Raw genomic sequence first — 345,377 nt, forward strand, 5'->3', positions numbered from 1 at the left:
GTCCCGCGTCTCGGGGGAGTATCACGCGATCAACGGCGACGTGTGGCTCTTTCTGTCCGTCGACGGGTGGCAGTTCCACCAGCCGGCGTACGCGATCGGGAGCGAGCTCGCGGACGCGATCGATATCGCGAACTCCCGGTCGGACCCCCTTGACGCGCCGTACGTCCGGGACTCGACGGTCGAACGCTCCGACCGCACGCTCGAGGAATCGCTCTCCCGGCTGGCCGACGCCGGCGTCAACGCGAACGACCACCTCGCGCGTCCGACGGTCACGAGCGAACACGACCGGATCGTCGACGTGCGGTGGTCGTTCCTCCCGTAGTTATCGAGTCTGCGGGCGTGTTCGCTATCGTGGCGAGCGAGCGCGATGCGAATCGCTCAGCAGGTGATAATAACGAACCGCAGTCAGTGGTTCGAGTTAGGCGTCGACGACTTCGATGGCGCCGAGCATCCCGACCGCTTGGTGAGGAGTGCAGTAGTAGAGCTGAATCCCCGCGTTATCGAACGACTGCTCGAAGGTGTACCCTTCCTCGTCGACGGAGTCGCCGCTGTTGAAGTCCGACTCGGAGTTCTCGGTGGAAGCGACGTTGTGCGCGCCGCCCTCACCGGTCCACTCCCAGACGACGGTCGTACTGGAGTCGATCCGAATCGCCGCCGGATCGAACGCCAGCCCGTCACTGCCGGCGCCGACCGACACCGTGACCTCGCCTTGGCCGGTGTAATCCATGATCATTCCGTCGTACATCCGGGCATCGGTGAGGTACTCATCGATTTCGGTCGGAACGTCGTCCGCCGCCGACCCGCCGCCGTCAGACCCGTCGCCGCCGTCGCCGCCGTCCCCACCGCCGGAACAGCCGGCAAGCGTTCCGAGGGTCAGCGCGGCTCCGGTTCCGGCGACGTACCGCCGTCTAGACAGATTATCAGACATCATCGTTTAGTACGGGTTCGAGCCTTACAAACCCCTTGATGTGACTCGAATGATGAGAACACGCTTCGACCGGCAGGGCCGGGTCGGGTCCCGCCGTCGGCGACTTTATTCGCGGCCGTCCCCGTGGTCGAGCCATGCGAGAAGACGAGTTGGCGACGCGCGTGGTCGACCACTACACGGCAGTCCACGGCGAGCCCGAGATCCGGTTGGAGGAGCCGTACGACGCCGACGGTCGCCGCGGTGTCGTCGACGTGTACGTCCGCGTTCGCGCACCGGAACGCGTCGATCACGTCATCGAGCTTAAAAGCGACGCGGCCGTGCGCCGGGCGACCGGCGCCAACGAGGTCCTCCGACAGTACCGTCGGATGGAACGGTACTTCCACGCCGACGCGAGCCACGCGATCCGGCCCAAGCTCGGACGCACCGAGCCGGGCGCGCGGTTTCTCCTTTGTTTCGCGCCGACTCCGACCTGCGTCTACCACGTCGGGACGCACCGCTCGCTGTACGGATCGGTCGATCCGGCGGCGCGGGTCGACGACGTGCCTGCGGTCCGGACGGTCGCGTTCCTCACCGGGCTTGACGGTGACCCGGCAGACCTCGGGATGGTGTCGGTCAACGGGGACGCGCCGTTCGGCTCCGAGGCGTTTTTGAAAGCGGTTCCCGACGGTTCCCGGCTGGCGGAGAGCGTTCGGCGGGTAGACGACGACGTTATCGACCCGGAGAGCGCGGAGTAAGGGCGTTTGGGGCCGGATCCTCGGCGTCCGGCTCAGTACTCTTCGTACGCGAGGTTCATCATCCACTGCGAGAAGGCGTCCGCCTGTGCGTCGACCTCCTCCTCCCCGATGAACGGCGAGAGCATATCGCCGGCCATCAGCAGCGAGAAGTCAAGGTCGCGAGGCGCGGGTTCGAGGTAGTACGTGTTGTGGCCGTTATAAACGGTGTCCGAGCGCTGGATGAGCCCGGACTCCTCTAACGCCTCCGCGATGCGGCTCCCCTTCCGCGAGGAGACGTCGAGTTCCTTCCAGAAGTCGCTCTGGTGGATGCCACCGGTCTCGCGGATGAGTTCGAGGCCGGTGTGTTCGTCCTCCGAGAGGTCGGCCTCGAGTTCGGACACGCTCATACAGATACGGGCGCCCGCGAGTCGCTTAAAACTGGCTTTCCGCGCCGTCGCCACCGCTACGCCGATCCATCAGGTCCAGCAGACCCGCCAGATCCGTCCGATCGGCCCGATCCGAACCCCGCCGGCAGCGACACCGGCTCTGCGGGCGTCTCGCATGGTGGTCCGTCGGCGTACGCGAACTCGGCGGTCGTCTCGGAATCGGGAGCCGTCCCGGAGTCGGCGGGCGTCCCGGGGCCGGGAGCGGTTCGGATCCGCGTGAACGACCGCGTGCCGAAGCCGTTGCCGTGGAGGCAGGCGCCGTACTCGTGGTCCGCGAGCGTCGCGCTCGCGCGATCGATCCACGCCCCGCCCGACTCACCGGGTTCGGGCGTCAGCGCGGCCGCGACCGCTCGCGCGCTGTCGGCGCGTTCCGCGCCGAACTCCCGCCGCCGGTCGGGGATCGCGAACCACTCGGCGCCGTTGACCACGCCCCCGACGTTGCCGACGACGTGGACGCCGGGATCGAGTCGAGTGATCGATAGCGTGCCGTCGTACGAGAGGAGAAACGCTGCGGCGTCGTCGGCGAGCACGAGGTTGAAGCCGTCGTACGACCGGGTTTCGAGGGCGCGCTCGACGGTTCGAACGGCCGCCTCCGCGGAGTCGGCCTCCAGGCAGTCGCGGACGAGCAGGCCGCGGGACCGGTCGCCCTCGCGGTCGACGTCGAGCCAGCGATTCGTGACCGCGGCGACGACCCCCGACGCGGAGAGCCCGATCCACGTCCCGCCGGCCTCGCCGTCGCGGGGCGCGACGTACCCGTGTCCGTCAATTCGGCCCTCGCCGTCGCCGTCGTCACCGCCGTCGCCGTCGCCACGGAGCGCCGGCGGCTCGGACGGCCGATCCAGCGCCTCGTCGCGGTTCGCGGCGAGCGCGATCGACGCGTCACCGAACGTCCGCCACGCGAGGGTGAGCGTACACACGGCTGTCAGTCCGCGGGCTACAGAGGAAAAACCCGGGGTGGGTTCTGCCGCGATAATTTACTCATAACAAAAGAAATCTTTTGGTGCCTGACTGCTAAAGCCGTTGTATGAACGCGATCGCCGTGTACGACGGGGCCGACGAGCCGGTCGTCACAGAGAAACCGCGGCCGGAGCCCGCGCCAGGGGAGGCGCTCGTCCGAACCCTCCGGGTCGGCGTCGACGGAACCGACCACGAGGTCATCGCCGGCGGGCACGGGGGATCTCCGGAGAGCGAAGACCACCTCGTGTTGGGCCACGAGGCGGTCGGGGTGGTCGAGGACCCGAACGACACGCCGTTCGAGGTCGGAGACGTCGTGGTGCCGACGGTTCGGCGCCCGCCGAACGGCGCGAACGAGTACTTCGCCCGCGGCGAACCCGACATGGCGCCGGACGGTCGATACCACGAGCGCGGCATCGTCGGTGCCCACGGGTTCATGGCGGAGTACTTCACCAGCCCCGCGGAGTTCCTCGTCGAAATTCCCCCGGCGCTGGCCGAGTGGGGGTTTCTGGTCGAGCCCGTCTCGATCGCGGAGAAGGCGATCGAACACGCCTACGCCAGCCGGTCTGCGTTCCACTGGGAGCCGGAGTCGGCGCTGGTGCTCGGAAACGGCTCGCTCGGGCTGTTGGCGATCGCGACCCTCGACGAAGCGTTCGACCGGATCTACTGTCTCGGTCGCCGAGAGCGCCCGGACCCGACGATCGAGATTATCGAGTCGCTCGGCGCGACGTACGTCAACTCCAACGAGACGGCGGTCCCGCAAGTCCCCGAGGCCCACGAGCCGATGGACTTCGTCTTCGAGGCGACCGGCCACGCGCCGCACGCCTTCGAGACGATCGAGGCGCTCGCACCGAACGGAGTGGGGGCGCTGCTCGGGGTTCCGAACGATTGGGAGTTCGAGATCGACGGCGGGCGACTCCACCGGGAGTTCGTCCTCCACAACAAGGCGCTCGTCGGCAGCGTCAACTCCGGCTACGAACACTTCGAGGCGGCGGTCGAGTCGCTGTCCCGCTTTTCTGAGACGTTCCTCGGCGATCTCGTCACCGGCGTGTACGGGCTCGACGAGTTCGAGGCCGCGTTCGCGGATGACGACACGACTATTAAAACGGCGGTCGAATTCGACGTATATGAAGAACGTTGACGACCTGATCGACAGCGCAGCCGAGCTCGCGGAACACGGCCTTTCGAAGGGCGAGATCGCCGACGAACTCAACGTCTCCCGAGAGACCGCAAGCTGGCTCGTCGAGCGCGCCGGCGGCAACGACACGGGCGCAGAGACCGCTGCGACGACGACGACCGCCGACATCCACGTCGACTGGTCGGCCCTCGGGCGCGACTCGACGCGGCTCCGGTACGCGGCGAGCGCGATGGCGGACCTGCTGGCGAAGCAGGGCGAGGCGGTCGACCTGACCGTCGGTATCGAAAAGGCCGGCGCACCGCTCGCAACCGCGGTCGCGAACAAGCTCGACACGGATCTGGGCACGTACGCGCCCGCGAAACACCAGTGGGACGAGGGCGACATCGACGAGCAGGGCGGCGGCTTCTCGCGGAACTTCGCCGCCATCCGCGACCGCGACTGCTACGTCGTCGACGACATCATCACCTCGGGGACGACGATGCGCGAGTCGATCAGCGCGATCCGCGAACAGGGCGGCGAGCCCGTCGCCTGCGTGGTGCTCGTCGACAAGCGCGGGTACGACGAGATCGACGGCGTCCCGGTGTACTCGCTCGTCGACGTGGTTCGCGTCGATCGCGAGGAGTGACGCGTCGGAGGAGGAACCGGCGCTCTCCGTCCGCTCGCGGGCGTCGATTCCGGGCGGAACCCATTTGCGTCGCGGGCGCATACCGGTCTCTATGACGTTCCAACCCGAGACCGACGCCGAGCCCGACGAGATCGCGGCCCGAGTCGAGGAGACGATCGCCGACAACGACGTGGTCCTGTTTATGAAAGGCAACCGCCTGATGCCGCAGTGCGGCTACTCGCAGCGCGCCGTCGAGCTGATCGGCCAGCACGTCGACGAGTTCGAGACGGTCGACGTCCTCCCGGCGCTCCCGCACTACCGCGAGGCGCTGGAGTCGTACAGCGGCTGGGAGACGATCCCCCAGACGTTCGTCGACGGTGAGTTTATCGGCGGCAGTGACGTACTCGCTGAGCTCGACGAGCGCGACGAGCTGGCGGGTGAGCTGGGAGCAGAGTAGTTTCGCCGGTATCCGTCCAAATCGGTGTCGATAGAGGCCAACGGTCCCTGTTTTTGCCGCCCCAGTCAAATTTTGAATTTCGAATGTCGAAGGGCAGGCGATATAAACCTACGGGCCCTAGCTAGTGTAGGTGCAGCAGTCGCCGCTGCCGTCGTGCCGACCGGTTCGACCCCACCTCACCCAACCAACAATGACAGGCCGCGTGTTCAGACTTCATTCGACGCTCGAACTGCCCCTCGAAGACGTGGAGACGTACTTCGAAGAAGATCCCGACCTGCCGCCGGAGATCGACGATATCGACATCACGCGTCGAAACAACACCCTCATCATCAAGGCCCTGTCCGACGACGAGAGCATCAGCAAGTACACGCCGACCGCCCAGCTGAAGGCGTCGGTCACGGAAACGCGCGTGTGGGAGGAAGAGCCTCCGCGCGCCGGCGGCCCGCAGTGGATGGACGACGAGGAGGAAGAGATACCGTCAGAGCTCGTCGAGTTCGCCTGTTTTAAAGGCGACCGCGAGACCGTCCTCCAGAACTCCGCGCTCCAGTATCCGATGTTCCGCGTCCTCCGGAAGATTGCAACCCTCTCGGAGAAGGGGACGCTGACCGCGATCACCGAGGAGGACGGGGAGCTGGAAGCGACCCGCATCGTCGAGGGCGAGCCGCGCCCCGCGAGCATCGAGGTCGTCGAGAGCCCGCAGGGTGCGGGCGACGGCGACGGCGGCGTCAACTGGCGCGACAACGAGTTCATCTCGGACTGAGACCGGCGCCGCCGCACCGCCGATCGGTGTCAGCGGTCGGTCGACGGCGGTGTCGGACGGCGATTCATCGCATCGAAACCGTCTTTTATGTCAGCGATGAGGTCGTCTATTCCTTCGATACCGACCGAAACGCGGATGAGCGTGTCCGAGATTCCGAGCGCTTCGCGTTCGCTCGGTGAGAGCGGTTCGTGGGTCATCGCGGCCGGCAACTCGATCAGGCTCTCGGCGCCGCCGACGGAGACCGCGAGCGTGAACTCCGTTAACGCCTCGACGAACCGTTTCGCGTCGTCGATCTCCCCGTCGAGCTCGAACGAGAGGATCCCGCCGAAGCCGGACATCTGCTCGCGAGCGAGTTCGTGGTCCGGGTGGCTCGGCAAGCCGGGATAGTACACGTCGGTCACCTCCGAGCGTTCGTCGAGGAACTCGGCGACGGCCATGGCGTTCGCCTCGTGTCGATCCATACGGACGGCGAGCGTCTTCATACCGCGGAGCACCAGATAACTGTCGAACGGGCCGCTTACGGCGCCCACGCCGACCTGCTGGAGGAACCGTATCTCCTCGGCCAGCGCGTCGTCGTCGGTGACGACCGCTCCGGCGACGGCGTCGGAATGCCCGTTGAGGTACTTCGTGGTGCTGTGCACGACGACGTCGGCACCCAGTTCGAGCGGTTGTTGAAAGTACGGGCTCGCGAACGTGTTGTCCACGCCGAACATCACGTCTCGGCCGGCGACGAGGTCGGCGATACCGGCGATGTCACACAGCGCGAGTTTAGGGTTCGTCGGTGACTCCATCCAGACGGCGGCCGTCTCCTCGCGGAGCGCGGCCGCCACGTTCGCCGTGTCCGTCGCGTCCACGTACGTGACGTCGACGCCGAGACGCGACTGGAACACGTCGTCGAGCATGCGACGGGTGCCGGCGTACAGGTCCTCGAAGGCGACGACGTGATCGCCGGGAGTCACGCTCGCGAGCAGCGTCGTGAAAATCGCTGCGGTGCCCGAGGCGAACGCGGCACCGTGTGCGCCCCCTTCGAGCGCGGCGATGCGGGTCTCCAACGCGTGCCGGGTCGGGTTCGACAGACGGCCGTAGACGAACTCACCGGCGCTCGGATCCACGTCTTCGAGGCGCATCTCCGTATCGAGGCCGGGAAGCGCGAACGTCGACGAGAGGTGTACGGGCGAGACGACGTCGCCCGCTTCGCTCCCGTTCCCGAACGGTTCCTCGCCTTCGGTGACAGTGAGCGTGTCAAGCGTTGGCTCTGATTGGTCCTCCATACCCGAACTCCGAGAGACAGGCGCTAATATATTGTCATTTTTTATTAATAATGCCAGTTCAACGGATAACTCACAGGGATATCACCGTTCGACCAACGAATCGCCGCGTACGGCTCGTCTCAGTCGACGGTCGTCAACCCAGACCGCCGACGCTTTAGGCGCGGCAGGCGTGCTCCCGCCAATGACCGACGACTGGGTGAGCCTCTTTTCGGGCGGGAAGGACTCCTCGTGGGCGCTGTACCGCGCGCTGGAGGAGGGTCTCGACGTCTCGCGGCTCCTGACGGTCCACCCCGCGGGCGACTCGTACATGTACCACACGCCGGCGACCGAGCTCGCCGGGCTCGCGGCCGAGAGTATCGGGATCGACCTCGTCGAGGTGTCGCCCGACGACTTCGGCGCCGACGACGTCGACGACGCGGGCGCACAGGGCGACGCGGAACTGAAGCCGATGGAGGCCGCGCTTCGCGAGATCGCCGCCGAAGACGGCGTCAACCTCGCGGGCGTTACCGCCGGCGCGGTCGAGAGCGAGTACCAGACGAGCCGCATTCAGGGGATGTGCGACCGCCTCGAAATCGGTCTGTTCGCGCCGCTGTGGCAGGAGGACCCGGTCGCGCTCGCCGAGGCGATGTTCGACGCCGGCTTCGAGATCCGGATCGTGCAGGTGGCCGCCTACGGCCTCGATGAATCGTGGCTCGGCCGGCGCTACGACGCGGGCGCGCTCGCGGAGCTTCTTGACCTTCGTGAAGAGTACGGGGTCCACCCGCTCGGCGAGGGCGGAGAGTTCGAGACGTACGTCGTCGACGGGCCGCATATGGACCGGCGGATCGACATCGAGTACGGGACGGTGTGGGAAGGCGATCGCGGCCACGTCGAGATCCGGGACGCGCGGTTGGAGTGAGAGTTCCGCGGCGTCGGTGAACCGCTTCGTCTCCGATCGGGGTCACTGCTCGCCGTTGCTGTCTGCGTCCCACTCCAACCGGACCCCGTGAGTCATCCCCTCCTCAGTTTCTCGGACCCACTCAGTGGTGGAGATGGCGCCCTTCGGAGGGTTGCGTTCGACGACTCCTCCCTCACTCGTTGGTCGCATGCCCTCGAATCGTCCGGTGAGGTCCTCGCGAAGCCGCCGGAGATACGTTGCTGCCTCGCTGCGAGTCATTTCAGCGTCCAGTACCGAGGACCCCTTCCGCTCGTCAGCGGTTGCGTCGGGATGGCCGAGGCCGACCGCGTTGACGGCGGCACCGAGCAAGAGGATGACACCGGTGAAGTACAGCCAGGTGACCAACAGGAGGATGCTCGCGATGAGACTCCCGCCGGTGCCGCTCAGGGAGACGTACACCTGGAACACCACTTGCAGGACCGCCCACCCGACGGCCCCGACGATCACCCCTGGAAGCACTTCGCGCGGTGTCACGTCGATATCCGGAAACAGGTAGTACATCGGGAAGAACGCGCCGCAGAGGCCGACGATCAGTAGCAGGGGGACTGCGACCCCGATAAACGGGACTGACGAGAAGAACGCGACGACGGTAGTCGTACCGACCATCGCGATGGCGCCCAGTGCGAGAGTGAAAAGCATTACCAGACTTTTTTTGATCTGGCCGAGGAGCGAAACCTGACCGGTCGTCTCGTAAATCTCTGAAAAGGCGGTGTCGAGCGCACGGAATACCTTGATCGCCCCCCAGACGAGGATGAGGATCCCGATGAGGGTGGAACGGATTGTCGAGCCGGTGCCGGCCTCGCGCTGTCCTTCGATCATCACCTCGATGACGCCACCGACCGACGGCGAGACGCTTTCGGTCGCGACATCGACAATCTGCTGCTGTAACTCGGGCGCGCCGAGTACGGAGACGCCGATGAGAAAGAACATGACCAGTGGAACGATCGAGACGAACGCGCTGTAGGCGACGCTGCCGGCGAGAAATGTCACATTCTTCTCACTGAAGATCTGCATAGCGGGCTTCGCTCGCGAGAGGCCAAGCGGGATATCCATATGTCACACATCACATGCAAGCATTGTAACCGGCGGGGGTGATACGACTCGGCCAGCACGGTTTGCGCCCTGAAAACCCGAGGATCCTTGTTTCCCAGTTGATCACACCCTCCACGTTCAGCAGTCGGTTACTGTCAGAAGTCGAGTGAGTCTCGATATGCGACCACCGACACGGGCCTCGGAGATCTACGTCGCTGGGATATATCGGGTCTTCGGGAGCCTCGCCTGCCATCTCGTGTTGCTGGCCGGCCCGGCATCCGTTCTCTCTCTTCGCCGTATTCGGCGAGTGACTCCCCTCCGTTTCAGCGGATGTCCACGGAGCCAGCGTTACCGAAGCCGAGAGCTACGGCCAGTTGCCGGCCTGCCCGTAGGCGTCCACGATCCGGTCGATGGCGACGACGTACGCCGCGGTCCGGAGGTTCGGCGTGTCGCGGGCCTCGTAAGCGTCGACCATCCCCTCGAACGCCTCGGTGATCACGCGTTCCAGCTCCTCGTTCACCCGTTCTTCCGTCCAGTAGAACCGCTGTCGGTTCTGGACCCACTCGAAGTACGAGACGGTGACGCCGCCCGCGTTCGCGAGGATGTCGGGGACAACGTACGTGTCTTTCTCGACGAGTACCTCGTCGGCGTCGGGGGTGAGCGGCCCGTTCGCGGCTTCAGCGATCACGTCGGCGCGCACGTCGGCGGCGAGGTCCCCGTTGATCGCGTTCTCCAGCGCGGCCGGCACGAGGAGGTCGACGTCGAGCGTCAGCAGCGCTTCGTTCGTGATCGACTCCGCGTCGCCGTACCCGCCGACAGCGCCCGTCTCGGCTTTGTGGGCTTTCACGGCGCGCGGGTCGAATCCGTCGGAGTCGTGGATACCGCCCGAGGAATCGGAGACCGCGACCACGTCGCCGCCGAGGTCGTCGATGAGGGCGGCGGCGACCGACCCGGCGTTCCCGTATCCCTGGACGGCGACCGTCGCGCCCGCGATGTCGCGGTCGAGCCAGTCGAACGTCTCGCGGGCGGCGAGCGCGACCGAGCGACCGGTCGCCTCGACGCGCCCCTCGCTGCCGCCCGAGTCGAGCGCCTTCCCCGTGATGACGCCGGGGGCGGTCGTGTTCTCTAAGGTCTCGTACGTGTCTTTGATCCAGTTCATCTCCCGCTGACCGGTGTTGACGTCGGGCGCGGGAATGTCGCGATCCTCGCCGATCAGCGGCCGGAGCTCGGTCGCGAACGCGCGGGTGAGCCGTTCCAGTTCGGTCTCGGAGTAGTCGGCGGGGTCGATCGCGATCCCCCCCTTCCCGCCGCCGTACGGGACGTCGACGACGGCGCACTTGTACGCCATCCACCCCGACAGCGCCTTCACCTCGTCGCGAGTGACGCCCGGGTGGTATCGAATGCCGCCCTTGTACGGCCCGCGGTCGCCGTTGAACTGCGACCGATACGCCCGGACCGTCTCTAGCGACCCGTCGTCGAGCTCGAACGTGAGGTTCGTTTCTAACACTCGCTCGGGGTTCTTCAGGCGGTCGAGGACGCCCGGTGCAGTATCGAGGTACGCTCCGGCGTCGTCGACCTGTTCTTGGAGACTCTCGAACGGATTAGCTTGGTCGCCCATACGTCTGAATCCCGGGGGCCCGTGGTTAACTGTGGCGGACGGTTCGGTTCTTGTCTCAATCGATGCCCGATCGATCGCTCGCGGCGGCGCGTTCGACGGTTCGTTCCGCCTGCGCGATCAGGGGCGCGTCGATCATCTCCCCGTCGACCTCGAAGACCGCTCGTTCCTCCCGGTCGGCGGCGTCGCGGGCGTTGAGCACCTCCTCGGCCCACTCGACCTCCTCGGGGTCCGGTGTGAACGCCGCGTTGATCGGGTCGACCTGAGCCGGGTGGATCGCCAGCTTGCCGTCGTAGCCGAGCGTGAGCGCGAACGCGGCCTCCTCGCGGAGCCCCTCGAGATCGGAGAAGTCGGTGTACACCGTGTCGATCGCGTCGACGTCGGCCGCACCGGCCGCAAGGACGACGTGCTCGCGGGCGTACAGCACCTCGGTCCCTTCGTCGGTGCGGGTCGCGCCCACGTCGGCCGCGAGGTCTTCCGCGCCGAAGACGACCGCGTCGGTCGCCGAGGCGGCCGCGATCGACTCGGCCGAGAGGATCCCCCCTGCGGTCTCGAGGAGCGCGAACACGGCCGGGTCGAGCCCGCGGTCCACGCAGCGCGCCGCGACCTCCTCGATGCGTTCCGGCGATTCCACTTTCGGGAGCATGACCGCGTCGAGCCGGAGGTCGGCGTGGCGGTCGGCCTCGGGGTGTCCCCCGTCGTCCGTCACCCCGTGTTCAGCATCGGTGCCCACCAGCGCGTCGAGATCAATCATCGGGTCGCTGGCCGTGAGCCGAACGCACACCTCCGCGTGGGGGTCGAAGTCGGGGTCGACGAGCACCGCGCGGACGTTCTCGCGGGCCTCGGCCTTCCGGGCGGGCGCGACCGCGTCCTCCAGATCGAAGCAGATCACGTCGGCACCGGCACCGGGTGCCTTGCGCATGAGATCCGGACGATCGCCCGGCGAGAACAGCAGGCTTCGTCGTGCCATGTCGGGCGGTCCACGCCCATCGACATAAATCGTCCCGACCGCGACACCGGAAGAGCGGCGTGTCGGCCGGCCGGAAGAGCGGTACCGATTTGGCACCGCCCACCGACTGTGGCGCCATGCCCGGACGCTACTACGAGGAGTTCGCGGTCGGCGAGACGATCGAACACGCGAAGCGACGAACGATCAGCGAGGCCGACAACCAGCGCTTCTGTGACATGACGATGAACCAGCAGCCGCTCCACCTCGATGGCGATTTTGCCGAAGGGACCCAGTTCGGTGAGCGACTGGTCAACGGCCTGTACACCATGTCTCTCGCGATCGGCGTGTCGATCCCGGAGACGACCGACGGCACCATCGTCGCGAACCTCTCGTACGACGCGGTCGAACACCCGAATCCGGTGTTCCACGGCGACACGATACGCGCCCGGTCGACCGTCACTGACAAGCGCGAGACGAGCGACGGCGAGCGAGGCGTGGTCACGATGCACGTGGAGGCGTTCAAGATCGTCGAGGACGGCGACGACGTGCTCGTCTGCGAGTTCGATCGGACCGTCCTCTCGGAAATGCAACCGGAAGACGGGGAGTAGAAGCGAGCGCGGCCCGTCTCACTCGGTCTCGTCGCCCTCGGCGAGCAACAGGCCGAGGTACGACGTTCGGACCTGCGAGTCGCCGTCGAGTCCGAGCCGATCGAGGGCCTCCAGCGCCTCGTCGCGGACGGCTTCGATCGCGCTCTCGTCGTCGACCTCGCGTTCGATCTCGACGAACTCGCCGACGCCGTCGACCGCGTCGAGCGTGACCGTGAACCCGGCGAACGACCAGAACTCGCGGCGCTTCTCGACGACCGCGGCCGGGTCGAACCCGAGCCCCGAGAGCACGCCAGCCATCGCGTCGCCGTCGTCGACGGCGGTCTCGTGTTCGGCGCGCGTCTTCGACCCCTCGTCGAGGAGGGGTCCCTTATAAGTGATTTTCGTCGTTTCCGCGGTCGGGTCCGCGGTCGGGTCCGCGGTTGACGACGCCTCGGCCTCCGTCTCGATCCCGTCCGGAAGCGGGGTTTCACGTCGTATCCGGAGCGCCTCGTCCGTCTCGGCGAAGTCTCGGTGTGGAGCGCCGTAGTACGCGTCGCGCTGACGGCGAGCGTCGACGCGCTCGGCGCCGGCCTCGCGCAGTCGCTCTCGGACCGCGTTGGCACCGGCGGGTACCTTGATCTCGACCTCGTACATGCCACCGAATCGGGTCGGGAGGCGCTTAAAAAGCGCGGGACGTGAACGGCCGCGGCGATCGCTCGCGCCGCGCCGGACGGAACCGTGCGCCTTAAGGGTGTAACAGGAGACCTTCAGGGTATGAGCGATCAGGAGCAAGCGGACGCGGCCGAGGACGCAGACGAGGCCGAGACCGAGACCGAAGGACTCGCCGACGGCGACTTCGTGCGGGTCGCGTACACCATCCGAACCGCCGACGACGACCGCGTCATCGACACCACCGACGAGGAGGTCGCCGAGGACGCGGATATCGACACCGAGGACCACGAGTTCGAGCCGCGCGTCATCGCGCTGGGCGCGGGTCACGTGTTCCCGTCGGTCGACGAGGCCTTCATCGGCGCCGAGGTCGGCGACGAGGGCGTCGTCGACGTGACCGCCGAGGACGCCTTCGGCGCGTACGACCCCGACGAGGTCGAGACCGTCAAGGCCGACAAGATCCCCGAAGACAGCCGCTACCCCGGCGCGCAGGTCCAGATCGACAATCAGCAGGGCTACCTCGAGACGATCATCGGCGGCCGCGCCCGGGTCGACTTCAACCACCCGCTGGCCGGCGAGGCCCTCGAGTACGAGTACGAGATCTTAGAGGAGATCGACGACCGCGAACAGCAGGCCGCCGGGATGCTCGGAATGTACCTCCAGGAGGCGCCCGAGGTCCGCATCGAGACGGTCACCGAGGAAGAAGAGACCGTCTCCGAGGACGACGAGGGCGAGGAGGTCGTCGAGACCGAAGCGGTCGAGAAGGACGTGCTCTACGTGACGGCCACGCAGGCGATGCAGATGAACCAGCAGTGGATGTTCCAGAAACAGCAGATCGCACAGGACCTCATGGGCCGGCTCGACCTCGACCGGGTCGTCGTCGAGGAGGTCATCGACGGCGGCGGCATGGGCGGTCTCGGCGGCATGATGGGCGGCATGGGCGGCGCCGGCGCCGGCGACATCGAGGACGCGCTCGAAGACGTCGACGTCGACGCCGACGAGATCGTCGACGAGATCGACGAGGCGTAAGCGGGCCTGCGGGCGGAACGCTCCGACCGGCAACGTCGAACGGACCGCCCGCGAAAACGCGAGTACAAACGCGAACCGATCCCTTTTGAACTGCGGTCGATCCACTGAAACACATGGAAATCGAACGTGCGCGCGACGACGTCGTCGTCGCCGCGAGCGCCGGGAGTGCGACGATCGCTGTCGCCCTTCTGTCCGGCGTCGCCGGTGTCGTCGACGTGCCGACCCTGCCGACGCTGGCGCCGCTCGTCGTCTACGCAGGCTACCTCTTCTCGCAGAAGGGCGGACCGTACGGCTCGCTCGACCGGCCGCGAAACTGGGCGGCGGCCGCCGTCGTCGTCGGTGTCGTCGTCGTCGTCGCCGCGGCGGCGGTGGGATCCTGATAAACGGGCGGGCGGACGGCTCGGCTCAAGCGATGTCGCGGCTCGTGTCCACCGATACCGTGTCAGTGAGTTTCAGTTTGAGCGGCTCTTCGAGCGCCGCGCCGCCGCGGAACTTGGGAACGATCAGCCGGTTCACGACCTCCGTGCCGGTCACGGTCGTCCGGAGGTCGAATATCACGTCTGCAACCTGTTCGGTGACGACGCGGTTTGTCCCGGTCTCGCCTTTGAGCGCGTGTATCACGGCGATACCCCCGGCGTCGTCGACGTGTCGTCGGAGGTCGGTGAGGAACGGGCCGTACCGCGATCGGTCGGCCGCCTCAAGCGGCTCGATCGAGTCGACGACGAGGGTCGCGCGCTCTGGAAGGTCCGCGGCGGCCGCCAGCACGTCGTCGATCGGGTCCTCGTGGTCGACTTCCTCAACGACGGTCTCATGATCTCTCTCGTCGCCGTCATCACCGTCCTCGGCGTCGAGGGTGAGACTTTCCTCGACCGCGTCGGCCGAGCGCACCGTCGTGAGGTATCGACACTCCCGAGGGCGTGAGAACCGGTCCACGATCAGCTCCGACTGGCTCGCGGGATCCGCCTTCAAGACGACGACGCTGCCGCTCGGGAGCCCGCCGCCGAACTCCCGGTCCAGCACGGAAATCCCGGTCGGGAGCGTCTCCATGCATGCGCTGCCGGCTCCGGAGGCTTGGCTCTGTCGATGGCGGACGAGCGCCCGACCGGAGCGGGAACTGGCGTTCACGCGACCCGCCAGCGGCCCGTCCCGTACTCGTCGACGATCCGACGTGCCAGATCGTCATACGCTGCCCGCACCGGGGCGGCTGACAGCGGTTCAGGATCGGCCGTCGGGACCCGTCCGAGCACTGGACAGCCGAGCAGATCGCTCACGCCCGCCGGAACCGACTCGGCACGCACGGCAACACCGCCGACCGGGGGACAGTCCAGCCGGCGCGCGAGCGCTGCGGTCTTGGCGGCGTCGCGGAGCGCCGCGCGTCGAAGCGGCGTCACGATGAGACACCGATCCGCGGCCCGGAGCGGCGCCGCGGCGTCGGGCGACGCCCCCGCGGGGCAGTCGAGGAGAGTCGGACAATCGTCCGGAACCGCGTCCGCCAACGCATCGAAGGCTTGTGTCGCCTCCGCGTCTCCGGGCTTGTCCGGCGCGGAGAGCACCGTCGGCGCCCGCCGATCGGGACGGAGCTCTCTGTGGGTTCGGACCGCGTCGAGAACGGTCGGCGCATCCGCGGCGGGGTCGCGGTCGGCGTCGCTGGCGCTCGCCAACCGCGCGAGGTTCGGGAGGTCCCAGTCGGCGTCGGCGGCGACGACGGGAGCGCCCCGGCGTGACAGCGCCCGCGCGAGCCCCAGCGTGGTGGTCGTCTTCCCGCTCCCGCCCTTTCCGCCGGCCACGGCTATCACGGGAGGGGTTGTGTCGCTCTCACTGATAAAGGGCGGGACGAGAATTGAACGCGAACAGCGGTAGCCGAAAAGGGAACGCGAAACGACTCAGTCCTGACAGCAGCCGCCGGCCTCGCCGCCGAAGTCGACCGCGAGCGGCTCCGAGATGGCTTCGTTGACGGCTTCGAGGGTGTCGGTCAGCTCCGCCTGCGCGTCGAGGAACTCGCTCATGACGGGCATCGAGTGGAGCTCGTCTTGTGCCTCCTGTACCTTTTGAAGCCCGGAGTTCGTCGCTTGTCCGGTCTCTCGGGCCTGCATGAACTCCGCGCGGATCTGTTCGAACTCCTCGATCTTCGCCTGAACCTCTTCGTCGCGCTGGACAGCTTCGCGAGCCGTCTCGAACCGCTCGTACTCCTGCGTCTGGGCGATCTGCTCGCCGAGCTCGCGACCGAGGTCCTCGATAGTGGCCTGTTCGTCGGAGGAGGCCTGTTCGACGCTCATGGTTGAATATCGTGGCGGATCGGTTTCAACCTGCCGGAGCCGGGGGTGTCACCGGGGATCGGGTCGTTCTCGTCGGTCCCGCTCACTCGACCTGCGACACCACGAACGCGACGAGGTCGCTCAGCTCCTGCTGGCCGATGCCGTGACCCCCCGGATAGCTCCCGCGGGTGACGGCGGCACCGATCTCGGCGAACCGATCGGCCGCGGCCGCCGACCGCGACTCCGGAATCACGCGGTCCCCGGCTCCCGCACCGACGAACACCGGCTTGCCCGTGATCCCCTCTGGGTCGAAGTCGACGTGCGTGTCCGCAAGGTAGCCGTGAAGCGCGACGACCCACGCGTAGCGGTCCGGGTCCTCCAACACGAGAGACAGACTCGTGATCGCCCCCTGGCTGAACCCGAGCAGACCGAGCCGATCGGAGTCGAGGTCGTAGTCGTCGACCGCGGCGTCGACGCTCTCGGCGACCAGATCGAGGCTCCGTCGGAACTCCGCCGCGTCCGGCTGGCTCGCTTCGAGGCCGCCGCCGGAGAGGTCGAGTTCGTACCACGTGTACCCGCCCTGTAGCGGGTCTGGCGCCCGCAGACTCACGACGTGAAGCTCGTCCGGCAGGTGGCGCGCGACGGGGAGCAGGTCTTCTTCGTCGGCTCCCCGACCGTGGAGCACGAAGACGGCGGGTGCGGGCTCGTCGGCGGATCCGTCGTCGGGCGCGACGTGAATGTGTTCCAGCGGAATATCGGGCATGTGTTGCGCGTTCGTCGGCTCCGGAGTTGTATCCGTCGGCCGCGGCAGCGGGAGTCCCCGGTCCGCCTCGGTTCGCTCCAGTCTGCCTCGGTCCCCGCGTGAGTTATTTGTCGATCGCGTCGAGTGTTCGGCTCATGGCTCCCCGCACTATTGTCGTGGCGACGGTCCTTCTCCTCCTCGTGGCCGGAATCACCGCCGCACCGGCGGCCGACGCGAGAGCACCGCCGACGCCGGCGTGCGGCGTCTGCGATCTCGACCGAACGACGCCCGACGGCACAGCCGTGGTCGCCGGAGAGAGTTCGCTGACCGTCACCCTCCACGAGAACGGGTCGACGACGTGGGAGGCGCGGGTCGACCTCGCCGGCGGTAAAGACGTGCTCGCGGCGAATGAGTCCCTTCGACGCGCGGTCGTTATCGACGCGGTCCGCGACGGAATCGCGGAGCCGAGAGACATCGACGCGCGGGTCGACGGGGACACGCTGCTCGTCGAGTACCGTGACCCGAACGCCACAGAGCGACACCTCGGCGTCGTGGTGTTCACGCCGCTGACACCCGCGAGTCCCGGCGCCCCCCTCGTCGCCGGGGGCGAGGGCACCCGGTACCTCGGTGCCGACCGGCTGACCGTCCGCGGGGCGTCCGGGTGGGCGGTTCACGGCGACGCGACCGCGGCCGACTCCGACGGTCGTTTGGTGTGGACTCGTGATGGCGCCGAGCCCGACGACGATGGGCGAGTCTTCATCGATGTCAAGCGCGACCCCGTCGCGATCGACGAGGACGCGCTGCTTCCCGGCATGCGGGCCTGGGTCGCTCGACTGCTCACCGGGAACCGGCTCTGAGTCACCGAGGTCGGCCGCGCGGGACGACGGCTGCGGAACGATCACGAACGTCTCGGACGAACCTCACGGTCGAACGCGCCGTTTAACCGTCCTGCCGCACAATTCGGTCGATATGAGCGGCTCCACGGAGGGCGACCTCACGAAGACGGGGATGGCCCTGAAACACGACCGCGAGTGGGACTACGAACTCGATCGAATCTTAGAGGCCATCGAAGAGCGCGACGCCTCCAAGGTCGGGCTCCAGTTCCCCGAGGGACTCAAACGCCGCGGTCCGAAGGTCGCCGACGACCTCCGCGAGATCGCGCCGGACGACGTTACCTTCATGCTGTCCGGCCAGCCCTGCTACGGCGCCTGCGACCTCGACACGTACCTGATGCGGCGGACGGACGTGTTCGTCCACTTCGGCCACACGCCGATGAAGGAATCCGACAGCATCGTCTACGTTCCCCTGTTCTCGAACGTTGATCCCTTCCCGATCATGGAAGATGCGCTGGCGGAGGAGCTGACGGCCCCGGAAGAGGACGCCGACGTGGGGCTCGTCACGACGGCTCAGCACATGAACCGGTTCGAGGAGATGACCGACTGGTTAGAGGAGCGCGGCTACGAGGTCCACACCCGCCGGGGCGACGACCGGCTCACGAAGGAGGGGCAAGTGCTCGGCTGCAACTACGCCTCCGCGGACATCGACGCCGAGCAGGTGCTGTACGTCGGCGGCGGGAAGTTCCACCCGGTCGGGCTCGCGATGGAGCACCCCGACAAGCGCGTGGTCATCGCCGACCCAGTCAACAACGCGGTCTCAGTCGCCGAACACGACCAGTTCCTCAAACAGCGCTACGCCTCGGTCCACAAGGCGATGGGCGCCGAGAAGTGGGGCGTCATCTTCTGTACGAAGATCGGGCAGGGCCGCTGGGAGAAGGCCCAGGAGATCGTCGACAACAACGAGAACGCCTACCTGATCACGATGGACGAGGTGACGCCGGACCGCCTCCGCAACTTCGACATGGACGCGTTCGTCAACACCGGCTGCCCCCGGATCACGACCGACGACGGCCCGCGGTTCCACAAGCCGATGTTGACGCCCGGCGAGTACGAGGCCGCGATCGGCGAGAAGCCGCTCGACTCGATCGAGTTCGACACGTTCCACGACACCTGGTAAGGCGGTCAGGCTCGCCGCGTTTTACTGTTATTTGACCGTCGTTTCCACGTACTCAACAGCCTCGGCGGGCGATTCCACCGCTTCCACGCCCTCGACGTCGTGCGTGTCGAGTCCGGCGACCGCCCGCCCGTGCGCGAGCGCCAGTCCGATCTCCGAGAGCGTGCCGTGCGAGCCGTCGACGGCGATCGCGGCGTCGCCATTCAGCACTACGAGCGCGTTTCGGGCGTGGCCCATTCCGGTCGCGATCGGGACCGTGACGTGCGGGTTCGCGTCCGAGCGGCGATCCGTCGGCAGGATGCCGATCGTCTCCCCGCCGGCGTTCGCGGCGCCGCGGCAGACCGCCTCCATCACGCCGCCGAGACCGCCGCAGACCACGGTATGGCCGCGATTTGCGAGCCGTTCTCCCAGTGCTCCGGCGACCGTTGCCGTCTTGGGCGGGACCGAGCTGCCGCCGATGACGCTGACGCGCATACCGCGGGACGGGGGCCGGATACTTATAAAGGGACATCGTACGTGTCGCGAGATTGGTGAAACCCTTTTAAGTGCTGGGCGACTCGGGACGGTATGACGTACGATACCGTCGTGTTCGACAACGACGGTGTCCTCGTGGGCCGCACGCGCTTCGACGTGCTCCGGGATGCAACCCGGAACGCGTTCGAGGAGTGCGGCGTCGAGGAACCCGATCCGGACGACGTAGAGCGCATGACCATCGGTGCGACCCCCGGCAGCGTGGGGACCGTCTGTCAGACGTACGACCTCGATCCGGGGTCGTTCTGGCGGACTCGCGACGACGTGGTCTCGAAGGCCCAGCAACAGGAGGCGCGCGAGGGACGCAAGACCCCGTACGACGACCTCAACGAGCTGCAGAGCCTCGACGTGGAGATGGGAATCGTCTCCTCGAACCAACAGGCCACCGTCGATTTCCTCGTGAGCCACTTCGACGGCTTCGACCGCTTCGGTGCGGCCTACGGCCGGGAGCCCACGATCCACTCGCTCCAGCTCCGCAAGCCGAATCCGCACTACATCGAGCAGGCGCTCGGCGACCTCGACGCCGGTAACGCCCTGTTCGTCGGCGACAACGAGTCCGACGTGCGCGCCGCCGAGAACGCGGGTATCGACTCCGCGTTCATCCGCCGACCCCACCGCCGGGACTGGGATCTGAACGTCTGGCCCACCTGGGAGATCGAGCGGCTCTCCGACCTCCACGACATCGTCGGGTAGGTCGCCGCCTCGGGTCGCCACCGCCGGTTTCGACTCGGACGGTCGCACCGGCGACACCGCTCTCTCAAGGTTTAACTCCGATCGGGAGCAACGGCGCCACAGTGACAGACGCCCCGCCGTGGACCGACATCTTCGGCCACGCAGAGCCGTACCCCGAGCAGGCCGACGGGATCGACGCCGCGATCGACGCCGCCGAGGACGACGGCTTCCTCGCGTTGGAGGGCGCGTGCGGGACGGGCAAGACGATGCTCGCGCTCACCGCCGGGCTCGACCGCGTCCGCGACCCCGGCTCCGGCTTCGAGCGCGTGTTCGTCCTCACGAGCGTCAAACAACAGCTCCGCCAGTTCGAGACGGATCTGGAGACGATCAACGCGGACCTCCCCGACGGGTACGACCCGATCTCGGGTCTCACCCTCGTCGGCAAGGCCGACGTGTGTCCGTACGCCCGAGAGAACCGCGGCGGAATCGACCGCGAGAACGTGTACGAGCGCTGTGAGGGCCTCCGCGAGCGCACCCGGAACCTCGTCGGCGACGGTGGCGCGACCACGACGTCGAACCTCGTGAGCGAGGCACAGAGTCAGCAGGTGGGCCTGATGGACTCGGGGGACAACCGCCAGTCGGGCACCGCCGACTCCAGCGCCGCCGACTACCTCAGCGTCGACGGCGAGCCCACTCCCTATCGGCCGGACACCGAGGAGTTCGAGGGCACCGAGTTCTGCCCCTTTTACGCCGGCTTCCTCGACGACCTCCCGGACGACGGGGACCCGGCCGAGGCGGTCCCGTTCGACGTGACCGAACTGGGCCACGTCGGCCCGACGGAGTTAGTCCGGCTCGCCGCCGGCCACGGAACCTGTCCGCACTCGATCATGGGCGCGCTCGTTCCCGAGGTCGAGGTCGTCATCGGCAACTACTACCACGCGTTCGACCCCGTGACGACGGGGACGTTCACCGGCGCGCTGTTGGACGACTCGACGTTCGTCGTCTGCGACGAGGCCCACATGCTCGAACCGCGCGTGCGGGACCTCGTGAGCGACGCCGTCGCCGACGCCAGCCTCCGCGACGCCGAAAACGAGCTCACGCGCGTCGTCCAGCCGCTTTCCTTCGAGACCGCCGGCGCCGAGTCGGACGACGCGGAACTCGTGCGCGGCGAGCTGGAGGACGCCGACGTGAGCGTCGAGGAGATCGAGTCCGTCCGAGAGTTCTACGCCGACCTTCGCGGCGAGCTCGACCGGCGCGTGACCGAACGGCTGGATCGCGAACGGCCCGACTGGCGGGCGTCGATGCGCACGCTCGACGACGACGAGATCGCCCTCCGGGATCCGGAGGAGCCGGGCAAAGACGAGGTCACGACGTGGGCGAAACGGGAGGGGTACGGCGACCGCGTCTGGGCGCGCGCGGAGCAGGTCGGCGCGGTGGTCAAGCGCGTCCTCGACTCGCTGGAAGAGGAGGACAAGAAGCGCGCCGCGCCGGGCGTCGGGCGGACGCTCAACGCGTGGTACCGTGAGGGCCACGAGGACTTCTTTCGCGCGATCAATCTGGAGCGGACGTGGGACGAGACGGCACCGCCGGACTCGTGGCGGCGCGCGTACAACGCGAGCCTCGCGCTGTACAACTGCCTCCCGAGCGAGCCGATCGGCGACCGGCTCGCGGAGTTCGGCGGCGGGGTGTTGATGAGCGCGACGTTAGAGCCGATGGACGTGTTCCGCGAGGTGACCGGGCTTGACCACCTCGAACAGCGGGGTCGTCCCGTCGTCGAGCGGACGTACGGCCTGTCGTTCCCCGAGGCGAACCGCGCGAGCCTCGCCGTCGACGCACCGAAGTTCACCCACCAGAACCGCGGCGAGCCCGGCGAGGAGAACGACACGCGGCTCGCGCACCTCGACGCGACGGCGGCGGTGGCGGGCCGCGAGGGGAACGTACTCGTCGGGACCCCGAGCTACGCGGAGGCGACGTGGATGGCCGAGTCGCTCTCGGACCGGCTCGACAAGCCGGTGCTGCTCGACGAGTCGTCGGGCGACCGCGCCACGGAGTCGCTGAAAGACGAGTTCTTTTCCGGGGCAGGGAAAGTGCTCGTGACGAGCCTCCGGGGGACGCTCACGGAGGGCGTCGACTACCGCGGCGACCGGCTATCGGCCGCCGTGGTCTGCGGCGTCCCGATTATCAACACGGCGCGGCCGCGGACGCGGGCGGTGATCACCGCGTACGACGGGCGGTTCGAGTCGGGGTTCGAAACCGCGCTCACCGTTCCGGCGGTCCGGAAGGCCCGGCAGGCCGTCGGCCGGGTCATCCGCGGCCCGGACGAGCGCGGGGTTCGGGTCCTGCTCGACGCCCGCTACGCGCGCGAGTCGTGGAACAGCGTCCGCGAGTACCTCCCGGACCACGAGCGTGAGGAGTACCAGCCGGTGAGCCCGGACATGCTGGGACTCGCGCTCGATCGGTTCGAGCGGCGCGTCGACGGCGATTGAGCCCGGTCGACGAGGCGGGTGAGAAGAGGGCTGAAGAACCAGTTCGGGGTGCCCATGAACTGTTACTACTCGCTTAATGTCTCGTTTGACGTGATATGGAGCTTTTAATTAAGTGTACACAGCCGCCAGGCCATACCATGCAGCAACCGACACCGAAAGAACGGTACCACGTCGTCTGTAGGGAGTGTCGGCTCGAACGGCTTGTCGATGTCCTCGACGATGCGAGTCACCTCAAACGCGAACACGTCTCAGAGACCGGTCATCGAGTCGCAGTCGGACGGGTCCACTAGCTCACATCCCATCCAGACGAGAGCCGCGTCGCTGACTCGCGATACGGAACCGAACGGAGAACCCGCCGGATAGCGGAGCGAACCGATGCGACGGTCTGAAAAGCGGGTCGCCACTCGGCAGCGCGTCAGTTCTCGCGGCGGGCGAACGCGAGGTTGCCGGAGACGTTCTTGATGTAGGCCGTGACCGTCTCGCCCTCCTGCGCGCCGGGGACGAAGATCGTGTACTCGCCGCGCTCGGCGACGCCGTCGCCCTTGCGGCCGGTGCCGACGATCTCGAGCTCGTACGTGTTGCCCGATTCGACGGCCTCCTCCTGGCGCTGGGTGTTCGAGGTGTTCTGCTTGGCGACCGGTCGGAACGCCCCGCAGGCCTCACACCGGAGCATGGGCGTGCGGTTCTCGGTCTCCAGTCGGGTGTCCGGCAGGCCGCACTCCGAGCAGGTGACGAACGACTCGATGTACGAGTCGATCGCGGCCTGGAAGTCGCGGTCGCGGAAGTTCCCGCTGTAGCGGGCTCGTCCGTCCTCGTACTGGCCGGCGGTCCCGAGCTCCTGCTGGATCTTCGAGTGGACGTGTTCGGGGTCGCGGCTCAGCGCGTCGGCGATCGCCGAGAGGTTCGTCAGCCGGGTGAACGCGCCGTCCTTCTGCATCTCCGGGTCCGGAACCGACAGCCGCTCGTCGGAGCCGCCGAGGTCCGGTACCTCCTCCATCGCGCGGTCGAGGCTCGATTCGTAATCCATACGTGACGAAACGCCGGGGCGACGGAAATCGCTTCCGGGTTCGGGAGGGTACGAGACAGTCCGTGCCGAGCCTGCGCACTCAGAGACCCATCGAGAGTATTTCTACGAGGAGAAGAAACGCGAATGCGTACACGAGAACGGCGAGCACGTTCCGCTTCGGAGTGTTCGGCGCCATGCCTGGGAGGCACCCCGGAAGCGATCGGAGAATCTCAGCCGGAACGCGAGAGATTCGGAAGCGGTCGTTCGAGTCGGTCATCGTGCCACCGTATCCGATAACACGTTAGCAGGTCGTACAATTAGATATACAGCGCGATACGGCCTTAAGACCGGATTAAAAGCTCGAGATTACTCGAATACCGCATCAGAGCCAGTCGTCTAGTTTCTTGACTGTAAGTACTCGCTGCCGCGCCGCGACGACATCGAGGTGACCGAAGAGACCTGCGACAAACACGACTTCGAGAACGAATCACCTGCGACGACGAGGACCGCGAACCGTGGGGGACTGCCGATCACGTGCAGTCGACCGTTCGTTCGAGACGCACGCCGACGCCGTCTCCGGACGCCTCGATTCCGATCGGGTCTCCACAGGAGACGGACTGGAACGTGTGCGTCGTGCGCTCGCCGGGAGCGAGCGGAGCGAGATCGACTGACGTGCCGTTGACCGCGATCTCGACTTTCGTGAGTTCCGTCGTCGTCGGGAAGCGGTTAGTTACCGTCACACTCACGTTCGCGGTCGCGTTTTCGCTATTGCTGTACGTCTGTTCGAACCCCACGTACGCGCTCGGGTCCTCGGCGACCTCGACGTTGATGTCGCGATCGGCCGCCGTGGCATTGAACGCGGTGCTAGTCGTGACGAGTGCCGTCGCGGTGAGGAGCGCGACGAGTACGAAGACGTGTCGTCGCCGAATCATTTCTCTTCGACCTCCGCCGGCCTGTCTCTCGCGCCGAGTCGCATCCGGCAGTAGTTGTCGTAGAGGTGCCCCGCAGACGACACCGACAGCGCTGTCACGAGGAAGACGCCGAAGAAGAGCGGCGACAGCAGCGAGAACGGATACGCGCCGATCCAGATTCCGAGCAGACAGGCAACGCTCACCCCGGAGAGCCCGAGGTAATAGACCCCCCACGGGATGTCACGGCCGGTGAGCGAGTCGACGTAGAAGTTGGCGTCGGACGCCGCCTCCGTGAGTTCGATGATGCCGCGCTGGGAGTTGTACTCGACGAACCCGTACTCGTCCATCTTCGGCAGGTGAAACTGTCGGAGGGCGTTCCGCACCCGTTTCCGTTCCCGGTGATTCAGCGCGTCGATCTCCTTTTCGTTCTCCCAGCTCGCGACCGAATCCGTGAGCTCTGAGACCGCAACGGGCTCTCCGTCCCGTCGCTTGAGGTAGTGAATCGCGTAGCGACGACGCTGGTTGCTGAGCACTTCCAAGACGTCGTCTCTGGTAAGGTCTGAGTTCCGTTTCGACGGTATCTCGGCGTCGCTGTCGGCTGTGTTACTTGTCTTCGTCTGTGCCTCAGCCATACGGCGTCTCCTCCACGCGCATTCTGACAGGAGAGTCAACTGAGCGTCACTTTAGTATGAGTAGTGGAACCGTTAACAAAGGCCCTCTACCGCCGGTCGAGAGATAGATACTCGATCTGATTCGTTTTTCGAACGGTATCGGGATTACCGGCGTCAAACTGCTCTTTCACCCGATTAACTACATGTGAAAAAATCTAATGTATCAATCACTATCGCTCGCGTTCGGCACACGAGCGTTAAGCCCAGGTGAAGTGACTCAAGCGGTTCGACAAAGGATCCTTGCTCATTCGGCATAGAGCCTATTCCGAATTTACAGGCACTCTCTCCCGGTTTCACTGGGAGTATATTCCAAAGGGGGTGTCGCCTCTTGGATGGAGTACGCGCCGCGGACGGCGACGACGGATCGGCGCCGGAAGTCGTCGACGCCCGCGAACGAGCGCGTGACAACGAGGTTGAAATCTAATGCAACGACGCAAGTTCTTGGTCGGAATGGGATCGCTCGCTGCCGGCGGGGCAGCTACAATAGGTACTGGTGCGTTTTCTAACTTCCAAGGCAACCGGGATGCTAATTTCTCAATTGCGGCTGACAACAACGCTTTCCTAGGATTAGACGCACCCAGCAGTCTTGAGAATAACGAACATGCGAGTATTGGCGGGGACAATGAACTAAAGATTCATTTCAATAGTACCTCGTCCACGGGAGGAACCGGTCTCAATCCGGACAGTGAAACCTGGTTCGACCAAGTCTTCCGAGTGACCAACCAAGGGACCCAACCGATTGATTTCATGGTTGACGATGATGACCTCAGTCAGTCGGAAAACATCGTGTTCTACGTCGATGGCAGCTTCCTGCCTGACAGTGGTTACAATACCGGTGATCTATACGCGATCGAAGGATATCCCGGAACTGCAGAAGGGGCGGGAAGAGAAGACGACGACCAGCACGCAAACGCTAGTGATTACTGGGTTGGCTCTGCAAGGCCCCAGGTCGGCTCCGGTGACTCGATACCCGTGGGAATTTACGTTGATACAACCGGAGAGAATACTGTTGGATCGTGGGACAGCGGTACAGTGACTATCAAAGCAAGTGAAAACCTCAACCAACCGTAATAGTAACACACGCTGATTCTGGTATTCTTTTATATATTAATACTGCTCAATATTCATACAAATGATCTGTATTCTGACGATATAAAATATACCCCAATTATTTCTCGGCATATTGCTAGATTAGATATTTTGTAGCCGGTAGAGGCTTAACAACTAATCACATTGGGACGCTCTTTATTCAGTAAGCGTTCGCCTGCTGATCACACGGCTGCTGTTCGATTGTTACGATTACAACATGCAGTTCCTTGTCTGGCAAGCACCCCAATGACCGTCATAACCATGGGAAACCGCAGTGCGACGAATCGGCCGCTGAGCGGGCCGTCGTAATTAAAAGAGAATACGGTCGACAGCGACAGTCGAACCGATGGGATCCAACCCTACACTCCGGCCCTCAGTGTATGTCTAATTATCGAACACACGATCCGTGGTCGCGCTCGCCTCGGTCGGTCGTCCACAATAACTTCGTTGGCCAGCGCGCCAGTGAGCGCGCACACGTTGGCGCCGTCGACGTACTCGGTATCCGCTCGAACGTCTTACGATTTCTTATACGCTCTTCTGTAGGAGATTGTTGATACTGCTGAGCTGTCACTGTCGAGTCGAAGAGGACAAGGGCACCGCGGCAGCGGTGCCCGACACGAATGATTCCGCTAATGTGTTTGGGTCGGAATCGGTCGCAGCGGACCTGCTCCAACAGGTTCGCTGGCGTGACGGTGTGACTTGTCCCCGCTGCCGTTCTGACCTGACGGTCAGAAACGGCAGCTGTGGGCAGTTTCAGCGGTATCTCTGTAAGGATTGCGGCCGCACGTTCAACGATAAAACCGGCACGATCTTTGCTCATTCGAAGATCGCGCTCCGCAAGTGGCTGTTTTCGATCTACGCGTTTCTCCGGTTTAACACGAGTCTCAGGCAGTTACAGTGCGAAATCGATGTCACCTACAAAACGATCCACAGGCGCGTCGAGCGCTTCAGTAAAGCGCTCGACGCGCCGTCACTCAATCTCGTCGGACCAGTCGAAATTGATGAGTTCTACGTCTCTGCCGGCTTGAAAGGCCGCGAGCGCGACCGCTGATCGCGCTCTCGCGGCCTCTCTAGACGTGGGCGCGGGACGTATGAACAGGACAAACCACCCATTTTCGTCCTCGTAGATCGTGGCACCGAGCAACGGTACCTCGTACCAGCGAAATCCGCAGACGAGTCGACGATTCGGCTCCTGCTGGCTGACCGTCAGCAGGAGCCTCTCACCGTCTATACCGACGGATTTTGTGCGTACGATCCACTTGAGAAAGACGAGAGATTCGACCGTGAATACGTCGTTCACGGAGATGGTGAATACGCGGATGACGCAATCCACGTGAACACATGCGAGAGCCACGCGTCGCTGGCGCGACGGTGGCTCTCGCCGCATCGAGGCATCTCAAAAGATCGCCTCACACAGTATTTCCGCGCGTTCTAGCTCAGGCGAAAACTCTACCGCAAACCCGGACGAGAAGCGTTTAAACACGCCATCAAAGCCACACTCTGAAATCAACAATGTGCTACACAAGAGCGTTTCTTATATTGAGCCTTGTTTAGACGCGGTGTGGATCAGGCGAAACGGCGCTATCCGAAAACGAAATCGAACAGAGAGGCTCTCATAGACTGGTCCTGTTCAGTCAACATAGACGCTAACCCACGTAATCGGGAGCGTCTAAACAAGGCCCTTATATTGTATTTCCAGTAATCCAACGGTAGATAGATCTCCGCGGATCGGCAACAACGCTCATCGCTCACGGCATGCTAGTGGCGACGTTACTGCTCATTTCTACGGGTGCTGCGATCGTCGATCAGCCAACCGACCCCATCACCGACGACATCGCGCTCCAGCCCGGCGACAACCCCTACGCCTACCTCAACGAAAACGGCGAACTCGAGATCGACATCACCGAGGACAACCTCCGGATCGACGCCGAGGGGGTCAACGTGGACGCCTTCACTACCCAAGAGGCACTCTTCTGCGTCACCTACGACGGGAACGCATCCGTCGAGGCGTGGATCGAACACGAGGGCACGTGCGACGGTGAGTTCTGACCGCACGAGGGCTATCGGGTAGTGATGCTCGACGCACCGCTCTGTGATACTCGAAAGCGTCGAGAGAGGTACGTCGACAAGTGAACAGTAGCGGGAGGTAGATTTGAACTACCGATCTCCGGGTTATGAGCCCGGCGGAATCTCCTGGCTATCCCATCCCGCTATCGTACCAAAATCGCGTGCGACTGTTAAGGGTTCTGATCCCGTCGCCGGTGTGCGATTCGTCCACGAACCGTTTATATATCGATCGGGGTGATTGCGACCGACCGTCAGGCGGTCTCGTCGTCGGAGATATCATCGTCCGGACCATCGCTTGCCCCCGCGTACCGCTGCCGGATCCGGAGCGCGGCGAGTGCGCCGATCGCGAACCCGACCGGTAACACGGCGTCCGCGGGATCGCCGGAGAGCGCGCGGCCGGCGGTCAGTCCCGCCATCAGGGCGAAAAGCAGCGCCATCAGCCCGGCGATCGGGACCACGTAGCCGTCGGTGAACGGCGCTCGGTCGGATCCGTCGCTCATAGGGACACTCTCTGGGGAAGGATTAAAAATCCGGGCGGGGACGGTCAGGCCGATCACGGCGTCCGCCTTGCGTCGGCCGCAAACGCTTTGATGCATCATAGATAGTGATAAACGATGCAAAAACCGCTACTGACGACGGACTTCTTGGACCGGGCACGGCGCCACTACGCCGACGAGGAGGCCGTCCTCGCCACGGACGGGACACGGTACACCTACGCCGAGCTGGGCGAGCGTGCCGATCGATTCTCCGCCGCGCTTCAGGAGCGCGGGATCGAGAAGGGCGACCGCGTCGCGGTGTTGGACCCGAACACTCACTACCACCTCGAGGCCGCCTACGGCACCATGCAGGTCGGCGCGATCCACACGCCGCTGAACTACCGGCTCACGCCGAACGACTTCGCGTACATGCTCTCCGACGCCGGCGTCGACGCCGTCTACGCCGACGCCGAGTACGCCGCGAACATCGAAGCGGTTCGCGACGAGGTTCCGACCGAGACGTTCCTCACGAACGACACCGACGCGGTCGACGGCGAGTGGGAGTCGTTCGACACGGCGCTCGACGACGCGGATCCCGACGCCTACGAGCGCCCGGAGATGGACGAGGACGACGTGATCACGATCAACTACACGTCGGGGACGACGGGCGACCCGAAGGGGGTCTGCCGCACCCACCGCGCCGAGACGCTCCACGCCTACCTGATCACGATTCATCAAGAGATCACCGACGACGACGTGTACCTCTGGACGCTGCCGATGTTCCACGTCAACGGCTGGGGGCACATCTACGCGATCACGGGGATGGGCGCCCGGCACATCTGTACCCGCGGCGTCGACGTCGCCGAGGTGTTCGATCGGATCCGCACCGAGAACGTGTCGTACTTCTGTGCGGCGCCGACCGTGCTCAACATGCTCGGCGACCACTACGCCGAACACGGCGGCGCGACGACCGGTGACAACGACGTGCGGGCCGCCACCGCGGGCGCGGCGCCGCCGGAGGCGACGATTCGCACCGTCGAGGAGGAGTTCGGCTGGGATCTTAAACACGTGTACGGCGCGACCGAGACGGGACCGCTCGTGACGACCTCGGACGCGAAGCGCCACTACGAGTCCGGCTCCGACGACCGGTTCGGGGTCAAGAAGATGCAGGGGATCGGCTTCCTCGGCACCGAGGTGCGCGTCGTCGACGAGAACGGCGAGGACGTGGCGGCCGACGGCGAGACGATCGGCGAGATCGTCGTCCGAGGCAATCAGGTGATGGACCGGTACTGGAACAAGCCCGAGGCCACCGAAGAAGCATTCTCGGACCGATTGGAGGGGTACTACCACATGGGCGATCTGGCCGTCGTCAACGAGGACGGCTTCGTCTCGATCCAAGACCGGAAAAAGGACATCATCATCTCCGGCGGAGAGAACATCTCGTCGATCGAGTTAGAGGACACCCTCTTCGAACACGAGGTCGTCTCCGACGTCGCCGTCATCCCAGCGCCGGATGAACGGTGGGGAGAGACGCCGAAGGCGTTCGTGGTCCCAGAGAGCGGCGACCCGGACGACGCGGGTGCGACACCGGAGGAGCTCAAGGCGTTCGTCCGAGAGCGCGTCGCCGACTACAAGACGCCTGGCGAGGTGGAGTTCGTGGCCGAGCTCCCGACGACGGCGACCGGGAAGATCCAAAAGTACGAGCTGCGCGAGCGCGAGTGGGACGAGGAAGACCGGATGGTCGGAGAAGGATAGTTACGAACAGTCAGTGACCGGCCGCCGACGGGGCGGTCCCGGCATCACTCCCCGCCGAGCAAACTGTCGACGAGCGCCTCGGGATCGAACAGGGTCAAGTCGTCGTACCCCTGCCCGGTACCGAGGAACAGAATCGGCTTCCCGGTGACGTACGCGACGGAAATAGCGGCCCCGCCGGAAGAGTCGGCGTCGGCCTTCGTGAGGACGGCGCCGTCGATCTCGGCGGCGGCGTTGAACTCCTTCGCGCGGTTCACCGCGTCTTGACCCGCGACCGCCTCGTCGACGAATAACGTCATGTCCGGCTCGACGACGCGGTCGATCTTCTCCAGTTGGGCCATCAGGTCGTCGCTCGTGTGGAGCCGACCCGCGGTGTCGCCGAGGACGACGTCGACATCGTTCGCCGCGGCGTACTCGACGCCGTCGTAGATCACGGCGGCCGGGTCGCCGCCCTGATCGTGGGAGATGAGCTCTCGCCCGAGTCGGTCGGCGTGCTCTTGGATCTGCTCGTTCGCTCCCGCCCGGTACGTGTCGCCGTTCGCCAGCACCGACGAGTAGCCGCGGTCGGCGAGCCACTCGGAGAGCTTCGCGATGCTCGTCGTCTTCCCGACGCCGTTGACGCCGGTAAAGACGATGGTGACAGGCTTGTCGGCCGCCGCGATCCGCTCTTCGAAGTCGAACTGGCCGACGGCGATCACGTCGAGGAGGGCGTCGTGAAGCGCCGACTCGACGAGTTCACCCGTCGTCTCGACCTGCTTGCGAGATTCGCCGAGCATCTTCTCGCGGACGGTCTCGAGGATGCGCTCCGCAACGCTCATCTCCACGTCGCTTTCGAGGAGCGCCATCTCGAGGTCCCACAGCGGCTGCTCTAAGTCTTCCTCCTCGATGATGATCCGACCGGTCGCGAACGCCTTCGCGCGCTGGAAGGTGCTCGGCTCGGTGTCGTCGGCGTCGGCGTCGGTGGAGTCATCCGCGGCGTCGACGGCGTCGCCGTCCGCGTCATCGGCGTCGACCGTTTCGACGGCATCGGCGTCGCTCTCCGCAGTCTGGTCGGGCGTCTGCGACTCGGCGGCAGCGGTCTCGGCCGCCTCTGAGTCGTCCTGCTCTGCGGGTTCCTCGACTTCGGCGTTCTCCTCAACGTCCTCCCGAAACCCGGAGAGCTTGTCTTTCAGTCCGTCGAACACGGTCGGTCGTTACTCCTCGTCGCCCTGGCTCTGCTGCATCTGCTGCATCTGCTGTTGCTGCATCTGCTGTTGCATCTGCTGGGCCTGCTGTTCGAGCTCCTGGCTTTCGTCTTCGAGCTCGTCGACCTCTTCTTCCGTCTCCTCGATGCGGTCGTCGAGCGCGTCGCGCTTGCGACCGAGCACGTCGATGGCGTCGCCCTCGTTCTGCTCTGCGGAGTAGTTGCCGCCGAGCGAGACGATGATCTCGTCGATGTCCTGAACCTCGGCGCGCACGTAGGCGCCGCCGCCGAGCGGGACCTGCACCGTCGAGCCCGTATCGATGGTCTCGATCGCTTCGATCGCGTCGTCGATGCCGGACTGCTCATCGCGGTAGTCGGCGATCTCTGCTTCGAGGGCCTCGATCTCCTCGTCGAGCGCCTGCAGTTCCTGGGAGAGCTGCTGGAGCTGCTGTTGTCCGCCGCCCATCATGCCGCGGACACCTCCTCGATCTCGATCTGGGCGCGCTTCCGGCTGTGCTGGCTCCCGACCGTGGTGTAGATGCGCTCGCGGGCGAGGTCTTCGTTCTCCGCCTCGACGTCCTTGGTGAACGGCTGGAAGCCGTCTCGACTCTGGAACCGTCCACTCACCGTGTAGGTACTCATGTTCAACGATCCGGCAGGGACAGGGAAGTATCTTCCTAAAAAGGGAGAGGCGATCGCTCTCGACCAAAGACAGCGAAACGCCGAAGAGAGGACCATTCGCCCCGGAAATCGTCACCACCGAGTGCCGGGATCCGTCTCTCCTGGATGTGCGGTCACCCGGCGAGATCGGCCCGCCGGAACTGGAGGACCGCGACGAGCATGAGCGTCGCGGTCGCCGCGAGCAGGACGACCGCCCCGCCGACGTCGTACTCGGCGTTCACGAGGACTGCGGAGGGATCGTAGTGCGCGGTCGGACTGATCGCTCCGAGCCGGTCGTACTCGCTGCTGGCGGCGAGCGACTCGAACATAAACAGCGCGAACAGGCCGCCGAGTGCGACCCGCTGGGCGATCCCCGCCCGCGAGACGAGCGTCGAGACGGCGATCCCGAGCGCGACGCAACAGAGGTGGTACGGCACCGCGAGCGCGTGGACGGCGACGAGCCGCTCGGCCGCGATCGTCTCGCCGACCGCGACCACCCCGACATACGCGACGATCGGTACGGCGACGTTCAACAGGAGTACGAGCGGCACGAGCCCGAGGAACCGCCCGAACACCACGTCGCGGCGGGCCACGGGCGCGGACAGCGTGAGGTCCATCCGACCGGAGGCCACGTCGCCGGCGATCGTGCCCCCACTGAGGTACGCGAGGTAGAGGCCGACCATGAGCAGCCACGCGAACTGGTAGAACTCCACCGCGAGGAAGCCCTCGATCGTGGAGAGGGAGACGACCCCGAACGCCTCCTGAAACGCCGGGGGAAGCGACTCGGCGTAGGCGTCGAGGTCGATATCGGCGCTCGACATCGACGGGAAGAAGGCTAAAAACAGCAGGAGAAAGCCCGACAGCAGCCCGGTCAGGACGAGCGATCCGCGAGCTCTCCCCCCGGCCTCGTAGCGGGCGATCGCCAGCCAGGGCGCGGGTCGACTGCTCATCGGTCGCCTCCATCGGTCTCATTGCCGCTTGCGGGTGCCGACGCCTGGGCGTCACGGGGTGTCTCTCGACGGCCGGGCCCCGGCACGTCGCCGTCGTAGAACGTCATGAACGCCTCTTCGAGCGGGGCGTCGACGACCTCCAAGTCGTGGACCGTGAACCCGTCGAGCAGGTCGATCAGCGCGTCGTACTCACCGGTCCACGTGAACGAGACGGTGTCGCCGACGCGGAGGTTCATCGCGCCGCGTATCTCGAAGTCCCCGCGGACGACGTCTTCGGCCACGCGGACGCGGACCTGCTTGCCGCCCCGCGACCGGAGGTCCTCGACGGTCTCGACCGCGGCGAGACGGCCTTCCCGGAGCACGCCGATACGGTCACAGAGCGCGGCCACCTCGCCGAGGACGTGCGAGGAGAGGAGCACGCTCGCGCCGTCGGCGACGCGCTCGCGCACCAGCGCGGCGAACTCCTCCTGAAGGAGCGGGTCGAGCCCGGAGGTCGGCTCGTCGAGTAAGAGGAGATCCGGGTCGTGCATGAACGCGGCGACGAGCGCGACCTTCTGGCGGTTCCCCCGCGAGAGGTCGCCGATCCGGCGCGACTCGTCCAGCCCGAACCGAGAGACGAGCGCCTCGCGGCTGCCGGAGCCTCGGAGCGCGGCCTGATGGTCGAGGAACGCGGCTGCTGTCCGATCGGCGTCCAGACCGGGATCACCCGGGAGGTAGCCGATCCGCTCGCGGGCGGCCCGGGATTCGCCCGGGTCGGTCACGTCGTGACCGAGCATGGCGGCTCCGCCGCTCGTCGGCGACAGGAAGCCGAGGAGGGTGCGGATCGCGGTCGTCTTCCCGGCGCCGTTCGGCCCGAGGAAGCCGAACACCTCGCCGTCTTCGACGGTAAACGACACGTCCTCGATCCCGCGGACGTCGCCGTAGTACTTCGTCAGGGACCGACACTCGATTGCGGACATACCGTCCGCAACTCGGCGTCGAGTCTTAAAAGGGGGGAAGAATCCGCAGACGGAGACCGAGCCGATCGGTCGTCGGACGGAGCGCGTTTCGACCGGGCGCGCTTCGGCCTCAGTCGATGAAGCCGAGCGTCTCCTCGATGCGTCCGAGTTCCGGACCGGTGGTGTCCTCGCCGACGACGTACCCCTCGTCGGTGGCGACGAGCCCGGAGCCGACGAGCGGCGCGCCGTAGTTGATCGTCCCGAGGTCGGCGCGCACGTCGAGCGCCTCCTCGACGGCCTGCAGTTCGGACTCGGTCGATTTGGGGTGACAGAGCAGGCCCGTGTTGTTGGCGACCGCGGCGGTGCCGACCGTTCGCACGTCGCCGAGGTCGCCGCGGACCACGGGGACGTCGAGGGTCTCTTTGATCGTCACTATCGACTCGCGCGGGAGGTCCGGGTGGACGTAGGCGCCGTAGTCGTTTGCGAGGACGACGTTCCCGGCCGCGTTGATCTCGCCGGGGAGCTCGCCTACCTCGCGGTCGGCGGCCTCGGCGATCCGCGACTGCTCGCGCTCGGTGGCCCGCGAAGAGACGAGGACCCCGTTCTCGTTGCCCGTCGCGAGGGAGCCGACGGTGTTGGCGCCGCCGACCGTCGTGAGGAGGGGATCGGCGCCCAGCTCCTCGCCGAGCGCGTCGGCGAGCTCCTCGTCGACGTCCGGCCGAACCAGCAGGAGGTCATCGATCGCGCGGGCGAACACGCCCACGTACGACGAGCCGGTGAAAGTCGCCCGTAACACGTTACTCGGCGTACTCGGCTTCGACGACGGGCTCGTCGTCTTCGACGAACCGGGCCGCGCGGACGCGGACCTTGCTCGGCGGGTTCTGGCGCCCGTTCGCCCAGACGGCCTCGTTGACCGAGGTGTCGAGGACGACGTCCGCCTCGTCGACGGAGAAGTGCTGCGCGAGGTGTCCGCGGACGATCTTCATCGCGAAGTCGGCGCGTTCCTGGACCGGCTTGTCGTTTGCGTCGCGGAGCGGGACGGTGACGACACGCTCCTCGAAATCACTCGTCGACATTTATTCGTCCAGGTCGTTCCGACGCCAATTGCGTCGCTTGGGGTTTCGCGTGACGTTCATGTCGGTCTTCATCATGACCCACGCGGGGACGCGGGTGTTCTGGCGCTCCGCCTTCGCCAGACGCTTCTTTTGAGCCTTCGATTTGTTTCCCATAGTGCCGCATACTTTCCACGGGGCGCATAAAACCCCTTCCATACCGCGTCGCTCCGAGGGATCGACTCCCCCATGGTGGACGGTGCCTCGACGGGGTCAGAACCGCCGTTCGGCGAGGTCCCTGTAGATCCGGTAACATCGCTCCAGTACGTCGATCCCGACGCTCTCGGTCTCGGTGTGTGCCTCGCCGGGCTCGGAGGCCCCGCAGACGACGGGCTCGGTGCCGGCCTCGGCGAGCCAGCCGGCGTCGGTCGCGTGCGGCTTGACGACGTGTTCGGGCGCGTCGAGCCCCAGTTCGCCGTGGACCTCGCGGGCCGCCGCGAGCGCGGCGTCGGCGAAGGCGTCGTCGCCGCAGGCCATCGGCGGGAGGTCCTGATCGACCTCCCACGCGACGCCGTCGACCGCCTCGGCGGCGCGACCGATGTCGGCGCGGTCGCCGGGAACCGTGCGCTCGTCGATAGTCACCTCGCAGCGCTCCGGTATCACGTTCCACGTCTCGCCGCCGTGAACCATCGTGACCGCGAGCGACCCCGTGACGGGCTCGCCGAAGACGGTCGCCTCCGGGGCGTCCAGCTCGCGGACCTCGTCGATCGCGTCGCTCGCGCGGTAGACCGCGTTCTCCCCGGCCTCGGGTTCGGAGGCGTGCGCTGCGGTCCCACTCGCAACGAGCGTCGAGGCGCGCCGGCCCTTGTGCGCGACGGCCACGTCGGTGACGCCGGGCTTCGAGTAGTCCGTCGATCCCTCGGCGACGACCGCGCGGTCGGGGGCGAACCCCGCGTCGATCGCGTGGCGCGCGCCGGTCCCGCCGACCTCCTCGCCGACGAACGAGGCGACCACCAGCTCGCGGCCCGCCGGCGGCTCGGCGTCGCGGAACGCGAGCATGCAGGCCGCCACCGCGCCCTTCATGTCTGCCGCGCCGCGGCCGTGGATCCGCCCGTCGCGGCGCTCGACGACGTACTCGCCCGCGTTCCCCTCGCCGGTCGTCTGTCGGTCTGCCGGCGGGACCACGTCGTGGTGGCCGACGAGCGCGAGGGTATCGGCGTCGTAGTCGTTCGTCTGGCCCTTATAAGCCATCACGTTGCCGACCTCGTCGCGCTCGACCTGCGCGTCGGTCTCCGCGCGGAGCCACTCCTCGATGGCGTTGCCGGCGGCGGTCTCGTCCTCGTGCGAGGGGATCGCGACCAGCCTCTCGGTCAGGTCCGCGAGTTCGTCCATGGGGCTGGGTGGGGACTTGGTGGCTTAAAAACTGAGTCTGATTGGACTATTTATAAACGGCCGATGCGGTGGCGCGCCCCGGTGAGCGGCCCAAAGGGCCGCGAGCCGACGGTGCGAGGGACGCGGCGACCGAAGGGAGCCGCGAGGTTGGGGAGGTGTGAGGCTGCGGAGGTGTGAGGCTGCGGTTGCGGGGTGGGACTCAAAGGGGCAGCCGGCGAGGCGGGCGCAGGCGACGTAAGCACTGGAAGGAGCGAGCAGCGCGAGCGACTGAAGCGCGCAACGAGCGTGCGCCCGCCTCGTCGGCTGGGGCTTTGGAGGTGTTCACCGTCGATCCGTCGTCATCGACTTATAAATAGGGACTCGCTGAATCAACTGTCACCCACACCTATGCGCGCGTGATTAATACGTCTCCGAGCCCTTAGAACGAGTATGCCCAATCAGCTCGAAACCGCGACGGTCGGCGGCGGGTGCTTCTGGTGTACCGAGGCGGCGCTCGAACAGCTCGCCGGCGTTGAGTCGGTCACGTCCGGCTACGCCGGGGGCCACGACGACGACCCCAGCTACCGAGAAGTCTGCTCCGGCAACACCGGCCACGCCGAGGTCGTTCAAGTGGAGTTCGATCCGGACGTGATCGCCTACGACAAACTACTGGAAGCCTTCTTCGAGGTCCACGATCCGACGCAGCTCAACCGACAGGGGCCGGACGTGGGGAGCCAGTACCGCTCGATCGTCTTGACCCACGACGACGAGCAGGCGGAGGTCGCCAAGGCGTACGTCGACGCGCTCGACGAGGAGTACGACGACGACGTGGTGACCGAGATCGAGCCGCTGGAGACGTTCTACCGCGCCGAGGAGCACCACCAGGACTACTTCGCGAAGAACCCGAACGACGCCTACTGCACCTTCCACGCGAAGCCGAAGATGGAGAAGGTCCGCGAGAAGTTCGAAGCGAACGTCGCGAAGTAGGGAGTGTACGGTTCTGTGAGGTCTCCGGGCGCTCGATCTTGGTTATAAATGGTTGCTGCCGGATCGACGGTGAACGCCTCCAAAGCCCCACCCGACCGCGCCGCAACCGCGGCCTCACACCTCCCCAGCCTCGTCGATCGCCCTCCGCGTTGCTCCGGGCGACCGACTCCCTCGCGCGGATTCCTCGCGCCCGATGGGCGCTCGGAGGCACGCGCCACCGCCTAGCTGTGATCGCGATCACGTCGGTTGTTTATAAGCACTCACCACCCGATCCCCACCGCTCTCGATCATGTTCGCCCGGCAACCCTACGGTCGAACGGTAGACCTTTGCCGTCCCCGGTTCGACCGTCTGTATGGTCTCGCTGGGACTGGTGGTGGCGCGGTTCAACGGCTCCGTCACGGAGCCGATGACCGAGGCCGCCCGCGAGGCGGCCGCCGACCGCGACGCCGTCATCGTCGACGAAGTGAGCGTACCGGGGGCGTACGACAGCCCGCTGGCCGCCGACCGGCTCGCGCGCCGAGACGACGTCGACGCCGTCGCGGTCGTCGGCGCCATCGTCACCGGCGACACCGACCACGACCACGTGATCGCGAACGCGACCGCGGACAAGCTCACCCAAGTGAGCCTCGACCGCGACACCCCGGTCACGTTCGGCGTGAGCGGACCAGGAATGTCCGGCGCGGAAGCGCGCGAGCGCATCGACAAGGGCGCGGACGCGGCGGAAGCCGCGGTCGACCTCGCGGAAGAACTCGACTGACGAAACCGAGACGACCACACCACACCACAATGAGCGACGCATACGACTTTTCAGAGCGGATCGGACGCGTAGAGCCCAGCGCCACGCTGGCGATATCGAACCTCGCAGCCGAGAAGGAGGCCGAGGGCGCCGACATCGTCGACCTCTCGGTCGGCGAACCGGACTTCGACACCCCGGAGAACGTCGTCGAAGCGGGGAAGGACGCCCTCGACGCCGGCCACACCGGGTACACCTCTTCGAACGGAATCCCGGAGCTCAAAGAGGCGATCGCGGCGAAGCTTCGCGGCACCGGGATCGACGCCGAGGCGGATGAGGTGATCGTCACCCCCGGCGGCAAGCAGGCGCTGTACGAGACGTTCCAGACGCTGCTCGACGACGGCGACGAGGTCGTCCTGCTCGACCCCGCGTGGGTCTCCTACGAGGCGATGGCGAAGCTTGCCGGCGCCGACCTCTCGCGGGTCGATCTGGCCCCGCACGGGTTCCAGTTGGAGCCCGCCCTGGACGCCCTCGCGGAGACAGTCTCTGACGACACCGAGCTGCTCGTCGTCAACTCGCCGTCCAACCCCACGGGAGCGGTCTTCTCGGAGGCCGCCTTAGAGGGCGTCCGCGACCTCGCGGTCGAACACGACATCGCCGTGATCTCCGACGAGATCTACGAGCGCATCACCTACGACGCGGAACACGTCTCGCTCGCGAGCCTCGACGGGATGGCCGACCGGACGATCACGATCAACGGCTTCTCGAAGGCGTTCTCGATGACGGGCTGGCGGCTCGGCTACCTCCACGCCAAAGACGACTTCGTCGGACAGGCCGGCAAGCTCCACTCGCACTCCGTCTCCTGCGCGACGAATTTCGTCCAGCGAGCGGGCGTCGAGGCCCTCGAAAACGCCGACGAGTCCGTCACGGAGATGCGCGACGCGTTCCGCGACCGCCGCGACCTCCTCGTCGACCTGTTCGACGAGCACGGCGTCGACGTCGACGTGGGCGACGGCGCCTTCTACATGATGATCCCCGTCGACGAGGACGATCAGGCGTGGTGCGAGGCCGCCATCGAAGATGCCTCCGTCGCCTGCGTCCCCGGCAGCGCGTTCAACGCGCCGGGATACGCCCGTATCTCGTACGCCGCGAGCGAGGAGCGCCTCCGCGAGGCGGTCGACCGGCTCGTCTCGAACGACCTACTGTGAACGCGGCCGACCGTCCGGCGGTCGATCGGACCGGCTGATACCGGCAATCTGCGCTGGGTTTTTAACGCCAGCACTCAAAGTTTCAACTCGGTGGTACGATGTACGACAACATTCTGTATCCGACGGACGGGAGTGACGGATCGAAGGCGGCGGCGGCACACGTGAGGGAACTCGCGTCGGCGTTCGACGCGACCGTTCACGTGTTGTCCGTCATCGACACGCGCCACGTCGCGATCGGCATGAGCGGTGGATTCCCAGCTGACGACGGCTTCGCCCTGAGCAGCGACCCGTCGAGCGGCGCCGAGGGCGGCACGGTCGGGGAGCCCGCCGACGGCGACGAGCGACAGTCGGCGCTGCGGGATCGGGGCGAAGCGGTCGTCGAGGAGGCGAGCGGGGCTCTCGGAGACGTCGAAGCAGTGACGGTCGTCGAATCGGGCAACCCGCATGTGGAAATACTCGAATACGCCGACGAGAACGACATCGACCTCGTGGTGATGGGGACACACGGACGAACCGGCGTCGATCGGTACCTGCTCGGGAGCGTTACGGAGAAAGTGGTGCGGACGGCCGATCCACCGGTGGTGACAGTCCGAGCCGACGAGTCGGCGAGAGAGTGAGCATGGGCCCGCCAGCGTAGCCCGTTTTCGCGCTGGTTCCAAACCGCGAACCTCTCCGGGTTCATGACGGAGACGCGAGCGGTCGTGACCGATGCGGCCGCGGCGCTCGCCGGGGATGCGACGTTCCGAAACCCTTACTCCCGGAGCGAAACACTGCAGCGTATGAGCGATACGTCCGAGTCGACGGATGACGCGGGGGAGGCGCCCGATGAGGGCGACGACGCCGCGACCGCCGTCGACGCCGAGGAGGTCCGACACGTCGCGGATCTGGCCCGCGTGCGGCTCGACGACGACGAGGTCGAGGCGTTCGCCGACCAGTTCGGCGACATCCTCGACTACTTCGAGGCGCTCGACGAGGTCCCCGAGACGGACCGAGAAGAAGCGCTCGTCAACGTGATGCGCCCCGACGAGGTCGAGGAAGGGCTCTCACAGGATGAGGCGCTGTCGAACGCCGAAGAGACCGAAGACGGCTTTTTCGTGGGGCCGAAGGTGTCGTGATGGCGGCCGACTACAACCTCTTCATCACGGAGGAGACGATCGAGGGCGACGCGGACGCCGAGGGCCCGCTGGCGGACGCGACCGTCGCGGTCAAAGACAACATCTCCACCGACGGGATCCGGACGACCTGCGGCTCCGAGATGCTCGCCGACTACGTCCCGCCGTACTCCGCGACGGTCGTCGACCGGCTCACGGAGGCGGGCGCGACGGTGGTCGGCAAGACGAACATGGACGAGTTCGGGATGGGAACGACCACCGAGACCTCCGCGTTCGGCCCGACGAAGAACCCGGCCGACCCGGAGCGCGTCCCCGGCGGCTCCTCGGGCGGCTCGGCGGCGGCGGTCGCCGCGGGCAAGGCCGACGTGGCGCTCGGCTCGGACACGGGCGGCTCGGTGCGGTGTCCGGCCGCGTTCTGCGGCGTCGTCGGGATCAAGCCGACCTACGGGCTCGTCTCGCGGTACGGGCTCGTCGCGTACGCGAACTCCTTAGAGCAGATCGGGCCGATCGCCGGCACCGTCGAGGAGGCGGCCGCCGCGCTCGACGTCATGGCGGGGCCGGACCCGCACGACGGGACGACCCGCGACTTGAGCGAGGTCGACGGCGCCGACCCCGACGCGAGCTACGCCGCGGCCGCCGACGGCGACGTCGACGGGCTGACGGTCGGAGTCCCCACCGAGCTGTTCGACGGCGCCGACGAGCGCGTGGTCGAGACGGTCGAGGCCGCAATCGCGGACCTCGAGGCGCAGGGCGCGGAGACGACCGAAATCTCCCTGCCCTCGGTCGAACACGCGGTACAGGCGTACTACGTCATCGCGATGGCCGAAGCCTCTTCGAACCTCGCCCGCTTCGACGGCGTCCGGTACGGGAACCGCGCCGAGTCGGACGGCAACTGGAACGAGTCGTTCGCGGAGACGCGCGACGAGGGGTTCGGCGCGGAGGTCAAACGCCGGATCCTGCTGGGCACGTACGCGCTCTCGGCGGGCTACCACGACAAGTACTACAAGAAGGCGCAGGACGCCCGAGCGTGGGTCCGACAGGACTTCGAGGACGCGTTCGCGGACGTGGACGTGATCGCGTCGCCGACCATGCCGGTGCTTCCCTTCGAGCTCGGCGAGAGCCTCGACGACCCGCTTCGGATGTACCTCGCCGACGCGAACACGACGCCGGTGAACCTCGCGAATCTCCCCGCGATATCGGTGCCCGCGGGCGAGGCCGACGGCCTCCCGGTCGGGCTCCAGCTCGTCGGGCCGAAGTTCGACGAGGAGACGGTGATTCGCGCGGCGAGCGCGGTCGAGGACAGATGAGTCTGACCGACGAGGAGCGGAGCCGACTCGCCGACATCGTCCGCCTCCAGCCGACGAAGAACGGCGAGCTGCAAGACGCGTGGAAGCTCGAAAGCGGCAGCGAGGTTCACCAGTACCTCGAGAACCACCTCAAGGAGTACTACTACCGCGACGACGACAGCCTGATCCGGTCGACCGCCGAGGCGAACGACCTCGTCGACGTCGAGCCCGGGATCGAGGCCGACGCGGTCGCGAAGGGCGCCGCGCCGGAGACGATCCGCGTCCCCGAACTGGAGGCGCGGGTGTTCGAGGTCGTGGCGGGTCCCGACGAGCGGTCGCAGTCGGTCGTGGCCGTACTCAACGCCGTCCGCGAGGCGTTCGACCTCGACCCCGACGTCGACGAGGTGCGGCGCGCGCTCCGGAGCCTCGAACGCAAGAACGTCGTGGAGGTCGTCTACCGGACCGTGCCGACGTTCAAGCTCGCCGTCGACCGCGACGAGATCACTGTCGAAATCGCGGAGTGATCGACGCGGCTCTGCAGTCCCGAAGCCGTTCCGCAACGACACCTTATAAGCCGCCACGGCCGGAACCCTCATGATAATGCTACAGGGGGTCAACGTCGCGCTCGGCGTCTCGGGGAGCATCGCGGCGGTGAAGGTCGTCGAACTCGCTCACGAGCTACGCCGCCACGGCGCGAGCGTGCGCGCCGTCATGTCCCCCGCGGCGACGAACATCGTCCACCCGTGGGCGGTCGACTTCGCAACCGACGAGCCCGTCGTCACCGAGATCACCGGCGACGTGGAACACGTCGAACTGTGCGGCCGGGACGAGTGGGCCGACGTCCTCCTCCTCGCCCCCGCGACCGCGAACACGGCGGGGAAGATCGCTGCCGCGGTCGACGACACCCCGGTCACCACCTGCGCGACGACCGCGCTCGGCGCGGGCATGCCGGTCGTGATGGCGCCGGCGATGCACGAGCCGATGTACGACCATCCGGGCGTGTTGGAGGCGCTTGACACGCTGGAGGCGTGGGGTGTGCGGTTCGCGGACCCTCGGATCGAGGAGGGAAAGGCGAAGATCGCCGCCGAGGACGATATCGTGACCCAGGTCGCCCGTGCGGCCACGCCGCAGTCGCTCTCGGGGACTCACGTCGTCGTCACCGCGGGAGCGACGAAGGAACGGATCGACCCGATCCGGATCTTGACGAACCGGGCGTCGGGGAAGACGGGTCGAGCGGTCGCCCGAGCGCTGTACGTCCGGGGCGCGACCGTGACGCTGGTACAGGACGGTCCCGAGGTCCCGTACGCCGACGTGGTCGCGGTCGAGACCGCGTCGGAGATGATGAAGGCGTGTCGTCAGACCGCGGCCACCGCGGACGCGCTGATCTCCGCGGCGGCCATCTCCGATTTCACCGCCGACGCAGTCGACGAGAAGATCCGATCCGGATCGCCGCTGTCGGTCGATCTAGAGCCGACACCGAAGCTGATCGACTCGGTGCGGGAGGCGTATCCGGACCTCCCGATCGTCGGGTTCAAAGCCGAGACCTCCGGCGACGACGCGGCGATGATTGCGGAGGCGGAGCGGATCCGCGACCGGGTCGGCCTCGCGTTCGTCGTCGCCAACGACGCGAGCGTGATGGGCGACGACGAGACCCGCGTCCTCATCGTCGGCGACGAGGGGAGCGACCCGGTGGAGGCTGTCGGCTCGAAAGACGTCGTCGCCGGGCGGATCGCAGACCGGCTCGCCGTGGAGATCGGACGATCGGCGTGAGGGCCGGCCCGATTCGCGGCGACAGCCGCTCCATCACTCGATCACACCGAAATCGTCGCGGATACAAACTGTTTTGAGGGGGTAGAGAAAGGATCGAGACAGAGATTCCCATGTGTATAGAGACGGCGAGACCCGGTTCCGTCGGAGGTGTAGTAGGTGGCTGACACCGACGCCGATCGCGGTACCGCCGACAGCGAGGCCGCCGGCAGCGAGGCGGGCACCCCCGAGAACACCGGCGAGTCCTCGCCCGCTCCGGCCGGGGGGCTCGTTGTGCCCGTCGAACCGACACCGACTCTGCGAGCGACGGTCGCACACGCTGTCGAGGCCGCGGCCGACGACGGCTTCTCGACGATCCACCTCGTGGAGATCGCGTCGTGGCGCAACGGCGACCCCGGAAGCGACGATCGGGCGTCGTCAGCCGAGCGTGTCCTTGAACGCGCTGAGGCGTGGGCGAACTCCGACCTCGACGACCTCGACGGAGAGCGCCCGCCGATAACAGTCGTGACGGAGGTCATCGGCGCCGACGAGTACCTGTTCGGACCGGACGACTACGTCCGGGTGCTTGCCGCCTATGCAGAGACGCACGGCGCCGACGCGGTCCTTCTCGATCCGGAGTACACGCCCGTCGGAAACACCACCCTGCTGCAGCCGCTGGAGTTCGCGCTGTCGGGCACCTCGCTGACCGTCAAGACGGCGCCGGTGACGCGACCGACGCGGCGAGAGCGGCTCCGGAGCGAGGCGACCGGAAAGCGGTTCGTCGCGATGTTCGGGGTGTCGCTCGCGTTCTACCTCGTGCTCGGCGACCCGCTCTACTGGTTCGACTGGGTGACCGGCCTCGCGACGGCGGCGATCGTCTCGATCACCCTCTCTCGCGTCAGTATCGACACTGAACCGACAGTCCGGCGGACGCCGATGCGAATCCTCCGCGGCGTGATCTACGTCCCCGTCCTCCTTTTCGAGATCATCAAGGCCAACATCGATGTCGCCCGCGTGATACTCGACCCGCGACTCCCGATCGAGCCGACGATGAACCGGATGCGCGTGATCGTCGGCAGCGGGCTCCCGCTGATGACGCTCGCGAACTCGATCACGCTGACGCCGGGGACGCTGACGGTTCGCGCCCGCGACAGCGATCTGTACGTCCACTCGCTCATCCCGTCTGCCCGCGACGGGCTCTTCGACGGCTCCCTCGAGCGCTGGACGCGGTTCGTCTACTACGGACGGGCGTCCGCACGACTCCCGTCTCCCCGTGAGCGCGACGACTGCGCGATCTTGCAGGGGCCCGACGCGACCGAGGAGCTACCGATCGCCGCCGCCGACGGCGGAGCGACTCCGGTTGGTGGCGATGACTCGCCGACAGAATCGGGCGACGAGGATACCGAGACCCGCGAAGCCCACGAGACGACGGAGGTGAGCGACGAGTGAGCCTCGTCGACACCGCGCTCGTCGCCGGCTACACGGTCGGCGACTTCCTGCTCCTCGCGGCCGCGGGATTCACCGTGCTCGCGATCGGGATGCTCTACCGGGCCGTGAAGGGTCCGACGATGCAAGACCGAGTGCTCGCGGTGAACGTCCTCGGGACGAACACCGTCGTGATCCTCGCCATCCTGAGCGCCGCGCTCTCCGAGCCGACGTTCCTCGATATCGCCTTAGTGTACGCGCTGTTGAACTTCCTGATGGCGATCGCCATCTCGAAGTTCACCGTCGAGCGGGGTGGTGTGCTGTGATGGAGGCCCTCGGAACTGCCCGCGTGGCGCTCGTCGTCGTCTTCACGCTGCTCGGACTGTTCTTCTCGTTCGTCTCGATGACGGGCGTGCTCCGGCTCCCGGACGTGTACTCCCGGGCACACACCGCCTCGCAGGCGGACACGCTCGGCGCCGGCTTCGGACTGGCCGCGGTCGCGCTCGCGATCGGGTTGGAGGCGGCCGGAGTCAAGAGCGTGCTCCTGCTGTTTTTCATCTTCGTGACGAACCCGACGGCGGCCCACGCGATCGCTCGGGCCGCCTTCGAGGAAGGCACCGTGCCGTGGACTGAGGGGGACGAGCGCCGATGACGGTCCCCGCTCCCGTCTCCCAGGTCGTCGCCCAAGTCACCGCGATCGAGGCGAGTCTGCTCGCGTTCGTCGTGCTCACGGCGCTCGCCACCGCGTTCGCTCGCGACGTGCTCGCTGCGGTCATCGTCTTCGGGGCGTACAGCCTCGGGATGGCCGCGCTGTACACGTTCTACCGCGCGCCCGACGTGGCGCTGACGGAGGCAGCGATCTCCGCCGGCGTGACGACCGTTCTCCTGCTGTTGACGCTCGCGAAGACGACCCGGCTCGACCACGACGCCGTCTTCGAGTCGGTGAACTTCCCCGCTGCGGGCGCCGCCGGAATTTTGTTCGCCGGGTTGCTTCTCACCATGGGTGATATCCCGGCGATCGGCTCGCCGGACGCACCGATCTGGTCGAACCCGGACGTGACGCAGTGGTACCTCGCGGAGTCGTACGCACAGACTCACGTCGAGAACACCGTGATGGCCGTGCTGGCGGCGTTCCGCGGGTTCGACACCTTCGGCGAGGCGGTCGTCGTCTTCGCCGGGGGGATCGCGGCGCTGATCGTGCTCCACCGGGAGGTGTTCACATGACCGACACCGTCGACGACGCCGACATGACCGACGCAGGTACCGATTCGACCGGAGACAGCGAGGCGAACGTGCCCTCCGACGCCCCGACAGACGGACGGGACGACGCCGACTCCGAGCGTCCCCCGCACCGCGCCGCCTCTCGGTCGGGACGGCTCGACGCCGAGAAGCGACGGAGGCACCCCTTCACCGAGAGTCAGGTAATCATGCCGACCGTGAAGGTGGTGACGCCGTTCGCGTTCACCTACGGGCTCTTCATCACCTTCCACGGGAGCGGCTCCCCGGGAGGGGGGTTCCAGGGCGGGGCGATCATGGCCGCCGTGGTGTTCATGATCGCGTTCGCGTTCGGTATCGAGGCGACGCGCGACTGGCTCGCGAACACCGTCGTCGTCGCGCTCGCGGTCGGCGGCGCGCTCGCGTTCGCCGGCATCGGGCTCGTCCCGGTCGCGCTCGGCGGGGCGTTCCTCCAGTACGACCTCCTCCCGATCCCGATCCTCGATCCCGTCAAGTACGGGATGGAAGGCGTGGAGATCGTCGGGATCGCGCCCATCGTGAGCGGCGTGCTCATGGGGCTCTTCTTCCTGCTTGCAGGAGGATTCAACTCCGACGGAGACGGGTTCGGAAACGGCGCCCTCGATGATGACGGGTCGATCGACGAGCGGGGCTCCCTCGAAGAGGACGCGGCCGACACCGGAGGTGACCGATGACGAGCGCGCTCATCGCCGCGATCGGCTCTGCTTCCGGTCTCGCCTCCGCCCTCGCGTCCGGGACCGCGACCACCGCTGCGCTCGACGTATTGGCGACGAGGCACTCGTACGTCGCGTTCGCGCTGCTGTTGTGTATCGGGCTCTACATGATGATCGCTAACCCCCACCTCGTGAAGAAGATTATCGGCCTCAACCTGTTCCAGACGGCGATATTCCTGCTGTTCATCACCTCGGCGTACGTCGAAGGCGGCGCGATCCCGATCGTTCCCGAGGGCGCGGCCGAGACGGGGACGTTCGTCAGCCCCCTCCCGCACGTGATCGTGCTCACTGCCATCGTCGTCGGTGTGAGCCTCACTGCGGTGGGGCTCGCGCTCTGTATCCGTATCTACGACGAGTACGGGACGCTCCGCACCGACGTGCTCCGAGACCTGTTGCGCGATGAGGGATCGCTGCCGGAGCGCCCGGCGGTTGGCGGACGCGACGGGGGTGAGGCCGATGAGTGACGTGCTCCTGCCGGTCGCCATCGCCCTCCCGCTCGTCGCGGCGACGCTTCCGCTCGCGCTCGGGCTGAAGTACGAGAGCGCGGGCTGGCCGGTGGCGGCGGTCGCGACGACCGCCCTTGCCGGCCTCGCGGCGACGATCGGGATCGAAGTGGCCCGGAACGGTGCGCTCTCGCACGCGCTTGGGACCTACCAGCCGCCGGTCGGGATCGAGCTGGTGGCCGACGAGCTGTCGGTCGCGGTACTCGGCTTAGTCGCCGCCGTCTCGCTGGCAACGCTCGTGTTCGCACGGGTGGCCGGTCCGCGGGGCAACTCGTTTTACAGCGGCTACCTCCTCTTGGTCGGCGGGCTCACCGGGCTCGTGCTCACGGGCGACCTGTTCAACATGTTCGTGTTCTTGGAGATCGTCGGGATCTCGACGTACGCGCTCATCGCGGCCGACCGGTCCGGGGCGAGCGCGTACGCCTCGCTGAAGTACCTCGTCGTGGGGACGGTCGGCGCCTCGCTGTACCTGCTCGGCGTCGGCTACGCCTTCCTCGCGACGGGGACGCTGAACATGATCGATATGCAGGTGCAGATCGTCGAGCAGGCGAGCTACGCCGACCCGCTGATCCGGGCGAGCTACGCGCTGATCGTCGCTGGGCTCGGACTGAAAATCGCCGTGTTCCCGGTCCACGCGTGGCAGCCGGACGCGTACCAGCGCGCGCCGGACGCGGTGACGACGATCGTCGCGGCGCTCGTGTCGACCGTGAGCGCGTACGCGCTGATTCGGGTCTCGTACACCGTCTTCACCGTCGACTTCCTCGCGGCCAACGACGCGATCACGACGGGTATGCTGATCGTCGCCGGCGCGTCCATCCTCGCGGGCTCCGCGCTCGCGGCGATGCAGTCCGACCTCAAGCGGATGTTCGCGTACTCCTCGGTCGCCCAGTTCGGGATGATCGTCGCCGCGGTCGCACTGGCGAACGAGACCGCGCTGCTCGGCGGGATCGTTCACCTCATCGGCCACGGGCTGTTAAAGTTCGGGCTGTTCCTCGGGATCGGCCTGTTGGCGCTCGGCTACGGTGCCCGGGAACTCGACGAGCTCGCAAGTGCGGCCCGGTCCGCACCCTACACGAGCGGAGCGATCGTCCTGCTCGGGCTCGGCCTCGTCGGGATCCCGCCGTCGATCGGCTTCCTCGGGAAGTGGTACATCGGCGTCGGCGCGGTCGAGTCGAGCATGGGAGGCGGTGACCCCGCCGGAATCGGGATCGCGGCCGTGATCTTCATCAGCACGCTGTTCACCCTCTCGTACGTCGCACGGGTGATAGAGCAGTTCTACTTCGCCGGCGTCGGGCTCTCGGACGGTCACGCCGGGGGAGACCACGGCGTCGCGGCCGACGGTGGCCGCGAGTCTGAATCCGCGGATGACGCCGATGCTGCCGCCAACGGCCCCCTCGTGCCCGTCGACGACGCGCCCCAGTCGCGGTTCGTCCCGGACCGCGTCCCCCCAGCGTCGCTCACGGTCTTGATCTTCGCGGCGCTGACGACGATCGCGCTCGGCTTCGCCGGCTACGCGCTGTTCGAGTGGTTCGATCCGTTCCTCACGGAGGTGTTCGCATGATAGACGCTCCAATCACCGATCTACGACCCCTACTGGCGGTTCTCGTCTCGTTCGTCGCGGCGTTCTTCATCGTCGCGTCGTACCGTTCCCCGAACGTCCGCGAGGGCTGGACGATCGCGGCCGCGATCGCGAAGTTCGCCATCGTCGCCTCGATGCTCCCGGCCGTCCTCGACGGCGCAGTGTTCGAGACCTCGCTCGGGGCGTTCCTGCCCGGCGGCATCGAGTTCGTGCTGCGCGCGGACGCGCTGGGAATGTTGTTCGCGTTCCTCGCGAGCGGCCTGTGGATCGTCACCTCCTTTTATAGCATCGGCTACATGCGCGGCAACGACGAGACGAACCAGACCCGGTACTTCGCCGCGTTCGCGGTGTCGCTGTCGGCGACGATGGGGATCGCGTTCGCGGGAAATCTCGTGACGATCTTCGTCTTCTACGAGATTCTCTCGATCGCGACGTACCCGCTCGTCGCCCACGACGAGACCGACGAGGCCCGCGCGGCCGGCCGGAAGTACCTCGCGTACACGATGTTCGGCGGCGGCGTCCTCGTGCTCGCCGGAACCGCCCTCGTCTACCTCATCGCCGGCAACGTCTCGTTCACGGCGGGCGGCATCGAGGAGCTCGCCAACGCTGACCCCGGGCTCGCGATGCTCGCGTTCTTCCTCTTGGCGATCGGGTTCGGCGTCAAGGCCGGCATCATGCCGTTACACCAGTGGCTCCCCGAGGCGATGGTGGCGCCGACGCCCGTCTCCGGGCTGCTCCACGCGGTCGCGGTCGTCAAGTCCGGCGCGTTCGGGGTCTCGCGGGTCGTCCTCGACGTGTTCGGCCCGGAACTGGTCTTCGACCTCTCGCTTCCCTTCGGCTTCTCGGCCGGGCTCGTCCTCTCGACCATCGGCGCGATCACGCTGACCGCAGCCTCCATCATCGCGTTACGAAAGGACCACCTGAAACAGCGGCTCGCCTACTCGACGGTGAGCCAGCTGAGCTACATCATCCTCGGGCTCGGGCTGTTCGGCTGGTACGGGCTCGTCGGCGCGCTGTTGCACATCCCGGCGCACGCGTTCATGAAGCTCACCCTGTTCTTCTGTGCGGGGAACCTCCACGTCTCGACGCACACCGACTACATCTCCGAGATGGCGGGGATCGGGAAACGGATGCCCCTGACGATGGGGGCGTTTACCGTCGCCTCGCTCGGGATGGCGGGGATCCCGCTTCTCGCCGGCTTCGTGAGCAAGTACTACATGCTGATCGGCGGGATCCGGATGGGCGCCGAGCTGACCCCGGTCGCCTACTACCTCGTCGGGGCGCTGCTGCTCTCGGGCGTCCTCAACATCGCGTACTTCTGGCCGGTGATCTACACCGCCTTCTTCGAGGCCGAAGACGCCCACGACGCGAAGCCGCTCGTCGACTTCCGGATGGGCGGGGAGTCGCGGTCGACGTTGCCGGCGACCGGTGGGGGCCGCGCAGGTGACGACGCGGCGACCGATGGGGGCCGCGCAGGTGACGACGGTGGCCACGCAGGCGACGACGAAAACGACGAAAACGATGATACCGCTGACGACGAGTCCGACATCGACGAGGTCGTCGAGCGCGCCGAAGGCGATTCGGCGGTCGACGCCGGGGACGCGGCTCCCGCGGGCGACGACGCCGAACTCCCCGACGACTCCGAGATCCCCGACGCGGAGATGGACGACCTCCCGACCGACGAGGAGGGCGTGGTCCGCCCGGACTTCAACACGAGCGATCGCGACTTCTCCGAGCCCGCAGAGCGCGTCGACACCGGCGACTACGCGGTCGACTCGAGCCCCTCGGACGCAGACGTGCCGTTCGGCGTGGGGCGCGGCGGCGATGCCGTCGAACCGGGTCATGCTGGCGGCGTCGACGCCGGCCGCGCTGGCGACGGGGACGACGACCACCGCGATGGGGGCCACGGAGACAGCCACGAGGGCGGTCACGGAAACGACCGCGACCACGAAGACGACCACGACCACCACGACGACCACGATGACCACGCCGGCGGCCCGCCCGTGGGCGGCTGGCGCCACATCGACGGGCTCGACGCCCTCCGCGGGCGCGAGTCGACGTGGTTCACGCTCGCTCCGATCCTCACCGCGATGAGCCTCGCGGTGTTGCTCGGCGTGATCCCCTACGAGATGGGCTTCCTGGAGCTGATCGAGCTCATCGTCGACACGCGGCTTCCCGAGGAGGTGATGCGGCCATGAACGCGGTCCTCACCTCGCTCCCGCCGTACGTCGTGCTCGCGGCGGCGGCGTTCCTCGTACTCGGGCTCCCGCGCCGCGCCGGGCACGCGGCGGCCGCGCTGGCGACGGCGTTCACCTTCGCGCAGGCGGTGCTGTTGGCTGACGGCGGCACGGGCGCACACGTCGCGACGCAGCTGTTCGGCTTCGACGTGGTCCTGTTCAACGTCGACCAGTTCTCACTGCTGATGGGCGTCGTCGTCGGCTTCCTCGCGACCGCGGCGGTGCTGTACGCGTACGGCACCGAGGCACCGAAGTGGGTGACCGCGTTCGCGATGGTGTACGTCTCCTCGACGCTGGGGACCATCTACGCCGGCGACTGGCTCACCCTGATCTTCTTCTGGGAGCTGATGGCCGTCACCTCGACGCTGCTGGTGTGGCAGTACGGCGGGGCCGCGGTGCGGGCCGGCTACCGCTACGCGCTGTTCCACGGGATCGGCGGGACGTTCCTGCTCGGAGCGGTCGTCGTCCACGGCGCGTCGATGCTCGGCACCGTGCCGGCCGCCGAGATATTCCTGTTCTCGTCGACGGTCGGAATCCACGCCTCCGCGACGCTGCTCGCGGCGATCGGGATCGGCGTCAACTGCGGGTTTATCTTCCTGCACACGTGGCTGCCGGACACCTACCCGCGCCCGCACGTCGCGGCGTCGGTGTTCCTCTCTGTGTTCACGACGAAGACCGCAGTGTACGTGATGTATCGCGCGTTCCCCGAGGGCGGCATGTGGCTCGCGTACCTCGGCGGGTTCATGGCGGTCTATGGCGCGTTCTTCGCGCTGTTACAGTACGACCCGCGCCGCCTGCTGTCGTACCACATCCAGGCGCAGGTCGGCTACATGCTGGCCGGGCTCGGGCTCGCGACCTACGTGGGCGAGTTCGCCGTGACCGGCGGGTTCGCGCACCTGTTCAACAACGTCCTCTACAAGAGCCTGCTGTTCATGGCGGTCGGCGTCGTGATCTACCGGACCGGCGTGGAGGACATCAGGGACATGGGCGGGCTCTGGCGGGTGATGCCGGTCACCTTCCTGCTGTACCTCGTCGGCGCGGCGTCGATTACGGCCGTTCCGGGGTTCAACGGGTTCATCTCGAAGGGGATGGTGATCGACTCGGCCCACGAGGTCCACAACTTCGAGCTGCTGTTCGGTGAGGGGCTGCTCTGGTGGCTCCTCATCCTCGGCGGCGTGGGGACGTTCATGTCGTTCATCAAGCTCGGCTACTACATGTTCTTCCACGGCTCGGCGACGCTGTCGCCGAAGGACGCGACGACGTTCCAGACGGCCGGGATGGTGCTCGCTGGCGGTGCCTGCGTCTTCTTCGGGACGCCGCTCACCTACAGCTACCTCGTCGAGCTGATGCCGTTCACGGCCGATGTCGCGCCGGAGCTCCACCCCTACAGCACGAGCCACCTGACCGAGAGCGCCGCGCTGCTCGTGACCGGCTTCGTCGGCTTCTTCGCGCTGAAGCGCCCGCTCGGCTGGCTCGCCCACCGGATGCCGGACGCGGACGCCGTGACGTACCCCGCGGCGTTTTACCTCGCTCGCGGGTCGATCTGGGGCGTCACCGAGCTGTGGGCCGCCGTCGACCGCGCGGTAATGCGTACGATCGCGGCCGCCGAGTGGACCGGGATGCACCCGCGAGAGGCGCTCTCGCGCGTGGGAATCGACATCGAGATTCGGACCGGGATCGGTCGGAGCGTCCTCTTCTTGACGCTCGCCGCCGGCGTCGCGCTGTTCGTGTTTATCCTCGGCTAGCGCGACACGGAGCGAGGCTGTTTATAAGCGGCCGGCAGCGCTCCGCCATCGCTCGCCTTCGACCGCGAGTAGACTTATAAAACCGCGACCGAGCGGACCCGTGAGTTCTTATCCCCCGAGCGGTGACGGACGGCCATGTTCACGGAGCGGTCCGAACTCGTTGCGGACGACGACCCGGTTCGGGGCTACGGCGTCGCGGTGACGCCGGGCCGGGAGGGGCCGCTCGTGTTCGTCGCTGGCTACGGCGAGCCGAACCGGCTGTACGCCCGCGACGGCGACCGATTCGTCGACACGGCCTGTGGTATCGTCGCCGACGGGACCAGACACGGGATGGGTGTGTGCGCGGCCGACCTCGACGCCGACGGCTGCGAAGAGGTGTACGTCCACAACTGCGCCAAAGGCGTCGACGGCGGCGGTGACCCGGACCTCCTTTTAAATAGGCTCGAGTCCGAGCGCTACCGCTGGACCGACCTGTTCGCGCTCGACGTGAACGCGGACCGGCTCGACGTGCGCGCCGGGCGGTCGGTCGCCGCGCTCGACCGGCTCGGAACCGGGCGCTACGGGGTCGCCGTCTCCGGCTACGCGGCCCCGCTCGCCTTTTACGAGATCGGCGACGACGGTGAGATCACCGACATGGCCGACGCGGTCGGGCTGGAGGTCGACGGCGGGTGTCGGTCGCTGCTCGCGGTCCCACACTGCTCGGGCGAAGGCGACCTGTTTGCCGGCGTCGAGCGGGGCCCGAACCGGCTGTTCCGGAACGAGGGCGGCCACTACGACCGCGCCGACGGCAGCGCAGCGCTCTCAGATCCGGCCGGTGACACGCGCGGAGCCGCGCTCGTCGACGAGGGGGACCGGTTCGCGTTCGCGGTCGGCAACGAGGGGGGACCGAACCGCCTCCTCCGCCAATCGCGCGACGGCCGGTTCGCCGATGCGGCTCCGCCCGCGCTCCGCGACACGGGCCGCGTTCGAACGGTCGTCGCCGCCGACTTCGACAACGACGGCCGCGAGGAGCTGTTCTTCAACGCCTCGGGAGAGCCGAACCGACTCTTCGCTCGGGAGGGCGAGCGCGACACCGACGACGCGTGCTGGCAGCGTATCGACCCCGGACCTGCTGCCGAGCCGGACGGATTCGGGACCGGCGCGGTCGCGGCCGACATCGACGGCGACGGCGTCCTCGAACTGATCGTCGTCCACGGCGAGGTCGCGGGTCAGCCGATCTCGGTATATAAGGACCCGAATGCGACGGTCGAGGGGTGGGTTCGTATCCGACCGACGACGCGCCACGGGGCACCGGCGCGGGGGGCAGTGATCCGACTCGAGACGGCCGACGGCGACCAGCGACGCACCGTCGACGCCGGCGGCGGCTGCCTCTGTCAGACGGAGCCGGTGGCGCACTTCGGGCTCGGCGGCGCGACCCCGATTCGGGCGGACGTCCGGTGGCCGGACGGCCGCGAGCGGACCCTGACCGACCTGGCGGCGAACACCGAGATCTCGGTCGAACACCCCTCACAGACCCCGGCGTCGACCGGGACGCGACGGGGGCACGGTCAGGCCGACGGCGGGCGGCGAACGGTGGGGAGCGACGGCCGTCACGTCAGTCGATGAGCCCGAGCCGCTCGGCTAGAACTGCCGCCCTTCGCGGGTTCAAGTGTCCGGAGGCGTACGGACGGGTATGGTAGATCCGACATCTGACCTCGAGGAGGACGTCGACGAGGAGTCCGCGCCGCGCTGTGTCACCTGTGGAGAGCCGGCGCTGGGAACCGGTCGACGGACGGTGACGTGGGTCGACGGCGAAGACGCGGTGCATCGACAGTTCTGTTCGCAGTCCTGTCGAGACGAGTGGACGGACGAGCGCCCGTCGGCCGGGAGATGAGTTGCGACCCGTGGCGGGGCAGTCCGACTCGCGGCACGTCGCGGGAGGCTTTTTCACGATAGGGGTGGTAGCGGGAGGTATGATATCGCTCGACGAGGCCGTGACGGCCCGACTGGAGTCGCACGGCGAACGGTTCGAGGTGCTGATCGATCCCGACGCCGCGCTCGCGATGAAACGCGGCGAGTTCGAGGGTGACCTGGAGGACGTAATCGCCGCAGAGGACGTGTTCGAGAACGCGTCTCGCGGCGATCGCCCGGCCGAGGAAGACCTGGAGACGGTGTTCGAAACGACAGACCCCCTGTCGATCATCCCCCAAATCGTCGAGCGCGGGGAGATCCAGATCACCGCCGAGCAGCGCGAGGAGATGATGGAACGCAAGCACAACCAGCTCGTCACCACCATCACGCGCAACGCGGTGAACCCGCAGATGGACGACTCGCCGCACCCGCCGGAGCGCATCGAGCGAGCGCTGGAAGAGGCGGGCTTTCAGATCGACCCGATGGAGCCGGTCGAGAACCAGGTCGACGACGCGCTCGAGGCGCTCCGCCCCGTCATCCCGATCCGCTTCGAGGAGGTGACGATGGCGGTTCAGCTCCCCTCCGACTACGCGGGCTCCGGGCAGGCCCAGATACGGGAGTTCGGTGACCTCGAACGCGAGGAGTGGCAGAACGACGGCTCGTGGGTGGGCGTGCTCACCTTCCCCGCCGGACTCCAGAACGACCTGTACGACCTCGTCAACGAGGTCACGTCCGGCGAGGGCGACGCTCGCGTGATCAAGGACAAAGACGAACTGCGGACGCGGTGACGCGGCGGGAGGGTTCGGTCCTCACTTTTCGACCGACTCGGATAGTACCGCATTCGAGGGGTTGATGTCGGATCCGCTCTCGGGTGTCTCCATGCACGAGCGCGTGACGGAGTTCGCGGAGCGGGCGCGAGACCAACACGGCGTCGATCTCGACGTGTCGGAGTTCGACGCGGGGACGGAGACGGCGGCCGCGGCTGCCGACGCTGTCGGCTGTGACACCGCGGCGATCGCCTCCACCATCGTGGTGTCGCTCTCGGGCGAGGTGGGTGAAGACAACGAGAAGCGACTCGTCGCAGCGATCACGAGCGGCGCGAACCGACTCGACTTGGATGCGGTCGCGGCGCACTTCGGCGCCAGATCGGCCGCGATGGCGGACCCGAAGCGGATTCGCGAGGTCGTCGGCTGGAGTATCGGCGGCGTGCCCCCGATCTGCCACGACACCGCGATCCCGACCGTCTTCGATCCGACGCTCACGGAGTACGACACCGTCTACGGCGCGGCGGGGACGCCCAGTGCGGTGTTCGCGATCGACCCGGAGACGCTCGCAGATCTCGCCGACGCGTCTGTCGTCGACCTCACGGAATGATCGCTGACGCCGGCCTGCGATTCCGACCGTCGAGTTGGTAACCGTCGACGCTCTCGACGGTCGAGTTATTAATTTAGAGTTGTGAAATAACAACCTTTTTCTGTTAATCCGCGGTAGCGATCGCTATGACTCACTCACGACGATCGCTGCTGCGGCGCGGGGCCGGACTCGCAGTGGCTGGAGCAACGGCGTCGCTGGCCGGGTGCTCGGACGGAACGGCCGGCGGTTCCGGCGAGTTCGACGCCGGCTACGCCGCCTTCTTCACCCTCACCGACTGGGCGAATCAGGTCGCCGGCGACCACGCGACTTTCGAAGACCCGGTCGACGTGGGACGGCTCGGTCACGGCTGGACGCCGGACGGGAACCTCGCCGCGAACGTCGCCTCCACGGACGCGTTCGTTTACCTCGATAGCCCGGAGTTCTCGTGGGCGCAGGATCTGGCCGCGACGCTCGAGGACGACTACGACACGGTCGCCGTGATCGACGGGCTCGCCGGGTTGGAAGACGACCTGCTCGAGTGGGACCACGGGAACCAGGAGGGGGAGGAAGACGGCCACGACGACGAGGGACGGTACGACCCCCACGTCTGGGTCGATCCGGTGCTTGCCGCCGACGTCGTCGACACGATCGCGGCGGGACTCGCCGAGGCGGACCCGGACAACGCCGACGACTACGCCGACAACGCGGCCGCGTACGCCGAGGAGCTCGAGGAAGTCGACGCCGCCTTCCGGTCGATCGCCGACAACGCCGCGCGCGACGTGGCGGTCATGGCGGGGCACAATTCCTTCCAGTATACGGAGGCGCGCTACGGGTTCCGGCTCCACTCGCCCGTCGGCGTCTCGCCGCAGAACGAGCCGACGCAAGGCGAGATCGCCGACACGATCGAACTCGTGAATTCGGAGGGGATCGACGCGGTGTTGTACGACCGCTTCGAGTCGTCTCGGCTCGCGGAGTCGATCGTCGAGAACAGCACTGCCAGCGAGGCGGTCCCGGTCTCGTCCGCCGGGGGGACGACCCGCGAGTGGAACGACGCGGGGTACGGGTACCTCGAACAGATGACCGAGATCAACGTTCCCGCCTTTCAGCGGGCGTTCGACGTACAGTGAGCAGTGCGGGCGACGAGTCGCCGCCGGAATCGCGGCGGGGCGACGACGGACTAAAAGAGCTAAACGTGCGGGCGAACCAAGTGAGGTACATCCAGTGACCGCAACTGTCGATCTCGACGGCGTGACGTTCGCCTACGGCGACACCGTCGCCGTGAGCGACGTCTCTCTGACGGTCGAGGAGGGCGATTTCCTCGGGCTCGTCGGCCCGAACGGCTCCGGGAAGACGACCCTGCTCCACCTCATGCTCGGGCTCCACGAGCCCGACGAGGGGTCCGTCGAGCTGTTCGGCCGCCCGGTCGACGAGTTCGACGACGGGGGGCGGATCGGCTACGTCTCACAGAAGGCGACGAGTCGGGGCGGCGCGATGCCGGTCACCGTCCGCGAGTGCGTCACCATGGGCCGGTTCGCGCACGCCGGTCGCGGGCGGCTCTCGAAAGCCGACCGCGCCGCGGTCGCCGACGCGATCGAGACGGTCGGCATCGGCGACCTCGCCGACCGCCTCGTCTCGGAGCTGTCCGGCGGGCAGAAACAGCGGGCGTACATCGCTCGGGCGCTCGCGAGCGACGCGGACCTGCTCGCGCTCGACGAGCCGACGGTCGGCGTCGACGCCGAGTCGCGCGACGCCTTCTACGCCCTCCTCGACGAGCTGAACGACGACGGGATCACGGTCATCCTCATCGAACACGACATCGGCGTCGTCACCGACCGGGCGAACCACATCGCCTGTATCAACACCGAGCTGTACCACCACGGGGACACCGAGTCGTTCGTCGAGAGCGACGCCCTCGCTGAGGCGTACGGCACGGCCGGACAGGTCGTCCACCACCACCACTGATGAGCGGGGACCCAGCCGCCGCCGACCGAGATCGGTCTCGACCCGACCGCGGGCTCCGCCGGACAGCAGAGCTCATCGGGATCGGGGCAACGGGCGTCGTCGCTGTCGTCATGCTCGGGTTCGTCCTGCTCTACTGGGCGCAGGACCTCCCGGTAGCGAGCGAGCTGTACGCCGCGTTCCGCTCGCTCGGGCGGGGGATGGACGCCGCATTCGGCACGAACGTGTTCCGACACCCGATCATGTGGCAGTCGATGGCGGTCGGCGTGCTCGTCGGCGTCGTCGCCCCGCTCGTCGGCTCCTTCCTCGTCCACCGCGAGATGGCGCTGATCGGCGAGACGCTCGCACACACCGCCTTTGCCGGCGTCGCGATCGGCATCCTCGTCACGTCCGCGACCGGGTGGAACGGCTCGCTGCTGCTCGTCGCGCTCGTCGTGGGTATCCTCGGCGCGCTCGTGGTCCAGTGGCTCACCGAGCGCACCGACGCCTACGGCGACGTGCCGATCGCGATCATGCTCAGCGGAAGCTTCGCGGTCGGGACGTTGATCATCAGCTACGGCGACGGGCTCACCGGGGTCAACATCCGGGGATACCTGTTCGGAAACCTCGCCGTCGTCACGCCGCAGGGGGCGCGTCTGATGGGCGCGCTCTCCCTGATAGTCGTCGCCGGCGTGGCGCTGACGTACAAACAGCTCCTCTTCATCACCTTCGACGAGCAGGCCGCGCGGGTCGCACAGCTCAACGTCACCGGCTACAACACCCTGCTCGTGGTGTTGACCGCGGTCGTCGTCGTCGGCGCGATGCAGGTGCTCGGCGTCATCCTCGTCGCCGCGATGCTCGTCGTCCCGGTCGCGGCCGCCTCCCAGATGGCTCGGAGCTTCCGCGAGACGATGTACCTCGCGGTGATCTTCGGACAGCTATCGGTGATCGGCGGCTTCGCCGTCTCGATCGGCTTCGGGCTCCCCTCCGGGGGGTCGATCGTCATCACGGCCATCGCCGTCTACCTCGTGACCATCGTCGGCTCCGGCTTCTCCGTGAAGGCGATCTCGGCGCACTGAAAAGGGCGCGTCCGGCGCACGAGTGAGGACGAACCGCGACCGCTCGCAGGGAAACCGCGACCGCTTTCCACAGACCCTTATGTACCGGTCCCGATCCGAACGTATGGGAGATACCGAGACCTACACGGTCACCGACCCCAACGGCAACGAGGAGTCGTTCGAACTGCCCGCCGGCCTCGTCGACGTGCTCAGCCAGCAGGGCGAGGAGCCGACACGCGTCGTCAGCGACGTAGTGGTGCAGGCGATGGCCCAGCAGGCGCACGTCATCGCCCACCACAGCGAGGGCGAGGTGCCCGACGACATCGAGGAGATGAACGACACCGCCGCGGAGCTGTTCGAGGAGCGCTTCGGGCAGTCGCTCGAAGACGCGCTCGGTCACTCGCACTGATCGGGCAGCCGCGTTCGACGCGCCGCCCTTTTTATACTGTACCGGCTTCGGCCGGCACCTTAAGCCGACAGAACACGTACTTTCAGGTATGGATACCGACCCGGATGCGCCGGTGCTGATCTTCGACGGCGACTGCCCGTACTGCTCGGTCGCGGCCGTCGCGCTCCGGCGGCTGGAGGGCGTCGAAGCGGTCCCGTGGGAGGCCGAGCCCGTGGGGCCGTTCCTCGACGCGCAGTTCGGCTCCCGCCCGTTCGCGATGGTGTTCGTCGACCCGGACGAGCGACGGGTGTACGCCGGCCGCTCGGCGGCTCAGGAGCTGGCCGAACGCGCCGGCACTCCGGGGATTGTCGGCGGCCTCGTTCGCGACAACTACGACCGGATCGCCGGCGTCGTCGGAGCGCTATCGGGCCGCGGTCGCGACCCAGCCGACGTTCACGAGACGTATCGGCTCACCGACGACGCGAGCGACCTCGTCGACGACCTCCGCCCGGCGGCGAGCGAGCGACCGGAGGCGCTGTCGTGAACGAGAGCGGAAACAAAGGAGATTCGGCGGACTCAGACGGCGGCACCTACACCCTCCTCATCGACCTCGCGTCGCCAGCGACGGTCGAGGTCGGCGCGCTCGGGGTCCAACAGTTCGATCCCGGCGTCTACGCCTACACGGGCAGCGCGCTCGGCAGCGGAGGGTTCTCTCGCGTCGACCGTCACCGCCGGACCGCCGGGAATGAACACGACGTGCGCCACTGGCACGTCGACCACCTGCTCGGCCACCCCGACGCCCGGATCGACCGCGTCGTTCGGAGCGTCGGCGCCGACGTGGAGTGCGCGGTCGCGACTCGACTCCCGGCGGGCCCGGTCGACGGCTTCGGGGCGTCCGACTGCGACTGTGAAAGTCACCTCTCGGCGGGTGCCGACGCCGACACCGACACCGACGCCGACGCCGCTGCCGACTTCGCCGCGCGGGTCCGCGAGGCACACGAGTCCGCGGTCGTGGGCACCGACGGTCGGGTCGACGTGGCCCGCGGATCGGCGGAAGCGGTCGACGACGCCAGCGCGACTCGGTGAGCCGTCGAGAACGATCGTCTCGTCGCCTACAGATCGTACCGTTCGGCCACGCTTCGGAGCTGTTCGCGTCGCCCCTCGACCGCGTCGTCGCGAAGCGCCTCCTCCTCCTCGGTGGGCGCAGTTAGATCTGGAACGCTCGCCGGGGCCCCTTCCTCGTCGAGCGCGACGAACGTGAAGTAAGAGGTCGTCGTCCGCCGGCGCTCGTCGGTTCGGGGATTCTCCGCGCTGACGTGGACCTTCACGTCGAGACTCGTGGTCCCCACGTTGAACACGTATCCCTCTATCACGGCGACCTCGCCCATCTCGATGGGCGAGATGAAGTCGACGTGGTCCATCGAGGCGGTGACGACCTGTCGGTTCGAAAAGCGCATCCCGGCGATGGCCCCGCAGATGTCCATCCAGTGGAGGACCGCGCCCCCGAGCGCTCGCCCGAGGTTGTTCGTGTCGTTCGGCAACAGCAGTTCGGTCATCTCGGTGTACGACTCCGCGACCGTCGCCGTCTCGTCCATGCGGTCGGTGAGACGGCGTGCGACTTGAAGCTCTTGACCGGCGGCGGACCGTGGGCAGCGCGGGCGTCAGGCTCCCTCTTGCGTTCCGTCGTCGAACCGGACTGAGTCCTGTGAACGGCCCGCCTCGTCGATCACTTCGTCGGAGACGACGATCGGGCAGTCGATCCGGACGGCGAGCGCGAGCGCGTCGGACGGACGCGCGTCGAAGACGAACTGTTCCGGTTCGCCGTCCTCGTACCGCTCGGCGTCGACCTTCGCGTAGAAGGTGCCGTCTCGGAGGTCATCGACCCGGACGCGGTCGATCGCGCCGCCGAACTCGGTGAGAATCTCGACGAGGAGGTCGTGCGTCAGCGGTCGGTCGAACGGTTCGCCCTCCAGCGCCATCCCGATCGACTGCGCCTGATCGGTGCTGACGAATATCGGGACGTACTCGTCGCGCGCGGAGAGGATGACCGCCGGCACGTCGCCGCCGGGTGCGGAGCCCGCTCCGACTCCCACCACTTCGGCTTCGTATTCCATATCGGAGTGTGGCGACGGCGATATGAATAGCTGTCCCACGCGAGCGAGGTCGAAGGCGGCCAGGACCGTTCTCTGACGGCGCACACTCCGTTAGCGGTCGCCCCAGTACCAGTACGCCCAGCCGACCGTGAACACGAGCGCGGCGCCGAGGAAGAAGACGACCCCGGGTTCCAGCAGCGAGACGGCGTACTCCGCCAGCGGGTCGACGACGTACTCGACGGTGCCGTCGATCTCGCCGCCTCCGCCACCGCCATCGACATCCGGGGCCGTCTCGATGGAGGGGCCGTCTGCCGCGTCTTCGGTTGCGGCGTCGCCGCCGGCACCCCCGCCCGTACTCTCCGACACGCGGGCGGTCGGTCCCGTCACGGAGAGGACCTGTTGGGCTGCAACCGCCGCCAGCCCGATGATCCCGTAGCCGCCGAGCAGTCGCATCAGGGCCGACTTGATCCCGTGCGACTCCTCCGACCCCCCGGCGAACAGCACGAGCGGCTCGTCCGCGGCCGCGTACACGTCCATCTCCCGGCCCTTCTCGGAGTATGTCGTGTCGACGACGTCGACGAGGTCGGCGGCGTCGAGCTTCGAGAGGTGATACTGGACGTTCTGGAGCGAGGTGTCGACGGCGTCGGCGAGCTCCGATTTCGTCGCCGGCCGGTCGTGGAGCCGCGTGAGGATCTCTCGCGCCGTCTCGGAGCCGAGGGCGGCGATGAGCTTGTCTGCGTCGTCGTCGTCGACGCCGACCACCCGGGGTTCTCTGTCCTCGGGGGTTGCGTCGGGGAGGGAGGGCAACAGCCGCGACATACACGCCCACTCTGCCCCGTGAGGATACAAATTTGTTGGATCGTCGAGGGGCGACGCGCGCTCACCGACTCACAAACCCTAAACGCGGCGACGGAGTACGTCGTGGCAATGACAGAGACGCCAGGGGGATCCGACGGCGGGTCCCCGCCCCCGACGGCGAGCGACCCGGTGCCGACGGCGAGCAACCCGGCGCCGACGGCGAGCGACTCGGGGTCGACCAGCGGCGAGGGTGCCCCTGCGAGCGGCGCGGTCGGAGCGCCTCCCGGCGACTCCGGCTCGGTGACCGTGGTCGGCACCGCGCACGTCTCCAAGCAGTCGGTCGACGAGGTCGAGGAGACGATCGAGCGCGAGCGCCCTGACGTGGTCGCCGTCGAACTCGACGAGGGGCGGTACCGCCAGATGAACGGCGAGGGTCCAGACGATCTGGACGCGAGCGACCTACTTCGGGGCAACACCGTCTTCCAGTTCCTCGCGTACTGGATGCTGTCGTACGTCCAGACCCAGCTCGGCGACCGCTTCGACATCGAGCCCGGCGCCGACATGCGCGCTGCAATCGACGTCGCCGAGGGGCTCGGTATCGACGTGGCGTTAGTCGATCGAGACATCCAGACGACGATCCAGCGCTTCTGGGCCCGGATGACGATCACCGAGAAGCTGCGGATGGTGGGCGGGCTGGCGTTCGGCGTCACCGACTCTCGGGTCGTCGGCGTGTTAATCGGGTTGTTCGTCGGAATTCTCGCCGGTCCGGTGATCGGGCTGTTCGGCGGGAGCGTCGGCGTCACCGACGCCCTGTTGACGAGCGTCACCGGCGGTGTGATCGCCGCGGTCGCGGTCGCGATCGCCGTCGATCAGGTCGGTAAGGCCGCGCTCTCGCCCGACGGACGCCTCTACGCCGCGGCGGGACTCGGTGTCACAGCCGGAATCGCCGCTGCCGCAGTCGGCGCGCTCGACGGGCTCGTCGCGACGTACCTCGGCGGGTTCGCCGTGACGGCGATCGGGAGCCTCGGGCTCGGGATCTCGCTCGGCCTGACGCTCGGGGTGGTCGCGTCGCTCGCGATGAGCGTCGTGGGGCGGGGGAGCGACGAGCCCGAACACGGTGGGATCGAGGAGCTGGGAATGGAGGACCTGACCGACACCGACGTGGTGACGATGATGATGGAGGAGTTCCGCCAGTTCTCCCCGGGCGGCGCGGAGGCGCTCATCGACGAGCGCGACGCCTTCATCGCCCACCGACTCGTCGCCCTCCGCGAGTCCGGGTACAACGTGGTCGCCGTCGTCGGCGCGGGCCACCGTGCGGGGATCGAAGGCTACCTCGCAGAGCCCGCGTCGCTCCCGCCGATGGAGGACCTCGTCGGGAAGGAGCGCGGGCGCGGGCTCCCGTGGAAGAAGGCGATCGGCTACGCGATCACCGTCGGGTTCGTGGGCTTTTTCGTCCTGCTCGCGCTCGCCGGCGTGGAGAACGCGTTCCTGTTCCGGCTGTTCGGGGCGTGGTTCCTGATCAACGGCGTGTTCGCGTTCGCGTTCGCGAAGCTCGCCGGCGCGCGCTGGACCTCCGCCGGGGTTGGCGGGGCGGTCGCGTGGATGACGTCGATCAACCCGGTGCTCGCGCCCGGCTGGTTCACCGGCTACGTCGAGCTCCGGCATCTCACCGTGAACGTCGGCGATATCGGGCAGCTCAACGAACTGCTTTCCGACGAGACGCAGTCGCCCTCACAGCTGGTCTCCGCGATGCTCGACGTGCCCTTGTTCAAGCTCATCGTCGTGGTCGCGATGACGAACATCGGCAGCATCGTCGCGAGCTTCCTGTTCGCGGTGTATGTCATCCCCGCGATGTTCGGCGACGTGGGCGGCGTCGACGAGGTGAGTCGGCTGATGATCGAGGGGGCACGCACCGGCGCGGAGCTGATCCGGAGCGCGGTCACGGGTGGGGCATGACTCGGTACGGTAGCGGGGTGAGCGCATGAGCGGAGCCCTTCAGGGCCGTCGGATCGCCGGGCTCTACTTCAGCGGGACCGAGATCCGCGACCTGCTGGTCGCGTGGCTCGCGCTCGGCGTCGCGTTCACGTTCTTCTTCGTGAACGGCACTGCCGGCTTCGATCGGCTGCTCGCGGCCGGCGTCGTCCCGCCGCTACTGGTCGGACTGCTCACTGCGGGCGTCGCGTTCCTCCTCCACGAAATCGCCCACAAGGTCGTCGCGGTCCACTACGACCAAGTCGCCGAGTTCCGCGCGGACAACGGCATGCTGTTTTTGGCCGTGATGAGCTCGCTCCTCGGGTTCATTTTCGCCGCGCCCGGCGCGGTCCACCACCGCGGCCGGCTGACGCCCCGCGAGCACGGCCATATCGCGCTGGCCGGACCGGTCGTCAACCTCCTGCTCACGCTCGTGTTCCTGCCGGCGCTCCTGCTCGGCCCGGTCGTCGGGAGCCCCGTACTCACCCTGATCGGCGAACGCGGGATCGCGATCAACGTCTTCCTCGCGGCGTTCAACCTGATCCCGTACGGCCCCCTCGACGGGAAGACCGTGATGGGATGGAGCAAGGGCGTATGGGCCGCCAGCTTCGTCCTCTCCGCGCTGCTCACGGTCGGGCTCGTGTTCGTCGGCAGACTCGGCTTCGGCGGGCCGTTCTGAGGCCGAGGGGGGTAGAACCCTCCGCCCCGTTGACCGCCTCCGCCGGAACGGTGCGCTTTTGCTCCGCGGGCGTCCCTCGACACACATGACCGAGGGCGACGACGGAGACGACGGGAGTGGAAGCGGGGGCGACGGAGAACCGGCGAGCGACACCGACGACGAACTCACCTACGCCGACGCCGGCGTCGACATCGACGCCAGCGAGGCGGCGACCGCGGCGCTGATCGGCGCGGTCGGCGAGGGCGAGGGCGAGGGCGACTACGCCGGGCTCCTCGATATCGGTGACCGGTACCTCGCGCTCGCGACCGACGGAGTCGGGACGAAGCTCCTCGTCGCAGAGGCGCTCGGCGACTACTCGACGGTCGGGATCGACTGCATCGCGATGAACGTCAACGACCTCGTCGCCGCCGGCGTCCGCCCCGTCGCGTTCGTCGACTACCTCGCCGTCGACGAGCCGGACGAGCGGTTCGCAGAGCAGGTCGGCGAGGGGCTCTCGCGCGGCGCCGAACTCGCCGACATGGAGCTCGTCGGCGGGGAGACCGCGGTGATGCCCGACGTGATTCGCGGACTCGACCTGGCCGGGACCTGCGCCGGGCTCGCCGCCAAGGACGCCGTCTTCGACGGCGCAGCGGAGCCGGGCGACGCGCTGGTCGGCTGGCGCTCCTCCGGCATCCACTCGAACGGGCTCACGCTCGCGCGCGAGGCCGCGACCCGCGAACACGCGTACACCGACCCGTGCCCGTTCGACGGGTACGAAACGGTCGGGGAGGCCTTACTGGAGCCGACCCGGATCTACACCGACCTGCTCGATCCGATGCGGGAACACGGTGTGCGCGGCGCGGCCCACGTCACCGGCGGCGGGTGGACTAACCTGACGCGGCTGGGCGCGAATCGGTACGTCGTCGACGACGCCTTCGATCCCCAACCCGTCTTCGAGTTCGTGCGGTCCGAAGGGAACGTCTCCGACGAGGAGATGCACCGGACGTTCAACATGGGGACCGGCTTCGTCGCGGCGGTCGATCCCGACGACGCCGACTCGCTGGCCGACGAGACCGACGGGCGCGTGATCGGGCGCGTAGAAAACGGTGAGGACGACGAGGGGAGCGTCGCGATCCGCGGATTAGAGTTATAGATGACTGCTGTCGACGGGAATCCGGTTCCCGCCGACGAGGATCCGGTTGCTGTCGACACTGTGGCCGGTCGCTTATAAGCGGGCGCTGGCGTGGGGACCCCATCTAGAGAGCCCCCGGGTGTTCACTGATAAGTCGTCGCTCGCGCGGTGAATTGTTTCGAATTCCCAGTCGATTGTTTATAAATATTTGACAACAGATCGGCGACGAACACCGCCAAAGCCCCAGCCGCGAGGACCTCCGAACGTCGCAGCCCGCGCAGCGAAGCGAGCAGGTAGGACGTTCGTGATCCCGCTCGCTCCGCTCGCAAAAATCGCGGCTGCCCCTTTGAGTCCCACCCCACCCTGCTCCGCACCGCAACCGCACCTCACACCTCCCCAGCCTCGCGGCTCACTTCGTTCGCCGCGTCCCTCGCGCGGCGCCCCTCACGGCCGCCACAGGCGGCCGCTCACAGGCGCGCGCCGCCGCAGTGTCCATTTATAAGTCGTCCTCGTCGTTCTGTGCGGCCTCGACGCGGTCCGCCGTCGACTCCAGCGCATCGGCGAGGGTCCGTGCCTGCGCGGGCGAGAGGTCGATCTCGTCGGCGTGGGCGGTGAGGTCGTCGATCGCCGCGTTATCGAGTTCGACTTCTAACGTGACGTGTTCGGGGTCCTCGCGGGGCGCGGTGACGTTCACGACGCCGGGCGCGTCGGCCTCGAACTCGTGGCCGCGTGCGCGACCGTCGACCAGGTCAAGCGTCGTGTACGCGTTCACGCGGAGCAGTCGAGCGGGCATCGTCAGTCGTCCGCCGGCGTCGACGGCGCGTCCTCCATCGCGTCGTCCTCGGCGTACGGGTACCAGGTGCGCTTCGTGTTGTGCATCATCGGGTCCTCGTAGTCGGTCTCCTCAGGCTCCACGAGGGCGTCCAGCTCGTCGTCGTCGTGCCGGGCGACGAACGCCCGGAACGACTCGCCCTCGTCGCGCTCGGCGGCGAAGCTCTCGACAAGGTTCGCGATCGCGCCGGGCACCTCGTCGACGGGCACGCGCTGGGTGACCCACCGGGCGAACTGCGGGTTCTCGCCGAGCCCGCCGCCGAGCCCCACGTCGAGCGCCTCGACGGGGTCGCCGTCCTTGCGGGTCTTCATCCCGCGCAGACTCACGTCGGCGATCTGCGGCTGCGCGCACGAGGCGGTACACCCGGAGAGGTGAATGTGGAACTCGTCGACGCCGGCCGGGAGGTCGACGTTGGCCTTCAGCCAACGGGCGAACCGAACCTGGCGGTTCTTCGTCTCGACGATCGACAGCGAGCAGAACTCCGTGCCGGTACACGCGACCGAGCCGCGCATGAACGGCGAGGGGTCGGGCGAGTAGTGGTCGAGCAGCGGCTCGTCGAGGAAATCGTCGAGCGCCTCGTCGGGCACGTCGGTGACGATGACGTTCTGACGCTGTGAGAGCCGGACCTCACCGGAGCCGTACTCGTCAGCGAGGTCAGCGAGATCGAGGACATCGGCCGCGCCCATCCGCCCGACGAGCACGTTCAGCCCGACGAAGTTCCGTCCGTCCTTCTGATCGTGAACGCCGATCAGATCGTTGCGCTCGCCCTCACCGGCGTTGTAGGTGTACTCCTCGCGAACGTCGCGACCCGCGGCTTCGAGCTCGAAGTCGACGTACTCCTCTTGAAGCGTCTCGCGGACCGTCTCTGCGCCCCACTCGTCGACGAGGAACTTCACCCGCGCGTTGTACCGGTCCTCGCGGTCGCCGTAGTCGCGGAACAGCGCGGAGAGCCCGCCGGCGACGTCGGGGACCTGCTCCGGCGGCACCCAGACGTCGATGTCGCGGGCGAGCCGCGGCTCGTTGCGCGCGAGTCCACCGCCGACGCGAACGTTGAAGCCGACGGTGTCCTCGGTCTCGTCGCCTTCTCCGTCCCCCCCGACCGACTTGTACGCGGGCTCGAACGCGAGGTCGTTGATGTCGCCCTGGCCGGAGCCGTCGGCGGACCCGGTCACGGACACCTTCCACTTCCGCGGGAGATTCGCGTGGTCCTCGTTCCCTTTGAACGTCTCGTTGAGGTTCCGAATCACCGGCCACGCGTCGATCACCTCCTGGCCGTCCTTCCCGGCGACCGGGTTCCCGACGATGTTGCGCCAAGAGTCGCCGCAGGCCTGTTGTGTCGAGAGCCCGTTTTCCGCGAGCGTCTCGAAGATCGCCGGGACGTCCGAGAGCTCGATCCAGTGGAGCTGGATCGACTGTCGGGTGGTGAAGTCGGCGTACGCGTCGCCGAAGATCGGGTTCGTCCCGGGCCCGCGCGCGTACTCGTCGGCGATCTCCCCGACGGTTCGGAGCTGTCCCGGTTCGAGCACGCCGTTCGGGGTCCCGATCCGCATCATGAAGTACCCCTCCTGGCCGTTCCGCTGGTGGTACAACCCCCACCACTTGAAGCGCTCGAACCATGCGTCACGCTCGTCGTCCGGGATAGACTCGTACCCCTCCTCGGCGAACTCGAACAAGCGGTCGCGGACCTCCCGCCCGTACGCCTCCGATTTCCAGTTCTCGACGTCTGTTGGCATCGATCCGGTCTACACTCGACACCCACAAAGGCGACCGCGTCGAGTCAACCTTCCCCGGTGCTTCAGCGATCCGGCACGTGTTGCCGAGGCGAGTGATCCTGCGAAGACCGGACCGCAGAGCGGGCGAATTCGGCGAACTCACCCCCGTCTACCCGACCGATCGGGACCCATCCGGTCGTTCCGGTCGCCCCGCACGCGATACACTGGCCGTAGACTCGCGCCTCTACCGTCGAGGCGTCGACACCGACTGACTGGAAGTTCTCGACGACGAGATCCGCAAGCGCGCACTCACAGAAATCAGGCGCGTCGAGTCGCCACAGTTCGCTGACACGGACTTCTCGACTGTCGTTGACGGAGATCCACGCCCCATCGTCGAGGACGCGCAAACGAGTGGTCACACCCCAGATCCGCCCGCGACGACCCAATGCGTGACGGTGGTCGCAATCCGCGACCGTTTCGATGACGTCGTTACACCACCAGATCGACGGACTACGGCGCGATATACCCTCAAACCGGCGTCCAAACTACCGGACGAGTAATCCGGTATCTGGGAACAGTGGTTCGATTTACGGGTGTACAGATCCTTATATCCGACCCTCGCTTACCTCGGCGTGATGACTGATTCGGTTCCCGCACCGACCGACGATCGACCCGCCAATCCGCTCAACGACCGCGAGTACCGACAGCACGCCTCCGCGGATGTCGCACCGGAGCTCTTCGGCGACGACCTGGTGAGACGATGACCGAGCGAGGCGACTCCCGGGCGACCGACGACGATCGGAGAGACCTCGAAAACGGGGCAGACGCGGAGAGAGAGACAAACTCCGAACCCGACGACGGCACAGCCCACCTCAACGACATCGAGGACGGTGCCGGCTGTACGGAGATCTGGGAGCGGCTCTCGGAGCGACGAGAAGAGTAGTCGCGGGACGAGCGACCTTTTACGAGAGGTGCGCCGCGATGTCGGCTTCGGTGAGGATCCCGACCGTCTCGCCGCCGTCGGTCACCATCACCGCCTTATAATGGTCGAGGAGGTTCCGGACCTCGTCGACGGTCGCGCTCGGCGCGACGGTGGGGAACGACTCGCTCATCACCTCACTGACCGGGTGGTCGCCCACGTTCTCGCCCGCGTGGACCACGTCGCTCTGACTGATCGACCCGACGGGAACACCGTTTTGGAGCACCGGAAGCTGCGAGTAGGCTTCCTCTTCCATCAGCTCGACCGCCCCGTGTACCGCGTCATCGGGGGCGACGCTGATCACCGTCTCGTTCATCAAGTCGCTCGCGCGAACGACCTCGCCCTCTGCCTCCTGAAGCGCGTTGACGATCCGGCGGAGCGTCGAAAGCCGCGGATCGACGTCGCCGCCCTCTATCCGCGCGATGAGCGGCTGCGAGACGTCCGCCGCGTCCGCAAGCTCGCTCTGCGTCAGCTCCAACGTGGTCCGCCGCTCGCGGAGGTCCTGTGGCGTCGGGAGTTCCATACGCTGGATAACTCGAGGTTATTAGAAAAGGTTTCGGCAACGACTGATATGGCGACCAAGATCACGATGACGGTCGGACGGTCACGTCGATCGTGACGGGCTCGTCGATCGCGTCGATCGCGTCGGTCACATCGATCGCAGATCCTACTTGTCGTCGCCGTCTTCGTCGCCGTCGGTCTCTATGACTTCGATAACATCGAGCGGGACGTCCCGCAGCGCACCGCCGACCTCGCTTTTCGCGATGCGCTCCGCGTGCTCCTCGCTGTCGGCGTTGAAGATGTCGATCTCCAAGAGGAGCCCGACTAGCGCGGTGTTCGCGGCGAGGAACGCGGCGTCGAACGGCTCGCCGCAGGCCGGACAGCCGGTGACGCCGGGTTCGACCTCGACGTACTGCTTGTCCGTCTCGTTGAGTCGCTTGCCGGCTTCGCTGACCGCGACGCCGATGGCGTCGTCGGTCTCCTTGACATCGCGGACCAACCAGGCTGCTTCCATCGCGACTTCGTAGTTGCTCATACCCGGAACGACGGGCCGCAGGGTTTCTTGTCTTGTGGTTCGCCCGCGGTCACGGGCGGGGCGGCGATCAAGATGGGGCCGAAGTGACAGTTGGCTTATAGCCGGTCGACGATCGCCGCGGTGACCTCGTCGGTCGTCGCGTCGCCGCCGAGGTCACCGGTGCGCGGGCCGTCAGAGAGAACGCCTTCCACAGCGTCTCGGACGCGCTGCCCTTCCTCGTCGTGACCGAGGTACTCCAGCAGCATGGCGGCCGACAGGATCGCCGCCGTCGGGTTCGCGATCCCCTCGCCCGCGATGTCGGGCGCGGTCCCGTGGACCGGCTCGAACAGCGCGTTGTCGTGGCCGATGTTCGCCGACGGGAGCAGCCCGAGCCCGCCGACGAGGCCGGCCGCCAGATCGGAGAGCACGTCACCCGCGAGGTTCGGGCAGACGATCACGCCGTACTGGGTCGGGTCGAGGGGGAGCTTCGTCGCGAACGCGTCCATCAGCTCCTCGTTGGCGTCGACGCCGCGCTCGTCGGCGACCGCGAGTACCTCCTCGCGGAAGCGGCCGTCCGTCTCTCGCATGACGTTCGCCTTGTGCGCGACGGTGAAGCCCTCATCCGGGTCACCGGCGGGGCCTCGCCCGTCGTCGACGAACTCGCAGGCGAACGCCGCCAGCTCGCGGGAGGCTGACGAGGTGACGACCCGCGTCAGCGTCGAGAGGTCGTCGCTCAGGCGGTCCTCGTGGCCCGAGTAGACGCCCTCGGTGTTCTCGCGGAGGAAGACGACGTCCGTCTCCGGCCGGAGCGCGTCGACGCCGGGGTGCGCCTTCGCGGGCCGGACGTTGACGAACGAGTCGACAGCGTCCCGCAGCGGCAGGATGACGTCGGCGGCCGTCTCCCCGGCCGCACCGAACAGCGTCGCATCGGCGTCTGCGGCGAGTTCATAGGTCTCAGCGGGGAGCGCTTCCCCCGTCCGCTCTTTCACCGCGTCGCCCGCGTCGCCCTGAACGAACTCGAAGTCGACGGGGAGCGCCTCCAATACCTCGACGGCGGCGGGGGTGACCTCGCGGCCGATCCCGTCGCCCTCGATGACGACGACCTCGTGGCTCACGCCTCGTCCTCCGGGATGTGCTCGGCCGGAACGTACGGCAGCGACCGGGCGGTCTCGCGGACCGCACCCTTATTCGCGCCCATCAGCGCCGTGGTGTCCCAGACGCCCTCGACGAGCGCCTTTCGCTGGGCGTCGTGGACCGTCGCGTCGATCACGGTGTCGCCGTAGGTGATCGTCTCCGCCGCCACGTCGATGTCGACCTCGGCGTCCGGGTTGGCCTCGACGTAGTCCTGCAGCGCCTCAATGTCTCCCTGGTCGGCCGTGACCGTGGGAACACCGAGCGCGAGGCAGTTGCCCGCGAAGATCTCCGCGAACGACTCCCCGACGACCGCGTCGATCCCCCAGCGCATCAGCGCCTGCGGGGCGTGTTCGCGCGACGAACCGCAGCCGAAGTTCGCGTTGACGACTAAGACGTTCGCGCCCTGATACTTCTCCTCGTTGAACGGGTGGTCCTTCTCGTTGTCCTCGTCGTCGAACCGCAGGTCGAAGAAGGAGAACTGTCCCAGCCCGTCGAAGGTAACGACCTTCATGAACCGCGCCGGGATGATCTGATCGGTGTCGATATCGTTGCCCCGGACCGGGATTCCGGTGCCGGAGACCTCGGTGACCTTCTCGGCCGGCGCCTCGCCGTCGCTGAACTCGGGAGAGCTCATACGGTCGCCACCTCCTCCATCTCGCGAACGTCAGTGACCTCGCCGGTCACCGCCGCGGCCGCGACCATGATCGGACTCATCAGCACGGTGCGCCCGTCCTTCGAGCCCTGTCGGCCGACGAAGTTCCGGTTCGACGAGGAGGCGCTCGCCTCGTCGCCCACCAGCTGGTCGTCGTTCATGCCGAGACACATCGAACAGCCGGGCTCGCGCCAGTCGAAGCCCGCCTGTTTAAACACCTCGTCGAGTCCTTCCGCTTCGGCGGCGTCGCGGACCCGCTGGCTACCGGGGACGACCATCGCGCGCACGTCGTCGTCGACCTCGCGGCCCTCGACGAACGCCGCGGCCTCGCGGAGGTCCTTCAGCCGCGCGTTGGTACACGATCCGAGGAACGCCACGTCGATGTCGTACCCCTCCATCGTGTCGCCCGGTTCGACGCGCATGTGCTTCTGCGCGCGCCGCGCCGTGTCGCGGTCCTCCTCGGGCAGGTCGTCGGGGTCCGGGATCGGTTCGGTGATCCCGGCCGTCTGGCCGGGCGTGGTCCCCCACGTCACGGTCGGTTCGATCGCCGACCCGTCGATCGTGACCACGTCGTCGTACTCGGCGTCGTCGTCGGTCCGGATCGACTCCCAGTAGGGTTTCAGCCGCTCGAACTCCTCCGGATCGTCTTCGAAGGCGTCTGTCCCTTCTAGCCACTCGTAGGTGGTCTCGTCGGGGTTGACGTAGCCCGCGCGGGCACCGCCCTCGATCGACATGTTACAGATAGACATCCGTCCCTCCATGCCCAGATCCTCGATGGCCTCGCCGGCGTACTCGTACACGTAGCCGACGCCGCCGTCGGTCCCGAGCTCCCCGATGATCGTCAGGATGATGTCCTTCGCGGTGACGCCCTCGCCGAGCTCGCCCGTGACCTCGATCTTGCGGACCTTCTGTTTCTCCATCGCGACACAGCCGGTCGCCAGCACGTCGCGGATCTGCGACGTGCCGATGCCGAACGCCAGCGCGCCGAACGCGCCGTGCGTCGACGTGTGCGAGTCGCCACAGACGATAGTCATTCCCGGCTGGGTGAGCCCCTGCTCCGGCCCGATGACGTGGACGATCCCCTGATCGCCGGAGTCGGGGTCAGAGAAGTCGATACCCGAGCCGCGGACGTTCTCTTCTAACTCCGCCATCATGTTCTCGGCCGCATCGTCGCGGTAGGGCCGGTCGCGGTTCCCGGTCGGCACGATGTGATCGACGGTCGCGTGCGTGCGTTTCGGGAACGCGACGCCCTGCTCGCGCTCTCGCAGCATGCCGAACGCCTGCGGGCTAGTGACCTCGTGGACGAGGTGGAGGCCGACGAACAGCTGGTCCTGTCCGGTGGGCAGCCGCGTCACCGTGTGTCGGTCCCACACCTTGTCGTACAGCGTCCCCTCGCTCATCGGGAGACACCTACGTGACGCGTGGTGTGCGGGGTCTCACAGAGACGGTTCGCGTCGCCGCGTACACCCATCAGGCGGTCACCTCGGCGCTGTCCTCTTCGTCTTCCTCGCCCTCCTCTTGCCACGCGAACAGGCCGCGAAGCTCCTCGCCGACGGCCTCGATCTCGTGGTTCTTCTCCGCGGTTCGGAGCTGTGTGTAGGAGGGCCGTCCCGCCTGGTTCTCCGCGATCCACTCGCGGGCAAACTCGCCGTTCTGGACCTTCTCCAGTACTTCCTCCATGTTCTCGCGGGCGTGTTCGTCGACGACGACGTCGCCCTGCGTGAGCCCGCCGTACTCGGCGGTGTCGGAGACGGAGTCCCACATGCCGCCGAGCCCGTCTTCGTACATCAGGTCGACGATGAGCTTGAGCTCGTTGAGACACTCGAAGTACGCCATCTCTGGCGAGTAGCCCGCGTCGACGAGCGTCTCGTAGCCCTGCTTCACGAGCGAGGTGACGCCGCCACAGAGGACGGCCTGCTCGCCGAACAGGTCGGTCTCTGTCTCCTCGCGGAACGACGTCTCGACGACGCCGGCGCGGGTGCAGCCGATCGCGGCCGCGTACGCGAGCCCCTCGTCGTGGGCGTCGCCGGTCGCGTCCTGATAAATGGCCAGCAGCCCGGGCGTCCCTTCGTCGTTCTCGTAGTTCCGGCGGACGAGGTGGCCCGGCGACTTCGGTGCGACCATCGTCACGTCGACGTCCTCGGGCGGCTGGATCTGGTTGTAGTGGATGTTGAACCCGTGCGCGAACTGGAGCGTGTCGCCCGCCTCCAGGTTCGGCTCGATCGCGTTCTCGTACACGTCCGGCTGGACCGTGTCGGGCACGAGCACGCTCACGATGTCGGCCTCGGCGGCCGCGTCCGCGGGCGCCTCCACCCGGAGCCCGTCGCTCTCGGCGGCACTCCGGGAAGAGCTGTCCTCGCGGAGGCCGACGACCACGTCGACCCCGCTCTCGGCGAGGTTCTGGGCGTGGGCGTGGCCCTGCGAGCCGTAGCCGAGTACGGCCACGGTCTTGTGGGCGATCGCCTCCTCGTCGGCGTCTTCGTCGTAGTATACTGTCGAATCGAACGTCTGCGTGTCGTCTTCGGTCATGTGTATCGTGTAGGTTCGCGTGTGAGTTCGCGTGTCAGTCGTCGTGCGTCGTCGGTTCGCCGGCCGTTCCGGGTTTCTCTCCGGGCGCCGTCGGGGTGTTACCGCGCGCGAGGGCGGTCGGCCCAGTGCGGGCGATCTCGATGATTCCGAACCGCTCGAAGGCGCCGATCGCGTTGTCGATGCCGGCGTTGTCGCCGGTGAGCTCGACGGTGATCGTCTCCGGGCCGGCGTCGACCGTCCGGCCGTCGTACATCTCGGAGACCGCGTGGACCGCCGCGGGGTCGTCCGCCTGCACTTTTAAGAGGACGAGCTCCGAGGTGACGGCGTCGCCGGAGACCTCGCCGACTGAGATGACCGGCTTCAGCTTCGCCATCTGCTTTTCGATCTGGTCGACGCCGGGGTCCGTCTCCTCGACGACCATGGTGATCCGCGAGTGGCCGTCGACGGTCGTCGGGCCGACGGTGAGGCTCTCGATGTTGAACTGGCGGCGGGAAACGAGCCCGGAGACGCGCGCGAGCACGCCCGGCTCGTCCTCCACCAGCGCCGAGATGACGGCGCGGCGGGACTCGTGTTCCGCCTCGACGACGGGGTCGATACGGATCCCTTCGAGGTTTCGGCGCCCCTCGGGATGGTCGCGCTCCTCGGGACCGGGTTGGTCGGCGGCGGGGGTGGCGTCGGCGCCGGAGCCGGCGTCCGAGGCGGAGCCGCCGTCGGTCGCGGGTCGAGAGTCGGGCGAGTTACCGCTCATAGCTGGTCCTCCACGGCCGCGAACTTGCCGTTCGCACCGCCGCTCGGCACCATCGGCAGGACGTTCTCCTCGGGGTCGACGTGGAAGTCGATCACCGCCGGCCCGTCGTACTCGAGCGCCTCCTCGACCGCGGGCGCGACCTCGTCGTAGTCGTCGACGCGGAGTCCGAGGGCGCCGAACGCCTCGGCGAGCTTGTCGAACTCGGGCATCCACGTGTAGTCGGAGGCCATGTGACGGCCCTCGTAGAAGGCGTCCTGCCACTGCCGCACCATCCCGATGTACTCGTTGTTCAGCACCGCGATCGTGATGTCGAGGTCCTCGCGAACCGCCACCGAGAGCTCCTGCATCGTCATCAGGAAGGAGCCGTCGCCGTCGAAACACACCACGTCGCGGTCGGGCTCGCCCATGTTGTCGGCGGCGACGCGCGCGCCGACCGCAGCGGGCACGCCGTAGCCCATCGTCCCCAGCCCGTGCGAGGAGACCCACGTTCGGGGCTCCGTGTACGTCCAGAACTGGGAGGCCCACATCTGGTGTTGCCCGACGCCGGTCGTCACGATGGTGTCGTCGTCGGTCGCCTCGTCGAACGCCTCGACGACGAACTGCGGCTTCAGCGGCTCGTCTTCGGGCGTCGCGTATGTGAGCGGGTACGTCTCCTTCCACTCGGCGCAGCGCTCACGCCACGCCTCGGCGTCGGGCGCCTCGCGGACCGCCGCGGTCAGCTGGTCGAGGACGCGCTCGGCGTCGCCGATCAGCGGGTAGTCGGCGTGGACGTTCTTCGAAATCTCGGCCGGGTCGATGTCGACGTGGACGACCTCGGCCTCCGGCGCGAACGTGTCGATGCCACCCGTCAGCCGGTCGTCGAATCGGGTGCCGACCGCGATCAGGCAGTCGGTGTGGGTGATCGCCATGTTGGCGTAGCCGGTGCCGTGCATCCCCGCCCACGAGAGGCAGAGCTCGTCGTCCTCGGGGAAGGAGCCGATGCCGGGCATCGTCGTCGTCACCGGGATACCGCACGTCCGTGCGAAGGTGCGCGCGCCGTCGCTCGCGTCGGCCTTGATGACGCCGCCGCCGAACAGACAGACGGGTCGTTCGGCCGCCTCGATGGCGCGGGCGGCCTCCTCGACCGCGTCGGCGTCCGCGTTCGGGTCGGGATCGGTGCCGGCCGGCGGCGTCGCCGGCTCGGGCGTCTTGTCGGTCTCGTCCTGCGTCACGTCCTTCGGCAGGTCGACGAGGGTCGGCCCGGGACGGCCAGCGCGGGACAGCTCGAACGCCTCACCGACGGTGTCGCCGACGGTGTCCGCGCCGTGCGCGAAGTAGTTGTGCTTCGTGATCGGGCGGGTGACGCCGATTGTGTCGGTCTCCTGGAACGCATCGTTGCCGACGAAGTCGGTGGGAACCTGTCCCGTCAACGCTAACATCGCGTCGGAGTCCATGTCGGCGTCGGCGATCCCGGTGACGAGGTTGGTCGCGCCCGGTCCCGAAGTCGCCAGACAAAGTCCGGGTTCGCCGGCCACGACGCCGTAGGCGTCGGCGGCGTGGGCCGCGCCCTGCTCGTGGGCCATCGTTACGTGACGGATCGAGGAGCCGTACAGCGCGTCGTAAACGGGCATGATCGCGCCGCCCTGCACGCCGAACGCGGTCTCGGCGCCGGCGGCCTCCAGCGCGGCGACGACCGACTCGGCCCCGGTCGACACCGGGCCCGCGGCGGGACCGTCGCCGTCGACCGGATCGCCGGTGTCTGTCTGGGCGGATTCGTCTGCGTCCTCCGTCTCGTCCTCTCGTGGCTGTGCTGCTGTGTCGCTCATTGTCGTGGTGGTGTTCGGTGGTGCATCTCGCGGGTGTGAGACTCGGTCGGTCCGAACGCCGGATCGCCGGGCGAGAAACGACTCGCCCGTCGGCGTTCGTCGATGCGTGGCGTCGGTGAGGAAAGGGTAGTGTAGGGGATTATACCCCTACGATGATCGGCGCGACGGCTCCGGCGACGTCGTCGGTCATCGAGGTCGTGTGGGAGCGTCGCATCTCGGATCCACCAAGGTAGTCGGGGTATAAATCCCTGTCGGGGAGGAGAATCAACGGACCGATTCCGAGAGGCGAATCGTGTCGAGCGATCGCCTCCGCCCGTGCGACCGCCACGCGGTCGCTCAGCGAGCCCCCCGTCCAGGGAGACGGTCATCAGATCCTGACCTCCTCCTCACGGTCGAGGTCCGCCTCTTCGGCGAACCGCTCGACGTCGCCGGCCGTCACCTGACGCTTCCCGGAGCCGTACTCCTTGACGCGCTTGGTGATGCGTCGGACCTCGCTGTCGCTCGGGTCGAAGCCGGCCTCGACTAAGTGCTTGCGCACGCTGTGGGTGCCGGTGTGTTTCCCGAGAACGAACTCGCGTTCGGCCCCGACCATCTCGGGGGTCATCACGCCGGTCTCGAACGTGTCGCTGTTCTCGATGACGCCGGCGGCGTGGATACCCGACTCGTGAGCGAACGCGTTCCGCCCGGTGACGGGCTTGTTCGCCGGAACCGGGATGTCCGAGGCCTCCTCGACGATCCGTGCCAGCTTGGTTATCTGGGTCGTGTCGATGCCGGTGTCGACGCCGTACACCGACTCGACGGCCATCACGACCTCCTCGTAGGCGGCGTTGCCGGCGCGCTCGCCGATCCCGTTAACCGACACCTGCGCCTGGTGCGCGCCGTTCTCGAAGCCCATGATGGCGTTCGCGGCGGCCATCCCGAAGTCGTCGTGGGTGTGGACGTCGACGCGCGCGTCGGTGGCGTCGACGACGGCCTTCACCGTCTGGCCGAAGCTGCTCGGCATCCCGACGCCGCAGGTGTCGGGGATGTTGATCCAGTCGGTGCCGGCGTCCGACACCGCCTCGACGATGTCGATCAGGTAGTCCGGATCGGTCCGGGTGGCGTCCATCGGCGAGAACATGCACTCGACGCCGGCGTCTTTCACCTGCTCGACGGCGTCGATGGCGCGCTGTTTCGCCTCTTGCCGGGTCGCGTGCATCGAATCCTCCAGCTGTACGTCGCTGGTGGAGACGAACACGTGGACCATCTCGACGCCGGAGTCGATGGCGGCGTCGATATCGCCCTCGACGACCCGCGCCAGCCCGCAGACGGTGGTGTCCGTCGCGGCGGCGATGTCGCTCACGGCCTCGAACTCCGCGTCCGAGTTCACCGGGAACCCCGCCTCGATGACGTGGGTGTTCATGTCGTCCAGCGTCGCCGCTATGCGGCGTTTCTCGTCGTAGCTGAACGACGTACGTGGTGACTGTTCACCGTCTCGTAACGTCGTGTCGAAGATCCGTACAGGACCGATATCGATGTTAGAAGCTATCGTGCCCTGGAAGAACTCGATCCGCCGGGGTGTCCGACGAAGCCTCCGTGATGTCTGTCATCGACTGATGGAAGCACGGTCGAGAACTTAACGCTTGTGCCGATCGCAAAAACGGCCCGCCTGAGGGCGCCCCGACGTTCGGGCGACGGTCGCAGAATCGCCCGACGTAAGCGAGGTTGGGTGACGGCACGCGGACCGCACGCACCGAGAGGATCGGTGTACTGTGGTTTCGAAACCGGGTTCATAAGCCGGATCGACGTTCGTTGCGTTCCACGCGAGGCCGGCGCGCGGTCGACGCGCGGTCGACGCGCGCTTCACTCGCCGTTCGTCCACGCGGAGAATCCCCCCTCGATCAGCGTCTCGGACTGTCGGTCGATATACTCGCGCTGGGTGTCCTGGACCGCGGTCTCGAAGTCGTCCCCGGCGTCGAGGCGCTCGCGGACGCGGTCTCGTTTCCAACTCGCCGGCGTCGTCCGGTTCGCCACACGCCACCTGAGCGGGGCGAGCCACGCGGCGGCCTCCTCGTCGGGACAGCCCGCCGTTCGGAGGCCCGCCTCGGCGTGATCGAGCAGATCGGCGTACAGGGCGTCGGTGTCGGTGGTGCGCTCGCCGTCGAGACCGATCCACTCAATCTCCGCGTCGAGCCCGTCGGCGACCGCGGCGTAGAAGTTGTCGCGAGCGGCCTCCCAGTTGAGACCGATAACGGGATGTTCACGCTGGGGGAGCGACTGCATCAGCCCGGCGAACGCAACCTGAAACGCGATCGAGTCGCGAACGGTGGGTTGGGCCGCGATCGGGCGGAACTCGATCCGCGCGTTGGCGCTCGACCGGCTCGCGCCTTCGAAGACGGGACGGACCCACCGCCAGTAGCTGCCGTGTTTCATCCGGAACGTCGCAAACGCGTCGTCGAACCGGTCGGAACCGTTGGGTTCGGGCATCGGGATCAGCGTCTCGTCGTTGACGATCCGTTCGATCGCGGTTTCCAGGTCGTGAAACTCGCGCGGGAACCGGACCTTGCCGTCCTCGGTACGGGAGTTGAGCACCGATTCGAACACGTGGATCCGATTCTCCGTCGCGCCTTCCGCGAGGACGCGCTCACCGTCCCATCCCTCCTCGTACAGTTCCGGTGGGAAGAAGGGAGAGTTGACGCCGAGCGCGAGCAGCGGACCGGCGATTCGGAGCGCGTAGCGGAAGTGCTCCGGCAGTGTATCGGCCTGCCCGACCTGATAGTGCGGCTGGACCGAGGTGATGAGGCTCTCGGGCATCACCGTGTCAGCCGCGAGCGAAACCCCCGGCGCCTCGAGGACGGTCCCGCGCTTCTCGTCCGCGCCCGCGTTCGCCATCGCGTGGTACCGGACCGCGTCGCTCATGTTGACGGCGACGGTGACTCCGTCGACGTCGACGCTGTCGGTGAGGTACTCGCGGGCCGTTTCGCCCGTCGGCGGGATGGTCCAGAGGGCGTCGGAGACGAGCCGCATCCCCTCGACGCCGGCGGTGTTCTCTGCGGCTTCCAGCCGCGCCCGGACCTCCTCGAGCTGCGCCCGGAGCCCGTGGTCAGAGAGTGGCTGCGGGCTCGTGGACATCTCGGCGTTGTGGAGCCCGAGCTCCTTCTCGAAGCCAATCAGCTCCAGCAGGCGGCGGGGAACCCGCATCAGGGCGTACTCGCCCGCCCGCGACTCCTCGCTCCACCGCCCGTCGGCGACCGCGTAGAACTCGTACTCGAAGCCGACGATCGACTGGTGGTTGTCGAAGGTACCGTCGCGGAGCGCCTGCTTGACGATCTCCGCCTCCTCCTCGGCGCGGGCGTCGAACTCCTCGGGATCGACTGCGAGCGCCTCCCGGACCCCGTCGGCGAGGGCGGACTCGTTGCTCATGAGACGGTCGACGACGCCGCCCGGTAAAAAGGTCTGCGCCCGATCGGCGGCATGGGAGCGGTCGGCACGCGGTTCGTCCGCCCCGGAACCGGCCCGTATCGGGGCGCTTTTGCCGAGCGATCGCCGACTCCGCGCATGGAGTTCGAAGCGTTTGCCGAGCGCGCGGATCGGCTGGCGACCGAGCCCGCCGACATCGGAACGACCCGACTCGTCGCCGACCTGCTCGCGGCCGCCGGGGAAAGAGACGAAAACGGCGACGAGGACGACCTCGCGACGGTTACCCGGTTCCTGCTCGGTCGCGTCTTCCCGGCGCACGACACCCGGACGCTCGACGTGGGACCGGCGCTCTGTCGCGAGGCGATCGCTCGCGCCGCGGGCCCGAACGTGGCCGCCGCCGACGTGGAGGATCGACTGGCCGAGGAAGGCGAGATCGGCGCGGTCGCCGCCGGCTTCGAGTTCGGCGGCCAACGCGGGCTCGCCGCCTTCGGCGAGGGGCGCGACCGGCTCACCGTCGCCGCGGTCCACGCGGAGCTACGCGGGCTGGCGGCCGCCGCCGGCGACGGCAGCGAGTCCCGTAAACGCGATATCCTATTTGGGCTGTTCAACCGGTGTGACCCCGCCGAGGCGAAGGTGCTCGCCCGGCTCGTGCTCGGCGAGATGCGGCTCGGCGTCGGTGAGGGGGCCGTGCGCGACGCGGTCGCCGAGGCGTTTCTCGTAGGCGAGAGCGACGAGGACATCCCCGAGGCCGAAAACGACGAGGACGATCCGGTCCTCCGTGCCGACGACCAGGCGGTCGCGGCCGTCCAGCGCGCGCTCCAGGTGACCAACGACTACGGGCACGTCGCGGTCCGCGCCCGCGACGAGGGACTCGCCGGCCTGCACGCCGAGCGGCTGGAGGTCGGTCGGCCGGTGCAGGCGATGCTCGCACAGGCCGGGACGACGACCGACGCCGTCGATGCGTTCGGCGAGGTCGCCGTCGAGACCAAGTTCGACGGGGCGCGCGTGCAGATCCACTACGTGCCCGAGTCCGGCAGCAACGGTGCTGACGACGACAAATCTGATGGCACCGGACTCGGCCCGCGGATCTACTCGCGGAACATGGACGACGTGACCGACGCGCTCCCGGAGGTCGTCGAGTACGTAGAGCGGCGGGTCTCCGCCCCGGTCATCCTCGACGGCGAGGTGGTCGCGGTCGACGACGACGGCGACCCGCTCCCGTTCCAGGAGGTGCTGCGGCGCTTCCGCCGAAAACACGACGTCGATCGGATGCGCGAGGAGGTCGGACTCCGGCTTCACGCGTTCGACTGCCTCCACGCGGACGGCGAGGACCTACTCGACGAGCCGTTCTGCGTCCGTCACGATCGACTCGACGCGGTCCTGCCCGACGCGGCCGCGAGCGTCGAGTTCGCGGACGACCCGTCGGCAATCGAGGCGGCGGAGGCGGCCGCGCTCGACGCGGGCCACGAGGGCGTGATGCTGAAAAACCCCGAGGCGGCGTACACGCCCGGGAACCGCGGCCGTGACTGGCTCAAGCGCAAGCCCGACGTGGAGACGCTCGACGCCGTCGTGGTCGGCGCGGAGTGGGGAGAGGGGCGCCGCGCGGAGCTGTTCGGGACGTTCTTACTCGGTGTGCGGAGGGGAGAGGACGGCTTTGCCGCCATCGGCAAGGTCGCGACAGGCCTCACCGACGAGGAGCTCTCCGACCTTACCGAGCGACTGGAGCCTCACGTGGTGAGCGAGGACGGGACCGAGATCGAGATCCGGCCCGAGGTCGTCCTCGAGGTCGGGTACGAGGAGATCCAGACCTCGCCGACCTACTCGTCCGGCTACGCGCTGCGGTTCCCGCGGTTCGTCGGCGTGCGCGAGGACAAGTCGGTCAACGACGCCGACTCGCTGGAGCGCGTCGCACGGCTCGCCGGCGACGGGGAAGCGGCGTAGTCCCGGCGCGGTGTCGAGCCCGCCGGACGGGACCGCACCGACCGAGGCGAACCCCCACGCGAAACCCGCTTGACCGTCCGGCCCCTACCGATCACCATGCTAGGCCCGCTCGGGGACGCGGCGCGACAGCGACTGACAGACGCGGCCGCGACCCGGCTCAGCGACGACGGATACGGGGTCACGCGCCCGGAGACGAGCGCCGAGCCGCCGGCGGTGGCGACCCGTCGAGCGGACGAGGCGCCGCTCGCGGTCGAGCCGCTCACGCCGGACGACGCGACCGCGACGGTCATCGCCTCGCGGCTCGCCCACGCGCTCGACCGCGACCGTCGCGCCTGTTTCGTCGTCGACGATGACGCGACCGCCGAGACGGTGCGGTCGCTGCTCGCCGATCCCCCGCTGCTCGTCGCCGAGCGCGACGGTCGTCGGACGTTCCACGTCGGTCCGGATCGGATCCCCGTCGCCGGCGGAGGGTACGCCTGCGTCCGGTTCGACGGGCTCGGGGAGCCGACGTTCGCGTGGCGCGAGATCGACACGCCGGCCGGGCCGGTCCCCTCGGGGCCGGGCATCGACGCCGGCGGCGTCGACGAGGCGGGCCGGCCGGTCGTGCCCCGACTGGTCTGTGAGGCCGACGGGCGGGTCGTGGCCGTCCTCGCGGGGGTCGAGAGCCTCCGAGAGCCCCCGGCCGAGGCGTTCCCGTACGCCTACAGCCGGCACGCCGACGACAAGCGGTTCCGGGTGCGGCGCGGCGACGACGGCGCGGTCGTCGAGAGCGCCAGCGGCTTCGCACCGATGCGGGCCGCGGGCTACGTGCCGATTCCGATGCCCGTCGTTCCGGAACACGTCCTCGGCCCGGCGTTCGGGCCCGATCGGGACGAAGGCGATACCGCCGAATCCGCTCCCGACGACGCGTGGGCCCTGCTCCGACTCGACTCGATCGACTCCACATAGCCACCCTCAAGACGCCCGCATCCGGATCCCGGCGTATGACCGTTCGATACGACGACTTCACCGTGGAGTGGCTCGGCTACGCCACGGCGCGACTGGAGCCCGAAGGCGGCCCCGTCGCCTACACGGATCCGGGGCGATACGGCGTCCTCGACGACTACTGGGCCCGAGACGGCGACCTCATCGTCGTCACTCACGACCACCACTACGACCCCGAGGGGATCCGGTCGGTGGCGCGCGAGGACGCGACGCTCGTGATCTACGAGGCGGTCGACCCAGCGGGGATCGATCGGGACGTGGAGTCGATCGAGTCGCTCGCCGGCGACTACGAGGTGATTCGGGTCGACGATGAGGACCGCGTCGACGTGGCGACCCCGGCCGGCGAGGTCACCGTTTGGTCAGTCGCCGCGTACAACGACCCTGAGGGGCCGAACGCCGGCCCGGACGGCTCGGTGGCGCATCCGCCGGGACTCGGCTGCGGGTTCCTGCTCGGGTTCGGCGACCGCACCGTGTTCTGGCCCGGTGACTCCGACGCGCTTGACGGGTTCGCGGAGCTGGACGTGTCGATATTCCTCGCGAACATCGGCGGCGGCGGGATCGTCTCCGACCGCCACGCGAGCGCGGAACTGGCCGAGGCGATGGACCCCGACCTCGTCGTTCCGGTCCACTACGACACCTTCGAGCAACTGGAAGCCGACGGCGAGGCGTTCGCGGGCGACGTGGCCGCGCGTTCGATCCCGGTCGCGCTCAACGGGCGCTCGGCGAACCAGTAGCGGGACCGACCGAAACCCGACGGATTATCGCCGTGCGATCAGGGCCGCCGCAAGCGCCGCGATCAGGGCCGTGACGACACCGAATCCTGGCACTTGGCTCTCCGAACTGTCGTCACCATCGCTCGTTCCGTCGTCGCTGTCGCTTTCATCGGTGGCGCTATCCTCACTGTCGTCAGTGTTGTCCTCGCCGTCGTCAGTGCTGTCCTCGCCGTCGTCAGTGCTGTCCTCGCCGTCGGCACCGTCCTCACTCCCCGCCGTCCCGTCGTCTTCCGTCTGCAGCGTCTCCACCGCGGTCGCGAGCGTCTCGGTCGACTCGATCACGCTGCGCGGGGCCGGCTGGTTGAGGTAGTTCACGTTCATGACGACGTAGTTGCCCTCGGTCCCGGCGGTCGTACTGGCGTACGGCTCCTCCTCGAGGATCGGCGCCTCTGGGTCGGTGACGATGATCAGTTCAGGGTCGGTCTGGAGGATGACTTCGTTCGAGAGCTGAGGGTAGCCGTCGCCCTCCGCGGCCGCGACGTTGTCGGTCCCGCCGATCTCCATGATCTCATTGATAAAGGTGTTGTTCGCAGCGACGTACCCGTCGCCGAGCGGGTACAGCGCGGCGGGACGGTCGAAGTCGGCGGTACGGTTCTCGACGTCTGCGACGGCCTGGTTCATCTCCTCGTTCGTCTCGGCGGCGGCCTCACAGTCACCGACGAGCCGCCCGATCGTCTCCGTCTTCTCGGCGATGTCCTGGACCGATGTCGCGGCGGGGAAGTGGTACACCGTGAGGCCTTGTTCGCGGAGGTCCGCGACCTGTCCGGCGGACGCGTTCGGCGCGAGCACCAGGTCGGGATCCGTGTTGACGACGCGCTCGACGTTGACGCCGAATCCTTCGGCCGAGACGTCCGTCTTCTCGCCCGCACCGTCGAGGTACGCGGCGTACTGCGTCACGCCGACGACGCGGTCCTGCGCGCCGATCTCCCAAAGAGTCTGGGCGGCCGACGGGTTGGTCGTCGTGATCCGCTCGGGCGGCTCGTCGAGCGTGATCGTCGTTCCCGTCGCGTCCGTTAGCTCGACGGGGAACTCGCAGGTGTCGGCGCCGTCGTCGCCGGTCTGTTGGATCCCGGGACCGTCGACCGCGTGCGCGGTCGGCGCTGTCTCCGCTGACGTCTCTATCGTTGGCTGTGCGCCCGCGGCCGGGCCCGCGACGCCGCCCACCAGGGCGGCCGTCACGAGCAGGGCCATCGCGATAACGTACCTGTCTCGCATCGAGTTGATGACGACCCTCGTCCAATAAGTATTTACCTACTACAAGTTTTGTTGGAGAACGAATGAGTGTCTGGGGACGATCGGCGGGATGGTCCACTGCGCTAGCGGCCGCTCTAGCCCTCGTAATGGTCGTAAGCGCCGCGATCGGCCCCGTCCGAATCCCGCCCGCGGAAGTGGTGAAAGCGGTGCTAAACGCGCTTATCGTCCCCGCCGGAGTCGAGACGGCTCCGCAGGGAGTCGGCCCGCTCATGCTCCCGAGCGTCGATCTCACGTACCGGTCGCCGTTCGCGTTCCCCGTCGACCGCGTTCACCAGCAGATCGTCGTCGGCGTCCGGCTCCCGCGGATCCTCATGGCCGCGCTCGTCGGCTTCGCGCTCGCGGCCGCCGGCACGGTGATGCAGGGGTTTTTCCGTAACCCGATGGCGGACCCGTCGATCATCGGGGTGTCGTCGGGCGCGGCGGTCGGTGCAGTCGCGTTCATCGTCTTCCCCGTCGCGCTGTCGACGACCCTGTCGCTCCCGGTCGTCGGCGCGGTCGACGTGGCGCTCTCGTACGGCGCGGGCGTGAGCCTCTTCGCGTTCGTCGGGGCGCTCGTCGCCGCGTTCGGCGTGTACGCCATCGCGACGCGGCACGGCCGGACCCCGGTCGCGACCCTGCTCCTCGCCGGCGTCGCCGTCCAGACCTTCCTCGGGGCGGTCATCTCGTACCTCCAGCTGCAGGCCGGCGAGTCGCTCCGGCGGATCGTCGCGTGGCTGATGGGGCACCTCTCCGGCGCCGCGTGGAGCGACGTGGCCGTCACCGCGGTCGTGGTGCCGCCGCTTTTCGGCGTCCTGCTGGTGTACGCCCGCGACCTCAACGTCATGTTGCTCGGCGAGGAGGAAGCCCGGGGGCTCGGGATCGCGGTCGAGCGCACGAAGCGGATCCTGCTCGGAGCCTCGGCGCTGATCACGGCCGCGGGCGTCGCTTTCGCCGGGATCATCGGCTTCGTGGGGCTGATCGTCCCGCACATGCTCCGGCTGGTCGTCGGCCCCGACCACAGGGTCCTGCTCCCGAGCGCCGCGCTCGCGGGCGGGTCGTTCCTCGTCGCCGCCGACACGCTCGCGCGGTCTGGAAGCACGGAACTCCCGGTCGGAATCGTCACCGCCGCCGTGGGGGCGCCCTTCTTCATCTACCTGCTCGTGACTCGGGAGGTGCACGAGCTGTGACCGCTGAATCGTCTGGTGTCACCGGCTCGGTGTCCTCTGTTACCGGCGGCGCGGAGTCCCCTGTCGCCGATGATGCGGAGTCCGCTGCAGCCGACGCTCCCGAGACACACCCGATCGAAGTCAGCGACCTGTCGGTCTCCTTCGGTGACGTTCCGGTCGTCTCGGGGGTCGACCTCAGAGTCGAACGCGGGTCGCTCGTGGGGCTCGTCGGCCCGAACGGCGCGGGGAAGACGACCGTCCTCCGAGCGATCAAGGGGACGCTCTCACCCGACGCCGGCGAAGTCCGGCTCGACGGCGACCCCGCGGAATCGCTGTCGGCGCGCGAGGCGGGACGGCGGGTCGCCAGCGTCCCGCAGGAGACGAGCCTCGCGTTCGACTTCCGGGTGCGTCAGATCGTCGAGATGGGCCGGACACCGCACCTCGGGCGGTTCGACGGCCACGGACCCGACGACGACCGCGCGGTTCGCGAGGCCATGGACGCCGCTGGCGTCGCTCGTTTTGCCGACCGGGCGATCACCGAGGTCTCCGGTGGCGAGCGCCAGCGGGTCCTGCTGGCCCGAGCGCTGGCACAAGAGACACCGTCGCTGCTGCTCGACGAGCCCACCGCGAGCCTCGACGTGAACCACGCGGTCCGAACCCTCGAACTCGTCAGAGACCTCGTCGACGACGGACGCGCCGCGCTCGCGGCGATCCACGACCTCGACATGGCCGCGCGGTACTGCGACGAGATCGTCGTCCTCGCGAACGGCGGCATCCGGGCCGCCGGCCCGCCCGAGGCGGTGTTGACGGCGGACGCGCTCCGGGACGCGTTCGACGCCGAGGCGTTCGTCGGCGAGAACCCGGCGACGGGTTCGCCGACGGTCACCGCGTTCGATGGGGACGGCGCGGACGACACGGGCGACTCGACCGGACCGGCCGATCCGCGCCGGATCCACGTCGTCGGGAGCGGTCGGCCGGCGGCGCGAGCCGTCGCGCGACTGACCGCGGCGGGGCACGCCGTCTCCGTCGGGGTCGTCCCCGAGGGTGACGCAACCGCCGGGATCGCTGTCGACGCGGACGTGCCGATCGTGACGGCGCCCCCGTTCGCCCCGATTCCTCCCGAACGCCGGAGTGAGGCGGTCGCTCTCGCGCGCGAGGCCGACGTGACGGTCGCGGTCGGGGAGGCGGGAAGCGATGGACCTGAAGCGACCGGCGAAAACGGGCCGAACACGGCAGTACTGGCGGCCAGCGACCGAATCGTGCGCATTGGCGACGACTTCGGTGACGGCGGGCTGCTTGCTGCGGTCGCGTGATCGACGAAACCGACACGGCTGACCGGCGAAACCGGTCTAGACGGCACAGTCGCTAGCGGGTATAAAAACGGGTATGAATGACGGACAGGCGAGGTGGCCCGGCGTTCCGGCGCGGGGTATCCCGGTTGCCTTCTCCACCCCGCGACCCGACGAGCGACGGGCGTTCGGCGGTGGGCTGCTCGCTTCCGCGCCTGACCCAGTGTCACCGATAAACCGCGACGGGCCGCTCCTGCGAGCGGGCGCCACGGACCGCTGTCCCCGGCGGACGAGGCTTCTACGTTGGCTCTCGGGGCCCGCGCCGGTCAGACCGGACGCGCCCGCTGTTCGGTCCCCGCTAAAGACTACCTCACGGGTGACGAGCGGGGCCTAACCGCCCGACCTAGTCCACTTTGAAGTAGACAACTCCACCTTAAGGGCCTTTCGTTCGGCGGACACCTGGGCCAGTTCGGGAGCCTCGGGGAGCGACGCTACGCCAACAGCTGCCGGGCGTACGCCGCGGCGGCCACCGGTATCGGAAGGGAGAGGGCGACGACGGCGCGCGGGTGCCACACCAGCCAGAGGTTGTCGCGGAACAGCGGGCTCGGCTCGATCGCCAGCGCCCACGTCGCCGCGCTCAGGCTCGTCGCGACGCCGAGCACGACCGCGGCGCCGGCGAGGGCGCCCGGATCGAGGTTCCCGCGCTCGACGGAGGCGATGACGACCGCGCTGAGCAGCGCGAACAGCGCGACGCCGCCGGCACCGACGACCCCGGAGGCGTAGTAGTCGGCCAGGTGTGACGCGGCCGCTTCCCCCGAGATAATCGCGTACGGGGCGCCGAGCGCGAGCACGGTGGCGACGGCGGCGGCGATCCCCACCCAACGCGAGATGTCGCGGAAATTCATGTCTGCGACTCGGTGGAGGACGGCGGTAAAAGGACCGGATCGGGTCGGAGAGGATGTCAAGGGAGGACCGAGAGAGGACGGACCGCTCCCGTAGCGTTTTGGGTCGCCGGCGCGGAGAGAAATGCATGAGCCTCGATGTCGACCCGCCGGAGCCGCCCGAACTCGCCGCCGTGGACCCGAACGAGTACGAGGACGCGGAGGTCGCCGGCGGGGAGTACCGCCGCGACGAGCTGGAGACGTTCCTTCGCGAGGGCGCGTGGAAGGAGGCGTTCGCGGAGTGGACCGCCGGAAGCGACATGGACGAAGCGGACTGGGAGATCGCGCTCGACCTCGAGTTAGTCTCCCGGTTCGACTTCTTCTGGGACGACTTTGCAGACCGCGTCGGCTACCACGCCCCCGGGCTTCCCGAAGACTGGAGGGAGCGAGACCTCCACCCCGACCTCGACTCGTGGGGGACCGTCTCCGCGATCAACGCGGGGCTCACGGAGCTCGGTCAGATCGTCTGTGAAACGCTGAAACAGGAGTACATCGACTGGGAGGCGGAGTTCGAAGCGCCCGACGACCTGCCCGATTTCGAGGCGTAGCGGGCGGTCAGTCGGGGTTTCGGCCCCTTAGTGGCCCCAGAGGTTCCCGTCCGGGTCGTACCGCGCGTCCATGATCCGGTCCCACTGCGAGTCCGACATCTCGAGGTCGGCCGCGGTGACGTTCTCCGCGAGCTGGTCGGTCGTGCGCGCGCCCACGATCGGGACGCAGGTGAACTCGTCCCACTCGGTGAGCCACGAGAGCGCGGTCTGTGCCGGCGTCGCGTCGAGTTCGTCGGCGACCTCGCGGACCGCGTCGAGCACCTTCCAGCCGCGCTCTGAGAGGTAGAAGCGCTCGAACCGGTCGTCGAAGCTCGCCCGCGAGCCGTCCGGCGCGATCACCCGCTCGGGGTCGTCGGGGTCGGCTCGCTCGTACTTCCCGGTGAGGAACCCGCCAGCCAGCGGGGAGTACGGGCAGACCGCCAGATCCTGATCGGCGCACACGTCGAGGTACTCTTTCACGTCCTCGTAGTAGCCGGCGTGGTGGAGCGGCTGGACCACGTCGAAGTCGGCGTAGTCGTTGGCGTCGGCAGTCCACAGCGCCTTGGTCAACTGCCACGCCGCCATCGTGGAGGCGCCGAGGTAGTGCACTTTCCCTTCCGAGACGAGCTCGTCGAGAACGCGCATCGTCTCCTCGATCGGCGTCTCCTCGTCCCAGCGGTGGATGTAGTAGATGTCGAGGTAGTCGGTGTCGAGCCGGTCGAGCGTCCCCTCGACCTGCGCGCGAATGTGTTTGCGTCCGAGCCCGGAGTCGTTGGGGCCGGGCTCGCCGCGCCCGTCGAACGGGAAGTACACCTTCGAGGCGATCACGTAGTCCTCACGCTCGCGCTCCGCGAGCCACTCGCCGACATACTCCTCGCTCGTCCCGTTCGGATTCCCGTACACGTTGGCGGTGTCGATGAAGTTGATGCCGTGGTCCGCCGCCGCATCGAGCAGTTCGTGGGCCTCCTCGCGACCGGTCTCGACGACGCCGTTCGTCTCCCGCCCGAACCGCCACGTCCCGAAGCAGAGTTCCGAGACGCTGAGTCCCGTGTTACCGAGCCGTCGATAGTCCATACTCAACCCCACCCGTTCTGTGGGCATAAAACGCCGTGACGCCGTTCGACCGGTCGGGGACACACCGGGCTCGATATTTAAGTCCGCTCACTCCAAATAGTTGTCATGGAACGTGAGGAGTACGCGTACACCCGCGGGATGGACGACGCCGAGACGGCCGAGCGGTTACGTACGGCGGCCTCCGGCGTCCTCTCGCTTGCCCGTGATAACGACGCGTACGCGCTTCCGCTGGCGCACTACTACGACGGCGAGAAGCTCTACTTTCGTCTCGGACTGAGAGACGAGAGTGCGAAACGGGCGTTCTGGGACGCGACCGAGACGGCCTGCTACGTCGTCCACGCCACGGATTCCACCGACGAGCCACAGGAGATCGACTCGTGGAGCGTCGTCGTCACCGGCCGGCTCACCGAGCTGTCCGAGGCCGAACGCGAGCGCTTCGACACCGCCGAGATCAACCGTCAGTTCACCCCGATCCGCGTGTTCGACGAGGCCGTCGAAGACCTCGACATCGTCATCGCCGGGTTCGCGATCGACACGATGACGGGACGGACGACACCGGCCGCGGACCACTAGCATCGGTCACGTGGCCTCGATGTGGCCAAGCGACACCGACTCCGCCGTATTCAAATACGCGCGCGAAGACCAACGGATATGGACGATATCGACGACCAGTACACGCCCGCGGACGTCGAGTCCGGGGTCGAGGAGTACTGGGACGAGACGGACGCCTACGAGGCGGCGACGGAGGCGCACGCCGACGACCCGCCCTTCTTCTTCGTTGACGGCCCGCCGTACACCTCCGGACAGATGCACCTCGGCACAGCGTGGAACAAGACGCTGAAGGACGCGATCATCCGCCACAAGCGGATGACCGGCCACCGCGTCACCGACCGCCCGGGATACGACATGCACGGGCTCCCGATCGAGGTGAAAGTCGAGGAGGAGCTCGGCTTCGAGAACAAACGGGACATCGAAGAGTATGGGATGGAGTCGTTCATCGAGAAGTGCAAGGAGTTCGCCCTGCGCAACCGGGCGGCGATGGACGAGGACTTTCAGTCGATCGGCGTGTGGATGGACTGGGACGACCCGTACGAGACGATCGATCCCGAGTACATGGAGGCCGCCTGGTGGGCGTTCTCCGAGGTCGCCGACAACGGACTCGTCGAGCAGGGGAAACGCTCCATCTCGCAGTGCCCGCGATGCGAGACCGGACTCGCCAACAACGAGGTCGAGTACGAGGACGTCGAGGACCCCTCGATCTACGTGAAATTCCCGCTCGCCGACCGCGAGGGGAGCCTCGTCATCTGGACGACGACGCCGTGGACCATTCCCGCGAACACCTTCGTCGCCGTCGACGAGGAACTCACATACAACGCCGTCCGCGCCGAGAAAGACGGCGAAGAGGAGGTGATCTACGTCGCCGCAGAGTGCGTCGAGGACGTGCTCCAAGAGGGCCGCTACGAGGAGTACGAGGTCGAAGCCGAGCTGACGGGCGACGAGCTCGTCGGCTGGGAGTACAACCACCCGCTCGCCGACCGCGTCGCCGAGTACCCCGACTTCGAGGGCGCCGGACAGGTGCACGCCGCCGACTACGTTGAGGCCGATCGCACCGGACTGGTCCACTCCGCGCCGGGCCACGGGGAAGAAGACTTCCAGCGCGGCAGCGAACTGGGGCTCGACATCTACTGTCCAGTGGCTCCCAACGGCGAGTTCACCGAGGCCGCCGGGGAGTACGCGGGGCAGTTCGTCCGCGACGCCAACGACGACATCGTCGACGACCTCGTCGCCGACGGCCACATGCTCGCGCACGGTACCGTCGACCACAGCTACGGTCACTGCTGGCGCTGTGACACCGGGATCATCCAGCTGGTCACCGACCAGTGGTTCATCTCGATCACGGACGTCAAATCGGACCTCCTCAATAACATGGAGGACTCGGAATGGCACCCGCAGTGGGCCCGTGACAACCGGTTCCGCGACTTCATCGAGGACGCACCCGACTGGAACGTCTCCCGCCAGCGCTACTGGGGAGTCCCGATCCCGATCTGGGTGCCGGAGGACACAGACCAAAGCAACCTCGACGAGGACATGATCGTGATCGGCACTCGCGAGGAGCTCGCCGAGCGCGTCGAGGAGGACGTCGACCCCAAGACGATCGACCTCCACCGTCCTTCGGTCGACGACCTGACGATCGTCGAGGACGACACCACGTACCGCCGCGTCGAAGACGTGTTCGACGTGTGGCTCGACTCCTCGGTCGCCAGCTGGGGAACCATCGGGTACCCGAGCGACGAGGACGCACACGACGAGCTGTGGCCCGCCGACTTCATCGTCGAGGCGCACGACCAGACCCGCGGCTGGTTCTGGTCGCAGCTCGGGATGGGGACCGCCGCGGTCGGCGAAGTCCCGTACGAGGAGGTGCTGATGCACGGATTCGCCAACGACGAGAACGGTCGCAAGATGTCCAAATCCGTCGGCAACATCGTCACGCCCGAGGAGGCGATCGAACGCGCCGGCCGCGACCCGCTCCGCACCTACCTGCTCAGCCACGACCAGCAGGGGGTCGACCTCGCGTTCGAGTGGGACGGCCTCGGCGAGCTGCAAGGGAAGCTCAACATCCTCTGGAACGTGTTCCGCTTCCCGCTGGAGTACATGGATCTGGACGGCTACGATCCCGCCGAGGCCGACCTCGGCGACGGCGAGCTCGAACTCGTCGACGAGTGGGTGCTCTCTCGGCTCCAGTCCGTGGAGACGGAAGTCGAGGAGGCATGGGCCGACTACCGCGTCAGCGACGCCGTGAACGCCGTCATCGAGTTCGTCACGCAGGACGTGTCGCGGTTCTACGTGAAGGCGGTCCGTGACCGCATGTGGGAGGAGGCCGACTCCGCCTCGAAGCGCGGCGCCTACGCGACGCTCGCGACCGTCCTCGACGAGACGACCCGACTGCTCGCGCCGATCGCCCCGTACATGACCGAGCGCATGTACCAGACGCTCGACGGCGAGGCCACGACCGTCCACCAGCTCGACTACCCCGAGCCCGACGAGAACCGCCGAGACCCCGGGCTCGAACGCGACGTGGCCGTTCTCCGTAACGTGGAGGAGGCCGCCGCGAACGCCCGTCAGCAGGCCGGTCGCAAGCTTCGTTGGCCCGTGCCGCGCGTGGTCGTCGAGAGCGACGACGAGGACGTGACCGCCGCAGTCGAGCGCCTCGACGACCTGATCGGCGAGCGCGTCAACGCCCGCGAGGTGACCGTCACCGACGCGTTCGACGAACTGGTCGAGACCGCCGAGCCGCAGATGGGCGCGATCGGCCCCGCGTTCGGCGCCGACGCCCAGACGGTGATGGAGGCGGTGCAGGGCGCGACCCGCGCAGCGGTCGAAGGCGGTGAGGTGACCGTCGACGGCGAGCCCGTCGACTTCGACGACGAGATGGTCGAGTACGTCGCTGAGCCGCCGGAGCACGTCTCCGGCGTCGATTTCGACGGCGGCGCCGTCTACGTCGACACCTCTCTGACTCCCGAGATCGAGTCCGAGGGGTACGCCCGCGACGTGATCCGCCGGATCCAAGAGATGCGCAAGGAACTCGATCTCGACGTCGAAGCCCGGATCCGTGTCGGCGTCGCTGTCGACGACGATCGGATCACCGAGTTCGTCGACGAGCACGCCGACCTGATCGCCGGCGAAGTGCGCGCCGACGCGTGGCTCGACCACCCGAGCGACGCCGCGGACGCTGAGAACGACCTCGTCGAGGAGTGGGAGGTCGAAGGCGTCACGGTCACGATCGGAATCGAACCGGTCGCGTGACGAGTTGACTGGCGTTTTGATTGGGAGAACGTGTAGTTACCCGGCAACCAGCGTGTTGTCATACGTCGAGACGCCGCACAACTGATCGAACTGCCTATTCATCACGTCGCTCCCATGCGAAACGTTGTCAACCCGAAACCTATAGGTGACTTCTTTACTTATGGCTAGACATGCATGTCCGGGCGGCTCAGCCCGACGACGCGGAGGCGCTACGAACGGCGGTCTCGCGGGCCCGCGAGGCAACCGTCTTCGACGACATCGGTGCTCCCCTTCTCGACGTATCCGCTGCGGGCGTCCGTGAGGCTGCCGGGGAGGCCGAATGGTCGTTCCTGATGGAAGACGCTGAGGGGCCGGTGGGCGTCGCCATCGCTCACCCCGACGCGGGAGATTCTACGGCTGAATCGGGAGACACAGGCGATGACAACCGGGAAGCCGAACTGCTCGCGCTGTGGGTCCACCCGAACCACGCGGGAGAGGGGGTTGCAGGTGAGCTGCTCACCCGCGTCGCGTCCTCGGTGGCCGACAACGGTGTCGAGGTTCTTCGCGCGAGCGTTCCGGCCGACAGTCCCGGTGCCACCGAGTTCTTCAGCGCGCACCAGTTTGCCCACCGCGGCACCCGTCGCGGACCGGCAGGCGAGGAGTCAGTCGTCGTCGCCGACGTAGACGCGCTTCGGTGACAGCAGTCGCAACAATACTCGTCGCGGCCGCCTATCGGTGAGCGACCATCACTTCAGCCGTTCCTGAAGGAAGGAGGGGTGCGCCGCGGTGACGCCGTCGACACCGAGGAGCTTCTCGGAGATGACGTCGCCGAGTTCGTCGCCGTCGCCGGCGCGGACCTCGGCCATCAGCATGTGGTCGCCCGAGGAGGTGTACAGCGCCTGTACCTCGTCGAGCTCTTTCAGCCTCCGAGTCGCGCCGACGTACTGCCCCGAGTCGACATCCATCCCGACCATCGCGATCGACTGCGACGAGAGCTTCTTGGGGTCGATCTCCGCGGAGTAGCCGACGATCACGCCCTTCTCTTCGAGACGATCGATATACTTGCGCACCGTCGGCTTCGAGACATCGGCTCGGTCAGCGATCTCCGCACAGGAGGCCTGCGCGTCCTCCTCTAACACCGACAAGATCCGTTCTTCCGTCGATACCGTACTCATGACCACTACTTTGTCGCCACGGAAAAAATACCTTGCGAACCGAAAAACGAGACGAACGGACGACGAAAGGGTCAGGAACCGCGGCGGGATCGGCGGAGAATCTCGGTCTACGCCCGCGTTAGGCGTGTTTGTCGAGGAACTTGTCGTGGGACCGCTCCCACTCGTAGTCGTCGTCCCAGTAGCGCTCGGCCAGCGGCTCCTCGGGCATCTCGCCGATCGCCTGCTTCTCCGCGCCGTAGGACTGCCGGTCCTCGTCGACGTAGAAGCGGCCGGTGAGAACCTCGCCTTCGTGCAGCGACTCCTCGGTCTCGCGCATCATCTCCGCGGCCTCAACGCGGTCCGTCTTGTCGAAGTCGTAGTCGTCGGACTCGTTGACGTCGATGTACGGGACGTACTGACGTGCGTCCTTGTTCCAGGTCGGACACTGGGTGAGGAAGTCGACGTGGGCGAAGCCGTCGTGGTTGATCGCCTCGATCAGGATCTCTTTGGCCTGGTTCGGGTTGACCGCGGCCGTGCGGGCGACGTAGGAGGCACCGGCGTTCAGCGACAGCGAGAGCGGCTTGAGCGGCTCCTTGGCGCTGCCGTGCGGCTGCGTCTTCGACTTGTGGCCCTTCGGGCTCGTCGGAGAGGTCTGGCCCTTCGTGAGCCCGAAGATCTCGTTGTTGAAGACGATGTACGTCATGTCGTGGTTCTCCCGAGCCGTGTGGAGGAAGTGGTTCCCACCGATCCCGTAGCCGTCGCCGTCACCGCCGGCGGCGATCACTTCGAGCCCGGGGTTCGCGAGCTTCGCGGCGCGGGCCACGGGCAGTGAGCGCCCGTGGATCGTGTGGAACCCGTACGTGTCGAGATAGCTGTTCAGCTTGCCGGAACAGCCGATCCCGGTACACAGCAGGGTCTCCTCGGGCGAGCGGCCGACCTCGGGGAGCGCCTGCTTGAGCGCCTTCAGGACGCTGAAGTCACCGCAGCCGGGACACCACGTGGGCTGGGGCTCGACGCTGGGCGTGTACTCGTCGCGGTCGATCTCTCGTTCCTCTCCGATTGCTGAAAACGTGCTCATTGGTTAGTCACCTGCGGCTGGGACGAAGGTGGTCTGATGGCTGGACGCGTCGCCGTCGCCCTCGATGATCGCAGCCTCGAACCCGTCGACGATCTCGGCCGGCTCGAACGGGTTCCCGTTGTACTTCAACAGGCTCGACAGCTTCTCGCCGTAGCGGCCGAGGTTTTTCTGGATGAGCCCGCGGAACTGTCCGGACGCCGTCATTTCGACGACGAGGACCTCGTCGACGCTCTCGACGAACGCCTCGACCTGCTCCGTCGGGAACGGAAGCATGTCGGAGACGCCGTACGATTTCACCGAGACGTCGGCGTCGTTGAGCCGCCCGACCGCCTCCTCGACAGTACCCTGCTGGCTGCCGAACGTGAGGATGCCGTACTGGGCGTCGTCGGGGCCGGCGTAGGAGCCGGTGTCGACCGTGTCGAGGTCGGCGCGGATCGCCTCTAACTTCTGGGTCCGTCGGTCGATCTGCGCGACGCGGTTGTCCGGGTCCTCGCAGATGTGGCCGGTCGGGTCGTGCTCGTTGCCGGTCGCGAGGAAGCGACCGCCCTTCTGGCCGGGTATCGACCGCGGAGAGACGCCGTCGTCGACGTCGTGCTGGAACCGGTGGAACTTCCCGTCGTCCGAGTGGGGTTCATCCGTCAGCGCGTCCTCCGAGAGCGTCTTCCCGAGCGTCGGGTTCGGCTCACGGTCGAAGTGGCTCTTCGAGACGTTGGTCATCTCGCCGCCGAGCTTCTGGTCGTACAGCAGGATCGACGGGATCTGGTACTCGTAGGCCAGTCGGAAGGCGATCCGCGACTGCTCGTACGCCTCCTCGACGGTCCCGGGCGCTAAGACGACGCGCTGGGAGTCGCCCTGCGAGGTGTACAGGACGTGTTCGAGGTCGGACTGCTCCGGCTTCGTCGGCAGTCCGGTCGAGGGACCGGCGCGCATGGCCTCGACGAGGACCACGGGCGTCTCGGTCATCTCCGCGAGCCCGAGCGGCTCCGACATCAGCGCGAAGCCGCCGCCCGAGGAGCCGGACATGGCCTTCACGCCGGCGTGCGAGGCTCCGACCGCGAGCGCGGCCGCGGCGATCTCGTCTTCGACCTGCTCGGAGATCCCGCCGAGCTTCGGCAGGTTCTTCGTCATGATGGTGAACACCTCGGTCCACGGCGTCATCGGGTAGCCGGCGATGAACCGACAGCCCTCGTCGATGGCGCCGTAGGAGATGGCGTCCGAGCCCGACATGAGCAGCTGCGTCTCGTCGTGTTCGCCGGTTGGAACCGACACGTCCGGCGCGTCCGCGTCGTACTCCTCGCGGACCTGGTCGTAGGCGGTCTCGAGGATCTCGATGTTCGGCTCGAGGATCTTCTCCGGCATCGCGTCGCGCATGAGGTCCTCGACGTGGTTGAGGTCCATTCCGGTCAGCGCGCAGGTGGCGCCGACGCCGGCGGTGTTGCGCATGACCTCGCGACCCATGTCGCGGGCGAGCCCGCGGAGGTCGAGGGGGTATACGTGCCAGTTGTTCTCATCGGCGCGCTCATCGAAGTCCGGAATCTCGGAGGTGTCTAAGAGTCCCTCGTCGTACACGATGACTCCGCCCTCGCGGAGTTCGTCGAGGTTCTCCGAGAGCGGCTTGATCTCCTCGTTCCCGTAGAGGGCCCCCTCCTGCGGGTTTCGGGCGAACGAGTCGCCGAGCGCAAGCAGGAAGTTGTACCCATCTCCTCGGGAGTTGACCGGATCCGAAGACGCTCGAACCTCGGTGTACGTGTGGCCCCCGCGGATCCGCGACGGGTAGTGGCGATGCGTGAAGACGTTGAGCCCCGATCGCATCAAGGCCTTCGCGAAGTTCTGGCTGGTCGAAGCGATCCCGTCACCGGATCCCCCCGAGATTCGCCAGATGAGTTCGTCGTCAGTCATAGTGGTATGTGAGCCCGTGAGGGCCTAGTGATTTGACATAGTGTGGGTTACCTCTTATGGCTTGCCATAGATTCGCAAGGAACAATCATTGAAGACCGACGAATCGGGCCGAGAGCGCGGAACCGGCGTTCCGCGTCCTTTTACTCCGCGCCCGCTCGAGAAACCGTATGCTCACGTTCATCGGTCTCGGCCTCTACGACGAGCGCTCGATCACCGTCGAAGGGCGGGAAGCGCTCCGGTCCGCGGACCGTGTCTTCGCGGAGTTCTACACCAGCAAGCTGGTCGGCGCCGACGTCGACGCCCTCGAGACGTACCACGACACGCCGATCGAAGTTCGGACACGTGAGGGCGTCGAACAAGACCCGGAGGCGATCCTCGCGGCCGCAGAAGACGGCCACGCCGCGTTCCTCACCGCCGGCGACACGATGATATCGACGACCCACACCGACCTCCGGCTGCGGGCCGAGAAGCGGGGGATCGACACCCGCGTGGTCCACGGCGTGACCGCTCAGTCGGCCGCATCGAGTCTCACCGGACTCCAGAACTACCGGTTCGGCAAGGCGACGACGCTCCCGTTCCCGTACGCCCACGGCGGCGACGACGTGCCCGGGAGCGTGATCGACACCATCGAGGCGAACCGCGAGCGCGGGCTCCACACCGTCGTCTACCTCGACATCAAGGTGGGGACCGGCCCGACCGGCTCCGACCCGGACCACGAGGAGTACATGACCGCCGATGTCGCGGCCGGCCTGCTGGCAGACGGATTGGAGGACGCACTCGCCGTCGTCGTGGCCCGCGCGGGATCGCCCGACGCGGTCGTCGCCGCCGATCGCCTGAGCGCGCTGGCCGAGCGCGAGTTCGGCGACCCGCTTCACCTCCTCGTGATCCCCGGCGACCTCCATCACGTCGAGGCCGATGCGCTCGCCGGGCTGGCGGACGCGCCGGCGGATCTCGTCGCGGAGTGAGCGCTGCGGGGTCGGGCCGCGTCCGACGACCGTACGTTTGATGACCCCCGAATGCGTTATCACGCCACATGACTGACCTCGCCGTCGAACGGCTCATGTCGACCGACCTCATCACGATCAGTCCGGACGCCGACGCCGCGGACGCGGCACGGCGGATGCTGGAGACCGGAGTGAGTTCCATCCTCGTCGTCGACGAGGAACACCGGCTAACCGGACTCATCACGGCGACCGATTTCGTCTCGCTCGTCCGACGGAACGATCCGGAGGACAAGACCGCCGTGGAGGCGTTCATGACGACGGATATCGTCACCGTGTCTCCCGACGCGTCCGTCGAAGAGCTTGCCGAGCCGACGGACCGAGGGTACACGCACCTGCCGGTGGTCGATGCGGACAGTCAGCTGGTCGGAATGGTGTCGACGACCGACCTGACGGCGTACCTCTCGGAGCGGCGGTGAGCCTCGCGCCGACGCATCGCTCGGTCCGAGAGACGAGACAGTCGCGCGTTCGACCGGCTAGCGACCCGACGCGTTCACTTGGTCGTCGTACGTTGCGCCCGCTGCGATCAGGAAGCCGATTATCGCGGTGACGAGCGCGATGCTCCCGATGGCGACGACCGCAACGGAGAACAGGTCGCCCGGGAGCACCCGCGCGGACGTCAGCAGCGAGACGGCCGTGACGAACCCGATCAACAGCACGAGGCGTCCGAACCGTCCCGTATCGATCCCGCTGTCACTTGACATAGGTTCTTAGCTCGTTGATGACGCCGTCGTATCCCTCTTCGTTAGCCTCCGCGCCGAGCGAGTGAATCGACTGGCAGATCCACATCCCCGCGGTGAAGTTCAACAGCGCGACGAACGACACCAGCCCGAGCTGTGAATCCACGGTGAGGCCGATGAGAAGCCCGAGCGGAAGCGTTAGCGACATGATAGCGTGCGTGAGCAACGACCGAGTCCCGAAGTCGTCCAACGAGCTGAGAGCCCCTGGCATATACACAGAACAGGTACGGACGCGTATATATGCTCGTTTAAGCGATGTCACGACCTCGGACGCACCACCGCCCGGCTCGAAAGCCGTGGAGCGGAGCGGTGCGGATCGCACACCGGAAGAGTAATGAAATTTGCTAGCACACAACGTGATATGGATCTGAACGATCGAACTCGCGTCAGCGAGGTCATGTCGACGCCGCTGGAGACGATCGGGGCCGACGAACCGCTTCGCCAGGCTGCGCGTCGGATGGACGACGATGACATCAGCGCGCTCATCGTGACGACGGGCGGCGGCTGCATTATCACACAGAGCGACATCATCGGTGCCGTCGCGGCCGGCCGCGACCTCGACGAGGCCGTCGTCCGCGACGTGATGACCGAGAACGTGGAGACGGTGACGCCGGACCTCATGATGGAGGAGGTCGCGGCGATGATGACGATGTACGAGGTCAAACACCTCCCCGTCGTCGACGACGACTACGTCGGGATGGTCTCCTCGACCGACGTGGCGGCGCACCTCTCGTAGGTCGGCGCATGACCGTCGAACTCTTCGCGACCGCTTAAAAGAGGAGCAGCGGCGCGCCGACGGCGACTCCCACCGCGATTAACAGGAGGTTCCAGAACAGTACCGGCCGGACCAGTTCCCGCGCGATGCTCGCCGCGAACGCTGTCTTAACTACGATGCTCGCTGCCGTCCCCGCGACGACGCCGGCGACTGCGGTGTCGACGGTGATCTGTCCGGTCCCGAGAAGCGAGACCGCAGTGGTTGTCGCAGTTCCCGAAGAGATGAGCCCCGCGAGGAACGACGTGACGACGAACCCACCCGCGCCGAACGCCCGCTCGGCGCCCGCCGAGACGAGTAGCACGACGAGGAACAACGCCCCGAAGGTCAAGGCGTTCCGGAGGCTGAACGGCGAGGTGAGTTCCGCCTCCATCGTCGTCTGCCAGTCGCTGCGCCACACCGCGACGAGGACGCCGGTGACCGTAATCGCGCCCAGGGGCGCGCCGACGATCAGGGCGGCCTCCGGGACGAAGACGGCGACGACCGCGGCGTTCCGGAGGGCCATCGCAGCGTTCGCGAGCAGGATCGACCCGACTGCGATCTCGAGTAAGTCCGCCCGGCCCTTGGCGCGCTTAGCCATTTCGGCGACGACCGCGGTCGAGTTCACGAGCCCGCCGAAGAAACCGGTGAACGCGTAGCCGCGCCCCTGGTACCGCTTCACGAGCACGTAGTTGACGAAGCCGATGGCGCTGACAGCGACAACCAGCGACCAGATGAGCCGCGGCTGGATCGCCCCCCACGGGTCGATCGTCTCCGCCGGGAGCAGCGGGAAGACGACGAACGCGAGGATCGTGAACTCGACCGCGCTGCGGACCTCCTCCCGTGAGAGCCCCCACGCGAACTGGTGGAGCTCGCGTTTCAGCACGAGCAGCAACGAGGAGAGCATCGCCACCGTCACCGCCTCGATGAAGAACGCCTCGGCGACGAGCACGCCGACCCCGTATGTGACAAGCATCGATACCGAGGTGGTCAGCGAGAGCCCGTCGACATCGTCGTCGACGAAGTTGCGACCCGCGAGCAACACCGCGATGACGACGATCAGCGCCCCGCCGACGATCAGGAGTCCGTCGTCGCCGAGCAGCGAGAACACGGCCGCCGCGAGGCTGATCAGCGAGAACGTCCGGATCCCCGCGGACTTATGAGACCACTCTCGCTCCAGTCCGAGGAACATCCCCAGTGCGGTCGCCAAAACCAACTTCGCGACGTTCGTCTGGAGGTAGACGAGCGGGTCGACGGCGCTCAACACGGGATGTCACCTCGTCGGCGTCGCAGTCGCGGTACTGCCCGCGGTCGCCGCATCGTCTTCGCCGACCGAGTCATCGCATTCATACGCCGAAGCAGTCGATAGCGACGCCTATAGCTTACTATATAGGGTGTCATAGAACTCTTCACATGCTATAGTCACTCTAGTTATCTTTTGAGAGCGTTACATCCTAAGAAGTCCGTGCACCAAGTGCACGCCGATTAAAACCGATCAAAATTCGACTTTTTGTTTCAGAATAGTGGCTATTTATCCTCGGGTAGCAAGATCAAGCTCAGCGTCTGTGCCCCCTGTGGAGCCGTATACAGCCGCTTTGGAACCGCCAACGCTGAATCCGTTGATAGCCATGCGAACTGTTCTATGACACCCTCTACTATATGTTAATAAATCGTCTGATTTTCTGGGTGTCCGCGCGACGTCCCGTCAGCGGTTCGTCGGCTTCCGCGGGAGATCGAGCGACTCCGTCAGGTCGTGCTCCTCGCCGGTGAGCAGGTAGAGCACGTCTTCGAGGATGACCACGAGCTCCGGCAGTTCCCGCACGACGAGGAACGTGATCCCGATCAGCGCCACGACAGCGAGCAGCTGACTCATGATCCGATCGGAGATCAGAAACGACACTCGGTAGGGGTCGGTCGCGCCGAACATCGCCAACACGAGATCCGGGTACCAGTGCATGTACTGGTTGCCCGCCGTGATAGAGATGAACGCCGTCCGGAGGATGTTGAGGACGTAGATGAGCGAGACCGACACCGCGAGCCCGCGAAGCTTCCGCCGCAGGGGGGCCTTGACCGCCGCGATGAGCCCGCCGAAGATCGCCATGCTCCCGAGCCCCGTACACGCGAGCACGATGTCGATCCGGTAGGTGTGCCCGTCGTCGAGCGTCCAGAGGTACGCCGAGTTGTACCCCTCGCTGCTCGCCACCCGCTCCGGCGCGTATCCGAACAGGTCGATGAGCAGTCCGGTCTGCGTCGCGACGACCTCGATGAGGATCCGGCGGGGCTCGGGAAACGCGACGCCGGCGAGCGTGAACGCCGGGATCGTCTCGAACGGGAGGTAGATGAACAACATGATCGCGATCGCCCGCGTGAGGGTGAACAGGGAGGCGCGCCCGTTGTACAGGAGGTAGCCGGCGTACAGACAGGCCGGCACCCCGACGAGCGCGAGGATCGACTCGACGTAGCTCTGGTGTTCGAACGCGAAGTACGGGACCGTCGTCAGCCAGAAGAGCCCGAACAGCGCCCACGTGCCGGCCGCGAGCGAGCGACCCGCCGCCAGCCCGCGGCTGTCCAGCAACCACGCGACGCCGAAGAGGATCGCGACGACCCAGGCGAACGTGAACGTGTCCGGCAACAAAGTTAGAACCGCCGGTACGCCGGAACCGAACATATCGGACCGGTCAGTCGTCGTCGGGTAAAGCCCTTGTCGTTACCGACGACTCGCCGAGCAGATCGAAGGCCGATTCGAAAAAAAAACCTGGACCGCTTACCGCTCGTCCGAGTCGAGTACGCGGATCTGGTCTCCGCGGACCGTCACCGGAATCGGGACGGTCGCCTCGTACAGCTCGACGGTCACCTGGTCTTTGCCCTCGTCGATCCGCTGGACGCGGGCCTTCTCGCCTTTAAACGGCCCGGCGATCAGCTCGACGATGTCGCCCTCGGCGATCCCCTCCACGTCGGGAGTCGGCGAGAGGAAGTGCTCGACCTCGGAGAAGGGGCTCCGTGCCGGCCCTTCCGAGCCCTGAATCACACCGCGAGCGTGGGGGATCTCGTCGAGGATTCGGGCGAACACGCTGCCGTCGGTGGCCTCGACCATCACGTAGCTCGTGAGCTGGTCGGGGGCGATGACCGCCTGTATCTCCGGCATCTCCTTTTCGGCGAGCATGTCGGCGACGGTTCGCTCCTGGCTCGCGGTGGTCTTGACCGAGAAGATCGGCATTACGCGCCGACCCCCGGCAGGAGGCTCATGATCGCGAACATCATGAAGCCGATGAAGCCGATGAGGAGGATGCCGGCCCCGGCGATCTTCGACACCTGGAGGAACTCGTCGGTGCTCGGCGTGCTCGCCAGTTTCAGCACCCGAATGTAGCTGTTGAGGTCGTACGGAACGTCCATGTTACGTGTGGATTCGGGGCGATCCGGTTTTTACCTTTTGATGCGAGGCGGGCGGAACGCCGCGGGTGAGAACGGACGGAAACGGACAGCGATCCCCGAAACGAGCCGTGTTTACCGCTGACGGCGGGATTACTCGACGTAGTCGATATCTTCCATCTCGGACGCCGCCTCCCCCTCGGGAGCCTCGCCGTTGTTACCGTAGATCTGCGGTGATTCGACGCCGGTCACCACGATCATGGTCCGCATCTCGCCTTCCAGGTCGTCGTCGACGGAGGTGCCCCAGATGATCCGGGCGTCGGGGTCGATCCGGTCGTAGATCTCCTCGACGACTCCCTCAGCCTCCTCGATGGACATGTCCGTGCCGCCCGTGACGTTGACCAGCGCGGAGTTCGCGCCGGAGATGTCGACGTCGAGCAGGGGCGACCGGAGCGCGGACTTCACCGAGTCCTGCGCCTTCGAGTCGGAGTCGGACTCACCGAGCCCGATCATCGCGACGCCGCCCTTCTCCATGACGGTGCGAACGTCGGCGAAGTCGAGGTTGACGAGTCCGGGCATCGTGATGAGCTCGGTGATTCCCTTCACCGAGCGCATCAGCACCTCGTCGGACACCTTGAACGCCTGCCGGACGGGAAGCTTCCCGACGGCGTCGAGCAGGCGGTCGTTGGGGACGACGATGACCGTGTCGCTCACGTCGCGGAGGCGTTCGAGGCCGGCCTCGGCGTTCGTCCGTCGGACCTCGCCCTCGGCCGTGAAGGGGGTCGTGACGATGGCGATGGTCAACGCGCCCGACTCGCGGGCGGCCTTCGCAACGACCGGGGCGGACCCGGTCCCCGTGCCGCCGCCGAGCCCGGCGGTGACGAACACCATGTCGGAGCCGTCGATGGCGTCTTGGATCTCCTCTTGGGACTCGATGGCTGCTTCCTCGCCGACCTGCGGGAGGGAGCCAGCGCCGCGGCCCTGGGTCTTCTGCTGGCCCATGAGGATCTTCGTGTCGGCCTCGATGTTGACGAGGTGCTGGACGTCGGTGTTCGCGGCGACCAGCTTCGCGCCGTGAATCCCCTCCTCGGTCATCCGGTTGACCGTGTTGCCGCCGGCGCCCCCGCAGCCGACGACGGTAATGTTCGTCTGGAGGTCTTGGAGAACGTCCTGTAGTTCGTCGTCGGTCATCGTTCCGGACTGTGGCGGGGCGCCGGCAGCCGCGTCGTTCGCGCCGGCGCCGGCCTCCCCGGCGTCGTCCGCCGGGGATTCCTCGGCTTCGTCGATGGCGTCCTCTACAATAGAGTCCATTATATGGTGTGGTTGCGACCCGGACGTATTTATTTTTGCCCGATCGTCTGACGCAAGTCAGACGGCCGGAGAATGTCTTCAGAGCCGACAGAACCCGCGTATCACCGATCACAAACGATCGATCGGGTCGCCGATCTGCGGTCGCGCCATCGAAAGCGTCACTCGATCGGGAACCGCTCCGTCCGCGCCCGCGACACGTCTTCGGGCGCGACCGTTTCGCCGTCGATCTCGACTGACTCCCCGTTCGCGAGTCGGCCGAACGCCGGCCCCTCCGGAACTCCCCGCTCGGCGGCGAGTCCGGGATCGAACGCGGTCTCGCGAGCGACCACGGCGCCCTCGGTGACTTCGACCGCGTCGTACCCGCGCTCCAACACGCCCGCCAGATCCGCGACGAGGTCATCGTAGCCGGTCGATTCCTCGGCAGCGGCGAACGCGGCTCCTCCCGCCGCCCGCGTCCCGGCCTGCTCGGTGTCGAAGGCAACCGTGTTCGTCTCCACGGCCGCGCGGGTCGCGTCCGCGTCCACGCCCTGCGCCCGCGAGAGCAGGTCTTCCGGGAGCTCCCTGATGCGAATCGCGTCGGGATCTGCGGGGACACTCTCGCCGAATCGGAGCCCCTCATCGATCGTCGCGAGGTCGGCCTCCAGCCGCTCGACCAGCGACAGAGGGCGATCGCCGACCACGCGCACCCACGTCTCGCTCACGACGCGGTGGTCGAGATCCCGGACCGTCGCCGCGAGGTCGGGTTTGTCGCCCTCGATCACAGCCAGGTCCGCGCGGCTCCGGGCGAACGCCTGCTCGATCACGTCTCGGTTCGCGTCGGGGGCGCCGAGGTCGCCAAGCGCCCAGTCGGCGCCGACGTGGCCCACCGCCCACTCGGTCTCGCGGACGATCCGGGTGAACCGCGGGGCGTAGTGGCCGCCGCCGAAGCCGACAACGTGGCGGGGAGACGGAGTCTCGCCGTCCGCCTCCTCGACGACCAGATCGGCGCCCGTTCCCCGCAGGTCGAGCACCGCCTGCGCGACCGCCCGGGCCGCCTCCGGGTCGGACCACTCCGGCTCGTCGGATCCCAGTTCGACGAACAGCGACGGGACGGAGGTGGCCGTCGGCCCGTGGTGGGTACACTCGATTCCCACGTCGTACCCGTCGGGTGCGTGGGTCGCCAGCGCCTCGACGACGCGCTTCTCGGCGCCCGGCGCGGCCCGCGCCAGCGTCGCCGGTTCGCCGCCGTACGGCGCAGGGCCGAAGTTCCCGGTGACGTGGGCCGTCAGTAGCTTCCCCGTCTCTCCCGAGTGGCGGGATATGAACGCGAGAAAGTCGGGAGACGCGTCATCGAACGCGGCCGCGGGATCGTCGAGATCGATGTGGAGGTCGTCGAACTCCCGCAGTTCGAACCCGTCGGTCCGGTAGTACGTCCCGCCGCCTTCGGCGTCGGGGCGGCTCGGGTCGTCGCGACGCTCCCAGTCGCCGAGATCGAGCAGGTGCTCGCCGATGTGTTCCGAGGCACTGTCGGCCCGGCTGACGACGATCGCTATCACACGTTCCGGTCGGAGTCGGGCAGCCGAATAGCCGTCGATACGATTTCGATACGATGTCGATGGCGCGGTGACGGGCCCGCCCGGATGTCCGGTTGATCGTTTATAAGTGGTTGGTGGCGGAGCGTCGGCGAACACCTCCAAAGCCCCAGCCGGCGACCTCGCGCGTGCTCCTCGCGGGCCTGCGGCCCGCTCGCAGGCACGCGCCGACCAGCATATCGGCTTGTGCTCTACTTATAAATAGCACCCGTCGATGATTCGCCGATCCAGTGGGGTCTACCCCGCGCTCACGGCAGCAGGAGGTAAATAAACACGACGTAGGCGACGACGAGGACGGCGCCGTCGACCCGCGAGATTCGGTTACCGCGGTACATCACCCCGACCAGCAGAGCGGTGAATGCGAGTAGCGCGGGGAACTCGAAGCCGCGCACGCCGGGGGCCACGCTGATCGGCGTGATGACGGCGACGATGCCGATCACCGCGAGGATGTTGTAGATGTTCGAGCCGACGACGTTGCCGACGCTGAACTCCGCTTCGCCCCGGATCGCGGAGATGACGCTCGCGGCCAGTTCCGGGAGCGATGTCCCCAGCGCCAACACCGTGAGCCCGATGAAAATGTCAGAGAATCCGGCGGCCGAGAGCAGCGTCTGCCCGCCCTGAACCAGCCAGCGGGAGCCGAGGACGAGCGCGACGATCCCGACGACGACGAGGCCGACGTCGCGGAGGCGCGCGTCCGGCATTTCCGCGCGCTCGGCGGCGGAGATCCCGGACTGCGTCTGCTGGACCCGCCGCAGGACGACGACGGTGAACGCGACGAGGGCCGCGAGGAGGAGGACGCCGTCGACGGTCCCGATCTGCCCGTCCCAGCCGAGGCCGACGAGCAGCAGCGCGGCGAGCACCATGAACGGGACATGGCGCTCGAAAACGGTCTGTGAGACGTCGAGCGGGCGAATCAGCGCGGAGGCCCCTAACACCAGCCCGATGTTGGCGATGTTCGAGCCGACGATCGCGCCGAGGCCGGTGTCGGTCGACACCGTGACCGCGCCGAGGAGCGAGACGAACAGCTCGGGGGCCGTGGTCGCGAACGCAACGACGGTGACGCCGACCGTCGACGCCTTCAGCCCGATCGCGAGCGCGAGGTCGCTGGCGCCCGTAACGAGCAGTTCGGCGCCGGCGTACAGGAGAACGGCGCCGCCGGCGAGCAGCAGGAGTTCCGTGAGCGGCGACCCGAGTAGCACGGCTCCGAGTTGTCGTCGGCGTTTTAAAAAGCGTCCTGATTCTCGGGCGTCGCGGGTACGCGGAGCAGCCGTATCGAGACTCTCAGGCGCGTGTCGACCGGAACTCGCCGTGTTTCATCCCGACGACGAACGCGATGGCACCGAAGACGAGCATCGAGGGGAGAACCATCATCATCGTCGTCTGGAGCGCCATCGGCGTCCCGAAGGCGACTCCGAGGGTGCCGGCGACGACGATGAGCGCGACGATACCGGCGGCACGAGGGAGGTCAAACTCCATAACGCGGGTACGGTTCGCGGACTCCTAAGCGTTCGGTCTGTGGTGTCGGCATCAGTTCCGACGGGGGAGCCGCACCGCTTTCGGCTCCGGTACGTCGCTACGCCTCGATGATCTCGTCGTCACCGTCGTCCGCCGGCACGCGCAACGCAGCGTCCATCGAGACGATCGCTTCGCCGCCGACCCGCACCGCGTCACCCGCGACTCGGACGCGAACGCGACCGGGTCGGTCGAGAAAGTGCCCCTGCTCGAACCGCAGTTCCTCGGGGAAGTCGCCGTCGAACGCGCCCACCTCGCGGAGGTAGGCCCCGACCGCGCCGCTCGCGGTCCCCGTCACGGGATCCTCGGAAACGCCGACCGCCGGCGCGAACGCCCTGCCGTGGAGCGTCGATTCGGCGTCGAGTGTGTCAAATGTGAACGCGTATATCCCGGCCACGTCGCACGACTCGGAGATGGCTTCGATCGCCGCTATGTCGGGCTCGGCCTCGCCGAGCCGTTCGAGGAAGTTCACCGGGACAACGAGCCACGGGAGCCCGGTTGAGGCGACCGCGACCGGGAGGTCGGCGCCCACGTCGCGTAAGGCGGCCGAGTCGATCCCCAGCGCGTCGCCGAGGCGATCCGCGTCGAGGCCGGCTCCGTTGGGGTCGATGTCGGCTCCGTCAGTGTCTCCACCGGCTCTGCTCCCCGATTCTATCAGATCTACCGTGGGCGGGTTCTGCCGCATCCAGACGGTCCCGTCGTCGTCGATCGCGATTTCGAGGTCGCCGACGTTGGTCCGGAGAGCGCGGTCACCGGCGTCGATCGCGCCCTCGGCGAACAGCGCGCCGTAGGTCGCGATCGTGGCGTGGCCACACAGGTCGACCTCGGTCGAGGGGGTGAAATACCGGATCTGGTCAGGGGCGTCGGCGGCGGCGCCGAACAGAAACGCGGTCTCGGAGGCGCCCAGCTCCGCGGCGATCCGCCCCATCTGATCGTCGCTCAGTCCCGCGGCGTCCGGCACGACGCCGGCGACGTTCCCGGCAAGCGGCTCGTCCGCGAACGCGTCGACGAGAAGCGTGCGTCGCGTCTCCATGCCTCACCGTGACGACCCGCATTCAAAAGGCTCCCGAGAGCCGAAGGGTCCGACGGCCAGCGGCGAGACGACCGGGAAGCGATGTGAACGCTTTTGACCTCGACGGGGGATGTACCTCTATGGGCCTCTTCGACCGGCTGCGAGGGAACGACACGCCACGCGTGGCGTTCATCGGGATCGACGGGCTTCCCCATCGCCTCGTTGCCGACAATCCGGACACGTTTCCGACGCTGTCGGCAATCGCCGACGAGGGCGACGGAGGACCGATTGACAGCGCCGTGCCGCCCGAGTCGAGCGCGTGCTGGCCGGTGCTCACGAGCGGCGTGAACCCCGGTGAGACCGGCGTATACGGCTTTCAAGACCGAGAGATCGGCTCGTACGACACCTACGTCCCCATGGGTCGCGACGTGCAGGCGACGCGGGTGTGGGACCGCGTGACCGACGCGGGCCGCGACGCGACGGTGATGAACGTCCCCGTCACGTTCCCGCCGCAGCGAACGGTTCAGCGCATGGTCTCCGGCTACCTCTCGCCCGATGTCGACAAAGCCGCTCACCCTGACGAGTTCCGGAACTACCTCACCGAGAGCGACTACAGGCTGTCGGTCAACGCGAAGCTCGGCCACCGAGAAGATAAGACGGACTTCATCGAACAGGCGCGTCAAACCCTCGACGCCCGCGCGGAAGCGTTCGCCCGGTACGTCGAGATGGACGACTGGGACCTGTTCGTCGGCGTGTTCTCCACCCCGGACCGGATCAACCATTTCCTGTGGGGCGACTACGCGGATAGCGGCTCGTACCGCGAGGACGTACTGGAGTTTTACGGCGCCCTCGACGAGCACATCGGGGCCATCAGAAAAGCGCTCCCGGACGACGTGCGCCTCGTCGTCGGCTCCACGCACGGGTTCACCCGGCTCCGATACGACGTGTACTGCAACGAGTGGCTCGAGCGCCAGGGGTGGCTCTCGTACGAGGACGCCGACGACCACGGCTCTCTGTCCGACATCGCCGGCGACGCCCGCGCCTACTCCCTGGTCCCCGGCCGCTTCTACCTCAACGTGGAGGGCCGCGAGCCGGACGGCGCCGTCTCCGAGTCGGAGTACGAGGCGGTCCGCGAGGAGCTCCGAGCCGAACTCGAGGCGTGGGAGGGACCGAACGGGAACTCCGTCGCGAAGCGGGTTGTCGAGCGAGAGACGGTTTTCCGCGGGGATCACGACGCCATCGCCCCCGACCTCGTCGTGATCCCGCACGAGGGGTTCGATCTCAAGGCCGGCTTTCGGTCCCACGACGCGGTGTTCGACACGGACGGTCCCCGGACCGGGATGCACACCTTCGAGGACGCGGCCTTGTTCATCGATCACCCGGACGCGAAAGTCGAGGACGCGGACTTGCTCGACGTCGCTCCGACCCTTCTCCGCCTGCTCGATGTCGACTACGGTCGGACAGATCTAGACGGCGCGAGCCTCATCTGAGGTGGCGTCGGAATGGAGCGCACACCCGACGGGACCCCGGTCGGCGTCGACGATCCATACGCGATCGCGGGGACCTGTGACCACCTCACCGACGACGGTCGCTGTCGGTTCTCGCTGACGCGGGCGGGCGATGACCCAGATTTCATCGCCCAGCGCCGCCGAGAGGGCTACGCCTGCCATGTCGGCGCGGACGACGCATGGCGTGCCTGCCCGCACTACCAGTCGACGACGGACGGGAGAGCGTGTTACCGGTGCGGGCTGGCCGAGGTTCGGCTGGCCCACGACGACGCCCGTCCGCTGGTGGAAGAACACCACCTCTCGTACGGTGACGCCGCCTCTGCCTCAGCCGATACCCGCGACTCCGACGACGCCGGCCCCCACGAGATCACCGTTGCGCTGTGCCGCTGGTGTCACACGAAGGTCCACAAGTCGTTTGCTCGAATCGATGACGATGCCAACCCCGACCCCGAAGCGATCGCGGCGCGGGAGAGTCGGCGGAGCAAGGAGCAGTCGGAGTCCGCATTCGAAACCGCGAGCGAGCGATTCGAACGCGGAGGAGAGCGGTAGGTGAGACGCGGGAACGTAGGACCGAGAGTCGACTGGTAGTCGGGGCGTCAGCCGTCCGACTTCGGACGGATCAGGTTCGCCAGCGCGACGAGCAGCCCGAGGAACCAGCCGAGCGGAATCGAGATTCCGATCCACATCAGTACGTAGCCGAGCCCAGCGGCGCCCCACTGTTGCCCGAACGTTTTCAGATCGAAGGCCCCGCGGAGAGTCTCGTTGATCCCGCCGACGGAGAGGAATGTATCGAGTATCCAGCGCGCGAGCTCGTAGCTCGGGTCGAGGATCACGTTCGAGATCGAGGGGGTGAGCAGCCCGGCGACGACCGGCGGCAGGAAGATCGCCGTCATCGCGAACGGGTACGCGAGAAGAACGCTGACGAACCGGCCGCCGACCTTCGAGAATCCGGCCGCGAGCCCGGCAGAGACGACGGCGACGACGCTTGCGCCGGCAATGCCGAGCATCACCTCGGTCGGCAGTTGGAAGTGCGCGAGGAGGGTGAGCGAACCCCAGACGACGGTCGCAACGATCACCGCGCCCAGGACGCCGAACCGCGTGACTGCGGAGTCAAGTTTCGCCGCGTAGTACCGGGTGGCGAATCCGACGAGCAGGAGGGGGTACGTCACTGCTACGAGCGGGGCTCCGAGGACCGCCCAGAGGTAGTACCCGATCGTCTCGAGGGGGGCCTCCGGTTTCCACTTCCCCAACACCGCGCTCGGATCGAGCTGTCTGGGGAAGACGACCTCCATCCACGTCTCGTGGAGACGAACGACGTCAAGGAGGAGCGCTTCCGCCAGTCCGATTTGTCCTCGGCGTTCCATTTGGCTCACCTCGCGCGCGACACACCGTGAACTTTGTGCCTTCGATCGCACCGCGAGAGATCCGTCAGACCCGGCGCAAGCAGTCGGTCAGTTGAACGGTCGCACCCAGGCGGAACGCCCGTGAACAGCCTGGTTATCAGATCAGAGTATCCAGGGCGATACGCTTAACCGTCGTAGCAAGCGTAATCGTCAACATGTACAGACGCGGACTCCTCGCAGCGATTGCCGCATCGACATCCGTCGCGGTCGCCGGGTGCGCCGGCGGCGAGAACGGCAGCTACGAGTTCGACGCGGAACCGGCCAGCGTTCCGCCTTCGGCCGCGTCCGAAGCCGGGTACGTGGGTGAAGAGCCGCAGTCGTTTCCCTTCGAACAGGAGTTCGACGTCGCCGGTGTGGATGCGCGACTGTCCGCGACAACATGGGTCGCCGGCTACGAAAACTCCGGCAACGGTTCAGCGCTGTTAGTGGCGAGTACACCCAACGCGACGGTGGGCGGCCAGCCGATCAACCCGCTCGTTGGCGTGGACAACACGAAGCTGATCCGGCGGCTGTTAAAGCAAGTCAACCAGCGCGGAATCGGCGGCGGCATCGACATCGATACGAGTGACCTCGAAGCCAAAGGGACGGAGACGCGAACCATCCTCGGCAGCGAGACAGAGATCTCGATCCTCGAAACGACCATCGACGCGGAGGTCGACACCGGCGACGGACAGAGCGGCTCGGTCGAAGACGTTCCGGTCTACTTGTACGTGGGAACGGTTCAACACAACGAGGACGTGATCGTACTCGTCGGCGTCCATCCCACTGCAGTCGACGCCTCCGAGTCGGTGTTATCCTTGATGGAACAGGTCGAACACTGATCGTCGGTTCGCGTTCCGTTTTATACCGACTGTTGTCCGGTGAAAGCCGGTTTCTCTCGGAGAATCGCGACTGCGATCGCACGACGACGCCGTCTTCGACGGAGATGTTTCCGCGGACGGAAGCTTTGCAGTCCGTAACCCACTTATAACTAATCGCCCCGAGTGCAACTATCTCGCGTTGTGAGAGTACGATGCGGACTCGTACCGTCGCAATCTGCGGTCTGAGAGTCCGATAGCCGCTGCTCTCGCATCCGTAGACACGATAATGACCCAGAGAACAACGATCCGCTGTGCGGTGATCTGTGTCCTCGTGCTTTCAGTCGGTGTTCTCTCCGTTGTTGGAGTTGGGATTGGAGTGATGCCTGTGAATGGAGCGATATGGAGTGTAGGAGAAGCAGAGAATATTGGAATAGGAACTGATGAAAATCAAACAATTAACAATATCAAGACTCGTAGTGGGGATGAGGATGTCAAGATTCGAGTTGGAGGTCTGGTTAACAATGGAGCTGAACTTAGTTCGGCAAATTCGTCATATACCGTAACTAATCGGGAAGACGTGTCCGAGTCAGATGTGTATATAAAAAACAAAAATGAGGAAAATGCCACAATTGTTGTAAATAACTCAGTGCCAGATGGATCTGGATTTGACCTGAGGATGTCTGATATAGACACCAGTAATGTAAGTCTGTATAATAGTACACTATCAGAATCGGGTACAGAAGTTGAATATACTATCGAACAGGGATTTTCTGAGGGATATACCCAATTTAGTATAGTATCTTCTGCTGAGGTTAGTTTTCAGAATAACACATATAATGATAAACTACAGACAATATCTCTTGAAAAATTAGAACTGAACAATGAGACAGATTACGTAGTGATCTGGGAGAAGTCCAAAAGCGGACAGTTAGCTCAACAACTCGGTAGCTCTCAAGGATATAACAAAGAAATAAATGTTACTGGTGAATCCGTAAGCGGTGAAACAGAGATTGCAGCAACAATTCATCCAGCGAAAACAGAGCCAAATACAGATGTTATATACGCTGCAGCTAATCGATCTATTCAATTTCCAATCTTAATAGAAGCAGTCCACAGTCCGATCCATTATACCAATAGCTCTTCACTTGGGAGCACGAGATCACAATTATCAATTTCTTTTAACACTGAGATAAGTTCAGAAAATAGAAGTATTTCCATAGAATACTTTGATCGGTCCAAAGAAACAATTAATATAGATAGTAATACTGGAATGTATGAAATTAACGGGGAACAAGTTAAAATTCCACTGAATCATACAATACCTGTAAGTGATAATAAAACACCGTATATAACTCAAGTAACCTACAAGGATCTTGAATCAAGACACTACAAGAGTTTGTTTTCTAAAAAGCAATATGTACCTCGTCGAGTTGGACACACAATTGAAAGCAGGACAAATATTACTGTATCAAAAGGTTCATTTATCAGACTAAAAACAAGTAAAAATGCTACAATATCACAGTCTTCAGGAGAACAGAATATACAACAGGACCCAATCAAGAATAGCAGTGGGAATAGTATTGTCAATACAGCAGTGCTATCAGAGGGAGAATATGTAATTCAATCTGGAACGGAAATCAATCAGACCCAGATTCAGATCGTCAATACATCATTATCACCACATACACCAGTAACGTCAGTAGATGAGAACATAGTTGCTCGGTTTGAACCTACTCAGACAAAAAGAAATATTACTGCCAATATTTATAAAAAATCAAATATAATTAAAACAATAGATATTGCTACGAGACCTGATAGCAATGATAAAATAATAAATATTTCCAACAGCGGAGACTACAAAGTAGAATTCAAACATCTTGAATCAGGCAAAGTAAGTAATAAAACTGTGAGTGTTTTGGAAAGTAAAAATCTTATATCAGATCTTCCTGGGCCAGCTAAACCAGTTCCCTCAGGGCAGGTCTTTTCCATTGAGATGTCCTCGACATATAATAATACAATCATGAACTTGAGGGATTCAGACACCAACACCACTGCTGCCACAGTCGAGCTCGAAACACCTGATAAAGGCGAGACGACGGTCAAGTTCAATACGTACGCGGCAGCGAACGGCTCCCTCAACGAGAGTTTCAGCGTGATGGGGCCGGGATCGTCGATCGAGTCGGTCACCACACCGGGAGGAAACGGGACACTCCAACCGGGTGCCTACGAGATATCGATCCACTCGGAACAAGGGGTCGCAACGACGAGCGACAACACGACTGTGACGCTCGGGCGACGCTCGACGAACGGACTCACCACCTACACGGGAACAGAAGCGGATCGGTCCGACCTCGGAAGCGCGACGGCAGTACGGGGCGCCATCGAGAGCGGCACGCTCTCACAGTCGGAACGCGTCACCGCGAACGACACCGTGGTGTACGCGGTGAACGCGTCTGGACTGACCGGGCTGGCCACGGCGCGGGGCGCGACGACGGAGACCGGCGACGGCCTCGATCGACTCGACGGCCTCGAGTTCGGCGTTCGATCAACAGGGGGCGAAGACGAACAATCCGCGAGCGACGCGCTCGGCGGGATGCCGCCCAACTCGACCGTCCACGTCGACGAGACCGGGCTCTACGTGGTCGCTGACGGCGACGATGCGCTCCCGACCGACAGGGAGCCGGAACCCGGCGAGGAGTTCACCGCCGAGTTCCGCGTCACCGACGACCGCCTCCGAGAGGTCGCGTCTGACCCGCCGGACGGTCACCGGGTGACCTCGACGGTGGCGTTCGCCGCCGCCGACGCGAACGAGTCGACGGGCGACGACCGCGACCGGACCGCTTCCGGAGGCCCTGTGGGAGGTGGAAGCGGAACCGGCGGCGAGAGCGCCGGAAGGGGCGGCGGCACAGGGGGCACAGAGGGCACAGCGGGTGGCGCCCCTCCGTCTGGCCCCGCGGGGGGCAACCGCCCGGATGAGGCGAACGCGAGCGGCGCGGCGGGACCAGACGAGACTCCCAATCGGGTCCATCCTGCCTGGGGGGTCAGGTCCGGCTTCCGTCCGAGCGTTGTGGGCCGAATGCCGCTCTTGCACGGGCCGATCGCCGTGTCGCCCCCGACGGGAACCGGAGGGGCCGGAGTGTCCGGTGGGACCGACACGACCGGAGCCGACGCTCCGTCGATCGACGCCGAGGCTGCCACCGACGGAAGCGACGGTTCGAGGACCGCTGGCGACGAGACCGGCGGCTCGGAGCGAGCAACACCGAATTACGAGAACGCGCCGATTCGAGCGACTGCCGAAGACGTTCCCGGATTCGGTCCGCTGCAGTCGCTGACGGCTCTCGCGCTGGCGCTTCTGGCCGCGACTCGGAGACGGCGAGGCCGTTAGTTTGCGATCGAGCGCGGGTCCGTTACGTGGTCGGCGGTATCCTTTTGCAGGACCGCATCCTTCATCCGCGTATGAGCGTCACTATCACCCCGCCCCGGGAGCGCGAGTGCGAACTGTGCGGCCGCGAAGAGCGGTGGGACGACGACGCCGACGGGTGGCGGATCGACGGCGAACCCGGCGAGGTGTACTGCATCCACGAGTGGGACATCAACGGGACGTTCACCCCGCTGAGCGAGTAAGAGCAGTAAGAGCAGTGAGAGCAGTGAGAGCAGTGAGAGCAGTTAGCGGATAGAGACGGTCACTCGCGCGTCCGTTCTGTCACTTATGGAAGTGATCGGTTTCGCGCACAGCACCTCAATCGGCCGTCGTCTACACCAAACAGCACCTCAATCGGCCGTCGTCTACACCAAACGCCGTCTCACGATAGGCAGCGAGAGCTATGAGTTGACAATCACCAGATTGTATTCCGGATTTAACCGCTAACGTCTCGGCCAGTCCCGATCCCGAACCATTTCTTTACTCAGAATTGGGTATGTTCTGATCGAACACCGATCGAGTCAATAGTACTCACCCCTGATGAATAATTACCTTATATTCCCTAATGTGTGTACGATGGTTCCTACCCCTATCAGGGTCATACCTTTAAGTGACCGATCCTGAGTGTGTAACATGACCGAGCCACGTAATAACACCCGAGAGGTGTCGGAGCGAGATCTCTCGGGCCGCGGTGGGGGGCTTGCATCAGTAACGGACGAGCGTTCGAACTGCGGGATCGGCGGCATCGTCGACCTCGACAACGATCCGAGCCACGGAACAGTCACGGACGCCGTCAAACTGCTTGAGAACCTCGAACATCGCGGCACGACCGGTGCCGAGGAGGACACCGGCGACGGCGCCGGTATCATGGTCGCGCGCCCGGACGGCTTTTTCCGCGACGTCGTCGATGCCGAACTGCCCGAGGAGTACGCTGTCGGCTCCGTGTTCATGCCGACCGAACCGAGCGTTCAGGCCGAGATCCACGACGTCATCGCGGAGGTGTTCTCCGTCTACGGGCTGGAGGTCTTGGAGTGGCGGTCCGTCCCGACCGACAACGCGGATCTGGGTACGACTGCGCTCGACTCGGAGCCGGAGATCGCTCAGCTGTTCGCCGCACCCGTGGAAGGCGCTAGCCTCGCGGAGCGGTTCACCAGCGAGGAGAGCCGCCCCGCCGACGCCGATCCGAATATCCTCGGCTTCGACCGCGCGCTGTACGCCGCCCGCCGCGAGATTGAAAACGCGGTGTCCGACGTCGACGGCGCCGGTCGCTTCTACGTCTGCTCGCTCGATCGCCAGCGCGTCGTGTATAAGGGCCTGCTCAAGGGCTCACAGCTCGCCGACTACTACCCCGACCTGACCGACGAACGCTTTGCGAGCCACGTCGCCTTGGTCCACGCTCGGTTCTCGACCAACACGCTGGGCGCGTGGCACCTCGCGCATCCGTATCGCAACATCGTTCACAACGGCGAGTTCAACACGATCCGCGGGAACGTCAACTGGATGCGCGCCCGCGAGAACGACCTCGACCACCCGGCGTTCGGCGCGGAACTCGACACGATCAAGCCGGTGATCGACGACCCGAACCAGTCGGACACCGCGAGCGTCGACAACGCGGTCGAACTCCTCCTGCAGGCGGGTCGCGACCTCCCGCACACCCTCCGGATGTTAATCCCGGAGGCGTTCCGCGACGACGACCTGATGGAACAGGCTCGCACGGAGTTCTACGACTACCACGCCTCCCTCGTCGAGCCGTGGGACGGTCCCGCGCTCGTCATCGGCTTCGACGGCGACCGCGTCGCCGGGGTCCTCGACCGAAACGGGCTCCGACCGTGCCGGTACGAGGTGACCGACGACAATCGGCTGATCGTCGGCAGCGAGGTCGGTGCGCTTCCGACCGAGCCGGCGGACGTGCGGCGCCGCGGACGGCTCCAGCCCGGCGAAATCTTCGTCGCCGACCCCGAGCAGGGACGAATCGTCCCCGACGACGAGGTGTTCGACGACCTCACCGACGAGAAGTACGGCGAGTGGGTCGCCGAGCGACAGGCGGATCTCGCCGACATCGTCGACGAAGATGGGGTCGCAGCCGGGATCGACCCGGTTGAGGACGTCTCCGACGACGACCCGGAAGGACCCACCGTCCGCGCCCACCAAGCCGCCTTCGGCTACACGACCGACTCGCTGAATCACCTCGTCGAGCCGATGGCGGAAGACGGGAAGGACCCGGTTGGGTCGATGGGCGACGACACCCCGCTGTCGGTGCTGGCCGACGTCGACCGTCCGCTGTTCACCTACTTCAAGCAGCTGTTCGCGCAGGTGTCGAACCCACCGATCGACTACATCCGCGAAGAGCTCGTCACCTCGCTGGAGACCCGCATCGGGAACCAGCGCAACCTGCTGGATGAGACCCCCGAGCACGCCGAGCAGATCCTCTCCGAGACTCCCGTCCTCACCGACGCGGAGACGGCCGCGCTTCGCGAACTCCCCGGTCCGGGCGAACGCGCTCCGGGCGATGGGGGCACTGGGGAGGCGGACGCGTCGTCTTTTACCTCCGTCACCGTCGACATGACGTACGAACGCGACGGATCGCTAGTCGACGCGATAACTCGGATCCGCAAGGAGTCCGCGACCGCCATCGAAGACGGCGCCGACGTCGTCGTCCTCTCGGATCGGGCGGTCGGCCCGGACCGGCTCGCGGTGCCGAGCCTGCTCGCGACCGGCGCGGTCCATCACCACCTTGTCCGGAACGGGCTTCGGAACCGGGCGGGGCTCGTCGTCGAGTCCGGTGAGCCGCACGAGGTCCACCATCTCGCGACGCTTGTCGGGTACGGCGCGGACGCAGTCGACCCGTACCTCGCGTACGCTTCCATCGCAGACGTCGTCGCGGGGCCGGACGGCGCCGACGAGGACGAGGCGCTGGCCGCCTACCGGCACGCGCTGGAGGACGGCCTCCTCAAGACGATGGCGAAGATGGGCATCTCGACGATGGAGTCGTACCAGGGCGCGCAGATCTTCGAGGCCGTCGGGCTCGCCTCCGAGTTCGTCGCCGAGTACTTCGAGGGGACCGAGATCCGCACCGAGGGGATCGGCACCGAGGAGATCGAAGACGACCTCCGGACCCGGCACGCGATGGCGTTCGGCGCGGATCCCGAGCTTGAGACCACCGGTGAGTACGAACACCGCTCGTCCGGCATCAAACACGGCTGGAACCCACAGACGGTCGGCACGCTCCAGCAGGCGGTCCGCGGCGGCGACTACGAGCAGTACCAGGAGTTCGCGGAGCTGGTCAACGACCAGTCCGAGAAGCTGCAGACGCTGCGCGGCCTCTTAGAGTTTGAATCCGACCGCGACGCCGTGCCGATCGATGACGTCGAGCCGGTCGAGTCTATCGTCGAACGGTTCTCGACGGCCGCGATGAGCCTCGGGAGCATTTCGCCGGAGGCCCACGAGAACAACGCGATCGCGATGAACAGAATCGGCGCGAAGTCGAACACGGGCGAGGGCGGCGAGCCCCCGGAGCGGTTCAACACCGAAAAGGGATGCTCGGTCAAGCAAGTCGCCTCGGGGCGGTTCGGCGTCACCTCCGAGTACCTCGCGAACGCCGACGAGCTCCAGATCAAGATGGCACAGGGGTCAAAGCCCGGCGAGGGCGGCCACCTCCCCGGCAAGAAGGTCAACGAGATGATCGCGCACGTCCGGTGTTCGACTCCCGGCGTCGGGCTCATCTCGCCGCCGCCACAACACGACATCTACTCGATCGAGGACCTCAAGCAGCTGATCTTCGATCTGAAGGCCGCCAGTCCCGACGCCGACGTCAACGTGAAGCTGGTCTCGGAGGCGGGAATCGGCACCATCGCGGCCGGCGTCGCGAAAGCGAACGCCGACGTGGTCCACATCTCGGGTCACGACGGCGGGACCGGCGCGTCGCCGAAGACGTCGATCAAGAACGCGGGGCTCCCGTGGGAGCTGGGGCTCGCCGAGGCGAATCAGATGCTCCGCGCGACCGGCCTGCGCGACCGCATCCGCGTGACGGCCGACGGCGGCTTGAAGACCGGACGCGACGTGGCGGTCGCCGCCGCGCTCGGCGCCGAGGAGTACGTGTTCGGTACCGCCTCGCTCGTCACCGCTGGCTGCGTGATGGCGCGCCAGTGCCACGAGAACACCTGCCCGGTCGGCGTCGCCACCCAGCGCGAGGACCTCCGCCAGCGCTTCCCCGGCCAGCCGGACCACGTTATCAGCTACATGACGTTCATCGCGCAGGAGCTCCGCGAACTCATGGCCGAACTCGGCTACACCGAAGTCGAGGAGTTCATCGGCCGGCCTGAGCTCCTCTCCCAGCGCGAGACGGACCACGAGAAGGCCAAACACCTCGACCTGTCTGCGGTCATCGCCGAGCCCGCGGGCGACGCCCGCACGAAGACCCGCGAGCAGGAACACTCCGGGATCGACGAGCTACTCGACTGGGACCTCATCGATGAGGCGAGCCCGGCCATCGAGGACGGCTCGCCCGTCGCGCTCACCCGCGACGTGGAGAACGTCGACCGCGCGGTCGGCGCGACCCTCTCGAACCGTATCGTCTCCGAACACGGCGGCGACGGGCTCCCGGACGACACCGTCACCTGCCGGTTCGACGGCTATGCGGGGCAGAGCTTCGGCGCGTTCCTCGCGTCCGGAATCACCATGGAGCTGTCCGGCGCGGCCAACGACTACGTCGGCAAGGGGCTCTCCGGCGGTCGTATCGTTATAAATACCCCCGACGAGGCCGGCTACGACCCCGCCGAGAACGTCGTCGCCGGCAACGTCGGGCTGTACGGGGCGACCGCGGGCGAGGTGTACGTTAACGGCGTCGCCGGCGAACGGTTCGGCGTCCGCAACTCCGGCGTGAAGGCGGTCGTCGAGGGCGTCGGCGACCACGGCTGTGAATATATGACCGGCGGCGTCGTCGCCGTGCTCGGCGACACCGGGCGGAACTTCGCGGCCGGGATGTCCGGCGGCGTCGCGTACGTGTACGACCCCGACGACCGGCTCGCCGACCGCGTGAACCGCGGGATGGTGTCGGTCTCTGAGGCCCTCGACGAGTCCGACGAGCGCATGCTTCGGCGGCTCATCGAGAATCACCGCGCGTACACCGACAGCGATCGTGCGGCCGAACTGCTCGACGACTGGGCGACCACGCTCGGCGACTTCGTTCGCGTCTTCCCCGACGCGTACGCCGAGGTCATCGCCGAGGGCACGGGCGCCGACGTGCGCGAGGAGCCCCCCGAGCCGGCTGCGGCGATTCCCGGTACCGCGTCCGACGCGACCGAGCAGGCATCGAGCGACGACTGAGTCGACTCCCCCCGTTTCTACCCGGTCACCCGGCCGGCGTCTCGCTCTCGAGGGTCGCTTATAAATGACGTGCGGTCGGCGTCGTCCGCGGCTTTGCCGCCGGTGCCGAGGTGCTAGTGGCGTTCGCCGGCAACGAGACGATGATCACCCACACCACCGCTCATGCATTCGATCGTCGGACCGCTTAATACGCACCGGTCAAACGTTCCTGCGTGGACGAACTCGTCGTGAGCACGGAGGTGTACGCCGACCCCGAGGACGTGTACGCGTTCCTGCTTGACTTCCCGCGGTACGCCGACTACTCGAAGTACCTCCGAGAGGTACGAACGATACAGGGGGACGGCGGACCGGGTACCCGTTACGCGCTGACGTTCGCGTGGTGGAAGATCACCTACACGGCCCACTCGCGCGTGACCGGCGTCGAACCGCCCGAACGGATCGACTGGGAGATCACGAAAGACATCGATGCCGGGGGGTGTTGGCGGGTGACGCCGAGAGAGTCTGCCGAGGACGACGTCGACGACCCGACAGCCGACACCGCTTCTGCCTCGGTCGACCACCCGTGCGAAGTCGCGCTCGAAGTCGAGTTTGATCCGGGGTCGGCCAGCCCGGATGCGCTCAACCTCCCGACGCTCGTCTCGTTCGACTGGGTGCTGAAGAAGGCGATCCCACTGATCAGGGGCGAGGCCGAGCGCGTCGTCGAACGCGCCGTTCGCGACTTGGAGGACTCGACGCGCGACGTCGACTTGGACGTGTACGTCGATTCCGCACGGATCTGAACGCGCGTGCGAGTCGGTGCCGCCGGTGTCGCCGAGTCGAAGGCCTTAATATATCCAGCGGGGAACGATTGGATGCGTACGAGGGCTCGTAGATCAGTGGTAGATCATCCCCCTGGCACGGGGAAGGCCCGGGGTTCAAATCCCCGCGAGTCCACTCCTCTCACTTCGTTCGTTCAGTCGCTTCCTCAGTCATGCTTAAAAGACCGTAAAAGCGCCATACCGTGTGTTATTACGAGAATCACGATTCTCTGGTATCCACGAGAGCTTCAGTTACCGTCGAGATCCGAAAACGGGTCGCCGCAGTCGGTGGATTCTCGAAGCGGTGAGAGCCGACGACTGCGTCTGCAGAGACGGTCCTCGATCCCTCTACTGTGAGATCTATGGGCTTCCGATTATCGAGCGCAGACGACAAGCCACTTGCCTCGTCGCGCCCTTCGATCGGTCGTCAGATGGGTCTCAGGGAAGACGTGCTTGAGTTCCTCGCCTGCGACAGCGACGCCGTTCGCGGGCGGTTCAACGAGTTGGCAGCGCGCCACGACATTGAGCCGGAGCGGGGACGGACAAACGCCGAGTCGGCCGCCGATCCCGACGGCGCGGATCGAGACGACCTTCCGGCGCTCACCGAGCGCGATCGACGCCGCATCGACCGAGTTCGGCTCCTCGATACCGCTCCGGTCGGCGTCACGCTGTGCGGGCCGGCGTACCGCGACACGCCGATCCTGTACGTGAACCGGACGTTCCGCGAACTCACCGGCTACTCGCTCGACGTCCTCCGTGGGCGCAACCCGCGGCTGCTACAGGGTCCCCGCACGGAACCGGAAGCCGTCGCGAAGCTGCGCGAGGCGGTGTCGATCTGGGAGCCCGTCACCGTCGACGTGTGGAACCATCGGCGGGACGGGACGGCCTTTCTGAACCGCGTCTCGCTCCGACCGCTCCGAGGTGACGACGGAACGATCACCCACTGGGTCGCAGTGCAAGCCGCGGTCGAGGAGGCGAACGGTCGGGAGAAAACCGCCGAGGCGTGAGTCGAGCCTGTCGACGTCGCCGCCGGGAATCCGCGCGTCTCTCGGGACGGGTCGCGTCTACCGACGCGGATCCGCGCTTTGCAGCCGACGAGCGACGAGCGTGAACAGCCCGAGTCCGATCAGGTACAGTCGCCAGCCGGCGTTCGCGATCGGGAACCGCCTGTCGACCGGCTCGTCCGTGACCGCTTTGGGATCGCGCGGCTCGACGGGATTGTTCACGTGTACCGTGTCAGTTGTTCCCCCTCCGCCCGCGTCGAGCCGGCGGGTCCCGGTCTCCGGATCGAGTTGAACGTCGACGAACGTCTGTACGAACCCGTCCGTCGACGAGAGCAACACCTCTCCGCTCAAGTCGTAAAAGCGGTCTCGGAGCGGCCAGAACACGTTCACTCCGTCGAGGTGGACCCAGTCGAGTGCGACGTGCGCGAACACGTGGACGAACAGGCCGACCCACGCGACCGCGATCCACCGCTCGGCGCTGCGCTCCGAGAACCGGTCGGCGAGTCGATCGCGGAGGACCGACCGGTCTCGCAGACGCGTGTCGTAGTAGAGCAGCGCCGTGACTGCTGCGGGAAACACGAGGTTGTGACCGACCGTCCGGTGGGCCCCCGGCATGATCGGGCCGAGGAAGCTGTCGATCTCCGGCAGGACGACAATCGCAAGGACGACCGCGAGCGCCCGTCTATCGTAGTAGTCGCCGAGTAGCCCGGCCGCGATCGCGAGCGCGAACCCCGCGTGGACGACCGTCGAGACCATTATCCGGTCACCTCCGTTCGGTCGCTCTCAGCGTCGGACCCGGTCGCGACCTCGGATCCGGTTTCGTCTTCGGTCCCGGTCTCGCCCTCGGCGATGGACTCGGGCGAGCGGCGCATCCGAGCGAAGCGTACCGCGAGCGTCGCGACCGCGGCCGCGACGACGACCAGCTGCCACCCGTCCCGGACGAGGGACAGCGTCCGGTCCGCGCCGAGCGCGAGCCCCGGTCGGCCGTCGGGGTTCACGAACGTCGGAATCGCGCGCGAAGCGGTCGTTCCCGGACTCTCAAGCGGGAGGATCCCGGGTCCCTCCGCACCGAGCGCGACGAACGTCTGGACGACTCCCTCCTGTGTCGAGAACACGAGCCGCCCGTCGATCCGGTAGTAGGCGTCGTGAATCGGGTACAGCAGGTTCGCCCCCGCCGACCCGAACAGGTCCGTCCCGACGCCGGCGACAAGGAACGCCGCGAGCGCCACCCACGCGACTCGCACGCCACGCCACCCGAACCGGGCGCGGAGGTGGGACCGCTCGCTGACGACGGTGTCCCAGTAGAGCGCGCCAGCCGCGAACAGCGGGAGCCAGAGGGCGTGGAAGAGCGCGTTCGTCGCACCCGGGACCACGAGACTCGCGACCGCGTCGAGGTCGGGGGCGATCGCGGCCGCGACGACGACAGCAACCGCGCGGCGGTCGAGCGCGGCACCAAGCAGGGCCGCCGCCAGCAGCGCACCGACGGCAGCGGCAACGAGCGTCGGGGCCATACCGGTCCTGACGGTCGCACGAGAATAAGCGCTCCGGGGCGGACGTCGTCGTGAATCCCGGCGGCGGATCAGAAACTGCCGCCGTTCTGGGACGGGTTGTCGTCCGATCCCGGCTCGACGGTGTCAGCCGGAATGAACCCGTCGTCGCTCCTCGCCGGCTCGCGGTCGTCAACCTTCTCCGAATCGTCGACCGCCGCCCCCTCGTCCGTCCGCGGCTCTCCGAGCAGCGCGGTCGCCATCTGCCGGCAGACGTATGCGACGAGGTTCGTGACGTGAAGCCCCACGAGCACCGCGACGATTCCGACCGCGACCGCCAACAGCGCCTCCGGGAGCGTGCCGATCGCCCACGTCACCGGCTCCCCGTTGGACTCGCCGAACTGGGCCACGTAGGGGTACCGCAGCGGAGCGAGGATCAGCGGAACCCCGTTTGCGAGCGCGAACAGGGGAATGAACGCGAGGACGGTGACGAAGAACTTCACGGAGAGGAAGCCGACGCCGCGCCACGTCGACGCCGCGTCGACGTACTTCCTGATGCCTGCAAGCGCGCCGTCAGCGTCGTCGGACACGTCGTCGACGTCGTCGTACCGGCGGAGGTCTGTGCCCAACAACCGGTTGGTGAGCCAGCGCTCGAAGCCGGCGGCAATCCGGGCGCCGAGCAGCGTCGCCAGCAGAATAACGAACCCGACGAGCACCACGGACAACACGACCCCGAACGCGAACCCGAACGAGAACAGCGCCGAGTAGACGAAGCCGAGCGGGATCGCGAGCAAGAGGTACAACAGGTGTCGGTACGTTCTGCCGTCGACGAGGAGGCCGACGACCGGGAGGGATGAGGGTGAACGGATGGAGACCATGCGCGGTCGGTACGAGTTGTCCTGTCGACATAAATCGGTCGCCGTCGGCGGGGCGTCCAGCGGATCCCCGGACCGGGAACAGTATCGACCGCGTCAGCCGATGAAAAAGTCGATCGCGGTTCCGGTCGACTGTCCCTTATAAAGCTCGGAGTAGCCGCAGTCGGCACACGAAACGACGACGAACGTGCGGTTCTGCACGTCGAACAGCTTCGTGAGTCCGGTGCCGCTCGTCGCAATCTCGTCGGTCTCCGTCTCCTCGTGTCCGCACTTCGGGCAGCCGTCGTCGTCTCCGGCCGCCAGCGACTCGGGCCGTTCTCCCGTTCGAGCCGAATCGGAGTCGGCGCGACCGCCGGTTCCCGTGTCGGCCCGCTCGTTGCTCGGTTCGTCGTCGAAGACGGAGTACTCGGTCTGCTGGTCGTTGTCGGAGGGCATCGGTGTCACCTGCTCTCGCGACGAGTAAACCTCTTGTGGCCCTACTCGTCGATCTCGTCGACCAGCTCGTCGGCGACGCCGACGTAGCCGGCCGGCGTCAGCGCCTTCAGCTCCTCGCGGACGCCCTCGTCCACGTCGAGGTCGTCGAAGAGGTCGCGGAAGTCGTCGAGGGTGACGCGTTCTCCCCGGGTCAGATCCTTCACGCGCTCGTAGGCGCCGGTGTCGCCCTCGCGTCGGAGGATCGTCTGCACCGCCTCGCCGATCACCTCGGGCGTCGCCGCCAGCTCCTCGCGCATGACGGTCTCGTTCGGGACGACCGTCGCGAGCCCGTCGCCAGCCTTCGAGTACCCGATCAGGCAGTGTGCGAGCGCGGCGCCGACGTTGCGCTTGACGGTCGAATCGGAGAGGTCGCGCTGGAGCCGCGAGGTCGTCACGTAGTCGGCGAGGAACGCCAGATCCGAGTTCGCCTTCGAGAGGTTCCCCTCGCTGTTCTCGAAGTCGATCGGGTTCACCTTGTGCGGCATGGTCGAGGAGCCGGTCTCGCCCTCGACGGTCCGCTGACCGAGGTAGCGGTCGGAGACGTACAGCCACGCGTCCAGATCCAGATCGAGGAGGACGTTGTTGACGCCTCGCAGCGCGTCGAACAGCGCCGCCAGGTCGTCACAGGGGTTCACCTGCGTCGCGAGCGGCGTGTGTTCGAGGTCGAGCCCGCGCACGAACGACTCGGCGAACGCCCGCCAGTCGACCTCCGGGTAGGCCGCGTCGTGGGCGGCGTAGGTGCCGGAGGCGCCCGCGAGCTTGCCGGAGAGGTCGCCGTTCGCGACGACGACCCGCCCGAGCGCGCGGCCGAGCCGGGAGGCGTACACGGCCATCTCCTTGCCGAACGTCGTCGGCGTCGCGGGCTGGCCGTGGGTGCGCGCCAGCATGGGCGTCTCGCGGTGTTCCTGTGCCAGATCGACGAGCGCGTCCCGGACCTCGCGGATCGCGGGGACGACCACCTCGCTCACGGCCTGCTTGACTAAAAGGCGGTGCGCGAGGTTGTTCGCGTCCTCGCTCGTGAGTCCGAAGTGGATCCACGGGTACAGCGCCTCGCTGTCGGCAATCGCCCCGGAATCATCTAATCCGTCCAGCCGGACCCGCAGGAAGTACTCGACCGCCTTCACGTCGTGGTTGGTCGCGCTGTACCCCTCGGCGCCCTCGATCTCAAGCGCCTTTATCAGGCGGGCGTCCTCGGCGGAAAAGTTCTCGTAGACCGCCCGAAGCGCCGCCTCGGCGTCGTCGTCGAGCGCGATGGGCGTCGCGTCGAGGGCCGCGAGTTCGATCAGGTACTCGGCCTCGACGCGGGTCCGGGCGCGCATGAGCGCGGCCTCGCTCGCGTACGGCGACAGCGGCGCGGTCCGGGAGGCGTATCGCCCGTCGAGCGGGGACACCGCCGCGAGCGGGTCCGAACGCGACAGCCCGGGGATCGGTTCGTCGGCCGGCGTGTCGTCGGCGTCGGTCATGTCCGCGACTGCCGCCGGAGCCAGCAAAAGCGTGTCGATGGGGAGTCGCACGGACGTGGATCCGTTGTGGATCTGTGCCGCCGTCTCGGGCAATATGTGTCCGCAAACGTGGATCATCTTCTGCGACGGACCGCAATCGATATACGCGATCGGTCGGACCTTTTCTGTATGAAGATCGCCGGACTCGCGAGCAACCGGGGACGGAACCTCAGACACATCGCCGACGCCGCGCCGGGGGACGCGGAGCTGTCCGTCGTCCTGACCAACCGCGAACAGGCGCCCGTGCTAGAGGCCGCGACGGAGCGACGAATTCCCACCGAGGTCGTCGAGCGCGGGGAGGGGGAGTCGCGTGAGTCGCACGAGCGACGAATCGTAGACCGACTGGCGGGGTACGACTTCGATCTCGTCTGTCTTGACGGGTACATGCGCGTGCTCACCGACGAGTTCCTCGACGCGGCGCCCGCGACGCTGAACGTCCACCCGTCGCTCCTGCCCGCGTTCCCCGGCATGGACGCCCACGAGCAGGTGCTCGACGCCGGCGTCCGCACCACCGGCTGCACCGTCCACGTCGTCACCGAGGAGGTCGACGCCGGCCCGATCGTCACGCAGGAGCCGGTGCCCGTTTACGAGGGCGACGACGCCGACGCGCTGAAGGACCGCGTGCTTCACGACGCGGAGTTCACGGCGTACCCGCGGGCGGTGCGGTGGTTCGCGGAGGGTCGAGTGACGATCGAGCGCGACGGCGACGGGACTCCCGTGAACGTGACCGTCGACGGCGACACCGGCGGTGACTTTCCCGAGCGTCGGTTCGTCTCGGAAGAGCGCGCCGACACGCTGCGGTACGGCGAGAACCCACATCAAGACGCCGCGCTCTACGTCGACGACGGCTGCGAGGAGGCGAGCGTCGTCGACGCTCCCCAGCTGAACCCCGGTGCGAAGGGGATGGGGTACAACAACTACAACGACGCCGACGGCGCGCTGAACCTCGTCAAGGAGTTCGACGAGCCCGCCGCCGCCGTGATCAAGCACACGAACCCGGCCGGCTGCGCGACGAGCGATACGATCGCGGACGCGTACGACCGGGCGCTCCGTACCGACGCGAAGTCCGCGTTCGGCGGCATCGTCGCCCTGAACCGCGAGTGCGACGCCGACACCGCCGACGCGATCGTCGACTCGTTTAAAGAGGTCGTCGTCGCGCCCGGCTACACCGACAGCGCGCTCGACGTGCTCCGGGAGAAGAAGAACCTCCGCGTGCTCGACGTCGGCCCCCTCGGCGAGGGCGACGAGCGCTTCTCAGAGCGGTTCACCGAGAAGCCGGTCGTCGGCGGGCGGCTCGTCCAGGAGCGCGACCGCCAGTCGCCGGGCGCCGCCGACCTCGACGTGGTCACCGAGCGCGAGCCCACAGACGAGCAGCTGGAGACGATGACGTTCGCGTGGAAGACGCTTAAACACGTGAAATCGAACGGAATCTTATTCGCGACCGGCACGGAGACGGTGGGCGTCGGGATGGGACAGGTGTCCCGCGTCGACGCCGTCACACTCGCGGCGATGAAAGCGGAGAAAGACGCCGACGGGAAATCCGCTGAGGGCGCGGTGATGGCCTCGGACGCCTTCTTCCCCTTCCCGGACGCGATCGAGGAGGCGGCCGAAGCCGGGATCGAGGCCGTGATCCAGCCCGGCGGCTCCGTCAACGACGAGGACGTGATCGCCGCGGCCGACGAACACGACATGGCGATGGCGTTTACGGGCTCGCGCTGTTTCCGCCACGACTGAGCCGGTGTCGTCGGTCGGAGAGGGTCTTACGAACCCAACTGCTCGCGGGCGAACTTCGCCAGTAGCGGGATATCGGAGAGGTGGAGCAGCTTCGCCATCGACGCCTTCTCTCCCTGGTTCGCCTTCTCCAGCGTGTTCTCTTCGGTTTTCCCGAGATCGCGCATAAACCGGTCGTACCGCTCGTTAGGGGCGAGATACAGCAGCCGCGTGAGCATCAACCGCGACTTCATCCGCGGGGCCACGTCGCGATGCCAGAGCCGCTTATAAACGGCGAGGCTCTCCGCGTCGAGCCGACGCTTCGAGTCGGTGAGACACCGGTCGACGGTAGCCGCCGCGGCGCGGGCCGACTTCATGCCCGTATGAATGCCCTCACCCCACAGCGGGTCGATGGAGGGGACCGTATCGCCGATCGCGAGGAAGCGGTCGGTGTGCATCTGGTCGGGCATCTGGATGTGCGCGGAGCCGCGGTGGATCTTCCCGTCGAGCTTCGTCGCCTCCGCGAAGCGAGGATCGCGGTCGACCCACGCGTCGAGGTAGCCGTCGACGGTCTGGCCCTCCTGTGCGAACTCCCGGTGGCGGTCGTTCTGGATGTAACAGATCCCGACCTTCGCGGTGTCCTCGCCGGTAGCGAAGATCCACGAGTAGCCGCCGGGCGCGATGTCGTGGTCGAGCCGGAGCATCATCGCCCGCCGCAGGTCGGCGTACTCCGGGTGGTTCATCTCGACGCCCTCCATCTCGTACTCGATACCGATCGCCTGGTTCTCGCGTTCGAGGTCGACCACGTCGAGCGCGCTCGCTATCGGCGCTGCCGGACCGGTGGCGTCGACGACCACCTCGGCGTACACCTCCTCGTCGCCGTTGTATCGGACGCCCTCGATGACGCCGTCGTCGTCGAGGATCGGCCGGGAAACGCGCGAGTCGAACCGGTACTCGGCGCCGTTCTCGCGGCCGTCCGCCACGAGGAATCGCTTGAACTCGGCGAACTCCAACACCGCGCCGGGCTGGTAGCTCTTGTAGTGGTCGTTGGGCGACTCCAACACCACGTCGTCCGTGTACGACATCACCACGTCGTCGGGAATCCCGAAGGAGGACATCATCGACGGGAACGTCCCGGCGGTCGACTTGTTGCTCTGTCGGGGGAACTCGTCTTCCGGCTCCGTTTCGAGAACGACGACGTCGTAGTCTCGCGTCGCCAGGTCGCGAGCGCACTGGGCGCCCGCCGGTCCGGCACCCGCGACCACGACGTCGTAGCGATCAACCATATACCTGTGAATACGGACCCACGTAATTAGGCTTGCTGAAACCGGTCGCAAACCCGCCGTGAACCGCCTCGCTCGCCGGAATTTGGCGATCCGCTAAGGTCGGAATACCGGGGAGTCGTCGCTCCCAATCGGTGATAAAATCAGTCGGGGGCGAAATGCGGGAAATCGTACCGCTTGCGGTGCCGGCGACGGCTCAGTAGAACTCGCGGACGAGGTCGGTCGCACCCTCGGGCGCGCCGTCCGGGATGACGGACATGTTCTCGTCGACGCCGTGACGCTCGTGGTACGGGACCGACTCGTCGTCCTGGTAGATGATACCCTGATGCTCCGTGTCGGAGTCGAAGATGACGTCTTTGGCGGCGTCTTTGTCGCTGGGGTCGTGGTCCGTCTCCTTCAGATCGACCAGCGAGTCGCGGAAGTAATCGTACGTGTCCACGTCGTTGAACGTGACACAGGGCGAGTAGACGTTCACGAAGCCGAACCCGTCGTGTTCGACCGCCTTCTGGATGATCTCCTGATGACGGAGCGCGTCAGAGGAGAACGACTGCGCGATGAACGTCGCGCCCGACGCCAGCGCCAGCGCGTGCGGGTTGACCGGGGGCTGTTTGGGGCCCTCGGGGCTCGTCGACGTCTCGAAGTCCTCACGGGAGGTGGGCGAGGCCTGCCCCTTCGTCAGCCCGTAGATGCGGTTGTCCATCACGACGTACGTCATGTCGACGTTGCGTCGGACGGCGTGGACGAAGTGGCCCGCGCCGATGGAGTAGCCGTCGCCGTCGCCGCCGGCGACCATCACTTCGATGTCGGGACGCGCCATCTTGACGCCGGTCCCGACCGGGAGCGCGCGTCCGTGAACGCCGTGGAGCGCGTAGCTGTGCATGTACGTGCCGATCTTGCCGGAACAGCCGATGCCGGCGACGACGAAGGTGTTGTCGGGGTCGTTGCCCGTCTCGGCGAGGGCCTTCATCATCCCGTTCATGGTGCCGAAGTCGCCGCATCCCGGGCACCACGTCGGCTGCTTGTCGGACTTGAAGTCGGTGAATCGAATGTCTGAGCTCATTGGTTACGCCTCCACCCCCGCCGCGAGGGTCTCCTTGATGTCGTCTGCGAGTTCGTCCGCCTTGAACCGCACGCCAGTGTACTTGTTTATCCGGTCGACGCGCTCTAACACGTCGTGTTCGACGAGGTCCGCGAACTGTCCCTTCTCGTTGCACTCCACGACGATGACGGTCTCCGCCGCCTCGATGTCCTCGGAGAGGTCCGGACGCGGGAAGATGTACGGGACCGAGAGGACTCGCACGTCGATTCCGTCGTCCGCGAGGAACTCGACCGCCTCGGCGAGCGCGCCCTCGTTCGAACCCCAGGAGATCACGAGCGCGTCGGCGTCCGCGTCGCCGAACTCGCGCGGGCTCCAGTCTTCCCGTTCCCGAGCCGTCTCGACCTTCCGGTTGCGTTTGTCGACCTGCTCGACGCGCATCTCCGTGTCCTCGGTCCGGCGTCCCTGCTCGTCGTGTTCGAGGCCGGTGGACATGTGCGCGCCGTCGGCGGTGCCGGGGAACGCGCGCGGCGAGATCCCGTCGTCTGTGATCTCGTGGGGCTGGAAGCCGCCCGACTCGCTCATGTGGTCGTCGATGTCGGTCTCGTCGACGACGTTGCCGCGGTCGATCTCGACTTCGTCCATGTCGAAGGTCTCCGGGGAGAACGTCTCCTCGGTGACCGCCATCGAGAGGTCGGCGGTGAGGTAGACGGGGAGCTGGTACTTCTCGGCGAGGTTGAACGCCTCGACCGTCTTCCAGAAGCACTCCGCGATCGTCGTCGGCGCGAGGACGAACCGGGGGATCTCGCCGTGGCCGCCGTACAGCATGTGGTTTAAGTCACCCTGCTCCTGTTTCGTCGGCATCCCGGTCGAGGGGCCGGAGCGCATCACGTTACAGATGACCAGCGGCGTCTCCGAGGTCGCGATGAGTCCGAACGTCTCGGTCATCAGGTCGATCCCGGGCCCGGACGTGGCGGTCATCGACCGCGCGCCCCCGCGGGCGGCGCCAAGCGCCATGTTGATCGCGGACAGCTCGTCTTCCGCCTGCACGACGTGGCCGCCGTACTGCTCGATCCGACCCGTGAGGTACGTCATCACGTCGGTCGCGGGCGTGATCGGGTAGCCGGCGTAAAAGCGGCAGCCGGCCGCGATGGCGCCCATCCCGATGGCCTCGTCGCCGTTGAGAAGGACGTAGTCCTCGTCGGTGGTCTCGAGGTCGTAGTCGAACTCGTGGTCGTACTCCTCGTCGACGTACGACTGGCCCGCGCGGGCCGCCTCCTTGTTGTTGTCGACGAGCTTCTGGCCCTTGTCCGCGAAGCGCTTTTCGAGCGCGCTGTCGAGGTTCTCGATGGGGAACTCGGCGACCTCGCAGGCCGCGCCGAGCGCGACGACGTTCCGCATGATCGCTCCGCCCGCCTCCTCGGCGAGCCGCTTGAGGGGAACGTCGATCCCGATCATCTCGTCGGGAATTACCACGTCCTGCATCGTGGTTCGCTCGCCGTCGTAGATGATCACCGACCCCTCGTGGAGCTCGTCGAGGTTCTCCTCGATGGTCCGGGGAGTCAACGCGATGAGCACGTCCAGCCGGTCGACGACGCTCTGTACCTTGTCGACGGAAGTTCGCACCTTGTAGGCGGTGTAGCCGCCTCGGATCCGGGAGGCGAAGTCCTTCGACGTGAACACGTGTCGACCCGCCCGAGAGAGCGCTTGCGCGAAGATCTTCCCGGTCGAGTCGATGCCGTCACCGGCCTCTCCGCCGACGGCCCAGTTGAAGTCCGCAGCCATGCTATACCGGGGCTTTCGCCGGACTCATCAAAAGACTTCTGGAAGGAGCCATGGACATATTTCTGAATATATGTCTTATTTTTCGCGAATGTTGTCACTATATAGCGCCGGATATCGGCTATACAGCCGACTGAGTGGACAAACGTTTATCAGATCTCTCACGATCGACCCATATCGTCGGGCGGTGTTTCGACGGTCGTCGAACCGACGGCGGCCGGAGTAGCGTCGCGGTACGGAGCGAGTGAGCGGGACGGCTCACGCGTCGATCGAGGACACGCTACCGAAGACGCGCGACCGGACACGCGCGACCGAACACGCTCGACCCGGTTTTGGCACGGACGGTACCGACGCCGACGGGAACACGTTTGTGTCTCCCGGCCGGATCCGATGTATGGACACGACAGCGACGGTCAACGCGGTCAAGACGGTCGGTCGCGACACGTACGCCCTCCGGTTCGACGCGCCCGAGGGGTTCGCCGCAGAGCCCGGCCAGTTCGTGAAGCTCGGCACCGATATCGACGGCGAATCGGTCTCCCGTTTTTATACCCTCTCGTCGCCGACCGTCGGCGACAGTTTCGAGGTAACGGTCGGCATCGACCCCGATGAGGGCGGCGACTTCTCCGCGTTCCTCGCCGGCGCCGAGGCGGGTACGGAGATGACGCTCGCCGGCCCGTTCGGCGACCAGCACTACGACGGCGAGCCGCGCGCGGTGGTCATCGCGGGCGGGCCCGGCGTCGGGCCGGCGGTCGCCATCGCGGAACGCGCGCTTGACGACGACGCCGAGGCCGCGGTCGTCTACCGCGACGCCGACGTGTCGCACGCGGACCGGCTCGACGCGTTGACGGAGCGGGGTGCCGCGGTTCACGTACTCGATGCGGACGAGGCGCTCGACGAGGCGGTCGGCGAGGCACTGACAGGGAGCGAGGGCGAGACCGTCTTCGTGTACGGGTTTGCCGATCTGGTGGCCGACGCGCGGGCCGCGATCGAGGCCGCCGGCGGCGACGCCGACGCCGCGAAGGTCGAGAACTTCGGCTAGACGCGGTTCGGGACGCTTCGGTTTATTCTTTATAAATGAGTGGTCGTGGATCGGTTGTAAACACCTCCAAAGTCCCAGCCGCTTACTTATAACTCGTTGGCACCAGACCGACAGCGAACATCTCCAAAGCCCCAGTCGCGAGGACGGCGCACGCTCGCTGCGCTCCTCGCTCAGTCGCTAGCTCCTTCGCTGCGGTGCTTGTGTCGCCTGCGCCGTCCTCGCGACTGCCCCTTTGAGTCCCACCCAACCACAACCGCTCATCACCACGGCCGCAGCCTCACGCCTCCCCAGCCTCGCGGCTCCCTCGCTTCGCTTCGGTCGCCGCGTCCCTCGCACGGTGCGGTTCGCGCCCTGCCGGGCGCTCACCGGCGCGCGCCACCGCGATCGGTTCGTCGATTTCGGGGAGATCGGAGGGCCCAGCCTCCGGGCGCTCAATCGGCAAAGTAATCGGCTAGTCGCGCCGCGGCCTCGGCGGTCCGGGGCGTCACGAGGGCGAACCGGATCCACTCGTCGCGCGCGGTGCCGAACGCCTCGCCCGGCATCCCGGCGACGCCCGCCTCGTCGACCAGCCGCTTCACGTTCGCCATCGTGCCGGGGAAGTCGTCGAAGCGCGCAAGTACGTAGAACGCACCCTCCGGGCGGCTGTACTCGGCCCCGGCCGCGTCGAGCGCGTCGGTGAAGGTGTCGACCCGCTCGGCGAGTAGGTCGCGGGCCTCCGCGTAGTAATCCGTCGGCGTCTCCGCGAGCGCGTGATTGACCGCGTACTGGGAGGGGCGCGCGCCGGTGACGTTCACGAGCATGTGCCGCGTCTTGGCGTCGCCGACGTGCGCCTCGGGGAACACCCCGTATCCCACCCGGAACCCGGTGATCGCCATCGACTTCGAAAAGCCGCTGGTGACGATCACGCGATCGGAGTTCAGCGTCAGCGCCGACTCGAAGTCGCCGGTCAGATCGAAGTGGTCGTACACCTCGTCGACCACGACGAGGGCATCGACCGCCTCGGCGACCGCGACGACCTCGCGAACCGCGTCGAGGTCGTAGACGGCCCCGGTCGGGTTGTTCGGCGTGTTCAAGACGATGAGGGCGGTGTCCGCGCCTGCGGCCTCTCGGATCGCGTCGACATCGAGGCTTCCGTCGCGCTCGGTCGGAACGAGCGTCGACTCCCCGCCGAGCATGTCCACCTTCCCGGGGTAGTACGGGTAGACGGGGTCCATCAACAACGCTTCGTCGCCGGCGTCGCGCTCGAAGGCACGCGCCATCGCGAGGTAGTTCGCCTCGCCGGTCCCGTTCGTGACGACGATCTGGTCGGGGTCGACGTTCCGCCGTCCGGCGATCGCCTCGCGGAGCTCCAGCAGTCCCTCGCTCGGCGGATACTGGAACTTCCCGGAGGGGAGGTCGGCGTACTCGCCGAGCGCCTCCCGGAGGGCGGCCGGCGGCTCCCAGTCGGGGTTCCCGCTCACCATGTCGATGACGTCTCCGTCGGCCGCGGCCGCGTACTGCATCACGTGGAAGAACTTCGGCTCCTCGTACTCCATACCGGTCGCTCGGCGGCGGGCGCCCTGGCTCTTTCGACCGCGGCGACGGGGCGCCGTCGACGGCGCACTCGAGGGGTCCGGATCCGGTGGTTTCACTTACGGCCCCGGCCACCCGGAGGTATGAACAAACGGGGTCACGTTCTCAACGGCTTACTGTTAGCGCTCGGGCTCGGCTTCGTCATCGAGCCCGGGCTCGACGCGGCCACCGCACGGACCGTCGCCGAGATCACCGTCCCGATCGTGTTGGGCGCGCTGTTCCCCGACGTCGACACCGCCTTCGGACGCCACCGGAAAACGCTCCACAGCCTCCCGGTGCTCGGAATTTTCCTCGCGTACCCGATCGTGTTCGGAAATCTCCAGTACGTCTGGATCGGCGTGTTGACTCACTACGTCCTCGACGTGGTCGGGAGCCGCCGCGGCATCGCGCTGTTCCACCCGCTGTCAGACACGGAGTACGGGATGCCAACCGGCGTGACGACGAGCAGCAAGTACGCCGACCTCGTCACCGTCATCATCACGGCGCTGGAGCTCGCGGCCTTCTGGGCGTTCCACACCTACATCGTGAACCTCGATCTCGACGTCTCCGCGGTCGCGTCAGAGGCGGCCGCCGGGCTGGGGATCTGAGGCGTCGGGACCGAGACGAAACTGGATCTAGTCCGGGCGATAATCGGAGAGCGTTCCGGAGTAGACGATCACGTCGTTGAAACGGCCTTCGTAGGCGACGTTGCTCGGGAGCGTCGGCTCGTCGCCCGAGAGGAACTGCCGGTCGAGCTTTTCCCACGTGTTCTCGTACGCGAGGTGAGCGAACTCCACGAGTCCACGGAGCTGATGGCCCGCCCCGCCGCGGTGGACCACGGTTCTCGGGCGCGCCTCGCGGAAGGCGTCGACGACCGCATCGACGCCGTCGAGGTCGCCGTCGAACTCGGTCCACGCCTCGCCGACAGTACCGGGGAGGTGGGCGTACGACGAGCCGAACCCCGGCTGGTCGGTGGCCTCGGCGATCCGGCGCATCCGGGCGTTCTGGTGCGGGAGAAGCTTGGTGTTGTACGTCTCGACCGCTTCGATCCGAGCACCGTGGGCCGCGATCTCCGGGCGAGTGAGCGAGATGGTCGCAAAGCTCGGGTGCGGCGCGAGCACGGCCGCGTCCTGTCGGTCCGCCTCCGCCATCGCCGCCTCGAACGTGATGTAGTCGGGAACGGGCTCGTCTAAGCCGAGCACGAGGATGTGTCGACGGTTTCCCCAGTCACCGGTGAACACCTCGCGGGCGGGAACCACGGTCAGGTCGTCGTCGGAGAACCGACCCGCGCGTTCCCGGATCGTCGGCAGACGAGTGAAATGCGGGGCGTACACGAGCGCGTCGATCCCTCGTTCCTTCGCGAGGGCCACGACGTCGTCGTCGAGCACCTTCACGTGGGCGTCGACGCGCGTTCTCGATCGAGTCACGGACGGCCATTCTTCGCGGTCGAGCAAAGGCGTATCGTTCGACGGCGAGTCGCGCTCGGTCTCACCGGTGTGAGGGTATCAGCTGGACCTCGAAGGGCGGCCGCCGGGGGAAACCGTTAATCCCTCGCGGCAGGGACGAGATGACATGCCCCGTTGGACGTGCGGAATTGACGGCTGCGACGCCGGCTTCGACGACGTGGAGTCGGCCATCGTCCACCAGACGAACGGCCACCAGCGCCACGAGTGTAAGGTGTGCGGGACGATCGTCCCGGACGGCTACTTCGCGATCCGGCACGCGTTCGACGAGCACACCCGCGCCGAGTTCGTGCGCGCGTACGACGCCGACTCCGCGGCGGTCCGCCGCCGCGAGGAGATCAAACGCGAGATCGAGCGCGAAGCGGACCTCCAGCGAGTCGTCGATCAGCTGGACCGGAGTCCGTAAGGGGGACTCCCCGGCTCAGAGCACCCGCTTTCCGAACGCGCTCGCGGCAAGCTCCGTTGCCAGCTCCGCGGTCTCGTTGTGCTGGTCCAGCGTCGGATTCACCTCGACGAGTTCCATCGACCTGACGGAGTCGGTCTCGGCGACGGACTCCATCGCTCTGTGCGCCTCTCGGTAGGTGACGCCCCCGCGAACGGGAGTCCCGACGCCGGGCGCCTCCTTGGGGTCGAGCCAGTCGAGGTCGAGGCTGACGTGGACGCCGTCGACGCCGGCAGACGCCTCGGCCATCGCCTCCTCCGTCACGTCCGTGATCCCGCGGTCGTCGATGTCGGACATCGTGTACGCCGCGAACCCGTGGTCGCGAATCACCTCGACCTCCGCGTCGTCGACGGATCGAAGCCCGACGAGCGCGACGTTGTCCGGATTGAGCCCCGGTGCGGTCGCCCAGTCCGAGTCCGCGAACTCGCCGAGTCCGAGCGCGGCCGCGAGCGGCATCCCGTGGACGTTTCCGGAGGGCGTCGTCGCGGGCGTGTTGAGGTCGGCGTGGGCGTCGAACCACACCGCGCCGATCTCCGCGTCGCGCGCGGAGCCGACGAGCGAGCCGATAGCGATCGAGTGATCCCCGCCGAGCGCGAGCGGCACGTTTCCCTCCGCGAGCGTCTCGCCGACCTCGTCCGCGAGCCGACGAGAGACGTCGGCCGTCTCCCGGAGGAACTTCGCGTCCCCGTCGCGCGGCGCCTCCGCGTCCGGATCGCGTTCCTCGGCACGGGGGACCGCGAGATCTCCCGTGTCGACCGTCTCAACGCCCGCGCCCGCGAGCTGGTCGGCCAGCCCGCCGTAGCGGATCGCTGACGGTCCCATGTCGACGCCGCGTCGGTTCGCCCCGTAGTCGGTCGGCGCGCCGATGATCCTGACAGTGGTCATGGCAGAGACAGCGGCTCGGGGACGCTTGAATGGTGGGAATCATCATCGCGGTCGCGCCGCGATCGCACACGGTTTTCACGGCCGCCTGCCTACGATCGGGTATGAGTGGTTCAGGAGGCGACTTCGCTCCGACCGACATCGAACCGGTCGGCGCCATGATCGCCGTCGCGTTCACCGGCGCCGTGGTCGGACTCCTCGGTGCGGTGGTCGCCCTTTTCGCCGCCGATCTCGGTCTGGCCCTGATCGGCGTCGGCACCGTGGTCGCCCTCTCCAGTCCGATCGCGTACGTCCGGCTCCGTCGGCTCCGAACGTCCTGAGAACCACACGATCGTTTATAAAGAGCTTCCATCGCCTTTAAGCGGGGTCGCAATCTATTCGTGTCTATGTCATCGATCGAACTCACATCGAGTCAGAAAAGCATCCTCACGGCCCTCATTAACCTGTACGGGGAGCAGGAAGACGCCGTCAAAGGTGAGGCGATCGCCGAGGAGGTCGACCGCAATCCTGGCACGATCCGCAACCAGATGCAGAGCCTGAAAGCCCTCCAGTTGGTCGAGGGCGTACCGGGACCGAAAGGCGGCTACAAGCCGACCTCGAACGCGTACGAGGCGCTCGACATCCAGCGCATGGACGAACCCGCCGACGTCCCCATCTTCCACGAGGGCGAGGAGGTCGACGGCGTGAACGTCGACGGGATCGACCTCTCCAGCGTTCACCACCCCGAACTCTGTCGCGCTGAGATCCACGTGCAGGGCTCCGTCCGAGACTTCCACGAGGGTGACTCCGTCACCGTCGGTCCGACGCCGCTCTCGAAGCTCGTCGTCGACGGGACCGTCGACGGCAAAGACGACACCGCGAACATCCTCATCCTCCGTATCGATGACATGCGCGCGCCCGACGAGCCCGCCGAACACTGAACGCTCTCGCTGACGACGTTCTTCTGCGGTCCGCTCCCCGAACCCGCCAGTAGCCAGAGCACGGCCGGTCGGATTGGGTATCCCAACTCGCCGCGACCGATAGCGCCACGCCTCACGGACTCACGAGCCGTCGATCGCCGAAAAAGTCTATCGGGCCGGTTGTCGCCGTCGCCGACGCTACATGTCGCCGAACGCGCTCGCGGCGCGCCCGGCCGAGGAGACCTTCGCGATCCACCGCACAGCAATGGACTTCTTCAGCAGCTTCGCGGGAGTGCCGCCGAACGTCTTGATCGGCATCCCCATCACGTCGTGGGCGACCGCTTCCTCGCCGACCGAGATGACGGTCCCCTTGTCCGTGTGCTCCCACGATTGGAGAGGCGCGCCGCGGGCGGCCCGAGCGAGGTTCTCGCCGGCGACCTCTGCGGCCTGCCAGGCGGCCTGCGCGGTCGGCGGCGCCACGTCGTCGTCGCCCTGCTCGATGAGCGCGGTGTCGCCGATGGCGAAGACGCGGTCGTCGCTGGTGGCGAAGTCGGAGCCGGCGTGGACGCGGTTGGAGCGCTCGTCTTTGTCGACCTCGACGTTCTCTAGTTCCGGCTGGCCCGTGATACCGCCGGTCCAGACCAACACGTCGTGGGTGAGTTCCTCGGGCTCCTCGTCCTCGCCGCCGCCGATGTAGACCGCGTCCTCGTCGGCCTTCGAGATGAAGTCGCCGGTGAGAATCTCTACGTCGGCCTCCTCCAGCCGCTGGCGGAGCGCGCCCTGAAGCTGGGGGTCGTTGCCAGGGAAGACCTCGTCGAGGCCCTCGACGAGTGTGATCTCGATGGGCGCGCGGTGTTTGTCGCGGTACTCCGCGACCTCCCCCGCGGTCTGGATACCGGAGAGCCCGGCGCCGCCGACGATGACCTCAACGGGGTCCGAGCGGGTCGCCTCCGCGGCGGCCGATCGGATGTCCTCGTGGATCGCCTTGGCGTCGTCGAGGCTCTTGAGCTGGTGTGCGTTCTCCTTGAGGCCCTCGATGCCGAAGAAGGCGGTCGTGGACCCGACTCCTAAGAGGAGGTAGTCGTAATCGACGGTCGTCCCGTCGTCGGTCTCGACGACGCGCTCGTCGGTGTCGACGTCGACGACGCGGCCCTGTACGAACTCGGACTCGGGCGATTTGATCTCGTCGACCGGGATAGTGATCTTCTCGGCGACCGCGGGGTTGCGGATCGCGCGGTGGACCTCGTGAAGAACGAGGTGGTAGTCGTGCTCCGAGATCCACGTGAGTTCGGCCTCGCCGTCGCCGACTTCGTCCTCGAACGCCTCCACTGCCCCTGCGCCGGCATAGCCGGAACCGACGACGACGACCTGTGTAGTCATACGTAAATTTCTACAGTCCGAGGATAAAGTCGCTTTGGAACGCCCGCAACACCGCCGGCGGTCAGCAGGCTCTCATCGCCTTACAACGAGAGCCCGGCATGCCAGCGATCGGCGCCCGCGTCCCGCTTGACCTCGTCCATCCGCGCGAGGAGCTTCACGGCGAGACTGGCAGTCTCGGCCGCCCGCGACTCGCCCTCCGTGCGGAACTCGCCGGTGATCCGGTTCGCGTACACCGAGCAGATCGCGCCCGCTCGGAGCCCGTACACGGTCGCGATCGTGAGGATTGCCGACGCCTCCATCTCGATGTTCTTCACGTTCGCATCTTGAAGCTCCGCGACCAGCTCGTCGGAGCCGGCCGCCTCGAACCCCTCGAAGCCGGGGCGGCCCTGTCCGGCGTAGAAGGAGTCGGCGCTCATCGTCACGCCGGTGTGGTAGTCGTATCCGAGCCGCTCCGCGGCGGCGACGAGCGCCGAGACGACCTCGCCGTCGGCGGTCGCCGGGTAGTCCTCGCGGACGTACTCGTCGCTGGTCCCCTCCTGCCGAACCGCGCCGGTCGTGATCACCAGGTCGCCCACGTCCATCTCCGGCTGGATCGCGCCGCAGGAGCCGACCCGAATGAACGTGTCGACGCCGACTCTGGCGAGTTCTTCGACCGCGATGGCGGCCGACGGCGAGCCGATCCCGGTCGATGTCACGGAGATCGGCGCGTCCTCGTAGGTGCCGGTCGCGGTGCGGTACTCGCGGTGGTGCGCGACCTCCTCGTGGCCGTCCCACAGCGCCGTGATCTTGTCCACGCGCTCGGGGTTGCCGGGGAGGAGCGCGGCGTCCGCGACGTCGTCCGCCCCCACTTCGACGTGGTACCCGACCTCGTCGTTGGGATCCTCGCTTCTGTCGCTCTTGCCGGTCATGTCTCCGTTCTTCGGCGAGCGGTTTAAAAGGAGTTCCGTCTCGATCGGTCGGCGGCCGCGTCGCGCCCTCAGTCCGTCCGCGCGTCGTCGAGCGTCCCCTCCGAGATAGTGTTCGGGAGCAGTTCGCCGAGCGTGTACGCGCTGGTCTCGCCGTCGCCCTCGTCGCAGACGACGACGAGGTCGTCGGCCGCGAACTCCGCGAGCGACTGCCGGCACATCCCGCAGGGGGTGACGCCGTCGCGAACGCCCGAGGTGACGGCGATTCGGTCGAACTCGCGGTGACCGTTTTTCACCGCCTCCGCGAGCGCGACCTCCTCGGCGTGGAGGCTGTTGGAGTAGTTGGCGTTCTCGATGTTACAGCCGGTGTACACGGTGCCGTCGGCGGTCCGGAGCGCGGCACCGACGCGGTACTCGGAGTACGGGACGTGCGCGTCGGCGAGCGCGTCGCGCGCGGCCTCGATGAGGTCCATATCGGGGCGTCGGTCGGCGGGGCGTTAAGCGGTCGGATCGCAGTCGACGACGAGCCGAACGCGGTGTCAACGCCCCGTGTCGTACTTGTACGTCGCCGACTCGGGGTCGATCCCGAAGTCCTCCGGCGACTCGGTCGTGTCGTCGCCGGCGTCCGCCAGCTCGGCGGCCTTGAACGCCTCGCGGAACCGGTCGGGCATCTCGAAGTCGTCGGTGGCCAGTTGCAGCCCGACCACGCCGCCGCCGAGGAACTCGCGCTTCTCGTCGAGCCGGTCCGAGAGCGCCTCCGGGAGGTCCTCGGTGTCGACCTCCGCAAAGCCGAACTGCGTCAGGTACTCCGGCTGATCGGTGAGCACGTACACCGTCTCGAACCCGTCTGCGGCCGCGGTGTCGACGAGGCGTTCGACCACGTGTGCCCCGACGCCCCGACCGCGCCACTCGGGGAGCACGCCGATGCCGGTGAGCTCGATCCGGTTGTCTTCTCCCCCGTCGCCGCGGTGGAGCCGGAGCCGACCGAATCCCGCCCGGTCGCCCGACTCTTCGTCGACCGCGATCACGTAGTCCCGTGACCGGAAGGCGACGTCGTCGAGCCCCAGTTGCTCGATCGCGTCCAGTAACCACGCCTCGTCACGGTTTTTAGCGTCGCGGACGTACATGAATACACCTACGCGTGCCGACGTAAAAACGGTTCCCCGCGGGCGCCGACGTCGACTGCTATTTAAATACCCTGTCCCATCAGGTGGCTGCGCAGCACGTCCGGCGTCTTGAGCCCGGCGTCGCTGTTGACCAGGACGACCGTCTCGTCGCCGTCGAAGAAGCCCGCCTCTTTGAGCGCCCACGCGCCGGCCGGAGCGGCGCCGCCGGTGGCGCCCATCTCCATCACCTCGTTCTGTGCGACCGCGACCGCGCTCGCGAGGATGTCCTCGTCTTCGACGCCGACCGCCGTCCCGTCGCTCTCGCGGACCGCCTCGACCGCGGCGGCGCCGCCCGCGGGGTCGGCGATCTCAAGCTCCCCGCAGATCGTGTCCGGCGTCGACCACGGCTCCGGCTCGTCGAGGTCGCGTTCGATCGCGGCCGCGATCGGCGCACAGCCCGCAGCCTGCGCGACGACGACCTTCGGGACGGCGTCGATCGCGCCGATCCGCTCCAGTTCCGCGAACCCCTTATAAATCCCGGCGACGACCTCGCCGGAGCCCGTGGGCACGACGACGACGTCGGGCGCCGCGTCGAGGTCGGCGACCAGTTCGAACGCGAGCGTCTTCACCCCGTCGTGGCGGTACGGCGTCGCGAACTCGGCGAGGTCGGTGTACGCCGTCTCCAGCTGCTCGTCGACCGCGTCGGCGGCGTCCGGGAACCGTCCGCCTACCACGCGCATGTCGCCGCCGTGGACGTTCGTCATCGCCTTGTTCGAGAACGCGCAGCGCGAGGGGACGAAGGAGTACGAGCGCAGGTCGGCCCGGCCCGCGTACGCCGCCATCGACTGCCCGGCGTTACCCGGACTCGCGCACGCGAGCGGCTCCACGTCCTGCCCCGCAGCCGCCCGCGCCGCGACCCCAGTGAGCGCGACCGAGAGGCCGCGGTCGAGGACGGTTCCGGTCGGATTTCGCCCCTCGTCTTTCACGTACACCGCGTCGACGTCGAGTTCGTCGGCGAGCCGTTCCGTCGGGACGAGAGGCGTGGCGCCCTCTCCGGCCGAGATCGCGTCGTCAGCGGGGAACGGGAGCAGCGCGTCGAAGCGCCAGTGGCCGCGTCCCGTCCCGGCCGGGCCGTCCTGCGGAGCGCCCAAGAGCGTCTCCGGGTCGACCGCGTCGTAGTCGTAGGCGGGGTCGAGCCCCCGCGCCTGCTCGTCGGCCGGCACGGTCGTCGGGTCGGCCGTCTCGTGAACGCGACCCGACGCGCGACTCTCCAGCCCGCGGAACGCCGTCGTCGTCTCCGTCAGCTCCATACAGACTCTTGCGGCGGCGGCGACTAATCGCTTCCCTCTCGCCGGTGGAACGGTATCGAATTGACACCCCAGTCGTGCAGTGGCGCGTGCCTGCGAGGCCGCTTCGCGGCCGAGCAGCACCGCGCGAGGGAGTCGCTGGCGGCTCCCGCCGCCAGCGACGAGGTTGGGGAGGTGTGAGGCTGCGGGGCGGTGCGGTCGGGTGGGACTCAAAGGGGCAGCCGTGAGGAGCGCGGAGGCGACGCTAGCACCGCGGGGAGCGAACGGAGTGGGCGACCGAGGAGCGCAGCGAGCGTGCGCGCTCCTCACGGCTGGGGCTTTGTGGGTGTTCACCGTCGATCCGTCGGCAATTGCTTATAAATGGTCGACTGAGGTTTTGGAGGTGTCCACCCTCGCTCCGCCGTCAACGACTTATAAACCCGCGACCCGAAAACGCACGTATGAGTAAAGACGTCACCGTCGTCGGCGGCGGGCTCGCGGGGCTCGTCGCGGCGACCCGACTCGCCGAGGCGGGCGCAGACGTGACGCTGTACGAGCGACGCCCCGCGGTCGGCGGGCGCGTGCGGACCGAGACCGTCGACGGGTTCACCCTCGACCGCGGCTTTCAGGTACTGTTCACCAGCTACCCGACGGTCGCTGACGAACTCGACGCCGACACCCTCGACATCCGCCGATTCGCGCCCGGCGCGACGATCTGCCGGCCGGGATCGCGATCGACCCTCTCCGACCCGCTGCGGGACCCCCGTGGCGCGATCCCCTCGCTGTTGAACGACGAGGTCTCCTTCTCGGACAAGCTCCGGACGCTCGCGCTCCGGTACGACCTCGCGAAGCGGGACGAAGAGGACTTCTTCAGCGGTCCGGACAGATCCATCCGCGAGTACCTCCACAGGTGGGGGTTCGCCGACGACTACGTCGAGAACTTCGTCGAGCCCTTCTACGGCGGGATCACCCTCGACCGGAGCCTCTCGACCTCGAAGCAGGTGTTCGAGTACACGTTCCGCGCGATGGGCCGCGGCGCGATCGGCGTCCCGGCCGAGGGAATACACGCGATTCCCGAGGCGCTCGCCGCCCGTGCCCGCGGGGCCGGCGTAACGATCGAGACGGGCGAGGACGTGGAGTCGATCCGAACCGCGGGCCAGGGTCGGATCCCGTTCCGGACCGGAAAGGCGAACGACGACGGCGCGACCGTCGAACTCGCGGACGGCTCGACGCACGAGACCGACGCCGTCGTCGTCGCGACGACCCCGCCGGAGGCCCGGCGCCTCACCGGAGTCAAGTCGGTCCCCACCGAGGGCGTCCCGAACGTGACCGGCTGGTACACGCTCCCCGCCGGCGAATCGTTCGAGACGGGCAAACGGATCCTGCTGAACGCCGCCGAGGAATCGCCGAACGCGGTAATCCCGATGTCGGAGGTCGCGCCCGAGTACGCCCCGGACGACCGCGCGCTGCTCGCGGCGACGTTCCTCGGAGAGGACTCCCTCGAACGCCCCGCCGCCGACCTACGCAACGATGTCCGCGACGCGCTGGCGGCGTGGTACCCAGACCGCGACTTCGCCGGACTAGAAACGCTCGACGTCCACCGGATCCGGTTCGCGCAGTTCGCCCAGCCGCCGGGGATCCACGCCGACCTCCCGGCCCCGGACGACCCCGAGGGGCCGGTCGTCCTCGCGGGCGACTACACCGAGTGGTCGTCGATCCAGGGCGCCTTAGAGAGCGGACAGGAGGCTGCCGCGGCGGCGGACGAGTATTTATAAAACAACGGTCTCGATCTCGTCAAGATCCTCGAAGCCGGGATCGCCCGAATAGAGCGTGTCACAGTCGTCGTGGGCAACAGCGCTCGCGAGATGAATCGCGTCGGCGTAAGAGAGTTCCCGCTCTCCTGGCTCGTAGTATTTAAACCGAAGCTCTGCGGCGTACTCGGCGATCTCATCGACTAGTGGAACGCTTTCGATGTGTTCGTAGTCGCGAATCACACCGATGATCTCACGTGCGCCCTCGTCGTCTTCGACGACACGGACTCGGTACGAGACTTCCGTTAGAACTGTCGGTGCGACGATCCCTCCGCAGTCAGGCGAATTGGCGCGCTTGATTGCGGCCTCTGCCTGATCGTCTTTGTCGCCGCTGAAGACGTACTCGAGCCAGATCCACGAATCGAGAAAAATCACTCACCGTCCCCATCGTACGCGGATTCCCACGCATCCTTCGACTCGTGCCGCATTCGATCGACATCAATATCACGTCCCGCGAGCCGCTCTTTTATGTCACGTAGTCGGTCCATTGGTGGCCGCTTCGGGCGAACACTGATCGTCCCGTCCCCTTCGAGAACGAATTCGACTTCGGTGCCCGCGTTGATATCGAGCGCGTCTCGAATCCGTTTCGGAATCGTCACCTGTCCCTTACTCGTTACCGTTGCGTCTTCTGAAACACTCATTCTTACACAACATCCACTCTCCTTACTTACAAATTTGTTTCTTACTTTTCCCGCAGAAACGCCCCCTCACCGTGCTCGTCGACAGCCGCGAGCAGCTCGTCGCGCTGGCGGCGGATCTCCGGCGGTAAGTCGGCGTACGCGTCGTCGAACATGTCGCTCGGGTCGGCCTCGACCGACTCCGCGGCGTCGATCGCGTCGGCGACGACCGCGTCGGCCTCGTCGTGGATCGCCGCGACGCCCTCGTCGTCGATTCGCCCGGTCTCCCGGAGGAACGTCTCCATCCGGTCGATCGGGTCGAGCGCGTGCCACGGGGCCACGTCGTCGGGGTCGCGGTAGGCGGTCGGGTCGTCGGCGGTCGTGTGCGCGCCGAATCGGTACTCGACGAACTCGACGAGGACCGGGCGGGGGCTGCCGCCGTCCGAGTCCTCTCTGGTCCCCCGAGCCCGCTCGGCCGCCTCTCGCGTGACCGCGTAGCTCGCGAGCGGGTCCATCCCGTCAACGCGGATACCGTCGAAGCCGTAGGCGGTCGCCTTCTGCGCGAAGGAGTCGCTCGCGGTCTGGCGCGACTCGGGGATCGAGATCGCCCAGCCGTTGTTGTGACAACAGAAGAGCGTCGGCGTGTCGAAGACGCCCGCGAAGTTCATCGCCTCGTGGAAGTCGCCCTCGCTGGTCGCGCCGTCGCCGAAGTGGACGGCGACGACTCGGTCCTCGTCGCGGTAGTCGAACGCCCACGACGCCCCGACCGCGTGCGGGAGATGTGCCGCGATCCCGATGTTCAGCGGGAAGACGTTGCCGTCGGCGATCGCCTCGGTTCCCGACTCGTGGCCCATCCAGTACGGGAGGTACTCCGAGAGGAGATCGCGGACCACGACCGCGCCGTGTTCGCGGTACTGGTAGCTGATCAGGTCCCGGTCCGCGAGCGCGTGGGTCGACCCGACCGCCGATCCCTCCTGTCCGGCACAGGGCGCGTACGTCCCGATCCGCCCTTGCCGCTGGAGGCTCACCGCGCGCTCGTCGAACCGGCGCGTGGTCACCAGATCGCGGTAGATGGCGCGGAACCGCTCGTCCGACAGGTCCGGGACCGTCGCGTCCGGTAGAGGGGTGCCGTCGGGCCCGAGCACGCGATAGCAGTCCTCCTCGGCGAGGGGATCGGTCGCAGAACTGGGGGAGCCGGCGGGCGAATCGGAGGAGCCGGGGGTGTCGGCGCCGTTCTCATCCATACCGCCTGTGTGTTCCACAATCACAAGGAGGTAGCGGTCGCGGCGGCGTCCGACCGCTCTCAGAGCCGGCGCCGAGCGAAGGTGATCGGGAGGCCGACGAGGACGCCCGCAACGGAGACCGCGCCGAACACGACCCCGACGAGCAGCTGCACGGGGCCAGCCGCGAGCATCTCCGGCCCCCAGACGAACGCGAACCGGACTGTCCAGAGGGCGCCGGTAACCAGTGCGGTGAGGAGTCCGAACGCGGCCCCGCGGAGATACGTGACGGTCCCCCGTCGTTCGACGAGCAACCACCAGCTGCCCGCGCCGGCGACGAGCGCCGGCGTCGCGAGAAGCAGCATCGCGAACGCGGCCGGAAGCCCGATCACCTCCGCGAAGAGTCCGAGCATATCCGAGAGCAAAAACGCGGTGAGGACGGCACAGCCGAACGCGTAACCGCCGGCGAGAAGCGCCCACTGCTGCGGCGACAAGAGCCCCGACTCGGCGAGGAGGGAGTCATCCATATGCGGAGATCGGTAACGCAAGGGAAAGACCTTCCCGTGGATGAAACGCCGATTTGAGTCTCCCGACTCAGGGCGTGATCACGGCCCGCCCGTCGATCTCGCCGTGTTCGAGCTTCTCCGCGACCGCGTTGATCTCGCCGAGGTCGTACCGGCTGGTGTGGAGATCCACGTCGCCCTGCTCGACGAGCGCGACGAGCTCCTGCAGCTCCGCGTACCGGCCGACGATGTTGCCGACGAACGAGAACTCGCCGTTCACCAGCGCCTGCGCGGGCTCGTGGATGTGGCCGCCGTAGCCGATGATGTGGTGGTCGCCGCCGGCGGCGGTGATATCGGGCGCGTACCCGGTGGTGACGTCCTCGCCGACGAAGTCGAGCACCTGTGTGGCCCCCGTCCCGTCAGTGATCCCGTCGATCTCCTCGCGGACGTCCGCCTCGCCCGGGTTAACCAGATGATCGGCGCCGTACCCCTCGGCGAGGTCGAGCGCGGACTCTTTTAAATCGACCGCGGTGATCCGGGCCGAACTCATCGCGTCGAGACACTGCAGGCCGATGTGGCCCAGCCCGCCGACGCCGATGACGACCGCGTGGTCGCCGGGGTTGAGCTCGCCGACCGCCTTCTTGGCCGCGTGGTACGCCGTGATGCCGGCGTCGGCGTGAGGCGCGATGTCGATCGGCTCGACGCCGGACGGCAGCGGGATCACCGAGCGCTCGCTGGTGTGGAGGTACTCGGCGAAGCCGCCGTCGGTGGTGAGCCCGTTGAACGCGTCGTTCTCGCAGTACATCGTCTCGCCGAGCCGACAGGGGCGGCAGGTCCCGCAGGTCTGGACCGGGTGACAGATCACGGGGTCGCCCTCGGAGACGAGGTCGACGTCCGCGCCCGTCTCGACGACGGTTCCCGCGTTCTCGTGACCGAGCGTCATCGGGAGCTCCTGGGGGACGTACTGCTCCCACATTCCCTCGATGATGTGGTTGTCCGTCTGGCACCATCCCGCGCCCTCTACCTCGACGATCACGTCGCTCGCTCCCGTCGCGTGCGGTCGGTCGACATCGTCGATCGCGAGCCCCTCGCTCATGTCGTCGGTGTACTCGTGGAGTCTGGCTGCTTGCATGTGCGATCACATATCACGGGGGCGGAAAATAAACGTTCACCGCGAAGCGGGCTCACGAACGCCGCGGTCCCCCTCGCCGACGTGGTTGCGCGCGGTCGCGTACGCGTCTCGGACCCGCCGGAACGACTCCTCGTCGCCGCCCTGATCGGGATGGGTCTCCTTGACGCGCTCGCGGTAGGCGCGTTTCACCTCGTCGGCGTCCGCGTCGGTCGCCAGGTCGAGTTCGTCGAAGGCGGCCGCCACGGGCCGGTGGCCACCCACGCCGGCGGCCCGCCCGACCCCGTTAGCGGTGCGACCGGCGCCGCCGACGCGACGGCCGGCTCGTCCGGTCTGGCTGCCGGTCGCCCAGTCGGGTTCGGCCACGTCGAAGGGAAGCCGACGGCCGAGCCCGCGGCCGGGCATCTCGTGTTCACAGAGGACGGTGTAGACACCCTCTCCCTCTAGCCTGAAGTAGTCGTGCGCGTCGAACGTGATCGCGACCTCGCGCTCCGGGAGGTAAAAGGGAACGGCCACGTCGTCGAGCGCGTGGTCCTCGTCGAACCCCTCGCCGATCGCGCGTAGGTATTCGCGGATCTCCCGGCGTCGTCGCTCGTCGCTCGGGGTTCCGGAGGTGCCACTGGCGGCGGTGCCAGCGGAACCGGCCCCGTCTCGTCCTCCGGGGCCGTCGCTCGGGACCGGGCCCACGTAGCGGTCTCCGAGGTAGAACGCGAGCGCGACGAGCCCGGACGCGACGATGCCGAGCGCGAGCCCTAACGCGACCCACGGCGGCAGGAGACGGATGAGCTCGACGACCACGCCACCCGTTGTGGCTCCGAGCGTATCAACCTCTCGGCGGGCTCAGCAGGCGGTATAAAAAGCGACCTCGTACCGGAGCGTCAGATCATCTCCTTCGCTTCGAGCCCGTCCATGAGGTCGTCGACGAGGGCTTCGGGCGTGTCGTAGGGGAACTCCTGTTCGTTGCCGAGCTTCGCGGCCAGCTCCATCGCGGTGAGGCTCACGTCGCCGGCCTCGAACTTCGTGCCCGGCCCGTTCGGGAGGGCGGGGACGAGGTCCATCTGGTTCTCGACCGGGAAGTCGGCGCCGCCGAAGGCTTCTAAGAACTGTTCGCGGAGTTCCGCTTTCACGTCTGTCATACACTCACTTCCCGGGAGGGACCGCAAAAGCGTTGCGGAACAACGCTAAATGTATTGTGAGTTTATAAGTGGATCTACGGAAACCGGGCGCGCGTTCCGGAACCTGCGGAACTTTGTCGATGGGGTCGCGAGGGAGACCCATGTCGTTCGAGTTCGAGTACGACCTGCTTCGTGAGTTGACCGAGGCCCGAGGGGTCCCTGGGTACGAAGACGAGGTCCGCGAGATCGTCCGTCGCGAGTTCGCCGACCGCGCCGACCGAGTCCGCACCGATGCGATGGGCAACGTCGTCGCCACGATCGAGGGCAACTCGGACTACTCGGTCGCCGTCGCGGCCCACATGGACGAGATCGGCTTCATGGTCCGACACGTCACCGACGAGGGGTTCGTCCAGGTGGACCCGCTCGGCGGGTTCGACGCTCGTGTGCTGCGCGCGCAGCGCGTCACCGTCCACGGCGAGGAAGAGATCACCGGCGTCATCGGCTCCGTCCCGCCGCACACGCTCACCGACGAGCAGAAAGAGACAGACGATGAGGTGTCGGACGTGTTCATCGACCTCGGTCGCGACGCCGAGGCGGTCGAGGAGCTCGTCGGCGTCGGCGACCTGGTCACCCTCGACCAGACGACGACCCGCATGGGCGACCGGATCACGGGGAAGGCGCTCGACGACCGGATCTGCCTGTTCGCGACGCTCGAAGCCGCAGCGCGGATCGACGACCCCGACGCGACGATTCACTTCGCGGCGACGGTCCAAGAGGAGGTCGGGATCCGCGGCGCGACCGCGCTCGGCGTCGACATCGACCCCGACCTCGCGATCGCCTTAGACGTCACCGTCGCGAACGACGTGCCCCAGATCGGCGACGCGGCCGACGCCGTGACCGAACTGGGCGAGGGGACGGCGATCAAGCTGAAAGACTCCTCGGTGATCACCAGCCCGAAAGTTCACAAGCGGCTCACCGCGGTCGCCGAGGAGGAGGGAATCGACCACCAACACGAGGTGTTGCCCGCGGGCGGCACCGACACAGCCGGGTTCCAGAACACCGCTGGCGCGAAGCCCGTCGGCGCCATCTCGATCCCGACGCGGTACCTCCACACCGTCACCGAGACCGCCGACGGCGACGACGTGGCCGCGACGATCGACCTGCTGACGGCCTTTTTAGAGTCAGAAACCGGCGAACACGACTACACTTTATAAAAGAGAACGGGCGTCGGCCCGCGACCCCGGACCGCCCTCAAGGGCTTACCGCTCGTCGACGGGAACGAACTCCGAGGCCTCGGGGCCGGTGTATCGGGCCCGCGGGCGGATGAGGCGGTTGTCCTCCTGATACTCGACCATGTGGGCGATCCAGCCGCCGGCGCGGCTCATCGCGAAGATGGGCGTGTACATGTCCACCGGGATCCCCAGCGAGTCGTAGACGGAGCCGGAGTAGAAGTCGACGTTGGGGGCGATCCCCTTCTCGAGCAGCCCTTGTTCGGTGAGATACTGCTCGATCGCGGTGGTGTAGTCGAGCCACTTCGTGTCGCCGGACGACTCCGCGAGGTCCCGAAGCTTCTCTTTGAGGATATTCGCGCGGGGGTCTGTGACCTTATAAACGCGGTGTCCGAAGCCGGGGATGCGTCGGCCTTCCTCGCGCGCGTCTTTCACCCACTGCACGGGGTCTTTACCGGAGGCGTCGACCTCCTGGAGTACCTCCATCACGTCTTGGTTCGCCCCGCCGTGGAGCGCCCCGGAGAGCGCGCCGATCCCGCCGGTGACGCCGGAGTACACGTCGGCCATCGTCGAGCCGATCACCATCGCGGTAAACGTCGAGGCGTTGAGTCCGTGGTCGGCGTGCAGCGTCAGCGCCATGTCGAACGTCTCCGCGCTCACGTCGTCGGGCTCGGTCCCGGTGAGCATGTAGAGGAAGTTCGCGGCGTGCGAGAGGTCGGGGTCGGGCGCGACCGGGTCTTTCCCTTGCCGGGCGCGCTCGAAGGCCGCGAGGACCGTCGGGACCTTCGCCGTGATTCGACGGCCCTGCCGAAGCGTCGCCTCGAGGTCCTCGGGGTCCGCGTCGGCCTCGGGCTCGTACGCCGACAGCATGGAGGCCGCGGTTCGCAGGGCGGCCATCGGGCGCTCGCCCGCGTCGGCGAGCGTCCGGACGGTATCCAGCACGCCGTCGTCGACGGCGCGTTCGGCGGCCAGATCCGCGGCGAAGTCGTCGAGCGCCTCGCGCGTCGGCAGCGAGCCGTGCCACAGGAGGTACAGCACCTCCTCGTAGCTCGCGCCGCGGGCGAGGTCCTCGATGTCGTAGCCACGGTACACGAGCGTACCGGCCTCGCCGTCGACGTAGCTCAGATCCGACTCCGCGACGAGGACGCCTTCGAGCCCGCGCTTTAACTCGTCTGACATGCAACCCCCTTCCGACCACCAGCAAAAAAGCGTTATCTTTCAGGAGGAATACCCACGACGATCGTCGAAATGTCTCGCGTCGGATGTCGGCTTCGCTGTCGGTCGGTTTTCGCGATCTCCAGCAGCGAAGCACGTCGATCACCCCCGAAACGAGCGCAGAAACGCGACGATCAGCGAGCGGGGACGACCGTCACGGTGCGATTCCGATCGATCGCGTCCTCCAGCTCCTCGGCGATCGCGGAGCCGCGAGACACCTGCACCTCGCCGCCGCGGCCGACGGTGGCGGTAAACAGGTACTCGCCGTCCGCGCGCACTTCCACCGTCTCACCGACGCCGGCGTCGACGTCGATGACGACGTGTCGGGAGGTGATCTCGGGAGCCACGACGGTGCCGCGCTCCTCGCCGACCTGTCCGCTCCGACTGCCCCCCTGCCCGTTCGCACCGCGCCCGTCGCCGCCCGAACCGCCTCCTCCGGGCTTCTCGTCGTGCGTGCGGACGTCGATCTCGATCCCGAGGCGGTTCTCGATGTCACTGATGCGACCGCCGCCCTTGCCGATGACGGTGCCGATGTCGCCCTCGGAGACGTACACCACCGCCTCGTCGTTCCCCTTGAGCTCGACGTCGACGTGGCCGTGCGCGACCGACTTGATCTCGCGTTCGATCTCCTGTTTCGCGATCCGACCGACGCCGGTCTCGGTTTCGGCCTCGCCGCCGTCCTCGTTTAGCGGGACCGTGACGACCTGCCGGTTGAACGTGTATATCTCGTACTCCGGCCGGCCCGTCTCGAAGTTCGACACCTGGATGACCGGGCGCGCGAGGTCCTCGGCGGTGAGCCCCGCGGGCACTTTCACCTCCGTGGTCACGTCGTAGACGGTGTGGACCTCACCGGCCTCGATGTACACGACCGTGTCGACGATCTGGGGGATCATCCCGAGTTCGACCCGACCGACGAGCCGCTGAAGCGCGTCGATGGCGCGGGAGGCGTGGACGACACCGACCATCCCGACGCCGGCCATCCGCATGTCCGAGAACACCTCGAAGTCGTTCGTCTTCCGGACTTCGTCGTAGATGGTGTAGTCGGGGCGGACCAAGAGGAGGGAGTCGGCCGTGTTCTCCATCTCGCCGCCCAGCGCGCCGTACTGGGTGATCTCCGGACCGACCTGGAGGTCCCGCGGCTTCTCCATCGTCTTGACCGCGTAATCGTTGTCGTTCAGGAACTCCGCGACCGCCTGCGCGAACGTCGACTTCCCGGCGCCCGGCGATCCGGAGATGAGCACGCCGCGTTTCTGTTCGAGGAACCGCTCGCGGAGCTCGTCGGCGAACTCGTAGTCGTCGAGCGTCGTCTTCGCGATCGGTCTGACGGCCGTGACCTCGATCCCGTCCGCGAACGGGGGTCGCGCGACCGCGATCCGGTAGTTGCGGAACTGGACGATGTCCATCCCGTCGTCGGAGAGCTCGATGAACCCGTCGGTGGACTGGCGGGCCAGATCGACGATGGCGGTCGCCCACTCGTCCATCTGGGCCTCGCTCGTCTCTTCCTCCTCGATGACGACGTAGCGCATCTCGCCGAGCGACCCGCGCTTCGCCTTCGGCTTCGTGCCCGTCTTGAGGTGGACCGACATCGTCTCGTCGGTGAAAAAGTCCTGAATCGGCAGCTCGTCGACGACGCCGCGGGCGACCGGCTCGACGTACTCGACGTCGATCCCCTTCGCGCGGGCGACCTCGGCCTGGACGATGTCGCTCGAGAGGAGCGTGGCGTCGCGGTCGTCGGCGACCTCGCGGATCAGCGCGTCCACGTCGCCCTCGTGGGCGCGAGAGCGGGCGTCGCCGTCGGCGCGCTCGCCGACGTACTCCAGCTCGATCGTCCCCTCGTCGGCGTCGTCGGCGAGCCGCTTGAGTTCGCTGAGCCCGTCCCAGCCCGATTCGAGTCCGTCGTTGGCCTGCGACTCCAGCTCGCCGACGACCGCCTCCGGGACAAGGACCGTCGCCGCCTCGTAGGTCCCGTCCTCGACGCGTTCGGACACGCGGCCGTCAACGACCGCACTGGTGTCCGGTACTACGTTCATACCGTAAATCGGGGCGGGAACCGTATAAGCGTGTTCGACCCGGGCGGCCGCGTCACTCGGCTGGATCGGTCGCCGGCGGGTCGCCGGCGTCTCTCGCGTTGCCCTCGTCAGATTCAGCGTGGGCGGATCCGTCCGAGCCGTCCTCTTCGGCGCCGACGACGCCCGTCACCGCGTCGACGACGCCGACCTCACGGCGCTCGTACGCCACGACGATCCGGTGGGCAACGAGGTAGCTCACCCCGGCGGCGACGACCGCGAGGATCAGGTTGCCGACGAGGAGCCGGGTGACGATTGCCGGTCCCGCCGTCAGCGACACCGACGAGGGCGACACGCCGGGGATGGGACCGAGAATCGCCGTCCCGAGCCCGAAGCTGGTGCCGTACACGCCCCACTTCACGACGGGATTAAACACGATCACCGACGCGAACATCGCGACCCGGTTGATCCGGCTCACGGCCCATGCGAGCACGACGAACGCGATCAGTCCGGTGCCGAGCGTCGGCAGCATCGTGATGAACACGCCGAGCGAAAAGCTCCCGGCGGTCTCGCGCGACGTGTACTCTTCGGTGAACGAGCGATGGAGCTCCGAACGGACGCGGTCGAACAACTCACCGGCCCGACGGAGGAGCATGTTGGATGGAACGCGTTCCCGAAAGAAGTAGCTGTCGTCGAGACGGGAATTTGATTCCGTCGGTACCGCGCCCCCCGTCAGTCGTCGGTGGTTCGCGGCCACCCGTCAGTCGTCGGCCGCCGCGACCGCCTGCCGATCGGTTTTCAGCCGTCGGGCGTACGCCGCGAAGTTGTCGAAGAGCGGCTTCGCTTCGCAGGCGGCGTCGGAGGCCTCGGGCGTGATCTCCGCCAACACCGCGTCGACGCGGGCGTCACCGAGGCGCTCGCGTTTCCCTTCAGTGACCTCTCGCGCCGTCTCGAGGTCGTACTCCGGGTGGAACTGCACGCCCCAGCAGTGCCCGTCCCGGAACGCGTGGACGCCGTGGTCGTTCTCGGCGATCAGGGTCGCGCTCGACGGGAGCTCCACGACCGTGTCGCCGTGGGTCGTGAAGACGGTGAACTGCTCGTCGATCCCCGCGAACAGCTCGTCGTCGCCGCGGTGACGCACCTCGTTGTACCCAATCTCGAACTCGTCCATCCCGGCGACGCGCCCGCCGAGCGCCTCGGCGACCACCTGATGGCCGTAACAGACGCCGAGCACCGGGAGGCCGGCGTCCGCGGCCTCGGCGACGTAGTCGATAAGCGCCGGGATCCACGCCTCGTCCCAGTAGACGGACGAACGCGATCCGGTGACGACGAGGCCGTCGAAATCGGTGTGGTCGGGGAGCTGGCCGTCGGTGGCCGAGAACTCAACGAGGTCGGCGTCGAGCTCCCGCCGGAAGTTTCGACGGGTGTTTGCGCCGTCGTGCGCAGCGTTCAGCAGGGCGAACCGGAGCCGTGTCATTGACCGATTCGAGGCACGACGGGGCAAAAACGGTTGCGACGTCGGGGAGCGCTACCGGCGTCTGGGACCGAGCGGGAACCGTCCGCCCGAGTGACCTGCCTACTCCGAGAAGGGGTCCGCGGCGTGTTCCGCGAGCCAACCGACGAGCGCGTCGTTGACCGCGGCGGACGCCTCCAGCCCCACGAGGTGGCGCGCGTCCGGGACCGAGTGGAACTCCCCGCGCGGGAGCCCCTCGGCGAGCTCCTCCGCGGCGGGCTTCGGGCACACCGCGTCCTCGGCACCGTGGACGACGAGCGTCGGCGTCGTGAGCTCGTACAGTCTGTCTGAGAGGTCGAACCCCTCGACCGCGGCGCGATGGGCCTCGAACGCCCCGCGGTCGGCGTCCTCGCCGATCCGCCAGTCGACGATCCGCGAGAGCACGTCGGGATGCCGCTCTCGGAACGACTCTGAGAGCAGTCCGTGCAGCGACCCCTCGACCGCCGCCGGAGTCGACGGATCGGCCCAGACCCCGTCGGAGTTGTACGCGTCGCCCGCGGGCGGCGTTCCGACGACCGAGAGGCTCGCCGGACGCGACGAGCCGAGCGCGTACGCGAGCGCGACCATCCCGCCGAGTCCGTACCCGACGAGGTGCGCATTTCGGATTCCCTCCGCGGCACACACCGCGTCCACGTCGCTCGCAAGTTCCTCAACGGTGTACGGCCCAGACGGTGCGTCCGATCGGCCGACGCCCCGCGTCTCGGGGGTGATCACCGTGTGCGGGCCCGCAAGCGCGGCGTGTTGCCAGCCGAACTGCCACGCGCCGAAGCCAACGTCGCCGCAGAACACGACCGCCTCGTCGGGGTCACCGGCGTCGGGAGCGTCCGCCTCGTACCGGATCTCGACGCCGGCGTTGTTCGCGTGGGGCATTGGGACGGGAGCGGCTTCAGGCCTCCTGGAGACTTCGGAGCACATCCGGCGCCGCGTCGAGCGCGTCGTCGAGCGCGTCCGCGTCCGGACCGCCTCCCTGCGCGAAGTCCGGCGGGCCGCCGCCGCCGCCGCCGACGCGGCCAGCGAGTTCGGAGACGACCTGTCCGGCGTTCACGTCGACGCCGTCGGGGACGCCGACGACAAAGCTCGCGGAGCCGTCCGCCCCGCTGCCGACGACCGCGACCTTCCCGTCGTCGACGTGGGCGTTCGCGGTCGCGCGTAGCTCGTCGGCGTCGCCGTCGAGCCGCTGGACGACTGCGGTCACGCCGCCAATCTCGACCTCCTCGGCGTCGGCACCGCCCGAGGCGCGCGCCGCCGCGAGCTCCTCTTTGAGCGACTCGATCTCCTTGCCGCGCCCCTTCCATTCCTCGAAGAACCGCTCGGCCGTCTCGGGCACGTCGAGCGGGTCGACGTCGAGGGCGTCGGCCGCGTCGTACAGCGCGTCCTCGGTGCGCTGGGTCGCCTCGATCGCCGCGCCGCCCGCGGCGAACACGATCCGTTCGACGCCGTCCTGGACGGGCTCCGTCTTCAGCACCTTCACCGCGCCGATCTCGCCGGTTCGATCGACGTGGGTCCCGGCACACGCCTGTACGTCGGCGTCGCCGACGTGGATCAGCCGGATGTTCGTTCCCGGCGGGACGCCGCCCTGATACAGGTCGAAGCCGTGTTCGGCCTCCGCCTCGTTGCGGTCGGGCCACTCCTGTCGCACGGGGACGTCGTCGCGGACGAGCTCGTTGGCGACCCGCTCGATCTCCGTGACCTGTTCACGACTGATCCGCTCGAAGTGACGGACGTCGAGCCGGGAGGAGTCGATCCCCTTCTGTGCGCCCGCCTGCCGGACGTGAGAGCCGAGCACCTCGCGGGCCGCGTGGCCGATAAGATGGGTCGCGGTGTGGTGCGCGCGGAGCCGGTCGCGGCGGCCGCCGTCGACCTGTCCCTTGACGAACTCCCCTTTTCCGGGATCGTCGTCGGTACGGTGGAGGACGACGCCGTTTCGCTCTTGAACGTCGACCACGTCGACGGTGGTCTCGCCGACGGTGAGCTGTCCCCTGTCGGCCGGCTGCCCGCCGCCCTCCGGGTAGAACATCGTCTGGTCTAAGACCACGTCGTACTCCTCTTCGCGCTCGAACACGTCGAGGACGACCGCCTCGAACTCGGTGCGACCTTGTTCGTCGTAGAACAGCTTCTCCGTCTCGGGGAGATCGTCGAAGCGACCGTCGCGCTCGGCGGCCGCCTCGTCGCCGTCCTCCTCCTCGTGGCGGTCGGCGACGAGCGCGTAGAAGTCGTCCGGCACGTCGACGGTCGCGCCGCGATCGGCGGCGATGTCGGCGACCATGTCCGGCTGGATCCCGTGAGAGTCGTACAGCTCCAACAGCGCCTCCGTCGGAATCGACTCGCCCGTACCGGCGTACTCGTCGGCGAGCGACTCTACCTTCCGGGAGCCGCGTTCGAGCGTCTTGCGGTACTTCCGTTCTTCCGTTCGGACGATCTCGCGGATCGTGTCGCGGTTCCGGTAGCCGAGCCGATCGGCCTGCATGTCGACCAGCTCGTCGAGCGGGGCGTCGATCCCGACCTCGTCGACGAGCCGCTTCGTGCGCCGCAGCACCATCCGCGCGAGATAGCCCGTCCCGACGTTCGAGGGAACGATCCCGTCGCCGAACATGTACGCGAGCGTCCGCGAGTGGTCGGCGATCGCGTAGATCGATTCGAGCGGCTCGACCAGCTCGCGGAGCCGGTCGACGTTGACGTCGAGTCGGTCGGCGATGTCGCCGCGAGCGGCCTCTACGTCGTCGACGTCGTCGATATCGAGCCGCCCGGAGAGCTTCGCGGCACGGTGGACGATCTCCCGCTCTGCTTCCGTGCGTTCGATGCCCGCGTTCTCCTTGAGGAAGTCGATCGCGTCGGGGTAGACGGCTTCGTACACCGTCGCCGTCCCCTGGCTCATCCACGTCCACCGTTCGAGCCCGTAGCCGGTGTCGACGATGTACGTGTCCATGAACGAGTAGGTGTGCCCGTCCTTCATCTCGTAGTCCCCGTCGGGGTCCCGCTCCATGCACATGAAGACGAGCGTCGCCAGCTCGGCCCCCTTATAAATGACCTCGATGGCGGGACCGGCGTTGCCGCCGCCCACCCACGGGTCCTCGATGTAGGTGATCTCGTCCAGATCGGCGCCGAGGCTCTCGAACAGCTCGTCGCAGTACTCGACGGTCTCGTCTTTCCAGTACACCTCGCCGTGGTAGGCGTACTCGTCCTCGGCCACCTCCTCACGCGTGTTGAACGCGTGGTGGGCCATCATCTCGAAGGCCATCGTGTGCCGGCCCGTCTTGCCGACGTTGTCGATGTCCTGCATCCGGATACAGGGCTGAGAGATGGTCAGCGGGTTCGCCGGCGGCGGGGTCTGCCCCGACGTGACCAGCGGCTGGAAGTCGTATATCGACGCCTGCGTCAGGAGTACGTCGTCGCGCCAGCGGTTCGCCGCGACCGGATACGGGTCGATCCGCTCGTGGTCGTGCTCCTCGAAGAAAGAGAGGAACGCCTCCCGCATCTCCGACAGCGAGTGCGACTCCGGAAAGCCCGGATCGTCGATAAAGCTGTAGTCCTCGCAGGGCGGCTCACCGCACAGTTCGCGGTCGACGTCGCGGGTCCAGAAGTGCGCGCCACAGGAGGGACACTCCTTCCGCTCGAACCCCTCTTCTTCGAAGTAGTCGAGGCGGTACTCCGCTTCGAGATCGCTCATTACTGGAATGTGGCCCGTGTTCATCCAAAAGGGTTCCGGGGTGTCTCGCGGCCCGCTTCACAATTCATTCGTGGCCAACTCACCGCTGTCGGCGGTCGGACACGATCACCCGATCGGCCCACTCGACGCTGTTCGACGAAGGAACCGTCCCCGAATCCCGAAGGAACGGACGATGGGAGGAAAATTTATCCGCACACCAATCGTGTACACGGCACAGTGAACCGCGAGCCGAGCCGTCGGTCCTCCGTTCTCGTTTTGGGCGGTGAGACGGACGAGGCGGCAGACGTGGCCGAGGCCCTGCGAAGTGTCGACGCTATCTCTGCGTCCGCTGACGACGATCTCGTGACGGCAGACGTTGCGGTGGTCTTCGATGCCGACGGGCTCGACGCGGTCCGTCGTCGCAACCCGTCGTGTGAACTGGTTGCCTTCGTCGACGATCCCACCGCGGAGCCGGCGACCGACCCCCTCGTCGACGCGATCGCGACCACACCGGCAGATCTTGACGCGACGCTCCGCTGGCTCGACGCGAGAGGCGATCCGAGAGACGGTCCGGAGTTCGATCGCGCCGACGGGACGCTGCGGGCGGAGCGGGATCGTCTACTTGCGCTGTTCTCGAACATCCCCGATCCGGCGATCGCCTACGACTACGTCGACGGGGAGCCGATCGTTCACCGAGTCAACGTGGCATTCGAGGAGACGTTCGGGTACGCCGCCGAACGCGTGGTCGGCGAATCCGTCGACGACTTCATCGTCCCTCCGACCGACGAAGCCGAAGCCGAGGCCGCAGATCTCAACGACCGACTCCAGCGAGGTGAGAACCTCAGACGCGAGGTGACCCGCGAGACCGTCGACGGCCCCAAACACTTCATCCTCCACGTCGTGCCGATCCGGCTCGACGCCGAGAACGTCTCCGGGTACGCCATCTACACCGACGTGACGGAGCGGCGCGAACGCGAGGCGGCACTGGAACGACAGAACGAGCGGCTCGACGAGTTCGCGAGCATCGTCTCCCACGACCTCCGAAACCCGCTCTCCGTCGCGGAGGGGTACGTCGCCCTCGCGAACGAGACCGGCGAGACGGCACACCTCGAGAAGACCGCGGACGCGCTGGACCGCATGGACGAACTCGTCAGCGACCTCCTCTCGCTGGCCCGACAGGGTGAATCGGTCGGCGAGACCGAACCCGCCTCGATCGAGGCGCTTGCGAGGGACGCGTGGGAGAGCGTCGACACCGACGGCGCCGAACTCGTTGTCGACAGCGACGTAACGGTTGAGGCGAACGCGATGCGAACGCGGGAGCTACTGGAGAACGTGTTCCGGAACAGCATCGAGCATGGCTCGACGGGCAGCCGGACGGAGTCCGGCGAGGACGTGGAACACGATCAACGGCCACCGAACGGAGACGACGACACCATCACCGTGCGCGTCGGGAAGGCGGCGTTCCGTGGTGACGACGGGGCGACGAAAAGTGGCTTCTTCGTCGAAGACGACGGTTGCGGACTTCCCAAGGAGAAACGAGACCGCGTGTTCGAGAGCGGGTTCACGACCGAAGAGGGCGGGACTGGCCTCGGGCTGGCTATCACGGAGCGAATTGCCGACGCCCACGGCTGGGAGGTGCGCGCACTCACCGGCGAGTCCGGCGGCGCGCGGTTCGAGTTCCAGACCTCGTGACGGTCCGAAACGACCTTACGCCGCGCGCTCGCCTCTCCGATATATGGTCGAGAACGTCGTCTATCCCGCGTACTTCGACGCCGACCGATCGCGGTCCGAGGGGCGCCGCGTCCCCATGGACCTCGCGGTCGAGGAGCCGACCGTCGACGAGATCGCGAAGGCGGTCCAACAGGTCGGTTACGACGCGGTGATCGAACGCGAGAAAACGTACTCCCGGGAGTTCGAGCCGCGGGGCGCCGTGGTCGTGCGAGGAACCGAAGACACCGCGAAAAACGACCTCGTACAGGCGATCGCCGCCTATCTCGGGGTCATCCGAGAGTGACGATGCGCCGGGTCGGAACCGTCGTCCGCACCGCCGGTGGACTCGCGATCGCCCGCGGAGCGGCGGGCGAGGAGCCGCCGCGGATCGGATCGTCAGTGGTCGACGAGTCGCTCGCGACGGTCGGCCGCGTCGTCGACGTGTTCGGTCCCGTCGACCGGCCCTACGTGGCGGTGACATCGAGCGATGACGACCTCACGGCGCTGGTCGGCGGGAAGCTGTACGCGCGTTGACTCAGTCCCCGACCGTCGCTTCTCCGTCCCCAGCCGCCGCTTCTCCTTCGACGATGTCGAAGTCAGCAAGCGTCTTCGTCGAGCGGACGAGCCGCTCGGAGACCAGTAACTTCTCTGTGCGGTCCAACCGCGCCCAGTCGAGCTCCGCGGGCGGCGACTCCTCGAACGCACGGAACTGCTGAAACACCGGGTCGTTGACGAACCGCTCGAACGAGCCGCAGTTCGGACACGTCACCGAGAGGTGCGACGTGTCGAACTCCCGGCTCACAGTGTGTTCCAGACAGCTCAGACAGCGGTACGTTCGGTTCCTACTCATACCACACGTACGCGCCGGACGCGGGAATACCTGCGGGTACCGGACGGGCGATCGAGCCGAAAAGAACCAAAAAGAACCGAAAGACCGAAGCGGACCGCGAGACCGCTAGAACAGCGCCGACGCCGCGGCTTCGGCCGTCTCGATGACCGGTCCGAAGCCGGGCAAGAGCAGCACCGTCGCGACCGCCGCGAAGACGACCGCAGCGTACAGTCCGGTCGGCCGCACGTCGATCGCGTCCAGCGAGCTCGACGACGCGGGGTCGTCGATGAACAGCGCCTTCACGACCCGGCTGTAGTAGTACAGCGAGATGACGCTGTTAACGGCGCCGATCGCTGCCAGCCACAGGAAGCCATTGTCGATAGCGCTCATGAACAGGAAGTACTTCGAGAAGAACCCGGCGAAGGGCGGCAGCCCGGCCAGCGAGAACATGAACACGGCCATCGCCGTCGAGGCGACGGGCGCGCGCTTCGCGAGCCCGGCGTAGTCCTCGAAGGTCCGACCGACGCCCCACCGCTCCGCCATCGCGACGAAGAGGAACGCGCCGGTGTTCATGAACCCGTAGACGAGCAGGTGCGCCATCGCGGCGCCCATCACGGCGGCGTTGGCTCCCCCGGTCCCGTCGACCGACAGCGCCGCGACGCCGATAAGCACGTAGCCCGCATGCCCGATGGAGGAGTACGCGAGCATCCGCTTGACCTCCTCCTGGACCGCCGCCGCGAAGTTCCCGAGCGTCATCGTCACGGCCGCAAGGATTCCGAACGCCAGCACCCAGTTGATACCCGCAGCGAGCGACGCGCCCACCGGGAACGCCTCGGTGAACAGGCGGAACGCGACCACGAAGCCGGCCGCCTTCGAGGCGGACGAGAGGAACGCGCTCACCGGTGCGGGCGCGCCCTCGTACGCCTCCGGCGCCCAGAAGTGGAACGGGACGGAGGCGGTCTTGAACGCGACGCCGCCGATGATCATCACGATCCCGAGACCCGCGACACCGGCGAGACCGTCGAGCGAGCCGATCCCCTCGGCGACGTCGCCGAGCAGCAGCGACCCGGTCGCCGCGTACACGAGCGAGATCCCGAACAGGAAGATCGCAGAGGAGAGCGCGCCGATGAGGAAGTACTTCATCCCCGCCTCGACGCTCCCGCGGTCCCGCTTGAGGTACGCGACAAGCACGTACGACGGCAGCGACACCATCTCTAGGGCGACGAACACGACCGCGAGCGAGTTCGCGGCCGCGAGCAGCGCCATCCCGGTCGCCGCGAACACGACGAGCGAGTAGAACGCCGCCGGGCTCTTGTGGTCGTGGAAGTAGTCGTGGGCCGCGACGACGACGAGCGCCGTCACGGACGCGAAGATGGCGGTGAAGAACAGCGCCATCGTGTCCACCTTGATCGCGTCGGCGAACAGGATGATCGCGCCGCCGGTGTCCGTGGCCCCGGTACCGGAGGTGACCAGCCAGACGCTCGCCGCCAGCGCGGCGAGCGATCCGAGCGCGCCGACGACCGCCATCGAGGTGTTCGACCGCGCGTCGGGACGGATCGTGTCGACGAGCAGCAGCGCGAGCCCCGTGAACGCGAGCAGGAAGACGGGTAACAGCGCAGCCACATTAGGTAGCGTGCTATCCATTGATCGTCACCCCCTCGACCACGGGAACGGCAGCGTCACGAATCATCTCGAAGAAGATGTCGGGCGCCACGCCGAGCACGATGATCGCCACCAGAAGCACCGCGAGCGGGGCGACGTCGTGGAACGGCGCGGGACCGACCTCGTAGTCGGTTTCGAGGTCGAAGGGTCCGAACAGCGTGCTCTGCATCGCCGACAGGAGGTAGCCGGCGACGATGACGATACCGAACATCGCGAGCGCGGTGAAGACCGGCGCGTACGGCAGCGCCGGAGCGGCGAACGAGCCCACGAAGATGAAGAACTCACCGGCGAAGCCGGCCATCAGCGGGAGTCCCATATAGCCGAACGCGCCAGCCACGAGGATGCCCACCGCGACGGGCATCCGATCGGCCATGCCGGACATGTCGCCGACCATCCGCGTGTGCGTCGCGTTGTAGATGACGCCGACGGCCATGAACATCAGCCCCGAAATGAGGCCGTGCGCGACCATCTGGAAGGTCGCGCCGCCGACGCCGTACTCGGTGAACACGATCAGCCCGAGGATGACGTACCCCATCGACGAGACGGAGGAGTAGGCGACGATCCGCTTGAGGTCTTTCTGAGCCAGCGCCAACATCGCGCCGTAGATGACGCTGATGACGGCGATAGCCGCGATGGGGACCGCGAGCGCGGACGCCTGATCGGGAAGCATCGTGAAGTTGAACCGAAGCAGCGCGTACGTGCCCATCTTCAGGAGCACGCCCGCCAGCAGCACCGACACCGGCGTCGGCGCCTCGACGTGCGCGTCGGGTAGCCACGTGTGGAACGGGACGATCGGGACCTTCACCGCGAACCCGAGGAACATCGCGAGGAACGCGAGCATCGCGATCCGGTCCGGCGCGATCCCGAACCAGGTCCCGAGACCGCCGTCGGCGATGGCTTGCGTGATCTCCGGCAGAGCGAACGAGGTCACGGAGTCGCCGAGCGCGAACGTCAGCGACATGAATCCGAGGAACATCAGGAGCGACGCCGCGTTCGTGTACACGAAGAACTTGATCGCGGCGTACTTCCGGCGCGGACCGCCCCAGATACCGATGAGGAAGTACATCGGCACCAGCACGGCCTCCCAGAAGACGAACCAGAGGAAGAAGTCGAGCGCGGTGAACACGCCGAGCAGGTTCGCCTCCATGAACAGCATAAGCCCGTAGAACTGGCTCTGGCGGGCGTCGATCGGTGTCCACGCGCTCACAATCGCGAGCGGAACGAGGAACGTCGTGAGCACGACGAGCGGGAGGCTGATCCCGTCGACGCCGACGAACCACGACACGGCTCGTCCGCTGACCTCCAGCCATTCGACCTGGGTCGCGTACGCGATGTCACCGCCCAGGAGGGCGTTTCCGGCGCCGTCGAAGCCGGACCAGAGGGACAGCGAGCCGGCGAACGGAAGCAGGCTGAGCGCGAACGCCAGCCGACCCGCCCACTCGTCCGGGGCGAGCAGCACGAGCAGCGCAGCCACGAATGTGAACCCGATGAGGGCTTCAATTATCACAGGAACCACCCCCCGGTCACGCCGAGCGCGACAAGTAACGCGACGAGCCCCAGCGTGAGCAGCATCGCGTACTGCGAGACGACACCGCTCTGGAGCCGACGGACCCGGCTCCCGCCGAAGAGGCTCACCGACGAAACGCTGTTGACGACGCCGTCGATGATTCCCTGATCGAAGGTGTTAGCGCCGCCGGCGACGTCCTCAGTTCGATACGCGAGCCATACCTGCAGTTCGTCCAAGTAGTAGTTGTTGTACAGCACGTCTTTGATCCCGCCGAGCTTCGCCGTGTGTTCCGTCGGCGACGGAACGTTGTAGAGGCTCCAGGCGACCGCGAGGCCGGTCAGCGCTAGGCCGAGCGAGACGACCGCGCCGACGAGCACCGTACCGACCTCGCCGCCGACGAGGTATTCGCTACTGTACGGCCCGATCTCCCCGTAGTGGTGCGACGAGAGGCCCTCGATGCCGCCCCACTCGTTGTCGAGCCAGCGGTGGAGGAGGTCGATTCCCTCCAGTCCGAGGACCTTCTGGACGGGCACCATGTTGATGAACCCGGTGACGACCGCGAGCGCGCCCAGCACCGTCAACGGCCCCTTCACGTTCCAGCGAACGGGTTCGGGGTCGCGCGCGGTGTCGCTTCGGGGATCGCCGTGGAACGTCAAGAACACCATGCGGAATGTGTAGAAGGCGGTGACCGGCACCGCGAGCAGTCCCATCAGGTAGCCGCCGAGCAGCAGGGGGTCGTTGAGTCCGTGGACGAGCGCCTCGTAGAGGATCTCGTCTTTCGACCAGAAGCCAGCGAACGGGAAGATGCCCGCGAGCGCCAGCGATCCGGCCAGGAACGTGTAGTACGTGACGGGCATCTTCGATTTCAGCCCGCCCATGTCCCACATGTCCTCGTTGTGGTGCATCGCGATGATGACCGCACCGGCACCTAAGAACAGCAGGGCCTTGAAAAAGGCGTGAGTGGTGAGGTGGAAGACCGCGGCCACGTACCCGCCAGAGCCGAGCGCGAGCATCATGTAGCCGTACTGCGAGATGGTGGAGTACGCGAGCACCTGCTTCAGTTCGTCTTTCACGAGTCCCATCGTCGCCGCGAACAGCGCGGTGAAGCCGCCGATAAAGGCGATCACCGCGAGCGCCGTCGGCGAGAGCGCGTAGAACCCGTACATGCGCGCGACGAGGTAGACGCCGGCCGCCACCATCGTCGCGGCGTGAATGAGCGCGGAGACGGGCGTCGGGCCCTCCATCGCGTCGGGGAGCCACGTGTGCAGCGGGAACTGCGCGGACTTCCCGACGACACCGCCTAACACGAGCAGGCCGACGACGGTGAGCCACGTTTGTAGTTCGAGTCCACCAGGGGTCCACGCGACCGATCCGGAGCCGTTGAGCGCCGCGTCAGCGAGGGCAGGGAACGACCCCTCACCGGCGAACTGTGCGGTCCCGAACGTCGCGATCACGGCGACGACGCCAATGAGGAAGAAGTAGTCCCCGAACCGCGTGACGAGGAACGCCTTCTTCGCTGCCGACGGCGGGCCGGGCTCCCGGAAGTGGAAGCCGATGAGCAGGTACGAGCAGAGCCCGACTAGCTCGAAGAACATGAACGCCATCAGCAGGTTGTCGGCGACGACGAAGCCGAGCATCGAGGCCGTGAACAGGCCGAGACCGGCGTAGTACCGCGGGAGGCCGGTCTCGCCCTCGTCGTTCATGTAGCCGAGCGAGAACACGTGGACGAGAAGCGCCACGAGCGTCACGATGACGAGCATGAGCGCCGATAGCGGGTCGATGAGGATACCGAAAGAGAGCTCGATATCCGTCGGACCGATGCCGCCCGCGTCCGCCCACGTGTAGAGCGTGCGGTTCGCCGCCTCCCCGCCCGCGACCGTCGCGAGCACCCATAGCGAGAGCAGGAACGACCCCGCCGTCGCCGCGATGCCGCCGAAGGCGCCGCCCTTCGGGAGATATCTCCCGACGCCGAGGGCGACCAGGAACGAGAAGAACGGGAGGAGAACGATCGCCGGAACGTATGAGAACACGTCTATCATGTTACCACCTCATCTCCGTTGGAACAGTCACGTCGGTGACGCCGAAGTTGCGGTACAACACCAGAATGATGCCGATCCCGATCGCGACCTCGGCGGCCGCGAGCGCGATGACGAACAGCGCGAACACTTGTCCAGTGAGGTCACCGTAGTACAGCGCGAACGCGACGAAGTTGATGTTCGCGGCGTTCATCATGAGCTCGACGCTCATGAGGAAGTACAGCGCGTCGCGCCGCGTGAGCACGCCGAACAAACCGATACAGAACACGGCAGCGGCGAGCAGCAGGTACCACTCGGGCGGGATCGAGGACGCGACGGCCGTCATTGCCGGTCACCTCCCTCGCGTCCGCCGTCGGTGAGCGCCTCACCCATCGCGGAGACGATGGAGCCGTCCTCTTCGCGTTTCGCCAGGTAGACGGCGCCGTCGACGGCCACGTCGAGCGCGACTGCCGCGATCAGGAACGCGGCGAGGAATCCCTCAGACGGTACCGAGCCGAGCTCGTACTCACTGAGGTTGAAGAGGGCGTACCCGAGGTTGTGGACGATCGACGCGTCCGCCGGGAACGCAGCAACCTCTCCGAAGTCGGCCGATAGCACCGTCAAAGCCATTACCGCGAACAGCAGTCCGACCACGACCGCAGGCACGAGACGCCCGCGTCTCCGAGAGTCATCGTTACTCACGCGCTATTCACCTCCGTTTCCGGGTCCGATCGCGTGAGCATCACGGCGAACGTGACGAGAATCAAGACCCCGCCAACGTAGACGAGGATCTGCATGGCGGCGATAAACTCCGCCTGCAGCATCACGTAGTGCACCGCAACGCTCGTGAGGGCACCGCCCAGAAGCAACGCGGCGTGGAACACGTCGCGCGCCAGGACGACCCCGAGGCCGAACGCCAGCGTGACCGCGGCGAACAGCCCGAACGCGATGGTAGCATAAACCATTGTGTGTGTCTCCTATGAGAACCCCTTTGAAGATTTCGAGACGCGCCCGCTACTGGTAGTCGATCTCGCCGTCTCCCTCCCCGATCCACGCGCCGCGATCGGGATTCCGGGACTCCAGCGGGTCGATACCCTTGTACCACGGGACGTTCTTGAGCTGTTCTTTGTTGAACACGAAGTCGTCTTTCGTGTCCGCGGTGAACTCGAAGTTCTGCGTCAGCAGGATGGCGTCGACGGGGCAGACCTCCTCACAGAGCCGGCAGTAGATGCACTGGCCGATGTGGAGGTTGTACTGCTCGCCGTTGCGTTGGTCGTCTTGCACGATCTGGATCGTGTCGTTCGGACAGACGTTCTCGCACTGCCGACACCAGATGCATCGCTCCTGACTGAACTTGTGGACGCCACGGAAACGCGGACTCACCTCGGGCGCTTCCTCCGGGTATTCCACCGTGAACGTATTCCCGTCCAGCGCGTGTTTCATCGTCGTCGCCATGGATTTCATAAGTCCGATCATATTACGCGATCACCCCCACGATTACGGCCGTGAGAACCAGGTTCGCGAACGACAGCACCAACATTCCCTTCCAGCCAATCTCGATCAGCTGATCGATCCGGACGCGAGGGATCGCCGCGCGGGCCCACTGCGTGAACAGGAAGAAGCCCCATACCTTCACCACGAACCAGATGAAGCTAATGCTCTCCGGGCCCGGACCGGACGCGCCGCCGAGGAACACCACGGAGAGGATCGCACCGCCGAGGAAGATGTGGACGAACTCGCCGAGGTAAAACAGGACGAAGTACGCCGAGGAGTACTCCGTCTGATACCCGCCGACGATCTCGGTCGGCGCCTCGGGGATGTCGAACGGGTTCCGTCCGATCTCAGCCATGTTCGCCGTGAGGAACAGCACGAACGCGAACGGATTCACGAACGCGAACCACGCCGGGATATCGAACCCGGCGATCGTCACGAGCGTCGTCGTCTGCGCTCCGACGACACCGCTTATCTGGAGAGTCCCCGCGAAGATCACGACCGACATCGCGGTGACGATGAGCGGGATCTCGTACGCGAGGTTCTGCGCGACGGCGCGGAGTCCGCCGAGAAGCGAGTACTTGTTGTTCGACGCGTAGCCGGCCATCACCAGCGAGACCGAGGCGATAGACGCGAACGCGAACACCAGCGCCAGCCCGACCTCGGGGTCGGCGAGGTGAAGGTTCAGCGGTCCGATATGGCCCATCGGGATCACTGAGAACCCGAGCAGCGCGGATGCCGGCAAGAGGATCGGAGCGATGTCCCACGTCGGGCGATCAACGCCTTCGGGGATGATGAGCTCCTTCGCGAGGAGCTGGACCGACGCCGCCGGAATGATGAGCAGGCCGAACGGTCCGATCCGGTCGACCGCGATCCGGTCGGTGAACGCCGCCGTGATCTTCCGTTTGGCCCACGGTCCGGCAACACCGGAGAACGCGAGGATGATACTGGCGACCACGGTCGCTCCGATCAGAGAGCTGAGGACCTGCGCGAGGAGTCCCTCGGCCCCGACCGCGTTGGCGAGGAACTCGGGGAACAGCTGTGCGGGCGCCGTCCCCATCAGCGGTCCACCTCCCCGAGAACGATGTCGAGGCTACCGAGCGCGGCGACCACGTCGGGGATGTACTCCCCGTTTGCCATCTCCGGGAGCGTCTGGAGGTTCGAGAAGCAGGGCGACCGGATCTTGAACCGTCCCGGCTTGTCCGTCCCGTCCGAGCGGATGTAGATCCCGAGTTCGCCCTTCGCGCCTTCGACGGCGCGGTAGATCTCGGTGTCGTCGTCCGGACGCAGCGTGCGCGGAACGTTCGCCTGGATGTTCCGCTCGTCTTCGGGCCAATCTTCGAGCAGATCGACGCACTGCCCGATGATCTTCGCCGACTCCTCGACCTCACGCATCCGGACGAGCAGGCGGCTGAAGTTGTCGCAGCCCTCCTCGGTAACGACGTCCCAGTCGAGCTCGTCGTAGTACCCGTACGGGTCGTCGCGACGCAGGTCGTAGTCGACCCCCGAGCCGCGGGCGACGGGACCGGTGGCGCCGTAGTTCTTCGCGACCTCCGGCGGCAGGATCCCCGTGTCGATCGTCCGCATCTGGAAGATCTCGTTGGAGGTGATCAGGTTGTGGTACTCCTCGACTGACTCCGGCAAGTGGTCGAGGAAGTCGCGGGTCTTCGAGAAGAACTCCTCGCGCGGCTCCGGGAGGTCCCAGACGACGCCGCCGAGCCGGAAGTAGTTGAACATCAGCCGCTGGCCCGTCAGATCCTCTAAGAGGTTCTGGACGCGTTCGCGGTCGTTGATGGCGTACATGAACGTCGCCGTGAAGTCGCCGTTGATGTCGAGCGCGAACGTAGCGAGCGCGAGCATGTGCGCGGCGATCCGGCACATCTCGGCGCCCATCGTCCGGATGACCTGCGCGTACTCGGGCACCTCGATGTCGGCGAGGTCCTCGGCCGCGCGGGCGTACGCCCACTCGTTGAGCAGGCCCGCCGAGATGTAGTCCCAGCGGTCCGGGTACGGCATGATCTGGTGGCGGTACGTTCCGTTTTGCGCCATCTGCTCCTCGCTGCGGTGGAGGTAGCCGATGTCGGGTTCGACGTCGATGACCTGCTCCCCGTCGAGGACCGTCTTCAGGTGCAGCACCCCGTGGGTCGCCGGGTGGTGCGGCCCGATGTTGAGGAACATCGTGTCGGACTCGTCGTCCTTGTGGTGTTCCTCCAGCGGGTTCGCGTGCTCCGGGAGGGTCGCGATCTGGGGCCGGTCCTTGTCGTAGTCCATCGACAGGGGGTGGCCCTGCCACGTCTCCGGCAGCAGAATCCGACGCAGGTCGGGGTGGCCGTCGTACTCGACACCGATCAGGTCGTACGCCTCACGCTCGTGCCAGTCGGCGGTACGGAACACCGGTTCGGCGGATTCCGAGACCGGATTGTCCTTATCCGCGGGGACGACGATGCTGACCTCTTGGGTCGGGTCATCGTACTTCTTCAGGTGGTAGATCGATTCGTATCGGTTCTCGTACTCCTGGGCGGACACCACCGAGAGGTGGTCGTATCCCGCCTGCTCTTTCAGGGTCGAGAGCGTTTCCTGGACCGTGTCCGGCCGGATAACGAATCCGGGCGCGTTCAGGTGATCGTCGCGGTCGACGACGAGGTCGCCCAAGAGCGCTTCCAGCTCGTCGGGAGTGCGCTCGACGGCCGCGTCGTCGACGGGGTCTGGTCGTTCGAGGCTCATGGCGAATCAGCGAAGTTGTACCGCATGACGAGTTCGTCGTCGTCGACTTGGTCGGCGAGCTTGTCGACGAGCTCGTCGCGTTCGAGGTCGGAGAACTCCTCCAGCTCGTACGGTTTCACGGTGACGGGGGCGGCCTCGCCGTTGGCGACGCGCTCCTGCAGTTTCACGACGCCGTAGACGAGCGCCTCGGGTCGAGGCGGGCAGCCGGGGACGTGGATATCGATCGGGATGACTTCCTCGGCGCCCTTGATGACGTTGTACCCCTCCTGAAACGGACCGCCGGAGATGGTACACGAGCCCATGCCGACCACGAACTTCGGCTCGGGCATCTGGTCGTACACGCGCTTCATCCGCGGCGCGAACTTCGAGACGATCGTCCCGGGGACAATCATCACGTCCGCCTGCCGCGGCGAGGCGCGGGGGACCCCGCTCCCGAACCGGTCGAGGTCGTGTTTCACCGCGTAGGTGTGCATCATCTCGATGCTGCAGCAGGCGATGCCGAACTGCAGCATGAACATCGAGGAACCGCGACACCAGTTCAGGAACTTGTCGAACTTGGTGAGGATGAACGGCGAGGAGCCGAACGCCTCGCGGAGTCGGGAGTTAAACCGGTCTCCCTGCCCGGTCATCCGGGCGTCCCGCGTCTCGGTCACGACTTGCGATTCGTCTGTGATGAATGGTTGATCGCTGCTCATTAGTTGAGGTCACGCTCCGTCTTTCGACTGCTCGCGCGGGGACTCCGGGCCCAGCTGATGGCGCCGGACCGCCACGCCCAGACGAGTCCGATCGCGAGGATTCCGACGAACGTCAACATCGGCCACAGCAGGTCGATCATCGGGACACCCGCGCTAATCGCCGGACGGTAGATGACGGCCCACGGGAACAGTAACACGGTCTCGATGTCGAACACGACGAACAACAGCGCGACCATGTAGTACTGGATGTTGAACCGGATCTTCGTCCCGCCGGTCGGGGTCTCGCCGGACTCATAGGTAGTACTTTTGCCGGTCTCAGGCACGCTCGGACGGAGCAACGCCGACACGGACATCATCGCTAGCGGGATGAGCAGGCCGACGGCCGCCAAGGCGCCAATCGCTATCCAATCGCTCATATAGGTCTCCGTAACGTGCTGGGGTTTGGACCGCCCCCTCATAAGCGTTGAGTCTTCACCGCAATGCCCCCACGCCGCCGAAAACACCGGCTACGGAGCTAGACGGGCGGTCGGGGTCCGGTGTCGTCTCGGCTGTCCGGTCGGTACTACTTGTCCCGCTCGCGGAACCCGTTAATGCCGAGATCGTGAAGCTTAACCGACACGTCCGCGACGCCCGCTTGCCGGTCGTCGTGGAGTTCGACGAGCCGCTCCTCGACCGTGTCATGCTCGCGCGCGAGGACCTGTGCGGCCGACAGGGCGGCGTTGTACGACTTTCCGGCGTCGACGGCGACAATCGGGGCGCCCGTGGGCATCCCGATCACGGAGTCGACCGACTTCTCCTGGACCGGAACGCCGATCACCGGGACCGGGTACGCGATCGACGCGGTCATGTTCGGCAGGTCGGCGGACTTCCCGCCCGCGCCCGCGATCACGACATCGAGTCCGCGAGCCGCGGCGGTCTCCCCGTACGCGTACATGAGGTCCGGCGTCCGGTGTGCGGAGACGACGTAGCTCTCGTAGGTGAATCGGGCGTCGGGCGCGTCGTGGAAGTCGGTCTGCTCGGCGAAGCCGAGATCGTCGAGCGCCTCGTAGGCGTCCTCCATGACGGGAAGGTCCGAATCCGACCCCATGATGATCCCCACGTCGGGGGTCGTCTCCGGGTCGGCGTCCGCCGCCGCCTCCGCTTCGAGCCGGTCGATCAGGTCTTGCACCGTGGTCATGGACGGGAGTTCGGCGGAGGGCGATAAGGAAGTGCCGGATGCGGCGACACCGGAGTGGACGTTTCGTCCCCAACGGCCATCAGAGACGCGGTCGAAGCAGGTCGACGCGCCCCTGCTAGTCGTTCGCCTGCCCAACCCTTATCAACGAAATCGCACGAACCGTACAGTAATGGCGAGCTCGACGGAAAACGAGACAGATCACGAAGGCGAAATCCGACTCTGGCGGGAAGACGACTGGTGGATCGCCCGAGACGTTGGAACAGGAGTCACGACGCAGGGAACGTCCCGATCTGACGCGCTGGAGAACCTCGACGAGGCCGTCGCGCTCCATCGTGGAGAGGCCGGCCGCGAACCGACCGATCAAGAGCTTCTGGAACTCGGGATCGACCCGGAAGAGAACGTGACCGGAGACACGGAGCCCCCCGACGTTCTCGAGTAGCGTGGCGAGGCGCACATTCTCCGGACGGGAGGTTGTGAAGGTACTCGTCAACTGCGGCGGCTTCGAGTGGCGACGGACCACCGGTGATCACGCACAGCTCTACTACGAGCACCCGACAAACGAGTCGGACAGAAGGCACGTCACGGTCCCGTTGCACGACAACGTTCGCGAGGGAACGCTCAGAGACATCGCCGAGTGTGCGGGGGCACGCGACTTCGATGCCTTCTGTGGGTGGATCGACCGGAACTCGTGAGTGGCAACCGGTTCGCGACTACGCGTCCCGGAATGTCAGCCCGTCTCGGAGGTCTCGCGCACGCGAGAGCAGTGCGTCGCGGTCGGCGTCGACGTTTCGGTCCGTCGCCGTCAGATGCCCCATCTTCCGGAGCGGGCGCACGTCGTCTTTTCCGTACCAGTGGAGGTCGGTGTCGGCCGCCGCAAGAACGGAATCGACGTTCCGGAGCGTCGCGGGCTGGGTCTCGTCGACATCACCGGAATCACGCGGTGATTCCGGTTGGCTCACGAGAGCTCTGCTCTCGTGAACGTCCCCAAGGATGTTCGCCGTGACCGCGGGCGCGACGAGGTCAGTCGACCCGAGCGGCCACCCGAGGACGGCCCGGACGTGGTTCTCGAACTGCGAGGTGCGCGCGCCCTCGATGGTCCAGTGGCCGGAGTTGTGCGGCCGCGGCGCGATCTCGTTGACGAGTACCTCGCCGTCGCGGGTCTCGAACAGCTCGATCCCGTAGACGCCCCGACCGTCGAGCACGTCGAGCACGTCGTGAGCGACCGACTCGGCCTCGGCGACGACCGCGTCGTCGGTCCGGGCCGGCGCGACGCTCTCGCGGAGGATCTCCTCGCGGTGGATCGTCTCGGTGACGGGGTACGTCCGCGTCTCGCCGTCGGCCCCCTTTAGGCCCATCACCGCGATCTCGCGCTCGAAGTCGAGGAACTCCTCGGCCATCGCGTTCCCGCCGATCTCGTCGAGCGCGTCGGTCGCGTCCGCGGGGTCGTCGACAGGCACGTTCCCGCGGCCGTCGTACCCGCCCTCGCGGGCCTTCAGCATGACGCCACCGTACTCCTCGACGACGCGTTCGAGCCCCTCGGCGGTGGCGACCGCGACGAACTCGGGGACGGGGATCCCGGCGTCGACCAGCGCCTCCTTCTGCACGAGTTTGTCCTGAATAGTGCGGAGCGTGTCCGGATCGGGATGGACGGGAACGTCGTGTTCGGCGGCCGCCTCGGCCATCAGGTCCGGGTCGGCCAGTTCGATCTCGAAGGTCAGGGCGTCGACCCGGCTCGCCAGTTCGTGGATCGCGTCGGCGTCGTCGAAACCGCCCACGATCTGGTCGCTGACGACGGGGCTGGCCGGACAGTCGGGCGTCGGGTCCAACACGACGACGTCGACGCCGAGCGGCGCGACCGCCTCGCCCATCATCCGACCGAGCTGTCCGCCGCCGACGACGCCGAGCGTCGGTCCCGGCAGAGTGATCGTCATACGCGGCGGTACCGGACGTTACTGCATAAATATTCTCACATTGGGCGGTATATTGTACACGATCGTGTTTAGACTACGCCGCTCTGTTGGAATATTCTTCTGCAGACGGAGGGCAGGATAGAGCAGGTGATCGCTGAGGCGTGGTTCTTGCTCGATCACGGGAGTGGGTATTGCAGATCGCTGGGCGCGATAGAGTATTTAAACAACTGTGAGCGACCGTGGTAATCGTTTATAAATACGGTGCGGTGGCGCGCGCCTCCGAGTGCCCCTAGGGCGCGAGGAGCGCCGCGCGAGGGAGTCGCTGGCGCCGGCGGCGCCAGCGACGAGGCTGGGGAGGTGAGAGGTGCTGTGCGGTTGCGGGGCGGGACTCAAAGGGGCAGCCGCTGCGGACGGCGCAGGCGACGTAAGCACCGCAGGAACGAGCGGAGCGAGTGACGAGGAGCGCAGCGAGCGTGCGCCGTCCGCAGCGGCTGGGGCTTTGGAGGCCGTCACCGCAGAAGTGTCGATCACAAATAAACGGCCGACAGCAACACCCCGATCCGACTTATAAACAACCGATCAACCACACTGACACACGTACTCCCGTTATCGCTCACAGTCGGTTCCCGGCGCCTACAGCTCGACTACCTCGAGATCGCTTTCCAGCTCCGCGACGAACTCGTTGTACGCGTCGACGAACCCTCGGAACGAGTCGACGTACTCGCGCACGTCGGCGGCGGACGGCGCCTCGTACTGCGAGAGGAGATAGAGGCCGCCCGACCCGCCGACACGGAGGTACGAAACGGTCCCCTCGTCCCACTTCAGCTCCCATCGGTCGCCGTCGACGCGGGCGGTGAACGTCCCGTAGTCGTCGCCCTCGTAGCGGTGTATCTCGCCGGCCATCACCGAGCAGGTGTCGCGCACGCGATCTAACACGCGATCGCGCTCGGCGACGACCCCGTCGGTCGAGGCCGGCTCCGGGAACTCGGCACTCACGTCGTCAAGGACGCCCGACAGCGATCCGACCCACTCGTTCCACGCCGCGACGAAGTTCGCGTAGTCCTCGAGCGCGGTCGCCAGAGCGGCGGGTTCGGGCGGCCGTTTCGTCGAGATCACGTACACGTCCGAGCCCGACTTCGGCGAGAACAGCAGGAACTCCAGCTCGCCGGCCTCGTGTTTGACGGTCCACGTTCCGCCCGGCGTCGACAGCTCCTGTCGGCCGTAGTCACCGCCCTGCAGCCGGGCGAGCTGGTAGGCGATCGTTCCGGCGTGGTCCCGCACGGTCGCGACGAGGTCGTCGCGCCGGTCGGCGACCGCGTCCGTGTCGCGCACGTCGAGGTCGAGCCCGAGGTCGGCGTGGGTGGTCACGGGCGTACTGGGCGCCTCACCCTGTTAACGAGTTCGGGTCTCCGAGGGCAACGACGACCGGCACCCGGCGGTCAGGCGATCGACTCGCGGATCTCGCGGATCCGCTCCGGCTCGTCGATCCCCGACCGCACGACCACCGCGAACACCTCGTCGCCGCCCGGAACCGGGGCGTCGCCGCTCAAAATCGCGCCGGAGCCAGTCTCGTCGGCGAGCCACCGCCGCCCGTCCGCGATCGCCTCGCGGTTGAGCCACGCCGGCGGGCCGCCGACCACGAGCAGGGTTCGGTCGGCCCGCCCGTCGGGGACCTCGACCGTCGACTTCCCGCGAGCCGCCTTCCGGATCGTCGTCTCGATCGCCGACACCGCGGCGCTCGTGTCGACCTCTGCCGGCTCCGAGGAGCCGAACAGTCCGAGCCCGAACCGCGATCCCGACTCAGACGGCTCGACCGCCTGCGTCGCGTGACCGATAACGGCGATCTCGCCGTCGTCGCCGACCGCCCGGGCCACGTCGCTCGCGTCGAGCACCTGCTGGGGCGTCGAGGCCGCGTCGCCCGCCTCGCCGGCGCCGAACAGCGCCGCAAGACGCTCGCTGACGACCCCGTTCAGTCGGTCGCGAGCGTCGGCGAGCGACTCTCCGGGGCGGAGCCACTCGTCGTTGTCGAAGGGGACGATCGCCGCGCACCGGTCGGAGAGCGCGTCGAGGGTCCGCGCCGCGTTCTTCTCCGCGAGGGGTCTGTTCGGGGGGTGAGTTTCAGAGCCGTCTCCGACCGCGTTCGCGTGGGCCGGGTCGGGGTCGCCGGGTTCGGATTCGGCGGGCGTGGGGAGCAGCCCGACGGCGTAAACGGGGACGTCGTAGAGCCGCGACAGCTCCTCGGCCAGCGCCGGTGCGACGCCCGCACCCGCGCCTCCGCCGAGCCCGACGACGAGGACGAACGCCTCCGCGAGCGACGGCTGCTGGTCGTCCATCGCCCGGCCGAGTTCGCTGGCGTGCGCGTCGCCGAGCCGCCGAGCCGCGTGGAGGTCGCCGTCGAGGCTACCCCCGCCGGCCGCGTCGCCGAAGCGGTATCGCTGGGACTCGTCGATCGACCGGAGGGCTCCGAGCGCGCCCGCGTCGGTGTCGAACGCGTTGACGCCCTGCAGGAACCGGTCCCCGTCGCTGTCGGCCGCGAGGCGGTCGGCGATCCGACCGCCGGCGCCCCCGAGACCGATGACGTGTACACGCATACGTCACCCCGGTCGGCAGGCGAGCGTTTATGTTTTCGCCCCGAGCGCCGGGTCCCGATGCTCGATCAGAACTCGTCGAGTCGCCGCTGTCCGCGCGGCACCTCGGGACCGACCTCCTCGGGGTCACCGCCGAGCAGTCGTATCAGGGCGGTGTCGGCGAACGTGAGCGCCAACACGAGCACGATCGGCGCGAGGAACAGCCCGTGGAATCCGAACACGACCGGCCCGAAGATGTACGCGAGCATGAGCAGCCCGACGTGGGTCGTCTCCCCGCTGAAGTAAGGTCGGAGCACGATATCGGGGATCGTGTCGACGACGACCGCGGCGACGACGAGGAACCCGGCGACGTACACGAGTGCTGCGATCTCGTCGCCGAGAACCGCCGGAACCGCGGTCACCGCCGCGAGCGGGAGGTACACGATCTTCATCCCGATAACGGGGATCAGGCTGGCAACACCCGTGAGCGCGCCCGCAAGTGCCGGGTACGGCACCTCGACGAGATCGGGCGCGATCACGTTGTAGCCGGTGTAGGTCACGACGGCGATGATCGAGATAGCGATGACGTTGAGCAGGTTCCCGTACAACACCGCCTCCAGCTCGGCGTCGACCGCCTCCAAGTACTCGCGGACGACGGCGTCGTCGTCGAACGAGAGCAGCCACTCGTGGAACTTCGAGCCGTCGAGCAGCAGGTAGTAGGTGACGACGATCGTGATGAGGAGGTTCAACGCGAACCCAGAGAGCACGCCCGCCAGCAGCCCCGCCTGCTCGGAGACGATGGTTATGAGCGGATCGAGCTGCCCGGACTGGTAGGCCTGCATGACCCCATCGAACGTCGGGTTCGAGAGGGCGGCGAGGTCGCCGACCCACGAGTTCTCGGCGCCGACCGTCTCGGCGACCGGATACTGGTCGATGAACCGGCGCGCTTCGACCAGCAGCAACAGCACGGTGTAGCTTAAGAGTCCGATAAGCGGGATTCCGATCAGCGACAGGGAAGCCACCGCCCGGACCCTCGCGGGGAGCCTGAAGCGCTCGAGGCGGTCGAAGAGGCGCCGGGTGGAGTAGTAAAGGAAGACGGCGACGGTGAGCGGGGCGATGAACCGGTAGGCGATGAACCCGACGAGCAGCGCGACGACGAGTCCGAAGAGGGCGATGACGAAGCGCTTTTCGTCCATGGCGGTTCCTCTCGGCGGTCGGACATAAACTATGGGGGCTCGACCGATTCGGAGAAGAGAGAACCGTTCATTGGCCCGGACCGTCGTCAACCGCGCGCTCGTAGCGCGCCACCTGCTCGCGGTGGAGCGAGAGGATCATGTCGGCGAGGAAGCCGAAGATCAGCAGCTGGATCCCTAAGACCGCGGCCCCGACGGCGCCGATCGCGATTATCTCGTGGGTGACCCCGTTGACGACCCAGTCGTAGAGCACGTACCCGGTCATGAGCGCCCCGGCACTCGTCGAGAGCGCGCCGAGGCTGCCGAAGTAGAACAACGGGTTGTTCGTCTTCGCCTTCCGGTACAGTTCGAGGAAGATCACGCCGCCGTCCCGGAGCGGATGGAGGTTGGTGGCGGAACCGCCGGGACGGTCGCGGTAGGTGACCGGGACGACCGCGACCGACTGCCGGTTTTTCACGCACTCGACCGCCATCTCGGTCTCGACCCCGAACCCGTCGGCGGTGAGATGGAGTCTGCTGAACGACTCGCGAGTGAACGCCCGGTAGCCGGAGAGGATATCTCGGTAGCGCTTGCCGTGGATTACGCGGAACGAGACGTTGATAATCCGGTTTCCGATCCGGTTCAGCCGCGTCATCGCGCCCGGACGCATATCCGCGAAGCGGTTCCCGATGACGTGGTCCGCCTCGCCGGACAGCAGGGGATCGAGCATGACGTCGACATCGTCCGCGTCGTACGTCGCGTCCGCGTCGGCCATGACGACGTAGGGCGCGTCGATGTGTTCGCTGACCGCCTCCCTGACGGCCTGTCCCTTCCCCCGCCCGGACTGCTCGACGACGCGAGCTCCGGCCTCGCGAGCCGACGCCTGCGTGCCGTCCGTCGATCCACCGTCGATCACGAGGACCTCGTCGAGCCCGGCCTCGCGGAACGACTCGACGACGCGCGTGACCGTCTCAACTTCGTCCATCGTCGGAAGCAGGACGCACACGTCGTCGTACTCGCTCATTACGAGGTCGATATCGGGGGAGTTGCTAAACTCTGTCCTTCCGAATCGAAATCGCTGCGGGCACCCACACGCTCATGTACCAGACGCTCGATCGTGGTAGCATGACACATCCACCGGACTCCGGCGTCGAGGAACTGCTCAGCGCGGCGCGGACCGCCACCGGAGACGAGCTACGGAGCCTCACCTATTTCACCGAGGAGGACGTCGATCAGCTCTACCTCCGCAGCGATCTGAGCCGGACGGCCGACCTCGTGGGCTTCGCAGAGAGCGAGCGGCACGGGTTCCACGCGCAGTCGCTGTACGCCGACACGCAACTCGGTGACTACCAGTTCACGGTCCGCGTGTTCGAAAACGGCTACCTCACGCGCGTCATCGCCAACGGCCACGGGATCTGGGTGACGACCGACTCGATGGAGATCGACCGCTTCGAGGAACTCGCGAGCGCGCTCGCGTCTATCCTGCGGTCGTTCGACCCGGCGTAGCGGAGGCGCACTGGCCTCCCCACAGTCTCCGGACCTCAGCCGAAGTGACTCTGTATCTCCGGGACCAGCCGGTCGGCGTCGACCGGCTTCGTCACGTAGCCGTCGGCGCCGGCCTTTACCGCCTCCATCAGCTTCTCCTGCTGGTCGACGCTCGTGCACATCACGATCACCGCGCCGGGCCAGCGGTCCTTGATCGCGGCCGTCGCCTCGATTCCGGTCATCTCGGGCATGACGACGTCCATCGACACCGCGTCCGGTTCGTACGCCTCGAACAGCTCCACCGCCTCCGCGCCGTTCTCCGCCTCGTCGACCACTTCGAAGGGACCCTCCAGCGCGTCCCGGACGACGGTCCGCTGGAACGAAGAGTCGTCGACGACGAGTACCCGCTCGGTCATGCCTATCCGTGGGCGACTGAACGGCATAAGCGCGCGGATCAACCGGTGGCCGGCGACAGTCCCCTCGTCGACGGCGCGAGAGAACACCTTGTATATTCGAGAAAGCGTATAATGAACATACGAATAAGGTTAAGGTGCATCCGGCGGTATCAAGTCGTATGGAAACGCGGAAAGTTCAGCGGTTGGGCCCGTCGACGCTGGCGATGACCCTCCCCGCTGAGTGGGCGAAGGAGCACGGCGTGAACAAGGGCGACGAGGTGTCGCTGCGGATGGGCGGCAAGGGCACCCTCACGGTCCTCCCGGAGTCGGTGAGCACGGAAGAGTCGAAGGCGGTGATCAACGCCGACGGGCTCGACGCGCAGTCGCTCGAACGCGCCATCGTCGCGCAGTACGTCCTCGGGCGGCGCGTGATCCACGTCCGCAGCGAAGGGACGCTCGACAGCGAACACATCAACGCCGTTTATAAGGCCGAGACGCAGCTGATGGGGCTCGGCGTCATCGAGGAGACGCCCTCGGACATCTCGATCCGGTGTTCCGTCGACCCCGAGGACTTCACCCTCGACAACCTCCTCGAACGGCTGGAGAACACGGGGTCGACCATGCGCGGCGAGGCCGTGAAGGCGCTCGCGCACGGCAACCCCGACTTGGCCCAGCGTGCGCTCAACCGGGAGCGACAGGCCAACAAGATCTTCGTGCTCCTGCTCCGGCTCATCTTCACGGCGTACCAGAACCCGAACCTCGCCCGAGCGGTCGGGTTAGAAGAGGGGTTCCCGCTCATCGGCTACCGATCGGTCGCGAAGAACCTCGAACTCACCGCCGACAACGCGGAGGACATCGCCGACATCGTGATGGAGGCGGAGGGCCACACGCTCGACGTCGACAGCGCGACCATGCGGCAGATCCGCGAGTTCACCGACCAGGTGGACGAGCTGACTGCGCTCGCCGTGCGGGCGGTCGTCGAGCGCGACTACGACCTCACGGTCGAGTGTCGCGAGCTGTTCTCCCGGCTCGAGGACCGCGAGCAGGAGATCCTCGGGGAACTGCCGAGCGACCTCGACAACGACACCCTGTTGATGACCCGCGAGGTACTCGTCAGCCTCCAGCACACCGCCGAGTACGCGATGCGGAACGCCGAGATCGCCGCGAACCTCGCGCTCAACGAGGCCTCCGAGCACGTCGAGATCATCTGATTCGGGCCCAATTCCGACTCCCGCACCGGTGTCTGAGTCCCCACGTTCGCATGAACTAAGTAGCCCCCCGCAAAGCGTCGAGTATGAGCGAAGCATCTATCGAGTCTGACAAGGACGTCGGCGTGGCGCTCGCGTTGGGCGCGATCGCCGTCGTCGGCGCTGTCGTGCTGTTCGGCCACCCGACGCAGCTCGGAAAGGCGTGGGGGTTCGGGGCGGCGTTCGTCTTCGCCCTCTGTTCGGTCGTCGCGGTCCAGATCTTCGGCTGAACACGGCCCAGACGAGAAACCGTTAAGGACGTTTGCCGCCATCTTCCGTGTATGAGCGAGTACACCGAGGAAGAGCAGCGCATCCTCGCGTACCTCACGGACAGCGTCACCCGTGGCGAGCGGTACGTCCGCTCGAAGACGATCGCCGACGCGATCGGCCTCACCGCCAAGCAGGTCGGCTCTCGGCTCCCCCGTCTCGCCGAGAAGTCCGACGACGTAGATATCGAGAAGTGGGGCCGCGCGCGGTCGACGACATGGCGCGTGACTCCGCAGGGCTGAGATGGGTTCCTCCCGTCGGCCCGATCCGATCCCCTCCCGCTCGACTCGCGTGTTTTTAACCCCCGTAGCCCCAAACGGAATCGTATGACCGTCCGAGTCTCGCGAACGTTCGAGTTCGACGCCCCCGCCGAGGACGTGTGGGCGTTCATCTCGGATGCCGAGCAGCGCGCAGGGGCCATAAGCGTCGTCGACACCTTCGAGGTACACGGTGACGGGCGGGCGACGTGGCACGTCGGGCTCCCGATCCCGATGATCCGGTTGACCATCTCCGTCGAGACGGAGGAGGTCGTGTGCGAGCCACCGACCCGAGTGAAGTTCGTCGGCAAGTCGAGCGCCTTCCGCGTCACCGGCGAGCACACGATCACCGAAACCGACGACGGCTGTCGGCTGGCCAACGAGTTCGTGGTCGACGGTCAGCTGCCGGGCGTCGAATCGTTCTTCAAGCGCAACTTCGACGAGGAGCTGGACAACTTGGAAGACGCCCTCCGCGCGTCGTTCGGAACGACGGCATGAGGCTCGCCTGCGTCCAGCTCGGCGTCGAGGGAGGCGCCGTCGAAGACAACGTCACAGCCGCGATCGAGGCGGTTCGCGAGGCGGCGGCCGACGGGGCCGACCTGGTCGTTCTCCCGGAGCTGTTCGACGTGGGATACTTCGCGTTCGACTCGTACGCCCGCGCGGCCGAGAGCATCGCCGGTGACCGGCTGAGCCGGTTCGCCGCGGTCGCCGCCGAGGCCGACGTGAACGTGCTGGCGGGGACCGTCGTTGAGGATCTCAGCGCGTCCGCGGCTGACGGGCTCGACGTGCCGGCCGACGACGCGCTCGCGAACACCGCAGTGCTGTTCGACCGGAGCGGCGAGCGTCGGCTCGTCTACCGGAAGCGTCACCTCTTCGGCTACGGCTCCGAGGAGACCGATCGAATGGTCCCCGGCGATCGGGAGCCAGTGACGGAGATCGAGGGCGTTCGCGTCGGCGTGACGACCTGCTACGACCTCCGGTTCCCCGAGCAGTTCCGTCGGATGACCGAGGCGGGCATCGAGTGCGTGCTGGTGCCGAGCGCGTGGCCGTACCCGCGCGTGGAGCACTGGCGGACGCTCGGCCGGGCGCGGGCGATAGAGAACCTGACGTACGTCGCGACTGTCAACGGGAGCGGCGCGTTCGACGGCGACGCGCTCTGCGGCCGGACGACCGTCTACGATCCGTGGGGGACGACGCTGGCGTCGGCGGGCGAGGAGCCGACGACCGTGACCGCCGAGGTCGACCCGGACCGCGTGGCCGCGGTGCGCGAGGAGTTCCCTGCGCTGCGCGATCGTCGGTAGGTACGGACCGTCTCATTTATACGTGAGAAGCGACAACCAACATATACCGAGGTCCAACGCTTTTCTCGTTGGAGTTCGGTGAGAAAACCACGCGCCCGTCCCGACCACTCGGGCGACGATGCCGGTGACAGCCCGGGGGTCCGCTGTTCGGCCGTCGCCCGCCCGCCTCCCGTCGTTCACTCTTCCGCTTCGCCTTTCGCCGCGGCCCTCGCCTCTCTCCCCCTTCCTCGTCGACAGCAGCGTTCGAGAGCAGTGCGGAATCAGTTCCGATAACTCGAGCGGTAGCTACTTACGCCGCTCGAAGTAGCGATAAACGCCGCGGGCGCAACCGGCGGGTCCCACCCCGTTTTCGGGCGGGCCGGCCGGAGACTCGCTTCCGCCGTCCGTCGTCCGTCGGCTTTCGGGCTCGGGTTCACCCGCTCCCACACCGTACCCGACCCCGTTTCTCGGTCTCGCACGTACTCAACCCCCTTTCTCGGTCTCGCACCGTCGCCCCATAGCGACGGAGACGAATCGGACCGAGCCGAAGCGCAAGGACGAAACCCTCGGATGCCGAACCGACGGTCGAATGTTCCCCCGCGAGTACCGCGGCGTCGCCTTCGTCGTGGGCCTGTTCCTCGTCGTTCAGCTGGGCGCGTTGGCGCTGGTGCCGGAGTTCGCAGAGAGCGGCTATCAAGCGGTCGAGAACCCGGAGAACCCGACGAACAGTCTCGTGTATATCGCCGCGATCATCGCCATGACGGGACTGATGCTCGCCGCGTTCCGCTACGACCTCGATCAGGGGATCCGGCTGCTGATCGTCGGCGTCTCCGCGTGGCTCTCGTGGTACGTCTTCTCCGCGCTGGTCTCGCCGCTCGCGGCCGCCGTGCCGGCGATCGCGGTCGGCGTCGCCTTGCTCGTGTACCCCGAGTGGTACGTGATCGACGCTGCCGGCGTGTTGATGGGCGCGGGCGCGGCGGGGCTGTTCGGTATCTCGTTCGGGCTGTTGCCCGCCCTCCTGCTGTTGGCCTTCCTCGCGGTGTACGATGCGATCTCGGTGTACGGCACCGAACACATGCTGTCGCTCGCGGAGGGCGTGATGGATCTGAACATCCCCGTGGTGCTCGTGATTCCCCTGTCGCTTTCGTACTCGCTTCTGGGGGAGGATCCGGAACCAGAGGACGATTCGACCGACGGCGACGAAAATGAAGCCGACTCCGACAGCGCCGACGGCGACGAGGAGCCCGACGCGCCCCCGGACGCCGGTACAGACGTCTCGGAACCGACCGACATCGAGGACCGCGACGCGTTCTTCATCGGGCTCGGCGACGCCGTGATCCCGACCGTGCTCGTGGCGAGCGCGGCGACGTTCTCGCCGGCCGCGGCCCTCGACGTGCCGCTGATCGGGATCAACGTCCCCGCGCTGCTCGCGATGGTCGGCAGCCTCGCGGGGCTGTTGGTCCTGATGAGCTGGGTGATCAAGGGACGGCCGCACGCCGGGCTTCCCCTCTTAAACGGCGGCGCGATCGGCGGCTACCTGATCGGCTCTGTCGTCGCCGGCGTCCCGCTGATCGAGGCGGTTGGGCTGGCCGGGTTCTTCTAAGTCGAATCTGGTGTTGTTGTCGGCTTTTCATACGTGATTGATCGGGGATGAATGGTGGACGCCTCCAAAGTCCCAGGACTCGCTTATAAATCGGTGGCGACAGATCGGCGGCGAACACCTCCAAAGCCCCAGCCGCGAGGACCTCCGAACGTCGTTCCTGCTCGCTTCGCTGCGCGGGCTGCGACGTTCGTGGTCCCGCTCGCGTTGCTCGCGGGACTCGCGTGGCTCGCTGCGCTCCTCACTCAGTCGCTGACGCTCCTTCGTTGCGGTGTCGCCGGCGGCGGAGCCGCCGGCTGCCCCTTTGAGTCCCACCCCGCACGGCACCGCACCTCACGCCACCCCAGCCTCGCGGTTCGCGCTCTGCGAGCGCTCACCGCGTCGCATTTATAACCCACTTCCGGGCGCTACTCGCCCGCGGCGTCGCGCTCGACCGCCATCCCGAGGTCAGCCATCGCCTCGAAGAAGTTCGGGAAGGAGACGTCGACGTGTTCGCCGCCGCGGATCGTCGTGGTGCCCTCGGCAACGAGCGCGGCCACCGCGAGCGACATCACGATCCGGTGGTCGGCGCGCCCGTCGACGCTCGCGGCGCGGAGGTCGCTCTCGGAGCCGTGGACCGTCAGGACGTCCGGCTCCTCGGTCGTCTTGGCGCCCAGCGTCTCCAGTTCCTCGGCCATCGCCGAGACGCGGTCCGTCTCCTTGTACCGGACGTGCTCGCAGTTCGTGATTCGGGTGTCGCCGTCGGCGACCGCGCCGAGCGCGGCGATCGTGGGGAGCAGATCGGGCGTGTCGCCCACGTCGACCTCGACACCCGACAGCGCGGAGCGCCGAACGGTGATGACGCCCGCCTCGCGGTCCCACTCGATGTCCGCGCCCATGCGCTCGACGACCGCGACGATCGCGGAGTCGCCCTGGGCGCTCGGCACGGCCCCCTCGATTCGGACCGGCTCGCCCGGCTCGGCGGCGACCGCGCCGGCGGCGACCAGATACGAGATGGAGGAGAAGTCGCCGGGGACGGTGTAGCTCCCGCCCGCGGGCGCGTACGACTGCCCGCCGTCGACGACGAAGCCCGCCGCGCCGGCCGCGCCGTCGAGCGCGTCGCCGCCGTCGTCGACGGGCGTGGCCTCGATCCCGAAGTCGTCGAGCAGTTCGAGCGTGATGTCGACGTACGGGGCCGATTTAAGTGGCGTCGTGAGGTCGATTGCGACCCCCTCGTCGGTGACCGCGCCGGCCATCAGCAGGGCCGTGACGTACTGCGAGGAAACGTCGCCCGGGATCGCGACCTCGCCGCCCGCGAGCGGCCCGCTCACGACGAGCGGCGCCTGTCCGTTCCCGCGAGTCGACTCCGCGCGCACGCCGAGGTCGCCGAGCGCCTCCAGAAGGGGTCCCTGGGGGCGCGATCGGAGGGATCCGTCTCCCGTCAACACAGTGCTCCCGTCCGCGAGCGCGGCCGCGGCGGTGACGAGCCGCATCGTCGTCCCAGAGTTCGCGCAGTCGATCACGTCGTCGGGGACAGCGGGGCGCCCCCCGAAGCCGTCGACGGTGAGCGCGTCGGCGTCGTCGATGGCGGTCCCGGATTCGGGCCCCGGCTCGACCGCCCCGCCGAAGGCGGTCACGGCTCGGGCGGTCGCCTTCGTGTCGGCCGAGACGAGCGGGGAACGCACGGTCGCGCCGTCGCTGTATCCCGCGGCCAGCAGCGCGCGGTGGGTGTAGCTCTTTGATGGCGGCGCGCGGGTCGTCCCCCGCACGGTCGAGGTGGTGACGTGAACGTCCATACGTCCCTTGCCGCCCGCGGCGACAAGTGGGTACCGGCCGCGGCACGTTTCTGCAGGCGGGTTTCGCGGTGCGGTTCAGCGATCGGATCGGTGACCGGGGGCCCGCCGGCGAGGCGCCGGCGCACCCTTTATACGACCGGGAGCGCTACCGTCGCGTATGCCCCAGTGTGAGATGTGTGGCGCCGACGAGGCCTCGCTGACGACGACGAAGGTCGAAGGCGCCGAACTGGAGCTGTGTAGCTCGTGTACGGACTTCGGTACCGAGGTCCGCGACGAGTCCACCGGCTCCGGTGGCAGCAAGTACTCCACGAGTTCGAGCACCGGGACCTCGTCCGGCTCGTCGGGCGGGTCGTCCGGGTCGTCCGGGTCGTCCGGCTCGTCGGGCGGGTCGACCCGACCGCGCGACATGTTCGACGACATGGACGAGGTCGCGACCGACTACGACGACCGGATCCGCGACGCCCGCGAGTCCCGCGGCCTCAGTCAGGAGGAGCTGGCCGACCAGCTCAACGAGAAGGCGAGCCTCATCCGAAAGCTGGAGCGCGGCGACACGCTCCCCACCGACGACGTCCAGCGGAAGCTGGAGCGCGAGCTCGACATCTCGCTGGTCGAAGGCGACTCCGTCGAGGACGCCGACTGGGACAACGGCGATTCCGGGACGATGACGCTCGGCGACGTGGTGAAGCGGAAGGACTGACGCAGCGTCGATCCGGTCTCCTCCGTTCTCTTGCCGGTTACCGCCGGCCGACCCGCACCCACAGTCCGACGAGCAGGACCGCGAGGACCCCGAACGCGATGAGCGAGAGGTTCGGAATCGTGAGCCTGAGCAACGGGCTCTGCCACAGGACGGTCGCACACGGCCCGCCGAGCGTGCATTCCGTCAGCGCCGCTTGGAGGTACGAGTGGTAGGCGGCGAGACTCACTCCGAGACCGACGAGCGGCAGCGCGGTCCGAGAGACCGCCGCCCGCCTCTCGAGCGTCGCGACGCCGAACACCACGACGAGCGGATACATCAGGATCCGCTGGTACCAACACAGATCGCAGGGCGTGAGCCCGAGTCCGAGGCTGAACCAGAGGCTCCCCGCGGTCGCGACCGTCGCGACCAGGGTGGCGGCCGACAGCCAAAGGGTCGTCTCCGAGAGCCTGGCTGTCACACCGTCGCTCCGCCGTCGTCCGTCTGTTCCGATCCCCCGTACTGGTCCGTCAGGTAGTCGATGATGGAATCGACCGTCTCGGGGTCGTAGCTCCAGAATCCGTAGAACTCGCCCGGGGACCGCTCCTCGGCGAGCAGCGCGCACTTCGCGTCGTCGTACCCGCCGCCGTCGTACGCGACGAACCACGTCTCTCGGATCTCGGCGGTCTCGCCGACGTGGACGGTGTAGTGTTCCACGTCCGGTGCGTTACCCTCGGCCGCGGCGTACGCGTGCACGTCGAGCCGTTCTTTCTCGCCGAGCAGGGCGTAGGTGTCCGCCTCGCCGGTGAGCACGTCGAGCGTCTGGAACCCGGCGTGGAGCTCGCCGTCGCCGACCCGCCACGCGCGGTCTTCGATCTCCCGAGACGCGGCGACCATGTCGTCGCGGGAGTACGAGGTGAACATCGTCTCGTCGAGGTGGTCCAACACCGGCCTCCCGACGCGTCCGTTGTTCGCCCTCTTAGCTCCCGATTCGGGTGTTTCGCCGTCGGACGCTTCCGTGCCGCCTCCGCCCGGCCCCGCCAACAGATCGTCGACGGTCACGGCCGTGACGAACCCGCCGTCCCGCGCCAACACGACGAATTCCGCTGGCCCGGAGGCGGTCTGGTCCTCGACGATCCGGATGTTGCGGTCGGCGAAGTACTCCCGAAGTTCGTCCGTGACCGCCGGATCGGCGTTGAAGACGGTCAACGTGGCCTCGTGAGCTTCGACGCCGGCGATGAGCTCGATGAGGGACATTCCTTGTCGGGACCCACAGTACCAGGGTATAAGGTCGTTTCTGCTCTCGCGGTTCGCGAAACGGATTCTCGTTTCGTGGCCCGTGAGATCGGGCGGGGGTCCGCGTCGCCAAAGCGTGAAGCTATTTGCGCCGGGGTCCACGATTGGGAGTATGTTCATCCTGGTGAACCTCAAGGCGTACCCGTGCGATCCGATCGACGTCGCGACCGCCGCCCGCGACGTGGCCGAGTCGTCCGGCGCCCGAATCGCGGTCTCGCCGCAGGCCGCCGATATCGCCCGCGTCGCCGACACCGGCGTCGAGACGTGGGCCCAGCACGTCTCGCCGAACGCCCACGGCTCCCACACCGGGTCGACGCTCGCCGAGGCCGTCGCCGACAACGGCGCCGAGGGGACCCTTATTAACCACTCGGAGAACCGGCTGAAGCTCGCCGACATCGACGCCTCCGTCCGCGCTGCCGAGCGCACCGACTTAGAGACGATCGTCTGCGCGAACAACCCCGCGCAGGTCGGCGCCGCCGCCGCGCTCGGCCCCGACGCGGTCGCCGTCGAGCCGCCGGAGCTCATCGGCGGCGACGTCTCCGTCTCGACGGCCGACCCGGGAATCGTCGAGGACGCGGTCGCGGCCGCCGAGGCCGTCGACTCCGCGGTCGACGTGTTCTGTGGTGCCGGTGTCTCGACAGGCGACGACGTGGGGGCTGCCGGCGAACTCGGTGCCGCCGGCGTCCTCTTAGCGTCCGGCGTCGCGAAGGCCGACGACCCGGAGGCCGTGCTCGAAGACCTGGTCAGCGGGATCTGAAGGCCTCGTCTACCCCCGCGACGGAATGCGGGGTGCTGCGCTTGCGGATCGATATAAAAACACCGGTGAGACGCGTTCACACGATCGCGGAAATCGCATGACTGCGGCGGTATTCGCTGTGCTCCCGAATCGCGCCGTCTAGTAACCTTTAACCGACACAAGCCGGTACAATTGAGTAAGATGGCGAGCAACAAGATCCTCGGTATCGACCTCGGTACCACCAACTCCGCGTTCGCGGTGATGGAAGGCGACGAGCCCGAGATCATCGCCAACGCGGAAGGCGACCGAACCACTCCCTCGGTCGTCGCCTTCGCGGACGACGACGAGCGTCTCGTCGGCAAGCCGGCGAAGAACCAGGCCGTCCAGAACCCCGACCGCACGATCCAGTCGATCAAGCGGCACATGGGCGATGACGGTTACACCGTCGAGATCGGCGACGAGGAGTACACGCCGGAGCAGGTCTCGGCGATGATCCTCCAGAAGATCAAACGCGACGCCGAGGAGTACCTCGGCGACGACGTCGAGAAGGCGGTCATCACCGTCCCCGCGTACTTCAACGACAAGCAGCGCCAGGCGACGAAAGACGCCGGCGAGATCGCCGGCTTCGACGTCGAGCGCATCGTCAACGAGCCGACCGCGGCCTCCATGGCGTACGGCCTCGACGACGAATCCGACCAGACCGTCCTCGTGTACGACCTCGGGGGCGGCACGTTCGACGTGTCGGTCCTCGATCTCGGCGGCGGTGTGTACGAGGTCGTCGCCACGAACGGGGACAACGAACTCGGCGGCGACGACTGGGACGAGGCGCTCATCGACCACCTCGCCGAGGAGTTCCAGAACAACCACGGGATCGACCTCCGCGAGGACCGGCAGGCCCTCCAGCGGCTGAAAGACGCCGCCGAAGAGGCGAAGATCGAGCTGTCGAACAAGAAGGAGACCACCGTCAACCTCCCCTTCATCACCGCGACCGACAGCGGTCCGGTCCACCTCGAACAGTCGGTCACCCGCGCGACGTTCGAGAACCTCACGTCGGACCTCATCGAGCGAACAGTTAACCCGACCGAGCAGGCGCTTTCCGACGCCGGCTACGCCAAGTCCGACATCGACGAGGTCATCCTCGTCGGCGGCTCGACCCGGATGCCGCAGGTCCAAGAGCAGGTCGAAGAGCTCGTGGGACAGAAGCCGAAGAAGAACGTCAACCCCGACGAGGCGGTCGCGCTCGGCGCGGCGGTCCAGGGCGGCGTGCTCTCCGGCGACGTCGACGACATCGTCCTGCTGGACGTGACCCCGCTCTCGCTCGGGATCGAGGTGAAGGGCGGTCTCTTCGAGCGGCTCATCGAGAAGAACACCACGATTCCGACCGAGGAGTCGAAGGTGTTCACGACGGCCGCGGACAACCAGACCTCCGTCAACGTCCGCGTCTTCCAGGGCGAACGCGAGATCGCCGACGAGAACGAGCTGCTCGGCGCGTTCCAGCTCTCCGGTATCCCGCCGGCGCCCGCCGGAACCCCGCAGATCGAGGTCTCGTTCAACATCGACGAGAACGGCATCGTCAACGTCGAGGCCGAGGATCAGGGCTCGGGCAACGCGGAGTCGATCACCATCGAGGGCGGCGTCGGCCTCTCCGACGAGGAGATCGATCAGATGCAGGAGGAAGCCGAGAAGCATAAAGAGGAGGACGAGGCCCGCCGCGAGCGGATCGAGGCCCGCAATGAGGCCGAGACGTCGATCCAGCGCGCTGAGACCCTCTTAGAGGAGAACGAGGAAGAGCTCGACGACGACGAGCTCGTCGCCGACATCGAGGCGGCCATCGAGGACGTCGAGGACGTCCTCGAAGACGAGGACGCCGACACCGACGAGATCGAGTCCGTCACCGAGGCGCTCACGGAGGAGCTCCAAGAGATCGGCAAGCAGATGTACGAGGGACAGGCCGCGCAGGCCGGTCCGGGCGGCGCTGGCGGCGCGGCCGGCGCCGGTCCCGGCGGTATGGGCGGCATGGGCGGCGCAGCCGGTCCGGGCGCTGCGGGCCCCGGCGGTGCGGGTCCGGATGCCGACGGCGACGACGAGGAGTACGTCGACGCCGACTTCGAGGACGTCGACGACGACGAGGAGTAGCGTCGGCTCCCTCGCCTTCGGACGCGCCGCGTAACACGACCCAGCTACGAACGACCTAACAACGAACAACGAACGTAACGCATGAGCGAGAACTTCTACGACGTCCTCGGGGTATCGCGGGACGCCAGCGAGGAGGAGATCAAGAAGGCGTACCGCAAGCAGGCCGCCGAACACCACCCGGACGTCAGCGACGACGATGACGCCGAGGAGCGGTTCAAGAAGATCCAGAAGGCCAAGGAGGTGCTCACCGACGAGCAGAAGCGCCAGCAGTACGACCAACTGGGTCACGATCGCTTCACGGAGGCCGACAAGCGCGGCGCGACCGGCGGGGGCGGTCCCGGCGGTGCGGGAGGCCCCTTCGGCGGCGCGGGGGGCGCCGGCGGCGCCGGCGGCTTCGAGGACATCTTCAACCAGTTCTTCGGCGGTGGCGGCGGCCGCGGCGGTGGCGGCGGCAACCGACCGCGACAGGGACAGGACCTCCGCACCGGACTCACGATCGACTTGGAGGAGGCGTTTAACGGCGCGACCAAGGAGGTCACGCTCACGCGGCCGACCGAGTGCGACACCTGCGGCGGCGCGGGCCACCCGCCCGACGCCGACGTGGAGACCTGTCCGCAGTGTAACGGGCGCGGGCAGGTCCAGCAGGTCCAGCAGACGCCGCTCGGTCGCGTCCAGCAGACCTCGACGTGTCCCCGGTGTGAGGGCGAAGGCGAACTGTACAGCGAGGACTGCGCCGACTGCGGCGGCGACGGCGTCGTCCGCGAGGAGGCGACACTCTCGGTGGAGATCCCGGCGGGGATCCGCTCGGGACAGAGCCTCCGGATGGAGCGCGAGGGCGCGCCCGGCGAGAACGGCGGCCCCAACGGCGACCTGCTGATCGAGGTCGACGTCGACGTCGGCGACCGGTTCGAGCGCGACGGCGACGACCTCCGCGTGAACGAGGCCGTCTCCTTCCCGCAGGCCGTCTTCGGCGACACCATCGAGGTCGAGACGGTCGACGGCAGCGTCGAGATGGACGTGCCGTCCGGCACCCAGAGCGGCGAGACGTTCCGCCTCAAGGGGAAGGGGATGCCTCGCCTGCGCCGGCGCGGGCGCGGCGACCTCTACGTGAAGGTGGGCGTCGTGATCCCCGACTCGCTCAACGAGGAGCAGCGCGAGGCGCTCGAGGCGTTCGCCGAGGCCGGCGGCGAAGACGTCGACGTCGGCGGCGGGTTCTTCAAGAAGCTGAAGAGCTCCTTTTAAACACTCGTTCGGCGACCCGTCGCCCGTCCGCCCTCGCCGACCCGTACCTTTTCCGCGGTTCGGTCCGTTCGTCCGACATGGGCTACGACACGACCGCCTACGACGACGTGGAACCGCGCGCCCCCGGCATGTACTTCCTCCGCGACGCGCTCGACTGCGAGGAACTCGGCGTCACGGTCGTCGAGGCCGACGACGGCTGGGAGGGGATGGAACACGACCACGCCGAGGACGACCAAGAGGAGGTGTACGTGCTGCTCCACGGCGAGGCGACGCTCACCGTCGAGGGCGACGCTATCGAACTCGGACCGGGTGACGCGGTCCGGGTCGACGCCGACTCCACGCGCAATCTGGCGTTCTCCGCGGACGGCTCGAAGATGGTCATCGCCGGCGCACCCTGAGCGCTTCGCGATAGATCTCCGACTCCGGACGCCCGACTCGCGGCTCCCGGAACTGCCTCCGCGTTTTTAAGTCTCGCCCGCCCCGAGCCCCGCGTATGGATGTCGTCGGCGACTTGCTCGCTCGGGACCGGCGGAACCGCGACGTCGCGCTCGTCACGGTCGACGGGCGCGAGCGCACCTATCGCGATCTGATCACCAACGCGTACAAGGCCGCCAACGTGTTTCGCTACCTCGGCGCGCGCGAGGGGTCGACCGTCGCCGTCGAGCCGACGCCGAGCCTCCACACGGCGCTCGCCTTCTTGGGTGCCGCGGGGCTTGGCGCCCCGGTCCGGTTCGATCCCCAAGCGGGGATCGAGCACGGCGACCGCGTCGTCCTCGTTGCCGTCGAGGAGGAAGCGAACGCGGAGCCGACGCCCGGAACCAACCTCGCCGTCTTCGGCGGCCCGCCGGAGCGCCCCGAGACGACCCACTGGGAACAGGAGCTGTGGAGCGAGAACCCGGGGATGCCGCCGAGCGCGGTCGGTCCCGACGACCCGGTCGTTCGCACCGCCGACGGCGGAGTCACACACCGTGACCTCCTCGCGGCGGCCGCGTCGACCGTCGAGCGACACGGAATCGACGCCGACACCCGGGTGGTCCTGCGGAGCGACTTCGCGGACCCGCGGGCGCTGGCCGCGGGCGTGATCGCACCGCTTTCGGTGGGGGGAACCGTCGTGCTGGCAGCGGACCAGACGGACCGTCAGGACGCCGAGTCCCGGGGCGAGGTGGCGGTTGTCGTCGGCGAGCCCGGGCCCGAGCCGCCGGAGCCGGAGCGAGCGACCCTTCCGGCGCTCGGGGACGGCTGACGACGAGACGGTGTACAGGGAGACTGGTCGCGCGGCGGGGAGACGGATCCCAAAACCCCTAACCCATCGGGGCGAACGGGACGTATGACCGACATACACCCCGACCAGCGCGTCGCGGTGCTCGCCGACTCGCAGAACCTGTATCACTCCGCACAGAGCTTCTACTCGCGCAACATCGACTACTCCGGCCTGCTGGAGGCCGCAATCAACGATCGCGCGCTCGTCCGCGCCATCGCGTACGTGATCCGCGCGGACTCGCCGGAGGAAGAGAGCTTCTTCGAGGCGTTACGAGACATCGGCTTCGAGACGAAGATCAAAGAGATCAAGACGTTCGCCGACGGCTCGAAGAAGGCCGACTGGGACCTCGGGATGAGCCTCGACGCCGTCTCGCTCGCGAGCCACGTCGACACCGTCGTGCTCTGTACCGGCGACGGCGACTTCGCCCGGCTCTGCTCGCACCTGCGTCACGAGGGCGTCCGCGTCGAAGCCATGGGATTCGGCAACTCCGCGGCCGACGAGCTGATCGAGGCCGCAGACGACTTCGTCGATCTCGCGGACGAAAAGGAGACGTTCCTCTTATAAGGTCGCCGCGGCTCGCGTCAGCTCCCCGCCGCGTTCGCGTCGCCGAGCAGCGCCGCGAGGGTCCGATCGACGGTCTCCGCGGCCGCCTCGACCTCTCGAACTCGGACGTACTCCCGCTCTGCGTGCGCGACCGCGCCGGCGTCGTCGGCAAGGTCGCCGGGGCCGAAGACGACCGTCGGCGCGGGGGCGAAGTACGACGCCTCCGTCGCCGCGCCGAAGGGGCGGACCGCGCCGCCGCGATCCGTCGGAAGGCCGACCGACTCGCCAGCCGTTCGGGCCGCGCTCGCGACCGCCTCCACCAGTTCGTGGTCCGGATCCGTCGAGAACGCCTCGAAGAACGGCGACTCACGGTCCGTCAGCCCGACCGCGACGCCGATGTCGTCCGGCGTCGACTCTCGCACGGCATCCGCGAGCGACGACCGGAACCCCTCCGCCGTCTCCGGCGGGACGCTCCGACGGTCGACGGTGATCTCGCAGTCCGCGGGCACCTGATTCGTGGCGCCGCCGCCTTCGATGACGGTCGGCGTGAGCTTCGGCGGACCGAGTTGGGGGTGTTCCTCGGCGCCGTCGTCGAACGTCCGAACCGCCGAAAGCGCCCCCTCGGCAGCGGCGACGGCGTTCGCCCCCGCAAACTCCGCGGCGTGGGCGGCAGTGCCCGACAGTTCGACGGTCCCCTGAAACCGACCCTTTGCGGCGGTGCAGGCGTCGAGACCGGTCGGCTCGCCGACTAGGTAGCAGTCGCCGTCGAGTCGGTCCTCCGTCCCGGGCGAGCGCCCAGTTAGTGCCGCCGCGCCGAGCGACAGCGACTCCTCGTCCGGGGTGAGCGCCAGCGTGAGCCGGCCGCGCTCCGGTTCGGCAGCGAGGAAGCCCGACAACAGCGCCGCGAGCGGTCCCTTCGCGTCGCAGGCGCCGCGCCCGCGGATCACTGGCTCCGACTCGGCACCCGCCGAGCCGCCGCGTTCGCTCTCGTCCGCCTCGCCGCGCTCGAACGGGACGTGCGGCGTCACCGTGTCGAGGTGCGTGTTCACCACGAGATGCGGCCCCTCGTCGGGCGCGTCCGAGCGCTTCTCCGCGAGCACGCAGCCGCCGGCGACGACGTCGCTGTCGACCTCGAACCGATCGAGCGTCTCGACGACGAACTCGCGCATCGCGTCGACGGACTCGTGAGAAGGCGTCTGGACCGCCGTTTCGAGGAACGAGACCGGGTCGAACGCCGGCTCGTTCATCGCGGGTCGACCGGGAGCGTCCCCTCGTACTCGCGGGCGACGGGGCCGGTCAGGGTGGCGTGACCGCGGTCCGGCACCGTGATCTCGAGTTCGCCGCCCGGGGGGCGGCTGACTGCCGAATCGCCGTCGATCAGGCCGAGCCGTCGCGCGACCGCGACGATCGCGACGGCGCCGGTCCCGCAGGAGCGGGTCTCGCCTTCGACCCCGCGCTCGAAGGTTCGCTGGTCGATGACAGCGGGCCCGTCGCCGCTCCCGTCGTCGACGACGCTCGCGAGGTTGACGTTCGCGCCCTTGGGGAAGACGTCGGCGTGACGGACCGGCGGCGCGATCGCGTCGAGGTCGATCGAATCGATCCCGTCGGGGTCGTCGCGGCCGCCGTTGACGAACGCGACCGCGTGCGGAACGCCGGTGTTGACAGCGGTGACGGTCAGTCCCTCGACCGGCTCGTCGATCAGCGGGGCGTCGCGGGCGAGGGGGACCCAGACGGGATCGAACGTCGGTTCGCCCATCTCGATGGTCGCCGCGGTCGCGTCCGCGTTCACCGAGGCGCGCCGGGTGCCGGCCTGCGTGTCGATCATGAACTCGCGGTCGCCCGTCCGGTCGTGGGCCCACCGCGCGACGACGCGGGCGCCGTTACCGCACATCGTCGCCGTCGAGCCGTCCGGCTGGACGAGCGTCATCACGACGCGAGTCGGGTCGAAGCGTTCCTCAACACTTAAAAAGAGGACGCCGTCGGCGCCGCGTCGCCCTGTGGGGTCTCCGTCTCGCACGACGTCGAACTCCTTCCCGTCGACGCCCGTCTCACGGTCGCAGTAGGCGCGCGCGAAGGCCGAGCGGTCGCCGACGCCCTCGGCCCCCGCGTCGACGACGAGGAAGTCGTTGCCCGTGCCGTGGTACTTCTCGAACGGGACGGCGTGGGCGCTCATCGACTCCCCTCCGTGCCGTCGGCTCGGTCTCGATTCGATGCCCCCTCAACCCTCGTCAGGTCGCTGAGCGTCTCCCGGCGGCGGACGACCGCCGCGGTGCCGTCGTCGAGCGCGACCTCAGCCGGCCGCGGTCGTGAGTTGTATTGGTTCGCCATCTCGTATCCGTACGCGCCCGCAATCCCGACCGCGAGGAGGTCCCCGCGAGCCGGGTCGGCGAGCGCTCGGTTCCTACAGAGCGTATCGCCGGTCTCACAGATAGGTCCGGCGACCGTGACAGGGGTTGCCGACCGGTCGTCCGGGGAGGGCGCGTCGCTGCCGTCGTCCCCGCGCCCGCCCCCGAGGTTCCGGATCGGGTGGTAGGCGTCGTACATCGCCGGGCGCAGCAGGTCCGTCATCCCGGCGTCGACGCCGACGACGCGCTCGTCTGGCGTCGGCTTCACGGTGTTAACGCGCGTCAAAAGGACGCCCGCGTCGGCAACGACGTACCGCCCGGGCTCGATCGCGAGGTCGACGCCCGCGGGCAGCGGCGCGACGGCCTCTCGCGTCGCTTCGCCGACTGCGGGCAGGTCGAGCGCCGGCGCGTCTTCCTTATACGGGACGCCGAAGCCGCCGCCGACGTCGACGTATTCGAGGTCGAGAGGGGCGACGCCGTCCTTGTCCGGCTCTGCAAGCTCCCGCGCCAGATCGCCCATCCGCGCCACCAGCTCGCGGTGGCTGTCGAGCTGGTCCGGGTCGATCCCGGAGCCCGCGTGGGCGTGGATTCCGACGACGTCGAAGCGCTCGGCCGCGTTCCGCGTCGCCTCGGCGGCCCGGTCGTACGGGATCCCGAACTTCGCCGCGCCGCCGGTTCGGACCTTCTCGTGGTGGCCCGCGCCGACGCCGGGGTTCACCCGGACGCAGACCCGCCCGTCGTAGCCCCGCTCGGCGAGGCGGTCGAGGGTGTCGAGAGCGCCGACGGTGACTGTGAGGCCCGGCTCCGCCTCGGCGACGCCGACGACGTAGTCGAGGTCGCGGGTGGGCGGGTTGACGGCGGTGTAGTGGAGTCGGTCGCCGCCGAAGCCGGCCGCGAGCGCGCGGTCGACCTCTCCCGCCGAGGCGCACTCGGCGTCGAGGCCCGCCTCGCGGACGGTCTCCAAGACGGCCCGACCGGTGTGGGCCTTCACCGCGTACCGCACGTCGGCATCCGGAAAGGCGTCGCGCAGGCGCTCGCAGTTCTCCCGGACGCGGTCGAGGTCTTGCACGTAGAGGGGGGTGTCGTACTCGGCCGCGAGGTCGTGCAGGCGGTCGGCGTCCCAGTCGCTCACGCGCCGGACCGACGGATTCACCGATGATTCTGCGGCGGCGTCGTGATCGCTCATTCCCGGAGCGCGTCCTCTCGCCGCGTCGCCTCCAGCGTCTCCTCCTCGACGTGGGTCGCGACGACCGCGGGCTTGTACGCGCCGCCCTCGAAGAGGTCGTGGTCGCCGACGGACGACTCCACCATCCGGGTGAACGCCCGGCGCTCGGCCGGGAGGTGGCCGTAGATGACCTCCTCCTCGACGAGGTCGTAGACGGGGATTCGCGGCGTCAACAGGGTGTTCTCGCCGACGATGCTGTTCTCGCCGACGCGGAAGCCCGAGGTGACTCGACAGCCCGCGCCAAGCGAGACGCCGTCCTCGACGATCACCGGCGCGTCCTCGACGGGTTCGAGGACGCCGCCGATCAGCGTGTTGGCGCCGAGCTTGACGTTCTCGCCGAGCTGGGCGCAGGAGCCGACCGTGTCACAGGAGTCGACGAGGGTGCCGTCGCCGACGTACGCGCCCATGTTGACGAACGAGGGGCTCATCATGATGCAGTCGCTGCCGAGGTACGCGCCTCGGCGGATAGTTGTCCCGTCCGGCGTGTTGCGGGTGCCCCGCTCGCCGAGGTCATCGGTGTCGCGGAGCGGGAGCACGTCGTGGTAGGTGACGCCGCCGTACTCGCGTGCCTCGGTCTCGCGCAGGCCGAAGTTGAGCAGGATGCCCCGCTTGACCCACTCGTTAGCCGCCCACGTGGTCACGTCGTCGCCGGTCTTCTCGGCGGCGCGGACCTCGCCGGCCTCCAGTGCGGCGAGGAACTCGTCGATTACGGCAGCGTCCTCGTCGGTCGCGTCGACGGCGGTCAGCCCGTCTTGATAGCGGTCCCACAGATCGGATACGTCGGCTTCAAGCGTCATTAGATGGTGTATAGATGAGTGTCGGTATTTATTCGTCGATATGCGTATTCGCTCTAGTTATTCGTCGGCGCCACCAGCGTCCAGCACGTCGCCGAACGCGTACCACCCGGGCTCGCGGTCGGCGAGCCAGTCGGCGGCGTCGAGCGCGCCCTCGGCGAACACGCCGCGGTCGCCCGCGCGGTGGGTGAGTTCGAGCGTCTCTCGGTTCCCCGCCAAAAGCACCTCGTGTTCGCCAGTCACGTCGCCCGCGCGTCGGGCGTGGACGCCGATTTCGCCCGACTCGCGCGGCGCGTCGCCCTCGCGTCCGTGGACGCGCCGGTCGAGGTCGTCACGAACCGACTCCACGTCGTCGAGGATCGACTTCGCGGTGCCCGAGGGGGCGTCCCGCTTGGCGTTGTGGTGCGTCTCCGTCAGCTCCACGTCGTAGCCGGGGAGCGCGGCGGCGGCCTCGCGGACGGCGCGCCGGAGCGCGGCGACGCCGCGCGCGAAGTTCGACGCCTTGAGGACCGGGACCGCGTCGCTCGCGGCCCGGAGGCTATCGAGCTGCGCGTCCGCGAATCCGGTCGTTCCGGTGACCATCGGCACGTCCGCGTCGACGCAGTCCTCGGCGTACGAGACCGCCGAGGCGGGACCGGTAAAGTCGACGAGTGCGTCGGGCTCTGCGGCCGCAAGCAGCTCGTCGAGCCGGTCGGCGTCCTCGACCGCGACGCCCGCCACTGGGTCGGTCGGGGTGCGGTTGACCGCGACGGCGACCGCGACGCCCTCGCGGTCGGCGGCGGCCGAGATGACTTCGCGACCCATCCGACCGCCGGCGCCGGTGACGGCGATAGAGAGGGGTTCGCCGCTCATTCGGCGTCCCCCGTCGCGGGATCGACGGCCGCTGAATCGACGGAGCCGGGCGCGCCGTCGTCGTACTCGGCCAGCAGCTCGCGCAGGATCTCGCGCCGCTCCTCCGAGAGACGGCTGAGCGGCGAGCGGACCAGCGGCCCGCCCCGGTCGCGGATGTGCATCGCCTCCTTCACCGGGATCGGGTTCGTCTCGGCGAACAGCTCGCGGACGAGCGGCGAGAGCTCGTGGTGGAGCGCGCGGGCGCGGTCGTAGTCGCCCGAGAGCGCGGCGCCGACCATCGCGCAGGAGCGCTCGGGTTCGACGTTGCCGACAACGCTGATGGTCCCTGTGCCGCCGATCGAGAGGACCGGGAGGGTGAGCCCGTCGTCGCCCGAGAGCACGGAGAACGTCTCGTCGCGGGTGCGCTCGATCACCTCGCTAATGAGGTTGAGGTCGCCGGATGCGGCCTTGTACCCTTGAATATTCGGGTGTTCGGCGAGCTCGACGGACACGTCGACGGGGATCGACTGCCCCGTCCGGCTCGGGACGTTGTAGACGATCTGCGGGAGGTCGACCTCGTCGGCGACCGTCCGGTAGTGGGTTAAAAACCCCTGCGGCTCCGGCTTGTTGTAGTACGGCGAGATGAGCAGGAGGCCGTCGGCGCCCGCGTCGGCGGCGCGCTCGGAGAGCGAGAGCGCCTCGGCGGTGTTGTTCGAGCCGGTGCCGGCGATCACGGGAATGTCGTCGACGGCGTCGCGGACCGTCTCGATCACGTCCACGTGCTCGTCGTGGCTCATCGTCGCCGACTCACCGGTGGAGCCGACGGGGACGACTCCGTCGACGCCCGCGCGCTCGAGGTAGCGGGCGTTGTCGGCGAGCTGCTCGTGGTCGACCTCGTTGCCGTCGGTGAACGGGGTCGTCATCGCGGGGTACACCCCCTCGAAGGGCTCGTCGGTCTGTTCTCGGTCCGTCGCGTCCTGCGCTCCGTAGGGCGTCGTCGTGGTTGTGTCTGTCATTGGTTGACGGTGGATGTCGGTGTCTGCGTCGTCTGCGCTTGATAAGCGAACGGTGCGCGCGAGTCGGGGGTCGTCCGGGACGGGGTCGCCACTCCCGCCGGCGGACGGGTCACGCGCGTTTTTTCGAAAAGAGCCGCGTTGCTGGCGGCGCCGGCGAGCCGCGTCCGAACGCGGGTCGGTTCACATTCGTAGTGGAACCCTCCGTCGCTTATAGATTTGGGCTCGGGTCGAAACTGCCGTCCGGGTGATGAACGCGTCACGCACACGCTTTTAGGTCATCGACGCGTCTCTCTGGATCTCATGGCCAATTCCACCGACCCCGACGAGCGGGCAGACGAGTCCGGCGATCCCGAGGTCCCCGACGACTTTGACGATCTCGACCCCGACGACAGGCCCGACATCGACGCCGACCCCGACGCCGACCGCCACGAGTACCACTCCGACCGGGAGCACGCGTTCCCCGACGACCGGCTCAACGAGATGCTCGACCGGATCGAGTCGGACCCGGAGATCACGGCGTACCTGGAGGCACAGAACGTCAACCCCGTCGACCGGAAGGGGTACAACGACCACGGCACGAAACATATCGAGATCGTCCGGGACCGCGCGCTCCGGCTGTACGACCTGCTGAAGGCGGGCGACGTCGAGTTCAACGGCGCCCGCCAGCAGGGGCTCGACGAGGCCGACGAGCCGGTGATCATCGCGCTCGCGGCCACCCTCCACGACATCGGCCACGTCGTCCACCGCCACGACCACCCCTACTACTCGATCCCGCTCGCGGCCGACTTCCTCGACGACTTCCTCCCGTCGTTTTACGACGTTCCCGAGCAGGTCCGGATCAAAGCCGAGGTACTCCACGTCATCCTCTGTCACCACACCGAAGAGCAGCCGCTGACGCGCGAGGCCGGCGTCGTCCGGATCGCCGACGGACTCGACATGGAGCGCGGTCGTTCTCGGGTCCCCTACGAGGAGGGCGGCCGCGGGATAAACACCGTCTCCTCGCAAGCGATCGAGCGCGTCTCCCTGCGAAAGGGTGAACAGACTCCCGTACAGGTCGTGATCCGCATGAACAACGCGGCCGGCGTCTACCAGGTTGACTCGCTGCTGAAGGCGAAGATGGAGGGGTCGCTGTTGGAAGACCGGATTCAGACGGTCGCGGTCAACACCCACAGCGACGAGGACGGGACGAAGTCGATCGTCGACCGGATCGAGCTGTAGGGCGGTGCATTATCGACCGAGTATCGACCGAACACTTATTCGGAGTGGGGAGCGTATCTGAGAACATGGCAAGCGCGACTCGCCGGGAAGACGACGGCCCCGACGGAGTCGAATTCGTCCGTGAGGACGACGGTACTGTTACGGCCCGCGATCTCGAAACGGGATTAGCTCGCGGCGGAGAGACCCGCGCAGAGGCCCTCACGCAGCTCGCCGAAGTGCTCACACTGGAAGCCGGCGGTGGCGAACCCATTGCGGATCCCGACGGATTTCTACGGGACATCGGTGTCGATTCCAGTATCGACGACAACGAACTCCCAGACGTCATGCGGTAGATGGTTCGGCAGACGTTCTCCGGTCGAGAGGTGATCTCCGTACTGACCCGTTTCGGGTACGTTCCACAGTCACACCGGGGAAGTCACGTTCGGCTCCGGTACGAGAACACGGATACCGGAGAAGTTCGGAACGTCGACGTCCCACTCCACTCGGAGATTCGCATCGGGACACTTCGCTCGATCGCCGATCAATGCGGTGCCGAGGATTTCCACGCGTGGTGTGAGTGGATCGACGAGCACGCCTGAAGAGTCGATCTGATTATCGGGGGTTTCAGGATGCGTCCCGACAGCCCCCCGAAGCGTCTCCCCGCTCCCGAGTCACGGCGCAACCGGGAACCCATTCCGGGTCACGTTCTCGATTCGTGTCGCAACGGCTTTGCGGGTAGCCACGATAACCGAGGTATGAGCGACGCAGCGGCCCTCGCGGACCTGCGAACCGGCGCCGACTACCAGTTCGGCGCGGGCGCGGGCGACGCGCTGTTCCCCCCGGACGAGACGCTGACCCTCCGGCGGTCGAGCGGCGGCCGCCCCCGACAGGTGATCGTCGGCGACGTGGACGACGACCCCGGCAGCCCGGAGGGCGACCGGCTTGTCTCGTACGGCACGGACGGGCGGTTCACCCTCGGAATCGCCGGGGGGAACCGAATCCGCGAGGCGTTCGCGGCCCCGCGTCATCGGATGATTGTCGGCGAGGAGAGCGAGCCGTTCGTCCGCGAGGGGCGCAACACGTTCGCGAAGTTCGTGACCGCGGCCGACGACGGGATCCGCCCCGGCGACGAGGTGCTCGTCGTCGACGAGGACGACGCGCTGTTCGCGGTCGGGCGGGCCGAACTCTCCGGCGCCGAGGCCGAGCACTTCGCGAGCGGGGTCGCGGTGAAGGTGCGGAACGGCGCGGGGACTGACGGAGACGAGGACGCTGACGCGAACGGCGACGACAGGTAGCGCGTTCTCGCCATTTTTAAGGCGGTTTTCAAGAGAGCGAACCCGACTCCCGATCGGTCGTTACTCCGAAACCTGCTCGGTGTGCGACGCTGTATTCCCGGCTACATCGTCCACGGTGATCGTCACATCGGCCTTCTCTCCGCCCTTTTTCTTGAATTTGAATTCGTCCGTGCCGGACGCGCTGGTTCCACCCACTGCGTGCGTGTGCGTGTCGCTGAAGCTGCTCCCGTCCGCGTCGGCAGCAGAGATCGTCACGGTGCTCAGGTCCCCGTCTCCGTCGCTCACGCCCCAGTTGACGGTGATCTCGATGTGGGGGTTCGGCGACCCGGCCTCCGTGATGTCGTGGGTGTCGATCGTCGGTGCAGTACTCGTGTCCTCGGTTTCGGTAACCGAGGTCGACCCCGATCCAGTGGTACCCGAAGCGTCAGTGACGGACACCTCGACGGTGTAGCCATTGCCGGAGCCGTCGTCATCGACTGCGATCAACCGCGTGCTGCCGCTCGCTGTCCCGCCGCTGATACTGAGGGTCGCAGTATCCTCGGTCGAGCCGTCCGAGTCCTGGATCAACGCCAGATCGAGGGTCTCGAGGTCGCCATCGCTGTCGCTGACCTCCCACGTGACGTCGAACTCGGCGTCGGAATCACTGGTCTCGACCTCACTTGCCGAGAGGGTATCAACCGCCGGGGAACTCTCGGTGTTGTCTGTCGCGACCGTGATACTCGCGCTACTGGTATTCCCGGCCGAGTCCGTCGCGTTGGCCTCTAACGTATGGTCGCCGTCAGTGACTCCCGTCGTGTCCCAGGAGTCCTCGCAGTACGTCGACGTGGAATTGTATGTAGTCGATCTCGCGGAGCCGCCATCGACGGTGTATGTGACATCCAAGGTGTCATTGCTATCCTCGCTGTCCGTTGCGTCTATTTGGACAGTTAATGTGCCCGACACGGTCTCACTGTCAGTGGGATTTATCCACGAGACGCTCGGCGCGGAATCACTCCCAAGAACGGCTGCCTCGGCGTCAAGAAGGCCGTACCCCTGCTCGGAACTCGAGAGGCCGAGGTCTTCGGCGGTGGACTGTAGCTGTTCGCGTGCTTCGGTGTTCGTATACCCGTTGGCCATCAACTGACCGCCCGCGCCGGCCACGTGAGGACACGCCATCGACGTCCCCGAGAAGGTATCGTGACCGCCGATGACCGTTGAGTAGATCCCGCCACCTGGAGCGGCGAGTTCGACTTCCGGGCCGGTCGAGGAAAACGACGAGAGGGAGTCGTCGCTGTCGGTGGAGCTGATCGCCATGACCGTCGAATACGCGGCGGGATAGCCGACGCAGTCAGAACAGGGCCCGTCGTTACCTGCCGCGGCCACCAGTAATACCCCGTTGTCGTAGGCGTACTGGCAGGCGTCTTTCACCGTCTGGGATCCCGAAGAGGCACCGAGGCTCAGACTCCCGACGTCCCACCCTTGGTCTGCCGTATACTCGATACCCGCCGCAACGTCCGAGAACGAACCGCTCCCGTCCTTGTCGAGAACCTTGACAGCGTGGAGAGTCGCTTCCGTCGAAACGCCAACGACACCGTCGGTATTGTTTATAGCGTCAGCGATACCGCCACAATGTGTCCCGTGATCGTTGTCGTCTGACCACGAGTAATTACAATTTGACCCACTGCAATCGGCATATGCCTTGCCGGTCCCGATGTTCGCCTGCAAGTCTGGATGATCGTCATCGATCCCCGTGTCGATGATGGCAATGTCGGCGCCGTTTCCAGTTTCACCGTTCCCGTGGAGTACGTCGGCATCAACGCGATCGATTCCCCACGAGAGCCTCTGGCCGATCGCGTGCATCGTGCCGTCTTCTTCGATGTACCGGACGTTGGGATTCCGTTGGAGCGCGTTCAGTGCGTTCTCTGAGAACCGTCCAGCTACGGCTTGGCCGATTGAGCCGAGATCCAAGACACGGTGGACCGAGTCTGCCCGCCGCCTCGCGGCGTCGGTTGCCGTTGGTGCGCTCGTCCCGACAATGTGACGCTCTGTGCTTTGTGCACTCGTTGCCCCTGTCCCGAGTGTTATTGCGCCAACACTTCCAGCACCGATCCCGGTGAGTATTTCTCGTCTTGATTTGCCTTTATTTGTCATAAAATTAGATACCACACTGGATTGTATAGTTCTGTGGTTCGAGACTCGGGTTCAGCCGGGACGAGAGTCCGCGCTGAAAGCCTGCAGCTTCAGCCGCGAGGTAGCTTACGAGCGATCGACGAACGCTCCCCATTCACAAACCACCGAACGACCCGGTCCAACACCAAACAGCCACATCTCTGGACCGACGGGTACACAAGCGGGCCGCGCCCACGACTCGGTATGGACGATATCGACGTCGAGCCGGTGGATCGCGTCGAGGAGCCGGAGACCGAGGGAGACGGCGATGCCGACCATCCCGACGCCGACCTCCCGACCGAAACAGACGCCGCCACGGATCTCCCCGCCGGCGTCGACGCCCCGGACTACGTCCTCTACGGCGGGAAGGGCGGCGTCGGGAAGACGACGATGGCGGCCGCGACCGGGCTCGCCTCGGCGGCGGGCGGGGTCAACACCTTGGTGGTCTCCACCGATCCGGCCCACTCCCTCTCCGATACCTACGAGACGGACATCCCGGCCGAGCCGGCGCGCATCCGCGAGGACATCCCGTTATACGCCGCCGAGATCGACCCCGACGACGCGATGGAAGAGGGGATGTTCGGCGCCGACGGCGACCCGCTCGGCGGGATGGGCGAGATGGGCGGGATGATGGGCGGCGGGGGCAGCGCGGGCGACGCGGGCGGCGCAGGCGACGCAGACGGCACCGGAAACGACGCCGACGGCGGCCTCGGCTCTCTCCTCGGCGGCACGATGCCCGGCGCAGACGAGGCGGCCGCGATGCGTCAGCTGCTGGAGTACCTCGACGACCCGCGGTTCGACCGGGTCATCGTCGACACCGCGCCGACGGGCCACACTCTCCGACTCCTCCAGCTCCCCGAGATCATGGACTCGATGATCGGCCGGGTGATGAAGCTCCGGCAGCGCTTCTCCGGGATGATGGACGGGATCAAGGGGATGTTCGGCGGCGGGAGCGACGACGCCGACCCCTCCGCCGATCTCGACGAGCTCCGCGAGCGGATCGAGCGCCTCCGGAGCGTGCTGCGAGACCCCGAGAAGACCGACTTCCGCGTGGTGACCATCCCCGAGGAGATGAGCGTCGTCGAGTCGGAGCGGCTCGTCGCCCGCCTCGACGAGTTCGGAATCCCGGTGAACACGCTCGTGGTCAACCGGGTGATGGAGGGCGTCGGCGACGTGACCGGCGGGAGCGGGGCCGCGATCGACCCCGACTGGGTCGTCGAGCCGAATCCGGACACCTGCGAGTTCTGCGCGCGCCGGTGGGAGGTCCAGCAGGCGGCGCTCCGCCGAGCGACGGACCTGTTCCGCGGGCGCGACGTGAAGCGAGTCCCGCTGCTCGCGAAGGAGGTTCGCGGAGAGGCCGCGCTGCGGGTCGTGGCCGCGTGTCTGCGCTAGGACCGCTCGTCTAGGGCTCCGTAGAGTGCCTCTCGGACCCGCTCCGCGACCCCCGTGAGGTGGGCTTGACCGAACAACGCCACGAGGAGCGCCCCAAAGGAGTTGTACATCAGGTCGAGCACCGTGTCGTCGAGCCCGTGCTGTGCCAGCGGCATCGAGACGCCCGTTTCGTCGGCAACGATGTCCAGCGCGAACTCGAACAGCTCCCAGACGACGCCGAACGCGAGCACCACCACGAGGATGAAGACGAACGCGAACCGCGACGGGATCCGAATCATGTCGCTGTGGAGGTCGACCGCGCGGAGCGTCGTGTATCCCGCGCCGGCGATCAGCGACGCAGAGAGCGCGTGCGTGAGGTGGTCCCACCACACGATCTGCGCGTAGAACCACGCCGACCCCAGCGTGTGGAGAAACACCGCGGTCGTGATCCACACGCCGAGCCACGGGTCGAGCGGAATGTTGTAGTTGCGCTCGAGCAGCGCCGGAACGAACGTGACGAACAGGCCGAGCCCGCCGTTGGTGATCGCCTTCGGCTGGCCGAACGCCGCGCCGTAGACGACGATGGCGGCTAGTAAGATCTGCATCCCCCGAGTGAGCCGCCGCTGGGTCCGCAGCGACGGGCGGGCGCGGAGGGCGCCGCGGACGTTCATCGGCGCACCACCCAGCCTATCGCGCGGCGAAGCCGCACCCCGCGCCGCCGGAAGTAGAAGTTGAAGACGACGCCGGCGACGAGCCCGGCCAGCGTCACGTAGATCCACTCGATCATCAGCGCCTCGTTGGTCGTCAGGTAGGCGGTCCCGAGCATCCGGTCGGCGTTCCATCGCAGGACCGTCCACGCCGCCGCCGTCGCCATCGTGGCCATCACGACGAACAGCACGGCGAACCAGTGTGTCACGCGTAGCGTGGTGAACATCTGGAGCTCGACGGTGATGATCAGCGCGAACGCGGCGATCGCGAGGTACGTCGCGAACGTCCCGAGCTCGCCCCCGAGAAGCGTGCGCACCAGCACCGGCAACAGCGCCAGCCCGAGCACCTCCCATGGGAGCATCACTCGCGGGTTCCGCGCCGCGACCGCCGGCGCGACCACGACTGCGGCCATCGCGGCCACGAGGACCATCGGAAGGAGATCGAAGTCGAGCAGGCTCTCGACGAACACGACGACAAGCATCGCCACCATCGCCCACGCAACCAGCGCGTTCGTCCGCCCGTTACGGAACAGCCGCGCCAGCCGGTCCTCGATGACGCTCCGCTCCGGAGCGCTCGGGTCGGGATCCGCCAGATCGGCCAGATCGGAGTCGGCTGAACCGGGATACGCCGGATCGGAGCCGTCGGCCTCGACATCCGCCTCGGAATTCCCGTCCGGGGCGTCGGCCGTAGATCGGTCCGTAGTCATACGCCCAATCGGACCGGCTCCAGTATATGGGTTGCTTCTGCGACGCGCCGAACGGACGCGCTTTTACCCGTCAGGGCCCTCCGGTCGCTATGAACTGTCGGCGGTGTGGAACCCCGCTCCGCAAGCCCGGGGACTTCTGTCTCACCTGCAACACCGCCAACGCCGACGCGGTCGTCGTCGAGTTTCGAGAGGATCGCGCCCGGCTCACGATCCTGGACGACGACGAGGTCGTCGGCGAGACGACCGTGACCACCCGACCCGAGAGCGACGAGCAGCTGACCGAGATCCAGCTCCGCAACTTCGCCGGACGTGTCGCCGACGAGATCCGCCGCAAGCGCCCCGAGACGGTCTACGCCGCCGGCGCCCGAGACCCGCTCCGTGAAACGCGCGCGCAGGTCCACCACGAGTTCTACCGCGTTCCCGACGCGGGGGTCGACGAGGAGGCCGACGACAGTGACGAGCAGGTGACTCCCGTCGTTTCGTGGGTGCTCGACCGACGCGGTGACCGCGCCTTGGAGGTCGTCGAGACGCCGCCGCGGAAGAAGATCGGCGGGTCGCACTCGACGCTCATCGGCGACCGCAAGGGCCGGAAGGCGGTCAGCACGGTCGCGCAACACCCCCACGTCAAGAAGATCGTCCCCGGCCCGATCGACGCCGGCGGCACCGGCTCACGCACGGGGCTGCGCGCGAAGGCGACGCGAGCCGGGACCAACGGGAACGTCCGGCTCCTCCTGCGGGACGGATCCAGCGTGCAGGAGAATCGGATCGTCACCACCGCGATGGATCGCGAGACCGGCGAGCGCGTCCGCGAGGACCTCAACGAGGCGCTACGGGACGCAGAGCTGCAGGACGAATGAGTTCGTGGCGGTCCCGTGAGCGGAGCGAACGGGACCACGCGAGGGAACGAGACGAACGAAGCGAGTCGAGTGGACTCGCGGAGAGCCGCCGTCCGAACCGACTCCCGGTAGGTATTTCCGCCGGCGCGCGCGATCGCTTATAAATGCTGAGCGACGTGATGGAGGATTACCTGAAGGCGATCTACGTCCTCCAGTCCGAGCAGGGTCCGCCCGTCTCGACGTCGGCGATCGCGGAGTATCTCGACAAGACCTCTCCGTCGGTCACCGATATGCTGGGCAAGCTAGAGGATCGCGGGCTCGTCGAGCGAGAGCCGTACCAGGGCGCCGAGCTGACTGCGGAGGGCGAGGCGGTCGCCCTAGAGATCGTCCGTCACCACCGGCTGTTGGAGGCGTTCCTCGCCGAGCGGCTCGACTACGACTGGAGCGAGGTCCACGAGGAGGCCGACGCCTTGGAACACCACATCTCCGAGGCGTTCGAGCGGCGCGTGGCGGAGGCGCTCGGTGACCCCGTCGTCGACCCGCACGGGGACCCGATTCCGGGCGCGGACCTCGAACCGGTCGACGAGGGGAGCGGCGCGCGGCTCGCGGACCGCGAAGAGGGCGATCGCGTGATCGTCGCTCGCGTCTCCGACCGCAACGAGGACGAACTCGAGTACCTCGCCGACGCCGGGATCACGCCGGGCACCGAGATCGAGGTCGTCGACGTCGCCCCGTTCGGGATGGTGACCGTGGCGACGCCGACCGGCGAGCAGAGCCTCCCGGCCGAGGTCGCCCGCTCGATCCGGGTCGAGGACGCGGAGTAATCCCGACTTTCGGCCGCCACCGTCCACACTCGTCCATCAGTGGGGCTTCCTCCCCTGTGACGACCAGCGTTCGTTCGCGAGGCTTTTCACGAAAACGGACCTCCCAAACGGTGTGAGTCTCCTCGTAACGCTCGGCGCCGGCGTCGTCTTCGGGCTGGCGCTCGCGGCCCCGCCCGGACCGATGAACGCCGTGATCGCCGAGGAATCGGTGCTACGCGGTCGCTTCGCCGGCTTCCGTGCCGGGCTCGGCGCCGCGACCGCCGACGCGATATTCTTCCTGCTCGCGTACGTCGGCGTCGTGGCGATCGTGGAGTCGTTCCCGCTGTTGCAGGGCGCCATGGTCGCCGTCGGCGGCGTCCTCATGTTGTACTTCGCCGTCGGCGCGGCTCAGGGCGCGCGGGCATCGTTCCGCCCCACCGCGGGCGACGATCCCATCGTCGCGGAGGGGAAGGGGTTCCAAAAGGCGCTGGTGCTCGCCTTGACGAACCCGTATCAGGTGCTGTTCTGGCTGACGATCGGCGTCGGACTCCTCCGCCCCGGCGAGCTCGACGTACTCGCTCGGCTCCCCGTCATCGGCGCGGACCTCGCCGGGACGTTCGTGGTCGCCACCGGCTCCCCGGCGCTCATCGGCGGGTTCTTCCTCGGCGTGTTGCTGTGGATCGTGGGGTTCCCGACCGGGCTCGTCGCCGCCGAGCGACGGATCGAGACGTTCGCGCCGCTGATCGCGGTCGGCTCCGCGATCGTGCTCGCGGGATTCGGCGTCTACTTCCTCTACGACGCGGCGACGACGCTGGCGGCGCTCGGGCTCTGGTGAGAGCGTCGAGTACCCACCACCCCGCGACCGACATGGACAACGGCTTTCACTCGCGGGTGCGACCGGCCGGTATGTTCGAGAAGACCACGTGGATCAAGCTCCCGCGGAACGTGCTCGTGGGCCACGGCGTCCTCGACGACCTCGGGGAGGCGGTCGGCGAGCTGTACCTCACGGGACGGCCGCTGATCGTGACGAGCCCGACGCCGAACGACATCGCCGGCGACCGGGTGCGTGCGCAGTTCGACGACCCCGCGACGGCCGTCGTCGAGGAGGCCTCCTTCGACGCCGTCGAGGAGCTCACCGAGACCGCGGAGGCGATCGATCCCGGCTACCTGATCGCCTTGGGCGGCGGAAAGCCGATCGACATCGCGAAGATGGCCGCCGACCACCTCGGCGTCGGCTTCGTCTCCGTCCCAACGGTGGCGTCCCACGACGGCATCGTCTCGGGCCGCTCTTCGATCCCCGAGGGAGACACGCGCCACTCGGTCGCGGCCGACCCGCCGCTCGCGGTCGTCGCGGACACGACGCTGATCGCGGAGGCCCCGTGGCGGCTCACCACCGCGGGCTGTGCGGACATCATCTCGAACTACACCGCGGTGAAAGACTGGCGGCTCGCCCGCCGGCTCCGAAACGTCGAGTACAGCGAGTACGCGGGCGCGCTCTCTGAGATGACCGCGGAGCTGCTCGTCGAGAACGCCGACATGATCCGACCGGGGTTAGAGGAGTCGGCGTGGGTCGTCGTGAAGGCGCTCGTCTCCTCCGGCGTCGCGATGTCGATCGCGGGCTCGTCTCGGCCCGCCTCCGGCGCGGAACACCTCATTTCCCACCAGCTCGACCGGAGCGCGCCGGGGAGGGCGCTCCACGGCCACCAGGTCGGCGTCGCCTCGATCATGACGGAGTACCTCCACAGCGGCGAGAACGGAGAGTGGACCGCGATCCGCGACGCGCTCGCCGAGTTGGACGCCCCGACGACCGCCGCCGAGCTCGGCCTCGACGACGCGGAGCTGATCGCCGCCCTCACGAGCGCCCACGAGATCCGCGACCGATACACGATCCTGCAGGGCGGGATCAACGAGGCGGCCGCGATCGAGGTCGCGACGGCGACGGGCGTGATCGACCGGTGAGGACGGGTCAGGGCGTGGACCGCTCCGCGCCCGCAACGACCAGCGACCCGTCCCGCCCTCGAAAGCGAAATAACCGTCCCGCGACAACCACGCGTATGTCCACCGTTAGCGTTCGCGACCGGGCCAAAGGGCGGGCCGGCGCGATCACCGTACTCCTCACGGTTGTCGGCTACGGCGCGGTCGGCGGCGTATTCCTCGTCCCCCAGTTTCAGGCGCTGTTCCCGGAGCTGACGCGAGGCACCGTCGACCTGCTCGCACACGCCATCGCCGCCGTCAACACTGTCGCGATCGTCACGCTCTCGCTGGGGTGGTACTGGATCCGCAATGACGAAGTGAAGAAACACGCGGCGGCGATGACGACCTCGTTCGCCCTCATCCTCGTGTTCCTCGGGCTGTACCTCCCGAAGGTCGCCGGCGGCGGGACGCGAGAGTTCGTCTTGGAGTCGGCGTACGCGTGGGTGCCCCTGTGGGACTGGATCTACTACGCGTACCTCCTCATGCTCGCGATTCACATCATCCTCTCCGTCGTCGCCGTGCCCGTCGTCCTCTACGCCGTCGTCCTCGGGCTCACACACTCGGAGACGGAACTCCGGAACGAGACCCCGCACCGCCGGGTCGGTCGGATCGCCGCGAGCGCGTGGCTCCTCTCGCTCGTGCTCGGCGTCGTCACCTACCTCATGTTGAACCACGCGTACGACTCGACGTTCGCGGCCGCCGAGGCCGCGGCGGCGCTGATTCCGGTGGTCCCCGGGCTGTAGCGCCCCCGTCATCGTCGAGACACGCCAATCCGGCCTCGCCCGCCGCCACCGAAACGCTTGACCCGCGCCCCGGTCACCCACAGGCATGACCGACTGGATCGGCGACGTCTTCACGAGCGATATCGGCTGGGACCACCTCGAATCACTCGTCGACATCGGCGACCGCATGGCCGGCTCTGACGGCGAGCGCGCCGGGCTCGAGTTGACCCGCGACGCGCTGGCCGACGCCGGGGCGCGCGAGGCGCGGATCGACGAGTTCGAGATTCAGGGCTGGAAGCGCGGCGGCAGCGAGATCCGACGCGGCGAGGAAGTCGTCGCGAGCGGGATGAACGCCTGCGTCGCGCTCCCGCGCAGCCCGAGCGGCGAGGCGACCGGCGAGTTCGTCGATCTGGGATACGGCGTCCCCGAGGACTTCGACGGGGACCTGACCGGGACGGTCGTGATGGTCTCATCGGACACCCCCGACTCCGTCGACCGGTTCATTCACCGGCGAGAGAAGTACTACCACGCGGTGGAGGCCGGCGCCGCCGCCTTCGTCTTCGCGAACCACGTCGAGGGGACGCTGCCGCCGACCGGGAGCGTCGGCACCGCAGACGCGCCGATCGGCGAGATCCCGGCGGTCGGCGTCTCGAAGGAGACCGGCGCCCGTCTCGCGCGCCGACGCGAGGGCGAGGAGCTCACCGTCGCCGTCGACTGCGAGACCCCCGACGCGACGAGCGGGAACGCGGTCGCCGAGATCGGTCCCGACACCGACGAGTTCCTCGTCGTCTCCTGCCACGTCGACGCTCACGACCTCGCGGAGGGGGCGATGGACAACGGCGCCGGCACGGCGACGCTCGTCGAGGTCGCCAACGCCCTCGCCGCTCGGGAAACGGCGCTCGACACGAGGGTGCGGTTCGTCGGCTTCGGCGCCGAGGAGGTCGGCCTCGTCGGCTCCTCGCGGTTCGCCGCGAGCGTCGATCCCGACCGCGTCAAGGCCGTGATCAACGTCGACAGCAACGTGTTCGGTCGCACCCTGAAGCTCGATCACCACGGGTTCGACGCGTTAGAGGCGGCCGGCGAGCGCGTGAGCGACCGGTTCGACCACCCGATCGCGCTCGGCGAGAAGCTGGTCCCGCACAGCGACCACTGGCCGTTCGTCGAGCGCGGGATCCCCGGCTACATGGTTTCCGGGGAAACGGAGGGACGCGGCCGGGGGTGGGGCCACACCGGCGCGGACACGCTCGACAAGCTCGAGTCCCGGACCCTCCGCGAGCAGGCGATCCTGCTGACGGCGCTCGTCGTCGACCTCGCCGGCGACGACGTGTCGACCACGCGGAGGCCGACCGACGAGATCGCGGCCGCGCTCGAGCGGGAAGGGAAGGCGACGGGCATGAAGATCACCGGCGACTGGCCGTTCTAGCCGAACGTGCCGGCCGCGAACCGGGAGGTTTTCACCCCGGCCGATCGCACTCCCAGACATGGAAGCGTCGGAACGCCGCGTTGCCGTCGTCGGTGACGACGGACGAACGTCGGAGCTCCGAGCCGCGGTCCGGGACGCCGGGGGACGCCTCGCTACCCCGACGGATGCGAGCGGCGAGGCGAACGGCGACACGGCGACGATCAGCGGCGACGCCCCCGGCGCCGACCTCCTCGTGGCGGTCGGAGACGAGGCCGTTCGCGACGCGGTCGTGACGGCGCCGAACTGCACGGTGGTCCCCGTCGCCGACCGTCGGCTCGCGTTCGACCGCGACGAAGCCGTCGAAGCTCTCAGACGGCTGCTCGACGGATCGGCAGCCGCCGACCCCGTCAGGCGTGTCACGCACCCGGTCCTCGCCGTCGATGGCGGGACCGACGTCGCTGTGCGGGCCGCGTTCGATGTCACCGTCGTCACCGACGAGCCGGCGCGGATCTCGGAGTTCGCAGTCGGGTTTCCGCGCGGGCAGACCGAGTCGGTCCGCGCCGACGGCATCGTCGTCGCGACGCCGCTGGGGAGCGACGGGTACGCGAACGCCGCCGGCGGCCCACTCGTGGAGCCCGGCGGCGGACTCTCGGTCGTCCCGATCGCCCCGTTCAGCACCCACACTGACGCGTGGATCGCGACGGAACGGCTTCGGCTTACCGTCGAGCGGGAAGACGAGCCGATCGTACTCGTGGTCGACGGCGAGCGGCGCGGCACCGTCGAGCCACACCGGCCGATCGAGATCGAGACGGTCGGTCAGGTCGCGTTCGCGGCGCCGAGGGGGTGTCGCGAGCGAACCGATCGGAAACACTCTAATAACTCGTGACCGGATGTGTCGGTATGGACCCACTGCAGTTCCTCGTTCCGCTCGGCTGGCTGTCCGAAGTCGGACCGATGCTGCCGTACGCGATACTCGTGATGGCGGTCGCAAATCTCGCGACCCGGCACATCGCGCACCGGCACCACGTTGACCAAGGGAGCGACGGCGAGAGCGTCGAGCCGCATACGCTTCACGCGTTCACAAACATCGGGCTACTACTCTTGACGCTCCTGTTCGTCGTCGCCGCACCGATCAGTGGAACGATCCTCGCGGTGATCGTGATCACGATGTTGATCGCCGACCTGTTCGAGCTGGAGGCACGCAACGTCGAGGCGCGAAACGATATGCCGATCGAGGCCCCGAAGAGCTCGATCGCCGCTTCGTTGGTCTTGATGGTGTTCGTCGCCTACTACTCGCTGTTCTTCCTCGTCTCGGGGATATGGAACCAGTTCATCGTCGCGTGAGGTGAGCGCGGCCCGGCGGACCGGGTTCCGCCTTCGGCCGGCGTCGATCGAGATGCAGACGCTCCGTGAAAAAAGACGGAAGCGACGGCGACGGTTCCTGATAAACGACGATGCAGTGGTGCCGCCGACGAGCGGGCCGCAGACGCGTAAGTCGCACGCGTCAACAGCGCTGTTATTTATAAGATCGTGTCTGTCTCCATATCCTTGGTCGCCTCTTCGAGCCCGTCGTTGCGAGCGGTCTCGGCGTGAGAACCCTCGAGCTCGGCGTCGGTGAGGAGGTCGCGGAACTCGTCGCGGAACCGGTCGTTCGCCCGGGTGGAAGTCAGGTCCACGCGGGCGACGCGGGCGTACTTCGCGACGGTGTCGGGGTCGGCGTCGAGGACGTCTGCACACTCGACGATCGAGCGCCCCTCGGCGGTCAGCTGCTTCAGGTCGGCGTAGTCGAACGCGTCGCCGTCGACCTCGCGGTCGGACTCGCGGACGAGGTGGAGGCTAAACCGCGCGTCGCGGACGGCCGCGGGGTCGACGACGGGCGCGGCTTCCGAGTCGACTCCACTCTCCTCCCCGGCACCCTCGCTGTCCCCGTCCACCTCGCGCACCTCCGCGAGCGCGGTCGCGATCGCCTCGTCGTCCGCCTCCTCGAAGCGCCCGCGAGCGATCCGGGCGTAGGTCGCGTCGTCGAAGTCGGTCGAGAAGTCGTACCGCTCGCGCATCGCGGCGACGAGTTCGCGGACCCGCTCGCCGACCGCCGCCCCGTCGCGGTCAGTGAGCGTCCCGCGCGACTCCGCCTGCCGCTCGGTGACCGTGTCGGACCCGGTGGTCTCGACGAAGATATCGCGGAGATCGGCGGTCTTCTCGTCCATGGGCGGGGTGATACGCCCCGACAGTAAATAAGTCTCGCGTCCAAACTCGGCGAGCCCTGGCGGTCTCGAGCGGAGACGACCGAGGATCGCCCCGTCGTCAACCAGTATATTCAAGTTGGTTTACGAGGATGTCGGAGACATGGCAACCAATACGGAGTCGGTGGATCTCGTCGGCGACGAGGCCGCAACGAACCTCGCCCGTGCGGCGCTGTTCGCCGCGCTCATCGGCGCGTTCGCGTACGTCTCGTTCCCGTTCCCGCTCTCGCCTGCACCGGTGACACTACAGGTGCTCGGCGTGTTCCTCGCCGGGATCTACCTCGGTCCGGTCTGGGGCGGAGCAGCGCTCGTCTTCTACCTGCTCGCCGGGGCGCTCGGAGCCCCGGTGTTCGCGAACGGCTCTGCCGGCTTCGGCGTGCTCGTCGGCTCGACGGCCGGCTACCTCTGGTCGTACCCGATCGCTGCGGCGCTGGTCGGGGCGATCGTCCACCGCGGGACTGACCTCCGCGACCTCGGCGCGATCGGGGTTGGTACCCTCGTCGGCGCGATGGCCGCCGGCGTCGTCACCATCTACGCGTTCGGCGTCGTTGGGCTGGCGGTTGTGCTCCCCGAGCTCACTCTTGTGGAGGCGTTCGTCACCGGCGCGGCCGTGTTCCTCCCCGCGGAGGCCGCGAAAGTCGCCGCTGCGGTCGGCGTCGTACGCTCGGACGCGATCGCGGCCGCATGAGGTGACGCCGTGATCAACTCCGAGGTGCGATCGTGATCGACGTCGACGGCGTCATCTGCCGATACGGCGGCGGCTCAGACGACGATACCGGCGTCGTCGCGGTCGACGACGTGACCCTCTCGATCCCGGACGGCGAGTTCCTGATCGTCGCCGGCGCGAACGGCTCCGGCAAGACGACGCTCGTCCGGACGTTCAACGGGCTCGTCGACCCCGTCGCCGGGACGGTCTCGGTCAACGGGACGCCGGTGAGCGACGACCTCGTTGCCGCCCGAACCGCGGTCGGCATGGTGTTTCAGGACCCCCGCGACCAGCTGGTCGCGGCCACCGTCGGGGCCGACGTGGCGTTCGGCCCGGAAAATCTCGGACTCTCACACGCCGCGATCGACCGGCGGGTCGACGACGCGCTCGACGCAGTGAACATGGCAGGCCGAGAGGACGACCGGACCGCGAGTCTCTCGGGCGGCGAGCGCGAGCGCGTCGCGATCGCGGGCGCGCTCGCGATGGAGCCCGACCACCTCGTCTTGGACGAGCCGTTCACCGGGCTCGACGAGCCGGCCCGGCGAGCGGTGCTCGACCGCCTGCGCGAACTCCGCGCGACCGGGACGAGCGTGATCGTCGTCACCCACGACCTCCGCGACGTGCTCGAACTCGCGGATCGGGTGGTGGGGCTGTCGGCCGGGCGAGTCGCCGTCGACGACGCGCCGCAGACGGCCGCCGCAGAGCTGCCGGGGCTCGACGTACGGGTTCCATCGGAGCGGTTCGACGACCGGCCCGCAGACGCCCCCGACGCCCCTTCCGACTCGTGACCCTCTCGTACGTCCCCGGGGACTCGCTCGCTCACCGGCTCGACCCCCGGTCGAAGCTCCTCGTGCAGGTCGGGTTCGCGGCGGCCGCGTACGCGTACACGACTCCCAGGGGGCTCACCGCGCTCACCCTCCTCGCCGTCGCCTGCCTGCGGCTCTCCGGCGGTGGCACCCGCGACCTGTGGACCTACCGAGCCGCGTTCCCGGTGCTTCTCGTCGCGCCCCTCGTCGCCGGCGTGACGCTCGGCGCGCCGTGGTTCCGGATCGAGCGCGCCGCGACCACGGGGCTCGCGAGCTACCGGGTCCTGCTGATCCTCGTCGTCGCCGCCGGCTACGTCAGGTCGACGCCGGTTCGAGGGTCGCGGGCGGCGATCCAGCGCTCGGTGCCGGGGAAGTCCGGACAGTTCTTGGGAACCGGTGTCGCGCTCGTGTTCCGGTTTCTTCCCCTCTTAAAGCGGGACCTGCTGACGGCGCGGGAGGCGGTCCACGCCCGCGGCGGCGACGCGCTTCCGGTCCGCGACCGAATGCGGCTCGTCGCCGTTGCGGGAATCAACCGGGCGTTCGGGCGGGCCGACCGACTCGGGACCGCGCTGAACGCCCGGTGTTTCGCGTGGAACCCGACGCTCCCGCGGCTGGCGCTCGGTCCCGCGGACTACCCGGCGCTCGCGCTCGGCGGGGGGCTGCTGGCGGCGGCCGCCGTCCCTCTCGTGTAGCCGCTCGAGAAACGCCGGACGACGTGCCCCGCGTTGTGGCAAGTTTTAACCCCGCCGTATCCGCCTGATCGATCATGACTCCCTTGCAGGCGGCCACCCGGGAGACGTTCTGGACGATAGGTCCGGTCGGGAAGGCCGCGTTCTACTGGCTCGCCGTGGTCGCGATCCTCGTGTTCTGCTACGGGGTGTACGCCCGGTTTGCGGCGTACACCCGCGGGAGCGAGGACCCGCGCGACCGGCTGTCGAACCTCCCCGCCCGGACCGTCGCGGCGACCAAGACGGTCATGTCGAACGAGAACCAGTTCGACCGGGACCTGTACGCGGGCGTGATGCACACGTTCGTGCTGTGGGGCTTTCTCACCCTGCTCGTCGCGACGACCATCCTCGGGTTCGACATCGACGTGTACCGCCCGCTCGCGGGCGAGTCCTTCTGGGTCGGCGACTTCTACCTGGCCTACCAGTTCGTCGTCGACGCGTTCGGCCTGCTGTTCATCGTCGGCGTCGGCATGGCCATGTACCGCCGCTACCGGAACCGCGACGGGCGACTGTGGGGGAAACACACCTCGATGGAGGACGACGCCTTCGTCTGGACTCTCTTCGCGCTCGGTATCGGCGGCTTCGTCGTCCAGGCGCTCGGTATCGTCGGCCAGCCCGCGAGAGCCGACGAAACGGTGAGCTTCATCGGCATGGCGATGGCCGCCGGGTTCCGGTGGGTCGGGCTGACACCCGCGGGCGCCGAGGCGATCTACGGCGTCGTCTGGTGGAGCCACTCGCTGTTGGCGTTCGCCTTCATCGCGTGGATCCCGTACGCGAAGCCGTTCCACATGATCTCCTCGTTCGCGAACGTCGTCGCCCGCGACAACAACGCGGGCGCGCGACTCCCCAACGTCCCCGCCGACCTCGATCACACCAACGCAGAGTCGCTCGACGACTTCACCTGGAAGGAGCTCATGGACGGCGACGCCTGCACGAAGTGCGGGCGCTGTTCGTCGGCCTGCCCGGCCGAGACCGTCGGCCGGAACCTCGACCCGCGGGACGTCATCCTCGATTTAAAGGCGTACCGCGAGTCCGTGAGCGACGACCCGGTGGCGGGTGCGGGTGGCGGGGGATCGGTCGCGACCGACGGCGGCGTGGCCAGTTCCGCCGCCGCCTCCGACGGCGGGACCGTCCCCATCGTCGCCGACGAGGGCGGCGTGATCGCGAGCGAGTCGATGGAGTCGTGTATGTCGTGTATGGCCTGTATGGACGCCTGCCCGGTCGACATCGAACACCTCACGTCGTTCACAAAGCTGAACCGCCAGCTGGTCGACGAGGGCGCGGTCGATTCGAACCTCCAAGACGTGTTCCAGGACGTGATGCAGAAGGGGAACACCTTCGGCGAGTCGCAGTCGAGCCGCGGCGACTGGATCGACGACCTCGACGAGGCGGTCGACGTTCCGGACGCCCGCGAGCGCGAGGTGGAGTACCTCTGGTACGTCGGCGACTACCCGAGCTTCGACGACCGGAACAAGAAAGTCGCCCGCGCGCTCGCCCGCCTGTTTGACGAGGCCGACGTGTCGTTCGGAATTCTGTTCGACGACGAGAAGACGGACGGCAACGACATCCGGCGGATCGGCGAGGAGTTCCTCTACCTCGAGCTGGCGGGCCACCACGTCGAGACGTTCGCGGACTGCGAGTTCGACTCGATCGTCTGTACCGACCCGCACTCGTACAACACCATCAAAAACGAGTACCCCGAGGTCGACTTCGCCGAGTTCGCGGACGACCCGATGATGCCGTTCGACCGCGAGGAACCGTGGAACGCCGACGGGGAGACCGGCGTGTTCCACTGGACGCAGGTAGTCGAAACGCTGGTCGACGAGGGGCGACTCGACCTGTCCGGCGACGAACTCGACTACACCGTCACCTACCACGACCCGTGTCACCTCGGCCGGTACAACGACGAGTACGAGGCGCCCCGCGAGCTGATCCGCGAGACCGGCGCCGACCTCCACGAGATGCCGCGCTCGCGCGAGGACTCGTTCTGCTGTGGCGGCGGCGGCGGCGGCCTCTGGACCGAACACGAAGAAGAGATCAAGCCGAGCGAAGAGCGCCTCCGCGAGGCGGTCGAGGACACCGACGCGGGCGACGCGATCGAGAAGTTCGTCGTCGCCTGCCCGATGTGTACGACGATGTTCGAGGACGGCCGGAAAACGGGCGACTTCGAGGACGACGTGGAGATCGTCGACGTCGCGGAACTGCTGATCGAGGCGGTGGAGGCGGGGTCGTAGTCGCGCCGCGCGTCTCAGCTGGTCGACCGCGACCGCGACTCGACCGCGTCGTCGATCCGACGCAGCAGGGCCCGCCCCGGCGCCCGATCGCGCACGGGGGCGTCGCCGAGGTAATCGATCAGCGCGTCGCGGAGGAGTGCGGCGCCGTCCGGGGTGAGCGCGCGGTCACGTTCGATGCTTCGGAGCAGCCTGCACTCCCCGGGGGCGTCGTCGCCGGCGGCGACGGCGGCCTCGCCCGCGTGGAACAGTGCGGCGTGGGCGACCCACGCCTCCTCAAGGGAGAGCGAGAGTCGGATTGGGTCTCCGTTCCTCGGAGAGCTCATGGTCCGGGTCTTCACACGGAAGGTCTTAAAGATACGCCGGGCGTGCAAAACGGGCGCTCCGGGGGCCGCGATCGTCGGCCTGCGGCATCTATATAGCGTACATAGATCACCTAAGTAATACTGACGGGGGGGTACACCTCATAGCATAGTACTTATGTCGAAGACAATGTCGATCAGGTGATGGCACCAAGCCACGACGCGGACGCGAACGGGATCACGCGGCGGAAATCGCTTGCGGCGCTCGCCGGTGCGGGAGCGCTCGCGCTCGCGGGATGTACCGAGACTGAGGGGGGCGACGGCGGCTCCGGAGACGGCTCGGACGGCTCGGACGGCTCAGACGGTTCCGACGGCTCGGACGGCTCGGACGGCTCGGACGGCTCGGACGGCTCGGACGGCTCGGACGGTTCCGACTCGCTGTCAGGGGCGATCAACATCGCCGGGTCGTCGACCGTTTTCCCGCTGATGAGCGCGGTCGCCGAGGACTTCGCCGAGGAACATCCGGATGTCCGGATCGACGTCAGTTCGACGGGCTCGGGCGGCGGGTTCTCGAACTTCTTCTGTGTCGGTGAGACCGACTTCAACAACGCGAGCCGGCCGATTAAACAGGAAGAACAGGATCTCTGCGCCGAGAACGACGTCGAATACGTCGAGCTCGTCGCGGCAACAGACGCGCTTACGGTCGTGATCAACAACGAAAACGACTGGGCGACGGAGATGACCGTCGAGGAGATCGCGCAGATCTGGGAGTCCGACGCGGCGGAGCTGTGGAGCGACGTCAACGACGAGTGGCCCGACGAGGAGATCGAGCGGTTCGGCGCGGCCGACACCTCGGGCACGTACGACTACTTCCTCGAGAACGTCATGGGCGCGGAACGTGGGCACACCGACGACTACCAGGCGACCGAGCAGGACAACACGATCGCCGCGGGCGTCGAGGGTAGCGAGTACGGGATCGGCTACTTCGGCTTCGCCTACTGGTACCAGAACCAGGATCAGATCACGCCGGTGGCCGTCGACAACGGCAACGGGCCAGTCGAACCGAACCTGGAGACCGCGTCGTCCGGCGAGTACGCGCCGCTTTCGCGGCCGCTGTTCACGTACCCGTCGATCTCGTCGCTCTCCAAGGAGCACGTCGCCGAGTTCGCCCGCTACTTCGTCGGCCAGACCACCAACGAGGACCTCGTCGCCGGCGACGTCGGGTACGTCCCCGCGACCGAGTCGACGAAGGAAGAGCAGATGCAGGTTCTCGAAGACGCGATCGAGCAGGCGCAGGGCTGAGCCACGCGTCATGAACCGGTGTATTGATTTACGACAGCGTTCGATCACCGACCGTCCGTGACAGATAGCACCGAGAGTCCGGATCTACAGCGACGGAGCGGACTCACACGACTGAAGGAGGGGACCTACGGAGGGTTCTTCGCCGCGTGCGCAGTAATCACCCTGCTAACGACGGTCGCCATCATTGCGACCCTGCTGTCGGACGCACTGGTGTTTTTCGCCGAGGTACCGATCACCGAGTTCCTGACCAGTACCAGCTGGAGCCCGAATCCGCGCGGAGGCGGGCAGTCGTTCGGTATCGTCGCCTTGGTCATCGGAACGCTCACCGTGACGATCACGGCGGGATTCGTCGCGCTTCCGGTTGGAACGTTGACCGCGATTTATCTCAGCGAGTACGCGACCTCGAACGCGCGCTCGATACTGAAACCGCTCTTGGAGATCCTCGCGGGCATCCCGACGGTCGTGTACGGGTACTTCGCGCTGGTGTACGTCACCCCGGCGTTGAAGGCGACGCTGTTCCCGGAGATGAGTACGTTCAACGCGCTGTCAGCGTCGTTGATGGTCGGAATCATGACGATTCCGATGGTCTCGTCGATATCCGAAGACGCCATGAGCGCCGTGCCCGATGACCTGCGACAGGCCGGGTACGGGCTCGGTGCGACCAAGTTCGAGGTGTCGACCGGAATCGTCGTCCCCGCCTCGATCTCCGGAATCGCCTCGTCGTACATTCTCGCTGTCTCGCGGGCGATCGGTGAGACGATGATCGTCGTCGTCGCGATGGGCGCGCAGGCGAGGATGCCTGCGGTCCAAGATGGGCTCTTCGGGATCCCGTTTATCAACCCCGCCGACACGCTCTTGCAGTCCGGGATGACGATCACCGTCGCGATGGTGCAGATCGCTGGCGGCGACCTGACGGGCGGGACCACCCCGTACGACGCGATGTTCGCGCTCGGACTCACGCTGTTCGTGGTGACCCTTGTAATGAACGTGCTCAGTGACATCATCGCGGAACGATACCGGGAGGAGTACTGATGGCGACTGACACCGACACCGCGCGCGTCGAGGAGTTCGGCGAGGTGAGCCGCGTCCGGGGGATCATCTTCGAGTACCTCTCTCTCGGCGCGAGCGTGCTGGGGATCTTTGCGCTCGCGGTGTTGCTCATCTACGTCACGATCGACGCCTTCGATCTGGCGAACGCGAGCCCCCTGTGGCTGTTGACGTACTTCCTTACGCTCGTCGTTCCCTTCCTTGGCTTTTGCCTGTACAGCGCCCGTGATCGGGCGTTGATGCGCCGCGCGGTCGCCGTGGCCGGTGGCGGCCTTATCGCGGTCGCCGCGGTCTTCACCGCGGTCGAAACGTTCGTCCGCCAGGTTCCGCGGCTCAACTGGCAGCTCGCGTATCTCTTTGTCGTCGTCATCCCCCTCACCGGATACCTCGTCTACATCGGGGCCCGTGGGCGGCCCGGATCGGTCGGCTTCGGGCTCGTCGGACGGCTGATCGGTGGCACCGCGATCGGACTGGCGTTCAGTGTCCTCTTTTTGGTGTTCGACGAGCGACTGTGGTTCCTCGCGTACACGCTCGGGATCGTTCCGGCGCTATTCACGTACGCGTACGGCCGACTCCGGAACTCGTCGACCGCCGTGACAGCTGCCCTTCCGGTGAGTATCCTCGGGGTATTGCTCGCCGTGTTCGTCCGGGAAGTGGTCCGGACGTATCCCACGACGACGTTTATCTACCTCTGGACGCTTGCGATCCCGATCGCGGCGGCCGGCGCCCTCGTGGTGAACGGTCGCGGGAACCGGACTGCGGCGCTGGTCGCGGGAGGCGTTCCGCTCGTCCTCGCAGCCGCAGTCGGACTGTTCGGACGAGCTGCGGGGCTCGGGGTCGGCGGTCCGAACGCACTGCTGGTCATCGCCGTGGCGGGCGTCCCGACCGCCGTCTACCTCCATCGCGTGTTCGACGTCGGCGAGGGGGTGGCGGGACTGGCGCTTCCAGTCCTACTCGTCGTCGGGGCGCTCGTCGGGGCGCTCGTCGTCGAGACGTTCGGGATCCCGACGCCGAACTCGTGGGTCAGCGGGACGTTCGTCACCGAAGCACCGTCTCGAAATGCCCGTGAAGCGGGCCTCTATCCGGCGATTGTCGGCTCGGTGATCATTATCGCGATGGTCGCCGTGCTGTCGTTCGTCTTGGGAGTCGCGACCTCTGTGTTCTTAGAGGAGTACACCGCAGGCAGCGGGGTCGTCGGCGCGTTGACGCGGCTGCTCCAGATCAACATCGCGAACCTCGCAGCGGTCCCGTCGGTCGTTTACGGGCTGCTCGGACTGGGGCTGTTCGCGAACCTGCTCGGGTTGGGCTTCGGGACCGCGGTGACGGTGTCGCTGACGCTGTCGCTGCTCATCCTCCCGATCACGATTATCTCCGCGCAGGAGGCGATCCGGTCGGTGCCGGACGACCTGCGACGGGGATCGGACGCGATGGGGGCGACCCGCTGGCAGACGACGAAGAACGTCGTCCTCCCGGAGGCGTTCCCCGGAATCCTCACCGGGACGATCCTCGCGCTCGGGCGGGCGATCGGCGAGACCGCCCCGCTCATCATGGTCGGCGCGGCGACGACGGTGTTTAGCGCGCCGAACAGCCTGTTCAACAAGTTCAGCGCAATGCCGATGCAGATCTACGCGTGGGCGAACTTCCCACAGGCGGAGTTCCGATACGGCGTCGTCGCCGCAGGCGTTATCACGCTGTTGGTCATTCTCATCGGTATGAACGGGACGGCGATACTGCTGCGAAACCGCGCGGAGCGGGGGCACTAACATGAGTAACACCGAAACAGAGACAGAAACCGAACCCGACGCGAGCGACTCGCTCATCAGGACGGACGTACAGACCGGGTCGAACGACCGAGCCACACCCTCGAATCGGACCGCGGTCGCCACGCGCGACCTGAACGTCTTCTACGGCGACGATCAGGCCATCGACGACGTGTCGATGGATATCCCCGAAAAGCGCGTGACCGCGCTCATCGGCCCCTCGGGCTGTGGCAAGTCAACGTTCCTCCGGTGTATCAACCGGATGAACGATATGATCGAGGTGTGCCGCGTCGAGGGCGAGGTGAAGTTCGGCGGCAAAAACGTGTACGACGACGACGTCGATCCCGTCGCCCTCCGCCGGAAGATCGGAATGGTGTTCCAGAAGCCGAACCCGTTCCCGAAGTCGATCCGCGATAACGTTGCCTACGGCCTGAAGATTCAGGGGTACGAGGGCGACGTCGACGAGCGCGTCGAGGAAGCGCTGAAAGGGGCCGCGCTGTGGGACGAGGTGAAAGACCAGCTCGACTCCTCGGGACTCGACCTCTCCGGCGGGCAACAGCAGCGGCTCTGTATCGCCCGCGCCATCGCGGCCGACCCGGAGGTCATCCTGATGGACGAGCCGACCTCGGCGCTCGACCCCGTCGCGGCCTCAAAGATCGAGGACCTCATCGACGATCTGGCGGAGGAGTACACCGTCATCATCGTTACCCACAACATGCAGCAGGCGGCCCGCATCTCCGATAGAACCGCGGTGTTCCTCACCGGCGGTCGGCTCGTCGAGTACGACGACACCACCAAGATCTTCGAAGATCCAGAGGAACAGCGCGTGGAGGACTACATCACGGGGAAGTTCGGATAGATGCCCCGCGAGAACTACCAGGAGCGACTCAACGAGCTCCGAGACGACGTGGTCGCGATGGGCGAGTTGGTCCTCGACCGGTACGAGACCGCGCTCCGCGCCGCCGAGACGGGCGACGACGACCTCGCCGACGAGGTGGTCGGCAGCGATCACGTGGTCAACGACCGGTACCTCGAACTCGAAGACGAATGTACGGAACTGCTCGCGCTCCAGCAGCCCGTCGCCGGAGACCTCCGGCTGGTGACCGCCTCGTTCAAGATCATCACCGACCTCGAACGCGTCGCCGACTTGGCGACGAACATCGCCGAGTACGGCGGCGAGGACGGCGGGATCCACCCCGCCGTCGACTTCCGCGGGCTCGGCGACGCGGCCGGCGACATGGTCGCAGACGCGGTCGCGGCCTACGAGGCGTCCGATCCCGACGCCTGCCGAGAGATCGACGTCCGCGACGACGACCTCGATGAGCGGTGTCGACGGGCCAGCGAGGCGGTCGTCCGGAAGCTTCTCGAAGCGGACCGCGCCCGCATCGAGGCGAACGGGACCGCTGAGACGGACCCTGGTTACCTGGCCGACTCGCTCGACGAGGTCTCCCGCGCACTGCTGGCGATCCGTGACCTCGAACGGGTCGGCGACCACGGGGTCAACATCGCCGCTCGGACGCTGTACATGATCGAGAGCGACGACGAACTGATCTACTGAACGCGACCCCCGAACCGACGCCGAACCCACCATGACAACAGCCACCGACACCACGGACGACGAAGCGACCGACGAGACGACCACCCTCACGTTCATGTGCGTCCGCAACGCCGGGCGGAGCCAGATGGCGACCGCCTTCGCGGAGCGCGAGCGCGACCGACGCGGGCTCGGCGACGCGGTCGATATCGTGACGGGCGGCACGATGCCCGCGGACACCGTTCACGACGTGGTCGTCGAGGCGCTCGCGGAGGTCGACCTCGACGTGAACGGGCGGACCCCCCGCGAGATCGCCGACGACACGCTCGCCGCGTCCGACTTCGTCGCCACGATGGGCTGTTCGACGCTCGAACTGGACGGCGTCGACACCGACGACTGGGACCTCGACGATCCGGGCGAGCGCCCGATCGAGGAAGTCCGTCCGATCCGCGACGAGATCGAGCGCCGCGTAGTCGCCGTCTTCGATGAGCGGTTCGGCGAGTACGACGGCGAATAGCTCGCTGACGCAGTCGACGGTCATTTTTAAACGGTCGACCGTAGGTCCGGCGCACGCGTTGCTTCCGGCTCACTCGTTCGTTTATTAGGAGCCGCGAGCATGTCGACGGTGAACACTGCTAGCGTCCCAGTCGCGAGGACTCGCGACTGCCCCGTTGAGTCCCACCCACCCCAGCACAGCAACCGCACCTCACGCCTCCCCAGCCTCGTCGCCGGCGGCTCTGCCGCCGACTCCCTCGCGCGTGCTGCTCGCGGGCCGATGGCCCGCTCACAGGCACGCGCCACGGCATTCATTTATAAGCGACTGAGTGTCCCACCTACTCGGGCCCGTCACTCCGTCCGGACCCGAATCTCGATACCGTCGGCGTCCGTCACTGCGATACCGTCCTCCCGCTCGTCGACGACGAACTCGATGTCGCCGTCGACTGCGACCGCGTCGAGCCGGTCTCGCACCGCTTCTACCGCGGTCGCGTCCGGGACGACCACCTCGAACCACGCGAGCCCGCGTCCGCCGGCGGGCGTCGTCCGCCCTTGCCACGTGTTCGCGCCGAGGTGGTGGTGGTAGCCGCCGGCCGCGACGAACCGGACGTTCGGCCCAGTCATCCCGACCTCAAAGCCGAGGCCGTCGACGTACACCGCCTCGAACGCCGACAGCGAGGTGACTTCGAGATGCATGTGACCCACGTCGGTGCTGGGCGGAACGCGGTCGGCGAAAGCCGAATCGCCCGTCGCTCCGGCGACCCCCTCGATATCGAGCGGTTCGGTCGCCATCCGGATCGTTCCGTCGTCGTCGGCCGGCCACTCCTCGCGGGGGCGGTCGCGGTAGATCTCCACGCCGTTGCCCTCGGGGTCGTCGAGGTACAGCGCCTCGCTGACGAGGTGGTCCGAGGCGCCGTCGAGCCGCCACCGATCTCGCACGCGGGCCAACGCCTCGCCGAGAGCAGCGCGGGAGGGAACTCGGAACGCGGTGTGGAAGAGGCCGGCGTCGGTCGGGCCTCGCTCCGGGCTGTCGGGGTCGCGTTCCAAGACGAGGAGGGGCGTCTCCGCGACGCCGAGGGTCGCTCGATCGTCGTCGCGGTCGAGCACCGCGAGGCCGACCACGTCGCGATAGAACGCGGTCGTCTCGTCGAGGTCGGCGACGCGGAGCGCGGCGCGACCGATCCGCGTCCCGGCGGGGAGTCGGTCGTCGGGGGCGTCGCGGGAGGCGTCGGTGTCCATGTGGGTCGGTACCGTCTGTGGCGCGTTCAACGCGTCGGTCGCGGACGGGAACGGCTCCGTCGTCTCACACCCGTCCCGAACCGTCCTGAACGTCCGTTAGAATCAAACGGTCACGCGACGGAGAGACTGGTATGAGCGCCGAACAGGAGACACGAGCCGTCCGCTGTCTGGTCGCGAAGGTTGGACTCGACGGTCACGACCGGGGAGCACACGTGATCGCACGGGCGTTTCGGGACGCCGGCTTCGAAGTGGTCTACTCCGGGCTTCACCGCGCTCCCGAGGATATCGTACAGGCGGCGGTCCAAGAGGACGTGGACGTGCTGGGCATCTCCATCCTCTCGGGGGCGCACAACACGCTCGTTCCGAAGGTGATCGAGGGGCTCAAAGAGTACGACGCGTTCGAGGACACCCTGATCTTGGTCGGCGGGATCATCCCCGACGACGACGAGGTCGAACTCAAGGAGCTCGGCGTCGCCGAGGTGTTCGGCCCCGGAACACCGATGGAAGAGACAGTCGAGTTCATCCGGAACAACCTCCCGGAGCGAGCGTAGATGGGTGAGTCGGACGCAACCGCGCTCAGCGACGCCGACGCCGAGCTCGTCGAAGAGCTCCTCGCCGGGAGCCACCGGGCCCTCGCGCGCGTCATCACGCGGATCGAGAACCGCGCGACCGGCTACCGCGGTATCGTCGCCGCGCTCCACGAGCACACCGGCGGCGCGGACGTGATCGGGGTCACCGGAGCGCCCGGCGCCGGGAAGTCGACGCTCGTCGACAAGCTCGCGGCCGCCTACCGCGACCGCGGCGACACCGTCGGCGTCGTCGCCGTCGACCCCTCCTCGCCGTACACCGGCGGTGCGGTGCTCGGCGACCGGATCCGGATGGCGTCGAACGTCGGCGACATGGACGTGTTCTTCCGGTCGATGAGCGCGCGCGGCCAGCTCGGCGGGCTCTCGATGGCGACCGCGGACGCCGTGAAAGCGCTCGACGCCTTCGGAAAGAACGCGGTCATCATCGAGACGGTCGGTGCCGGCCAGAACGAGGTCGACGTGGTCCGGACCGCAGACACGGTCGCGGTGCTGGTCCAGCCCGGCTCCGGCGACGACGTGCAGACGCTGAAGGCCGGCATTCTGGAGATCGGCGACGTGTTCGTCGTCAACAAGGCCGACATGGACGGCGCGGAGCGCACCCTCGCCGAACTCGAGGAGATGATCCACCGGCGGGAGGGCCCGACGAAGGGGCTCGATGGGGGACACCACGGCTTCGAGGTTCCCGATCATCCGGACGACGGGGAGGGAGACGGAGACGGCGGGAAGGGAGACGGAGACGACAGGAAGGGTGACGGAGACGACGAGGAGGGTGACGACGAGCCGCCGGAGTGGACCCTCGAAGTGCTCCGAACCGTTGCGAACACCGGCGAGGGCGTCTCGGAGCTGATAGAGACGTTCGACGCTCACGCGACTCACCTCCGCGAGTCGGGCGCGATCGAGGCGACGAAGCGCCGGCGCTACGCCGAGGAGATCCGCACGCTGGTCCGTTCGGACGTGGGCGCGCTCGCGAGCGGGGAGATCGAGCGCCGGGGCGGGATCGACGCGCTCGCCGACTCGGTTCGGCGGCGAGAGACGGACCCGTACAGCCTCGCCACGGAGATCGTCGAGCCGATCGCGGAGTGCGTGGAGACCGACGCAGACGAGGTCAGCGACGTGCGAGATGCCGACAGCGGAGCGCCCGTCGATCAGGACGCGAGATAACAGCACGCGACACGGTGGCCCGGAGAGCCCACGAATTATAAGTCGCCAGCGGACCAACAGTTTTCCATGAAGCTCAGGAACCTCGCCGGGACCGCCCTCCTCGGCGTCGGCGCGATCGCCGCGCTCAACACCGGACTCCGGTACGAAGGAGAGTTAGAGTCGCCGCTCGACGGCGACGACGGGACGTTCCGCTGGCGCGGGATGAACGTCGCGTACACCGAGGCGGGCGACCCGGACGACCCCGACCTCGTGCTCCTCCACGGCGCCAACGCCGCCGGCTCCGCGGGCGAGTGGCGCGCGGTGTTCGACGACCTGGCCGCGGACCACCACGTCGTCGCTCCCGACCTGCCGGGGTTCGGCCGCTCCAACCGACCGCCGCTGCGCTACTCCGCGGCGCTGTACGAGGACTTCGTCCGCGACTTCCTCGCCGACTTCGACAAGCCCGCCGTCGTCGCCTCGTCCCTGTCGGCGGCGTACGCGGCCGCGGCGGTCGACGCCGATGGCTCGACGCCAGACGGGATCGATATCCGGGGATTCGTCGGCGTCTGTCCGGCGACCGTCGCCGGACCGAGCCCGCCGAAGTCGTGGCTGCGGGAGCTGATCCGAGCGCCGCTCGTCGGCGACGCGCTGTTCAACGCTCTCGCCTCGAAGCCGTCGATCCGCTATTTCAACGCCGACCACGGCTACGACGACCCGACGAACCCCAGCGAGGAGTGGGCCGACTACGAGTGGCGGACGGCCCACGCCGAGAACGCTCGGTTCGCGCCCGCGTCGTTCATCTCGGGGTACCTCAACAGCGACCTCGACCTCGCGGACGCGCTTGCGTCGATGGACGCGGCACCGACGATCGTCTGGGGCCGCGAGGCCGAGGTGAGCCCGTTGGCCGACGGCCGCGAACTCGCCGACGAGTCCGGGGCCCGCCTTGTTGTCTTCGATCGCGCCAAGCTGCTGCCGCACGTCGAACACCCGGAGCGATTCGTCGAGACCGTCGAGGAAAGCCTCGTCGCGAGTGCGACGGTGTGACGATCGGGACCCGCTCACTTGTCTCGACGAACGTACAGCGTCTTCTCGCAGACCGCGTGGACCGTCCCCGCGTCGTCGACTAGGGAGACGAGATACTCCCGGTCGGTCGACTCGCCGGGCGCGAGCCCATCGCGGAGCGTCTCGATCTCGTCGTCCGTGAGCGCGAACTCCGCGTACAGCGTGTCGCGGCCGGGTTCGAGGAACTCGATCGCGGCCGACTTATCCCAGACGGTGAAGCTGTCGCCGAGGACCCGACGGAGTATCGTCAGGTACACCGGGTCGATCGCGCCGTAGAGACTCCCGCCGAAGATCGTTCCGATCGCGTTTCGCGTCCGCCAGTTGAACGGGACCCGGATCCGGATGTACCGCCAGTTCGCACCGATGTGGTCGACTCGAGCGCCGGTGCCGCGGTAGGCGGGGAGGAGATTGAACCCGTGGCGCCACAGCCGGGTGCGAACGCTCTCGGCCGGCGGGTCATCGCGGAGGGGGCGCGGGTCGGGATCGCGATCGATGCCGGTCGGAGGGTCGGTCACGTCAACAGGAGACGGCGCCGCGGGCAAACCCGTGTCGGAACCGGCGACAACGGGCCCGGAGTTGTCGACGTCGGACGCTTATTTATAAGATGCGGCGCGGTCGGCGCGCGCCTGTGAGCGCCCGAAGGGCGCGAACAGCGTCGCGCGAGGGAGTCAGTCGCCGGAGCGAAGCGGAGGCGACTGACGAGGCTGGGGAGGCGTGAGGTGCTGTGCGGTTGCGGTGCGGGTGGGACTCAAAGGGGCAGTCGCGAGGACGAAGCACGGTGACGCAAGGACCGCAGCGAGCAACGCGAGCGAGGACCGCAACGAACCGCGCGAGTCGTCGCGACTGGGGCTTTGACGGTGTTTGTCGACGATTCGTCGCCAGCAGTCACTTATAAACGAGCGATTGAGACGTCGACGACGTTTGCGGTCGATCCGGACGAATGCGGTCACACGGGCGCGTTCTCGCCTCGGCCCGAAACGGGTATCCCCGCGCGTCCGCAACCCGACACTGATGGAGTGTGACAGGTGCGGAGACGACGCGATCCACCACGCCGCCTACTCCGGGGCGCACCTCTGTGGCGAGCACCTCCGCCGGTCGGTCGAGAAGCGCGTGAAACGCCGCATTCGCGAGGACGTCCTCCTCGATCCGGACGCGACGCCGGACGACCCTGACCGCTGGGTGATCGGCCTCTCCGGCGGGAAAGACAGCGTCGCGCTGACACAGATCCTCGACGACGTGTTCGGAACGGACCCCCGCGTCGAGATGCTCGCGTTAACGATCCACGAGGGGATCGAGGGGTACCGCGACGAGAGCCTCGACGCCTGCGTCGAGCTCACTGAGGACCTCTCGCTCCGCCACGAGGTCGTCTCCTACGAGGAGGAGTTCGACGTGCAGATGGACGACGTCGTCGAGAGCGACCCGGAGAACATGGCCGCCTGCGCGTACTGCGGCGTATTCCGGCGGGACCTCCTCGAAAAATACGCCGCCGAGTTCGACGCCGACAAGCTGCTCACCGGCCACAACCTCGACGACGAGGCCCAGACGGCGATGATGAACTTCCTCGAGGGCGACGTGCGACAGGTGGCGAAACACTTCGACGCCTCGCTCGGTCCCTTCGACGAGCGCGAGAGGACCGACGCGTTCGTCCCGCGCGCCAAGCCGCTGCGAGACGTGCCCGAAAAGGAGATCGCCCTGTACTGTCACGTCCGCGACCTCCCGACGCACATGGCCGAGTGTCCCCACTCCTCGGAAGCGTACCGCGGGGAGATCCAGTCGACGATCCACGACCTCGAAGAGAACCACCCCGGCGCCCGCCACTCGATCATGGCCGGCTACGAGGAGCTGTCCGCGCTCGCCGCCGAAACGTACCGCGAGGGCGGCGACGCCGCCGCCGACTCGCCCGATCTGGGCGAGTGCGACCGCTGCGGTTCGAAGACGAGCCGCGACGTCTGTCGGAAGTGCCGACTGCTCGACTCGATCGAAGCGGCCTGAGCCGGTCGGCGTTCACGGGTCGCCGTCGACGTGACCCAACAGATCGAGCTGGTGGGTGAGGTACACGAGCTCGCCGTCGTCGACCCGTCGCCGTCGATCGTCGAGCCACGCGTCGAGCGCAACGCTCGGGTCCTCCGGAGACGACTCGCCGTCTTCCAGTGACATCCCCACGGTCCCGTCGATCACCTCTCCGACCGCCTCCTCCACAGTGTCGAGAATGTGTCGGAGGAAGAACGCCTCGTCGCCGGGGTACGCGGAGTCGGGGCCGGCTCGCCGACCGCTCTCCGCGCTCTCGACCGGCCGAACCACCCAGTCCGATCCGGCGACGCCGAGGAGCGAGGCGCCCTCGATCGCCCGGATCCGCGCGAGCGCGTCGCCGCCGGCCCGACTGCTCCCGCCGGCCTTGGCGTCCATGTGCGCGTGGTAGTAGCCCTCAATCTCTCGGTCGGCCGGGTGCGACGGGCGGAACCGCGTCCCGCCGTCGAACGTGATCGGGAAATAGAACGACCCGCCGGGCGCGAGCCCGTCGAGCAGGGGTTCGAGCCCGTCCAAGCCGAGCACGTCGAGCAGCGCCATCCCGATCAGGGCGTCCCACTCGCCAGCGGACTCCGACGCGTACGCGACCGCGTCGGCGACGACCGGCTCGACCGTGACGGTTCGGGCGTCGGTCTCGACGACGAGGGCGTCCGGTTCGCTGTCGTCGTCGCGCTCGCTCGCGGCGGTGACGGAAACCGAGGCGTCCCGGTCCGCCGCCCACTCGCGGAGGAACGGGGCGACTCCGGCGAGCGCCCCGGCGTCGCGGTCGACCGCGACGTACCGCGTCTCGCCCGGCGGGAGCACCGCCCAGTCGATCAGGCGGGCGATCATCGTCCCGATGCCGGCCCCCACTTCGAGGACGCGGAGCGGGCCCTCGGTCGTCGCCGCGCGGTCGGCGATCTGTTCGCGAAGGCGTCCGACGAGCCGCCGGTCGAGCGCCCGGTCGTCGACGGTCCGCTTCGCACGGAGATAGCGCCGGAACGCGTCGGTGTCGGCGGCGAGGCCCCCCTCACCGCCGCCCGGAGATTCCTCACTATCTCCCGTCACGTCGCCGCCGCCGCCCGGAGATTCCCCACCGTCCCCCGTCACGTCGCCACCTCCGGCTCGACGGCGTCGGGCGCGTCGGCGACGTCGGCGAGCAGCCGGCGGACGCGCGCCGCCGACTCGTCCCAACTCGGGTGGCGCTCGTACCGCCGCCTGGCGGCGCGACCCATCGCTGCGACCCGGTCGGGATCGACCGCGAACTCGGTGAGCGCGCGGGCGACGGCGGCGGGGTCGTCCGGCTCGACGAGAACGCCCGTCTCGCCGTCGGTGACCGTCTCGCTCGCGCCGCCGGCCCGGGAGGCGATCGCCGGCAGGCCGAAGCTCATTCCCTCCAGGTAGACGATCCCGAACCCCTCGTATCGAGAGGGGACGGCGAGGACGTGGCTCGCGCGGAGGACGTCGGCCAGCTCGGCGTCGGACAGCCGGCCGGAAAAGCGGACGCGGTCACCGAGCCCGCGCTCCCGGACGAGCCGCCGGACGTCGGCGACGTGGGACGCGTCGACCGGCCGGCCGACGGCCGTGAGATCGACGGCGGCGTCGGCCCGGGCCACTCCCTCGACGAGCGTGTCCAGCCCCTTCCGCGGCTCGACGTTCCCGACGAACGCGACGCGGAGCGGACCCTCGCCGGCTCGCGCCGCGATCGCGTCGTCGTCGATCGCGGGATCGAACCGGTCGCCGGCTGGCGGGGCGACGACGCTCGCACCGGAGTCGACGCCGAGGGCGGCGACGGCGTCGCGGGTCGCCGCGCTGTTACAGACGACGCCGTCGACGGACGCGAGATACCGGCGCTCGATCGCGCGGTACAGCGAGGAAAGCCGTCCGGGCTCGCTCGCGCGCAGGTGGTGGACGATACTGACGACCGGATACGGCAGGTCGCGGTTAGCGAGGAGAAGTGAGGGGTGAGCGAGCTCGTCTTGGAGCATCACGTCGACGTCGACCTGGAGGCGGTCGCGGAACCCCGGATCGGCGTTGTCGAGCAGGCCGCGCGGGTACGCCCGCCACGGGAGTTCGACGACCTCGACGGTGTCGCCGGCCCGTCGGAGCTCCTCGACCAGTTTCCTGTCGTAGCGGAATCCCCCGGACTGCTCGTCGAGGCTCCCGTACAGCGTGAGCCCGACTCTCATACCGACGCGTCGTAGGTCGCGGCGGCCGCGTCGTCCTCCCAGACCGTCACGCCCAGCTCGGCGACGGTGTCGTCGGTCACCGCGTCGGTAACGCGCTCGAAGACCACGCGGGCGAAGCGTTCGACGCTCGGATTGCGCCCCTCGAACTCCGGGAAGTCGTTGAGCAGCTCGTCGCGGTAGCGGTCGGCGAGGTCGGCGAGCGCCGCCTCGGCGTCGTCGATGTCGACGAGATAGTCGTACTCGTTCAGTTCGGGGCCGCGGAAGGTCAGCTCCACCTCGAAGTGGTGAGAGTGCGGCACGCCTTCGGGCCCGGGGTCGGGGACCGTGAGGTAGTGCTGGGCCACGAAGTCAGTCATGACCGTCGTCGCGTACATGCACCGACCCACGGGCGCGATGCACCTAAATCCGGAGGACGGGAGGAGGAGACGGGGGCGATGGCCGTCACAGATAGCCGAGCGCCTCGAGCCGCTCGCGCTCGCCCGCCTCCCCGCGGACCCGGCTCACCGGCAGCGGCTCCGGCGGCTCGAGTTCGGGATCGAGGCTCCCGCGGTCGACGCCCGTCGCCTCGGCCCACGGGACCGCGAGGAGGGCCGGCACCGGCGTGTGCATGGGGTGGCCGTACAGCCCCCACTCGCCGAAGAGGTTGCCGTGATCGGCCGTGATCGCGACGCGGCCGTCGACGTTGTCGACGAGCGTCGCCACCTCGTCAAGCACGTACCGGAGGTTCGCCTCGTACGCGTTCCAGACGCGCTCGACAGAGACCTCGCCGCGCCGGAGCAGCACCCACGGGTTCCGCTCGTTGCTGTGGCTCCCCGTCCGGGCCATCCCGTCGTCGCCGTCGAGAGGGTCGGGAACGAACGGGTGGTGCGGCTGCATGTAGTGGACGACGAGCCGCTCGGGATCGCGCTCGCGCGCCAACGCGACGGCGCGCTCGGTGACCGCCGCCGCCGGCACGGTGCCGATCCCGTCGTCCCACGCGTACTTCCACACCTCGTCGAGCGCGGCGAACGCGTCGGCGTCGAGGTACCGGTCGGTCCACGTGTTGCCCGTTACCATGGCCGTCCGCGCCGTCTCCGGATGACCCCTAAAAGTGTTCTCCAGCCACTCCGAGGAGGAGCTCCCGACCGACCGAACCGCCTCGACGCGGTCGAGGAAGTCGAACTCGGGAGCGACCGAGCGCAGCAGGTCGGCCCGGCAGGCGTCGAGGACCACGAGGACGTCCCACTCGCGGTCGAAAGCGTTCGTCCCGTAGTCGAGCCGCCGACCGATCGCCTGCAGCCCGCGCAGGTAGGCGGTCCCGAGGCGGCTCATTCCCGGTTCCGTCACGACTGTCAGTTGACGCGAGGCGACTAAACCGCACCGGCGGGGCGGACCGTCGGCGGCGACACGGCGTCCTGCCGGGACACATATACGTCTTGCCGCCTCGATACCACCGTGAACTGTCTGTTCGTGGGAGCCGGGTCGATCGCGCCGGAATACGCCGCGGGGCTGTCGGGAAGCTCGCTGTCGCTGGCCGGCGTCGTCGACCTCGACGAGGACCGCGCCGCGACCCTCGCCGCGGCTCACGACTGCCTGTCGTTCACCGACTTGGAGACGGCGCTCTCCGCGGTCGACGCGCCGCTCGTCGTGAACCTGACGAGCCACGCCGCCCACGCGCCGGTGACGCGGACCGCGCTCGAGGCCGACCGCCACGTGTACTCGCAGAAGCCGCTCGCGCTCGACGCCGACGAGGCGAAGGCGCTGGTGGCGCTCGCCGGCGACCGCGACCTCGCGCTCGGCTGCGCGCCCGGGACCCCGCAGGCGCCCTCCCAGCGCCGCGCGGGCCGGCTCCTCGCCGACGGCCGGCTCGGCCCGGTGGGGCTGGGGTACGCCCACGCCCACGTCGGCCGCGTGACCGACTGGCACGCCCGTCCCGACTCCTTTCTCGAGATCGGACCCTTATACGACGGCGCGGTGTACCCGCTCGCGCTGCTGGTGTCGTGGTTCGGGCCCGTCGAGCGCGTCCGCGTCGCCGACGCCCTCGACGTCTGGCCCGAGCGCGAGGCCCGGCGGCCGTCGACGCCGAGTCACGTCGAGGCGACGCTGGCGTTCGCGGCGGGCCCGACCGTCAGGCTGACCGCAAGCTTCTACGCGCCCCACCGGAGCCGGGAGTTCTACGGGCTGGAGCTCCACGGCGACGACGGCTCGCTGTACCTGAAGGGGACCGGCGCGATGGACACCGCCCGCGACCACGTCCGGTTCGGTCGCGTCGGACGGGAGTACGTGAGCGCGCCGCCGACCTCCTCCGAAGAGCCCTACGAGTACGTCGACGCCGTCGAACGCCTCGCCGCGACCGTCGAGGCTGGCGCACCCTCGCGAGCCGGGGGGCGCCGGGGCGCTCACATCGTCGCCGTCTGCAACGCGATCGAGGCGGCCGCCGAGGGCGACGGGCCGGTCGCCGTCGACGACTGCGGGGCGGCGGCCGACCCGCCGCCGGCGCCGGTCGTCAGGCCGGAGGCGTCGATCGGCAGCGAATCGGGTGCTGCCGCGATCCGCCTCCCCGCCGTCGGCTTCGGCTGCTCGCGCTACCGCGACGGGGAGTACGTCGAGCGCGCCGACTCGATCGCGACCGCGCTCGACGCCGGCTACCTGCTCTTCGACTCCGCCGAGCTGTACGGCAACGAACACCGTATCGGGGAGCTGCTCGCCGCGCCGGGCGCGCCGGACCGCGAGCGCGTGTTCCTCCTCGGGAAGGCGTGGCGAACCAACCACCGCCGGGAGCACCTGCTCGCCGCCTGCGCGGGCAGCCGCGAAGAGCTGGGGATCGACGCCTTCGACTGCTACGCGCTCCACTGGCCGTCGGCGCTCGAACACCGGGGCGAGCTGACCCGACTCGCCGAGAGGCCCGTCGACCGACAGGAGGCCCTCACCTTCCCCGAGGGCGAGGACGGCGCCCCCGCGACCGCCGACGTGTCGCTCGCGACGGCGTGGCGGAACCTGGAGGCCGTCCACGAGCGAGGGTGGACTCGGACGCTCGGGATCTGTAACGTCTCGCGGGCGCAACTGGAGACGGTGCTGGAGACGGGTGCGGTCGACCCGGCGCTCGTGCAGATAGAGCGGCACCCCTATCGGCCCCGGAACGAACTCGTCGAGTTCTGCCGCGAGCGCGGGATCCGCGTCGTCGCGCACTCGCCGCTGTCGGCGCCCGGCCTCCTCGACGAGCCGGTCCTGAACGCGATCGGGGCGGAGCGCGGGCTCTCGCCAGCCGAAGTCGTGATCGCGTGGAACGTCTCCCGAGGGGTCGTCCCGATCCCGTCCAGCACAGCCGAGTCGCACATCGTCTCGAACCTGGCCGCCGGGAGCGTGCGGCTGACCGCCTCCGACGTCGCGCGCGTCGATGCCCTCCGAGATCCGGACTTCGAGCGATAGACGTCCGTCACCGGCCCGGACCCGCCGATTGGGGCGGTATTCCTATGTGACAGAAGTGCGTGTATGTGATATGGAATCAACCGAAGCGCGGCAGCCGACGATCGACATCGGGTCGTTGAACGGCCTCCACTGGGTCGGAATCGTCGCGGCCCTGGTCTCCGCCGCCGTCCACCTCCTCCTCGGCGTCAGGATGTTTCCCTCACCGATGGGGGTCAGCTTCGTCCTCGCGGGGCTCGGCTTCATCGGCGGCGTCGGCCTCCTCGCGATCGACTACCGCCGCCGCGCAGTGTACACCGTGGGGATCGTCTTCACGCTCGTTCAGATCGTCTTGTGGTACGTCGTCAACTTCGCGGGCGGGACGAAGTCGTTCCCGGCCGACGTCGGAACCCTCGGGGCCGTCGACAAAGTCGCGCAGGTCGTGTTGGTCGCCGTCCTGATCGTCCTCTTGCGCCGATAGCCGTGACGACGTGGAACCGCCGACTGCGACGCGGGGGCGCCGACGTGGAGGCCGAGGCAGGGGGTGACGAGTAGATGGCCGAGGCTCACCAGCGTCGGTCCGTTCGCGTCGGGGTCGGCGTCGGGCTCCCGCTCGTCGCCGCGGTCGCGCTTGCCGCCCTCCTGTTGCGGCTGTTCCCCGCGGACGCGACGGGACGCTGGGGGTTCTCCGCCGCCGCCGTCGCCGGCGTCTGTTGGGCCGGACAGCTCTGGTACGTCGGTTACGGGCTCGACTCGGAGGGGCTGACCAGCGGATTCTGGCGGCGGCTGCTCGGGCTGGCGAACGCGGTCACGCTCGTGCGAGGCGCGCTGTACGCCGTCGTCGCCGGGTTCGTCGTCGCGCCGCCGGAGACGTCGGTGGCGTGGGTACCAGCGGTGTGTTACGGGGCCGGTGCCGCTCTCGACAAGCTCGACGGGACCGTCGCCCGGACCGTCGGCCGGGAGACGGAGGTCGGCCGCCGACTCGACATGGCGTTCGACACGTTCGGGTTCGTCGCCGCGCCGCTGGTGGCGGTACTGTGGGGGCTGCTCCCGGTCTGGTACCTCTCGATCTCCGCCGCCCGCTACGTCTTCCGCGGAGCCGTGTGGCTGCGGCGCGTCCGGGGACTCCCCGTGGGCGACCTGCCCGACAGCGACCTCGGCAAGTACCTCGCGGGCGTACAGATGGCCTTCGTGACGATCGCCCTCGTCCCCCCGGTCCCGACGGACCTCGTGTGGACCCTCGCGCCCGTCGTCCTTGCCCCGTCGCTGGCGGTGTTCACGCGGGACTACCTCGCCGTCAGCGGGCGGCTCCCCGGTCGAAACTGACCTCGCCCGCCGCTCAGGAATGTTCTAGAATCACCTGTACCGCCGCGTCGGGCTCCGAATCGAGCAGCTCGTACGCCTCCGCAGCGCGCTCGAAGGGGATCCGGTGGGTGATCAGCTCGTCGGTGGGGATCCGATCGAGTCGGTCGAGCGCCGCGTCCATACGTCGGTCCCGGTCCCACCGCCCCCGGAGCTCCGGACTGATCGTCGACACCTGACTGGAGACGATATCGATGCGATCGCGGTGGAATCGCCCGCCGAGGTCGATCGGCTCGCGCTTGGTTCCGTACCACGAGCCGACGACGATCCGCGCATCGTAGCCGACGACGTCGATGGCGTCGTCGAGCGCGCTCGGCTGGCCGGACAGCTCGATCGCGAGGTCGACGCCGTCGACGGCGGAGCCAGTACCGGCGGGAACGGCACCGTCGAGCGCGGCCGGCGTCGTCGTTCGGTCGGCACCGAACTCGGCGGCGAGCGCTCGGCGGCGTTCGATGGGATCGACGACGACGAGCGACTCCAGCGGGAACGCGGCCAACAGGCGGGTGACACAGAGCCCGATCACCCCGGCACCGAACACCACGGCCCGCTCCCCGAGGCGGGGCGCGGCGTCGAGGACAATGTTCGTCGCGGTCTCGACCGAGGGAAGCAGCGACCCGGTGGCCGCCGTCGTCCCCGGCGGGAGCGTGATCACCGAGTCGGGCGTCGCGCGGAAGCTCGTCTGATGCGGGACGAACGAGAACACCGACCGACCGACCCAGTCCGAGTCGACGGTATCACCAACCTCGCGGACGACGCCACTCGTGGCGTACCCGTACTGGAGCGGGTACGAGAGGTCGCCGTCAAGCGTGTCGAGCGCCTCGTCGGCGGGGAAGTCGGGCGGCGTCTGGTCGCGGTAGACGAGCAGTTCCGTCCCCGCGCTTATCGCCGACACGCGGGTGTCGACGAGGAGTTCGTCGTCGTCCGGCGGGCCGACCACGGTCTCTCGGATGTCGACGGTCTCCGGGGCCGTGAAGTAGAGCGCGGCGTCGGTCATCGGACGGCGGCCCCGGTCGTGTCGCCGGCGGCGCCCGATCGACGCCGCAGGCCTCGGATCGGCTGGTGACGTGACACGTCGCGTTTAACGGACCGTGCGATGTTAAGTCCTCGCGCCGTCCGGCGGGTCGCCGTCGGAGGGACAGAAAAGCGGAAGCGAAGAGTCGGCGGTCGATCGGCGCGGGACGCCCAGCGCATGCCGTCGAGTCGTTGTTCGCTGCGGGACGCCTAGCGGATGACGTCGAGGCCGTTGTTCGTCTCGGTCGGCTCGCTGCCGCCGTCGGACTCCCACGCCCCTTGGTCGGTGCCGCCCGAGACCGCCGCGTTGCCGGCGGTGCCGTTCGCTTGGGCCGCCCGCGAGCGCGAGTCTCCGAGGTCGTCGCCGTCCACCGCGGCACGGGACCTGTCGGCCTGCTTCTGCGTCGAGGGGCCGAGCACCTGCGCGCTCTGGACGCCCGTCATGATCGCCATGACGCGGACCTTCCCCTTGTACTCGTCCTGGATGCGGGCGCCCCAGATGACGTTGGCGCTCGCGTCCAGTCGCTCGGTGATGTTGTTCGCGATCCCCTCGGCCTCTTTCAGCGTGAGGTCCGGACCGCCAGTGATGTGGACGAGGCCACCGGAGGCGCCCCGGTAGTCGACGTCCAAGAGGGGGTGGTTCATCGCGTCGTTGACCACTTCCTGGGTCTTGTTCTTGTCTTGGGTCTCGCCGACCAACATCACGGCCACGCCGCCCTGGTTCATGATGGTGGACATGTCGGCGTAGTCCAGGTTGATGAGGCTCGGCTGGGTGATCGTCTCGGAGATCCCCTTCACCGTCTCCGCGATGATCTGGTCCATCACCGAGAACGCCTTCCCGATCGGGAGGTTCGGCACGTAGTCGAGCAGCCGGTTGTTGTCGAGGACGATGATCGAGTCGGCCTCGTTGCGGAGGGTTTCGAGTCCCTCTTCGGCTTTCACCGTGCGGGCGCGCTCGACGTTGAACGGCGTCGAGACCATCCCGACGACGATGGCGCCCTGCTCTTTGGCGATCTTCGAGATGACCGGCGCCGCGCCGGTGCCGGTGCCGCCGCCCATCCCGGCAGTGACGAAGACGAGGTCGGCGTCACCGAGAACCTCCTTGATCGTCCCCTGGGCCATCTCGGTGGCGCGCTCGCCCATCTTGGGGTCGCCGCCGGCGCCGAGCCCCTGCGTGAGCGACTTGCCGACGAGGATCTTCGTGTCGGCCTCGACCATCTTGAGGTGCTGTTTGTCCGTGTTGATCGCGACGGTGTCGGCGCCGTCGACGCCGATGTTGTACAGCCGGTTGACCGTGTTGTTGCCGGCGCCGCCGGCACCGACGATGACGATACGGGGGTCCCCGAACTCGTCGTCGTCCATGTCGACGTCCATGTCGCGCTTCTCCGCTTCCGCGTTGTCGAGTGCGTCCTGAACGAGATCTTGCATCAGTTTACACCTTCGCCCAGTTGCGGTTGCGGCCGCGCTCGTCGCGCTCGCCGTCCTGTTCGTTCAACATGTCGCGGACGGCCGACCGGATCGCCTCGCTCCGGTTCGGGAACTCGCCCGTCTCGACCATCTGTTCGACCTCGTCTATCTGCTGTTTCGGTATTCGTAGTGTCACACGCTCCATTGGTATTCCCCCGGTAAGACGGCGACCACGCGACGCGTGTGTCTTACAGCGACAAATCGCCCGACGACGGAGGGTTACCCCGACTCGGACGGCCTCTGTAAGACGACCGTCTTACGCAGTTGAAGTCACCGAGGCAACCATTATAAAACTGTCGGTGAGTGTAAGACAGATAGTGAAAACGCTCGTTTTAGCGCGTATACGCGGGCTTAGAAGGCAATTAGCGATCCTTCAACACGTCGGCTGCGGGGGTTCGGCGTCCGCAACCCGGGCAGAATGCCCAGTCAGTCCGGAGCTCGTCACCGCACTCGCAAAACGCTCGGTGGGACTGTTTCTCACCACAGTTCGGACAGTAAACGTGGTCAGACGGGACGTTTTCGCCGCATCCACCGCAGGCGTTTTCGCGCGTTTGCAGGTCCGGATCCGCGGGCGTCTTACGTGTCTGCGTCTCGGCGTCCGTCGCCGTCTCACGCGTTACACTCGCGTCGTCCTCGTCGGCACCCGGAGCGTCGAGCGTGACGTTTACGTTGATATCTCCGGCGTTTCCGGGCGTATACGCCGCGGCCAGCCCCGCCGAAGGCGCCGCCGACCCGTCGCCCAACCGCTCGTCCAACGCGGCGTCGAGCCGATCGGCGATGAGGTCGTCGATCCGCTCGGTCAGCGCGGCGTCGATTGTCGCGTCCGAACCGTCGGCATTCGCATCGACGGCGCCGTCGAGGTGAGTTCGGAGGGCTTCCCGCATCACCTCGCTTTTGGAGGCGTCACACGCTTCCAGCCGCTCGACGAGACCGTCGTCGGCCCGGAAGGTGATCTTGCTCATACTGAATCGATATCAACCCTCACTACAAGAATCTTCTCCTCGTGTCCGACGATCGACAGACACAGATCCGAAATCTGATACGTTCGCTCTCAGCGTTCAAAATCATGCCACATGGACACACATGTCTGACGCAGATTTATACGGCCCGCGCGGGCATACGTGTGTATAATGAGTAATCGCGTTGAGGACCTCGAACGACAGGTTGCGGAGCTACAGGCGGCGGTCAACGGGCTCACCGAGGAGCTCGTCGAGATGAAAGAGCGCGTCCGACAGGTGGAAGACGCTCAGGAGGTGTCCGTCGCGGCAGACGCCACTGGGTCGGCGGAGCAGGTACAGGACGGGTCGGCGGACGAGGCGAGTGACGCCTCCGCCGGGGAGTCCAAGGCGACCGGGGGCGAGCGTCGGACCCACTCCGACGACCACGTCGAAGTCGTCGAACGGACCGGCGACGGGCCCGCGGCCGGGGAGGCCGAGGCGACCGACGGCGACGCCGACGCGTCCGAGGGCGACGTGATCGTCCCCGAGCAGGAGGCGACGACGCCCGACGCCGAGGCCGTCGAGGGGTCAGACGTGGACGGGGAGGGCGACGGCGAGTCCGACAGCGACATTATCGTCGCGTAACCGACTCACAACCCTCCGCGACACATGCACATCACAGAAGTGGTTTTAGACGGGTTCAAAAGCTTTGGACGGACGACGAGGATCCCCTTTTACGACGATTTCACGGTCGTTACTGGGCCGAACGGCTCCGGGAAGTCGAACATCATCGACGGGGTTCTCTTCGCGCTCGGGCTGGCTCGCACCCGCGGGATCCGAGCCAAGAAGCTCACGGACCTGATCTACAACCCCGGTCACGACGGCGGCGAGACCTCTGACGGTCCGAACGAGGCGTCGGTGACGGTGGTGCTGTCCAACGAGGACGGGAGCCTCGACCGCTCGCAGGTCGTCTCCGCCGCCGGGACGGAGAACGTCGGCGACGTCTCCGAGATCACGATCAAACGGCGCGTGAAAGAGACCGAAGAGAACTACTACTCGTACTACTACCTCAACGGTCGGTCGGTGAACCTCTCTGACGTGCAAGACCTGCTCGCGGCTGCAGGCGTCACGCCGGAGGGGTACAACGTGGTGATGCAAGGCGACGTGACCGAGATCATCAACATGACCCCCTACCAGCGTCGGGGGATCATCGACGAGATCGCCGGCGTCGCCGAGTTCGACGAGAAGAAGGAGGCCGCCTACGAGGAGCTAGAGACCGTCGAAGACCGGATCGAGGAGGCGGACCTCCGGATCGGTGAAAAGCAGAATCGGCTCGACCAGCTGGCCGACGAGCGCGAGACCGCGCTGCAGTACCAGTCGTACCGCGACGAGCTAACGGAGTACCGCGGCTTCCTCAAGGCCTCCGAGCTGGAGGAAAAACGCGAGACGCTCGCGGGCGTCGAGGGCGACATCGACGACGCGGAGGCGGAACTCGACGACCTTCGCGCGGAACTCGACGCGAGGCAGGGGAAGCTCACGCGGCTGGAGGAGGACTTAGCCGACCTCAACCACGAGATCGAGACCAAGGGCGAAGACGAGCAGATCGAGATCCGGTCGGAGATCGAGGAGGTGAAAGGCGAGATCTCGCGGCTGGAAGACAAGATCGAGGCCGCCGAGGAGCGCGCCGCGGAGGCGGAAACCGAACGCCGCGACGCGTTCGTCCAGATCGATCGCAAGGAGGAGACGATAGAGGAGCTCGAATCCGAGATCCGCGAGGCCAAAGTCGAGAAGGCCTCCGTAAAATCGGAGATCGCCACGAAGCGCTCCGAGCTCGCCGACGTGGAGGCCGAGATCGAGGGCGCCGACACCGAGTTCGACGAGCTGAAAGCCGATCTCGCGGAGAAGAAGGAGGCGATCGAGTCGCTGCGATCGGAGAAAAACGAGCTACAACGCGAGAAGGACCGCCTGCTCGACGAGGCCCGCCGGCGCTCGAACGCGGTGAGCGAGGCGCGGACCGATCTTGAGGAGGCCCGCGAGTCGCTCCCCGAACACAAAGCCCGGATCTCCGAGCTGCACAGCGAGCTCGACAAGGCCCGCAAGAACCGGGAGACGATCGAGGACGTGGTCGCCGACCTGTTCGCGGAGAAGGCAGAGACGAGCGAGCAGCTGGAGGCGATCGAAGAGGAGCTCCGCGAGAAGCAGAACGAGTACGCCAAGCTGGAGGCGGCCGCGGACCAGCGCGGCGACGCCTCGTGGCCGCGCGCGGTGACCGAGGTGAAAAGCGGCGGGATCGACGGGGTCCACGGCGCAGTCGGCGAGCTCGCCTCCGTCGGGGCCGAGTACGCGGAGGCGTGTGAGACGGCGGCCGGCGGCCGCCTCGCGAACGTCGTCGTCGACGACGACGGCGTGGGCTCGACGTGTATCGACTACCTCAAGCAGCGCAACGCGGGTCGGGCAACGTTCCTCCCCATCACGAAGATGGACGACCGGAGCCTCCCGCGCAAGCCCTCGATGCCGGGCGTCGTCGACTTCGCGCGCAACCTCGTCGACTACGACAGCGAGTACGAATCGATTTTCTCGTACGTGCTCGGCTCCACGCTGGTCGTCGAGGATATGGCGACCGCACGCGACCTGATGGGCGACTACCGGATGGTCACCCTCGACGGCGATCTGGTCGAGAAGTCCGGCGCGATGACCGGCGGGTCGGGCGGCGGCTCTCGGTATGCGTTCACGAAGTCCGGCGGCGGCAAGCTCGAACGGCTCGCCACCCAGATATCGGACCTGGAGGACGAACGGCAGGCGCTTCAGGCCGAGGTCGACGACCTCGAAGGCGACATCGACGACGCGCGCGACCGGAAGGCCGACGCCGCGGAGCACGTCCGGTCGCTGGAGGCGGACGTCGAGCGCGCCGAAGACGGGCTGTCGGACGCCGAAGAGCGCATCGACGAGCTGGAGGCGGAGCTCGACGAGCTGGAAGCGGAACGCGAGTCGGTCGACGATGAGATGAGCGAGCTGGACGCGGAGATCGACGAACTCGACGCCGAGATCGACGAACTCGACGCGGCGATCGACGACATCGAGACGGAGCTGGCCGACTCGAAGATCCCGGAGCTCTCGGAGCGCGCCGACGAGATCCGCGGGGAGATTTCCGACTTGGAAGACCGGATGAGCTCGCTCGACGGGCGGCGCAACGAGCTCGAACTGGAGAAGGGGTACGCGGAGGACGCGGTCGACGACCTCCATGACACCGTCGAGACGGCGCAAAACCGGAAGGCCGAGGCCGAGGAGGCGATCGCAGAGCACGAGGTGAACATCGACGAGAAGGAGAAGACCCTCGAAGCGAAACGCGAGGCGATCGCCGACTTAGAGGAGGAGCTGACGGAGCTGAAAGCGGACCGCGAGGACCTCCGCGGGGAGATCACGGACGCGACCCGCGAGCGCGACGAACAGCGCTCGCTCGTCTCGGAGGCGGAGTCCAAGCTGGAGGATCTCACTGACCGGCGCGACCGGCTGGCGTGGGAGATCGACGAGCTGGAGTCGCAGGTCGGCGAGTACGACGCCGACGAGATTCCGGACCTCGACGAGGTGGAGTCCCGGATCGAGGAGCTGGAGGCGGAGATGGAGGCGTTAGAGCCCGTCAACATGCTCGCGATCGACGAGTACGACGAGGTCGAGGAAGCGCTGGAGACGCTGCAGGAGCGCCGCGACGTGCTCGTCGAGGAGCGCGACGCGATCGCGGAGCGTATCGAGGGGTACGAGGCGGCGAAAAAGGAGACGTTCATGCAGACGTTCGAGTCGATCAACGACCACTTCGAGGACATCTTCGCGCGCCTCTCGGCCGGCAGCGGCGAGCTCCTCTTGGAGGATCCCGAGAACCCGTTCGAGGAGGGGCTGACGATGAAGGCCCAACCCGCCGACAAGCCGGTCCAGCGGCTCGACGCGATGAGCGGCGGCGAGAAGTCGCTAACCGCGCTCTCCTTCATCTTCGCGATCCAGCGGCACAACCCCGCGCCGTTCTACGCGCTCGACGAGATCGACGCGTTCCTCGACGCGGTCAACGCCGAGCGCGTCGGCGAGATGATCGAGGAGCTGGCCGCGGAGGCCCAGTTCGTCGTCGTCGGTCACCGCTCTGCGCTGTTAGAGCGCTCCGACCGCGCCATCGGCGTCACGATGCAGGGCGACAACCTCTCGGCGGTGACGGGGATGCAGTTCGGCGACGACGGCGACGAGGAGGAGGTGACCGCGGATGACTGAGCCGCCGGAGTCGGCGGGGGCACACGGCGGTGACTCAGGCGACGGCGTCCCGAACCTCGACCTGACGAGCGAGCGCGGCGGCGGGCCACGGGACGGGTCGCTTCCGGAGACGCCCGGAGACGACGAGGCGGCCGAAGGCGACGCGGACGCCGACGCGGCCGCCGGCGAGCGGGCCGACGAGGACGGCGAGGTCGAGCCCGTCGAGCTCCTCGTCCAGCTCGCCGAGGAGGGCGAGATCGAGCCGTGGGACATCGACATCGTGCAGGTGACTGACGCGTTCTTGGAGAAGCTGGACGAGACGGACCTCCGGACGACCGGGCGCGCGCTCTTCTACGCCAGCGTCCTGCTCCGGATGAAAAGCGACGGCATGCTGGCCGACGACGACGAGGACGAGGAGCCCGAACCGGAGCCGTGGGAGGTCGCGATGGAGGGCGGCGCGCCCGATCCCGCCGACGGCGACTTCGATCCGATCGACGAGCTGGAAGCCGAAATGGACCGCCGGCTCGACCGGAAGAACACCCGGGGATCCCCGGAGACGCTCGACGAGCTGGTCCGGGAACTCCGCGAGGCCGAACGCGGGTCGTGGTGGAAGGACTCGCGCGAGTACGACACCTCGGAGTCGCCCCACGGCTACGACCGCGGCACGCAGACGCTCGACTACCACACCGGCGACGAGTTCCGCCGAGACGGGGAGCCGACCGCGGGGGAGGCGACCGACCGCACCCACGACGAGGACATCGAGGAGGTGATCGTGGAGATCGACAACGCCCTCCGGACCCACTTCGACCGCGGACGCACGGAGGTGCTGTTCGCGGAGATTGAGACCGCCGGCGGGCGACCCTTTATGACGTATCTCGCGCTGCTGTTCATGGCCCACCGCGGCTCGGTCCGGCTCCAGCAGGACGACCTGTTCGGCGACCTGTGGGTGAAGGACCCGTCGGCGATGACCGGGGAGTCGGAAGCGATCGCGGACTGAGTCAGGCGACCCGGCCCACCGTCACGTCGAAGGGAACCCGCTCGACGCGCTCGTACTCGCCCTCCTCGATCGCGGCGACGACCGACCGTCCCATCTCACGCCAGCGCTGTCGGAGATCGTCGTATCCGGTCTCGGAGGTCGCCGCGATCAGCTCCTCGCGGTGGTCGGCCAGCCCCGATCCGGAGGCCTTCCGCGCCGCGGCTGTCAGCGCCGGCTCCGCGTACGGCGCCGCGATCCGCTTCTCGTGGACGTACCGCCGGGTCCGGATGTCGTCGAGTCCCGCCGCCGCGAATGCCTCGCGGACGCGGTCGCCGAGCGCCACGTCGGTGTCGACGCCTTTTAAATACGCCTCTCGCGCCTCCCGCTCTAAGCCCTCCTCGGCGTCGACGGTGGAGGTGACCGTCACGTCGGCGTTGTCGGGCTCGATCGCGGCGACCAGCCCCGAGGAAACGCGGGCGAACTCCCGGACCGCGGCGGTCGGATCGGGGAGGTTGATGAGGAGTGCCTGACAGGCCACGAGGTCGACGGCGCCGTCCGGGACCGGAAGCCGCGTCGCGTCGCCGACGACGTACGGGAGCCCGGTCTCCTCGCGAGCGACTCGCAGCAGCTCCGGATCCGCGTCGACGCCGATCACGGTCGCGTCGGGATCCGTCTCCGCGTCGAGGACGCGGGTCAGCTCCCCGGTGCCGCAGCCGGCGTCGAGGACGCGGCGGCGACCGGGTAGGTCGAGGTCTGCGAGGGTCTCACGGCCGTCAGTCCACATCCCGCGACGTGTGTGTTCGAGGTACTCCGCGGAGAAACGTCGCACGCACTCGCGTTCGGCGCAGGCAAGAATAAACGTGCGGAACTCAGTCGTCGCCCGCAGCAGTCACGTCGCCGCCTCAGTCCCTCTCGCCGTCGGCGTCGTCACCGCCCCCGATCCCCGCCAGATCCGCGAGAAGCGCGCCGGTGACGCCGGCGCAGTAGCCGACGAACGCCCCGCTCAGTCCGACGAGCGCGAACGACATCGTCACCCCGCCGAGCGGCGCGTCGCCGCCGCCCACGCCGGGAACGCCGAACACGGTGCCCACGACGACGAGCGCGGCGAGCACGAGGGCGGGCACGACGCCCACCGTCAGACACGCCGGCCCGCCACAGCGCGCGTAGCCACCGACGGCCGCGATCGGTGCCGGAGCGAAAAACACCAAGAGCGGGACGAGCCGGTCCGTCACCGCCGTCGCGGTCTGGATGTCCGCGAGATCGGCGATGACCGCGACCGCCAGCGCCAGCGCCACGACGCCGGCGAACCCCCCGACCATCGTGAGGGCTAACCGACGCCGCTGCCCGATGAGCAGCGCTTTCGTGGTGGTCATAGCCGTGGATCACGGGCCCTGGTATATAAAGCCGCGTCGGACACCTCTAAACAATTTAACGAGTACGTCTCTGCGGCCCCTGACGGCTCACTCCGCCCGGGGTACTGTTCATCCGGTACTCAGTCCGCCCGCAGCTCGCGAACCCGGTCGATGTTCCACGCGAAGCTCTTCCCGTTCTCGGTGGGCGTCTCCAGCGCGAGCGGCACGTCCGCCAGGTCCGGGTGGTTGAGGAACCGCTCCATTCCCGCCTCGCCGATGTGGCCCTCGCCGATGTGCGCGTGCTCGTCTTTGTTTGTGCCGCAGGCGTGCTTCGAATCGTTGAGGTGGACGTACTTGAGATGCTCTACCCCGACCACGTCGTCGAACTCCGCGATCGTCTCGTCGACCGCCTCGGGCGTCGAGAGGTCGTAGCCCGCCGCGAACGCGTGGGCGGTGTCGACACAGACGTCGATGTCGGTCTCGGTGCGGTCGATGACCCCCGCCAAGTGTTCGAACTCGCCGCCGAGCTTCGTGCCCGCGCCCGCGTCGCTCTCGATCAGGACAGTGACACCGTCGGGTACGTCGATCTCGTCGATCACCGACGCCGCGTTGTCGAGGCCCCCCTCGACGCCTGCTCCGGTGTGCGCACCGAGATGAACGTTGACGTAGGGGATCTCGAGCGTGTCGGCCGCGTCGACCTCCTTCTGCATCGAGTCGAGCGACTTCTCGCGGAGCCCTTCTTTCGGCGTACAGAGGTTGACGAGGTAGGAGGTGTGGATCACCCAGGGCCCCTCCAGGTCGCGTTTCGTGCCCTCGCGGAACTGATCGGCCTCCTCGTCGCCGATGTTCGGGTTCTGCCACACCTGCGGCGAGTGGGTGAATATCTGCCCGCAGTTGCCGCCGACTTCCACCTGATTGTCGACCGCGTTGTCCACGCCGCCCGCGATTGAGACGTGCGCGCCGACCTTGAGACTCATACGACTACCACGGAGGCGACCGAAAAAGCCCCTTCGGAACCGGGCGGTCCCCGCCTGCGATCCCGTTGCGCCGCTCTTGCGTCTCTGAACTGCCCCGCAACGCCACGCGCCCCCCGAAACCGCCTCGCGTCGCTACGTGTCGCTGTTCCCGGGTCGCGTCCGGATCCACTCGTCGTCGCGGTACTTCGTCTCGACGAGCTCCTCGGCCCGACGCAGCTCCGCGTCGGTCCACGACCCGTCGCGGTCGGCGCCGTCTCGATCGAGGTCGACGCCGTCGCGGTCGTCTTCCCCTTCACGTATCCACCCGACGAGCGCTTCCTCCACCGCCGCCACCGCGTCCTCCCGATCGATGTCCGCCAGCTCGTCCATCCCGACGACGCGGTCGCGGAACTCAGCCGGTGTCACGGGCGGGTCCGCGAACGTTTCGAGGTGACGTTCCGCCTCGGCCGAAAAGGTGAGCGAGCCGTGTTGGATCACCGCGTCCCGCTTCCGATACTGCGCGTTGCCGGCAATCTTTCGCCGAGTATCGTCGCCATCGCCGGAGCCGCCGGCGACCACGTCGTGTGCCGGATGGAGCTCCCGCAGGTAACAGGCCGGGTGGTACAGCTCCGGCACCGACGCCTCCACGTAGCCCGCGTCGATCCCGAGCCGGTCGAACGCGTCGAGGACGGGCTCACACAGCAGGTGGTAGCAGTCGAGCAGTTCGCCCGGCACGTCTGCGGCCGGGACGGCGATCGAGTAGGCCACGTCGCCGCGCGTGTCGTGGTAGATCCCGCCGCCGCCGGTCTGGCGCCGGGTCACGTCGATCCCCTCGCTCTCGCAGAACGTCCAGTCGACCGTCTCCGGATCCTGTCGGTAGCCGAGCGTGAGACAGCTCGGGTCCCACCGGTACGTTCGGACCGTCGCGGGGCCGCCCGCAGCCGCCGTCTCCGCCGCGACCTCATCGAGCGCCATCTGCATCGGCCCGGGCCGTGACTCCTCCCGGATCAGCCGCCAGTCGCCCGTCGGCGCAGTCATGCTCTCTTCTCCTCCCGCTGTCCCGAAAGCGGTTGCGTTCGGACGGCGTCGACGTGCTCAGAGCTGTCTGCGGCGATCACCGTCACAGACTCCCGTCGGTTGTGCTTTTCGTGACTTCTCGCCCAAGGATCGAAAGTAGTGAGGCACATTTATAGCCTGCGCGAAAGTAGCTGAGAGGTAATGGCACCCAGTCAGTTCGAGAACGAACTCACCATTCAGGAACACACGGAGACGGGGACTCTGGACGAATTCCATGCGGCCTACGAGGCCGCAGTCGAGGACATCTCCTCGGATTTCGGCGAGAGCCACCCGCTGTGGATCGACGGAAAAGAAGTCGAAACCGACGACACGTTCACCGTCACGAATCCCGGTGATACCGAGCACGTTCTCGGAGAGTTCGCCGCTGGCGACGAAAGTCACGTCGACGACGCGGTCGCGGCCGCGAGCGAGGCGTTCACGGAGTGGAAGGAGACGTCGTGGGAAGAACGGACTGACATCTTCCGCGAGGCCGCGGACATCATGCAGGAGCGGAAGATCGATATCGCGGCGCTGATGGCCTACGAAAACGCGAAGAACCGCACTGAGGCGATCGCTGAGGTGGACGAGGCGATCGACTTCCTCCGGTACTACAGCAAGGAACTCGAGGAGAACGACGCGTACGACGGGGAGCTTCGCGAGCCGACCCCCGGACAGCGGTGTGTCAGCGAACTCCAGCCGTACGGCGTGTTCGGCGTCGTTTCGCCGTTCAACTTCCCGTTCGCCATTCTCGTCGGAATGACGACTGGCGCGCTGATCACTGGAAACACGGCAGTCGTCAAGCCGGCGAGCACCACGCCGCTGACGGCACACACGTTCTTCGATATCCTCATTGAAGCCGGAATTCCGGACGGCGTGGCGAACCTCGTTACCGGCGGCGGCCGCGCAGTCGGTCAACCGATGATCGAACACGAGGACGTCGCGGGCTTCGTGTTCACGGGCTCTCGCGAGGTCGGGCTCAACATTCAGCGGACGTTCGGCGAGATGGACAAGCGGGGTCCGGTGATCGCGGAGCTGGGCGGCAAGAACCCCGTCATCGTCTCCGATACCGCGGACATCTCCAAGGCGGTCTCGGGAGTGAAGTTCGGGGCGTTCTCCTTCAGCGGGCAGAAGTGCTCCGCGACGTCTCGCGTGTACGTCCACGAGGACGTGGCCGAGGAGTTCACCGAGTGGCTGGTCGCGGAGACGGAGGAGCTTGTCGTCGGGAAACCGGAGCAGAAAGAGACCATCGTCTCACCGCTGATCGACGACGGCGCACTCGAGCGCTACGAAGACATCTGCGAGAAAGCGACGGCCGACGGGACGGTACGCTGTGGCGGGAGCCGCCTCGAGGACGCAGACCTTCCCACCGGCCGGTACGTGGAGCCGACCGTCGTAACGGACCTCTCTCACGACCACGAACTCGCGACGGAGGAACACTTCCTCCCGTTCGTGACCATTCACCCGGTCTCCAGTCTCGACGAGGCGATCACCAAGTCCAACGACAGCGACTACGCGCTCTGTGCCGGTCTCTTCTCCGAGGACGAAGCCGAGGTCGACACGTGGTTCGACCGGATCGAGTCCGGCATGTGCTACGTGAACCGTGAACAGAGCGCTACCACGGGAGCGCTCGTCGAGGCCCAGCCGTTCGGCGGCTGGAAGTACTCCGGAACGACCGGGAAGTTCGCGGGCGGACCGTGGTACCTCCAGCAGTTCATGCGCCAGCAGAGCCGAACCGTGGTCGGCGACGTCGGGCAGCCCTGAGACGGGGTAACTGCGAGCTGTCGGCGTCACCGCCCCACGAGCGACGATCCGTCGACGTGGGGCGCGTTCCCCACTCTTCAAACGAATTCTGACATTGGAGGGTGAATTGATGCGCCCTTCTGTCCGGTTCGATTTTTGTATACCGCCCATCGATTTGACTCCAAGCTCGAAATCGGTAGTCGATCGGTGCCAACCCGACGAGTCACCAGAGATACGGCTACAACCGACTCTCTCCTCCAACACTGTGGACGCCGGTCGAAATCGCACAAGTTGAGACTGGTTCGCTCGATGCAGACGGTTCACTGACCACTTCGTGATAGGGAGTTCTCCAACAATATTTGTCGACTAAGATACCTTTGAGAACACAAGTGACCAGTCGAAAGTCCGCTACGCTTTGCTGAGGAGGCCGCGCAGGACGTAATGCAATATCCCTCCGTTCTCGACGTACCGGACCGCTTCAGGGGTCCCGACCTGCGCGGTCACCGGGAACTCGACCGTCGACCCGTCGTCGCGCTCTGCGACGACGGTCAGTTCATCCATCACGTCGAGGCCGTCGTCGAGGCCGCGAACGTCGTAGTGCTCCGAGCCGTCGAGTCCAAGTGACTCCCGGGAGTCGCCCTCGCCGAACTGGAGCGGAAGTACGCCCATCCCGACGAGATTGTCCCGGTAGATGCGCTCGTAACTCTCCGCGATGGTTGCCCGCACGCCGAGGAGATCGGTGCCTTTTGCTGCCCAGTCCCGACTGGATCCTGTGCCGAACTCCTCGCCCGCCAGCACCACGAGCGGCGTGTCGTCCTCGTGGTAGCGCTGATTTGCCTCGAAGACAGTCGTCTCCTCACCCGTGGGCTGGTGGATGGTGTATCCCCCCTCAACGTTGTCGAGCATCTCGTTTTCAATGCGGACGTTGGCGAAGGTACCCCGCATCATCACCTCGTGGTTCCCCCGGCGTGAGCCATAGGTGTTGAACTCATGCGGCTTGACGCCCTGCTCCTGGAGCCACTTGCCGGCGGGCACGTCGGTGCTGAACGGTCCGGCCGGGCTGATGTGGTCAGTGGTGACGGTATCACCGAGGGTCATGAGACAGCGTGCGTCCTCGATGTTATCTACACCTGGCTCCTCTATGGGGAAGTCTTGGAAGAACGGCGGCTCGCGGATGTACGTGGACTCCTCATCCCACTCGTAGACATCGCCGGTCGGCGCGTCGAGGGCGTTCCAGTTCTCGTCGCCCTTGTGGACGGCGTCGTACTTCTCTTGGAACATCTCCTTGTGGACGCTGTCCGTCATGACCTCGTGGATCTCCTCCTGGTCAGGCCAGATGTCCGCGAGGTAGACCGGCTGGCCGTTGGGGTCGTACCCGAGTGGGTCCTCTTCCATGTCGATGTCGATGCGGCCTGCGAGACCGAACGCGACGACTAGCGGCGGGCTGGCGAGGTAGTTGGCGCGGATTTTCGGGTGGATACGTGCCTCGAAGTTGCGGTTCCCGGAGAGAACGCTCGTCGCCCAGAGGTCGTGTTCGTCGATGGCATCCTCGACGGGGTCAGGAAGCGGTCCGGCGTTCCCGATACAGGTCGTACAGCCGTAGCCGACGACGTGGTAACCGAGCGCCTCGAGGTCGTCGAGCAGCTCGGACTCCTCAAGGTACTCGGTGACGACCCGGCTCCCGGGGGCCAGGCTGGTCTTGACGTGTGGGGGGACGTCGATGCCGGCCTCGACGGCGTTCCGGGCGAGCAGCCCGGCAGCAATCATCACGGAGGGGTTGGAAGTGTTCGTACAGCTGGTGATGGCGCTCACCGCGATCGAGCCGTGGCCGAACTCGGTTGTCCGACCATTCGGCATCTCGATCCCGTACTTCTCGTTGAGGTCGCCGACGGGCAACTCGTCGGCCTTCGGAAGCGGCGGCGCGGTGCCGCCGTCGTCGAGCCACTGGCCAAGGGCCTTCTGGTCAACGTCGCCGTAGTTGACCTCACCCTCGACAAGTTCGCGGAAGTGCGTCTTCATATTGCCCATTGAGATGCGCTGGTCCGGTTCGCTCGGCCCCGCAAGGCTAGGTTCAATATCGCCGAGGTCGAGCTCGACCTCTTCAGTGTATTCGGGGTTCTGCTCGCCGAAAAGCCCCTGTTCTTCCAGGTACTGCTGGACGACATCGATGTGGTCGGGATCGCGACCGGTGAGTTCGAGGTAATTGAGGGTGGCCTCGTCGACCGGGAACATGCTGATGGTCGAACCCTGTTCAGGTGCCATATTGGCGATGGTTGCCCGATCAGGGACGGTCAGCGTCTCCACAGCGGGTCCATAAAACTCCACGAATCGGTCGACGACGCCGACGTCCCGGAGCAGCTCGGTAACGTGCAGCACGAGGTCGGTCGCCGTCGCCCCTTCGGGAAGTTCGCCGGTGAGTTTGACACCGACAACCTCGGGGAGGTTCATCGTGATGGGCTGGCCGAGTAGGGCGGCTTCGGCTTCGATGCCACCGACTCCCCAACCGACGACACCGATGCCACCGATCATTGGTGTGTGACTGTCGGTCCCGACGAGCGTGTCAGGGAACAGCCAATTCTCACCGTTCTGCTCACGCTCGTGAACGACTTGCCCGAGGTACTCCAAGTTTACCTGGTGGACGATGCCGGTTCCAGGGGGCACGACGCTGAAGTCGTCGAAGGCGTTTTGCGCCCACTTCAGTGACCGATATCGTTCGCTGTTGCGTTCGTACTCGAGTTCGACGTTCTTCTCATAGGCGTCCTCGCTGCCGAAGTAATCGACTTGGACGCTGTGGTCGATAACCAGGTCGATAGGGATCTCGGGCTCGACGAGGCTCGGGTTCTGACCCTTACGTTCGGCGGCTGACCGGAGTGCGGCAAGGTCCACGACGGCGGGAACACCGGTGAGGTCCTGGAGGACGACCCGTGAGGGCTGAAACGGGATGTCGGCGTCGGCCACGTCCGGCTGCCACCCAGCGAGGTCCCGGATATCGTCCTCAGTGATATCCTCTCCGTCGGCGTTTCGGATGACGGATTCGAGGAGGACACGAATGCTGACTGGCAGGTTATTGAGATCACAGAGGCCCTCCTCTTCAAGGACCGTAAGGTCGGCCATCTTGTAGGTCGTTCCGTCGACTTCGAACTCGCGGATTGCCCCAAATGGATTCATTACTAGCTTAAAATTTCAGCGGACCTAGTATTATACTTGTCCTGGATGGCGAGTAATGGGAATCGGACGTTTCGATTTCTCTACTGGAGCCAGTTCACGTTCACTGAATCGGCCGAAATCACGCATCACAGGTCCACTAAATGCACTGTAGTCTCATCTTCCACGAGATCATATTTGCTATCGCGGTATATGATTTATATAGTCGCTCACCGAACGCGCGTCCCTTTTAGGAATCCCCGGAGTAGGGGCGCGTATGGTTCGAAACGTCGCGGCCGACATGGCTGAGCTCGATCCCGAGGATTTCTATCTTCTCTCGGGCGTCGAGCAGGGGATGCGATTCTCCGAGTGGGTTCGCCGGGACAAGATCCCCGATTACGCCGACCTGACGCGCGAGGAGGTCGACTACCGGATCGATCGGTGCCTCGATCGCGAGCTGATCGAACGGAAGACGATCCAGTACGAGGGGTATCAGCTCACCTTCGAGGGATACGACGCGCTCGCCCTCCGAACCTTCTCGGAGCGCGAAACCATCGACGGCGTGGGCTCACCCCTGGGGTTCGGCAAGGAGGGAGACGTCTACGAGGTGCAGTCGTTCAAGCCGCTCGCCTTAAAATACCACCGCGAAGGGTACACCAACTTCCGCGAGGTGAACCGCGAGCGCGAGTACACCGCCGACCGCGACCACGTCTCGTGGCTGTACACCGCGCGGAAGGCTGCCGAGCGCGAGTACGAGGCGATGGAGGCGCTGTACCCCGAGGTGCCGGTGCCACGGCCGGTCGATCACAACCGTCACGCCATCGTGATGGACAAGTTCGACGGCGTCGAACTCGCGCGCGCGAAACTCGATCCCGAGCAGGCGATCGGCGTTCTCGACCTCGTTCTTCGCGAGCTGGTGACCGCCTACGACCTCGGATGGGTCCACGCGGACATGTCTGAGCACAACGTCGCGGTCGCGGAAAGCGGGATCACGATCTTCGACTGGCCGCAGGCGGTTCCCGTCGACCACGAAAACGCCCGCGAGTTCCTCGAACGCGACGTGGGGAACCTCCTGCGGTACTTTAGCCGGAAATACCCTCACGAGGTGCCGCGCGACGCCGATATCCCGGGGATCGCGGACGCGATCGTCGACGGCTCATTTACGACGATTCGAGCGTTCGGTGAGAAATAAATCGTAAGTAGCTATATCAAATCTGTTCGGTGGAGTTGCAACTGTCGGTCACTCCGCTCCGGGACCCGTAACGCGGCTGTGGAGAGAATGTGTGATGAACGGCCGCGCTCACTCTCGAGCCGTCTCGACGGCCTCAACGACAGCCCGCGCGTTCGCTGTAATCTGGTCGAACGCGCCGTCAGCGATCGCTTCGTGGTCGACGATCGAGCCGCCGACGCCGACCGCGACCGCGCCGGCCCGGACGTACGCGCCTGCGTTTTCCGCACTGACACCGCCGGTCGGGACGAGGGGGATCTGCGGGAGCGGACCGCCGATCGCCGCGACGTGGTCCGGACCGCCGGTCTTCGCGGGGAACACTTTCACCGCGTCGGCGCCCGCCTGGTAGGCCTCGAGCGCCTCAGTCGGGGTGTACGCCCCGACCGCGATCGGCGTCCCGTAGCGGTTCGCCGTCCGGATGACCTCGCGGTTCACCGTCGGCGTCACGAGGAACTCCGCACCGGCGAGCTGGGCCGCTCGCGCCGTCTCCGGGTCGAGCACGGTGCCCGCGCCGACGAGCGCGTCGTCGATCTGATCCGAAATCGCCTCGATCGACGACATCGCGTTCGGCGTGTCCGCCGTTACCTCCAGTGCCGTCACGCCGGCGTCGACGACGGCGTCCGCGACCGAGGTGGTATCGTTCGCGTCGACGCCGCGGAGGATCGCGATCACTCCGCCGTCCGTGATCCGCTTGAGTTGATCAGCTCGCATGCCGAATATCTGCCCCGGAGAGGTATTAAAATGGAACGTGTCGGCCTCGGCCGCGCCGCGTCACAGCAGCTCGAGTTCGATCGTCTTCGCGGCGCTCGAGACGAGTCCTGCCGTGTCCTCCTCCAGCCGTTTCCCCTGCATCTCGTCGGACGGCCCGGAGACGCTGACCGCGCCCACGGCGTCGCCGCCGACGACGATTGGCGAGGCGACGCACTGCCAGTTTGGGTCGAGCTCGCCACGGTCGAACGCGATTTTCCGGTCGCTGATCGACCTGAGTTCGGAGCGGAGCGTCGCCGGATCCGCGACGGTCCTGTCGGTCTCTCGATCGAGCCCGTGGCGGGTGACGTACTCGTCAACAGCGTCTGCTGACCGGAACGCGAGGATCGCCTTCCCCGCCGCGGTCGCGTGGAGCCGGACGCTCCCGCCGACCGCGATCGGATGGTCTGTCTCACCGATTCGGTGTAGATAGACGGCGTCTGCGTCTTCCGGAACCACGAGGTTCGCGACCGCGTTCGTGTTCCGCGCCAGCTTTCGTATCTCGCTATGTGCCGCCCGATAGACGGGATTCCGTTCTCTCGTCCCGAACCCGATCCGCAGGAACCGATGGGTGAGCTCGTAAGTCCCGCCGGCGTTCTTCACGTAACCGAGCGTACAGAGCGTCGAGAGGTGGTTGTGAACCGCGCTTTTCGAGACGTCCATCGTGTCGGCTAATTCGGTGACTCCGGCGCCGTCACGCTCGTACAGCTCCTCGACGATCCGCAGGGACGTCGACGTCGCCTGAACAGTGATGGTGTCCGTGTCTCCCATCGTTTCTGAGAGTGGTACGAGAGACAGCGGTATAACACTTGTTTAGTATGGAAGAACACCGCCGCGAATCGGATATTTACATCATATATATATTTTATAAATTAATAGTGAATAACCCGCACAATTGCTCTAGGCCGCCACAAATTTGAAAATATGTATAAAAGGAACCACTGTTCAGCCAGTAAAAACACAAATAACGCGGTTCTGAGCCGTTTTTAGGACAACTGTCCAGTGGTTTTATATACCTCTAGCATGAGGAACGGATAGTCAGGTACGATCATGACTGATAAACCAAACTACGCAGAATACGGGCGACGTCGACTCATGAAGGGCGCGGGGCTCGCGGGGCTCGCGGGACTCGCAGGGTGCATCGGAACCGGCGATCCCGGAAGTGGAGGCGACGGGAGCGACGGGAGCGACGGGAGCGACGGAAGTGACGGCAGCGACGGAAGTGACGGCAGCGACGAGAGCGACGGCGGCAACGGCATGGCGTCGGAGATCAACGTGTGGGGGTGGGACGTCGCCGCGCGGGCGCTGATGATAACCGCCGAGGAGTACCAGTCCGAGAACGACGCGACGGTCGCCGTCGAGGAGTTCGGTCGGTCCGCGATGAAAGACCGGCTCCAGACGAACCTGCTTTCGGGCTCCGGCGCGCCCGCGGTCTCCATGCTGGAGTCGGTCGACGGCCCCTCGCTCATCGACACGGGCTCCGTCGCGCCGCTCACCGACGAGATTGACGAAGCGGGTATCCAAGACGACTTCGTCTCCGGGAAGTGGGAGGCGCTCACCGTCGACGGCGACATCTACGCGCTCCCGTGGGACACCGGCCCGACGGCGGTGTACTACCGGCGGTCGGTGTACGACGAACACGGGATCGACCCGGACGGCATCGAGACGTGGGCGGACTTCATCGAAGAGGGGCAGAAGCTTCCCGACGAGCAGTACATGCTCAACCTCCCCGAAGGTGACCTCTCCGGCGTCTGGCGGTACCAGTTCCGTCAGCTCTCCGGCGAGCCCTTCCTCGAGAGCGGCGAGGTGAACATCCACAACGAGAAGTCGCTCCGCGTGGCTCGCAACATCAAGGAGATTTACGACGCCGACATCGCGGCCAACATCGAGGGATGGACGTCCGCTTGGTTCAGCGCCTACGGCGACGCGTCGATCGCGTCGCTCCCCTCGGCGGCGTGGATGGAGGGGACGCTACGCGCAGAGCTCCCCGACACCGCGGGCGACTGGGGCGTGTTCAAGATCCCCGCGCTGGAGTCGGGCGGCCCGCGAGCGTCCAACTGGGGCGGCTCCAACCTCATGATCGCCGACCAGGTGTCCGACGAGAAGAAGGCACGCGGCTGGGACTACATGGAGTTCTCGCTGGCGACCGAGGAGATGCAGCTGGCGATGTACGACGAGTACGGGCTCTTCCCGGCGCTGGAGACCACCTACGAGGACCCGGTCTTCGACGAGGAGCTCGACTTCTACGACGGACAGCCCGCGCGGGCGCTCTTCGCCGAGGTCGCACAGGAGGCTCCCGGGTACCGGTTCACCGAGGACACCCCCGAGGTGTCGCAGGCCATCGAAACGGAGCTCCAGCGGATGATTAACGGGGAGCAGTCGGCCGAAGAGGCCGTGCAGGCGGCCGCGGAGACGGTCGCCGAGAACACCGATCGGGACCTCGCGTAATCCGGGAGGACTCGATCGCATGGCCACTTCTGACGAAACAGACGATCGCGTCGGGCAGGCGTACCGCCGCCGCCTTCGCGGGGCGGTCGGAAGAGCGACGAGACGGTCGAGGAGGGCGGCGCGACCGCTCTGGGACCGGTTCCGCTTCGCCAGACAGGACCTGACTGCGGCGACGCCGACGCTGCCGCGAGTCGCGTACATATTCATCGCGCCGTTCTTCCTGTTGTTCAGCGCGTTCCTCGCGTTCCCGGTGTTTTACACGCTGTACCTCTCGTTCTTCGAGTACCAAGGGGTCGGACAGGGGTCGCTTTTCTGGATCGACCTCGGCCCGGTGTACCTCGAGATCCCGCAGATCGCACAGCTGGACTTCATCGGGCTCGGGAACTACGCCCGCCTGCTCAGCAACGAGCTGTTCTGGCAGTCGATGTTCAACACGTCGTACATCCTGGTGATACAGGTCCCGCTGATGATCGGGCTGGCGCTCGCCCTCGCGCTCGCACTGAACGCGTCGTTCCTGCGACTGAAAGGCGTGTTCCGCACAGCGATCGCGTTGCCCGTCTCGGCGAACCTCGTGGCGTACTCGACGGTGTTCCTGCTGCTTTTCAACGAGCAGCTGGGGTTCCTCAACTACGCCCTCGCCGGCGTCGGGCTCGGACCGGTCCCGTGGCTGACCGACGCGTTCTGGGCGCGGAACACGATTATCGCCGCGGTGACGTGGCGGTGGACCGGGTACAACATGATCATCCTGCTCGCCGGGCTCCAGACGATCCCGCAACAGCTGTACGAGGCGGCCGAGATCGACGGCGCGAACCGGTGGGAGAAGTTCCGCTACGTCACGCTCCCGCAGCTCAAGCCGGTGTTCCTGTTCGTCGTCGTGCTGTCGACAATCGGGACGTTCAAACTGTTCGCTGAGCCGTACGTCATCACCGGCGGCGGCCCCACGAACTCGACAATCACCATCGTGCAATACATCTACAGACAGGCGTTCATCAACTTCAACTTGGGCTACGCGAGCGCGCTCACGGTCGTCTTCGTGACGGTCGTCAGCGTCTTTTCGGTCATCCAGATCAAGATCGGGGGTGAGGACTGATGCGTGACCAGCGTCGGAAGGACGCGGTCTGGCGGTTCCTCACGTACGCGTTCGTCGTCACGATGGTCGTGGTGATGATGGTCCCCCTGTACTGGATGCTGGTGGCGGCGACGCTTCCGCAGGAGCAGTTCCTGCAGTTCCCGCCGCGGCTGATACCCGGGACGGCATTCCTCGACAACTTCACGGCGCTTCAAGAGCGGCTCGACTTCGTCCGGACGATCCGGAACAGCGTCCTCATCGCCGTTATCTACACGCTGCTCTCGCTGGTGCTGTGTTCGATGGCCGGCTTCGCGTTCGCCAAGTACGAGTTCCGGTTCAAGGAGCCGATCTTCTACACGATCTTAGCGACGCTCGTGTTGCCGATCCAGCTCCTCGTCATCCCGCTGTTCCTGCTGATGGCACAGCTGGACTGGACCAACACGTTCCGGGCGATTATCCTCCCGTGGGCGGCGAACCCCATCGGGATCTTCCTCATGCGGCAGAACATGAAATCGATCCCGGACGCGCTGCTTGAGTCCGCCCAGATGGACGGAGCGACGGAGTTCCAGATCTTCTACCGGATCGCGCTCCCGACGATGCGGTCGTCGCTGGCCGCGCTGGCGATCATCCTGTTCCTGTTCCAGTGGGACTTGTTCTTATACCCGCTCGTGATTCTCGAGACGGCGGACATGTACACGATCCCGATCGGGCTGGCACAGCTGACCGGATTCCAGCGGATCTACTACGACCAGATCATGGTGGCGGCGACGCTCGCCATCGTGCCGATGGTCGTGCTGTTCTTAGTGCTGCAAAAGCAGTTCGTCAGCGGCATCCTCGCGGGGTCGCTTAAAGAGTAACCATGTCAGGAATTAATATCACTGAGCTGGACAAGGTGTACGACTCTGGAAATGAGAACGTGGTCGCCGTGGAGGGACTCTCCGTTGAGATCAACCACGGCGAGTTCCTCGTGTTAGTCGGGCCGTCCGGCTGTGGGAAGTCGACGACGCTCCGCTGTCTCGCCGGCCTCGAGGACGTGACGGACGGCTCGATACGGTTCGGCGACCAAGACGTCACGGACCTCCGAGCAAGCGAGCGAGACGTGGCGATGGTGTTCCAGAACTATGCGCTGTACCCGCATATGACCGTCCGAGCTAACATCGGCTTCGGGCTCAAACTCTCGACGAAGCTGCCCGGCGACGAGATCGAACAGAAGGTCGAGGGCGTCGCCGAGATGCTCGGCATCAGCGAGCTGCTCGACGAGAAGCCGAAGTCGCTCTCCGGTGGCCAACAGCAGCGCGTGGCGCTCGGACGGGCGATCGTTCGGGAGCCGTCCGTGTTCCTGATGGACGAGCCGCTCAGCAACCTCGACGCGAAGCTCCGGTCGGACATGCGGACCGAGCTGCAGGAACTCCAGGCCGACCTCGACGTGACGACGGTCTACGTCACCCACGACCAGACAGAAGCGATGGCGATGGGCGATCGGATCGCCGTGATGGACGGCGGCGTGCTCCAACAGGTCGGACCCCCGGAAGAGGTGTATCGCTCGCCGGTGAACCGGTTCGTCGCGGACTTCATCGGTTCGCCGAGCATCAACCTCCTCATGGCCGACGTCGAGGGGGAGACCCTCCGAGGTCCCGGTGGGTTCACCTACGAACTCGACGACCCGGAACCGGTCGCGGGCCACGACCGCGTCAGCGTCGGCGTCCGGCCGGAAGACATCACGGTTGTCGAGTCGGGCCGAAACACGGCCGAGGTGACGGTCGTGGAGCCGATGGGGAACGAGAACTTCCTCTACATGGAGATGGACGGCCACGAACTCACCGCCCGCGTCGCTCCGGCGGTCCGGCCGACGGAGGAGACGCAAGTCTCGTTCGACTTCGACGAGGCAGCGCTCTACCTGTTCGACGCTCACACTGGCGACGCGCTGAAGACGAAAACGGACGCCGTCGATACTGCAGTCGTCGGGACGACTGAAGAGTAAGCTATCATGTACATCACTGACTACGAGCTGTTCGAAGTACCGCCCCGCTGGCTATTCTTGAAGCTGACGACGAGTGACGGCACCGTCGGTTGGGGAGAGCCGATCGTCGAGGGGCGGTCCCACACCGTCGTCGCCGCCGTCGAGGAGCTCCTCGACAACTACCTGCTCGGCGAGGACCCGACCCGGATCGAAGACCACTGGCAGGCGATGTACCGCGGCGGCTTCTATCGCGGCGGCCCCGTGCTGATGAGCGCGATCGCCGGCGTCGACCAGGCGCTGTGGGACATCAAAGGCAAGCAGTTCGGCGCGCCCGTCCACGAGCTGCTCGGCGGTCGCGCGCGCGACCGGATCCGCGTGTATCAGTGGATCGGTGGTGACCGTCCGGCAGACGTCGGCGACGCAGCCCGCGACAAGGTCGACGCGGGCTTCACGGCGTTGAAAATGAACGCCACCGCGGAGCTGCGACCGATCGACAACCCGGCCGCTGTGTCCGACGCGGCCGACCGGATCGCAGCCGTCCGGGAGTCGGTCGGCGACGAGGTCGACATCGGGGTCGACTTCCACGGGCGCGTGTCGAAGCCGATGGTGCGGCGGCTCGCGGCAGCGCTAGAGCCGTACGACCCGATGTTCATCGAGGAGCCGGTGTTGCCCGAGCACAACGACTCGCTCTCGGGGATCCGGCAGTCGACGACGATCCCGATCGCGACCGGCGAGCGGATGTACTCGCGGTGGGACTTCAAGGAGGTGCTCGAGACGGACGCCGTGGATCTGATCCAGCCCGACGTCTCCCACGCAGGGGGGATCACCGAGATGAAGAAGATCGCGTCCATGGCCGAGGCGTACGACGTGTCGATCGCGCCGCACTGCCCGCTCGGACCGATCGCGCTCGCGTCCTGCATTCAGGTCGACGCCTGCACGCCGAACGCGCTGATCCAGGAGCAGTCACTCGATATCCACTACAACGAGACGAGCGACGTGTTGGACTACCTCGCCGATCCGTCAGTGTTCGAGTACCGCGACGGCTTCGTCGACATCCCCGGCGGCGACGGGCTCGGGATCGAGATCGACGAGGAGCACGTCCGAGAGCAGCGCGGCGACGTCGACTGGCACAACCCGGTCTGGCGCCACGACGACGGCTCCGTCGCGGAGTGGTGATCCGGATGGCGAACGGAACCCGCCGGCACGGAGGGACTCGCCCCCACGGAGGGGAGCCATGACCCGCCGACACGAGTCACCGACCGAGCGCGCGGTGCCCGGCCGATTCGCCGGCGAGACCGCGATCGTCACGGGGTCGACGCGCGGGATCGGCGCCGGAATCGCGGAGCGCCTCGTCGCCGAGGGCGCGAACGTCGTCGTCAGCGGCCGCACCGCCGAGGCCGGCGAGGCCGTCGTCGACCGGATCGCGGACCTGACCCCCGACGAGTCGCACGACGGCGCGCCCGCCGGCGACGCGACCTTCGTCCGCGCGGACATGCGCGACCCCGACGACGTGGCGGCGCTGGCCGAGGCGGCCGTCGAGCGCTACGGCTCCGTCGACGTGCTCGTGAACAACGCCGGCGTGCAGACGGAGACGGCCGCCGACAAGGCGACGCTCGACGACTGGGAGTTCGTCGTCGAGACGGACTTCAGGGCGTACTGGCTCGCCGCGCGCGCGGCCCTCGAGCACATGGACCGCGGGGCGATCGTGAACGTCTCGTCGAACCACGCGTACGCGACGATGCCCGCGCACTTCCCGTACAACGCGGTGAAGGCGGGGATCAACGGTATGACGCGGTCGCTCGCCGTGGACTTCGGCCCCCGCGTCCGGGTGAACACGGTCGTCCCCGGCTGGGTGGAGATCGAGCGGACGCGCGAGGAACTCCCGGAGGGACGGTTCGAGGAGGTCGAGTCGATCCACCCGACCGGCCGGATCGGCACGCCGGCCGACGTCGCCGGGGCCGTCTCCTTCCTTGCGAGCGAGGACGCCGCGTTCGTCACGGGGGCCGCGCTGCTCGTTGACGGCGGGCGGGGCGCGGTGATGCAGGACGGCACGCTCCCGGACTACCGGGCGCAAGAGCGCTCGGAGTAGCCGACGAGCGTCTGTTCAGTATTTATAAGCAGTTATAACGCCTCCGCCGGACTACTGTCGGGCGACCCGCAGCCCCTCCACGCGGTCGCCCTCGGCGACGGCGACGCCGTACGGTCCCACGACGGCCCCGCCTTCGGACCGCCCCTCGCCGTCCGCGTCCGACGCTGCGTCGACGGCGTCTCGATTGGCGTCGTCGATCGCGAGCGAGTCGGGACCGAGTCCGGGCAGTCGGAGCCGGTCGCTCGTGAAGTTCGTTACCCACGTGTGGCCGCCGCGGTAGCCGACGCGGACGCCGTCCGGAAGCCGATCGGCGTGTCGGACGTCGGCGCGGTCGAGCAGGGCCGACGCGAGTACGTCCGCGAGGTCCGGCTCGGGCCAGACCCCGCAGTAGGTGACGCGGCCGTCGCCGACCGCGTTGACGACGACCGCCGGTCGACCGTCAGCCGGCCCGTTCACGTCGTACGCGTATCGGACCTCGGCGGCGTCCGGGTCGAGCCACTCGGCCCAGGTCCGAAACGAGGCGGCCGCGCCGCCGTCAGGCGCATCGACGTCCCGGACCGCCGTTTCGAGGCGCCGCGGCAGCGACTCGTGCTGGTCGACGGCCGCTCCGACGAGGTCGGTCAGCGGACCGGGCTGTGACGCCGGCCGGAGCTTGTTCTCCGCGTCCTTCACACCGGTCCGGGGGCCGAAGAGGAGCTCGCCGCCGCCGGCGACGTAGCCTGTCAGCCGGTCGGCGAGGTCCTCGGTGACGAGGTGGAGCGCAGGCGCGACGACGGCCGCGTATCCGGAGAGGTCGGCGCTCGGCGGGACCACGTCCACCTGGACGCCCCGACCACGCACGGCGCCGTAGAACGCCTCTTGGAGCGCCCAGTAATCGAAGTCCGGCGCGTGGGGCTGCGCGTCGAGCGCCCACAGCGAGTCGTAGTCGAAGACGACCGCCACCGGCGCATCCACGTGGTCGGCGCCGTCGAGCGCCGCAAACTCCTCGCCCGCGATAGCGGCGTCGTCGTACCCGCGGTCGGGCGACCCGTCCGCCTTCCGGAGCCCGGCGTGATACTGCTCTTGACCCTCGAGACAGCGCCGCCACCTGAAGTAGAGCACGGCGTCGGCTCCGTGGGCGGCGGCGTGGTGCGCCCACAGCCGCATCGCTCCCTCGCCGGGCTGCGGACAGTGCGGCGGCCAGTTGACGTCGCCCGGCTGCTGTTCCATCACCCAGAACGGCCGGTCGAGCGCGCTCCGGTAGATGTCGTGGTCCATCCCGACCTGGTCGGGGTCGCCGGCCCGAAGCTGGTCCGGTGTCGCCTCGCCGTCGTAGCGGTCCTGGACGAACCCCGTCGGGTAGGAGTCCCACGCCACCCGGTCGAGGTCGGCGCTCACGTCGTAGGCGTTCAGCGTCGGGAACCGCCCCATGAAGTTGTGGGTGACGAACCAGTCGGGGTCGGCCTCGCGTATCAGGTCGGCGTGGAGGCGGTTGTACTCGACGACGGAGTCGCTGGCGAAGCGCGCGTACGCGAGCAGTCGCGAGGGGTGATGCTCTGCCGGGGTCGGGCCCGGCGGATCGACCTCTTCGAAGGAGCCGTACTGCTGGCTCCAGAACGCGTTCCCCCACGCCTCGTTGAGTCGGTCGACGTCGCCGTATCGGTCCGCAAGCCACGTCCGGAACGCGTCGGCGCAGTCGTCGCAGTAACACCGGACGGTCTCGTGACAGCCGAACTCGTTGTCCGTCTGCCAGCCGGCGACGTGCGGTGAGTCGGCGTACCGCTCGGTGACTCGCTCGACGATTCGCGCCGTCTCCTCGCGGTAGGCGTCGGAGTTGAAACAGTAGTGCCGGCGGCTGCCGTGCTCGCGGACGGTTCCGTCGGGGTCCTCCTGCCGGATAGACGGCCGCTCGTCGACCAGCCACTTCGGCGGCGTCGCGGTCGGCGTGCACAGCACCGCCTGCATGCCGTAGTCGCCGACGAGTTCGACGGCCTCGTCGAGCCACTCGAAGTCGAACGCCCCGCGCTCGGGCTCGAGGGCCCCCCACGAGAACTCCGCCATTCGCACGTACTCGAGGCCGGCGTCGGCCATCGCGGCGATGTCGCGCTCCCACTCCTCGCTCGGCCAGTGTTCGGGAAAGTAACAAACACCAATATTCATGAGCCACCATTTCGACCGCGCCACCTAAGCATTCGGATGGGTGGCGACGATCGACGACTTTCGGGATCAAAAGCAGCGTGATATTTGTACGGACAAAAAGAGGGTGTAATATGAACGAACGCAGGGCAGGCACCACCGCAGTCACGTACGACCCTGAGGGGCACGAGGTCACGGTCGCTGACGACGCCGGCGACCTGCTCGTCGGGGCCCTCCACGCGACGGCGAGCGATGGGGGCGACGAGCGACTGCGGATCACAGACGTGTCGCTGTCGACCGAGGCGGGAGGGGTCGACGCGACCTGTACCGTCGAGAACGCCGGCGACAAGCCGGTCCGGGTAGGCGACGTCACACTCGCGTTCGAGACCGCGTTCGGCGCGGATGCGCGCGTCTATCGACACGGGTACCAGTCGTGGTCGTCGACGGGAACGCTCCCAGTCGGGGAACGCTTCCCCCCCGAGAACCCGGACAACGCCCCGATGATGAACGACCTCGCGGCGCCGACCACCGACCGGGTCAGCAGCTACTTGACCGGGCTCGTCGAGGGCGACCGACGCGTCGCGGCGGGATTCCTCGAGCACGACCGCTACTGCACCCGGTTCGAGATCGACGACGACGACAGCGGCGTCGCGACGCTGCGCGCGGTGTGTCCGCTGGAAGGGGCGCGTCTGGCGCCCGGTGAGCGGCTGGCCCTGCCGCCACTGTGGGTCGACGCCGACCGCGAACTCCGCGACGGGCTCGCCGCGCTGGCCGACCGCGTCGGCGAGCGGATGGACGCGCAAGTGCCTGAAACCCCCCCGACGGGGTGGTGCTCCTGGTACCACTACTTCACCGACGTCACCGAGGCGGACGTCCAAGAGAACCTCTCGGAGCTCCGCGGGTGGGAGATTCCGGTCGACGTCGTCCAGATCGACGACGGATACATGGAGGCATTCGGCGACTGGAGGTCGATCGCCGACGGGTTCGATGACATGAACGCCGTCGCGGACGACATCGCCACGGCGGGGTACCGGCCGGGGCTGTGGCTCGCGCCGTTTTACGTGGAGGCCGGTGCCGACCTGTACGCCGACCACCCGGAGTGGTTCGTCACGGAACCGACCGACGCGGCCGCCGATGGACCGGGAACACCCGTCGACGGCGGCTTCCGCGCCGGGTCGGCGCTGTACGGGCTCGACACGACGCACCCCGAGGTCCTCGAGTGGGTCCGGGAGACCGTGTCGACGGTCGTTGACGAGTGGGGATTCACGTATCTCAAACTCGACTTTCTCTTCGCGGCGGCGCTCCCCGGCGAGCGGTACGACGATGAGGCGACCCGGATCGAGGCGTATCGCCGGGGAGTCGAGGCGATCGCCGAGGCGGCCGGCGACGACGTCTTTCTCCTCGGCTGCGGCGCGCCGATGGCCCCGAGCGTCGGGCTCTTCGACGCGATGCGGGTCGGCCCGGACACCGATCCGACGTGGGAGACGCCGGGGGAGTCGGGGAGCCAGCCGGGACTGAAAAACGCCGTCCGCAACACGCTCACGCGGAACTACCTGCACCGGCGGTGGTGGCTCAACGACCCCGACTGCCAGCTCGTTCGGGACACGAGTGACCTCACCGCGGCCGAGCGGGAGGCGTTCGCGGCGCTCGTCGCCGCGACCGGCGGCGTGAACGTGTTCTCGGACCGGCTCGCGGAGATCGGCTCGGCCGGTCGGCGGCTACTGGAGCGGTCGATCCCCCCCGCGAGCGGCGCCGAAGTCGAGGGGCTCGGCGCGGAGCGATTTCCCTCACGCGTCGTTTGCGATCGACCGGGCGACGGGGCCACGACGGTCGCGCTGTTTAACTGGACGGACGAGCCGTCGACGGTCCGGTTCGACGCGCGCGACTACGGTTGGGAGGGCGATCCGGACCAGGGAGGCGATCCGGGGGCTGACCCGGTCGTCTGGGACGGACTGTCCGGCTCCGTCGTCGATGGTCCGGTCGTCGAACGAGAGTTGTCGCCACACGGCGCCGCGGTGTTTGCCGTCGTTCCCGCCGACACCGGCGACCTGCTCGGCGACGCCGCGACGCTCACGGGCGGGTCCGACCGCGCGTCGACGGCGACCCTTCTGGACGGTGCGCTCGCGGCAGCGGTCGACGGGGAGGCGGTGACGTTCGCGCTCGATCGAGAGTGACCGGGCGGGGGCTACCTGTGCGACGGGGTCGTCGCCGAATTCTCAGCTGTCCGCCTCGATCCGCACGAGGTCGGCCTCGACGTCCTCCACGAAGGCGCCCTGCCCGCCCACTGCGACGACCTCGCCGTCGTCGGTCTCGACGACGAGCGAGTGTTCGACGGGGAACTCGTTGGTCGTCGGCTCCACCATCCCTTGTTTCGACTCCACGACGCGGCCGGTTATCTCGGCGGCCCCGTCGCCGTCGGTCCACCGGCCGCCGACGGTGACGCGGGGGGGCTCCCCGGTTCGGAGCCGCAGCGTCGCTTGGAAGACGGTGTGCCTGAAGTTCGTGTACTCGACCGGGAGCGCCGCGGGCGCCGCGGTCGCGACCTCGTTTGCGGTCGGCCAGTAGTTCCCGAGGAAGGAGCCCACGATCACCGGCGCGAGCTGTTCCTGCGAGAAGTGGATCGCCTGCCGGTCGGTGCTGGACCGGCGCAACAGCTCCGGCGGGACGATGACGCCGGCCGCGGAGTCGACCGTAAGCAGCGTCGGCATCGCCTCGCCCCACGTCCGGACGACGCTGGCGACGCCGTCGACCCCGCCCTCAACATCGGCCGGCACCTCGTGGGCACCGGAGACGATGAGCAACACCAAGACGCCCCGGTCGACCGCCTCGACGAGTGAGTCGCGGACTTCGGGGAGGTGGTCGGCGGCGATCGACAGCGTCACCTCTGAGTCCGCGTTCGCGAGCAGCGACCGGATCCGCTTTATTACCGTCACTCGGGACTTGATGACCTCGAACTGCTCGGTCTGTCGCTCCACCCGCGAGAAGCGCTCCTCCAGCCCGGGGCGGATCGCGTCGACGTCCGAGCGGAGCCGGTTTATGACCTCGTCGGGCGGGTTTGCGCGGATCGTCGTCGGTACGACGTGGTCGTTCACCTCGACGAAGCCGCGATCCGCGAGTGACTCGCTCACGCTGTAGACGTAGCGTTTCGACACGCCGGCGGCGTCGGCGACAGTGCTCGCCTTCGCCTCGCCGTGCGCCAATAGACTGAGATACGTGTCGACCTCCTTGTCCGAGAGTCCGAACCGGCGAAGGAGATCGTTCAACGTCCGGTCATCCATGTGACGGAGATGTGCGAGGGAATCACTTATAAGAGTCGGAGGAACGCGTCGGCAGGTACCCTGTGACGATACGCCCTACCGCGGGACAGCGACGCTCCCGGCCGACGCGTCGCAGAGGGTCAACACGTCGCGGACCGGGTCCGTGCATACCGGTTCCCGACGGCGCCCCGGCTTGAGGGGTTTCGTTTTGTAAATAGGTGAATGATGATTACACCAAAACTTCATACGCGGAGGGATCATTTACTCGCGTAATGCAACTTCGTGACGCGCTCGATGACTACAAGCGAAACACCGGGCACGACACCCGGTTTCCCGGCGAACGCCGAACCGTCACCGGTCGGTTTTCGGGCGGTGAGGGGCGACTCGTCCACGTCGACGCCGACGGCGGGATCTGTGACTTCGGCTACCCGCTGACCGGACGGACCGGACTGGTCCGGTCCCGGATCGGTCTCGCGGTGGGCGACGAACTCACGTGGCTCGACGAGGTCGAGACCGAGCAGCGTTACGTCGGCGACACGACGCTGATCGAGACCGTTCACGAGACGGACCACGGGACGGTGACCCGCCACGACGTGACGCTCGGCGACGCCCACCTCACACGAGCGACGGTCGATGTCGGCGACGACGGGCACGCGAACGTCGACCCCGCCGACCTCTCGCTCGTCGTGTACGCCCGGTTCGCGCCCGACGGGCGCGACGACCGGGTGGGTCAGCTCCGGTACGACGACGCGGTCGAGGTGTACCACGCCGGCGAGCACGACTTCCTCGCGAGCGACACCGGCTTCGCCGACCTGCGCGGCCAGCTCCCGGCGACGTTCCCCGAGCTGCTCGACGACGCGCCCACCGACCTCCCCCGCGACCGCGACGGCGACCGCTACGAGGAGGAGCGCCTCTCCGGCGAGGTCATCGTCGACGCCCCCTTCGAGGACGGCGTCGCGACCGTCGGCACGCTGCTGACCGGCCGCGAGGAGACGACACGCGAGGCCGCCCGCGACCGGCTCGCGGAGCTGTTCGACGCGCTCGACGACCCCGACGCGCTCGCCGCGGCCGCGGGCGAAACGATCCCCTCGGTCCCCGAGTCGGTCCCGGCGCGAGACTCGGTCGTCGCCGACCTCCGGGTCCTCTCGCTGCTCTCCGCCGAATCCGGGCTCCGGATCGCCGGCCCGGACTTCGACCCCTTTTACGCGACCTCCGGCGGCTACGGCTACACCTGGTTCCGCGACGACGCCGAGATCTCGACGTTCGTACTCGGCGCCGACGACCGACTCGGGCTCGGACTCGACGACTGGCACGCTCGCTCGGCCGAGATGTACGTCGCCACCCAGCGCCTCGACGGCTCGTGGCCGCACCGGGTGTGGCCTCGGAACGGCGCGCTCGCGCCCGGCTGGGCGAACGCGCGCATCGAAGACGGCCCCGACGTGGACTACCAGGCCGACCAGACCGGCAGCGTCATCGCCTACCTCGCGCAGGCGCGCGCCGCGGGCGTCGACGCGGAGGGACTCGACGGGACCCTCGTCGCCGCGCTCGCCGGCCTCGACGAGACCCTCGCGCTCGACGGGCGCCCCGTCGTCTGCCAGAACGCGTGGGAGGACAGCGCCGGGCGCTTTGCGCACACCGCCGCGACGTTCTTGGAGGCGTACAGCGAGCTCGCGCTCCACGGCGACGGGCTGGACGCGAGCGCGCTCGATCCGAACGGGGACCTCGACCCCGCCGCCCTCCCGGACGACCTCGCCGCGCACGCCCGCGATCAGGCGACTCGGGTGTACGACGCCCTCGACGACCTGTGGGTGCCCGATCGGGGTTGTTACGCGCTCCGGGAGACGCCCGAGGGCGCGATCGACGACCGGCTTGACTCCTCGACGCTGGCGCTCGCAAGCGCGCACCGCTCGTTCGACGCGCTCGGCGGGGACGACGGGAGCGACGGAGCCGTCGACGACGAGCGCCTCGACCGGTTGGTCTCGCACGTCGAGACGGTCGTCGACGGCCTCGCTCACGAGAGCGACGCTATCGCCGGCCTGGTCCGGTACGAGGGCGACGGCTGGCGCCGGGCCGGACAGCTCTCTGAGAAGGTGTGGACCGTCTCGACCGCGTGGGGCGCGAACGCCTGCGCCGAGCTGGCGGTCCTCCTCGCCGACCGCGACGACCCCCGAGCAGACGAGATGGCCGAGCGCGCCCGCGGCCTCCTCGCGCACGTCTCGCCCGGCGGAACGCTCTGTGAACCGACGAGCTACCTTCCCGAGCAGTTCTTCGACGACGGGACGCCGGACAGCGCGACGCCGCTCGGGTGGCCCCACGCGATCCGGCTGGCGACCGTGGCGCTGCTCGACGACCAACTCCCGCAGTTCGCCGACCGCGCCGCCGCAGACGACTGACGCGACGGCCCGAATTTTCGCTGCGATATTTAAAATTCGACGAGCAGGTGCAATCCGCGCTTATAAACGGATGTGCGGTGGCGCGCACCTCCGCGCGGTCGCCACTGGCGACCGCGAGTAGGGAGAGACCGAAGGTCTCTCTGACAGCCGGCGGCTCCGCCGCCGGCGAGAGCGCCGCGCGAGGGAGGCGCGGGTCGGCGCGGCACCGCCCGCGCCGACCCGACGCCGAGGCTGGGGAGGCGTGAGGTGCGGGGCGGGCGGGGCGGGACTCAAAGGGGCAGCCTCGAGGACGGCGCAGGCGACGCAAGCACCGCAGGGAAGGAGCGTCAGCGACTGACTGAGGAGCGCAGCGAGCGTGCGCCGTCCTCACGGCTGGGGCTTTGGCGGTGTTCGTTGTCGATCCGTTGTCAACAATTTATAAGCGAGCGGCTGGGAATTTCGCGGTCTCCGTCGCCGTCGGACCGATCACGTATAAACGCACACTGCGCGCCCAGGACTCACGGGCGTATCGCAGAGCACACGCGTGAAAACGGACGTCTCAGATCTACCGCCACTCGTCTTCCGGCACGCAGTCCGCCGCACGGACCGTGATCCACCGGGTCGTCCGCTCGTCGGGATCGCGGTCCCGCTCGAAGAACGTCACCTCCCCGCCGTCGGAGTCGCCGTCAGTCCGCTTACAGACGAGCTCCGACCGCTCCGCACGGACACGCGTCGATGACGTGGACATATGTACCGATTCGTTCCCGATCGGATAATAAGTATTGGTTTTCGATCGCGATCGACGAAACAACCGTCATCGCCGACAAGGATTAACCAAAATCTGAGTTAAATCACCTCGCGGATTCCGAACCGCCTACAGCCGGACGGGAACGCCGCGCTCGTCGAGGTACTCCTTCGTCTCTTCGATCGAGTAGTCGCCGAAGTGGAAAATGGAGGCCGCGAGGCCGGCGTCGGCGTTCGCCTCGGTGAACACCTCGTACATGTCCTCAGGGGATCCACAGCCCGAGGAAGCGATCACGGGCGTCGAGACGGCGTCACACACCGCTTTCATCAGCGGGATGTCGTAGCCGTCCTTCGTCCCGTCCATGTCGATGGAGTTGACGAACAGCTCGCCCGCGCCGCGCTCCTCGGCCTCTTTCGCCCACGAGACGGCGTCGACGCCGGTCCCCTCGCGGCCGCCCTTCTTGGTGCACTCGAACCACACCGTCTCGCCGTCGTCGTCCTCGTAGAAGTGCTCGCCCTCGTCGTCGTGCCGGCGGCGCGCGTCGACCGAGATGACGATACACTGGCTGCCGAACGCCGCGGCGCCCTCCTCGATGAGTTCGGGGCGTTCGAGGGCGCCGGTCGTGATCGACACCTTGTCCGCGCCCGCGCGGAGCGTCTCCTTGATGTCGGCTTTGGTGCGAATGCCGCCGCCGACTGTCAGGGGGATGAAACACTCGTCGGCGACCGCGTTGACCACGTCGAGCATCGTCTCGCGCCCGTCCGCGCTCGCGGTGATGTCGAGGAAGACGAACTCGTCTGCGCCCGCGGCGTTGTACTTCTTCGCCAATTCGACCGGGTCGCCGGTGTACTCCAAGTTCTCGAAGTTGACGCCCGTGTACACCGCCGCGTCCCCGTCGTCGTCGAGGTCGACGTCGATACAGGGGATGATCCGCTTCGTGAGTCCCATTCGTTACCGGCCGTTGGCGACGGCCGAGGTTAAAAGGCGTGGGGTCGCTGTTGGCGCGGGGTCACTCCGGTTCGTCCGCCTCCCGTCGGTCGTACTTCGCGACGGCGCGGTCGGCGCGCTTCGAGATGCCGTTCGGATTCCGCGCCGGGGTCCGGTCGCGCCCCCGCGCGACGAGTCCGTCGGAGCTTCCGCCGGCGAGGCCGAGAAGCACGTCTCGGCCGGTGGCGACCCACCGCGACGGGGTCGACTCGCCGCGGAGCACGTCGCCGGCGGCCCCGAAGGCATCCGTCGCGGCGTGCGTCCCGGCGCGCGCGACGGCGCTCGGGCGCACTCCGTAGTTCTTTAAGAGTCGATACGCGAGCGCCCGGTACTTCCACCCCCACTCGCGGGCGGTGCGTCCGCCGTCGGCGGCCGTCGGACTCGGGAGTTCCTTGGTGACCGCGAGATCCTCGCGCCACGCCACGGTTCGTCCCATCTTCGCCAGCCGGTGGGCCGCATCGCGCGCGCCTCCCGTGTGGAGGTACTCGTCGAAGCCGTCCAGATCTCGGAGCGCCTCGCGCCGGAAGGCGACGTTACCGCCTTCGAAGTAGGTCACCTCGGTCCCCGCGATCGACCGGCGCTCCGGACCGGCGCGGGTCTCACCGTCGTCGTCGCGGCGCTCGCCGTCGCTCTCGTCTCGTTCCTTGCCGACAGCCGCCTCGTCGACAGCCGCCTCGCCGCCGCGTTCCGTCTCCACCCGCTCGATCGGAGTCACCGGTCCCGTCACGGCGTCCGCGTCGTCGAGGCCGGCCCGCACGGCGTCGAGCCACCCTTCATCGATCCGGTTGTCGTAGTCCACGAGAGCGACTGAATCGCCGGTGGCGACCTCGATACCGGCGTTCCGGGCGGCGTTGACTGTGCGGTCGGATATCTCCACCAGCACGTCCACGTCATCGCGGTCCCGCACCATCCCGGTGGTGCCGTCGGCGGAGGGACCGTTGGCGACGATCACCTCCGCCGTTGACGCGTGAGCCGCCAACGCGTCGAGACAGGCGGCTAACCGGTCCCGCCCGTTGAGGGTGGGAACGACGACCGAGAGATCCATACGGCTGGATATCGAGGCCGAGATGTAAAAAGGGCTCCGTGCAGGATCAAGCCTGTGGCCGAGCCGCGGGCTGGTCGGTAATCGCTCGAAGAAGTCGATCAGCGCGAGTCCGATTAGCGTGCAACCGATCAGCGCGCGGCTCAGATGGTCAGGTAGTACACCTGCTTGCGCGCGTCCTTGAAGCTGTAGCGGGAGTCGACGAGGCCCTCCTCCTCGAGGCGGTTAAGCGCGTAGCGGACGGTCCGGTCGGGAAGCAGCGACTCCTCGGCGAGGCCGCCCTGCGAGAGGGGGGCGTCACCCTCTAACACCTTCGCGACGAGCTTGGCGCTCGGGGGCAGTTCGCGTAAGCGGTCGCGGTACTCTGATTCCGAGAGGCGGTCTTGGTCAGCGGTCTCCGCGGGACTGGTACTCATATCACATGACAAATCCACGCGTATTGGTAAAGGTTGGCTACATATAGGCCAATCCGATTGGAACAATATAATGTGTTAATATCACAGCTCAGCTACCTGTCAGTCGCGATCGATCAGGCTCTCGTGACGACCGTGATCGACCAGACTCCCCGACCGCATCCAGTACGGTTTTGTCGGTCGGGTGTGCAGTACGGACAACGTGAAGGGACAGGACTGGTACCAGGCCGACGAGGTCGCGGAGGAGTACGAGGACGTACGGTTCTCAGGCGGCGGAGAGCTCATCGACCGGCGCGAGAAGGAGGCGGTCCTCTCGGCGCTCGGACCGATCGAGGAGGGACACCGCGTGCTGGAGGTCGCCTGCGGCACCGGCCGATTCACGACGATGCTCGCGGACCGCGGCGCCGACATCATCGGGATCGACATCTCTCGCGAGATGCTCGAACAAGGCAGGCAGAAGGCGGCAACGGCGGGGCTCTCAGACACCGTGGAGTTCGTCCGTGGCGACGCCTCTCGGCTCCCGTTCCCGGATGACCACTTCGACACGGTGGTCGCGATGCGCTTTTTCCACCTGATGGACGACCCGGTTCCGTTCCTCTCGGAGCTGCGACGCGTGAGCGCTGATCAGGTGTTCTTCGACACGTTCAACAGCCGCAGCCTGCGGACGCTGTACACCTGGTTGCTCCCGATGGGCTCCCGGCTGTACTCAGAGCGACAGGTCGTCGATATGCTCCGTGCGGCGGACCTGACGCTGGCCGGTGAGGAACACGACTTCGTGCTGCCGTACGGCTTCTACCGCGAGCTTCCGGGGCCCGTCGCGAAGCCGTTCCGGGTCCTCGACGGGCTCGCCGGCAACACGATTCCGGGAGATTACGTGGCGTCCGTCTCCTACTGGGACGCTCGGGTCCCCGAAGACGGGAGCGGTTCGGCGGAGTCCGACGACTCCGAAGTCGACGAGGACACCGAGTGAGCTAGGCCGATTCCTCGACGACTCTGCCGACCGCGAAGTTCGATTTGACTTCCGTTACCTCGATTTTTACTCGCTTGCCGACCTCCGTGTCCGGGACGATGATCACGTATCCCCGCTCGACACGGGCGATCCCGTCGCCCTGCTTGCCGAGGTCTTCGATCTCGACGTAGCGCATCTCACCGGGCTCGACCGGCGGCTGCGGCCCGTCGTCGGCGCGGGACGCCGAGGTGTCGACGTCGCCGTTGGTCGTCCCGTCAGTCTCGGATTCCGACCGAGAGATAAGCGCGACGCGGTACGTCTCGCCCGGCTCCAGCGAGCCGCTCTCGACCTCGCGTTGCGGGACCGTCACGACGTACTCGTCGTTCTCTTCACGAATATCGGCGCTGAACAGACAAAGGAGCTTCTCTGAGATCTCCATAGTAGACTCCAGCGAAACGTGGTGACGAACCAGTATAGTTGTACCGCTGATGAGTCGCCACTGTCACGATCCCGCGCATCGATCGTCTCCAGCAACGATCGCCACCGGACCAAGGCCTATCTCGCCGGGCGCTGAATCGCCCCGTATGGCCGACCTCGACTTCCGACACGGAGCCGTCTCGCCCCCGATCGTAACGTCGTTCGACGCCGACGGTGGTGTCGACCGGCGCGCGCTCGCGAACCACGTCGAGACCCTCGTCGACGCCGGCCTCGACGGGGTCGTCCCCTGCGGAACGACCGGCGAGTTCGCCAGCCTCACCGATACGGAACGCCGAGCAGTCGTCGAGACCGTGGTCGAGGCGGCCGACGGGCGGGTTCCCGTGATCGCCGGTGCGGCGGACACGACCGTCTCGGGCGTCGTCGACCGGCTCCGATTCGCCGCCGACGTCGGGGCGGACGCGGGGCTCGTCACGCTCCCGTACTACCACAACTCGACGGCACCCGCGGGACAGCGGGCCTTCTTCGACGCGGTCGCCGACGACGCGCCGCTCCCGATATACCTCTACGACATCCCGTCGACTGTCGGCGAGCCGATCGACTCCGACGTCCTCGCCGCGGTGGCCACACACGACTCGGTCGTCGGGCTGAAGGACACCAGCGGCGATATCTCGGCGGTGGATACCGCGGTAGACCGGACCCCGGACGAGTTCACCGTTTTTCAAGGCGTCGACGCCCTGCTGTACCCGTGCGCGTCGCTCGGCGTCGACGGCGGGATACACGCCCTCGCGCAGGTGATTCCCGAGGTGTTCGTCTCACTTGGTGAGGCGATTCGCGACGGCGACGACGCCCGCGCGCTGGCGCTCCACCGGGAGGCGATCACCCCGATATTCGACCGGTGTGCGGATCACGGGTTTGCACCCGTCGCGAAGGTCGCCGCGGTGTCCCGCGGATTTATTCCGAACGCTCGCGTTCGCCCGCCGCTCACGCTCCCGGACGAGGCGACGCGCGAGGCCATCGCCGCCGACGTCGACGCGGCGCTGGACGCGATGTGAATCGCCGAGCGGTAGCCGATGGCTGCGCTCAGTTTCCGTCGATCGGTGTCCCGTCAGCCGCTTTCGGTCCCTCGGAGTCGAAGACGACGACGTCGCCGTCGGCGCGCTCGGCAGCGGTCGGGTCGTAGCCGTCGCGCACGCCGATAGCTTCCTCGAGCTCTCGAACCGCGCGCTCTTTGAGCGCCGCGGCCAACTCCACGGCGTCCTCGCGCGAGATGTCGCGACCGAGCCCCTCGCACTCGTGGGCGCGGACGACGCCCTCGCCGTCGACCGCCTCGCCCATCGGCTGACTCGTCCCGTCGAGCGCGACGCTGAACGGGTACGTCTGACAGATGAGCGGCCGGGCGTCGTGAACGGTACAGGCCCCCTGTTCGTCCGCTTCGGTGTAGAACGTGCAGTCGCCGCAGTCGTCGGTCGCGAGCGCCCATTCGAACGTCTCGCCCACGGGCTCGCCGTCGTCGCCCTCGGAGAGCCCGAAGGGCATGGGGCGGGCGGCGTCACGCCAGTCGTACGACTCGCCGAACGCCGCCTCGGCGGCGTCGGTGACTTCGCGGACTTCGTCCGGGAAGACGGTAGCCGTGTGGGGCTCTCGGTCGTCGGCCCCATCGCTGTCGCCACCCGCACCGTCCCCTTCCGGGGCACCACCCGGCTCGTCGGGCGCGTAGCCCGTGCAGCAGCCGCCACAGCGCGTGCACTCGAAGCCGATCGACTCGATGGCGTCGGCGAGCTCGTCGACGTCGAGGTCGCGGGCGCGTTCGAGTTCCGCTTCGAGCGATTCCATGAGACGAGTTGTGGCGCGGTCGGGTTAACGCCGTTCCTTCGGGAGTCGCGACGGCGTTCCGGGCCGCGCCCGGCGAAGGAGCGAAGTGCGGCCGTCCCCTACCGAGTGAGCGTGAAGGAGTACGAACGGAAGGGGCTCCTCGAACGCGTCAACCGCGAGGCGGCGACGGTGGGCGCTGAGATCCCGGAGGAGATCGAGATCCAGGGGGAGCCGATCGAACTGCAGTCGTTCGTCTTCGAGATCAAGCGCCGCGACACGGTCCCGCCCGGCGAGCGCGAGCGCGTCGAGCAGGCGAAGCGGAACCTCCGACGCGAGCGCTTAGAACGGCTCGAACCCATCGAAGAGAACGAGGTGAGCTACGCCGACGGCGAGGCGCTGGCTGCGTCGATCATCGGCATCGACCGCGCGCTCGACGCCCTGGAGGGACTCGACGCGCCCGACCCGGAGACGGAGGCGCAGCGACAGGAGACCGCAGACCAGAAGCGGTGGATGAGCTTCCTGAAGAAGGCGCTCGGCCGGGACGACGCGGGCGGGGCAGGCGGTCGGACCCGGTTCTGACGAGGGACGTTTCAATTCGACTTGAACCGGAGGGAGTAGTCGTAGTACCGGCTCTCGTAACGGATCCGCTCCGACCCCGACTCGGTCCACCTCCCGTCCTTCCGAACGTTGCCGTCGAGGTACGGGCGCTCGTGAAACGCTCGGAGGATGTCCGCATACGCGTCAGAGTACGGGTGCGACTCCTCGTACCCGTCGTGTCTGGCGGCCTCGATCACCTCCCGTGCGTCTGTCGAGAGGTCGTCACCGTCGATTCGCGCGCCGACCGTGTGCGCTCGGAGGATCGCTTCCATCCGCTCCGGCGACTCCGCGACCGGCTCGGCGACGGCGCGATACACGGGCTCGTAGAACCGCTCGCGGGTGACCTCGATCCGATAGACGGTGTCTCGGTACACGACGCGAGCCGGTCCGTCCGCCGCGAGCAGTCGGCTCGCGTCGATCGCGTCCCCGTCGCGGTAGACGTAGCCACCGCGCTCCACGAGTCCGACCGGAACGCCGCCCGGGTTCCCCCTCGCTCGCGCCGATTTATGGGCGATCTCGACGGCGTTGCGGTCGCCTTCCGGGAGCGTCTCTTTCTCGACGGCGTCGGCTTCGTCACCGGTGTCGGATTCGTTGACCCCGTATAGGCGGAGCACAGGATGGGTCGCTTTCGCCTCGTCGACGACGACGGAATCCAGCCGGTAGTACGTCCCCTCGTGGACGGCGTACGCCGGCTCGTCGGCCGCAGAGGGGAACGGCTTCCGGTGCTGCGTGGTGTCGCGCTCTCCGTCGCGGGCGGCCGCGAACGCCGCCTCATCCCACCGCGGGCCGGCCTCCGAGAGATCAACGACCGCGTCGTCCCGGAGCGTGTCTCCCGCGTCGTTGAGCGTGAGCGCAAGGACCTGGTCGTCGTCATCGCCGTTCGCGGGGCCGCCCGTCACTGACCCGTCGAGACAGCCTGCAGCCGCGCTAGCGGCCGCGGCGAGGCCGCCGGCGAGCAGCCGACGTCTGGAGGGATTCGAATCGCTCATACGCGTCGTTCGTCGGCCCGGCATAAATGCGCCGGCGTTGCACAAAGAGTCGTTGTCGTCTTCGAGGGCGACGCGATCGGTTTCGGGTCGATCTGGCCGGATCGATCTGGTCGGGTCGATCTGGTCGGATCCGTCAGGTCTGTCTGGTCAAGTCTGCCCGTCGGCGCTCGCGTCCGCCTCAGTTCCCCGTGAAGTCGATCCGCGAGTCACCGCTGTCGCCGTCGCGGTTCGAGTGGCCGAGCCGGACGAATTCGTAGGCGTCGTCGGCGAGGTACACCGCGTCGGCGTCGACGCTCACGTCGACCGCCTCTAAGACCGCTCCCTCGCAGGGTCCGAAGTTGCAGTAGCCGCCGTCGGCTTCGAAGGTGGCGCCGTGTTTCTGACAGAACACCTCGCCGTTGCGGACGAAGGCGCCGTCGTCCTTGTCGAGGCGCACGTCGGTCCAGTGCTGGCAGTAGTTACGGAACGCGCGCACCTCGCCGGCCGCCCGCGTGAGGATCGCCTCCGCCTCGGGGGTTCCGTCCTCGGATTCGCCCACGTCTCCCTCGCCGTCGTCGACGCTCTCGGGGTCGACCGGTCGCAGCGTCACGAGCAGCGTGCTGTCCTCGGGAACCTCCTCGACGGCGGCGATCCGACGGTCCGCGTCCATACGTGTTCGTGGCCGGCGGCGCGTTTTAAGGGATCGATAGCGCAGAATCTCGTGAAACCTCCGAAGTCCCGGTTGGCCGCTTATAAATGGCTGTGAGTGGATCGACGGTGAACGCTTCCAAAGCCCCAGTCGTTGAGGCGGGCGCACGCTCGCTGCGGTCCTCAGTCGCTCACTCCCTTCGCTCCTTGCGGTCCTTACGTCACCTGCGCCCGCCTCAACGACTGCCCCTTTGAGTCCCACCCCGCACCGCACAGCACTGCACCTCACACCTCCCCAACCTCGCGGTTCGCGCTCTTCGAGCGCTCACCGCGTCCCTCGCGGACTCCTCGCGGTCGCCGGCGGCGACCGCTCGGAGGCGCGCCACCGCATCGGTTATTTATAAACGACCGGCGCTATCGCTCACCGGTTTAACTACCGAACCGCGATCGAGGTCGCGGTCACTCGCGTTCGGTTTCGGTCTCGGGCTCTCGCTCGCCGTCATCCGCGCTCGCGTCGGCCTCCAGCTGCGCTTCCTTCCGCGCTCTATCCGCGGCGAGCTGCTTGTCGATGTCGTCTTCGACGTATCCCATCGACTCCACGGTGACGACGTTGCCGCCGCCGGGGTCGACCACCATCACCTCCTCGCCCGCCTCGATCGTGCCCTCGATCGAGCGCGCGGAGTAGTGGGGGTTGAACCCGCCGCCGGAGAGCTTCACCTCGCCGCCGGCGGTGGTCACGTCTTCCGTGACGATACCGGTTTTCCCCTTCAGCGCGGCGCTGTCGCTCGTCTGCTGTTGGCCCTTCCCGCCGTACAGGTCGAACTCGTGGTAGCCGTAGAAGGCGGCCGCGCCGAAGAGAAGCGTCAGGACCGCCATGACGAGGGTCAGTCCGGCACCGACGATCCCGAGCGACGTGAGGAGGAGCCCGCCGAGCCCCGCCCCGATCAGCGCGATCCCGACCACGATGAAGTTCGCGCCCGGCGCGAGCGCTTCCGCCATCGAGAGCAACAGCCCGGCCGTCAACAACAGCAGGGGGAGCGTGTCCGGAGAGAGGAGTCCGGACTGCACGAGCACGTCCATATCCGGAGGTACGGCCGCGGCGGTATAAGTGGTCGTACGGAACGGTGACGACGACCGGTTAGAACCCGACGAGGAACACGCCGACCGTGAGGGCGACTCCCAGCGCGACGAAGACGGCGTGTTCGGCATCGATCGATCCGGGCTCGATCGGCTCGCTCTCGGGCGTGTGGGTGTCCTCGACGACACCGTCGGGACCGACGTCGTCGACGGCGAACCGCCACTCGCTCTCGTCGTCACCCTCGCTCTCGTCGTCCGGGCGGGTCTCGTTCGCCCGGCTCCGGACCTCGCCGTCGGTCTCGTCGCTGTCGCCGTTCATGCCCGTCGCTACGCGGCTCACCAGTAAATGGCTGGCGGGTGGGTCCCGAAAGGATACGAGAAGGCGAAGTGCGCCGCCTACCGCTTCCGTGCCGCCGCGATCACGTCGCCGTCGTAGATGACGCCGCGCTCCCCGTCGACCGTTACCACGGTCCCGTCCGTTACGCTCTCGGGCAGGCGCGCACCAGAGACCATCGGGACGCCGAGTTCGCGAGCGACCACGGCCGGGTATCCCGTCATCCCGTCGCGGGCGTCGATGATTCCGGCCACAGCATCGAGATTGCCGGTGAACTCCCCCTCGAAGTCCGAGCCGATCGCCACAATCGATCCCGCGGGAACCTCGCTCAGGTCGCCGTCGTCGCTGTGGTACACCGGAGCCGCGACGCTACCGGCGACCGCCGCCTTGCCGGTCACCAGCGTCTCGGCGGCGACGTGGACTTTGAGCGTGTTCGTCGTGTTCGTCCCCTCGAACTCGGTCAGCATGCCGGAGAGCACCACGAGCGTGTCGCCGGAGGCTGCCCCGCCGGTGTCGAGCGCGGCGTCGACCGCGTTGTCGAGGATCGTCTCCATGTCGTGGGCGTACTCGGTCAGCACGGGGCGGACTCCCCACGAGAGCGCGAGCTGGCGCCGGATCCGGTCGTTTGGCGTCGTCGCGACCACTGGGACGCCCGGCCGGAACATCGCCGTCTTGCGGGCCGTGAACCCCGATTCGGACACCGCGACCACGGTGGAGGCGCCGATGTCGCGCGCGAGGTAGCGCGCGGAACGGGCCAACGCCTCGGTCCGGGAGCCCTCCGCGGCGGTCGGCACGCGCTGTTCGCGCGTCTCCGCGTACTCGTCGCTGGACTCGATCTCCCTCACGATCCGGTCCATCGTCTCCACCACGTTGACGGGGTCCTCGCCGATGGCGGTCTCGCCGGATAACATCACCGCGTCGGTGCCGTCGAGGACCGCGTTCGCCACGTCGGACGCCTCCGCCCGGGTCGGTCGGCGCGAGTGCACCATCGAGTCGAGCATCTCCGTCGCCGTGATGACGGGGACGCCCGCATTGACGCACTTCCGGATGATCCGTTTCTGAATGACGGGCACGTCCTCCAGCGGGCACTCCACGCCGAGGTCGCCGCGGGCGACCATCACGCCATCGGCGACGTCGACAATGCCGTCGAGGTTCTCGACCGCGCCCGCCCGCTCGATCTTCGCGACGACCGGGATGTCGTCGCCGCCGCGCTCCTCTAACGCGTCCGCGATCCGGTAGACGTCGTCAGCGTTGCGCACGAAGGAGGCGGCGACGAAGTCGGCGTTCGCCCGTGCCGCGAGGTCGAGCTCGGCCTCGTCCTCCGGGGTGATGAGGTCGACGTCGATGGCGACGCCGGGGAGGTTGACGCCCTTCCGCGAGCTGAGCTTCCCGCCGGAGACGACGGTGGCGACCACCGACTCGCCGTCGACGCGCTCGACCCGGCACTCGATCCGGCCGTCGTCGAGGAGAACGGTGTCGCCCGGCCCCGCAGCCGCGATGGAGTGGGTGAGCCCGACGCGCTCGGGGGTGGCGTCGTCGCCCTCGACGAACGTCACCTCGGAGCCCGTTGCGAGCGAGATCGGCTCCTCGAGCTCGGCGGTTCGGACTTCCGGTCCCTTCAGGTCGACCATCACCGCGAGCGGGTCGTCGATCTCGTCGTCGACGGCGCGGGCGCGTTCGATGACCTCCTCGCGGTGGTCAGTCGTCCCGTGGCTCGCATTCAGCCGGACGACGGACATCCCCGCGTCGGCGAGGTCGCGGATCGTGTCCCGGTCGTCCGAGGCGGGACCGATCGTACAGACGATCTTGGCGTTTCGCATATCGCCGGATTCGGCACAGGGGCGGAAAAAGCCACACGATTGAGTCGTCCACGAGTGAATGTTCGTGATGGTTCGCCGGACGGTCGCGGTCACGAGGGAGTCGGCTCAGGGCGTGAGGCCGACCGACAGCGTGAGGGCGGCGACGCCGGCGCCGAGGAACAGCCGGTTCGCGCGGGGGTTCGCCGCCGGGGTCAGATCGAGCGTGAGGTGCCACTCCCGAAACGGGCGGAGCGGCCAGATCCCCATCGGCGTAATCGCGTCGCCGGCGACGTGCGAGCCGATGGAGAGCGTCGCGACACCCCCGACGAAGGCCGGAGTCAACGGCGGGAGGGCGGTTTCGCCGCCTGCGGGGAGGGCGGTCCCATGGCTCGTGGCGAAGGCGACCGCGGCCGCAGTGGAGACGAGTACGCCCGCCGCCAGCGCGAACGCGATCGTGTGCGTCGGGCCGCGGTGTGCGACCGGCAACCGGTGATCGAGGTCGGGCAGCGTCGCGAACGCGACGGCGACCACCGCGCCGAGAACGGACAGTTCGGGCTCGCCGGCGAGTCGGACCGCCCCCGCGACCGGCGCGTACGCGAGCAGCGCGATCCCGACGTGACCTCGCCAGTACATGGGTGACGCTCGGGGCAAGTCATCAAAAAGTCTCTCGGGGAGCGGAACGTCGTCAGCAGGGGTCGCGTCTCGATGGTCGGTCGCGAGGACTCAGTCGTCGGCGGGCGCGGGCGCGTCGCCCGCGGAGAGCCGGACCTCGGGCTCGTCGACGCCGAGTTCGTCGAGGGCGGCCTGCGCGGCGCGCTTCCCGGAGACCAGCATCGCGCCGAACGTCGGTCCCATCCGCGGAAGCCCGTGAGCGGTCGCGACGGCCATGCCGGACGCGATCAGGCCGTCGTGGACGACGCCGGTGTGTTCGACGACCGCGTCCTCGCTCTCGCCGACCCACATCGAGTCGTGGCCGGGCGAGTCGTGGCCCGGGGCGCCGTACTCGCCGTCTCCCGTCTGGTCCATCCCGGTGTTGTGCTCCTTCGCGTGTTCGATGCCGGGCGCCGAGAGGACGCCGCGCTCGTCGAGCTTGCTGATCGCGACCGCGTCGTGACCGGTCGCGTCGATCACGAGGTCGGACTCGACCGCGATGGGGTCGACGCAGGTGATCTCGCGAGGCAGCGCGTGGACCGGCGTCCAGTTCATCACGATCCCGCCGACGCGGTGGTCCTCGCGGACGACCAGATCGGTGAACTCGGTCATGTTCTGGACGCGCGCCCCGGCGTCGCAGGCCGCCTTTATCAGTCCGGAGCAAGCTTCGGGACCGGCGGCGGTGTAGAGCCCGTCCACGTCTTCGACGGGGTCGTAGTCGACGTCGAGGTCGCCGAGGATCTCCTGTGCGGGGTCCCGGACCGTCACCGTGTTCATCAGGAACCCGCCGAGCCAGAACCCGCCGCCGAGGTAGTTGTTCTTCTCGACGATCATCACCTTCACGCCGCGCTCGGCCAACTCCTTTGCGGCCATCAGCCCGGACGGGCCGCCGCCGAGGACGATCACCTCCGAGTCGGTGTAATCGAGGAACCCGTCGGTCCACTCGTTGCCGATTGCCTTCGTTACGTCCGTCTCGCTCACGTCACTGAAGCCGTCGAATCCGTGCATACAACTTGGTAGTATTACTTAGTTGTGAAAGGTGTTGCGGTGGAGTCGGCGTTGCCGTTATAAATAACAACACGCAGATCGGTCGGGAGTGGCTTGGTGAGCAGTGCGTCACCGAGGTACGCAAGCGAAGGGACGCCGGGGGGCCCGCTAGCGGCGGACTCGCTCGCTGCATTCACGTCGTGTTGCTCTGTTTCGGCTCGAAGACGGCCACTGTCTTCCATGCAGCTAGCCAGTACGCCCGTATCCGATCGTCCATGGTGGCGTGTCCGATTGCTGTAGATATTGGACACGGCAACGAGCGAATTCGGGTCCGCGTATGTAACACGTTACCACGCACTTTTTCACTCTTGCACGAGTTCGAAACACAATGGCAGGCTCACGATCGGTCGTCATTGCGGCGTTGTTCGCAAACGGCGCGATCGCGATCATGAAGGGGTTCGCGTTTCTGCTCACCGGGAGCCCCTCGATGCTCTCGGAGACGTATCACTCGATTTCGGACACCGGGAATCAGGTGTTCTTGTTGCTCGGCATTCGGTTTTCTAAGCAGGCCGCAAGCCAGAGTCACCCGTTCGGCTACGGCAAGGCGCAGTTCTTCTACGCCTTCTTAGTTTCCGTGCTGCTCTTCGGCATCGCGGGGTGGGAGTCGTTGAAACACGGCTACGGCGAACTCACCGCGCCCGCGGGGGCTCATGCGGGCCAACAAGCCGACGTGATCCTCGCCGGGATCAACTTCACGGATCTGGTGCCGGTCGAGACGTTCTGGGTGTCAGTCGTCGTGTTGTTGGGTGCGATCGCGTTCGAGACGTACGCGTTCAAGAAGGCGTGGGAAGAACTCGCCCGACAAATTGAACGGTACGAGTGGTCCGGCATCCGAGAAGCGTTCAGTCGGACGGCAGATGTGACGACGCTGACCGCCTTCACCGAGGACGCGATCGCGCTCGGCGGGGCCGTGATCGCGCTCGTCGGGATCACGCTGACTCGTATCACCGGGATTCAGGCGTTCGACCAAATCAGTGCGATCCTGATCGGGATTTTGTTGATGGGATTCGCGCTCGCGCTCGCTTGGCAAAACAAACGGTTGTTACTCGGTGAGTCGCTCCCGAAGGAGGTCGAAGACGAGTTTCGGACTGCCATCAACGAGAACACAGGCGTGCGTCACGTCGATGGCCTCCGGTCGATGTTTGTCGGTCCGACCGACGTGTTGGTAACCGCCGATGTGAGTTTCAATTCGTCGCTCGACACGAGTGAGATCGACGAGGTCATCGGCGTGATTGAAACCGATCTGTCGGCCATCGATAGTCGCGTTGAGATGGTGTACATGGAACCCCAAGCGTGAGCGCTTCCTCGGTGACTGAGCGAGCCGAACTCTTTGCCGTCCGCTGTCGGCCGCTGCAACTCGCAGCCTTTTTACCCGCGCTGGCGGTAGACGAATTCACTATGGCTGAGGACAAGGCACGAAGCACCGGTAGCGCGGGCCGATTCGGCGCCCGATACGGCCGGGTCTCCCGCAAGCGGGTCCAGGACATCGAAGAGGAGATGCAGCACGCCACCGTCGACGGCGACGACGTCACGCGCAAGGGCACAGGCATCTGGGTCAACGAAGAGACCGGAGAGACGTTCACCGGCGGCGCATACCGCCCCGAAACGCCCGGCGGTCGCACCGTCCGCCGCTCCATCCGCGCCGCGCTCGCCGACGAGGAGTAAGGCGATGAGTTACAAGTGCTCCCGCTGTAAGCGCGACGTCACCCTCGACGAGTACGGCGGCGTGCGCTGTCCGTACTGCGGCCACCGCGTCCTGCTGAAGGAGCGCGGCGGCGACGTGAAGGAAGTCAACGTCGAGTAACCCCGGCGTTTCGCCCGACCCTGTCACCGTGACTTCCGACCCCGTCACCGTGACCGCCGACCGCGCGCACGAGACGGTTCTCTCGTTTCGCTACCGTTCCGAGCGACACGCACGCCTCGTCGGCGACGCGCTCGAACCCGAGATCGGCGAGATCGACGACGACCGCTCGGCCGCGACCGTCTCCCGCGACGGCGACACCGTCCGGGTCCGGGTCGGCGCCGACGATCTCGCTGCCCTCCGCGCCGGGATCAACAGCTGGTCGCGGCTCGTTGCGGTCGCCGAGCGGGTCGGCACTGAGCGCGATCGGCAGTAAGAACAATCTGTCGAAAACACCCCGTTCCGGAGCTCTATCTAGTGAATCGGCCGTCGTCGGAGAAGTCGGGGGTTTTTCCGTCCGGGCCGCCTCCTTTGGTGTATGCAAGGGAACATGCCGCCCGAGGCACAGGAGAAAATCGAGGAGCTACAGGAGCTGCAGGAGACCGCACAGCAGGTCGCCGAGCAGAGAGAGCAGGCGCAGTCAGCGCTCAACGAGTCCAAGACGGCGCTCGACGCCCTCGAAGACGTCGACGAGGACGCCGGAATGTACCGCGAGATCGGCGAGGTCCTCGTCGAGACGGACTACGAGTCCGCTTACGACGACCTCGAGAACAAGGTCGACTCCCTCGAAGTCCGCGCCGAGCAGCTCGAGAAGCAGGAGGAGCGCGTGCAAGAGCAGTTCGACGACCTGCAGGGCGAGCTCCAGCAGATGCTTCAGGGCGGCGCCGGCGGCGGCCCGATGGGTCCGGGCGGTCCGGGCGCGGGCGGCGCGTAAGCGCCGATGTCGAACGAACCGAGCGACGGACCGGCCGACGAACCGACCGAAAGCTCGCGTGACGCGGGCGACGAGTCCGACGAGGAGCCCGCGGACGAGGAAGTCGTCCGTACCGCCGCGAAGGCGGCCGAGGGCGTCGTGTTCGCTCACTACGACCAGTCGGCGGTGACCGATCTGGACGTGACGGTCACGTTCGAGGACGGCGTCCTCGACGTCGACGTCTACCTGAACGCTCCCGACGACCCCGATCCGGACGCGGTCGCCCACGAGGCGGTCGAGACCGCCGGCGAGGCGGTCGACGAGCTGTTCGAGGCGTAGGCGACGCGGACAGCGCGATTCTTTTCGGTCTCTGATCGACACGCATCAACCGGGGGTTTGCGTACTGGTGCCGTCTATCTTCTCGCGACGGCGGTACTCGCTCTGAAAAGGAGAGCGGTCGGGGTCGTTCCTCTACGCCGACTCGCAGATCGCGACAAAGTTCTCGAACACTTCCTCGCCGCGCTCGGTGTGGGCGACCTCGGGGTGCCACTGGACGCCGTATAGCTCCGCCTCGGTGTTCGACATGGCCTCCACGTTACAGACGTCGGAGGTCGCCGTCCGGACGAACCCTTCTGGAACCTCGGTCACCTCGTCCGCGTGCGACGCCCAGACGCGCGTCTCGGGCGCCAACGAGCCAACGAGGGGGTCTTCGTCGTCAACGATCGCCACGTCAACGTCGGCGTAGCCGCCGTAGTCACCGCCGCCGACCGCGCCGCCGAGTTCGACCGCGATAAGCTGCATTCCGAGGCAGATGCCGAGCACGGGAACGTCGAGTGCGAGGTAGTCCGGGGCGTTGCCGACGCGGTCCATGTCGGGGCCGCCCGAGAGGACGATCCCGTCGGCGTCGATCTCCTCGGGAGGCGTGTCCGCCGAGACGATCTCGGTGTCGACGCCCACGTCGCGGAGCGCCCGCCGTTCGAGGTGGGTGAACTGGCCGTGGAGGTCGATGACGACGATCCGGGTCATGGCTTCGGTTGGCGGCTCCCGCACAAAAACGGCTCGGAACGGAGCGCAGTATCGTGGTGATTTCGGCCGCTGGAAGGAGCTAATACAGCACGAATGTGGATCGATCAGAGGTCGAGCGGGCCGCTCTTCGTGAACTCCCGGAGGAGCACCGTCGCGTACGACCCGCTCGGAAGCGCGAACGCGAACCGCGGGTCGCCCTCGTCGAACGTCACGTCGAGGTCGCTCCGGAGGAGGATCGCCCGCCGCGTGCCCGACGAGTCGAACTCGCCGGGGAGCGCGAAGTCGCCGGGCTCGATCCCGGCGTCGGCGAGGACTTCGCGCTCGATCTCGCCGGGCTCGCGGTCGCCGAGGTCGGTCTCGGTGCCGACGAGGGGCGCGGTGACGAACGCCCGCCCGCGCTCGCAGTGGCGGGTGACGACGGACACTCGGTCCTCGTCGACCCGCTGGAGCCGGTCGGTGTCGGGCGCGTACAGCTCGTCGGGCGCGTCGCCGTCGGCGAAACAGACCACGTCGCCGGCGACCGGACGGTCGAACGGGAGCCCGCGCCGCAGCCGTTCGCTCAGCACCTGATTGAAGAGGAACGACTGGGCGGCGTTGACGAACAGCCGCTGGAGGTTCGAGGGGACCGCCTCCAGCGCGTGTCGCCAGTCATCGTGAGCCGGCGACGCGTCGGGGGCCACGTCGCGCTCGGCGAGCCGGTGGACCATCGACCGCTCGAACCGGAGCTTGCCCGGTATCGCGTCGAGACAGGCCTCCCAGTCGCCGTCGCCGGTACCGTCAGCGGAGCGGTCGGCAGAGGGGTCGGATCCTCCTCTCACGCCGAACGCGGCGTTGACGCGGTCGCGCGCGGCGCGGGTGTCGTCCGGCTCCGTCTCCGAGGGGTTACCGGCGTACAGCCGCACCGCCTCGCGGAAGTCCTCCCGGACGACGGCAAGCCCGACGCGGTGCGTGACGGGTCGTCGGCTCCCGAAGCGCTGCTGGCCGAAGTAGTTGGGGACGCCGACGGCCGCGTCGTCTCCCGCCGCTTCCCCGTCGCCTCCGAACGCGCGTAGATCACCGACCGCGTCGGCGACGCGCTCGGGGGCCTCGACGACCGCATCGGTGACTCGGATCTCGAAGGCGTTGCCCGCGAGGTCGCCGAACGAGAGCCTGCGGCCCGCGCGGCCGAGGGGTTCGATCTCGGCGCCGCGAATTTCGGGGAGGTCGTCGGGGTCGACCTCGCGAAGCGTGAACAGCTGGGTGGTGACGGCGCGTTTATCCTTCGTCCCCGCCCACGAGACGCGTTCGCGGCTGATTCCGAGCGCGTCGGAGATCCGGCGCGCGAAGTCGTTCGTGTCCCAGTCGCGGAGTGTGACGCGGACGACGAGTTCGGGGTAGCTCCCGGTGTCCGCGCCGAGGGGCTCCGCCTCGAACGCCTCCAGTTCGCGGACGCGGAAGTCCTCGGGGGACTCGCGAAGCCGGCCGCCGATCCCGTCGGCGTCGCTGACGTAGTGATCGATGCCCGCGGCGCGCTCGGTCGGATGCGCCTCGCGGAGGGTGTCGGACGGGGCCATCAGTACAGCGAGAGGTCGCCGGTCACGCGGTCAACGGTGTCGTCGCGGGCGGGCCCCACGGCGAGCGCGGTGACGGTCCCCGGATCCAGTTGGGTGTGGCCAGCGTCGCGAATGATCGCGTACGGGATCCCCTCTCTGTCAGCTTTGTCCGCCAGTTCGAACAGCTGGCTCTCGGAGTCACCTTTTAAAACGATCTTCTTCTGTCCCTCTCCCTGCCACTTCTTGCGACTGCGTCGGCCCGCGTCCTGATACGCAGACAGCGACGCGTGCGCGACCTGCGCGGCGAGTTTCCCTTCGCCCATCCCGATGTCGGTGCGGGCGACGATGGCCTGTTTCATGTCTCTCTCCACCGCCGCCGCGGGTTTAGCGCTTTTCTATCGGTCGTCGTGCAGGCGGCTGGCGGGCATCGAGACGGGCAAAAATGGTTCGACGCCGGACGGCGATCGCGTCGTCAGTCGTCGGCCGGTGCAGCGCCGCTACGGGAGGAGGAACCGAGCCCGGACGCCACGCTGGCGACCGTGCTCTCGTTGTCAGCGACCCACCGAAGCAGGAGGAACGCGAAGAGGTACTTCGCGATGATGTCCATCCCGCTGTAGGCCCACGAGGTGATGGCCACGTCGAGCACCGCGAGACCCTCGGCACCGAGCGCCCAGAAGATCGGGTAGCCGAGCCACAGCACGACCGTGAGTATCTTCAGGGTGTTGAAAATCTCCGCGGTGCCGGCGATTTCGGCGTCCTCGGCCCACTCCGCGAGCAGGATGTAGAGGACGACGACGAAGAACGCACAGCTGATGGCGTACCAGACCCAGCGCAGCAGATAGGAGGAGGTGGTCAACGCGGCCGCGAGCCCCGTGACGCACATCCCGATGTCGGCCGTGACGGCCGTGAACAGCTTCGTCATGTTCGACCCGGCCAGCAGGCCGAGCGCGATGAGGATCATCGGCGTCGAGAACGCCCACGTGAGGTACCGACCCCACGGGGTGAGTACCTCTTGTCCGGCCAGCGCGTGTCCGGCCGGCATCTCGAGGAAGCTCACCGTCAGTCCGGAGACGAGCCCGGTGTAGCTGGAGATAGATACCAGCGGCACCATCATCGCGGCGACGAAGATGAGTTTCGCGCGGGGGTCCTCTAGGTTCCGTCCCATAAAGGTGAACAGGAGGATCGACAGGCCCGCGAGGGCGATGTTTATCCAAAGCGACGCGCTCAGAGACGCGTTCGACCGGATCGCTTCGAACACTTCGGTCTGGGTCATTTCGAGCGGAACGCTTCCACTTACGAGTAAGTCAGACGCTGCTGTTTCTATCATACGACACCCATTCGTTTGTCCTATTTCGAGTAAACGATCGGACCTGACCTGTATGGGTCGACGGCTGTGAGTGGCTCGCCGCCGACTCGCCGAAGCGTTCCCGCACGGTGAGGTGAACCGCGATATTGAAACGCGTGAGGCCCGCAGTTACGGTATGCATCGCAGACGGTTCCTCCGACGGGTCGGGGCGGCCGGGGGTGTCGCGACGACGACCGGCCTCGCCGGCTGTTCGGCTGTCGGCGGCGAACCCGACTACGACGTGGGGATGGTCGCTGACGGGTACCGACCGGCGGAGCTGACCGTCTCGGTCGGCGACACGGTCGTTTGGGAGAACACGAGCGCGCGGACCCACACTGTCACCGCCTACGAGGGCGGAATCCCCGATGCCGCCAACTACTTCGCCTCCGGCGGCTTCGACGACGAGCGGACCGCCCGCGACGCGTGGCAGTCGGACTTCGGGGGCGGTTTACAGAGCGGCGACCGCTTCACGCACACCTTCGAGGTCCCCGGACGCTACGACTACGTTTGTATCCCGCACGAGACCGGCGGCATGTACGCGACCGTGTTCGTCGAGGAGTGACATGCGCCGCCCCCACCGCGGACGGTCGGGCCCGCACCCGACGAAACCCATTACCGCGCCCGACGCTAACCGTCGATGATCCGACTCATGGACCTCTCGACGCTTCTCGGGACCGACGTCCTGCTGTTCCTCGTGATCGGGCTCCTCGGCGGCGCCCACTGCATCGGGATGTGCGGCCCGCTCGTCACGGTGTACGCCGGCCGGATGCGTGAGGAGTCCGAGCGCGCCGACGGCGCGGGGGAGACCGCCGGTTCGACACCCGACCGACGCGGGAGCCACCTGACGACCTACGAGGTCCGCCAGCACGCGTTGTTCAACCTCGGACGGGCCGCGAGCTACGCGACCATCGGCGCGGCGCTCGGGGCGCTGGGCGGGGTCGTCTTCGTCACGACCGCGACGCTGACCGGCGCGGCAGAGGCGGTCCGCGGCGTGGTCGGCCTCGGGGTGGGTGCGGCCGTGATCCTCATCGGGGTCCGGTACGCGCTCGGCGGCGCGACCGGCGGGATCCATCTCCCGGGTCTCGACCGCGTCACCGGCTGGCTCACGGGCCACGTCGACCGACTCGCCAACGGCCCCGGAATCGTCGGGCTCGGCGCGGTCCACGGCCTGCTCCCGTGTCCGATCCTCTACCCGGCGTACCTCTACGCGTTCGCCAGCGGCTCCGCCGTCAGCGGGGCGCTCGCGCTCGGCGCGCTCGGCGTCGGCACGATGCCGGCCGTCTTCCTCTACGGCACCGTCATCGAGAGCGTCGACGCGGTCCACCGCCGCCGGGTCCACCGCCTGCTCGGCGTCGCCTTCGTCGCGCTCGGCTACGTCCTGTTTGCGCACGGACTGATGTCGGTCGGAATCCGCATTCCTCACCCGAGCCTTCCGTTCTGGAACCCGCTCGGCGCCGGGATGATGGGGGGGATGTGACGATGAGCGCGTCCGACTGCACCCTCTGTGAACTTCCGACCGCCGGCGTCGACGTGGTTGACGACGAGGGCAACGAGTTCTGCTGTACGGGCTGTCGAGACGTGTACGAGACGCTCGGTGACGTCGACGTCGACGCCGAGGCAGTGCGCGAACGGCGGCGGGGGAGCGAGGAGGACGAAGACGCCGAGGACGCGGCCAGCGAGGTCCCCGCCGACCACGAGGCGACGTTCCTCGAGGTCGACGGGATGCACTGCGCCACCTGCGAGGCGTTCATCGAGACGGTCGCGACCCGGACCGAGGGGGTCAGCGCCGCCAGCGCGAGCTACGTCACGGACACGGTGCGGATCGACCACGACCCCGACGCGGTCTCCACCGACGACCTCTCGGAGGCGGTGAGCGGACTCGGCTACAGCGCCTACGACCGCGAGGACGCCTTCTCGCGCCGACAGGCGGACAACATGGCGACGGCGCGGCTCGCGGTCGGCGTCCTCGTCGGGATGGCGATCATGCTCCAGTACATCGTCATCATCTACCCGACGTACTTCGCGTTCCCCTTCTACAACGAGCGCACCTTGGAGTACCTCGATCAGGCGATGGCCTCCTCCTCGGGGACGTACTTCTTCATCGTGATCGCCGTGTTGACCACGGTGGTCCTGTTCGTCACCGGGAAACCGATTCTCAGGGGGGCGTACGTCAGCGCGAAGACGCGGTCGCCGAACATGGACCTCCTCGTCGCGATCGCGGCGGTGAGCGCGTACGCCTACAGCACGCTCGCGGTGATCTTCGTCGAGTCGCCGTCGATCTACTACGACGTGACCGTCGCGATCATCGTGATCGTCACCGTCGGCAACCACTACGAAGACTCGATCAAGAAGCGCGCGACCGAACTCCTCTCCGATCTCACCGCGGTGCAGGTCGACAGCGCTCGGCGGCTGGTCGGTGACGATACCGGAGAACACACCGGCGAGACAGAAGAAGTCGCCATCGACGACCTGGCCCCCGGCGACCGCCTGCTCGTGCGCGCCGGCGAGCGAGTCCCGGTCGACGGCGAGGCGGTCGGGGGCGACGCCGCCGTCGACGAATCGGTCATCACCGGCGAGTCGATGCCGGTCCGGAAGACGCCCGGTGACACCGTGGTCGGCGGCTCCGTGGTCGCCGACGGCTCGCTCACGGTCGACGTCGGGCCGGACGCGACCTCCAGTCTCGACCGCGTCGCCGAACTCGTCTGGGACCTCCAGAGCGGGAATCACGGCGTCCAGAAGCTCGCCGACCGGCTGGCAACGATATTCGTCCCGGTCGTGCTCGCGGTCGCGCTCCTCGCCGCGGGTGCCAACCTCGCGCTCGGCAACGGGGTGACCGAGGCGATGCTCGTCGGGCTCACGGTGCTCATCGTCTCGTGTCCCTGCGCGCTCGGGCTCGCAACGCCCCTTGCGGTCGCCGCCGGGATCCGCGACGCGCTCGAACGGTCCATCGTGATCTTCGACGACACCGTCTTCGAGCGGCTCCGCGGCGCCGACACCGTGGTCTTCGACAAGACGGGGACGCTCACCACCGGCGAGATGCGGGTGGTCGCGGCCGACCTCGACGACGATCTGTTGCGACTCGCCGCCGCCGTCGAGGAGCGCTCGGCGCACCCGGTCGGGCAGGCCATCGCCGCGGCCCGTCGGGGTGACGGCGCGCTCGGCGATCCCGGATCCGCGTCGGACTCCGGCGCCGCGTCGCCCGCGGTCGCCGACGGGGGAGCGGTGGCGTCGGACGAAGCGAGCGTCGCCCGCTCCGTCACCGACTTCGAGAGCCACCCGCGCGGGGTCTCGGGCGTCGTCGACGGCGTCGAGGTCGTCGTCGGGCACCCGGGCCTGTTCGACGAGCGCGGGTGGACGGTCCCCGACGAGATCCGCGAGGCCGTGGCCGCGGCCCGCGACGTGGGCCGTGTCCCGGTCGCGGTCGGACGCGACGGCGCCGCGGAGGGGGTCGTCGTGGTCGGCGACGAGCTGCGCGAGGGGTGGGAGGAGACCGTGACCGAACTCGCCGACTCCGGCGTCGAGGTGGTCGTCCTGACGGGCGACGACGAGCGCGCGGCGACCGTCTTCCGCGAGCACGACGCGATCTCGTCGGTGTTCGCCGGTGTGCCGCCGGAGGGCAAAGCCGAGACGGTCGAGCGGCTGAAGGCGCGCGGACGGACGGTGATGGTCGGCGACGGGACCAACGACGCGCCCGCGCTCGCCGCGGCGGACCTCGGGGTCGCGCTCGGCGGCGGGACCGCGATGGCGGCCGACGCGGCCGACGTGGCGATCGTCGACGACAACCTCGACTCCGTGGCGACCGTTTTCGAACTCTCGCGGGCCGCGGGCCGGCGCGTGAAGGGGAACATCGGCTGGGCGTTCTGTTACAACGCGGTCGCCATTCCACTCGCGGTGACCGGTTTCCTGAATCCGCTGTTCGCTGCGGTCGCGATGGGCGCCTCTAGCCTGCTCGTCGTGACGAACTCCTCGCGTGCGCTGCTGGACGACTGACTCTCAGAGTTGCCGAAACCGGTTCGCCGTCTCACCTCCCCCGACCGCCTGGACCGCAAACGACTTTCCGCTCACGCGTCTACCCACACACATGTCACGAGAGTCACAGTCCGTCGACGTACCGACCAGCAACGGAATGCCGGTGCTCGGTCTCGGAACGTGGGAGAACGACGACCCCGCGCAGTGTGTCGAATCCGTCGAGACCGCCCTCGAAGCGGGCTATCGCCACGTCGACACCGCCCAGATATACGGCAACGAGGCCGCCGTCGGAAAGGGAATTGCGGCCGCGAACGTCGACCGCGACGACGTGTTCCTCGCCACGAAGGTGTGGATCGACAAGCTCGCGCCCGAGGACGTCGCCGCCTCGACCCGCGAGAGCCTCCAAAAGCTCGACACGGAGTACGCCGACCTGCTGTACGTCCACTGGCCGGCCGGCGCGTACGAGCCCGAAGAAACGCTGCCCGCGTTCGCAGAGCTTCGCGACGACGGCCTAGTCGACCGGATCGGCGTCTCGAACTTCGAACCCGAACACCTCGACGCCGCGACCGACGCCCTCGGCGAGGCGCCGTTCGCGAACCAGGTGGAGTGTCACCCGCTGCTCCGGCAAGAAGAACTGCGCGAGTACACCGACGCCAACGACGTCGAACTGGTCGCGTACTCGCCGCTGGCCCGCGGGCAGGTCCTCGACGACCCGACCGTCGGCGAGATCGCCGAGAGACACGGCGTCAGCGCCGCGCAGGTGAGCCTCGCGTGGCTCCGCGAGAAGGGCGTGACCGCCATCCCGAAGGCGACCGGCGAGGACCACCTCCGCGACAACTGGGCGAGCCTCGGGCTCGAACTCGACAGCGAGGAGATCCGGCAGATCGACGATATCGGACGGACCGACCGCCAGGTCGACCCCGACTTCGGTCCCGACTGGTAAACTCCGCGAAACCCTTTTTAAACAACTGCGGTGGCGCGCTCCGGTGAGCGAGCCGGAGGCTCGCGAATCCGAGCGCGAGGGAGTCGGTCGTCCGGAGCGACGCGGAGGACGACCGACAGGGCGAGAGCGAAGCTCTCGCTTGCAACCGGACGCAGTCCGGTGACAGCGTGGCGCTACGCGCCACTGGCAGCCGGCGGCAGAGCCGCCGGCGACGAGGCTGGGGAGGCGTGAGGTGCGGGGCTTCGGAAGTGTTCACCGTCGATCCGTCATCCACTGTTTATAAATAACCGACCGCAACTACTCACACCGGTTTAAAAACCCGATCCGAGTACCCGTCTTACACGTACTCCGCGAGGAAGTCGACGACCTCGCGGTACGCCTCGATCCGGTTCTCCAGCTTCGCGAAGCCGTGTCCCTCGTCGTCGAAGATCAGCTTCCGGACGGGAACGCCCTGCTCGCGCGCCCGCTCGACGATCTGCTCGGCCTCGCCGACGGGCACCCGCGGGTCGTTCGCGCCGTGAAGGACGAACAAGGGCGACTCGATGGCCTCGATGTTGTTGATCGGCGATATCGACTCCAGAAACTCCCGGTCTTCGGCCAGCGACCCGTACTCGGCCTCCCGCAGCGCGCGGCGCCAGTCGCCGGTGTTCTCGAGAAACGTGACGAAGTTCGCGATGCCGACGATGTCGACGCCGGCGGCCCACAGGTCGGGGTACTCGGTCATCGCAGCGAGTACCATGAAGCCGCCGTAGGAGCCGCCCATGGCGACGACGCTGTCGGGGTCGACCTCGGGGTGGTCGTGGAGCCACTCGACGCCCGCCCGGAGGTCCGCGACCGAGTCCATCCGCTTTTCCACGTCGTCGAGCGCGGCGTACGCCTTCCCGTATCCCGACGACCCGCGGACGTTCGGCTCGAAGACGGCGTACCCGTTGTTCAACAGGTACTGCTTGACCGAGGCGAAGGAGGGCCGGCGCTGTGACTCCGGCCCGCCGTGGATGTCGACGACCACGGGGTAGCCGTCCTCGGGCGGCTCCGTCTCCGGGACGGAGAAGAACGCGGGGATCTCTTTGCCGTCGAAGGTGGGATAGTGGACGAGCTCGGGCTCGACGAACGTGTCCGGTGGGACCCCAGCGGTCGAGGCCGCGGTCCAGCGCTCCGTCTCGCCGGTCGTCGCGTCGACGACGGAGACGTTCGCGTTGTGGGTGCTGCCGGTCGCGGTGATCGCGAAGCGGTTCCCGTCCGGCCCGAAGCTCACGCCGCCGGCGACGCCCTCGGGGAGATCTGGCGTCGGGAACGGGTCGATTCGGTCGGGCTCGACCAACTCGCCGACCGTGATCTCGGTGTAGCCGTCGACGTTCCGCGAGTAGACGACGCGTCGGGACTCCTCGTGGATCGCGACGCCGTCGACGTTCCAGCCGTCGTCGCCGCCGGGTTTCGCGGGGGAACCGTCCTCGTCGTCCTCGTCGTCCTCCTCGTCGCTCGCGCCGCCCTCTCGCGCCAAGCCGTCTCCGGACGCGACCACGGAGAACTCCCCGGTCGCGAGGTCGAGCCGCTCCAGACGGAGCGTGTCGCTGTCGCGGTCGGTGACGAGGTAGAGCCCGTCGCCGTCGGGCCCCCACTCCGGGCTGCCGTAACGAACGTCTCCCTCGTGGAGCGTGTGATGCGTCAGGTCGCCGCCGGCGACGTCGAGCGTGTACACGTCGTGGTCGAACGAGGAGTGCGCCTCGTGGACGATCAGCCGGTCGTCGCTCGGCGACCAGCCGGCGACGGAGAGCCAGCCGTCGCCCTCGTAGACGAGTTCGGCGTCGCCGCCGGTCGCGTCCCGGTCCTGTACGTACACGTCGAAAACGGCCTCGTCGCGGCGGTTCGAGGCGAACGCGAAGCGGTCGCCCTCGCTGTCCCAACCCCCCCACCGGTGTTTCGCCTCGGGGCGGTCGGTGAGGTCGGTGATTTCGCCCGACTCGTAGTTGAGCAGGTACAGCTGGGCGCGTTCGTTGCCGCCCTCGTCCATGCCGAAGACGGCCTCCGCGCGCTCCGGCGAGGAGTCGACGAACGAGACCGACTCCTCGAAGAAGGTGTGCTGTTCGGGCCACCCCAGCGGCTCGTCGAGCGACCACACCTGCCCGGTACCGGTCGTGTTCAACAGGAAGGAGAGCCGCCCGTCGGGGCCCAGATCCGCCCCGCCGGCGTTCCGTACGTTGAGGTATCGCTCGATGTCGTACCGGTGCATGATGTCTGCTTCTGCGCGCTGTGTGAAACCGTTTCGGGTGGGTGATGACCCGGCATCCGCCTTTTGAGGCGCCTCGTCCTCCGCCCGCCGGATGCCGTGTCTTTTTATCCGCTCCAGCCGTCCGGTCGGCGTATGCGCGTCGCGTTCGTCTCGCTTTTCGCACCCGGTCACGGGGACACGCCGGCGCGGGCGCGAACGCGACGGATCGCCCGCGGGCTCGCCGATCGCGGCCACGACGTGGTCTGGCTCTGCGCCCGCTGGTGGGGCGGCGACCACGACGCCTTCGAGGACGACGGAATTGCGTACCGGTCGGTGACCACTGAGCCGTCGCCGTCGGCGTTCGCGGCCCGGCTCCCGCTCGCGCTCCGCCGGGCGGACCCCGACGTGGTCCACGCGGTCAACACCCCGCCGACGCCGGGGGTCGCCGCGACCGTCGCGGGCACCCTCTCGCGGACCCCCGTGATCGTCGACTGGTGGCGCGACCACCCCGCCGACTCCCGTCGGCGGTACCGGCTGCTCGCCAGCCGGGCCGACGCCGTCACGGCACCCTCGCGGACGACCAAGACGCGGGTCCGCGAGCACGGCGCCGCGGGCGAGGACGTACGGGTGATCCCCGAGAGCATCGACTTCGATCTCGTCGAGGAGGCCGGCGTCGACGACCGGTTCGACGCGGTGTACGCCCGACGGCTGGACCGCCACGCCAACGTCGAAACGTTCCTGCTCGGGCTCGCGGAACTCCGCGGCCGCGACTGGACCGCCGCGATCGTCGGCGACGGACCCGAGCGCGCCCGGATCGAGTCGACGGCGAGCGACCTCCGGATCGACGACCGCGTGTCGTTCCTCGGCGACCTCCCGCTTCGCGAGCGGGTGGCGTTATTTAAGGGGACCCACGTTGCGGTGGCGACGGCGACGTGGGAGACGTTCGCGACCGACCTGCTGTGGGCGCTGGCATGCGGTTGCGTCGCGCTCGTCGAGTATCAGGCGGACTCGAGCGCCCACGAGCTCGTGGAGGGGCGTCAGCGCGGGCGGCTCGTCACGAGCCCGGCCGAGCTCGCCGACGAGTTCGTCGCCGTCAGTGGTCTCGACCGGAAGGCGGTTGAGCGCGACTTCGCGTCCTACGACCACGACGCAGTCCTCGACCGGGTGGTCGACGCGTACCGCGAGCTCCTGAACGGCGCGTAGGAATCAGACCGAAAAACAGCGCGGACCGCGACGACCGACTACTCCTCGTCCCGCGTAACCGTGCCGCCGTACTTCATGAAGATGAACGCGAGCCCGAGCGTGCTCACCATCGCGACGAACGTCGCGACGCTGAGCGCGCGGGCGCCCTGCGGAACGAACACGCCGCCGGAGCCGCCGCCGCCGGTCGACTCGGTTTCGATGTCTCCCCCGACGGCGAGCCCGCCGTGCATCCCGACCGCGGTGTGAGGCACGCAGTGGTAGTGAGTGATACCCACGTCCTCCTCGCTCGTCTCGTACTGGTAGGTCGCTCCCTCCTCGCCGACCGGGTCGCCGCTGTCGAGGCTGGCCGGCCCGCCGCCTTCGACCGTCTGGACGTTGTGAGCGCCACCGTTTCCGGTCCACTCGAACGTGATCGTCGTGCCGGGGTCGACCCACAGCAGCGTCGGGTCGAAGGCGAGCCCCTGGTCGCCCGCGCCGACCTGAACGGTGACCTCGCTCTCGCCGCGAGCGTCTTGGTACGATCCGACGTTCCCGCTGCTGGCCCCGCTCGGCCAGACCGGCTGTTCCTCCTGTGCCGCCGCGGTCCCCGTCGTCGCCGCCGTCGCCCCCGCAACGCCGGCCGCGCCGCCGGCGGTCCGGATGAACGCGCGCCGAGAGACGTCGTCCGTGCTCATACACCTTGGTTCGTGACGGCCTGTAGTGAATATGTTGATCCGAGCGTGGTTCGGTGCCCCGTGATCGAGGGAGTGATCGATAGCGGGAGTACGTGTTGCAGATCGGTGGAGTGGTTGTTTATAAGTCGGATTGGCGTGTTGCTGTCGGGTGTTTATTAGTGATCGACGACTCTGCGGTGGACACCGTCAAAGCCCCAGCCGCGACGACTCGCGCGGCTCGGTGCGCTCCTTGACCGCTCACTTCGTTCGCGGTCTGCGGTGCTTCCGTCGCCGAGCTTCGCCCTCGCGGCTGCCCCTTTGAGTCCCACCCCCCCACACAGCGCCGAACCGCAGCCTCACACCTCCCCAGCCTCGCGGTTCGCGCTCTCCGAGCGCTCACCGCGTCCAGCGAGGGACCTTCGGTCCCTCTGGCAGCCGGCGCTACGCGCCGGCGACCTCGCGCGTGCTGACTCGCGGCCTGACGGCCGCTCGCAGGCACGCGCCACCGTACCGCAGATTATAAGCGATCGTCACAGCCGCTCACACTCAGTTAAATATTGTATCGCCGTCACCGATCTGCAACACCAACTCCCGATCTCGCTCGCGTTCCGACCCGTTTATGGTCGCCGACGCGCGCTGTCAGGGTATGTCTGACGACGATCGACGGAGCGAGCTCATCGCCGCGCTGCGGGCGGCCGACGCCGTCAAATTCGGCGAGTTCGAGCTCTCGCACGGCGGAACGAGCGACTACTACGTCGACAAGTACCTCTTCGAGACCGACCCGGACGCGCTCCGGCTGATCGCCGAGGCGTTCGCCGACCGACTCGCCGACACCGACGCGACGCTCGCGGGCGTCGCGCTGGGCGCGGTTCCGCTCGTGGCCGTCACGGCGACGGAGTTGGGCCGCCCGTACGTCATCGCGCGCAAGCAGGCGAAGGAGTACGGCACGGGCAACCGCATCGAGGGTCGACTCGACGAGGGCGAGGACGTCGTCGTGTTAGAGGACATCGCCACGACCGGGCAATCCGCCGTCGACGCCGTCGAAGCGCTCCGCGAGGCGGGTGCGATGGTGGACCGCGTACTGGTCGTCGTCGACCGCGAGGAGGGCGCCGCGGAGCATCTGGCCGACCACGACATCGAGCTGGAGTCGCTGCTCACGGCGACAGAGCTGCTGGCGGAACGGGACGCGAACTAGGTCGGCGGGTTCGGTCACCTTTCGAACCGGAGCCGGGACTTGACTATACCGAGCGACCGCCGAGAACCGCGATACGTCGCCGGCGATCGAAACGCATAACAGCGGAACCGGCCAACCGATGAATGAGCCGAGGTAGCCTAGCCTGGCCAAGGCGGTAGATTCGAAATCTACTGTCCATTCGGACACCGGAGTTCAAATCTCCGCCTCGGCGCTTCTTCCGGACGCTCAACTCGTGAGCGGTAGATCTATGGATCGACCGCCTACGGCTCTCCGCCCAGTGACCCCTGCTCGGAGGCGGGATCGCCGCGGAGCCGACGCCGGCGCTTGTCGTAGGCCGCTTCGAGCTTCGCGTTGGTCGCCCGCGAGACGAGATAGAGGTCGGTGTCGTCGCCGTCGCGGGGGTGTGCGCTCGCGACCCACACGTGGCCGTCGCCCGTCGAGAGGTCGTCGGCCCACCGCTCGGCGGCTGCACGGCTCTCGAACGCGTGGCGGGAGCCGTCCTCGAAGACGAGCCGACCCACCTTCGCGTTGCGCTTGCGGGCAGAGGGTTTCACCGCAACGACGACGCTCACGGATGCCGTTCGGGCGGCATCGCTTAAAAACCCCGTCAGACGGCGGCGGAGCGAAGATCGCGAGCGGAGATGGACTCAGTCGTCGGCCGGCGCGACATCGGACGGATCCGCGTCCACGGCGAGGAGCCGGTCGAGCCCGTCGACCATCGCGACGACGCTGGCACGCGTGATATCCGCGTCGGTCGCGGAGACCGAAACGGAGCGATCGCCTCGCGAGAGATCGACCTCGACGGTGACGACCGCGTCGGTCCCGCCCGTGATCGCGTCGACGTGGTAGGAGTCGAGTTCGAAGGAGACGCCTTCGCCCGTGGAATCGCCAGCCAGCGCGGCCCGAACCGCCTCCAGCCCGGCGTCGACGGGACCGGAGCCGGTACCGGAGGCGACCCGTTCGTCGTCGCCGACGCGGAGCCGGACCGAGGCCGTCGGGAGGTTTCCGCCGGAAGTGGCGGACAGATCGACGAGTTCGACGTGTCGGTCACGCTCGCGATCTTGTACGTCTTCCGTGATCGCGAGCAGGTCGGCGTCGGTGACGCGCTTTCCACGGTCGCCGAGCTCCTTCACGCGGCTCACGACCTCGCTCAGCTCGTCGGCGTCGACCGCCACGTCGTGTTCGGCGAGCGCGGCCTGCACGCCGGCGCGTCCGGCGTGCTTTCCGAGGACGAGCCGCCGCTCTCGTCCGACCGTTTCGGGAGGGTACGGCTCGTACATCGTCCCGTCTTTCAGGGTTCCGTCGGTGTGGATCCCCGACTCGTGGGCGAAGGCGTTGGCGCCGCAGACCGCCTTGTTCGGCGGGAGCGCGACGCCGGTCGCCTCCGAGACGGTTCGGCAGAGACGGTAGAGCCGCTCCAGCTCGACCGTGTCGATATCGTACGACTGATCGAGCGCGATGGCGACTTCTTCCAAGGCGACGTTGCCGGCGCGCTCGCCGACGCCCATCACGGTCCCGTGGACGGTGTCGGCGCCCGCTTTCAGGCCGGCATGGACGTTCGCCACGCCGAATCCGAGGTCGTCGTGGGTGTGTAGGCTCGTCGGACCGCGGTCGGCGAGCCGCGAGACGACCTCCGCGGTGCGCTCCGGGTCGGCCGCGCCGACGGTGTCGCAGTAGCAGATCCGGTCTGCGCCGGCGTCGAGCCCGGCACCGAGCAGGCGTTCGAGGTAGTCGAGGTCGGCGCGGGAGCCGTCCTCGCCGAGCACCTCGACCCAGAGCCCGTGGTCTTTCGCGTAGTCGACCAGTTCCACGGTCGTCTCGACTACCTCGTCGCGGGTCGAGCCGACCTTCGTCTCGACGTGTTTGTCCGAGGCGGGGACGACGAGGTTGACCCCGTCGACGTCGCAGTCGAGCGCGTGGTCGATGTCAGCCTTCACGCCGCGGGCGAAGCTCGTCACGGTCGCGTTGAGCCCCTCGTCGGCCACACGCCGGATGGCCTCGCGTTCGCCCTCAGAGGTGCACGCCGAGCCGGCCTCGATCAGGTGCATCCCGGCCGCGTCGAGTTCGCGGGCGATGTCGACCTTCTCGGCCGGCGTCAGTGAGACGCCCGGCATCTGCTCCCCGTCGCGGAGCGTCGTGTCTAACAGCTGTACCTCGTCGAGTGTGGTGAGTGGTGTTCGGGTCAAAAGGGAGTCCGTCGGCTCATCAGTGGGTTTGGGGCCGGTACCGCCGCGGGGCGGTCGCGCCCCGGAGTCGTTATCGTCGGAGAATTTCGCGGCCAGCCGCCGTGAGGCGACTTCCTCTATCCTCCGAACGATCACGATTGTCTCGTGTCATTCGTATTCATGGCGATGCGTCTCATACATATAAACGAACGGGTCGGAACGCGGACGGCCAACGGATCGTAAGTGAGGGCGACGTTTCAGTACGGGTCCACCGGCGACAGGATTACACGCCCAGGTTGAGAGCGATACCGCATGAAACGCGTCGCGATCGACGACGTCGATATCGTCACGAACCCGATGGGAGTCCACGACGTTCGAAAGCCGGTGTCGCGGGTGCTCGGCACCGAACACGTCGCGATGAACTACTTCGAGCTCGCCCCGGGAGACGCGTTCACGGGCGGACTCCACACGCACGGCGACCAAGAGGAGCTGTTCTACGTGCTCTCGGGGACCGCCACGTTCGAGGTGGGCCGAGAGCGCGAGCGCGTTGACGTCGAAGCCGGCGAGCGGATCCGGTTTGCGCCCGGAGAGTTCCAGTCCGGGTTCGTCCGCGAGGACGCCGACGAAGACGTCGTCGCGTGGGCGTTCGGCGCACCCGGTGCGCGTCACGAGTGGGACCAGATCGAGTCGCTGATCGAGTGCCGCGAGTGCGGCGAGGAACTCCCGCACGCGACCGAGCTTACCGACGAGGGGCGGTTCCGCTTCACTTGCTCCGAGTGTGGGACCTCCTTCTCGCCGTAGCCGGCGAGGTCGTACGGGGTCCAGCCCGACTGCACCGACTCACCCCAGCAGCGACCGGAACGACCGCCGCCCGGTCCCGCACCGGTCCCGGTAGTCGCAGGCGGAACACCGGTCGTCGTCGACGCGCGACGGCGGGCCGTCGATCGTGCGGGCGGCTCGCAGCGCCCGACGGTATGCGGCCTTCTTCCGAGTCGTCAGTCGGACCTCGCGAACGGTCCCGACGCTCGGGTACTCGACGAGCGCGCGCGGCACCTCTCGCTTTCGCTCCCACGCGACCGCCTTAGCGACGGCGACGGCTCTGATCGCCTGCGGCTCCCAGACGCCGTTCTCCGGTGGCTCGCCCGGCGAGACCACCGTGGGAACCGGTGGCTCTCCACTTCTCTCACCAGCGAGTACCTTGTGAACGGTCCCGTGGCAGTCCTTTCCGGACCGGAAGACGTGCTCGTGGGTGGGATCGGTGAGCCGGTCGTACTCGTTGCGCTCGCGCAGCCGCGAGAGATTTCGGCGGTACGGTGCCGGCGACCGACGAATCGGAAGTCGTCGGAGCGTCGCGTCCGGCGCGTTGACGAGCGCCGGATATCGGAAGGCGAGGTCGATCCGAGCGCGCGCTTCGCTGGGAACGCCTCGGTCGTCGTCGCGGCGCGCGTAGTAGAGCTGCCGCGGGCAGTAGGCGGCGCGGGCGAGGTCGCTGAAGGCTATCACGTCGGGACTGGCCGCGGTTCGGCTGAAAAAGATCGGGTGCGAAGAGTTCACTCGTCTCCGCATCGGTCCCGATCCCTTATCCCGGAAAACGGCACCAACCTGCTCTGTGACCTGACGCCCGTCCCGGCGCGGTCGAGGCGGTCGCGCGGCCAGCCGCCCGGGAGCGACGAGCGCCGCCTGTTCGCCAGTCTCACCGCTTCGCTATGCGGCTTCCGTCAGCTACCGCACCCAAGCGCCGGTCAGCTTCGGATCCGATCGAGGTCCGCCACGAACGCGCGGAGCGCCTTCCGGGTCACGTGAGGCATGCAGACGACGCGCAACTCGCCGCAACTCGTCCGCGAAACCTTCCAACCCGCCTCCCGCAGCGCGTCGAATTCGGACTCCGGGAGCGCCGCCGCGACGAGCGGAAGCTCCGGCTCGACCACGTCGTACCCGCGCTCTCCGAGCGCCGACGCGAGCCACTCGGCGTTAGCTGTTGCGCGTTCGGCCGAGTCTCGGTACCCGTCCGGCCACAGCGCCTCCATCGCGGCGACCGCCCCAGCGACGCCCGCGCCGCTCCGCGTGCCCGTCAGTGTGGCCTGCGACCGCGTCTCCAAGTAGGGCGTGTCGACCGCGAGCGCGTCCATCGCCGCGGGATCGCGGGCGATAAGCCCGCCGGCCGGTACCGCCGCCTGCCCGAACTTGTGGGGGTCGATCGTCAGCGTGTCGATGGGGGCGTCCTCGAACGACCACTCGCCGTCGGTGAAGGGGAGGACGAACCCGCCCCACGCCGCGTCGACGTGCATTCGGGCACTCGTCTCGGACGCGATCCGAGCGAGTTCCGGAATCGGGTCTACCCGTCCGTACTCCGTGCTCCCGGCAACGCCGACGACCAGTGCGGTCGCCTCGTCGACGGCGGCCACGACGGCATCGGTCCGGGTCCGGAAGTCGTCGTCGACGGGTACTGTCCGGAGTTCCACGTCGAGCAGCTCCGCGGCCTTGTGAAACGAGAAGTGGCCGCTCTCAGGGACGACAACGTTCACGTCGGTCGCGTCGTGGCGGTTCCGCGCGGACCGGACCGCCTGTACGTTGGCCTCGGTCCCCCCCGAAGTGACGTATCCGGCCGCGTCAGTCGGCGTCGGATGGTCCGCGAGCGTCGCGAGCAGTTCGACCGCACGCTCCTCCAGCGACGCGACCGCCTCGTACGTGGCGGGGTCACCCGGATTAGTCGCGAGAAACCGCTCGGCCGCCTCCCGAGCGGCTGGATGCGGCTCGGTACACATCGAGGAGAGCACCCGGTCGAACGACTGCGGCTCGGGCTGCTGCATTCGACCGAATGTTACCGCGGAGAGTCTTACCCGTTCCGCTCCGGGCGCCTCGGTCATCTCGACCGTCCGATCGTCCCTCGCGGCCGCGTTAGCGCACCGAGTCGAGGAGGAGCCGCTGTTCGGTCCGCTTCACCTCGTGTTGCACGTCCCGCACCGCATCGATGTTCGCCGAGATAGAGGAAACGCCCGCCTCGACGAGGAACTTGACCATCTCGGGTTTCGACCCTGCCTGTCCGCAGATGCTCGTGTCGACGCCCAGCTCCCGGCACGTCTCGATCGTATCGCCGATGAGTCGTAACACCGCCGGGTGAAGCTCGTCGAATCGATCGGCAACGTGCTCGTTGTTGCGGTCGACCGCCAGCGTGTACTGCGTGAGGTCGTTCGTGCCGAAGGAGGCGAAGTCGATCCCGGCGGCAGCCAGCTCTTCGATCTGCAACGCGCTTGCAGGCGTCTCGATCATCACGCCCCACCGGTGCGTCTCGGGGTCGATCCCGGACTCGCGCATGTGTCGTTTGATCCCCTCGATATCGCTCGCGTCGTTGACAAGGGGGAACATCACCTCGAGGTTGTCGTACCCCATCTCGAAGAGGCGCGCAAACGCCGCGAGCTCCTGGCGGAAGGGTTCGGGCTTATCGAGGCTCCGGCGGATCCCGCGCCAGCCGAGCATCGGGTTGTGCTCGTTCGGCTCGCCCTCGCCGCCCTCCAATTCCCGGAATTCGTCAGTCGGAGCGTCGATGGTTCGAACTCTGACCGGCCGCGGGTAGAACTCGTCGGCGACCCGCCGGACGCCCTCGATGAGTTCGTCCTGATACGCGCGGGCGCCGTAGTCGGCGATGTACTTCTCGGGGGTCTTCCCGAGTGACAGCACCATGTGCTCGATCCGGAGCAAGCCGACGCCATCGGCGCCCGTTGCCGCGGCGCGCTCGGCCGCCTCGGGGATCGAGACGTTTACCTTCACCTCCGTCGCGGTCATCGGTTTGACGGGGGTCTCCGGGCGTGCGGCCTCGACCGGCTCGAACTCCTCGCCGGGCTCAGCCTCGTCGTCGACGCCGGCTCGGACGGTTCCCTTGTCGCCGTCAAGCGTGACGTTTTGCCCGTCGTTCAGGACCCGCGTCCCGTTTCCGGAGCCGACGACGGCCGGGACGCCGAGCTCCCGGGAGATGATCGCGGCGTGGCTCGTCATACCGCCCTCGTCGGTGACGATCCCGGCAGCGCGCTTCATCGCTGGGACCATGTCCGGCATCGTCATCTCGGTGACCATCACGTCGCCCTCCTGCACCTGGTCGAGGTGGTCGAGTTTGTGGACGATCCGAATGGTCCCGGAGACGATGCCCGGGCTCGCACCGAGCCCGTCCACGAGCACGTCCGCGTCGTCGTCCGCGGCGCCGTGCCCGTCTACACCGTTCCCGTCACCGGTATCGCCTCCGCCGGCGGCCCCTGTGGCTTCGCTCGTGTCGGCCTCTTCATCGCTCCCGGCGTCCTCTTGGATCGTCGTGATCGGGCGGGACTGCAACATATATATCTCGTCGTCGTATATCGCCCACTCCACGTCTTGCGGGGTTCCGTAGTGGTCCTCGACGCGCTTCCCCAGCTTGACGAGTTCTTCGATCTCCGCGTCAGCGAGCACCCGAGCGTTCCGCCGCTCCTCGTCGACCTCCAGCGTGACCGTCTCACCGGTCTCGGGGTCTTTGACCATCTCGACCTTCTTGTCCGCGACGGTCACCTCGTCGACGGTGCTCCGCTCGCGGTCGTACACGTAGTTGTCCGGCGAGACCGTGCCGGAGACGACCGCTTCGCCGAGCCCCCACGCGGCCTCGATCGTGATCTGCGGGTCGCCGGTAGAGGGGTGGCTGGTGAACATCACGCCAGACTTCTCGGCGTCGACCATTCGCTGGACCACGACCGCGATGTCGACGTCGGCGTGTGGGAACCCCCGCTGCTGGCGGTAGTAGATCGCCCGCTGGGTGAAAAGCGACGCCCAACACTCCTTCACCCGCCGGATCAGGTCCTGTTCGCGGACGTTGAGATATGTCTCCTGCTGGCCGGCAAACGAAGAGTCCGGGAGGTCCTCGGCTGTCGCCGACGAGCGCACCGCGACGAACGCCTCCTCGCCGTCGTCGCCCATCGTCCGGTATCTCTCGACGATCTCCTCGCGAACGTCGTCGGGGAGCGGCGTCTCCAAGATAAGCTCCGCTGCCGTCTCTTCGGCCTCGCGGAGGGCGGCGGAGTCCTCTGGGTCGACGTCGACCGCGGCGAACAGTTCCTCGTCGATCTCTGCCTCCTCAATGAAGGTTCGATACGTGCCTGCCGTAACGGTAAAACCGGGTGGGACCGGGAGTCCCGCGCCGATAAGTTCACCGAGCGAAGCCGCCTTCCCGCCGACGGTCCCGACGTCGTCGGCATCGACATCCTCGAGCCAGAGTACTGCCATTCGTATGTTTGGTGGATCCGAGAGCCGACGTATGAAGCTTCCGGACTGTGCAACTGTGAATAAAAGATTACTCGCGGTCGAGTGATCGAATACACGTCACGGACGCAGGGTCGAGAAACGTGGTAGAGGGCCGAAGCGGTGCGGGGGACGACGAACCGGTAGACGGCTCGTATATTCAATCAGGGTTCGTCCACTGGAATACTTATCTCCCGAGTCAACAACACCATCTGTAACGTGTTACAAGTGTTGTAACACTTCTGTCGAGTGACCGCCGTCGGATCCACCTGTTACGTCGATGCGAGCCGCTCCCGCTCCGCACGCAGAAGCCGCTCCCAGAGGCCGAACAGACGACTGTCGAGCCGGTAGCCCTCGTCTATCCGCCGGACCCACGCGTCGTCGGCGAACAGCAGCCGCTGAAACCGTCGGACAGGCTCGGAAAGCCGCTCGCGGTCACCACCGTAGTACGACAGCGACTCCTCGCGAGTTCGGTTGACGAGCGCCGCCGGGACCGTGATGCCGTCCGCGGCCGCGGCGTGTTCGAACCACTCCAAGTGCAACAGCGCGTCGGCAAGCAGAAACCGCTCGCGGAAGCCGGACACGCGCGCGAGTGCCGGCCCGCCGTCGATGGTCACGTCCTGCGGTCGGGAGAATCGCGGTGCCGTTACCGTCACGTTCGCGAGGTCCGCGATCTCGGCGGCGACCTGACGGAGCCGCCACTCCCCGTACCGAACCGGCGCGAGCAGGCCGAGCTCGTACCACGTCGGGAGCCACTCGCAGTACGGCTCGGAAAACCGGCCGTCAGCAAGCAGCGTCGCCGCGACGGAGCGGGCCGCCGCGGGCGACAGTCCCGACGGGTCCGTACGGAGTTCGGCCGCAATCCGTGGTCCGTCGAGCGCGTCGGCCCCCTCAAACCCCATCCCTTCGGCGACGTGGCGGGTGTACGCGCGGCCCGCGGCGTACCAGTCGGCGAAGTCGGTCGGCGTCGTCAGTCGGAGGAGTCGGAGGACAGTGATGATTGCCGTAGGGGGCGGAGCGACCTAACTGCTGTGACGGCTCACTCCTCGAACTCGCGACTGTGACGGTTCACCCGTCGAGGTCGCCGCTGTCTCCCTCCGCCAGCGCGTCGTCGAGCCCCCACTCCGACGCGCGCTCCGCCGCCTCCGAGCGCGCCTGCTCGCGGATCGCTTCGATCCGCTCGTCGTCTTCGAGGAACGCCGCGACCGCGTCACCGTCGTCGGCTCGTTCGCTGTCAAGCCGCTCGTCAGGAGCTGCCTCGCGGGTCCGGTCAGCAAGCGTCTGATCGTCGGCGAGTTCGGTCGCCGCGGCGCCGGGCGCGACCCGGAGCGCGTTCTCCTCGTGGGCGGTCTCGAGGGCGCCGTCGTCGACCGCGTACAGCTCGACCCGATAGGGGCCGGGAACCGCGAGTTCGGCGAGGGCGTCCGGGCCACCGCTGTCGCTCACCGTGTTGTACGCGAGCACGGGGACGCCGTCGGCGAAGGTGACGACCCCGCGGGCGTCGCCCTCCAACAGGAGCGTCTCTTGGGGAACGAGGGTCGCGTAGCCGGTGAGTTCCCTGTCGAGCGCCCGGGCGAGCGTCGTCCCGACGTCGGAGACCACGCGCGATCGGAGCAGGTCTCCACGGGGGATCCGAAGCTCCGGCGGCTCCGTCGACGTCGCGGTTCCCGTCATGGCGTGTCGGGAACGACTGCGCTCCGGAAGCGGTCGGCGACGAGCCCCTCGTCGCCGTCGCGCACGTCGAGCCGGGCCGCCGCCCGCCGGTAGCTGGCGGCGGGCTCGCTCTCGGGAGCGTGCGCGAGGAGGGGTTTTCCGGCCCGGCGGGCGTCTCGGACCACGTCGCTGTCGGGAACGCTCGCGAGGACGGGACCGCCGAAGCGCCGTTCGGCCTGCTCGGCCACGTCGGCAGCGTCCTCGCGGACCTTATTGAACAGCACGCCCGCCGTCTCCGTGCCGTACGAGCGCGCGTACTCCTGTACCTTCAGCCCGTCAGAGAGCGCGGGGATCGTCGGCTCGACGACGACCACGACGCGGTCGGCGAGGACGACCGGTAGCACCGCCGACTTCGAGCCGAGCGCGGCCGGCGAGTCGAGCAGCAGTACGTCGGTGTCGCTCGCGAGTTCGGCGACTACCTCGCGGAGGCGGCTGGGCTCGGCCGCCTCGAAGCCCGCGAGCGACGTGCCACAGGGGACGACGGAGAGTCCGAATCGGTCGTACGTCGCCTCCGAGACCGTCGTCGCGGTCCCCTCGACAAGAAGGTCGTGGAGAGTGACCGCCGCGTCGTCAAGTCCGGCGTGAAACAGCAGGTTCGCCATCCCCGTGTCGGCGTCGACGACGGTGACGTCGTGCTCCTCGGCGAGCGCCATCCCCAACGCGAGCGTACTCGTCGTCTTCCCCGTGCCGCCCTTCCCGCTGGCGACCGCGAACGCCTCGACCATGCGCCGATGTGTCAGGCCGCCGGGCTAAAACCTGTTCATCGCGGGCGGACGGACCGACTGATTCACTCGTCGTGGATGAACACCAGTCGCTTCGACTCGGTGTTACAGAGGCAGAGATCGATCCCGTCACGGGTCGCGCCGATCTGCTGCCAGCCGTGGTCGCTGACGAACAACGTCTGGAAGACGCCGCGGTCGCAGTCGGGGTTCGGACACCCCACGCCAGCGGCGTTCTTGTAGACGGTCGTCCCACCGCCGGAGCTCTGACGCACCAGTCCGTCCGTCAGTGAGCGGAACTCCTCTGCAGACATCGGGCCATCGGTCTCCTCGTCTCCCATGTCTTCGCGTTCGAGTGCCACAGTATATAAACCGCCTGTCTGTGGCAACTGGTGACACGGTTTACGGCGGCCTCATCCCGCGTCCCGCTTCACGGCGTCCGCATACGCGTCCGCGAGCCGGGTCGGTTCCGGGAGCTTGTAGCCCGCACACAGCGCTTCGACGAGTTCGACGGTCGTCGCGGGCGACACGCGGTGGCCGGGACTCACGTACAGGGGGTTCACGCGTCGGCTGTTCGGGTACTGTCGAGACTGGAAGGCGTGGCCGATAATCGGGGCGGTATCCGGGTCTGCCGTCTCCACCGACTCGTCTGCGCGGATCGGCGTTCGCCAGCCCGCCGGCCGCTCGCCTGTCGGTTCGGCTGGCGCGCCACACAGGAGGCTCTTCGCGACGCCGACGCTGGGCACGTCCAGCAGTACGCCGACGTGGGTGGCGATACCGGCCTCCCGGAAGTGGATCCGGCCCGAGCCGTCACAGACCAGCAGGTCGGGCTCGGCTTCAAGCGCGTCGAGCGCCGCCAGCATCGGGTCTCCCTCGCGGAACGCGAGCAGGCCCGGGATGTAGGGGATCGAGAGCGGCGTGGTCGCGCTCGCGTACTCGATCACGTCGCCGTCGCGGATCGCGACCGCGGCGGAGACGGCTCGATCCTCGCCGTCGTCGGGGGTCAGGAACGCCTGGTCGAGCCCGACGACGACCGGGGACGACGAATTGCCTGCTTCGGGCTGCGCCTCCGGCAGCCTCTCGGTCAGGTCCGCGGGCTCGTCGATCGCGACTGCGGCTGGGTCGATCCCGTTGTCGTCCGCGAACGTCGCCGTCGCCGCCAGCTCGCGCTGGAGCGACTCCATCTCGGTCCGGGAGAGCGCAGGATCGGGACGGAACTCGGGGTGTGCGAGGTTGTCCGCGTGGTCGTACGGGGGGTCGACCGCGGGTTCGCGTCCCATTCAGAGCCGGCCGCCGGGACCGCCCGGTCCTCGGGGCCCACCCGGCCCTCTCGCGCCGCCCATCTGCACTCCGCCGGGGCCGCCCGCGGACCGCGCGAGGCCCTCGTTGCGCTTGCCGAACGCGAGCCCGATCGCGAAGCCGATCAGGTGCGCGAGGTGCGCGATGCCGCCGGCGGCGCCCGCCCCGCCGGCCTGGACGCTTTGGACGACGAGGACCGCCGAGATGAGCGCGATGCCCCACGTCAGATACTTGATCTTCATCGGAACCACGAAGAACAACAGCACCTGCATGTTCGGCCGCCAGACGGTGAGTACGCCCAGGATCGCGAAGCCGGCGCCGCTGGCGCCCAACACGCCAGTCGGCGGCGCGCCCGACACGATCGCGAACAGGATGTGGCCGAGGCCGGCGAGGATCCCGGACGCGAAGAAGAACCCGACAAAGCGGCGGGAGCCGACCGCGCGCTCGACGAGCGGGCCGAAGAAGAACAGCACGATGCTGTTCCCGATGATGTGATAGAGCCCGAGGGGCGAGTGGGAGAGCACGGAGGTCACCCACGTCCAGACGTTCCCGATGGCGTTCGACTGGAGGACGAACAGCTGGTTGTGGAGCGTCACGCTGATTCCGTGATACGTGATCAACTGCGCGAGGAACGTGATCCACATCGCAGCCAGGATGGCGTAGGTCGCGTTCCCGCGGAAATAGCTCACGAGCCCACCGGTGCTCGTCTCGCGGTCGATCCGTCGCTTGATGCGGTCCGTGATCCCGGCGGACCCGCCGGCGTTCGACCCGCCCGAGCGGCCTGCCCCGCCCCCCTCGACGGTGTCGTCGAAGTCGCTCTCGAAGACGCCGCCGGGGTCGTCCCACTCGGCGAGCCCCGGACAGTTGTGGTTCTCGGGCAGGCGGTGGTCGGCACAGAACGTCTGGCCGCACCGTTTACACTGGTACGGGAGGTTCTCGTACTCCCCGCACACGTCGCACGTCGCCATTACTGGCACTTACGGGGGCGGTCGTAAAGCGGTTTGGCTCTTCACGTGGCGTACGGGGAGACGGTTGGCGGTCTCGGTGACTCTTTATAAGTGATCTTCGCTGTCACAGTGGTGAACGCCTCCGAATCCCCAGCCGCGACGGCTCGCGCGCCTTGCTGCGCGCCTCGCTCGTTCGCTCCGCTCACTCGCCTCGGTGCTTACTGCGGCGTGCTTCGCCCTCGCGACTGCCCCTTTGAGTCCCACCCCGCCCGCACAGCGACCGCACCTCACGCCTCCCCAGCCTCGTCGCTGGCGCCGGACGGCGCCAGCGACTCCCTCGCGCGTGCGGCTCACGGCCGCCAAGGACGGCCGCTCGCCGGCACGCGCCACCACACCGGCTTCAGTTATAAATAGCCGCCGCAGCCGCGGTTGATTACTTATAAACGTCACTCGGCAGTTCCGCCCTCCCGCAGCCCGTCGACCAGCTCTCTGAGCGTCGCGAGCGGGTACTGGCCGGGCGCGGTCGCGTTCGCGGGGTCGACGGGCGCGTAGCCGATTTTCGAGCCGTAGATCGGGGTGACCGCGCGAGTGTGTCGTCCCGGTTCGCCCATGCACATCGTCGCGACGCGGTGGCCCGCCGCGGTCGCCTCGTGAGTCGCCTCGATCATCGCGAGCGCGTCCGCCGGCGCTGTCGCGGTCGTCGCCAGTTTCCCCACGTCGCCTTCGGCGGCGGCGTCGGCGAGCAGGTCGACGAGCGCGGCGGGTTCCGGCGTCGACTCGAAGTCGTGGACCGAGACGACCACGTCGACGCCCTCCTCGCGGGCCGCGTCGCGCAGCGCGGTCGCGTGCGATCGCTCGCCCTCGGGTGCGTTCCCGCGGAGCGCCGCGAGTTCGATGTCGACGGCGGCGACCGCGTCGTGCCCGAGAGCGGTCGAGAGCGCGTCGTACCGCCCGGTCCCCTCGGCCGCCTCGCCGCCCTCCCACGACGCCCGGTCCGTGACGAGCAGCGGGAGCTCGCCGTCGTACGCGTCAAGCTGAGCGAGCGGATCGCTCGCCAGGTCCATCCGAAACTCCACGGCGTCGGCGTGCTCGCGAGCGCGCGGCTCCTCCGAGAGGTCGGCCGTGCTCGCGGTCAGAACGAACTCCTCGAACATACGCGGGGCTTCCGGGGGCGGGGACTTAGCTGTGTGCGTCCGGGGCGAAACGATCCCGCAGAAAAATGGCGAGCGTTACGCGACGAGGCCGTCCTCGGCCTCGAGCAGCTCGTGGTACCGGTTTCGGATCGTGACCTCGCTGATGTCGGCGACCTCGCTGACGGCGGCCTGCGTCGTCTTCTCGTTGGTGAGGAGGGCGGCGGCGTAGACGGCGGCCGCGGCGAGTCCGACCGGCGACTTGCCCGAGTGGACGCCCTTCTCCTTCGCGTTGCGGAGGAGGCTCTTCGCGCGCATCTCGGACTCCTCGGAGAGCTCGAGGTCGGAAGCGAATCGGGGGACGTACTGCTCGGGGTCGGCCGGCTTCACTTCGAGCTTGAGCTCGCGGACGACGTAGCGGTACGTCCGCGCGATCTCGGCCTTCTCGACGCGCGACACGTCGGCGATCTCGTCGAGGCTCCGCGGGACGCCGGCCATCCGGGCAGCGGCGTACACGCAGGAGGTCGAGACGCCCTCGATGGAGCGACCGGGGAGGAGGTCCTCGTCGAGCGCGCGGCGGTAGATGACGGAGGCGGTCTCGCGGACGTTGTCCGGGAGCCCCTGCGCGCTGGCCATCCGGTCGATCTCGCCGAGCGCCTGCTTCAGGTTGCGTTCCTTGGAGTCGCGGGTGCGGAACCGCTCGTTCCACTTGCGGAGCCGCTGCATCTTCTGGCGCTGGCGCGCGCCGAGCGACCGCCCGTACGCGTCCTTGTCGCGCCAGTCGATGTTCGTCGAGAGCCCCTTGTCGTGCATCGTGTTGGTCGTCGGGGCGCCGACGCGGGACTTCTCGTCCTTCTCACGCGAGTCGAACGCGCGCCACTCCGGCCCGCGGTCGACCGAGTCGGCCTCGACGACGAGCCCGCAGTCGGCGCAGACGCTCTCGCCGTGCTCCTCGTCGTTGATGACGTTGCCGTCGCACTCCGGACAACTCAGCGTCTCGTCTGTCTGTTCCGATTCCTTCTCGTCCGTCTCCGTTCGGGAGCGACTCCCCCGCTTGTGTAGTCGTTCACTCATGGCTAAACCTTCTCCCGGCAATTGAACACGACCCGAGAGCGATCTTATACAGTAGACGGCGGAACCGAACTTAAAACGACCGGAACGTGTTGGCAGAATCCCGACGAAAGAACACGATCTATCACGTGTTTGCGGCGATCTCACTGGGACGCCCCGCGCCGGGACCGACCGAAACGCTTGGGCCGGTGGCGCTCCGACCTGCCTCCGATGAGTTTTCCCCGCGTCGTCTCGCTGGCACCGAGCGCGACGGCGACCGTGACCGCCCTCGGCGCCGCCGAGACCCTGGTCGGTATCACCTACCACTGCGACCCGCCGGAAGACGCGGGAGCCGCCCACCGGGCCGACGCTCCCGCTCCCGTCGGCGGCTGGCTGAACCCCGACCTCGGCCGCGTCGCCGACCTCGATCCCGACGTCGTTCTCACGAGCGACGGACTGCAGAGCGACCTCGCCGACGACTGCCGCGAGCGCGGGTTCGACGTCCGCCACCGCGAGCCCGCGACGCTCGACGAGGCGATCGCGACCTTCGCCGCCCGCGGCGCAGACGTGGGGCGACCCGAGGCCGGCGAGGGTCTCGCCGCCGACTCCCGAAACCGGCTCGACCGGATCGGTGACACAGTCGCGGACCGGCCGCGCCCGACAGTCTACTGTGAGGAGTGGTCGGAGCCGCCGATGGCCGCCGGCAACTGGGTCCCGGACGCCGTGCGCGCCGCCGGCGGCCGGTACCCCTTCGTCGACCCGGGCGAGCGCTCTCGCGAGGTCGACCTCGCGAGCGTCGAGGCGGCCGACCCCGACCACGTCGTCGTCCACGTCTGCGGGCACGGCGACCGAGTCGACCCTGCGACCGTCGAGGGGCGCGACTGGGCCGTCGACGCGCCCGTCCACGTGATCGACGACTCTCTTTTAAACCAGCCGAGCCCCGCCCTGATCGACGGGGTCGAGCGGCTGGCCGGCCTGCTTCATCCCGGGATCGAGACCTATTCGTAGCCGGCCGCGCGACCACCGGTATGCGAGTCGGCGTCGGCAGCGGCAACCCGGTGAAGCGGCGCGCGGTCGAACGGGTCTTGGAATCGTCACGAGGGCCAGACCTCGCCGACGAGCGCTCCGAGAACCCGACGACCGTCACGATCGAGTCTGTTCCCGTTCCCTCCGGCGTGAGCGAACAGCCGACCGGCCACGCCGAGACGATCGCCGGCGCCGAGAACCGGGCCGCGGCCGTCCTCGACGCGGAGCCCGACACCTACGATCTCGGCGTCGGCATCGAGGGCGGCGTCGCGGGGTTCGACGGCGCGGACGGGCTCTTTCTCGTCATGTGGGCGGCGGTCACGGACGGGTCCCGAGTCGGTCGCGGCGCGGGTCCGAGCCTCGAACTCCCGGCCGACATCGCCGCGCGGATCGCCGGCGGTGAGGAGCTCGGCCCCGTGATGGACGACGTCCTCGACACGACGGGCGTCGCGAAACGCGGCGGCGCCGCGGGCGCGCTCACGAACGGCCGCGTCGACCGTACGGACGCCCTCGCGACCGCGGTCGCCGGCGCCTTGGGCCCGTTCGTCTCCGACCTCTACTGACCTCGTCTCCGATCCCCCGCTGATCGGACGGCGGCTGTTCCCAGCGTTCGAGGATCATACCGAAACACGGTGCTGGACCCCCGGATAGGGTCACTGATATCGAGAGAAACCGCATGACTGCGGAGTGTTAACCCTGTCTACCAACCGCCTTATGAGGGGACACGACCTGTACCGAGTATGAGCACGGTCCAACCGGACGCGGTCGCCGTCGAGTCAGCCGGCCTCTCCGCGAAACAGACGCGCATCCTGCGGTACCTCCGCGAAAACGCCGGCGATCAGACGTACTTCAAGTCTCGGCTGATCGCCGACGAGCTCGACCTCTCGGCGAAGGAGGTCGGCGCGAACATGAGCGCGGTCGTCGACGCGGCCACGGACATCGACGTCGAGAAGTGGGGCTACTCGTCGGGGACGACGTGGATGGTCACGACCTGATCGGACCCGCCCCGAATATCGGCGGTCACCTCTTTCTCCTTTGCTTCTTTATGGGTCGTACGCGACCAACGATGCCGCGTCGTCAGCGAAGGCGACGGCGTCGGCGTCGAAGGAGTCGGCGTATCGAACCACGAGCGTGAGCAGCCGCTCCGGTTCAGTCAGCGCGTAGCCGTCGGTCCGGTCGAGGAGGTCGGCCGCTTCGAGGTCGGCGGCGGCGGCGCTCACGGTCGGTCGAGAGACGCCGAGATGGGCGGCGAGTTCCGCGCCGGTCGCCGCCGGATCGCGCAACAGCGCGAGGATCATCCCGCGGGGCGTGTCGCGCCGGAGGTACCCGAGCGCGCGCTTGTCGAGGTCGTCGAACCTGTCGGCCGGGAAGTAGCGGCGATAGTCGGCGTCCTTCGCCGACTCGATCTCGCCGGCCTCTTCCAGCGTTCGGAGGTGGTGCTGCGTCTCGCCGGTACCGAGGTGGAGGTCGTCGCGGAGTTTCGAGAAGTGCGCGCCGGGGGTCGTGGGAACGTATCCGCGGATAGCCTCGCGAGTTTCGTTCGCGTCGGCTCCGTCGTCTCCGGACTCGGCGCTCGCGGTCCCGACGAACGGCGCGGCGGCTCCGATGGCGGCGAACCGCCGAAGCGTCTCGCGTTTCCGTCCGTCGATACCGTCTGTCACGAGAGGTAATAGTCGTCGACTCAACAAAAGGACTTCGTTCGGGGTGATAGCGGAACGGTTCGCGTCGTCGCCGCCGGAGGTCCTTCGGTTGGCGCCGTCGCCGGAGCGAGCGAGTCCGGTCCGTCAGCTCTCGCGTTCGGTCTCCACGTCGCCGTCGGCGGTCTCCTCGTCCATCTCTTGGATGACTTCGTTGGCCGACTTGATATCCGCGCCGGCGCCGCCCGCCTTGACCGCCTCGGCCTCCTTCTCGAGCTCCTCGACGTCCATCTCCGCGGACTCCTCGATCTGGCCGAGGATCTCGTCGATGTCGTCGAGCCCGAGCATCTTCCGGGTGTCGTCGTCGAACTCGTTCCCCTCGAGGCCCTCCATCTCCTGCACGTCGGAGCCGGAGAGCGCCTTGCCGTAGCGGCCGACGAGGCTGGTGAGTTCCTGCGGGAGCACGAACGTCGTGGATTCGCCCTTGCCGATCTCCTCTAAGGTCTCCATGCCGCGCTCGATGATGGCGCGCTCGCCCATCGACTCGGCGGAGCGGGCGCGGAGGACGGTCGAAATGGCGTCACCCTGCGCTTCGAGGATCTGGCTCTGCTTTTCACCCTGTGCGCGGATGATATTCGATTGTTTGTCACCCTCCGCCTGCTCGACCGCGGAGCGGCGTTCCCCCTGCGCTTCGAGGATCATCGCCCGGCGGCGACGCTCGGCGGAGGTCTGCTGCTCCATCGCCTGCTGGACGTCCTTCGAGGGGTTGACCTCGCGGACCTCGACGCTCTCGACGCGGATCCCCCACTCGTCGGTCGGCTCGTCCAGTTCCTTGCGGATCTTCGCGTTGATCTCCTGCCGTTTGTTCAGCGTGTCGTCGAGCTCCATGTCGCCGAGGACGGCGCGGAGCGTGGTCTGCGCGAGGTTCGAGACGGCCTTTTTGTAGTCGTCCACTTCGAGGAACGCCTTCTTCGCGTCCATCACCTTGATGTAGACGACGGCGTCCGCCGTCACCGGCGAGTTGTCCCGCGTGATCGCCTCCTGGCGGGGAACGTCGAGGGTCTGGGTCCGCATATCGAAGGGGTACGTGCGAGAGACGAACGGCGGGATGAGGTTGATACCCGGTTCGAGCAGCTTTCGGTACTCGCCGAACACCGTGAGCGTCTTTTTCTCGTATGCGTCGACGATCTCGAAGGACTGCCAGAGCGTGATGACCACAAGCAGCAGGAAGAGCAGCCCGACGCTCACCAGGCCGAAACCGAGTTGGAGGGGAATTGGATTCATACCTATCTTTGGAGCATCGGACGCTTAATAGTTCGCCCGGCGGCGGTCACACCGATTCACCGTCCCGCTGACGTCGCGCGACGCCCCGAATTCTCTCCTCCCGCAACGCCCTCGCCGGACGCGTCTCAGCCCTCGTCGAACCGTGCCGCGACGTTCTCCAGCGCCACACGGAGCTGACGCTCGTTGAACCGGCGTATCACGGGCGCGCCGACCTTCGTGAACGCATTTTTCGGTAGATCGTACGTCGCGGCGTACGTCAGCTCCGTTCCACCCTTGACGGGCGCGAGTCGGAGATCGATGGTCCCGGCGAGCCGCCCCCGGAGTTCGAATACGTGGCACTCGGGCGGATCGTAGACGGTCTGGACGATCTGGCCGTCGACCTCGACTCCAGCCATTCGGTAGGTGTACGAGAGGCGTTTCCCGCCGTTTTGCAGCCGTTCGACGTCTCTCACGTCAGTGAGCCCGGGCGTGATCGCCGCGTGGTTCTCCGGGTCGTCGAGGAACGCGAACACGGTCTCGGGATCGGCCGCGACGGCGATCGCGTCGCTCGCGGCGAACGGATCGTCGCTCATACGTCACCGTCTCCGGTTGTCGTCGCTCGGGTCATTCGTTTGAGCGGGGGTTGACGTACGCCTCGACGAGCTTCCGCTCGGCCGCCCGCAGGTGCTGGTGGAGCGTCTGTCTGGTGATTCCCATCTGCTCGGCGATCTCCGAGCCGTCGACCGGTCGAGGCCACTCGAAGTACCCGTTCAGCTCCGCGGTCCGCAGTGCCGTCCGCTGTCTGTCGGTGAGTTGGTCGTCAACGGCGGCCGCGAACTCCGTCAGGCTCCGGTCGCGGCTCTCGCGCTCGGACCGCGACCAGAGCGTCACGCCCTCGTACTCCGCCCGGAACACGTCGAGCACTCGTCTCACGTCCTGCTCGGGCCGCGCTTCGAGCGTCACGTCCGCGCCCTCCGCGCTGGCTGCGACCGCTACCACGACGACCCCGTACTCGGCGAGCCGCGTCAGCGGCGGCGCGTCAGTCAGCGTGACCGCCGCGGTGAGATGCTCGTCATCGGCCGAGACGGAGCGAACCGTCTCGACGAACGGGAGGTCGTCGACGGCGTCGACACCGGAATCGGGCGACTCGACGTGGACATACAGCTCGCAGGCGTCGTCGAGTCGGGTCGTTCCGAGGTGCTCGACGGTCCCGCCCAGGGCGGCCGCGATCCGCGACAGCGAGAACGAGGGGTCGTCGATCTCGACACGGAGTTCCACGACGTGGTCCGTGGTGAGGATCCGGGCGGTTTCGACCGAGTGGAGCCCGTTTGCGATCATCTTCCCGACGGACTCGCACACCCGCTGCTCTCGGGGACCGAGCGGGTCCTCCTCGTCGCCGTAGATCCCGAGGAGCCCGTATCGACGGTCCCCGTACGTGACCGGCGCGATGACCAGCCGGCAGCCGCCGACCGCGTTGGGAGCGAGATGCGCGTCGGACCCGTTCACCGCAGTACACTCCGTCGCCTCGTTGGTCTCGGCCGCCTGCCGGACCGCCGGCGGAACGTCGTCGATCGGAATCGCGGTTCCCGGTTCGACCGTGGCGCCGCTCGAAGCGGTGATGTCGAGCTGACCGGTCGCCGACGAGATTTCGGCGATCCAGGCGCCGGCGTACCCTTGTTCGGTGGCGATCTCCTCACAGATGCGCTCGGCGATCGATTCGGCATCTTCGCCCTCGACGAGGATCCGCGTGATCTCGCTGAGGAGGCCGTTCACACGCTCGAGCACCCGGTCGAGCGCCTGTCGTTCGCTCGCGAGCTTCTCGGCGCGTTCCTCGGCGAGCCGCTCCGCGTTCTCTCGGTCGCTCGCGTCGGTTTCAACCCCGACGTAGCGAGCGATCTCGCCCTCGTCGTCGTACACCGGCGCGACCGTGAGGTCGTTCCACAGCGGTGTCCCGTTGCGGCGGTCGTCGCGGATCTCGGCGGTAATCTCTTCGGTTTCCGCGTCCGCCTCCGCGACCCGCTCGACGGTTTCCGGATCCGTTCCCGGTCTCTGGAGGAATCGCGGATTCCGGTCGGGGGGCTCCTCGGTCGGATATCCCGTCTGCTCGACCCGGGCGCCGTCGGCGTACGCGACCGGGTGGTCGGAGCGCTCCGGGTCGCCACCGTCGACGCCGGCAGGCGACTCGGCCGCCGCCCGCTTCACCTCCGTCGCGGACGGCTTGCGGGCCGAAACGTCCCGTTGCGCGTCCGACTGGGAACCCTCGGTACAGCGGGCCAAAACGTCCGACACCAACCGCTCGATCGATCCGGCACCGTCCTTGTGACGGACCTCGGCGGCGCCGCGTTCGAGGGCGCCGGCCGCGCGCGCCTCGTCGTCGTCCGCGGTGAACAGCACGACGGGGACCGACAGGTCCGCGTCGGTTATCGCTTCCGCCAGCGAGACGCCGTCGTCGCCGGGGAGCGCGTGTTCGCTCACGACGCAGTCGTACGCCGTCGTGACCGCCTCGGCGACCGCAGCGGTCGCGGTGTGGGCCGTCGTCACGTCGAACCCGGCCGCGTCGAACGCGGATTCGATCGGCCCGATTCCGTCCGCCGGATACACCAGGAGGGCTCGAAGAGACGACATACCATTCAATGATCGTCTGCAGGATTAAGCGTGGTGTCGATGAATCGGCGCGCGGACGACCGTCAGAGACAGGGGACGGGAGCGAACGGTGTAACGGAGATAACAAACCCTAAACCCCGGCTCGGCGACCGATCCCGTATGCATTTGCGGTTCGTCGGGCGGCTCGGGCTCGCGGACGCGGTGACGGTGGCGAACGCGGCGGTCGGCTTCCTCGCGGTCGTCGCTGCCGCCGTCGACCCTCGGCTCGCGGCCCGCCTCATCCTGCTCGCCGCGGTCGCGGACGGACTTGACGGGGTCGTGGCGCGTCATCGCGGATCGACCGACGCCGGGCCGTACCTCGACTCGCTGGCCGACGTGGCCTCGTTCGGGGTCGCGCCCGCCGCGCTCGTGTCGTTCGTCCTCCTCGACACGCGGTCGTTCGCTGCCGACCCGATATTCGTCGCCGCGGGCGTCGCCGTCGGGGGGCTGTTCGTCTCGATGGCAGTCGCCAGACTCGGGATGTACACGGCGTACGACGCCGACGAGCGCGAGACGGTGGGCGTGCCGACGACGCTGGCGGCCACGGTACTCGCCGCGGCCGTCATCGCGGGCTACACCGCCCCCGCGCTGCTCGTCGCGGCGACCGCGGCCTTCGCCCTACTGATGGGATCGACGGTCACGTACCCCGATCTCCACGCCCAGGACGCGCTCGTGATGGGCGTCGTGCAGGCGGCGGTGATACTCACCCCGCTCGGTCACATGGTCACGGATCTCCTCCCGGCGTGGATCGGCGAGGGATTCGCGTTCGCGCTGCTGTTCCTCTCCGTCGGCTACCTCGTCCTCGGACCGCGGTTCTACTGGGGGGACGGGATCCGACCGCCGAAAGACGCGGGGGACACTGAGGACGCAACCGACGTGACGGACGCTGAGGGCGGGACCAGCGCGACCGACACCGACGCCGTCGAAGACAGCGGCGCCTAGGCCGTCATCGCGTCACGGGGCGGGAACGGGTCGAACCGAACGGAGCGGGTCGGAACTGATCGAAACGGACCGCAGAACGAGTTCGGGGACGTACCCCGGAACGGCTTATAAGAGGTCGTCGAAGTCCTTGTAGCGGGTGATGTCGACGCCATCGTCGGTGACGACGGCGACGTTGATCCCGTTGCCGGACGCGAGGTCGCGCTCGACGGCGGACTGGATCGCCTTCGCGGCCATTTCGGTCGCCTCGTCGACGGTCACCTCGTCGTGGTACTCCTGTTCGAGGACACCGAGGGCGTACTGCGAGCCGGAGCCGGTGACGGTGTACTCTTCCTCGGTGGTGCCGCCGAGGGCGTCGATGGAGTAGATGTGAGCGCCCTCGTCGTCGACGCCGCCGAGGATCGGCTGGACGATGTAGAACGCGCCGGAGCGGAGAAGGTTCCCGGTGAGCGTCGACAGCGCCTCCATGGACATGTCCTTGCCGCGGCGCGTCTCGTAGAGGCTCGTTTCGGCTTTCAGCGTCGAGATGAGGTTCTGGGCGGCGGAGACGGAGCCGGCGATGGTCAGCGCGCCGCGGGGGTGGACCTCCTCGACCTTCTGGACGTCCTTCGAGGAGACCATCCCGCCGAGTGAGGCGCGCATGTCCGTCGCCATCACGACGCCGTCGGCGGTCTTGATGCCGACCGTCGTGGTGCCGGTTTTCATCTCGCCCTCGCCGTCGGCCTGCGCCGCGCGGCGTTCGCTGTGTTCGAACTCGCCGATCTCCGGTCCGAAGACGGGCTGATCGCGGCCTAACTCCTCGGCCGGTCCGTCAGAGAGGTCGCCAGTCGGTGTTCGCATTGAACGTTCGTTGGCTCGGCGCGCTGATAAAGGCAACCCTTCGGGGACCGACCGCCGGTTCCGACGGGTCTATGCGTGGGGAATCTCTTAAATATCGCTTATAAATAATCGGATACACAGTACGAGGGTGTATCGGCGAGACAGCGTCTGTTTCGGCGTCTCTGCTATCTCACGCGACCCATTCGCTTCAGACCGGCTGCGGTGGCGTGCCTCCGAGCGGGCCACCGGCCCGCGGGGGAGTCGCGAGGGAGTCGGACCGGCGCAGCCGCGCCGGTCCGACGAGGCTGGGGAGGCGCGAGGTGCCGTACGGTTGCGGTCGGGTGAGACTCAAAGCCGCTGGGGCTTTGGAAGTGTCCACCGTCGATCCGCCGGTAACTACTTATAAATCCCGACCGGCGTCGAAACGCTGACGCTCCAACGAAGGGAGCACTTTCCGAAACGAACCGTCTTGAAAACGGAACGATCACAACGCCGCCAGTACGTTCACTCCTCGGTGGCCTCGTACACCTCGCCGGTGGTCTCGACGAGCCGGCCGATGGGGACGTTGACGCCGAGTCGCTTACGGGCGAAGACGGCTACTGGGAACAGCGAGATCCCGGCTGCGACGGTCGCCTGGTGCAGCCCGAAGAGAGCTGCCGTGTGGATGCGGTCGAACATGGGTCTTCGAGCGACCGGAACCGTGGTGAGTATATATACTTTTTGTCCAGCTCCCCGACCCAATGCGGCCGCAGTCATGCGTTTTTCGATCGTTGATTAACATTCCTGAAGTATTTAACCCGATCCGGCGATCGCTGTATATCGACGGTGAGGCGAACACGGCTCGTTTCCATAACTTATGCGAATCCGCCGTGGCTCGTGCGCTTCGCGTTCGGGCCGTCGTCGAGCAGTGTGCCGTGTTGTCTAGCGTCACGGGGTCCGTGGCATTCCCGATGCACCGCCGCGGCCGATCGTCCCGGACCGAACGCGATATACTGGTCCATTGCCTACCGCACGACGTGCAGAACGTTACGGAAAAAACGCGGAACCCGTTCGGAATGCACCCGGACTGCGGGTCGTTCGTTTCCGGCTACGGCGACGCCAACGCCGACTTCCACGTGATCGGCGACCGCCCCGGTGTCCACGGCGGCGTCGACGCCGGCGTCCCGTTCACCGGCGAGCCGTGGTCGGACAGGTTCCTTTCCGCGCTGGTCGACAGCGGGCTGATCGCGGGGTTCGATGCAGTCGGGTTCGACGACGCGACCACCGACGATCCGACAGACGAAACCGGGAGGCTCGACCCGATCGTCGCCGATCGGACGTTCTTCTCGTACCTTCACATGTGCGTCGCCGACGGCGTCCCGGACGAGGCGTCGTACGACGACATGGAGCGGTTCTTCGACGCGGAGCTCCGAGCGATCGCGGCCCACGTCCTCCTCCCGGTCGGCGCCCGAGCGACCGACCACGTCCTCCGGCAGTACACGTCGCGGGCGCACAAGACGGCGATCGATATGGACGCGCTCCACGCCGAGGAGCTGCTCGGCTCCGGATGGCTCGTCGTCCCGATCAAAGACCCCGCCGAGTGGACCGGAGACGACGGGGACCGGCTCGCTGCGGCGCTCCGAACGCTCCAATCGACGGACTTCCGCCGTGAGAGCGACCTCGGACGCTTCATCGCCGGCAGCGACCCGTACCTCGTTAGGTGACGCGCCGCGAAGCGCGGACCGCCATCGCCTGTCGCGGCGGTCCGTGCCGTCGGCCCCCCTCGATCCGATCCGCCGTCTGATGGATGTGCGGTTCCGACGCGTCTACGCGGTTCCGATCGGGCCGTTCGGGATGAACTCACGATATTTGTGTTCGAACGTCATTCATTCGCGGGTCGCTGCTGTCATATTTGTCACTACTCCCTGAATTTTATACCGGTCACCGTCATTCGTCAGTAGACGCCCGACCGATCGGGCGTCGGCCGTAGGACTGGTACTCCATACGGCGGCTTGGTCAGCATCGGCCCTCACGGGCCGTTTTTGTGCCGCATGGTCCCCGCTATCACTCCGCCAGCAGCGCGTCGAGGTACTGCCCGACGTGGTCGTCCATGCGCCGCTTGAACCCCGCCCGCCGCGCGAGTCGGTCGAGTTCACGGGAGACGTAGGTCCCGTACTGGACCGCCTTCTTGTCCGCCGTCCGGACCGACTCGGGTACACGATCGGTCGCTGCCCGCCGGAGCGCGACCTTGCGCTCGCCGTCACTCGCGAGCAGTTCGCCCGGCAGCGCGAGCGCGGCCGCGACGAGTCGGTCGTCGAGCAACGGCGCGACCGGCTCGACCCCGGCGGCCCGGAGCGCGAGCACGTCGCGTTCAAGCTGGTTCGGGAGCGTCCGAACGGTCTCGGTCCGCGCGCCTCGCACCGTCTCTGCCGCAACGCGGTCGTCGCCGACGGGGTCGGCGACCTTGCTGTAGCCGCCGAACAGCTCGTCCGCGCCCTGTCCCACCGCCAGCCGGCCGACCCCGTCGGCCGCGGCCGCCTCTGCCACGAGGTACAGCGGGACCGCGATCGCGATATCCATCGGGTTTCGCCGGCCGGTCGCGGCGGCGACCTCGCGGGTCGCGCGTACGAGGCCGTCGTGAGAAATCTCGACGACGCGGAGGTCCAGCTCCATCGCGGCGGCGGCCTCGCGGGCGGCCTCGACGTCGTGACACCCCTCGAAGCCGGCGACGTAACACGGCGCGTCCGGGACCGCGGCGGCGACAACCCCGGAGTCGACGCCGCCGGAGAAGGCGATCGCGAGGTCGTCTCCGTCCGCTCCCGCATCGCAACCCGCGTCGATATCCCCGAGCGCGGCGTCGAGCGCCCGGTCGACCGCGCCCTGTCCACGCTCCGGATCGACCGCCTCCTCGGCCGGAAGCGACCAGACGCGCTCGGTCCCCGCGCGTGACGTGACGGTCCCGGCCGGGGCCGGTTCCGGCTCGCCGAGGTCGGTCCGGTCGAAGCTCCACGCGCCGGGGTCGGTCGGGGCCACGCCGGACGCCGGATCGACGGCGCGTTTCTCGACGAACAGCGGCTGGCGGCCGAGCACGTCTCGGACGAGAACTGGTCCCTCTCGGTTCGGTGGGTCGTGAAGGAGCCCGGCGAACCCGCGTCCGCCGGAGAGAGAGTCGGCGTCGCTGAGGGCGTCGCGGACGCGATCGGGCGGCGCGCCGCGCAGGTCGGAAGAGCGAGAGCCCGTCATCGTGGTCAGCGGAACGCGTTCAGCGCGCGGAGCGCGCGACGCTTGGCACCGCCGCCGAACTGACGGAGCGAGACGCGCCACGGGGTTCGCTTCCCGACGACGCTGGTCCGACCGTCGGCGATGCCGTCCAGGATCGCTTCGGCCGAGCGGTCGTCGGCGCCGACCTCGGTCACGGCCTGGCCGACCATCTCCGAGATGTGGGCGTCGCTGCCGGCGGTCATCGGGATCCGGTTTCGGATCGCGAACTTCTCGGCCTGTCGGTTCGAGCGTCCGGTGAACAGCCGGGAGTTGTACACTTCGAGGGCGTCAGCGCTCGCCAGCTGCTCGTCGGTGATGTGGGCGGCGACGCCGTGGCGGGACTTCTGAAAGGGGTGAGGAACGACCGCGATCCCGCCCTGACCGCGAATTCTGTCGAGCGTCTCATCATAGGGGAGCCCGCTCTCGACGCGCTCGTCGATGCCGAACGCGAGGACGTGACCCGCCGCGCTCGTCACCTCCATGCCGACGATACCGACGAGCCCGTAATCGGGGGCCTTCTCGGCCGCCTCGATGCTGGCGTCGATCTCGTCGTGGTCCGTGATCGCGAGCGCGTCCAGCCCGACCGCCGCCGCCTGTTCCAAGAGGAGGTCGACCGGGTCGCGCCCGTCGTAGGACAGCGCGGAGTGCGTGTGCAGCTCGACCGATAACACGCGCTCAGGTTCGGGCGTGGTCTTCAAAAGCACCCCGGTCCGCGGCTGTTCGGATCGCAGCGACCGCACCGAGTCCTCGCGGCTGGGGGTTCGGCGGAACTCACCAGCGACCTGTCATCAACGACTTCGAAAAAACGACACCTCACGGACTAATCAGAACGCGCTTTTGCCGACCGTCTCCCGGTACGTCCCGGTCCCTCGATGGCTCGACTCGTCCCACGTCTCGACCGCGACCAGCACGCGGGTGTTTACGGCGTCGCCCGGCGCGTCCTCGATACGGAGCGTCGAGTCGCCGACGCGGGCGACGGCCGCCCCGCCCTCGTCGCCGGTGACCATCACCTCGATCACGTCGCCGGGGGCGTAGTCGGGGGTCGAGCTCCGGAACTCCAGCCCGGCGAAGAACTTGTCGAGGCGGCTCATGCGCGCGACACCTCCTCGGACGGCCGGTCGGGAATGTACTCCCGTCCGAACCCGGTGATCGCGGCGATCAGGAAGACGATCACGAGGAACCAGCCGTGGAATACGTACGGCACGACCTCGATTGGGTTGACGACCATCTCGGGGCCGTACTGGGCGCCGAGCCCCTCTGGCCCGACCATCACCTGATACCCGACGAGGACGCCGCCGGCCCACGGGAAGATGTACCCGAGCGCGGAGGTGTTCGCGTCCAGGATGTTCGCCCGCCGGTAGCCGTTGATGTTGAACTTCTCCCCGATCCGCGCGATGTACGGCGCGATCGCGATCTCCGCGGCGGTGTTGATCGTGATCATCCCGTTGATCGTCGCCGTGCCGAGGACCATCGTCAGTTCGGCCCGGCGGACGTTGGTCGCGACCGAGTTCAGGAGGAACTCTTGGATGGCCTCGAAGCCGCCGCCGCGGATCATGATCTGCGCCATCGACACGATAAGCAGCGTCAACACGATGAGCGGGAAGAAGCCGATCGCACCCGAGTACAGGCTCCCGCCCACGCCCGCGGTCTCGCCGACCGCGACGAACGGCAGCGAGGTGAACGTCCCGGCCTCGGTCACGGTGAACACGAGAATGTCGCTCACCGCCGAGAGCCCGAAGGCGAGGTTGAACGCGACGGCGACCACGATCCCCCACGAGATCGCCTCGACGATGTGTCGGCCCGCGACCGCCGTCGCGATGACGACGCCCATCGAGATCAGGTGGACCAGCCCGGGGGCAGTCGCCGTCTCGCGGAGCGCGACCGACCCTTCGAGGCTCGCGCCCGACAGCACCGAGCCCATGATCAGGTACGCGATGAACGCGGGCACCGCAGCGACGATGGCGTATTTAAACCGCGAGGCGACGACGCCGCCGATATCGGCGTCTTGGGTCACCGCGCTCACGATCGTCGTGTCGCTCACGGGCGCGAGGTTGTCGCCGAAGACGGCGCCCGATAAGATCGCGGCGAAGAGTAGCACGGGGTTCGCGCCGATGAGGACGCCGGCCGGGAAAAAGAGGGTCACGAACGCGACGGTGGCGCCGTATCCCGTCCCGATCCCGGTCGCGAGGAGGCCACAGAGGACGAACGCGGCCGCCGGGAACGTCGAAGCACCGACGTTCAAGGCGTCGGCAGCGAAGATGAGCCCCTCGACGAACCCGCCGACCTGCAGCGTCGCGGCGAACATGCCGGCCCACAGCCACGCGACGATCGCCGTCGCGGCGACGCGCTGGGTCATCCCCTCGAAGATAGTGTCGGCGTACGCCTTCCAGTCGCCGCGCGCGAAGAACATCCCGAGGATCGTCCCGATCAGCGCCCCGATCACCAGCCCGTCAGTACTGCCGATTCTGAGGACGCCGCTCTGGAAAACCGCCCAGACGATGAAGAACGCGAGCGGGACCGTGCTCATCCACTTCCCGCCGTAGAACGTGATTCGCGGCTCCGAGTCGGTCCCTGTCTCGGCGTCGGCGCTGAGACCGCCGTCGGTCGCAAGCCTACTCTCGGACGCACCGGGACCGCACCGGTCCGGCTGACCGTCGCCTGACGGGCCGCAGTCTGGTGGTTGGTCGCGGGTCCGATCAATCGGGTCTTCGTCGGATGGCTCGTCCATGTATCTTCCCCACGCGCCCGGTCATCGACGACCTACCTAAACCCTCGTGTCCTGGTTCTGTCGGCGCTTCGCGTCTCACTCCCGCTCGCGTCACCGATTTGCGTCCCCGGAGCCAACCCGAGCAGCTCACAAGAACACCCTTAAGGACCCCGGCATTGACCTCACACACGGGAACAGCACAGCTGCAGATCCGACGCGCCGGGGCCTTTTCGCCCGCGGCTTGGGAATGTAGCAGTGCGCCGACGCCTCCGGCGTCGCGGTCGGGCCGTCCGCTTGCGCGGGCCGTCCGGTCGGATCGCTCGCACCTGCGAGCCGTCCGTCAGCCGCGTCGCGCGGAGTCGCGGTCACGTTGCGGTTGTGCCGTTCCAATCAGATACACAATGGCACGAATGCACACGCGCCGTCGCGGTTCGTCCGGTTCGGACAAGCCGGCGACGGACGAGAACCCGGAGTGGAGCGACGTCGACGTCGAGGACATCGAGTCCCGCGTCGTCGAACTGGCGGAGCAGGGCCACGACCCCAGCGTCATCGGACTCAAGCTCCGTGACGAGGGCGTCAAGGGCGTTCCGGTGCCCGACGTGAAGCTGGCAACCGGTAAGAAGCTCACCGAGATCCTCGACGAGCACGACGCGGAGCCGGAGTTCCCCGAGGACCTCTACAACCTGATGACCCAGGCTGTCCGCCTGCGCGAGCACATGGCGGAGAACGGACAGGACCACCAGAACAAGCGCGCGCTCCAGAACACGGAGTCGAAGATCCGCCGCCTCGCGAACTACTACCGCGGCGACAAGATCGACGAGGAGTTCACGTACACCCACGAGTACGCCGCCGAACTCATCGACGACGAGTAGCGACTCCGACAGGCAACCGACCGACGCGACAGTAGGTCGCGACGAACCGACGCGACGCACCGACGCATCGACCCACGACGAATCGACCCACGATCACACCACACGACCGCACCCACCGAATGACCGAAGCCACATCCGCCACGCCCGCCCCCGACGCCCTCGCCGGCGTCCTCGCGGACGCGCCGTTCGTTCGGCTCGTCGCGACCGACGACGGCGACGCAGTCGCAGCCGCGGGGCTGCTCGCACGGGCGCTCCGGACGCTCGGCACGCCGTTCCAGGTCCGCGTGTCCCGCGATCCGCTTCCCGACGCCGGCGACGACGCCGTCGCCGTGAGCATCGGCGCGGACCGCGGCCCGCACGCGATTTCCGGCCTCGGGCGCCCGGCGAGCACGGACGCGTTCGCGATAGCGCGCGCACTCGGCGCCGACCCCGATCCGGTCGTCGCCCTCGCGGGCGTCGTCGCGGCGGGTTCCGTGCCCGGCACGGACGGCTCGGGTGACGCGCTGGAGGCGGCCGAACGCTCGGACCGCGTCCACCGGCGACCCGGCGTCGCGCTCCCGACCGCCGACTTGGCAGACGGGCTCGCGGCCTCGACGCTCGCCCGGACGCCCTACTCCGGTGACCCCGAGGCCGCGCGCGCGGCGCTCGCAGATCTCGGGCTCCCGGCGGACCTCGACGACGACGCGCACCGGCGACTCGCGTCGTTGGTCGCCGTCGACGTCGCGGACGCCGAGGGCGCGAGCGAGCGAGCCGCTTCGGCGGTCGAGCGCGCGCTCCGCCCGTACGCGACGGCCGGAGATGCGGCGCTGTTCGAGACGGTCGGCGGCTACGCCGACGTGCTCGACGCGCTCGCTCGCGAGGCTCCCGGCACGGGGGTCGCGCTGGCGCTCGCCGACGATCCGAGCGGCGCGCTTCGGACCGCCGCGCTCGACGCATGGCGCACCCACGGACTCGCCGCGCACCGCGCCCTCGACGGCGCGACGACCGGCCGGTACGACGGCTGTTTCGTCGCGCGTGTCGACCTCGCGGAAGACGGGGAGGGTGAGGACGGAGACGCCGCGCGCAACGCGGCCGCCGTCCTCCCGACGATCGCTCGGCTCGCCCGGGACTTCCGGTCGCCGGAGCCCGTCGCCGTCGCGGTCGACGAGGCCGCGGGTCGGCTGGCGGTGGCGGCGACGGAACCCCTTGGGCTCGGCGACGCCTGCCGGTCGGCGGCCGGCGAGGTCGGCGGCGACGGCTGGGGGAGTACCGACCGCGGCGGAATCGCGGTTGGCGCGGCCGACGAGAGCGAAGCGACCGACGGCGACATCACGAGCGCGCTCGCCGCGCTCAGGGAGGCGCTATGAGCGGGGAGGCCGCTCGGAGCGGGGAGGCCGCTCGGAGCGAGGCGTCGACCCGGACGGCGACCGTCCGGACGACCCACGCCGACGCCGCCCTCGTCGCCGCCGCGCTCGCCCCCGATGAGACCGACTCGATGGCCACCCGCGTCGACGGCGACGCGATCGAGTGCGTCGTCGAGCGACCAACCACCGGCGGACTGCAGTCGACCGTGGACGACCACGTCGTGAACCTACGCGTCGCGGACCGACTCGTCGAGCGCGCGAGGGCGCACCTCGCGGCCGACGACGGAGCGCGCCGCTCCGACACCAACGGCGACACCGACACCAACACATGAGCGAACGATCCGTATCCAAGAGCAGAGAACAGAAGCGCTGGTACTCCGTACTGGCGCCCGAACAGTTCGACCGGCAGGAGCTCGGCGAGACGCTCGCCGAGGAGCCCGACCAGGTCGTCGGCCGCACGATCACGACGACGCTGGGCGAGCTGACCGGCGACTCCGGCGCGAACAATACGAAGCTCACGTTCAAGATCACCGACGTGGGCAGCGACACGGCCTACACCGAGTTCATCACGTACGAGCTCACGCGCGATTACCTGCGCTCGCTCGTCCGCCGCGGCGCCTCGAAGATCGAGGCGTCGATCACGGTGCTGACGACGGACGACTACCGCGTCCGCATCCAGCCCGTCGCGCTGACGACGAAGAAGGCCGATCGCTCACAGGAGAAGGCGATCCGCCGCGTCATGATCGACAAGGTCCACGCGGCCGCCGAGGAGCGCACCTTCGAGGCGTTCGTCGACGCGGTCGTCGAGGGGAACCTCTCGTCGGCTATCTACGGCGAGGCGAAGCTGATCTACCCGCTGCGCCGCGTCGAGGTCCAGAAGCTGACGCTCGAGGCGCGACCGTCCGAGGTCGCCGCCGAGGAAGAAAGCGCCGTCGACGTCGACGCCGACGAAGTCGCGGTCGACACCGACGAGTAACTCTCGCCGAGCGCACCCGCAGTTTTTCCGTTTATTGACCGCGTAGCGGCGCATCGGTGCGAACCACCGCGAGGGAGTCGACCGGCGCTTATAAGCGCCGGCCGACGAGGCTGGGGAGGCGTGAGGTGCGGTTGCTGTGCGGTGCGGGGTTGGGACTCAAAGGGGCAGCCGCGAGGACGAAGCACGGCGTAGCAAGCACCGCAGCGAGCAACGTGAGCGAGGAGCACAGCAAGCCGCGCGAGTCCTCGCGGCTGGGGCTTTGGAGGCGTTCACCGCCGATCTGCGGTTTGCTATTTATAAGCGAGCGGCTGAGGGCTTTGAAGATGCTCGCCGACGATCCACCACCAACCACTTATAAATAGGGGAGCCACAGCTCGGCGGCGTAGCGGCGGAGGGCGTCCTCGTCGGTCGGCAGGCGTCGAATCTCCATACCTCCGACTGCGTCCACGCTGTTTAAAAGGACTACCGTGCCCTGCGGAGGGTCCGCATCCCCCGAGATCCGGGAGACGAAACCTTGAAACGCGCCTCGGGCGAACCGAAAGACATGGAACTGCGGGTCATCGAGAAGACCGACACGGAACTCCGCATCGAGATCGCCGGCGAGGACCACACGTTCATGAACGTGCTGAAGGGCGTCCTGCTGGAGACGGACGACGTCGCGGCCGCGACCTACGACATGAACCCCGAGCAGTCCGGCGGCCAGACGGAGCCGGTCCTGACGGTGAAATCCGAGACCGGCGACCCGCTCGACGTGCTCGCCGACGCCGCCGGGTCGATCACCGACCGGACGGGCGCGCTGCGCGACGCTGTGAAGGCGGCCTAACCACCCACGAATCCTCTCTGGCGTTCTCTTTCGCTCACCGACAGCTCTCTGGCGTTCTCTTTCGCTCACCGACGCCTCTCTCCGGATCGAACGCGCGAGCGAGGGGCATACCTAAGTGCCGACTCCCAAAACGTGGGGGTATGCCGCCGAGCGTACTCATGCTGGGATGGGGATACCCGCCGAACATCACCGGCGGGCTCGACGTCCACGTCGGTGAACTGTTCTCGGGACTCCGCGACGACTTCGAGGTGGACGCCACCCTCGTGTTGCCCGCGGAGTTCGCACCGGACGACGAGCCGGGGATCGAGCCCGTCGAGACCGGAGAGGGCGACGTCGCGGACCGCGTCGGTCGCCTCAGTAACCGGTTCGCAGAGCTCGCGCCCGACCACGACGTGATCCACACCCACGACTGGTTCGGGTACGGTCCCGGTCGACAGGCCGCCCGCGCGTCCGACGCGACGTGGGTGTCGTCGTTCCACTCGCTGGCGAGCGACCGCAACATCGACCCGCCGACCCGCGAGGTCGAGACCGAGCGCCGCCTCGCGAACGCCGCGGACACTAACATCGCGGTCAGCGAGCTCGTCCGCGAGGACATCAAGGAGCTGTACGACGCCGACTCCCGGGTCGTGTACAACGGCTTCTCGACCCCGGAATTCTCCGGGAAGGACGTGCGCGAGGACCTCGGAATCGACGGCGAGATGGTGTTCTTCGTCGGTCGACACACCGACCAGAAGGGGATCTCGCACCTGCTGTACGCGATGCGGAAGCTCCGCCGGCCCGACGTGACCCTCGTCGTCGGCGGGTCGGGCCACCAGACCGATCAGCTGAAGCGGTTCGCCGAGCTGCTCGGCATCGACGACCGCGTCGAGTTCGTCGGCTACGTCCCGGAGGCGGAACTCGGCGACTACTACGCCGCCGCCGACGCGTTCGTCTCGCCGTCGTACGCGGAGCCGTTCGGCATCACGATCACCGAGGCGCTGGAGGCCGGAACGCAGGTCGTCGCGACCCGGTCGGGCGTCGCGGAGGTGCTTCCCGACGGCTGTCTCGTGGAGGTGGAGGTCGACTCGGAGTCGATCGTCGACGGGATCACGACCGCGCTCGACCGCGAGCAGCCGCCGGAGTACGAGCGTCGTGAGTGGTCGGACGTCACCGAGGACACGCTGGCCGTGTACGAAGACGTGGCGTAGGGCGCCTGAAACCGGTTATCTCTTTCGACTCGTTTCTGTCGCCGCCGTCGCCGATTACTCCTCGTCGTCGCCCACGTCGTCGTCGCGGTACACGTCGAACTCGGTGGCGGTTTCCGGGTGGGTGATCCGGAACCCCTCTGCGGTCTCGATCACGCCCCGAGTGCTTCCCGACCCGCCGCCGTACGGGCTGTCCTCGCCGTCGACGCCGCTCCCGCCCTGATACGGCGATGTGTACGGCGAGTCCGACACGGGCTCGTCGAAGTCCTCCGGCGGGAGATAGATCCGCTCGCCGCTCGCTGAGCGAACGACGACCGCGATGTCGCGAGTCCCGGTCACGTCGATGACGGTCCGCTCTTCCGTGACGCGCGTGTCGATATCGATTTCGTCCATACGCCACGTTGCGGACGGGGACGGTTTATCCCTACCGGCCGTCGGAGACGAGTGCGGTCGCGATCGGGGCATCCGAACGCTGGTCGGGGTGGTGAACCCTTTTGTGCAGTCGCGTCGAAACTCGACCCGATGGACGTCAACAGCCATGCCGAGGAGCTCGCCTCCGACCTCGGTGTCGACAAAGAGGAGGTCAAAGCCGACCTGCAGAACCTACTGGAGTACAGCGTCCCGATCGACGAGGCCAAACAGAGCGTCCGCCGGAAGCACGGCGGCGGAGGCGGGGGATCGACCCCGACACCCGACGTCGTCGACGTGGGCGAGATCACCACGGACAACGACGGCGTGACGGTCACCGTCCGCGTGCTCACGCAGGGGACTCGCACGATCCGGTATCAGGGCGACGACCTCACGATCCGCGAGGGGGAGATCGCCGACGAGACGGGCGTGATCTCATACACGGCGTGGTCGAACTTCGGGTTCGAACCCGGCGACTCGCTAACGATCGGTAACGCCGGCGTCCGCGAGTGGGAGGGCGAACCGGAGCTCAACCTCAACGACTCGACGACCGTCGCCATCGCCGACGAGCCCGTCGAGGTCGACCGCGAGGTCGGCGGCGACCGGAGCCTCGTCGACATTACCGCGGGCGACCGCGGCCGAAACGTCGAGGTCCGCGTGCTGGAGGTCGACGAGAAGACGATCTCCGGACGGGACGGCGAGACGGAGATCCTGGAAGGCGTCGTCGGTGACTCGACCGCGAAGCTCCCGTTCACCGACTGGCAGCCGCGCTCCGAGCTGGAGGCGGGCACCGACCTCCGCATCGAGGACGTGTACGTCCGCGAGTTCCGCGGCGTGCCGTCGATCAACCTCACCGAGTTCTCGACGGTGACGCCCCTCCCCGACCCCGTCGAGGTGGCCGAGGACGCGCCCCGCCTGTCGGTTGCCGAGGCGGTCGGCTCCGGCGGGATGTTCGACGTGGAGGTCGTCGGCAACGTCCTCGAAATTCGGGACGGATCCGGGCTCATCGAGCGCTGCCCGGAGTGCGGCCGCGTCGTCCAGAACGGGCAGTGCCGGAGCCACGGAGATGTGGACGGCGAGGACGACCTCCGCGTGAAGGCCATCGTCGACGACGGGACCGACACCGTCACGGTCGTCTTGGATGACGAGCTGACCGCCGAGGTGTACGGCGGCGGCCTCGACGACGCCCTCGAGGCCGCGAAGGACGCGATGGACAAGGAGGTTGTCGCCGAGGCGATCGCCGACTCGCTGGTCGGGCGCGCCTACCGCGTCCGGGGAAACCTCTCCGTCGACGAGTACGGCGCCAACCTCGACGCGAGCGAGTTCGTGCTCGCGGACGACGACCCGGCTGACGCTGCCCGCGCCGCGCTCGCGGAGGTGGGCGAATGAGCGACGACGGACCGGGCGCCCGCGAGGTCGCTCACCGGGTGTTCGCCGCCGAGTTCGACGACGCCTCACTCTCGTACTCCGAGAGCGATGAGGAGCGCGCGCCCAACTACGTGGTCACGCCAACCGGCGCGCGCGTGAACCGCCTGTTTACCGCGGGCGTGCTCACCGAGGTCGAGCGCGTGAACGACGAGACGCGCCGCGGGCGGGTCGTGGACCCCTCCGGCGCGTTCGTCACCTACGCCGGCCAGTACCAGCCCGAGGCGCAGACGTTCCTCGAACGCGCCGAGCCGCCGGCGTTCGTCGCGCTCACGGGCAAGGCGCGCACCTTCGAGCCGGAGGACTCAGACCGGGTGTTCACTTCGGTCCGCCCCGAGAGCCTCAACGCGGTCGACGCCGACACCCGCGACCGATGGGTCGTCTCCGCCGCGGAGGCCACCCTCGACCGGCTCGCCGTCTTCGCGAAGGCCCTCGACTCGGACCTCCGCGGCGAGGAGCTCCGCATCGCCCTCGAATCCGGCGGCGCGCCCGCGTCGCTCGCGGCCGGGGTCCCGAAGGCCATCGCTCACTACGACACCTCGACCGCCTACGTCGAGGCGCTCCGCCGGCTCGCCGTCGACGCCCTGAAGCTGATCGCCGGCGACCGCGACGAGGTCCGCGCACCCGAAATCGCGCCCGACGTGGGCGGCGAGGCCGCGATCGGCGCGCTTCCGGAAACGGACGTGACGATCGAGGCGCCGCCGGAGTCGACCGGTGACGAGGGAGTGGCAGACTCGGGAGCCGAGCCGGTGGCCTCCGAACCGGACGAGCCCGCCTCCGAACCGGACGAGCCTGCCTCCGAACCGGACGAGCCCGCCTCCGAACCGGAATCGGCGGTGACAGGCGACGAGGAACCCGCTGGGGCCGAGCCCGACGACGGGCTCACCGACGAGCCCGCCGACCAGGAGCCCGACGACGAGAGCGACGGGCTCGGCGACTTCGACGCCGGGACGGACGACACCGAAACCGTCGAATCCGGCGGAGACGACGCCGAGGTCGACCTCGACGAGCCGTCGACCGAGCCCGCGTCCGACGAGATGTACGAACTCGACGACGAGGAGCGCGAGGAGATCGAGTCGGAGTTCGGGACCGATTTCTCGACCGGGAGCGAAGTCGACGAGCCGGGCGAGGCCGACATCGACGTCCCCGACCCAGAGGGGATGGAGGAGTCGCCGACCGAGGAGGCCGCCGCGGAGTCGGCCCCCGACTCGGAGTCAGAGAGTGAAGAGTCGGCCGACGACGTCGACCTCGAAGCCGCCGCTATCGAGGCCATGGACGCGCTCGACGACGGTGACGGCGCCGACCGCGAGGCGGTCGTCGAGGCGGTCGTCGACGACCACGGCGCCGCCGCCGACGCGGTCGAGGACGCGATCCAAGACGCGCTGATGAGCGGGAAGTGCTACGAGCCGGGCGACGGCGTGCTCAAGCCGATCTGATGGCGTCGGGCGCGTCGCCCGCGGTCGAGCCGGTGGTCGGCGAACCGGCGGCCGTGGCCGACCTCGGCGATCGACGCGCGCTGCTCGTCGCCGACGTACACGCCGGCATCGAGGTCGGGCTCCGCTACGAGCGCGGGGTCGAACTCGACAGCCGTGCCGACGAGCGCCGCGAGCGACTCTGTGACCTCATCGCCGAGACCGACGCCGACCGACTGGTAGTCCTCGGCGACCTCGCACATCGGATCGCGGCCCCCGAAGGCGACGAACGCGAGGAGCTGGAGGCGCTGATCCGCGCGATTACCGACCGCGTCCCGATGACGCTCGTCGAGGGGAACCACGACGGCGGGGTCGCGGAGGCGTTCGCCGACGATCTCGACGTGATCGGGGCTAGCGGGGGCGTGCTCGGGGGGAAGGATGGTCCGACCGCCGGCGTCGGCGTCCTCCACGGCCACACGTGGCCGAACCCGGGGCTGCTCGACGCCGACGTGGTGTGTATGGGCCACGAACACCCGCAAGTCCGGTTGGAGGACGCGGTCGGCGGCTCGCGTGTGGAGCGCGCGTGGCTCCGCGGGACGCTCGATCCGAACGCGTTCTTAGAAGGTGGTGAGGCCGACCCGGATGCCGTCGCGGACCCACCCGAACTCGTCGTCTTCCCCGCGTTCAACGAGCGCTCCGGTGGCACGTGGATCAACGTCGACGGCCAGTCGTTCCTCGCGCCGTTCCTCCCCGACGCGCTGCCGGCCGGCGACGCGTACCTCCTCGACGGAACGCGGCTCGGCGATTTCCGGCGGGTGTGAACGGGTGAATCGCCTCGGGGTCAAGCCCCGAGGCTTCCCGTTTCCACGACGTGACTTGCAGACACGGACTCGAAGTGAGT

At 67.5% G+C, this 345,377-nt stretch carries 354 protein-coding genes, 3 tRNA genes, 1 other RNA gene and 2 pseudogenes (1 of these 360 cut by a window edge); 172 read left to right on the plus strand and 188 right to left on the minus strand.

Annotation, left to right across the window (positions count from 1 at the left end):
* A protein-coding gene (locus tag ACNS88_RS03000; protein WP_435093770.1) for a hypothetical protein crosses the window boundary here: on the plus strand, positions 1-322 show its 3' portion. The gene continues 197 nt to the left of window position 1, outside the view; only the last 322 of its 519 coding nucleotides appear in the window; its start codon lies beyond the left edge, outside the window; the stop codon is at positions 320-322.
* Between the two features lie 96 nt (positions 323-418).
* On the opposite strand, the gene ACNS88_RS03005 is transcribed toward ACNS88_RS03000, so the two are convergent.
* The gene (locus ACNS88_RS03005; protein WP_435094437.1) at positions 419-928 is read right to left on the minus strand and encodes a halocyanin domain-containing protein; all 510 of its coding nucleotides are present in this window, start codon (positions 926-928) and stop codon (positions 419-421) included.
* 134 nt (positions 929-1,062) lie between these two features.
* Here ACNS88_RS03005 and ACNS88_RS03010 point away from each other — a divergent pair, with 134 nt between their 5' ends.
* The gene (locus ACNS88_RS03010) at positions 1,063-1,662 is read left to right on the plus strand and encodes a hypothetical protein (protein WP_435093772.1); all 600 of its coding nucleotides are present in this window, start codon (positions 1,063-1,065) and stop codon (positions 1,660-1,662) included.
* A 32-nt stretch (positions 1,663-1,694) separates the two neighbouring features.
* Here the strand turns inward: ACNS88_RS03010 and ACNS88_RS03015 are convergent, their stop codons facing one another.
* Both ACNS88_RS03015 and ACNS88_RS03020 read right to left on the minus strand, forming a co-directional pair.
* On the minus strand, positions 1,695-2,048 hold the full coding sequence (locus ACNS88_RS03015) for a helix-turn-helix transcriptional regulator (protein WP_435093774.1): 354 nt from the start codon (positions 2,046-2,048) through the stop codon (positions 1,695-1,697).
* A gap of 56 nt (positions 2,049-2,104) precedes the next feature.
* On the minus strand, positions 2,105-3,004 hold the full coding sequence (locus tag ACNS88_RS03020) for an NRDE family protein (RefSeq protein ID WP_435093776.1): 900 nt from the start codon (positions 3,002-3,004) through the stop codon (positions 2,105-2,107).
* Positions 3,005-3,111: 107 nt separating this feature from the next.
* Here ACNS88_RS03020 and ACNS88_RS03025 point away from each other — a divergent pair, with 107 nt between their 5' ends.
* The 4 genes from ACNS88_RS03025 to ACNS88_RS03040 all read left to right on the plus strand — a co-directional run bounded on the left by ACNS88_RS03025 (position 3,112) and on the right by ACNS88_RS03040 (position 6,000).
* Positions 3,112-4,182 carry a glucose 1-dehydrogenase gene (locus tag ACNS88_RS03025; protein ID WP_435093778.1) on the plus strand — a complete coding sequence of 357 codons (1,071 nt, stop codon included), beginning with the start codon at positions 3,112-3,114 and terminating at the stop codon, positions 4,180-4,182.
* A complete protein-coding gene (gene gfcR, locus ACNS88_RS03030) occupies positions 4,169-4,804 on the plus strand; it encodes a transcriptional regulator GfcR (protein WP_435093780.1) in 636 nt (211 codons plus the stop codon). Before ACNS88_RS03025 ends, gfcR begins: the two co-directional genes overlap by 14 nt.
* Before the next feature lie 91 nt (positions 4,805-4,895).
* Positions 4,896-5,240: a glutaredoxin family protein gene (locus ACNS88_RS03035; RefSeq protein ID WP_435093782.1), complete on the plus strand. Its 345-nt coding sequence runs from the start codon at positions 4,896-4,898 to the stop codon at positions 5,238-5,240.
* Between the two features lie 190 nt (positions 5,241-5,430).
* Complete coding sequence (locus ACNS88_RS03040) at positions 5,431-6,000, plus strand: DUF7110 family protein (protein ID WP_435093784.1); 570 nt, start codon at positions 5,431-5,433, stop codon at positions 5,998-6,000.
* 29 nt (positions 6,001-6,029) lie between these two features.
* On the opposite strand, the gene ACNS88_RS03045 is transcribed toward ACNS88_RS03040, so the two are convergent.
* The gene (locus ACNS88_RS03045) at positions 6,030-7,271 is read right to left on the minus strand and encodes a trans-sulfuration enzyme family protein (RefSeq protein WP_435093786.1); all 1,242 of its coding nucleotides are present in this window, start codon (positions 7,269-7,271) and stop codon (positions 6,030-6,032) included.
* A gap of 181 nt (positions 7,272-7,452) precedes the next feature.
* Here ACNS88_RS03045 and ACNS88_RS03050 point away from each other — a divergent pair, with 181 nt between their 5' ends.
* The gene (locus ACNS88_RS03050) at positions 7,453-8,169 is read left to right on the plus strand and encodes a diphthine--ammonia ligase (protein ID WP_435093788.1); all 717 of its coding nucleotides are present in this window, start codon (positions 7,453-7,455) and stop codon (positions 8,167-8,169) included.
* Between the two features lie 42 nt (positions 8,170-8,211).
* On the opposite strand, the gene ACNS88_RS03055 is transcribed toward ACNS88_RS03050, so the two are convergent.
* The 3 genes from ACNS88_RS03055 to ACNS88_RS03065 form a co-directional block, all read right to left on the minus strand.
* Complete coding sequence (locus ACNS88_RS03055; protein WP_435093790.1) at positions 8,212-9,261, minus strand: YihY/virulence factor BrkB family protein; 1,050 nt, start codon at positions 9,259-9,261, stop codon at positions 8,212-8,214.
* Between the two features lie 343 nt (positions 9,262-9,604).
* Entirely contained in the window at positions 9,605-10,858 is a 1,254-nt protein-coding gene (locus ACNS88_RS03060; RefSeq protein ID WP_435093792.1) for a Glu/Leu/Phe/Val family dehydrogenase, read from the minus strand.
* Between the two features lie 55 nt (positions 10,859-10,913).
* On the minus strand, positions 10,914-11,825 hold the full coding sequence (locus ACNS88_RS03065; protein ID WP_435093794.1) for an HpcH/HpaI aldolase/citrate lyase family protein: 912 nt from the start codon (positions 11,823-11,825) through the stop codon (positions 10,914-10,916).
* Between the two features lie 116 nt (positions 11,826-11,941).
* On the opposite strand from ACNS88_RS03065, the gene ACNS88_RS03070 reads away from it, so the two are divergent.
* A complete protein-coding gene (locus ACNS88_RS03070) occupies positions 11,942-12,412 on the plus strand; it encodes a MaoC family dehydratase (RefSeq protein WP_435093796.1) in 471 nt (156 codons plus the stop codon).
* A gap of 18 nt (positions 12,413-12,430) precedes the next feature.
* Here the strand turns inward: ACNS88_RS03070 and cyaB are convergent, their stop codons facing one another.
* Positions 12,431-13,045 (minus strand): class IV adenylate cyclase, encoded by a 615-nt coding sequence (cyaB, locus tag ACNS88_RS03075; RefSeq protein ID WP_435093798.1) that lies wholly within the window; start codon positions 13,043-13,045, stop codon positions 12,431-12,433.
* Positions 13,046-13,165: 120 nt separating this feature from the next.
* Here cyaB and ACNS88_RS03080 point away from each other — a divergent pair, with 120 nt between their 5' ends.
* The gene (locus tag ACNS88_RS03080) at positions 13,166-14,089 is read left to right on the plus strand and encodes an FKBP-type peptidyl-prolyl cis-trans isomerase (protein ID WP_435093800.1); all 924 of its coding nucleotides are present in this window, start codon (positions 13,166-13,168) and stop codon (positions 14,087-14,089) included.
* A 113-nt stretch (positions 14,090-14,202) separates the two neighbouring features.
* A complete protein-coding gene (locus ACNS88_RS03085; RefSeq protein ID WP_435093802.1) occupies positions 14,203-14,469 on the plus strand; it encodes a DUF8049 family protein in 267 nt (88 codons plus the stop codon).
* A 25-nt stretch (positions 14,470-14,494) separates the two neighbouring features.
* On the opposite strand, the gene ACNS88_RS03090 is transcribed toward ACNS88_RS03085, so the two are convergent.
* The 4 genes from ACNS88_RS03090 to ACNS88_RS03105 form a co-directional block, all read right to left on the minus strand.
* Positions 14,495-15,136 carry an RAD55 family ATPase gene (locus ACNS88_RS03090; RefSeq protein ID WP_435093804.1) on the minus strand — a complete coding sequence of 214 codons (642 nt, stop codon included), beginning with the start codon at positions 15,134-15,136 and terminating at the stop codon, positions 14,495-14,497.
* A 74-nt stretch (positions 15,137-15,210) separates the two neighbouring features.
* Entirely contained in the window at positions 15,211-15,885 is a 675-nt protein-coding gene (locus ACNS88_RS03095) for a MinD/ParA family ATP-binding protein (protein ID WP_435093806.1), read from the minus strand.
* An 87-nt stretch (positions 15,886-15,972) separates the two neighbouring features.
* A complete protein-coding gene (locus ACNS88_RS03100) occupies positions 15,973-16,365 on the minus strand; it encodes a YlbF/YmcA family competence regulator (protein ID WP_435093808.1) in 393 nt (130 codons plus the stop codon).
* A gap of 82 nt (positions 16,366-16,447) precedes the next feature.
* On the minus strand, positions 16,448-17,107 hold the full coding sequence (locus ACNS88_RS03105) for an alpha/beta hydrolase (RefSeq protein ID WP_435093810.1): 660 nt from the start codon (positions 17,105-17,107) through the stop codon (positions 16,448-16,450).
* A gap of 134 nt (positions 17,108-17,241) precedes the next feature.
* Between ACNS88_RS03105 and ACNS88_RS03110 the strand changes: the two genes are divergently transcribed.
* Positions 17,242-17,943, plus strand: coding sequence for a hypothetical protein (locus ACNS88_RS03110; protein ID WP_435093812.1), 702 nt, complete (start codon positions 17,242-17,244; stop codon positions 17,941-17,943).
* A 112-nt stretch (positions 17,944-18,055) separates the two neighbouring features.
* Positions 18,056-19,099, plus strand: a complete 1,044-nt coding sequence (gene dph2 / locus ACNS88_RS03115; RefSeq protein WP_435093814.1) for a diphthamide biosynthesis enzyme Dph2 — start codon at positions 18,056-18,058, stop codon at positions 19,097-19,099.
* A gap of 27 nt (positions 19,100-19,126) precedes the next feature.
* On the opposite strand, the gene ACNS88_RS03120 is transcribed toward dph2, so the two are convergent.
* On the minus strand, positions 19,127-19,570 hold the full coding sequence (locus ACNS88_RS03120; RefSeq protein WP_435093816.1) for a TIGR00725 family protein: 444 nt from the start codon (positions 19,568-19,570) through the stop codon (positions 19,127-19,129).
* A gap of 93 nt (positions 19,571-19,663) precedes the next feature.
* On the opposite strand from ACNS88_RS03120, the gene ACNS88_RS03125 reads away from it, so the two are divergent.
* Together ACNS88_RS03125 and ACNS88_RS03130 are read left to right on the plus strand one after the other, a co-directional pair.
* The gene (locus ACNS88_RS03125; RefSeq protein ID WP_435093818.1) at positions 19,664-20,320 is read left to right on the plus strand and encodes an HAD family hydrolase; all 657 of its coding nucleotides are present in this window, start codon (positions 19,664-19,666) and stop codon (positions 20,318-20,320) included.
* A 101-nt stretch (positions 20,321-20,421) separates the two neighbouring features.
* Entirely contained in the window at positions 20,422-22,785 is a 2,364-nt protein-coding gene (locus ACNS88_RS03130) for an ATP-dependent DNA helicase (protein WP_435093820.1), read from the plus strand.
* Between the two features lie 415 nt (positions 22,786-23,200).
* Here ACNS88_RS03130 and ACNS88_RS03135 read toward each other — a convergent pair whose 3' ends face one another.
* The 4 genes from ACNS88_RS03135 to ACNS88_RS03150 all read right to left on the minus strand — a co-directional run bounded on the left by ACNS88_RS03135 (position 23,201) and on the right by ACNS88_RS03150 (position 25,334).
* Entirely contained in the window at positions 23,201-23,812 is a 612-nt protein-coding gene (locus ACNS88_RS03135; RefSeq protein ID WP_435093822.1) for a translation initiation factor IF-2 subunit beta, read from the minus strand.
* 79 nt (positions 23,813-23,891) lie between these two features.
* Positions 23,892-24,068: a hypothetical protein gene (locus ACNS88_RS03140; RefSeq protein ID WP_435093824.1), complete on the minus strand. Its 177-nt coding sequence runs from the start codon at positions 24,066-24,068 to the stop codon at positions 23,892-23,894.
* Between the two features lie 253 nt (positions 24,069-24,321).
* Positions 24,322-24,723, minus strand: a complete 402-nt coding sequence (locus ACNS88_RS03145; RefSeq protein ID WP_435093826.1) for a hypothetical protein — start codon at positions 24,721-24,723, stop codon at positions 24,322-24,324.
* The gene (locus ACNS88_RS03150) at positions 24,720-25,334 is read right to left on the minus strand and encodes a DUF7344 domain-containing protein (protein ID WP_435093828.1); all 615 of its coding nucleotides are present in this window, start codon (positions 25,332-25,334) and stop codon (positions 24,720-24,722) included. Before ACNS88_RS03150 ends, ACNS88_RS03145 begins: the two co-directional genes overlap by 4 nt.
* 462 nt (positions 25,335-25,796) lie before the next feature.
* On the opposite strand from ACNS88_RS03150, the gene ACNS88_RS03155 reads away from it, so the two are divergent.
* The 3 genes and pseudogenes from ACNS88_RS03155 (at position 25,797) to ACNS88_RS03165 (ending at position 28,511) form a co-directional block, all read left to right on the plus strand.
* Positions 25,797-26,444, plus strand: coding sequence for a DUF1102 domain-containing protein (locus tag ACNS88_RS03155; RefSeq protein WP_435093829.1), 648 nt, complete (start codon positions 25,797-25,799; stop codon positions 26,442-26,444).
* A 638-nt stretch (positions 26,445-27,082) separates the two neighbouring features.
* A pseudogene (locus tag ACNS88_RS03160) lies at positions 27,083-27,966 on the plus strand (IS1595 family transposase).
* 257 nt (positions 27,967-28,223) lie between these two features.
* Positions 28,224-28,511 (plus strand): hypothetical protein, encoded by a 288-nt coding sequence (locus ACNS88_RS03165; protein WP_435093831.1) that lies wholly within the window; start codon positions 28,224-28,226, stop codon positions 28,509-28,511.
* 88 nt (positions 28,512-28,599) lie between these two features.
* Here the strand turns inward: ACNS88_RS03165 and ACNS88_RS03170 are convergent.
* Together ACNS88_RS03170 and ACNS88_RS03175 are read right to left on the minus strand one after the other, a co-directional pair.
* Positions 28,600-28,674 (minus strand) — tRNA-Met (locus ACNS88_RS03170).
* A gap of 106 nt (positions 28,675-28,780) precedes the next feature.
* Positions 28,781-29,029, minus strand: coding sequence for a hypothetical protein (locus tag ACNS88_RS03175; RefSeq protein WP_435093833.1), 249 nt, complete (start codon positions 29,027-29,029; stop codon positions 28,781-28,783).
* 114 nt (positions 29,030-29,143) lie between these two features.
* Here ACNS88_RS03175 and ACNS88_RS03180 point away from each other — a divergent pair, with 114 nt between their 5' ends.
* Positions 29,144-30,760, plus strand: a complete 1,617-nt coding sequence (locus ACNS88_RS03180) for a long-chain-fatty-acid--CoA ligase (protein WP_435093835.1) — start codon at positions 29,144-29,146, stop codon at positions 30,758-30,760.
* A gap of 44 nt (positions 30,761-30,804) precedes the next feature.
* Here ACNS88_RS03180 and ftsY read toward each other — a convergent pair whose 3' ends face one another.
* From ftsY to ACNS88_RS03225, 9 genes are all read right to left on the minus strand, one after another.
* Positions 30,805-31,941 carry a signal recognition particle-docking protein FtsY gene (gene ftsY, locus ACNS88_RS03185; protein ID WP_435093837.1) on the minus strand — a complete coding sequence of 379 codons (1,137 nt, stop codon included), beginning with the start codon at positions 31,939-31,941 and terminating at the stop codon, positions 30,805-30,807.
* Between the two features lie 9 nt (positions 31,942-31,950).
* The gene (gene pfdA, locus ACNS88_RS03190) at positions 31,951-32,406 is read right to left on the minus strand and encodes a prefoldin subunit alpha (protein ID WP_435094438.1); all 456 of its coding nucleotides are present in this window, start codon (positions 32,404-32,406) and stop codon (positions 31,951-31,953) included.
* Positions 32,406-32,582 (minus strand): 50S ribosomal protein L18Ae, encoded by a 177-nt coding sequence (rpl18a, locus tag ACNS88_RS03195; protein ID WP_123621413.1) that lies wholly within the window; start codon positions 32,580-32,582, stop codon positions 32,406-32,408. Before rpl18a ends, pfdA begins: the two co-directional genes overlap by 1 nt.
* Before the next feature lie 152 nt (positions 32,583-32,734).
* On the minus strand, positions 32,735-33,550 hold the full coding sequence (locus ACNS88_RS03200) for an ABC transporter permease subunit (RefSeq protein WP_435093839.1): 816 nt from the start codon (positions 33,548-33,550) through the stop codon (positions 32,735-32,737).
* On the minus strand, positions 33,547-34,509 hold the full coding sequence (locus ACNS88_RS03205; protein ID WP_435093841.1) for an ABC transporter ATP-binding protein: 963 nt from the start codon (positions 34,507-34,509) through the stop codon (positions 33,547-33,549). Before ACNS88_RS03205 ends, ACNS88_RS03200 begins: the two co-directional genes overlap by 4 nt.
* A 109-nt stretch (positions 34,510-34,618) precedes the next feature.
* The gene (locus tag ACNS88_RS03210; RefSeq protein ID WP_435093843.1) at positions 34,619-35,284 is read right to left on the minus strand and encodes a translation initiation factor IF-6; all 666 of its coding nucleotides are present in this window, start codon (positions 35,282-35,284) and stop codon (positions 34,619-34,621) included.
* Position 35,285: 1 nt separating this feature from the next.
* On the minus strand, positions 35,286-35,564 hold the full coding sequence (locus tag ACNS88_RS03215; protein WP_435093845.1) for a 50S ribosomal protein L31e: 279 nt from the start codon (positions 35,562-35,564) through the stop codon (positions 35,286-35,288).
* Positions 35,565-35,717 carry a 50S ribosomal protein L39e gene (locus tag ACNS88_RS03220; RefSeq protein ID WP_094523818.1) on the minus strand — a complete coding sequence of 51 codons (153 nt, stop codon included), beginning with the start codon at positions 35,715-35,717 and terminating at the stop codon, positions 35,565-35,567.
* Positions 35,718-35,813: 96 nt separating this feature from the next.
* Complete coding sequence (locus tag ACNS88_RS03225) at positions 35,814-36,932, minus strand: M20 family metallopeptidase (RefSeq protein ID WP_435093847.1); 1,119 nt, start codon at positions 36,930-36,932, stop codon at positions 35,814-35,816.
* 429 nt (positions 36,933-37,361) lie between these two features.
* Between ACNS88_RS03225 and msrA the strand changes: the two genes are divergently transcribed.
* The 27 genes from msrA to ACNS88_RS03360 all read left to right on the plus strand — a co-directional run bounded on the left by msrA (position 37,362) and on the right by ACNS88_RS03360 (position 61,153).
* Positions 37,362-37,898 (plus strand): peptide-methionine (S)-S-oxide reductase MsrA, encoded by a 537-nt coding sequence (msrA, locus tag ACNS88_RS03230; RefSeq protein ID WP_435093849.1) that lies wholly within the window; start codon positions 37,362-37,364, stop codon positions 37,896-37,898.
* Between the two features lie 353 nt (positions 37,899-38,251).
* A complete protein-coding gene (ribH, locus tag ACNS88_RS03235; RefSeq protein ID WP_435093851.1) occupies positions 38,252-38,656 on the plus strand; it encodes a 6,7-dimethyl-8-ribityllumazine synthase in 405 nt (134 codons plus the stop codon).
* A 29-nt stretch (positions 38,657-38,685) separates the two neighbouring features.
* The gene (locus ACNS88_RS03240) at positions 38,686-39,840 is read left to right on the plus strand and encodes a pyridoxal phosphate-dependent aminotransferase (protein WP_435093853.1); all 1,155 of its coding nucleotides are present in this window, start codon (positions 38,686-38,688) and stop codon (positions 39,838-39,840) included.
* A 98-nt stretch (positions 39,841-39,938) separates the two neighbouring features.
* Positions 39,939-40,457, plus strand: coding sequence for a universal stress protein (locus ACNS88_RS03245; RefSeq protein WP_435093855.1), 519 nt, complete (start codon positions 39,939-39,941; stop codon positions 40,455-40,457).
* A gap of 162 nt (positions 40,458-40,619) precedes the next feature.
* Positions 40,620-40,955 carry an Asp-tRNA(Asn)/Glu-tRNA(Gln) amidotransferase subunit GatC gene (gene gatC / locus ACNS88_RS03250; RefSeq protein ID WP_435093857.1) on the plus strand — a complete coding sequence of 112 codons (336 nt, stop codon included), beginning with the start codon at positions 40,620-40,622 and terminating at the stop codon, positions 40,953-40,955.
* Complete coding sequence (gatA, locus tag ACNS88_RS03255) at positions 40,955-42,259, plus strand: Asp-tRNA(Asn)/Glu-tRNA(Gln) amidotransferase subunit GatA (RefSeq protein WP_435093859.1); 1,305 nt, start codon at positions 40,955-40,957, stop codon at positions 42,257-42,259. The genes gatC and gatA overlap by 1 nt, the downstream gene beginning before the upstream one ends.
* Positions 42,256-42,762, plus strand: a complete 507-nt coding sequence (locus tag ACNS88_RS03260) for a DUF5797 family protein (RefSeq protein ID WP_435093861.1) — start codon at positions 42,256-42,258, stop codon at positions 42,760-42,762. Before gatA ends, ACNS88_RS03260 begins: the two co-directional genes overlap by 4 nt.
* A 76-nt stretch (positions 42,763-42,838) precedes the next feature.
* Complete coding sequence (gene coaBC / locus ACNS88_RS03265; protein WP_435093863.1) at positions 42,839-44,008, plus strand: bifunctional phosphopantothenoylcysteine decarboxylase/phosphopantothenate--cysteine ligase CoaBC; 1,170 nt, start codon at positions 42,839-42,841, stop codon at positions 44,006-44,008.
* Positions 44,009-44,164: 156 nt separating this feature from the next.
* The gene (locus ACNS88_RS03270) at positions 44,165-45,433 is read left to right on the plus strand and encodes a monovalent cation/H+ antiporter subunit E (protein ID WP_435093865.1); all 1,269 of its coding nucleotides are present in this window, start codon (positions 44,165-44,167) and stop codon (positions 45,431-45,433) included.
* Positions 45,430-45,735: a cation:proton antiporter gene (locus ACNS88_RS03275; protein ID WP_435093867.1), complete on the plus strand. Its 306-nt coding sequence runs from the start codon at positions 45,430-45,432 to the stop codon at positions 45,733-45,735. Before ACNS88_RS03270 ends, ACNS88_RS03275 begins: the two co-directional genes overlap by 4 nt.
* On the plus strand, positions 45,735-46,061 hold the full coding sequence (gene mnhG / locus ACNS88_RS03280; RefSeq protein WP_435093869.1) for a monovalent cation/H(+) antiporter subunit G: 327 nt from the start codon (positions 45,735-45,737) through the stop codon (positions 46,059-46,061). The genes ACNS88_RS03275 and mnhG overlap by 1 nt, the downstream gene beginning before the upstream one ends.
* Positions 46,058-46,633, plus strand: coding sequence for a DUF4040 domain-containing protein (locus ACNS88_RS03285; protein WP_435093871.1), 576 nt, complete (start codon positions 46,058-46,060; stop codon positions 46,631-46,633). The genes mnhG and ACNS88_RS03285 overlap by 4 nt, the downstream gene beginning before the upstream one ends.
* Positions 46,630-47,337: an MnhB domain-containing protein gene (locus ACNS88_RS03290; protein ID WP_435093873.1), complete on the plus strand. Its 708-nt coding sequence runs from the start codon at positions 46,630-46,632 to the stop codon at positions 47,335-47,337. Before ACNS88_RS03285 ends, ACNS88_RS03290 begins: the two co-directional genes overlap by 4 nt.
* Entirely contained in the window at positions 47,334-47,840 is a 507-nt protein-coding gene (locus ACNS88_RS03295; RefSeq protein ID WP_435093875.1) for a cation:proton antiporter subunit C, read from the plus strand. Before ACNS88_RS03290 ends, ACNS88_RS03295 begins: the two co-directional genes overlap by 4 nt.
* The gene (locus ACNS88_RS03300) at positions 47,833-49,440 is read left to right on the plus strand and encodes a proton-conducting transporter transmembrane domain-containing protein (RefSeq protein ID WP_435093877.1); all 1,608 of its coding nucleotides are present in this window, start codon (positions 47,833-47,835) and stop codon (positions 49,438-49,440) included. The genes ACNS88_RS03295 and ACNS88_RS03300 overlap by 8 nt, the downstream gene beginning before the upstream one ends.
* Positions 49,437-51,656, plus strand: a complete 2,220-nt coding sequence (locus tag ACNS88_RS03305; RefSeq protein WP_435093879.1) for a cation:proton antiporter — start codon at positions 49,437-49,439, stop codon at positions 51,654-51,656. Before ACNS88_RS03300 ends, ACNS88_RS03305 begins: the two co-directional genes overlap by 4 nt.
* Entirely contained in the window at positions 51,653-53,440 is a 1,788-nt protein-coding gene (locus ACNS88_RS03310) for a Na(+)/H(+) antiporter subunit D (RefSeq protein ID WP_435093881.1), read from the plus strand. The genes ACNS88_RS03305 and ACNS88_RS03310 overlap by 4 nt, the downstream gene beginning before the upstream one ends.
* A 135-nt stretch (positions 53,441-53,575) precedes the next feature.
* The gene (locus ACNS88_RS03315) at positions 53,576-55,045 is read left to right on the plus strand and encodes a CRTAC1 family protein (protein ID WP_435093883.1); all 1,470 of its coding nucleotides are present in this window, start codon (positions 53,576-53,578) and stop codon (positions 55,043-55,045) included.
* A gap of 67 nt (positions 55,046-55,112) precedes the next feature.
* Positions 55,113-55,313: a DUF7576 family protein gene (locus ACNS88_RS03320; RefSeq protein WP_435093885.1), complete on the plus strand. Its 201-nt coding sequence runs from the start codon at positions 55,113-55,115 to the stop codon at positions 55,311-55,313.
* Between the two features lie 79 nt (positions 55,314-55,392).
* The gene (locus ACNS88_RS03325) at positions 55,393-56,118 is read left to right on the plus strand and encodes a ribosome assembly factor SBDS (RefSeq protein WP_435093887.1); all 726 of its coding nucleotides are present in this window, start codon (positions 55,393-55,395) and stop codon (positions 56,116-56,118) included.
* A gap of 91 nt (positions 56,119-56,209) precedes the next feature.
* Positions 56,210-56,704 (plus strand): aminoacyl-tRNA deacylase, encoded by a 495-nt coding sequence (locus ACNS88_RS03330; protein ID WP_435093889.1) that lies wholly within the window; start codon positions 56,210-56,212, stop codon positions 56,702-56,704.
* Positions 56,705-56,829: 125 nt separating this feature from the next.
* A complete protein-coding gene (locus tag ACNS88_RS03335) occupies positions 56,830-57,810 on the plus strand; it encodes a metal ABC transporter substrate-binding protein (protein ID WP_435093891.1) in 981 nt (326 codons plus the stop codon).
* 94 nt (positions 57,811-57,904) lie between these two features.
* Positions 57,905-58,645 carry a metal ABC transporter ATP-binding protein gene (locus ACNS88_RS03340; protein ID WP_435093893.1) on the plus strand — a complete coding sequence of 247 codons (741 nt, stop codon included), beginning with the start codon at positions 57,905-57,907 and terminating at the stop codon, positions 58,643-58,645.
* Positions 58,645-59,700, plus strand: a complete 1,056-nt coding sequence (locus ACNS88_RS03345) for a metal ABC transporter permease (RefSeq protein ID WP_435093895.1) — start codon at positions 58,645-58,647, stop codon at positions 59,698-59,700. Before ACNS88_RS03340 ends, ACNS88_RS03345 begins: the two co-directional genes overlap by 1 nt.
* 103 nt (positions 59,701-59,803) lie before the next feature.
* Complete coding sequence (locus tag ACNS88_RS03350; protein ID WP_435093897.1) at positions 59,804-60,088, plus strand: DUF7545 family protein; 285 nt, start codon at positions 59,804-59,806, stop codon at positions 60,086-60,088.
* A gap of 88 nt (positions 60,089-60,176) precedes the next feature.
* Positions 60,177-60,611: a thiol-disulfide oxidoreductase DCC family protein gene (locus ACNS88_RS03355; protein ID WP_435093899.1), complete on the plus strand. Its 435-nt coding sequence runs from the start codon at positions 60,177-60,179 to the stop codon at positions 60,609-60,611.
* Positions 60,608-61,153, plus strand: a complete 546-nt coding sequence (locus ACNS88_RS03360; protein WP_435093901.1) for a GIY-YIG nuclease family protein — start codon at positions 60,608-60,610, stop codon at positions 61,151-61,153. Before ACNS88_RS03355 ends, ACNS88_RS03360 begins: the two co-directional genes overlap by 4 nt.
* A gap of 26 nt (positions 61,154-61,179) precedes the next feature.
* Here ACNS88_RS03360 and ACNS88_RS03365 read toward each other — a convergent pair whose 3' ends face one another.
* The 3 genes from ACNS88_RS03365 to ACNS88_RS03375 form a co-directional block, all read right to left on the minus strand.
* Positions 61,180-61,662 (minus strand): acyl-CoA thioesterase, encoded by a 483-nt coding sequence (locus tag ACNS88_RS03365; protein WP_435093903.1) that lies wholly within the window; start codon positions 61,660-61,662, stop codon positions 61,180-61,182.
* Between the two features lie 66 nt (positions 61,663-61,728).
* Positions 61,729-62,181: a bifunctional nuclease family protein gene (locus ACNS88_RS03370; protein WP_435093905.1), complete on the minus strand. Its 453-nt coding sequence runs from the start codon at positions 62,179-62,181 to the stop codon at positions 61,729-61,731.
* 90 nt (positions 62,182-62,271) lie between these two features.
* Positions 62,272-62,979: an ArsR/SmtB family transcription factor gene (locus ACNS88_RS03375; protein WP_435093907.1), complete on the minus strand. Its 708-nt coding sequence runs from the start codon at positions 62,977-62,979 to the stop codon at positions 62,272-62,274.
* 108 nt (positions 62,980-63,087) lie between these two features.
* On the opposite strand from ACNS88_RS03375, the gene ACNS88_RS03380 reads away from it, so the two are divergent.
* From ACNS88_RS03380 to purM, 3 genes are all read left to right on the plus strand, one after another.
* On the plus strand, positions 63,088-64,914 hold the full coding sequence (locus ACNS88_RS03380) for a TraB/GumN family protein (protein ID WP_435093909.1): 1,827 nt from the start codon (positions 63,088-63,090) through the stop codon (positions 64,912-64,914).
* Positions 64,915-64,939: 25 nt separating this feature from the next.
* A complete protein-coding gene (locus ACNS88_RS03385; RefSeq protein ID WP_435093911.1) occupies positions 64,940-65,608 on the plus strand; it encodes a metalloprotease in 669 nt (222 codons plus the stop codon).
* Between the two features lie 85 nt (positions 65,609-65,693).
* Positions 65,694-66,740: a phosphoribosylformylglycinamidine cyclo-ligase gene (purM, locus tag ACNS88_RS03390; protein WP_435093912.1), complete on the plus strand. Its 1,047-nt coding sequence runs from the start codon at positions 65,694-65,696 to the stop codon at positions 66,738-66,740.
* Between the two features lie 475 nt (positions 66,741-67,215).
* Here purM and ACNS88_RS03395 read toward each other — a convergent pair whose 3' ends face one another.
* The 3 genes from ACNS88_RS03395 to ACNS88_RS03405 all read right to left on the minus strand — a co-directional run bounded on the left by ACNS88_RS03395 (position 67,216) and on the right by ACNS88_RS03405 (position 69,682).
* On the minus strand, positions 67,216-67,512 hold the full coding sequence (locus tag ACNS88_RS03395) for a DUF6360 family protein (RefSeq protein ID WP_435093914.1): 297 nt from the start codon (positions 67,510-67,512) through the stop codon (positions 67,216-67,218).
* Between the two features lie 2 nt (positions 67,513-67,514).
* Positions 67,515-69,284, minus strand: a complete 1,770-nt coding sequence (locus tag ACNS88_RS03400; RefSeq protein WP_435093916.1) for a nitrite/sulfite reductase — start codon at positions 69,282-69,284, stop codon at positions 67,515-67,517.
* 62 nt (positions 69,285-69,346) lie between these two features.
* Positions 69,347-69,682, minus strand: a complete 336-nt coding sequence (locus ACNS88_RS03405; protein ID WP_435093918.1) for a DUF8134 family protein — start codon at positions 69,680-69,682, stop codon at positions 69,347-69,349.
* Positions 69,683-69,898: 216 nt separating this feature from the next.
* Here ACNS88_RS03405 and ACNS88_RS03410 point away from each other — a divergent pair, with 216 nt between their 5' ends.
* Complete coding sequence (locus ACNS88_RS03410; RefSeq protein ID WP_435093920.1) at positions 69,899-70,027, plus strand: hypothetical protein; 129 nt, start codon at positions 69,899-69,901, stop codon at positions 70,025-70,027.
* Entirely contained in the window at positions 70,024-70,206 is a 183-nt protein-coding gene (locus tag ACNS88_RS03415) for a DUF8595 family protein (protein ID WP_435093922.1), read from the plus strand. Before ACNS88_RS03410 ends, ACNS88_RS03415 begins: the two co-directional genes overlap by 4 nt.
* Before the next feature lie 19 nt (positions 70,207-70,225).
* On the opposite strand, the gene ACNS88_RS03420 is transcribed toward ACNS88_RS03415, so the two are convergent.
* From ACNS88_RS03420 to ACNS88_RS03465, 10 genes are all read right to left on the minus strand, one after another.
* Positions 70,226-70,765, minus strand: coding sequence for a CBS domain-containing protein (locus tag ACNS88_RS03420; protein WP_435093924.1), 540 nt, complete (start codon positions 70,763-70,765; stop codon positions 70,226-70,228).
* Positions 70,766-70,909: 144 nt separating this feature from the next.
* Positions 70,910-71,278: a DUF555 domain-containing protein gene (locus ACNS88_RS03425; protein ID WP_435093926.1), complete on the minus strand. Its 369-nt coding sequence runs from the start codon at positions 71,276-71,278 to the stop codon at positions 70,910-70,912.
* A 95-nt stretch (positions 71,279-71,373) separates the two neighbouring features.
* The gene (locus tag ACNS88_RS03430; RefSeq protein ID WP_435093928.1) at positions 71,374-72,372 is read right to left on the minus strand and encodes an isocitrate/isopropylmalate family dehydrogenase; all 999 of its coding nucleotides are present in this window, start codon (positions 72,370-72,372) and stop codon (positions 71,374-71,376) included.
* Positions 72,369-73,025 (minus strand): 3-isopropylmalate dehydratase small subunit, encoded by a 657-nt coding sequence (gene leuD / locus ACNS88_RS03435; RefSeq protein WP_435093930.1) that lies wholly within the window; start codon positions 73,023-73,025, stop codon positions 72,369-72,371. The genes ACNS88_RS03430 and leuD overlap by 4 nt, the downstream gene beginning before the upstream one ends.
* The gene (gene leuC / locus ACNS88_RS03440; RefSeq protein ID WP_435093932.1) at positions 73,022-74,443 is read right to left on the minus strand and encodes a 3-isopropylmalate dehydratase large subunit; all 1,422 of its coding nucleotides are present in this window, start codon (positions 74,441-74,443) and stop codon (positions 73,022-73,024) included. The genes leuD and leuC overlap by 4 nt, the downstream gene beginning before the upstream one ends.
* A gap of 70 nt (positions 74,444-74,513) precedes the next feature.
* Positions 74,514-75,572 (minus strand): ketol-acid reductoisomerase, encoded by a 1,059-nt coding sequence (gene ilvC / locus ACNS88_RS03445; protein WP_435093934.1) that lies wholly within the window; start codon positions 75,570-75,572, stop codon positions 74,514-74,516.
* Positions 75,573-75,606: 34 nt separating this feature from the next.
* Complete coding sequence (gene ilvN, locus ACNS88_RS03450) at positions 75,607-76,320, minus strand: acetolactate synthase small subunit (protein WP_435093936.1); 714 nt, start codon at positions 76,318-76,320, stop codon at positions 75,607-75,609.
* Complete coding sequence (gene ilvB, locus ACNS88_RS03455; protein WP_435093938.1) at positions 76,317-78,125, minus strand: biosynthetic-type acetolactate synthase large subunit; 1,809 nt, start codon at positions 78,123-78,125, stop codon at positions 76,317-76,319. Before ilvB ends, ilvN begins: the two co-directional genes overlap by 4 nt.
* A gap of 367 nt (positions 78,126-78,492) precedes the next feature.
* The gene (locus tag ACNS88_RS03460; protein WP_435094440.1) at positions 78,493-79,674 is read right to left on the minus strand and encodes a LeuA family protein; all 1,182 of its coding nucleotides are present in this window, start codon (positions 79,672-79,674) and stop codon (positions 78,493-78,495) included.
* A gap of 293 nt (positions 79,675-79,967) precedes the next feature.
* The gene (locus ACNS88_RS03465; RefSeq protein WP_435093940.1) at positions 79,968-81,527 is read right to left on the minus strand and encodes a glutamate-cysteine ligase family protein; all 1,560 of its coding nucleotides are present in this window, start codon (positions 81,525-81,527) and stop codon (positions 79,968-79,970) included.
* A gap of 135 nt (positions 81,528-81,662) precedes the next feature.
* On the opposite strand from ACNS88_RS03465, the gene ligA reads away from it, so the two are divergent.
* The 3 genes from ligA (at position 81,663) to ACNS88_RS03480 (ending at position 85,183) form a co-directional block, all read left to right on the plus strand.
* Complete coding sequence (gene ligA, locus ACNS88_RS03470) at positions 81,663-83,465, plus strand: ATP-dependent DNA ligase LigA (protein ID WP_435093942.1); 1,803 nt, start codon at positions 81,663-81,665, stop codon at positions 83,463-83,465.
* A 96-nt stretch (positions 83,466-83,561) separates the two neighbouring features.
* Positions 83,562-84,413 (plus strand): hypothetical protein, encoded by an 852-nt coding sequence (locus ACNS88_RS03475; RefSeq protein ID WP_435093944.1) that lies wholly within the window; start codon positions 83,562-83,564, stop codon positions 84,411-84,413.
* A 35-nt stretch (positions 84,414-84,448) separates the two neighbouring features.
* Complete coding sequence (locus tag ACNS88_RS03480) at positions 84,449-85,183, plus strand: MBL fold metallo-hydrolase (RefSeq protein ID WP_435093946.1); 735 nt, start codon at positions 84,449-84,451, stop codon at positions 85,181-85,183.
* 24 nt (positions 85,184-85,207) lie between these two features.
* Here the strand turns inward: ACNS88_RS03480 and ACNS88_RS03485 are convergent, their stop codons facing one another.
* On the minus strand, positions 85,208-86,437 hold the full coding sequence (locus ACNS88_RS03485) for a PGF-CTERM-anchored ABC transporter substrate-binding protein (RefSeq protein WP_435093948.1): 1,230 nt from the start codon (positions 86,435-86,437) through the stop codon (positions 85,208-85,210).
* Positions 86,438-86,499: 62 nt separating this feature from the next.
* Here ACNS88_RS03485 and btuC point away from each other — a divergent pair, with 62 nt between their 5' ends.
* Positions 86,500-87,642 carry a vitamin B12 ABC transporter permease BtuC gene (gene btuC / locus ACNS88_RS03490; protein WP_435093950.1) on the plus strand — a complete coding sequence of 381 codons (1,143 nt, stop codon included), beginning with the start codon at positions 86,500-86,502 and terminating at the stop codon, positions 87,640-87,642.
* A 29-nt stretch (positions 87,643-87,671) separates the two neighbouring features.
* The gene (locus tag ACNS88_RS03495) at positions 87,672-88,934 is read left to right on the plus strand and encodes an ATP-binding cassette domain-containing protein (protein ID WP_435094441.1); all 1,263 of its coding nucleotides are present in this window, start codon (positions 87,672-87,674) and stop codon (positions 88,932-88,934) included.
* Between the two features lie 78 nt (positions 88,935-89,012).
* Here the strand turns inward: ACNS88_RS03495 and ffs are convergent.
* An RNA gene (gene ffs / locus ACNS88_RS03500) (signal recognition particle sRNA) lies at positions 89,013-89,324 on the minus strand.
* Positions 89,325-89,401: 77 nt separating this feature from the next.
* Positions 89,402-89,815 carry a DUF7548 family protein gene (locus ACNS88_RS03505; protein WP_435093952.1) on the minus strand — a complete coding sequence of 138 codons (414 nt, stop codon included), beginning with the start codon at positions 89,813-89,815 and terminating at the stop codon, positions 89,402-89,404.
* Between the two features lie 125 nt (positions 89,816-89,940).
* On the opposite strand from ACNS88_RS03505, the gene ACNS88_RS03510 reads away from it, so the two are divergent.
* Positions 89,941-90,399: a DUF7992 family protein gene (locus ACNS88_RS03510; protein ID WP_435093954.1), complete on the plus strand. Its 459-nt coding sequence runs from the start codon at positions 89,941-89,943 to the stop codon at positions 90,397-90,399.
* Between the two features lie 27 nt (positions 90,400-90,426).
* Here ACNS88_RS03510 and ACNS88_RS03515 read toward each other — a convergent pair whose 3' ends face one another.
* Positions 90,427-91,452: an aldo/keto reductase gene (locus tag ACNS88_RS03515; protein WP_435093956.1), complete on the minus strand. Its 1,026-nt coding sequence runs from the start codon at positions 91,450-91,452 to the stop codon at positions 90,427-90,429.
* Positions 91,453-91,557: 105 nt separating this feature from the next.
* Here ACNS88_RS03515 and ACNS88_RS03520 point away from each other — a divergent pair, with 105 nt between their 5' ends.
* The 3 genes from ACNS88_RS03520 (at position 91,558) to ACNS88_RS03530 (ending at position 95,933) form a co-directional block, all read left to right on the plus strand.
* Positions 91,558-92,025, plus strand: a complete 468-nt coding sequence (locus ACNS88_RS03520; protein WP_435093958.1) for a pyridoxamine 5'-phosphate oxidase family protein — start codon at positions 91,558-91,560, stop codon at positions 92,023-92,025.
* A 78-nt stretch (positions 92,026-92,103) separates the two neighbouring features.
* The gene (gene ileS, locus ACNS88_RS03525; RefSeq protein WP_435093960.1) at positions 92,104-95,256 is read left to right on the plus strand and encodes an isoleucine--tRNA ligase; all 3,153 of its coding nucleotides are present in this window, start codon (positions 92,104-92,106) and stop codon (positions 95,254-95,256) included.
* A 170-nt stretch (positions 95,257-95,426) separates the two neighbouring features.
* Positions 95,427-95,933: a GNAT family N-acetyltransferase gene (locus tag ACNS88_RS03530; protein ID WP_435093962.1), complete on the plus strand. Its 507-nt coding sequence runs from the start codon at positions 95,427-95,429 to the stop codon at positions 95,931-95,933.
* 48 nt (positions 95,934-95,981) lie between these two features.
* Here ACNS88_RS03530 and lrpA1 read toward each other — a convergent pair whose 3' ends face one another.
* The 3 genes from lrpA1 to ACNS88_RS03545 all read right to left on the minus strand — a co-directional run bounded on the left by lrpA1 (position 95,982) and on the right by ACNS88_RS03545 (position 99,366).
* Positions 95,982-96,410: an HTH-type transcriptional regulator LrpA1 gene (gene lrpA1, locus ACNS88_RS03535; RefSeq protein WP_435093964.1), complete on the minus strand. Its 429-nt coding sequence runs from the start codon at positions 96,408-96,410 to the stop codon at positions 95,982-95,984.
* A 118-nt stretch (positions 96,411-96,528) separates the two neighbouring features.
* A complete protein-coding gene (locus ACNS88_RS03540; RefSeq protein WP_435093967.1) occupies positions 96,529-97,467 on the minus strand; it encodes a thiamine pyrophosphate-dependent enzyme in 939 nt (312 codons plus the stop codon).
* 3 nt (positions 97,468-97,470) lie between these two features.
* On the minus strand, positions 97,471-99,366 hold the full coding sequence (locus ACNS88_RS03545; RefSeq protein WP_435093969.1) for a 2-oxoacid:acceptor oxidoreductase subunit alpha: 1,896 nt from the start codon (positions 99,364-99,366) through the stop codon (positions 97,471-97,473).
* Between the two features lie 167 nt (positions 99,367-99,533).
* Between ACNS88_RS03545 and dph5 the strand changes: the two genes are divergently transcribed.
* Both dph5 and ACNS88_RS03555 read left to right on the plus strand, forming a co-directional pair.
* The gene (dph5, locus tag ACNS88_RS03550) at positions 99,534-100,331 is read left to right on the plus strand and encodes a diphthine synthase (protein WP_435093971.1); all 798 of its coding nucleotides are present in this window, start codon (positions 99,534-99,536) and stop codon (positions 100,329-100,331) included.
* Between the two features lie 68 nt (positions 100,332-100,399).
* Positions 100,400-100,786 (plus strand): CBS domain-containing protein, encoded by a 387-nt coding sequence (locus ACNS88_RS03555; protein ID WP_435093973.1) that lies wholly within the window; start codon positions 100,400-100,402, stop codon positions 100,784-100,786.
* A gap of 57 nt (positions 100,787-100,843) precedes the next feature.
* Here the strand turns inward: ACNS88_RS03555 and ACNS88_RS03560 are convergent, their stop codons facing one another.
* Entirely contained in the window at positions 100,844-101,071 is a 228-nt protein-coding gene (locus ACNS88_RS03560; protein WP_435093975.1) for a hypothetical protein, read from the minus strand.
* The gene (locus ACNS88_RS03565; protein WP_435093977.1) at positions 101,061-101,318 is read right to left on the minus strand and encodes a hypothetical protein; all 258 of its coding nucleotides are present in this window, start codon (positions 101,316-101,318) and stop codon (positions 101,061-101,063) included. Before ACNS88_RS03565 ends, ACNS88_RS03560 begins: the two co-directional genes overlap by 11 nt.
* A gap of 150 nt (positions 101,319-101,468) precedes the next feature.
* Between ACNS88_RS03565 and ACNS88_RS03570 the strand changes: the two genes are divergently transcribed.
* Positions 101,469-101,843: a CBS domain-containing protein gene (locus ACNS88_RS03570; protein WP_435093979.1), complete on the plus strand. Its 375-nt coding sequence runs from the start codon at positions 101,469-101,471 to the stop codon at positions 101,841-101,843.
* A gap of 34 nt (positions 101,844-101,877) precedes the next feature.
* On the opposite strand, the gene ACNS88_RS03575 is transcribed toward ACNS88_RS03570, so the two are convergent.
* The 9 genes from ACNS88_RS03575 to ACNS88_RS03615 form a co-directional block, all read right to left on the minus strand.
* On the minus strand, positions 101,878-103,125 hold the full coding sequence (locus tag ACNS88_RS03575; RefSeq protein ID WP_435093981.1) for an MgtC/SapB family protein: 1,248 nt from the start codon (positions 103,123-103,125) through the stop codon (positions 101,878-101,880).
* 438 nt (positions 103,126-103,563) lie between these two features.
* The gene (gene artA / locus ACNS88_RS03580; protein ID WP_435093983.1) at positions 103,564-104,526 is read right to left on the minus strand and encodes an archaeosortase A; all 963 of its coding nucleotides are present in this window, start codon (positions 104,524-104,526) and stop codon (positions 103,564-103,566) included.
* A gap of 96 nt (positions 104,527-104,622) precedes the next feature.
* The gene (locus ACNS88_RS03585) at positions 104,623-105,075 is read right to left on the minus strand and encodes a transcription elongation factor Spt5 (RefSeq protein ID WP_004050001.1); all 453 of its coding nucleotides are present in this window, start codon (positions 105,073-105,075) and stop codon (positions 104,623-104,625) included.
* Entirely contained in the window at positions 105,075-105,251 is a 177-nt protein-coding gene (locus ACNS88_RS03590) for a protein translocase SEC61 complex subunit gamma (protein WP_435093985.1), read from the minus strand. The genes ACNS88_RS03585 and ACNS88_RS03590 overlap by 1 nt, the downstream gene beginning before the upstream one ends.
* 129 nt (positions 105,252-105,380) lie before the next feature.
* A complete protein-coding gene (ftsZ, locus tag ACNS88_RS03595) occupies positions 105,381-106,538 on the minus strand; it encodes a cell division protein FtsZ (protein ID WP_435093987.1) in 1,158 nt (385 codons plus the stop codon).
* A 158-nt stretch (positions 106,539-106,696) separates the two neighbouring features.
* Positions 106,697-108,073, minus strand: a complete 1,377-nt coding sequence (locus ACNS88_RS03600; RefSeq protein ID WP_435093989.1) for a D-aminoacyl-tRNA deacylase — start codon at positions 108,071-108,073, stop codon at positions 106,697-106,699.
* Positions 108,074-108,357: 284 nt separating this feature from the next.
* Entirely contained in the window at positions 108,358-109,308 is a 951-nt protein-coding gene (locus ACNS88_RS03605; RefSeq protein WP_435093991.1) for a calcium/sodium antiporter, read from the minus strand.
* A gap of 82 nt (positions 109,309-109,390) precedes the next feature.
* A complete protein-coding gene (locus ACNS88_RS03610; RefSeq protein WP_435093993.1) occupies positions 109,391-109,585 on the minus strand; it encodes a DUF7333 family protein in 195 nt (64 codons plus the stop codon).
* Between the two features lie 97 nt (positions 109,586-109,682).
* The gene (locus ACNS88_RS03615; RefSeq protein WP_435093995.1) at positions 109,683-110,654 is read right to left on the minus strand and encodes a PhzF family phenazine biosynthesis protein; all 972 of its coding nucleotides are present in this window, start codon (positions 110,652-110,654) and stop codon (positions 109,683-109,685) included.
* Between the two features lie 119 nt (positions 110,655-110,773).
* On the opposite strand from ACNS88_RS03615, the gene ACNS88_RS03620 reads away from it, so the two are divergent.
* Together ACNS88_RS03620 and ACNS88_RS03625 are read left to right on the plus strand one after the other, a co-directional pair.
* Entirely contained in the window at positions 110,774-112,123 is a 1,350-nt protein-coding gene (locus tag ACNS88_RS03620) for an alkaline phosphatase family protein (protein ID WP_435093996.1), read from the plus strand.
* A gap of 12 nt (positions 112,124-112,135) precedes the next feature.
* Positions 112,136-112,690, plus strand: a complete 555-nt coding sequence (locus ACNS88_RS03625) for a DUF7097 family protein (protein ID WP_435093998.1) — start codon at positions 112,136-112,138, stop codon at positions 112,688-112,690.
* Between the two features lie 47 nt (positions 112,691-112,737).
* Here the strand turns inward: ACNS88_RS03625 and ACNS88_RS03630 are convergent, their stop codons facing one another.
* Entirely contained in the window at positions 112,738-113,505 is a 768-nt protein-coding gene (locus tag ACNS88_RS03630) for a hypothetical protein (RefSeq protein ID WP_435094000.1), read from the minus strand.
* Positions 113,506-113,699: 194 nt separating this feature from the next.
* Between ACNS88_RS03630 and ACNS88_RS03635 the strand changes: the two genes are divergently transcribed.
* The 7 genes from ACNS88_RS03635 to ACNS88_RS03665 all read left to right on the plus strand — a co-directional run bounded on the left by ACNS88_RS03635 (position 113,700) and on the right by ACNS88_RS03665 (position 124,894).
* Entirely contained in the window at positions 113,700-114,365 is a 666-nt protein-coding gene (locus ACNS88_RS03635; RefSeq protein ID WP_435094002.1) for a DUF6517 family protein, read from the plus strand.
* Between the two features lie 265 nt (positions 114,366-114,630).
* Positions 114,631-117,729, plus strand: a complete 3,099-nt coding sequence (locus ACNS88_RS03640; RefSeq protein ID WP_435094004.1) for a hypothetical protein — start codon at positions 114,631-114,633, stop codon at positions 117,727-117,729.
* 71 nt (positions 117,730-117,800) lie between these two features.
* Positions 117,801-117,968, plus strand: coding sequence for an HEWD family protein (locus ACNS88_RS03645; RefSeq protein ID WP_435094006.1), 168 nt, complete (start codon positions 117,801-117,803; stop codon positions 117,966-117,968).
* 430 nt (positions 117,969-118,398) lie between these two features.
* Positions 118,399-123,090, plus strand: a complete 4,692-nt coding sequence (gene gltB / locus ACNS88_RS03650; protein WP_435094008.1) for a glutamate synthase large subunit — start codon at positions 118,399-118,401, stop codon at positions 123,088-123,090.
* A gap of 212 nt (positions 123,091-123,302) precedes the next feature.
* Positions 123,303-123,869 (plus strand): SRPBCC family protein, encoded by a 567-nt coding sequence (locus ACNS88_RS03655; RefSeq protein WP_435094009.1) that lies wholly within the window; start codon positions 123,303-123,305, stop codon positions 123,867-123,869.
* 82 nt (positions 123,870-123,951) lie between these two features.
* Positions 123,952-124,023: transfer RNA gene (locus ACNS88_RS03660), tRNA-Ala, on the plus strand.
* A gap of 295 nt (positions 124,024-124,318) precedes the next feature.
* The gene (locus ACNS88_RS03665; RefSeq protein WP_435094010.1) at positions 124,319-124,894 is read left to right on the plus strand and encodes a PAS domain-containing protein; all 576 of its coding nucleotides are present in this window, start codon (positions 124,319-124,321) and stop codon (positions 124,892-124,894) included.
* Between the two features lie 57 nt (positions 124,895-124,951).
* Here ACNS88_RS03665 and ACNS88_RS03670 read toward each other — a convergent pair whose 3' ends face one another.
* The 5 genes from ACNS88_RS03670 to purB form a co-directional block, all read right to left on the minus strand.
* The gene (locus ACNS88_RS03670) at positions 124,952-125,647 is read right to left on the minus strand and encodes a metal-dependent hydrolase (protein ID WP_435094011.1); all 696 of its coding nucleotides are present in this window, start codon (positions 125,645-125,647) and stop codon (positions 124,952-124,954) included.
* Entirely contained in the window at positions 125,647-126,402 is a 756-nt protein-coding gene (locus ACNS88_RS03675; RefSeq protein WP_435094012.1) for a hypothetical protein, read from the minus strand. The genes ACNS88_RS03670 and ACNS88_RS03675 overlap by 1 nt, the downstream gene beginning before the upstream one ends.
* 68 nt (positions 126,403-126,470) lie before the next feature.
* Positions 126,471-127,256 (minus strand): sensor domain-containing protein, encoded by a 786-nt coding sequence (locus ACNS88_RS03680; RefSeq protein WP_435094013.1) that lies wholly within the window; start codon positions 127,254-127,256, stop codon positions 126,471-126,473.
* A gap of 93 nt (positions 127,257-127,349) precedes the next feature.
* On the minus strand, positions 127,350-127,688 hold the full coding sequence (locus ACNS88_RS03685; RefSeq protein WP_435094014.1) for a zinc ribbon domain-containing protein: 339 nt from the start codon (positions 127,686-127,688) through the stop codon (positions 127,350-127,352).
* A 41-nt stretch (positions 127,689-127,729) separates the two neighbouring features.
* A complete protein-coding gene (gene purB / locus ACNS88_RS03690; protein WP_435094015.1) occupies positions 127,730-129,190 on the minus strand; it encodes an adenylosuccinate lyase in 1,461 nt (486 codons plus the stop codon).
* A gap of 168 nt (positions 129,191-129,358) precedes the next feature.
* Between purB and purN the strand changes: the two genes are divergently transcribed.
* Complete coding sequence (gene purN / locus ACNS88_RS03695; protein ID WP_435094016.1) at positions 129,359-130,963, plus strand: phosphoribosylglycinamide formyltransferase; 1,605 nt, start codon at positions 129,359-129,361, stop codon at positions 130,961-130,963.
* Positions 130,964-130,989: 26 nt separating this feature from the next.
* Here purN and ACNS88_RS03700 read toward each other — a convergent pair whose 3' ends face one another.
* The 3 genes from ACNS88_RS03700 to ACNS88_RS03710 all read right to left on the minus strand — a co-directional run bounded on the left by ACNS88_RS03700 (position 130,990) and on the right by ACNS88_RS03710 (position 135,043).
* On the minus strand, positions 130,990-132,225 hold the full coding sequence (locus tag ACNS88_RS03700) for a digeranylgeranylglycerophospholipid reductase (protein WP_435094017.1): 1,236 nt from the start codon (positions 132,223-132,225) through the stop codon (positions 130,990-130,992).
* A 193-nt stretch (positions 132,226-132,418) separates the two neighbouring features.
* Complete coding sequence (locus tag ACNS88_RS03705; protein ID WP_435094018.1) at positions 132,419-133,282, minus strand: 2-oxoacid:ferredoxin oxidoreductase subunit beta; 864 nt, start codon at positions 133,280-133,282, stop codon at positions 132,419-132,421.
* Positions 133,283-133,285: 3 nt separating this feature from the next.
* Positions 133,286-135,043, minus strand: coding sequence for a 2-oxoacid:acceptor oxidoreductase subunit alpha (locus ACNS88_RS03710; RefSeq protein WP_435094019.1), 1,758 nt, complete (start codon positions 135,041-135,043; stop codon positions 133,286-133,288).
* A gap of 391 nt (positions 135,044-135,434) precedes the next feature.
* Between ACNS88_RS03710 and ACNS88_RS03715 the strand changes: the two genes are divergently transcribed.
* On the plus strand, positions 135,435-136,079 hold the full coding sequence (locus ACNS88_RS03715) for an FAD-dependent oxidoreductase (protein WP_435094021.1): 645 nt from the start codon (positions 135,435-135,437) through the stop codon (positions 136,077-136,079).
* 431 nt (positions 136,080-136,510) lie between these two features.
* Here the strand turns inward: ACNS88_RS03715 and ACNS88_RS03720 are convergent, their stop codons facing one another.
* Complete coding sequence (locus ACNS88_RS03720) at positions 136,511-137,614, minus strand: pyridoxal phosphate-dependent aminotransferase (protein WP_435094023.1); 1,104 nt, start codon at positions 137,612-137,614, stop codon at positions 136,511-136,513.
* 120 nt (positions 137,615-137,734) lie between these two features.
* Between ACNS88_RS03720 and ACNS88_RS03725 the strand changes: the two genes are divergently transcribed.
* Positions 137,735-138,238 carry a metal-dependent hydrolase gene (locus ACNS88_RS03725; protein WP_435094025.1) on the plus strand — a complete coding sequence of 168 codons (504 nt, stop codon included), beginning with the start codon at positions 137,735-137,737 and terminating at the stop codon, positions 138,236-138,238.
* Between the two features lie 27 nt (positions 138,239-138,265).
* Here ACNS88_RS03725 and ACNS88_RS03730 read toward each other — a convergent pair whose 3' ends face one another.
* The gene (locus ACNS88_RS03730) at positions 138,266-139,084 is read right to left on the minus strand and encodes a PHP-associated domain-containing protein (RefSeq protein WP_435094027.1); all 819 of its coding nucleotides are present in this window, start codon (positions 139,082-139,084) and stop codon (positions 138,266-138,268) included.
* Between the two features lie 118 nt (positions 139,085-139,202).
* Here ACNS88_RS03730 and ACNS88_RS03735 point away from each other — a divergent pair, with 118 nt between their 5' ends.
* Positions 139,203-139,499: a DUF7565 family protein gene (locus ACNS88_RS03735; RefSeq protein ID WP_008004411.1), complete on the plus strand. Its 297-nt coding sequence runs from the start codon at positions 139,203-139,205 to the stop codon at positions 139,497-139,499.
* A gap of 15 nt (positions 139,500-139,514) precedes the next feature.
* Here ACNS88_RS03735 and rocF read toward each other — a convergent pair whose 3' ends face one another.
* Entirely contained in the window at positions 139,515-140,420 is a 906-nt protein-coding gene (gene rocF / locus ACNS88_RS03740; protein ID WP_435094029.1) for an arginase, read from the minus strand.
* Positions 140,421-140,521: 101 nt separating this feature from the next.
* Between rocF and ACNS88_RS03745 the strand changes: the two genes are divergently transcribed.
* Entirely contained in the window at positions 140,522-140,737 is a 216-nt protein-coding gene (locus ACNS88_RS03745) for a hypothetical protein (RefSeq protein ID WP_435094031.1), read from the plus strand.
* Between the two features lie 66 nt (positions 140,738-140,803).
* A complete protein-coding gene (locus tag ACNS88_RS03750) occupies positions 140,804-141,337 on the plus strand; it encodes an Rrf2 family transcriptional regulator (protein WP_435094033.1) in 534 nt (177 codons plus the stop codon).
* 177 nt (positions 141,338-141,514) lie between these two features.
* On the opposite strand, the gene ACNS88_RS03755 is transcribed toward ACNS88_RS03750, so the two are convergent.
* The 5 genes from ACNS88_RS03755 to ACNS88_RS03775 all read right to left on the minus strand — a co-directional run bounded on the left by ACNS88_RS03755 (position 141,515) and on the right by ACNS88_RS03775 (position 146,017).
* Positions 141,515-142,696, minus strand: coding sequence for an NAD(P)/FAD-dependent oxidoreductase (locus tag ACNS88_RS03755; protein ID WP_435094035.1), 1,182 nt, complete (start codon positions 142,694-142,696; stop codon positions 141,515-141,517).
* 80 nt (positions 142,697-142,776) lie between these two features.
* Positions 142,777-143,604 carry a nucleoside phosphorylase gene (locus ACNS88_RS03760; protein WP_435094037.1) on the minus strand — a complete coding sequence of 276 codons (828 nt, stop codon included), beginning with the start codon at positions 143,602-143,604 and terminating at the stop codon, positions 142,777-142,779.
* A 68-nt stretch (positions 143,605-143,672) separates the two neighbouring features.
* Positions 143,673-144,074 (minus strand): cytidine deaminase, encoded by a 402-nt coding sequence (cdd, locus tag ACNS88_RS03765; protein WP_435094039.1) that lies wholly within the window; start codon positions 144,072-144,074, stop codon positions 143,673-143,675.
* Between the two features lie 66 nt (positions 144,075-144,140).
* The gene (locus tag ACNS88_RS03770) at positions 144,141-144,728 is read right to left on the minus strand and encodes a GNAT family N-acetyltransferase (protein WP_435094046.1); all 588 of its coding nucleotides are present in this window, start codon (positions 144,726-144,728) and stop codon (positions 144,141-144,143) included.
* 62 nt (positions 144,729-144,790) lie between these two features.
* Positions 144,791-146,017 carry a pyridoxal-phosphate dependent enzyme gene (locus ACNS88_RS03775; RefSeq protein ID WP_435094048.1) on the minus strand — a complete coding sequence of 409 codons (1,227 nt, stop codon included), beginning with the start codon at positions 146,015-146,017 and terminating at the stop codon, positions 144,791-144,793.
* 437 nt (positions 146,018-146,454) lie between these two features.
* Here ACNS88_RS03775 and ACNS88_RS03780 point away from each other — a divergent pair, with 437 nt between their 5' ends.
* Complete coding sequence (locus tag ACNS88_RS03780) at positions 146,455-147,768, plus strand: NAD(P)/FAD-dependent oxidoreductase (RefSeq protein WP_435094050.1); 1,314 nt, start codon at positions 146,455-146,457, stop codon at positions 147,766-147,768.
* On the opposite strand, the gene ACNS88_RS03785 is transcribed toward ACNS88_RS03780, so the two are convergent.
* From ACNS88_RS03785 to ACNS88_RS03815, 7 genes are all read right to left on the minus strand, one after another.
* Positions 147,763-148,179: a type II toxin-antitoxin system VapC family toxin gene (locus tag ACNS88_RS03785; protein WP_435094052.1), complete on the minus strand. Its 417-nt coding sequence runs from the start codon at positions 148,177-148,179 to the stop codon at positions 147,763-147,765. The genes ACNS88_RS03780 and ACNS88_RS03785 overlap by 6 nt on opposite strands.
* Entirely contained in the window at positions 148,176-148,445 is a 270-nt protein-coding gene (locus ACNS88_RS03790; protein WP_435094054.1) for an AbrB/MazE/SpoVT family DNA-binding domain-containing protein, read from the minus strand. The genes ACNS88_RS03785 and ACNS88_RS03790 overlap by 4 nt, the downstream gene beginning before the upstream one ends.
* A 41-nt stretch (positions 148,446-148,486) precedes the next feature.
* Positions 148,487-149,665 (minus strand): thiamine pyrophosphate-dependent enzyme, encoded by a 1,179-nt coding sequence (locus ACNS88_RS03795; protein ID WP_435094056.1) that lies wholly within the window; start codon positions 149,663-149,665, stop codon positions 148,487-148,489.
* 59 nt (positions 149,666-149,724) lie between these two features.
* Entirely contained in the window at positions 149,725-150,168 is a 444-nt protein-coding gene (locus tag ACNS88_RS03800) for a hypothetical protein (RefSeq protein ID WP_435094058.1), read from the minus strand.
* A 67-nt stretch (positions 150,169-150,235) separates the two neighbouring features.
* Entirely contained in the window at positions 150,236-151,276 is a 1,041-nt protein-coding gene (locus ACNS88_RS03805; protein ID WP_435094060.1) for an NAD(P)-dependent alcohol dehydrogenase, read from the minus strand.
* 36 nt (positions 151,277-151,312) lie between these two features.
* Positions 151,313-152,071 carry a J domain-containing protein gene (locus ACNS88_RS03810; protein ID WP_435094062.1) on the minus strand — a complete coding sequence of 253 codons (759 nt, stop codon included), beginning with the start codon at positions 152,069-152,071 and terminating at the stop codon, positions 151,313-151,315.
* An 80-nt stretch (positions 152,072-152,151) separates the two neighbouring features.
* Positions 152,152-152,409: an MTH865 family protein gene (locus ACNS88_RS03815; protein WP_435094064.1), complete on the minus strand. Its 258-nt coding sequence runs from the start codon at positions 152,407-152,409 to the stop codon at positions 152,152-152,154.
* A gap of 140 nt (positions 152,410-152,549) precedes the next feature.
* Here ACNS88_RS03815 and ACNS88_RS03820 point away from each other — a divergent pair, with 140 nt between their 5' ends.
* Positions 152,550-153,602: a M42 family metallopeptidase gene (locus ACNS88_RS03820; RefSeq protein WP_435094066.1), complete on the plus strand. Its 1,053-nt coding sequence runs from the start codon at positions 152,550-152,552 to the stop codon at positions 153,600-153,602.
* Positions 153,603-153,647: 45 nt separating this feature from the next.
* On the opposite strand, the gene citZ is transcribed toward ACNS88_RS03820, so the two are convergent.
* The 6 genes from citZ to alaS form a co-directional block, all read right to left on the minus strand.
* Complete coding sequence (gene citZ / locus ACNS88_RS03825) at positions 153,648-154,796, minus strand: citrate synthase (RefSeq protein WP_435094068.1); 1,149 nt, start codon at positions 154,794-154,796, stop codon at positions 153,648-153,650.
* A 170-nt stretch (positions 154,797-154,966) separates the two neighbouring features.
* On the minus strand, positions 154,967-156,862 hold the full coding sequence (locus ACNS88_RS03830; protein WP_435094070.1) for a PINc/VapC family ATPase: 1,896 nt from the start codon (positions 156,860-156,862) through the stop codon (positions 154,967-154,969).
* A gap of 52 nt (positions 156,863-156,914) precedes the next feature.
* A complete protein-coding gene (locus ACNS88_RS03835; RefSeq protein WP_435094072.1) occupies positions 156,915-157,493 on the minus strand; it encodes a DUF2062 domain-containing protein in 579 nt (192 codons plus the stop codon).
* 105 nt (positions 157,494-157,598) lie between these two features.
* Entirely contained in the window at positions 157,599-158,315 is a 717-nt protein-coding gene (locus ACNS88_RS03840) for a type 1 glutamine amidotransferase (RefSeq protein ID WP_435094074.1), read from the minus strand.
* 99 nt (positions 158,316-158,414) lie between these two features.
* On the minus strand, positions 158,415-159,221 hold the full coding sequence (locus ACNS88_RS03845; RefSeq protein ID WP_435094076.1) for an alpha/beta fold hydrolase: 807 nt from the start codon (positions 159,219-159,221) through the stop codon (positions 158,415-158,417).
* Positions 159,222-159,237: 16 nt separating this feature from the next.
* Positions 159,238-162,018, minus strand: a complete 2,781-nt coding sequence (alaS, locus tag ACNS88_RS03850) for an alanine--tRNA ligase (protein WP_435094078.1) — start codon at positions 162,016-162,018, stop codon at positions 159,238-159,240.
* Positions 162,019-162,234: 216 nt separating this feature from the next.
* Between alaS and ACNS88_RS03855 the strand changes: the two genes are divergently transcribed.
* Genes ACNS88_RS03855 through ACNS88_RS03865 form a run of 3 tightly spaced genes read left to right on the plus strand, consistent with a single transcriptional unit; the run spans position 162,235 to position 164,241 of the window.
* Positions 162,235-163,689 (plus strand): ATP-binding protein, encoded by a 1,455-nt coding sequence (locus tag ACNS88_RS03855; RefSeq protein ID WP_435094080.1) that lies wholly within the window; start codon positions 162,235-162,237, stop codon positions 163,687-163,689.
* A 43-nt stretch (positions 163,690-163,732) separates the two neighbouring features.
* The gene (gene srp19, locus ACNS88_RS03860; protein ID WP_435094082.1) at positions 163,733-164,011 is read left to right on the plus strand and encodes a signal recognition particle subunit SRP19; all 279 of its coding nucleotides are present in this window, start codon (positions 163,733-163,735) and stop codon (positions 164,009-164,011) included.
* A 2-nt stretch (positions 164,012-164,013) separates the two neighbouring features.
* Positions 164,014-164,241, plus strand: a complete 228-nt coding sequence (locus ACNS88_RS03865) for an H/ACA ribonucleoprotein complex subunit GAR1 (RefSeq protein WP_435094084.1) — start codon at positions 164,014-164,016, stop codon at positions 164,239-164,241.
* Between the two features lies 1 nt (position 164,242).
* Here the strand turns inward: ACNS88_RS03865 and ACNS88_RS03870 are convergent, their stop codons facing one another.
* The 13 genes from ACNS88_RS03870 to purE all read right to left on the minus strand — a co-directional run bounded on the left by ACNS88_RS03870 (position 164,243) and on the right by purE (position 175,807).
* On the minus strand, positions 164,243-164,557 hold the full coding sequence (locus ACNS88_RS03870; RefSeq protein ID WP_435094086.1) for a hypothetical protein: 315 nt from the start codon (positions 164,555-164,557) through the stop codon (positions 164,243-164,245).
* A gap of 105 nt (positions 164,558-164,662) precedes the next feature.
* Positions 164,663-166,180, minus strand: a complete 1,518-nt coding sequence (locus tag ACNS88_RS03875; RefSeq protein ID WP_435094088.1) for an NADH-quinone oxidoreductase subunit N — start codon at positions 166,178-166,180, stop codon at positions 164,663-164,665.
* Positions 166,173-167,705: a complex I subunit 4 family protein gene (locus tag ACNS88_RS03880; RefSeq protein WP_435094090.1), complete on the minus strand. Its 1,533-nt coding sequence runs from the start codon at positions 167,703-167,705 to the stop codon at positions 166,173-166,175. Before ACNS88_RS03880 ends, ACNS88_RS03875 begins: the two co-directional genes overlap by 8 nt.
* A complete protein-coding gene (nuoL, locus tag ACNS88_RS03885) occupies positions 167,702-169,744 on the minus strand; it encodes an NADH-quinone oxidoreductase subunit L (RefSeq protein WP_435094092.1) in 2,043 nt (680 codons plus the stop codon). Before nuoL ends, ACNS88_RS03880 begins: the two co-directional genes overlap by 4 nt.
* A 1-nt stretch (position 169,745) precedes the next feature.
* Complete coding sequence (gene nuoK, locus ACNS88_RS03890) at positions 169,746-170,066, minus strand: NADH-quinone oxidoreductase subunit NuoK (RefSeq protein ID WP_008004452.1); 321 nt, start codon at positions 170,064-170,066, stop codon at positions 169,746-169,748.
* Positions 170,063-170,422: a hypothetical protein gene (locus tag ACNS88_RS03895; RefSeq protein ID WP_435094094.1), complete on the minus strand. Its 360-nt coding sequence runs from the start codon at positions 170,420-170,422 to the stop codon at positions 170,063-170,065. Before ACNS88_RS03895 ends, nuoK begins: the two co-directional genes overlap by 4 nt.
* Positions 170,419-170,685: an NADH-quinone oxidoreductase subunit J gene (locus ACNS88_RS03900; protein WP_435094096.1), complete on the minus strand. Its 267-nt coding sequence runs from the start codon at positions 170,683-170,685 to the stop codon at positions 170,419-170,421. Before ACNS88_RS03900 ends, ACNS88_RS03895 begins: the two co-directional genes overlap by 4 nt.
* Positions 170,686-170,734: 49 nt before the next feature.
* The gene (locus ACNS88_RS03905; protein ID WP_435094098.1) at positions 170,735-171,196 is read right to left on the minus strand and encodes a NuoI/complex I 23 kDa subunit family protein; all 462 of its coding nucleotides are present in this window, start codon (positions 171,194-171,196) and stop codon (positions 170,735-170,737) included.
* A gap of 1 nt (position 171,197) precedes the next feature.
* The gene (locus ACNS88_RS03910; RefSeq protein WP_435094100.1) at positions 171,198-172,271 is read right to left on the minus strand and encodes a complex I subunit 1/NuoH family protein; all 1,074 of its coding nucleotides are present in this window, start codon (positions 172,269-172,271) and stop codon (positions 171,198-171,200) included.
* Entirely contained in the window at positions 172,271-173,935 is a 1,665-nt protein-coding gene (locus tag ACNS88_RS03915) for an NADH-quinone oxidoreductase subunit D (protein ID WP_435094102.1), read from the minus strand. Before ACNS88_RS03915 ends, ACNS88_RS03910 begins: the two co-directional genes overlap by 1 nt.
* Entirely contained in the window at positions 173,932-174,630 is a 699-nt protein-coding gene (locus ACNS88_RS03920) for an NADH-quinone oxidoreductase subunit B (protein ID WP_008849270.1), read from the minus strand. The genes ACNS88_RS03915 and ACNS88_RS03920 overlap by 4 nt, the downstream gene beginning before the upstream one ends.
* The gene (locus ACNS88_RS03925; RefSeq protein ID WP_435094104.1) at positions 174,630-175,046 is read right to left on the minus strand and encodes an NADH-quinone oxidoreductase subunit A; all 417 of its coding nucleotides are present in this window, start codon (positions 175,044-175,046) and stop codon (positions 174,630-174,632) included. The genes ACNS88_RS03920 and ACNS88_RS03925 overlap by 1 nt, the downstream gene beginning before the upstream one ends.
* A gap of 146 nt (positions 175,047-175,192) precedes the next feature.
* Positions 175,193-175,807 carry a 5-(carboxyamino)imidazole ribonucleotide mutase gene (gene purE, locus ACNS88_RS03930; protein ID WP_435094106.1) on the minus strand — a complete coding sequence of 205 codons (615 nt, stop codon included), beginning with the start codon at positions 175,805-175,807 and terminating at the stop codon, positions 175,193-175,195.
* A gap of 169 nt (positions 175,808-175,976) precedes the next feature.
* Between purE and ACNS88_RS03935 the strand changes: the two genes are divergently transcribed.
* Both ACNS88_RS03935 and ACNS88_RS03940 read left to right on the plus strand, forming a co-directional pair.
* A complete protein-coding gene (locus tag ACNS88_RS03935; RefSeq protein ID WP_435094108.1) occupies positions 175,977-176,246 on the plus strand; it encodes a type II toxin-antitoxin system HicB family antitoxin in 270 nt (89 codons plus the stop codon).
* Position 176,247: 1 nt separating this feature from the next.
* Positions 176,248-176,499 (plus strand): type II toxin-antitoxin system HicA family toxin, encoded by a 252-nt coding sequence (locus ACNS88_RS03940; protein WP_435094110.1) that lies wholly within the window; start codon positions 176,248-176,250, stop codon positions 176,497-176,499.
* Between the two features lie 18 nt (positions 176,500-176,517).
* Here the strand turns inward: ACNS88_RS03940 and ACNS88_RS03945 are convergent, their stop codons facing one another.
* From ACNS88_RS03945 to aglJ, 5 genes are all read right to left on the minus strand, one after another.
* On the minus strand, positions 176,518-177,738 hold the full coding sequence (locus tag ACNS88_RS03945) for a 5-(carboxyamino)imidazole ribonucleotide synthase (RefSeq protein WP_435094112.1): 1,221 nt from the start codon (positions 177,736-177,738) through the stop codon (positions 176,518-176,520).
* A 612-nt stretch (positions 177,739-178,350) separates the two neighbouring features.
* A complete protein-coding gene (locus ACNS88_RS03950) occupies positions 178,351-179,085 on the minus strand; it encodes a profilin-fold protein (RefSeq protein ID WP_435094114.1) in 735 nt (244 codons plus the stop codon).
* Between the two features lie 71 nt (positions 179,086-179,156).
* The gene (locus ACNS88_RS03955) at positions 179,157-180,308 is read right to left on the minus strand and encodes an FtsZ/tubulin family protein (protein WP_435094116.1); all 1,152 of its coding nucleotides are present in this window, start codon (positions 180,306-180,308) and stop codon (positions 179,157-179,159) included.
* Between the two features lie 65 nt (positions 180,309-180,373).
* Positions 180,374-181,480 carry an AI-2E family transporter gene (locus ACNS88_RS03960; protein ID WP_435094117.1) on the minus strand — a complete coding sequence of 369 codons (1,107 nt, stop codon included), beginning with the start codon at positions 181,478-181,480 and terminating at the stop codon, positions 180,374-180,376.
* Between the two features lie 67 nt (positions 181,481-181,547).
* Positions 181,548-182,480 carry an S-layer glycoprotein N-glycosyltransferase AglJ gene (aglJ, locus tag ACNS88_RS03965; protein ID WP_435094119.1) on the minus strand — a complete coding sequence of 311 codons (933 nt, stop codon included), beginning with the start codon at positions 182,478-182,480 and terminating at the stop codon, positions 181,548-181,550.
* Positions 182,481-182,581: 101 nt separating this feature from the next.
* Here aglJ and ACNS88_RS03970 point away from each other — a divergent pair, with 101 nt between their 5' ends.
* Positions 182,582-182,962 carry a DUF7522 family protein gene (locus ACNS88_RS03970; RefSeq protein WP_435094121.1) on the plus strand — a complete coding sequence of 127 codons (381 nt, stop codon included), beginning with the start codon at positions 182,582-182,584 and terminating at the stop codon, positions 182,960-182,962.
* A 35-nt stretch (positions 182,963-182,997) separates the two neighbouring features.
* Here ACNS88_RS03970 and ACNS88_RS03975 read toward each other — a convergent pair whose 3' ends face one another.
* A complete protein-coding gene (locus ACNS88_RS03975; protein WP_435094123.1) occupies positions 182,998-183,357 on the minus strand; it encodes a response regulator in 360 nt (119 codons plus the stop codon).
* A gap of 158 nt (positions 183,358-183,515) precedes the next feature.
* Here ACNS88_RS03975 and ACNS88_RS03980 point away from each other — a divergent pair, with 158 nt between their 5' ends.
* From ACNS88_RS03980 to ACNS88_RS04005, 6 genes are all read left to right on the plus strand, one after another.
* The gene (locus tag ACNS88_RS03980) at positions 183,516-184,547 is read left to right on the plus strand and encodes a PhoU domain-containing protein (RefSeq protein ID WP_435094125.1); all 1,032 of its coding nucleotides are present in this window, start codon (positions 183,516-183,518) and stop codon (positions 184,545-184,547) included.
* 83 nt (positions 184,548-184,630) lie between these two features.
* Positions 184,631-184,813 (plus strand): DUF7525 family protein, encoded by a 183-nt coding sequence (locus tag ACNS88_RS03985; protein WP_435094127.1) that lies wholly within the window; start codon positions 184,631-184,633, stop codon positions 184,811-184,813.
* 51 nt (positions 184,814-184,864) lie between these two features.
* The gene (locus ACNS88_RS03990; protein WP_007998354.1) at positions 184,865-185,092 is read left to right on the plus strand and encodes a DUF7123 family protein; all 228 of its coding nucleotides are present in this window, start codon (positions 184,865-184,867) and stop codon (positions 185,090-185,092) included.
* Positions 185,093-185,176: 84 nt separating this feature from the next.
* The gene (locus tag ACNS88_RS03995; RefSeq protein WP_435094129.1) at positions 185,177-185,605 is read left to right on the plus strand and encodes an SRPBCC family protein; all 429 of its coding nucleotides are present in this window, start codon (positions 185,177-185,179) and stop codon (positions 185,603-185,605) included.
* Positions 185,602-186,408, plus strand: a complete 807-nt coding sequence (locus tag ACNS88_RS04000) for a carbon-nitrogen family hydrolase (RefSeq protein ID WP_435094131.1) — start codon at positions 185,602-185,604, stop codon at positions 186,406-186,408. Before ACNS88_RS03995 ends, ACNS88_RS04000 begins: the two co-directional genes overlap by 4 nt.
* A gap of 568 nt (positions 186,409-186,976) precedes the next feature.
* Complete coding sequence (locus ACNS88_RS04005) at positions 186,977-187,990, plus strand: presenilin family intramembrane aspartyl protease PSH (protein WP_435094133.1); 1,014 nt, start codon at positions 186,977-186,979, stop codon at positions 187,988-187,990.
* 404 nt (positions 187,991-188,394) lie between these two features.
* On the opposite strand, the gene aroA is transcribed toward ACNS88_RS04005, so the two are convergent.
* On the minus strand, positions 188,395-189,762 hold the full coding sequence (gene aroA, locus ACNS88_RS04010) for a 3-phosphoshikimate 1-carboxyvinyltransferase (RefSeq protein ID WP_435094135.1): 1,368 nt from the start codon (positions 189,760-189,762) through the stop codon (positions 188,395-188,397).
* Between the two features lie 157 nt (positions 189,763-189,919).
* On the opposite strand from aroA, the gene ACNS88_RS04015 reads away from it, so the two are divergent.
* A complete protein-coding gene (locus tag ACNS88_RS04015) occupies positions 189,920-190,459 on the plus strand; it encodes a multiprotein bridging factor aMBF1 (protein ID WP_435094137.1) in 540 nt (179 codons plus the stop codon).
* A 37-nt stretch (positions 190,460-190,496) separates the two neighbouring features.
* Here the strand turns inward: ACNS88_RS04015 and ACNS88_RS04020 are convergent, their stop codons facing one another.
* On the minus strand, positions 190,497-190,916 hold the full coding sequence (locus tag ACNS88_RS04020) for a disulfide bond formation protein B (RefSeq protein WP_435094139.1): 420 nt from the start codon (positions 190,914-190,916) through the stop codon (positions 190,497-190,499).
* On the minus strand, positions 190,913-191,692 hold the full coding sequence (locus tag ACNS88_RS04025) for a DICT sensory domain-containing protein (protein WP_435094141.1): 780 nt from the start codon (positions 191,690-191,692) through the stop codon (positions 190,913-190,915). Before ACNS88_RS04025 ends, ACNS88_RS04020 begins: the two co-directional genes overlap by 4 nt.
* Before the next feature lie 151 nt (positions 191,693-191,843).
* On the opposite strand from ACNS88_RS04025, the gene tpiA reads away from it, so the two are divergent.
* From tpiA to ACNS88_RS04055, 6 genes are all read left to right on the plus strand, one after another.
* Positions 191,844-192,488, plus strand: a complete 645-nt coding sequence (tpiA, locus tag ACNS88_RS04030; protein ID WP_435094143.1) for a triose-phosphate isomerase — start codon at positions 191,844-191,846, stop codon at positions 192,486-192,488.
* Between the two features lie 180 nt (positions 192,489-192,668).
* On the plus strand, positions 192,669-194,603 hold the full coding sequence (dnaK, locus tag ACNS88_RS04035; RefSeq protein ID WP_435094145.1) for a molecular chaperone DnaK: 1,935 nt from the start codon (positions 192,669-192,671) through the stop codon (positions 194,601-194,603).
* 81 nt (positions 194,604-194,684) lie between these two features.
* Positions 194,685-195,845, plus strand: coding sequence for a molecular chaperone DnaJ (dnaJ, locus tag ACNS88_RS04040; RefSeq protein ID WP_435094147.1), 1,161 nt, complete (start codon positions 194,685-194,687; stop codon positions 195,843-195,845).
* Positions 195,846-195,922: 77 nt separating this feature from the next.
* Entirely contained in the window at positions 195,923-196,243 is a 321-nt protein-coding gene (locus ACNS88_RS04045; protein WP_435094149.1) for a cupin domain-containing protein, read from the plus strand.
* A gap of 95 nt (positions 196,244-196,338) precedes the next feature.
* Positions 196,339-197,088, plus strand: coding sequence for a hypothetical protein (locus tag ACNS88_RS04050; protein ID WP_435094151.1), 750 nt, complete (start codon positions 196,339-196,341; stop codon positions 197,086-197,088).
* Positions 197,089-197,172: 84 nt separating this feature from the next.
* Positions 197,173-197,670, plus strand: a complete 498-nt coding sequence (locus ACNS88_RS04055) for a LabA-like NYN domain-containing protein (protein ID WP_435094153.1) — start codon at positions 197,173-197,175, stop codon at positions 197,668-197,670.
* A gap of 17 nt (positions 197,671-197,687) precedes the next feature.
* Here the strand turns inward: ACNS88_RS04055 and ACNS88_RS04060 are convergent, their stop codons facing one another.
* Genes ACNS88_RS04060 through dapA form a run of 6 tightly spaced genes read right to left on the minus strand, consistent with a single transcriptional unit; the run spans position 197,688 to position 203,860 of the window.
* Positions 197,688-198,896, minus strand: a complete 1,209-nt coding sequence (locus ACNS88_RS04060) for a M20/M25/M40 family metallo-hydrolase (protein ID WP_435094155.1) — start codon at positions 198,894-198,896, stop codon at positions 197,688-197,690.
* Positions 198,893-199,822, minus strand: coding sequence for a diaminopimelate epimerase (gene dapF, locus ACNS88_RS04065; protein ID WP_435094157.1), 930 nt, complete (start codon positions 199,820-199,822; stop codon positions 198,893-198,895). The genes ACNS88_RS04060 and dapF overlap by 4 nt, the downstream gene beginning before the upstream one ends.
* On the minus strand, positions 199,819-201,180 hold the full coding sequence (lysA, locus tag ACNS88_RS04075) for a diaminopimelate decarboxylase (RefSeq protein WP_496923266.1): 1,362 nt from the start codon (positions 201,178-201,180) through the stop codon (positions 199,819-199,821). Before lysA ends, dapF begins: the two co-directional genes overlap by 4 nt.
* Complete coding sequence (locus ACNS88_RS04080; RefSeq protein ID WP_435094159.1) at positions 201,177-202,016, minus strand: 2,3,4,5-tetrahydropyridine-2,6-dicarboxylate N-succinyltransferase; 840 nt, start codon at positions 202,014-202,016, stop codon at positions 201,177-201,179. The genes lysA and ACNS88_RS04080 overlap by 4 nt, the downstream gene beginning before the upstream one ends.
* Before the next feature lie 57 nt (positions 202,017-202,073).
* A complete protein-coding gene (gene dapB / locus ACNS88_RS04085) occupies positions 202,074-202,865 on the minus strand; it encodes a 4-hydroxy-tetrahydrodipicolinate reductase (protein ID WP_435094161.1) in 792 nt (263 codons plus the stop codon).
* On the minus strand, positions 202,862-203,860 hold the full coding sequence (gene dapA, locus ACNS88_RS04090) for a 4-hydroxy-tetrahydrodipicolinate synthase (RefSeq protein WP_435094163.1): 999 nt from the start codon (positions 203,858-203,860) through the stop codon (positions 202,862-202,864). The genes dapB and dapA overlap by 4 nt, the downstream gene beginning before the upstream one ends.
* Positions 203,861-204,160: 300 nt before the next feature.
* On the opposite strand from dapA, the gene ACNS88_RS04095 reads away from it, so the two are divergent.
* The 4 genes from ACNS88_RS04095 to ACNS88_RS04110 all read left to right on the plus strand — a co-directional run bounded on the left by ACNS88_RS04095 (position 204,161) and on the right by ACNS88_RS04110 (position 206,352).
* Positions 204,161-205,078 (plus strand): HD domain-containing protein, encoded by a 918-nt coding sequence (locus ACNS88_RS04095; protein WP_435094165.1) that lies wholly within the window; start codon positions 204,161-204,163, stop codon positions 205,076-205,078.
* Between the two features lie 65 nt (positions 205,079-205,143).
* Positions 205,144-205,410 (plus strand): type II toxin-antitoxin system HicB family antitoxin, encoded by a 267-nt coding sequence (locus tag ACNS88_RS04100; RefSeq protein ID WP_435094167.1) that lies wholly within the window; start codon positions 205,144-205,146, stop codon positions 205,408-205,410.
* Positions 205,411-205,656, plus strand: coding sequence for a type II toxin-antitoxin system HicA family toxin (locus ACNS88_RS04105; RefSeq protein ID WP_435094169.1), 246 nt, complete (start codon positions 205,411-205,413; stop codon positions 205,654-205,656). It begins immediately after the preceding gene.
* A 156-nt stretch (positions 205,657-205,812) separates the two neighbouring features.
* Entirely contained in the window at positions 205,813-206,352 is a 540-nt protein-coding gene (locus ACNS88_RS04110) for a PUA domain-containing protein (RefSeq protein WP_435094171.1), read from the plus strand.
* Positions 206,353-206,412: 60 nt separating this feature from the next.
* Here the strand turns inward: ACNS88_RS04110 and ACNS88_RS04115 are convergent, their stop codons facing one another.
* The gene (locus ACNS88_RS04115) at positions 206,413-208,299 is read right to left on the minus strand and encodes a S8 family serine peptidase (protein ID WP_435094173.1); all 1,887 of its coding nucleotides are present in this window, start codon (positions 208,297-208,299) and stop codon (positions 206,413-206,415) included.
* Positions 208,300-208,704: 405 nt separating this feature from the next.
* On the opposite strand from ACNS88_RS04115, the gene ACNS88_RS04120 reads away from it, so the two are divergent.
* Entirely contained in the window at positions 208,705-209,892 is a 1,188-nt protein-coding gene (locus tag ACNS88_RS04120) for an ArsA family ATPase (RefSeq protein WP_435094175.1), read from the plus strand.
* Here the strand turns inward: ACNS88_RS04120 and ACNS88_RS04125 are convergent.
* Together ACNS88_RS04125 and ACNS88_RS04130 are read right to left on the minus strand one after the other, a co-directional pair.
* Positions 209,889-210,542 (minus strand): DUF2238 domain-containing protein, encoded by a 654-nt coding sequence (locus ACNS88_RS04125; protein ID WP_435094177.1) that lies wholly within the window; start codon positions 210,540-210,542, stop codon positions 209,889-209,891. The genes ACNS88_RS04120 and ACNS88_RS04125 overlap by 4 nt on opposite strands.
* Positions 210,539-211,285 (minus strand): hypothetical protein, encoded by a 747-nt coding sequence (locus tag ACNS88_RS04130; RefSeq protein WP_435094179.1) that lies wholly within the window; start codon positions 211,283-211,285, stop codon positions 210,539-210,541. The genes ACNS88_RS04125 and ACNS88_RS04130 overlap by 4 nt, the downstream gene beginning before the upstream one ends.
* Before the next feature lie 89 nt (positions 211,286-211,374).
* Here ACNS88_RS04130 and ACNS88_RS04135 point away from each other — a divergent pair, with 89 nt between their 5' ends.
* The 8 genes from ACNS88_RS04135 (at position 211,375) to ACNS88_RS04170 (ending at position 218,366) form a co-directional block, all read left to right on the plus strand.
* Positions 211,375-212,142 carry a DUF2103 domain-containing protein gene (locus ACNS88_RS04135; RefSeq protein ID WP_435094181.1) on the plus strand — a complete coding sequence of 256 codons (768 nt, stop codon included), beginning with the start codon at positions 211,375-211,377 and terminating at the stop codon, positions 212,140-212,142.
* Between the two features lie 143 nt (positions 212,143-212,285).
* The gene (locus tag ACNS88_RS04140; protein ID WP_435094183.1) at positions 212,286-212,945 is read left to right on the plus strand and encodes a metal-dependent transcriptional regulator; all 660 of its coding nucleotides are present in this window, start codon (positions 212,286-212,288) and stop codon (positions 212,943-212,945) included.
* A 112-nt stretch (positions 212,946-213,057) separates the two neighbouring features.
* Positions 213,058-213,759 carry a LysE family translocator gene (locus ACNS88_RS04145; protein ID WP_435094185.1) on the plus strand — a complete coding sequence of 234 codons (702 nt, stop codon included), beginning with the start codon at positions 213,058-213,060 and terminating at the stop codon, positions 213,757-213,759.
* A 71-nt stretch (positions 213,760-213,830) separates the two neighbouring features.
* Complete coding sequence (locus ACNS88_RS04150; RefSeq protein WP_435094187.1) at positions 213,831-214,883, plus strand: NAD(P)-dependent glycerol-1-phosphate dehydrogenase; 1,053 nt, start codon at positions 213,831-213,833, stop codon at positions 214,881-214,883.
* 95 nt (positions 214,884-214,978) lie between these two features.
* A complete protein-coding gene (locus ACNS88_RS04155; protein ID WP_435094189.1) occupies positions 214,979-215,641 on the plus strand; it encodes a DUF420 domain-containing protein in 663 nt (220 codons plus the stop codon).
* A gap of 85 nt (positions 215,642-215,726) precedes the next feature.
* Positions 215,727-217,043: a M28 family peptidase gene (locus ACNS88_RS04160; protein WP_435094191.1), complete on the plus strand. Its 1,317-nt coding sequence runs from the start codon at positions 215,727-215,729 to the stop codon at positions 217,041-217,043.
* A 58-nt stretch (positions 217,044-217,101) separates the two neighbouring features.
* A complete protein-coding gene (locus tag ACNS88_RS04165) occupies positions 217,102-217,908 on the plus strand; it encodes an NAD(+)/NADH kinase (protein ID WP_435094193.1) in 807 nt (268 codons plus the stop codon).
* Positions 217,909-217,922: 14 nt separating this feature from the next.
* The gene (locus tag ACNS88_RS04170; protein ID WP_435094195.1) at positions 217,923-218,366 is read left to right on the plus strand and encodes a DUF7313 family protein; all 444 of its coding nucleotides are present in this window, start codon (positions 217,923-217,925) and stop codon (positions 218,364-218,366) included.
* Between the two features lie 176 nt (positions 218,367-218,542).
* Here the strand turns inward: ACNS88_RS04170 and ACNS88_RS04175 are convergent, their stop codons facing one another.
* Entirely contained in the window at positions 218,543-219,229 is a 687-nt protein-coding gene (locus ACNS88_RS04175; RefSeq protein WP_435094197.1) for a hypothetical protein, read from the minus strand.
* Positions 219,230-219,368: 139 nt separating this feature from the next.
* Here ACNS88_RS04175 and ACNS88_RS04180 point away from each other — a divergent pair, with 139 nt between their 5' ends.
* The 4 genes from ACNS88_RS04180 to ACNS88_RS04195 all read left to right on the plus strand — a co-directional run bounded on the left by ACNS88_RS04180 (position 219,369) and on the right by ACNS88_RS04195 (position 223,739).
* Positions 219,369-219,953 (plus strand): biotin transporter BioY, encoded by a 585-nt coding sequence (locus ACNS88_RS04180; RefSeq protein ID WP_435094199.1) that lies wholly within the window; start codon positions 219,369-219,371, stop codon positions 219,951-219,953.
* A gap of 32 nt (positions 219,954-219,985) precedes the next feature.
* Positions 219,986-220,759, plus strand: a complete 774-nt coding sequence (locus tag ACNS88_RS04185) for an energy-coupling factor ABC transporter ATP-binding protein (RefSeq protein WP_435094201.1) — start codon at positions 219,986-219,988, stop codon at positions 220,757-220,759.
* A complete protein-coding gene (locus ACNS88_RS04190; protein ID WP_435094203.1) occupies positions 220,756-221,469 on the plus strand; it encodes an energy-coupling factor transporter transmembrane component T family protein in 714 nt (237 codons plus the stop codon). Before ACNS88_RS04185 ends, ACNS88_RS04190 begins: the two co-directional genes overlap by 4 nt.
* 74 nt (positions 221,470-221,543) lie before the next feature.
* Complete coding sequence (locus tag ACNS88_RS04195) at positions 221,544-223,739, plus strand: heterodisulfide reductase-related iron-sulfur binding cluster (protein ID WP_435094205.1); 2,196 nt, start codon at positions 221,544-221,546, stop codon at positions 223,737-223,739.
* Positions 223,740-223,753: 14 nt separating this feature from the next.
* Here ACNS88_RS04195 and ACNS88_RS04200 read toward each other — a convergent pair whose 3' ends face one another.
* Positions 223,754-224,062, minus strand: a complete 309-nt coding sequence (locus ACNS88_RS04200) for a DUF7853 family protein (RefSeq protein ID WP_435094207.1) — start codon at positions 224,060-224,062, stop codon at positions 223,754-223,756.
* Positions 224,063-224,242: 180 nt separating this feature from the next.
* On the opposite strand from ACNS88_RS04200, the gene ACNS88_RS04205 reads away from it, so the two are divergent.
* From ACNS88_RS04205 to ACNS88_RS04230, 6 genes are read left to right on the plus strand one after another with little or no spacing between them, the layout of a single operon-like run.
* On the plus strand, positions 224,243-225,340 hold the full coding sequence (locus ACNS88_RS04205) for a PstS family phosphate ABC transporter substrate-binding protein (protein ID WP_435094209.1): 1,098 nt from the start codon (positions 224,243-224,245) through the stop codon (positions 225,338-225,340).
* A gap of 57 nt (positions 225,341-225,397) precedes the next feature.
* Complete coding sequence (gene pstC / locus ACNS88_RS04210) at positions 225,398-226,372, plus strand: phosphate ABC transporter permease subunit PstC (protein ID WP_435094211.1); 975 nt, start codon at positions 225,398-225,400, stop codon at positions 226,370-226,372.
* Entirely contained in the window at positions 226,372-228,150 is a 1,779-nt protein-coding gene (pstA, locus tag ACNS88_RS04215) for a phosphate ABC transporter permease PstA (protein ID WP_435094213.1), read from the plus strand. Before pstC ends, pstA begins: the two co-directional genes overlap by 1 nt.
* Position 228,151: 1 nt before the next feature.
* On the plus strand, positions 228,152-229,006 hold the full coding sequence (gene pstB, locus ACNS88_RS04220; protein WP_435094215.1) for a phosphate ABC transporter ATP-binding protein PstB: 855 nt from the start codon (positions 228,152-228,154) through the stop codon (positions 229,004-229,006).
* Positions 229,007-229,705: a phosphate signaling complex PhoU family protein gene (locus ACNS88_RS04225; RefSeq protein WP_435094217.1), complete on the plus strand. Its 699-nt coding sequence runs from the start codon at positions 229,007-229,009 to the stop codon at positions 229,703-229,705.
* A 31-nt stretch (positions 229,706-229,736) separates the two neighbouring features.
* The gene (locus ACNS88_RS04230) at positions 229,737-230,198 is read left to right on the plus strand and encodes an arsenate reductase/protein-tyrosine-phosphatase family protein (protein ID WP_435094219.1); all 462 of its coding nucleotides are present in this window, start codon (positions 229,737-229,739) and stop codon (positions 230,196-230,198) included.
* A 329-nt stretch (positions 230,199-230,527) separates the two neighbouring features.
* Here ACNS88_RS04230 and ACNS88_RS04235 read toward each other — a convergent pair whose 3' ends face one another.
* Entirely contained in the window at positions 230,528-231,415 is an 888-nt protein-coding gene (locus ACNS88_RS04235) for a VOC family protein (RefSeq protein ID WP_435094221.1), read from the minus strand.
* 131 nt (positions 231,416-231,546) lie between these two features.
* On the opposite strand from ACNS88_RS04235, the gene ACNS88_RS04240 reads away from it, so the two are divergent.
* The 3 genes from ACNS88_RS04240 (at position 231,547) to ACNS88_RS04250 (ending at position 234,186) form a co-directional block, all read left to right on the plus strand.
* The gene (locus ACNS88_RS04240) at positions 231,547-231,966 is read left to right on the plus strand and encodes a cobalamin B12-binding domain-containing protein (RefSeq protein WP_435094223.1); all 420 of its coding nucleotides are present in this window, start codon (positions 231,547-231,549) and stop codon (positions 231,964-231,966) included.
* Positions 231,967-233,163: a methylmalonyl Co-A mutase-associated GTPase MeaB gene (gene meaB / locus ACNS88_RS04245; RefSeq protein ID WP_435094225.1), complete on the plus strand. Its 1,197-nt coding sequence runs from the start codon at positions 231,967-231,969 to the stop codon at positions 233,161-233,163.
* Between the two features lie 66 nt (positions 233,164-233,229).
* Positions 233,230-234,186 (plus strand): alpha/beta fold hydrolase, encoded by a 957-nt coding sequence (locus ACNS88_RS04250; protein ID WP_435094227.1) that lies wholly within the window; start codon positions 233,230-233,232, stop codon positions 234,184-234,186.
* 14 nt (positions 234,187-234,200) lie between these two features.
* Here the strand turns inward: ACNS88_RS04250 and ACNS88_RS04255 are convergent, their stop codons facing one another.
* Positions 234,201-234,719, minus strand: a complete 519-nt coding sequence (locus ACNS88_RS04255) for a DUF4442 domain-containing protein (protein WP_435094229.1) — start codon at positions 234,717-234,719, stop codon at positions 234,201-234,203.
* Between the two features lie 496 nt (positions 234,720-235,215).
* On the opposite strand from ACNS88_RS04255, the gene ncsA reads away from it, so the two are divergent.
* Positions 235,216-236,196, plus strand: coding sequence for a tRNA 2-thiolation protein NcsA (ncsA, locus tag ACNS88_RS04260; protein ID WP_435094231.1), 981 nt, complete (start codon positions 235,216-235,218; stop codon positions 236,194-236,196).
* 12 nt (positions 236,197-236,208) lie between these two features.
* Here ncsA and ACNS88_RS04265 read toward each other — a convergent pair whose 3' ends face one another.
* From ACNS88_RS04265 to ACNS88_RS04280, 4 genes are all read right to left on the minus strand, one after another.
* A complete protein-coding gene (locus ACNS88_RS04265; RefSeq protein WP_435094233.1) occupies positions 236,209-237,321 on the minus strand; it encodes a hypothetical protein in 1,113 nt (370 codons plus the stop codon).
* Entirely contained in the window at positions 237,318-238,400 is a 1,083-nt protein-coding gene (locus ACNS88_RS04270; protein WP_435094235.1) for a glycosyltransferase family 4 protein, read from the minus strand. Before ACNS88_RS04270 ends, ACNS88_RS04265 begins: the two co-directional genes overlap by 4 nt.
* The gene (locus tag ACNS88_RS04275) at positions 238,397-238,774 is read right to left on the minus strand and encodes a 6-pyruvoyl trahydropterin synthase family protein (protein ID WP_435094237.1); all 378 of its coding nucleotides are present in this window, start codon (positions 238,772-238,774) and stop codon (positions 238,397-238,399) included. Before ACNS88_RS04275 ends, ACNS88_RS04270 begins: the two co-directional genes overlap by 4 nt.
* A 67-nt stretch (positions 238,775-238,841) precedes the next feature.
* The gene (locus tag ACNS88_RS04280; protein WP_435094442.1) at positions 238,842-239,711 is read right to left on the minus strand and encodes an alkaline phosphatase family protein; all 870 of its coding nucleotides are present in this window, start codon (positions 239,709-239,711) and stop codon (positions 238,842-238,844) included.
* Between the two features lie 123 nt (positions 239,712-239,834).
* Between ACNS88_RS04280 and ACNS88_RS04285 the strand changes: the two genes are divergently transcribed.
* The 3 genes from ACNS88_RS04285 (at position 239,835) to ACNS88_RS04295 (ending at position 243,110) form a co-directional block, all read left to right on the plus strand.
* Positions 239,835-241,808 carry an aldo/keto reductase gene (locus tag ACNS88_RS04285; protein ID WP_435094239.1) on the plus strand — a complete coding sequence of 658 codons (1,974 nt, stop codon included), beginning with the start codon at positions 239,835-239,837 and terminating at the stop codon, positions 241,806-241,808.
* 70 nt (positions 241,809-241,878) lie between these two features.
* Complete coding sequence (locus ACNS88_RS04290; RefSeq protein ID WP_435094241.1) at positions 241,879-242,265, plus strand: DUF7475 family protein; 387 nt, start codon at positions 241,879-241,881, stop codon at positions 242,263-242,265.
* Between the two features lie 74 nt (positions 242,266-242,339).
* On the plus strand, positions 242,340-243,110 hold the full coding sequence (locus ACNS88_RS04295) for a CDP-alcohol phosphatidyltransferase family protein (RefSeq protein WP_435094243.1): 771 nt from the start codon (positions 242,340-242,342) through the stop codon (positions 243,108-243,110).
* Positions 243,111-243,123: 13 nt separating this feature from the next.
* Here the strand turns inward: ACNS88_RS04295 and ACNS88_RS04300 are convergent, their stop codons facing one another.
* The 4 genes from ACNS88_RS04300 to ACNS88_RS04315 form a co-directional block, all read right to left on the minus strand.
* Complete coding sequence (locus tag ACNS88_RS04300; protein WP_435094245.1) at positions 243,124-244,140, minus strand: zinc-dependent alcohol dehydrogenase; 1,017 nt, start codon at positions 244,138-244,140, stop codon at positions 243,124-243,126.
* 227 nt (positions 244,141-244,367) lie between these two features.
* Positions 244,368-245,585 carry a cell division protein FtsZ gene (gene ftsZ / locus ACNS88_RS04305; protein ID WP_435094247.1) on the minus strand — a complete coding sequence of 406 codons (1,218 nt, stop codon included), beginning with the start codon at positions 245,583-245,585 and terminating at the stop codon, positions 244,368-244,370.
* A 4-nt stretch (positions 245,586-245,589) separates the two neighbouring features.
* Positions 245,590-245,769 (minus strand): transcriptional regulator CdrS, encoded by a 180-nt coding sequence (gene cdrS, locus ACNS88_RS04310; RefSeq protein ID WP_004595187.1) that lies wholly within the window; start codon positions 245,767-245,769, stop codon positions 245,590-245,592.
* A 217-nt stretch (positions 245,770-245,986) separates the two neighbouring features.
* Positions 245,987-246,586 (minus strand): double zinc ribbon domain-containing protein, encoded by a 600-nt coding sequence (locus ACNS88_RS04315; protein ID WP_435094249.1) that lies wholly within the window; start codon positions 246,584-246,586, stop codon positions 245,987-245,989.
* Positions 246,587-246,754: 168 nt separating this feature from the next.
* Between ACNS88_RS04315 and ACNS88_RS04320 the strand changes: the two genes are divergently transcribed.
* The 3 genes from ACNS88_RS04320 to ACNS88_RS04330 are packed head-to-tail and all read left to right on the plus strand — an operon-like array spanning position 246,755 to position 251,792.
* Positions 246,755-247,207, plus strand: a complete 453-nt coding sequence (locus tag ACNS88_RS04320) for a DUF7518 family protein (RefSeq protein WP_435094251.1) — start codon at positions 246,755-246,757, stop codon at positions 247,205-247,207.
* Between the two features lie 24 nt (positions 247,208-247,231).
* A complete protein-coding gene (smc, locus tag ACNS88_RS04325) occupies positions 247,232-250,816 on the plus strand; it encodes a chromosome segregation protein SMC (protein ID WP_435094253.1) in 3,585 nt (1,194 codons plus the stop codon).
* On the plus strand, positions 250,809-251,792 hold the full coding sequence (locus tag ACNS88_RS04330) for a segregation/condensation protein A (RefSeq protein ID WP_435094255.1): 984 nt from the start codon (positions 250,809-250,811) through the stop codon (positions 251,790-251,792). Before smc ends, ACNS88_RS04330 begins: the two co-directional genes overlap by 8 nt.
* Position 251,793: 1 nt before the next feature.
* Here ACNS88_RS04330 and ACNS88_RS04335 read toward each other — a convergent pair whose 3' ends face one another.
* The 4 genes from ACNS88_RS04335 to ACNS88_RS04350 all read right to left on the minus strand — a co-directional run bounded on the left by ACNS88_RS04335 (position 251,794) and on the right by ACNS88_RS04350 (position 255,117).
* Positions 251,794-252,600 carry a class I SAM-dependent methyltransferase gene (locus ACNS88_RS04335; protein WP_435094257.1) on the minus strand — a complete coding sequence of 269 codons (807 nt, stop codon included), beginning with the start codon at positions 252,598-252,600 and terminating at the stop codon, positions 251,794-251,796.
* 73 nt (positions 252,601-252,673) lie between these two features.
* On the minus strand, positions 252,674-253,144 hold the full coding sequence (locus tag ACNS88_RS04340; RefSeq protein WP_435094259.1) for a hypothetical protein: 471 nt from the start codon (positions 253,142-253,144) through the stop codon (positions 252,674-252,676).
* A 119-nt stretch (positions 253,145-253,263) separates the two neighbouring features.
* Positions 253,264-254,100, minus strand: a complete 837-nt coding sequence (locus tag ACNS88_RS04345; RefSeq protein WP_435094261.1) for a deoxyribonuclease IV — start codon at positions 254,098-254,100, stop codon at positions 253,264-253,266.
* A 132-nt stretch (positions 254,101-254,232) separates the two neighbouring features.
* Positions 254,233-255,117, minus strand: a complete 885-nt coding sequence (locus ACNS88_RS04350) for a lipoate--protein ligase family protein (RefSeq protein ID WP_435094263.1) — start codon at positions 255,115-255,117, stop codon at positions 254,233-254,235.
* A 180-nt stretch (positions 255,118-255,297) separates the two neighbouring features.
* Here ACNS88_RS04350 and ACNS88_RS04355 point away from each other — a divergent pair, with 180 nt between their 5' ends.
* On the plus strand, positions 255,298-256,896 hold the full coding sequence (locus ACNS88_RS04355) for an aldehyde dehydrogenase family protein (RefSeq protein WP_435094265.1): 1,599 nt from the start codon (positions 255,298-255,300) through the stop codon (positions 256,894-256,896).
* 387 nt (positions 256,897-257,283) lie between these two features.
* On the opposite strand, the gene acnA is transcribed toward ACNS88_RS04355, so the two are convergent.
* Positions 257,284-260,043, minus strand: a complete 2,760-nt coding sequence (gene acnA / locus ACNS88_RS04360) for an aconitate hydratase AcnA (RefSeq protein ID WP_435094267.1) — start codon at positions 260,041-260,043, stop codon at positions 257,284-257,286.
* A 253-nt stretch (positions 260,044-260,296) separates the two neighbouring features.
* On the opposite strand from acnA, the gene ACNS88_RS04365 reads away from it, so the two are divergent.
* Positions 260,297-261,211: a serine/threonine-protein kinase RIO2 gene (locus tag ACNS88_RS04365; protein ID WP_435094269.1), complete on the plus strand. Its 915-nt coding sequence runs from the start codon at positions 260,297-260,299 to the stop codon at positions 261,209-261,211.
* A 108-nt stretch (positions 261,212-261,319) separates the two neighbouring features.
* Here the strand turns inward: ACNS88_RS04365 and ACNS88_RS04370 are convergent, their stop codons facing one another.
* Together ACNS88_RS04370 and ACNS88_RS04375 are read right to left on the minus strand one after the other, a co-directional pair.
* Complete coding sequence (locus ACNS88_RS04370) at positions 261,320-261,958, minus strand: bifunctional 4-hydroxy-2-oxoglutarate aldolase/2-dehydro-3-deoxy-phosphogluconate aldolase (protein ID WP_435094271.1); 639 nt, start codon at positions 261,956-261,958, stop codon at positions 261,320-261,322.
* 60 nt (positions 261,959-262,018) lie between these two features.
* Entirely contained in the window at positions 262,019-262,765 is a 747-nt protein-coding gene (locus tag ACNS88_RS04375; protein WP_435094274.1) for an IclR family transcriptional regulator, read from the minus strand.
* 279 nt (positions 262,766-263,044) lie between these two features.
* Here ACNS88_RS04375 and ACNS88_RS04380 point away from each other — a divergent pair, with 279 nt between their 5' ends.
* Genes ACNS88_RS04380 through ACNS88_RS04405 form a run of 6 tightly spaced genes read left to right on the plus strand, consistent with a single transcriptional unit; the run spans position 263,045 to position 269,560 of the window.
* On the plus strand, positions 263,045-264,442 hold the full coding sequence (locus ACNS88_RS04380; protein WP_435094276.1) for an ABC transporter substrate-binding protein: 1,398 nt from the start codon (positions 263,045-263,047) through the stop codon (positions 264,440-264,442).
* A 19-nt stretch (positions 264,443-264,461) separates the two neighbouring features.
* On the plus strand, positions 264,462-265,532 hold the full coding sequence (locus tag ACNS88_RS04385) for a carbohydrate ABC transporter permease (protein WP_435094278.1): 1,071 nt from the start codon (positions 264,462-264,464) through the stop codon (positions 265,530-265,532).
* Complete coding sequence (locus ACNS88_RS04390; RefSeq protein ID WP_435094280.1) at positions 265,532-266,368, plus strand: carbohydrate ABC transporter permease; 837 nt, start codon at positions 265,532-265,534, stop codon at positions 266,366-266,368. The genes ACNS88_RS04385 and ACNS88_RS04390 overlap by 1 nt, the downstream gene beginning before the upstream one ends.
* Before the next feature lie 2 nt (positions 266,369-266,370).
* Positions 266,371-267,492, plus strand: a complete 1,122-nt coding sequence (locus ACNS88_RS04395) for an ABC transporter ATP-binding protein (protein ID WP_435094282.1) — start codon at positions 266,371-266,373, stop codon at positions 267,490-267,492.
* A 6-nt stretch (positions 267,493-267,498) separates the two neighbouring features.
* A complete protein-coding gene (gene dgoD, locus ACNS88_RS04400) occupies positions 267,499-268,647 on the plus strand; it encodes a galactonate dehydratase (RefSeq protein ID WP_435094284.1) in 1,149 nt (382 codons plus the stop codon).
* Positions 268,648-268,705: 58 nt separating this feature from the next.
* Positions 268,706-269,560, plus strand: coding sequence for an SDR family NAD(P)-dependent oxidoreductase (locus tag ACNS88_RS04405; RefSeq protein WP_435094286.1), 855 nt, complete (start codon positions 268,706-268,708; stop codon positions 269,558-269,560).
* Between the two features lie 51 nt (positions 269,561-269,611).
* Here ACNS88_RS04405 and bga read toward each other — a convergent pair whose 3' ends face one another.
* On the minus strand, positions 269,612-271,699 hold the full coding sequence (bga, locus tag ACNS88_RS04410; RefSeq protein WP_435094288.1) for a beta-galactosidase Bga: 2,088 nt from the start codon (positions 271,697-271,699) through the stop codon (positions 269,612-269,614).
* Positions 271,700-271,809: 110 nt separating this feature from the next.
* Between bga and ACNS88_RS04415 the strand changes: the two genes are divergently transcribed.
* Positions 271,810-273,849 (plus strand): glycoside hydrolase family 36 protein, encoded by a 2,040-nt coding sequence (locus ACNS88_RS04415; protein WP_435094290.1) that lies wholly within the window; start codon positions 271,810-271,812, stop codon positions 273,847-273,849.
* A gap of 42 nt (positions 273,850-273,891) precedes the next feature.
* Here ACNS88_RS04415 and ACNS88_RS04420 read toward each other — a convergent pair whose 3' ends face one another.
* On the minus strand, positions 273,892-274,953 hold the full coding sequence (locus tag ACNS88_RS04420) for a TrmB family transcriptional regulator (protein WP_435094293.1): 1,062 nt from the start codon (positions 274,951-274,953) through the stop codon (positions 273,892-273,894).
* 251 nt (positions 274,954-275,204) lie between these two features.
* Here ACNS88_RS04420 and ACNS88_RS04425 point away from each other — a divergent pair, with 251 nt between their 5' ends.
* A complete protein-coding gene (locus ACNS88_RS04425) occupies positions 275,205-277,325 on the plus strand; it encodes a DUF7997 domain-containing protein (protein WP_435094295.1) in 2,121 nt (706 codons plus the stop codon).
* A gap of 544 nt (positions 277,326-277,869) precedes the next feature.
* Here the strand turns inward: ACNS88_RS04425 and ACNS88_RS04430 are convergent.
* The 4 genes from ACNS88_RS04430 to ACNS88_RS04445 form a co-directional block, all read right to left on the minus strand.
* Positions 277,870-278,052, minus strand: coding sequence for a DUF7511 domain-containing protein (locus ACNS88_RS04430; RefSeq protein ID WP_435094298.1), 183 nt, complete (start codon positions 278,050-278,052; stop codon positions 277,870-277,872).
* Between the two features lie 126 nt (positions 278,053-278,178).
* Positions 278,179-278,997 carry an imidazole glycerol phosphate synthase subunit HisF gene (gene hisF / locus ACNS88_RS04435; RefSeq protein WP_435094300.1) on the minus strand — a complete coding sequence of 273 codons (819 nt, stop codon included), beginning with the start codon at positions 278,995-278,997 and terminating at the stop codon, positions 278,179-278,181.
* A gap of 61 nt (positions 278,998-279,058) precedes the next feature.
* Positions 279,059-280,081, minus strand: coding sequence for a glycosyltransferase (locus ACNS88_RS04440; RefSeq protein WP_435094302.1), 1,023 nt, complete (start codon positions 280,079-280,081; stop codon positions 279,059-279,061).
* Positions 280,082-280,221: 140 nt separating this feature from the next.
* A complete protein-coding gene (locus tag ACNS88_RS04445; protein WP_053771729.1) occupies positions 280,222-280,494 on the minus strand; it encodes a MarR family transcriptional regulator in 273 nt (90 codons plus the stop codon).
* A 199-nt stretch (positions 280,495-280,693) separates the two neighbouring features.
* Between ACNS88_RS04445 and ACNS88_RS04450 the strand changes: the two genes are divergently transcribed.
* Positions 280,694-281,461, plus strand: coding sequence for a class I SAM-dependent methyltransferase (locus tag ACNS88_RS04450; RefSeq protein WP_435094305.1), 768 nt, complete (start codon positions 280,694-280,696; stop codon positions 281,459-281,461).
* 1 nt (position 281,462) lies between these two features.
* Here the strand turns inward: ACNS88_RS04450 and ACNS88_RS04455 are convergent, their stop codons facing one another.
* Entirely contained in the window at positions 281,463-281,879 is a 417-nt protein-coding gene (locus ACNS88_RS04455; RefSeq protein ID WP_435094307.1) for a TRAM domain-containing protein, read from the minus strand.
* A 145-nt stretch (positions 281,880-282,024) separates the two neighbouring features.
* On the opposite strand from ACNS88_RS04455, the gene ACNS88_RS04460 reads away from it, so the two are divergent.
* Positions 282,025-282,930 carry a dihydrodipicolinate synthase family protein gene (locus ACNS88_RS04460; RefSeq protein ID WP_435094309.1) on the plus strand — a complete coding sequence of 302 codons (906 nt, stop codon included), beginning with the start codon at positions 282,025-282,027 and terminating at the stop codon, positions 282,928-282,930.
* A gap of 28 nt (positions 282,931-282,958) precedes the next feature.
* On the opposite strand, the gene ACNS88_RS04465 is transcribed toward ACNS88_RS04460, so the two are convergent.
* On the minus strand, positions 282,959-283,711 hold the full coding sequence (locus ACNS88_RS04465; protein WP_435094312.1) for a YkgJ family cysteine cluster protein: 753 nt from the start codon (positions 283,709-283,711) through the stop codon (positions 282,959-282,961).
* Positions 283,712-283,822: 111 nt separating this feature from the next.
* Here ACNS88_RS04465 and ACNS88_RS04470 point away from each other — a divergent pair, with 111 nt between their 5' ends.
* The gene (locus ACNS88_RS04470; RefSeq protein ID WP_435094315.1) at positions 283,823-284,269 is read left to right on the plus strand and encodes a DUF5788 family protein; all 447 of its coding nucleotides are present in this window, start codon (positions 283,823-283,825) and stop codon (positions 284,267-284,269) included.
* A gap of 11 nt (positions 284,270-284,280) precedes the next feature.
* Here the strand turns inward: ACNS88_RS04470 and ACNS88_RS04475 are convergent, their stop codons facing one another.
* From ACNS88_RS04475 to ACNS88_RS04505, 7 genes are all read right to left on the minus strand, one after another.
* A complete protein-coding gene (locus ACNS88_RS04475; RefSeq protein ID WP_435094318.1) occupies positions 284,281-285,276 on the minus strand; it encodes a hypothetical protein in 996 nt (331 codons plus the stop codon).
* Between the two features lie 178 nt (positions 285,277-285,454).
* The gene (locus ACNS88_RS04480) at positions 285,455-285,925 is read right to left on the minus strand and encodes a Rieske (2Fe-2S) protein (protein WP_435094321.1); all 471 of its coding nucleotides are present in this window, start codon (positions 285,923-285,925) and stop codon (positions 285,455-285,457) included.
* Positions 285,926-286,362: 437 nt separating this feature from the next.
* Positions 286,363-286,983 (minus strand): NfeD family protein, encoded by a 621-nt coding sequence (locus ACNS88_RS04485; RefSeq protein WP_435094323.1) that lies wholly within the window; start codon positions 286,981-286,983, stop codon positions 286,363-286,365.
* Positions 286,984-287,041: 58 nt separating this feature from the next.
* On the minus strand, positions 287,042-287,299 hold the full coding sequence (locus tag ACNS88_RS04490; RefSeq protein WP_435094325.1) for a DUF7312 domain-containing protein: 258 nt from the start codon (positions 287,297-287,299) through the stop codon (positions 287,042-287,044).
* Positions 287,300-287,376: 77 nt separating this feature from the next.
* Positions 287,377-289,134, minus strand: a complete 1,758-nt coding sequence (pyk, locus tag ACNS88_RS04495; protein WP_435094328.1) for a pyruvate kinase — start codon at positions 289,132-289,134, stop codon at positions 287,377-287,379.
* 105 nt (positions 289,135-289,239) lie between these two features.
* Positions 289,240-289,746: a metal-dependent hydrolase gene (locus ACNS88_RS04500; protein ID WP_435094330.1), complete on the minus strand. Its 507-nt coding sequence runs from the start codon at positions 289,744-289,746 to the stop codon at positions 289,240-289,242.
* 90 nt (positions 289,747-289,836) lie between these two features.
* Positions 289,837-290,772, minus strand: coding sequence for a thiazole biosynthesis protein (locus ACNS88_RS04505; RefSeq protein ID WP_435094332.1), 936 nt, complete (start codon positions 290,770-290,772; stop codon positions 289,837-289,839).
* A gap of 367 nt (positions 290,773-291,139) precedes the next feature.
* Between ACNS88_RS04505 and ACNS88_RS04510 the strand changes: the two genes are divergently transcribed.
* The 6 genes from ACNS88_RS04510 (at position 291,140) to ACNS88_RS04535 (ending at position 293,744) form a co-directional block, all read left to right on the plus strand.
* On the plus strand, positions 291,140-292,108 hold the full coding sequence (locus ACNS88_RS04510; protein ID WP_435094334.1) for a cation diffusion facilitator family transporter: 969 nt from the start codon (positions 291,140-291,142) through the stop codon (positions 292,106-292,108).
* Positions 292,109-292,209: 101 nt separating this feature from the next.
* Positions 292,210-292,476: an eL43 family ribosomal protein gene (locus ACNS88_RS04515; protein ID WP_435094335.1), complete on the plus strand. Its 267-nt coding sequence runs from the start codon at positions 292,210-292,212 to the stop codon at positions 292,474-292,476.
* A gap of 4 nt (positions 292,477-292,480) precedes the next feature.
* Entirely contained in the window at positions 292,481-292,615 is a 135-nt protein-coding gene (locus ACNS88_RS04520; protein WP_004049526.1) for a DNA-directed RNA polymerase subunit P, read from the plus strand.
* Positions 292,616-292,664: 49 nt separating this feature from the next.
* Complete coding sequence (locus ACNS88_RS04525; protein WP_435094443.1) at positions 292,665-292,928, plus strand: KEOPS complex subunit Pcc1; 264 nt, start codon at positions 292,665-292,667, stop codon at positions 292,926-292,928.
* A 114-nt stretch (positions 292,929-293,042) separates the two neighbouring features.
* Positions 293,043-293,426: a prefoldin subunit beta gene (locus tag ACNS88_RS04530; RefSeq protein ID WP_435094444.1), complete on the plus strand. Its 384-nt coding sequence runs from the start codon at positions 293,043-293,045 to the stop codon at positions 293,424-293,426.
* 6 nt (positions 293,427-293,432) lie between these two features.
* The gene (locus tag ACNS88_RS04535; RefSeq protein ID WP_435094338.1) at positions 293,433-293,744 is read left to right on the plus strand and encodes a DUF3194 domain-containing protein; all 312 of its coding nucleotides are present in this window, start codon (positions 293,433-293,435) and stop codon (positions 293,742-293,744) included.
* 132 nt (positions 293,745-293,876) lie between these two features.
* On the opposite strand, the gene ACNS88_RS04540 is transcribed toward ACNS88_RS04535, so the two are convergent.
* The 4 genes from ACNS88_RS04540 to ACNS88_RS04555 form a co-directional block, all read right to left on the minus strand.
* A complete protein-coding gene (locus ACNS88_RS04540; RefSeq protein ID WP_435094340.1) occupies positions 293,877-294,431 on the minus strand; it encodes a GMP synthase subunit A in 555 nt (184 codons plus the stop codon).
* Positions 294,432-294,535: 104 nt separating this feature from the next.
* Positions 294,536-295,984 (minus strand): tRNA pseudouridine(13) synthase TruD, encoded by a 1,449-nt coding sequence (truD, locus tag ACNS88_RS04545; protein ID WP_435094343.1) that lies wholly within the window; start codon positions 295,982-295,984, stop codon positions 294,536-294,538.
* The gene (gene pth2 / locus ACNS88_RS04550; protein WP_435094345.1) at positions 295,984-296,322 is read right to left on the minus strand and encodes a peptidyl-tRNA hydrolase Pth2; all 339 of its coding nucleotides are present in this window, start codon (positions 296,320-296,322) and stop codon (positions 295,984-295,986) included. The genes truD and pth2 overlap by 1 nt, the downstream gene beginning before the upstream one ends.
* Positions 296,323-296,435: 113 nt before the next feature.
* Entirely contained in the window at positions 296,436-297,236 is an 801-nt protein-coding gene (locus tag ACNS88_RS04555) for a bacteriorhodopsin (RefSeq protein ID WP_435094347.1), read from the minus strand.
* 208 nt (positions 297,237-297,444) lie between these two features.
* Here ACNS88_RS04555 and ACNS88_RS04560 point away from each other — a divergent pair, with 208 nt between their 5' ends.
* From ACNS88_RS04560 to ACNS88_RS04575, 4 genes are all read left to right on the plus strand, one after another.
* Positions 297,445-297,870, plus strand: coding sequence for a plastocyanin/azurin family copper-binding protein (locus ACNS88_RS04560; RefSeq protein ID WP_435094349.1), 426 nt, complete (start codon positions 297,445-297,447; stop codon positions 297,868-297,870).
* A gap of 87 nt (positions 297,871-297,957) precedes the next feature.
* Positions 297,958-298,785: a sulfite exporter TauE/SafE family protein gene (locus tag ACNS88_RS04565; RefSeq protein ID WP_435094445.1), complete on the plus strand. Its 828-nt coding sequence runs from the start codon at positions 297,958-297,960 to the stop codon at positions 298,783-298,785.
* 2 nt (positions 298,786-298,787) lie between these two features.
* The gene (locus tag ACNS88_RS04570; protein WP_435094351.1) at positions 298,788-301,298 is read left to right on the plus strand and encodes a heavy metal translocating P-type ATPase; all 2,511 of its coding nucleotides are present in this window, start codon (positions 298,788-298,790) and stop codon (positions 301,296-301,298) included.
* Positions 301,299-301,434: 136 nt separating this feature from the next.
* The gene (locus ACNS88_RS04575; RefSeq protein ID WP_435094446.1) at positions 301,435-302,220 is read left to right on the plus strand and encodes an aldo/keto reductase; all 786 of its coding nucleotides are present in this window, start codon (positions 301,435-301,437) and stop codon (positions 302,218-302,220) included.
* A gap of 337 nt (positions 302,221-302,557) precedes the next feature.
* On the opposite strand, the gene ACNS88_RS04580 is transcribed toward ACNS88_RS04575, so the two are convergent.
* Positions 302,558-304,450: a S9 family peptidase gene (locus ACNS88_RS04580; protein ID WP_435094353.1), complete on the minus strand. Its 1,893-nt coding sequence runs from the start codon at positions 304,448-304,450 to the stop codon at positions 302,558-302,560.
* Between the two features lie 132 nt (positions 304,451-304,582).
* Between ACNS88_RS04580 and ACNS88_RS04585 the strand changes: the two genes are divergently transcribed.
* A complete protein-coding gene (locus ACNS88_RS04585; RefSeq protein ID WP_435094355.1) occupies positions 304,583-305,632 on the plus strand; it encodes a glycosyltransferase in 1,050 nt (349 codons plus the stop codon).
* A 38-nt stretch (positions 305,633-305,670) separates the two neighbouring features.
* On the opposite strand, the gene ACNS88_RS04590 is transcribed toward ACNS88_RS04585, so the two are convergent.
* Positions 305,671-306,306 (minus strand): halocyanin domain-containing protein, encoded by a 636-nt coding sequence (locus tag ACNS88_RS04590; RefSeq protein WP_435094357.1) that lies wholly within the window; start codon positions 306,304-306,306, stop codon positions 305,671-305,673.
* A gap of 625 nt (positions 306,307-306,931) precedes the next feature.
* On the opposite strand from ACNS88_RS04590, the gene pyrE reads away from it, so the two are divergent.
* Both pyrE and ACNS88_RS04600 read left to right on the plus strand, forming a co-directional pair.
* Positions 306,932-307,480 (plus strand): orotate phosphoribosyltransferase, encoded by a 549-nt coding sequence (pyrE, locus tag ACNS88_RS04595; protein WP_435094359.1) that lies wholly within the window; start codon positions 306,932-306,934, stop codon positions 307,478-307,480.
* 126 nt (positions 307,481-307,606) lie between these two features.
* Positions 307,607-307,691, plus strand: a tRNA-Ser gene (locus tag ACNS88_RS04600).
* Between the two features lie 49 nt (positions 307,692-307,740).
* Here ACNS88_RS04600 and ACNS88_RS04605 read toward each other — a convergent pair.
* Positions 307,741-308,052: a DUF8081 domain-containing protein gene (locus ACNS88_RS04605; protein ID WP_435094361.1), complete on the minus strand. Its 312-nt coding sequence runs from the start codon at positions 308,050-308,052 to the stop codon at positions 307,741-307,743.
* Positions 308,053-308,127: 75 nt separating this feature from the next.
* Entirely contained in the window at positions 308,128-309,666 is a 1,539-nt protein-coding gene (locus ACNS88_RS04610) for a (R)-citramalate synthase (RefSeq protein ID WP_435094362.1), read from the minus strand.
* Between the two features lie 291 nt (positions 309,667-309,957).
* Here ACNS88_RS04610 and ACNS88_RS04615 point away from each other — a divergent pair, with 291 nt between their 5' ends.
* Positions 309,958-310,446, plus strand: a complete 489-nt coding sequence (locus ACNS88_RS04615; protein WP_435094364.1) for a cupin domain-containing protein — start codon at positions 309,958-309,960, stop codon at positions 310,444-310,446.
* A gap of 39 nt (positions 310,447-310,485) precedes the next feature.
* Here ACNS88_RS04615 and ACNS88_RS04620 read toward each other — a convergent pair whose 3' ends face one another.
* The 11 genes from ACNS88_RS04620 to ACNS88_RS04670 all read right to left on the minus strand — a co-directional run bounded on the left by ACNS88_RS04620 (position 310,486) and on the right by ACNS88_RS04670 (position 321,783).
* A complete protein-coding gene (locus tag ACNS88_RS04620) occupies positions 310,486-311,148 on the minus strand; it encodes a hypothetical protein (protein ID WP_435094366.1) in 663 nt (220 codons plus the stop codon).
* Between the two features lie 239 nt (positions 311,149-311,387).
* The gene (gene mfnA, locus ACNS88_RS04625; protein ID WP_435094368.1) at positions 311,388-312,455 is read right to left on the minus strand and encodes a tyrosine decarboxylase MfnA; all 1,068 of its coding nucleotides are present in this window, start codon (positions 312,453-312,455) and stop codon (positions 311,388-311,390) included.
* An 88-nt stretch (positions 312,456-312,543) separates the two neighbouring features.
* Positions 312,544-314,886 carry a phosphoenolpyruvate synthase gene (gene ppsA / locus ACNS88_RS04630; protein ID WP_435094370.1) on the minus strand — a complete coding sequence of 781 codons (2,343 nt, stop codon included), beginning with the start codon at positions 314,884-314,886 and terminating at the stop codon, positions 312,544-312,546.
* A gap of 287 nt (positions 314,887-315,173) precedes the next feature.
* Positions 315,174-315,902 (minus strand): DUF8116 family protein, encoded by a 729-nt coding sequence (locus ACNS88_RS04635; protein WP_496923267.1) that lies wholly within the window; start codon positions 315,900-315,902, stop codon positions 315,174-315,176.
* Between the two features lie 67 nt (positions 315,903-315,969).
* Complete coding sequence (locus ACNS88_RS04640) at positions 315,970-316,575, minus strand: DUF8054 family protein (protein ID WP_435094374.1); 606 nt, start codon at positions 316,573-316,575, stop codon at positions 315,970-315,972.
* Positions 316,572-317,339 carry a nucleotide-binding protein gene (locus ACNS88_RS04645; RefSeq protein ID WP_435094376.1) on the minus strand — a complete coding sequence of 256 codons (768 nt, stop codon included), beginning with the start codon at positions 317,337-317,339 and terminating at the stop codon, positions 316,572-316,574. Before ACNS88_RS04645 ends, ACNS88_RS04640 begins: the two co-directional genes overlap by 4 nt.
* 62 nt (positions 317,340-317,401) lie before the next feature.
* Positions 317,402-317,674 carry a DUF7385 family protein gene (locus tag ACNS88_RS04650; RefSeq protein WP_435094447.1) on the minus strand — a complete coding sequence of 91 codons (273 nt, stop codon included), beginning with the start codon at positions 317,672-317,674 and terminating at the stop codon, positions 317,402-317,404.
* Positions 317,675-317,746: 72 nt separating this feature from the next.
* Entirely contained in the window at positions 317,747-318,613 is an 867-nt protein-coding gene (locus ACNS88_RS04655) for an endonuclease V (RefSeq protein ID WP_435094377.1), read from the minus strand.
* Positions 318,614-319,600, minus strand: a complete 987-nt coding sequence (locus tag ACNS88_RS04660) for a rhomboid family intramembrane serine protease (protein WP_435094379.1) — start codon at positions 319,598-319,600, stop codon at positions 318,614-318,616.
* 425 nt (positions 319,601-320,025) lie between these two features.
* Positions 320,026-320,733, minus strand: coding sequence for a type I 3-dehydroquinate dehydratase (locus ACNS88_RS04665; protein WP_435094382.1), 708 nt, complete (start codon positions 320,731-320,733; stop codon positions 320,026-320,028).
* A 75-nt stretch (positions 320,734-320,808) separates the two neighbouring features.
* Complete coding sequence (locus tag ACNS88_RS04670; RefSeq protein WP_435094384.1) at positions 320,809-321,783, minus strand: transcription initiation factor IIB; 975 nt, start codon at positions 321,781-321,783, stop codon at positions 320,809-320,811.
* 207 nt (positions 321,784-321,990) lie between these two features.
* On the opposite strand from ACNS88_RS04670, the gene ACNS88_RS04675 reads away from it, so the two are divergent.
* The 3 genes from ACNS88_RS04675 (at position 321,991) to ACNS88_RS04685 (ending at position 323,780) form a co-directional block, all read left to right on the plus strand.
* Positions 321,991-322,767 carry a cobalamin-binding protein gene (locus ACNS88_RS04675; RefSeq protein ID WP_435094386.1) on the plus strand — a complete coding sequence of 259 codons (777 nt, stop codon included), beginning with the start codon at positions 321,991-321,993 and terminating at the stop codon, positions 322,765-322,767.
* 20 nt (positions 322,768-322,787) lie between these two features.
* The gene (locus ACNS88_RS04680) at positions 322,788-323,348 is read left to right on the plus strand and encodes a DUF84 family protein (RefSeq protein ID WP_435094389.1); all 561 of its coding nucleotides are present in this window, start codon (positions 322,788-322,790) and stop codon (positions 323,346-323,348) included.
* 177 nt (positions 323,349-323,525) lie between these two features.
* The gene (locus tag ACNS88_RS04685; RefSeq protein WP_435094391.1) at positions 323,526-323,780 is read left to right on the plus strand and encodes a DUF7123 family protein; all 255 of its coding nucleotides are present in this window, start codon (positions 323,526-323,528) and stop codon (positions 323,778-323,780) included.
* A 48-nt stretch (positions 323,781-323,828) separates the two neighbouring features.
* Here ACNS88_RS04685 and ACNS88_RS04690 read toward each other — a convergent pair whose 3' ends face one another.
* From ACNS88_RS04690 to ACNS88_RS04705, 4 genes are all read right to left on the minus strand, one after another.
* On the minus strand, positions 323,829-324,446 hold the full coding sequence (locus ACNS88_RS04690) for a winged helix-turn-helix transcriptional regulator (protein WP_435094394.1): 618 nt from the start codon (positions 324,444-324,446) through the stop codon (positions 323,829-323,831).
* Positions 324,447-324,569: 123 nt separating this feature from the next.
* On the minus strand, positions 324,570-325,706 hold the full coding sequence (locus ACNS88_RS04695) for an SPFH domain-containing protein (protein ID WP_435094396.1): 1,137 nt from the start codon (positions 325,704-325,706) through the stop codon (positions 324,570-324,572).
* Between the two features lie 125 nt (positions 325,707-325,831).
* Complete coding sequence (locus tag ACNS88_RS04700; RefSeq protein WP_435094397.1) at positions 325,832-326,278, minus strand: SRPBCC family protein; 447 nt, start codon at positions 326,276-326,278, stop codon at positions 325,832-325,834.
* A 31-nt stretch (positions 326,279-326,309) separates the two neighbouring features.
* Positions 326,310-328,310, minus strand: coding sequence for a bacterio-opsin activator domain-containing protein (locus ACNS88_RS04705; protein ID WP_435094399.1), 2,001 nt, complete (start codon positions 328,308-328,310; stop codon positions 326,310-326,312).
* Positions 328,311-328,448: 138 nt separating this feature from the next.
* Here ACNS88_RS04705 and ACNS88_RS04710 point away from each other — a divergent pair, with 138 nt between their 5' ends.
* Complete coding sequence (locus tag ACNS88_RS04710) at positions 328,449-329,270, plus strand: protein sorting system archaetidylserine synthase (RefSeq protein ID WP_435094402.1); 822 nt, start codon at positions 328,449-328,451, stop codon at positions 329,268-329,270.
* Between the two features lie 105 nt (positions 329,271-329,375).
* Here ACNS88_RS04710 and psmB read toward each other — a convergent pair whose 3' ends face one another.
* Complete coding sequence (psmB, locus tag ACNS88_RS04715) at positions 329,376-330,107, minus strand: archaeal proteasome endopeptidase complex subunit beta (protein ID WP_435094404.1); 732 nt, start codon at positions 330,105-330,107, stop codon at positions 329,376-329,378.
* Between the two features lie 483 nt (positions 330,108-330,590).
* Complete coding sequence (locus ACNS88_RS04720) at positions 330,591-330,764, minus strand: hypothetical protein (protein WP_435094406.1); 174 nt, start codon at positions 330,762-330,764, stop codon at positions 330,591-330,593.
* Between the two features lie 338 nt (positions 330,765-331,102).
* Here ACNS88_RS04720 and ACNS88_RS04725 point away from each other — a divergent pair, with 338 nt between their 5' ends.
* On the plus strand, positions 331,103-331,789 hold the full coding sequence (locus ACNS88_RS04725) for a uracil-DNA glycosylase family protein (RefSeq protein WP_435094408.1): 687 nt from the start codon (positions 331,103-331,105) through the stop codon (positions 331,787-331,789).
* A gap of 340 nt (positions 331,790-332,129) precedes the next feature.
* Here the strand turns inward: ACNS88_RS04725 and ACNS88_RS04730 are convergent, their stop codons facing one another.
* The 4 genes from ACNS88_RS04730 to ACNS88_RS04745 form a co-directional block, all read right to left on the minus strand.
* Positions 332,130-333,308: an asparagine synthase C-terminal domain-containing protein gene (locus ACNS88_RS04730; protein WP_435094410.1), complete on the minus strand. Its 1,179-nt coding sequence runs from the start codon at positions 333,306-333,308 to the stop codon at positions 332,130-332,132.
* A 5-nt stretch (positions 333,309-333,313) separates the two neighbouring features.
* Complete coding sequence (locus ACNS88_RS04735) at positions 333,314-333,997, minus strand: PHP domain-containing protein (protein WP_435094412.1); 684 nt, start codon at positions 333,995-333,997, stop codon at positions 333,314-333,316.
* Positions 333,998-334,150: 153 nt separating this feature from the next.
* Positions 334,151-334,417 (minus strand): DUF7513 family protein, encoded by a 267-nt coding sequence (locus tag ACNS88_RS04740; protein ID WP_435094414.1) that lies wholly within the window; start codon positions 334,415-334,417, stop codon positions 334,151-334,153.
* Positions 334,414-336,054, minus strand: a complete 1,641-nt coding sequence (locus tag ACNS88_RS04745) for a Na+/H+ antiporter NhaC family protein (RefSeq protein ID WP_435094416.1) — start codon at positions 336,052-336,054, stop codon at positions 334,414-334,416. The genes ACNS88_RS04740 and ACNS88_RS04745 overlap by 4 nt, the downstream gene beginning before the upstream one ends.
* A gap of 380 nt (positions 336,055-336,434) precedes the next feature.
* Between ACNS88_RS04745 and ACNS88_RS04750 the strand changes: the two genes are divergently transcribed.
* From ACNS88_RS04750 to ACNS88_RS04765, 4 genes are all read left to right on the plus strand, one after another.
* Entirely contained in the window at positions 336,435-336,905 is a 471-nt protein-coding gene (locus tag ACNS88_RS04750; RefSeq protein WP_435094418.1) for a 30S ribosomal protein S15, read from the plus strand.
* Between the two features lie 119 nt (positions 336,906-337,024).
* A complete protein-coding gene (locus ACNS88_RS04755; RefSeq protein ID WP_435094419.1) occupies positions 337,025-338,251 on the plus strand; it encodes an exonuclease RecJ in 1,227 nt (408 codons plus the stop codon).
* A complete protein-coding gene (locus ACNS88_RS04760) occupies positions 338,248-338,580 on the plus strand; it encodes a KEOPS complex subunit Pcc1 (protein WP_435094421.1) in 333 nt (110 codons plus the stop codon). The genes ACNS88_RS04755 and ACNS88_RS04760 overlap by 4 nt, the downstream gene beginning before the upstream one ends.
* Complete coding sequence (locus ACNS88_RS04765; RefSeq protein WP_435094423.1) at positions 338,577-339,224, plus strand: 30S ribosomal protein S3ae; 648 nt, start codon at positions 338,577-338,579, stop codon at positions 339,222-339,224. The genes ACNS88_RS04760 and ACNS88_RS04765 overlap by 4 nt, the downstream gene beginning before the upstream one ends.
* Positions 339,225-339,582: 358 nt before the next feature.
* On the opposite strand, the pseudogene ACNS88_RS04770 reads toward ACNS88_RS04765, so the two are convergent.
* Positions 339,583-339,654, minus strand: a pseudogene (locus tag ACNS88_RS04770) (GNAT family N-acetyltransferase); the annotation flags it as partial.
* Positions 339,655-339,768: 114 nt separating this feature from the next.
* Here ACNS88_RS04770 and ACNS88_RS04775 point away from each other — a divergent pair.
* Both ACNS88_RS04775 and ACNS88_RS04780 read left to right on the plus strand, forming a co-directional pair.
* On the plus strand, positions 339,769-340,047 hold the full coding sequence (locus ACNS88_RS04775; protein ID WP_435094425.1) for a DNA-directed RNA polymerase subunit L: 279 nt from the start codon (positions 339,769-339,771) through the stop codon (positions 340,045-340,047).
* A gap of 158 nt (positions 340,048-340,205) precedes the next feature.
* Entirely contained in the window at positions 340,206-341,234 is a 1,029-nt protein-coding gene (locus tag ACNS88_RS04780; RefSeq protein ID WP_435094448.1) for a glycosyltransferase family 4 protein, read from the plus strand.
* 54 nt (positions 341,235-341,288) lie between these two features.
* Here the strand turns inward: ACNS88_RS04780 and ACNS88_RS04785 are convergent, their stop codons facing one another.
* The gene (locus ACNS88_RS04785; RefSeq protein ID WP_435094427.1) at positions 341,289-341,624 is read right to left on the minus strand and encodes a DUF7510 family protein; all 336 of its coding nucleotides are present in this window, start codon (positions 341,622-341,624) and stop codon (positions 341,289-341,291) included.
* A 129-nt stretch (positions 341,625-341,753) separates the two neighbouring features.
* On the opposite strand from ACNS88_RS04785, the gene ACNS88_RS04790 reads away from it, so the two are divergent.
* From ACNS88_RS04790 to ACNS88_RS04800, 3 genes are read left to right on the plus strand one after another with little or no spacing between them, the layout of a single operon-like run.
* Positions 341,754-343,028 carry a Single-stranded DNA binding protein gene (locus ACNS88_RS04790; RefSeq protein ID WP_435094429.1) on the plus strand — a complete coding sequence of 425 codons (1,275 nt, stop codon included), beginning with the start codon at positions 341,754-341,756 and terminating at the stop codon, positions 343,026-343,028.
* Complete coding sequence (locus ACNS88_RS04795; RefSeq protein ID WP_435094431.1) at positions 343,025-344,500, plus strand: RPA family protein; 1,476 nt, start codon at positions 343,025-343,027, stop codon at positions 344,498-344,500. Before ACNS88_RS04790 ends, ACNS88_RS04795 begins: the two co-directional genes overlap by 4 nt.
* Entirely contained in the window at positions 344,500-345,297 is a 798-nt protein-coding gene (locus ACNS88_RS04800; RefSeq protein ID WP_435094433.1) for a metallophosphoesterase, read from the plus strand. Before ACNS88_RS04795 ends, ACNS88_RS04800 begins: the two co-directional genes overlap by 1 nt.
* Positions 345,298-345,377: the final 80 nt, after the last annotated feature.

Source organism: Halorubrum shenae (genome assembly GCF_051194165.1).
Lineage (GTDB): Archaea > Halobacteriota > Halobacteria > Halobacteriales > Haloferacaceae > Halorubrum.

Bases quoted from the DNA above. Each gene is read 5' to 3' on its own strand.
- ACNS88_RS03005 (WP_435094437.1), bottom strand. From the start codon at position 928: ATGTCTGATAATCTGTCTAGACGGCGGTACGTCGCCGGAACCGGAGCC.
- ACNS88_RS03010 (WP_435093772.1), top strand. From the start codon at position 1,063: ATGCGAGAAGACGAGTTGGCGACGCGCGTGGTCGACCACTACACGGCA.
- ACNS88_RS03015 (WP_435093774.1), bottom strand. From the start codon at position 2,048: ATGAGCGTGTCCGAACTCGAGGCCGACCTCTCGGAGGACGAACACACC.
- ACNS88_RS03025 (WP_435093778.1), top strand. From the start codon at position 3,112: ATGAACGCGATCGCCGTGTACGACGGGGCCGACGAGCCGGTCGTCACA.
- gfcR (WP_435093780.1), top strand. From the start codon at position 4,169: ATGAAGAACGTTGACGACCTGATCGACAGCGCAGCCGAGCTCGCGGAA.
- ACNS88_RS03035 (WP_435093782.1), top strand. From the start codon at position 4,896: ATGACGTTCCAACCCGAGACCGACGCCGAGCCCGACGAGATCGCGGCC.
- ACNS88_RS03040 (WP_435093784.1), top strand. From the start codon at position 5,431: ATGACAGGCCGCGTGTTCAGACTTCATTCGACGCTCGAACTGCCCCTC.
- ACNS88_RS03045 (WP_435093786.1), bottom strand. From the start codon at position 7,271: ATGGAGGACCAATCAGAGCCAACGCTTGACACGCTCACTGTCACCGAA.
- ACNS88_RS03050 (WP_435093788.1), top strand. From the start codon at position 7,453: ATGACCGACGACTGGGTGAGCCTCTTTTCGGGCGGGAAGGACTCCTCG.
- ACNS88_RS03055 (WP_435093790.1), bottom strand. From the start codon at position 9,261: ATGGATATCCCGCTTGGCCTCTCGCGAGCGAAGCCCGCTATGCAGATC.
- ACNS88_RS03060 (WP_435093792.1), bottom strand. From the start codon at position 10,858: ATGGGCGACCAAGCTAATCCGTTCGAGAGTCTCCAAGAACAGGTCGAC.
- ACNS88_RS03065 (WP_435093794.1), bottom strand. From the start codon at position 11,825: ATGGCACGACGAAGCCTGCTGTTCTCGCCGGGCGATCGTCCGGATCTC.
- ACNS88_RS03070 (WP_435093796.1), top strand. From the start codon at position 11,942: ATGCCCGGACGCTACTACGAGGAGTTCGCGGTCGGCGAGACGATCGAA.
- cyaB (WP_435093798.1), bottom strand. From the start codon at position 13,045: ATGTACGAGGTCGAGATCAAGGTACCCGCCGGTGCCAACGCGGTCCGA.
- ACNS88_RS03080 (WP_435093800.1), top strand. From the start codon at position 13,166: ATGAGCGATCAGGAGCAAGCGGACGCGGCCGAGGACGCAGACGAGGCC.
- ACNS88_RS03085 (WP_435093802.1), top strand. From the start codon at position 14,203: ATGGAAATCGAACGTGCGCGCGACGACGTCGTCGTCGCCGCGAGCGCC.
- ACNS88_RS03090 (WP_435093804.1), bottom strand. From the start codon at position 15,136: ATGGAGACGCTCCCGACCGGGATTTCCGTGCTGGACCGGGAGTTCGGC.
- ACNS88_RS03100 (WP_435093808.1), bottom strand. From the start codon at position 16,365: ATGAGCGTCGAACAGGCCTCCTCCGACGAACAGGCCACTATCGAGGAC.
- ACNS88_RS03105 (WP_435093810.1), bottom strand. From the start codon at position 17,107: ATGCCCGATATTCCGCTGGAACACATTCACGTCGCGCCCGACGACGGA.
- ACNS88_RS03110 (WP_435093812.1), top strand. From the start codon at position 17,242: ATGGCTCCCCGCACTATTGTCGTGGCGACGGTCCTTCTCCTCCTCGTG.
- dph2 (WP_435093814.1), top strand. From the start codon at position 18,056: ATGAGCGGCTCCACGGAGGGCGACCTCACGAAGACGGGGATGGCCCTG.
- ACNS88_RS03120 (WP_435093816.1), bottom strand. From the start codon at position 19,570: ATGCGCGTCAGCGTCATCGGCGGCAGCTCGGTCCCGCCCAAGACGGCA.
- ACNS88_RS03125 (WP_435093818.1), top strand. From the start codon at position 19,664: ATGACGTACGATACCGTCGTGTTCGACAACGACGGTGTCCTCGTGGGC.
- ACNS88_RS03135 (WP_435093822.1), bottom strand. From the start codon at position 23,812: ATGGATTACGAATCGAGCCTCGACCGCGCGATGGAGGAGGTACCGGAC.
- ACNS88_RS03140 (WP_435093824.1), bottom strand. From the start codon at position 24,068: ATGACCGACTCGAACGACCGCTTCCGAATCTCTCGCGTTCCGGCTGAG.
- ACNS88_RS03145 (WP_435093826.1), bottom strand. From the start codon at position 24,723: ATGATTCGGCGACGACACGTCTTCGTACTCGTCGCGCTCCTCACCGCG.
- ACNS88_RS03150 (WP_435093828.1), bottom strand. From the start codon at position 25,334: ATGGCTGAGGCACAGACGAAGACAAGTAACACAGCCGACAGCGACGCC.
- ACNS88_RS03155 (WP_435093829.1), top strand. From the start codon at position 25,797: ATGCAACGACGCAAGTTCTTGGTCGGAATGGGATCGCTCGCTGCCGGC.
- ACNS88_RS03175 (WP_435093833.1), bottom strand. From the start codon at position 29,029: ATGAGCGACGGATCCGACCGAGCGCCGTTCACCGACGGCTACGTGGTC.
- ACNS88_RS03180 (WP_435093835.1), top strand. From the start codon at position 29,144: ATGCAAAAACCGCTACTGACGACGGACTTCTTGGACCGGGCACGGCGC.
- pfdA (WP_435094438.1), bottom strand. From the start codon at position 32,406: ATGGGCGGCGGACAACAGCAGCTCCAGCAGCTCTCCCAGGAACTGCAG.
- rpl18a (WP_123621413.1), bottom strand. From the start codon at position 32,582: ATGAGTACCTACACGGTGAGTGGACGGTTCCAGAGTCGAGACGGCTTC.
- ACNS88_RS03200 (WP_435093839.1), bottom strand. From the start codon at position 33,550: ATGAGCAGTCGACCCGCGCCCTGGCTGGCGATCGCCCGCTACGAGGCC.
- ACNS88_RS03205 (WP_435093841.1), bottom strand. From the start codon at position 34,509: ATGTCCGCAATCGAGTGTCGGTCCCTGACGAAGTACTACGGCGACGTC.
- ACNS88_RS03215 (WP_435093845.1), bottom strand. From the start codon at position 35,564: ATGTCGACGAGTGATTTCGAGGAGCGTGTCGTCACCGTCCCGCTCCGC.
- ACNS88_RS03220 (WP_094523818.1), bottom strand. From the start codon at position 35,717: ATGGGAAACAAATCGAAGGCTCAAAAGAAGCGTCTGGCGAAGGCGGAG.
- ACNS88_RS03225 (WP_435093847.1), bottom strand. From the start codon at position 36,932: ATGGACGAACTCGCGGACCTGACCGAGAGGCTGGTCGCGATCCCCTCG.
- msrA (WP_435093849.1), top strand. From the start codon at position 37,362: ATGCCCAATCAGCTCGAAACCGCGACGGTCGGCGGCGGGTGCTTCTGG.
- ribH (WP_435093851.1), top strand. From the start codon at position 38,252: ATGGTCTCGCTGGGACTGGTGGTGGCGCGGTTCAACGGCTCCGTCACG.
- ACNS88_RS03240 (WP_435093853.1), top strand. From the start codon at position 38,686: ATGAGCGACGCATACGACTTTTCAGAGCGGATCGGACGCGTAGAGCCC.
- ACNS88_RS03245 (WP_435093855.1), top strand. From the start codon at position 39,939: ATGTACGACAACATTCTGTATCCGACGGACGGGAGTGACGGATCGAAG.
- gatC (WP_435093857.1), top strand. From the start codon at position 40,620: ATGAGCGATACGTCCGAGTCGACGGATGACGCGGGGGAGGCGCCCGAT.
- gatA (WP_435093859.1), top strand. From the start codon at position 40,955: ATGGCGGCCGACTACAACCTCTTCATCACGGAGGAGACGATCGAGGGC.
- ACNS88_RS03260 (WP_435093861.1), top strand. From the start codon at position 42,256: ATGAGTCTGACCGACGAGGAGCGGAGCCGACTCGCCGACATCGTCCGC.
- coaBC (WP_435093863.1), top strand. From the start codon at position 42,839: ATGCTACAGGGGGTCAACGTCGCGCTCGGCGTCTCGGGGAGCATCGCG.
- mnhG (WP_435093869.1), top strand. From the start codon at position 45,735: ATGGAGGCCCTCGGAACTGCCCGCGTGGCGCTCGTCGTCGTCTTCACG.
- ACNS88_RS03285 (WP_435093871.1), top strand. From the start codon at position 46,058: ATGACGGTCCCCGCTCCCGTCTCCCAGGTCGTCGCCCAAGTCACCGCG.
- ACNS88_RS03290 (WP_435093873.1), top strand. From the start codon at position 46,630: ATGACCGACACCGTCGACGACGCCGACATGACCGACGCAGGTACCGAT.
- ACNS88_RS03295 (WP_435093875.1), top strand. From the start codon at position 47,334: ATGACGAGCGCGCTCATCGCCGCGATCGGCTCTGCTTCCGGTCTCGCC.
- ACNS88_RS03300 (WP_435093877.1), top strand. From the start codon at position 47,833: ATGAGTGACGTGCTCCTGCCGGTCGCCATCGCCCTCCCGCTCGTCGCG.
- ACNS88_RS03305 (WP_435093879.1), top strand. From the start codon at position 49,437: ATGATAGACGCTCCAATCACCGATCTACGACCCCTACTGGCGGTTCTC.
- ACNS88_RS03310 (WP_435093881.1), top strand. From the start codon at position 51,653: ATGAACGCGGTCCTCACCTCGCTCCCGCCGTACGTCGTGCTCGCGGCG.
- ACNS88_RS03315 (WP_435093883.1), top strand. From the start codon at position 53,576: ATGTTCACGGAGCGGTCCGAACTCGTTGCGGACGACGACCCGGTTCGG.
- ACNS88_RS03320 (WP_435093885.1), top strand. From the start codon at position 55,113: ATGGTAGATCCGACATCTGACCTCGAGGAGGACGTCGACGAGGAGTCC.
- ACNS88_RS03325 (WP_435093887.1), top strand. From the start codon at position 55,393: ATGATATCGCTCGACGAGGCCGTGACGGCCCGACTGGAGTCGCACGGC.
- ACNS88_RS03330 (WP_435093889.1), top strand. From the start codon at position 56,210: ATGCACGAGCGCGTGACGGAGTTCGCGGAGCGGGCGCGAGACCAACAC.
- ACNS88_RS03335 (WP_435093891.1), top strand. From the start codon at position 56,830: ATGACTCACTCACGACGATCGCTGCTGCGGCGCGGGGCCGGACTCGCA.
- ACNS88_RS03345 (WP_435093895.1), top strand. From the start codon at position 58,645: ATGAGCGGGGACCCAGCCGCCGCCGACCGAGATCGGTCTCGACCCGAC.
- ACNS88_RS03350 (WP_435093897.1), top strand. From the start codon at position 59,804: ATGGGAGATACCGAGACCTACACGGTCACCGACCCCAACGGCAACGAG.
- ACNS88_RS03355 (WP_435093899.1), top strand. From the start codon at position 60,177: ATGGATACCGACCCGGATGCGCCGGTGCTGATCTTCGACGGCGACTGC.
- ACNS88_RS03365 (WP_435093903.1), bottom strand. From the start codon at position 61,662: ATGGACGAGACGGCGACGGTCGCGGAGTCGTACACCGAGATGACCGAA.
- ACNS88_RS03370 (WP_435093905.1), bottom strand. From the start codon at position 62,181: ATGGAATACGAAGCCGAAGTGGTGGGAGTCGGAGCGGGCTCCGCACCC.
- ACNS88_RS03375 (WP_435093907.1), bottom strand. From the start codon at position 62,979: ATGTCGCGGCTGTTGCCCTCCCTCCCCGACGCAACCCCCGAGGACAGA.
- ACNS88_RS03380 (WP_435093909.1), top strand. From the start codon at position 63,088: ATGACAGAGACGCCAGGGGGATCCGACGGCGGGTCCCCGCCCCCGACG.
- ACNS88_RS03385 (WP_435093911.1), top strand. From the start codon at position 64,940: ATGAGCGGAGCCCTTCAGGGCCGTCGGATCGCCGGGCTCTACTTCAGC.
- purM (WP_435093912.1), top strand. From the start codon at position 65,694: ATGACCGAGGGCGACGACGGAGACGACGGGAGTGGAAGCGGGGGCGAC.
- ACNS88_RS03395 (WP_435093914.1), bottom strand. From the start codon at position 67,512: ATGCCCGCTCGACTGCTCCGCGTGAACGCGTACACGACGCTTGACCTG.
- ACNS88_RS03400 (WP_435093916.1), bottom strand. From the start codon at position 69,284: ATGCCAACAGACGTCGAGAACTGGAAATCGGAGGCGTACGGGCGGGAG.
- ACNS88_RS03410 (WP_435093920.1), top strand. From the start codon at position 69,899: ATGACTGATTCGGTTCCCGCACCGACCGACGATCGACCCGCCAATCCG.
- ACNS88_RS03415 (WP_435093922.1), top strand. From the start codon at position 70,024: ATGACCGAGCGAGGCGACTCCCGGGCGACCGACGACGATCGGAGAGAC.
- ACNS88_RS03420 (WP_435093924.1), bottom strand. From the start codon at position 70,765: ATGGAACTCCCGACGCCACAGGACCTCCGCGAGCGGCGGACCACGTTG.
- ACNS88_RS03425 (WP_435093926.1), bottom strand. From the start codon at position 71,278: ATGAGCAACTACGAAGTCGCGATGGAAGCAGCCTGGTTGGTCCGCGAT.
- leuD (WP_435093930.1), bottom strand. From the start codon at position 73,025: ATGAGCTCTCCCGAGTTCAGCGACGGCGAGGCGCCGGCCGAGAAGGTC.
- leuC (WP_435093932.1), bottom strand. From the start codon at position 74,443: ATGAGCGAGGGGACGCTGTACGACAAGGTGTGGGACCGACACACGGTG.
- ilvC (WP_435093934.1), bottom strand. From the start codon at position 75,572: ATGACCGAAGACGACACGCAGACGTTCGATTCGACAGTATACTACGAC.
- ilvN (WP_435093936.1), bottom strand. From the start codon at position 76,320: ATGAGCGGTAACTCGCCCGACTCTCGACCCGCGACCGACGGCGGCTCC.
- ilvB (WP_435093938.1), bottom strand. From the start codon at position 78,125: ATGAGCGACACAGCAGCACAGCCACGAGAGGACGAGACGGAGGACGCA.
- ACNS88_RS03465 (WP_435093940.1), bottom strand. From the start codon at position 81,527: ATGAGCAACGAGTCCGCCCTCGCCGACGGGGTCCGGGAGGCGCTCGCA.
- ligA (WP_435093942.1), top strand. From the start codon at position 81,663: ATGGAGTTCGAAGCGTTTGCCGAGCGCGCGGATCGGCTGGCGACCGAG.
- ACNS88_RS03475 (WP_435093944.1), top strand. From the start codon at position 83,562: ATGCTAGGCCCGCTCGGGGACGCGGCGCGACAGCGACTGACAGACGCG.
- ACNS88_RS03480 (WP_435093946.1), top strand. From the start codon at position 84,449: ATGACCGTTCGATACGACGACTTCACCGTGGAGTGGCTCGGCTACGCC.
- ACNS88_RS03485 (WP_435093948.1), bottom strand. From the start codon at position 86,437: ATGCGAGACAGGTACGTTATCGCGATGGCCCTGCTCGTGACGGCCGCC.
- btuC (WP_435093950.1), top strand. From the start codon at position 86,500: ATGAGTGTCTGGGGACGATCGGCGGGATGGTCCACTGCGCTAGCGGCC.
- ACNS88_RS03505 (WP_435093952.1), bottom strand. From the start codon at position 89,815: ATGAATTTCCGCGACATCTCGCGTTGGGTGGGGATCGCCGCCGCCGTC.
- ACNS88_RS03510 (WP_435093954.1), top strand. From the start codon at position 89,941: ATGAGCCTCGATGTCGACCCGCCGGAGCCGCCCGAACTCGCCGCCGTG.
- ACNS88_RS03515 (WP_435093956.1), bottom strand. From the start codon at position 91,452: ATGGACTATCGACGGCTCGGTAACACGGGACTCAGCGTCTCGGAACTC.
- ACNS88_RS03520 (WP_435093958.1), top strand. From the start codon at position 91,558: ATGGAACGTGAGGAGTACGCGTACACCCGCGGGATGGACGACGCCGAG.
- ileS (WP_435093960.1), top strand. From the start codon at position 92,104: ATGGACGATATCGACGACCAGTACACGCCCGCGGACGTCGAGTCCGGG.
- ACNS88_RS03530 (WP_435093962.1), top strand. From the start codon at position 95,427: ATGCATGTCCGGGCGGCTCAGCCCGACGACGCGGAGGCGCTACGAACG.
- lrpA1 (WP_435093964.1), bottom strand. From the start codon at position 96,410: ATGAGTACGGTATCGACGGAAGAACGGATCTTGTCGGTGTTAGAGGAG.
- ACNS88_RS03540 (WP_435093967.1), bottom strand. From the start codon at position 97,467: ATGAGCACGTTTTCAGCAATCGGAGAGGAACGAGAGATCGACCGCGAC.
- ACNS88_RS03545 (WP_435093969.1), bottom strand. From the start codon at position 99,366: ATGACTGACGACGAACTCATCTGGCGAATCTCGGGGGGATCCGGTGAC.
- dph5 (WP_435093971.1), top strand. From the start codon at position 99,534: ATGCTCACGTTCATCGGTCTCGGCCTCTACGACGAGCGCTCGATCACC.
- ACNS88_RS03555 (WP_435093973.1), top strand. From the start codon at position 100,400: ATGACTGACCTCGCCGTCGAACGGCTCATGTCGACCGACCTCATCACG.
- ACNS88_RS03560 (WP_435093975.1), bottom strand. From the start codon at position 101,071: ATGTCAAGTGACAGCGGGATCGATACGGGACGGTTCGGACGCCTCGTG.
- ACNS88_RS03565 (WP_435093977.1), bottom strand. From the start codon at position 101,318: ATGCCAGGGGCTCTCAGCTCGTTGGACGACTTCGGGACTCGGTCGTTG.
- ACNS88_RS03570 (WP_435093979.1), top strand. From the start codon at position 101,469: ATGGATCTGAACGATCGAACTCGCGTCAGCGAGGTCATGTCGACGCCG.
- artA (WP_435093983.1), bottom strand. From the start codon at position 104,526: ATGTTCGGTTCCGGCGTACCGGCGGTTCTAACTTTGTTGCCGGACACG.
- ACNS88_RS03585 (WP_004050001.1), bottom strand. From the start codon at position 105,075: ATGCCGATCTTCTCGGTCAAGACCACCGCGAGCCAGGAGCGAACCGTC.
- ACNS88_RS03590 (WP_435093985.1), bottom strand. From the start codon at position 105,251: ATGGACGTTCCGTACGACCTCAACAGCTACATTCGGGTGCTGAAACTG.
- ftsZ (WP_435093987.1), bottom strand. From the start codon at position 106,538: ATGGACTCTATTGTAGAGGACGCCATCGACGAAGCCGAGGAATCCCCG.
- ACNS88_RS03610 (WP_435093993.1), bottom strand. From the start codon at position 109,585: ATGGAGTTTGACCTCCCTCGTGCCGCCGGTATCGTCGCGCTCATCGTC.
- ACNS88_RS03615 (WP_435093995.1), bottom strand. From the start codon at position 110,654: ATGGAGACGCGACGCACGCTTCTCGTCGACGCGTTCGCGGACGAGCCG.
- ACNS88_RS03620 (WP_435093996.1), top strand. From the start codon at position 110,774: ATGGGCCTCTTCGACCGGCTGCGAGGGAACGACACGCCACGCGTGGCG.
- ACNS88_RS03625 (WP_435093998.1), top strand. From the start codon at position 112,136: ATGGAGCGCACACCCGACGGGACCCCGGTCGGCGTCGACGATCCATAC.
- ACNS88_RS03630 (WP_435094000.1), bottom strand. From the start codon at position 113,505: ATGGAACGCCGAGGACAAATCGGACTGGCGGAAGCGCTCCTCCTTGAC.
- ACNS88_RS03635 (WP_435094002.1), top strand. From the start codon at position 113,700: ATGTACAGACGCGGACTCCTCGCAGCGATTGCCGCATCGACATCCGTC.
- ACNS88_RS03640 (WP_435094004.1), top strand. From the start codon at position 114,631: ATGACCCAGAGAACAACGATCCGCTGTGCGGTGATCTGTGTCCTCGTG.
- ACNS88_RS03645 (WP_435094006.1), top strand. From the start codon at position 117,801: ATGAGCGTCACTATCACCCCGCCCCGGGAGCGCGAGTGCGAACTGTGC.
- gltB (WP_435094008.1), top strand. From the start codon at position 118,399: ATGACCGAGCCACGTAATAACACCCGAGAGGTGTCGGAGCGAGATCTC.
- ACNS88_RS03665 (WP_435094010.1), top strand. From the start codon at position 124,319: ATGGGTCTCAGGGAAGACGTGCTTGAGTTCCTCGCCTGCGACAGCGAC.
- ACNS88_RS03670 (WP_435094011.1), bottom strand. From the start codon at position 125,647: ATGGTCTCGACGGTCGTCCACGCGGGGTTCGCGCTCGCGATCGCGGCC.
- ACNS88_RS03675 (WP_435094012.1), bottom strand. From the start codon at position 126,402: ATGGCCCCGACGCTCGTTGCCGCTGCCGTCGGTGCGCTGCTGGCGGCG.
- ACNS88_RS03680 (WP_435094013.1), bottom strand. From the start codon at position 127,256: ATGGTCTCCATCCGTTCACCCTCATCCCTCCCGGTCGTCGGCCTCCTC.
- ACNS88_RS03685 (WP_435094014.1), bottom strand. From the start codon at position 127,688: ATGCCCTCCGACAACGACCAGCAGACCGAGTACTCCGTCTTCGACGAC.
- purB (WP_435094015.1), bottom strand. From the start codon at position 129,190: ATGACCGACGCCGACGACACGCCGGCCGACGAACCGATCCCCGGGCTG.
- purN (WP_435094016.1), top strand. From the start codon at position 129,359: ATGAAGATCGCCGGACTCGCGAGCAACCGGGGACGGAACCTCAGACAC.
- ACNS88_RS03700 (WP_435094017.1), bottom strand. From the start codon at position 132,225: ATGGTTGATCGCTACGACGTCGTGGTCGCGGGTGCCGGACCGGCGGGC.
- ACNS88_RS03705 (WP_435094018.1), bottom strand. From the start codon at position 133,282: ATGAGCTCAGACATTCGATTCACCGACTTCAAGTCCGACAAGCAGCCG.
- ACNS88_RS03710 (WP_435094019.1), bottom strand. From the start codon at position 135,043: ATGGCTGCGGACTTCAACTGGGCCGTCGGCGGAGAGGCCGGTGACGGC.
- ACNS88_RS03715 (WP_435094021.1), top strand. From the start codon at position 135,435: ATGGACACGACAGCGACGGTCAACGCGGTCAAGACGGTCGGTCGCGAC.
- ACNS88_RS03720 (WP_435094023.1), bottom strand. From the start codon at position 137,614: ATGGAGTACGAGGAGCCGAAGTTCTTCCACGTGATGCAGTACGCGGCC.
- ACNS88_RS03725 (WP_435094025.1), top strand. From the start codon at position 137,735: ATGAACAAACGGGGTCACGTTCTCAACGGCTTACTGTTAGCGCTCGGG.
- ACNS88_RS03735 (WP_008004411.1), top strand. From the start codon at position 139,203: ATGCCCCGTTGGACGTGCGGAATTGACGGCTGCGACGCCGGCTTCGAC.
- rocF (WP_435094029.1), bottom strand. From the start codon at position 140,420: ATGACCACTGTCAGGATCATCGGCGCGCCGACCGACTACGGGGCGAAC.
- ACNS88_RS03745 (WP_435094031.1), top strand. From the start codon at position 140,522: ATGAGTGGTTCAGGAGGCGACTTCGCTCCGACCGACATCGAACCGGTC.
- ACNS88_RS03750 (WP_435094033.1), top strand. From the start codon at position 140,804: ATGTCATCGATCGAACTCACATCGAGTCAGAAAAGCATCCTCACGGCC.
- ACNS88_RS03755 (WP_435094035.1), bottom strand. From the start codon at position 142,696: ATGACTACACAGGTCGTCGTCGTCGGTTCCGGCTATGCCGGCGCAGGG.
- ACNS88_RS03760 (WP_435094037.1), bottom strand. From the start codon at position 143,604: ATGACCGGCAAGAGCGACAGAAGCGAGGATCCCAACGACGAGGTCGGG.
- cdd (WP_435094039.1), bottom strand. From the start codon at position 144,074: ATGGACCTCATCGAGGCCGCGCGCGACGCGCTCGCCGACGCGCACGTC.
- ACNS88_RS03770 (WP_435094046.1), bottom strand. From the start codon at position 144,728: ATGTACGTCCGCGACGCTAAAAACCGTGACGAGGCGTGGTTACTGGAC.
- ACNS88_RS03775 (WP_435094048.1), bottom strand. From the start codon at position 146,017: ATGGAGCTGACGGAGACGACGACGGCGTTCCGCGGGCTGGAGAGTCGC.
- ACNS88_RS03780 (WP_435094050.1), top strand. From the start codon at position 146,455: ATGAGTAAAGACGTCACCGTCGTCGGCGGCGGGCTCGCGGGGCTCGTC.
- ACNS88_RS03790 (WP_435094054.1), bottom strand. From the start codon at position 148,445: ATGAGTGTTTCAGAAGACGCAACGGTAACGAGTAAGGGACAGGTGACG.
- ACNS88_RS03795 (WP_435094056.1), bottom strand. From the start codon at position 149,665: ATGGATGAGAACGGCGCCGACACCCCCGGCTCCTCCGATTCGCCCGCC.
- ACNS88_RS03800 (WP_435094058.1), bottom strand. From the start codon at position 150,168: ATGGATGACTCCCTCCTCGCCGAGTCGGGGCTCTTGTCGCCGCAGCAG.
- ACNS88_RS03805 (WP_435094060.1), bottom strand. From the start codon at position 151,276: ATGCAAGCAGCCAGACTCCACGAGTACACCGACGACATGAGCGAGGGG.
- ACNS88_RS03815 (WP_435094064.1), bottom strand. From the start codon at position 152,409: ATGACAGACGTGAAAGCGGAACTCCGCGAACAGTTCTTAGAAGCCTTC.
- ACNS88_RS03820 (WP_435094066.1), top strand. From the start codon at position 152,550: ATGTCGTTCGAGTTCGAGTACGACCTGCTTCGTGAGTTGACCGAGGCC.
- citZ (WP_435094068.1), bottom strand. From the start codon at position 154,796: ATGTCAGACGAGTTAAAGCGCGGGCTCGAAGGCGTCCTCGTCGCGGAG.
- ACNS88_RS03830 (WP_435094070.1), bottom strand. From the start codon at position 156,862: ATGAACGTAGTACCGGACACCAGTGCGGTCGTTGACGGCCGCGTGTCC.
- ACNS88_RS03835 (WP_435094072.1), bottom strand. From the start codon at position 157,493: ATGCTCCTCCGTCGGGCCGGTGAGTTGTTCGACCGCGTCCGTTCGGAG.
- ACNS88_RS03840 (WP_435094074.1), bottom strand. From the start codon at position 158,315: ATGACACGGCTCCGGTTCGCCCTGCTGAACGCTGCGCACGACGGCGCA.
- ACNS88_RS03845 (WP_435094076.1), bottom strand. From the start codon at position 159,221: ATGCCCCACGCGAACAACGCCGGCGTCGAGATCCGGTACGAGGCGGAC.
- alaS (WP_435094078.1), bottom strand. From the start codon at position 162,018: ATGAGCGATCTCGAAGCGGAGTACCGCCTCGACTACTTCGAAGAAGAG.
- srp19 (WP_435094082.1), top strand. From the start codon at position 163,733: ATGGTCGAGAACGTCGTCTATCCCGCGTACTTCGACGCCGACCGATCG.
- ACNS88_RS03865 (WP_435094084.1), top strand. From the start codon at position 164,014: ATGCGCCGGGTCGGAACCGTCGTCCGCACCGCCGGTGGACTCGCGATC.
- ACNS88_RS03870 (WP_435094086.1), bottom strand. From the start codon at position 164,557: ATGAGTAGGAACCGAACGTACCGCTGTCTGAGCTGTCTGGAACACACT.
- ACNS88_RS03875 (WP_435094088.1), bottom strand. From the start codon at position 166,180: ATGGATAGCACGCTACCTAATGTGGCTGCGCTGTTACCCGTCTTCCTG.
- nuoL (WP_435094092.1), bottom strand. From the start codon at position 169,744: ATGATAGACGTGTTCTCATACGTTCCGGCGATCGTTCTCCTCCCGTTC.
- nuoK (WP_008004452.1), bottom strand. From the start codon at position 170,066: ATGACGGCCGTCGCGTCCTCGATCCCGCCCGAGTGGTACCTGCTGCTC.
- ACNS88_RS03900 (WP_435094096.1), bottom strand. From the start codon at position 170,685: ATGGTTTATGCTACCATCGCGTTCGGGCTGTTCGCCGCGGTCACGCTG.
- ACNS88_RS03905 (WP_435094098.1), bottom strand. From the start codon at position 171,196: ATGATCGGACTTATGAAATCCATGGCGACGACGATGAAACACGCGCTG.
- ACNS88_RS03910 (WP_435094100.1), bottom strand. From the start codon at position 172,271: ATGGGGACGGCGCCCGCACAGCTGTTCCCCGAGTTCCTCGCCAACGCG.
- ACNS88_RS03915 (WP_435094102.1), bottom strand. From the start codon at position 173,935: ATGAGCCTCGAACGACCAGACCCCGTCGACGACGCGGCCGTCGAGCGC.
- ACNS88_RS03920 (WP_008849270.1), bottom strand. From the start codon at position 174,630: ATGAGCAGCGATCAACCATTCATCACAGACGAATCGCAAGTCGTGACC.
- ACNS88_RS03925 (WP_435094104.1), bottom strand. From the start codon at position 175,046: ATGAGCGATTGGATAGCGATTGGCGCCTTGGCGGCCGTCGGCCTGCTC.
- purE (WP_435094106.1), bottom strand. From the start codon at position 175,807: ATGACCACGGTGCAAGACCTGATCGACCGGCTCGAAGCGGAGGCGGCG.
- ACNS88_RS03935 (WP_435094108.1), top strand. From the start codon at position 175,977: ATGGCGAGCTCGACGGAAAACGAGACAGATCACGAAGGCGAAATCCGA.
- ACNS88_RS03945 (WP_435094112.1), bottom strand. From the start codon at position 177,738: ATGACGATCACTCTGCCGGGACCGACGCTCGGCGTCGTCGGCGGCGGA.
- ACNS88_RS03955 (WP_435094116.1), bottom strand. From the start codon at position 180,308: ATGCGTGTACACGTCATCGGTCTCGGGGGCGCCGGCGGTCGGATCGCC.
- ACNS88_RS03960 (WP_435094117.1), bottom strand. From the start codon at position 181,480: ATGGACGAAAAGCGCTTCGTCATCGCCCTCTTCGGACTCGTCGTCGCG.
- aglJ (WP_435094119.1), bottom strand. From the start codon at position 182,480: ATGAGCGAGTACGACGACGTGTGCGTCCTGCTTCCGACGATGGACGAA.
- ACNS88_RS03970 (WP_435094121.1), top strand. From the start codon at position 182,582: ATGACACATCCACCGGACTCCGGCGTCGAGGAACTGCTCAGCGCGGCG.
- ACNS88_RS03975 (WP_435094123.1), bottom strand. From the start codon at position 183,357: ATGACCGAGCGGGTACTCGTCGTCGACGACTCTTCGTTCCAGCGGACC.
- ACNS88_RS03980 (WP_435094125.1), top strand. From the start codon at position 183,516: ATGGAAACGCGGAAAGTTCAGCGGTTGGGCCCGTCGACGCTGGCGATG.
- ACNS88_RS03985 (WP_435094127.1), top strand. From the start codon at position 184,631: ATGAGCGAAGCATCTATCGAGTCTGACAAGGACGTCGGCGTGGCGCTC.
- ACNS88_RS03990 (WP_007998354.1), top strand. From the start codon at position 184,865: ATGAGCGAGTACACCGAGGAAGAGCAGCGCATCCTCGCGTACCTCACG.
- ACNS88_RS03995 (WP_435094129.1), top strand. From the start codon at position 185,177: ATGACCGTCCGAGTCTCGCGAACGTTCGAGTTCGACGCCCCCGCCGAG.
- ACNS88_RS04000 (WP_435094131.1), top strand. From the start codon at position 185,602: ATGAGGCTCGCCTGCGTCCAGCTCGGCGTCGAGGGAGGCGCCGTCGAA.
- ACNS88_RS04005 (WP_435094133.1), top strand. From the start codon at position 186,977: ATGTTCCCCCGCGAGTACCGCGGCGTCGCCTTCGTCGTGGGCCTGTTC.
- aroA (WP_435094135.1), bottom strand. From the start codon at position 189,762: ATGGACGTTCACGTCACCACCTCGACCGTGCGGGGGACGACCCGCGCG.
- ACNS88_RS04015 (WP_435094137.1), top strand. From the start codon at position 189,920: ATGCCCCAGTGTGAGATGTGTGGCGCCGACGAGGCCTCGCTGACGACG.
- ACNS88_RS04025 (WP_435094141.1), bottom strand. From the start codon at position 191,692: ATGTCCCTCATCGAGCTCATCGCCGGCGTCGAAGCTCACGAGGCCACG.
- tpiA (WP_435094143.1), top strand. From the start codon at position 191,844: ATGTTCATCCTGGTGAACCTCAAGGCGTACCCGTGCGATCCGATCGAC.
- dnaK (WP_435094145.1), top strand. From the start codon at position 192,669: ATGGCGAGCAACAAGATCCTCGGTATCGACCTCGGTACCACCAACTCC.
- dnaJ (WP_435094147.1), top strand. From the start codon at position 194,685: ATGAGCGAGAACTTCTACGACGTCCTCGGGGTATCGCGGGACGCCAGC.
- ACNS88_RS04045 (WP_435094149.1), top strand. From the start codon at position 195,923: ATGGGCTACGACACGACCGCCTACGACGACGTGGAACCGCGCGCCCCC.
- ACNS88_RS04050 (WP_435094151.1), top strand. From the start codon at position 196,339: ATGGATGTCGTCGGCGACTTGCTCGCTCGGGACCGGCGGAACCGCGAC.
- ACNS88_RS04055 (WP_435094153.1), top strand. From the start codon at position 197,173: ATGACCGACATACACCCCGACCAGCGCGTCGCGGTGCTCGCCGACTCG.
- ACNS88_RS04060 (WP_435094155.1), bottom strand. From the start codon at position 198,896: ATGAACGAGCCGGCGTTCGACCCGGTCTCGTTCCTCGAAACGGCGGTC.
- dapF (WP_435094157.1), bottom strand. From the start codon at position 199,822: ATGAGCGCCCACGCCGTCCCGTTCGAGAAGTACCACGGCACGGGCAAC.
- lysA (WP_496923266.1), bottom strand. From the start codon at position 201,180: ATGAGCGATCACGACGCCGCCGCAGAATCATCGGTGAATCCGTCGGTC.
- ACNS88_RS04080 (WP_435094159.1), bottom strand. From the start codon at position 202,016: ATGACGCTTGAAGCCGACGTATCCGATCTGTGGGACCGCTATCAAGAC.
- dapB (WP_435094161.1), bottom strand. From the start codon at position 202,865: ATGAGCGGCGAACCCCTCTCTATCGCCGTCACCGGCGCCGGCGGTCGG.
- dapA (WP_435094163.1), bottom strand. From the start codon at position 203,860: ATGACAGACACAACCACGACGACGCCCTACGGAGCGCAGGACGCGACG.
- ACNS88_RS04095 (WP_435094165.1), top strand. From the start codon at position 204,161: ATGGCCAATTCCACCGACCCCGACGAGCGGGCAGACGAGTCCGGCGAT.
- ACNS88_RS04100 (WP_435094167.1), top strand. From the start codon at position 205,144: ATGGCAAGCGCGACTCGCCGGGAAGACGACGGCCCCGACGGAGTCGAA.
- ACNS88_RS04105 (WP_435094169.1), top strand. From the start codon at position 205,411: ATGGTTCGGCAGACGTTCTCCGGTCGAGAGGTGATCTCCGTACTGACC.
- ACNS88_RS04110 (WP_435094171.1), top strand. From the start codon at position 205,813: ATGAGCGACGCAGCGGCCCTCGCGGACCTGCGAACCGGCGCCGACTAC.
- ACNS88_RS04120 (WP_435094175.1), top strand. From the start codon at position 208,705: ATGGACGATATCGACGTCGAGCCGGTGGATCGCGTCGAGGAGCCGGAG.
- ACNS88_RS04125 (WP_435094177.1), bottom strand. From the start codon at position 210,542: ATGAACGTCCGCGGCGCCCTCCGCGCCCGCCCGTCGCTGCGGACCCAG.
- ACNS88_RS04130 (WP_435094179.1), bottom strand. From the start codon at position 211,285: ATGACTACGGACCGATCTACGGCCGACGCCCCGGACGGGAATTCCGAG.
- ACNS88_RS04135 (WP_435094181.1), top strand. From the start codon at position 211,375: ATGAACTGTCGGCGGTGTGGAACCCCGCTCCGCAAGCCCGGGGACTTC.
- ACNS88_RS04140 (WP_435094183.1), top strand. From the start codon at position 212,286: ATGCTGAGCGACGTGATGGAGGATTACCTGAAGGCGATCTACGTCCTC.
- ACNS88_RS04150 (WP_435094187.1), top strand. From the start codon at position 213,831: ATGTTCGAGAAGACCACGTGGATCAAGCTCCCGCGGAACGTGCTCGTG.
- ACNS88_RS04155 (WP_435094189.1), top strand. From the start codon at position 214,979: ATGTCCACCGTTAGCGTTCGCGACCGGGCCAAAGGGCGGGCCGGCGCG.
- ACNS88_RS04160 (WP_435094191.1), top strand. From the start codon at position 215,727: ATGACCGACTGGATCGGCGACGTCTTCACGAGCGATATCGGCTGGGAC.
- ACNS88_RS04165 (WP_435094193.1), top strand. From the start codon at position 217,102: ATGGAAGCGTCGGAACGCCGCGTTGCCGTCGTCGGTGACGACGGACGA.
- ACNS88_RS04170 (WP_435094195.1), top strand. From the start codon at position 217,923: ATGGACCCACTGCAGTTCCTCGTTCCGCTCGGCTGGCTGTCCGAAGTC.
- ACNS88_RS04175 (WP_435094197.1), bottom strand. From the start codon at position 219,229: ATGGACGAGAAGACCGCCGATCTCCGCGATATCTTCGTCGAGACCACC.
- ACNS88_RS04180 (WP_435094199.1), top strand. From the start codon at position 219,369: ATGGCAACCAATACGGAGTCGGTGGATCTCGTCGGCGACGAGGCCGCA.
- ACNS88_RS04195 (WP_435094205.1), top strand. From the start codon at position 221,544: ATGACTCCCTTGCAGGCGGCCACCCGGGAGACGTTCTGGACGATAGGT.
- ACNS88_RS04200 (WP_435094207.1), bottom strand. From the start codon at position 224,062: ATGAGCTCTCCGAGGAACGGAGACCCAATCCGACTCTCGCTCTCCCTT.
- ACNS88_RS04205 (WP_435094209.1), top strand. From the start codon at position 224,243: ATGGCACCAAGCCACGACGCGGACGCGAACGGGATCACGCGGCGGAAA.
- pstA (WP_435094213.1), top strand. From the start codon at position 226,372: ATGGCGACTGACACCGACACCGCGCGCGTCGAGGAGTTCGGCGAGGTG.
- pstB (WP_435094215.1), top strand. From the start codon at position 228,152: ATGAGTAACACCGAAACAGAGACAGAAACCGAACCCGACGCGAGCGAC.
- ACNS88_RS04225 (WP_435094217.1), top strand. From the start codon at position 229,007: ATGCCCCGCGAGAACTACCAGGAGCGACTCAACGAGCTCCGAGACGAC.
- ACNS88_RS04230 (WP_435094219.1), top strand. From the start codon at position 229,737: ATGACAACAGCCACCGACACCACGGACGACGAAGCGACCGACGAGACG.
- ACNS88_RS04235 (WP_435094221.1), bottom strand. From the start codon at position 231,415: ATGGACACCGACGCCTCCCGCGACGCCCCCGACGACCGACTCCCCGCC.
- ACNS88_RS04240 (WP_435094223.1), top strand. From the start codon at position 231,547: ATGAGCGCCGAACAGGAGACACGAGCCGTCCGCTGTCTGGTCGCGAAG.
- meaB (WP_435094225.1), top strand. From the start codon at position 231,967: ATGGGTGAGTCGGACGCAACCGCGCTCAGCGACGCCGACGCCGAGCTC.
- ACNS88_RS04250 (WP_435094227.1), top strand. From the start codon at position 233,230: ATGAAGCTCAGGAACCTCGCCGGGACCGCCCTCCTCGGCGTCGGCGCG.
- ncsA (WP_435094231.1), top strand. From the start codon at position 235,216: ATGGAGTGTGACAGGTGCGGAGACGACGCGATCCACCACGCCGCCTAC.
- ACNS88_RS04270 (WP_435094235.1), bottom strand. From the start codon at position 238,400: ATGAGAGTCGGGCTCACGCTGTACGGGAGCCTCGACGAGCAGTCCGGG.
- ACNS88_RS04275 (WP_435094237.1), bottom strand. From the start codon at position 238,774: ATGTACGCGACGACGGTCATGACTGACTTCGTGGCCCAGCACTACCTC.
- ACNS88_RS04280 (WP_435094442.1), bottom strand. From the start codon at position 239,711: ATGAGCCGCCTCGGGACCGCCTACCTGCGCGGGCTGCAGGCGATCGGT.
- ACNS88_RS04290 (WP_435094241.1), top strand. From the start codon at position 241,879: ATGGAATCAACCGAAGCGCGGCAGCCGACGATCGACATCGGGTCGTTG.
- ACNS88_RS04295 (WP_435094243.1), top strand. From the start codon at position 242,340: ATGGCCGAGGCTCACCAGCGTCGGTCCGTTCGCGTCGGGGTCGGCGTC.
- ACNS88_RS04300 (WP_435094245.1), bottom strand. From the start codon at position 244,140: ATGACCGACGCCGCGCTCTACTTCACGGCCCCGGAGACCGTCGACATC.
- ftsZ (WP_435094247.1), bottom strand. From the start codon at position 245,585: ATGCAAGATCTCGTTCAGGACGCACTCGACAACGCGGAAGCGGAGAAG.
- cdrS (WP_004595187.1), bottom strand. From the start codon at position 245,769: ATGGAGCGTGTGACACTACGAATACCGAAACAGCAGATAGACGAGGTC.
- ACNS88_RS04315 (WP_435094249.1), bottom strand. From the start codon at position 246,586: ATGAGCAAGATCACCTTCCGGGCCGACGACGGTCTCGTCGAGCGGCTG.
- ACNS88_RS04320 (WP_435094251.1), top strand. From the start codon at position 246,755: ATGAGTAATCGCGTTGAGGACCTCGAACGACAGGTTGCGGAGCTACAG.
- smc (WP_435094253.1), top strand. From the start codon at position 247,232: ATGCACATCACAGAAGTGGTTTTAGACGGGTTCAAAAGCTTTGGACGG.
- ACNS88_RS04330 (WP_435094255.1), top strand. From the start codon at position 250,809: ATGACTGAGCCGCCGGAGTCGGCGGGGGCACACGGCGGTGACTCAGGC.
- ACNS88_RS04340 (WP_435094259.1), bottom strand. From the start codon at position 253,144: ATGACCACCACGAAAGCGCTGCTCATCGGGCAGCGGCGTCGGTTAGCC.
- ACNS88_RS04345 (WP_435094261.1), bottom strand. From the start codon at position 254,100: ATGAGTCTCAAGGTCGGCGCGCACGTCTCAATCGCGGGCGGCGTGGAC.
- ACNS88_RS04350 (WP_435094263.1), bottom strand. From the start codon at position 255,117: ATGACTGCGCCGACGGGCGACTGGCGGCTGATCCGGGAGGAGTCACGG.
- ACNS88_RS04355 (WP_435094265.1), top strand. From the start codon at position 255,298: ATGGCACCCAGTCAGTTCGAGAACGAACTCACCATTCAGGAACACACG.
- acnA (WP_435094267.1), bottom strand. From the start codon at position 260,043: ATGAATCCATTTGGGGCAATCCGCGAGTTCGAAGTCGACGGAACGACC.
- ACNS88_RS04365 (WP_435094269.1), top strand. From the start codon at position 260,297: ATGGTTCGAAACGTCGCGGCCGACATGGCTGAGCTCGATCCCGAGGAT.
- ACNS88_RS04370 (WP_435094271.1), bottom strand. From the start codon at position 261,958: ATGCGAGCTGATCAACTCAAGCGGATCACGGACGGCGGAGTGATCGCG.
- ACNS88_RS04375 (WP_435094274.1), bottom strand. From the start codon at position 262,765: ATGGGAGACACGGACACCATCACTGTTCAGGCGACGTCGACGTCCCTG.
- ACNS88_RS04380 (WP_435094276.1), top strand. From the start codon at position 263,045: ATGACTGATAAACCAAACTACGCAGAATACGGGCGACGTCGACTCATG.
- ACNS88_RS04385 (WP_435094278.1), top strand. From the start codon at position 264,462: ATGGCCACTTCTGACGAAACAGACGATCGCGTCGGGCAGGCGTACCGC.
- ACNS88_RS04390 (WP_435094280.1), top strand. From the start codon at position 265,532: ATGCGTGACCAGCGTCGGAAGGACGCGGTCTGGCGGTTCCTCACGTAC.
- ACNS88_RS04395 (WP_435094282.1), top strand. From the start codon at position 266,371: ATGTCAGGAATTAATATCACTGAGCTGGACAAGGTGTACGACTCTGGA.
- dgoD (WP_435094284.1), top strand. From the start codon at position 267,499: ATGTACATCACTGACTACGAGCTGTTCGAAGTACCGCCCCGCTGGCTA.
- ACNS88_RS04405 (WP_435094286.1), top strand. From the start codon at position 268,706: ATGACCCGCCGACACGAGTCACCGACCGAGCGCGCGGTGCCCGGCCGA.
- bga (WP_435094288.1), bottom strand. From the start codon at position 271,699: ATGAATATTGGTGTTTGTTACTTTCCCGAACACTGGCCGAGCGAGGAG.
- ACNS88_RS04415 (WP_435094290.1), top strand. From the start codon at position 271,810: ATGAACGAACGCAGGGCAGGCACCACCGCAGTCACGTACGACCCTGAG.
- ACNS88_RS04420 (WP_435094293.1), bottom strand. From the start codon at position 274,953: ATGGATGACCGGACGTTGAACGATCTCCTTCGCCGGTTCGGACTCTCG.
- ACNS88_RS04425 (WP_435094295.1), top strand. From the start codon at position 275,205: ATGCAACTTCGTGACGCGCTCGATGACTACAAGCGAAACACCGGGCAC.
- ACNS88_RS04430 (WP_435094298.1), bottom strand. From the start codon at position 278,052: ATGTCCACGTCATCGACGCGTGTCCGTGCGGAGCGGTCGGAGCTCGTC.
- hisF (WP_435094300.1), bottom strand. From the start codon at position 278,997: ATGGGACTCACGAAGCGGATCATCCCCTGTATCGACGTCGACCTCGAC.
- ACNS88_RS04440 (WP_435094302.1), bottom strand. From the start codon at position 280,081: ATGGATCTCTCGGTCGTCGTTCCCACCCTCAACGGGCGGGACCGGTTA.
- ACNS88_RS04445 (WP_053771729.1), bottom strand. From the start codon at position 280,494: ATGAGTACCAGTCCCGCGGAGACCGCTGACCAAGACCGCCTCTCGGAA.
- ACNS88_RS04455 (WP_435094307.1), bottom strand. From the start codon at position 281,879: ATGGAGATCTCAGAGAAGCTCCTTTGTCTGTTCAGCGCCGATATTCGT.
- ACNS88_RS04460 (WP_435094309.1), top strand. From the start codon at position 282,025: ATGGCCGACCTCGACTTCCGACACGGAGCCGTCTCGCCCCCGATCGTA.
- ACNS88_RS04465 (WP_435094312.1), bottom strand. From the start codon at position 283,711: ATGGAATCGCTCGAAGCGGAACTCGAACGCGCCCGCGACCTCGACGTC.
- ACNS88_RS04475 (WP_435094318.1), bottom strand. From the start codon at position 285,276: ATGAGCGATTCGAATCCCTCCAGACGTCGGCTGCTCGCCGGCGGCCTC.
- ACNS88_RS04480 (WP_435094321.1), bottom strand. From the start codon at position 285,925: ATGGACGCGGACCGTCGGATCGCCGCCGTCGAGGAGGTTCCCGAGGAC.
- ACNS88_RS04485 (WP_435094323.1), bottom strand. From the start codon at position 286,983: ATGGACGTGCTCGTGCAGTCCGGACTCCTCTCTCCGGACACGCTCCCC.
- ACNS88_RS04490 (WP_435094325.1), bottom strand. From the start codon at position 287,299: ATGAACGGCGACAGCGACGAGACCGACGGCGAGGTCCGGAGCCGGGCG.
- pyk (WP_435094328.1), bottom strand. From the start codon at position 289,134: ATGCGAAACGCCAAGATCGTCTGTACGATCGGTCCCGCCTCGGACGAC.
- ACNS88_RS04500 (WP_435094330.1), bottom strand. From the start codon at position 289,746: ATGTACTGGCGAGGTCACGTCGGGATCGCGCTGCTCGCGTACGCGCCG.
- ACNS88_RS04505 (WP_435094332.1), bottom strand. From the start codon at position 290,772: ATGCACGGATTCGACGGCTTCAGTGACGTGAGCGAGACGGACGTAACG.
- ACNS88_RS04510 (WP_435094334.1), top strand. From the start codon at position 291,140: ATGGCAGGCTCACGATCGGTCGTCATTGCGGCGTTGTTCGCAAACGGC.
- ACNS88_RS04515 (WP_435094335.1), top strand. From the start codon at position 292,210: ATGGCTGAGGACAAGGCACGAAGCACCGGTAGCGCGGGCCGATTCGGC.
- ACNS88_RS04520 (WP_004049526.1), top strand. From the start codon at position 292,481: ATGAGTTACAAGTGCTCCCGCTGTAAGCGCGACGTCACCCTCGACGAG.
- ACNS88_RS04530 (WP_435094444.1), top strand. From the start codon at position 293,043: ATGCCGCCCGAGGCACAGGAGAAAATCGAGGAGCTACAGGAGCTGCAG.
- ACNS88_RS04535 (WP_435094338.1), top strand. From the start codon at position 293,433: ATGTCGAACGAACCGAGCGACGGACCGGCCGACGAACCGACCGAAAGC.
- ACNS88_RS04540 (WP_435094340.1), bottom strand. From the start codon at position 294,431: ATGACCCGGATCGTCGTCATCGACCTCCACGGCCAGTTCACCCACCTC.
- truD (WP_435094343.1), bottom strand. From the start codon at position 295,984: ATGGCCCCGTCCGACACCCTCCGCGAGGCGCATCCGACCGAGCGCGCC.
- pth2 (WP_435094345.1), bottom strand. From the start codon at position 296,322: ATGAAACAGGCCATCGTCGCCCGCACCGACATCGGGATGGGCGAAGGG.
- ACNS88_RS04555 (WP_435094347.1), bottom strand. From the start codon at position 297,236: ATGACCCAGACCGAAGTGTTCGAAGCGATCCGGTCGAACGCGTCTCTG.
- ACNS88_RS04560 (WP_435094349.1), top strand. From the start codon at position 297,445: ATGCATCGCAGACGGTTCCTCCGACGGGTCGGGGCGGCCGGGGGTGTC.
- ACNS88_RS04565 (WP_435094445.1), top strand. From the start codon at position 297,958: ATGGACCTCTCGACGCTTCTCGGGACCGACGTCCTGCTGTTCCTCGTG.
- ACNS88_RS04570 (WP_435094351.1), top strand. From the start codon at position 298,788: ATGAGCGCGTCCGACTGCACCCTCTGTGAACTTCCGACCGCCGGCGTC.
- ACNS88_RS04575 (WP_435094446.1), top strand. From the start codon at position 301,435: ATGCCGGTGCTCGGTCTCGGAACGTGGGAGAACGACGACCCCGCGCAG.
- ACNS88_RS04580 (WP_435094353.1), bottom strand. From the start codon at position 304,450: ATGCACCGGTACGACATCGAGCGATACCTCAACGTACGGAACGCCGGC.
- ACNS88_RS04585 (WP_435094355.1), top strand. From the start codon at position 304,583: ATGCGCGTCGCGTTCGTCTCGCTTTTCGCACCCGGTCACGGGGACACG.
- ACNS88_RS04590 (WP_435094357.1), bottom strand. From the start codon at position 306,306: ATGAGCACGGACGACGTCTCTCGGCGCGCGTTCATCCGGACCGCCGGC.
- pyrE (WP_435094359.1), top strand. From the start codon at position 306,932: ATGTCTGACGACGATCGACGGAGCGAGCTCATCGCCGCGCTGCGGGCG.
- ACNS88_RS04615 (WP_435094364.1), top strand. From the start codon at position 309,958: ATGAAACGCGTCGCGATCGACGACGTCGATATCGTCACGAACCCGATG.
- mfnA (WP_435094368.1), bottom strand. From the start codon at position 312,455: ATGCAGCAGCCCGAGCCGCAGTCGTTCGACCGGGTGCTCTCCTCGATG.
- ppsA (WP_435094370.1), bottom strand. From the start codon at position 314,886: ATGGCAGTACTCTGGCTCGAGGATGTCGATGCCGACGACGTCGGGACC.
- ACNS88_RS04640 (WP_435094374.1), bottom strand. From the start codon at position 316,575: ATGACGGGAACCGCGACGTCGACGGAGCCGCCGGAGCTTCGGATCCCC.
- ACNS88_RS04645 (WP_435094376.1), bottom strand. From the start codon at position 317,339: ATGGTCGAGGCGTTCGCGGTCGCCAGCGGGAAGGGCGGCACGGGGAAG.
- ACNS88_RS04650 (WP_435094447.1), bottom strand. From the start codon at position 317,674: ATGGGAGACGAGGAGACCGATGGCCCGATGTCTGCAGAGGAGTTCCGC.
- ACNS88_RS04655 (WP_435094377.1), bottom strand. From the start codon at position 318,613: ATGGGACGCGAACCCGCGGTCGACCCCCCGTACGACCACGCGGACAAC.
- ACNS88_RS04660 (WP_435094379.1), bottom strand. From the start codon at position 319,600: ATGGCGACGTGCGACGTGTGCGGGGAGTACGAGAACCTCCCGTACCAG.
- ACNS88_RS04665 (WP_435094382.1), bottom strand. From the start codon at position 320,733: ATGTTCGAGGAGTTCGTTCTGACCGCGAGCACGGCCGACCTCTCGGAG.
- ACNS88_RS04670 (WP_435094384.1), bottom strand. From the start codon at position 321,783: ATGAGTGAACGACTACACAAGCGGGGGAGTCGCTCCCGAACGGAGACG.
- ACNS88_RS04675 (WP_435094386.1), top strand. From the start codon at position 321,991: ATGAGTTTTCCCCGCGTCGTCTCGCTGGCACCGAGCGCGACGGCGACC.
- ACNS88_RS04680 (WP_435094389.1), top strand. From the start codon at position 322,788: ATGCGAGTCGGCGTCGGCAGCGGCAACCCGGTGAAGCGGCGCGCGGTC.
- ACNS88_RS04685 (WP_435094391.1), top strand. From the start codon at position 323,526: ATGAGCACGGTCCAACCGGACGCGGTCGCCGTCGAGTCAGCCGGCCTC.
- ACNS88_RS04695 (WP_435094396.1), bottom strand. From the start codon at position 325,706: ATGAATCCAATTCCCCTCCAACTCGGTTTCGGCCTGGTGAGCGTCGGG.
- ACNS88_RS04700 (WP_435094397.1), bottom strand. From the start codon at position 326,278: ATGAGCGACGATCCGTTCGCCGCGAGCGACGCGATCGCCGTCGCGGCC.
- ACNS88_RS04705 (WP_435094399.1), bottom strand. From the start codon at position 328,310: ATGTCGTCTCTTCGAGCCCTCCTGGTGTATCCGGCGGACGGAATCGGG.
- ACNS88_RS04710 (WP_435094402.1), top strand. From the start codon at position 328,449: ATGCATTTGCGGTTCGTCGGGCGGCTCGGGCTCGCGGACGCGGTGACG.
- psmB (WP_435094404.1), bottom strand. From the start codon at position 330,107: ATGCGAACACCGACTGGCGACCTCTCTGACGGACCGGCCGAGGAGTTA.
- ACNS88_RS04720 (WP_435094406.1), bottom strand. From the start codon at position 330,764: ATGTTCGACCGCATCCACACGGCAGCTCTCTTCGGGCTGCACCAGGCG.
- ACNS88_RS04730 (WP_435094410.1), bottom strand. From the start codon at position 333,308: ATGACGGGCTCTCGCTCTTCCGACCTGCGCGGCGCGCCGCCCGATCGC.
- ACNS88_RS04740 (WP_435094414.1), bottom strand. From the start codon at position 334,417: ATGAGCCGCCTCGACAAGTTCTTCGCCGGGCTGGAGTTCCGGAGCTCG.
- ACNS88_RS04745 (WP_435094416.1), bottom strand. From the start codon at position 336,054: ATGGACGAGCCATCCGACGAAGACCCGATTGATCGGACCCGCGACCAA.
- ACNS88_RS04750 (WP_435094418.1), top strand. From the start codon at position 336,435: ATGGCACGAATGCACACGCGCCGTCGCGGTTCGTCCGGTTCGGACAAG.
- ACNS88_RS04755 (WP_435094419.1), top strand. From the start codon at position 337,025: ATGACCGAAGCCACATCCGCCACGCCCGCCCCCGACGCCCTCGCCGGC.
- ACNS88_RS04760 (WP_435094421.1), top strand. From the start codon at position 338,248: ATGAGCGGGGAGGCCGCTCGGAGCGGGGAGGCCGCTCGGAGCGAGGCG.
- ACNS88_RS04765 (WP_435094423.1), top strand. From the start codon at position 338,577: ATGAGCGAACGATCCGTATCCAAGAGCAGAGAACAGAAGCGCTGGTAC.
- ACNS88_RS04775 (WP_435094425.1), top strand. From the start codon at position 339,769: ATGGAACTGCGGGTCATCGAGAAGACCGACACGGAACTCCGCATCGAG.
- ACNS88_RS04780 (WP_435094448.1), top strand. From the start codon at position 340,206: ATGCTGGGATGGGGATACCCGCCGAACATCACCGGCGGGCTCGACGTC.
- ACNS88_RS04785 (WP_435094427.1), bottom strand. From the start codon at position 341,624: ATGGACGAAATCGATATCGACACGCGCGTCACGGAAGAGCGGACCGTC.
- ACNS88_RS04790 (WP_435094429.1), top strand. From the start codon at position 341,754: ATGGACGTCAACAGCCATGCCGAGGAGCTCGCCTCCGACCTCGGTGTC.
- ACNS88_RS04795 (WP_435094431.1), top strand. From the start codon at position 343,025: ATGAGCGACGACGGACCGGGCGCCCGCGAGGTCGCTCACCGGGTGTTC.
- ACNS88_RS04800 (WP_435094433.1), top strand. From the start codon at position 344,500: ATGGCGTCGGGCGCGTCGCCCGCGGTCGAGCCGGTGGTCGGCGAACCG.